This window comes from Legionella sp. JM-2024, from assembly GCF_055389095.1.
The window spans coordinates 2,334,971-2,796,343 of the sequence record NZ_AP039388.1 but is presented as its reverse complement, the minus strand read 5'-3'; the positions used below and the strand labels follow the sequence as shown (position 1 = coordinate 2,796,343).

Here is a 461,373-nt window from a genome sequence, read left to right as displayed (position 1 = left end):
ACACACCTCTGATTTGAAGCAATTGATGGGATTGATTACTAGCTAGTTGAGAAGCTGCTTGAAGAGCCTGTTTTTGGCCTGCAGCACTTTGTGCCTGTGATTGCAAAGTGCGCAGTTTAGCAGAATCATTTTTTAAGCTCTGTTGTTGTTTATCAATCCCTTTGAGCATGGCATCATTGGAGCGTTTTTCAGCAACAGAAGCCGCTAATCTGCTTTGTTTGATTTTTCTAAGTTCTTCAGCAGAACATTGCCCCGTGCCATTAAAACATGGGGTCTTTTGGTAGTATTCCTGACTTTGGAATCGGTCCAAATATCCTTGGAGGCTGCCAGCTTCCTGTTTGTAGTAATCAATGGTATCAGTCGACTCAAGCAAATTATTAATAACAGAGTTGGCATTATCCCATTCAAAGGAAGTCAGTGATTTGGTGTTGTCTAACATGTTTTGATATTGGTCCATCTGATTCTTGTATTGATCGACTTGCGTTTTATATTCGCTAAGCTGAGTTGCAATCATCTTTCCATTTTGAATCCAGTTTGCAACGTCAAAAACAGGTGCACCACTTGCGAATGCTGGTAAAACAAAGCAATAAATAATCATGGATTTAAATTTCATAATGCTCTCCTTCATTGATAAGCAAATTGCCTATAGGGCTGCTTAAACGTTAAATCTTTCACTACGATGATATTGAAACGATAACCTGGACGGACATTGATAGTAGGAGCCACATTCAGGTTTTTTGAAACCAGTTGCGAAGTAACCTCGCCCAACTGTTGTCCTAAAGCCTGACTCATCACACTGCCAGCCGTGGGCTGGGCGTAACCGAATTGATTAGATTGATTGGTATTTTGGCTATAAGTAATACCAGCAATAATGCCTGACATTAAAAGCGCTGAACCATAAATTCGCGCATAATGATGATCTACTTGATCGCGAAAACCACCATATCCAGCACTATCAGCACCTGGCATAGAGCCGATATCCAGAGCTTTACTGTCTGGAAACACCAGACGTTGCCACGCCACTAATACAGAGTTCTGACCAAAAGGGACATCACTGGAATAAAGCCCCAATATCTTGGTGCCTTGGGGTATTAAAAGATATTTTCCGGTAGCGGTGTCATATACGTTTTGTGAAACTTGAGCGATGATTTGACCTGGTAATTCTGATGAAATACCGCTAATCATTACCCCTGGAATCACGCTGCCAGCTCTTAGTTCGTATCGACTGTTTGGATTTTGCAGCGTTGAATTTAAATGCCAGCGCATTTCATTTTCCTCACCACCTAATGTTTGTGGCATAGGTTTGGCCTGTCTTCCTTGTAATAATGCGAGTTGCTCTTTAAACGCTGATGAAGGGTCGATGTTTAATGTCATCTCATTGCTATTCATAGAAGTTTTAGTAGTGTCGCGATTATTTAATCGTGGGTTATCTACCATTATGGATGACTTAGCTTTGACAGCCTCTTCAAATTCTTGAGTTTTTTCCTGACGAATACGCTCGAGTTCAGCTTCAGATACCTCCTGTGTCAGAGTGTCTTCTTGATGTGGAAGTTGTTCAGGAATGGGCAAAGGACCTGCTTCTTTATTAGCTATCGTGTCACTCTGGGGCGGAATCACTGCTGTTTTATGATTTCCTACCACATCATTGGCAAGGTTCATGGTATTTTTCTTAGGGTTCTTAACCTTTACTATTTCTGATGGCTGGTTTTGCGCATTAGCCCGTTTATTGGCAACTAAGGCGATGAGCATCACAAAAAGAGTTAAAATACCAATTGCAATCATGAGTGGCACATTATTTACACGTTTTACACCCGTGGTTTGAAGCTTTTGCGGTGAATTATCCGGTGACAAATAATCATTATTTTGATTCATCGTTCTTACTCCTTATGAGTCCATGCGCTGACAGGAAAGATATTTTCATGGTTTTTTGCATATAGACGGCTCAATGTTTGTATTCCTACAAAAAGGCTTACTCTGTAACTTTGAGGTTTAAGCTCATCAAGCACATAGAAAAAATTAGCTTTATTCTTAGGGCATTGATTTTCATTGATGCCATAACCCTTTTTTCTCAAGTTTTGAATAAGACTTAATCCAAAGCCATCTGTTACTCTTTGACCAATACAAAATGTATTTTGAGCAGGTGGATATACTCGCGTTAATTGAGTAGCTGCATCTGCCGCCAGATAAGCATCTTTGCCCTGAGGCATTTGAGTGAAATTGCCATAACGCATACTGGCACAGCTTGATAACAAGACAGCGAGCAACAAAAAACTTAATTTTTTCATCTTCAGCACCTTGTAATAGTAATTTTTTCTTGAGAGGAGCCGCTGCCGATAACCAATATGGCTTTATCAAAAACCCCATCCACGATGTAACGACAGCCCTGAAGGCGATAATTGACCATCACGGACTCTGATTTTTTAAATAGTCCTCGACCTCTTAAAACTAGCAGCGCAGGCGCTTCACTTTGAGCCATGGTTCTTGGCATCTCAATAATCGTTTTGACACCATTGTTATAAACTCTCACTGGTTTAAATCGGGCATTGCCTTGAATTCGATAATTGAAGTTAAGATCGCCTAGATATTCATTGGTTTCTGGTAAGGCATCTACTTTTCGTCTTTCAGCCTGAATGCGTTGTAGTAACTGCCATTTGGCCTTTGCCTCATCAGGATAAGTAAATGAAATGTAAGGCATAAATTCGGTTCTATCTGACTTTAATCTAAAGTGATACGTTCTTCTGTCTGTGGTGACTACCAAAGAAGAATCAAGCCCTACATCTTTAGGTTTTATGAGCAGATGGATTTGTTGCATAGTCCCAGATCCTGTGATGGATGGTTCAACAACAAAGCGTGGGTCACCGACATTCATGTCGTTAAACTGCTCACCTGGTTGGAGGGCAATATCACACACTTGTAAAGGCGCACAAACTACCCTGATTTGCCCTGATCCATAAATAAAACTGACTGAACCATCAGCGGAAGCAAAGGGTTTACTTGTTTTTTCTCCTTTTTGCGTACGCTCTGCAATATCTAAACCTTGTTGTTCCTGACTCGATAGCTTGGGCACAGTATCCGAAAAATAATGCTCGGCCAGAATGGTGTTATCCAATGCAAAACTTGTGAGCGGTGTTAATAAACAAAATAGCTGCATTATTCTTTTCATTGCTGTTCTCCATGCTTTAATTCGTAGGACCAGTTAAAATCACGTACATAAATCAGGTGGGGATTTTTTAAAATGGACTCACTGGTGACATCATTGATTTCATTCTCCTGATACATCGTAACCATTGCTTTCATCATGCGAGGCTTTTCTTTAAGGGATCCATCACGATTTCTCACCGTTTCAACCCAGTCTACTTGCCAAGTCTCATCCGACTCTTGAAGTACTGAGCGAATGTCTATGCTCACAATCTCAAAGGCAGCTCTTTCAAAGGGATTAGATTGCTGTTTGTCACTATAGAACTCTTGAATCTTAGCTAAAGCCGCATCATTGGCATTTAAATAGGAATACACTTGAAAAACTGCTTTCTTTTGCAGTTCCGTATCAAGGCTTACCATGCGAACGTTTTCAATAAAATGGGCAGCTGCAGCACGATAATCATCAATGCTTGCCTCACCAACCTTATCAGCACGGGTAACTGACAAGGTATTGCCATTGGCATCTTGTTGAAACACCAAAGGGATAAATTTGGATTGACTACCTATCGCGATGAGTCCACCGACTGCCGCTAATGCAATTAACAAGCTACCTAAGCCTACCAATTGCCAAACTTGTAGTGATTTCATAAGTCCTGCGGTATGAACATTCCAGGCGCGTCTGGCGTTGAGGTAGGGGTTATTCGTTATACTTTTTTTCATGCTGCTTCTCCGTACTGAGCCAAATGAATACCTTTTTCTGAAAGCCATTGAGAGACCCACTCATCTTCATACTTCGACTCCAATTGCTTCATACGCGCAATCGAATCGGGATCTGTTGCACCAACAAATGCCAAGGCCAAAGGTCCTAACGCCAATTGATAAAGTCTCTGGCCTTTTTCACTGACATAGTAGTAATCACGTTTGGGTTGAGCAGATGCTATGATGTCTATCTGGCGTGGATTTAAGCCCATGCGCTCATAAATGAGTCGGGTCTCAGGATCTCTTGCATAAAGATTTGGTAAAAAGATTTTGGTGGCGGTTGATTCAACAATAATATCTAAGATTCCAGAGTTGGCTGCATGAGATAAATGTTGAGTTGCCATAAACACCACACAGTTTTTCTTAGCCATTGAGTCAAGCCATTCAGCAATCTTATTTTTAAACACAGGATGCGCCAGCATCAACCAGGCTTCATCAAGCAAGATTAGGGTGGGGCGACCATCTAAAGAAGTTTCAATACGCCTAAAGAGATAAAGCAACACAGGCAATGCAAATTTTTCACCTAAGCTCATTAAATGCTCGATTTCAAAGGTCATAAAGGAAGACAAGCCTAATCCATCACTTTCCGCATCCACTAAATGGCCCATCAACCCATCAATAGTGTATTGCTTTAATGTTTCTCGAATAGGCTCATCCTGAATTGTCATGACAAACTCAGATACGGTTTTAGAGCCACTTTGGTGCATGCTTAGAATGGCATGGCCGATTTCATTGCGCTGAGCTGGTGTGGTATTCAAACCATTCAAAGCTAGAATTGTATCAATCCACTCCATAGCCCAAGCCCGATCTGCTTTAGTTTCTAAAAACTGCAATGGCGCAAAGGCAAGGCGTGAGTCTTTACCTGCGATAGTGAAATGCTCCCCACCTGTTGCTTTACAGGTTGGATACATAGACATGCCTTTATCAAAAGAATAAATACGGGCATCTTTATATCGACGCCAGGATAATGCTAATAAACCAAGATGAGTTGATTTACCAGAGCGTGTCGGACCAAACATAATGCCATGTCCTAAGTCTCTGACATGAAGATTCAGACGAAATGGCGCATTACCGATAGTGACACAGTGCAGCAAAGGCGGTGATTGAGGGGGAAATAGTGGGCAAGGCGCTTTATTTTCACCCGTCCAAATGCTAGATGTTGGCAACAAGTCCGCTAGATTCATGGTATTCATCAGAGGTCGTCTGATGTTTTCAACACCATGGCCTGGTAGGCTGCCCATGTAGGCATCCATGGTATTAATGGTTTCTGTTCGTGCGCTAAAGCCTAAAGCGTTGATATTCTTTTCGATAAATAGAGCAGCTTTCTCAACGTTTGCTCTATCCTCATCCATCAACACCACGACGGATGTATAATACCCCTGACCCACCATTCCTGAATTGGTTTCGGCAATTGCTGCTTGCGCGTCATTAACCATGCTGAGCGCATCTTCATCAACGATACCGGAGCTGGTATTAAACATTTGGTCAAAAAAACCTCTCACCTTTTGTTTCCACTTTTTACGGAACTTAGTGAAATGAGCTACAGCTTCATGGGGATCCATGAATATGAAGCGAGAGTTCCAACGATACTCCACAGGTAATTGAGTCAACAGAGTTAAAATACCTGGGTAAGATTCCATGGGGAATCCTTCAATAGCAACACATTGAATGAACTTTCGGCCAATTTTGGGTGTTATACCTGGAATTAATTCCTGACCGCCTATGAGTGCATCCAGATAAATTGGATTTTTAGGCAGATTAACGGAATGGTTAATTCCCGTGACACAATATTGAATATGTCTTAAAAAGTTATCTTGAGTAATCTTATGGTTTTCATTGATGATTATTTCTGAGCCTAACCTTTCCAGGTGAATTGCTGCGCTCATACGTGACTCAAAGTTTCTGCATGATTGCTTGAAGGTTTCAATCAATTGATGGGTTTTTTCTTTGTGGTTTAACTTTTCCCCTGAATCATCAAACATCAATTCAACAAAACGCTTTTGTGCCAATACAGGTGGATACCAGGTTAGTGTGATAACAAAATAGCCTTCATACAAAGCACCAATACTTTCAAAGTATTGCCTTCTTTCTTCGTCAACAGCCTTCGACACAAGATCGGGAAAGTATGAAGCACCGCACTCACTGTAGCTAGGAGCAGCACGTCTTATGGCATCTACATGAATCATCCAGCCATTACCCATGGAGGACATTGCCTGATTGATTCGAAAAGCCATCATTTCACGAGCTTCATCGGTAGTGTTGGCAATATCTTCACCTTGATAAAGCCAGGCTGCCATAAACGATCCATTTTTACCGATAATCACGCCATCATCGACTACCGCAGCATAATTTAGTAAATCAACCAATCCTGCTGTATGACTTCGATGTTTTTTGACATGGTGTTTACGACTTTTCATTCTAGCAGCGCTAAACAACGTACCTAATAGCAACAGCCCAGTAATACTGATTAAAAAGGTAATGAACTCAATCATAAATAACCCCCTTTATTATTACGAAAAGGGGTTGAACGTGCTGGGTAATAGGCCTGATAGCCTCTTTGTCTCAGATAAACGGCTCTCATATAAGGATCGGCTTTTGCCATAAGCCTAAGCCCTTTTAAAGATAAAAACCAAAGGGCAAAGCCAAAAATAGCGGCAAGCCAATCTTGTGCTGCGAATATTAAGATTGCTGAAAGTAATCCTGAAAACATCACCAGCTCGCGGTCACCACCCAAAAAAAGACTTGGGCGGTTACCACATCTGCGTATAGGAATGCTACGAAGACTCATGGCTGTGTCTCCATAGCTATTTTTGAGACTGAAGGTTTAGCAATTTCGGCTCCTTTGCCTGTAATTGCTGTCATGGTATTTTGTGCTGCAACCAAGAATGAAAGTACCAGTACAATAAAGAGAAGGGTTCGCAAAAAACCATTCATTTCACCACCAAAAATCAGCGTGGCTCCTGCGCCAACTAAACCAATAATCGCAGCAGTAAAGGCAAATGGGCCGGTAATGGATTTTTGTATTTTGGTTAGATAGGAGTCAAAAGGTAAACCTCCACCTGCACTTGATGCACAAGCAGGATGTGTTATTAACAGAAGCAATAAAACAATCGCTCCCATCATCCATAGACTTCGATAATTTATATTAACTGCTTGGTTCATACCTATACTCCTTAGATAAGTTGTTCGATGTTGTAATGACCGTTTTCATAGCCTTTAACAGATATGATTTCTTCAACTCTGCGTCCTTGCGGTGTTCTTGTGATATGCACCACACAATGAACCGTTTCACCAATCAATGGTTCAATTTCAGTTGGGGCAGAGGGGTTACGTGTAATCAGTGATTTCAAACGATGAAGTCCTGCAAGACAGTTATTGGCATGCAAAGTAGCAGCACCACCCTCATGACCAGTATTCCAGGCATCAAGTAAATCCAATGCTTCACTGCCCCGAACCTCACCAACAAGGATTCGATCTGGCCGCATCCTTAGAGTGGTTTTTAAAAGCTGGGTCATATTGACATCAAGAGTGGTGTGATATTGAACGCAGTTCTCAGCGGCGCATTGAATTTCACCTGTATCTTCAATGATGAAAACACGCTCAGCTGGCGAACTACGAACCATTTCATTGATAATTGCGTTCACTAAAGTAGTTTTACCCGAACCAGTGCCGCCAATGACTAGAATGTTTCGGTGTGATATAACGGCCTTTTTAATCACTGCACATTGTGCTTCTGTCATAATTTCTGATTTTACGTAGTCATCCAGTGTAAAAACCGAAATGGCTTTTTTACGAATTGCGAATGTGGGTTTTGAGACCACTGGTGGCAGCTGCCCTGCAAAACGTGATCCGTCCAGTGGTAGCTCACCTTCCAGTATCGGATTAAAACGGGTTACTTCCTTACCATGAAAGCCCGCAACAGTTTTAATGATGGATTCAGCACGGGCGTCAGTGATACTACCTATGCAACGCATGGTTTCGCCTAAGCGTTCCTGCCAAAGTTTGCCATCTGCATTGAGCATGATTTCAACGGTTTTAGGATCACTTAGCGCCTGTTCAATCATGTCACCCAAATCACGCCTTAGCTTTTCACGGGCGCGGTCTTTAACCGTTATCCCTTGTTCTTCTTGTGCTTTCATACGAATCATCCTCGATGTTTTTAAGCTGACTTCAAGCCGTGTTTGAATTTGCTAATTAAACGGTCAACAATGCTTTCCTTATTGGAAGGAGAGTCACTGAACCATTGATCTTTTTGGCGTTCTCGATAAATGCGTCTTTGAATTTCATCACGGTGAACCGGGATAGATTGAGGGGCATCGAAAGCAAGGCGAACCTCACCATCACGATAACCCACTACAGTGCAGTAAACTTCCTCACTGATAACAACTGATTCACCAACTTTTCTTGTTAAAACCAACATAATGCGTCTCCTTTAAGTTATTTAAATAAATAGGCCTTGCACTGCCTGATATTCTCTTCAACCACTGCTTTACTGGCTGGTTGATATTTTTCTGATGTGACATAAAAAGCATTGCGCCTTTTGATATCACGACAAAAGCCAATCATTTGCGGCAGGGTAGGAGGCATTTCGCAATGATCACGGCAATCAATAATGACCTGATTCAAAATCTCATCATTGAATTGACTTAAGCCCTCCAACCACTCCTTCTTGGCAAACTCCAAAAAACCATCACTCTTGAACTGACTACGCCACAAATGTCCGTAGTAAACTGCAAAGCGGGTAAACAGGTTTTCAATACATTTTTTTCTACTGTCGGTAGCATTGCAGGTTGATGACGTTTGACTGCTTGTATTCGTCTTCATCGGTGATTGCTGCGTCTCCTGTTTCTGGGTTCCAGAATGGATCAATGGCTCCGCTCTTAGTATTTGTGCCGCACTTCTCATTCCGTTTCTCCTGCGTTAATTCGATTTTGACTTCATCTTCCCAACATTTTTGGGACAACCAGTTGGCTGGAAATTTCCATGCTGGAACCCATTCCCCATGAGCTTCTTTTGCTGTATGGGTTTTGATTTGTTGATCCAGGGCTTGCAGCATACTTTGCAGCAAAGGCTCATCTGGATTGATTTGTTTAAAGATTTCAAAGGCACGTTCACGTGACTTTTTCTCGGGGTACATACGCCAGAAATGGTCGAAGCGTTGTAATAAATAAATATAATTATTTTCTTTTATTAGAGGTGTGTCGGCTTTTAGGATTTCATCTGTGTCGGCTTTTGCTCTTACACCCTCAGAATACCCTGTATTTATAGGGAGTTTCGCATGCGGCTTTGTGTCGGCTTGCTGTGTCGGGTTTGTGCCGGGTTTATTTTGGACACAATAACTGATATCCGCTAAAAGACATTTTAAAATAAGATGTTTATCGAAAGACTGAATGACAATAAGACCTGAGCGTTCAAGCCCTTTAACGGCTCGTCGAATTTGCTGACGGCTAGGACTTCCAGATTCTGTAATCCCTTGATGGGGCTCAATATAAAGTGCCTCAGCCAGCGATTGGTAACTAATACGTCGCTTAATCCCTACTATGAAAGTATTGCGATCCATGTAGGGTCGAATCCCTCTTAAGTAGGTAATTTGTTGGATATATGAAAGCCCACAGAGCGCATCCAATTCCTTGTCATTCAGTGTAAAGTACATAAATAATCCGTTATTCCTTAACTAAAAGTCTTAGCTCCCAATGAAACATGTGATAACATTTTGAGAACTTAAGACAAAAAATAGCTCTTATTGAGCTTAACTACTCGAATCGAGTAGTTAATAAATCTCAAAATAACACATATTGAGTATTAGTCAATATGTAAATGGATTAATTTATTAACCAAAAACCGTGGAATGGGTATGAACATCAAAGAGAAAATCGGCCAAAGAATCATGAATGAACGAAAGGCCAAAGGGTTGACGAGAAAAGCATTGGCTGAGTTGACCAGTGAGTTGAAAATTTCACGTATTAATAATTATGAAAGAGGGGACCGTACCCCTGGCCCAACAGAAATTAAATTGCTTGCTGATGCCCTGGAAGTTTCAGCCTCTTATTTGATGTGCTTAACAGATAATCGTGAAGGGAAAATGACAAAATCCCTTGGCATGGGCGCATTGATTCCTGTCTTGGATTACAAACAAGTCATTGATCTATCTGCTTTTATCCAGAAAATTAAAGAGGATGTTGATACCAAAGTTGAGTTTATTCCTGTCAGTACAGCTGTCAGTGATAGCATTGGAAAAAATGCTTTTGCGCTGAAGATTAAGGATGAAAGCATGGTCCCGGAATTTCGGATTAATGATGTCATCATCATAGATCCTGATACAAGCCCCAAACCTGGCGATTTTGTAGTAGCCTTAATTGAGGGAGAGAAGGAAGTCATTGTTCGCAAGTATAAGCAATTATCGGCCTCCAAAGAAGTAAGGGAATTTGAATTGATTGCTCTTAATGAGGATTGGGCTGATATTCGTGTTGGTTCCAATGAAATGCAAGCCCAGATTATTGGATGCGGGATTAGTTTGGTCAGATCATTAACAGTATAGTCACTAATAGTTGGGGTTTTACTCTCTTAACTGGGTGTCCCTCAACTCAAGGAAAGATCATCCTAAACCAAACCCCATGGAGAAAAATCGCTGTTATGATAAGAAACGTAATTAAAATAATGTAAAAATGGATGGTTTTCTTCTTTTTTCGAAATAAAAAGCTAAGGGCAATCAATACGATGATTGCGATACCTAAAGAACCTAAAAACCATCCATCGGTAAACACTTTCATTTCTATTTAGTCACTCTTGGGTTGGTGATTGTGCCCTTCATTACCACCAAATCCTCCATCATAACCACTTTCGGGATGTGTTTGAGTGGACGTTGTTTTGGGAGTACAAGCTGACAAGCCAAAACTCAATAAACCAATAAACACAATCATCTTAAGTCCAATAGTATTCATTATTCCCTCCTTAACACGAACCACAATAACTTTATTCTATCTACATCGTAACATAATGAATAATAGAAGATAAATGAATATGGTCTATTCTCCAAATCTCAAGCCATATCCACTTAATGCTTGAACTCTAATAAATGTGAATGAATAAGAATACGAACTCCTAATGAGGATTCAATCACTAAAAAACATAAGAGCTGAGCACTATTTCGCTCATTCGAAACCAAGTCATTCATCATTTGAAGATACTATACTATACCTAATCCGATTGAATTAATATTGGCTACATATTGAATTGATGTGGTAATAGTATTGAAGCCACTGATGGGACGTATCAAGTGGACAGAGTGTCGCCGATGACCACGATTTAGGCAATCAAACCTGGCGCCCGTTATGGCGGCTGTTAATGCTAAGTCATTCAAAAACATTGACCGCAACAGTGGTTGTTCATCTAGTTTTTCCAGGAGATTGAAATGAAACCGATGCAGATTTTGTGGAAGCGCCTCGTAAAGGGCGGCGAGACTTGCACCCGTTGCGAGGCTACAGGTCGTGAACTCAAGGCGGCAGTGACCAAACTTGAGGCCGTCCTGCGACCTCTAGGAATCGAGCCAGTGCTCGAAACGCATGAAATCAACGAAGTTGCGTTCAAGTCTAATACCTCTGAGTCCAATCGTGTGTGGATCACAGGCAAACCCATCGAGGAGTGGCTCGGCGCCAATGTTGGCATGAACCGCTGCTGCTCAGTGTGCGGTGAGTCGGATTGCCGAACGCTCGAAGTCGGTGGCTGCTCATACGAGACGATCCCAGAGGAACAGTTCATCAAAGCTGGGTTGATGGCGGCAAGTCAGATGATCGCGTCGGAATCGTCACCGAACAAGACCGCATCATCGTGTTGCAGCAGTACCGCAGAAGCGAATCCATGTCAACCAACTCTGGGGCGAGACAAGAGTTGATGTGGTAACTGATCAAACGATTTGCAGGTATTAGCAGCCTCTCCCAACTGGAGAAATGGCGCGTCAGCCGACGCACTCCAGCGTTACTGCTCAAGAAGTTTCGGTCGCACATGCAGCGACAATATTGGGGGTGTGTAGGTAAAGTGATAAAAACTTGAGTTTTAGATTAAATTTTCCCAAAAAAGTGGTAGTTTCTATCATAGAGGAAGTATTTTAATTGAGAATACCATGAGCTGACTGGGTCCCACACGGAAATTACCCAGTAGAGTAAAGAAGGGCTTGATAATTACTTGATAATTAATGGAACAGCCATCCGATTTATCGGTATAGCATATGTTCTTTGGAAAAAATTAACGAATAAGGAGTGTAAATAAATGGGCTGCTCCACATGCTCCCCTAATAAAGAGCCAATGCCTAAGCTGTGGCATAATTCTAAAGTCATAACGGCATCAATAGCTGGTTTATTATTAACTATTGGTTTTGTAGGCTCATATTTGACACTACCAAGGATAATTGCTAATGGTTTTTACATAAGCGCGGTATTAATTGGTGGGTACTATTTTGCCCGCGAGGCAATAGAAGAATTTATTAAAGAACATGCAATTGGCATTGAATTCCTGATGTCTCTTGCAGCCATTGTTGCTGGTGTCATGGGGCAATGGGCGGAAGCAGCAACACTGGTGTTTTTGTATTCTATTTCTGAGGCCGCAGAAGGTTACTCCAGTGAACGAGCACGCCAAGCAATTCGAGCCTTGATGGATCTTGCTCCAAAAACCGCATTAGTCCGACGAAATAATGGCGAATTCCGGATACCTTTAGAAGAAATTCACGTTGGAGATGAATTTATTGTTCTTCCCGGAGAAAGCATAGCTACAGATGGAGAAGTTATTACAGGGCATTCGAGTGTTAATCAAGCACCTATTACGGGTGAATCAATTCCTGTAGAGAAACGCATAGGAAGTAAGGTTTTTTCTGCAGCTATCAACGGAGAAGGGACTCTCACTATTCGTGCAACTAAAAAATTTGCTGATAACACATTATCTCGTATCATTTTTCTTGTTGAAAAAGCACAAGACAAAAAGGGGCGCAGTCAACGATTTATAGAGCGTTTTGGCAATATCTATAGTCCTATTGTTCTGTTAATAGGGATACTTATAGCTACTTTGCCACCCCTGTTCGGTCTGCATTGGCAAGAATGGGTGATACGTGCAACGGTGTTTATAGTTGCTGCTGCACCCTGTGCCTTAGTGATTTCCATACCAATTACTCTTGTAGCAGCTCTTGGTACAGCAAGTCGGAATGGAATCATACTTAAAGGCGGATTATATTTAGAAAAATTAGTTAAAATAAAGGTTATTGCGCTTGATAAAACAGGAACATTAACAAAAGGGCAACCTAAGGTTACCGATATCATTGCATTGAACAATCATACACGGCAACACATATTAACTGCAGCAGCTACTCTGGAATCACGTTCCCAGCATCCTATGGCACAGGCTATTTTGCAACAAGCCAAAGAAGAAAATATTCAATATAGTCCTGTTGAGAATTTCAAATCACTGACTGGTTCGGGTGTGCTTGGTTTTATTAATGGGGAAAAATTTTATATCGGTAATCCAAAATTATTTACTGATATAGGTCTATTGACAGAAAATTTATCTCAAGAAATAAATCTATTACAGAGTGCTGGTAAGACAGTTGTATTATTAGGTACGGATAAAGAGATTTTCGGTTTAATTGCTATTGCAGACACCTTAAGGTCTACAGCAAGACAGGCGGTGGCTGCACTGAAAGTGTTGGGTATTGAGCGGGTAGTTATGCTTACAGGAGACAACTCCATAACCGCAGCCTCGATTGGCTATCAGGCGGATCTAGATGAAGTATTCTCTGAGCTATCACCAGAAGATAAGACACGAAAAATTGAAGAACTGGAAAGGCTATACGGAAAAGTGATGATGGTAGGCGATGGAGTAAATGATGCGCCTGCACTAGCAGCAGCTCATGTAGGAGTTGCTATGGGTGCTGCTGGAACAGATGTCGCATTAGAAACTGCGGATGTAGCATTAATGGGAGATGATTTATTAAAATTACCTTACCTTATCCAATTTAGTCGTCGAACCTGGAATATAATTTTACAAAACATTGGACTGTCTATAATTGTTATTAGCACGCTTGTTGTCGGAGCGGTATCTGGTTATTTTACTTTGCCAATAGCCGTTTTAGCTCATGAAATTAGTGAACTTATTGTTATTGCAAATGGTCTTCGTATGTTAAAATCTTAAATCATAGATGAGTCATCACAATGCGTTTAATACTCGCTCAAGTCGTTGCCTCACCTCACCCGCTACGTGAGTGATCTCAGGATTTCCGACTAATTCTAATACGGCGTTTGGATCCATGAATTCAATATACACTTTGCCTGTATTATCTTGGCGTACAACCACATTACAGGGTAGAAGCAAACCAATAGACGGCTCTTTTTCTAAAGCTTGATGGGCAAATTGTGGATTGCATGCACCAAGAATTTGATAGGGAGGCATGTCTTGATTTAACTTCTTTTTCAGAGTTGCTGACACATCTATAGTCGTAAGAACTCCAAATCCCTCTTTTTGCAATTCTTCAGTAACCTTCTTAATTGCATCATCAAATGAATACAATACTTTTTTTCCAAATCCATATTTCATTTTATTCATGTTTATTCCCAATTGTTTTTATAATTAACTATTTATTTCGTAATTGTTTTGCCCACCAAATAAGAGCTAGAGTAATCAGCGCATTGATAACAATTGACCAAGTATTTAAAGTGGGGGTCAGAATTATAAATTTAAAGTCCAAAGGAACTAAAAATGCAAAAAAGACGTGTGCCATCGTATGAAAAAATTCAAACCCCGCAAAAAATAGAACGATATCCCTAAACATAGAATCTGTCCTTTCAATCTTCATTCATTTGTTAATTATAGTATATACAAATAGAAAAATCTGACGTTGATTATCGATTATGTTTAAAAATAAGTTCTATTTTTGTAGGCGCTAATTTAACTCAAAGTGGTTTTACGACATTTTGTCCTTTGGAGATCATCCTTAAGAAAATTGGGGTTGGGAAAGCCAAATAAAAGCGATTTAAAAATAGAATCGCTGTTCAGATATGTCCAGGTAAGGTAAGCTAATTAGATAGTGATTTTTTTGAAGATAGCAGTTTATGGAAAACATACCAATATTGGCAGATTATCAAAATCCTATGGTGCAAAAGGTTGCGTTCGAGATAACTCAAACTGAATCTGATATTGTAGGAAAGGTACGACGTATTTTTGAGTTTGTTCGTGATGAAATTAAGTTTGGGTTTTCTCCCGATGGGGATTGGGTTTCCGCCTCAAAAACATTACAAATTAAAATTGGGCAGTGCAACACAAAAAGTACTCTTTTTTTAGCGCTATGCAAAGCACTCAATATACCTGCCAGAATTCATTTCTCTCTCATTAAGCGAGAAATTCAACATGGTGTATTTCCTGAATTTTTATACTTATTATTACCAAAACAATTATCACACTCATGGATTGAAATTAATATTGATAATAAATGGTTACGAATTGATGGATATATTGATGATTTAGTCTATTTTCGTGGAGCAATTGACCAATTAACCAAAAGTGGTTGGGATATTGGTTTCGCTATAGCTTGTGACGAGGAAAAGCTCAGCCCAGAATTTAACCCCAATGAAGAAAAATTTGAACAAATGTGCGCGGTAACGGAAGACCATGGAATTTGGAATGATCCAATAGAATATTATCAGTCAAATCTATATAGAAATCGTCCAAATTTTTTGAAGCAGATTATCTACCGATTATTTATTCCCCTAGTAAATCATCGTATAGAAAAAATACGGCGAATTTCAAAAAGAGCAGATACTTAATTCCGTAGTTTTTTTATTAAATGCCGAATTAGAAGACAAAGAATATCTTGAGCAATAACCAAATCCTGAATAACCGTTAGGGCTATCAAGTGTCGAGGCGAAAAATAGACTAATCCAATATGGTCAGGATTTACGAAAAACATATATATTAAGTCAATAGATCACCGCTATAATATCCATTAACTCTTCATTTCCTGATATTCAGAATGCCCTTTGTGTGAATTAAGCAAGCGTAGACCATTCGCAACAACAATTAAGCTCGCACCCATATCAGCAAATACTGCCATCCAAAGCGTTGCTAGTCCTCCCAAGGCCAGAATAAAAAACACTCCTTTTATGGCAAGTGACAAAGTAATATTTTGGCGAAGAATGCGCGCCGTTTTTCGACTTAAGGTAATATATAATGGGAGCATGGCTAAATTATCATTCATTAACGCCACATCTGCAGTTTCTAAAGCGGTATCGGTACCTTTTCCCATGGCAAAACTAATCGTGGCCTTGGCCAAAGCAGGGGCATCATTGATTCCATCACCCACCATTCCCACCGTTCTATACTGGTCTAAAAGACGATTAATTGCTTGTAATTTTTCGGTAGGTAGGACATTCGCTTGCACTTCATCAATCCCCACCTCCTTGGCAATAGCTTTAGCTGTCAGCGCATTATCGCCAGTTAACATCGCTGTTTTAAGTCCTTGTTGATGCAACATGTCAATCGCCCATTTGCTTTTAGCACGAAGCGTATCAGCCACTGCAAAAATCGCCAAAACTACTGATGAATTACTCAATATGACAGTCGTTTTTCCTTCCTCTTCCAAACGCTTGAGCTCCTGCTCTACAGCAAGAGAGCATACCTTATTATCCTCTGCTAATTGATGATTCCCAACGTAATATAGTTCTTGACCAATTGTGCCTTGCACCCCTCGGCCGGGCAGTGCTGAAAATTGCTCTACTTCGAACAAGGATTCATTAGATTGATTTTGCCGCCAGTATTCCACCAAAGCATGAGCAACTGGATGTTCCGAATGACTATCAAGGCTTGCGGCAAGTAATAAGAAGTGCTCTTTGGGTTGTTTTTTATCGTAAACGATAAAATCAGTCACTACAGGTTTTCCTTCAGTTAAGGTGCCTGTTTTATCCAGAGCAATTAATTTTAGCTGGTGCCCCATTTCTAAATAGCTGCCTCCTTTAATAAGAAGACCGTGCTGTGCCGCTGAAGCCAATCCGCTGACTACCGTCACCGGTGTGGAGATGACTAAAGCACAAGGACAGGCAATAACTAATAACGTTAAGGCCTTATATATCCAATCATAAAAAGGATAGCCAAACACCAAAGGAGGAATAAGTGCGATAAAGAGTGCAATCAAAACCATAATAGGGGTGTAATATTTTGCAAACTCATCGACAAAGCGCTGCGTTGGAGCCCGTTCACTTTGTGCCTGCTCAATGGCTTTACCAATTTTAGCAAGCAACGTATCACCTGAAACTTTACTGACTTTAACTTCAAAAGCACCATACTCATTTAAAGTACCAGCAAACACAGCATCACCTACTTGCTTGCTTACCGGCATGGACTCGCCTGTAATCGGTGCTTGGTTAACGCTACTTTGTCCCGATATCAACACCCCATCAAGCGGTATGCGCTCACCTGGTTTTACTTTAAACACTGCACCGACCGCTACCTCTTCTACAGGCAAAGTCTGCCATTGACCGTTATCCATCTTAATCTGGGCTACCTCTGGCGCAATTTGCATGAGACTGCGAATGGCCAAGCGTGCCTTATCCAAAGAATAACGCTCGATACGCTCAGCTAGGGCAAATAAAACGGTGACCATCGCGGCTTCCGGCCAGGCGCCTATAATCAGTGCTCCTGTGATTGCAATCAACATTAGGCTGTTGATGTTCATGGCTTTGGTACGTAACGCAAGCAAACCCTTTTTAAAAGTAGATGGGCCGCTTAATATAATAGCTAGCACCGCAGGAAGAATAACCCAAATTGATTGCTCTGCTGTCCATAAATAAGCAGTTAGCTCAGAGCAAAGCGCTAAAAACCCTGCCAAAGCAATAAATGGCCAAGAGGAATCAACTCGCTTTCTCTCTTCTTTTACAGAGGAAGTGCTGCCCTGAGCACGCACGCTCATGCCTAATGTTTCAATTTGTTTTTGCAAAACATCAATAGCAGGAAGACGATGGTGCACGGTGACTTCTTCTGCAATGAAATTAAAATCCATCTGCTCCACTTCAGGAATCATTTCTAATTGCCGCCTGATTAATCGCTCTTCAGTAGGGCAATCAAGGCCTGCAACAAAAAAAGTGGTTGAGGTTAAAGGCTTTGTCATAATGAGCTCCCACATTGGCCGCAAAATTTCGCACCAGCAGAAACAGTGGCACCACAAGTGCGTAAGCTATTCTCAAGTCCGCTGCCACATTGACTGCAAAAGCGAGCCCCAGGTAAAAGGGAAATCTTACAACGTGGACAATTCAATCCTGAAGCGGAAGGAGTGGTTGAGTAATTATCGTGTTGGTTTGTTTGACCATGATGAGAATTTCTGTTTTTGCCATGGTGACCGCCCAATGTCCCAAGCATTCGTTTTAAAAAATTCATGTTAATTCTCCATTTCTTCAGTAAAGTGTTTGAGTATATCCTCTAAAACACAACGAACATGCGAGTCATAAATGCTATCGTGCTCTTCATAGATGCCTTACCACTTACCTTAAAATGATACGATGACCAATAGGCTAGATTCACCAGAAATCACGAGTTATCGCTGGATTTTTTAACTAATGTTTTTTTATATCGTTCATGAAATAGGTAATACAAGCCAGGCAATACTAAGAGTGTTAGAAAAGTTGACGAAATAATGCCGCCTATAACAACCGTTGCCAAAGGACGCTGAACTTCAGAGCCAGTGCCAGTGGCTAAAGCCATAGGCACAAAGCCTAAAGAGGCCACCAAAGCAGTCATCAGAACCGGACGAAGCCTTGCTAAAGAGCCTTGCAATACCGCATCCTTTAAATACATTTTTTTCTGATCATGCAACTTATTGATAAAAGTAATCATGACCAGGCCATTAAGGACAGCCACTCCTGATAAAGCAATAAACCCAACACCTGCTGAAATGGACAGGGGAATACCACGAAGCCACAGTGCAAATACCCCACCGGTTAATGCTAATGGAATGCCACTAAATACCAAGAGCGCATCTCGTACTCGACCAAAGCTCATAAACAACAATAAGAAAATGCCTAATAAGGTGATAGGAACGACGATTTGTAGCCGTTGAGAAGCGGATTGCAATTGCTCAAATTGCCCACCCCAAGTCACCCAATAGCCACTTGGGATCGTGACATTTTGCTCAATACGCTGCTTGGCTTCATTCACAAAGGAGCTTAAATCCCGATTACGGACGTTAGCACTAACCACTATCCGCCGCTTGCCGCTTTCTCGACTGATTTGATTAGGGCTTTCACTCCGCACCATTTTGGCTATTTCACTTAACGGAATAAAATGCCTCTCGCCATCTTTGGCTTGTGGTAAAGGAATAAATACTTGGCGCAAAACATTAGGATCGGTGCGCAAATTCTCGGGCAAACGCACCACCAAATCAAATCGTTTGTCCCCTTCAAAAAGCTCACCACCTTTTTTGCCGCCTGTAGCGATGACAATGGCGTCTTGTACTGTCCCAATTTGTAATCCGTAGCGCGCCAAAGCATCACGATTGATTACGATGGTCAGAAGTGGCAAGCCACTGACTTGCTCTACTTTAACATCCGCAGCACCAGAGACTTGTTTTAATTGGGCACTAATAGCTTCTGCCACCTTTAGCAGTGTATTCATGTCATCACCAAATACTTTCACTGCGACATCACTTCGAACCCCAGAAATCAACTCATTAAAGCGCATTTGAATGGGTTGGGTAAACTCATAATTATTCCCAGGGACTTGCTTGACTGCTTCTTCGATTTCCTGGACTAACTCCTGTTTGGTTTTCTTAGGGTTAGGCCAATCTTTTCGAGGCTTTAACATAATAAAGGTATCCGCAACATTGGGCGGCATAGGGTCAGTAGCCACTTCAGCAGTTCCTAGTTTGGCAAAAACACGTTTGACTTCTGGAAATTGACTTATCCGCTCTTCCACTAAATGCTGCATGGTAATGGCTTGCGTTAAACTGGTTCCTGGGATACGCATCGCATGCATCGCAATATCGCCTTCATCAAGGCTTGGAATGAATTCACCACCCAATCTAAAAGCAAGCAGGAGACTCATTGCGACCAGAGCAACCGCGCCTCCTATCACCATCTTTCTGGCATGAAAACAACGGCGCAAGGCCTTCGCATAAGCAAGGGAGAGGTAGTGTACCAACCAATTTTCTTTTTCTTGTACGCGCCCATTTAGAAAAATCGCAACTGCTGCTGGAACAAAAGTTAGAGCAAAGAGCATGGAGGCAAGCAACGCTGTAATGACCGTTTCAGCCATGGGTAAAAACATTTTCCCTTCAACACCAGTTAACGTCAAAATCGGTAAATAAACGACGGTGATAATGAAGACACCAAAGATACTGGGCCGAATCACTTCAGTGGTTGCATAAGCAATGACTTTCAACCGCTCTTCTAAATTCAAGATACGATGAAGCGCATGCTGTTGCTCACCTAAATGCTTAATGCAGTTTTCAACAATAATCACTGCACCATCTACAATTAAACCAAAATCAAGAGCGCCTAAGCTCATCAAATTAGCACTGATTTTATTAGATACCATGCCGGTAATGGTAAGCAGCATCGATAAAGGGATCACCATGGCAGTTATAAGTGCTGCACGAATGTTGCCTAAAAAAAGGAACAAAATAACGCAAACAAGCAATGCGCCTTCCAGTAGATTTTTCTTAACCGTGTTAATGGTGGCATTCACCAACAAGGTCCGATTATATACTGTAGCCGCTTCGATGCCTTCTGGCAGTGATTTATTAATCTCTTTCATTTTGGCAGCGACTCGCTCAGACACAGTGCGACTGTTCTCACCCATGAGCATGAATACAGTGCCTAAAACGACCTCATTGCTGTTCTCCGTAGCAGCTCCTGTGCGCAACTCCTTACCTAAGGCCACTTCCGCTACATCACGAATTCGAATAGGTGTTCCCTCAAAACTGGCTATAACGATGTTTTCAATATCAGAAATATTTTGTACCTGTCCCGGCACTCGAATTAAGTTTTGCTCGCCATTGGTTTCGATATAACCAGCACCGACATTGGCATTATTACGTTCTAATGCTTCAACCACATCATTTAAACTTAACCCATAGCGAACCAGCTTCATGGGATCTGGCGTGATATGAAATTGCTTTTCATAGCCTCCAATGGTGTTTACTTCGGCAACACCTTCGACATTACGAAGTTGCGGTTTAATAATCCAATCTTGAACGGTACGCAGTTCCATAGGATTATAACGTTGACTGGTTGGTATATTGTGTTTATTTGTCACTGTGTACATAAAAATCTCACCAAGCCCTGTTGAAATTGGACCTAGAGTGGTTTCTACTCCAGGTGGGAGCTTGTCTTTTACTTCTTGCAGACGCTCATTAATCAATTGGCGTGCAAAATAGATGTTCGTTCCGTCTTTAAAGACCACAGTGACTTGTGATAACCCATAGCGCGATAAAGAACGTGTATAATCCAGATTAGGTAACCCGCTCATGGCTAATTCAATAGGAAAGGTAATACGCTGCTCTACTTCAAAAGGCGAATAACCTGAAGCCTGGGTATTGATTTGTACTTGTACGTTAGTGATATCGGGTACCGCATCAATAGGTAAGCGTTGAAAATTATATGCGCCATAGACAGCAATGACTGCCGTAAACAATAAGACAAACCAACGATGTGTTAGGGAAAAACGAATTATTTTCTCAAGCATCATTCATCCTTAGTCCTCATGACTTGCGCCGTCTTTGCCTAATTCAGCTTTCATAAAAAAGCTGTTTTTACTGACGTAGTGCTCTCCGGAATTAATGCCTGATAACACTTCCACCCATTGGTCGTCTTTTTCGCCCAGAACGACTGGGGTTGCCTCAAAATAATCTCCTTGTTGGACAAAAATGACATCTTTTTCATCCATGTGCTGGATAGCTGACAAAAGTATGGCAACTGGGACTATTTTTTCTTTAATAGTAATTGAGGCATTCACATACATGCCTGGCAACCAAACTCGTGGCTCATTAGGAAGAACTGCTCGCGCTAACGTTGTCTGGCTGTCTTCAATGCCTAAAGGCGCAATGTAGGAAATAATGCTGGTGGATTTTGGTGTTCCTTCATCTCCTGTGACCGTCACTTCCATGCCTTGTTTGATTAATGGCGCTTCCTTTCGATACAAAGTAAAATCGGCCCAAACAGTAGCCAAATTAGCTACCTCATATATGGGTTTGCTGTTTTGTGCCAGCTCTCCATTGGTCGCATATTTTTGCACAATGGTGCCAGTCATCGGTGCATTTATGGTGTAGTTTTGTAAACTTTCGTTACTCTCAATCGTGACTAATATTTCCCCTTTAGTAACTTCATCCCCTAAATTTTTAGTCATTGATTTAATAATGCCTGTATAGCGTGCATAGATGGGGGCAAGCGTATCTCGATTGGGTGCAATCTTGCCAACGACTTTAAGTTGCGTTTTAATTGTTTGACTTTGAGCCTTAGCTGTTTCAATACCTGCAGCCTTAAGAATGGCTGGAACCATTTTAACGCGACCCTCATAAGTAGTATAATGCCAAGTATAGTGTTTATCCTGCAGTTCCAATTGAATATTCACCTCAAAAGAATGGGGTTCTTCAACCACTTCACTACTTTGTAAAAAATTTTCGATAGGAATAAAAGAAATGGTCTCCTTTTTATCACCAAATCGGGTTAATTGAACGGTTAACTGTACTTTGTTAGGTGCTATGGACTCACCATTCTTATACAAATAAGCGCGAAAATGGGGCGGCATGCCTCGTTCAAAAATTAAAAACTCAAGAGCTATATCGCCTTCTTTAAACAGACGACCTCCTTGCGGGCCTTTTTCCATTTCTTGATGAGGGTCATGCGACTCTTCATTTGCTGCCCATAAAGAAAGGGAGCTTAATCCCAATAACACAATCACAAGGGGTATGCAGTAAATGAATGACTTTAGAAATTTCATTGACTCTCCTTAGTAGGATGTAACCCTAAAAGCCCGACAAGCTGAATTAATGCTTTATGATAATCAGCATGCGCTTGTTGGTAATGCCGCTCTTCCTCATACAGCGAATTAAGTGCTGTGGATAATTCAATGTAGGTGTAACGTCCCATTTGGTAGCCATCCTGTGCCAATTTGATTGATTTGCGAGCTAAAGGTAATAACGAATCCGTCACCTGACGGGCCTCGTAGTGACTTTGCTCGGCTTTTAAAAAAGCAGCGTAGATATTTTGACGTACATCAAGCCGTGTGCCTTGAAGCTCATGCGCCGTTTGTGTGTATTGTGCTTCGGCAGTCATGATTTTTCCTTGGTTTCTATTGTAGACCGGCACTTCCGCAAAAGCAGATGCCACTGCGGCATTGCTGCCATCATCGGAAAAATGACGGCCTCCCAATTGAATGTTTAAATCCGGCCACACAGACTTTTTAACCGCAGTAATGGTTGCACGTTTTGCTTGTAATTGCTGTTGTAGTTGCACTAACTGCGGGCTTTGCGGTAATTTTTTGAGTAATTGAGTCCAGTTCAATGAAACATCCGGGAGCCCCTTATCCACCAACTGCCTATCAACTCTCAACCCATCACCTAATAAGCGCGCCAATTTTGCACGCTGAAATAAGGCATCCCGTTCTGCTTTATTTTCTTGAATACGCGCTTCACCCAATCGCGCCTGAGCCAATCGCAAGTCTAATTCAGCACCAGCGCCTGCCTTAACTCGACGCTCGATAGCGCTGACAATATCTTGGTTGAGGCGAATGAGTTTTTTGGTGACTTGATGCCATTGCCCGGCATAGAGTGCATCGACATAGGCTACGCCCACTGCCACATAAAGTATCGCTTTTTGTACCTGAATTTGCGCAAGAGAAGCTAAATAATCTGCATAGGTTGCTTTTTTCAAATACTGTAATCGATGCCCTAGTGGTATGGGTTGGGTTACCGAAGCAGTTGTTTCTGCGGCCTCATAACTCGAATAACTCCCAGAACCGCCAAAATTTTCTGCAGTTAAAGTCAATTGTGGGTTGGGGTAGAGACCGCTTTGAATAAAATACCCGCGCATGGCTTGTGCTTTATCTATTTCGGCTTGTAATTCGGGATTATTCTGATAAGCAATGTCCAATGCTTGTTTAAACGTAAAAGGAGTAGCCGCAAGCCCTTCGTTCATCACAAAGCTCATTGCACTACAAAGGACTGAATAAAGTAAATAGCGCATTCCCTACCTATCAAGTATTCCATACCAAACTGTATTGTTTCAGTGTACCTTGATTTTCGACTTGAATACATCCTACTACTAGAGAATTAAGAAAATTGCGCATTAAGACATCAAAAACGATAGAATAGATCTGAGTGACAGAACTTAAAAGCGTTAATGTGCAATCAGCATGGTGAAATAATGAAAGAGGTTGTGTGCCTTCGCAGGTCCCAAAAACTCTTTTCCAGCCAACACTTGGCTGAGCACCAATGGGCTGGCTTCAAGTATTTGGGCTAGTTCTTTAAAGCTCAATTCACTATAGGACAGAATATAATCAATCAAATATTTTTGAGTATCTTTCTTTAATCGAAACTTAACATCAATAACAGGTTCTGCTACCTCGATATAACATTCCATGTAACATCCTCGCTTATATTATTACGGCATAGTCCAGCCAAAAAATAGTAAACCATAGCCGTGATATCGATAAAATTAGTTTTTTTACATGGAAAAGATCAGAGGTAAAATGCAATTTTGATCTATTTGGTGTCAATTGTTATAGATTGATACTCCTTTTTATGCGGTTGTTATAGCCTCCGACAGCCCTGAGTCTGTTCTTTGCTCAATAACAGGTTTAATTCTTTTGGCGATCAAGTAAAGAAAAACTGCACCTAATAGTGCCCACATTCCAAGCTGGTTAAACACATGCTGGTAATCGCCATTAGATAGCAACGGATTTGTGGACTCTCCTTTGGTCATGGCATTGGAAAAGTAATGTGACAACGATGCTGATACGCCTGATACCATCATCCAAGTGCCCATGAGCACGCCTTGTAATTGTGGTGGGGAAATTCTGCCGATCATGGCGTAGCCTACTGGCCCTATCAGTAATTCCGCAATTGCCTGCGTAGTAAAATGGAGCATTAACCAATAAACACTAATATATCCATGCTCATTGGCAGTGAGGATACCACTGGATAACAAGAAGAAAGAACCTGCCAGTATCAAAAAGGCCCAAATAAATTGTTTGGTTACTGATACATTGTATCCTTTTGCTTGTAGTCGTGTCAGCACTATTGATAATAACGGGGCGCCGATTATGATGACGATGGCATTGATATTTAAAATCCATTGGGTTGCCATTTCATAATTGAACAGGTGTTTATCGACATTGTTTTTAATGAATAGGGTTACGCCCATTGGGCCTGTGAAGTAGATCATCCAGAATAAGATTGATGTTACCGTCAGAATTAGAAAAGTCATTATCTTTTGTTTATCTAAAGTCGATTTTTGTTGGTAGCCAAGGTATAAAATGACAAAAAACATAATAACACTGAGGCCTACTACGACTCCATTACTGAACTGGGCTTTATAAAAACAAAGTAAGGTGAATGGGATAAGAGATAATATAATTCCACATCCAATAGTTTTTTTGTAATTCAGCGAAGCTTTGCTTTTAACTTTGAGTAATGGGGTATCACAATCATTCAAGTTCGGCCAGTAACCCCACATAAGCAAAAGTGTGATTACATTTGGAATTATGCTGGCATAGAGCAGAGTTTGATATTGATTGGAGTAATCAAAAAAACCGCTAATGATGTAGCCAGCACAAAAGCCTACGTTCATGGCGGAATAGCTCAAGAAAAAAGCTTTATCTCTGCGGTTATCATTTGGTGCAAAGCGTTGTGTCAGTATGCTGTTGTATGCGGTAGTATTTAAACCACAACCAACCAGAAATAAACTGAGACCAACGTAAAGCAGCGACTCAACTGAAAGTGCCAAAAGTAAAATACCAATCGTTTGTATGGCCGTGGTAATCAAAAACAAGGCTCGGTTACTTAAAAATCGTCCTCCAACTACTCCACCGAGTAAATGTAGAACATAGTTAAATGCTAGAAATAATCCAACAATGCTGTTTGAAAGGGTATAAGATAATCCTAATTGTTTAGTGAGAAACAGCGATAATGAGGAATATAGAATTGCATATGAAAAGGTTGAAAAAGCCTGTATTAAATACAGGGGCATGATTCCTTTTGGCATTTTTTCTGATAACAACATAATTTTTCCCTAAAACCATTTTGGAAGGTGACTCTACCATTAAAAATGGATAAACTTAATCCCTTTCTGCAATTATCCTGATATTCAAGGGATGATAATTGATATTTAATTGCTGTATGGGTGTTTAGGAATGAACAAAATTACTAGAGTTTCATGGGATGAAGTTAAGCATCAAGTAAAACAAATCAACGAATCGATATATGGTGTCATTGAAGAAATTAAACCTGACAAAAAAATACCATTCTTTGTAGCTCGTTATAAATTTGGTGAGCATTTTGGTATTAAAAATCATGCTTATCTGCCAACCCGTAATGGTCAAATGGAAAAGATTGACAGTAATCACACCGATAATGAGTTATTCAATCATCTTGGCTATGGCAAAAATAGTTTACCTTTGGGCTTAATACTGGATAAGTTTTGCGAGTGGCATTATTTTGGTGAAGATGAGCGCATCTTTCCAGACTGTGTTCAAGGGCCTGGTGCAATTTTTAATATGCAGGTTATTTTTGATGAGGCTCAGACCGTAGATAACAATGTTCTGTCTGTTTCTTCTGGCGCACTTTCATCCTTTTTATTACCGAATATCGGTTGCAAAAGAAAACATGCTCGAATTCAGAAATATTTTAATGTTGCTGTTCCTGCTCCTAAATCTCCTTATGAACATTACCTGGTATTCAAAGAGATATTGAAGGATAACAATACTTTCGATAACTGGCATAGCGAGATTCTTTATTTTTCTGAGCAGTTTATCAATGAAGTTAAACATAATGATAAATGGCTTAAGCTGAAACTATACTTCTCGGAGTCGTTAAGGAAAAAGCTGACGCAAAATACTTACGATGCTTCTTGTAACGATTTATTCCTTAGTGCCAAGAGCATTAATCGATTCAGACCAACACCATTCATCATGGATACAGCAAAATACATTTTTAATATTTGCATGGGTTCAGGTATTGGTGTGAAGCCAGCCATTGATGAGCAATACTTTCCAGTCAAGACGATTCAGAAAATTTATAATGAATGTTATGACTTAGAATACACTGCGACAGTTATGGTTCCGTCAACCTTGAATGGTCAGTCTGATAGTGTTTATTATCCCTTACAGTGCCCCTTTGCTAAGATAAATACATTTAAAACAAATCAAAGTAACAGCGCTTATAGTGAACTGGAAATGTTAAAAAATGTGCTGTTGGCTTATCAGTCAGAATTTACTTCAGATAAGAGTTCAGCGTTTGGAAGTCCGCTTTACCATGTAAGCAAACAAACGGAATTTTCTTTTTTCCACTATAAATCCTTTAGTAATAAGAGCATTAATAGTTCTGGGGAATTAGAAAGTACAGATAACAGATTTGCTTTTTCTTATTGCAGTGATAAAACGCAATTTGCCAGCGATGCGAAGTTATTTAGAGGTTGCGTTAGATTAAGAAAACAATAAGGTATTTATCATTTCAGTATTAAATCATCAACAGTCAGGTTGAGCAGTCTCAAGTATTTATTGCTAATAGCCTTATTTTCGATTGGTGGAATATATACTGTTGTTATTGAAGAAATAACTGATTGATCCATATGACAGAGCTGAATCCACTCTATTCTAGGGGAGCAAGTGGGCAGGGAGGGTGCCTCATAAAGACAGATTGAATAATCTGCTTGATAATAATCGCTTAGATAATCTTTTAGAATTGATAGGTTGTTAGCTTTTTTCCCATCAGTTCTACCAAAGTTTGCTACTTGCCAAAGTATTAAATGCGCATGAATATCAATGCACCGTTCAAATAATACCAGCTCTGTAGCTTCAATTGAAAAACATCCCTGATCACCTGGATCAATTTCAAGATCACTAAACAAGCAGTCTTGGGCAGATACTGCAGGTAAAATAATGGCTTCACCACCATCTTTTTTAATTTGTCTCACGGCATTAAGTGCTGAGTCTGCAAACACGGTAGGGTGGCCGTAAAAAACAACACATAAAATTGAAACTTTCTTATATTCTTCAATGATATGATTTGTTAATGCCTGATAAGCTTCAATCCGTTTTTCGCTGCTAAAGTAGATAGAATCTAATGATTCTGAATTTTTCGCTTCTCGTTGAATCCATTGTTTTAAGTTATCTTCATTGATAAGGTAGACTACCTTGTCAGCATTTTGAATAACTCGTTTAGTTTCTTCGGTCAGATGGGAAATCGATTTAATTCCCGATCCTACTACTATAAGCTTATGCATTAATTTGTTTTATACTCACAATTTTATTGCTATCAGGCTGGTGCTGTCTTTGTATTAAAACTATTTTATTAGAATTAGCCTGGCTCTTTTTGTTTTGATTTATGTCTAACAATAAATCTTTTTGGCTGATCAAATACTCATTTCCTACTGCGTGTTCAAGTTTGTCCATTAAACTCATTTGATGTCACCTTATATTAAACTTTGATAGCCATTGTACAAATAAAATTCTTATAGGTATAGCCTAAAAAAATATTTGCAGTGATGTGCTCAATATGCTCTAATAACTACTCGAAACGAGTAGTTATGATTTGAGTGTTACAGGAGTTGAGAAGTCATGAGCAATATTCACTTAATCCCCCGATTAATTCGCTTAAGAGATGCACCTACCTATGTAGGAATGGATCGCCACAGATTTAATAAAGATGTCAGGCCAAACTTGGTTGAAATTCCAATGGGAATTCAGGGAATTGCATTTGATCGACTTGATTTAGACGCATGGGTCGACGATTATATACAGTGTAGTGGTCGTCCTGCGGTAACCAAGCAAAGGAGTTTGGAACAATGGGACGAAAAAAATCGCCGGGTCTCTTCAAAAGAGGTGACTATTGGCACATCGATAAGGCAGTCTTTGGATGCAGAATTCGAGAAAGCACTGGTACGGGCAACCTCGAAGAAGCAGAAAAATACTTTGCAAAACGTATCGAAGAAATAAGGCAAGCGAGTGTGTTTGGGGTAAGACCCAAGCGTACGTTTATGGAAGCAGCCATTAAATTTTTGGACGAAAACCAACATAAGCGAAGCATTGATTCTGATGCTGGGCGTTTACGTGTTCTGGTTCAGTATATTGGTAAAATGCCTTTAGATTCGATTCATATGGGTACTTTACAGCCGTTTATTGAAGGGCGACGTCAGGATCAGGTTAAAACAAGAACGATTAATCATGGTCTAAAAATAGTGCGTCGTATCTGTAATCTGGCTGCAACTGAGTGGATTGATGAATTTGGACTAACTTGGTTGCTGAATGCACCCAAAATTAAATTATTGCAAGAAGATGATTTGCGTAAGCCTTATCCGTTAAGTTGGGATGAACAACACAGGCTTTTTACTGAGTTACCATCGCATTTAGAGCAAATGGCGCTATTTGCGGTGAATACTGGATGTAGAGAGAGTGAAGTGTGTCACTTACAATGGGATTGGGAAATTAAGATCCCTCAATTGCCATACTTAATGGTGTTCATCATCCCTCCTGAAATGGTTAAAAATGGTGAAGAGCGCTTGGTAGTCTGTAATCAAACGGCAAAATCGGTAGTTGATAGCCAAAGAGGGAAACATAAGCAGTTTGTGTTTACCTTTAAAGGCAATCCGATTACCCGTATAAATAATACAGGCTGGAAAGAAGCTCGCAAGAAAGCTGGTTTGGAGTTTGTACGAGTTCACGATCTAAAACATACCTTTGGTAGGAGATTAAGATCTGTCGGAGTGAGTTTTGAAGACAGGCAAGATCTGCTGGGACATCGTTCAGGTCGTATTACAACGCATTACTCATCAGCTGAATTGCAGAATCTATATGAAGCTGGAAACAAGGTTTGCGAAAAGCAACAAAGTGGGGTGGTTCTCACATTGCTTCGTAATCCAAATAATAGAAAAGAAAAAGATACATCTCACGGACGTAAGGCAGTTAGTTTATGAGTTTGTGTCTACTGTGCCCCACAAAATCCCCACAATGGTTTTTGAGGGGTTGGGATGGTAAATTGTAACTTATTGATTTTACTGGCTTTAATTGGTGGGCCCACTAGGACTTGAACCTAGGACCAACGGATTATGAGTCCGCTGCTCTGACCAACTGAGCTATGGGCCCGGAGAGGGGGTCATTTTAAACTTAATTTATTTAATGTTCTACTGTTTTTTGCATTTTTTAATGGCTGTTTTTAAAAACAGCCATTAAATTAACTTTCATCTCCTTCAAGGAAGCTTCTCAGCTTTTCAGAACGTGAAGGATGGCGTAATTTGCGGAGTGCTTTTGCTTCGATTTGGCGGATACGCTCGCGGGTTACGTCAAATTGCTTGCCGACTTCTTCCAGTGTATGGTCTGTGTTCATTTCGATACCAAAACGCATACGCAGAACTTTGGCTTCGCGTGGGGTCAGGGTTTCCAGTATCTCTAGAGTAGCTTCCCTTAAACCTTCTGCTGTAGCCATATCGATTGGTGAGTCGATGTTGTTGTCTTCAATGAAGTCACCTAAATGAGAGTCGTCGTCGTCACCAACAGGGGTTTCCATGGAAATGGGCTCTTTGGCAATCTTCAGAACCTTGCGAATTTTATCTTCGCTTAATTCCATTTTTTCAGCCAATTCTTCAGGAGTGGCTTCACGACCAGTTTCCTGCAGAATCTGGCGGGAAATACGATTGAGCTTGTTGATGGTTTCAATCATATGCACTGGAATACGGATAGTGCGAGCCTGATCGGCAATGGATCGCGTAATGGCCTGTCTAATCCACCAGGTGGCATAAGTTGAGAATTTGTAACCGCGACGATATTCAAATTTATCAACCGCTTTCATTAAGCCGATGTTGCCTTCCTGGATTAAATCAAGGAACTGAAGGCCACGATTGGTGTATTTTTTGGCAATAGAAATCACCAGACGTAAATTGGCTTCGACCATTTCTTTTTTGGCGCGTCTTGCTTTTGCTTCACCGATAGACATCTTACGGTTAATGTCTTTAATCTCGCTGATGGTTAATCCATATTCAATTTCAAAAGAAGCCAGTTTCGATTGCAAGCGTAATATTTCCTCACGGTTTTCTTCTATACGCTCAAGGTCAAGCTTTTTGGCATGTTTGCTAATGATGGTTTCTAACCAGCTCTGGTCGGTTTCCTGGCCTGGGAAGGTGTCTATGAATAACTTTCTTGGGATGCGTGCTTTCTCTATACAAAGTCGCATAATGCTGCGCTCAAATTCTCTGATATGGTTACGCAACTGGCGGAAATGGCGAGTTAGTTTATCGACTTGTCTGGAAGTCAATTTAAGTTTCAGGAACGAATCCGACATGACATCCAGTAATTCAATTGTTTTTTTATTCGTACGGCCGTGCTCTTTCAGGGCAGACATAGCTTTGACGAAATTTTCACGTAATTCATCAAAATAAATTTTTGCCTGCTCGGGATTGGGGCCGTCATCCACATCAGTGATGCCTCCCTCGCCGTCTTCATCTTCTTCATCCACATCGAGAAGAATGTCTTCCTGCTGATCTTCATCCAGCATAGAACCAATGGTGGTGGCGGGTGCTATTTCTTCATCCACATCAGCAAAACCACTAATGATCTCATTAAGACGAATTTCTTCGGCAGTGAAACGATCATAGTCCTCAAGAACTAATTGAACTGTTTCAGGATAATGTGCCAAGGACTTCAGGACCTGGTAAATTCCTTCTTCAATGCGCTTGGCAATGCGGATTTCGCCTTCGCGAGTCAGTAGTTCTACTGTACCCATTTCGCGCATGTACATGCGAACCGGGTCAGTCGTCCTGCCTGTTTCTTTGTCCACAGAGGCGAGAACCATGGCTGCTTCTTCAATATCTGGTACTTCTTCAGTATTTAATAAGAGCGCCAGTTCATCTTCGCTAGGTGGTAACTCGAAGACTTTGATGTTCATGCCTTCCAGCATGCTGATGATTACATCAAAATGCTCGGTATCCACAATGTTAGGTAATAAGTCATTAATTTGACTGTAAGTCAAATAACCTTGTTCTTTACCCAGGCTAATGACTTTCGTAATTTGTGAGCTTTGCTGATCTTGGTCATTCATGGTCATAGGCACTTCTGTTGGAACAATGGGAAATTACAAAAAGTCTTAAATTATAAACCGGGTAGCAGCAACATACCAGTAGTTCGGGTTTTTTATTTTTCAATTTCAGCTTGGGCATGTCTTTCCTTTAGCAAATTTTGTAAGCTTACTCGTTCAGCTTCTGTTAAACCATGTTGTCGAGATTTTTCCAAGTATTGTCGTATTAATATCTCACGATTCTGTTTTTGTAAAAATAATAAAATATCAATAAATTCTTTAATAAGCTCCTGCTCTGGCACTTGATGATCCCATGCCGCTAATTTAATAATAGACTCAAAATAACTGCTATTGCGCCAGGTTTCAATCAGTGAGGCTGTATTGGCGTTAGGGTTTAAAGCCAATTGTTGCAGTAATTTTAATAAAATATGATGCTCCTGATCATTGAGCAGATCTGGACTAATTTGCTGTGCAGCAACAGTATAAATTTCCGGATTTTGCAAGAGCAGGGCAATCGCGATGCGTACCGGTGATCGAGAAATTGTCGTTTGTTTCTCTGGTGTGCTTTCAGCCTGATCCGTAATCAAATTATTGAGTCGATGATTTTCAATATGAGTTAAGCGGGCCAAATCATCAATGAGCAACTGTTTATATGATCCTTCAACCATTTTTTGCAAATAGGGTTTCACCGCATTGATCAATTGTGTTTTCCCTGCGGGATTTAATAGATTAATGTCTTTGCCCATGGTGTCAAAGAAAAATCGATGCAATGGCGTTGCTTGCTTCAAGAGCGCCATGAAGTTGTCTTTTCCTTCATTTCTTACCAGGCTGTCCGGATCGTGTTCATCAGGTAAGAAAATAAACCCGGCATCTAATCCGGCATTTAAATGAGGTAAACTGCTTTCCAATGCTCGCCAGGCGGCTTGTCTGCCTGCGGCATCACCGTCAAAACAAAAAATGAGATGCTTGGTATGTTTTGACAGTAATTGAATATGGTATGTGCTGGTAGCTGTTCCCAAGGTTGCCACGGCATTAAAAATACCATGCTGTGCCAGTGCGATGACATCCATATATCCTTCAACAACGATGATACTGTCTGGATTTTTTTGTTGAGAGAGGATTTGGTGTAAACCATATAATTCCCGACTTTTTTGAAAAAGCACTGTCTCAGGCGAGTTAAGGTATTTGGGTTTTTGATCTTTATCGAGTACACGACCACCAAAACCGATCACGCGACCGTTTCTGTCATGGATAGGGAACATAATGCGATTACGGTATCTGTCATAAATCTTACCGTCATCACTTTTAATCAACATGCCTGTCGTGAGTAGCTCAAGTTGATTGTTAGGGAAAGCTTTTTCCAGGTTATGCCAGCCCTCGGGTGCGTATCCTAATTGATATAACCTGGCAATCTCTCCACTGAGACCTCTGTTGCGAAGGTAGTCGATTGCTACTTGTCCATTGTGTTTTAATTTTTTCTGGTAATACTGACTGACTTCCGTCATAAGTTTATACAGATTGAGAGACGATTTGTTTTTCTCACCTGTGCCGTCGCGTGGAATAGTTAAACCGAGGCGAGTGGCAAGGGTTTCAACGGCATCTGTAAATCCTTGATTCAGGTAATTCATCACAAAACTAATGGCATTACCTGAAGCACCGCAGCCGAAGCAATGATAAAATTGCTTTTTCGCAACCACATTAAATGAAGGGGTTTTTTCATTATGAAAAGGGCAGCAGGCAATAAAGCTGTTGCCCCTTTTTTTCAAAGGAACATAGCTGTCTATTAATTCCACCAAATCAGTTCGGTGCAATAGCTCATCAATGAATGGCTGTGGGATTAAGCCAGACATCCCGGTTCTCAGCTTAATTTAGCCTTTATCATGGCGCTAACCTGCCCCATATCAGCCCTTCCTTGTAATTTTGGTTTCAGGATAGCCATCACTTTGCCCATATCCGCCATTTTTTCAGCACCGGTAGACATAATTGCTTCGCTGACTAATTCTTCAATTTCACCACCTGTTAAAGGCTCAGGGAGGTATTTGGAAATAACATCAAGCTCGTATTGTTCCTGGGCAACCAAGTCGTCCCTGTTTGCTTTTTCAAATTGAGCAATAGATTCTTTTCGTTGTTTTGACATTTTGTCTAAAATGACTAGCATTCGCTCATCATTGACTTCGATGCGTTCGTCTACTTCAATTTGTTTTATAGCAGCAGTGATTAAACGTAGGGTGCTGAGCAAGTTTTTGTCTTTAGCACGCATTGCGTCTTTAATGTCATTATTGAGTTGTTCTTTTATAGTCATTTTTAATTCCTTAAAAAACAAAAGGTCACATACAATGTGACCTTAGGTGTAATATAGGACGAGCTGCGATTTACTACCGAAACTGCCGTGAAGGCCAATTTCAAATAAAAACATACTTCAAATAGACAGTTGTTCTCTAAAACATGGCACTCTATACGTGCCTTATTCAAACTTGCTTACAGTCAATTTTGAAAGAAAGTAGATTAAGTAGTACTTTTTTTACGTCGATGACCAACGCCTCGTCTTGAAGTAACATCACGAGATATTTTTTTCAGATGGCGTTTTACTGCAGCAGCTTGCTTGCGCTTACGCTCTGCGGTTGGTTTTTCATAAAATTCACGACGGCGTAATTCGGTTAAAATACCGGCTTTTTCACAAGATCGTTTGAAACGTCGTAGTGCATATTCTGGGTTCTCGCCTTCTTTTACACGAACGGTAGGCATTAAACTAGTCCTCTGGTTATTTAATCTTAATAGGTGGGCAATTCTAGTGCTAGATTTCCCACTCGTCAAGATTAATCTATATGTTTCTTGATATTTTAGCAAATTTTCAAACCAAATATTCTTGAAATTCGTGTCAGTTATGGGTAAACAATATACTGTTGTTCAGTTCTGTTTGGACTCTGATATCTAATTTTGTCATCCCTAGTGCCAGCGAGAGATTTTTATGTTTTGGTTCAATGCCATTTTGAGGAGGTCCCTCGCTTGGGTTCGGAATGGATGTCAATTAGGGAGTTCTGTTACTTATGATATAATTTGAAAATGGTTAAAATTCATTTCAGTTATTGAGGTTGTTCATGCTTGTATTGGGTATCGAGTCGTCCTGTGATGAAACAGGTGTTGCTGTATATGATTCAGAATCAGGATTATTGTCTCATGCCTTGCATTCACAAATTGCTACTCACCGTGTGCATGGTGGAGTAGTTCCTGAGTTGGCCTCAAGAGATCATGTCAATTACCTGGTGCCCTTGGTTGATGAGGTGCTAAATAAAGCACAAATTCAAAAAAAACAACTGGATGGTATTGCTTACACTTCAGGTCCTGGATTAATTGGTGCTCTGTTAGTTGGCTCCTGTTTTGCTAAAAGCCTGGCTTATGCATTAAGGATTCCTGCATTGGCAGTTCATCATTTGGAGGCTCATCTATTAGCCGCCAAAATGGAAACCCCATCACTGGAATTTCCTTTTACAGCACTGCTGGTTTCAGGTGGTCATTGTCAATTAATAGAAGTGACCAATATTGGAGAGTATGAGTTACTAGGTGATACCCTGGATGATGCTGTAGGAGAAGCATTTGATAAAACTGCCAAGCTAATGGGAATTCCCTATCCCGGCGGAGCAGTTTTAGCGGATTTGGCTGATCAATGCCCATCAACACCTTATCAGTTTCCTCGTCCCATGACCGATAGACCAGGCCTGGATTTTAGTTTCAGTGGTTTAAAAACATACGCCTTAAACACCTGGAATCAAAGTGCAAAAATGGAAAATGATCGTTCAGAAATTGCAAAAGCCTTTCAACAAGCAGTAGTTGAAACCTTAATCATAAAATGCAAAAGAGCGATCAAAGAATCCTCGTCGAAACGTCTGGTGGTAGCCGGTGGGGTAGGGGCCAACAAGGCTTTGCGTATGGCACTACAAAAATGGATCAAAGAGATTAAAGGAGAAGTGTATTTTCCAGCCCTTGAATATTGTACTGACAATGGTGCCATGGTTGCTTATGCGGGATGTCTCAGGATGATGCGGGGAGAGAGGGATTTGGGGTGGGGGGTTGTAGTCAAACCTCGATGGCCCCTCGCTTGAACGGCCATCTTTGGCGCATCTTGCCTGATCGTTACCCTAAAAAAATGCTCATGTACTAATGCGTACACTGCGCTTTTTTTAGGGTAACGATCAGACAACCTGCACTCAAATATGGCCGTTCAAGGTAAGCCGTCTTTGGTGCATCCTGATAAGATAAACATTCTAAAAAATGCTCATGTACTAATGCTTACACTGCGCTTTTTTTAGGGTAACGATCGGACAACCTGCACTCAAATATGGCCGTTCAATGTAAGCCGTCTTTGGTGCATCCTGGTAAGATAATCATTCTAAAAAATGCTCATGTACTAATGCGTACACTGCGCTTTTTTTAGGGTAACGATCGGGCAACCTGCACTCAAATATGGCCGTTCAAGGTAAGCCGCCTTTGGTGCATCCTGGTAAGATAATCATTCTAAAAAAATGCTCATGTACTAATGCGTACACTGCGCTTTTTTTAGGGTAACGATCGGACAACCTGCACTCAAATATGTCCGTTCAATGTAAGCCGTCTTTGGTGCATCCTGGTAAGATAATCATTCTAAAAAAATGCTCATGTACTAATGCGTACACTGTGCTTTTTTTAGGGTAACGATCGGGCAACCTGCACTCAAATATGGCCGTTCAAGGTTAAATTGTCTTTAGCGTGTCTTGTTGTCACTTGAATTACTATTATTTTGTTCTAATATATTACAATATGTTTATATATTATCATTAAACTCGTGTATAAATTTCTTTTAGTCACATGGATTACACTACTGTTTTTAACTCAAGTGGTTTTTGCGACTCCACATTATTTGGAGACTGATGAAATAAAAAATATGATTTCGGGAAGAGCGATGACTTTTTTCGGTAATTACGGTCCTGTTAAATTCACTGGGGCGGCTAAATGGGGGAGCAATGGTACTATCATAGGTTATACGAACTATCTGGGTAAAAAAAGGAAGTGGAAGGGTACCTGGTATGTGAAAAATAACCAATATTGCCGTACGCTGTCCGGAGAGGGTAAAACCGACTTCAAATGTCATCGAGTACAAAAAATCAATAGTCATACTATCCTGTTTATCAAGCCTGATGGTTCGGTCAGTAGTACAACTATACTTCATTAGGATCACACAGTTTGTTAGTAAGCCGTGAAATATTCATTATGATGGATAGAGTTTAAAATATTTTATTACCACGTTGGACAAAAACTTTCAAATCGGTGATATCCGGTAAAGGCCGATTAATTGAAGGATAAGAACAAGGATGGCTTCTCGACATATTTTTATTGCGAATAATAGTCAATGCGTCGATCAAAGCATCCATACTTAGTAAGCGCAAATCACGTAATAAACGATCCAGACTTCTTTCCGTAATTTCATAGCGATGAGTTGTGATAATGTGGCCAGTGTCTATCCCATCATCGACAAAATGAACGGTAATGCCTGTTTCATTATGTCCATCCGCCAAAGCCCAGAAAATAGATGCTCTTCCACGGTGTTCGGGTTTTATGCCAGTATGGACATTGATACAACCAAATCGGGCTAAATCTCGTAATGGTTTATGAAACAGAGAATTAACGCCAACTGCAATGAGTATGTCGGGGTTGTGACGTTTGACCTCTTCAAGAATTTCATGAGCATTGATGTCTTTTATTCTCTTTTTTACTGGTATGCCCTGTTCGAGAAATACGGAGGAGACCTTTTTAGAGTGTTTAAAACGTCCAGTAATGAAACGCAACAATGCCCTAATAAAAACTACTGGCCCAAATACTTTAAATACATCACGAATTTTGATTCGTCTTGTTGATGTGCGTTTCGTGTGAAAATAATTTAAAATTATGGCCAACGTGATGTCGTACCCATCAAGCTTTTGGGAAAAAAAATACCGAAACGCTTCCGCAAGATAGAACGGTTCGTCTTCGGTAATAATGATGATCTTGAGTTTCTCATTCATATCTTGTTTATTTATCGCATCACTATATTGGTGTCTCCCAGCCAAGCTACTTTTTTCGCCTGCTTTTTAAAATTCTTTTCGCAAAAAATGGCGGAAGAATTGGAGTTGTTAGGCATCATAATCTGGTGAGATCCAAATTAAAAAATTAATGCATATTCCGAAACATGGTCTATCTCATAGTCTAGTTGCGCAGATAACAAAATCAAGAATTTCTCCTCTTCATTTCAAAGAGCAATTGAACCAGTTCATAGGATGCACTTTTTTGACCCGTTATTTTCGGTACTTTATTGAAAAAATAAACGTTGGTATTTCTTCTTACAAAAGCCAGATGAAAATTTAAAATTGTGTGGGTTTTAACAGGATCGCAATATTTGGTAAACGTTTAAGTTTCATAATACCAACTGGAAAAACAAAATAATGCGATCCGATGCGGTAATTTTAATCATTTCTTGTTTTGACGTGCCATCGACAGAATCCAAATATGTGCATTTCCTTCTTACTCTTTTTCTTTGGCTGCTTTAGGTTTGGTTTTGGGTTTGGTTGATTTTGGTTTTTTAACAACTTCTTCTGATTTGGTTGCCTTTTTTACAGGATTAACTTTTTTGGCCTTTTTTTCCTCTTGGATAGTTGTCTCAACAACTTCCTTGCCAGGGTGTTCCAATTCTTCGGAAGTGGCCGGTGAGGCTTCCATTATTTCTTCTATGACACTGTGTTTGAATTTGATTTTTGGTTCATTACCATCCACTAAACGGGTAAAATTGTCTTTGTGTTTATAGAGAACCAGAATTGTGATGATGAATAAGGGAGGAAATATATTGAGATTTCCTATCAGGATTAGTGCGTAAAATGGAGCCAAAGACATGGAAGCTATTGACGCTAATGAGGAATAACGCCAGAGATTCACTACCAATAGCCAGGTGGCAGCTACCATGATTCCAATAACAAAGTGAAATGCTAACAAAGCCCCTATCGCTGTGGCGACACCTTTCCCACCTTTAAAGTCAAAGAATACGGGGTACATATGTCCAACAACTGCTGCCAAAGCAGTAAAGGCGATGGTTACAGGTGTGGCATTTAAATATTTGGCCAGTAATACAGGGAGTATTCCTTTTACGACATCAAATACCATGACTAAGATACCGTATTGTTTACCTCCCAGACGAAGTACGTTAGTGGCCCCTGGGTTTTTGGAACCCTCTGCTCTTGGATCAGGCAGCCCAAACATACGGCACACTATGATAGCTGAGTTAATGGAACCCATTAAATAACCAACTAATACAAGAAATATAAATAATAGTGCTGCCACCGAATGCTCCTTTTACGGGAATAATTTTTATTATCAAATAATCTTAATTTTCAAGCAACTTTATGATAGAAAAAGTGCTTGGGCAAGTTCAATCTACCCAGGCAAAATAATAAAATTCATTTGAAGTTATTTCAATTTAATTCATTTATTATTAGTGAAATGAGTTTTCAAATTGCCTTTTCTATATAAATTTGAGGCATAGTAGGTATATTGTGATCTAGAAGATTTGCCTATATCGCAAAAAAACTTACCTTCCATGTCATTTCAATTATTTGAGATCGTTTCAAAAATAGAGTAACAATTGTTACTATGATGTATTGTATGTTTTATTATTAATGCTTTTCATTATAAGGGAATTTTATTAAAGATATGGATGCCATTCATCAACTTTCCGCAACAGAAATTATTCGTCGTATTCATGTGAAAGAGCTCTCTGCTGAAGAAGTCATGTTGGCTCATTTAGATCGTATAGACAAAGCTAATCCTGTAATCAATGCGCTTACAGAGCGTGTTGACCCAGAGGAATGCTTAAGACAGGCAAAAGAAGTGGATAAAACTATTGCCTCGAAAAAAACTTTGAAGAAGCTGGCCGGCTTACCTGTTGCGATAAAGGATGCATTGTACGTGAAGGGATTAATTTGCTCTTCAGCATGCTCAGGATTTTACAACGGAGAAAGAGCGGTTCGTGATGCGACATTAGTTGCGCGATTAAAAGCACAAGGTGCTATTATTCTCGGTTTAACCAATGTTCCAGAATTATGCAGGGGTGGGGATTCAGATAATCTAATTTATGGGCGAACCAATAATCCTTATGATCTGACAAGAACCAGTGGGGGAAGTAGTGGTGGCTCCGCTGCTTTGGTTGCGGCAGGAGGCATTCCATTTGCCATAGGCTCAGATGGTGGTGGCAGTCTTGTTCAACCCGCTCATTGTTGTGGGGTCGTTGCTCTAAAACCCACTCATGGCCATCTTCCCCATACTGGAACAATTGGAGGGGATTTGTATGGCCTTATTGGAGCATTAATCAGCTTCGGACCAATGGCGCGCTTTGTCAGAGACCTGCATTTAGGTCTGAGTGTGCTTGCTGGACCTGATCAATCTGATCCTTATACAAACCCGGTTCCGATTAAACCCGCTGCTCCCCTTAAAAAATTACGTGTAGCCTATTTTACTGAAAATGGGTTTACTCCGGTTGACCGTGAGATACAAGAGGTTGTTAAAGAAGCTGCTTTGGCTTTGCAAGATGATGTAGCTATCGTGATGGAAAGACGTCCTGATTGTGTCAGTAACGCGTTTAATTGGCATTGGGATCTTTTTCTGGGTGGTGACCGAGGCAAAGGATTCAAAACGATGTTATCAGAGTTAGGCGTTCAGACTGTATCGTGGGAATTACAGGAATTCTTGCGTCAAGCAGAGCAATGTCACTTTTCTGTAACCCAATTGCATGAACGTATGCGTGAAATTGATCTATTTCGCATGGACTTGCTTTCATTTATGCAGGATTGGGATGTATTAATCAGCCCGGTTTTTCCAAAAGTGGCAAAACCCCATGGGATTGGGATTAAAGAAATCAGTGATTTTTCTTATGCGATGACACATAACCTGAGTGGATTTCCAACAGTCAGCGTAAGGTGTGGGACTGCAACTAATGGGCTACCTATTAATGTACTTGTAGCGGCCAATCGTTGGAAAGATGCCACTGCACTGGTTGTTGCTGAACGACTTGAGCAATTATTGGGTGGCTATAAACCACCTCCTGTGGTTTAAGTTTCTTTGAGGAACTGAAATCCCATGTTTTTTGAAACCAGGAACTAAGGCAAAAAAAGAGATTGTAAATCATTGGTATATCGCCTGCCCAATGAAGTCACTTGCCAATGAGTGTCTGTTAACTTTATCAGTTGTTTGTCGCGCGCCAATTTTAATAGTGGTTGAAGCAGACTGAATTCCAATCCTGTCGCGTTTGTGAATAACTCCAGCGGGATGGATTGCTCTAATCTTGTTGTATTTAACATAAACTCAAATAATAGTTCTCTATCTGTAATCAACTCTCGAGCGGCAAGAAAAGGCTTTCCATTATCCAGATAATCTTTGGGCTGTCGGTGTTTACGTGTCCTAATCACTTCAGTTTGAGTTGTCATTTTTCCATGAGCGCCTGCACCTATACCTAAATAATCACCAAACAACCAGTAATTAACATTATGTCTGGCTTGTTTTCCTGGTCTGGAAAATGCAGAAATCTCATACCGGTGATAGCCAGATTGTCCTAATAATGCAAATCCTTGCTCTTCCAACTCATAATCTTCTTCTTCGGATGGCAAGGGAGGAGTATGTTTGTAAAATAGGGTATTGGGTTCTATGGTTAATTGATACCAGGATAAATGCTCAGGGTGATAAGACAAGGCAGTCTTTAGATCTTGCAATCCCTCAGCAACGCTTTGGTTAGGTAAGCCGTGCATGATGTCAAGATTCAGATTATCAAAACCGGCTTTCCGAGCTGTATCTATTGCGGAATGGGCTTGTTTATCGTCATGAATACGGCCGAGTACTTTCAATTGCCTGGCATTAAAGCTTTGAATACCCAGAGACAAACGATTGATCCCTAACTGCCTGTAATCATTAAATCGATGTTGTTCTACGGTACCAGGATTCGCTTCCATTGTGATTTCTATGTCTCTGGCCAATGGGAGTATAAGCTTTATTTCATTTAATAAGTTGTTATAAGCTTCTGCAGAAAGCAGGCTTGGGGTACCGCCTCCAATAAAAATTGAGATGATCTCTCGGGTAGGATAGGAGGGCAAATCTGTTTTAAGATCCTTGATTAATGCCTGGATATAGCTATGTTCTGGTAAATCATCTGGACTTTTATGCGAGTTAAAATCGCAGTAAGGGCATTTTCTGATGCACCAGGGAATGTGAATGTATAAAGACAAAGGAAGCATGACAATTTTTAAACTGGCTTGTTGATGAATGCAATAGTATCATGGTAGCAATTTTGCTACAAAATAAGTGACAATAATTGATGCGGAATAAACCAAAATGTAAACAAAGAACCGTGATAGCCAAATCACGTTTGTTTACAGTTGAAGAAATGTATCTGGAATTTTCTAATGGGGCCCATAGAGTATATGAGCGTATCAAAAGCCATGGCCATGGAGCGGTGCTTATAGTGGCATTAACTCCCGGAGAATCATTATTATTAGTCCGGGAATACGCTGCTGGTACTGATTCTTATGAATTATCATTTCCCAAGGGAGTGATAGACTGGAATGAAACTCCTCTGGATGCGGCGAATAGAGAGTTACGTGAAGAGACTGGTTTTGCAGCAAGAGAACTTCACTGGCTTCGTTCAATGTCATTAGCTCCGGGTTATTTTGGAGCACGTATAGAATTAATTGTTGCGGAAGGACTGTATCTCTCGCCTTTACCTGGCGATGAGCCTGAACCTCCAGAAACAGTAGAATGGCCTTTGCATGCTGCCCATGAGTTATTAGAGAAACCAGATTTTACCGAGGCGCGCAGTATTGCTGCGTTATTTTTAGTTAAAGAGTGGTTGAACAAGAGGAAATAATATGACAAATAGACGAGTAAGAGTTGCTGTGACTGGAGCAGCAGGGCAAATAGGCTATGCTTTGGTATTTCGTATTGCATCTGGTCAAATGTTTGGTCCAAATACTGAAGTGGAATTGAATATGCTTGAACTTGAACCAGCCCTTCCATCTTTGGAAGGAGTGGCGATGGAGCTTGATGATTGCGCATTTCCCTTGTTGAAACGTATTGTTTGTACTGCTGACTTGAATAAAGCAATGGATGGAGTTAACTGGGCATTATTAGTCGGCTCTGTTCCACGAAAACAAGGCATGGAACGTTCTGATTTGTTACAAATTAATGGCGGCATATTTACCAAACAAGGCCAGGCGATTAATGACAATGCCAGTGATGACGTGCGTGTCTTTGTTGTAGGAAACCCTTGCAATACTAATTGTTTAATTGCTATGAATCATGCGAAAGATGTGCCATCCGATCGTTTTTATGCAATGACCACCCTGGATGAATTAAGATCTCGTACGCAATTAGCGAAAAAAGCAGGAGTGGATATTACTGCTGTGACTCAAATGACCATTTGGGGCAACCACTCTTCGACACAATATCCCGATTTTTATAATGCAAAAATTAATGGGGTATCTGCGGCTCAAGCCATTAAGGATGAAAACTGGTTAAAAGAAACTTTTGTATCCACTGTTCAGCAACGGGGAGCTGCGGTTATCAAAGCACGAGGTTCTTCTTCTGCTGCTTCTGCTGCCAATGCCATTATTACTGGTGTTAATCATTTAGTCACCGATACTCCTGCAGGCGAGTCATTCTCAATGTGCCGTCGTTCCAATGGTGAGTATGGTGTAGATGAAGGTTTAATATTCTCTTTTCCATGCCGTCGGGAGCATGGCGAATTAAAAGTGGTTGAGAATTTATCTTTTAATGATTTTGGAAGGGAACGATTCAATATTACTTTAGACGAATTACGAAGTGAAAGAGATACCGTGAAGTCTTTGGGCTTATTGGATTAATTATATTTTTTATAATTGTTGATAGGATAGGAAAAAGAATTTATATGGTACTTTTCGTTAATTGCTATGTATGCTCTGAGAGTTTCTCTCAGAGCATGATGTTATCAAGGTATGTTCACATCCTATCAATTTAACTTCCAGAAAGGGATAGATGGTTTTATAAAAGGCCTTGGCGATGAGGGCGAAGTTTTTCCAGTCTTTTTTCTCTTCTTATTTCTTCTTGTTTTTTAGTTCGATTCTCTCTGCTAAGCTCAAAATTTTTCGGCTTAAATAAAGCCAAGCGGTTTTTATGACGTTCCTCCATGTCTATAGAGTCTTCCGGCTTGCAAAAAAGGTAGGAGCGTCTGTGGGAACAGCGAGTAACAATCCCATTTTTATCCTTTGAATATTTATGTCCATCTTTCTCAGGAGGAAAAAGAATACCTTGATAATGGTAAATTCTTTTATTTTGAAACTGGTGATCCAGGAGTGATTGTTGAAATTGACGTGCTATGTGTTCGTTTGTATCTGTTAAATTACAAAAATATAATTTAATATCTTTTATGTTTGTTTTATAATAAAGAAACTCTTCTTGAAACCTTGTGCCCACCTCTCCTATAGATAAGATTTTAAAACCAATTGTTGTGCCTGCACAAACATGTTGATACAACTTGTGCTGTTCTATGAATTGCGGATCGCATATTCCATGCGCTAATACATAGATTTGAAGTTCTTCCTCTTCGGGGAGTTCTAACTCGCCTTCACCATATCTCACAATGAGTATTTTGTCTCCTGATTTTTGGTTATCCCACGCAATAGCACGTTCTACAAGGTCGGTTTCTTCTGACATAGAAAAGGGTATATAGAGTACTGTAATCATGCAAAATCCTAAAAACGTTATTCAGTTGGAGGAGAATTTTACAGAACTAACATTAAGAAATTATTATTAGTGTATTTATTGTTCAATCAATCTTTCGACTTTATGTCAGTGTATGAATGTGGGATTAATGAATTTTTACAGGTGTTGAGCAACTTGCAGAACCGTCATCGGTGTTAAAAGTGGCTGTTTCTTGAATGTCTGATACTAAACAGACTGAAGTGTATAAGCCATCACCTGTTTTGCATGCGTACTTGCCTTTGGTTTTTATGGTTAATGAAGGAGCATTATCAAAATCATTAGAACTATTGGCAGGAATATTATAAGTAGTATTGGGTCTTTTTATCTGAATGCATAGCAGGTTTGAGGAGTAGGTGTTTCTTATGCTATAGGCATAAGCAGTGACTCCAGATAAAAGAGTAGAACCTATTAAAAGGAATTGAAGCAGTTTTTTCATTGATTTCATTTCTCTTGAAGAGAGGTGCTAGTATAACACTGACTTAAATTTTAACAACATCAGGTCTAACGTGGTTTCAAGGATTCATTTTCTTGTGTGTTACTATTATGAGTTAGATGTTGATTTCTGTTTTTATATTCTTCACTTAAGTACATTTGAAAGAATTTGGAATATTCCAGGATAGGTTTTGCTTCTGCATTTCGCAAAAGAGTGGAGACTGAGCGGCCATTGGATAATATTTCATTTAAAGTGTGAACTAATTGCTCTACTTGTTCAAATGGTTCTTTTCGTTTATGAACCAAAACAGGAATATGCTTAATTATCGCTTTAGCGATTTGCTCGTCTGTTAAGTACAGAATTAAGCGAGATTGAGAAATTTTGATGAAATTTCTTTCCGATTGCATTATTAAATTATGTAAAAAGTCAGGATCTTTTTTTAAGTGCCCGCTTAATTTTTGACTAAACCCATGCCTGTCTCTGTTGTCAAGCAGTGTCTGAGTTAATTCCGTATGATCCAATTGAGCTAATGATTTTCCAGTTTTATATGAAAGCCAACTAGTTAAATCATGTTCATCATGAGAGTGATTCAGCGCACTGAATTGAAATCGAGGCGATACTTTTGGATGAGATAACATTTGATTCCAGTCAATTGTTGGCATGTGGTGTAATTTTGCCAAAGCATCCATGGATTTTCTTATGATATTAAAATTAATCCGCCATTTTTCAATATAAGGCAATGCTTCTCTGATTGAGCGAAGTAGCTCTATAAATGTATTTTTCGCTTTTGGATCGTAGTGTTCGGTTGCTTCTTTAAGATGTTGAACGGCAGGAAAAGTGTATTTGCCATTTCTCATTGCTTCCAAATGAAATACAGATTGTAATGATTTTAGCAATATAGAAAAGGGGTCATCCATACAATTTTCCTCTACTGGCCCTTCTTTAAAAGTAGTTTATAAAATCATAAAAGCCAAATAATTCGCAGAATGGATTAAAATTTTTTTATTTGATAGATATAATCTATCTTTTTGATAAAAATAATCGATTTTATTTATTAATCGATTTTGCCTAAATTTAACAATGTAAATTGTGTTAATTGATAAGGAGAAAACTTATGATTACGGTAGGCAATAAATTTCCGGAATTTCAAATCAAAGCAACAGTAAGCCATGATCTCGATAGGGCATTTCAAGTGATTTCTAATGAAACATATCAAGGCAAGTGGCTGGTAGTATTTTTTTGGCCTAAAGATTTTACTTTTGTTTGCCCCACTGAAATTGCAGAGTTTGGAAGGCTTAATTCAGAATTTGCTGATCGCGATGCTCAAATTCTAGGTGGGAGCACAGACAGTGAATTTGTGCACTTGGCATGGCGAAATCAACATCCGGATTTAAAAGAGTTACCATTTCCTATGTTAGCGGATGTCAAACGAGAGTTGACCACCAGTTTGGGAATATTAGATGAACAGGAAGGCGTAGCTCAAAGAGCAACATTTATAGTTGACCCTCAAGGTATTACACGGTTTGTGATGGTGACTGATTTAAATGTAGGACGCAATCCAGAGGAAGTGTTACGGGTCCTTGATGCCTTACAGACCGATGAACTTTGTCCTTGTAATTGGAAAAAAGGTGAAGAGACTATTCACATAAAATAAATCGAAACAAGAGGTATTCAACATGTTAGAAAACATTAAAGAAAGCATACCGGAAATCGCTAAAGACATCCGTTTAAATTTAAGCAAGGTTCTTGATTTTGCACAAAATGATGGACTGAGTGAGCAACAGATTTTAGGCTCTGCTCTGGCCGTTAGTTATTCTTTAGGAGATAAGGCATTAATCAAAGCGTTTGAAGAATTAATTAATGAGGAACAACTGGTGCGTGCCGCACAGCTGGCAGCAAGCCTTATGGCGATGACTAATATTTACTATCGCTTTACTCATTTCACTGAAAATAAGGAGGTTGAACATATTCCTACAGGATTAAGAATGCAGGGAATGATGAACCCTGGAGTAGACAGGGTAACATTTGAGATATTATCTTTGGCAGTTTCAGCACTCAATGGTTGTAGTGCTTGTATCAGCTCCCATGCTCGCCAATTACAAGAGCATGGTTTTTCAGCGATAAGTATTGCACGTATCGGCAGGATTAGTGCGGTTATTCATGCTGTGCATGTGAGCAGCCGGTTTGTATAAAGAAATTGAAGCAGGCAAAACCTGCTTCAGACTTGAAAATCATTATTTGATCACACCACAGGCTATACGCTCCCCTCCGCCACCTAGTGGAGGATTGTCACTGTAGTTGTCTCCGTCTGCGTGGATCATTACAGATAAATTGTGCAAATCGCTTAATTTTAAACGAGGAGCCAGAGTCGGTGTTGTTGCTTTTCCATCTTTCGTGACATATAAAACAGGCAAATCGCCTAAATGCCCATTACCATAGGGACCTTGGTGACTATTGGTATTTTTCGGGTCGTAATGTCCCTTCCCATGCATTCCTTTATCTCCACAATCGGGATGTTGATGCAAATGAAAACCATGCAGACCGTCTGGAAGTCCACTTAAATTTGGGGTAATCAGAATACCATAAGGAGTTTCTGTAAATGTCACTGTGCCGATTTCAGTTGATTTTGGCCCGGTAGTGTAAATTGTTGCTGAAATGTCCTCTGCAAGTGCTATATTTGAGCATAAAAAGGTGCCGGCAAGTATTATTCCTAATTTATTCATGTTATGTCCTATCATTGTTCGTGTTCCATTAATATTTTAGTTTTTAGTATTATCCAAGAAGAGAATTTATTCCAGTCAGAACGTACGCAAAATCTCAATCTTTTTGTTAAAAAAATGGTTTTAATTCAGTCATGTAGTTATCTAAATTCTCTCATTAAAAACATTTTTTTGACTTGAGATGGGGGTTTTGCATAAGTCCTGCCAGTATCTATAACCGCTACTATTTTTTAATTTTAAATTCATCATTAGTAAAAAAATGATTGCTGTATAATAAGCAAGGTTTATACTTTAGTTTTTTTAAGTCTTTAAGCAGAGAGTCCTCATGGAATTGAGAATTGATAACACCCCTTTTAAAGCCATCTTCCAGCCTTTAGATCTGGGTTTCACCCAAATCAAAAATCGTTTGTTAATGGGTTCTATGCATACAGGACTCGAGGAAGATAAAGAAAACCTAAATCGTCTTGCCAGTTTTTATAGAGAAAGAGCCCAAGGGGGGGCGGGGTTGATAGTAACAGGCGGTTTTGCCCCTAACAGAGCAGGTCGTTTAGCTCCTTTTGCCGCCAAGCTTACCAATAGTAAGGAACAACATCGTCATGAATTAATTACCCATACTGTTCACGAAGCAGGTGGAAAAATAGCTTTGCAAATTTTACATGCCGGACGTTATGGTTATCATCCATTCATTGTGGCCCCAAGTGGCATTAAATCTCCCATTAGCCCTTTTAAACCCTGGGAAATGAGTAAAAGGAGAATTATAAAAACCATAAAACATTTTGCCAGATGTGCCAGATTAGCTCAGTTAGCTGGTTATGATGGTGTTGAGATTATGGGAAGTGAAGGGTATTTGATTAACCAGTTTATAGTTACCCATACGAATCATCGCAGAGATGAATGGGGAGGAAATTATTCTAACCGTATTCGGTTTCCTATTGAAATAGTACGCAGTGTCCGTGAAGCGGTAGGGGATCAATTTATTATTATTTATCGCTTATCCATGCTTGATTTAATCGCAGAAGGAAGCAATTGGCATGAAGTAGTTACTCTTGCCAAAGCCATTGAGCAAGCGGGTGCCAATTTAATTAACACTGGTATTGGATGGCATGAAGCAAGGATTCCAACGATAGGAACGATGGTTCCATCGGCTGCATTCACTCAGGTGACTCAACATTTAAAGCCAGAAATAAAGATACCAGTCATCACGTCCAATCGAATTAATACACCAGAACTGGCTAATCAATTGTTGGAGTCTGGTGTTGCGGATATGGTTTCCATGGCCAGGCCATTTTTAGCAGATCCCTTTTTTGCCGAGAAGGCCAAATTGGGTGACAGCAAGGCAATTAATGTGTGCATAGCTTGTAATCAAGCTTGTCTGGATCGGGTTTTTGTAAATAAGACCGCTTCTTGCCTGGTTAATCCACGTGCTTGTAATGAAACAACATTGGTCTATGAAACAACCAACCAACCAAAATCTATCGCGGTAGTTGGCTCAGGGCCAGCTGGCCTTGCCTTTGCTGTGACAGCAGCAGAGCGGGGTCACAAAATTACCCTCTTTGAAAAAGCGGATAGTATTGGTGGGCAGTTTAATTTAGCAAAAAGAATTCCAGGAAAAGAAGAATTTCAACATACACTTAATTATTTTAATTATCAGCTTCAAAAATATCAGGTAGATATCCATCTGAATACCGAAGCTACTGTTGAATTGTTAAAAAATTACGATGAGGTCGTTTTGGCAAGTGGAATTATGCCGAGGACTCCTGAGATTAACGGCATAGATCATGAAAAAGTAGTGAGTTACTTAGATGTGATTACCAGGAAAAAAACCGTTGGCTCACGTGTAGCAATTATTGGAGCTGGGGGTATTGGTTTTGATGTGGCTGAATTCTTGACTCATGACTATCAACTGACCTCTGAGCAATTTTATAATGAATGGGGGATTGATATCACTGGACAGCATAGAGGTGGTTTAAAAACATCTCAAATTGAACCGAGCCCTCGTGAAGTGTACTTATTACAGCGTAAAAAAGAAAAAATGGGTAAACGCTTGGGAAAAACTACGGGATGGATTCATCGCTCCAGTTTAAAGCATAAACAGGTCAAAATGATTTCGGGCGTAAATTATGAACGCATTGATGATCAAGGATTGCACTTGCTTGTTGACGACAAACCACAAGTATTAGATGTGGATTCTGTCGTGATTTGCGCAGGTCAAACTGAATTGAAAGAGTTGTACGAACCTTTAAAAATGGCAGGTAAATTGGTTCATTTAGTTGGGGGCGCTTACAAGGCTTTAGAGCTGGATGCTCGTCATGCTATTGACCAGGCTTGTCGGTTGGCGGCGTTAGTATGAGTAAAATTGCTGTAGTGATAAATCCTATAGCAGGCGGCGGTCGGGGAAAAAAGGTTTGGAAAGTTTTAAAACCAGGGTTACATGCCATATTCGATCATATTGTTTACAGGATGTCTAACAGGGTGAATGATCTTGAAGTCATCGTGACAGGACTTCTTGCTGAAAACCCGGATCGTTTATTAATAATTGGTGGAGATGGCACTTTAAATCATGTGTTAAATGGGTTAATTGAACAGGATAAATTAAAAAATCCGCAAACCAGAGTGGCTTTCTTTAATGCAGGTTGTGGTGGAGATTTCACCAGGCAGTTTCCTAAACAGAAAATAACCGAATTTCTTGATCGGTTGAGTCATAATCAATTTATAAACTGTAACATTGGAAAAATTACTCTTTCCAATCAAGTGTCTCGATATTTTATTAATATTGCCAGTTGTGGTTTGTCCGGGAAAGTGGTTTTGGCCGTATCCAAAAGCAAATGGTTGAAAAAATTGGGTGGTACTATTAATTACTTGCTACATTCCCTGGCCGGATTAATTACCTATAGAAGAACCAAAGTAAGGATTCAGATAGATGATGCTTTACCCTTTGAAAACTCCATGTTGCTGATGGCTGTTTGCAGTGGCCAATATTTTGGAGGAGGTATGCATGTGGCGCCGATGGCAAAAATAGATGATGGATTATTTGATGTGGTTTTTTTTAGTAATTTTACAAAATGGAATGCCCTTTTTAAATTACATAAGATATATTCAGGGAGCCATTTGTTGGACAGTAATGTGCATTATATTCAGGCTAAAAAAATTAAAGTAGAACCTTTGGAAGAAACAAGTATAGAGATCGAAGCAGATGGTGAAAGGATTGGCCAGTTACCTGCAAAGTTCGAATTAATTGAGGAAACCATTTCTCTCATTGTTTAAAAAAATAGAAAATTAAAAGAGCAAAACCAGGTCCTTTTGATAAAATTATTTTTATCAAAATAGGATATTGCATTGAGAAAATTAATAAATATAGTGCATCATCTTGTTTATTTTGTTATTATAATGCACATTTTTTATATTACTTAGCCTTTTCAGAAAGCGTTTTATTATATCCAGGAACAGTATGAATCAAGAAATAACAAACTTCGCAGCTTTTAATCTTTCTGATGCTTTAAACAAAGCATTAGAAGATATGAAGTTTACCACTCCCTCACCTATTCAAGCTCAAACCATCCCTTTGATGTTGCAAGGTCGCGATGCGATTGCTCTTGCTCAAACTGGTACAGGTAAAACAGCTGCTTTCGCATTGCCTATTTTGCAAAATTTGTCTCCTGATATACAGGCTACCCAGGCATTGATTTTAGCACCGACTCGTGAACTGGCAATACAAGTTGCAGAACAATTTGAATTGTTAAGTACCTATCAACGCAATGTGACTACAGCAGTTCTTTGTGGTGGACAAGAGTATGGCCGTCAATTAAAACAATTGCGTAGTGGTGCACAAGTAGTAGTAGGAACTCCAGGACGTATTTTAGATCACATAGATAAAGGTACTTTGTCATTAAATAATTTACGGACATTTATTCTGGACGAAGCGGATGAAATGTTACGTATGGGTTTCATCGAAGACGTTGAAACTATTTTGGAAAAATTACCTGAAAAGAAACAAATGGCATTGTTTTCAGCCACCATGCCTTATCGAATTCGTCAAATAGCAAATACTTATTTGAATGATCCTGTCTCAATAGAAATCCGTATGGAAACAGCTACGGTGAAGAGTATAGAGCAACGCTTTTTGTTTGCTGGTGTACATCAAAAACCAGATGCTTTAATTCGTGTACTGGAAGTGGAAGATTATCAAGGGGTCATAGTATTTGTGCGGACTAAAAGCAGTACTGAAGAAGTGGCGGAGTTATTGCAACAACATGGATTGAGGGCAATGGCAATTCATGGTGATATCACGCAGTCTTTGCGTGAACGAATTATTGCCCAGTTTAAACAAGGAGCTATTGACATACTTGTTGCAACAGATGTTGCTGCACGTGGCCTGGATGTCGAAAGAGTAACTCATGTTATTAATTATGATATGCCCCATGATAATGAAACTTATGTTCATAGAATTGGCAGAACTGGAAGGGCAGGACGTTCTGGTGTGACGGTTTTATTTGTAACGCCTAAGGAGTCCCGTTTAATTTCCAGTATTGAGCGCCATACACGGCAGCGAATTGAAAAGGTTCAGGTTCCTAATGATCATATGATTCAAGTTGCTCGTCAACAAAGATTCATGTCTAACATCACAACCCGTTTGGACCATGAGCATGTGTATTCCTATAAACGAATTGTAGAAGAGTACATTAAAGAAAATGAAGTGTCAGCAGTAGATGTGGCAGCTGCTCTTGCTTTATTGTTGCATAAAGATATGCCTTGGAAAAAAGAATTGAATATGCCAAAAGCGGCGTCTTCTCTAAAAGAAGGTCGGGGCCGCACAGGAGAAAGGGGCGAGGACAGACGCCTTCGATTTAAGGAAGACAGAAAGAGTTTTTCTGATGATCGAAAGAGAGCTCGTGGGGATAAAAAAGAGTTTACTAATGAAAGAAAAAAATTTAATGACAGTAAGCCAACAACTAATCAAGAACCAATCGCTCAAGATTTATTCCGGATTGATGTAGGTAAAATTCATGGAGTGAAACCTGGGAATATTGTTGGTGCTATTGCGAATGAAGCAGGGTTACAGAGTCGATACATTACTGGTCTTAAAATTCATGAAGATCATTCTACTGTACGTTTACCCAAAGGAATGCCAAAAGAAGTCATGAAGGACTTAACCAAAGCATGGGTTTGTGGACGTCAATTGAATTTAACATTAATTGGTAGTGCCTGAATAAATCATAATGCTGATGAGACTCGGCTAATATTTGTTTCGTAAGTTCAGTCAGTATAGTTTATAAAGTTTTTAAGAAAGCGTTTTTGCAAGCACAAACATAGTGCGTTCGCAAAGACGCTTTTTTTGTTTGCTATAAAAAGGACTGAATTTCTCTATGGCTTGTTTTTATATTTGAACATCACTAATATTGAATGGTGTTCAGAAAATTATTAATGGGGGTCTATTATGAAGATGAAGTATGAGCAAAAATTTTTTGATAGAGAACTTAACACGAAAAAAAATGAGAGTAATCGCGATGATCCCTATGCACCTACTCGTAGAGCTGATAAATCCCGTGGATTTAGCCAAAAAGCAAGAAATCAATTTGAGCAACAGATAAAGGATGAGGTGAGAGAAACATTGGATGATGTTCATAACGAATCTTTATATAGATTTAATAAGTAGAAATAGAGTTCATATATTGTGCACTATCACTGGTAATTCTACGTGCTAATTATATCCGCTTCCTTACGGTTGCGGCTCGGATTATAGGATTATAACGGAGCAAAGCCGAGCCGCGACCGTAAGGAAGCGGATATGTAATGTGCGTGCCGAGGATGACATGGAAGTCCTTTGGAAGCGGGCACGCAAAGCTATGTTTCACAGTTTTATTATTTGTTACCAAGCACTAAAGAAACAGCTGTACTTAATACGGCAACAGTTGCAGCAGCAAATGGGAAAAGTACATAAGGATTTTTAAACTGGCTTTCATAAGGAATTTCATCCTTAAGCTCTGCAATTAATTCCTTTCGTATCTGAGTACTATTGTCTTTCACAGATTTTAATCTGTTATCAGAATCAGTATTTTCTGTAAGCAACGGAACATAGTCTTCTAATAATCTCGTCTGGGCTGAATGTACTTGCTCTGTAATGTCACTCTTTGAGTTTTTATATTTTTCAGAAGTACGAGCAATAGCTTCTGCAATTGCAGACGTGAATTTTAACTTATCGTCCTTAGACCAGATTTCTGCATCAGATATACGTGAATTCATTTGGTAACTGGGATTTTCAATTTTACCTTGAGTAAAATGAAGAACCGCCTTATTTAATTCCGTATCTGCTGAGAGTATTGTTTCTAAAAACATCAAACTATTAATCAGGAAATCTCTTTCGAATCTAGTCATTATTATAGCTCTCAAAAAACATTAAGGGGCTTTTTACATTCCCAATACCTTGAGTCACAATACCCTGATTTTCTGAATTCAGTGGTTTAAAAAACATAGTATTACAAACTCAGGCAAGCGACATGTAATAGTCCTTAATATAATTACGTTTACATTTTAGATCAATAAGAAAATTTATATACTGCAAAGTGTTAAATGCAGTGGAAAAATTGATAAATCGTTTTGATTCATAATATAATCAGAAGAACTTAATGATATAAAAATCAATCTATTATTTAAGGGGTTTCATGAAACTATTAGCAACTTTGGGTGCTTTTTTATTTTCGGGAGTTGTTTGTGCTACACCGCTTAATAATATAGTCATATTTGGTGATAGCTTATCCGATAATGGTAATTTATATGAGTACATGAAACACCAGTTACCTCAATCTCCTCCCTATTTTGAAGGAAGGTTTTCTAACGGACCCGTTTGGATAGAACGGTTAATCGCTTCTTATTTCCCTAATGATCCAAATTCGCATTTACAGGATTATGCTGTTGGTGGTGCAGGAGTATCTGTGAATGAGGAAGATGATGAGGTATTTTTTACTTTAAGAAGAGAAGTCAACGCTTACTTGTTAGCCCATCAGGATCAAGCAAGCCCGAATAGTCTTTATATTATCTGGATAGGAGCAAACAATTATCTGGGTATGCCTGCTGAAGTAGAAGAAACGCTAAAAAATGTCAATCTTGGAATCACAAATAGCATACAGCGTTTGGTAGAAAAAGGTGCAAAACATATTTTAGTACTTAATCTGCCTGACTTGGGTACAACCCCTGCGGCCATAGAATTTGATTCCAGAGAGATGATGACTTATTTTTCAACTCAGCATAATAATGCACTGGTTAAAACTGTAGATTATTTTAAAGAAACTTATCCTGAAGTGGAGTGGTTATTTTTTGATATGAGCAGTCATTTTAATAATGTTTTGGAACATGCTTCAGAATATGGATTTACCAATATAACGAATACTTGTTCCAATTTGATTATAGATGAAATTACTAAAAAATCGGTTTTGAGAATGGTGGCTTCCGTAAAGCCAAAATTGACTACAGATGTCTGTGAAGGTTATTTGTTTTTTGATTTAGTCCACCCGACTGCCCTGGCGCATAAAATAATGGCAGAAAAAGCACGTACTATGTTAGATGAAGCGGGTATCGAGTTTGCAGAAAATTAAGGACGGTCTTTGATATTAGACTTCTTTCAAAACTCGCTGAGTTGAGAGAAGTGTGAGGAAAAACTGAGGACAGAATCGGAGTGCATATCTTAGGACATGAGGATTCTGTCAATGAAGCAATTTCTATTAAAGTTTGGAAAAAGTCTATTCAGTTCCTTCTATCTGCCAACTCTCTATCGTGATTGAGGCTAAGAAATTGAGATGAGAAGATAATTCATTGGACATTTGCCTGTTTTCGGGTCTTCAGGGACTAGCTGTCGTACATTGATAAGAAACAAACACTACCAATTACCAACATCTCTCTACTGAATCCTGTTCCATAATAGGTAATTTTATAGGGATATATGAATCAAATTAAATGGATAAGCCTATTGTTTTTCCTTATTGCTTCCAGTGTTTTTGCAGAGAAGCTTGAGATACAGGTTGAGCAAAAAAAAGTTATTTTACCTTATTGGCCATCAATGCATATGTCCTATGGAGCTGTTGTAATTGTTCGCGGTGGTGAATATGGACAAGGGACTTTATTGTTAGAACATTTGGCCAAACGATTATCACAAAATGGCTGGTCAGTTGCTCTGGTGAATTGTACTAAAAATAATTCGGTTCCCTGGATTAATCAATTGCCAGAAGTAATCAGTGCTTTAAGACAGAATCACAATAAACGAATCGTTTTAGTCCATTACGGAGACCAGCTCAATATATCATTAGAGTATTTTAGTAAGCCACAATCCAAGATGATAAATGGACTAGTGATGTTATCAGCCTATGATGTAAAGAAAAATTTGAAAAAAATACCTCTTTTGCGTTTTCCATTGTTTGATATCGCGGGTCAGTTTGATTATGACATGGTATTACAACAAAGAAAAATGAGAGAGGAAGAGTTTAAAGCGCAAAAATATTTAGCTATAGATATGCCCGGGGCTCACCATGATTATCAATACAGTCAACAATTATTATTAGCGTTTGTCCATGGTTGGATGGCGAAGCTTCCAGAGTTTGAAACACAGCCTCCTCCTATTTTGGTTTCTTATTTGGAGCCTGTTTATTCGTCAGTGAGTTCGGTTGTATTAATTGATAAATTAACATAAAACCTGATTGTCCATGGGTCACCACCCTTTGGTTTCACAAATCAATTCATAGGCCTTCATGATATTGTGAGTTTTATCATTAGCTAATTTGATCATTTCTTCTGGTAACCCTTGAGCAATTAACTTATCGGGATGGTTACGACTTAGTAAGCGTCGGTATGCCCTTCTGACATCTTGTTTGTTGGCATTGGGACTTACTTCAAGTAAGGCAAAAGCATGTTCCAAAGCATTGGGTTGGGACTGAGGTTTGTAATAATATTGTTGTTTTGAAGATGAAGAGTGTTGATCTCTTTGTTGATGTTGATAAGCCTTTTTATGTTGTTGGTAATAATAACCAAAATCTTCATAAAAGCGATACTGCTTGTGTAATGGAGCAAATCCCAGATGGGAAAAAATATTGTCGAGGGCCTGAATTTTTTGAGTACTTAACCCATCTACTTGAGCAGCTCGGTATTGAATATCTACGAATAGTTTTAACAACTCACGATTGTCTCTACAAATTGTTTGCAATTGAGTGAGGGCAAAACTGACATTGAAATGGGACTGCTTTCCTTCGTTAAATAATCGCTTTGCTAAATCTTTTTGGGCTTTACTCAATTTCATTTCATTCATGAGTAACTTAGCCATTTTAATTTCTTGTTCAGAAACACGACCATCTGATTTTGCGATATGCCCCATAATAGAAAATGTGGTTTCAAAGAACGCTTTTTGAACTGCCTTTTGTTTTTCGGCATGATAAAGCCAGTGTGGATTAGAGTAATAACTACTTAGACCTCTGTCAAAAAAATTACCAACAAGAATTCCAAAGAAGGCTCCTAGCGGCCCGCCAGTTAAATAACCAAAGAAAGCCCCAAGTATTTTTCCCCACCAGGTTGTTACTACAAAGAAATCACGTAAATTCATTATCAGAAGTTACCTATTAAATATATATGTTAAATTTGGTTCCAAATTTTAATATGGTTATGGTTAGAGAAATACAAAGTCTCTAATTGAATTGTAACATATCGCACAAGTAACTGTTTTAGGTATATACTTTAGCTTTTTTGTGTCTGGTGCCTATTTATGCGTTTTGTGTATTCCTTTTTAATGTATTTACTCACCCCCTATTTGCTCTTTCGCCTATGGTGGAAAGGGAAAAAACTACCCGCTTATAGACAACGCATAGGGGAGCGCTTTTGTTTGGGATTGAAAGAGACTTCACCAGTTGATGTATGGGTTCATGCGGTTTCTTTGGGAGAGGTGATTGCAGCAACACCGTTGATCGATGCGATGTTGGATAAACGTTGGACAGTATTAATAACCACAATGACACCAACTGGATCAGAGCGAGTCAAATCACGTTTTGGTGATAAGGTAGTGCATAGATATTTGCCTTATGATTTGCCGTTTGTACTTAAACGATTTTTTAAAAAAGTACAGCCTCGTGTTGGAGTCATTATGGAAACTGAATTGTGGCCCAATTTAATTTATCAGGCAAAGGCAGCAAAAGTAGCATTATTTCTGGCTAATGGACGCTTATCTGATCGTTCTTTAAAAGGATATCTGAAATTTAAATATTTATTTAAACCCGTTTTGAATCAATTTTCAGGGATTTTAGCGCAAAGTGATGATGATGCCGGGAGATTTATTGCTTTGGGGGCTAATACCAATTTAGTTCAAGTATTAGGGAATATGAAATTTGATTTGCAAATTAATACTATTGACAGCAAGAAATACAAAGAATTAAAAAGCCATTGGGGAGATGACAGAATCACTGTTATTGCAGCAAGTACCCATGAAGATGAAGAATCCCAGATTTTATCTCAGCTACCACGGCTGCAAAAAGCTATTCCAGAGGTTGTGCTTTTAATTGCACCACGTCATCCCGAACGATTTCAAACGGTATATCAGTTGAGTGTTCAGGCTGGATTTAATACTGGGTGTCGTAGTGATTTGAAAACAGTCTCCAGAAAAAATGAAGTGGTCATCCTGGATAGTTTAGGTGAGCTTATGGGTTTTTATCAAATGAGTGATTTTGCTTTCGTTGGAGGAAGTCTTGTTCCTGTTGGTGGTCATAATGTATTAGAGCCTATCGCAATGAAAGTACCTGTTTTAAGTGGCAATCAAGTACATAACTTTAAAACAATTTGCAGAGATCTTGGGGAAGCGCAGGCGATTCTGTTAGTGAATCGTGCTGATGAGTTAATCGATGCAATTATTAAATTACACCAGGATAAAGAGTCTCAAAATAGTATGGTTAAAAGCGCTACTGCGGTTCTTGAAAGTAATAAAGGATCAGTGGTGAAGTATTTACAAAGAATTGAGGGAATTTTAGGGAATTAATAAATTGTTTGCTTGTTGCTTGTTGCTTGTTGCTTGTTGCTTGTTTTTGTTTGATATTGAATCTTAACAAGGTGTTCACAGTGAATTTATGAGATTTCCTTGTCGCTTGTTCCTTGAATAATGCATGCAAATTCATCAAAACATTTTTGGATTTGTTCAAAATGTAATATCCATGGACAATGGCCGGCTTTATAAATCATTTTATTAATCACATTTTTTGATTGGAAATTCTCATCCTGAATAAATATCGTAGGAGGACAAATATAGTCCAATTCACTGGCAATAGTCATAGTTGGAATGGTTTGAGGACGCCATTTATGGTGAAAGTCATTATAAAAATGTTCGATAGCATAATGGTAGGAGTCGTTATTGTAGGCAAATAATTTCATCATTTGCTCCCCAATAGGAAGTTCCTCTTGAGTAAAGCAATAATATTTATAAGTGTCCCAAAATTTTTTATAAGTTTCATCGGATGGATTGAAATGATATTCGCTCGCAGCTGGAACTAGATCGGGCAGATTATGTTTTTCACGCATTTCGTTAACATGCTGAAAAAAACTGTTCGTTGTTGTTGTATTCATTAAAACGAGCCCAGTTAAATAATTCTCGATTTCTGGAAAATCCAGAGCGAACATTCCGGAAAAGCTATGAGTTACCAGAATGGGTTTATTAAAGGATTTTAGCAATGAAATGAGTCCATTCTTCCAAACTCTAAAATCAAGTTCACCTTCACAGTTGTTTCCATCTTTTGGAAAATCAATAAGAGTTATAGTACCTTGTACGGTTAAATTGTTGCAAAAATCAGCCAAATATTCAGAGCCCAAGCCAGGACCACCTGGCAGAAAAAGCCAGTTTAGATCAGAGCCTTCTTTGATTTGATTTAATCTGTAGCCATAGTTAGTAAAGAACATCGGTGATATCAATTTAATTTAATACAAAAATTCCCGCTAACGCGGGAATCAGAATTTATGATTTGAATCAGAGAAATGGTTAGGATCCTTGATTTTGTCGTTCTTTGATTTCGGACAAGGTTTTACAATCAATACATAATGTCGCAGTAGGTCTTGCTTCAAGGCGTTTTAGGCCAATTTCAATGCCACAAGCTTCACAATATCCAAAATCCTCATTTCTTAACCGTTCCAAGGCATCTTCAATTTTTTTAATGAGTTTTCGTTCCCTGTCACGAGTTCTCAACTCGATACTAAATTCTTCCTCTTGGCTTGCCCTATCAGAAGGATCAGGGAAATTAGCAGCTTCGTCTTTCATGTGAGATACAGTACGATCTACTTCTTCCATTAAAGATTGACGCCAAGCGAGCAATATTTTTTCAATATGTGCCAGCTGTTTTTCATTCATGTATTCCTCGCCCTCTGCCTCTTGGTAGGGCGCTATCCCCATATTTCCTATTGCGTCGTTTTTCACGTTGTATAATCTCTCTTTGGTTTTATCAATTAATTGTCCTGTCATGTCAGACCCTGTCTCTAATTCTGCATTTGCTGAATACTGAGTTTTACACAAAATCGCAAGGTATATCAAAAAAATTCAGTATCATCAACAAAAAAGTAACCTATTCAAAGGTTTGTTATGTCATACTGTCTGGACGCCATCCTCCACTTACCCTATCATGCCCTTGAAGGTCTTGCCAACAGTGTACCTTTTTATACCCTAACTGTTTAAGTATAGTGCTTATCTGATTTTTTTGTTCAAAACCATGCTCAACCAAGAGTAGGCCATTAGGTACAAGGCGTTCATAACTATGTTCAATAATGTATTGTAGATCAGCTAATCCGTCTTGACTACTAACTAACGCACTTGCGGGTTCGAATCGTACATCTCCCAGTTTTAAATGGGGATCGTTTTCAGCAATGTAGGGTGGATTTGATACAATAAGATTGTATTGTCTTTCGGGAAGAGTGTTAAACCAGTTGGAATGATAGAATTTAACATTCTTTATACCAAGTATTTTTGCATTATTTCTGGCCAATTCCAGTGCCTCTTTGCTGAAATCACAGGCGCTTATATGCCAGTATGGTCTTTCTTTGGCAAGAGCCAAGGCGATAGCACCACTCCCTGTTCCCAAATCAAGGACCGAAAGATTCTCATTATCAGGTGTTAGCTCTAATGCCAATTCCACTAATCTCTCGGTTTCATGTCTTGGAATCAGGACATTGGATGACACCTGTAAGGGAAGAGACCAAAATTCACGTTGCCCAATGATGTAAGCGATAGGGAGGCCTTCAGTACGTTGTTTAATCACCTGTAAATAGACTTCCATTTGTTTTGCACTGAGCAAGGCATCGGGATGGGCGAAAAGATAGGCTCGGTTTTTCTGTAATACATGACCAAGTAAAATCTCAGCCTCTAATCTTGCTTCCACATGTTGTTCTTTTAATTGTCGTATTGCCTGTTCTAATGCTGCACGAATATCAATCATGTCGACCTAGATCTGCAAGCAACTCAGCATGGTATTCACGTTTTAAAGGATCAATGACCAGGGATAAACTGCCTTCCATGATATCGTTAAGTTGATAAATGGTCAGGTTGATACGATGATCAGTTAACCGGCCTTGAGGAAAATTATAGGTTCGGATACGCTCCGATCGATCACCAGTACCGACAAGTGATTTGCGTGTTTGGGCTTGTTCTTGCTTTTGTTTACTTAATTCAGCATCTAATAATCGCGTTTTCAGCAAAGACATCGCTTTAGCACGATTTTTATGTTGAGAACGTTCATCTTGACATTCTACAACGACTCCAGTGGGAATGTGTGTAATACGAATGGCAGAATCAGTTTTATTAACATGCTGACCGCCAGCACCCGAGGATCTGTAGGTATCGATGCGTAAATCGTCAGGATTTATTTGAATGTCATTAATTTCATCCACTTCAGGCATGATAGCGACCGTACACGCGGAAGTGTGCACACGACCTTGAGATTCGGTTTCAGGTACTCTTTGGACTCTGTGAGCCCCTGATTCAAATTTGAGTTGCGAATACACTGCATGACCACTGATTTTAGCAATTATTTCTTTATAACCGCCATGTTCACCATGGCTGGCACTAATTAATTCAATTTGCCAACCTTGATTCTCCGCATAACGGCTGTACATCCGATAGAGATCCCCTGCAAAAATGGCTGCTTCATCACCACCTGTGCCTGCCCTGACTTCAAGATAAATATTGCGTTCATCATCAGGATCTTTGGGAATGAGATGCCATTGTAACTGCTCATCCAATTCTTCAATCTGTTGTTTGGTGGCTTCTAACTCTTCTTCAGCCATAGCCGCTAATTCTTTATCATCACTTTCTGATAATTCATGTAAAGAAGTTAAATTATTTTTAGCTTCTAAATACGACTCATAACATTGGGAAACTGGCTCAAGTTGAGCATATTCTTTTGATAAGGATTTAAATTGGTTTTGATCAGCAATAACAGATGCTTCAGATAGTAAGCGACCTACTTCCTGATAACGTTCCAACATTTGTTGCAGTTTTAACTCAAGAGATTTCTTCATAGGATGGTTGATTTGCAGTTGTATCAAAGAGATATTGCGCGAGTGCAAGTAAGTCTTCTCTGTCATCCCATGCGATTTGTCTTAAACCTATTGTGGGATTATGAGTTAACTTATTGACCAAACGCACGCTAAATTCACTTAAAACGTCTTGTTGATTTTGGCCGGCTGATATTTTTTTCAGAGCACGTTGTAACTCTTGTTGAGCCAGAATTTGCATTTGATGGCGGTAGTCACAAATGACCTCTTTGGCTCTAAGTGAACGATGCCATCGGATATAGTTGTCCAGTTCACTTTCTATTAATTGTTCCGCATGTAGTGCGGCGTTTCGTCTTTCATCCATACCTTTTTCTATCATAGATTGTAAATCATCTACATTATAGAGATGAACTTGTTTTAGTTCATTAACATTTTCTTCGATATCGCGAGGAACAGCCAAATCTAATAAAAACATAGGAGCGTGGTTTCTTTGCTCCAGGGCATGCTCAACCAGACTTTTGTTAATGAAAGGAAGCGGGCAGGCCGTGGCAGAAATAACAACATCAGCTTGTGGCAAGTACTGAGGAATATCACCAATAGAAAGGGTTTTCCCTCCAAAGGTATCTGCAAGTTTTTGAGCGTTTTCCAACGTGCGGCTTGCTATTATAAAACGATGAACGCCTTGTTGATGCAGGTATTTGGCAACCAGAGAAGCGGTTTCTCCAGAACCAATCAAAAAGACACTTAGGGAACGGTAATTTTTAAATAATTGCCCAATCATCTGTACAGCAGCATAGGCAATTGAAACAGGATTGGCCCCAATTCCACTACGGGTTCTGATTCGTTTGGACGCTCTGAAAATGTATTCGAACAGGGGTCTCAATTGTGCTTTTACTGTACCAAGACGACAAGCCTGCTGGTATGCTTGTTTCATTTGACCAAGAATTTGTGGCTCGCCTATCATCATGGAATCTAGCCCACTGGCTACACGTAAGGTATGTTTGATTCCTTCATTTCCCTTATGCAGGTATAGGAATTGAGATAATAATTCCTGTGGTAATTGGTGCTCATGAGCTAACCAGCTTCCAAGAATTTCGGGAGCTTGTGTATCGCAATAGATTTCAGTACGGTTGCATGTTGATAAAATAGCGGCTTCATTGACTTCAGGAATGTCAAGCAGACTATTAAGTAGCGAATCTTGCATAGCTGGCGGCAGTGCGACTTTTTCTCGCACATGGATAGGGGCAGTTTTATGATTAAGGCCGCAAGCAACAAACACCATAGAATCTGAATTATTTGTTAAGAAGAATAAATGGATTGTAAACGATTCATTGTAAAATTTGTAGAGAAAAAGGGTAGAGTTCATTATATTTCTCTCTATTTGGAAATAATTTTGCGGTACATTTTTTCACCCCCCAATCTTCATAACCATGGTTCGGAATATGGAGCAATCAAAACTTAAACGATTGAAAGAACGTAACTTATACCATTGTCCCCATGAAATGATTACGCTTCATTAAATTAACAGAACATTTCTAAAGTCCTTTTGGATTTTGCCGCCAACATATATAGCCACATATTGCACAATTTGTGTAATCTCAATGGGAGTTTTAAATGGACATTATCCTTCAAGGTCAACATAATGCTATTGAAACGGTTGAGAGCCTGGAGAGAGTTCTGAAATTATTTAAAGATCGTTACCAGGTTAATGGATTTCGAGAGATTCATTTGACTGTCACTTTAGTTGATGAACAAGGTGATGAGGTGGAATTGGTTGATAGTGAGACTAATCAACCCTATCGGATTTTTGAGGTGTATCGTAAAGGATATGAATTAGAGGGGAGAAAAGGGATTCCAATGTTGCAATTAGTCGTTGATAATACAAATAAATAGATTATTGTTCCTGATACGTTTTAAAATAGGCCTTATTTTCTGGATGAGGAGTCCATTATGATTATGGCATTGTTAGCCATAATACTCACGTTAATACTAGTGATAGGTATACATGAATTAGGGCATGCAGTAGTGGCACGCATGTTCCATGTCAAAATTAGTAAAATTTCTATAGGTTTTGGCAAACCATTAATTCAATGGAGAACTCAAAGTGGGTGTGACTGGGTTTGGGCAATGTGGCCTTTGGGAGGTTACGTCCAGCTACTTAACTCGAGAATTAGTCCAGTAGATCCTAAAGAAAGTTCTTATTGTTTTGATAAGAAACCAATCTGGATTCGTGTGTTGATTTTATTGTCAGGGGCTATTGCAAATCTTATTACCGCATGGATGGCTTTAGTATTCGTTTTATATATTGGTATTAGTTATAAATTGCCTGAAATTCAATTGGTGAAGCCAGGTAGTCTTGCTGCAAAGGCAGGTATTCAGGCAGGTGATCAATGGGTTGCGATTGAGGATTATCCTACTGGTTCCTGGCAAGAGGTGGGGATGCAGTTAGTGATTCATTGGGGGCAAAAGGATGTTGAAGTTGTTTTAAGGCAAGCGAATAAACAATTAAAAAAATTAAGTCTTAATTTAAATCAGATACAATTTACTTCAAAAGATGGTTCTTTGTTGGAAAGTATGGGCATCAAGCCTAATTTATCGGCGATTTCTATTCTAAAGCGTTATCCATCAATTTTCGAGTCCATGCACCAGGCATTTAATGAAATAGCTCATATAATGTATTTTTTTGTAATGATATTGAAACAATTAGTTATTGGGGTGATTCCTTTCTCTATTTTACTTGGGCCGCTAGCTATTTTTTCTGCGTCTATTGCATCATTAACACAAGGGATTATAGTTTTTTTATTGTTTATAGCTACTTTGAGTCTCGCAGTAGCATTGGTCAATTTATTCCCTGTACCTGGCCTTGACGGAGGGAGTATTTTGTATTCATTTATAGAGAAAATTCGTGGAAAGCCTGTTTCAGTTGCTATGGAAGTATTGTTGCATCGTTTGATGGTCATTTTGTTTTGTGTGTTGTTAGTGCATTTATTAATGAATGATTTAAATCGGTATTTGCAACATTAGATTTCTTTCCGAAACTCTACTGCGGTGGGACATTGCTTCGTCGATACGGTGCTCGAATCCTTATGTACTAACGTGTACACTTCAGTTCTTTGCTCCGGTTCTCCTCGCACTTTCCTCACCTCATCGAGTTTGGAAAGAAGTCTATTGAGGTTGATTAATGAGTATTGGTTATTTTAATTTTTAATTACAGCCCGTGCACAACAACATATATCGACTCGCCTGACACCAGCACTCTTTAATGTATTTGCTATTTCATTGGCTGTGCTGCCTGTAGTTAATAAATCATCCACCAGCATTACGTGTTTGTAAGTGAGTGTCGATGCATAAAACGCGTTACGCAAGTTTTTTCTTCTTTGCTCTCCATCCAGACTGGCCTGCGAAGCAGTATTGATTCGTTTTTGACAACAATATAAATCATAAGGAATGTTTAAATGACGAGATAATAATTTAGTTAATACGGCCGCTTGGTTAAATCCTCTCGTTTTCAATCTTTTAGGATACATGGGAACAGGAATTAGACAGTCGGGTTTAGAGGCATTGTTTTGCAAGGCATTAAGAAGTAATTGTTTTAAGAACGAAGCTAAATAAAGACTATTATGGTATTTAAAATGGTGAAGTAAACTACGCAGAGGCTCTTCAAATCGATAGGCTATATAGGCTTTATCAAAGTACGGTCTTTTTTTAATGCATTGGCCACAAGTTAAGTAAGTGTCATCAAAAAGCGGATAGGCGCAGTATTGGCAAGATGGGCCAAGTCGCTTCATATGCTCCATGCAGTAAGAGCAAATTGCAAGTTGGCTTTTGTGAGCCTGGTTACAAAGAGGACATATTGAAGGCAGACGTAAGTTCTGTGTTATACTTGGGAATTTTTGGAGCACGATAGTTGGATTTCCTGTATTTACTTTTCCTTGGTCTTTATAATGACTGCCAACAATGAAATAAGCAAGGCATTTAGTAAGCATGCTGCTGACTACGAGCATGCAGCTAAAGTTCAAAAAGAAATCGGTAATCGTTTGTTCGAACGATTGCAATATTTGAAAATTGCTCCTCGACGTATTCTGGATTTGGGATGCGGGCCAGGTAGTTTTTCAAAAGAATTGACTTTGCTATATCCCAAAGCACAGGTTATAGGCATGGATTTATCACTAGCCATGTTAGAACAAGCCAAGAGAAAGCAGAGTTGGCGACGTAAATGGTCTTTGGTTGCTGCTGATATGCAGAAAATGCCCTTTGCGACCGGTATTTTTGATTTGGTGTTCGCCAATCAGGTGATTCACTGGAGCAGCTCATTAGCACATGTTTTTCGGGAGCTTAATCGCGTGATAAATGTAGATGGTTGCCTTATGTTCACCACTTTAGGTCCAGATACTTTCAAAGAATTGAAGACAGCGTGGTCTGATGCTAATCAATATGCTCATATTAATGAATTTGTTGATATGCATGATATTGGAGATTGTCTAATGTCAGAGCATTTCTTGGATCCTGTAATGGATATGGAGTTACTATCCATACATTATGAGACCCTACCACAATTATTACGGGCTTTAAGGACTCAAGGGGTAAGAAATATTAATCCCCAGAGAAATCATGGCTTAACTGGTAAAAATGCATGGAAACAATTTGAAATACGATATGCCACAATGCAAACAGCTACCGGGAAATATCCATTGACTTATGAAGTAGTTTATGGACAAGCATGGAAAGGGGGGCAGCGTAAAATGGAACAAGGCATAGAAACTTTTATTCCTGTTTCTCGTATCGTTAAAAAGTCATAATTTAAGTTTTTTGGGGCACTAAAGTACTGAAGTCAGATATCTTTGTTTTACTAATGAATTACGTATTTCTTACCCATAACTGATGTTATGATAAATTACTGCGATTTTGTAATTGTTTGGTTAATTCGATTAATGCAGCCGCTCTGGTACCGAATAATCCCAGAGAATCGATTGCAATTTGATAATGGATAGTAATTTCTTCTTCTAATTGCTGCTTGGTAAATAATGTGGCAAAGGTGGTTTTTTGATTGGCTTGATCAGATGAACGGCCTTTACCTAATATTTGGGCTGGGGCATAATGATCCAGATAATCGTCTTGCATTTGAAATACAAGGCCTATATGTTTTCCGTACGTTATCAGTGCGGACTTGGTTTGTTCCGATGCCAAAGGTTGTGCTGCCAAAACCATTTCAAAACAGGCCAAGATCAGTTTTCCAGTTTTCAAGAGATGAATTTCTCTTAATTGCTCCTCAGTTACCGATGATTTTGCCAACTCTGATAAATCCAGGCTTTGCCCACTGACCATTCCACTTATTCCACTCGCATTCACCAGTAATTGAGTAATGGCAATGATTTGTGATGCTGGAAGAGTAGAAGATAAGCGCGACAATAGTACTTCAATTGCCAAAGCTTGCATTCCATCACCAACTAAAATGGCCGTTGCTTCATCAAATGCTTTGTGACAGCTTGGTTTTCCTCGGCGCACGTCGTCATTGTCCATAGCAGGGAGATCATCATGGATCAAGGAATAGCAATGTGTTAATTCTATTGCTGCAGCAATAATATCCAGAACATCAAGCCCAACATCAATTAAATTTCCTGCTAAATAAACTAAAATAGGTCTTATTCTTTTGCCACCAGGAAATAAGGCATAATGGAGGGCGGAATGAATTTTAGGGGCGGGGATCTGTATTTTATTGAGCAATTGCTCAAGATAATGCTCATGTCTTCGGGTATAGTTATCAATCACTTGCTTGTTCATCTGAGTTGAGTTCAAAGTTGGAATCAGTAGTCGTCAGCGTTTCAATTTTTTGTTCCGCCTGATTTAATGCATTTTGACAATGCCTTGCAAGGCTAATTCCCTTTTCAAATTGTTTCAGCGATTCTTCAAGGGTTAGTTCCCCTTTTTCCAGCTGCCGGACAATTTCCTCTAATTCAGTGATTGATTGCTCGAAATGTATGCCTTTGCTCATAACAATTTTCCAAGGCGATAAAAGAAGTGATTATACTGGGTTAATGCGAGGATTCAACTTCTGAATGTTACAGAGCTTACGAAAAACTCCAATCTCTAAAAAATTTTTTGATTCGATCTTAGAGTGTACGTAAGTTCTGTGCTTGTAAATAAAAATCCAGAAGGGTAAGTGGCTAACAGATTTTAGTTATCTAACAGGAATTCAAGATTGAATGTTGGACTTTGTTTATTTGATTCCAAAGGCCAACATTTTTTAGTAATAGTTCTTAAAGACCAAATGCTTTATCAAAGTCCATCTCTAACTCTTCAGTACTTGGATTATTATTTTTCCTATTGAAGAACGAGGGGCTGTGGGCTGTAGACTTGTTCTGTTCCTGAATCTGGTCACGGCATTTATCTTTTAAATCAATCATTTCTTCGTATAAAGAACGTATTTGAGTTTTCAGAGCATCGACTGTTTTATTCCCACCTTTGTATATAGTGGTCAATGAACCCATTTTTATAAAGTGTTCGGTGTGAGCATCTTCCAGGAATTCAAGTTGCTCTAATGCTCTAGAGGACTTTTTTGCTTTCGCTATTTGGTCTTCCATATACTCTTTTAATCGAGTCAGTTCTGTTACTGGATCTTGTCCTTTTTTGAACGCAGGCATAATTTTGACCTCTCATTTTAAAATAATCCCTTAGGTAAGTTAAATCAAAAATAAACAATTGAAAAGCGAATATTTCCAATTTGATTTTTATTGGATAACTATTAATACAGAGTGATTTTCATGAGGATAAAGAAATTAAAATCAAGACATGAGGTGAGAGAATCTGGATTAGGTGAAACCGTAATCCAGGAATCAGCCTCTTGTATTACAGTGAACTAGTAATACAGGTTATTATTCGGAGATTTCATGTTTTTAGAAAGGTTTCATATCCCTTATGGCCTGAGTCGCAGACGAAGAAGCTTCCTCTTGTAAATCAGCCTGAGAGAAAAAAGCAGGTAATCCATGGTTGATGGTGACAGACTTTGTAGGTTTGTCTTGTTGGGCGAGCAATGCTGAGTTGTCTGCAGTTTGTTCCTCAGAACTATTTCCGTTATTCAATTTTGACATAATGACATCCTTTGTTTAATTAAAGAAACACACTGTGAATTGATGGTACATCAATTCATGATTGAAAACTATTATTTTCTGGTGATTTATATTACGTGAAAAGGGGCCTGACAGTGGTGCTATTCTGGGTTAAATACTATGAACTAAACCAACTGCAGGCTTTCGTTTCAGGTTTTATTACTTAATGTGGTTTGATATCAAACCACATTATTTTGGAGTGGATCCCGTATCAATGCTGTGCATTTTACGGGATAACTCACGTTACTTATGAGATGCTACTACTTGATCAAGTTCCAAATCCTGTTCCGCTTTTTCTACTGCTTTAACCGATTCAGGGCGTACATAAGTAAAGAAACCTCGGTATTGCCCAAAAGTTACAGCAGTAACCACTGCGTTAGCCAGTGTTTTAAAAAGATTCGTCAGGTAGTCGCCCCAGCCCAAGTCCTTTTCTAGAACAGGTTTGGCATCTTTGATGGCTTCTTTGCAAGCTGATTTAAATTTGTTTCCAGCCACTTCTTGAGAAATTATATTTTCGCTTAAGTCTTTTTGATACTCATCACGAGCAGCAATCAAATTAATTAAAAGAGCATTGGCTGCATCATGTGCTTTCTTATATTGATGCTGATCGACTCTATCTATTTTTAGAGTAAGCCCTACAATAATGTCATCAATTTTCTTGATTGCATCGTTTATAGTTTCTTCTTGACGCTGCTTGCTATGTGATTCAGGTTCAGGTTTACGTTGTTTTTCTTCACGTTGCCTACGTTTCTCATCTAATTCTTCCTGTACTTGATCAACAAGCTTTAGTGGATGTTTTTGGTGAAATTGATCGCGTAGTGGTTGATATAAGTTTCTTACTTCAACTATCAGCTGTTCAACAGTATCATTCCTTTCTTTTTTGGAATTATAAATAGTTGAGAGAGAGCCCATTTTATCATTGTATTCACTTAAGGTATCTATGAGAAGTTGATCTTTCTCTTCATCATTCCCTGCTTTTTCAATTTTTGATATTTGATCTTCCATGTATTTTTTAAGTGTAGCTAAACCTTCTCCTGGTTTATCACCTTTTTTAAAACCTGACATAATCTTATCCTCAGTTTGTATAAAAAAAACACACCCGCGAATGGTAATTCATAAAAGTGTTTTTGAAAAGAAAAATTTTAATAAATATTCTGTAAATTAACCGTGATGGAAGAAATAAACCTACTTAATATTACACTTGTTCCGGAACTCTACTGCGGTGGGAAATTGCTTCGTCGATACGGTACTCGAATCTTCATGTACTAGAGTGTACACTCCAATTCAGCATTCCGTTTCACCTGCGCTTTCCTCACCCAGCGAGTTTTGTTAGAAGTCTTTTGAGTAATTGGTATTACAACTTAAAATGATTTAAGGTAAATGTTTTCACTGCGAGTTATCATTGATAGCATTATCAGGACTTACGAAAAACTCCAATTTCTTCGTTAAACAAGTTTTTTAATTCGGTTATTTAGTTTGTGTCTAAACTCCCACATTAAAAAACTTTTTTACCTTGACCTGGACGTTTTTCGTAAGTCCTGACTCTATACAACGTACAACGCTTTAATCAAGGCAAGAATCATGAAAGTAAAAACCCAGTTTGTTTGTAATCAATGTGCCGCTGTTTTTAAACAATGGGCTGGACAATGCACGCAATGTGGTGCTTGGAACTCTATTGTTGAAGAAGGTGTCATGCCTGAGACTCGCTCTTCACGAAATGGACAATGGGCTAATCAACGTTCTGTTATTACCGCTGTTGAAGACGTGGTTATGGATAAAATAGTGCGTATGGACTGTGGTTTATCCGAGTTAAATCGAGTTTTGGGTGGTGGTTTGGTTTATGGTTCAGTTGTTTTGATTGGAGGTGATCCTGGAATTGGCAAATCCACTTTGCTATTACAAACATTGGCTAATTTATCCATGCAGGAAACGGTATTGTATGTTACAGGTGAGGAATCGTTACAACAAGTCGCTATGCGTGCGCAACGACTAGGATTGCCTTTAGCGGGTTTGAGATTATTAGCTGAAACTCAGGTTGAATCCATAATTTCGCATGCTCAAAAGGAAAAGCCTAGAATAATTGTCGTAGATTCAGTGCAAACAATTTTTACTGAGTCAATAAGCTCGGCTCCCGGCGGAGTTAGTCAAGTTCGTGAGTCAGCTGCACAATTGGTGCGCTATGCCAAAATGACCAATACTGCTGTATTTCTGGTGGGACATGTCACGAAGGAAGGTACCTTAGCCGGGCCTCGAGTGTTAGAACATATGGTGGATAGTGTGCTTTATTTTGAAGGACAAAGTGACAGTCGTTTCCGAGTCATTAGAGCGATTAAAAATCGTTTTGGTGCGGTAAATGAACTGGGTGTTTTTGCCATGACTGACAGAGGGTTGAAGGAGGTTACGAATCCTTCAGCTATTTTTTTGTCTCGTCAGCCTGAACCTACACCTGGAAGCGCCGTGATGGTGACTTGGGAAGGATCTCGGCCAATGCTGGTTGAAATACAAGCTTTGGTTGACGAGACTCATGGCCAGCAAGCAAAACGCGTCACAGCAGGGCTTGAACATAACCGCCTGGCCATTTTATTAGCAGTATTGCACCGTCATGGTGGTATAGCCACTTACGATCAAGATGTTTTTATCAATGTAGTCGGTGGAGTTAAAGTGAGTGAAACTGGTAGTGATTTGGCCTTGTTAGCAGCTGTTGTTTCAAGTTTACGTAATCGTGTATTTGATAGTGAAACCATCCTATTTGGAGAAGTTGGGTTAGCTGGGGAGATTAGGCCGGTACAAAGCGGGCAGGAACGCATTAAAGAGGCTATAAAGCATGGTTTTAAACGTGCTATAGTTCCTTTCGCTAATGCACCCAAACAGCAATTAGATTCTATGGTTATAGAGCCGGTGAAATACTTGCGTGACGTGTTGGAGAAAATGTGATGTATCATAAAAGTGGTTCCCTTGAATATAAAGTGAATGAGGGCATCATTCGCGATTTTAACCGCGATGGCGCAGTCTGTCTTCGCCAATTTTTAAAGGCTGATGACATTGCTGTTTTGAAAGAGGGAATTGAGTTTAACTTATCTTCTCTGAGTTCTCGTGCCAAAGTAGCGAGTAAATCTGATGATCCTGGTTATTTTGTTGAGGATTTTTGTACTTGGCAAAATAATCCCTTTTATCAACGAATTATTTTTGATACTGGTTTGGGTGCAGTCGCTGCCCAAATAATGCAAAGCAAAACGGTGAGGTTATATCATGATCATTTGTTGGTAAAGGAACCTGGGACACGTCAGGTTACACCATGGCATCAGGATCAACCTTATTACAATATTGCAGGAAAACAAAATTGCAGTTTTTGGATTCCAGTTGATCCAGTCAGCCGTTCTTCGACACTGGAATTTATTGCTGGATCACATTTAGGCCCTTGGTTAATGCCGAGAACCTTTTTAGATAATCAAGCCAAGTGGTTCCCTGAAGGGAGTTTACAGGAATTACCTTCGATAGAAGAGTCTAGAGAGCAGTTTCCAATCATTGGATGGGAAATCCAACCTGGTGATGTGGTGTGTTTTCATATGTTGACTCTGCATATGGCTAGAGGGGTTGATGGCACTCAGAGAAGAAGAGTGTTTTCAATTCGTTTTATGGGTGATGATATTACTCATGCTCCTCGTTCCTGGCCAACCTCTCCGGATTTCCCTGGTCTTATTGATGAATTACCAGCAGGAGCAGGAATGGAGCATCCTTTATTCCCTCATGTAATAGGTAGATAGCCAAACTTATTGTTTTCTCATACACTGAAACCGGTCATTTGTTTATTGTAAGGCTGACAATTTTTTGGGATCTATATATTACAAGGAGTAATTATGGCTTTACCTGCGGATTTGAAAAACAAGCTCATTCAAATATTGAATAAAAATAAAATTCCGTATTCTTCTGGCTGGTCTAACTACATGGAAAGTGTTAATAACCCAGCCGCAATTGTGATAGAAGTTAAAAGCGAAAAAGAAGTGCAGACAGTCATTAAAACCATAAAGGAACTTAACTCAGACAGGAAACCAGAGGATAAAGTGACTGTTAGGGCTACTGCTGGATGGGCTGACAAACCTGGTAAAACCTGTTGTTTGTTTCCTTGGACCGAGGTGCAGGAAAATCAATATAATGAAGGGTTTTCTTTTTCTCAGGTAGTGGGTGGCAGAGCATCGCCTGATACACTGGGAACCGATGTCATTATTCGTTTTGCCAAAAAATTTCATCATGCCAAAGTGATTGGTCCATTAAAAAATCCCCCGGTTTTCAATCCTGATAATCCTATTCATCAACTTCCTGTTAGTTTGGTGGAAGTGAGCGCTGGGATGCAAGTTTCTGATTTTGCTGATTTTTTGCGAAAGCATCATTTGTCCTTGTCAACGATTAGTATGATTTCCTGGGTTACTCCTGTTGGCTTGGCTGGGACAGCTGGACATGGCACTGGACGTGATGAGCCTGCATTCAGCGGTTTGATTGAATCTATTACAGTATGTGATATGGATGGCAATTTGCGTGAAATCAATTCCGACCATCCTGATTTCAAAGATTTGCTGGGTGGTCATAGTGGTTTATTGGGAATTGTCGTTAGCATGAAATTACGGGCAGTTAAGGCGTTTAATTTGTGTGAAACGATAGAATTGTTTTCTAATACCAGGGAAATGACGGGAAAACTAGGTGATATATTAAAGAATAATCAATACATCAGTATTATGGGAATGCCAAGCTATGGGTGCCCAGAGACGGGTAAGCTGGTTTCCAAATGGCAAATTCGTCAATGGAATTATTCTACAGACAAACCAACCAAAAAAGGAAATGCGCCGTATGATCCTGATATTCGTTCTTTTACTCAAGAGTTGCAAGCCAGGATTGGTGCCTCAGTTATGGGGTTTTTACTCGATTCTGGATTAAAGCATTTATTACCTTCTTTTATGTTGTTATCAGCAGCTGTGGTTACAGGTACTCGCGGTACTACACCTAAGGTAGATTATGAAAATCATATTACTCATCCTCAAGTAGCATTTCCTAAAGAGATGAGGGATGTCAGTTACTTAATTCCTGTAAAAGACGATGAAGCAGGGAAAAAATTGGAAGTTATTTTACAAAAAATAGAAGAGATGTTGGATGCGGCCGCAACTAAAGGTGAATTTCCAGTCACTTATGCCGTTTACGTTCGTTATATCAAAGGAACTAATGGAGGTTTATCAACCAGCTCTACCAGTTCAGATGAAGAGCATATTTTAGCCATAGACATCGTCACTCACCCTGAAGCACCCGGAATTACTCATTTTGAAAGAGGATTAATGTCCTTTTTTAAAGAAATGGGTATCACTCCCAGGAATCATTTGGGAAAAAATTTTCCTTCAGGTGTAGCTCATTATGATCAGTTTTTAGGTGCTGAAGTGGTATCGAAATATAAACAATCATTGGAGAAATGGTATTGCTCCCCAGGTTCAGATGATGGCGCGGAGCGACTGGCTATGTCTCCTTTTTACACTCCTTATTTGCAAAATATGTTGGCTCCAAGTGTTCCAGGCAATCAATTGAATGATGTCAGTGAAGACGAGAGGCAAATTGTTGAAAGGCCTCATCAAGAGCATTCCGATTTGGAGTGTGCTGAATTTTTAACTAAATTACATGCCGAGGTCTCCAAGATGGATGTGTCTTCAGAAGAGGGACTTAGCGCGAAAAGAGTTTTTTTAGACGCTTGTAAGGGGGAGTTGGAACATAGGAATAGTCGACTAGAGCGTCATGTTCCAGTGTTGAATTAAATCCATGAGAAAATAATTACAAAAACTAAGACTAGCAAATTCAGGAGTCTCGACTAAACTTTAAAATATAATAATAATTTGAGTTAACTTATGGATATCACTCCTTTTTTTAAGCTTATGGTTGACAAAGGTGCCTCAGATTTATTTTTTAGTGTTGGGGCGCCTCCAAATATTAAAATTGAGGGGGTCACTTCACCTGTTGGCCAAGCGCCACTTAAACCTCATCAAATGGTTGAAATTGGTTTATCCATTATGAATGATGAGCAACAAAAAGAATTTGAGTCCAAGATGGAACTCAATATGGCTTTTTCACTAGTCGGAGTCGGGCGTTTTAGAATTAATTTATTCAGGCAGCGTGGTGAGGTGGCTATGGTTGTTCGCTATATCAAGGGCGAAATCCCTTCTATAGCGGATTTGAACCTACCTCAAATTTTAAAATCTCTGGTTTTGGAATTGCGTGGCCTGGTATTGGTTGTAGGCTCTACGGGGTCAGGTAAATCAACTACTTTGGCTGCGATGATCAATCATCGTAATGAAAATCATAGAGGGCACATTTTAACAATAGAAGATCCTATCGAGTATTTGCATGAGCATAAAAAATCAATAGTTGATCAACGTGAAATTGGTATTGATACTCTAAGCTATGATAATGCTTTACAAAATGCGATGAGAGAAGCCCCAGATGTGATATTAATCGGTGAAATTCGTGAGCTTAATTCCATGAAACATGCGATAGCTTATGCTGAAACAGGACATTTGTGTATTTCTACTTTACATGCCAATAATGCTAATCAGGCTTTAGATAGGGTTATTAATTTCTTCCCTGATGAGGCAAGACAACAGATTTTAATCGATTTGTCGCTTAATTTAAGAGCGATCATTTCCTTACGTTTAATACCCGGAATAACCAATCAACGTGTTGCTGCTGTTGAGGTATTAATTAATTCTCCCTATATTTCTGATTTGATAGAAAAAGGTAAAATAGATGATATTAAAGAGGTTATGTCGAAGAGTACTGAACAGGGGATGCAGACTTTTGATCAGGCTTTGTTTAATTTATATAAAGAAGGAAAAATTACCAAAGAGAACGCTATCAAATATGCTGATTCAAAAAACAATGTGGGTTTGAAAATTCGATTGAGCGAAGAAACCAATTTTGATGCTCAAGATGAGAATTTAAAAATACAGCCTGATGATTTGGACAAACTTTGAAATATTTTATATTGTTTTAATTTTTAGAACATTATGTTAAAATAATGAACTAATTTATTGGCTTTTTTCTTTTCTATGTCCAGGGTATATAACATTAAAGATATTTACCTAGGTGTTCCTTCTTTTTCGGGCCATGAAGTATACCTGGATGCTGTTTATTTTCCTTTTGGATCTCCTGAAAAAGGTTTTAGGGGTATTTATAAGAAAAATAAGTATGGATGTTCTAATTTATCTCGCATGGAAGTTGCTTTTAGTCAATTAGCCAAATTATTTTTAGATAATGGTTTAACATCATTTCAAAAATTAGTAGTTGATGATGCTAATAAAATAAAGGGTTCGATAGTACAACATTTAGATTATGTTATCGAAAATAAAGAAGGATTAAAACAACCGTTTTATTCTTTGAAGAATCCAAAGACTGGATGTGCCTGCACCGAAAAACAAGTTAATACTTCAGATGAAATACCCTTCTATTTTTTAGATAAATTACCCCAAGGGTTTATTAATAAACTACTGGCAGCAGAGAAAAATGGTGATTTGACCATCGATTATGCCTCGTTGGCCAGTATTTTAGCTAGTTCTTATACTTTGGAAGAGGATGACTTACATAAAGGAAATTTTGGTTTTTATTTAGTTAAGAAAAAAGGGAAACCCCGTGTTGTATTTTTTAAAATTGATCACGACTTAATGTTTGTTGACAGTATTATGTCGTTTAGTACCAGAAGACTTTTTCATTTATTTGATGGTAGTGCGGCTTTTGATATTACGGCAAATGATTTGTTAAATTTTCCCAATTTAAAACATTCTGCCAATGGTTATTGGCCCACCAAAACCAGTTATTTTTATAATCCATGGGATAATAAAGATTATCGTACTTATGCTGAAATTCAAGCTTTTGCTAATTTAGCTCATGTGGATGAGTTTAACAAGGCAAAATGGCGGGCTTTTTACAAGCATATTTTAATCCCCCAATCTCTAATAGAAACAACTTTAAAGACAGCTTTTGATAAGAATAATCCTTCAGATAGAGCGCATATTGCCTTAGTGACTCAAGCAATGATAGCCAGACAAGCACGTTTAAAGGCAATGTTGTTTTCCATAAAAGAGTTTCGGGATTTCGTTTGTTCTCAAAGTAAAAGAGATCGCGATTCATTGCATGCTGAAATCATTAATAATTGCCAAGAAAAGAATAAAAAATCCCTTAAAAAGGAGATGAGACAATTATTGGATTATAATCTGAAAACATGTCAATCGAGTGATTTTTTTGAAGACGGAGATACACCACTACATATTGCAATCAAGTTAGGCGATTATCGTTATGATGAGACGATTAGTATGTACGGACAATTCATTAATACTGAAAATAGCTCAGGAAAGACTCCTCTGGATCTTGCTTTGCAGATGGCAGGACAATCTGAAATTCATCCTGTTGATATTCGTAAAGATCTTCGTTTCACCATGAAACATTTATTAGCTAATGGTGCAAATAAGACAAAACAGTTTGAGCAATTCAATAAAGTTGAAAACATCGAGTCCTATAAATTTCAAACGCCTTATTTAAATAGAGCCATTAAGGCCAAAACCTATTCTGAATTGAAGGAAGTGCTCAGGGATGTTGGCGAAGATCACAGTTATTGCTTGAAATTCCAAAAGATGGTGGCGGTTCGATGTATTTCCAAATTCATACAAGCAAATAAAAATAATCCTGGTCTTGGAAAAATACTTATCAAATTAAAAAAGGAAGTGGATGGTAAAGGAACAAAATCGGAAAATGCTGGTTTAATGTACATACGTCAATTAAGGAGTAAGCTATGGATTGTGCGGCAAATAAGAGGGTTGTATGGCTGGTCCACAACTCAAGGTGAAATTGATTCCTTAATTGATAAAGAGTTGGCGCGTTTGAATGTTAAGGATCTAAAACGTAATTCCTTTTTTGATAATAGGGACAGCAGTGTCTTTGAGAACGAACTTTGGAATGGGTCGTTATCTTATAATAGAAGGTAGCTTTTAATTTTATCTGATATACTATTTGTCATTTTTAAATCAAAGTGTTTAATGTTTTGTTATTAATTGGATGTTAGATTTCGCATATTTTGAAATTGGCTACGGAGTTTTATTTTTATGTTTGATACTTTACCAGATGAGCTTAAAAAAGTGGTTTTATCCTTCTCAAATCAACAAGATTTGCTTAATACTACTTTGGTTTCAAAAAAATTGAATGAATTGAGTCAAGATTTCTTAGACAAAACTATAAAACTGCTGCCAGAAAGTGGCTACTATTATGCAGTAGGTCCAATGATTCAAACTAGCCAATCATCCAGTATGTTAGATAAAGGTTTCCCTTATCCTAAACACAGAAAATCAATTCCAGACAGGGAAATTATAAGTGCTATACCCAAAGAGGGTACGATAATAATATTCCGTACCAAAGAAGAGGCTGAACAGTATGCTAAACTCACCCAACATCATAGAATGGGCGCGGAGGATAGTTATGCTGCTACTATTTTTAAGGTGCAACTTAAAGAGTCTGTTACTGCTCAAATTACTTGCCAAGAAATAAAAAGTAACTCTCCACTTATAACCAAAATGACAGCTCAAGTAGAATATACTACTGTGGATGCTAATCAGCTTAACTTTATGTCAGGCAGGGTATATGGTTATCCAGACATTTCAATATCGCATCAAAAAACTGAGGAAAACCCTAAGAATTGCGCTGTTATGTAGCTGATAAGATAACCTGCATTGAGTTAGGCTAGGGATATCTCACAGCTCTCAGCATGAACGGTCTCGATGGAATAGTTATTTTAATCAAATAGATACGGCTATTTTTCGTGGGGATACATCAGGATTTGATTTTTAGATGATCATAAAATAATTTAGTCATTCTAGCAGTATAAAGGGCATATAATGCCCTTTATACCTGAACTCATTTAAATTAATCCGTATATAATAGCTGAAATAGAAATAATACCCATCACAGTAATGAATACATTACTGAGTTGATTGCCGTATTTTTTCATTGCTGGCACTTTGGCAATGGCATACATTGGCATGATAAATAATAAGATGGCTATAATTGGCCCACCTAATGTTTCAATCATTTTTAAAATGTTGGGGTTGATTGTAGCGACAGCCCAACAGGTCAGAATCATAAAGATCTCAATAGTTTTTTGTAGAGAATTTTTACTAATTGTTTTTCCTGTTGTTGATTTTAATGATTTAACAATAATGCTGCTTAAACCTTCTTTAGCGCCTAAATAATGTCCCAGAAAGGATTTGGAAATTGCGATGAATGCAATTACCGGTGCGATATAAGCTATAATGGGCGTATTAAAATGATTCGCCAGATAGGACAAAATAGAAATATTTTGTTGTTTTGCCTGCAGCAGATCTTGTGGGGACAGGCTAAATACACAGCTAAATACAAAAAACATAACAGAGAAAACCATCATTAAATGACTGTATTTCATGATTAAGGAACTTTTTTCATCTGCTTGATTTCCGTATCGTTGTTTCTGATTAACTGCAAAAGAAGAAATAATGGGGGAATGGTTAAAGGAAAACACCATCACAGGAATAATTAGCCATAAGGTCATTAATAATCCATGTCCTCCATTTGCTTGTAAGGAATTACTTTGTACAAGAATGGCATTATTCCAATTTGGAATTAAATACAGAGATAGTAGTAAGAGAATAGTAGCAAAAGGATATACCAACATGGACATGGATTTGACAATAATTTCTTGCCCAAATCGAATAATTGCCATTAAACCCAGGATTAATACAATGGCTAAGAGAGCTCTCGGAGGAGCAGATACTCCCATTTGATTAATTAGAAAACTTTCTGTGGTATTGGTTATTGCGACACTGTACATTAATAAAATAGGGTAAATCGCAAAAAAATATAGTGCAGTGAGCATTTTACCAGCAAATGAACCGAAATGTTCTTCTACAACATCAGTGATGTCATTGTGTGTTGTGGAACCTGAAAGCACAAACCGACATAAAGCACGATGAGAATAATAGGTCATGGGGAAGGCCAGAAGAGTCATGATAATTAAGGGCCAAATACCATTAAGACCAGCGTCTATGGGGAGAAAAAGAGTTCCGGCGCCAATTGCTGTACCATAAAGGCTTAGCATCCAGATTGTATCTTGTTTTTTCCATTCTGAACGTTGTTCGTTTACTATTGGTGATACTACTGCGGTAGACTCATTTAAAGACATGAAAAACATCCTCGTTTCAATGCTAGTATAAAATAGCGCCCTATAAGTTGATCAATATTAACACTACAAATACAATATTTCAACAATTGCCACGTAAATCATATCCAACTGAAATAAACAAAGCAAGAGATTAAGGCAAAATCATACTTTGCCTACAACATAAACAAAACGATGTTATCTTGAGCGAAGTGAAGGGGCTCATGAAGATAATTTCCGATGTTCAAGTGAGGAGATCCTTCGTTTCGCCCAGGATGACGATAATTCGAGCCGAGTAATGGCGTTGAATTAACTCAAAATAATATGATTTTGATTATGTGCTCAGATAGAAATTCAGATAATCGTTAACTCCTCAGATCGATTCATAATAGTTATTCAGGTGCTATTTTTTCAAGGCTGTTGCAAATTAATCTTCAATATAATAAGAATGTCTTTTATGTCAAACTTGGCTTAATTAAAGGAGTAGTTATGAAACGAATTATTTTGTTGATGATAAGTTGGATCTTGGTTGGCTCGGCTTATTCTTTTCACTCGCTGCCCACGCATGCCAGTATTAACTTTACTCTTTCCAATATTGAGCGCAGTAATTCATGCCCTGCTTTGCTGCATAACGCAAAAATTGTTGTTGATTACGATTATAATTTTGAGCGAAATATGGGATTGGCGCATTTAAGACAATTGCAATCGACAAAATGGAGTGAAACACTGCATCCTTTGGGATTAAGTAATTATTACGCATTTATGTCGGACATGAAGCCTAAAACTATTCAAGTAGATGGCGGTGAGGTAACAGTTTATCGCATTATTTATCATTTATATAAAAATGGTGATACCAAGGTTTATCTGATGATTAATCCAGATGGCGATTGTATTATGAGTTCTGATTTGGTTAATGTTAATTCCTAGTCGTAGTCTGGGTGGAGGCGAGGCTGGAACACGGGTTCAAAACATGGCATTTCATTACCCTGGTTAGACTATGCGCCACCCAGGCAGTTGTTCCAACAAAGATTATTTATTAGTGGTGATTTTGTTTTCCGCCCCTTTCTTCATGACAATGATGCTGATACGCCGATTTTCTGGATTGTAGGGATTGGTTTTGTCCAGAAGAACGGTAGAGGAATAGCCAGTGACAGTCATGACTTTATTTTCATCCATTCCAGCCTTAATTAATGCTCGCCTCGCAGCATTTGCTCTTTGAGCGGATAATTCCCAATTTGTGTATTCTAATTCTTCAGGATTATGGTAAGGATTCGCGTCTGTATGACCTTGAATCGTTATTTTATTGGATACTGAATTGAGTAATTTGGCTATGTTGATAAGAATGGGTTCAATTTCAGGATTAATTTTGTCTGAACCCACATCGAACATAGGTTTTTTCTGATTATCTATTAATTGAATGCGTAAACCGTCAGAAACGACATCCATCAAAAGTTGTTTTTTTAGGCCAGCAAGTGAAGGATCCTTCTCCATACTCAGATTTATTTCCGATTTCAGTTCTTCTAGCTTTTTCATTTCATTGACTTGGGATTCAACAATTTCTTTATCCTTAGCCATGCTCTCATTAATTAGTGGTTTGTTGGTGGCAGAAACCTGACCATCAGTATCTTCTATGTTAGGGCCACCACCCTTAATGGTTGCTTTTCTATTCCCCATGCTTTCACCACCAAATAGTGCTACTTTCATTGGTTGTTTAAAGTACTCGGCAATGCCTGCTTTTTGAGCTTTATTTAATGAAGCAACTAACCACATGAGTAAAAAGAATGCCATCATTGCGGTTACAAAATCGGCAAATGCTATTTTCCAGGATCCACCGTGATGCTTGTGGTTGTTTTTTTTAATTTTTCGAATGATAGGTGTATAGTGAGTCGTTTTTTCTTTTTTATCCCGCTTATCTTTTTTTTCCACCAACTCATCATTATTGGGATCGCTGATGTCATTTATTTCGCTCATGGGTGTACCTAACTGGAAGTGGCTTCAGGGGTTTCAGCAGTTGGAGCTGTTGCTTGAGCGGTTTTGGCATTTTTTATTTCATCATTTAATTGATTAAATGAAGGTCTTTGAGATGTAAACAGAACCTTACGCCCAAATTCAGCGGCAATTATTGGGGGATTATTATGTAAACTTGCTAATATGGTGACTTTAATACATTGTAGCATCAACTGATTTTGATTAGTATTTTGCTCCATAGCAGTTGCAATAGGGCCTACAAAACCATAACCAATTAAAATACCTAAAAAGGTTCCTACCAAAGCATGTGCAATTAAAACGCCTAATTCAGATGGGGGGAGACTGATCGATTCCATGGTATGAACAACACCTAATACCGCCGCAACAATACCAAAAGCAGGCATCGCATCGGCAAGTTTTGTGATGGCATTGACTGGAATCATTTCTTCCTCATGGTGAGATTCAATTTCCATATCCATCAAGCTTTCCAACTGAAAAGGCTGCATGTTAGAAGTAATAATTAATCGTAAGTAATCACAAATAAACTCAATCACGTGATGTTTTTTCATTAAATTAGGATAGCACGTAAAAATTGGACTCTTGTCGGGTTCATCTATATCGCTTTCCAGTGACATTAGACCCTGTTGCCTTGCTTTGTTTAATAGATTATATAGAAGACTTAATAAATCACTGGATGTTTGTTTTGCTGAACTTTGACTGCGAAAGGTTGCGGGAAGAGCTTTTAGAACAGCTTTTAGAACCGTAATATTGTTACCAACAATAAAGGAGCCTACAGCAGCCCCACCTATTATCAACAATTCAACGGGTTGAAAGATAGCTGCAAGGTGGCCTCCTGTCAGGCTGAAACCTCCAAACACACAGAGTAATATTACAATGTAGCCCACTATAATTAGCATATGTATATCCTATAATATTCGACAGCTCCTAGTTTCCATACTGTTTCATGGTTTTTTTAGTGGACATATCATACAGCACTATACCTTCAGTTGTTGAGAGTGGCTGATTCCAAGGCGATTTTTTTATCGCTATTTTTCCATCATCATAACCTTTTTGAATGCGTTCATGAATTGATTTTTTCGAGAACTCATAATCTTTTGAGGACAATTCTGTCTCATCATGCTCATATAAAAATCGAACAAGGGAAATAGAAGAAGAATGACCTTTTTCAATACATTGCTTTATTTCGGGATTGGATTTTTCACCAGAAGCAATATGTTTTGATAACACATGAACGCTATTTTTTAAACTATGTATTTCTTTGTAAAGATTGATCAATTTTATGAACCGGCTGGAAAATTCGATATCTTTTTTTCGTTTTAATACCTCATCAATTGATGTAGGAACCATGCCATAAGAATCAAATAGATGAATCATGAAACAAAGCATATTATTCTGATTATTTTGCGTAAGAACATAACTGACCGGTGAATTACTTGAAATACCGCCATCCCAATAATATTTACCTTCGACTTCAACTGCTGGAAAACCGGGAGGAAGGGCGCCACTGGCCATAATATGTTCAGGCCCGATTTTTTGTTTAAAGGAGTCAAAATAAGTCATTGCACCACTGCTCACTTCAACAGCACCAACACTGATTCGTGTTATTTTTTGGTTATTCAGTCGATCAAAGTCAATATACTTCTCCAAGCTATTGCGTAAAGGGGAGGTATCATAATAACTTAATAGATCAGGACTATTATGCCAACCGAATTCCGGGGATGGGAAACGAGGTACAAAAAATCCTGGCTGGCCAAAAAATAAAGCCGAATGAGCAGAAATTAAATGTTGAATCTTTCGGCTTATCTCATCATCGAAGAGAGCCGATTCATTGACTGAAGATGGGGTGGCAATGGACTCCCAAAATTGATACATTTTTTCTATGCGATCATTATCAGAATTCCCAGCAGCGATGGCAGCGTTGATCGCTCCAATTGAGGTTCCAACATACCAATGAGGGTGATATCCTGCTTCATTCAAAGCGTGTAATACACCAGTTTGGTAAGCTCCCAAAGCACCTCCACCCTGAAAGGTGCATGCAATATGATCATACTCCTGTTTTCCTGACTTCTTGGTTCGGACCATGGCAGATTACTCCATGAACCAACCATGACTGACCACTAAAGATTGTCCCGTTAAGGCATTAGATTCGAAGGAAGCGAAAAACAAAGCAGTTTGCGCCACGTCATCTGTTGTGGTGAATTCCCCATCAACTGTTTCCTTGAGCATGACTTTCTTAATCACCTCTTCTTCACTGATACCTAATTCTTTTGCTTGCTCTGGAATTTGCTTGTCAACAAGTGGGGTTCGGACAAACCCTGGGCAGATTACATTGGCTCTTACCTTATGAGCAGCCCCTTCTTTGGCAACCACCTTACATAAACCCAATAAGCCATGTTTGGCAGTAACATAAGGTGCTTTAAGTAAGGAAGCCTCTTTGGAATGTACAGAACCCATATAAATAACACTGCCACCTTTCCCAGAGGCATACATATGTTTTAAGCAAGCTTTAGTAGTTAAAAAGGCACCATCCAAATGAATAGCGAGCATTTTTTTCCAATCGGAAAAGGCTAGTTTATCGACCGATTCAATGATTTGAATACCGGCATTGCTCACTAAAACATCAACTCCTCCAAAGTGCTCTGCTACTTTATCTATACCCTGGTTTACTTGATTTTCATCGGTTACATTCATTGCTACAGCCATTGCTTGCCCACCAGATGATTTGATTTCTTCGGCTACTTGACTTGCTTGATCAAGATTTAGATCGGCGATTGCAACTTTTGCTCCTTCTTTTGCATAAACAATCGCAATTTCTTTTCCAATCCCGCTTGCAGCACCGGTGACAACAGCAACTTTATTTTTTAGTTTCATATTTACAATCCTTGTATTTGTTTTTTCATTACATGATTATAGCAACGGATTTTTGATAATGCCTTATTATTTGTTAACAAAATTTTGATTGCTCATTATAGTTTGTCTAAATTCTCACACTAAAAACTTTTTTGCTTCGATCATGGTGTGTTTCGTAAGCACTGTCAAAGGAATCCATAATCTTTGACAATCAGGTAAACAGTGAAACCATCTTAGATAAAAATCAACGACCCTGGTTCTTTGCTATTTGGAAAAAACCAGGGTCGTAAAAGGAACTCTAAAATTATTTAAAAATAATTGAGTCAATCAGTCGGGATTAGTAGTAATAATAGGGGTAGCCATTGTAGTAATAATACTCGCGTCTGTCTTGCTCTGCGCCGATTGACCCACCTACCAATGCACCAGCTCCTGCACCAATTGCGGTTCCTAACGCAGTACCACCAGAAACACCGTATCCTATACCAGCGCCTGCTGCAGCACCAACAGCTGTTCCAACTTGAGTATTGGTGCAACCCATCATCATAGTGGTTGATATCCCTATGAAAAACAACATTGCTATAATCTTTTTCATAGTAAATTTCCTTTTGTAAATTGCAACCTTCATATCAAGGATAGTACAAAATACGGAAAAAATGTATAAAATTTACTCAAATATGGATTGCTATGCCTGGTATCGAGACTCGAATGTGTTTGGCTGGCTATATTATTTGATAATTATTCAGAGGCAAATGTGTTATTTAAAAATTTACTCTAACGTCTGTTTTCCAGTAATATAAGGGTATGGATAATTAATGATTGAGGGCAATATGTTCAGTGGAAGTATAGTAGCCTTGGTAACCCCTATGCAGGATGACAAGATTGATGTTCATCGATTAAGAGATTTGGTCGAGTTTCACATAGCTAAGGGAACTCATGCTTTGGTTGCAGCGGGCACAACTGGTGAGGCTGGTACGCTATCTCATAATGAAAAACTTTTAGTTATTAAAACAGTCGTTGACCAAGCCAAAGAGAGGGTGCCTGTCATTGCAGGTACTGCCATGAATGCAACCAAGGATTGTATTGAACTGACTCAACAAGCAATGGAGTATGGGGCACATGCTGCCCTAATCATGACGCCAGCTTATATCAAACCTACTCAAGAAGGGTTGTATTTACATTATAGCCACATTGCTCAATCAGTAGCTATTCCAATTATTTTATATAATGTCCCCGGGAGAACCGCTTGTGATATGCTGCCTGAAACGGTCGCAAGACTTGCTAAAATTTCTAATATTATAGGAATAAAAGAAGCTACCGGACAAATGCCTCGTTTACAGCAAATTTTGCGGCTGTGTGATGGAAGTATTGATGTATACAGTGGTGATGATTTGACGGCTGCTCAATGGTTGTTAGCTGGAGCGAAAGGTGTTATCTCAGTGACTGCTAATGCCGCCGCCAAATTAATGGCAAAAATGTGTGATTTGGCAATGGATGGTGATCAAGCAGGGTGTTTGCGTATCCATGAACAATTAATGCCTTTGCATGAACTCCTGTTCGTGGAATCCAATCCAATTCCTGTAAAGTGGGCTATGAAAAAAATGGGATTGATAGAAGGCGAATTGAGGTTACCTATGACTGAGTTATCTGAAAATCATCATCAGGCTTTGGAAAAAATACTTAAGAATTTAGAGTTGATTTAACCGGGGATTTTGTTGTGAAAAAATTGAGTTTTGTAGTTTTAACGGTACTGGTACTAACGGCTTGTAATTCTCGCTATGCCAGTAATGGGGAAAATTTGTATTTGCAAAGCCGTAATGGTGGCGCATTGGCAGTCCCTCCTCCTTTGACCAGTGCCAATATTAGCAATTTTTATGATTTACCTGCACAAACCCAGGATGCGCGTGTGAGTATCGTGCCTCCAGTGGAAGACATAACAACTTCATAAGGGTTCATTATGACTCCATCAGAATCAGGAGAGTTGTCAATAATACAGGAGTTTTCACAGCGTATTGTGGAAGCACAACGTCAAATCAGGATTCTTGATAGTATCAAATGGGATGAATCAATCAAACAGGAGTTTTTTAAGTCCAAAGGAAAAAAGCTTCCTTCTGTTGATAAGGCTTACTATGATGGTAAGCCTTTGCCATTTAAAGTAAAAGACAAACAGGAAGAGTTTCGTATTATTTTACGTGATGCGCAGAATCAATTAGGCCAATACTCTACAGTAACTCGTTTAATCAGGCGTCAATGTGAAGAGTACAGTCGTGCAGCACACATGTTATCCGTAAGGGGTACCCCATCATTTAGTGAAATGGCTATGGAGCTGTATGGTAGTCCGGATGATGTTTTTTATGTGGGTGGACCACGTATGTGTGAAATGGGTTCTTTGCTATTTGATGTCCTAACCAGCCTACGAGTTCAGTTGCAATCCGAGGCCGATGTCAAACGCTACACACCAGTGCAGGCTCAAGAGATTTTACAGGAACGTTTGGGAAAATTTTTTGATAAACATCCGGGTCGGGTTAGTGTCATGGTGAGTGATGACATGATTGCTGATGCCGCAGCTGGGGCTGACAGTATAAAATTGAGTCAGAATGCGATGTTCAGTGATAGAGATTTACGCTATTTGGAAGTTCACGAGGGGTGGGTTCATGTTGGTACAACTCTTAATGGTGCCATGCAACCGAATTGCTTCTTTCTCTCGAAAGGGTCTCCTTCCAGCAGTGTGATTCAAGAAGGATTGGCTGTGATTACGGAAGTAGTCACTTTTTCTTCTTATCCAGGACGAATGTTGAAAATTACAAACCGTGTGATTGCTTTGGATAAAGTGACTCAAGGAGCTGATTTTATTGATATTTACCGTTATTTCCTGGAATGCGGATTGTCAGAGGAAGACAGTTACAATCAATCAGTACGTATTTTTAGAGGAAGCACCCCAACCGGTGGGCCATTTACCAAGGATTTGTCTTATGCCAAGGGTTTTGTATTAATTTACAATTATATTCGCTTTGCAATCGGGCAAAAAAGGGTAGATACAATACCTTTGTTATTTACTGGTAAATTAGTTTTGGATGATTTACCTTTATTAGGTGAATTAAAGGAACGTGAAATTTTAACCGATCCAGTCTATCTTCCTCCACCTTTTCAGGACTTGGCTGCTTTAAGTGCCTGGATGAGTTTTTCTCTTTATTTGAATCAATTTGATTTGAACGAAATTCAAAAGAATTTTCGATTTTTATTGGTTTAAAATAAATAGGGTGTGAAGGGTGTATAAACACTATAGGTTGGTGCTGAGCGCAGCGAAGCCCAACATTTATTTTAATGGGTCTGCATTTCACCAAGATGAAACGGATAATCGTGCCGGCATCGGGCGTAGGCAGCCCCTATTTTAGTCGGATTGGGGTAATAGGCGTAATGGGTTGCATTATAGTTACAGCAAGGTACTGAGCTTATAAAGCATCCTCGCTTGGCATTCCACACAAAACCCGTTTCACTGAGGTCTAAGGTTCTTCCGTCAAAACAGACGTACCTTGGTTGAGATGCTTTACCACCAATGATGCAACCTTGGGCATAGACTGTATTTGCTAAAATTAATCCAAAAAGAATTATTTTTATTCTCATTTTGTTGGCCCTATCCTTGCTATACTTCTATTTATATAGCTAGCTTAAGTTTCTATCTATTCAACAGCTGTGTTCTTTATATCGGCAAAATTTAAGGATAACTTAAGATTTTTAGCTTAAAATGAATATATGATGATTTCCGAGGAGCATATGTTATGCCAATGAATAAACATTTTTACGACATGCTATCAGATCTCTCTCTATTAGCCAGGGAAGATGAGGTTCTTCGGAATAAGGCTTTAGACGCTATATTGCAGGCTGATCCAAGTAAGCCGGATGAATTTAGAAAAGCCATAAAAGATAATGAAGACTTTTGGAAAAAATTTACAGTGTCCACTGGCGGTCATTTAATGACTCATCAAACTGAAGGTGCTCGTCGAAAAAAAAAACCAATACCAAATTATTTCACATCAGATAAATTTTTAGATTCAACAGACACAACTCACAGTTTTCAAAAGATGCACCAACTGGTTGCAGAGCAACGTGTGAGGCTCGGTTTGGTAAAATCGGACACTGAAACGTTAGTAGCTATTTTGAAAAATAACCCTGATGAATGCCGAGCTTATCTAGCATCAAAACCAGATATTTTCAGTGATCTCAGCCAAACATCTGGCTGGCAACCTGATGTCACATTAGCTCCCTTGCCTCCAGCAACCGTAGGCAAGAAAGGTAATAAATCGACTAATATTTTATCTGATTTGGCTATTGACGAGGTTAAAAAAGAAGCCAGTCAATTATTATTACTTCAGTTAATTAATGGTTCAGAGGATCAACAATTACTGAGTAATTTGTTATCCGCAGGTACCAAGACAGCAGTGGAAGGTGCAGCAAATGCCTTAGGTTTCCCAACCGAAGGAAATGGGTTGTTGTCTTATCCTTTACGTCCTGAAATCAGTACTGCTCTTACTGATCGTATAACAGAGTTAAAAGAGAAAGCAGCCAAGAGTGGGTTTGAGGGTTTTGTTAATTCGCTTAGCGATAAACAATTGTTAGATTTTGGTGAGCATTTGGAAAAAGATAATCAAAGATTCAAGGATAGTTTACCCGCACCTTTTAAAACGGATATGGCGGATACTGATTTGGATTGGGCAAAAGGAGTTTTAGGTGTCAAGTATCTACAAGTGGCTTTGGCTTCGAATGAAGGAAATATAGATCCTATCTTTGAAGCTCTCAAAGCCAAAGATGAAGTAGAATTAAAAGACAAATTAAAAGATGATGTTATGGGGCATCATGATTATATTGATCGCTCAGTCACAAAAGAAAATTTAGGCCCAATTAAAAAGGCGATGTTCCAGAATGTTGTTAATCGCATGACCAATCCAGGGCAGCTAAAGGCACTTGATGAGACTAAGAGTTTGACTAAATTCCAGGAAGCATTGGGCAAGTTAGGGATTACCCCCAATGATTGGGTAAAAGATTCTGATTTAAAAGATATGAAGCAATGGATTCGCTCTCGTCAATTGGAACTTCAAGTAAAGAGTGTATCCCAATTAGGGTCCACGGTTCATTCAAAACTATTCTCCGTATTTAAGGATCTGCCGGTAGACAAGCAAAGAGAAATTCTTGAAAAACCAGAGCAATTACGTGATATTCTGAACGCAAAAGAGAAACATATCGCTGAGCATTATTTAGGAAAAGACGCCAAAGGCATTGATGAATTGGTAGCAGAGAATACCAGATTGTCAGCTTTCAGAGAAATTCATAATTCCGAGATCGCCCGAGTTTTGGCTAATTTTAAACCTGACATCAAATTGTCTGATGATCAAGTGAAAGAAATCAATAAAGCCTTGCATGAAGCTAAAATAAGTGCTCATCCTGATACCTTTACTAACGTAGGGAAGTATAAATCTTTAATCGATAAAATTAAGGATCAGGTTGGAACTGTAGATACAGCAAAATTTTATAAAGAATTTAATCTGAATCATGATGGTTCAGCTTTTATCAAACCTCCACCAAATACAGTAACACAAAAAATTGAAAGTCAGCATAAATTTAATGAAAAGCTAATGGATGAGTATTCGACTCTTGCGAAACCTTTTCAAAAAGTAATGGATCTTTTTTTAAAACTGGAAAAAACATATACATTGGATCAAACGGCTTTATCCGGTAAACCAACCTCGCTTATCGTAGGGGGCATTGTTGCTAAAATAAATAATAGTAACTCTGCTCAAGAGCTTATAGATAAATTGGTAACACCTAATCCTCATACTGCTCCTTTAACCCCAGAACAAGTCAAATTGAAAAAGAATTTGACACGTGAAATAACTCCTGGCGTGTTTGATGAAATGAAAAACACTGCAAGACGAGCACAGTTTTTAAGTTCCAAGATAGATACTGTTCGTACAGCCTTCAAAGAGGTAGTAGCAGGTTTGGAAGAAATTCAAAAAAATCATAAACCAATAACTGATAGTAAAGCGAAATTACAATTTATAAATGGTATTGATCCTGTTCATTTATATAACCCATCTTTCCAGGGTACTGCCAAATCCAAAGCAGTTGAAATGAGAGAAAGATATCAGAAAATGTCTAAAGATAACACTCTTACTGTAGATCAATTACGGCGTCAGGTCATTGCTCTTGAGGGATATCTTGCGAATTTGCCTGATGATAATCAATTTAAAGCACCATTGAGTCCAGAACAAAAAGAGTTAATTAAACAATTACGTACGGATCTGGAAAAGGAATTGAAAGCAGTTAGGGAAGATCTGAAATTTTATGAAACTGTTCAGAAAAATCTGGGGAAAATATTGGAAGCAGTGGATGTTGCGGCCAAAGGTAAGCAACATTATTTTTATAATCCGGAAGGTGTGACACGACACCCTCCTATATCTCCTAATGAAATATCCACCTTACCCAAGCTATCAGGGACTCCTTCGATTTCGCCCCATACCTCTGTTACAACACACTCCACAGGAACGATAAAAGACTATCTTTTGGGAGAAAGGGTTCCGGAAGGGAAAATTCAACCAGTCGATGTCTCCCATAAAACGAAAACTCAAGATGGAAGATCTATCGAATACGTTGGACGGTATACTGCAGATCCCAATGCCCCTAGTCAGGTAACTAGTAAAAAGGGCGAAACAAGCAGGGTTCCTGGTGGAAAATATGAAGTATTACAATTTCCAAACCAAGATCCACCCCCACAAACACGAGAGGAACAAATTGCTCTGGCTGAAGCCAGAGTTAAGTTTGCCATGACCATGGCCATTGATATTTTATCGAATCTGGATGCGCCGCCAAGCAAGGATAAACCTTTGGTATTACGAGGCTCTAACGAAGAGGAGTTGAAATATTTGTATACGGCTTTTGTTGTTCTTGGTGAAAATAATCCAAAATTGAAGTTTGGTAAAGATGCAATTGAAGTGAATTCAGCGGTATTTAACCCTGATCATGAAAAAGGAAGGTTGTGGGGATTTAAGGGCGATTCGCTGTATAGTTCAGTGTTTACTAATAAAAATTTAACCTCAGTATCTACTATAGTAGATAATAAGATTAAACATATGCAAACCATAAGCGAAGAAAAATTTGGTGGTGTAAAAGAACGAAAAAAGGTGGATTCTAAAGTAGAAGAGTTGACTGAAAAACAAAGTCAAATGAAGAAAGCCTTACAGGCAGTCCATAAAACCACTGAAGAGACTATTGAGCAAGTAGGGCCAGCGCCAGAAACTCCATCAAAAAAAGGAAGTGTTTAAATAATTATCTTCGATTAAAATCATGTTATAGAGAATAGTTCCCGGGAGTTGGAGAAAGAACTAGAGTCTACAATAAGGAGTAATAAATTGAACTCTAATAAGGAATTGGCTATTGGTGTATTTGATTCAGGTATGGGGGGGCTAACGGTTTTAAGAGCGTTGCGTGATCAATTACCCCGTGAATCTTTTGTTTATTTAGGAGATACTGCTCGTCTTCCTTATGGGACGAAAAGTCCTGATACAGTGAAACAATATGCTATGCAAATGGCAAAGATTCTGGTTGAGCGACGAATAAAAGCCTTGGTTATTGCATGTAATACCGCAACTACGGCTGCTTTATCTCATTTACAGAACATGTTGGAGGATATTCCGGTTTTAGGTGTGGTGGCACCAGGAGCTGAGGCCGCAGTTTCAGCTACAAGGAATTACCGTATCGCTGTTCTTGCCACGGAAACAACGATTGCTTCAAAGGCGTATCATGATTTGATAGTAAAGAATTTACCTCAAGCGGTTGTCAGCAGTAGGGCGTGTAGTGTTTTAGTGGCTTTAGCGGAAGAAGGGATGGTTAATAATTCCGTTGCTCGTGAGGCATTGAAGCATTATCTTGATGATTTTTCTGATGAGGATGCCGTGTTACTGGGATGCACTCATTTTCCTGTATTTAAACCCTTGTTATCCAGTCTGTTGCCTGAAGGAGTAGCAATTGTAGATTCTGCACAAGCTACCGCAATTTCTCTTCACGAATTATTGCGAAATCAGAATTTACACAATGACGATTTGGTTATTACTCCTAAGATCAGTTACCTGGTTACGGATTCTATCAGCAGGTTCCAGAAAGTAGGTGAGATCTTTTTGGGCGAACAGCTGAGCTTGGATGATATTGAATTGATTGATGCCAAGGGTTGAACGTTTGGTTTTTTTATTATAGAGCGCATTAGGCTTGCCTAATGTAGGATGTGGGGGATTGTAGTTTCACCCTGATTAAAGCTGTGTTTATTGTAGTTCTGGTTTACAATTATCCGTTCCCTCACGGTCGCTGCCTGATGTATTCCCACGAATTTAGAATGAATTTATCCCGAACCCGTTCATGCTGAGGAGGAGCGCAGCGACGTCTCGAAGCACTAGCAACCAAGCCTGATGTTACACTTCGAGACGTCGCTGCGCTCCTCCTCAGTGCGAACGGTTTCTGAGAGATGGTCACAAAAAATGATTGTGTCTATTAAGATACTTTTGTGTATTGAGAAACACCATTTGGATACCGCGCATAAAGCGTGGTACGTAGGCAGTTAGTAACCTGTTAATTTTGTGAGGATCTCTCAGGAACGGTTTCGATTAGAATAAAAGATGGAATAGTTATTTTAATCAAATAGATACGGCTATGTTTCGTGGGGATACATCAGGTCGCGACTCGGATTAGCATCCAAACCGAGCCGCGATCGTGAGGAAATGGATGGTAAATCATTTTATTGAACCCTGGAGAAGATACGCCCTCTCAATGGTTTTATTAATTGGTATCTAATCAATGAAAGGAAAGTTATTCTTCTTTAGGCGGTCGATTCATTAGGTTATTAACAGCCTGTTCAGCATTGATAACACCATGTAAAAGCGCGTTGATCTGCTCGCAGATCGGCATTTCTATATTATTTTTATTGGCTATAGAGCAAACTTGCGCCGCATTGTGTTTCCCTTCCACAACCTGCCCAATTTGGTGTTCAGCTTCCTGGATTGATACTTTGCGACCCAAAAGCAACCCGAAACGACGATTACGCGATTGATCATCGGTACAAGTTAATACGAGGTCTCCTACACCAGCTAAACCCAGAAAAGTATCTTGCTTGGCCCCTAAACTCTGTCCTAAACGACTCATTTCAGCAAGCCCACGGGTAATGAGAGCTGCTTTGGCATTGGCTCCATATCCTAAGCCATCACTGATTCCACAGGCTATTGCCAAAATATTCTTAACTGCACCACATAGTTGCACACCTATCAAATCATCACTTAAATACACCCGAATATTGTCGTGATGAAATAACTCGTGAATGTTTTTTTGATAATTGATGTTGTTACTTGCCAGTGTGAGGGCCGTAGGCAAAAAGCGAGCGACTTCTTTTGCAAAGGATGGCCCTGAAACAACGGCAATAGGAAAATCAGTTCCAAATGTCTCAACAACCAGCTGACTTAATAAACGACAACTCCCAGGGTCAACGCCTTTGGTAAGCCATGCCAGCCCTTGAATTGGTTTAGGGATTTTATTAATTAATTCCGCAAAGGCATGCGATGGAACCGCTATAATAACGTAATCGGCAGTTTGAACGCACAGGTTTAAATCATCAGATGGAATTAAATTCTTTGGAAAACGAACACCAGGAATGTAAGCAGGATTAGAGTGTTGTTTAGTCATAAGAGCTACATGCTGTGGGTTATGACTCCACAGCAGGATCTTATGCCCTATTTTAGCTAAATGAATTGCAACCGCGGTGCCCCAGGAACCGGCACCTAGTATGGCAATAGTTTTTTTGTTCATCTGTATCTATTCACCACAATGTTAAACTCTTGGGGAAAAGCCAGATTTGAGCGCAGGTCGGGCAAAATATGGCTTTTCGGTGAACTGTGCTGAAAAGTCATGTTCATTTTAGTGAGATGTAGTCTCATCTTTAACCTTGTTTTCTTTTTGTTTCTCTGCTACTTGTTGCATATACAATGCATCGAAATTAATCGGTGCTAATACCAATTGAGGGAAACTGCCACGAATGACTTGAGAAGTGATCGCCTCACGCGCATAGGGAAAAAGGATGCTGGGGCAGAAGCTATTAAGCAAGTGATCCAATTGGTTTGCAGCCGCACCTTGAATGGTAAAGATACCAGCTTGTTTTACTTCAACCAAAAACGCGGTGGTTTTTTGATTCATGACAGTAGCTGTTACAGTTAATACCACTTCATAGACGTCTTTATCAAGTTGCGTGCTAGTGGTGTTTAGATCCAGCTTAAGCTCTGGCTCCCATTGTTGTTGGAAAACAGCAGGAGTATTCGGTGTTTCATAGGACAAATCTTTTACATAGATTCTTTGAATCATGAATTGAGCTTCTTCATTTTGTTGGTTGGTGTTTGGTTGTTCAGTCATATCTTAGTCCTATTTTTTTAAAAGTTCGTTTAATGTTCCCTGTGCCTCCAGGGTGTATAAGTCATCACAGCCACCAATGGCTTGGCCATTAATAAAAATTTGGGGTACTGTTCGTCGGCCACTTTTTTTTATCATTTCTTCACGTAATTCGGGTTGCAAATCAACGCGAATGTCCGTATAGATTATTTTTTTTCTATCTAATAATTCCCTGGCCTTCACACAATAAGGGCAATAGCCAGTAGTGTACATGACCACCGTACTCATATATTTATTTTCCTTTCACTAAAGGGAGATCAGCATTTTGCCATGCCAGGATTCCCCCTCCCAGAACCAAGGGTTGGTAGCCTTGATTACGGATTTTAACCGCGACAGCAGAGGATTGTTGTCCACGGGCGCAAACGAGGATAATCGATTTATTTTTATATTTGGTCATTTTTTGCTGTTCAAATTCATCAGGGCTGGCATTGATTGAATTAATGATATGACCATTTTTAAATGATTCTTTATCACGTAAATCGATTACAATGGCATTTTCATTGTTCATTAAATCAACCAAAGACTGAGGAGACAATTCTTTTGCCTTCTTTTTTTGAGACAGTATTTCATTAATAAAAATTAGAAGTATGACCACAACAAAGGCAAGCCAGAGTTGCCAATGATTCATAATAAATTGTCCGATTTGTTCCATAGTGTACTCGAGATATTTTTTAATTTGACGAATTATCCTAAGATTAATGCTTTAACGCAAGTAAAGCATTCTAGCCGACATCCCTCATTGCGTCTTTTTTGCTAAAAATTGAGAAAATTTGAATCATAAAAGCTCATCTGGTTGTATGTAAACTCGGCTTTTCGCTTCAAATTGTCTCGATTTTTATTTTAAAAAATACTATGGAGCGGAGTGTTGGTTTTAGTAATTCCCTTGTTCGTCTTTTTCTCGATTTCGTTTTAACAAAACATACACTGCTCCAAGTCCTCCATCTTTGGGGGTAGCACTATGAAATGCCAGTACTTGACTAAATTGTGGTAACCAGCGATTGATCAGATTTTTTATTACTGGAGGGGCACCATGATGCCCACCTTTTCCATGGATAATAAGTAAACAACGTTTATTATTTTTAGATTGAGTTTGAATGAAATGACAAAGAGCTTGGCGAGCTGCCTCAATTTTTAATCCATGCAAATCCAATTTTGCTTCCCATGGCACTTGGCCATTTTTTAGTGCTCGGAATCTCTGATTTGGAATGCCAGGGTTAGCAAAGGATAAAATTGTATTGGACTGCACCGTATCACTAATAAAATCGGATAAAAAATACTCTTCTTTTTGTACTGAATTATTCTTGACAATGGGTGGATTTTTTTCTTGAGATGATGCCGGGTTTGTTACCCGTTTTGTTTTTTCATTGAGTGGTTTTACCGAACGCATGTGATTGCGAAACAGAGCTTTATCCTCATCAGACAGGAAATCATCAGTCATTTTTTTACAAGAATTGAAAATATATATTTAAATTATAACTTAATTTGGAGCAATTCCTGAGAGCCTGTTCAAAGTCTCCTGTGTCGGCCATAAATCCTTGATTTTTTCCGATTCGTTGCTCACGTACTTCATGTACGCTGCGCTACGATTCTCAAAAATCAAGGATTTCTGACTCAACCCAGGAGACTTTGAACAGGCTCTGAGAAGAGAAACACGACAAATTTTCTGGTTTAGTGTACAATTTGTACTTTTTATATGGTTAGGATTAATGTGCCCATGAGCAGTTATTTTATGAAAGAGACAGAAGAATTAGTTACTATTCTGGATTTTCTACGATTCAGTTTGTCCTGTGCTGAAAATGCACAATTGTTTTATGGCCACGGAACGGATAACGCCTGGGATGACATGCGTTCTCTGATATTAAGAAGTTTATCTTTGCCATATGATGTTGATCCTCTTTTGTTGAATGCACGTTTAACTACCGGAGAACGGAAACATCTCTGTATTCAATTGGATAAAAGAATTAATCAAAGGGTTCCTGTGCCTTATTTAATTAAGGAAGCCTATTTTTGTGATTTGCCTTTTTATGTTGATGAGCGTGTACTGATTCCCAGATCACCAATAGGGGAGTTAATTAATAATCAATTTTCACCATGGGTAGAAGTGGATCAAGTACATCATATTTTGGATTTGTGTACGGGTAGTGGTTGTATTGCTATTGCATGCTGCTATGCTTTCCCTGAAGCTCAGGTCGATGCCGTGGATATTTCAAGTGAAGCCCTTTCTGTTGCTGCTATGAATTGTGAGCGATTGGAAGTTACTAACCAATTGCAACTGATCGAATCCGATTGTTTTATGGCCGTTTCGGATAAGAAATATGATTTGATAGTGAGTAATCCCCCTTATGTGGGTAAGGAAGAGATGCAAACTTTACCGGATGAATATCGCCATGAACCGGTTCTTGCTTTGGAAACAGGTGATAATGGCTTGACTATTATTGAAAAAATTCTCAAGAGCGCCCATGCTTATTTAAGCGAACATGGGGTTTTGATAGTAGAAGTAGGTAATAGTGAAGAGGCTTTATATGATAAGTATCCTTCGGTCCCGTTCACTTGGTTGGAAATGAGCAATGGTGGGCAAGGCGTGTTTTTATTAACAAAACAACAATTAGAAGAATATTTTAGTTAAGCGAGAAATACATGTCAGGGAATACCTTTGGAACATTATTTACGGTAACAACCTTTGGTGAAAGCCATGGTCCTGCTATCGGATGTGTGGTGGATGGTTGCCCACCTGGAATGCTTTTAAATGAAGCGGATATCCAACCTTTTTTAGACAAACGTAAACCCGGTCAATCCAAATACACCACTCAAAGACGAGAAGAAGACCAAGTACAAATCCTTTCTGGTGTTTTTGAAGGGAAGACAACAGGTGCTCCCATTGCATTACTGATCCAGAATACGGATCAACGCTCTAGAGATTATGAGGACATTAAAAATTTGTTTCGCCCAGGACACGCTGATTTTACCTATCATCATAAATATGGGCACAGAGATTATCGGGGTGGGGGGCGTTCTTCTGCACGAGAAACGGCGGCACGAGTTGCTGCAGGCGCTATTGCCAGGTTGTATTTGCAACGTCATTTCAACGTGGACATTATTGGTTATTTGCAACAAATGGGTGATCTGAAGTTGAAGTTTGAAAACGAAGAGGAAATCAATAAAAATCCTTTTTTTTGCCCTAATAACAAGCAAATTCAAGAATTAGCTGATTATATAGACAGGTTAAGACGTCAAGGTGATTCAGTGGGTGCACGAGTGAAGATAGCAGCACGGGGGGTGCCGATAGGGCTAGGTGATCCGGTATTTGATAAACTTGATGCTACTTTAGCTTATGCCATGATGTCGATTAACGCGGTAAAAGGTGTTGAAATAGGTGCTGGTTTTAATGCTGTTGAACAGTTAGGAAGCGTGCATCGAGATCAAATGAAACAGGATGGATTTTTGAGTAATAATGCTGGTGGTATTTTAGGAGGTATAGCTACAGGGCAACCAATTGAGGTAAGTATCGCTCTAAAGCCAACTTCAAGTATTACAACCCCTGGCCAGACAATTAATACTCAAGGAGAAGAGGTTACGGTAGTAACAAAAGGCAGGCATGATCCTTGTGTGGGGATAAGAGCTGTACCAATAGCTGAAGCGATGATGGCTTTGGTATTAATGGATCATTATTTGCGACACAAGGCGCAGTGTTGCAGTGTTATTTCATAGCACTGTTGGCTCTAAATAAAAGCCCGTATTAGGCTTAGCTAATACGGTTATATTAATACTTTATTTTTTAATTCATGATCATTACATTATGAGGTCATAATGAGCAGACGTTTGAATGTAGCTATCGTAGGTGCCACGGGCGCTGTTGGAGAAACTTTTTTAACTGTTTTGGAGGAAAGGAATTTTCCAATAGAATATCTTTATCCATTAGCCAGTTCTCGCTCAGTGGGTAAGACGGTTACTTTCAGGGGCGAAGAACTCGATGTTCTCGATCTGGCGGATTTTGATTTTAGCAAGGTGGATATTGCTTTATTTTCTGCGGGTGGTTCTGTTTCAAAAGAATACGCTCCAAAAGCTGTGGCTGCAGGATGCGTGGTTGTTGATAATACGTCTTGTTTTCGTTATGACGATGATATTCCTCTCGTTGTCCCTGAAGTTAATCCTCATCGAATTGCGGAGTATACTAAAAGAGGCATCATCGCTAATCCCAACTGCTCTACTATCCAGATGGTAGTTGCTTTAAAACCTCTATATGATGCGGCTGGTATTACTCGTATCAATGTGGCGACTTATCAGTCTGTTTCAGGAACTGGAAAAAAGGCTATCAGCGAGCTTGTTGCTCAGGTAGGAGACCTTTTGAATGGTAGACCAGCCAAAGTTCAAATTTATCCTCAGCAAATTGCTTTTAATGTTCTCCCACATATCGATCAGTTTGAAGACAATGGTTATACCCGTGAAGAAATGAAGATGGTTTGGGAAACTCGTAAGATTATGGAAGATAACGATATTATGGTTAATCCTACTGCTGTTAGAGTCCCTGTTATTTATGGGCATTCCGAAGCGATTCATGTGGAATTAAAAAAACCTTTGACTGCCGATGATGCTCGTGCTCTTCTTGCAAAGGCTCCTGGTGTGACCGTAATAGATAATATTTCTAAAGCAAGTTATCCCACGGTGATTAAAAACGCGGTAGGACACGATGATGTTTTTGTTGGGCGTATAAGACAGGATATTTCTCATCCTTGCGGATTAAATTTATGGGTAGTTGCTGATAACATCCGCAAAGGTGCTGCAACTAATGCTGTGCAAATTGCTGAAATTCTGCAAAGAGAATTTTTGTGATGGCGACATAACCATAATAATGAAGTCTGTTAGAAAAAATGCCATACTTTTTATATCCTAAGTTATACTTTTATTATATATCTATTAAATTTTGGAAAAGATGGCGAAAGAATATTATTTATCCGATGAGATTGAAGAGATAGTGCTTGCGAGTACTGTATTGTCTTACTCTAGGTCTAATTTATCATCAAAACGGTTTAATGATTTAAAAAATGGGCTAATTCCTTGTGAAGCCCAATTGGATTTAAGCGGTCAAAAAACGGAATCGGCTCGTAAGGCTTTATATCAATTTATCCAAACTCAAATAAAAAATAATAAACAGTGTGTCCTGGTTATTCATGGTACAGACAGTTCTCAGGACAAACCTCCCTTAATAAAAAACTTAATTAATCGGTGGTTACCCCAAATCAATGAAGTATTGGCATTTCATAGTGCCAAACCTAAAGACGGAGGTTCCGGGGCGGTTTATGTATTGCTGGGATCAGTATTTAATGCCGAATTACCAACCCGTTTGCCTACTGATAAACGAGAAAGTTCTTTTTTGATAGCTGAAACAAAATCCATGGAAAGGAAGAGACGTTTAGCTGAGCAACAGGGGGAAAGACGATTTGCGTCTGTAAAAGCACGTGAGCATCCTGATGAAGAAATGAAAGTTGCGCCTGAAGGAGAGTTACAAAACAACATATTGCAACACCCAGAGCTGGACAGTCAGCGCTTTGATGGCATAGATCCTAATTTAAACCCTGAGCCACCTCTTAATACGGAAGCACGAAGGGAGTTTGATAATGAGAAAAGAGAACAGGACAAAGAAAAACAATTGCGTTTAGGTAACATGCCAAAATTTACTACAGCACCTACTCCCCGGGGGCCCTAAATGAGTATCGCGAACGATATCATCAGCCATAGAATGCCTGATTTTGACGCTTATCTGCGCGAGGGCGAATCTCTGGATGATATCGATGAATATGGTTTTACTCCCATGATAGAGTGTGCTATCACTCGCCAAGTAAAAATAGCAGAACAATTAATTGCCAGAAAAGTCAATATTGATAAACCGGATGTCACAGGGCGCACCCCTTTGCATTGGGCTGTCGATAATAATGATTTGGATATGACCAGGCTCCTGTTAACTTATGGTGCTGATCCTAATGCCTATACTCGTAACGGGCTTTGTGTATTGGTTTATCCTGTTTTGCGTGGGCAAGATGCCATAAAACAATTGTTGTACCATCATGGTGCCAAGTTAGATTTTGCCCTTGATTTTATTAATGCCAAATTGATTGGACATCGTTTCGAACTCCAAGGCGACGTAGACATAGTCAATGCTAAAGGTGAATTTATTGAATTGGACTATGAAGGGTTTATTCTGGAATTTACTGTTGCAGTAGTAAAAGATTCTTTGCGGAGATTTATCAGTAGTTATTCTACTCGCCACTTAAGGGAACATTTCCCATTAATTCATAATATTATGGATTCTTTTAGTGATGCTGCAGAATTATTGCAGTATCAACATCACCCTAGACTTAATGAGCAGCATTTTAAACGTATTGCCGACTTATTACAGGCACCCATGCTAATTCTTCCTGCTGCAAGCCGCGGACATGCTTTGTGTTTTGTACGATATCACCAGTGGTGGGCAAAAATTGATAGAGGTGAAAATAGCTTGAAAGAAGGAAGCGTTAATATTTATCGAATAACCAGACCAGAAGCGCTCACTGTTCAATTTATTAATGATTTTTTATATAAAAAGCAAAACAGACGATATTATCATCATGTTATTAATCAACAACTGGGATTGCTTCCTTTTGCTCAAATGCCGATCAGTTCCCAAATCAGTGGCAATTGTTCCTGGGCTAATGTGCAAGCAGTTGTTCCTGTCGCGTATGCAATTCAAGAATTAACGAGCGTAGAGAATTTTAATTCTGATGTAGCCTTGTCATTGTACAATGAATGGGTTGAGTGGGATAAAGACAGGGCGCTTGACGAATGTGTTCAACGTTTTTACTTGGCTGGCCCTGAGCGTAAGGCGAGTATTGCAGCGCTATTGGGGGGGATTCTATTTCAGGCTTGCGATCATGGAAACAGTCATCATTTAGAAAGAGCTGAGAAAATTCTTAATATTTTGATTTTAGAAGAATACTATTATGTTTTGAGTAGTTATCTGGAAGAGTATTGTATTAAGCGATTAACTCGCAAAGGAAATAATTTATTGAAAATTCTGGATGATTGTGGAATTAATCCTAATATTGGAGTTAATCCTATTGCGACAGGTTTATGAAAATAAAGCTCGTAATTGTTCACAGGCCGTGTTTAAAAAATAGGGTTCATATTACTGTGCAGTTATAACTTTTTATTTTACAAGTCAACTATATCCGCTCCCTCATGGTCGCGGCTCGGTTTTGCACCATTATAATCATAACCCGAGCCGCGACCATGAGGGAGCAGATGTATAATAATCCATAAACAGTAAATCAGTTAAGGCTAACATTAAAAGACACCCTATTTAACAGGGTCGTGAACGACTACTAAAGCTGTCGCATTTCTAACCTATATAATTTATTGTTTCATCATTTATTGATCGTTGCACAACAAATTCCTCAAACTTTTTAATTTCGCCTTCGAGAGTTTGCATTCCCTCAGTCAATAAGGAATAAGTTGGGTATTTTTTGACTAAATGAGTGTTTGCAAAATCAATGGCTTCTTCGCCTTTCTGTGATAGGCGTTGGTATATTGATTCCATATTATCCATAGTACCTGCTGCTTTAGTAAATAAAGCCAAAGAATGAATCATGCGCGCATATCGAACGGGGTAATCATTCCATCCATGTTTTTTTAACGCTTCCAGGTAGAGGGAAACACACTCCAAATAAGCGGATACAAATTCATCATCAAATAATAGAATTTTTGCTTCATCAAGGCTAACCGAAGCATCATAATTTCTTTTTGGCCATCTCCATTCTGGTGGTACGTACATAGGAAAGGCCCACCAATCATAGTGATAGGTATTATTGAAAAACTCATCCGGTTTTTTCTTAAACAAATTCTTGAGAGTGTGTATCATCACCCGTTTTAGAATACTTAAGCGATTTTCCTGGTTTAATTCAACCAGTTTTATTTTAATCTGAGGCGGGAGATCAGTTTTTTTTAAAGCCTTCTCAGTATATTCCTCTATGGCTTGTTTCTCTTTGTCCTTGGCAAGAAGTTTAATAATATCATGCAGCATAACTGTCTCTCCTTAATGACTATGAACTATGAAGGAATTGAAGTGATTTGATTATAGAGTGTCGCGACTTTTTTGTATATCTAATAAACAAACAGTTTTTAAAATTTAGAATGAGACTTTCTAATGATCATATCACAAGGCACATTTCTTCATTATTTGTTAATAGTTGGTGTTTTTAGTGGCGTAGCCATTTCACCGCAATGTAATTTTATAAAATCAGTTGCTATATCTGGAAATTCTTTTTGTAACAATTTAGACAGTTCTTCATTTTTGCTCTGTGATTCTACAAATTGTTCATAGAGTTCAGGAGATGTTTTTTTATATATCGCCGTATAAAAATTATTGTTAGATAGCCCAGGGGCAATGATTTCAACTCGAGGATAGTTGTCTTCTACTACTCTGATTGTGATACGCTCAGGAAATTTCTCAGTAAAAAAATCAGTAGGTAATCTGGGGTTGTTATAAAAAGGGGAATAAGGAGTAATAAAATCAACATTTGTTGTCGGAAGAATTTCCGGAATCATCTTTTCTCTTAGTGCTTTGATATCAGTGAGTGTTATTTTTATATTTGTATTTTTAGTGCTTAGTGCGGTAGTAGCATTATTTAAATTCAGTATCTCTTGATCATTAGGCCAATTATTAGTTGCCAACTGAGTAATCGTATTCTGGACTATTTGTTCTTCAGTAGGCGAATTACCGCTAGGGGTTACTGATTCGGTAATCGGCACGGTGGCGTGAAGATAAAAGTCTACAAATGACCAAGGTAATAATTGCTGAACAACATAGGTTTCGCCAGGTTCGGCAGAGATAGTCATGAGAGGATGGACTGTTTTTTTTAATGGATCAATATAATAAATGGAATAGGTGCATCCTGCTACGTTTTCCTCATAAAGAGACAAAGTAGGCCCATGTTTAATAGCCAAAGGTTGTTTTCCTCCAATAATGTCCAGAAAGGTATGATTGCTACTATTAAAGCCAAAATAGAAATCATCGCCTGAATATAAGTCCTCTCGATTTTCTAATTGTTCGACATTATTGTATGCAGCCAATGCTGATGAGGGGTGCGCGGCTAGCAAACTAATTGGTATCATGATGACTCCTTAAATCCTTCAGGGGGGAAATTTACATTTTATTATCTCGGTTGAGAACATTTTCTTTATTTCCTTCCCTTATCTCCTCCATCTCATGTTTGAATTTCGATATAAATTCTTTGTTGTTTGATTGTTTTGTTGTAGGGTGCAAATGCTCTGGCATAGTAAATGGTGCTAATGCTTCTTGTACCTTTCTATAACCAGGATTTTCAGTATCGTAAAAGACATTTATTCTTTCTTCCAATGGGATTTGAATTATCGCTTCTTTGGCTCGTCCTGCTTTGGACTGATTACCCCAATACATAGGAGTATAACCCCATAATCCGGATCCATCTCGTTCCAGTCGTTCTATTTCTTTTTTTATTGTTTTTACTTCAGGTGAAGAAACTAATTGATACATGCTTCTTATTTCTTGTAAGCGCATGGCCAGCAAGACATAGTTATCCTGTTCTGCCTCTATTGTTTTCAACATGTCAGAACAGTATTGTGTCGTTGCGTCATCCCTTGCTCCAAAACCACATCGTTTAATTTTAGAAATCAAATTTTCACATCTTTCTCTAAGATTGGTAAGGTTAACGCCTGTTAATGCATTCTTGTCTTCAAGGAATCTTTGAGCAGTGTCTGTTTCCCGAATTCGAATCAATTGCTGGTATGTGTTGCCATCTTCCCAGCCGCGGGTTGCAATGATATTCATTGTATTAGTGAGATATTCCAATCCTAATTTTTGATGAACTTCAAGTAGCTTATCCAGTTTAACTTCTTGGTTATTAGCAAGTATGAGAGCATACGGTTCTGCTAAAGACGGGTTCTTATTTAATAATTCCATAAATTCAGTAAGATATTTTTCGTTGTTCTCATTTCTTGAAGAAGAATTTAAAAGTACTGAAGCCACTTTTTGTTTAATCTGCAGTTCAATCTCAGGATCCAGTTGAATTTTATTTTTCAAAGAGGAATAGAGATTTCCAATCTCTTTTACCATATCTATTTTTTCTAATAGCTTCTCTCCATTTAAAGCTCTATAGGATTTGAATTGTTCGCCTCCTGTAGAGGAAGTTTCTAAAAGACGCTGTCCTAACGCCAGTTTAAAACTAGGTAGTAGTGAAACCCTGCTTTGCATTAATGATATGGCATAGAAGGTTGTGAATAATGCCATTCCTTTCATCATATCCTCTTTTTTGAGTATCGGTTCCAGAGGCTTCAATTGTTCAATTGCTTTTTGCAGTTCTTTAAATTCTGTATTTTGGGTAGCCCAAAATTCAGTTAATGACTCCTTCAACTCAGAATGGTTATTTTTTTCAGCAAATTGAATTGCTTTTTCCAGTAAGGGTAGTGACGGTTTAAAATCTTCTTGTTTTAATATTTCTTCAACAAGAGAGCCGTGGCCAAGTGTTACGGCACGGAGGAAAAAGTCTTCTTTGGGTTTTAGATCTGATTTGGCGAAGACTCCCTGCATTAATTTCTTTTCGCGTCGGATGTTACCTATAATATCTAATTGATCAATAATTGAATCGATAGCATGATCAATTTTTTCTCCATCAAGTGTTTCAGAATCAATTTGTCCCTTCTCAAGCTGTTCGATATCAGTTAAAGGCAACGCTAATTTAAAAAGATTAACTAATAAGTCTTTTTGATAAACCTGGTTTTTTTCCTCATAAACATCTTCACCACCAGAGGTTTTCTTCCGTATTCGCTTCCCATCTTTGTCCAGCAGAGCATTTCCCTTGGAATCAATTTCGTAAGCAATAGTTTTAGTTTTATCGTAGGGAAATTCTCCTTTGCGTAAAAGAGCATAGGCAGCCTTAAGATCTTCCTTAATCATCGCCTCCGTATAATGATATGGTGGCTTATCTTGACTTAGAATCAAAAGAGGCACGTCGTATTGATATTTCTTTTTAATTTCCAGAGCATGAAATGCCAGGTTAAGACGATCAAAGAGTTGATCACGAGTTGCGTAGAGAGCTTGTGTAGCCCCTTTGGTATTTCCTGCCAAAATTTCATTATGCCCCCCAGCCTCAATGCTCTTTTTCTGTTGTTCAACTAATTGACTAAGATTAATCGCATATTTCGAACTTTTTCTAGCAGCCTCAATATTAATACGTTCAGTCATTGCCGAATAGAGCTCTTTAATTTCTTTTTGTACTTCTTTTTTCCCATTAAAACGCTCAAGATATATTTTCCGTTCTTGTTGTAGCAACATTTTAAAGTCCTGTAATGCTTCATCACCTGGTCGGTAACCCTTAGCATTAAGAACATCAAAAATCTTTTTCTTTCTCTTTTGTAAATGGTCTATGAGCTCTTCTTTCGTGCTGCCTTCTTTAAGAAGTTTGCTTTTGTCCAAAGCAATAACGTTGGTTTTGGAATAACGCTTAGGCTCTCCGGATTTCTCCATCTGGGCATTCAAATAGCGATAAAACTGTCTGTCAGTTATCGAAGGATCTTTTACCCAAAATTTGGTCACCGTATCCATATTCTCAGACCAGATATAGCGTTCATCTCTCAAATCAACCTGACGAACGTTTGAAAGAACCCCAATAGGGAAATAATTCCATTTTTTCTCTGCATAACCTGAAAATGGTATCACCTTACCATGATGAGGTAGTAAAGTATGAGCCAGTTTTTTAGTAAAAATAGTATTTTGAGGAGCCCCTGGTTTTCCCACAACCCAACCATCGGACACCTTGTCTTCAAACTTAACCGGCTCGGTTACAGGCTCTTGAAAACGAACATCAGGAAGTGTTGTTGTCACTACTTTTCGATCATAAACTTTGTTTGTTCTTGGATCAGTGTATTTTCCATGAATTACCGGGAAATGTATGTTCTCCCGAATAGGAGGGGTATAACGCTCATGAACCGGATCTTCAAAAGCTCTTAAAAGATAATCATAATCAGGAAAAGTCTCGCCGCTTAATGCCGTAGTAGAAACAAGACGTACTAAAGCCTGGCTATTTTGTATCATATCCAAAGCAGTAATATTACCCTCTGGATTAACCAAAGACTCTTCTCTATTAATCACTTTAGGTACAATAACTTGCTTAAACTCAATCAATTTATCATCACGTAATTGCTTGTAATGTTCCCTGTTCACTTCAATAGAAAATTGTTTGGGTGCATGTTCAATAATATCCACTTTAGCACCAAAAAGAATATCATAAGTTTCTTTAAAGGATTGAGCTTGTTCCTGACTCTCGAAAGAAACAGTAACTTTATTACCCAGCCTATCATGTTTTACAGCAGAAATTACAGGCAAAGTAGTCTGAGTAAGTCCTGGTACTGGTGTTATGGTTTGTAATGCATTAACCAAACTCACGGCATTCATGAGGTGGTTCACTTTATGTGGATTGCCTTCCTCACTGTGTTGAAAATCAAACATGCTCTTACTGGGATTTAGTTTTTCCGTATCAGTAAGATGTTTCACTGTTTCTTTAAGTAACAGGAATTGACGATAACAATCCAGGAGAGATTCTTCACTGGGGCTATTCAAATTCCAGATAAGACTTAATTCTTTAATGGACGCTTTTGCTTCTGAAAGAAATTTAATTCGATTTTCTACAGAAATGGGTGGTTTAAATTGCTCGTTGATTTCTTTTAGAGCTTTTATGATATCTTCTTTTTTTGTTTCAAAGGTTTCTCTGGAGAGCAATCCAAACATGGATTTTTGTCCAGTTAACTCCAGAGTATCGAAACTGCAACGCAATATATTGAATGCGGAAGTTAATTTTGCAGTTTCAGCGCTGTCTACTGCTTTGAATAAGCCACTTTGACTTAAATAAGAAAATAAGATAGAAACACTTTTTGCTCCTCCTTCCTTGGTAGGATACAGAGGATAACAGCGAGTTAAATCAATGCCATGGGCTTTGTTCATCATGGAAAGCTTGGCATCAGCCAATTCACGAATTGGGCCAACGGGAAATAATTTTGCTATGGTATAGTTTTTTTTGGTAATCAAGGTTACCGCTTGTTCACGTGAGACGATGTTTCCAAGCCCCTTCTCTTTTTCAATCACATAATCTATGAACACTTCTGGCGGTGAAGTTCGTCTATCAATACAATCCTTGATATTGGAATAGCCCATTAATTCGACAATAATTGCATCTTGATAAAACTTGTCCAGATCATCACCATAGAGATGTTTCGCATTATCACTACAGTATTTTAGGTATTCTTTTCCGGATGTCACTCTGAAACTTTCATAAGTGGCACGTCCTAATTTATTTGCCCCAGTATCGTTGAATCCTGTTTCATCTCTTCTGCCTACAACACTGAACAGCATCATCAGCTGTAATTTTTCAAGTTCAGGCTCGGTTAATGCTTTATAATCGGTATTCTGTTCTTGCATAAAAGCATGTATTGCAGTAATGGAATAGGCGGCTCGGACAGAATGAGTTAAACCATGGTTTGGACGATGAATAATATGCTTTATTTTAGAATTAAAATCACCTTCGAGACGTCCTTCATTCAAAGTGGATTGGCCTCGGGCAACAATATCATCATACAATTGCTTTGCTTTTAATTTATCTGAGTCAAATGATTTTAATTTTTCTTTTTGTTCTTCCAGAGCCTTGCGAATTTCTTCTGCTTTTTCGGATTCTACAGCTTCTTTCTCGGCTTTAGTGAGTTCAAGGATTTTATCTTCTATTTCAGATCGTTTTTTTTCAAATTCTGAATCAGAAGCATGAAACTTATGTACGAGCTTTAAGTCTTCTTGAGGTACAATTTTTCCATCCAGAATAATGTCAACATATTTTAGAGCGACATCACCGCTTAAATGAATTAATTTACCATTTTCAAGCTGAATCATTGCCAATTGGTTAAACCAACGACCCACCATTGGGGTAATGGAATAGGGTTTAGAAAAATGATTTTCACTGATGTATTCAACAGCTTTCAGAAAGCGATTTTTATCAATTAGTGTTTTCACTGCAGTGCCTGATTCAATATTGAAGTTTATTTAGTTGACTACTTAAAAAACATCCATATTGATTATTGTAGACCACTATAGAATTAATATTGTCTATTATGAACAAAATTTAAGTAATATGCAATTATAATTTTCATATATTTCTTTTTTTTAAATAAAAAGTAATTTTTTTTATATTATTGATAGGATCCTGGTAGGGTAGGACTGTTTACATTATAAAAAATAGAATAAAGCATCATGATGTGTTTACAATTCAACCCTAATTTAATGTGAGTTCGATATCAAAAATGATGTTATTTTTTGATATCGAATCAGACTCTTTTGGAGTGTATCCCATATCAATGCTATGAATCTCCGCTTTTGCCGGGGACAAGCTTTATGGGATAATGTTCGTTTAGCGAAGTTGCAGTATTTTTGAGCTTTGTTGAGATTCTCTTGTTTGTAGTGAACATTGCTTTAATAGAAATTCATCGACCATATCTGCAAATTCTTCCTTAAGTAAGGAAGTCAGTTCTTCAGGATTACTGAGAGAAGACTTGAATTGTTCATAAAGCATAGGAGAGGTATTCTTGTAAACAGCAGTGTATGAGCTGTCATTTTCCAGACCAGGTGCTATGATTTCAATTCTGGGATAGCCGTCTTCTATGAATCTGACTGTTATTTGATTAGGAAATTTGTTTTTAATAAAATCAATGGTTAATCTGGCGTTATTATGAAATGGGGAGTGGGGAGTAATAAAATTTGTTACATTTGGTATAGGTACTTCTGGATGCAAGAGTTCTTTTACTTGTTTTAAATCATGCACCGTAATTTTCAAATTGGAGCATTGGCCGTGAAGATCCAAAATGTCACTATTTAACTTCTCCAGTTGCTTATCACTAGGCCATTGGCCTGTAATTATCTTCTCAATGGCATCTTGAATTCTATATTCCGAATGAGCTATGTTGCTTTTAGCACTTTCCAATTTTTCAGTAGGTTGGGTTCTATTCAGGTAAAAATCGGTAAAAGACCATGGCAGTATTTTCTGAAATACAAAGGTGTCTTCTGGTTTTGCGCTTATGGAAATTATCGGAACTAACTTTCTTTCTTCAGGATCTATACAATAGATTGTACAGGAACATCCTTCAAGACTTTGTTTATATAGACATAAGGTTTGCCCATATTTAATGGCTAGAGGCTTTTTGCCTCCTATAATATCCAGAAAGGAATGATTGCTGCTGTCAAAACCAAAATAAAAATCATCCCCTGTGTATAGGTCATTTCTTTTGGCTAGTTCCTTTTCATTACTGTAAGTTTTTAATGATGAAGAAGCATGAGCATCTAGTAAACTAATCAATATCATGGAAACTCCTTTAGTGATTACAGGTTATGTTAATTTTTAATTTATCCTGACTCAAACAGTGATTCAGACCTAATTATTTAACAGTGGGTGACTTAACTGGTGTTTCATCCTCAATTTTTTCTACCTTTGCTCTATTGTAAAATAATCTAATTGCTTCTTTGGATTTTTTGGAATTTGCCACTTTCTCAACTTCTGTGAAACTTTTAGCAGCATTTTCTGAAGTGACCCTGTTGTTCTGGTTAACCGGGTTTGCAAAGGATATCCTATGTGAAGCAAGAGCAATTCTCACTTTATTGCAGGTTGGACTGTTTTCATTTGAAAAGATATGTATCCTTTCAATTAATGGTACAATTGCTACAGCTGCCTTGATTCGGTTTGCTTTACTCCTATTGCCGATGCTAAAAAGACTTTCAGCATTTTTTTCAAGCCGCTCAACCTGTTTTTTGATGGCTTTCATTTCAGGGGAATGCACCGCTGCATCAATCTGCTTTAATTGTTGTAAGCTCATAGCCATCATGACAAAATCCCCTTTTCCTTTTTCTATCATGTCCCTCATTGCTTTACAATAATCTTGAGTGGCAGTATCGCGCTTACCCAAGCCAGCATGTTCAATTTGTTTAATCAATTTTTCACATTCTTGTTTAATATTTTCAAGACTTTTATCTTGTAAAGCATGCTCATCTTTAAGGTATTGTTTCGCTTTTTCCGTTTCTTTAAATTCTATTAAAAGCCGATAGTTGTTACCGGCATCCCAACCTCGTGTCCCAATAATAGTTAGCGTATTGAAGAGATGTTCAATTCCAAGTTCATCATAAATCTCAATCAATTGGTCTAATTTGACCATTTGATTATTAGCTAGTATTTGTGCATAAGGATTTACTAATTCAGGGTTTTTATTTAGTAATTCCTTAAACTTTGTAACCAGAGTTTCATTTTTTGCTTTCCTTGAAGCATTGTTTAAAAATACCTCTGGCATTTTTTGTTGGACGAGTTCAGTAAATTCTTGTGGAAGATTAATTCGTTTTTGGAGAATCTGAGTTCGATTGATTACATTAATAATAATTTCTATACGTTTTTTTTGAGCATCTACCAGGGCTTCAGATGAGAGTTCTTTATCTTTAAAAGAGTCTAGTTGTTCAATGAGTGATTTCAACTCTTTGTATCCAGTATTTTCAGTTACCCAAAGTTCGGATAGAGTATTTTTTAATTCAATATGATTATTTTTTTCTGCGAATTGAACGGACTTTCCTAATAGTTCCAGAGCAGGTTTGAAATCATCACGGCTTAGAATTTCTTTAACTAGCACTTGATGACCAAGGGCTACAGCACGCAGGAAAAAATCTTCTTTGGGTCTTGGATCAGGTTTGGCGAAGATTTTTTGCATTAGTCTCCTTTCACGCCTGACGTTACCTATGATATCCATTTGCTCTACTATGGATTCGATTGCTTTGTCTACTTGCACTTTTGTTATTTCTGATTTATCAATTGTGCCGCGTTTTATCTGACCCAAATTGTCTAGTTCAGGTAATCCGAGTTTAAATAAGTCTCTTAATAGATCTATTTGATATTTAATATTTTTAGGCTCTTTGATTTCATGGCCACGTTCATTCTTTTTGATTACAGCCTCGCCATTTTTAATAACAAAGAGTCCCTCTTTATCAAGTTCATATACCGGGAATATTTCTCTGTCAAAAGGAAAATTATTATTTTTTAATAAACTGTAGGCATCTTCCAGATCCGCTTTAATCATAGCTTCAGTATAATGATAGGGCGGTTTATTCTCACTGATGATGAGAAGTGGTAGATCATAGTGATACTGTTTTTTTATTTGTAGTGCATGGAATGCCAGGTTTAAGCGATCAAATAATGTATCTTTACAGGCGTAAAGGGCGTTTACGGAGCTTTTTGTATTGCCTGCCAATATTTCATTATGCTCTTCTGTGTCTTGAGATTTTTTCTGTAATTCAACCAGTTCGCGAATAGATATGGCATATTTAGGGTGTTTTCTTTTTTCTTCCAGGGTTAATCTTTCTCCTAATGCGGAATATATTGTTTTAATCCTTTTCTGCGCGGGCTTATCTCCGGATGCTTGAGCAAGATATTCTTTGAGTTCCTGTCGAAGCAGCATTTTAAAATCTTGAATTGCTGCATCATTAGGACGGTAATGTTTATTGTTAAGATACACAAGAATTTTCTCTGCCCTATTTTCCAGGTATTTGATTAATACATCAGAGGATGAGGCTTTCTGTATCTTGTTTTTATCATAAGCAATGACACCTGTTGAATAGCGTTTTGGTTTATTTAGGTCATCATTTTGCACATTAAGTAATCTAAGTAGTTTTTTTTCATATGTTGAAGTATCTCTTATCCAAAATTTGGTACAACTCGACATATTTTGTGACCAGACATAACGTTCGTCTTTTAAATCGACTTGTTCAATATTGGAAAGAATACCAATCGGGAAATAGTTACTTCTTTTATGTTTATAGCCGGGGAAAGGTTTTACTTTTCCATGAGGAGGTAACAAAGTATGGGCGAGCTTTTTAGTGTAGATGGTATTTCGTGGCCCGCTTGGTGTGCCTGTGGTTAATCCATCAGAGAGTTTATCTGTGAATCGCACTGGTTCTGTAATGGGTTCTTGGAAACGCAGTTCTGGTAAGGGAGAGGTTACTACACGTCTCACATAACAGATTCCATTTCTTGGGTCGTAGTATTTTGTATGATCAACCGGAAAATTTTCAAACTCTTTTATAGGAGGTGTATATCGCTCGTGAACAGGGTCTTCCAAGGTTCTTAATAGATAATCGTAATCGGGGAATTTTTCTCCACTTAAAGGAGTAGTTGAGACGAGTCGGACTAGTGCTCGACTATGCTCAATCAAATTTAGTGCTTCTACAGTGCCATTTTCACCAATAAGAGATTCTTCTCGGCTCACTGTCTTAGGTACAGAGACTTGTTTGAATTCAACCTGTCTCTCTTTGACCAGTTGCAGGTAATTTTTTCTGTCGACCTCAATAGCAAATTTTTCTTCGTCGGTGCTGTTAATGTTTGGTGTAATACCAAAGAGGATACTGTAAGTTTCTTTAAAGGACTCTGCCTGTTGACGGTCATCAAAAAAGGTCGTGACTATATTTTTTGGCCTGTCGTGTTTTACTTTGGAAATGACAGGTAAAGCAGTCTGAGTAAGTCCCGGCACTGGCGTTATGGTTTGTAATGCATTGACCAAACTCACGGCATTCATGTGGTGGTCCACTTGATGTGGTTTGCCTTCTTCACTGTGTTGAAAATCAAACATCTTCTTACTGGGATTTAGTTTGTTTGCAGCAGTAAAGTGTTTTGCCGTTTCTTTCAGAAGTAATAGAGAGCGATAGGATTCAAGAAGTATCTCTTCATTATCATCGCGAAGAGTCCAAAACAAACTTATTTCTTTAGTTACTGCACGTGCTTCCTCAAGCAGTTTGGTACGATTCGCAGAAGAAACAGGTGGTTGAAATCTGACATTAATTTCTTTTAAAGCATTTAATATTGTTTCTTTTTGTGCTTCGAATGTCTCTTTTGAAATAAAGCCAAACATAGAGTTTTGTCCTGTCAGATCCAAAACATCGAAGCTACAGCGCATTAATTTAAATACTGATGCTAATTTTTCAACATCCAGGCTATTGAGTGTTTTATAGAGGCCGGATTGGTTTAAATAGGTGTTCAGAATACCAATACTTTTGGCACCGCCCTCTTTTTCAGGATAAAGGGGATAGCATCGGGTCAGCTCCAGGCCATGGGCTCTGTTCATCATATTCAGCTTGGCATCAGCTAATTCACGAATTTTGCCCTCAGGAAATAATTTTTCAATACTGTAAGTTTTTTTTGTAATCAAGGTGAGCGCTGCTTCACGAGTAATTTTTCGATTTTGGGTGCGCTCTTTTTCAATCACATAATCAATAAAAACTTCTGGTGGGGTTGTTCGTCTATCCAGACAATCTTTAATATCTGTGTAACCCATTAGCTCTACTATAATAGCATCCCGATACAGTTCTTCCAGGTTATCTCCATAGAGATTTTTGACATTAATCCTGCTGTATTTGAGATATTCTTTACCGGAATTTACCCTGAAACTTTCGTAAGTTGCTCGACCTAATACATTGGGTCCAGTGTCATTAAAGCCTGTCTCATCTTGTCTTCCTACTACACTGAATAACATCATGAGCTGAAGTTTTTCAAGTTCAGGATCTGTTAAGGATTTATGTGCTGATTTATATTCCTGTTTAAACACATGTATGGCAGTAATTAAATACGCAGCTCGGGTAGAGTGAGTCAAGCCATGATTAGGGCGATACACGATGTGTTTTATTTTAGAGCCATAAGCCAATTCAAGACGTTCTTTATTTAAAGAGGATTGGCCTCGAGCTACAAGATTATCATATAGTTGTTTGGCTTTTAGCTTATCAGAATCAAAAGTAAGCAGTTTTTCTTGTTGTTCTTTTAGTTCTTCAGTTTTTTGTTCTATTTCCAGGGGTTCAAGTTTTTCTTTAAGTGCATTGGTAAGTTGATTAATTTTGCTTACCAATTCAATGCGTTCTTTTTCAAATTCAGAATTCGCAGCATGGAATTTATGTACTAGCTCAATGTCTTTCGGATCAACTACTTTTTCGTCGAGAGTGATGTCGATGAATTTTCTGGCAACGTCGCCACTTAAATGAATCAATTTGCCATTTTCGAGCTGAATCATTGCCAATTGGTTAAACCAACGACCCACCATGGGAGTTATTGAATAAGGTATTGAAAAATAGTTTTCGCTGACGTATTCAACAGCTTTGAGAAAACGATTTCGATTGATTAATGTTTTCATAGAGTACCTGTGGGGGTTAGAGAATTTATTTTCACTCTTCTCAAAAACGTAAATTCATTCATCTGGTTGTTAGAGTTTTTGCTGTTATTTATTAAATTCTCTTTGACTTATATGAGATTATATCTATTTCTTTGATTTCAGTCAAAATTTAGTCACTCTCAATAATATTGGAACACAATGTATTAATTGTATAATTAAACATCAGAATTAATGACCATCTTATTGAAATTCCCTGGTATGTATTGTTAATTTTTTACTGTTAGAGATGGTCTTATGATTATTTGTTCATTAACTCAGGTTAATTACAACGCGAATCGCTTGAAGTTTTAAGGTAGACGCATTTATGAAATGGCTACTTTCTGACATTTTCTTTTTAAAGAATTCAATCTCTTCATTGCGGATTGTAGGATTAAACTTTTGTAATGCTTCCAATCGATTCATTTCTTGAGAGGTAGTGAGTTCCATATTTGATTTTGCTTCTTCGATAAATAATTTCATCTGGGTTTCTGCAATCTGGTTAGTTTGTTGCAAAATGGATTCAATATCTTCTCGAACTTGTTTAATAACAGGGTAACCAAGATGACGTTTAACCGGCTGACATAGATCATTGAGTTGCTCATAACTTAAAATATTCGATAAATTTTTACCATGTGCATCCATCAATATTCTAATTGGCGATGAAGGGATAAATCGGTCAAGCTGTAGATATCTAGGGGCTGAAGTATTGATTGTATAAAAAGTTTCCAGAAAGAGAGTTCCTGGCTTTATACTTTTGATTGAAATGGTGGTAATCGTGGCATTACCCAGCTCTGATTCCAGAATCATTTCAATTGAGTCATGTACCATAGGGTGTTCCCAACTTAAAAACTCCATGTCTTCACGAATAAGAGCTTTAGGGCGAGAATAGGTGACAGTCATTCCATCCTCTTTTAATCCAGGAAAATGGGTGGTTTTCATGTGGTTACTCGGACGTAATATTTCGGCGTTTTCAGAGTGATATTCCTGAGCGATGCCATATTCTTGGAAAACTTGCGTCATGTAATTTTCAAGTTCAAGACAGTTTTCTTCAGCCTCTATGGCTTCTATAAGTTCTTTTCCAATAGCATGGTTACAAGAATTCAATTCTAATAACCTGTCTCTTCCAGCGTCGAGTGCTTCCTTAATTTGGTGGGTATATAATTTAGTATCAGTAATGAGTTTTTCCAATGCCTTATTCTCTGTTTCTTGTGTTGTATCGCTCAAAATGGGCACTAGTCTACTTTTGAAGGCTTCAAATATTGAAAAACCAACGGAACAACTGTGTTGTAAAATATTGATCCCTTCATGATACCAGCGAAATAATTTTTCCTGTGCTGTACTTATTAGATAGGGTACGTGAATTTCAATGGGATGATTTTGACCGATACGATCTAATCGTCCAATGCGTTGCTCCAGTAAATCAGGGTTTAATGGCAAATCAAATAAAACCAGATGATGAGAAAATTGAAAATTTCTTCCTTCGCTGCCTATTTCAGAACAAACGAGAACTTGCGCACCATCCTCATTCTCTGAAAAATAAGCGGCTGCTCTATCACGCTCAATAATGGTTAACTCTTCATGAAAGGCAGCACTGCGAATACCTGTTTTTAATTTTAAGTGTTGTTCTATCGTAATAGCAGTGTCTTTATTTGCACAGATTACCAGAATTTTTTCAGGATGTAGCTCATTAATTTTATCAACAAGCCAGGTAACTCGAGTGTCATGGTTTACCCAAGAATCATCATTGATCAGAGTTTCTGGATAAAGTTTGTAAGAGTGGTGCTCCTTACTAATCTCACAATAAATTGCAGGGCAGTTTAATGCGACAGGGTGGACTATTCGTTTGGGAAATCCCTTCACTGCAGCGCGCGTATTGCGAAAAAGTACTCGTCCTGTACCATATCTATCAATTAATTCTCTAATTGTTGCATTAATGCTGGTAGGGGCATTTTTTCCTAAAAATTGTTTTAAATAGGGATAGAATTGGGGGGATAAATCATCTATTTCATTTTTTTCTTTATAATCAATTAACTCTTGAATTAATTTATTAATTTCCTGGTACTGTTTTTCTTCATTTTTAAATACTGAAAAATCATAAAAACGTGCTGGATCAAGAAGGCGAAGGCGCGCGAAATGACTTTTTATTCCAACTTGTTCAGGAGTAGCAGTAAGAAGAAGCAAACCAGCGCTCCGAGCTGATAACATTTCGATCAATGTGTATTCTGAACTTTGAGATTCTTCGGACCAAGAGAGATGATGTGCTTCATCAACTACAAGAAGATCCCATTGCGTAGCCAATGCCTGCTCACGAGCTGTTTTATTTTCCATAAGAAAATCCAGGCTGGTCAATACCAGTTGTTCATCTTCAAACAGATTAACATTCTCTAAAGCCAATTCAATTGGATTGTTTTCATACTCTGGTTCATTCAAAGTGTTTGCTGAACTCTCGTATCGATTTTGATCAACGATAGAAAAGTGCAGATTGAATCGTCTTAACATTTCAACAAACCACTGATGAATCAGTGAATTTGGAACAATGATAAGAACTCGAGAAGCACGGCCAGTATGCAGTTGATAATGCAGGATCATTCCTGCTTCAATCGTCTTACCTAAGCCTACCTCATCAGCCAGTAGTACTCTGGGGGCAAATCTTTGGGCCACTTCATGGGCAATATAGATTTGATGTATGAGATGATTGGTACGCGAACCTAATAGCCCTCGTGCTTTAGATTGTTGCAATCTGCTGAAATGGTTCAAAGTTTCTATTCTAAGCTTAAAAGTGTTAAGTTTGTCTAATAATCCGCTAAAGAGTCTTTGTTGTGGCGAGTTCAGTTTGATAAAGCAATTAAGGACTACCTCGCTCACTTGAATCTTATTTCCTGACTCGTCTTTTCCTGTATAAATTAAAACTCCATTTTGTTCCTGCATAGCAGTCACTTTTATTTTTTGCTGTTCGGTGGTGATGATTTCTTCACCCATTTTGTAGACTATTCGGCTTAATGGGGCATTACCTATCGCATAAATTCTGTCTTCTCCTGCTGCTGGAAAGCTTATAGAAACTTGCCTGACGTCTACATCAGTGATAATGCCCAAACCTAGTTGTGATTCGGTGTTGCTTATCCAGCGTTGGCCGATAGAAAATGTCATTTAGAGAAATTTCCTCTTTGTTTAGAAGGTCGATGAATTGCCTGTTTTTATAATGCGTGATTGTATCAATTTTTGATAGAACTTACATGAATAATTTTAGCCACATAATGATTAATGTATTGACACTCTTTGTTTGCGAAAAAATAACTAAAAGGGAAAATTGGGTTAAGTAAAGATCATTTTCAGACGATTTAACTGATGCAATGAAAAGATTCTTTTTAATCGAAGCGTTTTAATTATTTACAAATATAAATTGTTGGCTAATTATTACGCTTTTCTTTAACTTAGTGATTGAATTTTCAGATCTTTTTTTTAGCGACTTTTATAAAATAAAATTTAATTACAAAAAATGCAAGAATTACTTGTCTTATTAGCTTTTTATGATTAAAAATGGTGTTCTAAGGAAGATTTTTAATCGTAAGGAGTAACTATGGCTACTAATGAAACAGAGCTTCAAGTATTGATCCAAAGTGATAAGAATTCAGTAATCACTACCGAGGGCTCAGAAAGTACTTTAAAGGATCCCAAGACAAGTACTGCCACTCCTGAAATTGAAACAGACAGTCTTAATAAAATCGTTCATACCCAAAAACAACTTAGCCAGGTTAAAGAAAGTTTGGGTTCTATAGTAGACAGCATAGCGGAAAATCCCAGTTTATTTACTCGAGCAGCAACGGCATGGGGTGAACTGCCCATGTGGCAAAAAGTTACCGGCGGTATTGTTTTAACAGGACCTTCTTTAGCGATAGGTTTGTTCGCACACATCGGGGTTTTGTTAGTGATAGGCGGAGTAACAGGAATAGCCTATACAGCAAGCGGGATTGTTTTAGATGACCATCACACATGCAATGTGAATATTGCCAAACGCTTGAAAGAAGGAATTTTTGGTTTGGCTGATGTGTTGCAAATTACCATTGAGGCGTTAGATGCCATTCGCAAAATGTTTGCGGAGGAAATTGCAAAATTTAAGAATGAAAATATCAGATTGACTGAAAATATTGATCGGCTGGGCAATGAAGTGGAATCGCTTAGCATGCAAGTTGAATTGTATATCGAAACTGAAAGATTACTTCGCGAAACCAAAAATGAGCTGGAACAAACCGCCAAAAAACTTGAAGAGTCTGCGACTAAACAAACTGAGTTGTTGGAAGAAAATCAAAAAGTGCTGTCAAAAATTAGAAAGGACTATGAAAAGAGCCAATTACAGCTAGCTGAAAAAGTAATAGAGTTACACGAAGTAAAAGTGTCTCTAGGGTTGGAGGTTCAAAAGGCTAAAACAGTTGCCAAGACATTAGAAGGAACAGTCCAGACTTTAACAGGAACTGTTATTGCTGATGAAGAACAACGCGTTTCATTCCAACAGAAACTTGATGGATTCCTTAATAATAAACAACTTGGCTTCGATCAGGTAGCAGAGCGAATTTGTAAAGCAGAAGAAGAGCTTAGATTAGTTAAAGAAGAATTAAAAAAGAGTAATGAACGCTATGAGGAGCTACTAAGTCGCCAAGAAAAGCAAGTTGAGCGCCTGGAGCAATTGGGTTTACACAAGTTGGTTCTACAAGTAGTTAATAAAGAAAATATCAGACCTAGTAACGATTCTGTCAATTTGGGTTTGCATTCTCATGGAATATATAGTCCTCGAAATAAATCTAAAGAAGGGACAATAGGTAGTGAGAAAGTTGAGGGAACTGAGGAAACTGTTAAGTTAGTTGTTTAAGAGAAACGTAACCGTTCAAGATATATACACTGAACGGTTACAGAGAAACTTATCGGCACATTATCAATGTGCCCTGGCTATTTCTACTTTTCATCCTGCTCTTTTATTAATATAGGTTCTCTTTTTTTGTTACCTTCATGTTTTGCAGAAGCTGAACGGCCACTTTGTTGACCACTCTGATTTTGCTGACCAGAACCTGATTTTTTTCGTTGTTGATTTGTGGCAGTAGAACCAGCAGGCACACCGCTTGATGAAGGGCGTTGATGACCTCCTCCTGAACGACGTCTACGATTTGAGCTGCTGCCTTGGCCTTGAGAACGTCTGTCACCGCCTGAGCTTTTGGCGGGGTGTTTAGCCTGGCCTTGAGCACGATTATGATACTTTTTACTTTGCTCTTGGGTTGTAGTATGAGAAGCAGCAGAATGACTACCAAATAAACTGGTCCATAATCGTTTGATGAAGCTGGTTTGTGGGTGCTTGATGGTTCTATGTTCTGCAAATGATTTAACGGCAGGCTCATCATGCGATGCGGGCTCTTGCTCACCACTAGGGACATTTAGTTCAGGCTGTTGAATCAGAGTATAACTGGGCTTTTTAGATTTCCCTACGTTATCTTCCTTCAGGCGGGTAATAGTATATTGCGGGGGGTGTAAATAGGGATTTGCAATGACGACTACACTGACACCATGCCTTTTTTCAATATCTCGAATAAAATTACGCTTTTCATTCATAATGAATGTAGCCATTTCAGTTGGTAATTGCACTTGAATTTCAGCTGTTTTTTCTTTTAGAGCTTCTTCTTCTATTAGCCGGGTAATGGATAAACTATGTGACTGTATACTGCGAACAGTTCCTCTCCCTTCACAGCGAGGACAAATTTCCTGAGCTGTTTCCCCCAATGATAATCTGAGACGTTGGCGTGACATCTCAAGAAGACCAAAACGTGAAATACGTCCTACTTGAATTCTTGCTCTATCTGCTTGCAGGGCTTCTTTAAGTCGATTTTCAACCTCTCTTTGATTTTTGCTTGAACTCATATCAATAAAATCGATAACTACTAAGCCACCTAAATCACGTAGACGAAGCTGGCGTGCGATTTCATCTGCTGCTTCCAGATTAGTATTTAAAGCAGTGGCCTCAATATCGGCACCGCCTGTGGCCTTAGCAGAGTTAATATCTATTGAAACCAGAGCTTCTGTTCTATCTATAACCAGAGCTCCTCCCGAAGGAAGCATGACTTGGCGTTGATAAGCGGTTTCAATTTGGCTTTCGATCTGATAGAAATTAAAAAGAGGAATGCTGCTGTTATAAAGCTTGAGATTGGGTAAGAACTCCGGTTTTACACGTTCAATATATTGTTTTGCTTTAATATAAGAGATTTGATCATCAATAATGATTTCACTGATCGATTTTCGCAAATTATCACGAATGGACCGAATAATAACATCGCCTTCTTGATGAATCAAACACGGTGCAAGTTCTGTATTATAAGCTTGTTTGATTGATTGCCATTGATTGCAAAGCATACTTAAGTCATCTTGCAATTCTTCCAGGCTCTTGCCAACACCAGCAGTACGGATAATAAGACCCATATCTTCCGGTAGGTTCAAGGCATTTAATGTTTCACGTAATTCATCACGTTCTTCACCTTCTATGCGTCTTGATATTCCTCCAGAATGAGGGTTATTGGGCATTAAAACCAAGTAACATCCTGCCAAGGTAATAAAAGTGGTAAGTGCTGCTCCTTTATTACCTCTTTCTTCCTTATCAACCTGGATAAGTAATTCTTGGCCTTCGCGGATAAGACTGGTAATTGGCGGTTTCTCATCGCCAAACTCTTCTGGTTTTTTACTCAAATATTCAGGTGCTATTTCTTTAAGTGGCAAAAAGCCTTGGCGTTTGGAGCCATACTCAACAAAAACGGCATCAAGACTTGGCTCTCTTCTTGTAACAATTGCTTTGTAAATATTACCTTTTTTCTTTACTTCTCCAGGACATTCTATATCCAGATCAAATAACTGATTGTCTTTAATTAGCGCAACACGAACTTCTTCTGTTTGCATTGCATTGATCAACATTTTTTCCATGTGTAACCCCATATTTAGGGCGCAAGCATTTATGTCGAGATAGTGTAAGGCACTGTGTAGCGTTACAGTCATTTCCACAGGTTTTACGCCATGACATTAATTTTCTCAGTTCCATAACTTGCATGTATCTTTACATGCTGGATATGGGGGCAGGAAAATCAATATCTTGGTCTCTATTCTGCAGAAATGATAACGACCTATTCCCTAATTGCCTAATTCTGTGTTTGAAAAACCATGCTATTAAACTAGTAGGGAGTTGATCTTTAAGCGGACCCATGACCTTGTGGACAGACCATACGCATGTTACCTGGATAATTAAAGGTGCACACTGTGTAATGTACCGTTTACAGATTAAGTGGGATGAAAAAAGAAGGCCTTTTATCAGGCGTGCAAAAGCCCGGAAATAATTCGTAATTGGTATAAAGCATGTCTGGCATGCGTAGGTATCTGTCGAAATAATTATCAATTTTACTCTGGTATTGGGTCGCTTCCTTATATCTTCGACTTAAACGGAAGCGCATTTTATTTTTTCTACTAGGCATCTACTCATGCTTATCATCATGAAAAAACAGACTTGATTATTCAACTTGTGGTTCAAGTTTTTATTTAATTCAAGCTGTTTGTAATTGCCTGAGCAGTTGCTTCTTTAGTTTGATTTGCTATCAAATTCACCAAATTTATGCTAATCTGTTAATTTTTCATTCTTGTTAATGACAAAAATTAAAGAGAGTGCATGTATTTTAGTGAATTCATACAAATCTTTTATCGATTATGAATCGACTATTAAACTATTTCTCTATTTATACGTTATAATTCGGTCGTACAGGATTCTCCCGTACGATATCTAATCATACCAAAAAAATCACGCTCAGAAAACAGGTTTATTAACAATGGGTGAAGTAAGTTATAAAGAAATTGGCTCTGAAGAAAATGGGCAACGTTTAGATAATTATTTAATTCGTGTTTTAAAGGGTGTTCCTAAAAGTCACATTTACAGAATTATTCGCGGTGGTGAAGTACGAATCAATAAAAAAAGAGCACAACCGAGTAGCCGTTTGCAAACTGGGGATAGTGTAAGAATTCCCCCAATCAGAATCACTGATTCTAAAGAAGTGTTTGTAAGCGATGGTTTGGCAAAACGCTTGAAGGATAGTATCATTTTTGAAGATTCGTCATTGTTGGTAATTAATAAACCAGCAGGCATTGCTGTACATGGTGGCAGTGGATTAAGCCTTGGAGTTATTGAAGCATTAAGAAAAACAAGGCACGATTTACCTTATTTGGAATTAGTGCATCGATTGGACAGAGAGACTTCCGGTTGTCTTTTATTAGCTAAAAAAAGAAGTGCATTAAGGGCCATTCATGCTTTATTAGAAGCACGCGAAGTTAAAAAAACCTACTGGGCTTTATTAACTCATCGTTGGGAAGGCAAGAGGATAATCACAATTACTGCTCCCTTGGAGAAGAATATATTGAAATCCGGGGAAAGACTTGTCTCTGTTCATCAAGAGGGTAAGGCTTCCGAGACTGATTTTAAATTGTTGGAAAATTATCACCAGGCTTGTTGGGTTGAGGCTACTCCTAAAACAGGGCGTACCCATCAAATTCGTGTTCATAGTGCTTATTTTGGTCATGTAATTGTTGGTGATGAGAAATACGGAGCTAAGGTAGGTGAAGTGGAAGGTATAGATAATTATCAGAGTCGTCTTTATTTGCATGCCCGGTCTATTCAATTTCATTTGAATGGAATAAAACAGATGTTTCAAGCAGATGTAGATGATGGATTTGGTAACACACTAAAACAGCTGCGTGCAAGGAGCTTATTGAGTAATGAGTAATTCGTATCAATTAGTAATTTTTGATTGGGAAGGCACAATTGCTGATACATTGGGAGTTATTTTACATACAGTTGCCACTGAAGCGAAAACCTTGGGCTTTGGTGAAATCGACCCTTATCAAGCTAGAAAATATGTCGATCTGGGTTTGGTTCAAGCAGTGAAAAAGACATTGCCTAATCTAACCGCCAGGCAACAGGATCAGTTATTGCAAGCCGTACAGTCTGCAATGATTTCACGGCCAACAGAAGTACGCTTGATACCTGGAGTATTGGAGTTTATTCAGCAACTTCACCAAGCAAAGGTTGATCTGGCGATCGCTACAAATAAAGGCCATAACTCTTTAATACGTGCTCTTCAGGCAACAGGGCTTGATCAATTGTTTAAGGTAACACGTTCTGCTGGGCAAGTACCCGCAAAACCATGTCCTCAGATGCTCGAGGAAATTATAGAGGAATTTGGAGGAGCGCCTTCATCCACTTTGATGATAGGAGATTCAGCGACTGATATGGAAATGGCAAAAAGAATTCATGTTAACTCTATAGGCATGGATTTTTACCATCAGCAAGAAGCGGCTCTTAAGGCAGCAGGTGCTTTGGCCGTATTTGATGATTATAAGCTTTTGGCAGATTATTTGGGATTGCCAAAAGTATAAAAAGGGGAGCATTAAGCAGTGAGTACGTTAACCAGTTTGCCGAATATATTAACCTTGATGCGGATTTCAATTATTCCTGTATTCATTATGGTATTTTATTTTCCCTTTAAATGGGCACATCCAACTGCAGCAATTCTTTTTGCAATTGCGAGTATTACGGACTGGTTAGATGGTTATCTGGCACGTAAACTTGAAATGATGTCTCATTTTGGTGCTTTTCTTGATCCTGTCGCTGATAAATTATTAGTATCCACCAGTTTGCTCCTTTTGGTTGGGGCAAAAGATATTGATTATATTACGATTCCTGCCATCGTAATTGTTGGACGAGAAATTGTGATTTCAGCTTTACGTGAATGGATGGCTGAAGTAGGGAGCCGTGCCAGTGTTGCTGTTGGGTATATAGGTAAAGTGAAAACCAGTTTACAAATGATTGCTTTAGTCTTATTACTTGCATTTCAGCCAGTGGTTTCTTGGTGGGGCAGTATCGGGTTTGTTCTTCTTTATGTGTCAGCAATTTTAACGATTTGGTCTATGGTCATTTATTTGGCTATTGCTTGGCCAGAGTTAATGAAAAAAAGTTAACTTTGCTGTTGACAGGGTATTTATTTTCGGTAGAATCTCATCCCGTAGAGACGCGGGAATAGCTCAGTTGGTAGAGCATAACCTTGCCAAGGTTAGGGTCGCGAGTTCGAGTCTCGTTTCCCGCTCCAAATTTAAGCGACATCGAAGTCGCTTTTTTTTTAGAGCAATAAGAGTAGTATACATTTGAGGCTGTGTGGCAGAGTGGTCATGCAGCGGCCTGCAAAGCCGTGTACGCCGGTTCGATTCCGGCCTCAGCCTCCATTAATAAATAGTTAATGCCCAGGTGGCGAAACAGGTAGACGCAAGGGACTTAAAATCCCTCGGAGGCAACTCCATGCCGGTTCGATTCCGGCCCTGGGCACCAAAATCGCAGAACTACCTAAATCGGATAATTTACAAGTCTTTCTCAATTCTGGCGCATGTTCTCAAGAACATAACAACCTTACATCTTCCATAATCGGCAGTTTTCTGAATCCATAAGCCCTTTGTCGCGGTGGGACTATGAATTTCAATATTTATTGCTTTATTAGGCTTTAGGCACTGGGAGCTGCTTTATTAATTGCTTCTTCTATTTCGTCCAATTTTTTGGCTGAGTCTGTTTTATGTACAAAGAAGAAGGACTTGTTGTTGGCCAGGTTAATGCCACCTTTAATTAATAAGCCAACCCCAGCAGTTAAAATTCCCAAGGCCAGATTTGTTAAAAATTCGGACCATCCTCTATGCTTATCAAGCTCTTTTCGTGCTGTTTTGATGTGCCCTTCACAATGGTCTTTAAACAGTTTATAACTATCTTCAGTGGGATTTTTAAAATAAGTTTTTCCTTCATTGCTCAGTTTTTTACGTAAAATGGTCGCTGCAGTTACGGCTGCATCTAATCTCTTATATTCATTAAAATCGTCATTTTCTTCCGCTTGATTTTTACGAGTTTCCAAGTCTTCTATTTTTTTACTTAGTGAATTAAGCTTAACTTCAAATTTGATTTCGGCTTGTGATTTTTTAAGAGTTGATTGTTTTGAAATGGGTGTGTTATTTGGAGCTTCATGCTCAATTATAGGTTCTTCCAATATAGGTTTGACTTCTATAACAGGTTTGACAAGTGGTGGAGGCGCAGTGAGACGATTAATTATACGTTGTTCGTACTCAGATAATTTTGGTTTATGAGAGGGATCTGCTTTAATCCATTGTTCATAAATGAGATTTTTATCCACTTCAACAAACTCATAATGATCAATAACATCTTGTGCATATTTGGTTAACTGCTCACCAAGTAATTGAACTGCGAGAGCTTTGGGAACATTAGTAATATTAAACAGGTATTTTTCAATCAAAATTGCAGAGTTATACAATTCAGCGAACTCAGCTTGCAATTCTTTCTTTTCAGCAATTGCTTGCGCACTTAACTGAACATGTTTTTTTAATAAGTCAAAACCGATTGGGTTAGTATTGGTGTCTTCTCCCAAAAACAATAGGAAGGAATTAAGTTGAGTATCGTCGTTGTTTTGGAAATTAATACTTCCTTCACCTTTATTAGTTCTTTCCCAATGTCCTCCTGCTTGTGCACCCTCAAGTCCCCCTTGGTGATAGATTTGAACTGTACCAATGGGATTAGTCGCAGGAAGAGTTTGATTTGGAGCGTTCTGAGGGAAATATTGCAAGCTGAAACCAAGATGTTGAGCGACGTAGGTGTATAATTCATCAGGAGATAAACTTTCATAACGACCGGTAGCAGGGTTGATTTGCGTGTATTTATTGAGAAAAGCTTCTTGTGATAACCCACTTTCTTCAACAAGAAAAGGGAACAATTCTGTAGTGGGCATTTTATCCCGCATAAAAGAACGCAATACTGGTCCTAATATGATTTGAGTATCAAAGGCATTATAGGATTCAAGGAGATCAGCGAATTGTTTCCAAGTGAACGCATGAGCATCAAAGCCATAAAATTCGGCAAATTTGTTCTTTAGAAGAGCATAATCATCATTATGATGATTATCATAATGTTCAATATCCCTGAATTTGATGATTTCTTCTTTTAATTCAGGGACAAGTGCATGTAATGGGCAATTATTTAATACCGCTGATAATTTTGGAAAAGGCATGATATAACTCTCCTTTGTTTATTAATAATATTATAGCTTTCTTAAGTTAAGGAATTATTATGATTTTAATAAAGGAGACTGGTGTCGGCTATGAGAACGACACCACTGAGGGGTATTTGGTTGCAGTTTATTTTCACCTTATTTTAGGCACTGGGAGCTGCTTTATTAATTGCTTCTTCTATTTCGTCCAATTTTTTGGCTGAGTCTGTTTTATGTACAAAGAAGAAGGACTTGTTGTTGGCCAGGTTAATGCCACCTTTAATTAATAAGCCAACCCCAGCAGTTAAAATTCCCAAGGCCAGATTTGTTAAAAATTCGGACCATCCTCTATGCTTATCAAGCTCTTTTCGTGCTGTTTTGATGTGCCCTTCACAATGGTCTTTAAACAGTTTATAACTATCTTCAGTGGGATTTTTAAAATAAGTTTTTCCTTCATTGCTCAGTTTTTTATGTAAAACGGTCGCTGCAGTTACGGCCGCCTCTAGTCTCTTATATCCACTAACATCTCCATTTTCTTCTGCTTGCTTTTTACGAGTTTCCAAGCCTTCTATTTTCTTGGTTAGTAATTTAAGCTGAGTTTCAAATTTGCGTTCCGCTTGAGATTTTTCACGAATTGGGTCTTTTGGAGCAGAGATTTTATCTTTGAGAAGTTCTTGCTCTTTTTGGCGTTCCACTTCTTTAAGACGCTCTTGCTCTTTTCGATTTTCCACTTCTTTAAGACGTTCTTGCTCTTTTTGGCGTTCCACTTCTTTAAGGCGCTCTTGCTCTTTTTGGCGTTCCACTTCTTTAAGACGTTCTTGCTCTTTTTGGCGTTCCACTTCTTTAAGACGCTCTTGCTCTTTTCGACGTTCCACTTCTTTAAGGCGCTCTTGCTCTTTTCGACGTTCTATTTCTTTAAGGCGCTCTTGTTCCTTTTGACGCTCCACTTCTTTAAGACGCTCTTGCTCTTTTTGGCGTTCCACTTCTTTAAGGCGCTCTTGCTCTTTTTGGCGTTCCACTTCTTTAAGGCGCTCTTGCTCTTTTCGACGTTCTATTTCTTTAAGGCGCTCTTGTTCCTTTTGACGCTCCACTTCTTTAAGACGCTCTTGCTCTTTTTGGCGTTCCACTTCTTTGGGGCGTTCTTGCACCTTTGGGTGCCCTACTTCTTTGAGGCGTTCTTGCTCTTTTTGACGCTCCACTTCTTTAAGACGCTCTTGCTCTTTTTGGCGTTCCACTTCTTTAAGGCGTTCTTGCTCTTTTTGGCGTTCCACTTCTTTGAGGCGCTCTTGTTCTTTTTGACGTTCCACTTCTTTGAGGCGCTCTTGTTCTTTTTGACGTTCCACTTCTTTGAGACGTTCTTGTTCTTTTTGACGCTCCACTTCTTTGAGACGCTCTTGTTCTTTTAGGCGTTGTTCAGCTAATTGTTTGTTTATTTGGTTTATATATTCACGCATCTCTCTATCTTTTTCTTGTTGTTTCAATCTCTCTAGACGCTCTTGCTCCCGGAGTTCCTCTTCTTTTACCAAGTCTTTTTCTTTTATAGGTTCTTCCAATATAGGTTTGACTTCTATAACAGGTTTGACAAGTGGTGGAGGCGCAGTGAGACGATTAATTATACGTTGTTCGTACTCAGATAGTTTTGGTTTATGAGAGGGATCTGCTTTAATCCATTGTTCATAAATGAGATTTTTATCCACTTCAACAAACTCATAATGATCAATAACATCTTGTGCATATTTGGTTAACTGCTCACCAAGTAATTGAACTGCGAGAGCTTTGGGAACATTAGTAATATTAAACAGGTATTTTTCAATCAAAATTGCAGAGTTATACAATTCAGCGAACTCAGCTTGCAATTCTTTCTTTTCAGCAATTGCTTGCGCACTTAACTGAACATGTTTTTTTAATAAGTCAAAACCGATTGGGTTAGTATTGGTGTCTTCTCCCAAAAACAATAGGAAGGAATTAAGTTGAGTATCGTCGTTGTTTTGGAAATTAATACTTCCTTCACCTTTATTAGTTCTTTCCCAATGTCCTCCTGCTTGTGCGCCCTCAAGCCCCCCTTGGTGATAGATTTGAACTGTACCAATGGGATTAGTCGCAGGAAGAGTTTGATTTGGAGCGTTCTGAGGGAAATATTGCAAGCTGAAACCAAGATGTTGAGCGACGTAGGTGTATAATTCATCAGGAGATAAACTTTCATAACGACCGGTAGCAGGGTTGATTTGCGTGTATTTATTGAGAAAAGATTCTTGTGATAACCCACTTTCTTCAACAAGAAAAGGGAACAATTCTGCAGTGGGCATTTTATCCCGCATAAAAGAACGCAATACTGATCCTAATATGATTTGAGTATCAAAGGCATTATAGGATTCAAGGAGATCAGCGAATTGTTTCCAAGTGAACGCATGAGCATCAAAGCCATAAAATTCGGCAAATTTGTTCTTTAGAAGAGCATAGTCATCATTATGATGATTATCATAATGTTCAATATCCCTGAATTTGATGATTTCTTCTTTTAATTCAGGAGTAAGTGCATGTAATGGGCAATTATTTAATACCGCTGACAATTTTGGAAAAGGCATAAGAACTCCATAAAATTTATTATTATTATAGGTTAATTAACTTAAGGAATTCTTAACAAATAGGCAATAATTTGACTAATATGTCTGATTAATATCGTATAGAACCTCAACTAAATATCCACAGATTCTGTGGATAACTGTGTGGGTTGTCTGATGATGAATGTTTAATAACTCATGTTGCGCAGCTTCGTCTTTTTTGCATCTTTGGAAGCATTTTGGAATTTCAAATGCTCATTTACTCAATGTAAACCGCGCTTTAAAATTCCAAAATGCTTCCAAATCCGCTAAAAAATACTGTGCTGCGTAACGTGAGTTAATAAGTGCATGAAAAACTTTTTGTGTTAATTTTGGTGTTTTCTACAAGTGCTGTACAATACTAACTTTAATCGACCGAAATAAGATTATGTATAAACCATTAGCTCTCTTTATCGGATTGCGTTATACGCGTTCACGTAAGAAAAATCACTTTGTTTCTTTTATTTCCTTAAGCTCCATGTTAGGTATAGGGATGGGAGTGATGGTATTGATTACTGTTCTATCCGTTATGAATGGATTTGATCTGGAAATTCATCGTCGATTTTTTGGTATGGCACCTGAAATTACTATTACAGGCCCAGATGAACGATTAAGTGATTGGCAAGATCTGGTTAAAAAAATTGAAACTCAGCCAGAGATAAAAGCGATTGCACCTTATGTTGGAAGCCAAGGGTTATTGACTCATGAAGGTCAAGTTTTGCCAATAGTTTTAACAGGGATCCTGCCAGAAAAAGAACAAACGGTGACCCATCTTAATAATAAATTACTGGCAGGTAATATGAGTGATCTCAAACATTTTGGGATTATTCTGGGAAAAGGTCTTGCAGACAGTCTTGGAGTGATGGTAGGGGATAAAGTGACTATTATGATTCCACAGGCTACTGTGACTCCTGCTGGAATGATTCCTCGTTTTAAACGGTTTACTGTTGTGGGAGTTTTTTCTGCAGGAACAGGATTTAATTTCGATACAAAGTTGGCATTTATTAATATGGAAGACGCTCAAAAATTGATGCAGTTAGATAATGATGTCACTGGTATTAAAATGAAAATTAATAACGTATATAGGGCACCTGAATTGTCTTATAAACTATCCAATCTTTTAGGAGAAGGGTATCAGGTAGGAAATTGGACGCAGCAGTTTGGAGCATTTTTTGAAGCAGTTAAAATGGAAAAAACCATGATGTTCATGATTTTATTGCTTATTATTGCAGTTGCAGCGTTTAATTTGGTCTCTTCCTTAGTAATGGTAGTCAATGATAAACAAGCAGAAATTGCTATTTTAAGAACTATTGGAGCTACTCCATCCACCATTTTGTGGGTTTTTATTGTGCAAGGAATGATGGTAGGTCTTGTTGGAACAGTCTTGGGGCTGTTAGGCGGTTTGGTATTGGCAAATAATGCGACCGAAATAGTTAATGCTTTGCAGTCCTTTTTCCACGTGAAAGTATTGTCTTCGAGTGTTTATTTTGTAGATTATTTACCTTCCAGGATTATGTTTCGCGATCTATGGCAGGTTTGTACAATGGCATTATTAATGAGTTTTGCAGCAACCATTTATCCTGCTTGGCGAGCCTCAAAAACAGTCATCGCGGAGGCTTTACATTATGAGTGATATTATTTTGGCCAGTCAAAAATTGTACAAGTCATACCATGATGGTACTTCCAAAGTGGAGGTATTAAAGGGAATTGATTTGTCTATAAGCAAAGGTGATAGAGTGGCTATCATTGGGCCATCAGGTTCGGGAAAAAGTACTCTTTTGCATCTGTTGGGTGGCCTGGATAAACCAAGCAGTGGCTCCATTGTGCTTGGAGATATTAATTGGCAAAAAATCAATGAGAAACAGCGTTGTCAATTACGCAATCAACAGCTCGGGTTTGTTTATCAATTTCATCATTTATTACCAGAATTCACTGCTCTGGAAAATGTGATGATGCCATTATTGCTTGCCGGTATGTCAGTAAAAAGTGCTCAAATAAAAGCCAATAATATGTTGGAACAGGTTGGTCTGCAACAAAGGCTGGAGCATAAGCCCGCACAGTTATCCGGAGGAGAGCGACAAAGGGTCGCGATAGCAAGAGCTTTAGTGCATCAACCTCATTGTGTATTGGCTGACGAGCCTACTGGAAATTTGGATGAAGCAACAGCTAGCAAGGTATTTGATTTGATGTTGGAACTGAATAAAAAAATGAATACCGCGTTGGTCATAGTGACTCATGATCAACAAATCGCAGAACGTATGGATAAAATCCTGGTTTTGCATGAAGGAACTTTGATTACAAAAGAATAAATTAAGATAAGGAGTAGTAACGATGTATACAAAAAAAGAGAAAGCAGTTAAAGAAGGATCTATAAGTAAAGAAGAGAAGGAAGGAGTATATTCATCATCCGTACCTAATAGCAGCACATTTCTAATGTTACATAAAAGAGGACGTTCTTTGTCTTGTCCTCCAGTGGTTAATAATGAAACAAAATCCTCTTCTCAACCAAGTCACAGAGGATTTGTACCTAGCGTTACTTTTAATCAAGAAACTTATGATATGATAGATGCAGGTAGAGTGCTTGGTAATCCAGATGCTTTACCACCGCAAATAATGGCACCAGGAAATAAACCAAAGTTACCAAAAGAGATTATCCAACCTCAACAACAAGATGATGAGGCTGAGAGCTACTCTTCGTGTCTAACACATAATTAATAATCAGCATGGCCTGGTGTGCGTGGAAAAGGTATAACGTCTCGCACATTGGCCACACCTGTCACATAACTGATTAAACGTTCAAAACCAAGGCCAAATCCGGCATGAGGAACAGTGCCGTAGCGACGTAAATCTCTATACCATTGATAATGCTCTTTATTCAGGTTGCATTCATCCATGCGTCTGTCCAGTACTTCCAGGCGCTCTTCACGTTGACTACCCCCAATGATTTCCCCAATACCTGGTGCCAACACATCCATAGCTGCTACAGTTTTCCCATCATTATTAAGGCGCATATAAAAGCCTTTAATTTCCTGAGGATAATCCGTCAGAATAACAGGCTTTTTACAAAGCACTTCGGCCAGGTAACGCTCATGTTCTGATTGTAAATCCAGACCCCAGCTGACTGGAAATTCAAACTTTTGATCACTGGCCTCAAGCGCTTTTATTGCATCCGTATAAGTCATGATTTCAAATTCAGACTCGGCAACATGTTCCATGCGTTCTATGCATCCTGGTGCAACAAATTGATTGAAAAAGTCCATATCATCGGCACGCTCTTCGAGAACGGTTTTACACAGATAACGCAACATACTTTGGCTAAGTTTGCAAATGTCTTGCAGGTTCGCGAAAGCAATTTCAGGTTCAATCATCCAGAATTCAGCGAGATGACGACTGGTATTCGAGTTTTCAGCGCGGAATGTTGGCCCAAAGGTGTATACTTTGGACATGGCCATACAGTAGGCTTCGACATTTAATTGACCAGAGACGGTTAGAAATGTTTCTCTCCCAAAAAAATCTTTACTGAAATCAATTTGTCCCTGTTCATTTTTAGGGATGTTTAATAAGTCAAGGGTAGAAACTCGAAACATTTCTCCCGCTCCTTCACAATCACTTGCAGTAATGATGGGTGTATGAACCCAAAAAAAGCCTTGTTCATGATAAAAACGATGAATGGCTTGTGCCAAACAATGGCGTACTCTGGTGATTGCACTGATAGTGTTCGTTCTTGGGCGCAGATGAGCTACTTCTCTTAAAAATTCGAGAGTATGCCGTTTCGCTTGAATTGGATAAGTATCTGGATTTTCGACCCAACCCACTACTTCGATGTGTTCAGCCTGAATTTCAAAAAATTGTCCTTTGCCTTGGGACGCTACTAATTTTCCAGTAGCTATCATAGAGCAGCCAGCGTTTAGTTTTATTACTTCTTGTTGGTAGTTGGTCAGTTGATCAGTAGCTACAATTTGTATGGGTGAAAAGCAAGAACCATCATGCAGACTAATGAATGATAAGCCAGCCTTTGAATCTCGTCGAGTTTTCACCCAGCCTCTTACTGTAACGGTTTCATCAATACTGATTTCACCATCAAGACATTGTTTTATAGTAAAGACTTCTGTCATTATATACTCCAAAATCGAAAGCGATTTATTCAGAACTCAGGAAATCTTCCAATTCTTTTGGAAATGATTTTACTTCCAGTTTGCAGTTTTTCCTGAGTCCTGGGTTAAAATGTGATGATACACTAAATAAAATCCGTGGGGGAACACCATGTTACAAAGAGTTTTGCTGGCATCATTATGTTTTTGTTCTTTTTTAGCTAGTGCTAGTGATACTGTACTAAAATTGTATAGGCCTTTTGGTGAGGTGTTCGACCAGGCACCACCTATAGTTAAAAAAAAATTGTCTGGTCAATGTTATGAACAATCCCGGATAATTATACGCGAAGACGCATGGCGTTGTCAGGCAGAAGGTCAATTATTTGATCCTTGTTTTGTGAAAGCAGGTGGTAAAAAATTGGAAGTTGTTTGTCCTCAATCACCATGGGTTGGAGACAGCGTACAAATTAATGTAACGGTTCCTTTAGATAACGAGAATCATAAAACTCTTGATATGTCTCGCGCTTTTCCCTGGGCAATTGAACTGGTTAACGGGGAGTATTGTTTGGCTATCAATTCAAATGAACAGTATGATTCTATGCCAGTGCGCTATCGTTGTAATAATCAAAATGTCTTAATTGGTCATTTGCAGCGTTGTAAAACCGTTTGGTCCATGTTGGAGAAAACTCCACAAGGAGTGAAAACAGTCGAATTACATAGGGCATGGTTTTAAGTTGTTTTTAAGATATTGATAGGTTTATTGTATTATCGGGTTTCTCTATCTCTATCCTCTTCCTCACGGTCGCGGCTTGATGTATCCCCACGAACTTGTACAATTTTAAATGACTCTGTTATTCCCGTACATTCTGTCATCCCTGCGAAGGCAGGGATCCATCCATCAAAATAGTTCATAACCCAAATTAATCCACTGAGGATTGTTTGACTCAATTAAGTTAATTTTCCATTGTCTTTTCCATCTTTTTTATTTGCTTTTCTCTAGTTAATGACGCTTAGGATGTACATTGCAAGATGGATCCCTGCCTTCGCAGGGATGACAGAGTCATTACTAAAAATGTACATTTTTGTGGGGATCTTTCAGGTCGCTGCTCGGATTATGGAAATAAAATCGAGCCGTGAGGAAGCGGGTTTTTCACATAGATAAATCAACAGTCCCTAGTTTGTTTCTGGTGCTGCATTACGAAAAGCGGGTATTGTTGAACAATACTCATTGATTTCGTTGATTATAGGATAATTAGCCATATCAAAATGGAATCGTTTGGCATTGTAAACCTGAGGAATCAGGCAAACATCAGCCAGGGTAATTTCACTCCCAAAGCAGATTGGTTTGTTGCGTTCCAAACGTGTCAGTTGCTCTTCGAAGGCATCAAATCCTGCTTTTAACCAATGGTGATACCAGTCCAGTACTTGTTCTTCATTCGCTTTAAATTGTTCTTTTAAGCGGTTTAACACTCTTAAATTATTGAGAGGGTGCATATCGCAGGCTACAATGAAAGCCATGGATTTTAGAGTAGCTTTGATAAATGGATCTTTTGGAAATAATGGTATTTCCGGGTAGGTTTCTTCCAAATAATCAATTATTGCTAATGACTGGCTCAGGGTATGACCATTAATGTCCAAACTGGGAACCAGTTCTTGCGGGTTAACCTGGTGGTATTGAGGACTGTGTTGTTCACCTCCATTATTAACCAGATGCACTTCAATGGTTTCATAAGCAATTTTTTTTAAGTTAAGCGCTATTCGCACTCTGTAACAGGCTGTAGAGCGGAAATAATCATAAAGTATCATACGGAATCCTTGTCGTATTGTTCAACAATTTGATCTATCGCGCCAAACAGTGAGTTTCCTTGATTATCGAGCATCTCGATACGAATTCGGTCTCCAAATTTCATAAATGTTGTTTTCGCTTGTCCACATTCTATGATTTCCAACATCCGTTTTTCAGCGATGCAAGAAGAACCTTTACTGCGGTCGAGGTTAGATACTGTTCCAGAACCTATGATAGTTCCTGCATTTAACTGTCTGGTTTTAGCGGCATGTTGTATGAGTTCCGGAAAAGAAAAAGTCATATCAACTCCCGCATTGGGTTGACCAAATAATTGGCCATTCAAATGGCTAAATAATGGCAATTTAACTCGTGCGCCATCCCAGTATGAACCCAGTTCATCCGGAGTTATCGCCACAGGGGAGAAACTGCTTGCAGGTTTGGATTGGAAAAAGCCAAAGCCTTTTGCCAACTCATCCGGTATAAGATTACGCAGAGAGACGTCATTGACTAGCATTAGAAGTTTAATATGATGAGCAGCATTGGTATGATCAATCCCCATAGGAACGTCATCTGTAATGATGGCCACTTCAGACTCAAAGTCAATTCCATACGCCTCCGAACTTACCGGGATAGGATCCCGAGGTCCAAGAAAGGCATCAGAACCACCTTGATACATCAGTGGATTGGTCCAAAAATCAGCAGGCATTTCGGCACCTCTGGCTTTACGAACCAGCTCTACATGGTTTACATAAGCGCTGCCGTCAGCCCATTGATAAGCACGAGGTAATGGTGAAGCACATTGTTCAGGGTCAAAAGCAAGGGCATCTTTAACTAGGTTGTCATTTAATTGTTGATAAACCAGTTGTAACTTGGGTTCAATCGCATCCCAATTATCCAGTGCAAATTGCAGTGTGGGGGCGATGTGAGGAACACGCACAGCAGCAGTCAACGATCTGTTGACTAAGCATAATTCACCATCGCGAGAATTAGTTGATTTTAAAGTAGCGAGTTTCATAAAGATCTCCTGGCTTAATCCTAAAAAACAGCAATGCCACATTAGTCTTCTCCGGAAACTTTATTCGGGTGACGAATTGCTTCGGCGATGCGGTGCTCGAATCATTATGTACTGGTGGTGTGTACATTCCAATCTTGCGCATCGTTCACTCACCGCAGCGAGTTTCTGAAGAAGTCTATTTATTACTGTTTTTTTAGGTCAATTCTTTTAAAGTACCTCGTCGGACTTGATCTCTTTCAATTGCTTCAAATAACGCTTGGAAATTTCCCTCACCAAATCCCTGATTGCCTTTACGTTGAATAATTTCAAAAAATACCGGTCCGAATATATTTTCTGTGAAAATTTGTAGTAACAATCCATCTTTAGGATCAATTTCACCATCGATTAAAATCTTTTCAGCATTGAGTTGATTAAGAGGCTCCTGATGCCATGGGAGACGGTCTTGGACCATTTCGTAATAAGTATCTGGCACATCCAGGAACTTTACACCTTGTTTTCTTAAACCATTGACTGTTTTATATATGTCACTAGTATTTAAAGCGATGTGTTGGATTCCTTCACCACGATACTCATGAAGAAATTCTTCAATTTGCGATAAATCATCTTTGGATTCATTTAAAGGGATTTTTATCTTGCCACAGGGGCTACCTAATGCTCTACTGACCAAACCAGTCATTTTTCCTTTGATATTGAAAAAACGAATTTCCTGGAAATTGAAGATGGAGGCATAAAAACTAGCCCATTTGTCCATATTACCGCGATAGACATTATGTGTGAGATGATCTATTGCAGTCAGTCCATTCCCGAAAACAGGCTCTGCTGAGAGCATATCCCAATCTTGAGCGAAGGGTTGATGTTCTTCATCGACAAAATAGATAACACTTCCGCCAATAGCTTGAATGGCCGGCAGGTTATGATTGGCATGAGGGACGTCCTGAAAAGCAGTAGCGCCATGGCTAATAGCATATTGGAATGCTGCTTTGGCATCTAGTACTTTGAAACCCATAGCACAAGCTCCAGGTCCATGAGTCGATGCATGTACTTCCGCCTGGCAATTGGGGGATGCATTCACTATAAACTGTATTTCTCCCTGTTTGAAAAGAGTAATATCCTGAGTCTTATGCTGAGCTACAGCCTGAAACCCCATTTCAGAAAATTGTTGATGTAATTTGTTCTTATCCGGGCCTGAAAATTCCAAAAAGGCAAAGCCATCTAATCCGCAGGGGTTATTATTTTGCATTATCAGATTCTCCTTGTACTTATTTACATAGATAGCAATGCAGTTTATCGCATGCCAGGATTTTAGAGTTAAACGGGTTGAACCAGAAACAGCCCATCTGCTATAGCTAACAAGCTTACAAATACTCTGGAATCATTTTTAATTAATTCATTCAATTTTTTAATTTCTCTGGTTTGTCCACTTATATCATTGGGATCAATTACTTGACCATCCCAGAAAATATTATCTATAGCAATCAGTCCTTGTGGTGTAACCAATTTTAAAGCCAGTTCATAGTAATTCAGATAATTGGTTTTGTCAGCATCAATAAAAATGAAGTCAAATTGATGTTCCCATCCTTCATTGAGCAATGAATTTAAAGTGTCAAGAGCAGGCCCAAGACGTAATTTAATTTTATGGTCTTGCTTTGCTTGACGCCAGAAAGGATGGGCATGTTTGGTCCATTCTTCGTTAATATCACAGGTTATCAGTTGCCCATCATCCGGCAAAGCAAGAGACATGGCTAACGCACTATAACCTGTAAAAGTTCCGAGCTCCAATACATTTTTTGCCCGAGTCAATCGTAGAAGTAATTGCATAAATTGAGCCTGTTCAGGCGCAACCTGCATATTAGCTAATTCCATAGTGGATGTTTCTTTACGCAATCCTGCCAAAGCAGGGTGTTCTCGTAAAGAAACATCCAACATGTATTCATATAACTCGGGAGTAAGGGATAAATGTTTCATATATAGTACCTGATTAAGCTAATTTTTCCTTAGCCAGAGTATCAGCGATCTCACTGGTAGGTAAATTGTCTTTAGCAGAACGGGTAAAAATTTCAGTGAGGGAAGTATAAATACTGTCAATTTGGTCGCTTACTTTATCCTCAGGGGTGTGTAAATATTTAGATGCAGCAAATATTAACCCACCTGCGTTAATAACATAATCCACAGCAAATAAAATACCTTTTTCATGCAGTATTTTGCCATGGTGAGTATGAGCAAGTTGATTATTGGCGGCACCAGCAATAATGGTAGTTTGTAGTTGAGGAATAGTAAGATCATTAATAACTGCACCTAAAGCGCAAGGAGCAAATACGTCACAAGGTACTTTATGAATAACATCAGTATTAACTGCTTTCGCTCCTAATTCCTGAACAGCCATCTCTACAACAGCGGGGGAAATATCAGCAACAGTTAATGTGGCTCCTAATTCACGTAATTGTTTTGCCAAAGCATATCCAACATGGCCTAGGCCCTGAACGGCTATATGAAGACCATTCAGAGTGTCCTTGCCTAATTTAAAAGCAACCGCAGCTTGAATGCCTCTTAATATCCCTTTAGCAGTAGAAGGAGAGGGATCTCCATTGTATCTGGATAAACTGGCAACATAGTCAGTATGTTCAGCAATGATATCCATGTCGCTTAACTCAGTACCGCTATCCAAAGCAGTGATGTACCTGCCGTTTAATTCATTTACAAACTCACCAAAACGATGCATATACTCAGTTCGATTAAAAAGTCCCTTAGGCTTCATAATGACTGATTTTCCACCACCTAAAGGTAAATTGACAGAAGCAGCCTTAAAGCTCATTCCTCTAGCAAGACGCATAGCATCTTTTAGAGCAGCAGCCGTATTAGGATATTCAATAAATCGGCAACCACCCAAAGCAGGACCCAACTTAGTGCTATGAATCGCAATCATAGCTTTCATACCCGTTTGTGGGTCTACCTTAAAATGTAAATCACCAAATCCATGAGACAATGCATATTCGAGGAAATCTTCTTCAGCTAAAACCTGGTTATCATTTTTAATATTGTCAATAGACATCATTTTTTAAGCTCCTCTTGCAATAATTTTGGGAGAAGTTATAGATCTATTCGCTAATTAAATCAATGTAATTCTTACCAAACGGCTGCATTTGGCGCATCTTGAGAAAAAAACACGCTAAAAATGCTCATGTACTCGAATGTACACTGCGCTTTTTTAGCGAGTTTATTTTCTCAACCTGCACTCAAATCCAACCGTTTGGCAGTCAGCTGCATTTGGCGCATCTTGAGAAAAAAACACGCTAAAAATGCTCATGTACTCGAATGTACACTGCGCTTTTTTAGCGAGTTTATTTTCTCAACCTGCACTCAAATCCAACCGTTTGGCAGTCAGCCGCATTTGGCGCATCTTGAGAAAAAAACACGCTAAAAATGCTCATGTACTCGAATGTACGCTGCGCTTTTTTAGCGAGTTTATTTTCTCAACCTGCACTCAAATCCAACCGTTTGGCAGTCAGCCGCATTTGGCGCATCTTGAGAAAAAAACACGCTAAAAATGCTCATGTACTCGAATGTACACTGCGCTTTTTTAGCGAGTTTATTTTCTCAACCTGTACTCATATCCAACCGTTTGGCAGTCAGCTGCATTTGGTGCGTCTTGAGAAAAAGATATGTTAAAAAATGTTTATTTACTTGAATGCATACAGTAATTATTTATTATATTTATTGTCATCCCGAACGAAGTGAGGGATCTTTTTGATGTCGCACATGGCTAATATAAAAACTTATACAAATCATCCCAGTTTGGATTTATAGAATTTACCAAATCATTTTTCTTCTTACGTGCCCAGCCTTTGATTTGTTTCTCTCTTGTAATAGCAATCCTAATATCAGGGCATATTTCATAGTAAACCAAATGATCAACGTTGTATTTTCGAGTAAATCCTTTTTGCATTTTGTTCTTATGCTCATAAATTCGACGTACCAGATCGTTAGTAACTCCTGTATAGAGCACATTGTGGTATTTGTTGGTTAATAAGTACACAAAGTATTCCTTATCCATTGATAATTCCTATTTTTGAGTTGGACTGTTGGGGTCTGTTAATTTCCTAACGACACAAGTGTATGTTAACAGAAAAAGGAATTGACCTTTATCCTATATACAGTAAATTTTGCAAGATAAACTATTCATTAGAGTTCAAGAGATTCAGTGTGTCAAACAGGAGGTCCCTCATTGCACTCAGGATGACAGGTATGGGCAAGGTGTTATGCTTTTTTATTAAATGTTTTTCTTAAAAAAGGTCGTCCCGAGTGCTAACGAGGGATCCATGGTTAGGTGGTATTAGATTATTACACAAACTCCTGTGGTGTCTTATAGTTTGCTGGTATACACTAATTCGAATATCAATATTATGAGGGAGAGTGTTATGAGAAAAATTGCCTGGATGCTGGGTTTAATGGTCTTAACTCCTTTTGTTTGGGCTGATAATGAGACACCTGATTTGGTACTTGATAAGATTCTGTTTCAGGTTTCTGCCAAAAAATGGGTTACTACGCAAACGGCATTATTAAATGTGAGTATTAACGCGACACTAAGTAATGCGGATTTGGTGAAAGCACGTGCTGACATTATGGATAGTTTAAACAAAATTGCTAAAGGGGAATGGCATTTAGTGCAATTTGATCGTTCTCAGGATAGTTCTGGCCTTGAAAAACTCTATGTACAAGCACAGGCAAGAGTTGATCAATCGGCATTGACAAATATTTATCAAAATGCCAAGTCAGTAAGTAAACCAGGTGCTAAATATGAGATCAGTGGTGTGGAATTCAAACCCAGTTTAGAGGAAACTCAAGTAGTCCGTGCCAAAATTCGAGAGCAGTTATACCAACAAGTCAATGATGAAATGGATAGAATGAATAAAGCTTATCCTAAACAAAATTATTCAGTTAGTAATTTGGTTTTTTTCGAAGGTGATAATATTCCCCAGCAACCGAGAGCTTATCAGGCCAAAGAAATGAATGCATTAGCTATGGGGGCTTCTCCTGCACCTTTGACGGTGAGTAATGAATTGGTAATGACGGCAATGGTAGAAGCGGCATCCAATCGTAAGCAGGGGGAGTAATTTGTTGGTGGTTGATAAAGTTATTGGCCATCGAGGGGCGTCAGGTTATGCCCCTGAAAATACTCTGGCCGCATTCGATAAAGCATTGTCTTTAGGTTGCCATTTCATTGAGTTTGATGTGATGTGCAGCGCTGACGGTGAGCCGTTTATCATTCATGATGACAATTTGAAACGTACCACGAATGGGAAAGGCGAAGTTGGTTTGGTTGAAGCGGATTATCTCCGAAGCCTTGATGCGGGTTCCTGGTATTCCAAACAGTATAAAGGACAAAAAATTCCTCATTTTACTGAACTGTTAAAATGGTTGTCTTTTTCTGGCGTTCAAGCGAATATAGAAATAAAACCGTACCCCGGAACTGTTGAGCAAACTACTGTAACAGTATTAAGTCATATTCACCGTTATTGGCCTCAAAATAAAGAATGGCCTCTCGTTTCTTGTTTTGAGTGGGATGCTTTGGTGTTATGTCGAAGCATTGCTCCAGAAATGCCTTTGGGGTTATTGCTGCATGAGTGGGATGACGATTGGTTACAGAAAGCGAAACAATTGGAATGTTATTCTATACATTTTAACAGAAAGATATTAACTGCCGATAGAGTGAAGGCGGTGAAAGATCAGGGGTATGTGGTATGTGCCTATACTGTAAACCGTAAACGTTTAGCCAAAAAATTATTTGATTGGGGTGTTGATGCTGTCTTTAGTGATTATCCAGACCTGTTAAAATGAAAATACTTTTTTTATTTTTGGTAATTTTTCTAAGTGGTATGCGAGTGCAAGCGAAACCAATTGAACTGGTTTTTTGGCATGGTATGGCAGGGCATTTGGGTGATGAAGTGCGTTTACTCGCTGATGATTTTAATAAAAGTCAAAATGAATACCAAGTAAAACCAGTTTATAAAGGCAATTATACAGAGACTCTAACTAATTTTGCTGCGGCATTCAGAGCGCATCAGGCGCCATCAATAGTTCAAGTCTTTGAAGTAGGTACTTCCATCATGTTGAGTCCTCCAGGTGTGATCAAACCTGTTGATTTATTAATGCGTGAGCAGGGGATGAGTTTGCCTAAAGAGGATTTTATTCAATCAGTTCGTGAATTTTATAGCAGAGACGGGCAATTAATGGCAATGCCTTTTAATCTCTCAGCGCCAGTTTTATATTATAATCTGGATATTTTGGCTAAAGTGGGATACGACAAGAATAACTTCCCTAAAACATGGTCAGAAATGGAAAGGATGGCAGAAAAAATTAAAAAAGCAGGCTACGATTGCACTTATACTACTGCTTACCCCGGGTGGGTTCTATTTGAGTCTTTTCTTGCCATCCATGACTTACCTATAACCCTCGACAATCCAGTTCGTGCCGCTTTCCATACCCCTCAATTGGTTGCTCATTTTCAACGACTGAAACGTTGGCATGATTTGCATTATTTTCGTTATGGTGGCCGTGTCGATGATGCCACAATCTTATTTACCAGTAGTGTTTGTCCATTATTTAGTCAGTCATCGGGTGCCTATAATAGTTTATCTGCTCTTGTTCCTTTTCGTTTGGGTGTTGCAACCATGCCTTTGGATACCAAGGCTAGTACTATCCGACATGCTAATGTGGCTGGTGGTGCAGCTTTATGGGCTGCGGGTGGACAAACACAAGAACAATATAGAGGAATTGCGAAGTTTTTTGCGTTCATTGCTAAACCTGAGGTGCAGAAACGTTGGCATGAACATACTGGTTATTTGCCATTAGGGCTAAAGGGCATATACGCCAGCATTGTTCAATCGAGCGAGCATCCTGCTTTGTTACTGGCTAAAACCGATCTTGAAGATAATTTCCCCGCGAGGTCGTATAAACACTTGGGACCACAAAATCAAATTCGTGGGATTAATGATGAAGTTCTGGAAGCAATGTTCGCTGATCTGATTAGTCCTGAGGATGCTTTGAGCGAAGCGACAATCAGATCAGATCATATTTTGTTGCGTTTTGCGAGAAATACTCAGAAAGAAACTATTAATAAAACTATGAGAAAGCTTGGCTAGGGATGCTGCAGCCATATCTAACCTGTTGGATAGAAAATCTGGGTGTGGTTGTAAAAGAAATGTTGATTTTTCAGTACTTATTATCTCTTGTCATTAGGATTGGATGAGATTGTTTAACTTATTTCAAAGGACAGAATTATGATAATCAGATTCTCAAAAGTATTACTTGTCGTTGCCGTTTCTTTCTTTTGTTTGCTTGTCGCATTTGGCAATATTACGGATTATTCTGCTAATTTTCCAGCGGTAGTTAAGGTGTTAACAATGACAGATATATTTCCTAATTCAACTATCACGTATAGAGCAGTTACTAGCCCTACATTACATTATGCCGCTTTTATTACCATTATTATCATGGAATGTCTAACTGCGTTGTTTTGTGGAATAGGAGCCTGGAAATTATTTAAGGCAAGAAATGAAAGCGCGACTGTTTTTAATCATTCCAAAAATTGGGCCATTGGAGGCCTAACCTTGGGTTTCATGACCTGGCAAGTGATTTTTATGTCCATAGGCGGGGAATGGTTTGGGATGTGGATGTCTCCTATGCTGAATTCAGCACTTACAACTGCCTTCCATATTTTTATTACTATTTTAGCCGTGATGATTTATTTGGTAATTAAGGATGAGTAGAGAGATTGATTTTGATATAGCCTGAGGGGCAATCAAAAACATCAGACTAAAATGATTGTCGGTCTGATGTTTTCTTGCCTATTCATTAATTGGTTTGTAAATTTGGATATAATCTTTGCGTGGTTTCCTCTACTTCAACGTCTTTCTTGCTTACCGGCTTTGTTGAGGTGGAAGATTTACTGAAAAAGGTCACAGTATCTCTTTTGCTTTGATCAAGGTCGTTAATCTTGTCAAAAGATTGGAATTGATCAAAACAATTGAAGAATTTTTCTATTGCACTGCATGTCATGAGAAAAGTTGATACAGTAACGGCGATGCCTATAAAAGGTTCACAAAAAGTTAATGGAACACCTACAGATACGCAAGCGACGTAGCTGAAAAATGCTGCAGTAGCCCAAAACATGAGTTCACAGACTTTAAAAAAGTTAGCAATGATCACATCCGTTTGTTTCGATTCGGTCGTATCTTTTATTGTTTCGAATGCTTTATCAGCACTGATTTCACCAGATTTTACTTGTGCGACCAGAGAGATGAAATTTTCATATTCCTCAATGATCTCAATACCATCGTCTTCATTTTGAGTTTTATTGAAAGAAGCAGTATAAAAGTATTTTATTTGGTTTAATTGCAAAAAAAATTTTCTTGATAACTCTTGGTTATTAAAAAGTTGATAGAATTGGGTATCACAATTTTGCAAGCGTTTTTCTAAGAGACGGGCATTCTTGTAAGAAGGCATAGTTTACCTCAATTTTAATTATAAATTTGAAATCCTATTGATTTATAACGAATTATTGGTTTATATGTAACCAATGTGGCGGCATAATAGCATATTTTAAGTAAAATTACAGTTAAAATTCATAATGAGGCGGGGTAAAATCATACTTTGATACAATTCGAACCATACTGTTGTTATTCAGATCCTTACCTTAACTCAAGATAGGCTCCACGAAGAATCTTAATGAAGGCAAGAACTGATTTTCATCTCAGGGGGATCCTTCGCGATGCTCAGGATGACAGGGATTGGGACAGAATAATAATTATAAATTAAATCAATCTAGATTATAACATTGCTCTGTATAGGGAGAAGTATTTATAGAAAATTATAAACTTTGTTTTATGGCATCATATAATTGTGTCAATTCTATATTTTTCCCTAATATGGTTTTTAATCGATCCAGTTTGAGTCGTTTGGATGCTCGCATAAATTCTCTTTTCATAGGGCTTGCTTTTTCCCATGCCTGAGCGAATGATTCATAGGGAGCGAGTTCTATCTCTAATGTTTTTGCGACAGTTTGTTGTAATTCTCCCATCCGCATTGGGTTGCCATCAGCAATATTATAGATTATCAATGGCGTTTGTACTCGGCCAAGTAGATAAGCGATGCAAGCCAAATCTTTGACAAAAATATGATTAGTAAAAGGGGCTTCAACAGGACTAATTACTGGAGTTCTTGATATAGCCGCACCGATGGGAAGTCTGTTTGGTCCGTAGATGCCCGCAATACGTAATAAGGAGAGTTCGATATTGTGTTGATTGCAATAGATTAACCATTGCTGCTCAGCATCCAATCGTCTTTGTTGGCGTGGAGAATCAATAATGCAAGTTGATGATTCATCAATCCATGCTCCTTGATGGTCTCCATACACACCACTTGAACCAAAATAAATAATTTTTTTTGCATTGAATGAACTTTGATTTAAAAACTGGTTTAAAAAAACATCTCGGGTACCCTGAGGTGGTGGTGGGATTAAGTAGTAGATAATCGAGTTAGTGTCGTTCCATTGAAAAGGGTATTGGAGATCATGTAGTACATGGTCTAATTTTGGTAATTCCAATTCTTTTTTTAATTCCCGTGATACTGCGGTAACCTTCTGTTGACGTGCAAGTAGTTCTTGAGCCAGATAATAACCACAATAGCCGTAACCAAGAATTAAATGATGCATAAGTATTTCCGGTGATTAAAACTAGTTTTTTTACTTCTTTCCAACTCAACTGAGTGGGAAATTGCTTTGTCGATACGGTGCTCGAATCTTCATATACTAAGGTACACCCTCCAGTTCTGCGCTCCGTTTCTTTTTGCACTTCCATCACTTCAGCGAGTTTGGCAAGCAGTCTATTGTTTCGCCTGAAAGCGGCATAAATTCTGAAAATCACATTGTTGACAAATGGCCAGACTTTGAGGGTGCGGTGGGCAATGGCCTGACTTTATTTCTTCAGCTAAATTCGTTAATTGTTCTAACCAGGTTTGTCTATAATCTTCCCAGGTTTCGTTCTCTTTTAAAGTATTAATTTCTTTGCTTTCCAATTTTTCTTCGCTAAAACCACTGAGTTTTATTTTGCCTGTTTTTAATTGAATTAATAACAAGACGTTAATTTGTTCATTAAGTAAAGCATAAAGTAACAATTGAGGTTCCATGGGGCGCTCTTCATTCCATGGTTTACTAGTAGGGAGAGTGCTTTTGTAGTCTATGACCCATTTTTTATTCCCTACTTGATCCAACCGGTCTACTCTAACTTTAAAGTCAAGCCCTGCTAAATTTATCGAATGATTTTCTTCCAAACTTGCAATTGAAAAAGGAGGACGTTGTTTCTCCCATTCCAGATATGACAAGATAATTCGTTTTAATCTTATGTATTCAACATTTGCAATTAAGTCAGGGAGCGCTTGGATATTAAGTTGCTTAAGAGGATTCAATGCACTTTGAATTGCTTGATCAATATATTGCTCAAGTTCATCCGGTTTTAACTTAAGTAATTGTTCTTGATTTTCTAAAGTTTGCCAGAGTAACTCCAAGACTTTATGTATCAATTGACCTTTTTCCCTGTCATCTATTCCGTCCGTGGTTGTCAGGGCAGGGTTGGCTTTAAGTCTATGTTGTGCAAATGCTTTAAAAGGGCATTTGGCCTGATTGCCGAGTAAGCTGGTACCGCCAGAAACGGATTCATCAGATCCTACAGGTACTTTATAGGTTTCTTCAAGATCAACCAAACAGGTTTGAAACTTTGTTTCATCATGAATGGGCTGGGCACTGTAATCAGCATAATGAGTGATTAAGGAACATGGTAAATTAGGAGTATCGTCCTCGAATTGAGAGTAACTAAAAACAGTTTCCAGGCTGCCTCGCTGTAATCTTTGTAAAATTTGTTCAGCAAATTGGAGTTCTCTGGAAGGAATACTGTGTGGCATGCAAAGTTCACGTTGTAATTGCAAAGGGATAAAGGGTGACAAACGTGTTTTTTGAGGTAAACATTGATCAGTTAATCCCATGACCCAAAGGCTGTCAAATTCACAGCCGGATGCTTCTAACAACCCAGAAATTTGAATTGGTGAATTGTTTTTTTGTGCTTGGAAGATGGTGTTTTCCAGAAGTAATTTTAAAGCATCCAGGGCTTCTGTTTTAGATAATTGGCTGCTTATTAAACCTAATTGTCTGAATTCATCAAAGATCATCATAAAGCGATTAAAGCATTGGTAATTTTCTGAATCTAAAGCGTAATCTCCGGGGAAACCCAGGACAGTCAAGCGTTCTTGAAATAAATCAATCCACTCACCTATTGTGGCTTTTTCCGGATATGACTCTATATTCTTTAACAACTCAGCAAGTTTTGGGATGTTATGTCTCATGTCTTCTATAAGTAATTTTGCAGAAAAGAAGTTGTTCTGCAATAATTTGCTTTCTTGTAAGTACTGTGATCGTTGAATAAATTCTTCTTTTGCTTTGCCAATATAAGGTGATTGGAGTAATAAGTTGGCTTGGTGATTATTTAAGAGATTGTTATCAAGGCTGAGCCAGGTGTAAGCATGCGAGATTAAGTGAAAGGCACTTAATGGCTGACCTAAAGAAATATTAAACAAATCTGGTTCAAAATGATTGAATAACACTCGTTGCAGAATTCGTGATTCTTGCCCCAGATTAGGGATAACAACTCCGATTTTCTTTTTCCCTAGTTGAATTTTTTTCTCTAACCAAGCTAACAATTGTTGATATTCTTCTTTTTTATCCTTAGCGGAAAAAACTGTTGGAGTGGTCTGGTTTTCTCTTAAATCATAATAGTATTGGGTAACTCCCTGGGTGTTTAAGTAATGCTGGAGGGTTAGTTGTTGAGGATTAAAATCGTCAAAGCACATCCAAACAATGATTTTGGCAAATCCCTGATAGTTCATATCAATCCAATAAGGAATTAATTGATGCTCATGGATGGCAGAAATTTCTTTGAGCTGTTTGTTAAAAGATCGTCGCCATTGTTGAAATTGTTGTGTTTGTTGGGTGTATTGAAAAGCAGAAGTTTCAGAGGCAATTTGCCATTGCTCACAGTATTCCCACGCTTCTATTATTGCTTTGAGCAAGCCTTCTGTATAAATAATAGTGGGGTGGGATTTTATCAGTTTCCTCCATAAATGTTGGCATTGTGCCGAATTGAATAGTATTGGATGTTGGAGTTCTGGTTTTTGGAATTTTAGTTGCTCATAAGATTTAACAAGAAACGCATTAAAAGGTAAACAGTTAGGTTTGATAACGGTTTTTCTTGCGCAATAAGCATAATAACCCTTAAGAACAGCGCCACTTAATCTATTGTTAGGAGTGATTACGACTGCTCCTTGAGACAATAGATTATAAATGTCACCTGATGATTTTAGTTCATCGGTGAACTTTATGGCTGTGTTCTTCTGATTTACTTTGTTCCAATGCATGCTTTTGTTTATGTTGACGTCGAGTTTTGGTATGCAAGATATCGTATACCAATTGTCCCCTCAAATACATAGCTGCAAGTCCAGATGCAACGGCCAGAAGAATTCCAAACAGCACATAACTGTAGGCCAGAACAACCAGATAGAATATGACCATGCTAGTCAGGGTGGTGACTTCAAATATTTTCGCATTTTCTTCTGTCATCAGAAAAACAATACCCAGATCAAAAACAGGCAAGGATGCAATGACCATGCTGAATCCTAACCAAAATGTTTTTGCTTTATAGGGTTTTTTGCAATGAACGATAGCTTCGCCAAATATAGCCCCTGTACAGGAAGCTACAATCATCCCCAGAATTACTGATTGATATACAGGTATAATTTCTTCAAGTCCGATAGAAGTGAGAAAAGCATTTATCAGTATGGTACCCACCACAGATAATAAGCCAAAATATATTGCTGCCAACATCCTTGGATTGGAAAGACTTAGTGCTGGATCTTGTGTATTCATGATGCACCTGATAATGAGTCCTATATGATAAATAGTAGTACATAATTTTAATATTGTGGGGAATTTCCAGAGGTTCTTTTAATGCCTTTGGAAAAAGCCCATCTATTGGTAATCAGAGGTCAGGTTGAGATGTGCTAATGTAATAACTCGAATCGAAAGATTATAAAAATAGACTATAAATATAGTTAATTAAATTAATCGTTTTGAGCTTAAAATGAATCAGATTCTTTTTAAAAATGCTAACATCCTCTTAAAAGACAGCAGTGAACTTCACAAGAATTTTTATGTTCTTATACAAGATAATTTGATTTACAGGGTGTCGCAGGCACCACTACAGCCTCTTGACGGGATGCCGATTGTCGATGTCAAAGGAAAAACATTAATGCCTGGGTTAATTGATGCCCATGCCCATATTACCGGATTGACCCTAAGTCCTAAAAATAGTTTTTATTCAGAATCCGAAATATTCTTTGCTGCTGCTAATTATCTGAAAAATAGCTTGTTTTATGGCTTTACAACATTAAGGGAAGCCGGAGGGGCTGATTTTCGAATAGCGCAATTACTGGATAACAAGAGTATTGTTGGTCCTCGATTATTTTATTCAGGGAAGGCATTGACACAAACGGGCGGTGGAGCTGACTTTAGAAAACCGAATGAATTGACTGATCCTTGTGGGCATATTAATTCTTTTTCGACTATGTCAGTGATTGCGGATGGGGTCGATGAAGTGAGGCGGGCTGCTCGAGAAGAGTTAAGGAAAGGCGCATCGCAGCTAAAAGTATTCGCTTCAGGTGGGGTTGTTTTCCCTTCTCTGAATAATCCAACACTGTATGAGTATTCTGAGGAAGAGTTATCGGCTATTGTTGAGGAAGCGTGTGCAAGAAACACTTATGTGATGGCTCATGCTTATAGTGATGAAGCAGTAAAAAAATGCGTTAAATCAGGGGTACGTTCCATTGAGCATGCTAATTTTATCAGTGAATCTACAGTCGAGATCATGTCAGAAAATAATGTCTTTTACGACCCAACTTTTATTTCATTAGTTCAAAGAATTGAAAGCGCAAAACAGACTAAGCTGTCCAAATTTATTGTAGATAATTTAAAAACAACTATTGAAAAAGGTAAAAAGGTTTACGAATATGCGAGAAAATATAAGATTCCCATTGCTTTGGGAACTGACCTGTGGGGACCTGAGGCACAGAAGGAACAACTAAGAGAGCTTGAAATACGATTAGAACTCGATTCAGCTGTCAATATCATTCGCTCAGCCACTTCAATAAATGCTGAATTATTGATGCAAGAAGGAAAGATTGGTGTGATAGCAGAAGGAGCGTATGCGGATTTGTTAGTAGTAGATGGAAATCCTTTAGCTAATTTAAAGGTTATGCTAAATCCGAAGGAAAACCTTAAATTCATTATGAAAGATGGTGTTATTTATAAAAATGAATTATGAAATATTAATGGAATTTAGTAAATTCTTTATTTTTTCTAAACCCAGATCCTTCAGTGTTTTTATATTTTTTTCTGGTATTGCATAGGTATCCCCATAAGCAGTAATGGCTTTATCCAAGCTGCCTTCCCTTAATAAATGGATCATGGGATAGGGGGAACGATTGGTATAATTAGAAACATCATTTGTTGGAGTATCAGCAAAATAATAATCTGGGTGAAAAGTGGCTAATTGGTAAATTCCTTCGTACCCTAAACCATGAATGAATTGTTCTGCATCATTTATAAAATCCAGGTAGGAAAAAAAATTTTTAAAAGAATGAGCAAAAACCACCAGAGTTGTTTCAATAACCGGGTTTTTATCCAGTAGTTGAATTTCAGTGATTAAATCGGCAAAGGCTTGTTTTTGTTTTCTGGCGTCAGAGCTTATTATTCTTAATGAGCCTTTATTTACCGGCCCTTTTGCAAAAGGGCAAATAGAATATTCAATAATGAATGATCTTATCCAGTTCGTGGTGTGTTCAGAAATCAAGGGATCATGATATAACATAGGATGGCTGGTTTAAAAAATGGGTATTTTACATAGATAATTTGAAATAACAATGTGCTACAGATGCCCATGGCTATTTTGACATAATCGTTTACAGACCGTGTTTAAAAATAGAGCTCCCTAATGGTTTATTCTTTGTGCTAGCTACATCCGCTTTCTTACGGGCGCGGCTCGGATTATAATGGAGCAAAACCGAGCCGCGCCCGTAAGGAAGCGGATGTATAATAACTGTCAGTAACCAGCATGAACAGTATACAAAATGGAATAATTAACCAAATAAAATTTAAAACGATAGCTTGTATTCTCAGGATATTTAACCGAATAGCGATTGAGAATTTAATATGGAATATTAATTAAGTGCCTATTGGAGGACACCTTTGAAATCTAATCTGGATTTTGTAGGTTGAGCTTTAGTCAAACATTTATAAGCACAATATGTTTTGTATATATCTTAGTTGTGTATATTTTATTGAATTCAGTTTGCTACAAATCATATGGTACTCTGGATTTTATCAATATAAGATTTTACCCTAGATAAAGGATATCAAAATTAATCATAAATTGTTTATACTGATAAAAACAAAAATGGATTTTTGTCATGCAGAAACTATGTCGTTTGATTTTTAAATTAATAGGTTGGAAGATAGTTGGTGAATTACCGAATGAAAAAAAATATATTGTGATTGTTGCGCCTCATACCAGTAATTGGGATTTTGTCATTTGCCTGTGTGCTCGCTTCGTTGTTGGTGTTAAAATCAATTTCCTGGCCAAACATCAATTGTTCTTTTTTCCTTTAAGTAGTTTTTTGCGTGCTGTTGGAGGAACTCCTGTTGACCGTTCTAAAAAAGGGAACATTGTAGAAAAGATTGTGGAATTGTTTCGCCAAAGAGATGAGTTAAGGTTAGGGTTGGCTCCTGAAGGGACACGAAGTCCTGTGAGCAGGTGGAAAGAGGGGTTTTATCATATTGCCTGCCAAGCAGGTATTCCTATTGTGATGGTTGGTCCTGATTATTCAACTAAAGAAATCAGAATTCATCAACCTTTCTGGCCATCTGGAGATATAAAAGAGGATTTTCAATACATTATTGAGTTTTTTAGGACAATTAAAGGGTATCACCCTAAAGAGATACCTGACTATCGTCCCAAGGATTCCTGATATTAGACTGCTTTCCAAACTCTACTGCAGCAGGAAATTGTTTTATCGTTAGGGTGATCGAATCCTCTTGTACTAACATTTACTTTGGTTCTGTGCTCCGTTTCTCCTCGCGTTTCCCTCATTGCAGCGCGTTTGGAAAGAAGTCTATTTAAAAATGCTTACGTAAGATTTCAAGTTCATGGCGCATTTGCTCAATTTCTTCTAGTAAATCAAGGGCTAAGGCTACTCCTGGAGGATTAATGCCTAAATCTCTATGCAAGCGAAAGGCAGATTCCAGACGGTGCAACTCTTTTTGACCTAAAGCAACTTTTTGAGGATCAGAAGGTTGATTTGGAAACAAACCCTGTTCGATCATTTCAATAAATAATTCTTCAGGAATATTGTATTTTTGACATACCTCAATAAAAGAAATAGTTGTTGTTTCGTCAATAAGCACGCCTATTAAAAGATTGTCTTTGCTCACGCTTATACTCCCATTGTCTTGCGAGGATTGTAGGGCATTACTTCTGCCATTTTTTTATATAGGGCTTTTGCTTCTTCTGTTTGTGCCGGAGGTGTAATAATTTTTAATAATACGTATTGATTTCCCGGATTAGGTCCGGGTAATCCCCGGTTTTTGATTCTGAGTTTTTGTCCACCTTGAGAACCAGGTGGTATTTTCAGATCGATTTTTCCTGCCAAGGTAGGTACTACAAGAGTGGTTCCTAAAGCAGCTTCCCAAGGAGTAATTGGGAGTGTCAGGTAAATATCATTCTCCATGACATCAAATACAGGGTGTTTCATCACTTCGACTGTTAAATAAAGATCGCCGCGCTGACCTCCTCCAGTTCCACTGCCCCCCTGTCCAGCCAACCGAATTTGTTGACCTGATTTGACTCCAGCAGGTATTTTAACTTTCAGAGTTTGTATTTTAGTTTCTGGTCCCTGGTCTACGGGCACTTGTAAATTCTTGACGGCACCCTGGAAAGCCTCTTCCAAACTAATAGTGATATTGCCATGGTAATTCTGACCGGTTATTGGCTGTTGTTGGTAACGTGAGTGTCCAAATAAAGTTTCAAAAAAATCACTGTCAAAATGAAATTCCTGAAATGGTTGTTCCTGTGGTCTTTGGCCAGTAAATCCATGGCTTTTGGGATTGAATTCTTTATATTTCAAATATTGATCGTATTCTGCTCTTTTTTTAGGGTCTTTTAGTACTTCGTAAGCTTCCCCCATTTCTTTAAACCGTTCCTCAGCATTGGGTTCCTTACTGATATCGGGATGATATTTGCGTGCTAACTTTCGATAGGCCATTTTGATGTCCTTTTCGGAAGCATCCTGATTAACCCCCATTATTTTATAATAGTCTTTATCCATTTTTTACACTCATTGCCTGTTCCAGTGAAATCACTTTTACTCCCTGAGGGCTGCCAAGGCATGTATTGCCATCATCTTTTCTTCGTTTGCAGGAATCACAATGACAGAAAAGGGCTGTAGGCATTGTATCCTGTTTAGGATATTCACTCTGACCAATTCTGAATTTTCCCCTATTCCACCAGTGAATACAATACCATCTACTCCACCTAGTGAAATGGTCATCATTCCAATAAATTGAGCTGTCTTCAGACAGAAATATTCCAAAGAAAATTGGGCATTTTTATCGAGGTTGGTTTGTAATTCTTTCACATTATTTGTTTGTCCTGATAAACCAAGCAAGCCCGATTCATTATAAAGTATTTCCTCTACCTTATGCGGTGTAAGATTCAGCTCTCTTATCATGTAAATGATAGCCCCGGGATCTAAACTGCCACAACGAGTTCCCATTGGTAACCCATCAAGTGCTGTCAAACCCATGGTAGTATCGATACTGATGCCTTTATGCATCGCACATAAGCTGGCACCATTTCCCAAATGAGCAGTAATGATTCTACTGTCTGCTAAATCAGGATACTCTTTTTTGAGAACATGTAATATCCATTCATAGGACAGTCCATGAAATCCATAGCGTCTAATTCCTTGTTGTCTTAAATACTCTGGCAGAGCATAGGTGGTAAATAAAGGAGTGTGCCGCGCGTGAAAGGCGGTATCAAAACAAGCTATTTGAGGTAGATCGGGCTTGAGCCGGGCAATGATTTTTATGGCTGCTAAATTGTGAGGTTGATGTAATGGTGCCAGAGAGTTCAGTGTTTCTAATTGATCTATTATTTGGGGAGTAATCAAAACACTCCCAGTGAAAAATTCCCCCCCATGAACAACACGATGTGCGGCAGCATTAATTTCCCAGTTTTGCTGTTGCTGACTAATCCAGTCAAGGATAAGATGAAGGGCTTGTTCATGAGAAATTTGTTTCTCCAGAGTGATTGATGTTCTTTCTTGTTCTAAAATTTCATTGATGGCATAAAAGCTTGGTATTGATTCTAAGTTAGTGATTTTTCCTTTGGCAAGAAGTTCAAGGTGCTCAGTATTAGAGAACACTTGAAATTTAATACTTGAGGAGCCAGTGTTAATGATTAATAGTGCAGAATGCCTCATTTGATTTTACCTTCTTTTCGGGCAGCTGATATTTTAGTTGCTACGGCACAAGATAATAATCGTGTTCTTAACGAATCAGCTCTACTGGCTAGAATAATAGGCACTCTTGCACCGAGGACTATTCCAGCGGCATCAGCATGCCCAAGGAAAGTGAGTTGCTTGGATAGCATATTTCCAGATTCAATTTCAGGCACCAACAAAATATCGGCATCACCAGCTACTGGAGAAATAATATTTTTTTCCTTGGTCGCTTGTTTATTAATGGCATTATCAAAGGCTAGAGGGCCATCCAGTATCCCATCAACAATTTGACCTCGATCTGCCATTTTACATAACACAGCGGCATCTACTGTTGCTTGCATTTTAGGATTGACCATCTCAACTGCTGCGAGGATGGCTACCTTGGGTTTGGTTTCCTCGCCATATAAAATTCGCCAGAGATTGATAGCATTTTGACATATGTCTGCTTTATCAGCAGCGTTGGGTGCTATATTGATGGCGGCATCAGTAATCATTAGTGGTTTATGATAAGTTGGAACATCCATCACATAGGCATGGCTGATGCGGTATTTTGTTCTTAATCCAGAGGTGGCAGGTACGACTGCAGACATGAGCTCATCAGTATGGAGTGCTCCTTTCATGATGGAGTCAACTTTCCCTGATGCGGCTAACTCTACCGCTTTAACCGCTGCAGCATCGCTGTGCTCTGTATCAATGATTTCCCATTTGGATAAATCAATTTTAGCTTCATTCGCGGCACATTTGATTTTTTCAATTGGACCTATCAAGACAGGCATAATTAAACCAGCATTAACTGAATCATAAACGGCTTCCAGGACATTAGCAGTGACTGGATGAACAACGGCCGTTTTTATAGGTGGTAAATCACGACAGGCTTCAATTATTTTATTAAAGTGATCATTGTGATGGATTTGTACCAGAGGTAAAACAGTTCGTGGTACTTTCATTTTTTTAGTGGGGGCAATGACTTTGGCAAGACCTTTAATCACTGTTTCTCCCTTTTGATTAACTCCCTTGCAGTCAAAATGAACAATAGGTTTACTGGGATGCTTTTTACGGACAACAATAGAAATTGTGACATTATCTCCAATACGAACGGGAGTTACAAATTGGATATCCTGTTCCAGATAGATAGTTCCAGGGCCGGGGAGCACAGTACCTAGTAATGTTGAAATCAGAGCCCCAGACCACATTCCATGTCCAACTACCTCATGAAATACATCGCTTTTAGCAAATTTGGGATCCACATGAGAAGGATTAACATCTCCTGACATGGCAGCAAATAAATTAATATCATCTTGAGTTAATGTACGATTTAGGCTGGCTTGATGGCCTAATGTCAGTTCTTTAAATGTGACATTTTCAAGAAATTCATTACTCATTATTTATTCCTTTATTTTTGTAGCACGTATTTTCCAGGAGCATTGGGGAGATTTTTATCAAGTTGGCGCGGGGACACCAGTCTTTTAGAGGAATGACTTACTAACCAATCATGCCAGGCAGTCCACCAGGATCCGGTCTTTAATTCCGCCTTTTTTAACCAGTTTGTGGGATCAAGATAGGTGGAATCTAATTTTCTTTCCCGAATACGATAATATCGTCCTTCATGCCCAGGTTCACTTACTATTCCTGCGTTATGTCCGCCATTAGTCAAGACAAAGGTAATATCGGAATTAATTAATAAATGAGTTTTGTATACCGATTTCCATGGTGCCACGTGATCCTTTTCTGTGCTAACGACAAAAGCAGGTAGTCTAATATTTTCTCCTACAACAGGTTTTCCTTCCAAGGTAAATCGGCCTTCTGCAAAATCATTATTAAGAAATAATCTTTCGAGGTATTCGCTATGCATTTTGTATGGCATACGAGTTGCGTCTGCATTCCAGGCTAGCAGGGGGATCATCCCTCTTTGAGTCCCATGCATATAATCCTGAACCATTTTGGACCAAATCAAATCATAGGAACGAAGCATTTGAAATGTTCCAGACATTTGTTTCGTATCCAAATATCCTTGTTCCCACATCATGCTTTTTAAAAAGGACACTTCACTTTTGGTTATAAAGAGTAATAATTCACCAGCATCAATAAAATCACCTTGAGCAGCAAGTAGAGATAAGGTTTTAATGCGATTATCATGATCATGTGCCATAGCCGCTGCTGTTAAGATAGCCAGTGTGCCTCCAAGACAATAACCCATTAAATGGATTTTGGTATGTGGAATTGCCATACAAACAGCATTTATAGCATCTATAGCACCTAGCCTATAATAATCATCCATACCAAGATTTCTGTCCTCTTTAGTGGGGTTACGCCAAGAGACTATAAATACGGTATGTCCTTGGCTGGTTAACCAGCTTACTAAAGAGTTTTCTGGTAACAAATCCAAAATATAATATTTCATAATCCAGGCTGGAATGATTAAGATAGGTTCTTTATATACTTTTTCTGTTTGTGGAGCGTATTGAATTAATTCGATTAAATGATTGCTGTAAACAACTTTTCCTTTTGTTATGGCTACTTGTTTTCCTGGAACAAAATTCTCAACTCCGGCTGGGGGTGAACCCGTTATTTTTTCGACAAAATCCTGGATAGCGAGTTCGGTTCCACGAATTAAATTTTGCCCATTCGAGCGTATGGTTTCCTGAAGCAAGTCTGGATTAGTAAAAACAAAATTAGAGGGTGATACAGCATCAAGAATTTGTCTTGTGGAAAAGGTCACAGTTCTTTTGACATGAAGTGGTATACCCGGAACTTTACTGGAGGCTTGTAAACACCAATCTTCAAGTTGGAGAAATTGTTCAGCCCAAAGCCGCCAGGGATAATAACTCCAGTTTTCTGTATGAAACCGCACGTCTTTGCCATCACTAGGTTTTTCATATTTGAAAAGGTTAGAAATATAATCATTAGCATGTAAAAGAGGATAATAGGCCAATCTTAATATTGAGCCAGGTGACTGAAGTAGTTGAGCAAACCAGGAATAATAAGCTGTACCCAGTGCGGCAGGACTTATACCTGCTGTTAGCTTCCCCAAACTGGCTTGGTACAATTTATCAATAAATCTAAAAATTGGGTCTGATTCTTCAGTGGCTGGTGTTTGTTCTATTGGACTTACAACTTCTTTTTTTGAGGATTCAGGTGTTTCATTAGATTTATTAATGCTTTTTTTATTGGTTCTACTCATACCTTACTTCCTGTAGGTGTTTGATTTATAAAAAGTAGTATAGCAGCATTCTATTAATAACTTTACTATAGAAATGAGGTAAGTTGTGCTATCATTTGGTTTTTTTGTTTAGTAGAAATAAATCCACTCTATACTGGAGATTGCGATGCTAAAATATTTATCAAGTGCAATTATTGTAATTCTTATTCTTCTAACAGCGGGTTGTCAAACCAATACGGTAGGTAATTTGTTCGGTCCCTCTTATCCATCAGGAATGACTTTGGCTCAGTCGGTGAAAGATTCATTAATGGAAAGCAATGATCCTGTGATAAATCAAATTCATGTTGAAACAAATCAAAACATAGTCATATTAAGCGGATATGTGAAAAAAATTCGCCAGAGTGACGTCGCGGAACAAATCGCTCGTCAGGTCCAAGGTGTTCAATCGGTTGAGAATCACATTATTGTTCGCCCATAAATTATGGTTTCTTGCGACACATTTTGAATTCTCTATCAATGATATTGGATTCAAGTCATTAGAACTCTTGCATAATCTATAGGTTATGCAAGAGGTTTCTTGTCCTCAGGAATACTCGTATCCCTCTATTTTTCTTTTTTACTTTCCTTGTTACCGCAACAAGAGCAACAACTAAAGCAATTATAAAGCCACGCTATCAGAAACCCTGTGATGAAGGCATCAATAAAACCAATGACCCCTCCAATGACACTACCCATTATAGAAGGTTCATAGCCAAGGTATAATGTTGCAATTGCTTCAACAAAAGGCCTGCCATAGGTGTAAAAATAAGCCACCAATCCCATAATTAATAAAGACAAGCCCCAGAGAACTCCTAATGAAAGACCCAGTCCAACAGGACTAATTTTGCATCCACTCATGGAAATCTCCTTATCAGATCTATATATATAATTATATACCAGTTTGTTTAACGTAAATTGTGTTTACAGGATTCAAAGGTCTACAATTAAATTATATACACCAATTTGATAAGAATATGAACTATTTCATTGGCTTATGTTTTGGGTTATTTAGCGCTGTTGCTTGTTATGCTGAATCAGATAACTCTTCTCTTCCTGATGGGTTAATTAAAGTAAATAAAGAAAATAATTCCAGGTGTGTGGCATTTGTAACTTACAAAGGAGATCTCTATTGTAGTGAAGTTCCTTTAGATAATTCTTCAGTAGCTCCACAAGTTATCACCTATGAGAAACAAACAGTTCATTTTGATAATAGACCGTGGAAAGTTGCTTGGGGAAAGAAAACAGAGAAGATAGTGACGGTTGAGTATATTCCTGTTGGAGATAATATCAATAACTGGAAAGAGTTAATTACAACTCAGTTTATACCAGGTTTAAAAGACATTACACCGGCTCAGTTTGGTAATCAATTTTTGTATAATCTAGATAAATCTGGGGTAAAATACACAGTCAACACTATAGAAGACCAATCAGATTTACTCATTTTTGAATTTAAAGTCCTGGAGCCTGCTAATCTTCAACAAGACGAAATTCTGAAAATCATTAAAGGCAAAGAGGGAATTTATATTATCCACTATGCAATCAAAAAATCCGACATGAGTAACGAGAATAGAGCCAAGTGGATCAAAAATTTAAAAAATAGCTTTATAAAAACGTCTGGACCGAATTCGTGAGAACCTGATAGAAGAGACTTACACGTTTTACATTCTTGATATTTACTGAGCTCTGCTTGGTTTAAAAATGAATTGGCAATACGCTCTTTATTCATTACAGTAATTCAATGTAAGTTTGCTATCAAAAAATGATGCTATTTTTTGATAGCAAACTGGGTTATTTTGGAGGGGATCTCGTATCAATACCACTCATCTCCGCTTTCGCTGGGGACAAGCTATACGGGGTAACGTTCGTTTAGCGATAAAGGAATTTCTTTGCCTTTATTATATCGAACTCACATTAATTCAAATGATATACAGCAAGGGATTATTATGAAATTGTCCTTTTTAGGCGCTACAGGTACAGTTACGGGTTCTAAATATTTATTAGAATCAAATAATAAGAGGATTTTAGTAGATTGTGGTCTTTTCCAAGGTTTAAAAGAATTGAGGTTAAGAAATTGGGAGCCTCTGCCAATTTCTCCGGCATCTATAGATGCTGTTGTTTTAACTCATGCTCATATTGATCACAGTGGTTATTTACCATTATTAGTGAAACAGGGGTTTAAGGGGCGTATTTATGCGACAGCAGCGACTGTTGATTTATGCTCCATCTTGTTACCCGATAGTGGTTTCTTACATGAAGAAGACGCCAAAAGGGCCAATAAGTATGGATATAGTAAACATCATCCAGCGTTACCTTTGTATACTCAAGAAGATGCTAGTAACTCCTTAAAGTATTTTGAATCAGTAGACTATGACACTCCCTACCCTTTGATGGATGATTTCGAAATTAGTTGGCACAGGGCAGGTCATATACTGGGATCAGCGTTTATTCAGTTTCAATCAAAGTCTATGAAAATATTGTTTAGCGGGGATATTGGGCGATTCAAGGACCCTGTAATGAAACCCTCGGAGATAATGAAATCCACCGATTATTTAATTATTGAATCAACTTATGGTGATCGTTTACATGATAAAACAGACCCTTTGGATTTTATAGCCAAGATAGTAAATACCACTTGTCAACGGGGAGGAACTGTATTAATTCCTGCTTTTGCTGTAGGTAGAGCGCAGACTATTTTATATTATCTATATCTTTTAAAACAAAAAAAATTAATTCCTGATATCCCGATTTATCTTGATAGTCCTATGGCCATCGATGCGACAGAATTATTATTAAAACACTATAGTGAACACCGTTTGAGCGCAGAGGAGTGTCAGGCTGTATGTCAGATTGCAACCTATGTTCATACGGCAGATGAATCAATGGCAGTTGATTGGGATCATGAATCTAAAATTATTATTTCAGCGAGCGGCATGATGACTGGCGGTAGAATTTTGCACCATTTGAAGGTTTATGCCCCTGATCCTGCCAGCACCATCCTCTTGACTGGATTCCAAGCGGCAGGTACAAGAGGTGAAAAAATGTTAAATCGTGAGCCTACCGTTAAAATCCATGGTGATGATTATCCAGTAAGAGCTCAGGTAGAAATGTTAACTAATGCTTCAGCCCATGCTGATTATGAGGAAATACTAATTTGGTTAAAACATTTTAACAAAGCACCAAAAGAGGTTTTTATCACTCATGGTGAGCCGCAGGGTGCATTAGGTTTGAAAAATCATATTGAAACGGAATTAGGGTGGACTTGCAAGATACCGAATTATCTTGAAAAAGTAAATTTAGGTTAATTATAAGTACTTGAAAAAATAATTATTTAGTTGATTGGACAAGCTTGACTTTTAGGATAACTAGTTTCTAAAATGCTAATGGCAAAATTGTTGGTATTTGCCTGATCTATAATCATTTTTATTAAATTTAAAAGGGAATTGCGATGAATAAATTACAATTAACTGGTGCTGTACTTGCTGTTGGTGCTGCTTCTATGTTTGCTTTGGCTCCAGCATTTGCAGTTGACACCACTTCTGCTACTGTTCACTGTAAAGGTGTTAATGCTTGTAAAGGACAAGGCAGTTGCAAATCAGCTGACAATGCCTGCAAAGGTCAAAACACTTGTAAAGGCAAAGGTATTCTTGAACTGTCTAAAGATGATTGCGACAAACAAGGCGGTACTGTTGTTGAGTAATAAGAAGTACTCTAGTGGTATCTTACCAGACATGTCGTTCATGTCTGGTTCGCATTATTTTTTAGGTCTAATATGGAAGTATTCCAAAATAAACGCACACAGAAATTGCCTTATTTAGGTTTTGGTTTGGGATTAAGGCCAAATTATTACGAAGAGATTTTGATAAATAAACCTGATTTGGATTGGTTTGAGATACTAACTGAAAATTATTTAATTCCCGGAGGTAAGCCTCTCTATTATCTGGATAGAATTCGTGAGCATTATCCAATTGTCATGCACGGTGTTTCTCTTTCGCTTGGCAGTACTGACCCCTTGGACTGGGATTATTTAAAGCAGGTAAAGGAATTGGCTTTTCGTGTTCAGCCGGCCTGGATCTCTGATCATTTATGTTGGACTGGTATACACGGATTAAATATCCACGATTTATTGCCAGTGCCCTATACAACTCAAGCAATTAAACACATTGTGTCACGTATCCATCAAATACAAGATTTTCTCCAACGACCGCTTTTGATTGAAAATGTATCGAGTTACCTTACTTATAAACAGTCAGAAATGTCCGAATGGGATTTTATTCAGGAGATAGTGAAACAATCCGATTGTTATTTGTTGCTGGATGTGAACAATATTTATGTCAGTTCTTTTAATCATGGTTTTAATCCAATGGATTATATTAATTCCATGCCTGTTGGGAAAGTAGCACAAATTCATTTGGCGGGACACACGAATCATGGTGATTACATCATAGATACTCATAATGCCCCTGTCATTGAACCAGTTTGGACTCTTTATGAAGCAACCATACAGAGATTTGGTCCAGTATCCACTATGATTGAACGTGATGATAATATGCCTGAGTTTGACGAGCTTTTAGCAGAGATTAATCACGCAAGACGTCTTGCTCAGCAAGCATTGAAAGAACGGGTAGCGATATGAATCCTCTTTTGAGCTTGCAAAATCAATTTCAGGAATTCATCTATTCAGGGCAATCGAATATTAAAGAATCCATCGTACCAACAGAGTCAGTTTCATCTGAAACTCGTTTGGCTATTTATAAAGACGGTTATCGATTGAGATTGATTGAATGTTTAACCGCAAATTATCCGGCCTTGCATGCTTATTTAGGTACGGAGGAATTTGAAAAATTAAGTACCAGCTATATTGAAGCATACTCATCTACTTATCGATCAATCCGATGGTATGGTGATTGTTTGGCAGAATTTATAAAAAGGTATTACGCCAAGTCTTGCTGTTATTTGTCAGAGCTTGCTGAATTGGAATGGAAAATGACCCTGGCCTTTGATGCAGCCGATGATTTGGTAGTCAAGGTAGAGGAAATGGCTACAGTACCTCCTGAATCGTGGGCTGAAATGCGCTTTGTTCTTCACTCTTCAGTCCAAAAACTCAATTGTTATTGGAATGTTTTTCCATTATGGCAAACTTTGGTCAATAACCAGGATGTTCCTGAATTGAATGATAGTCCAATTGCTACGGGCTGGGTGTTATGGCGGGATCAGGATTATATTATTCAATATTATAGTTTGTCAGAAGAAGAAGCTTGGGCTTTGGATTCCATGATCCGGGGATTATCCTTTGGAGCTGTTTGTGAGGGTTTATGTCAGTGGATTCCAGCTGAAGAGGTTGGAATGAAAGCGGCATCTTATTTAAAAAACTGGATTCAAAATGGGTTATTGTCCCAATGCATTACAAGTTGTAATGAAGCATAAAATAGCAGTTCGAGCCTGGCCAAGACGATTATTGAATCTACGATAACCTTTGTTTACACTTCTACATAAGGACGTGTCATGTTAAACCCTAGAGAAGTTATTACCATTGAGGATGCGAAGCGAATTGTTGAAGAAAGGCAGCTTACCCATGTTAAAGTTGGCCTTTTTGATATCGATGGCGTCATGCTCGGTAAGTATATGAGTCGCGAAAAATTTTTTTCAGCTTTGGAAAATGGCTTTGCTTTTTGTGATGTGATTTTAGGATGGGATTCGAAAGACAAACTTTATGATAATGTGAAATATACTGGTTGGCATACTGGTTACCCTGATGCCTCAGTTCGAGTTATTCCCTCAACCTGTCGTGAGATAGTGTTTGAAGACAATCAATTGTTATTTATGGCTGAATTTTCACAGCAGGCTGAAACAATTTGTCCGCGGGGTACTTTGCGTCGTGTCATAAATAAAGCAGCTGGGATGGGGTATGAGGTTTATGCTGCATTGGAGTATGAGTTTTTTGTTTTTGATGAAACTCCTGATAGTGTTCGTGCTAAAGGGTTTCGTAACTTGAAGCCTATAACTCCTGATAATTTTGGTTATTCAATTATTCGTAACACAGTTCATGCGGAGTTTTATCACCAAATCCTCAATATGGCAGAAAAAATGGATTTTGCTATTGAGGGTCTACACACTGAAACAGGCCCCGGAGTTATTGAAGCAGCGATAGCAGTCGATAACGCAGAGGCAGCAGGGGACAAAGCGGCATTATTTAAAACATTTATGAAAATTCTTGCTCAGAGAAATAATAAAATGGCAACTTTTATGGCCAAGTGGTCAGGGAACTATCCAGGGCAAAGTGGGCATATTCATCTTTCTCTAAGAGACAGAGATGGTGGTAGTTCAGCTTTTTATGAATCAGGTAAACCATATAATATGAGTAAGATTCAGCGTCATTTTTTAGCAGGACAACAAAAGCTGATGCCTGAATTACTGGCGATGTTATCACCGACTGTTAATAGTTATTCAAGATTAATTCCTGGTTATTGGGCACCAACAGATGCTACGTGGGGTGTTGAAAACCGTACTACCGCTTTGCGGGTCATTCCAGGCAATGATAAGTCTCAGCGTATTGAATATCGATTAGGTTCAGCTGATGCCAATCCTTACCTGGCCTTGGCTGCCGCTATAGGATCTGGATTATATGGAATTGAGAACGAATTAGAGCCAGAAGCAGAAGTGAAAGGTAATTCATATGAACAAAATCATAGTCCGGAATTGGCATTGCCTTGCACCTTATGGGAATCAGCTCAAAGTTTGAGAAATTCCAGTGCTGCCTATGACTTGTTTGGTCAAGAGTTTGTTGAACATTTTGCTGCTTCAAGAGAATGGGAAGAAAGGGAATTTAGAAAACATATTACAGATTGGGAGCTGGATAGGTATTTTGAAATTATTTAGTAGGACTTACGAAAAACCCCAATCTCTTCGTTTAAAAAGTTTTTAATTCGGTCATTTAGTTTGTCTAAACTACTTCCTCATTAAAAATCTTTTTTGCCTCGACCTTGGAGTTTTTCGTAAGTCCTGATTTAGACTCCGTTGACATTTTTGCTATCTTAGCCGAAAAGCTTTGATTTTCTGTGATCCGTTGCTCACATGCTTCCAGGTATGCCCCACTGCGGCGTTCGAAAATCAAGTTTTTTGACCCGATCCAGTGACATGACAACAGAACCCAGTACCAATTTTTTAGAAAACTTATGGATTAAAAATGATTATTACCTTAAAAACCTATTCTCCTATAGACAATTCTCTCTATGTTGAAAGGGAATATGCCAATCAAGAAGAGATAAGACAGACTTTAGACAAAGCACAAACAGCAAAAAAATTATGGCCTCTGTCTTCTTTGGCTGAACGGCAGGAGTATTGTTTGGCTGCTGTGAATGAGATAGTTGCCAATAAAGAAGCCATAGCGGAAGAAATTTGTTGGCAAATCGGGAGACCTATTCGATATGCCCAGGGCGAAATTAATGGATTTGAAGAAAGGGCAAAGTATATGGTAGCGGAGGCTGAATCTTCTTTGGCTACCTTGGAATTACCTGAAAAAGAGGGTTTTATAAGGTATATAAAACGTGAACCTCTTGGTGTTGTTCTAGTGATCGCTCCCTGGAATTACCCATTCCTTACGGCGGTCAATACTATTATTCCAGCTCTAATGGCTGGTAATGTTGTGATTTTGAAACATTCTGCTCAGACTCCATTAGTAGCAGAGCGTTTAGATCAGGCATTCAGAAAAGCTTGTTTACCACCAGGTGTTTTTCAATACTTGCATTTGACTCATGAGGGTACAGAACAAGTCATGAGATCACCAGTGGTTAATTCCATTGCTTTCACTGGTTCAGTAACTGGTGGTGAAAGAATAGAACAGGTTGCTGCAGGGCGTTTTATTCCAGTAAATTTGGAATTAGGTGGAAAAGATCCAGCTTATGTCAGAGCTGATTCAGATTTGGATCATGCAGTAGCAACTGCCATAGACGGGGCTTTTTTTAATTCTGGTCAATCATGTTGTGGTATAGAAAGGATTTATGTGCACAGAGATGTGTATGAAGAATTCGTTAGCAAAGCCATCAATTTAGTTAAACAATACAAATTAGGAAGACCAGACAACCCGGAAACAACTTTAGGTCCCTTGATTCGCACTGTATCAGCTGATTTTGTTAGAGGGCAAATTAAAGAAGCGATAGACCAAGGGGCAATTGCTCATATAAATACTCAGGATTTTGAAATGGACAGGCCAGGCACACCTTATCTGGCACCACAAATATTAACTGGTGTTAATCATAATATGCGAATTATGACTGAGGAAACTTTTGGTCCAGTCGTAGGCATCATGTCGGTTAATAATGATGAAGAAGCAATCCAATGGATGAATGACAGTGATTATGGATTAACTGCAGTGGTATTCACTCAGGATATAAATCAAGGGATCGCTATTGGCGAGCGATTGCAAACAGGGACTTTTTTTATCAATCGTTGTGATTATCTTGATCCAGCTTTGGCCTGGACAGGTATAAAAAATTCAGGCAGAGGTTGTACCTTATCTACCATAGGTTATGATTATCTGACTCGTCCTAAATCATTTCATATAAGAACCCAAATTGAGTCCTAAAATCCAAAATTGAATAGATTTCATTCCAAACTCTCTGAGGTAAGGGAAGTGTGAAGAGAAACGGAGCTCAGAACAGGAGTGTACACTATACATGAGGATTTGAGCATCGTATCGACGGAATAATCTCTTGCCGCAGTAGAGTTTGGAAAAATGGCTGATCTAAAAAGACTTAAGCTTCAGTGCAGAAGACACTTACAGTACGTTATAATTTTATTTTTCAGATTAAAGGAAGATCTCAGATGAAGAAGCCATTGTTAATTGCCAATTGGAATTATCCAACTCGCATCAGGGTTGGGGCAGGACGAGTGAACGAGTTAACTAAAGTGTGTCGTGAGTTAGGTATTAATGCCCCTCTGTTAGTGACTGATCCTGGGCTAGCAGTATCATTAATGGTTGGTAAAATCATACAACAAGGTCAGTCAGCCGATTTACGAATGGGCTTGTTCTGTCAAATTAAAACAAATCCTACTGGCGAGAATGTGATGGATGGTGTTCGCGCTTTCAAAGTTGGTCACCATGATGGAGTAATTGCCTTTGGTGGCGGTTCGGCATTGGACGCTGCTAAAGCGATTGCTTTAATGGTTGGTCAGGATCGATCCTTATGGGATTTTGAGGATATAGGGGATAACTGGACCAGGGTCAATGTTTCCACTATGGCTCCGGTTGTCGCTATTCCAACAACGGCGGGAACTGGCTCAGAAGTCGGGCGTGCCTCTGTGATCACTGATACCACAAAGCAAGTTAAAAAAATTATTTTTCATCCGAATATGTTACCTGCAATGGTTATTCTGGATCCTGAGTTAACAGTCGGACTTCCACAGGCACTTACAGCAGCTACTGGTATGGATGCCCTCTCCCATTGCCTGGAAGCTTTCTGCGCCTCTTATTATCATCCTATGGCGGAAAGTATTGCTTTGGAAGGAATAAGATTAATTAAAGATAATTTAATAAGAGTTTATAAAGATGGTAAGGATTTGGAAGCCAGAACGCATATGTTAGTTGCTTCAGCAATGGGAGCTACTGCATTTCAGCGTGGTTTGGGAGCTATGCATGCTTTGGCTCATCCATTAGGTGCTATATATGACGTTCATCATGGGAGACTTAATGCTATTTTAATGCCTTATATCTTATTAGCGAATCGAAGCGAAATTGAAAATAAAGTTGAGAGATTAGCAAATTATTTATCGATACCTAATGGGTTTGATGGATTTTTGGATTGGATAGAGCAGATGAGGTTAGAATTAGGAATTGAAAATACTTTAAGTCAGTTGGGTATCGATCATTCTCAGATAGACAGATTGGCCAAAATGGCTACTGAGGATGCTGCGGCAGCGTCCAATCCTATTGTATTTACCCAGGATCAATATAAAGAGCTTTTGAACAAAGCCATCAGTGGGCAATGATTTCAAAATAATAATTACAGGAATCAGGCAATCTTGTAGGTAGAAAACCAGTTGGTAATCCTGGGTTAGGGTAAGGCTATACTTAATCCATGCAACAAGAATTTTGTGATAATTAATTAGGTGAGTTAAATGAATCTTGGTATTTTGCTTTGTGATAAGGTTAGTGCAGTTTTTGTCGAGAATCATGGTCAATATCCAGAGATGTTCGCAAATCTCTTGCGCCCTGCTGATTCTACCCTTGAATTTACTGTATTTGATGCAGAACATGGGGAATTGCCAACTGATATCCATGAGGTAGATGCTTATCTGATTTCAGGAAGTCGACATGGAGTTAATGATGATTATTCCTGGATAAGGCGGCTTGAAGAGTTTGTTCGTACTTTGCATATTACCCAAAAGAAATTGATTGGTATTTGTTTTGGACATCAATTAATTGCCAAAGCTTTGGGTGGAAAAGTGATCAAATCGCCTAAGGGTTGGGGAGTAGGAATGTCACAAAATCACATTTTTCAATTTAAAGAATGGATGAATCCTTCACTAAACGAGTTTAATCTGCTCGTTAGCCATCAAGATCAGGTAGTCGAGTTACCAAAGGGAGCTGAGATATTGGCAGGCAGTGATTTTTGCCCAAATTACATGATGCAAATTGGGTCGCATTTTTTCAGTGTACAGGGGCACCCTGAATTTACTAAACCGTATTCCCGAGATTTGATGGTAAGTCGTGAAGATACTGTTAACGAAATAGAATTTATAAATGGTATGAAATCACTGGAATTACATGAGGATGACTCAATTATTGCTCAGTGGATAATCAATTTTTTAAAAGCAGAATGAGAAAACAATATTGCCTAGGTTCCATCCATAATCCTGACCTGAGAGTGAAGTCCATTAGTTTGATCATATACAAAACTTAAAGTATAATATATGCACATTTTTATTTAAATACCAATAGTGTTGAGGATTAGTAATGACGAAGACAATTGAGGCTACTGGAGATGGTGCTTGCCTATTTAATGCAGTATCTATCGGGCTAAGTATTGAGATCTTAAGTGGTCGGTTGGACTCACAATTGGATACTCCTGGTTATCTCGCTTTACTTGATGAATTTGCCAAGCATCATCCGCAATTTAAGCCCAAAAGTTGGAAGACTTTAAAAGAATGGCTTGCCTACTACAATAATACCCGGGATATTGAGCTGATTTTAGCGCCTGTATTATTTAATTTAAATCAGCGTTATCAGCATCGTCTGGATGAAGAAATTCTGAATGAATTGACTAATTTGGTGTGGAAAAATAAAGCAAATATTGAGAATGGGCAAGCCTGGTTTCAGCTACAGAATGTAGGGGATTTTGGTGATGCTCTTTTTCCGAAGTTGGAAAATCTGGACTTAAAAAAAGACAGGACTCCTTTGTTGGCATCATTACGGGAAATTCTCAAAGCCTATCAATTAGAGCTGACTCGTGAGAATGTAAAAAGATTTTTAGCAGAGCATGCCAAGGAATTACTGTCTGATTTAAATAAAAAAATTAGCATAGATCCGCTTGCTTTTCAAAGAGGTTACAGTTGCGATGAATTAAAAAGGATGGCTGACGCTTTATCTATAACCTTGGTTGAGAATGGAGTGGACAATACGACTGATAAAAAGGTCAAAATCAGGTTGGAGAATAAAGAAGAACATTGGAATGTATTTTGCAATGAGGAAGACAGTAATCGCCACCTTAATTCCAGACCTCAGCAGATAAAGATGACGTCTTTGGAATCTTATCGTGGTGATAAACAAGTTTCTGCTCCAGTAAAAACGATATCTATGGAATCTCATCGTGATGAGAAGCCTGTTGTTGCTCCAACTGACCAACGAAGGAGTTTACCAAGACAACGTGATGTGTTGTTAAGAGAAAAAATAATTGATAATCCAGGCCTTGGTAATTGTGCTTTTTATGCTTTTGCTATAGGTTTGGCGAATATTATCCAGGAAGAAGCAAGCTATAATAGTAGGGCCATGTTTGATCGCTGGATTAGACTTGATAGTTCAATCGCTGGCCAGTACGACGCTATTCTGAAACTTAATCTTGAAAATCCCAATAAACAATTATTAGATCAGTTACAAAGTTCATTAAGGATAATTGCTTATCACTATCAAATAGATGAGTTAAGAAATGTCTGTACTTTCAGAAATGGCAATTATAATGACTTAACAGGTAACAGTAATTTCGTTAATTTTGCAGCTTTGTATTATGGAGATCCTCTTGATACCGATCCTCGTTTTAATCCGTTTGCTGGTTCTATCGCTATACTGGATGAAATAGCAAAAATTGATCGTTCCACTGTACATCCTGGACATGAAAATGATGTATTAGTTCCCCTCTTTTTAAATTTATTATATGGAGAAACAGCAGATCCTACTCTTATCACCAGAGCAACAGAACCAAGGATAGATTCACCTGTCATTACTGCAATGAATAATATGACTCAGGATTTTTTCTGGGGAACGCATTTGGATTTGGACTATTTAGCTGAAGCTTTTGAGGTTAATCTTCATGTCCTACGCAATGATAATCCAATTCAAGAGTTTGTAGATATACCAATGCAGCATTCGGTTACATTAATTAATATGGATAATACTCATTGGACAACTCAGGTTACTAAAGCGAAATTAATGCCGGATATGATGTTAACAGGTCCTTCTCACTTAAGCAGATCTAAAAAGGAGAGTGGGCAGCAAGTTGAAAACCATTCCTCTGGAAAAAAATTGGATATCGATTCTATACCCCATCGAACTGATGTCCCATCCAAGTCCCATAGCAAGAAAAAAGAAGAGGGTAATCAATTAAGTAGAAAGCACGCCCAACCTGAAAAACTGGAGGTAGGCAAGGATCCGATTACCAAATCGGCTAAGGTGATAACAGAGCCTTCTGTTTTCAGCAGATCTAAAAACAAAAGTGGGCAGAAGGTTGAAGATCATTCTCCAAGAAAAAAATTGGTCACAGATTCTATAACCACTCGAACTGACGTTCCCTCTACATTTCATGGCAACAAAAAGGGAGAGGGTAAAAAATCCAGTGGTAATGATGGTGCACAACATAGAAAACAGGTGGTAAGTGAAGATTTGAAGAAATTGGAACAATTAAAGCGAATTGTTGCAAATGCTACTCTTGATTATACTACTTACAGTAAAAGTATCTGGTTTTCTTTCTTCCATCGACATGGCGAAACCGGTCGGGTTCGGGCTAATCATTTCAATAGTACTTTTTCTAAAATAAAGGATTATAATGAAGCGAAAGAAGCATTGGTTCATTATTTAAATAACCCCAAGAATGGTAATACTCATCCACATTCTTATAGAACGATGTTATTGCATGAATTACAAGGAAATCATGACAAGAAAAAGGATTTAAAATATCTTTCCAGGCATTTTACCTCTTCGTTAACCAGCTTGGCCTCGGTTTTAGAGGTTCAACTATTTGCGAACAAATTTGGTAAGTAACGTGAGTTCGATATAAAAGGCAGGGTAATGCCTTTTATATTCCATAAAGCTTGTCCCCAGCGAAAGCGGGGATGCATAGCGTTTATACAGTGCTCGAATCCTGTAGTCGTTCACGACGGTTATTATGCATTCGCTCCCTTATGGTCGCGGCTTGGATTATAATGGTGCAAAACAGACCATAAGGAAGTGGATAAAGTTGATACGTAGAATAACCAGTTATACTGTACAGTATATGCTTTAAATTGCTTACTTTTTGATTGAGGAAATAGCTTTTCTACTAATTAATGTGATGACTGGAGGCATGAGTGAAATACCAATGACTCCATAAATCACTAATGAGAAGTTCTCTTTGATTAATGGTATAGATCCTAAATAATATCCCAGACTTAGAAGACTCCCAATCCAAAGTGTAGCGCTAAGCAGATTGAAGAGTGTGAAATGTAAGGATCGCATAGCACCAACTCCAGCTATAAATGGTGCAAAGGTACGAATGATAGGGATGAAGCGAGCCAATATTATTGTTTTACCACCATGTTTTTCGTAAAAAGCATGCGTTTCATGCAAATGTTTTGGATTGAGTAACCAGGAACGTTTGGCACTAAAGATGCTCGGACCTATTATTCGTCCAACCAGAAAATTCAATTGATTACCTAGTATTGACGCCATAAATAGCAAGACAAACAGGATCATGATATTCATGGGATTTCCAGGCTGAGCAGCGATACTTCCTGCAGCAAACAATAAAGAATCCCCTGGTAAAAAGGGAGTAACAATGAGGCCAGTCTCGCAAAAAATTACGGCAAATAAAGCAAGATAGGTCCAAAATCCATAGGTTGATACAAACGCATTTAAATAAACATCGATATGAAGGATGTAATCAATAAAATGTGATAGGTTCTGCATCTTTTCTCTTTAGTTAAATAAGTATCAATCTCTATTGTCGAAGAGAGGGCTCAGCGCAAGGATACTAGCATTAAGTATAGTCGTCATTACAAAAGTTAGCGATGCAATTCAGCGTTGCACCTCGAGATTTCTGATGTTTCTCGCGTGTACCATGCTTGCTGTTGCAAAATTAACATCAGTGGACTTAGCCCTCGAGTCTCATATTCATATTATCATCCTAATGAACTCATTAAACCAATAAATGATATAAATAATGAAATTTTCTGGCGAATACTGTTTATTAATATTACACTTTATATAATAATTAATCTTATGCATTAAATAAATGATGAATAAGAGGGGAGAGTTATGAAGAAATGGAATTCGTTTCTTTTGTTACTTTATTTGTCTTTATTCACTGGGTATGCCAATGCTGTTACGTCTTTATTGACTAATTTTGAGCAATTGGTTACAGCAGTTGAAAGAGCTGATGATGTCAAGGCGATCCTGCGTTTAGATCGATGCCAAATAACAGACCCAGCACTCCAGAGCCAATTGGTACAAAATTTAGATGGTGCTTCAACAAGACTTAATTTCACTGAATATTTACATTTTAGATCCAGAATTAATGGTCAATTGAGAGATACAGTGACTACTGTTACAAGTAAAATATTTGAATATACCCCAGGAGTGTTTTTGTCTGTTTCTAGTCGTTTAAATGTTTTTGAAGACAATACTGCTACTTTTCACGTCAATTTTTACAACCCTCTTCTTGGTTCAAGTATATTAATTATTGATTGGCTTTGTGATATCAGTAATGGTAATGACGAAAATGGTTTGTTTTTATATAACAGTCCTTAACCATAAATTTCTAACGGTTGCCAGGATTATCCCTGAGTCGTGATTTTATGTCAGAGAAAGAATGATGTGTCAATCCAGTTCTTAAGTCATTGAATCTATATTTTAATTTTTCAAAATATCTTCAATTTGTTGTAATAATAATTAATATTTAAAATTTATATAAATATTGATCATATCTTGAGTAAATTAAATTATCCATGTCATAATGATTTGTCTAAGAAATGAATTTTTAGAGCTTCAAGATTTGCTTTTGAATAATTTTATTATGGAAAAACGACCTGGAGTGTAAAAATGACTTTTCTAAAAAAATTATATGTGCAAGTTCTTCTAGGCGTTTTCCTTGGTATTTTACTCGGATATTTTTTCCCGGATTTAGGGATACAATTCAAAGCTATTGCTGATGTATTTATCAAAATCATCAAGATGTTAATTACTCCTATTATATTCCTCACTCTTGTCTCCGGAATTGCCGCGATGAACGATATGAGGCAAGTGGGGCGTCTGGCAGGCGGTGCATTACTGTTTTTTACGCTCATTACAACCTTTGCTTTGCTTATAGGTCTTGCAGCAACAGATTATTTTAAACCTGGTGTTGGTTTGAATATTGATCCCAATTCATTAAATGCTGCGGAAGCCAGCTCATACTTGGGAGGCACACAAAAGATAACCAATATCTCTGATTTACTTATCAATATTATTCCCAGAACTTTTGTCAGCGCCTTTGTAGATGGAGAAATGCTTCAGGTTATTTTTATTTCAATATTGTTTGCTATAGGATTGATTCTAACTGGTAATACAGGGAAGTCGTTGGTCGCAGGCATGCAAACACTATCCAAAGTATTTTTTAAAATCATCCATTTTGTGATGTATATGGCACCTGCAGCAACTTTTGCAGCAATGGCATTTAGTGTTGGGAAATTTGGAATAGGTCCTTTATTTAACTTAATTGGATTACTAGCTTGTTATTATTTAACCTCCATTCTCTTTATATTGATGATCTTGGGAACCATTTTGCAATGGTACTGCAAAATTAATATTTGGCATTTATTGCGTTATTTAAAAGATGAGCTTGTAATTGTCTGGGCTACAGCCTCATCTGAGACCGTATTGCCGAGTTTGATGCAAAAACTTGAACAACTTGGATGTGATAAGTCTGTAGTCGGTTTAGTTTTGCCTTTGGGTTATTCTTTTAACTTGGCAGGAACTGCGATCTATTTAACGATGGCTGCTATGTTTATTGCACAAGCTACCAATACTGATTTGACAATCTGGCAAGAGCTGTCTCTTTTGGGAGTCATGATCATTAGTTCCAAGGGGGCAGCTGGAGTATCAGGAAGTGGATTTATTGTATTAGCCAGCTCGTTGGCTACTATTGGGCACATCCCGGCAGCAGGTGTTGTGCTCGTTTTGGGCATAGATAAATTTATGAACGAGGCCAGGTCCATTATTAATATGATAGGTAATGCAATAGCTACTATTATTATTTCCAAATGGCAACAGTCTTTGGATTACCAGAAAACTCAATTCGAGTTGCAAGAAAAAGAGGAGCTGGAAACGAAAAACGTTTATGCCAGTGAGTTGTAGGATTTTGTTTTAAGAGAGTTAGCAAAAAAGTAACTTTTTAAGAACAGGACTTACGAAAAACTTCAATCTCTTCATTAAAAAAGGTTTTTAATTCGGTTATTTATAGTGATTTGAATTTTAAATGCCTTATTTCGACCTACCGGTGCTTGTCAACGGTATCCATAAATCAATCTGGATACCTCAGGATCAAGCCGAGGCACGTAGTTTTTTTGAATGACTTCTTGCATAACCTGAATATTTTGCTTTAGTGCAAGGCGTAAAAGTTTCGAGGAGTGGAGTTTACATAGAGTAAATGAGCATCGCAGAAACCTTTACAACACAGCAATAAAATAAAAGAGGCAGGTTATGCAAGAGGTCTAATAGGTCATTTTAATTTACAATAGTTTGTCTAAACTTCCTCATTAAAAATCTTTTTTGCCTCCACTTGGAATTTTTCATAAGTTCTGAAGATAGGTTAAAGTACCTAATGTGGTAACAAATCTGTGTTGACTATGTGCTCTTCCAAGTTGTCCTGTTCTTCTTTTTTATCTCGATTTACTGGACTAAAAAACATCATAGAGGCGTTATTACCCAATGAGAGTTCTAATTGATTAGGAAGATTGTCCATCATATAAATGAGCGCTTCTTTCGCATCAAGTTTTTTTATCCATTCACGGGATAAATTGGGTTGTGCGGTTTTGGTGTCAATCAATTTAAACAATTTGTAACAAGAAGAATCATATTTTAATGAATAGCAATGCCTTTTGGCAAATTCACTAAGTTGCTGAAAGGACTTGAGCAAGAGTTTGATTTGTTCAGTAGTCTCAGACGTAGCTTTTAATTTATTGATGTCTTTTATGCTGCTAACAATTCGAAGTTGAGTTCGATACACTTGCAAACTGATATTATATTTATAGCAATCGAGAATATTTGTGGCAGTTAATGTTTTATTGGTTTTATATTTTTGTAAAAATGCATCAGTATTTTCACAATATTGAGTAAGAGTTTTAAGATAATAGTTCGTACCTTGAGGATTTATTTCCTGCTCAGCTTTTCCATAGGCAAATATTGCTGCAGGTTGGGTGCCCAGTTCTTTTAAAAATGTATCGATAAAATAACCTAGAACATCAATGAAGGTAAAATTCTTGGAGTTATAAGCTATATCAAGACTGATTGCCTGTAAAATGTTATCCAATTCAGTATCTAATACTTCAAAATGATCGTTGTTTTTATAGATTCGGGAACTCTGGTCTTCTTTGTTTAACAAGAACATTTGATTTTCAAGATCATCAAAAATGATTTTAGTATCCTGATTAAAGTGTTTTTGAATAAACAGCCTGATTTTAATTTTGACTTCATTACTTATTTCTTTATTATCGGATTCTGAAATAGCTGCGAGTTGCTTTAGCAATAACATTCTGTAAAGTATAAATTCATCAGTAACGCGTGTTGATTGTTGCAGAGGATCAAGCCCTAATCCTGGTTTGATTTTATGGCAAAGTGATAGTAAAAAGGCGTAAGAGTTATTAAGATAGATATTAATATTTTCAGCGGTAATAGGTTCTCCTTGATCTCTTCTTGCAATACCCAACATTTGTCGGTACTCGGGGTCTCCTAAAAATATACAATTAGAAGCGTACAAAGGCTCATATTTTTTAAACAAATTAAGTGCAGTATCGCATAAATGACTGTAAGGATTGTGTTGCGGTTTATCCCTTTCATAATTGGGAGTAAAGCGTTTTATATGAGAAAAATCGGATTCATTTCCTTCCAGGCCGCCTTTTTCTTTAGATTCGGAATAAAATTTCAATAACTCGGGAGGAATGTAATTGAGCTGGCTGACAACTTCAAGGACTTGCTCTTTGATTTTTGGAATCAATTCGAATTCTTCAATCACTGAATGATGTTCTTCTTTTCGTAAATAGGTCATGGTGTCAAAAATCCATTTTTTTAATAATGTAGATTTTTTGTGATTAATTGAACGAATGAGTTCTTGAGTTTGTATTCTACTTTGTGTAATTAATTCTTTGTATTCATCTCCCAAATCAATTTCAATGGCCTTACTGTGCCTGTATCGAGAGGCGTATTCTCTTAACCATCCGGATACTGAGCCTCTCGCCACCTCTTTACCTACAGTGACTAAAAGAAAATTCTGGTTAATTTTTTGAAAATCTCTTGTATTTTCAATAATCTCACTGGTTGTTTCTTTTTTTAGTGAGCTTTCTTTTTTTAAGCGCAGGAATTCTCCATTTATCATATCAATCGATTGCTGAATGTGGGATCTATTGTCTGTGGAGCGTTTATAGGTTAATGCGCTAAGCTTACCAATTAGGAGATGGGTGCCTATGCTGGCAAGAGCAAACACAAGGATGGATAGGGCTGCTACTGCCCATAAAAATGCTCCTCCAGTAATGATGCTCATAGTGACACCTACTATTGGAGCAAGTATAACTCCTGCAAGGAGTGAAAAAATAATAGGGTATCTGGCTAATACTCCTTGCTGATTCATTTTTTCCAGCAAAAAATCTTTTGCCAACAGCATGAATTTTAATTGGATTTCTTGAGTAAAGGCCAAGCGAATCTTTTCAGATTCTGACATTTGATTGATCCATTTGACCAGAGGAGACTGATGTTCACTTTGAATTTCTACATCATGTACTCGGTAAAATGATTTAAAGCCAGAGTTAAAAATATTACTCAATTCGCGAGCGAAATAGATTTCGATGGCTAAGTGAACTGTTTCGGTAGATTGGTTTGAAATTTTAGCTCTGTCAATGAACTCTTGTCTGGCATTGGGTTCAATGGGAGATTTGCTTATTTTGCCAAGGAGAAGCATCTCTCTAAAATGAAATAATTTGATAATTTCTATGGAGATGCGCTCGCATTCTTTCTTTATTAGATTGGATATTTCAGTTTGTTTTTCCAGATTTTTATTAAATTCTTTTTGAGCATCTTCTGGAGCTCCCAGGAATTCATTATTGAAATAATCGAATAATATATCAGTAATGGATTTGCCCAAGGCTGCAGAAAACACTTCTGCAGCTACAAAATTGAATAGTGTATTATCGTTTGGGGAGCTGATATCAGAAAGAAAATTTCTTATTGATTCTGGAATAAGCTGTTTTACTTTTTCAAAGTAGTAGGATGAGCCTGCCGTTTCTTTTTCCAAAGTGGAAATAGTGCTGGGTGCTCGACTAAGAGCTATAGTATCCAGATAGTGATTTGCCAGTAGACGGGAGTCTTCAATTTTTTCTATCCAGGAATACAATTTTTCAGGATGCTTTGATTGCTCAAAATAGACGCCAAAATGCGTTATCATTTGATTTTCCAATAGCTTTTTATGATTTCGGTGAATGGCTTTAATTATTGCAATTTCTTTAGCATTCAGTTCTAACATTCTTCGCTCCCTCGTAGAGTTATTAGATAGGACTACATTGACATTTCCTCGTCAAAATTGCGCAGACGGTTATTAGACTTTTTCGAAACTCTACTGCCATGGAGAATTGCTTCGTCGATACGGTGCTCGAATCCTCATGTACTGACGTATACATTTCGGTTCTGTGCTCTGTTTCTCCTCGCACTTCTCTCATGGCAGCGAGTTTCGAAAGAAGTCTATTGTTGAAATAGTAAGACACTCTTTTTGTTATTTCGGCCTATCATGAATCCGTACTACACTGGAATTGCGGCAGTTTAGCCTTAATGAGCTAATTTTGTGCCGTACAATCTGTCTCCGGCATCTCCCAAACCGGGAACAATGTACCCATGGTCATTGAGTTGTTCATCAATAGCAGCAGTGAATATTGGGACATCAGGATGCTCTCCATGGAAGTTGGAAATTCCTTCAGGAGCCGCCAGGAGACAAAGAAATTTAATTGACTTAGGATGAAAGGCTTTGACTTCTTTAACAGCAGCAATGGCTGAATTTCCTGTAGCCAACATAGGATCGACAACAATCACATCTCTGTCTTGTGTGTGTTCAGGTAATTTGAAATAGTATTCAACTGCTTCCAGGGTTTTTGGATCTCGGTAGAGACCTATGTGGCCAATTCGTGCGGTAGGAACTAACTGCAACATGCCATCCAGCAAGCCATTACCTGCCCGTAATATCGATACAAAAACAAGTTTTTTCCCTTTTAAAACAGGAGATTGCATGGTTGCCAAGGGGGTTTCTATTTCTTCGTATTCCATTTCCAAATCACGCGTTACCTCATAGGCTAACAGCATACTCACTTCGTGCATTAGCATGCGAAACTTCACTGTGCTTGTTTCTTTTTTGCGCATTATGGTGAGTTTGTGCTGAATTAAAGGATGATTGATAACTACTACTTGATTTAGATCCATTGTTATTCCTTATTAGAAAACTGTACCGTCACTGATAATTTCTATGGGAGGAGTTCCATTGATTCGTTTTTGTCGAGCAATTCGTCTTCCGGCTTCCCAAGTACCCCCTTGTAGTATTTTGGCTAGCGGGAGAGATTCTGCATCCATATTAAGTTGCTGCCTGATTAGAACTGCCAGCTCATCCAGCAATGCCACTGTTAAAGCACGCCATTCTATTATGGGCTCTGAACCAGGATCTTGAGGTTGCTGTAAAATCTCATTTTTCTTTACTTTTAATAATTCTGTATCAATTAGTAAACCACCATTTCTATACTCAGGCAACCCGGTGAGAGTATTCAAATCAGTAATATGAATTCCTGTTTGTTCTAATGGTTCTACTAATGAATAAGTTAGCCATTGCGATAATTTATGAAAGGGTATGTACTCAGAGCCTGGCTCTTCAGTTTTTAATGAGTTATGGATCCAAACATCACCTAAAGAGATTCCATGATATAATAATCGAACTGGCCATATGTCATTGAAAGCATCCAGTGTCGCTTCGAATAATTGAATAGCAGAAAGTGTGTTGTTGGTTTGTAAGGACTCGATATAGGAATAAAATTCGCCAAGACGTCCTTTATTATTAAAATATATCCCATTACTATTAATTATTTCTCCAAGACGATTAATCAAAGACACTCGTCCAGTAATGCCTTCTAATGGATTGCTTGGTGTTACCTGAAAATTTTTTATGAGGTCAGTTTCTTTGAATGCAAGCAAGCATTCAGCATCTACGCGAAAAGGGTTTGTTGGATCAGCACTAAACACCCCATTTTCATATAAGTATAAACTGGCCAATGCTAAACCCTCAGAACGACTGTATTCTTTTTCTGAGGCTGTCTCTTTGTAACGCCATAATGATCCTGCACCAGCATCCAGAAAAACGCTTATGATGGTCAATTCGTAAAGCATTTTGCCCCATGATGATGGGGAGATTGGCTCAAGTTGTTTGCGTAAATTATTGATCCGATCGATGTTGTCCATTTCAAAATGACGCCATCGGCTATGATATGGAATATCAAGATTAGGGTAGCGGTTGGTTATAACGTCAATTATATAGGATGCGGTTGCTGCCATTTTTTCAGGATTCAGTGAAAAATATTCTAATTGATCTTGTTTTGCTGCATTTAAGATGCGATGTGACTGGGTACGAATGGTACGAGGATCGCGAAGAGTGTGCAGAACAGTTTGTATTTGTTGTTCTTCGTTATTCATGAAGGGCGCGTCCTTTTGGTTTAGCCAATTCGTTGATATCAATAATTCCTTCGGGTGAATAATAGCCCGCTGCACGTTTCGCATCAATTTCTACTTTGGCATCGGGTGGAATGAGTTCATCCGGAATTTTTACTCTTTCAACCACATTTATTCCAGATTTAAGTAAGGCATCGTATTTCATATTAGACATGGAAACAAAGCGATGAATTTTGGTGATGCCTAACCAATGAATAATGTCTGACATCAATTCTTGAAAACGCATGTCCTGTACACCAGCAACGCATTCAGTCCGTTCAAAGTATTTGGCGGCAGTGTCTCCACCTTTTTGTCTTTTTCTCGCATTATAAACCAGAAACTTGGTAACTTCGCCAAGTGCTCTGCCTTCTTTGCGATTATAAACGATAAGACCAGCTCCTCCTTTTTGTGCAGACTCAATGGATAATTCTATTCCATGGGCTAAATAGGGTCTGCAGGTACATATGTCAGAACCGAAGACATCAGAGCCATTGCATTCATCATGAATGCGACAAGTCAATTCAATTTCTGGATTGTGGATGGTCGTCACATCACCAAAAAAATAGGCTGTTAATCCTCCTATAGGCGGTAAGAAGACATCTAAATCGCTACGAGTTACCAGCTCAGGGAACATTCCTGCTGTTTGTTCAAAAAGAGTGCGCCGTAACAAAGATTCTGAAATTTGGAAGCGTTCTGCTATTCCAGGCAGGTACCAGACAGGTTCAATGGCAGCTTTTGTGACTACTACATCACCTGTTTCACTTAAAATTTTTCCATCCGGTTTAAGCCTGCCTTTTTGCATTGCGATATGCAATTCCGGGATATTGATATGTGCTCTGGTGACAGCAATAGTTGGTCTGATGTCGTACCCAGCTTTTATCTCCTCAGAGAAAGTGGAAGCTACGAGATGCCCCCAGGGATCCAGAGACACAATTTTACCCTGTTCACTCCATTGTTTATGTGGTCCTATGGCGACAGGTGGCATCGTATCACTTAAATCAGGCACATGTTCTGGATCCAATAAACCGGCTGCTACTGCTAAAGCTCTATAGACGGAATAAGACCCTGAATGGGTTCCTACAGCATTCCGATTTTTGATATTGGTTAGGGATGCAATAACAGGCCCTCTATTTTTAGGATTTTCTTCTCCCCATTTGATTTTTAAAGGTGCCTCTGTATGACTCGCCGGATGTGAAGACAATACGATGTGTCCTTTTGATTTTTTCTTTGAATCATCTGGTGACATGGTAAAAATTCCTCTAATTTCTATGGTGCATGAATAAAACCTGATTTCTTGTCTTTTTACGAATTGATCCACATGATTGTTTATACTTTGTCTAACCAATCATATACTACTGCATTAGAGTAAGAAACGTTACCCACCTGGCAATGACTTCCGGCGCCTTCAAAATCACTAAATTCATATTGTTCTGAATTGGTTATTTTACAAAATTCTTGAAATTGCTTTCTGGGTTCTCCTCCTTCACCACTACCTAATAACGCGAGACAAGGAATTTTAATATCTCTTAAAGAGTCACCTACGGCAAATGTTTTTAAATAATTAAATGTTGCTTTAAAAGTAGATTGCCCAAATCTTCTGATTAGATGCTCTGTTTGCGCCTTTAGCTGTGGAGGCATGATTTCATTAGGTATGGATGGTATGTCACTGATACTAAAGTCCTCTGAATCTGGCATGTCACACGGATCCAATTTTACAAATGAACACATATAAGCATGCAAATCCAGAATAGGTGAATTGGCGATTAAAACTCTAACTCTAGGCTCATGACTGGCTGCACGGGTTGCAAAATAGCCGCCAAAACTAATACCCATTAACGCTAATTTAGCCATATTGATTTCTTGTCTGAACTCAAAATAATTAATGATTCTTTTAACTACCTGATCAAAATCAGCTTCAAAACAAGTGTCTGGGTATTTCCTGAAGACATCCATTTGACCAGGTCCCGCAAAATGAATCACGTTGTATCCTCGTTCTACAGCAGCTAATCCGCGCATGAGGAATTCTTCTTCTAGAGTGCCATCAAAACCGCTGACTATCATTACTGTGTCTCGTTTTTCTCCATCATTGGCGGGGGAGATAAAGTAAGATGGAAGGTTGATGTTTTTATAAGGAATGGAATGATTCTCAAAATGGACATCCATGCTTGCGATTGCAGTACCAAAACAATCTGCTGAGTTTAAACCTAATTTTCTGTGATGTTCTGAGGATGGGGGTGAGTAATATTCAGCGGCGCGAAAAGAATTGGATGCTTTAAATAATTGTTCTCGACCACTTATGACGTGATCTTTAACCATGCGTTCCAAACCATCCTTTTTTTGCCACTCCGCCAGACGTTCAAACTGTTTTACCCATTCTTCAGGGTCATTTGTTTGCATTGTGTTGGCGATATTTAAACATTCGCCCACGGAGGATGCTCTGTAGGTACTAGAGCCTAATTGGCGGATTAATTGAAAATCCATTTCCGGATCAGTAAAACCCTTTACCTGAATATCACCACGACTGATATCACTCACTTTATTTCTCCGTTATTTCCGTTTTTACAGAGTACTATTCATTTTAATAGTAACCAGTCATTGTAATAACATCAATCTTAATTAAACAGAGTTCATAGTATATTCGTTTCTATTGAAATCTAAGGTAACAGTCTTCAGAAAAAAATTGCGGGATTTCAATGGAAATGAATTTAATAAACTATCTGCTCATGAGTTTATTGAAACAAGATTTAATTGGTTGAACTGGATGAACAATCTCGTTAATATACTTGTCAGTTGTTTTGATATGTCAGGAAGACTCTTAGGTTATGTTTACTATCATTGTTTGCTTGTTTATCGCTGTATTATTACCCTACTTGGCGAAAATCCCCGTTGGATATGCTATGCATAAAGCCGGTGGTTACGACAATAATTATCCTCGGGAGCAGCAAGCTCGTCTTCAGGGATTTGGAGCAAGAGCTTTTGCAGCACATCAAAACTCATTTGAGTCCTTGTTGATATTTGCTACGGCAGCCCTCACTGCATTAGTTACCCATACAGTCTCCTCAGTGATCCAATATTTAGCAATCGGATATGTTGTATCTCGATTGTTTTATCATTTGTTTTACTTGTTGGACTGGGCCTCATTAAGATCAACGGTGTGGTTTATTAGCCTCATATGCTGCTTCTCAATTTTATGGCTTAGCATACCTTAACATTTTCTCCTTCGTGAATATTTTAAGATCAAAAATCAATCACATTGATTATTAGTTTTTATTGCCCGATCAATTTATCAACTGATCAGTTAAAAACGCTTACTCTTTGCATGCAGCTTTGATATCTTAAGTTAAGAAGTTCCAGATTTTTTACAAGGATGTGAATATGTCTGACTTACAACGACTACCTAATACTATCATACATTTCTCCTGGTATTTCATTAAAAACAGTCCATGGCTTTATGCTTTATTTTTTATAGCTCCAGTAGTAATGGTGCTTGAAACTAACGTCATACCTTATTCATTAAAAATGATTGTTGATGGGATAACAAATCATCAGGGCGATAAAGAAACTATATTTCATGACATTGCTCCCGCATTGTATTTGGGAGGATGTGCCTGGTTTGGAGTTATCTTGGTTTTGCGTTTACATAATTGGTGGCAAGCTTATCTCGTTCCTCAATTTCAAGCTAATATTCGCATGACTCTTTTTGGTTATTTAATTCAACACTCACATCATTTTTTCTCTAACCAATTAGCGGGTAATTTAGCAAATAAAATAAGTGATATACCCAGATCATTAGAGGCAATTCGTAAAATTGTTTCTTGCAACTTGAACACTACTTTTGCAGCAATCCTGGTTTCAATCGTTTTAATGCTCACTATTAATCCTTGGTTTGCATTCATTTTATTGAGCTGGATCATCATCCAATTATTTATCAGTTTTTATTCAGCAAAAGAGATAAATAAGTTAGCAAGAGCTAATGCGGAAGATAAAAGCATTTTGAAAGGAAAAATCGTTGATTCTTTGAATAATATTAATACCGTAAAATTATTTGCTCAAAATGAATATGAAAAAAAATACGTTTGGAAAACACAAAATAAAGAAGTTCAAAGTAATAAGCGATTGGTTCTTTTCATCAATTTTTTTCGTCTTTTAGTCGATGTTCCAGTCAGCATTATGTTAGTCGTAATGGTTTGTTCAGTAGTTAGCTTCTGGCAAAGAAATTTAATCAGTACGGGAGATGTTGTATTTATATTCACTACTTCATTTGCCATTATGAATCAAATGTGGAATCTCAGTAATTCGCTTTGTGATTTGTTTGTAGAAATAGGGATAGTAAAACAAGCATTAACGATATTATCTCAACCCATAGAGATTCAAGATGAAGCGAATGCAAAAGAGTTGAACGTGTTGCGAGGTGAAATTCGTTTCGAGAATGTGACCTTTCGTCACAAAGACGGCCTGGAATTATTTACCAATAAATCATTAGTGATACCGGCGAAACAAAAAGTCGGACTTGTAGGTTATTCAGGTGGTGGCAAAACAACGTTTATTAATTTAATTCTTCGTTATTTTGAGGTGGGTAGTGGGAGGATATTGATTGACAATCAAGACATTAGCAAGATCACTCAATATTCCTTGAGAAAATCAATCAGCATGATCCCTCAGGATACTAATCTATTTCATCGTACCTTGTTAGAAAATATTCAATATGGGAAAGAAGAGGCCAGAAAGGAGGATATTGATAAGGCGTCTTTTTTGGCAAATTGCATGGATTTTGTTCATTGTTTACCTCAAGGGTTTAATACCATAGTAGGAGAAAGAGGCACAAAGCTATCAGGTGGGCAAAGACAAAGAATTGCCATTGCGCGAGCGTTTTTACATCATACTCCTATCTTGATTTTAGATGAAGCAACTTCACAACTGGATTCGTTAACTGAAGAATATATCCAGGAATCCTTGCAGTCATTATGCACAGGGAAAACGACCATAGTAGTAGCACATCGTCTTTCAACGCTTCTTAACATGGATAGAATATTAGTATTTGATAAAGGTGTCATAGTAGAAGATGGGACTCATGACGAGCTAATCGAGAAAAATGGCTTATATAAATCGATGTGGGATGCTCAAATTGCCGGATTTTTGCCTGAGGAGCAAAAAGATGGAAATGTCCATTCTAAGGTATTTGAACGCCCATATTTAGCGCAAGTGTAATTTTTAGGACTTACGCAAAATCCCAATCTCTTTGTTAAAAAATGTTTTTAATTCGGTCATTTAGTTTATCTAAACTCCCTCATTAAAAACCTTTTTTGTCTCGATCTTGGAATTTTGCGTAAGTCCTGATTTTATTAACGGGAATAATGTTGGGCACACAATTGAGCACCCCCAGTTTTTCATTAACGAAATTCAACTCTGCACAAACTCTTTTATTTTGTTGTGGTATTGCATACGTTTGCCTCTCACAAGCCATAATGTATGAAATCTTGTCTCACTAGGGCACTGATGCTTCTTGAGAGTCATTTATAAAGCGATGACTACGAGCAAATTTCGGGAAGAAAGGTCGAATTTTAATAAAAAAATCATAGGCCATAAGAAGAGCGCCTAAAGCAAATACGACATCTCCAGGAAAACGAAGCCATTGCCATAGTAATGTCGTGTTATAGAACTCAAGGCTTCTGGCATGAGATACCCCATGCTCGTATACGTCCATTAATTGTGACCAGCCAATTGGGAAAAAATTTAAGACAATCCATAAAAAGAGTCCTGCGTTATATAACCAAAACGCAAAAATACCTAATCGGTCACTCCAAACCTTATTTTCACCAGCAGCGTATCTTAAGCAAAAATAGATTAACCCCAGAGCAAGGAGTCCAAATGCTCCAAATAAAGCAGTATGGGCATGATTTAAACTTAAGAATGTTCCATGTTCGTAATAATTGATTAGTGGTGCATTAATTGTTCCCCCTCCGAATACACCGGCGCCAACGAAGTTCCAAAATGCAGCCCCCAGTATATAGAGATAAGCCAAATTGTATGTAAATACTCCTTGTTTTTTAATCAGCTGTCTATGTTCAATCGCGTCAATAATAAGAAGAACTAGAGGTAAGACCTCGATAAAAGAAAACATGGATCCCAGAGGGATCCACATTTCGGGAGTACCTGTCCAGTACCAGTGATGGCCTGTACCAATCACTCCACCTAAGAAAATCAAAATAGACTCGAAGAAAACTGTTCTTTGTGCTGCTTTTCTAGAGACTAAACCAGTTCCCATCAGCACGTAAGCAGTAGCACAAGCCGCAAAAAACTCAAAAGACTGTTCAACCCATAGATGCACAACCCACCAACGCCAAAAATCTGTTATAGTGAATGATTTTTCAATACCTGTTAAGGGGATCATCCCAAAACAGTATAAAACAGCGACATTAATAGTACTCGCCCAAAACAGGTTTTCAAGTTTGATTCGACCTGTCCAGAATTCAATGGTAGCTTGTTTCAATCCTTCCCATGTAGGCCACATACCTCTGAAAACAATAAAACTCCAAAGAAAAAGTCCGGTGCAAAACCCAATTTGCCAAAGTCTTCCTAACTGTATATAGGATAAGCCTTGATTACCCAGCCAAAACCAGGCTTTATCAATATAACCCATAATACCCAGATAATTGCCAAGTATAGCGCCACCGACTACAAGTAAAGTGACATAAAACAGGAAGTCGACCAAAAAACCCTGTCCTTTCGCCTCCTTACCACTAATGATTGGTGCCATAAATATGCCTGCACTTATCCATGAAAGCCCAATCCAGATGATAGGAGTTTGGATATGAACGTCACGAAGAAAATTAAAAGGTAACCAGGTATTGACATTAATGCCATAAAAACTTTCGCGTTCCGCATAATAATGAGCCATAATGGCGCCTACTGCAATTTGAATCAAAAGAAACATCGCTGCAACAATGAAATATTGTCCTACTTTACGCTGACTTGCAGTTAATGGCTTGAAACCTGAAAAAATAGGCTCCATAGGTCCATGATCAACATCACTTAAATAACGATGATAAATATAGAGAACTACGCCAAATCCCATGAAAACAAAACAAAATGAAACCCAAGTCCAATAAAAAGTTCCTGCTGATGGTGTGTTGCCAACACTTGGTTCGTATGGCCAATTATTGGTGTAGGATATGTTTTGATTTGGGCGGCGAGCTATCGTAGTTAAAGAGGAATAAATAAGAAAGTCCGCCGTTTTAAGTGCCGTATCAGAATTTAAGCTATAGGCTTGGGTATAACCTGCCTTAAAATTATGATTCAGTAATGTCTGGCTGATTTCGGTTTGCAATTGTCGTATTGATGTCGCGATAGCAGGTGTCAATATGCTTGTTTTTTTATTGAGATCAATGTGTTGCAAGGAGTTTTTCATTTCTTTACTAATAATGTATTGTTCACTTTCTGATAATTCAGAATAGACTTTATTAAAATGAATCTTGGCCAATTCTGCCTGAACCAGTTCTCCCAAGCGCACTAAATATTTTGCTGTATAGTCTTCGCCAAAATAGGAACCCATACCATATAAGCTGCCATAGTCCATTAAATCTGCACGCTGGAAACCCGCTTTTCCTTCAACTATATCCTGGGAGGTCATCACCGTTTCACCAGTGGTTGTCACAAAGTTATCCGGCAAAGGAGGCACCAATTGGTATGTTTTAACGGTACCCCAGATGAGTATAAGGAAGCAAATCACTGCAGTAACTAATAAAACCCATTTTAGAACATTAGTTACGGGATCAAATTGGAGATTGGATTCGATTTGCACTTTGTTTGAAATGCTATTCATTATGCAGTCCTTCGCGGAATATTTCAGGCAAAGGTGTGATTATAAATAGAATTTTTTTAGAAACAATGCCTTATCCCTCTTGCAATATACAAGTCGTGTAAGTACAAGAGGCTTGCTATGCAAGAGGTTTATTTTGAAAAAACAAATAATCTCTAATACTTAGAATGCCAATCATTACCAACAATGCTACTCATTAGTAAGGGATGCCACTCTTTTATAAGGAAAAGGAGTCAGCAGGACATAACGGATGAGATAAAACACCACACTTAAGCTAAGGGAAAACAATAGAGTATTTTTCAATAAAAGAAGAATCAAAAACACCAGAGTGGCTCGGAGTATTTCTATAGGCCCAATATGACCATTACCATTTGCAACTCGGCCAAGCAGATAAAGAGTCAGTAAAATTAATGCTCCAATCAACCAGCATGCCAAAATGGCTGAGTCAAAAATAAGGGATAAATAAGTGTATAAAAAAATGGCAAAAGCAGTATTAATCAGCAGGTATATTGCTGGTGAGGTAGTATTTTTTTGAACCGTTATTTTTTTTGAAACCGGAGAATTTTCTTGTTGTAGTCGATGAATTATCCATTCCGGAGGCATAAAGAATGCACGTAATATGTCCCATTTATTCTTAAGCCCTTTACCATAATACAAAATATCTTTAATCACTTTGATATTGGCATAAAAAGGATTCCATGAGTCCAATGGTTCTGTGACTCCATAATCTGCTGGCTCATTTTCCGGTTCAAAAGTACCAAACAGTTTATCCCAAATAATTAGGCTTCCTGCATAGTTTTTATCAATATATTGGGAGTTTTTGCCATGATGTACTCTGTGATGAGAAGGGGTGTTAAATATTGTTTCAAACCAGCCCATTTTCCTGATGGATTCCGTATGAATCCAGAATTGATAGATGGTATTGATAGAAGCGACGATTACAAACATCCAGGTTGGAAACCCAATCAGTGCCAGAGGCAAATAAAATACCCAGGAGGTTAATGTCTGGAAATAACCCTGTCTTAAAGCAACAGATAAATTAAAGTGCTCACTTTGATGATGAACCGAATGACCAACCCAAAAGAAACTATTTCTGTGACTTACCCTATGGTACCAGTAATAGAAAAAGTCGACGCCGAGCCACAAAAAAAACCAGGAAAAAAAGGATTGAGGATTGATGTTAAAAATGGCGTAATGCTCATATAAATAATAATAACTGTAAATGAGAAGGCCTCGGACTGGGAGCGCGCCAATTTCTTCAAGAATACCGCTGCTGAAGTTATTTACTGAATCATTTAATTGATAGATTTTTGTTTTTTTATAATGGGCAGCCCAGTATTCGATTCCAATGAGTATTAAGAAAAGTGGGGAAGCAAAAACCATTAAATTAATTTCCATAGGTATCCTTTAGCAGCAGTGATAGAAGTGTTGCAATTTATATTCTCCAATATTTTTGTTTTGATTGTAAATAATGATATTGTTATGACCTTCTATAAAAATGCTCTTAAGGATATTTGATGCATCAGGTACAAACCAGTCAAATGAATACCCCAAAAATAGATCTTTGGCTGGTTTTTGTTATCTTAATGCTGATGGCTCTGATGCAGACAACGACCGATCAATATATCCCTTCTCTTCCAGCTATTACCAAAGCATTTAACAGCACAGAGGCATCAATTCAGTTGACGATTTCTATTTTTATGTTTGGTTTAAGCATTTCTCACGTCTTTTATGGCCCTTTATCGGACAAAATTGGACGCAAACCGCCGTTAATGTTTGGAGTTGGGTTAAGCATATTGGGGAGTCTGCTTTGTTTTCTTGCTCCCACTGTAAGTATATTAATATTAGGGCGATTTCTTCAAGGTTTTGGCATTGGCTGTTGTAATTCTGTGGGGCGTTCTTTAGTCAGAGACTTATTTACAGATCGGTTACTGGCTAAAATAGGTTCTTATGTAGGTGTTGTCAGTATTTTTATTATGGCTGCTTCCCCCACCTTAGGAGGATTCATTCAAGAACAGGCAGGGTGGAGAGCTAATTTTCTCTTCTTATTGGTTTTTGGAGTCTTCGTTTGGATTTTGGCATTTAGTATTCTTCCTGAAACCAATAAACAGTTAAACCCTGAAGCAACAAAAATCCAGGTTATGGCCAGGAATTATTTTACTCTATTACGCAGCAAAGCATTTTTAGGGTACACACTTTGTGCTTGTTTTGCTTTTGCCGGAATGGTTTCCTATCTTACCATCGCGCCGTTTTTATTTCAGGGGGTATTAGGCTTAAGTCCCCTGGAATTTGGACGTTTAACGTTTTTTATTGCTGGCGCTATATGTTTTAGCGGGATAGTAAATAGTCAGTTAGTCATGCACAAAGGAATAGCGTTTATGGTTTGTATGGGGGTTCTTTTTATGATAGCAGGTGGTTTGAGTTTGTTAATTATCACTATGCTGGGTTGGTCACAAGTCCATTTTATAATGTTTCCGATTGCATTATTCAGCGCTGGCGCAGGATTTACCTTTATCAATGCTTTTGCCGGCGCTTTTCATCCTTTTCCGAAAATGGCTGGAACGGTGGGAGCCTTATATGCCAGCATGCAGGATTTAAGCGCCGCACTGACCAGTGGTTTTATTGCTGTTTTTAAAGGATATGGTCAATATTCTCTGGCGATTATATTGCTCACATTAGGTTTAAGTTCTTTAGTAGCATGGTATTATCTTGCGCTGCAAGATGAGATCATTTCAAATTAAGGGGTATTGATGAAAATTACTGATGAAGAATTAAAAAATATTATCAGCAAATTGTCTGGTTCCAAATCTGACGAAATTCATGATGATACGGCACTAATAGAAGATTTACATCTGGATTCTTTAAAAATTGTTGAACTTTTGGCTATCCTTAGCGAAGAGTATCAATTACAAGTTACTGAAGAAGATGCGATGAACTTCCATACGTATAAAGATCTATACGATTTTACCCAAGCTTGATTGTTACTTTTTGTTCTATTTTTTGTAGTAAGGTTGGTGCATTTTTACCCAGATCCGTCAAGCTAAGGGAGTAGATTTTTAATTTAACAAGTTGAATTATATATAAAAACAGACAAGACGATCTTTGAAATTTTTTCGATTATCACCTTACCCCTGTTCGTTCGGGCTGAGGAGGCGTTTACGCTGTCTTGAAGCCTTTGCGTCAAGACCAAAAAGGCTTCAAGACAGCGCTCAAGCGCTTCCTCAGCCCGAACGGATAGTGGATATATATGAATAAACAATCTTTACTTGACGGCTATGGGTCAAAATACCCCAATCTACGGCGAAGTCAAATCAGACAACTTCCAATAAAGCGCAGGCTGCAATTCCACCACCACCTGCCGCAACCAAAAGTACTTTCTCACCGGATTTGATTGCACCATGGGATCTCAGTTGATCCAAAGCGATCCCTACACTGGAACCTGAGGTATTCCCAGTTTCTTCAACAGTCTTTATGGTTCTTTCTTCAGGAAAGCCTAATTGTTTTGCTACAGACAAAACCAAATTTTTATTTCCTTGATGAGGAACGAGCCATTGGATGTCAGAAATTGTCAGATTTAATTCTTTTAGGAAATCTTTAGCACTATCGGCCATGCCATGAACTGCTTTTACAAATAAGGCGGTACTTTCTTTAATAGTGATATAAAATTGCTCGGTATCCTTACAAAATGCAGCGGGTAATCGAGAGCCCCCGGCTGGAGTTGAGACGGCATCGCTTACTTCACCATCAGCAAACAAAGCGGAAGCCATAAAACGAAAATCAGCCTCTTCTTTATCCTGAGAAATACAGCACGCTGCAGCGCCATCACCAAATAAAACACTGGTTGCGAAATTATTTTTATTTAAGAATTTGGAGCGAATTTCACTGGCTACGAGCAAAACAGTACCCGAATTGGTTTGTGCCAAGGCGGCACTTGTATGCAGGCCAACAACAAAGCCGGCACAAGCAGCCCCTATATCAAAAGCCCCGGCGTTTTGTAGTCCAAGTCTATATTGTACAAGGGGGCTGCTTGGCGGAGAGGGATAATCCCCAGAGATAGTGGCTAGAATCACTTGATTAATCTTATGTTTTTCCTTCGGTTTTTCGGCAAACAATCGTTCAGCTGCCTGCACAGCCAGATCGCTGCAAGCTTCCTCTTCATTAACCCAATGCCTGTTTTTAATGCCTGTTGAAAATCCGATCACCGCGGGATTTTGGGTGCTATTCATCCAATTGAGAACGTCCTGGTTACTCATGATATTCTCCGGGAGAGCCACAAAGGGCCCCTTGATATAGATGGGCTTTTCGGAACGGAAAAAATTCATGACAATAATCCTTCTGAGCGCATTAAGGGTAGGCCTCCACTAACTGTCATGATTGAGCCTGTCATGAAGGAGGTTTCCGAGAGGAGAGGATCAATTGCTTCAGCAACCTGATTTGGTTTTCCCATGGTACCTTGTGGGATGATTTGTGTTACTTTTTCTTGATACGTTGGATTTTTCCAGAATTGTTCCGTTCTCGAGGTTTTAATTAAGCCTATACGCACTATATTGGATAAGATATTGTTAGCACTGTAATCAACAGCCAAATTTAAAAATAATCCTTCCAGAGCAGCCTTTGCTGCACAATAGGCAGGGTATCGGCTGGTTCCAGTTATTGCTGAAAGGCTGGAAATGAGGATGAGTCGTCCAAATTTATTTTTTAGGAAAGAAGGCAATAAACGATGGATAAGCCAAATGTTACCATTGAGATTACTATCCAGGTAGCCATGCACAGCATGATAGGGTAAGGCATGTAATTTACGTAGTTGGGTAACCCGCGTGAAAGCATTCAGTATTATACCATCCAATGGTTCTTGTAAGATGGATTCCAGATCGTTTTCACAAGCTTGAGGGTCCGAAAAATTATAAACAAATCCTTTCACTGCTATGTTTTGCTGGTGATATATTGCAAGTGTTTGATTAAGGCTGGTGTCATTCGAACAGGTAATAATGATTTTATCCCCGAGTTTGTCGCGTCTTTGGGCGATGGCTTGTGCAATATCAGAAGAGCCACCAGTAATTAAGATATTCATTTTGCCCCCAAATGAATTAGATATTCTTCAATAGAGTGGATGGATTCATAATGTTCTTTTTCCAGTGGGATAACAGGGATTTTAATTTCAAATTCGCGTTCCAATTCTATGATTAATAAGGCCAGCATCAAACTGTCTAACCCTCCTTGCTCAAGTTTTGCATGCTTGTTTTCAGGAAGATTGGTTAGTCCAATTCGTTCTAGTACTTGTTCAATTCGATTACTTAGCATTATCTTTTTCCTTATTATCAATGCCGTCAATATTTAAAACCAATGCGTTCCTGTTTAATTTCCCATGTGTGTTTCTGGGCAGGGTTGGAACGAGATGTATTTTAATAGGTAACTTCTTGGGCAGCAGATGCTTTTGTATTTTCTCTGTTAAATATTGCTCGGAAATGGAGGATGGAAGCGAATTTTTTTCGATACAAACAACCAGGCGTACCCCGTAAATCTTATCTTCCACAGGTAGAACGATCGCTTCTTTTATCACATCGACTTGGCAAATCTTTTGTTCGATTTCAGAGATGTTAATTTTTTCACCACCAATATTGACTATGTTGTCGCGACGCCCTTTAATTGCTACTAATCCATTGGGTAATATTTCAGCAATATCTCCGGTAAACAACCAGCCATTTTGAATTTTAGTGCTTTCTTTTTCTCCAAGATAACCCAGCATCAGTTGACTGCCACGAATTAGTAATTCATGCTCGGAAGAAAGTTTGATCTCCCAATCCCCAATAGGATAACCTGCATAATTCTCTACAAAAAGAGGATCTTCACTGGAATAAGTCAGAACTCTTGGAGAGGCTTCTGTTAAACCGTAATTGTTATAAATGATGGCGTTGGGAAATATCTGCTTCAAATCCGCCCTTAAAGTAATAGGTAATGGAGCACCGGCAGAAATAATAGCAGCAATTTTAGCTGCGCTATCAGGGTATCTTTTTGCCATGGCACTGATAGCTACCCAGTGAGAAGGAACGCCACTCCACATTTGAGGGATGGTGCCTTGTTCCATAAGCATTTTGATGTCTGTAAATTGAGTGATAAGTTGAGTACTAAGCCCTGACATTAAACCAGGTAGCAGTTGACCTAGAAGACCAAAGGAATAAGATAAAGGTAAAAATAGCAATTGATCTTGAACCTTTTTAAATTCCAGTGCCTTGATGACAGCTTCACAATTGGCTTTTATATTAGTGTTTGATAATTGAACTGCTTTGACTTGCCCAGTACTACCTGAAGTGAAGAGGATAAGTGTTGTCTGAGGATGTGGGTTGATTGTTTTATTTTCATATAATTTTTGTAATTCACCTTTTTCATTTATCGTTACAGCGGTACCTAAAAGAGCAAGTCTTGTTTGCTTTTCTTCTTCTGAAATGAAATTAGGGAAGAGGGCAATGGGTCGATTTATTTCTAAACAGGCTAATAGTTCAATAACAAATTCAATGCCAGGTGTTGCATGAAGGATAATGATGGCTTTGGGAAGTTTTTGGAATTGCTTCGAACGTTCTAAGACTTGATGAGTTAATTCATCAAAGGTTATTGCTCTATTTTCCTGAGTAATTGCTACTTTATTTGGAACATCTGGGGCCAAAAACAACATGATTTTATTCCTCAATTTTATTGAGTTGCCAAGTAGCAACTATTGGCAGAGTATTATCCAAAAGATGTTTGCGACAAAAATTCCTGCGTATTTTTCCGCTGGTCGTATGCGGCATAGCTTTCAGAGGAATCAGGGCTATAGTGTGTACTTCCAATTGATGATTTTGGTAAATGAGTTCAAAAATGTCGTTGAATAAAGTGTCTTGGGTTGCTTCGTCCATAAATCGATTTTTTACTTCACACATCACAGTCAGTTTATATTCATGATCCTCTTGAATCACAAAGGCAGCACATTTTCCTAATACGCGATGAAGGGGAGAATGCATTAGACTGTATTCTATGTCCTGAGGATAATGGTTTTTACCATAAAGAATAATTAAGTCCTTAATACGACCGGTAACGTATAACTCATTTTCATGTAGAAATCCCAGATCCCCGGTTCTTAAATAGGTTTGTGTATTATCGTCTCCATTGATTTGACCTTGGAACGCATGCATTGTTTCTTCTGGTTGATTCCAATAACCATGGGCTATACTGTTACCAGATACCCAAATTTCACCAACCTGGTCAGAATCACAGGGAATCAAGGTATCAGAGTCAATAATTTTAACTGTCTGAATAGGGTTGCCGCTACTGACCAATTTGTAACTGCCTGGATTGTTATCCTCTGAAAAATGCACACGATGATCCTGAAATTGTTCTTTGGCAAGGGTCAAAGTTTTGCATGGATTCCCTGGTGTTCCTCCGGTCACTAACAAAGTGGCTTCAGCCAAACCATAGCAAGGATAGAACGCTTCTTTGCGAAATCCATAGTTCTTAAATGCCTGATAAAAATGTTCCATGGTTTCTGCTCGAACTGGCTCAGCTCCGTTGAATGCAGTTATCCAGGAACTTAAGTCCAACCCTTCTTTCTTTTCTTCTTTGATGCGTTTAACACAATAATCGTAGGCGAAATTGGGACTACCACTGATAGTGGCTTTGTATTTGGTAATATTTTTTAGCCAGGAAAGTGGATTTTGTAAAAATGAGAAAGGAGACATCATTATTATTGGGATTCCACCATAAACAGGTGTCAGAATGCAGCCAATCAAACCCATATCATGGTGTGGGGGCAGCCAGCTGAACAATATTGTTTCATCATTCATATGAAAAGAGGTAAAAATTTTACTCAGATTATCTAGCAAATTATGATGACTCACCATCACCCCCTTAGGATGCATGGTAGAGCCGGAAGTATATTGTAGAAATGCAATGTCGTTGCTTTTAACAGAAGTTGGTTGCCAATTACTGCTTTTGCTGGATTCTATGTTATCAAGAGCCAGGGTAGGAAGTCCCAAAAACCGAGGATTTGCATTTAATTCGTTTGTAGTGAATTTATTGATATGATCGGCAATCATGAATACTATAATTGGTTTTGAGTTAGCAACAATGCGTTGCGCTTTATCCAATAATTTTTCCTGTGCAGGCGGGTAAATTGGTACAGCGATGCAGCCTGCATAAAGGCAACCAAAAAAGGCCTGAATAAGGGACAATCCAGGTGCGAACAATAACAAGACCCTATCTCCAGGTTTTACTCCTTCTGCTTGTAAGGTTGCAGCAATTGCTTTGGCACGTTGATCCAGTTGTTCATAAGTCATGGTTTCTTCTAAATCTTTATTCAGAAAAGTGCAGCTTTTCTTGTCAGGGCTATGTATAGCCCTTAACCTGACTACATCAACCAGAGACTCGCACTGTAAATATTCATTTCTCACTATAAAACACCTTAATTGCTAAATGACGCTTTTTGATAGTTTAGTACTTGCCCTGCGTAGGAAAGACCACCGCCTACACTCATTAGAAGAATTTTGCCTGGCCTATCAAACAATTTTTCCTCAACTGCCCTTGCTAATGTGTAGAGAACGGATGCACCACCTATATTGCCTATGGTGTCAGCATCCCAAATGATTATTTTGTTGTTTAAATGATTTTCATGAAGTACTTGCTCTATTAATTTTCGATTGACCTGATGTGGGATTATCCAGGTTATCTCGTTTCTTTCTGTTTCTGTCGGTAATAAATTGTCAATCATTTGCATGTATCTGGAATAAGCCAATTCTTTCATTAAGGTTTCATCACCCACTAAATGATAACCAATCGAATCAATTTGCTCATGAGTTGGCGGGAACACGCCTTGAGTCGTAAATGCGTTTACGTATTGACCATCGGTAGAAAAAAAACTTTTTTCAACTGTAAAAGGACCAAAGTCATTTTTTTCCAAAAGTAAGGAAGCCGCTCCATCAGCTAAGCCTATCCAGGTTTTTTCATTTTCAGGGTCTATGACTTTAGAGAGGGTTTCAGAGCAACACACTAAAATTTTTTGATAGCCCAAGGCCATTAACGCATACGCAAAATGCAAGGTTGACAAAGAGGTGGAACAACCTGTTTTCAAATCATAAGCAGGAGCATTTAGCTTTAGACTTCCAAGTACCGCTGCGGCTTGAGAGCCTGTAAAGCGTTTATTTGTAGTGGAACCCAAGAGAAATACTTCTATGTTTTCTGGTTTATACTGCGATATGAGCTGACTCACTGCTTGAATAGCCAATGATTCCGAAGTAAGTTCTCTTGAACTATCAAGTGACTCCCAGGGTTTATGGCACCAGTATCGAGTGTGAAAGCCAAATTCTTCACCAATTTTTTCTGCGAATTTTTCAAGAAAACCTTGAGATTTGTCTGCGGTTCTCGGAAAATTCTTTAAAATTTCCAGATTTGTGATAGGACCAGACTCGGGTAAAACTCTTGATGTTGCATTAATTTCAAAGTGGATATTTGGTTTTAAAATATTCATAAAGCGGCCTTATGCTGTCCTGACCATATAGGTTAGTTTATTGAAATTACACTCCTTTGTTACGCTAAATCAAGATTTTTTATATGTATTAGATAAATAGCTCTAAATTTATACAATATAGAGTAGCCTATTTTTTGAATTAAGTTATGATGAGGTACGAATAAATTTTGGTGTCAGAGAAATCCGGACTCTAGGACATAAACATTGATGAAAGAGGTAAGGTATGTCTTCCCAACATACAGACACAATATTGACTAAATGGATAGACAGTTTGATTGATGAGCAGAGCTTTTTATCAATGGAGTCCGAACATGCTCCGGCGAACAGTTCACATTTAGCTCATGGAGCTGAAGTCATTACCGGGTTAGCCAAGGTGAATCAAAGGCCGGTAGCTATTTATGCGCATAATTCTTCAGTAAATAGAGGTTATGTGACTTGTCAAGGCGCCAGGAAAATTGTTCATTTAATGGATAAAGCAGAAGAATTGCGCATTCCTATTATTGCTTTTTTGGCTTCTCCTGGCGTATCTCTAGAGGAAAATTTGTTAAGTGGTGATGAATATACTCAAATTATTACCCGAAATATTAAATTGTCTGGAGTCATCCCACAATTTGCAGTGATAGTAGCACCTACTCTTGGGGCGCCAGCTTATTCCGCTGTTTTAATGGATTTATTATTTTTTAGTAAACATAGAAGCTATCTGATGGTGACCAGTCCTACGGTAGTGAAGCAGGCTATTGGTGAAAAGGTTACAATGGGTGAACTGGGGAGCGCGACTCTTCATGCGACTACAACAGGTATTGCAGATTTTGTGGATGATAGTGTGGCAGCCCAAATAAACCATGTAAAAGCCATGCTTGGATTTTTCCCCTTACATACCAATGATCGTCCTCCCGTACATTCTGTAATAGAACCTAATCATCCTATACCTGATATTCCTGCTAATCCCAGAGTGCCGTTTAATATGCTCCATTTAATTCATGGTGTTGTGGATAATTCAAATGTCATTCAGTACAAAAAGTCCTACGGACAGGCCATGATTTGTGCTTTTGTACATATCCATGGTTTTGCTGTAGGGCTGGTTGCTAATCAGAGCATTCGTTATAGCGGCGCGATTGATTCTGATGTTGCTCAAAAAGCAGCCAAATTTATAAGGATATGTGATGCTTATTCCATACCTATTTTAACTTTTATCGATGTTCCCGGTTTTATGCCTGGCAAAAGGGAAGAGCAAAAGGGATTGTTACAGCATGGGGCTCGATTTTGTGTGGCAATGCAAACCAGGGTGCCAAGACTAAGTGTTATTGTTCGTAAATGTTATGGAGCCGCAGCTTTTCTCATGATGCAAACCAGGTCACAGAATGGTGATCTGGTATTGGCTTTGGAAACAGCAAGTCTGGGAGTAATGGGTAAGGAAACCACGAGCAAAGTGCAAACGATTGATGGACAACCAGCACAAGAAAAATCATATCCTAAGTCGGATGAAGCGTTTCACGTTGATGATTCTCTTGTGGATGCTTGTTCTTTAGGATTAATTGATGAAATTATTCAACCGTCGCAAATTCGCAGTCGCTTGGCGCATTACTTAGAGCTTCTATATAGAAAAATGGACAATATGCCCCCGGCAAAACATTCTATTGTATAAGGAAAACAATGTGACGCCTTATGAAAGTTTGATACAGATTTTGGAGTCTTTCGAGTTATCGTTAGGTAATCCTTTTGATGATAATTCCCCAGTTAGTTTTGAGCAAATTTTGTTAGCAGATGAGCAAGAAGTGTTGGCTTGGTCACAAATAGAATTGATACAGCAATGGGGCTATATGGATTATACCATCCCTTATTATCTGGGGGGGCGTTTGAACTCACTGGATGAAATATATACTTTAACCAAGTTATTAGCCAGACGCGATATTACTATTGCTATTATGTTTGGATTGGCTTTCTTTGCTTCTCTGCCAATATGGATTGCTGGAAATCCTGAACAAAAAAAACTTTTGAGTGAACGTCTTCGAAAAGGCGAGATAGGTGCTTTAGCTTTAACCGAAGAAGAACATGGAACCGATTTGGCCTCCAATAAAATGAATGCGAAACCATTCGGGGATGGATGGGAAATTTCCGGGCGCAAATGGTGTGTTAATTTTGCAACTTTAGGCGAGTATGCGGTAGTGCTATGTCGTAGAAATGACAAGGGTGGATTATTAGGTTTTTCTTTATTTTATATCGATAAAAAATCAATTGAAAAGGGGATTTCACCAATACCCAAGTTACCAACTCATGGTGTCAGAGGCCTGGATATTAGCGGTTTTTCTTTTGATCAAGTGAAAGTGTCTAAAGACGCACTGATAGGTAAGGAACAACGCGGTCTGGAGATCACTTATAAGGTATTTCAAATATCACGGACCTTATGTGCGTGTTTGGCGGTTGGGGGGGCTGATACCGCTTTGAGGCTGGCTTTGTCTTACAGTTTGCAAAGACAGCTGTATGGTAAACCAGTATTCGAGATACCAGTGGTCAAGCAAAGGCTAGGTGAGCTGTTCACTCTGCTATTGATTGCAGATTGTACTGCTCACGTTATGGTTCGTGCCTGTACAGTAATGCCTGGGAAAATGAGTCTTTGGTCGGCGATCATTAAATTTCTTATTCCTCACATTGGAGAAGATATAGTAGAGCAGTGCGCCATTATTTTAGGTGCAAGAGCCTATTTGCGAACCACTGAATGGGCTATTTTCCAGAAAATAAGACGTGATATTCAAGTAGTAGGCTTGTTTGATGGAAGTACTCAAGTGAATTTATCCCTTATTGCTGGTAATTTGTTGCCTCAGGCAGGCATGCGAGGTAAAAAGCCATTAGGGCACTATGACAAATTAGAACAAATTTTTAATATTCATTTGTCTTGCCCTCGTTTTGAAGAAGATAATTTAGGCCTGTTTACTCATGAAGAAGATGACGTATTTGCTGGTATCATGCATTTGAATTCAGCTCCAATCAACTCGCTCATCACTGCAATACGTCATGAAATTGAAAAGCTGGATCAAGAGGTAGTGCATTTACGTGATCTGAAATTATTCGATCCGCGCAGTCTGACAGTTTTTCGTTTGGCAGAAAAGTATTGTTGGATTTTTGCTGCCAGTTGTTGCTTGCAATTTTGGCACTATAATCAGGGATCACTGTCTGATGATTTGAAAAATACAGATTGGTTACACTTGGCTATGCAGTTAATACTTAAGCGATTGAATTCAGGTCAAATGATAGATAGTGTGTTGCAAGAGGCTATGAGTGATCGTTTGTATTCCTGTTTGCGAAAAAACCAGCTATTTTCTGTCATACCAATCAATATTGCGGGGTAATCAGAGATGAATTGGAAGAGATTTTTAATTGCAGCAATGACAAAGAAAAAATATCAAATTTTTCTGAAGGATACCAGATATCCAAAAGAGGCAAGAGACAGATTGTGGAATTTGGAAATTGTACCTTTACTGAAGAAATCATCCTATTGGCAGAAATTGTTAAAAAATAAATCTACTATAAATCTGAATGATTTTCCTATCACGACGTATGAAGACTATCAAGGAGAATTGTTAGCAGCGCAGCATCATACCATTCAACCCTTTAATGGTGAAAACCTGATTTTTTGGTCAGAAACTTCAGGGACTTCGGGTATTAGAAAGTTTTTTCCTATAACGACATCATTTCAAATGCAATTTCAGCGCACGATGGCACCGTATATTTATAGTCTAACTCAACGCTTTCCTGGTTTTTTTAAGGAAAAAATGTTGTACCTGGTCGCAGTAGATGCCCATAAAACTACCCCGGCAGGTACCCCTGCCGGGTGGATCAGTCATTTTAATTATCGTAATTTGCCTTCTTTTATTAAACGATTTTACGCCATGCCTGATGAAGTATTTACCAGCCACGAAGCCTATACTCAGTGGGGGCCTGTCTATGGTTTAGCGTCGGATTTAAGTGCTATTTTTGCTGTGACACCTATGGTAATAGATGCTTTTTATCAACGCTGTATCGAAGGCTTCAAAGAATATCTTCCTTATTTATTGGGTGATAAGTCTCTGCCGTCGCATTTTCCACCTCTTAAAATTACCCCAAAACGTCGGAAACATTTACAAAATTTACTTAAGGATAACAATCTCTCATTCAAACAACTATGGCCGTCTTTGGAAGTAGCTGGATGTTGGACATCCGGACTTTGTGAATATCCGGCACATCAATTACAAAAGTTGTTGGGTTCTGAGGTAAGTTTGGTAGATGGTACTTATTCAGCAACAGAAGGTTGGCTTACAGTTCCTTTAGAAACAAAAGATGTTGGAGGTATCTTACATCCTGGTGCTCATATTGTGGAGTTTATCCCAGAGGAAGAAGCAATTGAGAAGGATAATCTTTTACAATGTTGGGAATTGGAAGTAGGAAAAAAATACGAAGTGTTTTTAACAACAGCTATGGGGTTTGTTCGTTATAGACTCAAGGATATTGTCAAATGTACTGGCTATTTGAACAGTTCTCCCAAACTTGAATTTTGTTATAAAACACAACTTTTGAAATTGGAAAGTTGCTCAATCACAGGTCAGGAATTACAAAGTGCCGTGCAAGCAACTCATTTTAATATAGAACCATATTGGTATTTTGCGCGTAATAGTGTTGGAAATCGTATTGTTTTGGTTACTGATGATGAAGTAGAAATTTCCGAACTCTTATTAAAAGGGTTGCACGAACAATTAATCCAGATTAGTCCAACTTATGCTCATAGCGTGGAAACGGAAGAAGTTCTGTCTGTGGCTTTACTTCAACTACCCAAAGAAGAGTTATTAGCTGATCTACATGGTCAAACTAAACCCAAGTTTATCTCTCAAGAGGTGATCGCTGAGAGATGAAAGAAGTGTAGATGTGCAAATATAATTTAATATATATCCAATATGCATTCAAAATGCCTATTTTAGGGCAGATGAATTTTCCAAAATTATGGGGAAAAAGTATCCTTAAATGGCCATTTTGCAGTTTCTCGAGTATCATAGTATAATATTTGGTCTTTGATTGCTTTAGCAAATGTTTTTGGTATGTGTTTCATGGTCAATGAGCAAAATTATGCATTTAAAATTGATTTTGCCAGGCAGGGCGTTATTGATTTACCTGCTGGAGAGTTTAAATATTATCTCTATATCTTGTTAGAATCGATAAAGACCAAAAATGATCCATCCAGCCATGAATTTTTAGAAATATTCTTAAAGTTGATAAATACATTACATAAGCTAAATGAATTAAAAGCTGCTAATTTTTTAGATCATGAATGCTCTTCAAGCCAATTACTGAAAGAATTGGTTCTGCATTTTTCCGAGTTACAAGGAGTCGCAAAAACTCATAATTTTACCGCTCAAGTTAAGGTTATCTTGCTTCATATCGGAGGAATTATAACGGGCATTGTTTTGAGTTTGGTTGGTGGATTGGTGGGATCAATAATAGGATTAGCCAAAGGAATCTACGAATACAAACCGATCACTGGTTTTTTGGTTGGGATATTTACTGGTACTGTAATGGGCGGGCTTTTTGGTTTCAGGGCGCCTAAAAAAATATTTAAAAACGAGTTATTGCGCCAAATAAAATTTGGCCTTGATGGTCTTGGTGAAAGCTTGGAAAATGTCAATCAAGAACATTCTTCTTCAATGTTTAGCCCAAAAAAAATTAAACCATTTTCATTTTACCTCAACGAAGTAGAAAGCGAAATTAAGCTTCTCTTCGATAATGATTTTGAGTACGAAGAATTTCTAAATCAAAGTACTCCTTATGAAATTAACTCATTCCTGGCCAGTTTTATTGGTGAGTCTATGCTTCATGGATGTGTTGGCCATCATGCGTATATAAAAATTAATATTAAAAATCATGAGTATTTAATTGAGTTTACCCCTCAACCTACAGATACCAGCGAAGTGCCCGCTCAAAGTGAAACGAGAACAGTGAATGGTAAAAAAATTGTGGAGATGTTGGCTTATCATAGAAAACTCCAGGAAACTAATGCTCCTAGAGCGTCTTTTGTTTTAACGAAAATGAAGCCAGGAGATAATGATTGCTTAAGTTATGTCAATAAGGTGCTTATCGGAACGAGTCAACAAGGTGCTACAATTAAGCGATTTGCCAATATGGGTTTCATTGGTAATTTATTGGGTATAGGCATAGAGACTTTAAGTCCATTTAAACCTGATTTTTTTCAATCTGCGAACTATTTGAGAACTCCAAAAGATAAAGATCCTATCGATTCATATGATTTGTCAATTAACAGTCTATCATACTGAAAATTCAGACTTTAGCGTCGTCTTGTTGGCGACTAATATTAAAAGTAAACCTATTTTATGCATTGTTAAAATTATGTCATATACTTTAAAGCGATAGCTCTTAAAAATAAGGTATATATCATGGACATGAAAAAATATATTTTATCTCTTTCTTTGCTTACATTAATTAACTCTTCAGCTATCGCTACAACTCAGGAAGGTGAAGAGGCTTATAATAAAGGGTATTACGAAAAAGCATTTATCTTGTTGTCTCCTGAAGCAGATAAAGGAGATGCCAAGGCTCAATTTTTGCTTGGTAAGATGTATTATAATGCACAAGGTGTAACCTATAATCCAGAAAAAACAGAGCAATTATTGCTGGCATCGGCAAATCAAGGAAACGTCGATGCTCAGGTATTATTAGCCGGATTCTATTGGTACCTGAATACACCAGAAGGGTTTAAAAAGTCTTTTGAATGGTACCAGAAGGCCGCAGATCAAAATAACGCTGACGGTCAATATGGCTTAGGCTATATGTATGATACTGGAACAGGGGTTCCTCAGAATACGGATACAGCTATGGTTTGGTATAAGAAAGCTGCAGAACAAGGTAATTCAAATGCTGCCTTAGCTATTGGTTATAATTATGACACTGGTACAGGGGTAAAAAAGGATAAGACTCAGGCGGTCAGTTGGTATACCAAAGCGGCTGATTTAGGCAATGCCAGTGCACAATATAATCTTGGTTTAATGTACGAGCAAGGGGATGGTACTCCTAAAGATTATAATAAGGCCGCTGAATATTTTGAGAAAGCAGCTGGTCAAGGACATGCCAAATCTCAATTAGAACTTGGATATTTGTATGACTCAGGTAAACTGGGTAAAACTGATCTGCAAAAAGCGGCTTATTGGTATCAAAAAAGTGCAGACTTGGGGAATGCTAATGCACAATTTAATCTGGCAGATATGTACTTTTATGGTGATGGTGTCGGAAAAAATCTGGATCAATCCGTGTACTGGATGCAAAAAGCTGCTGAGCAAGGGTATGGTAAGGCTCAAAATCAATTAGGAGTGTATTACAGAGATGGTATCGGAGTGTCAGCTGATCCAGTAAAAGCTTATGCGTGGTTTACAGCTGCCAAGAGCAATGGCTTTGAAAAAGCAGCTGCTAGTGTGAGTGAACTAGAGAAGTCCATGAGTGCAGAGGATCTGAGTAAGGCTAAAACTCTAGGACAACAGTATACTGATAATTACAAAGCAAAAAAATGAGTCCTCTTTTCATGACTCTATTGAATAATTTAATATGATCGGAGTCGAGATATCCCCCGTAAAATTTAGGGGATATCTTTCACATCATTACCTAATTTTGCTAGTATAGCTCGCCATATCTCATTACATTAGTTTAACGTTGGCAATTACATTTCTCCCATCTTTAAGGAAATAACGTTATGGCAGAGCAAAGGAAAACCAAAAATAGAAAAGCGCCTGTTAAAAAAAGTCAGTTAACTACCTCTTCTCTCATTATTATTGACTTGATTTCAATTATTCTCAGTTTAATGCCCGGTGTTGCTGCATTTAGTCTGACAGGTTTGTTTGTGTATTATGGGTTTTCAAGAACTTGGCTGGTTTTAGTCCTTTCTCCTTTTGTTTTACTTTTTTCCTTTATTATCATCATTGCTATTATCAGAATCAGTCTGCCGAGACTTAAGTCTGGCCGATATAAACGGGAATTGAATAAAGCAATGATATCCTGGTTTTGTCATTTTGCGCTGTCTCGTGCGGCGAAGATTGTCGGTCTTATTTATTTATTGCAATCGTTTAATGTTATTAAATATTTGTATTGGCGTGCGCTTGGAATTAAAGTGTCATTTCATGTCATGAACTCATTTGATATCGATTTTGTTGATTGTCCTCTAATTTCTATTGGCAAGGACGTTACTCTGGCCAGCCAGGTATCCATTAGTTGCCATTCTGATGTAGGAAATTATCTTTTTTTATCTCCCGTCGTGATAGAAGACAATGTCTTTGTTGGAATGACCACTAAAATTGGCCCTGGAACAACAATTAAAAGAGGAGCCTGGATAGGGTATGGGAATGCTTTTGTGAATCAGGTCATTGAGGAAAATGCAAAAATTGGGAACGTTAGACCTATTCCTGAGTAAGCTCATGTGAGCTATTCATTAGCTTGGATCATGACTTTGCTTAATCCAGGTTCTGATTTTGAGCAGATAATAATTTATTTTCCAAATGGATGTTCAGAATGAAAAAAATATTGTTTGTTTTACTGTTTATTTCTTCACTCGCTCATGCGACTTGTACTGTCTATTTTAACAGTCAACCGATTAATAAAAAATTAACGGATCCTTTGTATTATCTATTATCCAATTCTGAAATTTGTCCGCAATCCATTCAGGAATTAAGACATTCCATGACATTAAATGGATTAAAAGAAATAATAGGAATGGTGGCGAACCGGGGAAGAAATAATCCATCAGAGGGCAGTTTTAGTTTTTTTGAATCAGTGTATGGGCAATTGTCTCCTGGCCAATTCATTGAAAAGGGAGCGTTATTTCTTGGCTATTTTACCGGCTTGAAGGGTAGCACTATTATTTTGGATCAAAAACCCAAGGAAGGTAAATTGTTGATTGAGGCGATTAGTTGGGATTCCAGGAAGAATTTTTATAATTTTTATGAACTTCGGGGTATAGAAAATGGAGGCGTACGTTGGTTTTATAGAGGAAATTCAAAGGATGCCTATAAGGATAACACCTGGTTATATAGGATAAACCCTGAAGGAGAAAATCATTTTGGAAATCGTATGCGCTGCTCGGCTTGTCACAATTCAGGTGGACCTATTCTTAAAGAAATGAACTTACCTCATAATGATTGGTGGACTAATAATCGTCCACTGATTTTGGCCCCTAATAAGCCTGATGATGATGTGAGCCACTTATTGGAACAAGTCAAAGATGCGAGTTTATTTGCTAATGAGGTGGTTACCGGAATGCAGCATTTAATTGGCAGTAGAAAAATGAAAAAATTCCAGGGAAAACTATCATTGCAGGAACAGTTACGGCCTTTATTTTGTACAACAGAAATAAACCTCGAATCCAGTACTGGCTCGTCAGAGGCGATCGTATCAATTCCATCCGCTTTTTGGCTCAATCCATTATTAGGTCGCATTGATTTAACTATTTCTGCTGAAGATTATAATCAATTATTGGAAGAGTTTAATACCTATTTCCCCGAAACTTCTTTGCGAGATGCAGATCATGCCTGGCTTACGCCGGTTAAGGGGAAAGCAGATCTCAATGCCATTAAGCAACTCATTCAACACAATACAATTAGCGAACAATTTGCTCGATCTGTCCTTATGATTGATTTTACTAATCCCTTATTTTCAACAAAACGGTGTGAATTATTAAAATTAATTCCAGAAACCAATCAAGCTAATAACAAAGAATGGCTCGAGCAATTCCTTGCCAATCTGAGAAAAAATGAAAATTATGTTAAAGGTTCACGTCAGTTGGCAGATTATATCAGCAAGGCACCAATGGACTCTAAAGAATTAGTAAAACAAATAAAGATTTATCAATACTTTCTTAAAGAATCTTTATCAGCAAGATTAGGTTTAAGAAAGCATTTTCTACGTTTAATAGAATTACGAAAAGCTGTGTTTTCAAGTGAACTATCTCAAAATCCTTTGGGGCAGATTTTAGAACCAGGGTTTAGAGTAATTTTTCCTGAAAGCAAGCCGTAAAGCCCATGAATTTTAGAATGAATTTATCTCGAAACCTTTCAAGTGAGGAGATCCTTCGCTTCGCTCAGGATGACAATAATTCGAGCGGAATAAGGCATTGAATCCACTCAAAAGGGTATGATTTGCCCTGACAAGAGGTAGAGAATAGACTTTTTATGATGGAGTTGTGAATATAATATTCGTTGCATTACCTCCACCAATGGTGAACTCTATAGGTATATATGGAAGATTACAGAGAAAAATGGTGACAACGAAAAATATTCCAGTAGCAATATTTCCTAAATAAATCCATTGCTTTTCCTTGTTTTCATTGAAGAAAGCTGTAACGGCATAGGTTAAACAGAACAGGATTGTAACTAATAAATAAATAAAGGCATTAGTTTCCAGTGAAAATTCTGAAAGAATTTTATAAGCCATCATTAAAGAGAGGAAGAATAAGATAATTCTATATATTCTTAAGGATAATTTTAGCCATGAGGGATAGTCTGATTTAGTAGTTCCATCTTGAAAATAGGCATTAAAGAATATTATGCCGGCTGTAGTTAATGGAATTAATACGAGCAAGGGATCGATATGTACTTCGTTACTGGAAAAGGAGTGAAATAGATATAAAATAAAATAAAGAATGCTGATAGCTGCTAAAAGAGGGAATAGATAGTACATTATCCTAAGTAACAAAAAGCGCATATTGTGAATGATATTGATATTCTGTTGACTAACACCTAAGCCGATAAAAAATAAGGTTGTATTGCTAATTAACTTAAAGTCATGGTTGTAAAGGTATAAATTCCATAAATAATTACTGCCGACTGTTTTGAATACAAAGGCCCCCATGATAATTAGTAAATTGGCTAATGTGGAAAATATAACAGCAATAAATACGATGGGGATGGTATTCCACACCGCAGCAAATAAACTGCTGTAACTTACTCGCCAGGTGTTGTCATGGTGAAAGGCATAGTGAAAAGAGTGGGCGACATAGACAAAAAAAGGAAATCCTACTAAAAAAATAAAAAAATGCAGATAATTTTTAATAGAGTAATCCATCTTTAGCGGAAACAGGGGTATAGATAAAAAGACGGCAAGAACAAAGCTGGTTCCTATGAGCCTCAACAGATGAACATTATTATAAGTAAGGGCAAATAAAATACTAAAAAGCGTAATAACGCTATAGATAAACACCGTAGTATTATGATTGCGTATCAGTATATCAACTATTATCCCTAGAAGTAGCCCAATCAGGGTAAAAATATAAAGTTCTCTTTGAGCAACCATCCTGTCATTCTCCGCCACATGGGGTTATATTAATGAGAGAGGGCTTATTAGATATCCCCAATCTTTATGTAAAAAAGATTCTAACTCAATTAATTAGTTTATTTAAATTTTCTTATCAAAAATATTTTTTCTCAGGAATTAGGCCATATTGGTAGTTCAGTTTTTAAACTATCCAAAATAGCCCAATCCTGCGATAGCTAATCATTAAGGAATTCACAGAGTAATCTTTGGAAATGATGAGTGCCGAGTTCTTTTGTTGGGGAGAAGCGTCCTGCATCGTAATAGCGAGATTTTATTCCTTTTTGTACAGATTCAACAACGGCCTCATCTTCCTGTTCAACTTGATCCAGTTCTCCTCCTGCCCCTTTTCCAAGCTTTGATGAATCAAGCACAAAAGATAAAAAAGAAACCTGGGTTAATTCAGGGCCAAGTGGTTTAACAACATTGACAGAGCAACCCCAAGGATAAAAATTGAGCATAGTATTGGGGAATATCCAAAAATAGTAGGCGGCAACTTGTTTTCCATAATCTTGCGATTCTTTTGGTAAATCGAAACTTATTTCATCAGGGCTGGCTAAGGCCAGTTGCAGATTAAAGTAACGAAAGAGTTCTGTGGTATAGGTATTGCAATCAATGGCTTTTCTTAGCGAAGGATGCACAAAAGGAATGTGTAAGGCTTCCAGATAATTTTCACAATACAATGCCCAGTGTGCCTTGACTAGATAATCTTTGGATCTTTGTTTGTCCAAATGCATTCGTTCCATAGGAAGCCAAAACAATCTTTCTTTGATTTCAGCGAATACTTCATGGAATGGTATAGCAGGAGAAAGTGAAACAAACAGAAAAGGTTCAAGAATACCGGTTGGAATTTGACTTAAGTTATCATTGTTTGATGGAAAGTTTTTTGTTAGTTCAAATTCGGGCATATGAAGTAATTCGCCGCAAAAATTGAATCGACGGCCGTGATAGGCACATTTTATTTTATGTGCAGTACAAGGTTCCTCAACCAGGATTTTCCCTCTGTGGGTGCACACATTACTCAAGCAACGAATGGTATCCTGATCATCCTTTGCAAATAACAAGGGTTCATCCAATAGCCCTGGCAGTAGGGTAAACGGGATTAATTGCCTGCTGGTATTTAGATCCTCAGTACTGATACAAAATTGCCAGGTTTTGCCAAATATCTTTTCTTTTGCAATTTCAAACCATTCCTTTGAAGTATAAAATTCAGAAGGAATTGTAGATGCTTTTGCAATATCGGGATCTATATAGAGGTTCTTCATTAGTATTTCCTTACTGTAAAGAGCAAAAAACACAACAAGATGGTAAACGTTAGAGTAAATCTTTGTTCGCTGTCAACGTGTTTATTTAACATCAAAATGATTGATTAATTGACCCAATGATGCAAAAATAAACATTATTTTTTCTCAAGGAAAATTATCAATGCGATACAGTCGATTTTTCTCTTTACTAAATGGTTTGTTATTATCAAGTAATGTTGCTGCCGCTTCACTAATAGCACCTGTATTTAGCCCTTATGTTGATTTAACGATCAATACACATTGGGATCCTCAATCACAGGATATGGAGCCAATGGACTTGATTGCCCCAGCAAAAAATTTGGGGATAAAAAGTTATCATTTGGCTTTTATTACGGATAGTGGCCAATGCCAGCCTGCTTGGGGCGGACAGCAAACTTATAATGTGGCAAAAGGGTGGGGTAAAAAGCAGTTTGACACATTATCAAGCGAAGGTGTGAAGCTTGCAGTATCCTTTGGTGGTGCAAATGGAACCGATATTTCCTACCATTGTGATAAAGATCAATTAATTAGTACGTTCAATCAAGTAATTAATCAATATCATGCCAATGGCCTGGATTTTGATATAGAAAATGGTACAGCCAATATTCCTAAATTGTTACAGGCCTTGAAAATATTTCAGCAGAAACATCCTGAAGTGTCATTAAGTTTCACACTTCCTGTTATGCCGGAAGGTTTAACTTCTGTTGGAAAGGACATCGTGACTTCAGCCGCTACTCTTGGACTTCATTTTAAAGTGAATATAATGGCTATGGATTATGGACCTGCCTATAGTGGGGATATGGGAGATTATGCTATCTCAGCTGCAACGAATCTCCATCAATTGTTACATGAAGTGTATCCGGATCAAAAAGAAGAGGCTTTGTGGCAGATGATTGAAGTCACTCCTATGATTGGTGTTAACGATGTTAATTCAGAGCAGTTTACTTTATTTAACGCTGATCAATTAAAGCAATTTGCGCAAAAAAAATCACTTGCTGGCTTGTCTATGTGGTCTTTTAGCAGAGATAGACCTTGTTCTGACAAATGGGCAAGTCCTATCTGTAGCGGCAATAATTTGCAGTCTTACGACTATGAATTTGTAAAGCATTTTCAGTAATTAAATCAAGATAGTAGAATGGGTGCTCAGCACTAACCCGCTTATAAACTCACTATAAGCCAGGGCTGAGTACCATCGTTGAAGCCTACCCATACTTTAGACCTCCTCAAATTAACAAATTGAAATAATTAAAATTTTACATGTATTTTTTATTATCTGATAATCAGGTAATAATAAATTTTTCGGAAGTTAAATTAAGAAGCTCAAATGTAACGGTCAAAAACAACCGATTTTTGTTGTTTGGATGGAACTCAACTAAAAATTGGAGCATGGTTATGAAAAGTAAAGAGGACCGATTTAAAGAATGGCGTCAAGAAAAAGCGAAGATAGAGGAAGTCTATATAAAATCAGCCCTGATGATTGGAGAATACATTAATTCTGTACAGACATTAGAACAAATTAAAAATGATTTCAGAGATGTTGAAACCAAACAATATAAGGCGCTTGATGCCTATGGAAATCGAGTTCCAGGCTCTCTTTTGTACTACAAGCTAGCTCTGGAAGAGGCTCTTGAAACAGAACCTGAAATGATTGAGCTGGAAAGAAAGCTGCTCACCGAAATAAGGGATATTTTAGGTCATATCTATGAAAATCCAACCTCTGATGTCAGGAAAAGATTGGTTCATTTAATGGGCAATATCAAGCAATATTTGGATGAGGATATCGTGAACTTCTCAGATCCAAAACGGAACAGGGAATTAGGATTTGTACTTTATACCATGCTGTGTCTTATGTATTTGAAATTGGATAATTTATCATGGACGCTAAAATTAGCGATTAGTTCATTTATTAATATTGGTCAAATAAAACAGGAGATTACTGATCTGGTAAAGAAAACTGAGAAACAAGTAGGTGAACTGGATGAGTTGATATTAAATAACACAGTCGAGATAACAGAAAACGTTGTAAAAGTGAAGTCAACTCAAGATACTTTACTAGGTTTAATGGTGTATAGTGAGGATAATACAGAAAAATTGACGTTAATGAACATAGAACAATTGAAACCCTTTGCGGAAAAAACTTCCCTGGATGGATTGTCCATGTGGTTTTTTAGTCAGGACAAACCAGGTATTGGTGAATTGTCTGGTTTTATCTCTAACAGTAATAATTTGCAAGCCTATGATGAATACGTCAATAAACTTTGATTTGTTTTATAGATCTTATGCTTCATAACAATATTAAATAGTACTATTTTGTTTAATATTTGGTTAATAATTAATCGTTATACTTGAGAATAAGGCATGATTAAAACAACCAATCTGTGAAATTGGAATAATGGAGTGGGATTATGATGAGTAAAAAAGCCCGATTTGACGAGTGGCGAGGAGTTAAAGCTATAGATGAAGAGGCTTATATCAATTCCGCTTTATTGATTGGTGAATACATTGGCAAAGTAGATAGTTTAAACCAAATTAGATCAGATCTAAGTAGTACTGAATCAGAGCAATATAAAGCATTCGAGGAATATGGAAAACGCTCGATGGGGGTTATGCTTTATTGTAAATTATGCGTTGAAGAAGCACTGGAAAAAGTACCTAATATAGGCGCAAAAGAAAAAAAATTGCTTACTGAGATAAACGATATTCTGAGTAATGCGTATAGCTCCCCTCGAAAAAATCCTGTTGCTAATGTTCATAACTTATTATCAAGAGCTAATGAATTACTAGAGATGGATGTAGCTGCTCTTTCGGACAAAAAACAAGCGAGAGAATTGTATTTTGCCTTTTATACTATGCTCAGTATTCTCCAAATAAAACTTAGTAATTTATCATTCGCAGAGCGAGGCCTTGTAAGCACACTCGGACTCGGAGATGTCGTTAATAAGCTAAAAACAGATGTCCCTGTTTTAGTAAGGACCATAGAGAAAAAAGTTAAAGAGCTGGATGAATCTCTAGCAGAAAAAGACAGCACATCACGTGACACCCACAAAAAAGAGAAAACAATACAAGATCATTTTAATGAGCGATTCACTAGGATTCTTAGTGGAAGTGAGAAGGAAAGTATAAAACTGGCTAAGCTACTAGTTGATGTGAAAGAGATCAGAGAAGAGATAACAAGCATTGTCGATTTAAGGCAAGAAATAAAAGATATTAATACAAAAATGGAAAAAATTGATGGCTTACTAAAAGTCGTGGAAGCGAACGATAAAAAAATAATGGGAAGGCAATATTTTTTGGATTTAGTTGGAGGTAGTAATGAAAACGCTTTTTCCTTTCTCATGGGTACTGCCAAAGGTGTAACAAAAACTCAGTTAGCAGGGAAAATAGAGGAACTTAAAAATCCAAGTTTTTATCAAAACGTTTCTTCAACATTGCTATATGGAGCTAGTTGGTTAACAGCATTAAGTACAGTGGCTTACCGTACTTTTACACCTCAGGTTGTTCAGGAGACTGTGACAGCCTATACTCCTTCAACACAAGACAGTGAAGCCAAAACTCTTCTTAAAAAGTTGATTGAGGAGCAATTAAGGGATTTGAGACAACAATTAGAAGTTAAAGAAAAAGTTCTTTCTGAGAAAACTGATCACCTATCACAAAAAGATTCTGATTTGAAAAAATTAATTGAGAAAGAAACCTCGGAAAACTTAAATAAGATTGCAATAGCAGTACAAGAAACTGGGAAAGTGCTTACAAGTTATACCGAACTCGTCGCTAGGGTGAATAGGGAGTCAGATAATCTTAAACCATATAGGCAACTTTACGAAGGGATATCTCAATTTATACACAAAAATAATGGTTTTTTAGTAAAGCTCTCAAACTGGTTGGCAGAAAACATTTCTATGATATTTAAATCTGAAACGGCGTTAATGATAGATAAAGCCCGTGATTTGCAACGCCAAATAAATGTCTTTAGTGAAAATCATAAGAAAGTGGTTAATAAAACAAAAGATGAGATAGATAAAGATCCTAACTTACCTGATGGCATGAAAAATCGGTTAAAAGGTGAACTGGATCTGAATGAAAAAGAACATCCAAAAAAAGAGCAAAAGATCCATCTTACTAAGAAAAAGTTGAGTGAATTGATTGACGATACTTCGCCAATATTTAGATTAAGGCTGGATTTAAATACTGAGAACATCAAGGAAAACCAACCAAGTGAATTATTTAGGCCGTTTGGCTAAAATGATAGAGAAATTTTATGAGTCGAGAAATTGATCAGGCTCAGGTAATTGCCAGATTAAATAGTTACCTCCAATGGCATAATATGCCAATCAGAATGAATGAGGATGGAATTTGCAACGGTTTGGCAACAGTGTATGCCAAGTATGTTCTGGAAGGAAAAGAAAATCGCTTTTTTGAACTGCTTGATCAGATAGTAAAAATTGAACCAGACTCAGCAATGGAGTCTGAAATTAATCAGTTCGTATATGATGTCGTTTTAACACTATTTCCACATCAATTTGATAAAACACTAAGTCAGGCCAATTCAATACGTGCCTTGACAATCAACAATCAACAATTGACTTCTTCATTTGATTTTGCACTCACAACCAGTGATAAAAACTGGATGGAAATTTTTAAAAACCTTGCTCTGCAAGAGGATGAAGTGCTTCGCGTTAATGGGACAGCGCATGCTGTTGCAGTTAGGAGAAAAGGTAATAAATACGTCGTATACGATCCTAATTACTCCTCAGGCACTAAAGAGTTTGTTAATGAACGAGAGCTGATTTCTGAGTTACATTACAATGTACTAGGGTATCATAATGGGTTCTATCTTAAGGGAGGGGCTTTAGGGATGATGATTAGTGTCATTAGACATCCTGACAATAAGAAGCCAAGAGTTTTTCCCAAAATTACTGAATTGTATGATCGCTATCTAACCAAAGATAATATCAATAAAGTAGCTGTGTCTTTTCATGGTGGAAAGTTCAGTACTTTGGAACAGGCTGTGACTATTCATGATGCTGCGATAATAAAGCATTTACTTGAAAAAGGAGCAAAAGATAAGGACGATAAGGCACTTGGGTATGCTGTTATGTTTAACAATACGGAGGCGTTGAGAGCTTTACTTGGAAAAAATAGAGATACAGGAATTTTTCAAAGATTATTTCATGCCGCTTTAGAGAATGGAAGAGAGAAAGCATACGATACGTTACTCTCTTTGAAAGGGGCTTTACCTTTTAACTCGTCTACTCAAGTTATTCAGGCAGCTGCAAAAGGAGGTAACCCAACTTTATTAGCAAAAGTAATAAATTATTTTAGAAGAAATCATTCAGGATTTTCTGATCTTGAGGATGCTCTTCCTCCTGCTATTTCCAGTGGAAGTGTGCAATGCGTCAAATTAATTGTTGAACAATTAAATCAAAGTAATCATCCTTTGGATGTTGAAAAAAGCATGAAATATTTGCTGGAATCTATAAAGCAAAATCAACCTTATATGGTTGCATATTTTATTAAAAATATTCCGCCTGAGTATTTAAAAACACTCTATATGAGTGCTTCGTCTGTTGAAAGAACGGATCTGTATACTTTGCGTCAGTTACAAGACCATGGCGTTCCTTTTTCAGTAACAGCTAAGGCTATTATTGATCAAAAGAAGCATCTTCCAGTAGGTTTAAGACTATCAGCAGGTATTCTCTTATGTAAATTCACGGATTTTTGTAAGGAAGTCTTATGTAATGATAATGGAATACACTATAACCTACCCAAGGATAAGATGGGGAAAGGATTATTTTTTTCATCTCAAGAGAAAGTCGATGGTGTCTCAAAAAAGCCACAATCTCCAAAAATGTCTTAACAGGTGCAGGACTTATTACTCTAATCATTTCTTGGTTAAAAAAAGAATTTAATTCAGCTGCTTAATTTGGCAGAACTCACTCATTAAACACTTTTTGTCTTGATCTTGGGATTTTTCATAAATTCTGATGTGGTAAAGATGACAATCGGAATCAAGAAAGTCTATATTAATAAAAATGAGTTGAGCTAAAAGGAGCTTCGTTTATTGTGAACATTTTATTGGCAGGGGGTTCTGGATTAATAGGGCAGGAATTAGTTCAAGGGATGGGTAAAGAACACCAATTTACTGTGTTGGGGCGTAATAAAGATTTATTACAACAGATTTTTTCAGGAAACGTGATATCGATTTCATGGGATGAATTAAATAACCAGGATGCTGGTCAATTCGATGTTGTGATTAATTTATGTGGAATAAATATTGCCATTTCGCGATGGACAGCAAAAGTAAAAGAAGAAATAATCGGTTCAAGAGTTCAAACAACAGAAACTTTGATTCATTGGATTTCGCAACAAAATACCAAACCACATTTTTATTGTGCCAATGCCGTTGGAATTTATGGTTTGCAGGAAAATGGTGATCCTACTGAATTAACCGAAGAGACTGAAATCAATTTTGAGCATCCGATAGACTATCTAAGTGAAGTGGGTATTCGCTGGCAACAAGCGTTAGAGAAGGCAGAAGAAGCTGGTTTGTCGGTAACTTTCACCCGTTTTGGTGTCGTTCTAAAAAAGGGAAAAGGATTTTTGGGAAGATTGTACCCCAGTTTTATCTGCGGATTAGGAAGTACCATCGGAGATGGCAAGCAATATCTTTCATGGATAGACAGTGAGGATCTGGTTAATGCGTATCGATTTTTGTTAAATCATCCTGAAATCACTGGCCCTGTGAATGTGACTTCGCCAAATCCATGCATGCAAAAAGAATTTGCTAAAACCTACGCAAAATCTTTGCATAGACCTCTATTATTGTGGACTCCTGCATTTATAATTCGCGTTTTATTTGGTGAAATGGGGGATACTTTAATTAATCATGGACAAAAAGTGATACCTAAACGTCTTTTGGATGCGGGTTTTGCGTTTCAATGGCCTACCATTGAAATGGCTTTAAAACATCAGCATGACTACTGATTGTATGACACTTGAGAGGATTTTAAATATCCTGCCAAGCGTCTTGTGTTGCTGGCAGGATATTAAGTGTATGATTAATTAACGAACACTTTTAAAGAATTGTTTTAATTTGATTGGAGAAATTTGACCATCGGCTTTGATAGCTGCCGCAATCAAATTAGGAGTACCGGTATCATAACTACAAATAACGTCTTCACCTTGTTGATGAGGAACTCCTGGAGCATTCATTGTGCTTAGTACTTCATTAGATGTTTCCAGAGCGACTTCTTCTGAGTCTGCTTCAACAGGGGCAATGAAAAATCCCCAAACATCAGAGGTGCTGTAATCACTGATGTTATAAGCTAGATAGATATTTGGTCCAATTTCTTCAGCCATAGGTAAGCCTTCTGCCTTGATCGCATTGATATCTGGGCAAGCACCTTGCTGAGAAGCAAAGACAGATCCGGCAAGAACTAAAGCACCAAAAAAAGTAGCTAGTTTAGATTGAAACATCATGTTGTTTACTCCTGTGTTGTTTTTTAATTCCGCGCAAGATTACCATTTGCCTATAAGATTTACAACAATGTTGTAATTTGTGATCGGAGAATAAAACGCGAACAAATCAATTGCCATGCGGAATAGGAAAAGGAACTAAAAAAATTAACTTTATGCTTAAGTTAAGAGTTCCTTCGCTGGTATCCGGGGTTAAGTGAATTAATATTGCATATTGTGCGAATTGGAATCTTGATGCAGTAATTGTTTATCTATTGTTTGCAATAGCAATTCAATTTGCCTTTCATACATGGATCTTTCATATCCACCCTCAAGACCCCAATAAATAATATCAAAGTGTTTTTTATTCTCATTGTATAAAGTGAACACGGATTCATAGAAATAGCTCAGGTCGCCGTCGTTGAAGCGAACTTTATGGGCAGCGGTTGTTCCCAACATACGACCATCTACAAATTTACCACAATAAGCGGTTTCATCTTCATGAGAATCCCACCCTGCAGGGAGAAACAGAGCAATTTTATATCCATTTGTTTTTGCTTCTTCAATAGATTCCTTTAGTTTGTCTAAAGCAAAGAGCAAGGCTGGGTGAACACCCACCGATTTCCTTGGAGTTTGGCTTAAATCCACCGCATAATAATTTAACTTATCATGGCACCAGCGATGAATATGCTTTCCTATATCCACTCCTTCCGAATTGAATTCGTTATTAATGTAGGTAAAGTCTTGTTGAGGATATACTCTGGAATCAAACACATCCACATGGCAAATGGGTAAGTGAGAGAAGGAGTGTCTCAAAATGTCGCACAGTCCATTGTCTCGGTTTACATCAGTTCCAATGATAACAAATTTGAGTGGTAAATCGGAGTTCAGTTCGGCATGTTTCATTAATAAGGCTGTTTTATTGATGAGACAAAAACCGCTGCCCATTAAGGTATAGGCGTGATGACTGGGCAAACCAAAAGAAAAATGAATTTTGGTAGGATTAAATAGAGTAGTAGCAGTATCCTTAATTAAAATTTCAAAAGTTCTTGGGGTAATGACTATGTCGGCGTTTAGCTGTTTAAAACCAAAATGTTTTGCTTGAATACAACATTTAATGAGTTGATATAGATATTCCTCTGAATGAACTGCTCGCAGGGCTCGTAAAATAATATCCTCTTGTGGTATCAGATGAAAAAGAGTAAGGGCTTTTGCAGAGTCACCTTCGTCTATGGCAGTAAATACCTGGAGCCAATAGTCGGGCAATTTGTTTTCCTGGGTTGTAATTATTGGCAAAGCCTCATGCTTTTTTATTACATCGGACATGTGTTTTATCCGTACCTTTTGATCTTCTTCTCCTCCGGCTGGCATACGATGCATTTGCTCATTGTCTTCTTCCGATGGGATTTGAATAACACATTCTTGAGCATCTGATAAGGTTTCGAATACCTCAGTTTTTTCGATTTTTCTTTTTTTAAAAAAACTTTTAGTCATATTAATTCCTGAATAATCTAATCTATTTATTATATTCTAGAATAGGTGAGTGGAAAATTTTAATCTAGGGATTTTATCAGGTTAAAGACTATAAAGATGGGATGTACTGCTTTATAATGTAGGGTAGAATTTAGAGACGAGGCCTCTTGTCCAGTTCAAGCGGTTCCCCTATTGTCTAATTGAGGCGAGGGCCTATGATACAACATCAAATAATCCAAATTGCTCCAAAATCTTATGGTGCTCATCTTATTACTGATGAAATTATGAATAAAATAACCTTAAAAGGCACAGGATTACTTCACTTGTTTATCAAACACACGTCTGCGGCACTCGCTTTAAACGAAAATGCTTCGTCTGATGTATTGGTGGATGTTGATTATTTCTTTTCTCAACTTGTTCCCGAGCATGCTCATTATCATCACGACATAGAAGGGCCAGATGATATGCCTGCACATATTAAATCAATTTTGTGCGGTTCCTCTTTAACCATTCCATTTCAGGAAAATCATTTGCTACTGGGAGTATGGCAAGGAATTTATTTGATGGAGTTCAGGAAACAGGCTGGAACAAGAACTGTTGTTGCCAGTCAATTGTTTTAGATTTGGAGTTGCTACTGCTTAAACCAACCTATCTCAATAATTCCCGAACTTGCTTGTATCCAATAGGAAAATTTTTTTATTGTTAACTATACTCTATATTATTCTGAAACCAGGGCAGCTTCATGATGAATAATTGCGACTTGTCGAAAAAAAAGAGACTTGCTCTTGTCACCTGCTCATTCTTATTAAATCAAGGACTATTTGCTAACGATACTGCTGTAGGTGGTGAAGGGTCTTTGCCAATACCAATCTCTCAGCCGCACATAAAAATGGTCAGTGAGCTGATTAGAATAAATGGAAAGAATTTGAATGACTCCCAAATGAATGGTTCTTGGTATTATGATTGTAATTTCACCTTTAAAAATACTTTAAATAAGGAATTGACTATTTCAATGGCCTTTCCATTTCCCATAAATGACGGGAACTCTGAAATCGCTTTACCAGCCGGGCAACAGACTAAGGTAGGTCAAGCATTGGTTTATGATTTTCTAGTTACAGTGAATAATAAGTTGGTCCCCACTCATCGAGGAAGCATTGCTCCCAACCAGGATAAAGGGCTTTACTATGAGGACGCCTATTTTTGGAAAACCACATTTCCACCATTGGCAACGGTCCAAATCCATCATGATTATGCGACAGGGGCTACCTATGATGTTATGGGATATCATTGGGTTCATTACGTTTTAAAAACAGGGGCTCTTTGGCAGGATAATACCATTGGACATACGCGACTTGAGGTCATACCGAATACACCAACACGTTTGTGCTCTGAACTGGAATCAAAGGCAGATTATCTGAATCCCACTCCATCGGGAATGAAAGTTTTAGGTTCTGGATTGAACAGAAAATACGTTTGGGATGTTTATCATTTTAACCCTCAAGCTGATTTATCGCTTTGCTTATTTACAGGTATTAGCTACATTCGCCATAAGGTAATTTATCCTTGGTTAAATTCAGAAGATACACCAAACAAATTGGCAAAGCTAAGCAATAAAGAATTACGGTTATTGCGAAATACTATTTATGCTCAATATGGGCGTCAATTCCAATCATCTGATTTACAACAATACTTTAGTAAGAAATGGTGGTATGAACCTAATCCTCACTATTCAGACAAGATGTTAACTGAGGATGATAAGAAATTGTTGGCTTTGATTAATCAAGCGAAACATACACATTCCACGAACAGTCCTTCACAATAAAACTCAATAAACCCGTTTTAAAACTCCCTGCAAATGGACACATTTGGAAAAGCATTTTATATCCCCTAAAAATTCTAAAACTTAGCCTTTTTAAGTATCTTGTGTATATTTAATGTGAGCTCGATATCAAAAAATGATGCTATTTTTTGATATCGAACTGGACTATTTTGGAGTGGAGCCCGTATAAATGCTATGCAACTCCGCTTTCTCTGGGGACAAGCTTTACGAGCTAACGTTCGTTAGCGATATAAAAGGCTTTTCCTTGCCTTTTATATTGAACTCACGTTATTTAGCAAGGTCAATTTTTACTATAAAGGCCTACTAATTCAGCACTGTCTATGATGTTGCCTTGCATAGCTTCCATTACGTCTTTAGCAGTTGCTTCTGGGCCAAGATTAAGATAGGTATCCAAAGCGTAGAGTGTAAAATAGTAGCGATGTGTACCAATAGGTGGGCAGGGGCCATTATAGCCGGTGACATTCCAGCTGTTTAATCCACTGGTTGCCCCAGCAGGTGTTGAAGTTCCTTCACCTAGCTGTTTCACTTGAGCAGGGATATTAAACAATACCCAATGTATCCAATTGCCTGTAGGGGCATCAGGATCGTTTACTATTAGTGCGTAAGATTGAGTTCCCAGATTGGGGTCATGCCATAGTAATTCTGGTGAATAATTCGATCCATTGCACGTGAATTTTTGAGGGATTACCTTATTGGATGCAAATGCCGGGCTTTCCAGGGTTAATCCTGTCGAAAAACATTTTGTAATAAAGAGCGTTGAACTAATTAATGCGATGATCAGATTTTTTAAAATGGCCATCATTTTCCCTATTCCTATTGCTTATCCATTGACAGGATTATTGAGAGCGCTAGTTTTTAATAAACTTAGTTAACGTCAGTTATGGATAAAGATCTATTAGATCCAGTTTCTGCCTCGATCCGTTCGGGCTGAGGAGGTGCGAAGCACCATCTCGAAGCCTGCTAGAATCTCAAGAGAGGCTTCGAGACGGCGTAAACGCCTCCTCAGCCCGAACGGATCGAGGTAAGACTGAATTCCTTATCCATAACTGACGTTAGTTAAATTATAGATTAAAATCAGGATTCCTTTGGTCTGTTATTTTAAGGATAGGATTAGAGATTGTTATTGTTTATGAAGCTTTCTAAACCTATAATGAAACTTTAGCATTCTTAAGGGAATAATTATTATGAAAGCAATAGGCTACTATCAATCTTTACCCATTACAGACGATGATGCATTAGTCAATTTTGATGCTCCAACCCCTAAAGTAACTGGTCATGATATTTTAGTTGAAATTAAAGCAATTGCTGTGAATCCGGTTGATACCAAAGTGCGTCGTAATGTTCAACCTGAGTCTGATGGACCTAAAATATTAGGTTGGGATGCTGCTGGTGTTGTAACTGAAGTTGGGTCCGAGGTCACTTTATTCAAACCAGGTGATGAAGTATGGTATGCAGGGGACTTAACCAGACCTGGGTCTAATTGTGAATTTCACTTAGTCGACGAACGAATTGCAGCTAAAAAACCGAAATCATTAAGTTTTCAAGAGGCCGCAGCACTTCCATTAACCAGTTTAACGGCATGGGAACTTTTATTTGATAGATTACAAATATCAGCCGAAGATAGGGGTGTTTTATTAATTACAGGGGCTGCCGGTGGCGTTGGTTCTATTTTAGTACAGCTGGCCAGACAACTGACGAAACTCACTATAATAGGAACAGCATCACGCCCTGAATCAATCCAGTGGATTCTGGATAATGGTGCACATCATGTAATTGACCATACGAAAGATATGAAATCCCAATTAGAGAATTTGCATTATTCTGAAGTGGATTATGTGATTAGCTTGACCCACTCGGATCAACACGCCAAATCATTAGTTGAGATCCTCAAACCCCAAAGTAAATTTGCTTTGATAGATGATCCTCAGGATCTGGATATCAAGTTATTTAAACTGAAGAGTATTTCTATCCACTGGGAGATGATGTACACCAGATCCATGTTTAAAACTCCGGATATGATCAAACAACATGATATTTTGACCGAAGTAGCTGGGTTAGTTGATTCCGGTAAAATTAAAACAACGATTGCAGAATGTTTAGGAGTAATCAACGCCGCAAATTTAAGACGAGCTCATGCTTTGCTTGAAAGCGGTTCTTCGAGAGGTAAAATTGTCTTGAATGGTTTTTAGTTGCTTGGGTTTTTTCGTACATCCTGTTATTTTGAAGTGCTGGGTTTCATGGAGTTTATCCCGCTGAAGAAAGAGCCCAGTACTTACTCCGTATTGTACTCATAATAAGTTTCCTCATAATAACCAGAAATGGTTTGAATCAAAAAAGCATTATATACACAAAAAATAGGCATAATGTTTTATTGTGTTCTATATTAATTATTACAGGAATAAAAATAGACTTCTTGCATAACCTGCACTTTTATTTTATTGCTGCGTAGTAAAGGTTTCTGTGGTGCTTATTTACTGTATCTCTCGAAACTTTTATGCCTTGAACTAAAGCAAAATATACAGTTTATGCAAGAAGACTAATATAAAAGAGGAAAAGCTATGATTATTTACCTGCTATGGTTATTAGCAGTTACATCATTTAATTTTTCATCTCCTTCTATTCAATTATCAAATTCGCAGTTACTGGATAATGCTTTTTATAGCGAGATACCATCTATTACTATGCCTTCGTATGAAATCAAACAGATGCTGCAAAAAGAGGGTAGTGCTTTGCAGCAACCCGTGATTGATAAAGTGATAACAACTATTCAATGTGCCAATGCTTACCATGTGGATAGAAATAATATTTTAACTATTATTGATTATTCCTTACCGTCTAATCAGAAACGCTTATGGGTGTTTGATTTAAGTGAGAAAAAATTATTGTTTCATACTTATGTATCACACGGAATAAAATCAGGAACCCTTTTAACTGACAAGTTTTCAAATAAGTTTGATAGTAAAGCCAGTAGCATAGGAGTGTATAAAACGGATCAGGCTTATTATGGTCGCGAGGGGCTGTCTTTGCGATTAGTTGGCTTGGACACAAAGTTTAATGATAATGCATTTAATCGATATATTGTGATGCATGGTGGATGGTATATGGATGAGCAATTTATCAAGAGATACGGTAGGCCAGGTCGTAGTTGGGGTTGTCCTGCTGTGCCTTTGCCTCTTAAAAAACAAATCATTGATACTATTAAGGATAATTCCTTACTGGTTGTTTATTATCCCAGTGACGAGTGGTTTGATAAATCCAAGTTTTTAAATTGCAGTAAACAGCAAGCTGCTCAATCATCCTATAGTAAATCTTCTCAGACACAGTCCCTTGTTGAAGACGAAAGACGAGAAGATATTTTATTTGTCGATCTTAATAAAAATAATAGACGCGAGGAACATGAGCCTATTATTACCATGTCAGCAGATGATTATGAGCGTATCTTCCATTCTACAGCGCCCTTATCTCGTATGCTAAGACGCCGAATTAATAATGCAGAATATATTGCTTTAAGTAATGAAGAATTTAAAAAACTGGTTTTTCAGGGAAACAGGGAGAGTTTGGGAGAAATTTATTTTGTAATACCGGTTATTATTATGGTACATGGGTATTATGAAACTCAAATGCAAATTGTAAATATGGGAAAAATTAAAGATGTTCAACCTAATTCGGATGTATCTCGAGTCATGCAAGAGCCTGTTAAAAGCTATAGGATAAATTTTGAAGCAAGACCTGATGCTAATTTAAAAACCACAAATCACTTTATTCGGTGGCTAGGGCTTTAATTTTAACTCTTGGGTATAGTGCTCACTATTTTGTTTTTGATGGATTGAATTTAGAGTTATTGTAACTAGGTATGTGTAATATACACAGCATAAGGTCCTTTATAAAAATCGTCACCTTTTCCAAATAAATTATCCAGATCAAATACATTAGGCATGGAATCATGGCCGTGCACGTAATTAATACTATAAGAATTATTATTGGGGTGCGGATCACGATCCAGGATAGAGTAATTACGGTTCCACAATATTTGCTTAAACGGGCTCGGTGTGTTGGCTCGGTTATGTGCTTCATTCAGTTCACTGTAATGTTTAGTCAATGTGTTGGATAGGAGCCATTGTTTTATTTTGATGTTAATAGCATCAAGGCTTTTTGTTAATTCATGCAAATTAGAATCATTGAAAGGAACCTGCAGATCATTGGCTAAGGCTGCGAGTATTGCCAGGTCAACCGGAGCATGAGTATAAATGGTGAGCTCATTTTTTCCTCTATTATGGGTATAACCAGGAAGTACTATATGTTTTAGATAATGATTTTGAATGATTTTCAGGATTTCCTGTTGATCTACCAAGCCTCGATCAATGAGTCTTCCCATATTTAGCATGGATTGCACAATGGATTCGTTTTCGCCTTCTCCATAAGGATTATAATTAAACGATTGTTCAGGTCTTTCATAAGCAGTTAAAAAAAACTGGCCGTGATTGGATAGAATAACATCAAAAGGAACGCCTGCCTGGTCCAGTTTTTTATAAATGACTAAAGTGTAATAGTCATTCATACCTCTATCACATAAATCATCTCCTAGAAAACGTATCTTGTGTTGTGTATTGATTTCCGCTGAATTCATAATGATTTGGAAAAAGGCTAAATCTTTTGCTGTGAGCTCATTGGGATTTTTTTGGTAGATTGTAACAAAAAGTTTATAGTCCTCTTTGTTCATTTTAATAACATCATTGCGAATTAAAAAATAAAGCAATTTCAACGCATTTCCATGCAAATCGCCGAGAGTAACTTCTATTCCAGGTGGATAGATACTGACTTCCTTTGGGTATTGCTTTAGGCTCGCTTGTTTGACCAACAACTCATTATATGGCTTTTCTTCTTCGGCAAATAATTGAGAAAAATAGCAATTAATTATAAAAATGAGGAAAAGAGGCATGCGGCTCATGAATGTTGCATCCTGTAAAAATTTTTTATTAATCGGGTTTGTTAACAGTAATTAAATAAGTTAGGTATACCTTGGTTTGTTCTTGAAGGCAATGGTTTTGCCATCAAGAGTAAAAAGAGAAATAGGCGAAAGACAGGCCAAGAGTATAGAGTATCATTAACAATAAACGCCATGTGAATTTGAGAGATAGGATTAACCATACCAAAATTACATGTGCTACTAATAAACCATAAATAATTTTTGTATTGACCACCAGCCCATCACTGGGAGAAAAAATAAATTGATTGGCAGGAAAGGCATTCATTCCGACAACCACTGTTGCCATTAGAATAATCAAATACAGTAAGTAAAGTGCCGCAATGTAAGCAAGTAACCAAAGTTCTATTGATTCGTATTGAGCCTTTCTTTTATCAAACTTCATTACAATCAAAAGAATAACTACAGAAATTACACCAATGGTATTCAGAATAATAAATGGTGAGGTGAGTATAGGAAACAAATTGATATTTTCCAAAGGCCAGAACCACTCAATGAATATTGTGATTAGTAGAAGTGGAAAAAATAATAGCCCTCTCACTAACAGTGAATTTTCATTTTTTTTAATTCCAAGCAAGTCCAGGAGCTTATGAGTATTGTTAGTGGAGATAACAGTATTCCAGATCCATGCTGTTACAAAAAGCAAAAAAAATGCAACAAAAAGAAACAGTAAATTGATAGGACTTGATAAAAACAAGAAAAATGACTGTGGCATCTTTTGTCCTTTATTGAATTCCAGTTAAATTAAGTATAGGTTATGAATTTTGTGATAAAGAGCATCAATAAATGTTTTTCCAATTGCTCTTTTTATCGTGTTTTATTTGCACAACGAATAACACTTCCCTATAATGCGATTCACCGATGAATCTAACGTCTTGAACAGTTAATACCAATTTAGCTTATTCAGTAAATACCTTCACGGAGATAGAATGGTTTTTTCATCTTTAATATTTCTTTTTTTATTTCTCCCGTGTTTAAACCTTACTTATCTGGCTTGTTTTAAACGTATCAAATGGCAAAATTTTATCTTAATGCTCTTTAGCTTGTCTTTTTACTATTGGGGTGAAAAAGACCATATCTTTATCATGCTGGCTTGTATTTTTATAAACTACCTCTGCGGTTTATTTATTGAAGAGAGTAAAAGCACCAGACAACGAAAAATCTATTTGATCACGTCAGTGGCCGCCTCACTTGCGATGTTAATGTACTTTAAATACTTTAACTTTTTTCTTGATTCAATGAATAATGCATTTGATTTAAACATCATGGGAATCCGTAAAATAGTTCTGCCTCTGGGAATAAGCTTTTATACTTTTCATGCATTAAGTTATGTCATTGATGTTTATTGGAAAAAAGTACCACCTGAACGCAATTTTGTTACTTTCGTTTGCTATGTATCTTTTTTCCCTCAGTTGGTCGCTGGGCCAATTGTTCGCTATTCGGATATAAGACATTCTTTCTACCATAGATATATAACTCGCGTAGGTCTGCGCAATGGAATTTTACGTTTTTGCTTTGGTTTGGCCAAAAAGGTTCTTATTGCTAATGAAGTGGCAAAGCTTGCTGATTATGTATTTTATCTGCCTACAGATGAACTAACCTTTTTTGTAGCCTGGCTTGGGGCTATAGCTTATGCTCTACAAATCTACTTTGATTTTTCAGGTTATTCTGATATGGCTATAGGGCTTGGTTTGATGTTTGGATTTAAATACAAAGAAAATTTTAATTTTCCCTATAATGCCCTATCTATTCAGGAATTTTGGCGAAAATGGCATATTTCATTATCAAGCTGGTTTCGTGATTATCTTTATATACCACTTGGCGGGAGCTATAAATCCAGGTTTCGAACGCAACTCAATTTGATCATTGTGTTTGGATTGTGTGGTTTATGGCATGGTGCCAATTATACTTTTATTATTTGGGGTTTATTTCATGGATTTTTCCTAATTTTGGAAAGAACCAATTTTGGCCATTTCATGAAAAAATTACCTAAGGTGATCCGTCATAGTTATGTGTTATTAATTGTGACAATTGGATGGGTATTTTTCCGGGAGGATAATATTCAGTCTGCACTTGGGTTCATCAAAACTATGTTCATTCCCGCTGGGTTGAATATAGATATCATAGCAACCTGCCTTAATATGATCCTGATTTTTGCATTGGTTGTCGGTGTGATACTTTCGCTAGGATTTAACAGCAAAATAAAAGATAATCTCATCTTAAAAAGAAACAGGAGTTTGATTACAGCTTACAAACAATCCAGCAATGTTTTGGGTATACTGGTTTTACTTATATCCATATTGTTATTAAGCACTAACTCCTATAATCCTTTCCTCTATTTCAGGTTTTGATTATGCGCATTATTTCCAAAGTTTCTGATCGCTTGGTAATCTTTACCTTTTTATTCATAATTTTTGTGCCAGGGATTGGTATGTTTCTTGAAAAGCAAACCGAGGAAGTAAAGGCCCTATTCAATAGAGAGCCGTATCCACTCCCGCCCATTGACATAAAAAAAATAGGTCGTACTGATTTTAAAGGAATTGAAAATTGGTTTGTCGATCGTGCCCTGTTTATTACATCATTAAGCAAGTTCTGGAGTAATATCGTTTATAAATTAGGGACTAGTATAAAACCTGGACAAGCAATTTTAGGGAAAGAGGAATGGTTATTTTTAGGCAATGATTACGCTGCGTCTATCGATCAATACACTGGAAGAAATAAGCCTACAGAAGAAGAGATTCTTCTTAAGTTGTCTGTTCTAAAACAGATGAAGAGTCTGGCTCATCAGAACAAAATCCCTTTTCTGGTTGTCATTGCCCCGGATAAGCATGAGATTTATCCTGAATATTTACCTGGCAATATTCACAAAAGTCTTGGCAAAAACAGGCTTGAACTTCTACAAGAAGGTATGCTTGCCAGAGGTATTGATTTTATTAATCTAAAACAAAAAGAAATAGAAGCTAAAAACACTCTTGGCAAACAGTATGGAGATCTTTATTTAAAAGGAGACAGTCACTGGAATTACCTTGGTGCTTATGCGGCTTATCAGGCAATATCTGATTATATGCAACAAAAAGGGTTACAAAGCAGACAACTACAGCTTAATTTCATACCCCAACAAACCACGTACTCTGATCTCACCAATTTTCTGCAACTTACCCACATCAAATCAAATAATCCCCTCCCGGATGTTTCGAATTTAAAAATAGATTTGTTTGGTAGAGATATCAATGGAAAAGAGACTAAATTAGCTGACTTTCAAGGAAATCCCAATGGGGTAATACTTATTGCACCCTATGAAAATATTAATAAAACGGTGCCAAACAAGCAAACCTGTTTGTTAATAGGAGACAGCTTTTCTGAATCTCTCAGCTTTTATTTCCATAATGATTTTTATAATACAGTACGTATTCATTCAGGCAATACCTCCTGGAATTTGTCTGATCTGATTCAAAAATATCATCCTGATCTGATTGTTTACGAAAAAGTGGAGCGTGATCTGCTTTATCCACTGGTCAATTTTCAAATTGCTGCCAGTCAAGTGAATCTTGAAATGCCTAAACAGGTTTTGGCCGTTAAGGGACAACTTGATCAATTCAAGGTTGATGCAGAGAAAATTATTGTCAATGGATGGGCGTATATACCTGATTTGGATGCTGGAAATGGAGAAGTGTATTTAAAATTGACAAAAGAAACTCAAACTTACCTTTACAGTATGAATAAAATGCAAAAACAAAGTGTTAATTTAGCTTTCAAACAGGACGGCATACACCTTGATTTAGCAGGATTTTATGGGACTATTTTACGCAGGGATTTGCCTTCTGGTGCCTATAAAGTCTCATTGCTTGTCGTGAACAATGATGCTGCAGGTGAAATTGCGCTTCCAGATACTTATACTTTAAGTTAAATACCGTAAGTTCGCTATAACAAAGATCTCCTTTTACAGGCGTTTCAGTTCAAAATAAACGAATTCATGTTCAACATCTATAATTATTGAATGGCATTTGGCAAATAAAATCAATGGAAAAAAAATATTGGTCGCAAAAGGTTACAGAAACCAGCAATGCTCTTGATATTGAAAAAGGGGTTTTCACTTGGAATGACCCCAAAAAAATTGCTGCTTCTTTGTTAAATTCAGCATTCCATAGTAATAGACGAAAAGGAACTCCATACCAATCAGCCATGTCTATGTTGAATTTTTATATCAATCGAGCAGGAAAAAAATTGTCGATAGAACAAAAAGAAATATTAATGAAAGCCAAAAGGGAGTTGCAATTATTAGCAAAAAACAAAAACCATTGTCATTAAAAAAATACTGGGAACATTTTACTCATGAAGCGGACATTGGAATTCTTGGGGCTGGCCCTTCGCTCGCAGATTCTTTTGAAATGGGGGCATTGGCACTAACCAATGTGATTACTGATTCTGCATTAATCAAGCCAAACAAATCAGTAAAAATACATTGTGAAGCCCCAAATGAAGAGATTTTGTTTACTGATTGGCTTAATGCTGTAATTTATAATATGCAAATTCATAATATGTTGTTTGGTGAATTTCACATTCAAATCAAAGATCTAACCTTGAATGCTATCATCAAGGGGGAAAAAGTGGATCAAAAAAAACATCAGCCTGTTGTCGAGGTCAAAGGAGCCACCTATACTGAATTAAAAGTATACAAAAAAAATAACATTTGGATCGCTCAATGTGTTGTGGATGTATAGAGTCTATTGACTGGAGACTCCTTAAAGGGGCATAGCCTCGAATTGATGTATGATAAACAAATCATAGTGAGAGTAATTGTCATCCCTGCGAAGGCAGGGAACCATACTCGGAGATGGTTTAATGCCATTTTGTGGATGGATTCTCGCCTTCGCGGGGATGACAAATTCTCTTAATACATTCATCCTGGGTCATACTCCCTTAAAGAAATTAAGGTGGTGAAAAATTATGGAATTAAACCTCCTGAAAAAAATAAATGATTTTGAATGGCAGATTCCAAAACACGGAAAAATGCTGGTACCAGGAGTAATTTTTGCTTCGAAACAGCTGATTCTTGAGATGGATATGAAAGTGTGCGAGCAACTATCCAATGTCGCAACCTTGCCAGGGATTGTTTCTGCTGCCTATGCCATGCCTGATGCGCATTGGGGCTATGGTTTTCCTATTGGCGGAGTTGCTGCTTTTGATCCAGATGAAGGAGGAGTCATTTCAGCAGGGGGGGTTGGTTTTGACATTTCTTGTGGGGTAAGGCTCTTATCCACTGGATTGAAAAGAACGGAGTTAGAATCGGTTAAGGTAAGTCTTGCAGATGCTTTATTTGCGCATATACCTGCTGGTGTGGGCAGTAGAAGCAGTATTCATTTAACTATAAAACAATTGGATGACATGATGCGGGGAGGAGCGCAATGGGCAGTAAAGCAAGGCTATGGTGAAAGGGCTGATTTGGATCGTATTGAAGATCATGGCTGTGCAGAAGGGGCTATTCCTGATTATGTATCCGAGCAAGCTAAGAAACGGCAGAAGAATGAAATGGGTACCTTAGGTTCTGGCAATCACTATCTAGAGGTTCAGGAAGTTAAACAAATCTACTGTTCTCATACAGCTACCGCTTTAAATCTAAAGGAAGGCGATATTGTTATCAGCATCCATTGTGGCTCAAGAGGTTTAGGGCATCAAATAGGTACTGATTACCTCCGCTCTATGGCCATTGATGCAGAACGTCATGGTATCAAACTGGCTGACAGAGAATTGGCATGTGCCCCTATCCATTCTATATTAGGAGAAAATTATTTGGGGGCTATGAGGGCAGGAATTAATTGTGCATTGGCTAACAGGGAAATCATTACTCATTTTATGCGGGAAGTATTTCAGGATATTTTGCCGGGTACCAAGATAGAGCTTATTTATGATGTTTCCCATAATACTTGTAAAGAAGAACTCCATGAGTTAGATGGCAAAAAGAGACGCTTATATGTTCACCGTAAAGGCGCTACTCGTGCTTTGGGTCCTGGGCATCCCCAATTATCAAAAGCTGTTTCTCAGATAGGCCAACCCGTGATCATTGGTGGCAGCATGGGAACAGGTTCTTACGTATTAGTAGGAATTAAAAGCTCTGAACAAAAATCTTTCAGTTCTGCCTGTCATGGTGCTGGTCGTGCTATGAGTCGGCATCAGGCAATGAAAAAATGGAATGGCAGGGACATTGTAGCTAAACTTGCTCAGCAAGGGATTTTAATTCGCAGTGGTTCCTATCGTGGTGTTGCTGAAGAAGCTCCTGGAGCTTATAAGGACGTTGATTCTATCGTTGATTCAGCCGAGCAAGCAGGTTTAGCAAAAAAAGTAGCTAAATTAATCCCTGTTATTTGTGTTAAAGGCTAAAAGTAAAAGATATATAGTATTTATTCTTTACCCTATAGGCAGATAAATAAAACATCTTCGACGTTGGTTCTTAAACACGGTATGTTTCTAACTGTACTTAAATAGCCAAAATCCATTTACAAATATCATTATTATTATGATTAAATTACGTCTAGTATGTCAATTGTAAGGAACTTGTAAAAAAATAAGGTAAATAATGCTATTTTATAATCTTTTAGACTAAAATTAACTCAAATGATTGGTGGAGGTATTTTTAATGAGTGCAAAACAAAAAGAGCTTGAGAGATTACTTGAACTAAAGAAAAAACAGGAAGAGCTACAAGTTTTAAATCAGACGGACATGCAAGAGCGACTGAAACTTGAGAAGAAGTACATGGAATTTTTGCAGATGTCCAGCCAGCAAATGGAAGAGGAATTAAAGAAAAGAGGTCCTGTCAAGGAAGTTGATGTTAAAAGTGATGATATAGATCCAATTGTTGAAGATTACAAAAAACTTTATAACAAGGAAAGTTGGTATAAAGAACCCGAAACAAAAGATGGAAAAACTCGCTTAACTTTTCCTTCACAGGAAGCTGCGGGTGATTTCTTTAAAGGCCAGGCTGAAAAAAACAGAGCTTTTGTGGTTGTAGATGCTGCAACCAATAAAGTTCTGGCTTATTCTAATGGAGATGGAAAATTATACAATGGTAATAACACACCTTATACAGGTGGAGAATTTAAAGCGTCAGATAAGGATTTCAGTCATTTTAAAATGCCTGAAAGGGAAGCCCCCAAAACTGGTATGCAACTTTAAAAAGCTCCTATCATTTCGTAAAAACTGCTCAGTTGAAGCTTATTAAAATCAACTGAGCTTAGTCTATTGGGTTAATGCCGCAGGCTTTGAATCATAAAATGAGAGATTGTCTTGGGTGCTATTTATGATTTTAGTCAATTTGTTGGAAATAAAATACAACAGCACGGCACAGAGAAAGGACCACAGAGCTAATTGTTCAAATACTAATAAGAAATCCTGATTTGTGATTAAAGGATCTATGGATTCGGATTTAACCATTGCGTTTGAAAAATACTGTGAAAAAGAAGCAGCAACCCCTATAACCAGCATCCAGGTACCCATTAAAATTCCTTGTAGTTTTGGGGGTGCTATTTTCCCAATTAAGGCGAAACCAACGGGGCCAAGGAGTAATTCTGCCATACCTTGTAGTATATGGTGAGCCATGATCCAGTATACATTGATATAACCATGAGAGTTCGAAAAAATAATCCCAAGCATAAGACATAAAAATGAGAGAGTTAAGAACAGAAAGGAACACGAGAATTGTATGGAGACAGAGGCTTGGAAACCCTTGGATTTTAATTTGTTAATGAGCATTGCCATAAGTGGTGCTCCTAAAATAATCACTAGAGGATTGATGTTTTTTATCCATTGCGTGGCCAATTCAAATCCTAAAAGATGTTTATCAACATTGTTTTTGACAAAAAGGGTTACCCCCATCGGACCAGTTAAATAAATCATCCAAAATAACACGGAGCTTATTGCTAAAATCAAATAGGCCATTATTTTTTGTTTATCGGACGAAGAGTTCTGTTGTAATCCCAAGATGAAAATGATGAGAAACATAAATAAGCTGATGAACACTACCAAAGCATTACTAAAATCTGCAAATTGAAAGCATACCCACATGAATGGAACAAGGCAGGTGATTGATGTTATTGCCAGAATATTTTTTGTTAAAAGAGTCTTTGGGTTTGTGACATTTAATAATGGTGAATTGCTATCAATAAGATGAGGCCAGTTTTTTGTAATGATAAGTAATGTGATTGAGTTGGTTAGAATACTGGCATAAAACAAATATTGATACTGATTAGAATAATCAAAAAAACCACAGGCTATATATCCAATGCAATAGCCTATATTCATCCCGGCATAACTTAGAAAAAACGCACTTTCTCTTCGTTCATCTTGTGCCTGGAAACGTTGAGTAAGCATGCTGTTGTAGGCTGTGATATTCAGGCCAGAACCTACCATAAATAAACTTAAACCAATGTGAAGTTCGAAAGCATTGACTCTTGCTAAAATGATCAAACCGATATTTTGAACAAGAATAGTAATAATAAACAACAGCCTGTTGCTTAAAAAACGCCCCCCAATTACTCCACCAATTAATTGAAAAATGTAACTAAAACTAAGAAACAGACCAACTATGCTATTTGCTGATGAATGGGCAATTCCAAGTTGTTTAGTAATATAAAGTGCGAGGGACGAGTATTGAATAGCATATGAAAAAGTGGAAAATGCTTGTACTAAACAGAGAGAGGCAACGCCACCAGGCATTTCCCGGATTATTTTGAACATGGAGGTTTACAATTAATTTTATGAGAATTGACTTTACCACTATAAATAGATTGTCTTCAAGAAATGAACTTTCCAATATAAAATGTCTGAAGATCTATGAGACTTACTCATCCTCCAAATCTTTTCGTTAAAAAATGTTTTTAATTTGGTCATTTAGTTTATCTAAACTTCTTCATTAAAAACATCTTATTGAGAATTTTTACAGTGCTAAAGTTATCTGGTTGTTTTTATTATTTAAATGATTCTGCTGAATACTTTTTCAATTGATAAGAAGGCTCTTCCTTATGGTGATGAAGACTATCTGTTACATCGGTATCAAAAAATCTTGGAGAGTACAACCATTCAACTGTAGGTGCTTTTTTAACAAAACAAAAAAATGTTGCTTTAGCAACATCAGTTGCAGAACGAATTTCTTTTTTAACCAAAATAAATCCAAGTTGTTCAGCAATGGCATCAAGAATATTTTTCGAAAAGTAATGAGACTGGTATTCGGATTTAAATTTTGCAATAGCATCCCCAGCTTCCAAATGAGTAGCGATTTGATTTTTATCAATACTATATCGTAAGTTTAATAAGATATGTGATAGATCAAAAATATCATCATCAAAACAATTCGCATGTTCCGATAAAAAAAGAATTCCTCCTGGTTCTAAAATTTGGCTGGCTTGCTTCAAACTATCTACTTGAGCCTGAAAAGATGGGAAATGATGCAATGAATGATTATACATAACCACTGCAAATTTTTTACCCTTTAATGCATCTAATAAATCATTACCATCATAGATATAATGATTATGAATTTTTGTCATGTAATCATTCTTACTTTTTTTATCACTACTATTTTCACCACCCCAATCAATATTCGATTGAATATCAATAGCGTTTGCTTCCATCTTTAATTGCTCACTTACTAAATAAGTCATGGCACAATCACCAGCACCTATATCCAGAAGGGCTTTTCCTTTTAACTTTGCTTTTTTGCGAGGTGAGAAATTCGCAGTAATAATATCAGCAATATTTTGGGCTTTTGACAGTTGATATTCTTGATCAGTCATTTTAAATCCGATTTTATTTTCTTTACCGATCGAGAGATACCACTGGTGAATCACTTGAGCAATTTCAGTATCAGGGGTATCGATAGGATAACTTTGAAGAGTAGTAATAAAATTCAATACAGTTGTTTTATCTATATCTGCAAACGCATATAAAAAAGCGCTTATTGCTTGTTTCCTGCGACTTTTAGAGTTTAACAATTTGAGAATTTGATTGGGTTTTAATATTTGTGGATCATTTTGAGAAATCTCTTTGGATTTCGTTTTATTTCCATTAAAAAATTCAGATAACTGGTTTTTAGGAATATCATTTTTGTTAATTTTGGTTGGCATATCACTTTTATGATTAAATTGGACTGAGTGCGCATTATATATCAATAGTATATAAACTTAAACCATTATGTTATATATAATTACAAAATGATTTGCTATGGGATAGAAAAACTCTTGAGAATTTAATTTTTTGTTTCCAGCTCCATAGTGCCTTTTAGCAAGTTCCATTTTGGTGTGCTGTCAAATGCTTTTGCGTCAAGTATTTAGCATCACCTTGAATAGGTTTATGAATTAAGTTTAGAATTTGGATGGTTCACTGACTAAGTAATTCCTACCCTAATGGTGTTTGGAAGGAATCCTATTGTTATTCGCTATAGTGGATTATTTATACTACACTGCTTATAAAGAAAATGCTGTGCAATTCATTAGCTTCTTTTTGAACCTGCTGCGGAACTGCTAAGCACCCGTTAAATACATGCGGATTCGAGCACAGTAACGACGAAGCAATTCTTCAACGCATTGAAATCAGGAAGGAAATCTATTATAGGAGATAACTATGAATTCTAATACTCAGAGAGAAGATGAAATAGCGATAATTCATAAACTGATTGAAGATTATGCCAATGCTGCATGCGCAAAAGACATCAATAAAATTATGTCTCAATACGCACCTGATATTCGTTCTTTTGATGCGGTTTCACAACTGCAATTTAATGGAGTCGATGATTATAGAAAGCATTGGGAAGCCTGTCTCTCATTCTGCCAAGGTCCTACCGTGTTCGAAATTCATGAATTAGAAACTGTGATTGACGGCAATTTAGCTGTTTCCTCCTATTTAACTTATTGTGGAGGCGCTAACGAAAAAGGTGAAATGCAGGGGGGATGGATGCGTGGAACAATGGTGCACCGCAGAATAGATGGAGAGTGGAAGATTGCTCATGAGCACTATTCTGTTCCTTTTGATATGAAAACAGGAAATACCTTATTTAATTTAACTCCATGAGGTTTCGTATGAGTCTTAGGATACTGTCTTTAGCGGATGTGCAACAGAGCATTACTATGAAGCAGGCGATTAGTGCTATCGAAAATGCCTTTGTTCAGTTAGCCAATAATGAGGTTAAATTACCTTTAAGATCTGGTGTTGCCATTGAGGAAGAAAATGCTTTAATGCTGACAATGCCATCCTATCTGATGCAGGAAAAGGCATTAGGTTTAAAAGTAGTTTCTATTTTCCCTAAGAATGTAGCTCAAAATAAACCTTCCATTACTGGTTTTATTATGTTGCTAGATGCTACTACTGGTGAAGCGAAAGTTTTAATGGACGCTGCTTATTTGACTGCTTTAAGAACAGGAGCAGTTTCCGGGCTAGCGACCCAATATTTTGCTCGCGATGACTCACAACGAGTCGCCCTAATTGGATCAGGAGTACAAGCAAAGACCCAACTGGAAGCAGTATCGGAGGTACGTGATATTAAGACAGTGTATATTTGGTCACGTAATATTAAAAACGCTGAAAAATTTGCTAAAGAATTTGAAGATCAATTTGATATGAAGGTCTGTCTGTCCGTTTCCTCGGCAGTTAAGGAGGCAGATATTATTTGTACAGTTACCAATAGTACGGAACCATTAATTCATTTTGATAATATTCAACCTCATGTCCATATCAATGCAATAGGCTCTCATAATCCGTCTATGAAGGAAATTGGAAGCGATGTGTTAAAACAAGGGAATGTCATTGCTGATCAATTAGAAGCAGTACTGGCAGAATCTGGTGAAATTATCAGTGCTATAGAGCAAGGCCAATTGCAAAAGGAATTAATCATTGAGATAGGTCAATGGTTATTAGAAAAAAATACTGACTATAAAGATAAACTAACCGTATTTAAATCGGTAGGTTTGGCTATTCAGGATTTAAGTGTCGCAGAAGTTGTTTATAGAAATGCATTAAAAAATAACCTGGGAACATTGTTTTCCATTAGTTAACTTTAAATTAAAAATCTTGATCTGAGATAAGACACATACCTCTATGAAGAAAATTACTTTTTTTTCTGCCCTATACACCATTCGGCATCCGATTGCGTTGTTGGTTATGTTAACTGGTCTTTACTTGATTAAAATCATAACAGCATTATTGTATCTTGCTTCCGAATATCAAACCCTGCCGCTTTTATCCTTATATCAAGTCTTATGGTTATCAAACGATATTTTTTTACGTTTTATTGTTGTTATTAATTTTATAATTAAACCCCTGTTTCTCTACTTCGGAACCTTGTTTTTATTTTATTATTTAAATGAAAAATATCATTCTGCACACCGATGATAACCTACTTTGTTTTCAGATTTTTTCAGTTGATTAAAATCAGGTGGTTGCTAAATAATAGATTTATAGCTTAAGAAAGAAGAAAGTTGTTAGCAGGACTGAATAGTAATTCGTTGGATAATTCTAATAGACAGTTAAAAATCATTTGAAAAATTAAATAGATACAACCAAACTATTAAGATGTATATTGATTTTAAAAATACTGGACGTAAGGTTCTTGTTAGTGCAATAGTTATAAAGGAATATGAGGAATCTGTTTTATGACTAAATACCTATTTTATAGTGCCTTGTTTATTTTACTGAGTATGAATGCCTATCCTGAGCATGCAGATAATAGTGTTTCTGTAATGAGTACGAGTAAGGTAAAACTCCCCATCATAAAAAAGGATACGGATTTTTCAAATATTATTGATTGTGATTATAAAATTTCACCGGAAGTTTCAAAAATTGACCCCTCAATCATTTTAAGTTGGGCGGAATATGCTGCTATTCAGTCTTTTACTATAGATTTTTCATCCCTGGACATTCAATTGAAGAAATTACAGTCTTGTTATACAGACAAGGGATGGGTGCAATTGAAGAATGCCTTGCAGAAGTCAAATAATCTCGAAACCATTAAAACAGAAAAATTAATAGTAAAAGCCGAACGAGATGGACAAGCTCAGATAATAGAAGCCTTGGATAACCGATGGAAAATCAATCTCCCCATAAAAGTTGTTTACCAAAATGAGAAAGAAAGGGCGATTCATTTTCTTAATATCTATTTATCAATAGGTTGGAAAAATAAAGATGGCTTGGGGATCATGCAAATGATAGCTATCCCTCGTATGCCACCACTTGCCCAAAAGATAACTCCAGCCGATGAAGCAATTAAAAGTATGAGCATAATTCTCTCTGAGAGAAAGGAAGCAGGTGTAGGTTCTGCAAAAAAAACAGCAGTATCTGTTTTTAAATCTTTATTCTCAAACAATGCAATTAAAAGAGACATTGCTTTAAATAACAGGATCCGCCAAAAAGCAGACATCATTCCACAAATACCGAACAAAATTTTATTAAATCCGACTCACGTTCTTGTTCGATGGCAACCGATTAACTTACCTGAATCTCCAAAATTTAAAGATGTTGTTATGCCTGAACAGTGGCAGGTTGCTGGTGATTCTCATTTTGCCAAAATAGCTCCTAATGACTTTAATAGTACAAATCGACAAAGCAACCGATGGCAACGGATTTCTTTATCCGAATCTCCAAAATTTACAGATATTATTATGTCTATATCAGAACAACGGCAGGTTACTGATGCGTCTCATTCAACCCGAATAACTCTTAATGATTTTATTATTAACAATCGACAAAACGTTCTTTTAAGCTGGTTAGACCAGACAACCAAATCCTATTTCGAATCAACAACGAAGCAAGTTTTTCAAAAGTTGTCCTCATGGCATAACTTGGCCCCAGATCAATCGATAAGGGTAAAATCAGGTGACCATGAAGTAATTGAAAATCAAAAGCCGATTTTAAGTGCTCAGGTTGAAGGGGAAGCTCAATTTATTGAAACCAAAGAGAATCAATGGGATATTAAATTGCCTATAAAAGTCGTTTACCAAAAGGATAAAGAGAAAATAATTCAACGCCTTGATGTTAATTTAACTTTAAATCAGAAAATGATTGATAATCTGGTGGGTAAAGATCAGAGTGCTAGCTCTAACAACTTATTAGAATCTTTAAAATCTGTACTGGCCTCTTCTTCTCCAAGGGCATTAACTCAGCCTCTACCCAGCGTTCAAAATACTCAACTCGTGCAATCTGAACAATTAAAACCAGAAGAAAATATTTCTTGTGGCTACAAAATCCCTCCAGAAACCATAATAATGGATAAAAATATCATTTTACGATGGGCAGAACAGGCAGTAGCCCAATCTTTTGCCTTTGATTTTAGTTCGGTAGATTCGCAATTACAGAAATTAGAATCATGCTACACAGAAAATGGATGGATTGAATTTAATGCTGCTATGCAAAAATCTGGAAATATAAATGCAATTAAAATGCAAAAACTAACCATGTATAGTCAAATCAATGGTCGAGCAGAATTAATTGAAACCAGAGACAATCAATGGAGAATCGCATTACCCTTAAAAGTCACTTATACAAACAGCACGATGCGAGTTTCACAATTGCTTAAAATTCAATTAACTGTGGGTAAGAAAATTAATGGTGAATTGGGGATTATTCAATTGATCGCTACACTGAATGCTTCCCCTGCTCCATCCTAGCCTTCTTTCAAGAGGATATGACCTCGAATTGATGTAAAAAGTGCAAATGAGTATTTAAATACTCATTTCATAAAATAAGTTCCTATGTTTAAAGACTTACACATTAATGTGAGGTACTACCATTCCAAGTTAATGTGAATACTTTCATGAAGCTCATAGTTTCTATCAGTAGGGCTATAATGAAAACATATCGATGTTATCTGAATTATACAAAAGATATGGAAAGGGAATAAATGACTACAATCAGCGAGTGGTGGATGTGGTTGGGCTTTTTAGCATTTGTAGTCATAATGCTGTTTGTAGATTTGTTCGTATTTGGGGGGCGAAAAGCCCATCGTGTTTCTACAAAAGAAGCGTTATTTTGGTCGATGTTATGGTTCACTTTGGCTATTATTTTTAACGTGCTGCTTTGGTGGTATCTTATTCAGAATTTCACTGTCTCCATAGCCAATGAAAAGGCCCTGGAATTCTTTACAGGTTATCTTATTGAGAAATCTTTGTCATTTGATAACATTTTTGTTTTTCTTATTATTTTTAGCTATTTTTCTATCCCGGCCAAATACCAGCGTCGTGTTCTGATTTATGGTGTGATTGGCGCCATCGTCATGCGTTTAATCCTTATTTTATTAGGGATATGGATTGTCAATCAATTTCATTGGATTCTTTATATTTTTGGGTTTTTCCTATTGATAACCGGAATTAAAATGTTTATTTTTGCTGATGATAAACCAGAGCTTGAGAAAAACCCTTTGTTGCATTGGATGCGAAATCATTTACGGATCACTAAGGAATTGCATGGCGAGCGATTTTTTATCATTCAAAATCAACTTTTCTATGTGACTCCACTGTTTATGGTGTTGATACTTATTGAAGTCAGCGATCTTATTTTTGCAGTAGACAGCATCCCAGCCATCTTCGCTGTAACAAACGATCCTTTTATTGTATTTACCTCAAACATATTTGCAATATTGGGATTACGTGCTTTGTATTTCTTGCTTGAAAATATGAATAAACGATTTTATCTTCTTAAATATGGACTTGCTTTTATTTTAGTATTTGTGGGTTTTAAGATGCTTATTGCACATTGGTTTAAAATACCAATTTTCATTGCTTTGAGTATTGTGGCAGCAACTTTGGTTTTTTGTATTGTATTAAGTATCTTTCAAACATCATTATTAAGGAAAAAGTAAAGTAGATTTAGGCTTAGTGGATTTAAGCTGAGGGTGATTAGCGAAGGAATTTATTATTTGAGCGATCCATAACAATGACGTGTAAAATCATGATTTAATACCCTCAATTTTGACCTTTTAACATCTATTTGATTTAATCTTGATCAATCCTCGGGATCTGCCATAATTAAATAGTACGATTCCAAGGAGGTGAATCATGAAATCTATAAGGACAGCAGGACAGCTCTTCTTATTTCTTTTCAGTTTTATATCAATCAATGTTTATGCTGCACCTAATACAGGTGGAACTAATGCTGAAATGAAAGGCATATGTGAGTTGGCAGGAGGAACTTTTACCTCAACAATAGAAGGTAATTGGGCTTGTTGTTGGGATAATTGGGGATGTTATGGATGTCTCCAAAGTGTGTGTACTATGAAATGTCATACACAACGTTGCCGCAGAGCCAATGGCCAATCTTCTGTATTGCAGCCTGGAGAAGTCAAGATAAAAGGTAAGTTTGGAAAAGATATCGTTGTTCCAAAGGTTTCAACAAATCCTTCAACACCTAAGCCTAAACAAATAAAAAGTGGTAATACGACTATTAATCAAGCCCAGTAATTAGGTCGGGCGTACTGGCCTGAGATATCCTTGCTTATTAAAATAGTCTAAATTTCTCTCATCCCCGACGTCCCGCGGCTTGACCGCGGGATCCATTACGATCTTGCCTCTAACAAAATGCATAGTAATTTAACAGATATCTGGATCTTGCGGTCAAGCCCTAAGGTATCTCCTCATAAATTATTAATACTTCTAAGCTCGCAAGCACATTAAGATGCGCTAAATTCAGGGACGACCCCACCAAAATTAGGGGGATAAATTCTCCTGAGCTGTGTGTAGTTAATTTATGAGAGGATACGTCGAGGTCTACATTTTAAGCCATTTTAAAAAGTGAGGATATCTCAGACCTATTGGCTCAACATTCTTCCATAATATACCATCGAAAGCAGTCTGCTTTGTTGTCGTCGGTGTTAGGCTCCAATTCACTCAGGCTATGCAAAAGGTTTCATGGAGGTTTCTTCCATTATTTGAATTAATTCAGTAATGTTCAAATTATTATTATCCACAAATGCAGCAATAAATTGGTTCAATCCTTTTCCTATCTCATCTTTACATTCTGTTGTTAAGGGGGCATTAATAGAAATTTGATATTCGCCGTACTGATTCTTAGAGAAGTAGAGCCAGAGAGTTCGATTTCCTATTGGTCTATCCATGCAAGCAAAATGGTTAGGGTAGGTATAATCAATATTTGCGAAATGCATATCAGGAAGCCCTTTTGAAAAGAAACTGGGCGTCACACTAATGAGTACCCTCAATCTTTCTGGTTTTTGTAGTGATATGCCCAATTTAAATAATTGATTTAGCTTATGTTTCATTGAAATACGTTTTTTAAAGGATACTAAACGACTTAAGTACTTTAGATAGTAGTCAATAATGAGTGAATGGAGCTTGCTTTCTTTAAAATGCTTAAGCAAAAGTACTTTATTCAACGCCAAAGTCAAATACTGACCAAAAGACAGATTTGAACCTTTTAAGCCGCTGTCTTTGATGAGATGCGAGCATTTTTGATAAGGGGCTGTTTTTACTAGTTGTTCTTCAATTGAATTAATGCAATCAATGAATTGAGTATTTTTATTTAAGGTAATGTTTATCCTTTTATATTCTGAGAACAAGCCTATAGTGGATTTATATTCACCGCCTTCTCTTCCACTATGAATCAAAATAATTGGTATTTTGTTTTGCTGGCTTAGCTTGTATAAAACAATTTGGCATGCGGTAATTAGCCCTGTGCTGACATTAATATTCTTGGCTTTATGCCAATTTATAAATTGTTCGGCATTTTGGGGATCAATTGTGTAATGAAACAAATGTTTTGACTGTTGTGTGGTATCAGATAAATGATAGAAGTCGTCAAAACTCAGCATTTTAAAGTCTTTATTGTAGTTTTGCCAAAATTCGATTTTATTTTTCAGATTCTTTTGATAATGATTATTATTTTGTTTTACATAGTTAAAATATAAGTTCTTAGTAGGATTTTTTACTAACTGCTTGCCGAGAGAGAGTTTTTCATAATTGTTTTTAAATTGACAAAAAACCATTTCGCACGAAGCATCATCAACAATAATATGGGGTATTATTATGTGTAATTCATGTAAGTCATTATTAATTTTATAAAGATGAACTCTAATCAAGGGTTGTTTGGTTAGTGGAATAGTGCGTAATATATTGTTTTGGAATTCCTTGTTAAGTGCATTGGTTTCATGATTTAGGGAAATGTCTCGATAGATTAACTCGAATTGGCCTGTCTTGTTTAATTTTTGAGTGGGTTTATTCTTGTTAAAATAAATCCAGAAAACACTGTTTTGCGTCACAACAAAATCAAAAGCTTTTTGGACATAATATCTATTGAGTTGACCATGTAATTGCACCTGTATGCCGATATTAAAGTTGTAATCCAGCTTATTGAGAACCCAGAATACATACTGAAAATCACATAAAGCAATTTCACCTTCCTCTAAACTTTCAGAAATGGGATTCTCAGAGGTACTATCAAAAATATGTTTTAATTCATGAGAAATGTATTGAGCAATTCTGTCGATAGTAGGGGCATTAATAAAATACTCAATAGGTAAGCTTAGAGTCTGACATTGCAATTTGTCATGAATACGGTTTCTGATATCCATAGACATAAGAGAGTCCATTCCCATTGCAAACAAATCATCGTTTACCGAGATTTGTTCGATATCATCCAATTCCAACACATCAGCTGTAATCTCACGTAAAGCTTGTGATAAGAGTGCAATACCTTCTTCTTTGGTATGTTGTCTAAGAGTATTTAAAAAAGAGTGATCGGGTAATGGCTTCGCTTTGATCAGTCCAGATAACCCTATTTGCTTCGGTGTATGCTTGTAATAGAGATCCCAATTCATGGGGCAAGGTGAAATTTGAGGCAGATTACTTCCCAGTAACACATCAAGTATATCGATGCTGTCTTTGTCTAACGGTATAAAGCCATAATGCTGTATATTTTGGGTCAGTTTGGACGTCATCCCAATGGTTTGGAACGGACCCCAATTAATAGCAATTGCCGGTGAGCCCTGTTGATGTCTGAGATGAGCTAAACCATCTAAGAATCCATTAGCTGCTGCGTAGTTTGCTTGTCCTCTGGCACCTAACAAGGATGCAGTAGATGAAAACATAACAAACAGGTCCAATGGAATATTTTTGGTTAATTGATGTAGGATTAGAGCACTATCTGTTTTGGCACTTATCACTTGCTGCATTGCTTCATCATTCAAATTGAGAATAAGTCCATCTTGTATCAAACCTGCTAGATGAAATACACCCTTCAATGGTTTGGAGTTCTGTTGTATTTCTCCAATAATACGCTCCATTTTCTGGTAATTTCCGGCATCGGCTATGTAATGCTTAATATGAACCTGTTTTTGTCTGGCATTTTCAATTAATGTTTCAGTCTCGCCAGGACATTTGGATCGGCTGGTAATAATAATATGTTTAGCACCTCGTCGAATGAGGTATTCAATTAATGGTTGGGCTAGGCCTCCTGTACCACCTGTAATGAGATAGCTTGCATTACTATCTATCAATGCCCCTTGATGTTGAGAAGTGGGGTTTAATTGCTTTTTCTTTAATCTCGGGATGTAAAGTGAGTCCCTAACTGCTAATTGAGCCTCATTGGTATTCGTATTAAACAAATACATCAGGGCTTTTTCCAAAGTGCTGTTTGAACCCAAATCGATCGTATAATTTTTATTGAGTTCATGCTCGTTTCTAAAACTTTTCCAAAAAGAACAAGCCATTGTGTGGTAGGGGTTTACCTGATCTTGGCTTTGAATCCCATAGGCATTTTCAGTAACCAGTACAAAGCTTTTAGGGCATAATTTGAACAATAACTGGCAGCAGTGGAATAAATCGTTAAATTGTCCTTGTTCATAGAGAAATATTATGTTGTTATTCTCAATATTCTCTAATTGATCGATGTTTTCAACCTGTTGATGATGGAGATGGCCCAGTATTTTTTTTACCTTGGTTCTGTTTTTTGCAATAACCAAGAGATCAGGAATTTCTTGTTGAGATAAGGTCTTTAAATTCACAGGCTGCCATTCAGTGGAATAAAGATGGTTTAATGTACTCTCGTAGGAGATAAAATGGCTTCGAGACACCTTTCTTAATTTAAGATCTTCAATTTGAGCAATTAATAAACCAGAATTATCGTATAATTTTAGGTCAATACAAAGATCATTGATGTTCCCAGCGTTTTGTTTCGTTAAGTGTACCCATATACTTCGCGGTGCTTCTTGAAAAGTGGACATACGGGCAAAAGCATAGGGTATATAAGTGGTATTTTCAGCATTGAAACCGGAGGTGTTATCGTTGGTTTTTGCACTGAGCAACAGAATGCTTTGTATGGCCCCATCAAGTAAAACAGGGTGATAATAATACCCCTGTCCTTGACTTGCTTTAGTTAATGATACTTTAGCGAGAACACTGTCTGATTCAACATAACCCTCTTGAAGAACATGGAACTCATCACCATAAAATAAGGATCTTTCTTGAAATTGGCGGTAAATTTCCGAGAGATCTGCTTTGCTTGCAAAGGAGGATTTTAGCGCTTCGATATTGATAGATTCTCGGACTGATATGGGGTTTGAATGAATTTCCATTTCAACGAACATTTGCCAACTGTTTTCTTGTCTGGCAAACCAGTTTATTTTGTATTGTTCTTCATTTTTGGGTTTGACTTGTAATTGAAAATCCTGGTCTTGTTTAGGATATAGGGGACGTACAATATTAAATTTTTCAATTCGAAATGTGCTGCTTTTGAATATAGATTTTGCTGCTGCCAGGCCTGATTCAATATAGGCTGTGGCAGGAAAAACCATTTTTTCAAAAACCCTATGTTGTTTGATATAAGTTAAATTCTCCAAATCCAGTTTATGATTAAACAGATATTCATCCCCTGGCATGGTAAGCATAGATCCTAATAAAGGGTGATTTTCGCCTGAACGAACCACGGTATTGCTTTTTTTATCTAGCCAATATTCACTACGATCAAAACTGTAATTAGGCAATGGAACTTTTGTAAATTCACTCTTGAGCGATTGATAATAGGATTTCCAATTGACTTGTTTGCCTTGCAGATAATCCATCAGTAATGTATTAAGTGCACTGTCATTTTGTAAATCAAGTGTGATATTGGCACTATGAGATAATGCAAACTGGCCTGAATTTAGCAAACGGCTGGCTTCAGCTGTACTTTCAGCAGTCAAGGCCAGGCGATGTTCATAATGTTCCCGGCAAGTGGCGGCAGTAAAGCATACATCACCAAAATCATGTTGGGTTGTATTCAAATACTGTTGGTATTGGCTAGCTAAATTGTCCAAAGCAGTTTTAGAATTGGCTGAGATAACCAGTAAAGATTTTTGAGAAGGTTTTGGTCTTTTTGGTGTTTCTGCTTTAGGGAATTCGGCAAGGATGATATGTGCATTGGTTCCACTAAAGCCAAAGGCATTGACGCCTGCGTATTTGAGTTGTGAATCGGTTTTCCATTCTGTTTTTTCCAAAGCAATACGAGAGTTATCCAGTTTGATATTGGGGTTTAATTGATTAAAATTCAAATTTCTATAGATTGTTTTCTTTTGCAAGCTAATAACCGTTTTAATTACGCCAGCTACGCCTGAAGCACTCTCCAAATGCCCAATATTCGTTTTAACGGTACCTAGATAAAGGAGATTGTCTTTGCTGCGTTGATTTCCGTAAACTTTATTGATGGCATCTACCTCTATGGGATCACCTAAAGGTGTTCCTGTTCCATGGGCTTCTATATAACTGATGTCAGTACTTGATAGATCAGTCTGACTCAATGCTTTTTTCATCACTTCTTCCTGGCTTTTACCATTTGGCACAGTTAATCCAGCCGTTTTACCATCGTTATTAACTGCAGAAGCTTTGATGATAGCCAGGATGTTATCGTTATCCCGTAATGCATCAGAGAGTCTTTTAAGAAATATCACACCGCAACCTTCACCTCTGACGTATCCGTCCGCTTTTTCATCAAAGGTTTTGCATTGACCATCTGGAGATAATGCTTTTGCCTTGCACAAAGTAACATTGGATTCAGGCATTAGTAAGATATTGACACCACCTGCAAGGGCATAATCAATTTCTCGGTTTTTTAAACTTTGGCAAGCATAATGAATAGCAACTAACGATGAAGAACAGGCTGTGTCAACGCTGATGGATGGTCCTTTAAAATCAAAAGTATAAGCAACTCGTCCTGGGATTAGGTTTAGCACATTACCAGTGATTGAATACGCACTTAGTTCTTCATTTGAAAATCCTGATTTTTCCAATTGCGCATAGTATTCATTTGGACCTACACCAGCAAATACGCCGGTTAAACTGCCCCGTAAAGACTCGAAAGGGTAGTTGGCGTTTTCCAATGCTTTATAAGAGCACTCCAGGAATACTCGTTGCTGGGGTTCCATCAATTTTGCTTCTCGCGGGCTAATACCAAAAAAAGCCGCATCAAAACATTTGATATTGTCTATTAATCCCAGCTTGGTGACGTAGGATTTTCCTGGTGCCTCCATATCAGGATCATAATATTGGTTATTGTCCCACCGTTCGATTGGAATATCTTTAATACCACTTAATCCATCACTCAGCAATTTTTCAAAGGCGGTAATATCTGGAGCGCCAGGTAGTGAGCAGCTCATTCCAATAATAGCTATGGAATCATCTATTAGTTTAGGGGAGGCTTTAGGAGCTTGTGCTTTAATTAAATTTTTATCAAGTTCAGTTTCAATGTATTTTGCCAATTTACTGATTGACGGATAGTTAAAACCAATAGTCACTGTTACTTTAAGGAAAGGCTCCAATTTTTTCTTTAGCTCACTTGCCAATTCAGTGATCATCAGTGAATCAAAACCAAGCTCAAAAAAACCTTCCTCTTCATTTAAATCTTCATTTTCTGATAGCTCAAGGATTCCTCTGCAGATATCGGATACCATCTCTTTGCAGGTTTTAAATCGTTTCTCTTCAGTAATTTCAAGGTATTCATTTTGCCAGGGAGAAAGATTTTTCGCTGGAGTATTTTGATGTGTGACGATACTCAGATCATTGTCAAGTTGTTGATAAAAAGCAGGCAGTGGTTTTGGAACAAAATCCAGCATGAATTTGAGGTATTCGGGAGAAATGATGTTGGCATACCTGAATTCGTCATTGATGAGAATTTTAATCAATACGTGGCCTTGTGCATTGCTGATTAAAGCTTGCTTTAGACCTTCATCACGAGAACGTTTTTGTGCCATGCCTACTTCACCCCAAGGTCCCCATTGAACAGATGTGCCTGGTAGACCCAAAGATTGGCGTTCTGCAATCAAAGCATCCAAAAAACTGTTTGTTGCACTATAAACTGATTCCTTATTACTTCCGAATACTGAGGAAACTGAAGAATAGACAACGAAGAAGTCCAGATCACAGTCCAGACTCAGTTCATGCAAATACCAACCACCTTTGACTTTGGCTGAAAACAAATAATCAACGTCTTCATCCTGGTGCTCAAGCAAAGGGGCTTTAATGGCAGCACCTGCCGCGTGAATGATGCCTTTTAATAAACCATCGGAATTAAGGTCTAATAATAAATTGCGTAGACTTTCTTTATCGGTAACATCCAAACTAACAATTTGAATATTCGATCCAGGGTAATTGGACTTAATTTTTTTGATTGAATCTTTTATCCTGGGCTTATCGACGTTTCTTGATGTCAGTATTAAATCTCTTGCGCCTGATGAAAGCAAGGATTGTGCGGTTACCATCCCTAAGCCACCACAACCGCCAGTAATAAGATAGCGTCCTTTGATGCCTTGCAGGAATCTTCTTCTGTCTTCCAAAGGAGTTCTTTTCAAGCGAGAAACCAGTCTTTTTCCATTACGATAGGCGATGATATGTTCGTAGTGTGAACCATGGTTGTAATTGATTTCCTCAATCACTTGTGTTGAAAAACTATTATCATCGGTGTTGTCCAGATCAATGAGGATGGTGTTAAATTGTGGCAGCTCCAAAACCAGTGTTTTGCAAAAACCAATGAGTGGGCTATTGCTTATATTGATAGGATGTTCGCTATTAGCCAGTTCGGCAATCCCACCAGTCGTGAGAACTATTAATTGCAAATGAATGGATTTATTATCTAACTCTTTGATTAAATTTAATAGTTTTTTCAAAGTGTTTTTTTGAAAGTTGATATTGGTATCAATATCTTTTGATGAGGTTGGGCTTAAACTCTCAGCAAAAATAATTCCTTCCAGTTTATCTAAAGAGCGATCCTTTTCTTCCAGGATAATTTCTAATCCTTGATCTTTAAAACCACTGGCCAAGTGATTTGGTCCTATGAATAGCCACCTATTATCTCGTAGCTTACGGTTGTTTTTATCACATGACTCATTTTGCCACTGGATTTGGTAACACCAATCCTTAGGCAGAGGTGCGTCTTTCAGCTTGTTTTTATCCCCAAACCAATGTTCTATATGTTCAAATTCGTATAAAGGTAATTTCACTTTTTCAAAATGACTACCGATAGAGTGATAAAATTCAGACCAGTTTATAATAACTCCATCTTGATAAGCTGCTTGTATTTCTTCGAGAGTTTGGGATTGCTGAACTAATTCCTGTTCTTTATTGATATGGTAAATCGTATATTCTTTTTTTTCTATGATACTGGCGGCATCGGTAGCGCTATTGGCTCTGATTGCAACACGATACACAAAATGACTACGGCAGGTTGCGGCTGTGTAGCAGATATCTGCAAATTCCTCTTGAGTACTCGTTAAATATTTTTGATAACTCGAAAGTAATGACTCCAGAGAAATTTTACTTTTTGCTGATAAAACCAGTAAAGATTGTTCAGGAAGAGTACGCGCTTCCCTTTTCCTGTCAGGAGCCTCTTGTATTACTGCATGAGCATTGGCACCACTGAAGCCAAATGAACTAACTCCAGCAGCTCTTAATCCTTGTGTCTTGGTCCAATCAATTTTGTTGAGTGGAATGATAGTATTGATTAATTGAATTGCAGGGTTGAGTTTTTTGAAATTCAGATGCTTAAATATTTGTTTCGTTTTCAGACTTAAAACAGTTTTAATGACACTTGCTACACCGGAGGCACTTTCGGAGTGTCCTATATTTGTTTTTACCGAGCTGATGTATAGAGGTTTTTCTTTGTTATGGTATTCACTAAAAATTTTAGTAAGAGTATCTACCTCGATTGGATCTGCTAAAGGAGTGCCGGTACCATGAGCTTCGATAAAATCAATGTCGCCTGGTGACAGTTGTGCTTTGGCAAGCGCGCTAAGTATGACTTCTTCTTGTGCAGAACCATTGGGAACAGTGAAGCCACCGCTTTTACCATCGCTATTGATTGAAGAACCTTTAATTATTGCAAGAATATTGTCATTATCTTTAATCGCGTCAGTCAAGCGTTTTAAAACAACCACTCCGCATCCTTCACTTCGCCCATACCCATCAGCGTCCTCACTAAAAGTTTTACAGCGACTATCAGGTGATAGCATTCTGGCTTTTGAAAGCGTGATATTTGAATCAGGGCTGAGTATTACGTTCACACCGCCTGCAAGCGCCATATTACAGTCACCAGATTGTAAACTTAGGCAGGCGTTGTGTATGGCTGTCATGGATGAAGAGCATGCGGTATCTATCGCTTGTATTGGGCCATGAAAATCAAACGCATAGGCTACCCGACCCGCCAAGGCATTTAAAACATTCCCGGTTGCAAAATAAATATTCAGATCTTCTAAAGTCACCCCTTGATAGGCCAATACTCTAGGATATTCATTGGTTCCCACTCCGACAAAAACTCCAGTATTGGTATCTTTGACTACTTCAAGAGCAAGATTGGCGTCTTCAAGTGCGTGATAACTGGTTTCCATGAAAACACGCAACTGGGGGGACATGAGCTTTGCTTCGCGTGGGCTGATATTGAAAAATTCGGCATCAAAATGATTGACATTATCAATGAACCCCAGTTGTTTAATATATAATTTACCTAAGGCATTGACATCAGAGTCATAATATTTCTCATTGTCCCATCGCTCAAAAGGAATATCCATCATTCCACTTTCACCGTTTTCCAAAAGAGATAAAAACTCATCAACATTGGATGCTTTCGGAAAACGACAACTCATACCTATAATTGCGATTGGTTCAACGTTTAGCACATTAATGGAGGGTTGTCGGTAGACTGCGGGTGGCATGATTATCTTTTGTAAATGTCTTGCCAGTTTGTCTATAGTTAAATAGCGTAAAGATAATAGGGAAGGTATTTTATAGCGTGGCGAAAACAAATCATAAAGAATTTGATCAAGGGTTTCCAATAATGATGGAGTAAAACCTAACGCATCCAAATCTTGATGTTCCCCCAGATTTTCTTTTTTTAATAGAGCTTTCATTTGGGAACTGAGTTCTGCTTTGATTGTTTCAACCTGTTGCTCTGTTGATTGGTGATACAACGAATCAAGCCAATGACTGTTACCGATTAGCGCTCTGGATTCATGCCAATAGGGTTTTCTGTCGAAATAATAGAGTGGTAAATCGATTTTGTTATATAAGGTATCTTTTCTATCGCTACTGACATTGACTCCTGTCATGTAAGCTTCATAAATTTGATTGGCGTTGGTTAGTATTGTTCTCGCTTCATTGTGTGAGGTCACTTTTTTTATTTCATACTCTTTCGATTCAATTGTTTTAATTAATTCTTTTTTGTCAGTTGCGATAATGGCGCAACGAAATTTGTAATGATCACGACAATTAATCAAGGTATGGCATATATCACTCAGACTTGCAGACGTATTGTTCAAATAGTGTTCATATCTTGTCATCATTTGTCTTAATGAATACTCACTATTTGCTGAAACTACAAAACATTTTGCCTCACAGTCATCCGCACTTAATGGGATCTCTTTAACACCAGGTGCTTCCTCAAGAATGGCGCTTACATTGGTGCCTGTAAAGCTAAAATTGGAAACCTGTACCTGTCTTTTTTTATTTTTCAGTTTTTTAAAAGGCATTGCTTTAACTGGCAAAAGAGCAGGAATACTCTCGGGGTCAATCAAGTCGTTTGGTGTTGAATAATGTAAATTAGGTGGAATGAGTTCATTTTTTAAGGAGCAAAGCACTTTTATTAGAGACGCGATGCCAGATGATGAAATGGTATGGCCTATATTACTTTTTAATGCACCTATTATAAGTGGTTTGTTTTTGGAGTGATGACCTTGGTGTACGTGTTGAATCGCGTTAAATTCCACTGGATCACCTATTGTGGTACCAGTTCCGTGAGTCTCGATATAATCAATCTCATCTGGAGTCAAATTGGCATGCTCTAATGCTGCCTGATGCATAGCGATTTGCGCATTGATATTAGGCGCAGCTAGTCCAGTACCATCGCCATTTTGGTTTATTACCATGCTTTTAATGAGAGCATAAATTTTGTCATTGTCATTTATAGCGTCGCTTAAACGTTTAATAATCACAACACCACAACCCTCACTACGAACAAATCCATCCGCTTTACTATCAAAGCTACTGCACTGACCTGTCGCTGATAGCATATTGGCTTTAGTTAAGCCGATAAAACTTTCAGGACAAAGACTAAGATGAACTCCTCCAACAATTGCCATATCACATTGCTGATTTCTTAACGCCATTGCGGCAAGATACAGGGCTGTGAATGAAGAAGAGCATGCGGTATCCACAGCCATGCTGGGACCTTTTAAATTGAGAAAATGACAAAGTCGGCCTGCTGCAGCACTGTTAGCTATTCCAATAGGGGTATAGGCATTAAATTTAACACGGTCCTTATAATTAAGTTGGCTATATTCATGGGTAGAAATCCCACAATAAACTCCCGTATTGGAGTCTTTTAATGAATCTAATGAGATGTTGGCATGATTTAAAGCGCGGATTGAGACTTCCAGGAAAAGTCGTTGTTGTGGATCTATTTGTTTTGCTTCGGCAGAAGAGATTTTAAAAAAGGGCGCATCGAATAAGTGGGTATTATCTAAAAAGCCTCCCTTTTTGCTAATGATTTTATCGGATTTCTTTCTATCAGCATTATAATACTCATCAATATTCCAGCGATTTTCAGGTACGTCTTTAATTGGTGTTTGACCTTTGACCAACATCTTGTAGAAGGTATCAATGTCTTCGATATCCGAATCAATTCCCGGGAATTGACAATTCATTCCAATGATGGCGATGGGTTCGTTCAAAAGGTCTTTTGCTTTGTTTTTCACGTTTGCGTTTACCACTTACAATACTCCTGAAAGTGCTTTGTTATGCATCAAAAATTATTTGTTTGGTAAAGATTTATAATAAAAAACAGCCATAACAGAGAGAGAATTTGAGTATAAACAAATTAACCTGGAAGGTCTATTTACCTTAAGTATAGCTAGATTTTGGCAAGAATTTGTATGAACATATTGGGGGAGATTGATGCTGAACGAAGTGAATCTTGACAATAATTGAAATTTCCATGTTTTTGTCCGCTTCCTCAGCCCTCACGGTCTCGGCCTGATAAATCCCCACGAATTTTAGAATGAATTTATCCAAAAACCGTTCGCACTGAGGAGGAGCGCAGCGACGTCTCGAAGTGTCACATCAGGCTCGGTCGCTAATGCTTCGAGACGTCGCTGCGCCCCTCCTCAGCATGAACGGTTTCGATTAGAATAAAAGATGGAGTAGTTATTTTAATCAAATAGATACGGTTATGTTTCGTGGAGATACATCTGTTCTGGATGACATGCCTGGCTGAATAGAGTTTTTGATTATATTGAAGTTAAAAATTTCGTGGGGATTTATCAGGTCGCGGCTCAGTTCTTGAACCATAATCCGAGCCGCGACCGTAAGGAAGCGGACAAAAAATACACCAACTTTAATAAGCCGTCATGCATGAATATAATAATCGCTCTCCCAGATGAGGCTGTTTGCCATGCATGTAAGTAAAATTATCCACGATCATAAAATCTCCTTTTTGCCAATGAAAGACGTGAGTATGACGTTGAATAATTTGATTAATTTCTGTTATTTCTTTTGAAGAAAAAGCTTGGCCATTGCCGTAATGACATATCATGGGAAGCATATCTTTTAAGATAAGATATCGGCTTGCCCAGTACTTAAAAGAATGCAAGGTTTTTAATTCACCATAGTTTAAATTCGAATAATAATTTAAATAAGCCGATGAATTAAACCAGGTAATTTTATTAGTTATTGGATGTTTTAATGCTCCAGGCAAATTATTTAGTATAATCAGATCATTACCATGATTTATCCAAGTCCATTTTACCTGTTTGTCAGTTAAATTTTGCTCGATTTGAGCCTTATCTTCCGTGCCAAAATACTCGGACCAACTTCGAGCACAATGAGTCCCCAGTATTTTTTTTAGTAGAAGGTATTTTAGCGATTGACCATGAAAGAATTGTTTGTACTCAACACCATACTCGATAATTTTTTCCTGAATGTTTTGGGGCATATCAATCCATATCTTTTCAGCATTGGCAAAAATTGTTCCACCTCCTTCCTGAGATGGAGTAACACAGCAAAAGTAAATATGGTTTGGAGGATTTTTAGATCTGGGTTTTTCATGATGAAGTGGTAAAGGAATATGAGCCGGGAGCTCGCTAGAGGTGTAAATGTCATTTGATAACACAGTTCTTGGTAAATCATAGTCGCTTGTTGTGCATCTGCTTCCTAGATTGCAAACTTCTATTGCTTTTGAAAAATAGTCAGCGTCCTGGCACTCAAATCCGCGGAACACTAAGATGCCATATTGGTTAAGTTGTTTGATTATCTTGTCATGGTATTCAGAGATAAGATTTAATAAGGGTGTTGGACTTGTCTTTAAATCATCAGATGCTGCAATAACCATCGGTATATTTATGCCAGGAGCAATATCAATATTTAAATTCACAGTATTTTGCCTCCTAAAAGCATTTGATCATTTGATGGCCTCTAAAAATATTGGTCGAGTTTCATAATACAACGGACCGCCATATTTTCTCTGACAAATTGTTTGAAACGCATTCAACATGTCTTCAATAAGATCTTCAGTTATGTCAGACGGAATTCTTTTTATGAAGGGCATAGTTAAAAGCAGATTTTTATAATAATTGATATGAGGAAGATGAACACGAATAGTTTGTAAATTGAGTTTTACTTCTTTAAATGGCAGTTGATTCAGGACATTAACTACGGAATAAAAGTATTTTTCATTGAGTGGATTGATGTATTGATTTGTCAGACTGCTATAAAGATTTTGTTTAGCCAATTCTTGCCATGTTTGCAAAATACTATGATCAGAAAAAGAAGACATGACACCATACATTTTCCCACCATTTTTTAATAAGTGAAAAATATTAGGAAAAGACAGACTAATATTGGTCCAATGTAAGCACCAAAAAGACAGAACAAAATCAAAGGATTGAGGTTGATAAAATTGTTCGATATTATGAACTTCAAACGAAAGATCACTGTGTGTCCATTGTTGATTGGCGTGTCGTATCATCTCTGCAGAACTATCAATACCCAGAATGTGGCCGCGTTTAATCTTATGAGCCAATAAATTGGTATAATGTCCATCACCACAACCTATATCTAAAATATTTCCGGATAACTCCAAGTGAACTGTTTTTAGAAATTCATCATTAATTTCATTTTGAATATAGTTTCCACGTATATAGTATTCAGGATCCCATGCCACTTTTTTCTCCAACGTTAATATGATTGCAAGGGGAGTTCGGCGAATCGCATTTTCATATATCATAATATGGATATGTTCTGTTTCTTACAGAGTAGAATCATACTTTAATTATATAATATCTATAGGATATGGCTTGAGCAAACTTACTGCTCCACTGCAAATAAAGACTGGCTTTTAAAATTGGAGATATGCCCAAGCATTTAAGAAGAAAATGGTTTTTGACAATTCCTGGCGGATTTTAAGCCTGCAACCATTATGTCTTCATTGCGAACAAAATGCTTTATTAACTGCTCTGCTTGTTCACTTGTTAAAGGTTTTGTGAGAACTCCATCCATAAAATAATCTTCAACATCATATTTTACAACATCAGCTTGATAGGAAGTTAAGGCAATAATTGGTACATGATGATTGGTATTTTGTTCCATTTGGCGAATTTTTTTTGCTACTAAATAGCCGGAGGTGTCTTCAAGTCCAATATCCATAAAGACCATATCATATTTACCTGGATTAAAGAGATGAAGCGCTTTATCTCCAGAGTCAGCGATATCAACTTGACATTGAAGTTCTTTGAGTAATGCTTCTTCTACCTTTTGGGCAATAAAATTGTCTTCAACCATTAATATTTTTGGTTCATCCACTCGTTTACTTGGAGTAAGTTTTGGATTATCAGTTAAATTATGCTGCTGTAATTGTGCTTCTATTTTTTTTAGTCTGGTAATATCAGTTAAAACAACTACTAAACCACATACTTTATTTTCCTTGTCAAACAATGGCACTCGACGAGATTTATAATAGCTTGCTTCTTTATCTTTATTGTACACAGGCTCTTCTTCTACATCCCACTGAGATTCACCTGAAAAGAGCACTTTCATATCATCCAATTTGAAGGCTTCAATCCGTTTTTCCGACCAATCAGTATGTTTAGCCATTTGGTCATAAGGAGTTCCTTTTAAATCTCTCATTTTTTTTAAACTCAGCAACTTGATAAAATTTTGATTACAACCATTCAGGATACAGTCCTTATCTATCCAGTAAACTACATCTGGTATGCAATTCAAGATATCAAGGTATTGTTGGTGGATATCCAGATCTTCTTCAAGGAATCCTTTACCACTTTGTTGAGACATTTACTTCCTCCTGAAGATTGTTGAACTAATTATAGCAAAAAATAAGACCTATGTGATAATTAATTATACAGTCAAATGGATGAAAATTACAATAGACCTCATACATAAGCTGCTTGTTTTGCTTTAGTGTAAGGCGTAAAGGCTGCGAGGAGTGGAGTTTACATTAGACACTGCAGAGAATTTTTCAACGCAGCTGACGCATTGTTAATAAGTTTTAAGGTATTTTATCCAGAGATAGTCATTTTTTTAGCCATTCATCAATATTTTTTTTGGTGTCTGCAATGACCTTTATAAGTTGTTGATAGAGAGGCTCAAGAAATTCGGTATGCCCCATTTTTTGATAACGCTCTAAATATTGGCAGGCATATTTCATGCGAACAGCACCACAATTTGCAGCACCCCCTTTCATTTTATGAGCAATTCTTTCGACCGTCTCCCAATCTTTTACATTAAATGCTTTTTCAATGGATTCAACATCTTTTTGGGTTTCTTTACCTATCATTAGGGGTAATATCTCACGTACCAATTTGAGATTACCCATAATGGAAATAGCATCGCGAATATCGAGTAAGGGATAAACATCCAGGTTAAAAAGATTTTCTTCTCTTTCTGGTATGTCAGCTTTTCTTGTTCCCTCTAGGGATGTTGTTTTTTGTGAAGACAATGGAATAGAATTTTTATTCTTTAATAAAATGAATTGATTCAGTATATTTTGCAAAAGCTGTCTGCTAATTGGTTTACTAAATACATCATTCATACCAGATTCCAGGCATATTTCTTTTGATTTTTCTTTTGCATGAGCAGTTAGCCCTATTATTGGTATTGGTTGTTTTGACTGAGAAGATTCCCATGCTCTGATTATTTTTGTAACCTCATGCCCTGAAATATCCGGTAATCCAATGTCAGTTATTATCAGATCAAATTCATTGGTTTTAGCTAGTTGTATTGCTTTTTTGCCTTTTGCCACAGAAACAAAACGACATTGTTCCTGGGCTGCCAGGTTTTCTATTGTGCGTCGCGCTACCAGATTATCTTCCAGGATGAGAATATTCGGCGAATTATGTAAAAATTCAGTTTTTGTATGAGTTAAAGCGTTTTCTTTTTCAGGTACAGATTTTTTTATATTTTTATTTTCAAGCTCATAGGAGTCATTTGCCATCTCATTTTCTTTTACAATTTGGATAGGAAGTTCAAAATAAAAGGTAGTTCCTACTCCTGGTTCGCTGCTTACCTGGATGTCTCCACCTAGCAGTTTTACATAGGATTGAACAATGTGTAAGCCAACGCCATAACCTTTATATTTTCCTATGCTGGAAGGGATAATTCGATGAAATCTGTCAAATATTTTCGTTTGTTGATCTTCAGGGATGCCAATCCCGGTATCGGATATTGCAAAATAAATTAATGCCATTTTATTTTTTAGTTCAAGTAATTTTACATCAACTGCGATATAACCGGATTCGGTAAATTTAATGGCATTACCTAAGAGATTCAGAATAATTCTATGAAGTTTTATGCGGTCGGTTTTTATAAGTCGAGGAATTTTTTTATCAATGTTAACAATCAAATCAAGTTGTTTTAGCTTAATAGTAGGCATTTCAAGATGAACTAATTCTTCAAAGCAATGGTTGATATCAAAGGTTGTTATTTTTAACTCATCTTCTTTAACATTACCCAAGGATACAATATCAAGTATGCCATCTAATAAACTCAACAATTGTTCGCTGCAATCAAAAATCCACTCGGCATATTGTACTTGTGCTGGATCACTCGCCTGATCTTTCATAAGTTCAGCCATACCTACAACTCCACTTAGAGGGGTTCTGAGATCATGGCTCATGTTGGCTATGAATTCAGTTTTTGCATTATTTGCTGCCTCAGCAATTTCTTTGGCTTTATTAAGTTCCAACTCCATTTTTTTTCTATCAGTAATATCTACCGACACTCCCAGCATACCTATAATTTTCCCATTTAAATCACGAAGTGGAACTTTATTTGATAAGTAGATCTCTTTAGTTCCATCAGGGTAATATAAGGGTTCTTCTAAGCTTAGTGAGATACCTTTATCCATAACGGCTTTATCTGCTTTTTTATAGTATGTAGTTGATTTTTTGTGATATAGATCCTCATAGGTTTTACCAACAATATCGTACCTTGAATTGAGATTTAATAATTTAACCATATTATTACTACATCCCATATACACATGATCTTTATTCATCCAATAAACACTTACTGGAATCTGTGCAATAATATTTTCCATATATCGATAAATAGTATTGATATCGACTAATAATGTATTTTTGCTTTTATTATTGAGTTGATTGCTTAAAAGTTGGCTTGCAATGTCTTCTTGTATGGCGGTCTTATTTGTTTGATTCTTAACAGTTCCTATAACAATAAATTGAATTCCATTTGTAGGCTTTTTTAAACACAAAGAATGCAATGAGAGCGTTTTTTCTCCTACATGAGTTATTAAATTCTCATCAAAAGGATATTCAGATGTCTTTAAATCAAGATCAGGACATAAAACAGAAAAAGATTTTCCAATGATAGAGTCTTTTTTAGTTTTAAATAATTTCTTAGCTGCAGCGTTGATCTCTAAAACAGTAAAATCTGAGGATAGGTAAAATATTGGTTCTTCAATTGTATTGATGAAGATCGATGATCTACGTGTATTTTTAGGCATTTGGAGAGACCTAATTCAAAGACTTCTGGAAACTCTACTGCGGTGATGAATTGCTTCGTCGCTGCGGTGCTCGAATCCTCATTTACTGGCGTGTACACCCCGTTCTGCGCTCCGCTTCTCCTCTCACTTCACTTACCGCGACGAGTTTCCGAAGAAGTCTAATCATTTATATGGATTTTATGTATTCCATTTAAATGATAGGTCATGGAGATAGAAGAAACAAATAAACCAATGATCTCTCCCAAATCATGGCGATCCGAGATCACAGTTGGTCTATCAACGAATCACTTATTATACTGTTTAATTGGTAAGGCTCAACGTCCTTCTCATTTAAGCTATCATTGAGTTTGCTAACCAGGTCTTTGATATTAGGTTCATAAAACATACTTTCGTGATCACCAGGAACGAGGTGAAGTTCAATCGGTTGACTTGTATAATTTTCCCACCAATTCAAAGTAGCATTATATTGAAACATTTCTGTAAGTTTTTTTGCTTTAAACAAAATAAATTTGGTGGTAATAATTGGCATTTTATATTGAGTTAACATGTTTTCTCTATGCCACTGCAGCTCTAATAAAAATTTGGAGTTACTGACATTATTTTCCACATATTTCTTTAGAATTCTTGAGTTTTGTTCTTTCATAACTTCTTGAAAATAAACTTCATTGTTTTGTAGGGTAGGATAAAATGCCCAACCATCAAGGGAGATAATAGAAATCACTATTTCCCCTTTTTCTTGTAATTGTTTCGCCATTTCAATAGCGACAGTACAACCAAATGATGCACCACCAAGTAAGTAAGGCCCATTGGGTTGAATAGTCTGAATCGAATCGATGTAGGCGCTTGCCATTTCTTCTAATTGGTTGAATATCAATTGATTCTTATCAAGCCCTGGATCCTGTATTGCATAAAGTGGCCGATCTTTATCTAAATACTGTCCAAGGAGTTTGTACCAAAAAACACTTCCACCAATTGGATGTACCAAAAACAGAGGTGTTTTTTCTCCTTCTGTTTTAAGAGGGATGATATTATTTTCAGAAGAATGGTTGCTTATGCAATCGGTTATCTCACGAGGTATATTCTCTATTTCCTTGGCTAAAGAGCATATTGTGGGAAAATCGAATAATATTCTAACGCTCAATGCAAGTGAAAATTGTTCCTGGATGTGTGACATTATATTCATTGCTGATAGTGAATTACCGCCGAGCTCGAAAAAATCATCGTAAATTCCCAAATTATCTATTTTTAAAACAGAACACCAGATATTTTGTAATGCTTGTTCAGTAGAATTATTTGGCGCTGCATAATTAGTACCCGAACGTAATCGTCTAGATGGAATGGGTAAAAATTTTCTATCTATTTTACCGCTTGGGGTATTTAAAAATTTGTCAACAACATAAAATCGAGTTGGGATCATGTACTCGGGAATGTTCTTTTTTAATAAGGTTCGAATATCCAGAGCTGATATTTGAGAATTTTGTTCCAATATTAAATAAGCTGATAAAAACATAGAATCATCTTGGTTCCGTTCCGGTTTTACAATACATTGATGAATTGAAGGAATTTTTTCCAAATGAGATTCAATTTCATTCACTTCTATCCTATATCCCCTGATTTTCACCTGATTATCACATCGGCCATGGTATTCTATAGTTCCATTTGAATCCCATTTGACGAGATCTCCTGTTTTGTACAATCGATCATTTTTATTGTTACTGAAGGGATTAGGCAGGAATTTCTGCTCAGTCATTTCAGGGTTGTTTAAATAACCACGTGCTAATCCATCTCCAGAAATATAGAGTTCTCCCATTATTCCTGAAGGAACAGGCTGCATTTCTGTATCCAACACATACACTTTTGTGTTCATTATTGGTTTACCTATTCGGCTTATATCTCCTTTTGCATCTTTTGCTGTACACGTAAAAGCAGTTGTATCGATGGTAACTTCCGTTGGACCATAAAGATTATGTAGTTTTGCACCTGAACAGTTGTGTTTAAAAAAAGTATTAATCGTTTCTGGCAAAAGAGCTTCACCGCCACAAAATACATCGGTGAGTGATTTACAAGAACCGAATTCTTGAGTAGATCCCAATTCCTTTAGCATGGAAGGAACGATCTGCAGGACACTGACTTTATTCTCTCTGATTAGACGTATCATTTGAATGGGGCTGGTATGTGCATCATTTGGAGCAATAACCAGCTTACCACCAACCAGAAGCGGCATAAAAAACTCCCAAACAGAGGCATCAAATGAGAAGGGGGTTTTCTGTAAAAATACATCTTTATTTTTAAAAGAGTATTGTTTCTTCATCCATAACATGTGGTTACAAATAGCTTGATGAGAGATTGCCACGCCTTTGGGTTTTCCTGTAGTTCCAGAAGTATAAATGACGTAGGCTAAGTCTAAGGGTTTGTTAATCACTTGAAGATTTTCATGAGATAGATTTTTTAAATTTAAAAAGGAGTTTATCTCAATACTCTTACCAGTGAATCCCTGAGGCTTTTTCTTTATGGATTCTTTATCTGTTATCAACAGGTTAGTTTTACTGTCCATTAACATGTATGAAATCCGTTCATCAGGATAATTAGGATCTAAGGGCAGGTAGGCTCCTCCTGATTTTAAAATGCCTAAAATACATATAATCATTTCTATGCTGCGGTTTAAAGAAATCCCTATCAGGTCATCTTGTTTTACACCTTGAGATCTTAAATAATGCGCTAATTGGTTAGCTTTTAAGTTAAGTTCTTCATAAGTTATTGATTTATCTTTAAAGACGGCAGCTATTGCGTCAGGTGTTTCAGAAACCTGCTCTTCAAAATATTGGTGAATCGGTTTTTTATAATCATAATCACAGTGTGTGTTGTTCCAGACTTGCAATAAATCATTTTTTTCTTTTTTACCAATTATTGAAAGCTCGAATATTTTTTTATCAGGATTGCTTATTATATCTTCTAATAGAGTCAGCAAATGTTCATTCATATTTTTGAAAAAAGCATAAGATTCTGCATGTGAACTATAATTTGTTTTGTTATCAAGATAAAACCAGGAACAATCTTCTGAAATACAGATATTTAATTTTTTATTACCAATACAGGATGCCATTTCCTTTGAGTCAGCAAAAGTGATACTGACTTCAATATGACTAGAAGAATTATTTAATTCTGGGTAACGGATGAAAATATCTTTAGTATACATTTTATTTTCAAATAACTTATCCTGTTCTTTTGAAACAAATGTCAATGTTTCCATAAAGGTCATAGCACTATCAAATTGTGTTGTTAAAGGCACGTAATCTGATAAAAGCTGATTTAAACCAGGATCATAATTGTTCAATTCTGAATTAATGAGCTCAACTGAGTGGTTACTGTAATTATTTAATCGATATAGGTAAATTAAGAGGGCTGTTAATAGGATATTTTTTAGCGGCCGATTCTTATTGGAGAATTTTTTCAATTTTGCGAGTAATTGACCAGGGATTTGAGTTGCTGTTTTCCTTTCGTGGAAGGAATATTCTGTTGCGTCTAATTGGGATAATGGAGATAAAAATGAATCCTTTTCTTGAGAACATTTCAAAAATTCATTGACCCAAAATTTCTCTGTTTTAGGATTTTTAGCAGGACAAGCTGATAGTTTTTCGAAAAACTCAGGTTCAATTGTGTCAAGTTGTGAGTTGCAAGTAATCTTAAATAAGCTGATTAAGCGCTCTATTGAGTATTTTTTTCCCTTAAGATCAGTAAGCTCTAATATCACTATATCCGATGTTCCGGTAGCTACTTGTAACTTCCCATTCGAATTATTCACAACGGTACCTGGTTTTATTCCTGAAGATGTATTTAATTTTTCATATGATTTTACAACAAAAATCTCCCTATTAATCATGATCTTGGGTATTTCTAGTTGATTGGTATAATTTCCAAAGGTTAAAGCCCTGCACAGGCGATCAATACTTTCTGAAGATTGATCCCAGGAAATAAATCCAAAATTTGTGGGTTTATCTTTTAGGCCATAGTAAGAACGGTAGGATAAATCTTGTTTAACAGGAGTTGCCGTGTTTGCTGAAAGCTCTTCAACAAGTTCACGAAATGAGTAAATGGCCTGTTCATAACATTTTAGATTTAAACTAAACGCTGTATCCAGATCATCTATTGGAAAGGATGGTTGCTTTAGAATATCACCCGCATCTATCACTTCATTCATAATGTGCCAACTAATACCATGTTGAGTTTCACCATTAAGAATCGCCCACGAAGTGGCATACAATCCAGCGTATTTGGGTAATGGAGAGTTGTGATAGTTTATGGCGAAATAACGAGGGAGCCTTAAAATTTTTTGAGGAATGATTTCACTGTTCACTATGCTAAACAGGAAATCAAATTGTTCGTCCGTATGATTTTTTTCAAATTCCTTAATGCTTTCGATATAAGAAATGGAATTGGCTGTACACCATTTTTTTATTTTTTCTGAGGGAGATATCATGCCAAGTAATTTATGGCCTCCAGCTAATAGGATATCTGCACATTGAAGGGTTATATTAGCTTCACCGATAATATAGCAACTAAATGAGTTGTTTTTAACCATAGTGCTCCATGCTTTCAGACTGTATCGATTAAACAAAGCCATATTTTAATTGAATTGAGCCTTTTTGGTCAAGTTTGATTAAAATTGGATCTTGAAAATCATATAAAATAAGATCATTATTTATCTATGGAAATCAAAGGACACTTATCCTTTCAGGACGCGAAACCATCCTGCCTGCAGCTGAGAAGGTTCACGTTTTCAGGGAAGATCAGGGGTTTAAAATGTATGAAATATCCTACAGACGATATTAGTTTTCTGGTCATCATTTATGACACTTTGCAAAGCATTTAAATTTAATAGATAGTTAATTAAGTGGAGACAATCTGATATTAAAAGTAGGATTCAAGTTAAAAAATCTATGTACTAATCTTCTTATTAGTAGCATCGATATATAACTTTTCCTTTCAGTGTAAAAGCCAGCAATCAGAATTCGCATTAATTGGTTTAATCCCTGATGATTGCTGGCTTTTTGTTAAGTCCATAAATCATCAAGAGCAATTTGCGAAGAGATCTCAATATTCATATTATCTGTTATCACCATTGAATCCCCATTGTAAGGCTCTGTAGCAGTTACTTCTATAACAAGAGTTTCGTTATTTGATGCTTCAGCTAGTTGAGCGTCAGTAATTGCAGCATTGGCAGTGTTAAGTGCCAAATCTTGGGTTTCAGTAGCGCTTGCAACAGCGATGGTTGCATCATTTACCTCTTCTTGAGCTTGTGTTTGAGCCGTCACTTTGACTGATAAATCTTCTTCAGCTTGAACGACTGTTTGATTGGATAACTCTATATTAGATGCAGCAACATCCAGAGATTGCTCTACTACTACCTTTTGGGAATTTAATTCTTCTGCACTAGAGGCAACAGCACTTAATTCGGCATCCAAATTTTCAATGCTTGCATTGGCTTCTGCTATCAACACTTCCTGTGCATCAATACTTACATCAATAGTGGAAATAGCAGAATCCAATGTAGCCAATTGGCTATCCAAAGTGGCTATTTGTGTATCAGTGCTGTTCATTTCAGCTGCTGTTGCGTCCATAGCAAGCAATGATTCGTTCATATCACTTTGTAAGGTTGCAATAGCTTGCTCTTCTGTTGCTTTAGCTGCAAGTGCTATCTGTAAATCTTGTTCCAATTGAGTAGCATAGGCGGTGGTTGCAGTGCCAGCAGTAGTATCAGTAGCAGCCGTGGCATCAGCGGTGGCGGCGGTAGCAGCCGTGGCATCGGCGGTAGCAACAGTGGCATAGGCGGTAGCAGCCGTGGCATCAGCGGTGGTAACAGTGGCATCGGCGGTGGCAGCCGTGGCATCGGCGGTGGCAACAGTGGCATCGGCGGTGGCAACAGTGGCATCGGCGGTGGCAGCCGTGGCATCGGCGGTGGCAACAGTGGCATCGGCGGTGGCAGCCGTGGCATCATCGGTAGCAACAGTGGCATCGGCAGTGGCAGCCGTGGCATCATCGGTAGCAACAGTGGCAGTGGCGGCTATCGCTTGTAATTGAGTTTCTATGGCTGCGATTTCAGCATTTAATTGACTAATTATAGTATTTTGTTTAACGGCAATGGCTGTTTCTATTGTCGTCATGGATTGCTCAAGCTCATTCATTGAGGCTAACAAAGTTGCTTTTTCTGTCTCAGCCTGAGTTTTCTGGCTTTCAATTTCGACCCTTTGCGCAGTTAAATCGGCTTTTTGCAGTTCTAAAGTGGCTTTTTCCAGGGAGGCAGTAGTACTTATTCCTTCTTCAGTAACCCGAGCAGTACTCAACATGTCTTGTTGAGCCTCCAAATTATTTAGTTCATTATTTATATTTTCTAATTCTTGAGCTAACGTATCATATTCTGCCATTGCAGCATCTCTTGCTGCAGTCGCTGCTGTCAGAACAGCTTGTTGATCCGTAACTTCTTGGGCTGCAGCTTCCAAAGCCAATTCTTTATGTGCCAACACAAGTTGTGCTTCGCTCAGGTCTTCTTTGGCTTCATAATATAAGTTGATTTTATTGTTTGCTTCGGCCACAGCAACTGTTGCTTTGTCATCGGTTAGTATATGTAAATTAGCCAATTCTTCAGCAGTAAATTTCCATGAGCCTTCACCAATGTTTTGTCCGATAGCGTTTCCCAAATCATCAACAAAGCTTGATGAATCTGATAATCCCGAGATTTGAGCGGATAATATTTCTCGTCCACTGGTATCATTAACATGGGCGTTTATATCTAAGTCAATAACCTGTCCTTCAAGACCATTATTGATGTCTGTTACCTCTAAAGTTGGCAAGTCAGCAACCGGATTTATAAAAATAGTTGCAGTAGCAACATTAGTACTACCATAATTATCAATTATGGTATAAGTTAAGGTGTCATTGATGATATTCCCTGCAGTATCCACTGAGGCATAGTCGGAATGGGACAGTTTATATACGAAACTCCCATCAGTTTGTACTATTATTGTATTCCCCGCTGTTGTAGTAAAGGTTCCTGCAATTACTGAAAAATTATCATTTTCAATGTCAAAATCGTTGGCTAATAATCCATTACTTGCGTCTACTATAAAATCCTGGCCTTCCTTTGCTACCAAACCCGGTTCACCCAGCTGTTTGGTATAGAAATCATCAAAAGCAAAGGCTGAAAAATTTAAATATTCAACAGTATTTACTGCGAGATTTAAGGTATTAAAGAGAAATATACCAAAATGATTATCACTCCATCTGGCTAAATCATTTTGAAAACTGCTTGAACTATAGAAGGAGTAATCCATACTCATAACAAGAGTATCAATACCACTTTGGCCTATGACAAGATCAAAATTATCCAAATTTTTATTGACATCATAAATAATGGTATCATTACCGCTTCCCGCTAATACAATGTCATTACCATCCCCTGCATCAATAATATCATTACCACTTCCTGCATTGATTAAATCATTGCCTTCACCTGAATCAATGGTATCATTACCACTACCGCTTACTATGATATCACCGCTACTTGTTCCCTCAATTGAATCACTCCCACTAGTACCAATAATAGTGCTCATGACTAATACAACCTACAAGTGAGTGATTATCTTTAAGAAAGGTAAAAATTAAACCTAAAATATTTAAACCACTCATAATACAGATTATGCTTGCTTATCTTTAGAATTATAGTACAAAAATTGAACAATTCAAGAAATGTTTTTCAATGGGTCGTAACTCCATGAGTCTGTCACATCGCTAACTTCATGAAAATGTTTGCAACCTTGAAAGAATAGGACTGATTTTTAGTCTATAATTTTATCTAGTTGTATAATAATTAAAGAATCACCATGGTAAAATCTAATGAACAAACCGTGTTGCAACAAATCTATATTTGCTGCAAAAAAGCCTTTATTTTTATTGGGTTGTTCAGTTTTTTTATCAATATTTTTATGCTCACTGTTCCTATCTATATGATGCAAATCTTTGACAGAGTATTAGCTGGCCATAGTTATCAAACGTTATTATTTTTAACTTTGATAGCGATCTTTGCCTTATTAATACTTTCTTTATTGGAAATGGTGCGTTTACGTATAGCAGGAAGGGTCAGTAATTGGTTGGATGAGGTCTTGAATCCTGCTGCCTTGCTTTATAGCCCTGATCAAGTCTTAAAAGGAAATAACTATCCCCATATGGTTTTAAAAGACATTGCTCAGTTGAAATCAACACTTTCTGGTAATGTTCTGTTTACCTTATTTGATGCACCTTGGGTACCTATTTATTTATTAGTGATCGCGTTTATAGCGCCACTCTTGGGTTTCGTTGCTGCTTTAGGTGCCGCCATTCTTTTTGCGATTGCAGTGATTAATCAAAAGATAACTCAACAAGTTCAGGATAAGGTTAATGACATGAGTATGATGAATGTATTTAATACATCCAATTCATTAAGGCATGCTGAAGTGATTCAATCTATGGGGATGTTAAAACCTTTGATTGCAAGTTGGCAGGAAAAAAATAAAAAGGCTTTGGTTATAGCGGATCAATTAAATCAAACGAGCAGTATTATTGTATCATCGAGCAAGTTTATACGATTGACGTTACAAATTTTTATTTTAGCTTTGGGGGCCTATCTGGTTTTGATTAATCAAATCACAGCAGGCATGATGATTGCAGCATCTATCTTAATGTCTCGTGCACTTTCACCTCTTGATCAAGCGATAGGAACCTGGAAACAGTTTCAGAGCAGTAAGCAAATATTGGAACGTTTGAAAAATCATTTTCAAGTCATGCAAGAGAGAGGAGGGGGGATTGTCTTACCCACGCCCAAAGGATTAGTTAGTATCGAGGAATTGCATTTTTGCGGTGTTGGTCAAGGCAATAAAATGATTATTAATGGAATAAATTTGAAAATTAAACCAGGAGAAATTCTGGTTTTAATCGGACCTTCAGCAGCAGGCAAAACCACTCTGGCTCGTTTAATTTGTGGCGTATTAAAACCCTCATCTGGAATAGTCCGGTTGGATGATGCTGATGTTTATCAATGGGAACGAAGTGATTTTGGGCGTCATATCGGTTATTTGCCCCAAGATATAGAATTATTTAATGACAGCATAAAAGCCAATATAGCACGATTGGGAAATATAGATGACGAAGCGGTAATCAAAGCAGCACAAATGGCAGGATGTCATAGCATGATACTGAATTTGCCCAATGGATATGAAACTATAATTCAACCTAACAATGTTCAATTGTCTGGTGGACAAAAGCAGCGTATCGCGTTAGCTCGAGCTCTTTATGGTCAACCTCAATTAATTGTCTTGGATGAACCTAATTCCAATCTGGATAACGAAGGGGAAATCGCACTTGTAAATGCTTTAGTTCAATTGAAAAAAAGTAAGGTTACTGTAGTGATTATTTCTCATAAACCTAATCTATTGCAATGTGCCGATACTATTGTAGTTTTGAATGAAGGGCGTATACAAATGGAGGGAGGGAAGGAAAAAATACTAGCTCGACTTCAGCAAATCAAGACAAATTATCAACAAAGAAGCGGCTATGGAATGGGATAAATTACATAAGCAATTACCTAATTTACCGAAAGAGCCTCATTTTGAGGAACCAAAACGTTTCGGGTTGATTATTCTTTTTGTATTTGTGGGTGGCTTTTTGCTTTGGGCTTTTTTGTTTCCATTGGATTCAGCTGCAATTGCTGATGGCTATTTTATAGTGGAAGGTGAAAGAAAAACTATTCAACATCTCGAGGGAGGGATTATCAAGGAAATCTTGATAGAAGAAGGCAAAGAAGTGAAAGCAGGGGAGGTGTTAATTAAACTGGATGATACTCAGGCAAAAGCCAGCCTGGATTTATTGCAGGGTCAAACCTGGGAGGCTCTTGCCTCCGAAGCGAGAATTTTAAGCGAATTAAATAATGAAGAAAAAATTGATTTTCCAGAGGAGCTACTTAAAGCAAAAATTAATCCCAAAGTTAAAAAAATTATTGCAGGTCAACAAAAACTATTCACTGCTAATAACAATTCATATCAAGGACAAACGTTAGTCTTGAAGCAAAGAATAGAGCAATTTAATAAGCAGATAGAAAGTTATCAGGCACAAGAGAAGTCAAGTGATACTCAATTAAAATTAATAGAAGAAGAAATTACAGCTGTCCAATATTTAGCAGATCGTAAATTAATAGATAAACCGCGCTTATTGGCTTTGAAAAGGGAGGCTGCGAAGCTATTAGGTGATCGAGATGAGTATTTGGGAATGATAGCCAAAGCACATCAGGGTATAGGTGAAACCCAGTCTCAGTTGTATGCTTTGGCTGAGACCAAGAGGAAACAATTATTAGAACAATTGCGCTTGGAGCAACAAAAATTGGCTGATTTACAAGAAAAATTAAAGGCTGCTAGTGATGTCTTATCACGAACGATTATCATTGCTCCCCAGGATGGCATAATCTTGGGTTTGAAAAAGCATACTATAGGAGGAGTGATTACTCCGGGCCAGGACATTTGTGACATAGTACCTTCTTCCAAATATTTGATTCTGGAAGTGCATATTAGCCCGAGTGATATTGATATAGTGACACCTGGACTGCCGGCAAAAGTACGTCTAACTGCTTATAAGCAGAGAGTTGTGCCTATTGTTGATGGCATTGTAAGTCAGATATCTGCCGATGTGTTTGAAGAGCCCAATACTAAGATACATTACTATAAAGCCAGAATACAACTGTCACCTAAATCACTCAAAACCTTGCAAAATGTTAAGCTTTATCCAGGTATGCCAGCTCAAGCCATGATTATTGTGGAGCGGAGAACAGCATTTGATTACCTAATTACCCCGTTGCTTGATAATTTCAGAAAGGCCTTCAGGGAAGAGTAGGGATTTAAAAGGTATGGAATATCCTACAGACGATATTAGTTTTAGGGTTTGGCCAATTTCTTTTTAGATTTTCCAATGCGACTAATCAAAACATAAAATAAGGGTGTAAACACCAAACCAAAAAAAGTCACTCCTAACATCCCACTAAATACAGCAACACCAAGTGCACGTCGCATTTCAGCACCTGCTCCTGTAGCGATAATCAAGGGAAAAACACCGAGGATAAAAGCGAAAGATGTCATCAGAATTGGCCGCAAACGGAGTCTTGCCGCCTGGATGGCAGCCTTCCAGCGATTATAACCTCTGTTTTCAAGTTGGCGGGCAAATTCAACAATCAGAATGGCATTTTTCGAAGCAAGACCAATCAGTACCAGAAAACCAATTTGGGTCATGATATTATTCTCCATACCAAGAATTTTAACTCCAAGCATGGAGGAAAAGATGCACATTGGTACGATTAATATAACGGCTAAAGGCAAAGTCCAACTTTCATACTGAGCAGCTAGCACAAGGAAAATAAAAATTACACCTAGAGTAAAGGCCATTATTGCTGTATTACCTACCATTTTCTGTTGATAAGCAATCTCTGTCCACTCATAACCAATACCATCTGGAAGATTATCTCGAGCCAGTTTTTCCATAGTAGATAATGCTTCATCAGAACTGTATCCTGGGGAAACGTCCCCCTGCAAATCAATGGCAGGGTAGAGGTTGAAACGAGGCATGCGCGATGGAGCAACGGTATTTTCTATTTGCGCAACCGAACCAATAGGAACCATATCACCGTTATTACTTTTGACTTTGATTCGTAAAATATCATCTTCCGTATGACGATATTCTGCATCGGCTTGCGCAATAACACGAAAAGTTCGACCAAGATAATTGAATTCGTTAATAAATACGGAGCCAAGGAAAACTTCCAGAGCTTCAACGACATTAGCATAGGGCACGTTGAGTTGTTCAACCTTCTCTCTGTCAATTTTCAAGTGAAGACGTGGTGTCGACTTTTCAAAAAAAGTAAACACCGACGTGGTGGCTTTGGCTTGATTGGCGGCATTGATCATTGTCTCCGCAGCTTCCATTAATACGTCAGTTCCTCGCCCATCTCTGTCCTGAAGCATCATTTTAAAACCGCCTGCATTTCCAATACCACGGACTGGTGGAGGAGGAATTACCACGACAATGGCTTCTTTAATTGTACTTAATTCTTGTCTTAATCGACCAAGAATATCGTTATAATTTATCCCCATACGTTTTCGCTCTTCAAATGAAAGCAGGGGAGTAAAAATTGCTCCGGCATTGGATGAATTAGTAAAGGTGGCGCCGGAAAAACCTGTAAAACTAACGGTATGAGCAATTCCCGGAATCGCTAAAATTTTATTGACCGCTTTTTTGATCACAGCATCAGTACGAGCCAATGAGGCTCCTGCTGGTAACTGGATTGCAACAATAAAATATCCTTGGTCCTGTCGAGGAATAAAACCACGCGGTACATAAACAAAAAGGAGTAATGTGATCGAAATAAAAACACCATAAGCAACGAGCATGAACGCTGTTTTACGAGTAAGGTTAGCAACTAGTTTGCCATACTGGCGGGAAAATCCCTCCATCAATCGATTAAATCCATGTAAAAAACCGTAAATTGGTCTTTTCCACCATGCAATTTTTTCCTTTTCTAATGTTTCATGATGGGATCGGAGTAATAATACCGCCATGGTAGGAGTGAGAGTTAAGGAGACAAACACGGAAATAGCGGTAGCGACTGCAAGAGTAGTCCCGAATTGCTGATAAAATCGTCCAGAAATTCCCCCTAAAAAGACTGTAGGTAAAAACACGGCAATTAAAACCATCCCCATAGCGACCAATGCTGATCCCACCTCGGTCATAGTTTTTCTGGCAGCATCACGAGAATTCATACCAGCCTGGATGTTACGTTCCATATTTTCAACTACAACAATAGCATCATCAACCACAATGCCAATGGCCAGAACCAAGCCAAACAGGGTCAGATAATTCAATGAAAATCCAATGACATTCATAACAGCAAAGGTTCCTATCAAGGATACTGGAATAGCCACCACTGGAATGACAGAAGCCCTCCAGGTTTGTAGAAAAACTAAAATCACTAGCACAACCAGGGCAATAGCTTCGTAAATAGTATGAAATACCGCATCAATGGATTGTTGAACAAACAAGGTAGGATTATAGGCGATTTCATAAGTGATCCCAGGTGGAAAATCTTTGGCAATTGCTTTCATAGTAGCAATGATTTCCTGAGCGGTTGCTAATGCATTGGTTCCAGGTCGTTGATAAATAGGCAATGCGACGGCAGGATACTTGTCTAAATAACCTTTGCTCAGGTAATTTTGTGCGCCTAACTCAACTTGGCCAATATCTTTTAAGCGAACAATACGTCCATCTTCGCCTGATTTGACAATAATATTTTCAAATTCTTCTTTTTTAACCAATCTTCCTTTGGTTTCAATATGGTACTCGAAGCCATATTGGGTTGTTTGGGGTTGCAGATTAAGTGTACCGCTGGCAACCTGCACATTTTGGGCTCGAACGGCCGCTAAAACATCATTGGCAGTTAAATTGTAAGTATTCATTAAATCGGGATTGATCCAAATCCGCATGGCATATTCACTGGCTCCAAATACACGCACATCTCCAACCCCTTCAATTCGTCTGATTTTATCGCGTATATGCAAGACCGCATAATTACCAATGTATGTCTGATCATACTGGCCATTTGGTGAGTACAGGTTAACTACCAGCATCAAATCAGGAGAGTTTTTATTGGTGGTAATCCCTAAGCGACGTACCTCCTCTGGTAGTTTGGGTTCAACAACAGCTACTCTGTTTTGCACCAATACCTGAGCTTGATCGAGATCTGTCCCAAGTTTAAAGGTTATTGTCAGGCGCATTTGTCCGTCATCAGTGGATTGGGAGTCCATATATAACATGTTTTCTACGCCGTTTATCTCCTGTTCAATAGGGGTCGCTACAGTGTCGGCAACTATTTTTGCGTTAGCTCCAGGATAAGAGGCTTGAACCTGAATCGTAGGAGGAACTACTTGTGGATATTGCTCTACTGGTAAATTGAAATAAGACAATACCCCCACCATAACAATGATGATAGAAATCACCGTTGCAAATATTGGCCTATCAATAAAGAAAAGGGCTATTTTCATCCAATAAATCCTTTTAGTGGTTGGCACGTGTAGACACTTGCATACCTTAAGCCGTATCAAACCTATATTGACTTCAATGAATAAAATTACAAAACGTAACGGATTTAATTTTCAGTCAATTTCATCATAACAGGTTTAACTTCTTGATTCGGCACATGAATTCGTTGAATTCCATTAATTACAACATGTTCATTACCTTTCAACCCACTTCGAATAATGTAAAATCCACTTTCGCGTAGAGGCCCTAATTCCACATAAACTCGCTTCACTTTGTTTTGTTTATCAACAATGTACACAAATTTGCGTGCTTGATCCGTATTTATTACTTTATCAGGGAGTAGAATCGCTTCATATTCCCCGCTTCCTACCAACTTCACACGCCCAAATAAACCAGGATAAATTACGGCATCCGGATTAGGGACAAGCGCTCTGGCCTGAATAGTTCCTGTTCCTGTATCAATCACATTATCTAAAAAATCCACTTCTCCTTGATGAATATAATCTTTCTCATCAGGCAATTTAATTAGAACTGGAGTTGGTTTTTTCTCTGAGCTGACTCTTTTGCCTGCTCGATCAAGACGTATGTATTTGAGCAAATCATTTTGACTTGTCTCGAAATAAAAATAAATGGGATCAACAGAAACTACTTTAGTCAATATCGTGTCATTCATGCGGATCAAATTACCAACACTCACGAAATCACGGCTTATTTTGCCGCTAATTGGCGTTTTGACTTCGGTAAATTCCAAATTCAATTTGGCCTCTTGAACTTTGGTTTCAGCAACTTGTAAATCTTGAAATCTTTGGTCAATGACCTCCGCTGAAATAAATTTCTCTTTTTGTAGTTTCAGGGCACGTTCATATTGCGCTTTAGCCAATACATATTGAGCTTCTGCTCTTGCTAAAGCGTATTTGAAAGGACGCTGATCGATAACGAACAGAGTATCTCCTTTTTTTACCATCTGGCCATCGTTGAACTTAATTGCTTCTAAATAGCCTGTTACTCGTGCGCGAACATCCACTTCTTCTACTGCTTGAAATCGTCCGGTGTATTCATCCCACTCTACAATTTTCTTTTTTACCGGCAAAGCGACATCAACTTCTGCAAGAATTTGCCCTGTGGGCTTACTGGATTCTGAGCTACAGGAAGTAAGGACAGGAATAATCAAGATAGCCAATAGGCTGACAACCATTGCAAATATTTTATTCATTGTTGTCTATCTCTAATGATTAATGCAGTGGTGATTTATGATCCAATGGATAAGCTTAGTTTAGCTTATAAACACGGATTCTGCTTAATCGGCTGTTACTTTCTACCAAATTCTATTTGCCTACGAATATTTTGTTGAGTAATGTTCAAATGGTAATGAGTGGTTTTGCTAAAATAGATTTATTAACAGGAGAATTGCCCATGGACAGTATAGAATGTGTTGTTGTTGGGGCTGGAGTCGTTGGATTAGCTATAGCAAGAGCATTCGCACTGTCGGGGCATGAAGTCCTCCTTCTTGAAGCTGAAAATGCTATAGGAACTCAAACGAGTTCACGTAACTCAGAAGTGATACATTCTGGTATTTATTACCCAACCGGTTCCCTTAAAGCTAGATTTTGTGTTCAAGGGCGACGTCTTTTGTATGATTATTGTCAGTCACACAATGTGCCTTTTCATCGTTGTGGAAAATTGGTAGTTGCCACCTCGGAATTGCAGATAGAAAGTTTACATGCAATTAAGACAAGAGCCTTGGCTAATGGTGTTGCTGATATTATGGAAATTAGCCCAAAAGATGTTATGCAGATGGAACCAGAACTGGAATGCGTAGCAGCACTGTACTCTCCCTCAACAGGCATTCTGGATAGCCATGCTCTAATGCTCGCTTATTTGGGAGACGCAGAAACGGCCGGTGTTATGCTTGCTCTCAATAGTGCTTTAGAGAAAGGAGAAATTACAAAACAAGGGTTTAAATTGAAGGTGGGGAAAACAACCGTAGCATCGAAAATCCTTGTTAATAGTGCTGGTTTTCGTGCCCCAACTGTCGCTCGGATGATAAATGGCTTTCCTGCCGCAAGGATTCCTCCTGAACTGTATGCTAAGGGTAATTATTTTTCATTCTCTGGAAAACCACCATTTTCGCGCTTAATCTACCCAATTCCTGAACCAGGTGGTCTTGGTGTGCATGTCACAGTAGATCTCGCCGGGCAAGTTCGTTTTGGTCCGGATGTCGAGTGGGTTGATAGAGTTGATTATAGTGTGGATCCCAGGCGAGCAGATCAATTCTATTCTGCGATTCGTCGTTATTGGCCCCGTTTGCCAGATAAATCATTGACACCAGCCTATAGTGGAATTCGGCCTAAAATATCAGGACCTGATGAACCTGGTGTCGATTTTATAATCCAAGGGCCAAAAGATCATGGCATTCCAGGTCTTATCAATCTGTTTGGTATTGAATCACCTGGTTTAACTTCCTCATTAGCGATAGCTGCTGAAGTGACAGCTTTACTATCCTCTTAAGATTCTCACGGATAAATACTCATTATTTGGCATTGTTACATTCAAGAACTAGACGTTATCTCAATGCAGGCAGCATTTGAGAGAGATAATTTTTTCTGCACTTAATTTGATATATCTCCAAAAGAAAAACTCGACACTTATTATTATCCGCTCCCTTATGGTCGCGGCTCGGATTAAAACGTAAACCGAGCCGCGACCATAAGGGAGCGGATAGAGCGGGAAATAAAATCGCGCTATTTTTTGACAAAAAAAGACTATTACCTTTTACCTACCCTTAATTTGGATTAAAAATTAACAATATTGCCTTTTTTATGGATAACAAATAATTGTCAGTCTAAAATGAAATCAATAAGAGGAAGATTGCAAAAATGGATAAAAACTTCCTGGAAGTGGAAATATTAAAGAGTGAAAGGCTCAGAACGACGATTCTTGCGCTTGTTTTTACTTTATTATCTTTAATGTGGACAATATTTATAGCCCACTCTCCTGAAAAATATTACAAACTCATGGGAGAAGACACATCTGTTGTAATAATACCAGGCTATTTGGGACTGATTGCCTGTTATTTTTTTTTAGTGCGTAAAGTAATTAATCAATATCTCAATCATAAGAAAACTTTGCCAATATTGATACGCTATTTTAATGCTTTTATTGAAGTGAGTATTCCCACTGTGTTGATTATCATCATGATGCACTACCTAATACCTTTATACCTTCTTCTAATGCCACCTCTATTGGCTTATTATGTTTTCATTGTGCTTTCTGCCTTGACATTAAGTGAGCGAATATGTCTCTTTTCAGGGATAGCCGCTGCAATTGAATATTTAAGCCTCTCTTATTATGTTCTGAATTATACTGATACTTCCAGAATAGAACCTTTTTTGACTGCCTGGTATGCCTTTGTGTCTCGAGGAATGTTGCTGCTGATTGGCGGAATGGTTACGGCGTTCATTACCTCTCGGATCAAAAGGCAACTGTTTGCAAGTTATAATGCTCAGAAAGAACGGGAGAGAATTGAAAGTATTTTTGGTCAGCATGTTTCTCCAGAAGTTGCCTCCAGATTATTATCAAAAAATGCTAATGCCAGTGAATATCTTCCTGCGTGTGTTATGTTTTTGGATGTACGAGATTTCACCCATTTTTCGGAACAAAATAAACCGTCGGTAGTGGTTAATTATTTAAATAATTTTTTTGAATATGCGGTTGAGATTATTCATTGCAATAAAGGCATTATTAATAAATTTTTAGGAGATGGCTTTATGGCAGTTTTTGGTGCGCCGATATCAAGTGGTAATGATGTTGCTAATGCAGTGCAAGCCGCATTGGCTATTATTAAACGCTCAGAAGAAGCGAAAAAAAATAATAAATTTGGGCTTAAACTAGGCATTGGTCTACATTTTGGCTATGTGATAGCAGGTACAATAGGTACTAAAAGACGACTTGAGTATACCGTTGTGGGAGATGCGGTTAATGTTACTGCTCATATTGAACAGCTTAATAAAACTTATAATTCAAGTATCTTGATTTCAGAGGATGCTTTTAAAAAATTACCGGAAATCAAGGCTGAATTGATTGGGAGTGTGGTACTTAAGCATCGAGAAAAGCCAATGAAAATATATAGGCTGGTTTGATGTAATTGATCCAGCTGGTTTAATTAATTACTTCAGTGTTTTCTTAAGAAGTAGATGAGGGCTCTATTAGTAATGAGGCGTAAATTATTAGGTTGCCCTAAGAATGTTAACGACGATTTTTACTATAAAAATCCAGTGCGTTTTTGTATAGAATTTTTTCTGCCAAATGTTCATCAAATAAATCGGTGATTAATTTTATGTCTGTATCCAGAAAAGGTCGTTGCGCCCGTGTAGAAGGTAAATCCGTGCCGAATAACAAGGTATCAGGATTAATTTTAACAATAGACTGCAAAGCTTTTTTAATATCAAAATCAACTCGTCCGAAACCCGATGCCTTAATTTTGATGCCATGTTCCGCCAGATGGAGTAAATTTGAAAATCCAGATTGTGACAATCCCAAATGATCAATACTAACCGCAGGTAATTCCAAAAGCAGATCGGTTAGCTCGTCTAGTTCATCGGAGTTGATATAAAGCTCGACATGCCAACCTGCTATTTCATAAAGGCGATGAGCGAAATATTTTAACTTGGTGATATGCTCAGAGCCACCACGCTTGAGATTAAAGCGAACAGCACGTACACCTTGATTATTTAATTGAATAATTTCGTTATCACTTACTGTGGCAGGTAATTGAGTGACCCCCACAAAATTTGGGCCTAAAATAGATAATGCAGCCAAGAGATAGCTCTGATCAAATGCCTGAAATGAACCAGAGACGACAGCTCCTCCGCAAATATTTAGAAGTGTTGTTCTTTGTAGATAGTCTTTAACAGTAAACTCAGGGGGAAGGTAAGATTGATTAGGGACTAAAGGAAAACGATAATCAATAATATGAAAATGGGCGTCAAACAGTTTAATCATTTTATATAAACTCATTTTTATTGATAAATATCCTTCAAAAGAAGATTATAATCAATAGTGTGAATTATTTTTTAATGACTCATAGGTGTTCATGGGTTGGAACGTCACTCAAAGCGAATGGTTTAATCATCAGTAGATGACTTTCTTCTTCACTAAATATGGTTTGTACAAATCCTGCTTTTTCATAACAACGTATTGCCCGAAAATTATTGCTCTCAGGATCAACCACAACAGCATGAAACCTGATAAGGAATTCATCGATAAATTGATGGATCATATTGACGCCCAAGCCTTTATTTCGTGCGAATTTTTCTGCAATAAAGAGGTCAATTCCTGCCAGATCATGCGGGTTATATTTTTGAAAAAGAGGATTCATATAGCTATGAATTCCTTCAGGCAAATCATTTTTCAGTAAATAATATTGAATGAAACCAACTGAAATGTTGTTTAAGTAGACAATAAAGCTTGGCACATGCTCTTTGCCAAGGATTCTGGGTTGGTACTTTGCTTTTATGTCCTTTAGCGACCATTTTTTATTTCTGGCATACCATTTATTGATGGTTGGTTCTTTGAACCAGTGATATAACAAAACAAGATCATTCTCTGCTAATGGTTTAAATTGAAAGAGTTTCATCGTATAACCTTTTTATAAGTTGACAGATTCAATACTTATTGCTATTTATTTGTAAGTTGTTAGTCGGTAATGAGGGCCGTTAGCTCAGTTGGTAGAGCAGGAGACTCTTAATCTCAGGGTCATAGGTTCGAATCCTATACGGCCCAATCAGTACTTCTAGCCTTAATCCCATGAATTAAAATATATTTTATTAATTAATACTATTATTATTTGGGTTGGATTATAGTAATGCGATTTTATCCTATATGATGTCAATTATGCCCCCAGAGTTATTACAGTATTTTCAAATATATCATGCTCAAATCGCTCCATTTATGCATCTTCAAATGAATGAATGGACCATAAGCAAACCACTGCAAGGTGTGAAAATACTTCATCATGTACCCCTTGTTCCCAATACCCTGTTAAAAATTACAGCTTTGATTGCTGCTGGTGCTGAGTTAACTGTTACCAATCCTTCCTCATTTTGTAATGCACATCCCGATGCTGTTACTTGTTTACGTCAATCAGGGATTCCATATGTTGAAAATTTTGAGATCTTAAGAGAGAAGGATTTTGATATCTATCTTGATTGCGGAGGGCAGCTTCATCAGAAACTCGGAAGACCTTTAAAAGGAACAGTCGAGTTGACTGGTTCAGGAGATCAATATTATCGGGATCTCAGAGATCTTGATTTTCCTGTTATTAGCATTGATCACACACGGACCAAGCAATTGGAGACAGTGTTTGGTTGTGCTGACAGTTCGCATGATGCGATTCAAAAGCTTACTGGTATCGATCCGGCAACTAAAAACTGGCTAATCTTTGGATTTGGTAAAATAGGGCGAGGGTTGGCCTATTTTTGTGTCGAACATCAAGTACAAGTTACTGTAGTTGATAGTTCATCTCATCAATGTGATTTGGCTGCCAAACTTGGTATTGAAGCCATTTTTCCAAATGATTTGGACAAGATAAAACAAGCAGTAGCTAATGCCGATATTATCTTAACTGCGACAGGCGGCAAGGATATTATGAGCAAATATCCAAGAGCATGGTTTGATGGCAAAATTTTGGGAAATTTAGGGCTTCATGATGAATTTGGTCCCAATTTTACTGAACATGACGTGTTGTATGGTAAAAAGCCTATTAATTTTTGTCTATATGATCCCACATCAATTATCTTTATAGACCCTGAGTTTTATCTGCATAATTTGGGTTGTTTATTGCTTTTAAAGAAAAACTGGTCTCAAGGTGTGCATGATATTCCTGAAGATATCGATTCTTCTATCATTACAGATTGGTGTCAATATCATCAGCGTTCAGAAAAAAATATTCAACGTTGGTTCCTGAGTCCACAAGATTTTTCACTTAAAACAAACGAACCTAAATAATCGAAAAAGGATATCGATCCCATCCCGATTTATTCATCCATGAAATTTGTTGTGGTTTTAAAGGCTACATATTATTTAATATGGCGTTTATACATTTTCAAAAAAGTTCCATCACTGGTGATACTCTTGATGGCTTGGTTAATTTTTGCCACAAATTTATTTTGTCCTTTCTTAGTCATCACTACATAGCCATTACCGACAGGTATTTTCTGATCAATCAATTTATAAGTATTCCCACCGTTAGCGTTCCAATATTCCGCTGCTTCATCATTAATAAAAGCAACATCTATTTCTTTTTGTTTTAATGCGATCAGCAGATCAAATAAAGACGGGTATTCTTGAACCTTAACTTTATTTTTAAATAATACAAGAGCAGCATTTTTAAAGGGGGTGCCTTTACGAGCTCCTATCTTTTTGGAAAAAATATCATCAATTCTATTGATGTTAGATTGTTGCAAAGTTAAAAACCTTCCGTGGCTTTTCAAGTAAGGGATACTAAAGAGAAATTGATTTTGCATCTCAGGCGTTATGATGATACCAGAAACAGCAAGATCTATCTTGCCATTTTTTAATTGAATAAATAAATCATTGTAGGTTGATATTACAAATGTGCATTTAGTATGAATTCGCTTACAAATTTCTTCCACTAATTCAATGTCAAAGCCAAATAAATTTTTTTGTTCATTTGCTGCAGAACTAAATGGCGGGAATGAAGATGTGGTGCCAATCTTTAGTGTCTGTGCGAATGAGTATGAGTTAAGAAGGATAACCAGAAGCAGTAAAAAGGATTTCATCTGTCAGTCCCTTAATTTAACGAGCAGCAAATATAGTATAGGCACTAACAGAAGAGATTTCATTAAAGTTATATTCAATTTGTAAAGTGACAATTTTTTTACTTATTGTTTCTAATTAATCCTTGAATTTGATTCTTTTCATCAAAAAATTTAACGAAAAAAGTTTTAGAAAGTTTAGGATTTTGTTCGTTAATTCGCGTAAATTCTGCGGTAAATCCGCATTTTTTATAAAACTCTGGAGCCTGGAAAGCGCTGGTACATAAATTGATATTATTAAATCCCTGCCCCTTAAAATGGTTTTCAAGGGCTTGAAGTAATCGTCTGCCATATCCTTTACCACGAGAGGCGCTATCCACCCAAATATCATCAATGTATATTTCTGCAAAAGCTGTAAATGCATTAATAACACCACAAGGTATTTCGTTCTCAGTTAATACAACTGAAAAACGCTTATAATTCACATCAATCCCATGATTTTGTTCAGAGGCTACAAGATCTTCTGTCATTCTTTTTTCCAGAGTCTCGGTGATGCTGTCAATAAAATCTATTTTAATAAGTTCTTTTTCAGTGGAAGGGATGGGAAGCACATGATCTTTTTGTGTATTAAAACTTAAAATAATTCGTTTGGTTTGGTGAATATCATAATTCACTATTTTTATCTGCTCTTTATAATGACCATTAGTATAGGTCATAACTGCTTGACGCCAAAATGATAAAGCCACATTGTTTTCTGGAATAACGGATATCTCCCATTGACCTGGATGAGTGTGCCATAACTCGTGTGTAACTGATTTACCAATGCCTTTACCCTGGAATTTAGCCAGAATGAAAAACTCTCCCATATTCCAATCAACAGGTTGAGTTCCAATTTTATTTAATAAAACAAAGCCAGCGAGTTCATTCTCAATCTTAACAAGAAAGGCTTTTCGTTCAGGATCAGTGAAATAAATTTTGAAATCATAACTTTCGTAAAGGCCATCATCCGGACAAGCCCATTCTCCTGAAATAAATCCACAATAACGTGACATATCATAAACATAAAAACGTGCCATATTTTGAATTGTTGGATAATCCTGAAGGGTTGCTTCAATCAATTTTGGCTCAAATAAGTTGTTATTGATCATGAATATCCTTACTGAAATTTAGGAACTAATCATCAATTATAGAATCTATTATTAAGATAATATGTTTAAAATTTGGTCGATGCTTCTTTCTTAGCTTTTTAACGCTAATTTTTAATAAAGAATTAAATCATCTTCTCAATAAATTCTATCTATTTATATGCTACCCTTAATGCAGGGCAGATGAAAATGGCAAGTAAAAACTAGAATATAATATATTGAGATAAAGCCGAGAGCTTGATAAGGATTGATCATGTTAATTTGGGCTTTTATTTTTTTAGCAATAGCAATTAGCTCTGGTGTGTATTGGTATAACAACTCAAAATCTACTTATACTTTAATAGCAAAAATTTTATTCTATCTTTTTCTGCTACTTTTTTTTATTTTACTATATACTGCCTTATTTAGTTCTCTTCCCCCGCCGCCGAAAGATGATACTTTGTTACCCGGATAAAACCCTATGTTATTGCAAAGTAGAGTGATTCTGAAAAATATTAGAATAATAATGCTAATAAGAGCAATAATATAGGCACTAATATGTATCCAATAGCAAACCACATCATTTCTAGCCTTGTGCGTACTTTCAGAATTTTTTGAGTCAAGAGCTTAGTTACAATGTGTACTGATCCGACACCTATACCCTTAATAAGAAAAAGAAAACCGGTTAAAGAGATCAATATTAAGGTAACTGAACCTGCAATAGCTCCTGGTCTACCACTGGCAAAGCCAGCAAAAAGTACATCAAAATACGTACTTATGTTAACAGCAATAATGTAAGGAATGGCTTGTCTAAGAGTTATAATTTTCTTTACTGCCAATGGTACGATAATTGTGACTAGAAGTGACGCACTGGGAATCATTAATGAAATCACTAAACCAAAACCGAAGATTTGCCAGTCGCTACTAAATTTGGTTTGGATTTTTTTCTGCGCGCGTTTTACTCCCCCATAGTAGTTTGCCATCAAGTCTCCAAACTGATTCATGGAAAGTAAAAATAAGAGGATACTGAATATAAAAATGAGAAGCAGAGGCCAATAATCTATGAACAAAATGAATTTAAGCGGAGTAGCCAGTATTCCAATGAGATCAGGTATATTTTTCAGATAATGAATTCTTTCAAACCAATCTTGTGATATTTTGCCGCTATAAGTGTAAAAATGTGTTGTCTTTTCCAGGATAAATACGATAACAATTAAATGTAAATTATAGATAATATTTGCAACAGCTAATTCAAAACCATAATATAATCTTTCATATCTCTTTCTTGGGGAGAGAACAGATGCTAACAACGGTGTAAAAGAATTACCGAATACCAAACCCAGCATGATATAAAATGCCTGTGTTAAGTCGAGTAAATGGGCGCCAAGAAATATACTGGTCATAATAGCAATGATTGAGGCCGATTGAACCAACTCCGCAGACAACCAACCTCCCGAGAAACCTGCTAAGGCATTATCAGAGGCTAGCAATATGGAACGTGCTTCTTGTTTGCCTAATGTTTGAGCTACAAATGTCATTAGAAAAATAGCGAAGAGGAAAATATAGATGATTAAAATTAATTGAAATAGTTGGAATTTCTTATTTTTTTTAAGCTTTTTGTATTTTTTTTGCCATTCTTTAGAAAAAAAAGGCAAATCGGATTGCTTCATAATTTTTCTGCGGATGATTAGTAGCCTAAATTAATTTTAGATCATGCTCTATATTTTTACTCTGCAAATAAAAAAATATTTATTAAACCTCAAGTCTTAGTTAGAGTAGACCGATAATATGTAACACAATTTTTTTCTGTGGTAAGTATTTTCAATTGGGATGTTTCCATTGCCCTTCGGCAATACCCTTGTAGACGACGTAAGTAGAGAGAATTAAAAGGATATGATACACATCATTATCATAGCGATATTCCAAAGGGATTTCATGCCCAGCAATATAATTTTCAATATGTCTTGTGGCTATCCATAGGATGTTTGATACAACAACCATGGCAAAGCCAATCCTGACTTTTGCCTGTGAATAATAAGTAGCAATCAAATATACAACCATCACGGGAAGAGCAATGTAAATATAATTTCCATCATGAGTTAGGAACAAGAAGGTAAAAAGGATGGATAAAAATACTACGATGACTCTGGAAATGTCAGGCATTTGCATTGCCTGGACAAGTAGATAATTAAGCATAATTACAAGCAAACTAATGGCAATCCAGGTGGGTGGTAAATGCAAATGAGAGGGGTAATAATGGACATAAACTCCTAAAACCTTGAGAACAAACAGATTCAAGAAAAAAAGTACAATCAAGAGTGAAAAAGTATGATCTTTTTTTAGGTAATGAATGATAGCACCTATTAAGTACAATAATAAAAAAAAGGCATGGGTAGCATTAGAGAGAGCATTTGTTATCGTTGCGTCCCATACCATGATCTTATCTCCTTATAAAACAAAATATAGGCAAATAAGTTAAAATTTTACATATTTATTTAAATTATCAATAGTAATTGTGGCTTATAGTAGGTTAAGAAGTGATATGAGGAACTTCAAAATTGTTGACTACTGGCATGACCTCAAATTGATGTAAGAAGAATAAAGGCTCAAAAGAGACTTTGTCGTCCCAGCGCCTGCGCGGGAAGGACCTATTCGCTTCATACATTAATCCAAGATCACCCTTTACTACAAGCTACGATATATCGATTACTCCAATTGTTTACGTTCGATTCAGGCAAAACACACGAAGGCGATGCTCATCGGGATCAACAGCGACAAAAGTATATCCAAAATCCATTTGTGTTGGGGATTGAATAATAGAAATTTCTTTATTAGACCATTGATTGTGCATCTCATCGACCATTTCATTACTGTTGACCTGGAAGGACAGCTCCATACCTCCTCCTGTTCGTGTAACTTGAGGCTCAATAGTCTCTTTTGCCCATAGCCCAAGACGAAGTCCTGTTTTTAAAACAAACATAACGAATGTTGGTGAAGATTCGATTGGTTGAGTTTCTAATATATTCCTATAAAACCTCTCACTTTTTACTGGGTTATCCACATAAAATAAAACCAAATTAGGATCACTGAACATTTTTATTTTCCTTATTATTTATTAATCATTGCTAGTATAAGGAACGATCATGACAGATTTTGTCAGTAGCGTCTTAGGTGTTTACACTTGACTTCTCTGAGAATAAAAATCACTAATTACAATTTTGGTGATATCATGGAAACAAAATTTGGTTTGTATTAGTCCAAATATTTTAATGAGTTTATTTTATGAACAGTCGAATGGAAACGTTCCATCAAATCGAACGGCATTTTTTTTCACTGATTAGTACTGATCTTTTGTTGCTGCAGACCCTGAATGCTTGTATTAGTGAAGTGCCAGTTTCTACCTTAAATCCTGCGTTTTATTTGGGTGAATACCATTTGCTTGAGGCAGATATTTGTAAATGCAAACGCTTTTATAAGGGCTATTCAACCCCATGGACACTGGTGGTACCTGAATATTTGTCTAACTCACAAATAATTAATTTACTCACTCGATCAGGATTTCATTATATTGATCAAGGAGTTGCTATGTATTTGGCAGTTCGCGATCTTGAAATTCCTGAATTGGAATCTGATTTATTAGTGAGGCGTATGGATAAAGATATAAGAACCTGGATCTTACCGTCTATTCCAGCATTTGATTCCACTGAAGAAATTGCAGCAATCTACAGATTAAGACACCAAGAAGCTATCCAGAAATCTTCAGAGATTTATCATTTTTCTGGTTTTATTCAAGATGAAATCGTGAGTTCATTAACTCTGACCATCGAGGGAGAGGGGGCACGAATTGATGATGTTGCTACTTTTCCAAACTATCAGAACAAAGGGTATGCAACTCAATTGATTTTATCAACACTACAGGTTTTAAAAGAATCAAATATTCCCTGGTGTTTTTTAGAGGCATCCAATGTTGGTTTAAATATTTATAAAAAGATTGGTTTTCATGAGCTGTTTAAAAATCATTATTATGAAGAGCATGATCAATATGACCAAAACTGAGAGACTCTTTAATCTGCTGCAAATTTTTCGACGCCATCGTTATCCTCTTAGCGGAAAATTTCTTGCTGATGAACTTAATGTGAGTATCCGAACTATCTACCGGGATATTGCTATTTTACAGGCTCAAGGTGCTGACATCGAGGGCGAACCAGGATTAGGTTATGTTTTAAAGCCGGGTTTTATGTTGCCGCCTTTAATGTTTAATGAAGAGGAAATTGAGGCCCTTGTTTTGGGTTCTAGATGGGTCATTAAAAAAACGGATACTCATTTACAAAAAGCAGCACATAATGCCTTGGCAAAAATTGCTTCTGTACTTCCTCCAGATTTGCGTCAACAACTTGAATTATCCAGCTTATTAATAGGACCCGGTGACATCATCTCAGGAGAAGATGAAACTTTGGCCTTAATCAGAAAGGCAATACGGCGAGAACTAAAATTGTATATTCGATACCATGACTTAAAAAACAATGATTCCGAGCGTACGGTTTGGCCAATCGGTCTTGGGTATTTTGATCAAGTACGTATTTTGATTGCTTGGTGTGAGTTAAAAAAAGATTTTCGGCATTTCAGAACGGATAGAATTATAGAAGTTCAAAATTTAGAGGTTTGTTACGCGAAACGACGCTCAGTGCTGCTTAAAGATTGGAGACAGCAAAATAATATTCCGGGATGAGTGCCGCTTAGGTATTCATGGCGGTAATCCGGGAGGTAAACGTCATTCCTTCCCCAGGTTATCACTTCGCATAATCTGGATAGTATGTTGAATTGTCAATACTCCCAAATGAGGGAAGACACCTTAATTAAATAAGTTTACATCAAATTTTGAATGGCAATGGCTGCAACACCTACAGCAATAGCCCCTACTGTTTCTCGGCTTGGCAGATGTTCCTTAAAGAAGCCATAATAATAATTTAAATTTGAAGAGAAATCACTGTCATTGGTTTCGGGTTTGACCTCTGTTAATATTGGAGTAACGGATGGTTCTTTTTGTTTTACATAAATGTCTTTTTGCTGTTTTTCTTGCTGTTTTAGTTCCAGTTTTCTTTCCAACAGTTTTAATTGATATTCACTTATTTGCTTTTGGTTCTTATCATATTCAATATCGGTTTTTTCCAGTTGTTTTTTTAATTCAACGCAATAAGTCTCTACGGAATAATATGGAGAAAATTCTTGATTAAGATCATTTTCCGCTTTTATGACTTGCTCGTGAGCAGTTTTTAAATTTGTTATAAGTGAATCACGAGAAAACCATGACATTATCCAGTAAAAGAATTTTGTAAAAAACCATTTATTATTCCATTGATTGTTTAACTCAAAGTAATTCCGTGAATTTTTATGAAACTCTGTAAGCTTTTTTGAAATTGAATCCATTTTTGCAATGAATTGATTTCTTTTATTTCTTAACTCTTCGAGAGATTTTTCCAGTTTTGTTAATTCATCGAATAGATTGGATTCCTTTGAATCATTGAGTGGTTTCAATTCTTTGGCTTCATTATCTATCGTTTTATTGGAACCAAAAGTTTTAAACAATCTTGTAGTATAATCTTTGGCTGATTCGGCATTTTTCTTTATGAAATCGGATTCATTAAAGTCAATGTTTTGACTTTCACAGTATGTTTTAATTTCACTAAGCATTGCGTTTGATTGAACCCGAGTCGAAATTTTCTTTTCATTGACACCAGCAATTACTCTTGTTTTAAGAGGCCAAATAATTGATCCTTTGTATTCAACGCTCTCATAATTCATAAGATGTTGGTAGTAAACGATCGCAAAAATCAGAGTGTCGGTATCGGTGATTTTCGGTAAGAAAAAATCATATTTTCTTTCGGGAGAGATAAAGGATACCTGATGATCAAACAGTTTGGCTTTTTCATGCAATTTACCGGCTACCTGTAGGATTTGAGTAATCCCTAGACGCTCTATTGTAAGCCCAATTTCGATCATATGATTCGCAATGGTAATTTGATTAGAGCATTCCTTGTTTTGTATGGATGGTTGGATGTGATCAACGCAATCTTTAAACTGTTGCCAATAAGTCGTTATTGAAATCATATAAATCATTATTTAAATCAAAAGAGTCATAAATTTACACCGGTCTTCCAAAAAAAGCTATTCTTTTGAAATAAGAAGCAAGCATAGAAATTTTAGAGATAGAGAAAGCCAGGACTTACGAAAAATTCCAATCTCTTCGTTAAAAAAGTTTTTAATTCGGTTATTTAGTTTGTCTAAACTCCCTCATTAAAAACCCTTTTTGCCTCAACCTTGGAGTTTTTCGTAAGTCTTGAAAGTGAAAAAGAGTCGTTCCTTGATGATGATCACTATTTAAAATTGTTTACCAAAGGTAATACCAAAAACCAACTCTTTCTCTCCATTTTCTATAAAATCAAGATCAAGGCCGGGAGCAATTTCAATATCAGGTGGAAAATGGATAATATAGCCAGCAGCTAATCTACCAAGCATTCGGTTGGGTTCATTTTTTTCATATTTTATTCCAGGGCCAACGCCAAACGTCAGGTTTTTAAAAATATTAAGTGTTCCAAGACCAATGAATTCGGTTTCATTATTATGTTCTATATTGTTGGGTGTGTTTTCAACAATAGCACTAAAACCAAAGGGCATGTAAATTATTCTGTGATACTCAAGCCCGTAAGTAAAAGAGGTGTTGTTTTGAGTATGATTGCCACCAACAAAAACACCAATGAGATTCTTATTTTTTTCTCTCACATGTGATTGAATTGTGAGGGCAGGAGAGGCTTTCACTAAGGGAATTAAGTAGATATATCCAATCACTAAAATAATGGCCAATAGTTTTTTTTTGCTTATCAAAATAAATTTTCACAAATGCATAAATGAGATCTATATTAAATCGTAAATTCACTGAAATTTAAAGACTGGTAGATTGCGACGCAATATTTGTAAATTTTCACAAAAAACTCTATATTCTTTTTCTTTTTCTTAATTGCATATGATCAATTAAACTGATGATTATTCATAATAAATCAGGATGTAATTTATAAGGAGATAAGTATGTATATTTCGAGATGCATTTCTTATGGTGCTATCGCGGGAATTATAGCTGGGATTGTATTTACATTTTTTCTGGTTATGGGTGGGATGCTTGAAACATTAGGTGGCCTGATTAATATGCGAACTAAAGAAGGCGGTCTTTTAGTACATGCCTTAATGAGTATTGGAAGTGGTATTGTTTTCGCTCTGGTTCTGGATTGGCTGATTCATTCCTGGTTTTCAGCAATTCTTCTTGGATTACTATTCGGACTGGCAATGTGGATAGGTGGTCCAATGACTTTCTTACCTTATTTTTCGTCTGGCGAACCTTTATTTACTAAATGGACTATTGAAGGGTTCAAACAAAATTTACCCCCATTAGTTGGTCATCTTGTATATGGATTTATATTAGGTGTTGTCTATTTCGCTTTTAAACGAAAGGCTAAAGGATTTTAATCCTTGATTCAGTTCAAATGTAGGAATTTTGAATCAAAATGTATGGCAATATTAGAAGTTTTTGGAAATGAGTAAGTTATATAATCTCGCAAAGCTTTATTTCGTAGCATTCATAGGCATATTAGCAGCATTGTTACCATACAGTCTTTTGGCTAACGAAAATTATCAAACAAACGTTGATTATATTATTGATACCGATATTGGTGGTGATATTGACGATGTTCTTGCATTATTAGTTGCTATACACAGTAATCATAAACCTCTTGCTGTTACAACAACGCATATTGAGCCTAAAGTAAAAGCAAAAATTGCTAAATTGATATTGACAGTAAATGGTTATCCAGATATTCCGGTTTATGCAGGGATTGGCGTTACCCGAGAAGTTTCTGAGAATGATTTTTTGAAGTTAAATCCCTTGTGGCCTCCAAATTTTGGCTACCCAAATCCTGTCGAGGGACATAAAAAATGGTATGAAAAACAGGCTCTGGCCTATCAAGATGCTTACGGCATTCAATTTGAAAATTTAGCAATCGAAAAGGAGTCAGCCCCTGATTTTATTGCTAAAATTGCTAAAAATTATTCACCACAATTTCCTTTGATTATAGTGGCATTAGGGCCCTTACATAACATTGATTTTGCTTTAGCAAAGGATGATACGATTAAAAATAATATCCTTATTTACACTATGGGCGGCGACTATCCAAAAGGATACAACTGGTTAATTTCTCCGGAAACTACTGCCAGAGTTCTTGACAAGATAAGAACAATTTGTATTTCAAGTGAGTTGATTGATAACTACGACCTTAAAATTACACCTGGAGAATTTAATACAATTGAAAAGACAACTCATACTCTTTTAGGAAAAACAATAATTGCCGACTGGAAAAATTGGCTGAGAATAGACCAAAAAAATCCAAGAGCGACCCAGCTTGGTGATCCCGTGACGATGTATCTGGCATTACATCCTGAACAAATTGACTCAGTCATATCTCAAAAAGTTCAGTTTCCCTGTTTGGATAAGGAAGGCCATTTGCAATCCGAATTTTCCGGGTGTTGGTATTCGATGCCGGGTTTGGATAATAAAATTATTGTTATAAACGAAAATGAAGAAAGCCCAGTGTATTTCGTCAAAAGTGTGCAATCTGCGCAATATCTAAAAGATGAAATTATAGCAGCAATTGTTAAAAATGAATGAACTAAACGATACAAGTCTGGTCAGCAAATTGAAATAACAAACCTGGCTGAACTCAAGTCTCCGAGTTTTAGTCCAAAATCAATTTCATTTGATCTTTTCTCACAAGTAAATCAGCAAAAATGGTCAAATATTGCCAATAAGTAAATAGTATTCTTTTTTCTTGTAAATTAAGTAAATAAATGGGAAGTAAAAAAGTGAAATATCAGAAGAAATTGGAAAAAGTAATTGATTTTATTGGAAAAAATCTCGATGAAGAGCTTTCACTTGAAAGCTTGAGTGAGGTTTTCTTTATATCAAAATTTCATTTTCATCGTTTATTTACCGCATTTACTGGATTGTCTTTGCAGCAATATATTAAATGGTTACGCTTAAAACGCGCCGCTCATCAGCTTATTGTCGATAAAGACCAGTCCATCATTAACATTGCAATCAATGCGGGTTTTGAATCACACGAAGCTTTTTCTCGTGCTTTTAAGAAAGCATGTGGATTTAGCCCAAGCCAGTATAGACAGGGTTATGGTTGGTCTCACTGGGAACAAGCACCATATTGTTTGCCCAAACAAGGTAACTTTGATATGAAAGTCGATATTAAAAATATTAATAAAATACGGTTAGCGGTAATAGAGCACAGGGGTGATCCCAGTCTGTTGGGAGAAAGCATTAATAGATTAGTGTCTTGGGCAAAAACTCAACCGGTTAATCTTAAACCAAAACCAGGAGAATCATTTTCTATTGCTTATGATGATCCCAAAACAACGCCAGCATCTGAGTTTCGCATAGATCTTGGCATAAAAGTTCCAGAAACCTTAAAACTGGATGGTGTTATTGAAAAATTCTTACCCTCAGGTCGTTATGCTGTTGCAACTCATAAAGGATCACGCGATAACATAGGTGATACGGTTTATTATCTTTATCGAGAGTGGTTACCTAATACAGAGGAACAATTAGGCGACTTGCCTTGTGTTTTCTGCTATTACAATTTTGAGCATGAAGTGGCCGAAACGGAACTTTTAACAGAATGCTGGCTTTTACTAAAATAATGTGAGTTCGATATAAAAGGCAAGGAAATGCCTTTTATCAAGGCTTATTTCCCAAAAGTTGCTTCACTCTTTGAAATTTCTCCTTGTACTTTTCGGAAGGTGAAATTTTTAATGATTTTAAGATGTCTTCGATAGTTTGAATAACTATTGAACATTCTTCTTGTGATTTTAATAAAAGGGGTAGTGTATTAAAGGCTAATTCGGGATCATGTTCTATTATGATTGTTTGTGTATGCACAATCTGTTTGAGCCTATTTTTATCCACATGCTTAAGTGCATCACATTCCCATAATTTCTGAATCACATTAGGGAAATTTTCAGCAATAATGTACCCTTGGCTTTTAACTGATAATAGCAATGTTCTTAATATGGCTTCAGGAATGCCACCCTCACTAATCTGAGCAATAATCGATTGAGTGATTTTTTCGTTATAATTTTTTTCTGTATAATGAACGATCATGTCTCTACTCGGATCAAAAGGCGCTAACAACTGAATATAGCCATAAATTGCATAAAACATTACCTCGACAAAATTATCACGAGATACGCCTAAGAAATCCCACAGTGTATTGATAAATTTTGAAAAATATAGTTGCTGCAACAAAAAAGGATTATGTTCAGAAACACCAATGCGATTTTGGCGAAAAATGGACGAGATCCATGATATGGGGTATAAGAATGGGTTCAGATCGCTCAACAAATATTGATTTTGTCTCAGGGGATGTAATTTGCGAAAGAATTCCGCTGTGTTTTCATTACTGAAATTGCGGATTATCGGACTCATAAACAGGTCATAGCTCATTGCATTGTATTCGGAGACCATGCGAACAAGATTGAAAATGGCAACACTATTTTTTTGTCTTTGACGAATATCAGCAATAGATCGCTCTTCGATATGAGCTCTATAATGAATAGGTGAATCAAGATCTCCTTTTATTTCATATAATTTCAATTCATATAGACCTGGAGCTAGATGCTCAATGTAATTTAATAAATCAATAATTTGGTTATGTTCCTTTTTGGCTACCTCACTTGAGACAAAAATTCCTAAATGCCCAATGCTTTCATGGATGAGATATACAATAACCTGTCCTTCTAATTTGATTTCCAGTGTGTTGGAATAAAGATCTGCAATCCAGTTTAAAGCTTGTTGTGGGGGAGTGATAGTATCACCTTCCGAACAGAAAATAATAACGGGTACACTAATATCACGTAAATCCAGGTTATTTCCAGATTCGCCTAAAGGGATTTTGCCATGAACCAGTTTATTACCAATAAACAAATTCTCGACTATTCCTCTCATTTCATTAACATTCAAGAGAGAGAAGCCACCCCACCATCGTTCAAAATTTAAAAAGCGGTCTTCCTCTTTATCAAAATTGGCGAAAAGATTGTAATATTTTTTCCAGTAAGTCACTTTCGGATTAGCCATCTCAAAGTTCATAACTAAATTGGCACCATCAAATTTACCGTTACCTAAATCACCGGCTAGCTGAGCAATCCAGCTTCCTCCTAAAATTCCTCCAATATAACGCATGGGATTTTTCCCATTTTCACCACCCCAATAAGAAAGGGGGGCACCATTGACTACAGCAACACCCGCAATCTCTGGATTGGCAGCCATGAGAGTTAAAATCGCCCATCCTCCCTGGCAATTACCTATCACGCAAGGTTTGGGGCTTTCGGGGTGGCGTAAGGTTATTTCATTTAAAAATTTTTCGTGGGCTGCTGTTACATCAACCAAAGTTTGGTTTGGTTCTGGTATAGGGAAAAAAATAACGACATAGACCGGATGCCCTGCTCTTAATGCAATTCCAACTTGTGATTCATCTTTAAACCCGCTAATTCCTGCACCATGACCAGCTCGTGGATCAACGATCACATAAGGTCTTTTCCTGGGATCAATCTGAGTTCCTTCAGGAGGAATGATTTCTACCAGGGCATAGTTTACTGGCCTCTCAAATTCTCTGCCATCCATGAGTACACTATAGGAAAAAATGAGGACTGGAGGCTGGCCTTCATCTTCATGCTTAAGATACTGATTACCACGTTTGCGCATGATATCCCAAAACAGAATACTTCGCTGCATAAAATCGACGCCGTATTCAGCAGCATCATTTAAGATTGTCGGATAAGGGTAAACTTGTTTCTGATTTAATTGCATTAAAGATTGGGTGACATTGTTTGCTTGTTCAAGGTTTTTATTAATACATTGGAACCAAAGAGAGGTCATGGATTGAGAGTATTCAAGAATCCCTTGCAGTTGCTCTTCAATTTTGAGTGCATCAACAACCATCTTATTTCTCCTTCACCTCTCAATGAGTAATACTTTAATTCTATACCATTAACAGATTTTGGTTAGGTAGACAGAAGGTTCTGTTTATAACAATTTTAACTGCTTTGCCATTTCAGTTAATTCAAGCCTGAAATCAGGGTGAGCAAGTCTAATCAAAGCGAAAGCTCGTTCAGTTGAAGATTTCCCTTTCAGAGTTTCTATCCCATACTCAGTGACGACATACTCTGTATCAATACGAAGATCAGTGATAATTCCATTGATCTTCGGCACGATTTTGCTGATTGTATTGTTTTTAGTTGTTGATTCAAAAGCCAGAATAGATTTCCCACCTTCGGATAAATAGGCGCCGCGGACAAAATCATTTTGACCCCCAGGGCCGCCAAATTGTCTTCCATGAATGGATTCGGCATTGACCTGACCAAATAAATCAATTTCGATTAAAGAATTAACTGATATAACATTGTCATTTTGAGCAATATTGGTCGGATTATTGATGTAGTCTACGGGGTAACTTTCCATGGAAGGATTATCATTCATAAATTCATACATTTCATGATTGCCAAAGGCAATAGTAAATGTATGTTTATAGCGGTTTAATACTTTTCGAGAACCGGTGACAACACCTTTTTTTATAAGATCGACCATTCCTGGTGAGAGAAGTTCCGAGTGAATTCCCAGATCATTATGATGACATAAATAATCACACACAGCATCCGGAACACCACCTACCCCCATTTGAATACAAGCACCATCAGGAATAAGTGTTATGATATGTTCTGCTATGATTTTGTCTTCTGGAAGTGGATTCCTTGGGATAAGTTCAATTAGTGGTACGGTATTTTCAACAATGGCATCCACTTCTGAAACATGTAAAAGCGAACCACCAAACACTCGTGGAGCATTTTCATTGACTTCAACAATAAGTTTCTTTGCAGTACGTGCTGCGGTTGAACTGTAATCATTATTGGTACCGAAGGTAAAATAACCTGCTTTATCCATAGGACTAACAGTTACAACAAATACATCCAGATCTATCCATTCCCTAAAGTATCGAGGCACATGGCTAAAAGAGGAGGGAATATAAAAAATAACTTTCCGATTATCGGCATCGCCCTGTTTTATTAACGCACGTTCTTTTTCACCTAAAAACATGGGGTGGGGTTTGATAATGTCCATTAATTCGTAATTTAACAAGTATTCATTGGCTGGTTTTTCAGCATGCAAGTAATAGACTTTAATTTCTTTAAGGTCTCTGTTTTTGGCTCTCTCTCCGATGGCTTTCAGAAGAGCTGGAGGTTGTGAAACAGCCATGCCAAAAGAAATACTGGCTTTTTTAGGGATCAGTTTAACCGCATCCGTAGGGGTAGTTAATTTCTGCTGATACTCATTTTCATACATATTAATACCCTGCTTTTTCATAGGGACCCAGGCCTTTTTTATAAATGAGAAAAAAACGCTCATAACGACATACCAAATTCCTATGTTGGTTATGAGCTTGTGACTCTACATGCATAATGCCCTGTGTTGGTCTGGAGCGAGATTCCCTTTTGTCCAGGATAGTGGATGTCGCATAAATGGTATCACCAGCAAAAACCTCTTCGAGGATTTGAATATTATTCCATCCCAGATTAGCCACAACTCGATCAAAAGTACGGGTAGTTAAGGCAGTTATTGTACCGAGTAAAAAAGGTTCTGTTACAAGTAATTTTCCTTCAAGATATTCATCAGTATAATGACAATTGGAATATTGTGGGCTGAGTTCAATGGAACGAAGAGCATGGATAGCACTTTCTGTAGTCGTAAATGTTTTACCAGGTCGATGAATATAAGTTTCATTAGGCTCCAAATCTTCGAAATATATTCCTGTTTTTTCCCGGAATACTCCTGGAGCTATTTCTTGATGGGAAGAAAATTTGTCATGTTCTACACCGGTACGATTTAATTTCTCCTTTATTTCAATAGGATGTTTTCCTGTTTTATATAAGATGAGCTGGTACTTGATTTGGGCTACTGTTTCACCATTTTGATTGATGCCTTTTGTGGTGACGTTAATTTTTCCAGTTTCATTGTCATGGTCTTCTTTGCCAGTGATTTCAGATTCAGCATAGAGCGTATCACCGCCAAATACTGGATGAGTCATGGCAATGTCTTCAAAAACAGGTATTCTTTTTTTGCGGGCGAATGTTTTCGATGTCATTCCTATGACTTTTTGCAATGTCATGGTGCTTACACCGAGACATTGCTTCCATTCAGTTTTTGAAGCATACAAGGCGTCATAATGTAATTGGGCATTGTTAATAGTGTCGAGTGCTTCTTCACAATTATCTTGTTGGGAGATAGTTAGTCCAGGACGGTGCTGAAATTTTTGGCCTACTTCAAATTGTTCAAAATCCAAACCGAAGTGTTCCTGGTATGTGTTTGTACCTATTTTCACATAGCTCCGAAAATCGACCACAATTAGTTCTCCAGTTTTGCCAAATTTAAGGTACGCTTTGCGCTTTTATAGACAGGTACATCTATCATTTTTCCATCAACTTCAATCGCATTACCATGGGCATGCTCGTAGGCCGTTACAATTCGTTGAGCTTTGTTTATTTCTTCAGGAGTAGGGGATAAAGTATGGTTAATAGGATTAATATGTTTGGGATGGATTGATAATTTGCAGGTATAGCCCATTTCTTTTATACGCTTTGTTTCTTCAATGATTCCACTATCATCTGGGTCATTAAGATGCAAATAGGGTACATCAATTGCAGTAATACCTGCGAATGCAGCTGCTTGTACAATAATAGACCTTGGAACCAACATGGGTTCCCAATTCATGTAGGCTCCTAAATCGGCTGCCATATCAGCTCCGCCAAAAATAATTCCAGTAACATTGGAACTTTGAGCGATCTGATAGACATTTTTTAAGCCCTTTGCTGTTTCAATTAGAGGAATAATTGGGACTTTGTCGGGCGATAGAATTTCGTTGATGATTTCAATTTCTTCACCACCTTCAGATTTTGGTAAAATCAAAACATCTGGACGTACTTCAGCCTCAATTAATGCACATAGATCTTTTAAACCGGCTCTCGTTTTAATGGAATTGATACGAAGTGCATGAATGAAGGTACTTTGTTTATCTTTTTTAAGATTTTTTAAGTAGTTGACAACAATTCCTCTGGCACTGTCTTTGTCTTTTAGAGCAACGGCATCTTCAAGGTCAATGATGAGGCCATCAGCTCCTGTTTCTTTAGCTTTGTTAAAACGCTCTGGTTTGTTGGCTGGTGTGAATAACAGGCATCGTGCATCAATCATTTGAGTCCATTTATTTATGACTTTTAAATCATTATAGACAGGTATTGTCAAAACAGTAAATTGATATAAGCCTATTTCACCAGGATAACTGTTTTTTTGTCTAAATTTGCTTATTAAATATATCTTTTCTTCTCAGTATGAGTTGATGATCATTTAGCCGTTGACGCAAATTAGAGGATCTGCAATAGTGTCATAGGATTGTATTAATCGAGTCAGTTTAAGTCAATTTGTAGCTCTCGGTTGATCAATCTCCAGATTTTGCTTGGTTATCCATGCAGATGTTTTTAAATCTTCTGAAGGATGAAAGAATGAGATATGCAGTTACCTATTGTGCAATGGATCAGGAATTTAGTGGCAATCCTTTTTGGCACAGTTGTCTTTTATTATCTCAGTGGGATGATAATGGAAAGATTGAGGTCGTTGATAATTGGGGTTTTTATGGAGTTCCATCTACCGTTCGTAATACATGGTTAAGTAAACTGAAAATCAAATTGGGTTTGGATGTTGATTTACAGGGTAATCACGGCATGCTACGACATGAAGAACTACGTTATCTGGATGTTGGATATGGTTTGCATGGGGTAACTTTTGAGTTATCCAAGGAAAATTTTGATTTATTGCAGTTGAAATGCAAAAACATGCTTGAAGAACAAAAACAAGCGGTTAAAGAAGTGGTTGAATCACAAGAAATTACTGGCAAACAAAAATATCGTATTTATGAGCATGAAGACTATTCTCCATTGATATTTGCTTTGGAAAAAATCAAAGCAAAACAAAAAGGTCGTCAGCCAAGGCTAAAGCCATTCGAGTTAAATTTGTCTTTTACCATGTGGGGCCCCGCTTTAAATCAATCTTATACTTGTAAATCGCAAATGATTGATTTGCTGACTGGTATATTATCTCAAGAACAAATTGATCGAATTACTGAAAATGGCAAGCATCCGACTGTTCCAAGGTATAGTGGGAGGTTAGAACGAATTTATTTGCATAGTAGCGGCCCACTACGTGAGCATACAAAATCTTCCGGCGACGTTGTCCATTATCGGGATTTGCACGATGAGGGAGTTAAATTACATTGGACTCTACCTCCTCAGGAAATTGAAGCGCTATCGGGCGATACAATTAAATTACTGGAAATCAGTGAAGAATATTGTGATGAGGTAAAAAAGGCGATAGGCATGCTGCAAAAATTGGAATGGTTATTTATTGATGCTAAATTGCCTGAAAAATATAAATCTTATCAAGAAGATTTAATTGATCGTATTAGGCAATGTTACGGAACTTTTGCTTTGCTAGAGCCCAAAAAAGCCCAATCAACTATTACAGGCTGGATGGGATTTGCTTTTTCATTACTCTCATTACCAAGAGATATTGATGAAAAAAATCTTTTACAAAAATTAAAAAATGCTAAATATCTTATAAATTGTCTTTATATGGCCACTGTTGATAATTGGAAAATTTATGATGACTTGCCATCGGAAACTAAAACGGATACTACTGACTATAATTCTCTTGAAGCTTTAGCTTCTTATTTATGTGAGAATGATAAAAAGAAACTTTGCAATATTATTGGTCGAAGTTATTTAGAACCCTTATCTGATGAGGAATCGGATGATATTGAAGAAATAGAGTCGATGGATTCAGAATTCAGCAATGTTGTTGGTAGTCCCGGATAAAAATCAAGTATCAGCCAAGATAGATGCTGTCTTTAAGGATCGAATGTGGGTGATCACATCAGAGGACACCCACCTTTTTAATCAAAATGACGATTAGAGTTTGACAATACGGTCGAGTCCATATAAGACCCTGGTTAATTTGCTTCAGTGAACTCAAAATTATATCTTGGGTTTATGAATACCATGATCCATATCCACTCGTTGTACGAACTCTTGGAAGAAGGTATTTGCATTTTTCCCATTACGGTTATTCAAACTTTCCATAGAGGTGTTATGACCATTGACATAGGAAACTGCTTCCATTTTTCTTTCTTTAAACTGTTCTCTGGCTTTCTCTAAATCAGAACCTGCTTTTTGCAAACCTTCTTTAGTTCTTGGATCAGAATGTTTTGCCAGAGATTTTGTATCCCTGATTAAATCGTCGATATCATCTTTTTGCGCGCGTCGCTCATCTTTAAGATAAGCATGAATGGATGCGTAATGAGGAATAACAGCGTCATCAATAACATCAACATTTCTTTTGGTTTTTCGAGTGCGTACTACTATATAATCTTTATATTCTTGTGGGATTGATTGAAACGCATCACCTGCATTCATTTCCCATTTAGCTAGAGAAACAGCAAACTTGATAAAAGGTTTTGCAATCCATCCTAGTATCTTTCTACCTAAAGTTTCATGGTGACCAGTTTCACCACCGGTTCTGATTTGGCCCACCATAAAATTTGTGATGGAAGAAAACGAACGACCATTAAAAATATTAACTGGTTGTTCCTGGTCATGAAAATGTTTGGCAACTAATGAAGCCACACCGGCACCTAATGAATGGCCTTTTAATGTAATATTTTCTGGTTTAATACCCATGTCCAGGAGGCGTTGGACTTGAGCTATTCCGTCGGTTACTAAATCATCTTTAGATTTTGCACGGCCGGTGCTAGTACCTACACCTCTAAAATTAAACCCAACAATATTACTATCAAGCGCTTTCGCGTCCTCTTGCATTTCGTCAACAATATGTTCATAGGACATACCATTACCGACAAAATTTATAATATATTTTTTGTATTGGGGTTCGACATCTTTTTGGGAGTCCGGATTAACTTCTAACGTATCAAGATGAGTACCATCATGTGTGACGATGTCATGTTTTTCATGTTTAAGGCCATCTCTATTAAGACGTTCAGGGTTATTAACGGTACCAAAACCCCAGTTTTGAGCTGGTAAAACCAAACTCCCAATTGCTTCACCTGCTAATTTATTAACGCCCAGTTTGGCTAAATCCCAGAGTAAAATCGGTGGGAAAAATACGCGAGGAAGAATTGTCTTGGCCCATTGCCAGCCAGTGTAAGTAGGTTTCTTTATCTTATATGTAGCCATATGTATATAATCATAAAATAATCAATATGTATAAAATTATACACTTTAATTCTTAACTTAATATTAACTCCAGTGACCGGCCTGAAAAGGCAGAGAGTGACTGTAAAAAGGGAGGAAATTCATAGTGGGAAAGGAAATTCTAAGAAAAAATGGTACTATCTGAAGTAAAGTCAGGTCCATTACATGAAGTCAATGGACCCCCTGGTGCTTGCTGCCTATCCGTATTATCAAGCATGATTTTCCTGCATCTTGCAGTGTAATAATTTCCAATAACCGAAAAGATTAACTTTTTGGGATTCCAATAACTCAAATTGCTTATAATTTAAAATGGAATGAATTGAAAAATTGGAATTAAAACCCACAAAATTATCAATATGTGACAGTTTTTTTTCAAGGAAACGCAGTACAGGTTTTTCAGAAGCAAAATGATTCACAAATATTATTTCACCTGTTGGTTTACAAACACGGGAGATTTCCTGTAGAAACGCATCAATGTCCGGCACAACGGAGGCAACATACATAGCAACAATAAAATCAAAATGATTATCAGGGAACTCCAAATGAGCAGCATCCATAATTTTTAATTCTATATTGGTTGTTAATTTTTTTTCAGTAATCCGCTGTTCAGCTTTTTTTAACATTTTCTCTGAGATATCAATTCCAGTTATTTTTAAATCGGAACGATAAAAGGGTAAAGATAAGCCAGTGCCAACTCCAAGCTCCAAAACGGAAGCATTCTGCTTGGAATTTTTATTAACCTTGTCTGCGCATAAATATCGACCTTGATGAAAAATAGAACCAAATAAAATGTCATAAAAAGAAGAATAAATGTTATAGACTTTTTTTACTGAAGAGAGCGACATAAAAATACTCCACTATAAGGCCAAAGTGAAAAATAAAAATTATTAGTTTGTGTTTTATGGTGTGTTTTATGGATTACTAATCTATTTTTGATTAGTCAAAAGCCTATTCTTTTTGAAACCAAAAGAATAACGTCTTTAAGATCATCCTTAATGATACCCTCCTATCGGTTAACGGTGTAAGTACACCGAGTTATGTGCAGAATGAAGTTCTGGTTTAGATAAGTCAAGGTGTTTAGGTTAAAAATTGTTGATTTGCAACCTTAAAACTGCTTTTGGAGATAAGGTATGAAATTGTTCCCTGGCACTGCAAACCAAGTTTATCTCCTTACAGCATGGCCGATACCCATATGAAGGGGGTTATACCTAATACGGACTTGCTGCCTTCAGCGTCGTAGTTAGGTCATTTTTATCCCGCTTTATTAACTGGGATAAATTAAACTTCGGAGAAAGTTTTCTTAAGCTCTTCTGATTTTTATCTGACTAGATGAACAGCTCTAAAAGGGACTGCAATGGACAAACATGAAGGTTAGAGTGCTGTCCGGTTATTCAATGAAACTAATAGACACACGCCTTTATGCCTTTTGATGTATAATGTATCTATGAAGTTCACTCAATCAAATAACCTGGATTGGGCTCACCCACTTGTGCGAGATTGGTTTATCAATCAATTTGCTTCACCAACGGAACCACAAAAACAAGGGTGGCCAAAAATTCTTGCCGGCAAAACGACTTTGATTTCTGCACCTACGGGATCAGGTAAGACGTTTGCTGCGTTTCTTGTTTGTATTGATGATCTGATACGACAATCCTTAGCTGGTAACCTTCCTCCCAAGACCCAGGTATTATACATTTCTCCCTTAAAAGCATTAACCAATGATATTCAAAAAAATTTACTAGATCCCCTACAAGCCATCCAAGAACTGGCACAGAAACGTGGATTCCATATGGATGAAATTCAGGTTGCAGTACGGACAGGAGATACTCTTGCCAATGCAAGGCAAGCCATGCTGAAAAAGCCTCCACATATTTTGGTGACTACACCGGAATCATTTTATTTATTACTTACTGCTGAAAAAAGCCGATCAATGATTAGCGAGGTAAAAACCGTGATTGTTGATGAAATTCATGCTCTTGCTGACAACAAACGTGGTGCTCATTTAAGTTTGTCATTAGAGCGGTTTCAGGCACTCACTCAAACGCCACCAGTAAGAGTTGGATTATCAGCCACTCAAAAACCACTGGAATTGGTAGCGAACTTTCTTGCCGGTGCTAACCGTCCGCTGCCAGAAATAATTAACATCGGCCATGTTCGCCATTTAGATCTAGCCATTGAAGTGCCGTCATATACACTAAGTTCCGTTGCTTCGAATGAGTTATGGGACGAAATTTATGATCGCCTCACGGTATTGGCTCAGCAAAACCGCTCCACTTTAATATTCGTCAATACCAGACGGTTGGCAGAGAGAATATCACATCATTTGGCCGAACGCCTTGGAAAGGAGCAAGTAGCAGCACATCATGGCAGCTTATCACGCAAGATCCGATTAGAAGTAGAAACAAAGTTAAAAAAGGGTGAGTTGCAGGTATTGGTAGCTACAGCCTCATTAGAATTAGGGATTGATATCGGTGATATTGATCTGGTTTGTTTAATTGGCTCAACACGTTCCATCTCTGTTGCTTTACAACGAATCGGTCGCGCAGGTCATTGGCATGGAGCTATTTCAAAAGGACGAATTTTTCCTACCACTTGTGGTGATTTACTGGAATGTGCTGCTTTGGTTTACGCTATCCATGAGGGAGATTTAGATCAATTAATTATCCCTAAAGAACCTATAGACATTCTCTCCCAGCAAATTGTAGCGTCTTGTGCCACCGAAGATTGGGATGAAAAGGAATTACTGGCTCTGGTTAGAAATGCCTTCCCTTATCGAAATTTATCACAGAAAACATTTGATTCAGTTCTGGATATGTTGAGCGAAGGAATAGCTGGAACCAGAGGGCGTTATGGCACTTATCTTTTTCGAGATCGAGTGAATGGTTTGCTAAAAGCACGTAGAGGTAGTCGTCTTACTGCGATCACAAACGGAGGGGCTATACCTGATAATGGGCTTTTTACTGTTTATGTTGAACCAAATGAGGTTATGATTGGTACCTTGGATGAGGATTTTGCTGTGGAAAGCAATCGCGGCGATATCATTTTACTTGGAAATACTTCATGGAAAATCTTGCGCATTGAAAGTGCAAAAGGACGAATCATCGTTGAAGACGCACATGGCGCGCCCCCTTCAGTGCCTTTCTGGCGTGGAGAAGCTCCGGGAAGAACGAATGAACTGTCTCTTCAGGTGGCATTTTTACGACAAAAAATAAGTGATCAATTGCCTGCGGATATTGTAATTAACAACGATCGCCAGAATCAACCTGCAGTTAACGCAGCAATACATTGGCTAAAAAAATATTGTTGTTTAAATGATGCTGGGGCAGAACAATTGATTGACTATATTGTTCAAGGAAGGGCGGTATTAGGTGCTGTCCCGACACAAAGTACGATTATTGCTGAGCGTTTCTTTGATGAAGCGGGCGGGATGCAGCTTATTATTCATTCTACTTTTGGAGCTCGAATTAATAAGGCTTGGGGACTCGCCTTAAGAAAACGTTTTTGTCGATCATTCAATTTTGAATTGCAAGCTGCTGCAACCGATGATGGTATTAATATTTCCCTGGCTGAACAGCATAGTTTTCCTTTGAAGGATGTGTTTCATTTTTTGCACTCAAATACCATCACTGATGTATTGACACAGGCCGTTTTACAATCGCCTCTTTTTACTACTCGCTGGCGTTGGGACGCTGGTAGGGCACTGGCATTAATACGATTTCGCAATGGTAAAAAAATACCAGCGAATATTTTGCGTATGCGATCGGATGATCTTTTAGCTGCTGTTTTTCCTGATGCAGCAGCCTGTCAGGATAATTTGGGTGGACGCGACATCGAACTGCCTGACCATCCACTGATCATTGAAACCATGAAGGATGCTTTGACTGAAGCGTTGGATATAGAAGGATTAATTGATCTATTAAAGTCAATTGAAAATGGTTTTGTGAAGTGTATTGCAATCGATACGCCTGTCCCCTCAGTATTTTCGCATGAAATTCTCAATGCGAATCCTTATGCTTTTCTTGATGATGCTCCGCTCGAAGAAAGAAGAGCTCGTGCTGTTGAAATGCGCCGTGTTTTACCAGAGTCTGTTCTTAATAAAGTTGGAAGTCTGGATCAAGAAGCGATTGCAGAAGTACAACAACAAGCTTGGCCGGATATCCGAAGTGCCGATGAATTACATGATATGTTGCAGACACTGATTGCTTTTCCTCTGGATATCCATTTATCAACAAGCCAAAAGCCATATCCAATTTGGCAGACGTTTTTTGAGGAATTGCTTTCTAATGGCAGAGCAGGACGATCTGTAAAAGGCGATAAACAATTCTGGCTGTCAACGGAAAAGAAGGAATTGTTTCAGATCATTTATCCCGATGCTGTGATCTACACCTCGATGATTGATATTCCTTATCAAAAAATTGATCGAGACGATGCCTTATTAGTAATGATTCGTGGATGGGTACATCATTTGGGCCCTGTTGAATCGCATGAGTTAGCCTCAGCTTTAGATTTGCCTCATCTTGAAGTAGAACAAGTTTTCCTGAAACTGGAGGCCAGCGGCCTTATTTTAAGAGGGCAATTTAGAACTAATGTACATGCCAAAATGGAATGGTGTGAAAGACGTTTATTAGCAAGAATTCATCAGCTCACATTGCAAAAACTCCGTAAGGAAATAGAGCCTGTCACCGCCGGGCAATTTATCCATTGGTTATCGTCCTGGCAACATCTTACGCCTGAAACTCAATTAAATGGAGAGCGTGGTTTACTGGAGATCATCAAACAACTACAGGGTTATGAAATTCCTGCTAATGCTTGGGAAAAACAAATTTTTGCGAAACGGGTAAATAATTACAATAAAGAACTCCTGGATCGATTATGTCTCACAGGCGTGATAGGATGGGGGCGGCTATCTTCTCATCCAGCATTAGAACAACAAGAGAACAATATTGTGGGCTCTTCACAATATAAACGCATTCAACCTACAAGTGTTGTGCCAATCACTTTTTTTGTGCGTGAAGAATCCGATTGGATGGCAGAAACTTCAAATTCGAGTACAAAAAACTTACTGCCACTAAGTCATGTGGCGAAAGCAATTTATAGCTATTTACAAGAAAAAGGGGCTTCTTTTTTTATCGATATTGTTGAGGAAATTGGTTACCTTAGAGCAGAAGTTGAGACAGGATTATGGGAACTTGTTGCAGCAGGTCTTATCACTGCAGATAGTTTTGATAATTTACGTTCTTTAATCGATCCTCGCCGTCGCTTGCGCAAAAGAGGGCATTATCCTTCAGTGATGGGCCGCTGGTCATTGTTAAAATGCAAAAAAAGGTCAGTTGATCCAGATCACAAATTGGAGGCGATGTGCTGGACTCTTCTTAAGCGATATGGAGTCTGTTTTCGTGAATTATTGGTCAGGGAAAAGAACATCCCAAGTTGGCGGGAATTGTTAAACGCTTTCCGAAGGTTGGAGGATCGCGGAGAAATCAGAGGTGGTCGCTTTATACAAGGGTTTATAGGCGAGCAATTTGCCCTCCAGTATGCTGTAGACTCCTTACGCACTACGAAGAAAATAGCATTGGAGTCACATAAAATTATTCTTTCTGCCGCTGATCCATTAAACCTTGCTGGTATTATTTTAACTGGCGAACGAATCCCTGCTGCTTCGGGAAAAAATGTGTTATTACAGGATGGTTTATTACAAACGCTCTCCACTTAATAAGTGTTTTCAGTATCAACGCAGCTTCCTGGACATTTATAGCACTCATCGGTTATGGCTCCCTTTTGCCAGCTTACTGTTTAAGACATAGGACTTACACAAAATTCCAAGATCGAAGCAAAAAATATTTTTAACAAAGAGATTGGGATTTTGCGTAAGTCCCAAGATAGTTAGATCATTTCATCCAATAGACTTAACTGTTTGCAGTTTGAATTCTCTTTTTTCCTAAATTTCGTTAAATCCAACTCAGGAGAAGGATTACTATTTAAATTAAAGCGTTTGCAAGCCAATCGAAATCTTGTTGTCAGTAAGTTGGCATATTCTCCTTCACCGCGCATACGGGTACCAAATTGGGCGTCGTATTCTTTTCCTCCCCGCATCTGACGGATAAGGCTCATAATATGTTCAGCTCGATGAGGAAAATGTGTTATAAGCCATTCTTTAAACAAATCTTTGACCTCATAAGGTAACCTTATTAACACATAGCTCGCATGAGAAGCTCCAGCTTGACTCGCGGCCAGTAATATTTTTTCCATTTCCACATCATTGATCATGGGAATAATAGGGGCAACCATTACACGCACAGGGATATTATTCGCTGATAAACGGTTTATTACTTTCAATCTGGCTGAAGGGATTGATGTGCGTGGCTCCATAATTCGCTTTAATTGAGATGACAGCGTAGTCACACTGACCGCTACTTTAATCAGATTGCTCTGAGCCATGGAAATTAATATATCGAGATCACGTTCAATAAGCGCATTTTTAGTAATAATAATGGCTGGATGTTGGTAATCATTCAATACCTCTAAAAGAGATCTGGTTATTTTGAGCTTTGCTTCTGCAGGCTGGTAAGGATCGGTATTAGCACCTAAAACAATAGGTTTACATCGATATCGAGGTTTGTTGAGTTCTTTTTCTAAAATCCTGGCAGCGTCTACCTTGTAAAAAATTTTAGTTTCAAAATCAATGCCTGGAGATAAATTGACATAAGAATGGCTAGGTCTTGCATAACAATAAACACAGCCATGTTCACATCCACGGTATGGATTAATCGATTGCTCGAAACCTAAGTCAGGAGAGTCATTGTGACTAATGACTGTTTTTGCGGTCTCTGGCAAGAGAGATGTTTCCAATGGAGGTAATATATCTTCCTCTTTATCCCATCCATCATCAAAATTTTCATGGGTAATGGTTTCAAATCTACCTTCAGGATTACTGAGAGAGCCACGATTTTTAATTGTTTGATTGTGCTTCATAATATTAAATTGATAACTCTTGTCGTGTTTTAATATAATGTACTCTTTAACAACTAAAAGTTCCTTAAAGATTACAGACGTAAGCGAGGCTGATGTGCCAAGCGCTCTCTTTTGTTTTTGTGATTATGATAATTCTTTTCTAAGTATATAGCTTGTATATCCCATGAAATTATTTGGCAAGGTTGCCACGACAGAATAGCCTGCTTTTTCATAAAACCCTTTTGCTTGAAATTCAGCGGTATCAAGCTGAATAATTTTACAATGGTTGTTCTTTGCCAATTCATCCAGTCGCTGAAATAGGTCTGAACCTAGTTTGATTCTGCGATAATTTTCGTGAACCCATACAGTAAATACTCTGCATAAATCGCCAAATACATCACCAGTAATTCCTCCAATAATCTCCTTACTATCATTTGTTGCGTAAATACAAAATGGCTTTGTTTCAAATGGACCAATTACGGATTCATTAAATTTTTTTAGATTTTTATATAGAGTATCAGCGACCGGTTGGTTTTGAGTACAATCAATGATGATATTAAATTGATTTTTCATAATTAGAAACCTAAGTTATTGATTCATTTATTTAGAAATAAATTCGATCAAGTCTATACCATTGCTTTTAAAATTAAAGCCATTCACTAGTTAGAAAAATAATTTGGATATGTCCTTTGAATCAATTGTATGTAATATAGCTAAATTTTCAGGAATCAGCGCTCAATCGCTTTGATTAATCCCAGCTAGAATTGATATTTATAACTCATCTAATAGAATCAAAGCACTATATTGTATTACACTGCTCCTAATGAACAGTTAACAAGGATGAGTTCGGTTATGGATAAACATAATGTGAGTTATATCAGACGATGGCTCAATTGGTTTTTGCCGGCCTTCTTTTATTTTTATCAATCTGGAATACAAGTTTTACCTAGTATCAATCAAGATTATCTCATAAACCATTTTATTCTTAATGAATTGGAGTTTGCTTTTGTCTCCATGAGTTTTTTGACTCCTTACGTTATAATGCAAATTCCTAATGGAATTATTTTCGATCATTTTAATAGTCGTAAAGTGCTTTCATTCGCTTTGTTTTTATTTGCAATAGGGTTTTTTCTTCTCAGCATAGCTGATATTTGGCAACTGTATTATTTATATTTGACAGGGATGTTTTTTCAGGGAATTTCTGCCAGTTGCGCCTGTTTGTCTGCAATCTATATGGCTAATATTTGGCTTAATGAAAATGAGTATAAATTGGCGGTTAGTTTCACGGCCATTATGTCTATATTAGGCTTTTTCTTTATTTCTATGTTATTTGATTGGCTATCTGAATATTTCAAATATGCTAATGTTTTGTTAGTCAATGGAATGATATCTATCCTGTTTATGTTGATTGTCATTTATTTTCTTAATGATCCTGTAAAAAAAGAACATTTATCTTTAAATGTCATATGGGGAAATTTCAAAAAGGCTGCACAAAGCAAAGTGATATTAATGATTGCGCTTTATAACGGTTGTTTATATACCAACATTGCCTTGTTAGCGAATTTATGGCGCATAGATTATTTACAACACCATTTTTTCCTGACCAAAATGCAAGCCATTATTGATAATGGTTATACTTTATTTGGTTATATTGTTGGATCATTATTTTATGGGTTAATTGCACAGAGAATCAAAGAGTTGGCAGGTATAATGACTGTGAGCGCTTTTGCTTTATTTATGATCTTTTTCACCTGCCATTTTCTGGTGAGCGATGTTCATCTTAAAGTTTACTTCTATTTTGTAATGGGTTTCTTAACGTCCTCTTTAGTACTTTCTTTTACCATACTAAAACAGAGGGTTGATCCAATCATAATTGGTTTATCGCTTGGAATGGTGTTAACAAGTCAGAAATTAATTGGCATGCTATTGATTCCTTTAATTGCTTTTCTATTCCAAGTAACTAATGAAAATTATGTGTTGGCTACTATTCCTGTAGTTTTCACGGCATTTATAGCGATTATATGTTCTTCCTATGTTTTGTATCATAAGAAATAAAAGTGGTAGAGGTATTACTAATTGATCATTGGATTACAAGGCAGTAATCCAATGATTGGTTCTACGATAATTGATTGCACTGTTCATTTTATCGTTGATGTTGAAAAAATAAATTTTTGTCTCCGTAATTTGAAGCCAGCAAAGTGCTTTCCAATACCAATGTTCCTATATGATATTCCACTCCTCGATATTCTCCATATACCTCATAAATAGGTCCCATTGGTATTTGTAAAAGCGATGTTCTGAAGTCTTCGCGGGAATCTTCAGGAATGACATCTTTTACTAAACTGCTGGGCCTGAAAAATACTCGCTCAGGAAATACTGGAATACCTTCATATTGACCTTCGCTTGTCCACGCTGCTAAATGCCACAAAGGAAGATCATTGGCTGGGGCACGGGTCCATTCAAAGATTTTCTCAATTGCTTTTAACGTCCAGCTTGTCGGGTGTGGTATTTGATTGGAGAAATCTTTTGCAAAATAATTCCAATTTTCTTTCTGTCCCTCAAGCAAATTCATTACTTGCAAATTTACGGAAGCATGTTGAGATATTAAAATTTTAATAGCCATCCCTGGTATGTAATTATCATCAGCAGGGGGGGTGGCCAAAGAGAGGCGAGCCAAACCGATGCCACCTTTTTGGTAAATACCAGTGAACGGATGATTGGGTACGGGAATAAATGCAATCTTGCCTACTGAACCATTAGCATGAATAATTTTTACTCGCCCATCTGGTAACTCATCGCCAGTATGATCAAAAGTAGGGCTTAGGTTAAACAATCCCTTTAATTTTTCGAGCACTTCGTTAAGACTGTTCCCAGCCACTTGAGGTAAAGGATCGATATCATGGCTTTTAGTAATTTCATCCCATAATAAATCCTGCTTGTGTTGAGCTGATAAATCCTGATAATTGTCAGGTAGTTGGGCGTAAGCATATGAATTGACAAAAAAATAGATTAGCGCACTTATGATCAAAGTTCGAAAGCGGTACATCAAACTCTCCTTAGCTATAAAATTTCTCATTGAAGCAAGGCATAATCACCTCACTTAACATTCAGATAATCTTGAACTTTTTCCTGGTTGCAAAAAATTCCGTATTGAAATTTATCCCCCAAGCTTTGGATGATATTTGAATTAAAGAATTAAATAAACAGGAATTGTAACTATTTACACCTAAGATATCTTATAAGAAGCAATTTGTAATTACTCTTACATTTGTGGAAGGAAACTGATATCTAAATTAATGTAGATCACAAGATTGGATCGACTTAGGTTTTGTTGACTCTCAGATATGCTCAAAGCCCTGTAATGTATTTAAAAAGTCAGTATGGTATCATTTGCTCATTTTGTTGGAAGATGGGTCTTATGGGTAAAGAAAAACATGATAAAAAGACGATTTGGGATGCCTATGCCTTTAGTGTGAGTTACACAGCATTAACAACTTTAGTAGGACATCCAGCGGAACGACTTAAGGTAGCAATTCAAACGAATCTCCCCCAAAATGCTTTTTCTGTCATAAAACAATTCGTTGGTGGGAGTTTAAGTCATTTTTCTACAGGTTTTTTTTCTTGCATTCTTCGACAACAAAGCAAAGTGGTATACAGACCACTATTGATTACTCATATGCCTAAAGAAGTTGATAAACTACAGTTTTCCATGGTGACTGGAAGCATCATCAAGGCAACAATGGCAAGTGCTCTAGATACCATAGTAGTTAGTCCTGTTGAGAATGTTAAAACCGTACAGATGAAAGCTATGGCTAGTCAGGATAAGCCTATGAAGCCTACTCAAGCATTGCAAACTATTTACCATCAACGTGGATTACCCGGCTTTTTTACTGGTAGTGTTGCCACAATGGGGAAAGCATTTCCTAGCTGGTTCTATTTATTCATGACTTACAATGCAATTAGGACCAAACGGGAGAAACACAGTTTCCTATCAACGATTCTGTGGGCAACTGTCGCATCAGCTCCTGTTACGTTTGCAACGACACCACTGGATGTGATAAAGAGTCAGCAACAGGCTGGTAGTACTCGATCGAGGCAAACAATAAGAGAAACTGGTTCGCAAATCTATAAAAATCATGGACTCACCGCTTTTTTTAAGGGATTTAACTGTCGATTATTACATAAATCATTGTCTACGGCTGGTGCTTACATGATTTTAGATATCGCAAGCAAGATGTGATGATAAAATAATCCGGACAGCGTTCAATTAGTAGAAATCTTATTTTTAGAACTCCTTTTGCTCGAAGTATTGAATTTCTAATTAATTAAGTAACATAACCCTTAACCTAACCTTTCAGTATATTGGGTTTGACATTCTGAGCGCTTATCAATAGGCGGCGTAGATTTAAAAAAACTCAATGGACTGACTTGAGTTGATTTTTGATTGATTTCATCAAGCGTTTCAGTTTCATTAAGTATTTGATAGAGTCCTGCAATACCATCAAGAGCCAGAGCATGGCAATGGCTTAAAAGGTCATTTTCTTGGCGAGACAAGTTCAATTTATTGCGAACAAGCATACGAAAATGGTGATCGTCAGTATATTGAGCCCCATATTTCGTGGACAAATAACTTTCGAATTTTTGTAGTTTTTCTGGAGAGATATTAAGTGATTCCAGAAGCCGTTTGTTACTATCAGTTATGTCATTAATATTGATGATATAATCATCAAATGCTTCTTTAAATGATGCTCGATTCTCCAAGGTGATTTGCCCTCGGAAATGGTTACGGGCAAAATCTCTTATTTCTTCTAAGACCTTATCTTCTGTTAAGATGGAAATGAGAGGATGTCCCAGGACGGATTGGAATAGCCTACGTTTTACTCCAGAGAAGCACGAAGGTCTGTCTCCTGTCAAATCATCATATTCTTCTTCTTTCCCTTTATTATTAATTCGGGTGTTATCCCAATTATGAGCACGTCCAATCAACGCAAGTTCATCAACAAAATGTTCTAATCGAGTTTCCATGGTATGCCCCTCAGTAGGTGGCATAGTCTCATCAATGGCGGCTAACCAAAACAGGGCGATTAGGGGTTGATATTCTTCAAAGGTAGACCATTGTTCACCGGTTTCCTCATTGATATGTACATAGGATGTTTCAGGATTCATCCACGGATTAGGCTTTGCAAGGTAACGCCAGGCCGTATGACTCTTATGTTGGTAATAGGTTGTTAAGGCTTTTTGATAATCATTTTTGCCGAGATTAAGTTTTTGTAATTCAGCAAAATCCATAGGAAGGGTAATTTTCAATCCTTTTTCACTGATTATCGATGCAGGATCTTTATCATAACGTTGTCTTAATTGTTCACGTAAGGCGACTATGAGATTTTTGACGCCTTTTTCTTTTAGTGTTGGTCTATAGCGTCGAATGGCATCATCAAGGCGTTTTTGTTCTCCTTTAGTCAGTGCTGTCATGGACGATTCACGATCAGTCGCAAGCTGTGCCAAATTTAATTGTCCGTTTGTTTCTGAGCGATAAAAATTGTTTTGTTCTGCAAGTGCGCTAACTCGAGGAATATTTAAAAGAATGGAAGCGGCTTCTTGATTGCCAGTTGTTAAGGCAAGTCGCACCAATTCATTAGGTTGTCCTGGTGTGACTTCACAATGTGCTAATGCCTTTAATGACGGAATATTCAGTAAAAAACGTATCTCATCATCTAGTGTTCGGTCATTACGGCGAATTAGATTTCTTAAAATATAAAAACAAATTTTTGTTTGCTCTGGATCGTTGATATCAAAAACACTATTGGCAGAAATATTCAGTGCATCAAGATGAAGAGCGGTAAGTCTTTGATCAATGAACGGTTTAATAATGAGCTCGCCATATTCGTGCATGTGCATTTCAGCATGAGCGAAGCAAGCACTGCTTTTGGAGAGTATCCATTTGCATATTTCAAGATGGCTATTTTCAAAGGCTTTACGATAAGCACAAAAAGTATCGGCTTTCATCATTTCAAGAACCAGGTCAGGTGCTTTTGTTTCCAAATACTTTAATCTCTCCATATTCCCATTGGCAGCCGCAACTCTGTAGACATAAAAGTTTTGTGCTTTAATCATTGCGGGAATCAAGTCAGGTGCTTTCGCTTCAAAGTGTTTTAGGACTTCCAGATGATTGTTTCGAGAAGCGTCCCTGTAAGCAGAGAAATCCACTGCTTTCATCATTTCCAGGGCCAGTGTAGGGGCTTTATCTTCCAGGTACTTTAATACTTCAATATGACCGTTTTCAGCTGCTTTTCTATAAACATAACATCCATTTTCTGAAATCATTCCCAGAATGTCTTTCTTTTTATGTTGTGTTACAAACTCATCCAAAAGAGGAGTATTTCCTAGAATAATTAATAAAGAAAATAACTGGTATTCGCTTAGCTTAAGTATTGATGCAATTTGTTGAAGTGCTAATAAATCCAAATCAGGATGACTTAATGCAATGGATAACCATGCTTGTTTTTTCAACCATTGGTTATTTAGCTTTGGAGCGGACTGGTTTAAATGAAAAATCAAATCTGTGCTCTTGATTTTCATGAGGGAAAGCACAGTATCATCTAGAAATTCATAAAATAATTCATTGTCATGCCACATTGATGATGGGATGAGCTTTGCCTGTCGGTGCTTCATTCGTTCAGCATATGTTTTGAATCTTGGCATATTAGTCAACAAAAAAATCATTGTGGAACAATATTATACCATACAGTAAGGTAATTTTCATACTCCATTGTTGCCTTCAGAAATTACAATGTCTAATCTCACCTATTTGATTACGTATTACTTTTTCATTGTTTGCTAAAACATTTTCTTCCCGGCCACTGGAATACTTTGTAGTTAATTTTTATCACTGCTTGACGTCTAAGCTTGTTGAGAATTTTTATAAACTGATACCATCTAAAATTTTGATGCTTGATGAGGCAAGTCAGAATTTGGGAAATTTGTGGTAAAAACCAGGTTCTTGGTCTCACATGAGCAATGCCGGGGGCTGTTGATAATTGCACTATAACCTTGGCCATACCGAGATTGGAATCCAGAGATGCTGGGAGATTGCCGTATCCCGCGGACGAGCCGCGGGATGTAGATATTGTATATAAATAAAAATACTTAATATATTTTTAGTCAAATATTAACTGTACTATTTAAATTTTATGGCGCTCCAGGATTATGATTTAACCTGAATCGTTTTGTCCACTTTTTTATCATCAGTACCTTTAATTTTGTGCACTTCCTCTTTATATTCTTTAAATAATGTTGTGCGGGTAACTACCTTACTTTGTAGTTGCGTTTCTCCCTCTTCTTTAAGCAGTTCAGCCTCAACTTCAGAAACATCAGGAACATTATCTGTCCTGGTTTTCACTTGCTCTTCCTCAATTTGTAGCGGTATTCCACCCTCTTTTTTAATGGGTTCGGCCTCAATCTCAGAAACATCCAGAATAACACCCTTTTTTGTTTTCATCGGATCTTCTATTTCTACTTCTACAGTTGGGCGGACTGTCTTTTGGATTTGCAGCTCATGGACTACGCTGCATTCTCTTTCCTGGATCACTCCAGCTGATCCCCTAACTATTTCAACGGCTTTATCCAGAGATTTTTGGGCTGTATTTTCAGTTTCATCAAGACCGTGCATATGTACGAGCTGTTCATCCATGTCTTCTTCTACATCGTAAAATTCTGGTGGCGTAAAAGTGAGTGTTACAGAAGCTGAAACATCATCACTAATTATCTTGCCTAAATCAAAATGAGAATCAAGGAAATCAACAGGGTCATCTTGTTCTACATTCACTTGCTTACTAGAGAAAATAGACAGCAGTTTTCTAATGCCGGAAAGTAATTTGTTTAAAGCGGATTTTTCACCTTTGAGTACAGTGACTTTTTCATTATTTTTTTCCAACTTTTCTCGAAGTACAACATGTTGCTCTTCTAGTTTGGCCAGTTGTGCTTTTTTCTGTTCCTTAGCTTCGTCTATCTGTTGTTGAATAGGTAAGGTTTCTTTATCCAGTTCTGTCAATAGCTCAAAAGTGGATTCAAAAAACCAGGCGTCTTGACCTTCTATAGGTTCTAACTCGCTAGATCGATCCTCAACAGGCCTATAGTGTTCTAAAATTTCCTGTGTTCTTTTGCGTCCTGCCAGAAATGCTGCAGATTGTTTAGCAAGAAAATCAATTTCTTTCGGAATCGTTCGAATGCCTTGCTTTTCTAATGCTTGTTTAACTTCTTCTTTTATCTCCTCAAGAGAAACAGGTGCTTTATCATAGTCTAAAAGGATTGGGGGTATTTCATAATCATGGGTATCAATTTTTTCTTTTACAACGTCATGAAGTTGTGTAAAGAACTCTGTTTGCTCCTCAGACGGAGTAGTTGTAGCCTCCAGAAAACGTTTTTTAATGACATTAGTTATGTCACTCTTAAAGGCTTCAATATTTTTTTCTTTACTGGGGTTAGCATTTAGGGAATAACATAGTCTGGGCATGACTTGTCCAGTAAGTTCATCAACATCCATATCATTCTCTGTTGCAAATCTCTTAACTCTATCCAGTATTTTTTGATAAAATTCATCGATAGACAGGGGGTCTTTACCTCTCAAATTGACGATTTCTTCTTTAATCGCAGTAACAAAGCTATCCCATTTTTTGGGTTTCTTCTTATCTTCTTTACCTTCTGATGTAATATCATCCATCAAATCCAGGTCATATAATTGACATCTTAATGCATATTGCAAGTCTTCTGAGCCAATTCGTACTTCATAATGTGAACCTTTCTTTTGCTTTTTCTGTTTCCTTGATTGATTCTTTGGTGGTTGAATTTTGGAAGCAGCGTGCATGGCTTCAATCATCGTGTTATAGTTTTTATATGAGGTGAATTCAAGATACCTTTCTTCTGTTGCATGAAAAATAGTGTCAATGTATGAGTTTAATTTTTCATCTAATTCTTCGGAGGTCAATTTTTTATTTTTATTTTCTTTATAAAGCTCATTACAACAATATGTTGCTGCTCCATCTAATCCATCAGTAAATGTTTTTCCAAAAATTTTAAGTCCTAATGTTTTGCTGTTTCCTACCTTTTGTAAACAAAACGTGCCTATATTATCGGATAGAAAATCTTCATGAGTGTTTCTACAATTTAGATAAGATTTCATTGCACTGACAAAGGTTGTCTCTATTTTATTTTTTGCCTCGGTGAGTGCTTTCTCTTTCTTATCTTCTAATTCTTTTATTTGTTTGTCAAAATCATCAATTACTTTTTTCTTGGTTTCTTTGAGTACTCGTAACTCCTCTCTAAGCTCTTTTCTTTCTTTCATGGCGGAGTCATAGTCTTTGTTAATCTGCTCTACAACTGTCTTAAGTTTTGGTCGCTCAGATGGTACCTCTTGTTTTTCTGTTACACCCAAAATTCGTTTATTTAATTTTGCAGAGATAAATACCTCAGCTTTTTCTTCTCCTTCGCCAACAGATATAGTAACGCCTCTCTTTTCATATTTTTCTTCGAATTGTAATTGAGTTTGTTCAATTTTAAGTGAAATATTCTGTTGATTTTCTCCATAAAAACCCCACTTGGGCAATTTAAAAATGGTATCTTCTTCAGAGATATTTTTAGTTTCTTTAAACTCCATATTCAATGAAGGTTTAAGTTGCTCAGGGGTAAAAATTCCATCAAGGGATTTGGCTAATGAGTCAACATCGTTTCCCGTGATTTGATATCTGAAAGATGAAAAATACAATTTTTTGAGAAGTGACCCTTTTAAAGACTCAATGGATGGTCCTGTGATAGGGGCAATCGTATCCTCTTTCTTTAATCGGATGTCGTATAAACTCCATGGAGAAACAGGTGATGCTTTAAATATATTTGCTTCGTCCTGGTTAATTAAAATAACTTTTGGATTACCTTCTTCACGAGCCAGAAAATAACGGACAGGAGGTAATGGTTGCTTCTGCTCCATGGATAGGCGCTCCATATAGGCAGGACTGCACCTGATAGGATCATCTTCATTAAACAGATTGGTCATATGAGGCATTTTACTAGCCAGGGGTAATTCGTCTATGTCTTCATTCTTGGATAAATAACTAATAGAAACCGGCTCAAAGGGGATCTCATGTTTTCTTAATTGAACTTCAACAACTACTTCCTCATTTGCAACTTCAGAAAATGAGTGAGTTTGTGTTTGGCTTTGACTTTGACTTTGTGATTGACTCTCGGATTGGCTTTCAGTTTCAGAATGGGCTTCCGTCAACGCATTGCCTGTTGTAGAGGGTATAATAAATTCAGGACTTAATTGAGATTCACGTTTTTGGATGATTCGTTTTTCCATATCTAGATATGGTGTCTTATCAGTGACCAGAGGAAGCTCCATGGTTTCCCTGGCTCTATTAACTACATCAAATACAGTAGTCAATCGTTTCTCGAAGGATTCTTTTAAATCTTTGACAAAGTCTTCTCTCTTGACATTACCATAGATTTTACCGTATTTAACGTGTAAATCTGTGTTACTGCCAGAAATAAAAGGAGAAATATCATTTAATGCTTTGATGCATTCACGGAATGCTTCGATTTGCTCTTCAGACAATTCAGAGCTCGACATAAGCTTGGTCAGTTCTGCCTGTTGTTGTAAAATGGCATTTTTGATGATGGAATCCAATTCCCCCATAAGCAGTGAAACATTGTTTAAATTATTTTGAAGCTCTTTTTGTCTTAACCAAAAGGCAATGTCATTCCCTGTAAGGGTATGTTTTTTGTCAAGCTTCAGTTCACTGATGATTTTTTCTCGTACATTATCAGGAACTGCTGTGGAGAAGGATTGACCTAATGTTTTATCGACAATCTTTCTCATTCTCATAATGGCTTGTTTGTAGTCATTATTCGTTACTGAGAAATTTAAAGTCAATACAGCATGGGCACCATCCATTTGCTTGATGTCTGCTCCTCGTGAGTGGCTTTGATCATAATAAGTAAAATAACTTCCTTTGAGGTCAGATTCAGATACCATCTCTGGAGTTAAATCAACTATCTTTTCCTTATTATGAGAGTCTAAAACTAAAAGCTTTTTCGTATTCGTTACATCATCGTAGAAAATGACCCCTTTGAGTTTACTGCCTTTACTCTTTAATTGAAGTGCAATTTCTTTGGCAACTGCACGATTCGATGTTTTACATAAACCACCTACATCGATCAATGCTCTGGTATTGGGTGAAAAAGATTCTGCTAACTGTTTAATTAAAACAGTAGTGTAATCCTCGCCCTTTTTAGCAAAACTGGTTGTATCCAGTGGAATGGTCGCTTGACAGTTCTTGCGTCCCATAATACCCAAAGTCATATTCCCATCGGCAGCAGGGTCCAGCATGTTTTCTTTAAAATGAGAAGAGGTATCCCCTGCGGTTCCTGAAAATCCAATCACAGTATCATTCGTTGTTCCCATCTCATAGCGATTACTGTTTGCTTTTCCAGAATCAAATTTGATCTGTTCTTGAATAATCGTGCGAGCCAACATTTTTCTAAATGCGTTGGGTGGGATTTCCCCATTTTTAATTCGTTTGTCTAGTTCATCAAAATATTTTTTTCTTTCTTCATTCCTAATCAGTGGATCTTCTATTTCTGCTAATTCTTTTATCTCAGCAAAAAGTATTTTAAATTCAGGATCAAGGGTATCTCCTGAAGGTGTTAAAAAGGAATCTTGTCCAAGACCCTTTTTAAAGGAGTCAATTAAAAACTCCAAGTGAGGTATTTCATTGATTTCTGTCCTGGAATCAAGATAATACAATAAGGTCGTGATCGCCGTAACCTCTGGATTATCAAACCTTGAGCCTTGAGGTTTTGGTGTATTGGCAGCAGAGTAGGGAATTGCTATTAATAATGGTGTTTTGGATTCATCTTTCCCTGTTTTAAGCGCATCGTAATCATACAATTTTGAGCCATCTTTCGCATTTTCAAACCAAACACCAAAGTCTGTACCTGGTTCTTTTTCAGTAAAGATGCTTAGCATGATTGGATCAGTCAGAATAGCACGCATTAAATAAATTTCGGTACTGTTTGATGAAACCACGGAAGAGGGTTGTTTGACTTGTAACGACGTAATGTATTTAAGAATACTCTTGTCTTCATCTTTAATACCAAACTGGTTTAATAATACCTCAGCCAAATGCTCGACTGATTTATCTTCTGTCTTACCTATCGTTTGTGTAATTACTTCTAATGGATAAATTTCAGAGGGCGGAAGAGGGATTTTTTCACCAGAAGTGTAATTCACCTCAGTTGTATTAGGATCTTGAGTGGCATCTAATTCATCAAAGACTGAAATGGTGGTTAATGAACGAATTCCATTCAGTAATGAAATACACTCCATGAGTTCTTTCTGTTGCAATGGCTCGTTAGTGACCTTCAGCAACATATCCAGGAAAATCTTGGCTTGACACTCCATAGAGTTACGCACACTGGGTGCCTGGACCAGTACTTCTCGATGGTCTCTGACTCTTTGATACAGGGCAAGTCTCTTTTGCAAGTCTGCTTTTGCATCTTGTAATGATTTTAATCGGGGACTTTTTTCTCCCATATTAGGTTCAGGGTCAGTCTCTATTCGATAACGTTGAAAATCATCTTTTACCGCTCGACGGCCTAGTAAATTATTCAACGTGATAGACATATCTGATGTGTTGGTTTCAAGTGCTGATTTAGGCACTATAAAACGAACCAGTTTGTCACCTGTTTTGTACAAGGCAACTAAAGGCAAGAGTGATGTCTTGCCAAATCCCATTCTGGCTTGAGCAGAATCAATTTTATCAGGATCAGTTTCATCATCAAGCAGGAGGCCACGGAAAATGTTCACTTGGCGTGCGTTGCAACGATGGCCAAATTCAGATTCAAAAAGCAGGAAGGCTCGTTGCATTTTTCGATCTTGCTCAAACCTTAAGATTTCTTTCTCTGAAGAAGGGTTCTCTAAGGCACGTTCAGAATCAAGAAGTTTGTCTAATTGATAGTTTCTTCTGGTATGCAACATCGCAATGGCTTTGCCATCTTGTCCTATTTTGAATGTATTTTGTACATCATTTAAGTGATCTAACTCGGTTTTGTAATACAATAGTCGAGTCATGCCGTTATTCAGGACAATCTCAATTTGAGCCCGCTCTTCTTCGGGGAAATAGGAAAGAATACTGCTGTAATCGTTTAAGAGATAAGCCGAATTCAAATCAGCCATTGTGATTGTTGAAGACGCTTTGGCTAATGTGGATTCAATCCTGTCTAAAGCCTCTAAATACTCCATATTGCATTTTTCTTGTTCTTCCTTGACTTTTTCGATCAATTCTTCTTTATGGCCTGATTTTATTGAATAGCTTCCTCCACTGACTGCTGTTTGATACAAAAATATTTCAAGCCTATCAGAAATAGTATTGATTTGACTTTTACTAAAACCGACTTCAGTCAGATAGCTCGCAATTTTCGCAGAAGAATAAAACTCACTGGGATGTTTGGTTAATTGATACTTGTTGTCCATGTCTTTGACTGGACGTACCCATCCTTGGTCTTGCATCAATTGAAACAGCGTTGCAACCTGCTCTTTAGTTAATCCGCCAATTCCGTCATGTTCAGAGGTCACACTAAATAATTTTTCAAGAGTGTTGGTATTAAACAAGCCATAGTTTTCATAATAATAACCTTCTTCCTGGGCTTGAATGGATTCTCCAAATTCCTCTAAACCACGCAAACGCTTTTCAAGCGTTACTTGTTCTTCATCAATGAGTGAATGTGGATCTTCATATAAAGTAAATTGAACCAAAGTTCGGCCACCTATAGATTCAATAGGCATATTGGTAGTTTTTGTATTGATACTGACTGGTTTTTTCTCACCTGTTTCAACTACAGTTATTGGTTTGGAAAATAGCCCTTGTAATTCTTTATCTGAGGTAAATTCGGATTGTATTTCTCTCCACAACTCAGAAAAATCACCTAATGGCAGCTTTCCAGATAGGTTATTGACTTGTTTTACTTCTTCAGAGAACTCTTTCAATAATTTGGTATAAGCAGACTTATCCCAACCGTCTAATTTACCGGTTACGGAAGCTCCTCTTTCTAATAAATGATGTTGTAGTTCAGTACCAACCAGCATAATCAAGGCAAATCGGTCTTCCATAGTCAATTGACGTTTTTTTTGATATTGGGATTTAAGGTTTCTTAATTCTTCCAATTCTTTGGGTTTTAAGGGGGATTTAGGTACGTTAGCTCCTAATAATCTGGTTAAAACATCTGTTTTACCCGCTATTGATCCAACATGAAGAATACTGTGAAAATCTTTGGCTTTTAATATGCCCTCTTTAACATCAAAGGTTCGCAAATGAGTGGATTCAGCATAAGCTTTTTGCAGTGTTTTTTTGCTTTGTAAATAAGCTTCTTTAGCTTTTTCATACTGAGTCGCTAATTTCTCTTTATCCTTTCCTCCTTCTTTAAAATTAATATAGGCTTCTTGCATTTCCTTTCTTAATTTTAAAAGTTCTTTTTCAAGCAATTTAATTTGTTCTGAATCAGGAGCAAATACAAAATATTCTGGAGTAGTGATTTCTTTAATTCGAGAGTTGCAATCCTGAATTTTCTTCTCAATTTTACTTCTGGCTTGTTTACTCAATAAATCAGATTCGGTGATTGAAGAGAGTTCTTTTTGTAATTCCTTGATTTGTTCACCCAATATTCGAACTTCTTCCGATTCAGAATCAGTCAATTCTTTTTCCGTGTATGCACTTCCTTGCTTCGTTACTTTAAGATGTCTTCTTGATGTTTTGTCAGTAAGACTCTCTGCAATAAGATAATGACCAGTTTTATCGTTGTGAATTAGATATTTGGCAATTGAGGGTACATAAACCGTGTTATTATCCACACCAATCATTTCACTACGTGGGAAAATTCGGGATAAATCCTGAATCAAAGATAATTTACCAGTACTTTCAGGAGTTATAGACGTTTTATTACCATTATGATCTAATAAGAGACCACTCCATTTTTCCTCCAGATAGGATAATTTTAAAATTGGTTTAAAGTCAGATGTATAAGCATGTATTGTGCCTTTAGAGTCTATAAAGAAATGTTCAGCATTCAGTCTTCGCTTTAATGACATCGGTACTGAATCCATTTTCTCTGGAGAGATATACTGAAGCATTTCAGTATGGCCGTCTAAAGTTCTCAATTCTCTTTGGACGATAAGATCACCCTCACCAAGTTGCATAACTGATGCCTTGACTTTCTTACCTTCGATGTAAACATATCCTCCATCCTGCGGTTTAAATGGAAGATTATTAATACCTAATTCTTGTAATGCGATATGGGATTGCATGAAGGCAGGCATCACTCCTAATTTGTTATTACCAACATAAACAACACCGTGTAATACATCCAGGCTCTTGTTGCCTCCTAAAGCAATAAAGCCAGGAATGTCTGAGGAAGATGGGGATGTAATCGTTACTTTTGGCCCATCAAATTTTTGCTCGCGTATATATTCATTAAAAACGGTATCGAATAATGAGGCGCGCTTATTGATCTGTAAGTTACTAGAAAATTGAATGAGATTTTCTTGTAGCTTATTCATATTGGCTTGAACTAAAGACATTTCCCTGGTGTATTCAAAATTATCGTTAAGACTGGAAAGAATATCTTCAGACGCCTGATCGAGAATGAGCTGATAGGCTAAATTGGAACATATTAATTGTACATAAAGCTTATCCAAAACTTCAGTATCTACTGGTTTTTCAAGCAGAGCATGCTCAATTTTCAGAGAAAGCAGGTTAATTTCTTTGGCAAATCCCAATAATCTATCCACTCCATCTTCGCTGGAGATGTCAGTTAATGATGCAATAAATGATTCTGTTGCTTTGGCATTATGAGTTTTAGCCTTGGTGTTTTCTTCGAATAATTCGGGGTCAATATTGGCACACCTCATTAAAACCTCATCAAGAAACACATCATGAGGTATTTTTAGTTTGCATGGCTCATTTTCATCATCAAAATGTAATGTCTTTAAAAAATTTAAGAGTTGATGTTTTTCATCACTTGTGGCATGTTGAAATGCATCTAATATGGCTCTTGAAAACAGCTCTCGACCTTGCGTACTATTAATTCCATCACTCGAAAGAAGAAGCTTTGAGTTGGAATAAAAATCAATAAATTGCCGAGCTAGCAAAGCATCACCATTGCGCATACCCAGGCGATCGGCTAATTTGCGTAGATTTGAATCGACTCCCTCTACTATTTTTTCTTTTCCATAAGAAGTTAAAGCGATTTGTAGTCCTTTTTGCCCCTCATATATTCCTTCAAGACCAACAGGTGATTCGTGAAGTGCCAAATCGACTTCTTTTAAGAGGGAAATATCTTCCGGTTTAGTGCCTCCAGGAGATAACATTGAAATCTTTCTTGATATGGCCTCATCGGGAGGCACGATCAGTTTTTCCCATTGTTTGATCGTAGAATAGAATTGGGAGTTGACTTTGGTTTTTTTAGAATCAACCAGAGCAATTTGTGACAAACTCAGTTTGATTAAAGACGTTAAAATTTGATCCCTTTGATTGTTCTCTAATTTCATGAATGATTCTGTAAGTGAATTCTCACTATCTCTGTAGCGATCAATCATTGTATTGGCAATCTCCAGTGCCAAATCTTGTGGTGGAGGATAGGGTAAATCAAAGATCTTGGCGACGGATGAATGACAAAATTCGGTAATGCGCTGTGCTTTATTCTCTAAGCCACTATGAGATTTTAATTTATGCAGGTAGTTTTTTACCTCATTACAATATTGTTCGCATTGCTCTTGAGATACCCCTTTAGGAGCAGGTATTGGATTTTCTCTTAAAAATTTTAATGTATTTCCATCCAATGCTCGTTCTGATTTTGCTAAAAAGGTCACTTTGGGAGGTACAAAATCTTCAGTATCCAAAGAGATATCATGTTGGGCCACCAAATCTTGACTCTTTAGCTGAACAGACTCAGGGGCAGGAGTTTTTTCTTTTGGTTTAGATACAATTCCGCTCATAGCTTTTTTAAATCGTGCCAAGATAAACTGAGCTGCTTTTTGGCGTTTGTCATGGAATGCTTCCAATTCCATATCGCTGATGGGTTTCCAATTCGTTTTATCAATCAGGTCTTGATTAAGGTCTATTGGATATCCTGCTTCTTTGAGTGATGCATATTTAATGTTGGCTTTTTGCTCGATAAAATGATGAAAAGCCTGGTTAATACCAAAAATGAGATCAGACTCATGTTTCTTTTGCATACTGTATAAACGATCGGGACTTTCATGTTTTAACCAGATATCAAACATTTTTAGAACCCATTCCTCTTTAATTTCTTTCGGAACGGGTTGTTTACTGATTTCTTGTGCTTGTTGATCAAGCTTTATATATTCTTTATTGGCACTTTCAAGAGAGGTCATTGTCCCAGTATCAGAAATATTGGAGCCTAATATGACCTTGCGCTCTACTATCCCACTGACTCGCGCTTTCAGTTGTTGGTTTAAACTTTGGATTTCATGAAACACTGAACCTGGAAGGAACGTATTTTTTCCCTGTTTGAGAAATTCGATTCTTTCCGATGTGGATTGACGGTACATATCCCTGTTTCGGTCTTTTTCTGTTCCCATTCTGCCAGCGGACAGCTCGTCTAATATCCTATACTCTGCATTGGTTTGTAGATGATTATTAATTACTTTTTGACGATAGTGATTGATTTGTTCAACCCGATCATTGATTTCATTTTCAATATCATCCACTTCAAAAGTTTTTATCGTTTGCTCTAAGTGCTTCTCGACATTTTCAAGTTCAGATTGTGCTTTTGCAAATGCATGATTTACTGCATTAATAGTCCGTAAGTCTTTATCATTAGCTCTTAATTTTTCAAGTATCTGTGTTGCTCGGGCAATTCTATTCTCTGATGAGCCCTCAACTTCTGCGCCTCCTTGAAGGTTTTGAATTTTAGTTGAAACAGAACGTTGTAAGCTTTCAATTTCTTCACGTTCTTTTTTGAGTAGATCCAGGCGCAATTCTAAATTTTTTAATTTTATTGAACTTTTTCCCTTGCTATTTTGCTGTTCTTCCAGAATTTCTTGACTAATTAATCGAATGTTTTCTTCAACAGTAGCAAGTATCGGCTCCAATTTTTTTAGGTTTTTGGAGAGTCTGTCAATCGCTAATTGTAGAGATTGGGCTGTTTTATTGATATTTTCTTCAAGTTTATTTATAAACGCTTTACGTTGTATTGGATAGACTTCTTTTGCATATTTTTTTTCAACTTCTGGTGATGAGTTCCGCAAATAATCTAAAAGACCAATGACTTTGGGATTAGTTAAAGACTCTTTATGCTTCACAACCAATTTAAAGAAAGCCGCTTTATCAATTTCTTTTCGTTTACCTCCAACATTGATTTCTATTTTAGTATCTTCTTTTCTGGTGAAGCCTGTGGTGAAGGTAACAATATTTGCATTTTCCAAATCCTTTAAAGTGACTTTTCGGGATGCTCTTAAATAACCTATGTTTGATAAGCGTTCACTTGGTGAATGAATATATCGCTCATTAACGCTTAGTTTCTTTATCTGATGATTGATTAACTGAATTGTAGCTTTCCAAGCTTGAGCAGCCGCATATTCACTGATTTTCTCCAATGCTTGCGAATCAATTTTTCCACTTAAATCTGTTTTTAAAGGCATTACCCCGGATTTCCAGTTAAACGAGCTGCCTTTGCTGGATACTTCGGGGGAGAAGATTTCGTCAATCTCTTTTTGGCGATTTCCTTTCTTTAAATATAAATAATAAGATTTGGCATGACTTGCGATTTTCTCATCTATACGCTTGATGGCTAATTGATTGTCTTTATTATCAACTTGCGCCAATTTCTCTCTGGCATCCAGTAGAGCTTGAAAAAATTTCTGATAATATTCTTTTGAAGGAGGTTCTTTCACCTCACATAAGCGCATTGATATTTCATACAATTCAGATGGAGAAAGGTATTCTGGCTCAATATTTTTTAACATAGGCGCATATTCCATGCCAATAAAATAGTTTTCACCAGCCTTTATATCGTCAAGAAGCCCTTTTCTTTGTTCGAGCAACATGGCAAGTCTAAGTTTTTTATAAGTGGGTTTGCCAAGTTCGTATAACTCACATGATTGCGCTTTTTTAGCAAAGCAGTTTTGTGTATTTTGTGGACGCTGTAACAACTCTTCGAATTTTGGCGGAGCATCTGGAGAAGCAAGAGAGCCAAAGTGCTCCATATAATTTGAGTATATGTAAGACTGTTGATTTAGAGCCAAAAGCTGACGAAACCATCCCATGTGACTTCGTTCTTCCATTGTTGTATGCTTGAGGTTATGCTCTATATGTGTTTGAGCCCAGCCAGCCATTGAATTAGTACGGATTAAATAGCTTAGATAATCGCCCCCTTCTTTAGAAATTAAACGCTCTTGGGGAACGGAAAATGTATAGGCGTTCTTTTTCATGGTTTCATTACCCATGAAAAATAGTTTTACTAAACCAATAATACCTTTGCTAAGTGATGTATTTTCTAATGCACCTGAGGAGTCGTAAGTAGATAATTTAAATTCATTTCCTGTCCTTTTAATTACAAGTTGCATGGCATGGCCTTCCAAGCCTGTTTCTAAGTACAATGACTCTCCATCCTTCAATTTGGCGCATGCTTGTTGTAATGCCTTAGTGGCTAATGTCAGTTTATCTTCAAATTCTTTTTGTTTTTCAGTAAATTTTTCTCCTTTTTTATATCCGTGATTTTTTTTATCTTCTTCATATCCTCCCCAGGAAGAACAGACTTCAGACAAAGCATGGGTTAGATCTCGTGATCTTTCCATGTTTTCATAGTACCTATCGATCTTTTCCTTTTCTTCTTCTGATAACTGTAATCCATATTGACTATAGCCTTCTGGTGATTGCACTAAATTTCTAACGACTTCTGATTCAAATGCCGTAACAAGCTCGGCATATCCTCCTATAGAACAAGCATGCTCACCTTTTAAGGGATGATCTTCCTTTACATCTGATGTGACGCTTTTAATTGCATCATGTATTGTTTCAATCGTTGTATCAGTATCCTCTGGTTTTGATAAAGACTCTACAACAGTAAACAAGTCTCTGTGATTTTTATTTTTTGTTCCAGAGACCATCTGTGATGCTAGTACCATTCCAAAACGAGATCTCATAGACGATATTATATTTTCTTTAGTACGTTTCTTTCCTTCTCCAACTTTTACTACCCCAGTGACCTCAGCCACATGTTGTGCTCCTTGCTTTCGCAGTTCGTCTATAGACTCTTGCTCTTTTTCCGAGATTTCGATTTTATAGGGTTCTTTTTGTTTATCGCGTCCAGATGGTTTTTTAGGACTTAAAAAACTAAAGGCTCGAGTAAAGAAATTTTTTATAGCGGTCCATACTCTGGATAAAAAGGATTTTTGGGTTTTTTGTGGTTCTAAAACTGGAGGTTTTTCAACTTGAGTTTTTCTCTTAACCTCTAAATTGACTTGCTTGATATCCTTTATTATGTTTTTCCATATATTGGATTCCCATTGAAGATCGCCATGTTTTTTTCTCCAATCCTCTTTATACTTTTCTTTGTCGTTTTTGGATTGCTCTGGGCTCTCTTGTTTTCGTCGTTTTATTTCAGTTTCTAAAGCAAGATATAATGTTTCTTGCTCATTTTTGTGGGTACTTAGTTTACGTTCAAGGACAAATAGTTCGTCATCATCCGCTCTTTCCAGAAAGAGTTTTCTTGTTTCCTCATGAGTCAGCGCTGAGATGATTGCAGCTGTGAGATCTTCATATACTCCTTTCAGCTGGTCACTTACACTTATATTTGAAATAACTTCACTTTTTTCAGAGCTTTGTCCAATTTGTTTTTCGCGTTCGGTTAATGTTTTTTTTAGATATCTTCTGCGATCTAAATCCTGTATCTTTGGAAGAACTTCTGAATGCAATATTTTGATTTCATCAATACCTAGTTTTTCTGCAAACAAATCAATTTGCTGTAACTCGAGACTGGAAAATATATCGGCGATTTCTTTGGCGTATTTACTCATTTGTAACTCCTCGCTCCCCTTATATATCTTTGTCCTTTATGTGATATTTTTATAACTAACTTACTGTGAGTTATTCGAAGTATGAGATGTTGAACTTTTCTCGTTATAAGAGAAAACTTTGTCAAATCGGTTAAGTGCATATCCCACCATTCCAACAATAAAATGACGACAAACCATTAAAAACAGTTAACATAATTACCATTATATATACAATTTACCCTATCTATCTAAGTATAGAGCAATATGATTTAATGTGATTTGCTCTTAATACCTACAGAAATAATAATTCCTTATCTGTAAATATACGCCCATAAAATTAACAAATTATTAACAGTTAGGTTGTTTTGGTGAATGTTTGGTCAGTTTGAATATGGTTGGCTACGTCAAATTTAGGGCGTTCCAATCAGAAAAGTGGTTATGGCTATAGACTCATCTACTCTTTTGATTGATTGAAATGAAGCTTATATTTCAGGAGGATTGGATTGACAGGGTATTTAATGAGCTGGCTGTTTAATAAAAAAATAATTTCTGTCCCACTGCCTTTGTATAAAATATTTCATATTTAATAACCTGAAATCTGGTATTTTTTGGGCTTTAGAGGATTGCTATATCTCTATATAGATGAAATTCTTCATCGTATGACCATTTTTGTGTATCTTATTGCACTGCTCTTGGTGCTCCTGCAACTAAGTTGCTAACAATCCACATAGTTTATCTTGCTTTTATGATACCAATTTGGCTACTTTTGCTTTTTTTATCAGTTTCTATCGTGCTTTCTCAGGCGTTTATCCTTATTTATGGCAATATTGCTTGATAGTGCTGTAGTGGTATATACCACTACAGCCGTGAATCAATTTTTAATGAAATCAAATTGGCATAAATAAAAAATGTATATTGATAATTAATTATACTTCTCTATTTTCCGTCCAATTAATTTCTTCCTGCCATCACACCCCCATCGATATTCATGATCTCGCCTGTGATCCAGCTTGATTTTTCTGACAAAAGGAAGTCGATCGCATCGGCGACATCAGTTGTCCTGCCTATCCTGCCAATAGGATGAAACTTATTAAAATCTTGTAACGACTCCTCAATTTTATCTTCTTCAATAAATGACTTATAGATAGGAGTCACTACCACTGCTGGTGCTACAGCATTTACTCTTATATTGTATTCTGCGAGTTCCATAGCTAAATGTTGGGTAAGTGAATGTAGGCCTGCCTTTTGCATGGAATAAGCTGAAGAGGGTGTTGATTTAATTGCTTGGCTTGCCCACATAGAACCGATATTGACGATAGCCCCCCCACCATTTTTTTTCATATTTTCTGCTACTGCCTGAGTGATAAAAAAGAATGACTTATTAAGCTTTACCTGAAGATCGTAATCCTCTTCTTTATGTTCTAAAAAACTGATGGGCTTGAAATAACCGGCAGCATTTACAAGATATTTCACTCTTCGAGTTTCATCTTTTATTTTATTCATAAATTGAGAAATCTGTTTTTTGTCATAAAGATCAAGAACCAAAATTTCTACTTTTGAACCAAACTTTTCTATTTCAACTGCAGCATTTTGTAGTTTTGGTTTATCTCTTCCAATGATTAATATATCCAGACGATTATTTGAAAGTTTTTTTGCTGTTTCAAGTCCCATACCACTGGAACCCCCAACAATAATGGCTAAATCTTGATTAAACATTTACTCTCCTGATTAATATAAAATTCTGTCCAATCAAGTATTAAAGATCTACAATATTAAAAAAAGTAAGCACTTTTGGGTTTACTAAATACTTTATGGTACAAATTATTGAAATGTATGAAAAAAAATTAATACAAAGAAAAGCGCCTCTTAAAACTGGATCAATAGTAGAGGCTATTTATGGTTGTAAATGGTCTCTGACTATCTATTTCCTTTTGAGAAACGGAATCAATCGCCCTGGAGAAATGGTACGAAGTGTTGAAGGACTTTCAACGAAAGTTTTAAACCAATGCTTAAGGAAGAATTTGGAATTTGGCATCCTCAGCAAAAACACGTTTAATGAAATACCCCCCAGAGTCGAGTATTCTGTAACTCCCTTTGGAGAAAAATTTTTAAAGATTCTAGATCAAATAGAAGAGCTTAATGGTCAAATCAAATTTGAACAGTCTTAATCTATTGATTGTTGTAATCGATAAATATGACTAGAAATATATTATTATACTTAAATAAGTTGCAATAACTTGTTTGTTGCTTGCAATCAAGAAAGATGATTTAGACAATGCCATATACATTATTAGATTTGAATAAACTCTCAGGAGTGACTCTCGATCTTGATAATAAAACAGATAATGAATTAACAAAATTCTTTGCAGAGAATTTTTCGAATTCGTCTTCACTCTATATCAATATAGGCTTAGATACAGGCTGGAGTGACCTAGAGATAAAGTCAGGCAATGAACTGGCAAAAATCTTTGCGAGAATTCCCCAGAGTGTAACTTCATTGGATTTAAGTCAAAATAATCTTGACAAAATATCAGGCGATGAATTAGCGATAGCTTTTGCTGGAATTCCACCAAATGTAACGTTGCTTGATTTAACCAAGAACAACTTGAAGTTTCCAGAAAACATAGAAAGATTACGCGGGACATTACCCCATGTTCAAACTATTTATTTAAGCTTCTCTGAAATTAAAACCTGGTCTATTGAACAATGTAAGGCCCTTAAGGAGATTATGCCTCAACTCAATCATATTATTTTTCGAGATGAAGATGGTAACAATGTATTCAGGGGAAAAAATCCAAAAGACGAAGCCAATCTTCTCAGAAAATTTGGCATTATAAAAGTTCCTTCTCTTCTTAAGATTTCATTATTTCAATGTCGCAATTACCTCAATCTTGCTCAAATTCCAAAAGACAGGTTATTAAAGGACTTACCCTCAGAGCTACAAGAGCGATTGGGTTTTTTTTAGGTTAGACAATACAACCCATATTTGCCCACCTCTCAATAGGCTTGATCATAGATTCCATTGGTCGCATAGAGATCTTTATGCTTCTTATTCATATTCCACTTTGCGAGGTTATTTTATTTTGTTAGAGTTGAGGAGACTGAGGCCTTTCGTATTCCTCATCAAATTGAACTATTTCTTTGCAGAACAGGTCAATGTTCTCTACTAAGTCGTTAAATTGCGCTTCCACTGGATTTTTTTGTACAGAATATACCCCGTAAGAAAACAAGCCCAGGCATACACCAGGAATTCCAATACTAGCAAGTGCAACGGCCAGAGTATCAGTAAAGTAGGTCGCTGTTAAGAAACCAAAATACCAGGCTCCGAATGTTGCTCCAATAGCTAAAGCGGCACTTAATACAAGGATGTATAGACATGCCTGTGCAAGCCTATAGCTTGCAGTCGCTAAGTCTGTAGGAGTGTGGATAGTTGCAGGGATACTTAGAATATTGGTCTGGAGTTCTCTGCAAGCCTCTATAATTTTATCATCATTTTCTGTTGGATTTTTTGTTGATGTTTTTGATGTTAATGTCATAAGATTTGTTGTATTACGAATAATCAAATTTAATTGTTCTTTGCAATAAGGATCATCTGTTAATGTAAGTATATTTTGACATTTAGATATTATATTAGCGCCAAGTTTCTTGATCTCTTTTATATTTCGAATTTCTTTTCTACTATTTTTAGCATTCAAAAACCAATATTTTGATACTCGTGCTTCTACATCCCGTACCATATTTGACTCCATTATTAAAATGCGGAGTATAATGAGGAAAATGAAGGCTGTCTATTTACAAACCAGGGTTCAATAAAGAATAAATAAACTAATTAATGATTTTTGTATTATCTGAGGATTATCCTGGAGTGGCTAACGTATCAAAGAATATGAGTTAATGAGAGTTTTTGAGGTATTAAGGCAAATCATTGTGCCCACAATTACGTCACGTTTAAGTGCTTTTCCCTGAGGAATGACCCTCTACTCATAGGTTTGAGGTTTTTTTCTAAACATCTTGAGCTGGCTTTGCCTGGATTTTTCATCTAATATTTTTTGCTTGGCTCGTCTTGATCGTCGTTTCTTTTGACGTTTTACTTTTTCTATTCTTTGCTGTTCTTTTGTTTCTTCATCACTCAATATCGAGTGCAATTTTTCACAAAGTCGTACTCTTGCAAAATAGCGGTTATCCTCACGGCTTCTGGAGTACTGACACTTAATCTCCAGAGCAGAGGGGACATGTTTCAAGTAGACCGTTGATGCCGTTTTATGCAACTTCTGTCCTCCCTTACCACTGCCCAGGATAAATTTTTCGACAAGATCAGCTTCATTAATACAAAGCTTCGCCATCCACTCTGTTAGTTTCTCCCATTTCTCTTTACTAATCATGGCATTTGACACTTATATTGGTACCGTTGGCAAACCATTCTGTTTTTTGTTCTTAGAAACAAAAATATTTTGACCCCATCTAATGGCTGTTTAAGAGTGAGGATGGGCCCATATCATTGCTTGCTGTTCCCGTTAATATGCTAAAATAATATACACATACAACTTAATATCGTTGACTTAGTGCTAAATGACATTATTCATATTTAAAAGGATTTCCAGATGAAAGCAGTCATAATATTAATTATTTGCTTATTTTCTCTACAATTACAAGCAGCCTGCAAATGCAACTGTGACCCCACAGACATTCAACTATGTGCCAGTCAAAATGATCTGGATCACCCTTGTCCTTCCGTATGTTCTTCACCAGCACCTGGTATGGCACCTATGTTTACAGCGTGTCCTGTATCAAGGGTTACTGATCCGATCACAGGGATTACTAGCTGGGTTAATATGTGTAATTAGTAACAAATACCTGGCTCCCGGGTCAATGCAGAGATCTCTTAAATTGCGCAAGATAACTCTCATGTGTAATGATTTTTATGAAATATATATCTACTCTGACTATTCTGGGCTATAGACAATTAGATTTGAAAGGAAATAGAATGATTAAAGTTTAATGACATTGGAGATTAATATGTATAAGTGGCTGGAAAATGTCGAACTGTCGAACTTTAGTGTTCAAATTGAGGATTTTGTTAATCATCTTGTTGATCCGGCATCCCTTGTCATTCCTGACGACCCTGTTTTTGTTTCCTATCGAGAGGCTGAGCGATTAAGATTGATGTCAGCTGGCAGCTTGAAGGAAATGTCAAAACAGATGGAGGAGAGTCGTCAATTTATAAAGAAAGCGCCACAGGATACAAGCTATATTGCTATGGTGGTTAATAGCAGCGATATGGATAAGCCTTATGAAAAGGCTCTAAAGGATATTTTACGATGTCTTGTAGAGAAAGGCATGAACAGAGCTGAAATACGCATGACATGCAATGTGCTGCATTTAGGTTTAATACAGGTGCTTAATACTGCAAAAAAAGATGAACAGTTATCGATAAATATTATCAAAGATCTTAAGGAGATGGTCCATGAGGACAAAGCACATTTGGTCGATGATTATCTAACCATTTTAAACTCACACGATATGTCATCTGAATTCAAAGCACTGCCTCAATACCTTGAAGAATTAATTATTCAGCAGATGGTGGAGTTAGAAACACAGCGAAAAAAATTACGTGATGATAATGGGCTTGATTTAAGTCCAGAAGAAGTTATTTGTCCTTTTACCCGTAAAGTGATTCAAGTTGAACAATCATTAACAACGTCAACAGATGCGACCAAATTCATTATGCTTATTGTGGTTTTGACGCAATTGGCGAAGGTTAAGAACAATGACCTCGATGAGTTTATTAATAATCAGGACAGTGATTACATCAATAAATGTTTCGAATTGTTACAACAATATGTGCAAAATCCAAAGCAGTTTCTATTTACAGAAGAACAACACGAATTACTTATTCAATTAGGTATGGGTAAAGTGTTGCAGCAATGGCAAGCACAAGGAATTCAAGTACACTCTGTAGTGGAAACAGAAGATAAAATCAACTTGAATCAAGGTGTAATGGAGACAATGAAAAATACCAGTTCACTGGAACACACTCTTCGCTTTTTCAGCTTACTGAAAAAGGAAGAGGAGGAGCAAGAAAAATCTATTAGCTACAACCCATAAAATCAGGGTGCTCAGAGGGCTTCAACCTATGATGCCATGGTTCGAAGCCCTTTCAATCGGTATTAAATCAATGTATTGCGATGTAACAATATTCTCAACGCACCGACAGGTTTAGGCAGGCATTGAGAATATTGTTACATCGGTATTTTTAAACGATAGAAGGACTAATTCTAGGTAAAAGTATTTCTTTTTCATATATTAAATTCTTTTTTTCGTCCTGAAAATGCATTTGATATTAAAAATTTACGTTTTAAATTTGTTTAAAATTGAGTTCATGGCAAAAATAATCTTTTCCATTACCAATTAGCACAGTTTAAATTCCTTCATATTCCCTATTCATATAATTGATCTATTTATATATTATTGTTACAATTTGTATATTTTATTATGTAATTAGAGTGATTGATGCCATCTTTATTTTGGGCGAAAACAGGAAAACAATCGTCCGTCATTTCTGTCGAATGGAATCAGACACTTGATCCATTTTTGATAAAGAAATTGAAGGGTATCTATATGACTGCTTTCCTTAGTGCCCATCAGAATATTCCCGAAAGAGAATTGGGAATTTCCGAGATAAAGAAAAAAGCATGGCTGGAAGAATTATTTTCAGAGGAAATACAGACTTTAGAAAAAGAAAGAAATATTTCTTCTTTCGCCACTATTTTGGTTAATGATGTAACAGTTGGTTTTGTGACTTGTCGCTTACAAAGTAATAAAGAGATATACATCAAATTTTTGGCGATTAAACCATTTCAACCCATTAAATCCAATAAAAAAGAGGGAGCACTAGGCTTGGGTAGAATCGCTATTGAGAGTATTGAAAGTCGATTTCCTGATTTTGAAACTATTACTTTAGAGACGCATAGAACCAATAGGAATGCGCAAGGATTTTATGAACATCTTGGATTTAAGCGGACGACCCCCCCTTGTGGAGATGAAAAAAATTATATTGGTTATAGAAAACCAATTTCGGTACCATTGTTGATTGACCACATTAAATTGCGGCCTTGATGTCTCAAAATTAAAATTTAAAAGGTGTGATTAAAGCTGCGTTTTTTTCTTTAAGTAGCACTGATAGTGTGCCCCCCAAAACATTAGCTCGAGCAATTTGCAGAGCGATAATATTTTTTGCACGATGTATGTTCCACCAAGCAGCTACTATTTAATTGTTTGATATAACGATGAGCACTTCTTATTTCACCAAAATTAATAGGTAATCCCTATTTTCAGACAACATTAGCGACAGAGCCATGCCAATTAGACCCAAAGAAATAAAGAATCTCTTTTTATTTCAAAAACTGAAACTGGCCAAAGTGATGAGCTAAGGCTATAAATATCTATAGAGTCTATAGTTTGCCTCTAAAAGAGTTTTTTTATGGATAAAGAAAAAAGTAATATCCTTTATGTTGATGATGAAGCGAATAATCTTACTGCTTTTGTTGCGACATTTCGTCGTCATTTTAACGTGTTTACTGCCACCTCTGGACGCGAAGGTATAGATATTATGCGCCACAATAATATTCAAATAGTTATTACAGATCAAAGAATGCCAGAGATGACAGGAGTACAATTTTTAGAATCCATTATTCCTGAGTATCCCAATACCATTCGCATGATTTTAACAGGTTTTACTGATGTCGAGGCAATTATTAAAGCCATCAATACGGGTCGAGTATTTCGTTATATTACTAAGCCATGGGATCCGGTCGAATTAAAAATTAGTATTGATAGCGGTCTGAAGATGCTGAGTCTTGAAGAAGAGCGGTTGTCTTTGATTGAAAAACTGAATCATGAAGTATTATATCAAAAACGGATTATGGAGTTGTTTCAAAAGTACGTACCCAAAAATGTAGTCGATGACATTTTAAATGATCAGGGAGAAGATCCCTTAACTCGCGGTGAATACCGTATTATTTCAGTCATGTTTGCAGACATACGCCAATTTACTTCAATATCGGGTGAGCTGGGTCCTGATAAATCTGTGGAACTGCTTAATGCCTATTTTGAGTTAATGACCCAAAAAATAGGGGATTATCATGGCAGTGTTAATAAATTAATTGGCGATGGAATCTTGGCTTTATTCGGTGCCCCTGTTTCGCATATTGATAATCAGTTGAATGCTGTGTTTGCCGGATTAGCAATGATCGATGCACTAAAAGAATTCAACGACAAATACCGTGATGAAATAGGCCGTGATCTCGCTATAGGAATTGGTGTTAATACGGGAGAGGTAATCTCTGGCAATGTGGGTACTAGTGAACATATGGAATATACTGTTATCGGCGATACCGTAAATACCGCATCACGAATCGAAGAACTAACCAAAGCCAACCCCAATACTTTATTGATCAGCGAAACTACCTTTAAGCCTATTGCTAATGAAATTCTGGTTGAAGAATTAGAGCCTCAAGTGATTCGAGGTAAAGAGGAAAAACTCAAGCTTTATAGAGTACTTGGAAAGAAAACATGAGCTTCAATACAACAAAAACATGGGGGTTCTGGTACCAGAATATAATTGCCGCTTTTTTTTACACAATAGGTGGGATTGTGAGTAATATTTGGATTATTCCAAATACCATTATGACACCCATTTGGCTTCCGTTGGGTATGGCACTGGCTATGGTGCTTTGGTATGGAAAGAATGTTTTTCTCGGGATAGTCATTGCCGAAGCAGTTGGGACTGCTGTACTAAGTGACCCGATGTCCTGGCAAAACTGGGTTGCATCTATATTAATAGGATTTAGCTATGGGTTACTGGTACTCTGGGTTGCTCAATTTATTCAATATTATACTCATACCAAAACGCCATTCTATACAGTCAGAGATCTCTTAATTTTTATATTTGGGGCTGCTCTCTTGTCCCTTACCACTTGCACCATAAGCACCTCTTCATTGGCGCTATTCGGTTTAATTAAACCAGAGCTCATTATTTACTATTGGCTTATTTGGGGGATAACGAATGTTATAGGTATTGTAATAATGACACCCCTTATTATGACCTGGTACCATGAAAAACTTACTTTCAACTCGAAGGAATTTCTTGAGTACATAATTTTAATCGGTTTATTAGCTTGTACTATTAGTATACTCTATATGTTGAATTATCCTTTGGCTTATGTTTTATTACTTTTCTGTATATGGTCTGCTGTACGTTTCAGTACCCGATTAGCAACAACTATAGCATTTTTAATATCTATTTCTGTCCTTTGGCTTGAGATACATGGCTATAAGGAATTTCATGTTGTTGATATTTTTACCAGCTTATTACTGATACAAGCATTTGTTGCGGTCATATTTTTTACTACATTAATCTTATCTGCTGTGATTGCTGAACGCAGAAAAGCACAGCAAGAGCTCCTACAAGCGAACATCGAGCTGGAATCACGTGTGGAACAACGAACACAAGATCTTAATGAAAAAAACATCCAGCTTAATAATGCCTTAGATACCTTAAAACAAGCAGAGGCTCAATTAATCCAAGCGGAAAAAATGTCTTCTTTAGGGATATTAACTGCAGGAATCGCGCATGAAATCAACAACCCAGTCAATTTTATTTCTGCTAATATCGGCCCGTTGAAAAATGATATTAAAGATATTATACAACTATTAAATAAATATGAAGAAATTACCCCTGAAACATCAATAAAAGATAAAATACTGGAAATCTCAAAATATAGCGATGAAATTGATCTGCCTTTTACTTTACAAGAAACTCATAATTTACTTGACGGTATTGAAGAAGGTGCAAAACGCACAGCAAATATTGTAAAAGATCTACGCACTTTTTCGCGGCTTGATGAAGGAGAGCTGAAACACGTTAATATTCATGAGAACATCGATTCCACCTTAGCTTTATTGCACAATCAATTTCGCGATCGAATTACTGTCAAAAAAAACTATGAAGAGATTCCCAAGGTAGAATGTTTTCCAGGAAAAATCAATCAAGTATTTATGAATATCCTCACCAACGCAGCGTATGCAATTCCTGAACAGGGGGAAATTACTATTACTACTACCTGCAAGGGCAATGATCAAATCTTAATTAGTATTCGTGATACAGGCATTGGCATGAGTAAAGAAACGATGGCTAGGATTTTTGAACCTTTTTTTACTACAAAACCCATTGGGAAAGGGACAGGGTTAGGTTTGTCCATTTCATACAGTATTATTCAGGAGCATCACGGAACTATTTCAATTAACAGTATCCCAGGAAAAGGTAGTGAATTTATTATCACTCTCCCAATCAAATATTCTGAACTTCCAACAGATAAAGGTTGAAATTTTACAAAAGAGCAATATGATTGCCATACGTTGATATTTAGTTTACAAAAGCACCTCAAGTTTTAAAAGGAGTGCATTTAAAAAAATCAGAATACACTAAAGGAGTTAAAGAATAAGGGTATGAATTAACGAGATCTAGCTCTGTAGGATGAATGTGTACTGCATTTTGATTTAAAGCCCCAATTTTCCTATTTCTGAAAATACTGCAGTTCTAAAATCAAGTCTCATTCATCTAAGCCCTGTTGTGCTTAATAACCATTCAAGTGTTCTAATGAGAAACCGGCTATACTCGCTTGATGAGATCGCTTTTTATACGAAGAAATAGGCGATATTAAATTTCGTCTAAATTTAAATAATTAAAACCTTAGCCCCAGGATTGGCTTTGACCCAATTTGCCACATACTCGATATAGTTATTTTTGCCAACAGCAATGCATCCTCGTGTTGAGCTTGGTAAGTTGTTTAACCAACTAAACAAATTAGATGACTGAGTTGGCCCATGGATACCTACATCTCTACCTGTATATCCCGAAGCTAATTGCTTAGTAGTCGGATAGAGAATTGGAATAAAGACTTTAAATTGATTGGATTTTCTTGGATGAGCTAACCCATATAAACCAATTGGAGTTTTATTATCACCCGCTTGTTTTTTACCGACGCCTTTGTATCCGAGAGCTACTTTAAAGGTCTTAATTACAGTGCCGTGTTTACAAATATTTAAAATTCGCTTGGCAGTGTGTACATTGATTCCGTTTGATAAAGGACAAGTTGCAGTGCTAGCGAATAAAGCGACAGGAAAAAAAATAGAGATCATTAAAGAGATTGCTTTTATTTTCATATAAGTAGATTAATATTGTTGAAATTGGTTAATAATTATTCCATAGTATTGCCTTTATTCATAGGGGTTGGTTGGCTAAATTTTTACCAGCCAGTCGCATCGGGAAAGGGCAGATTGGAGCTAACTCTTTGGTTTTAAATAGTGCTCTCAGAGGGCCTTGTCTCCTGATACCTTGGTTCGAAGCCAACTATTCTAGTTCTACAACCCTTTAAAATAAAGGCCTTGCGATACATCAAAATTTGATAATGCAACCTAATAAAGTCTGAAACGGTCTAGTCCTACCACAGTTAAGACACAAATATGTCACACTGGTATTGCTCCAATTTCTCTGACTGTATCTCTTAAATAATGGATAAAACTGTTTGCATAAGATGTTCTATAATAACCATTATTATGTGTTATTTTAAAAATGAAGCGATATGCTTACTGAAAGAGAATTTAAACTTTTATTAAAAAAGTTAAAGAACGCAACTAAAAAGGATATTAACAATAACCAGGAGATGCAGCAGGTATTTTATAATTGTCTTGATTATTGTAAGGAATTCCGCCGTCTCAGTGATCTGCGCCTGCTAGGGTATGCAGTATTTGCTGGTCGTGGCATAGGAGTTATACAGCCTAAAGTGATTGGTAATTTTGATTTTAATGGCAAAAATAAGCGCGTATCAAATAATGAATATGATGAACTGTGTAGACAGTATCAAAAGGCTTTTGAAGATTATTATAAGCCTGGGGATGTGCCCAATTTTTTAGACATTGATAAAGTTTTTGATGAAGTACTTCCACATAAATGGCAAAAACATGATTCTGATGAAATATCTTATGAAGAAATTGAAGATGATAATTTTGAAGATATAAGCTCCCAAGCTAACAAAATTTTAAAACTAGGTGGTATAGACCTATATCTCTATGCACAACATCAGGGTCGGGGTTTATCGTACAAAAGACATGAGGGCTTGTTTAATGGTGAAATTGATCACGTAATTAATCAATGCACTACATTTTTATCAGGTGTTAAGCGAGTCTATAACAAAGAAATAGCAGCAATTAATGAAGATAGCTCATTAAGCGAAGATCATAAAAGTAATCTTAGAGGGAGGGTGAATAGACGCTTTACAATGAAATTTAGAAGCCAATATCAAAAACTCTTTGACTTTATTGCGACATTACCATATGACGAAGCTGATCGCAGTGAATTTGAGAAAGAAAAAAGTTATGAATATTTAAAACAACAACTCGAATCAGATGTTGCTAATGAGGGGTTAATGGATTTAAATTTAGAGGAGCATCTTAACACTTTGTACCAAGCAAGCAAGAAATACCTTCTTAGTGATTACTCTATAGATAAAATGAATGGATATATACCTTACTCAGGAAATGTGAAAACTTTTTACCATGGCGGGGGATTATTGCATATTATTGATTTTCTGATTGGCAGTTCGCAAGGATATACATTGGAAAATACAGGTTACAACAAAGGTTTACAATTGAACGCATTTGACAATCGGTCGAAACTTGTTACATATGCTTATGATGCTGCTAAAAGAAATTTTGATACTCCTGCCTATCTAAAAATCAATATCCCACCAAGCATGCTTGAAAAGGCAAATAATTTGAATGAAGCCGGGTTGTTAAAAAGGAGTGTTTTGCACCCGGATGTTACCTGGTCGTTGACAGCAGATAATGGTGCTTTTAAATTAAAATTTGATGGAAAAATGGTTACGGCGTTTGTTAAAAATGAAAAAATTTGGACGAAGGAAGCTCAAGAGTTTAAAAAAAGCCCCTTATGTGTACTGACCGATTCATTTACGATGAAAATGTACCCTGGTAGGGAACTACAACAAGCGCATAGCTTTTTTAAAGCAGAGTATTTAGGGAAAGGCACAGTAAAGGTTGACAAGGATGAAGTTGAGGAAAAAAAATCAAGTCCGTGATCTGGGCGCGGATTTTTGGACAAAAGGGGCACTCTATCAATTTTTATCTGATTATCTGAATATTCAAGAGATTCAGTTTTCAAATCAAGTTTTTTCCCTTATTAGAAAGGATAAACCCAACAAGAGTAGCTTTGACGAAGTCAAAGGCTAACGTGAGCCGAGACAGAAACTTATCTTAAATTTGCTTGCAAGAAGTCAGTGGTTATCAACCCTTGCTAATAACATTGACATTCCTGATTGTTTTACTTTAAAATTAAATGTTAATTTGAGAAACCATTCAAAAGTAGGTTTACAGCGCCATGAAAATTACATCTTAAGTACGCCCAATTTATAGGGCAAAGCGAACAAAGTCATTTTTGACTTTTTGTTTTTTACTGTCCTGATAGACATGCTTAAGAGTAAATCATGAACTATAAATCGACTCAATTTAAAAACGTAAATTTTATCCACCCTCATAAAACCAGCTTTGAAGCAAATTGTTTGCCAAATCATCTAGGCTCCTTTGTCTGGCATTTTTTAAAACCGTATCGAACCTTAGTTGTTTTGTTTGTTCTGTTAGCCTTGTTGGCCGGATTTTGGGGACCATTTAACAGCTTATTGGTTAAGTCCTTCATTAATACTTTGGCATCGAAGACAAGCATGGATATGTCCTCTTTGTATTGGATAGCCGGATTGTTGGTATTGAACTTTATTGTTTTTGACAATGTAACCTGGCGAACGCTCGGATTTTTGAATTATAAATACGAAGCGGTCATCAAAAACCAAATTATTAGCCAAACTTTTGAGTATGTATTGGGATCTTCCCATCAATTTTTTCAGGATAATTTATCTGGACGCATTTCCGATCAAATTACGACGCTTGCTGATAATCTCGAAATTATTCTTCATCGAGTGTCTGTGGACTTTATTCGCGGATCTTCTTTGCTAATTGTTTCATTTATTATGGCTTATTACGTCAATGTCCTGTTCTTTTATATTTTGTTACTTTGGTTCATTGCCTTTGCTTGGTTTAGCATTTGGATGTCCAGGCGCTTGGTGCATTTGTCGGATGATCACGCAAGTAGTGAATCTCAGCTTTCTGGTCAACTGGTTGATGCTTTAGGTAACCAATCGAATATCCGTATTTTTTCTCAAAAAACGTATGAAGTAAACCGAATGAACCGCTATTTTGGATTGGTGCAACAAGCGTTTCAAAGAAAAGAGTTATTTATTGTTTTGTTATGCTGTGTGCAAGGCGGCATGATTGCTGTGATGATGGGTCTTGCTGCGTTTACCTTAATCCATTTGTATGGGAAGGGTCTTATTAGCATTGGCGATTTTGCTTTGATTCTCGGGCTCTCAATGGAATTGGGTCATATGATGTGGTACACCATGTACCAAGTGGATCAATTTAACCAAGCTCTTGGTAAATGTAAGCAGAGTTTGAAGTCGTTAGTTATTCCTCATGACATCAAGGATAAAAACAAGACATCTCAATTACTGGTCACTCATGGCCATATTGAGTTCTCCAAAGTTAAATTTCATTACCGAGGTGCATATTCTCTTTTTCAAAATAAGTCAGTTATTATTGCAGCAGGTCAAAAAGTAGGTTTGGTTGGCTATTCCGGTAGCGGCAAGTCAACCTTTGTGAATCTTATCTTAAGACTTTATGATGTGGTGGATGGTCAAATTCTTATCGATGGTCAAGATATTCAGTCTGTCACTCAAGATAGTCTTAGACTGGCTATTGCTATGATTCCTCAAGATCCTACACTTTTTCATCGAAGTTTAATGGATAATATACGCTATGGCAGGGCGGGTGCTACTGATGAAGAAGTTGTTGCAGCCACACAAAAAGCCCACGCCCATGAATTCATTAGCCAATTGCCAGAAGGTTATGAAGCCTTGGTAGGAGAACGTGGGGTTAAGCTTTCAGGGGGACAACGTCAACGCATTGCGATTGCCCGAGCCATCTTAAAAAATGCTCCGATTTTAATGCTTGATGAGGCGACCTCCCAACTTGATTCCATCACAGAAGCGAATATTCAGGATAGTTTATGGGAGCTGATGCAAGGAAAAACAACCTTGGTTATTGCCCATCGTCTGTCTACTCTTCTGCATATGGACAGAATTTTAGTATTTGATAAAGGGCATATTATTGAAGATGGTACACACAGTGAATTGCTCAATGAAGGTGGTTTGTATAAAACCTTATGGGATGCCCAGGTAGGTGGTTTTTTGCCAGATAAACAGAGTGAGGTGCGCAGGGAATCACTGAATAGTGAGGTAGTTGATGAGTAAATTACATATTGAGTTTTCGGCAGCTATTGAGTGGCAGGATTGGATTGTCCATACCAAGAAATCTCTAGAATATCAATATTATGCCGTATTAACCCTATGCAGAGCCATGTATGTTATCTACCACCATGAACAAAGTTCTAAATTAGAATCAGGAACCTGGGCTATAACCCAATTCCCAAAATGGCAAGATTTGATTCAAAGAGCACTAATAAAAGCTGGACCAAGTGAGGCTAGCAATGACTTTGTTGAAGAAACTTATCAAGAAGTCACTGCCTTTGTTGATGAAATGGTTCAGTATATTCAAGAGAGAGAATAAGTAATGTCAGTCAAACAAGAGCAACGGCTTATTGAAGTGATTTCTTATGATTCTAATTGGCCTATGCAGTTCATACCGGAAGCAGAACAGATTAAAAAAGCGTTAGGTAATAATTGCATTGAAATTCATCATATCGGTTCAACATCAGTACCTGGTTTGGCTGCAAAACCAGTGATCGATATGATTCCTACCGTTTTGGATATTAACAAAGTAGATAGTGCTAATGCCACCATGCAGGCGCTTGGTTATGAAGCAAAAGGAGAATATGGTATCCCTTTTCGTCGCTATTTCCAGAAAGGAAGCAATCAAAGAACACATCAGGCCCATGTTTTTGAGCTTGGTAACCCAGAAATCGATCGGCATTTAAAATTTAGGGATTGGATGAGAACACATCCTGAGGATAGAGAGGCTTATGCTCGTTTGAAAGAGGATTTGGCACGCCAATATCCTTATGACATCACCTCTTATTGCTTGGGGAAAGAGGACTTTATTGCAACAATAGATAAAAAAGCAGGTTGTAATGGATTAAGGGTAGTTAAGGCACTAACAACGCAAGAATGGGATAAAGCACGTCATTTCAGACAATTCTATTTTTTTGACAAAGCAGGGCTTTCTGATCCTTACACTTGGACTTTTGAGCATGATGCTCACGTTCATTTTGTTTTGTTCCAGGGACGCGAAATCATTGGTTACGCTCATCTGCAATTATGGCCTCATAACAGAGCTGCACTACGGATTATCGTTATCGATGAGCCTAAAAGAAACCATCAATACGGCAGCCAGTTTTTGACCTTATGCGAAAAGTGGCTCAAAAGCCAGGGCTCTCAAAGTCTGCATGTTGAGTCCTCGCCCGATGCACTAAAATTTTATAGGAATAATGGTTATGTCGACATGCCATTTGATGATCCCGATGGCTATGAAAGTGATGCCCGAGATACTGCTGTAGGTAAAATATTATGATTCACATCGAAAAAATAACGGGGGAATTGGCTCAATCATTGTGTCAAACAATCACAATGGATTTACCAGAATATTTTGGTTTTCCAGAAGCCAATGAGCACTATGCAATAGGTGTGAAAACTCGTACCAATTTTGCAGCGAAAGATGATGATGTTGAGTTGGTGATAAACCAATTCGCTTCTACATTCAATACGACTGAAAATAGAAAAGTTACCAATTCTAAACCCGAATATTCTCAATAAAACGCTCCAGATTTTCTATAATATATAATAGATTTTCGTTTAATTTCCTTACTTCTTTATCAGGTAAGTTGCCAGTAGACAGATTCTGCATCAATATTCCCTGCTTTTCTAATTCCCGACATGCATTTTTAGCTTTTTCAGTAAGAAAAAAATAATAACAGCGTTTATCTTCCTCACTTCGAACTCGTGTAATGAGCTGGTCTCTTTCCATCTTATCAAGAATACCGACAACGGTAGGTTGTTTAAGTCCCGCACTTTTTGTGAGCTCCATTTGAGTCTGGCCATCTCTTTCCCACAAGCGAACCAGAAAAATAGTCTGGCTATAAGTCACACCAAGTTTTTCAAGGTTGAAATTTGAAACACGTTCGAACAATCGGGCTGCTTTTTTGATCAATACACCAGTATGTTCGTTCAGATTAAAAGTCATAAGTATTTCCTTTTTCAATAATATATAGGAGCCTATATATGTTGACAAGTTCGTATTCAATGAATATTATGACCCCGCTTTTTGTATTTATAAAAGGATGTAATTATGTTCAAAAAAAGCTTCATGCTATTCATAGTTCTAGGGGTACTTAATAATTTTTCCTATTCCTCTTCTCTCAACACAACTTTAGCTGTTGTTGAAGAAAATGCGGATCGTATCAGTTTCTACAATCCTGATACAGGTGCAAGACAGGGTAGTCTGAAACTTGCCTTCCTCCCTCATGAAATTGCTGTTGCAAAAGATGGAAAGACGGCTTATGTCAGTAATTTCGGTATCAGAGACTACGACAGTGGCTCTGGTGTTCCAGGAGTATCAATCTCTGTCATCGATCTGCCTAACCAAGTCGAGAAATATCGACTATTTACTTTTGATCCACTGGAAAGCAAAGATTATTCTGACATTGATAGTGCTCCCCATGGTGTTAAATTACGTCCTCCTTTTGAGAAGCAACTTTATGTTAATGTAGAAAAGGGTAGCAAGATTCTCGTCTTTGATGTCGATACCAAAACCATCGTCAAAAAGATTGAGGTTAGTCCTAATACGCATAATCTGTTTTTTTCTAATGATGGTAAGACTTTGTGGTTAATGGCAGGTAAAGATGGCGTCATCCGAATCGATCCTGATTCAGGAGTAGTCACTGGAAGCCTAACATTACCATCGGCTGTACGCGGTTTAAAATATACGCCAGATAATCGTTCCCTGATGGTATCAGCTGTCAACCAGATTGTTTTTATTGATCCAGATACCCTTGCCATTAAAAAACAATTAACCAATTTAAATCTGGGTCCAATTCTTTACTCAGATATTACTCCGGATCAAAAATATGTATTAGCACCTGCACCCTTTGACCATCAGGTTGCAGTGATTGATGTTGATTCAGGCCAGGTGATAAAACGTTTAGTCACCGGCTTAAATCCCATGAATGTTTTGGTTAGTCCCAATGGTCAATATGCTTACGCGTCTAATGCAACAGACAAGCATTTGTCTCAAATAGATTTGCGTACCTTTGAAGTTACTTCTATTCCAACTCATGCAGGACCGAATGGTTTAGCATTCATCCCTGAATTTAGCTCGAACATACATAAAAAACTGCGCATGGGTGTTGCTCTACCATTGACTGGAAAAGACGGTTCTAAAGGCCGTGAAATGCTTAGAGGATATGAATATTGGAAAAGTGCAGTCATCAAAGGTGGTGGTCTTTTAATTGATAATCAAGTTTATGACCCTGATATTATTTATCTGGATACTGAATCTGAGAAAGAAAAGCTCAAAAGCCTGACTCAGGAATTATTCGTTCAGTATCAAGTACAAGTACTGCTATCCACTTATGGCATGGATACTTACAACCTTGAAAGAGAAATAGCAGAAGCAAACCAAATCATCCTCACTACAGCGCCAGGTGAAGAAATGATTTGGAAGCCAGATAATATTGCACGAGGTTATGATTATTTTGTAACTACAAATCTTTATGAAAAAGGTTACATCAACCAGTACAATTTTAAACCATCCATATGGTCAGCAATGGCTTCAGCCATTGGATTGAAATTCCAAAATGCTTGTCAAACGGCAAATACTCTGGATTATCAACAAATAACTACTTTATTAAATGAGGGAGATTTTCACTTGTTTTATCCCTAAAACCCCATACAAATTAGATATGACTGAATCGATAAATTAAGGATTATTTATGAGACTGACTATTGAGAATAGTTATTCTGAAATCTGTGGACGATTATCTCAACTCACAACACCATTAATCTGTGATGCTTTACCCAGTGTGCGCCTCATGGATTCAGATATTCATTCTTTTAACACACCATTACAAACAAAAATTCTAGGAAGAGCCTATACCGTAAACTCGGCACAAGATTCTTTATCTACAATGCAGGCTTTGGATGACTTGCCAAATTTTATACTCACGCTTGGTTGCACTGATGAGCGAGTTCCTATTTTATTAGTTATTGCCTCTTGTGGTACCAAGTTTGCTGTAGCTGGTGGTATGTGTGCAGAAGTAGCAAAAACCAAGGGTTTTGGTGGCATTATCACCGATGGGAATTGTCGAGATGTTTCTGAAATCAGAGCGACCAATCTCCCATTTTTTGCCAAGGGTCAATGCGCCAAATCGGGAAGTAAAAATAAAATTGGCAGTATAAGAAAAACAATCAATTGCGGCTCTGTTGAAGTCAATCCAGGTGAACTGATACTGGCTGATGAGGATGGCATTGTTATCATGAATAAAGAAGAGGCTGTCAATGCCATTAATAAGGCAGAAGAGATCAAGGAAAAAGAAGCGCTTGCACTAACTCGTATTTATGAAGGTGCTCGTTTTGATGAAATTTGTAATTTAAAAGAACACATGGAAAAACTGGAAAGAGGTGAGTCTTCTAACCTAAAACTGACTGTATAAAACTAAGGAATTAGAAATAATGTACAAAATAATCTTTTTCATATTTGCTTTAATCCTAAGCTCTACGGAAGTGATGGCACTAAATGAAGAATATGTTTTCGATCCTACTGATATTCATCATAGTCTTTATGTTCCTGATAAAACAATAAGATCTCCTGCTATTTTATTGCTGCATGCTAGTACTGGCATTGAAAAAGTCAATTATGATTGGGCCACTCGATTAAAAGAACGAGGATATGTGGTCTATATGATTGACAGCTTTAAACCCAGAGGTTGGGAAGATCGTCGCTCAGTAGGCTGGGAAAGAGCTACACAAGCACAACTTGATGATATCGTTCCCGCCTATGAATATCTTAGACAACTTCCTTTTGTTGACCCTGATCGAATGGGTATTTTGGGATTCTCTATGGGAGGGTTTGATGTACTAAAAGTCATGGAGTTATCACAACAAGATCCCAAACCTTACCAACAACTCTCCTTTAAAGCAGCAGCTTCTTTTTATGGGGTATGTCATCGACTTGAAAAAGGAGCAAAACTGCGAGAAATCACTAAAATATTTATTGGGGAGAATGATGATAGATCAACAACCCAGGATTGCATTCAGTTAGTCAATCGAAGTACTGATAACAAACAAAATGCCACCATTCAAATTTATTCAAACGCGTTGCATGGGTTTGATAACTTTGAATTTCCTGCCTCAAAAGAAGTCACTGATGAAAAAGGAGAACATTATCATATTGGTTTTAATGAAGCAGCAAGAGCTCAAGCATTAATAGACCTACCCGAATTTTTTGACAGCCATCTCAAGCTATCTTAATTTATGGAGTCGATATTCAAGAGGTATTATTTAATGCGAAATCTTTATTCATGGCTGTCAGTATCTTTGAGTTAACTATCTCAAAAAGATGGCGCGCCCTGGAGGGAATGGGATTTACCAAGCCATTCCTTATTATATCCAACAGCAATTAGCTTTACTGTCGAGGCCTGATTATAGATGATAGCGCAGCACACTGTCTCCAACATTTAAATTACTATCGTTTATCAGGTTATTGGCTTCCATTTTATGAAGAGGGCAACTTAAGAAAAAGAGCCTTATCTCAGGCTCGATTTGCCATGCATATTCGCCCGAGAGTTTACGAGTTCTGGAGGGTACTTTGTATGCAAAGCAGCCAAGTCACGGTCTGTCAATTCTGTTTTTTTAAATTCCTCAGTAAACCATTCGCTAATATCCTGTTTAAGCCTTTTGCTAAATTCCTTTGATAGTGCTTGCTTGTACTCATCACTGTTATTTTTTTTAGAAAAAAAACGAGGATCACAAATCGATGTTACAAATTTATGTTCGGGCGCATTACCGCGTAATAAGTCATTAAGCTCAGAAAAAAAGAGTTTTATATTTGAATGAGATGGATAAAATATTTGTCCCATATAATCGGTATATGTTCTATTGTATTCCAAAGTCACCTTCAGTTGAAAAAAAAAAGCCTTAAGTGAATTTGGGTCTGATTTAGATCGATTAATTAAGTTGTTTAATCGAATAAAAATAAAATCCTTCGAAGATTCGTATATATTTAATTGCGTATCAGTAAACATATTCAGTTTCTCCTTAAAAGAGCTAGTTATATACGACTTTTAGACATTAAAGCCATGACCTTTATCAGGTTCTTCATCATTATGTTCACTCTTTTGAGCATGAAGCTGTTCTTTAATTTTAGCAAAGTTTCCTTCCATCTTAGCCCCCGATATCACGGCTGGATTAACGACTATTGGAGGACCTTCCAACTCATCCTCACTTAGCATGACATCTTTCTCAGGTTGTTTTTTACCTGAAATCTCGCCTCGCATTCTTTCTAATGCGCCAATTTCACACTTCATTTGGGCTTCTTGAATATCCAGGTTAATCCCTTGTACTTGTTGGTATAATGCAGGAAATTCACGTGCCATTATTTCTTTGGCTTTTGGACTCTCGCAGTTTTTCAATAGCATACCAAACAATTGAGGTAGCATGTTGATACCTAATGTTGCATCTCCAGCATCTTTAGTGGTCATGCCTTCTTTTGTTAACTGACTTATTTTCGTTTCGAGTTTCTGAATAGAATCTAAAATACCTACACATGTATTCCCGGCTAGTTTTTCTCCTTCACTTTTGCCTTTTAATGTTTGTTGTATGCTTTGTATCACGTTCCTCATATGTGCTAATTGTAGCTTAGGGTCTTTTGGGTCAAGTTTAACTCTAATTTCATTTTCATGATGTTTAATTCGATCTTTACAGTGTTCGATATATTGGTCTTGAAATGTTTTGTCGAATTTTTCTTTAAAAGCTTTTTCTAAAGATTCTTTTGGAGTTCCTTGAAAATTTTGTTTAAATCCTTGAGCCAATACTTGATCTTTCACCCAATCCTTAAACTTCGCATCAAACTCAGATTGAATTTTCCTTCTTTCTTCTTCAGTTAGAGTGTTAAATGATTTTCCTTCCTTTGCAAGCTCCTGTCTTTTGATATTCGTGAAACTCTCTAGATAAGTATCCTGATAATGCCTCTCTAATCCCAAACCAAGTCGTGATTCTATAGTCTCCTGAACTTTTTTCTCGAGCGCATCCTCGAACTCCCTTTTATGCACTTGTTCAATATGTTGTTCAAACAATTTTCCATAATTTGCGTTATAATTTTTCCAGTTTTTATTCACATAAGCATCATAATACCCATTTTTTCCTTGCATATAATCACTCTTCGTTTGCTTCTCCACCTCCGCAAACCTGGTTCTCAATGGTGCTCTTACAAGTTCACTTTGCGCAAAACTAATCGCATTCATTATTCCGTGCATATGAGTCAGCAAAAATTTTTGTTTGGAGGGATCACTCGTAGTTTTTGCCAGAGTTTTCATAGATTCCATTATTGCTTTTGCATTTTGTGTAAGGATTTCTTGTGGATTTTCAACCCCCACAGTCTGGAGATCAGTATGCAATTTTAATAAACTCTGAATGTTCTTTTTAATGTTGTCTACATGCTCATTATATATAGCTATATTTCCAGTATTCGTTAACCCCCATCGCTTTTTATGACTAATTTGAAATGTTTTACCAATTAAACTCGACAGATTTTCTAAATCTTCAATATTACCCCGTTTTAATAGTTCAGGAACTTTTAATGGCTTAGGCATAATTAATCTCTAATGAGTGATATTCAAAAAATAATTATTAAAAACTATTCTCCATAAGTATAATTATAGATCCAATTGTATATTTTTTATTAATATAGGGAGTGGTAACTTCTCGATAAGTCTGTATAAAATTGCAGCCAATGCAGTTACTATTCCTGATTTTTCCAGGCAAAATGCCTATGCCTTGCAATGGGGAGGGGGCTTTGCGGGACGAACACATTGCACTTTCGCTGCTAATAAGCTGACTTGTAAAACAGCAAATTTGCTACATCTACTTTTTTGAATCAAGGCCAAAACTTTTAAGTAAGTTTGGTTCCGGATTAGGGGCCCCCCCCAGGTTGATACATTAAATGGTGCTAAACATGCGAATATGAAAGAACGGTACTTGATCCAAAAAGGAAGGCTATTGTCCTTGTTGGTGGTGATAAGTCAGGTAGTAGTGAAAAACAATTTTATAAAAGCTTAATTAAAAAAGCTGAAATGATTTACATTCTTAATAGAACCAGTCATTACCCTTTATGGTTTAAACTTTTTAGCAAGCTCAGTTAAGGTGTCATTTTATTTGATACATGTATGTCTCTAAATCTTGTTTCGCCTTAAATATCAAGTAGGGAGTAAAGGGATAATAAACCATATCTTTTAGAGTAAGTGTAGGTTGCTCATGCTCACCAAATAGAATATAGACTATAGTTTAAAATAACACGCTCTAAAGAGACGCAATCATGCCCTATCCTGGCTTACCTAGCTTTAGTAGAGAAGAAATAGAAAATTACATTTATACTAAGTCTCATATGTGCCGAACCCTGGCGAACGTTGGGCTACCAGAGAGAAGGAGGCAAGCCAATGGATGGGTTGATATGCCGCACCCTGAAACCTTGTTCGAGAAAACAGCTGCCGATCTAGCCTACCTACGCCTTTGTGAGGAAGATTTAAGGCAAGAAGTGAGCGCCGTGCTTGTGCAGCTTAAACAATTCCCTCATGATCAGGTGCTCCTTGATAGACGCAAAGCATTAAACCATCAAATCAGTGTCATTCTTTCAAATAGTGAGCGTGTCCTTGTCGATATGGCAACATTTGTTCTCAACACCTATATTCAACCGCCGCCAGCTGACAGTCAAACTGATCTAAGTCATCCATACAATGAAATGAAGCGATTAATCGTCGGTGGTGAAGGCCCAGGTGAGGTAGGCCCACTTAAAATGAATGCAGCAAGTGGATTATTGGAATCTCGAGACGGTAGTTTTAAATCTCTCCAGCTTTTGCTAGGTGAATGGCTCAATCATAACGGCCTACAGCAAAGGGATAAGCGACATCTAAACTTAAGTGATGAAGCTTTAGCCGAGACGGTCAACTTACGACACACGGAGGGAGGGTTATACCCTTAAGCAGCTAGGAATGCAACCGTTATACGTTTCAGCTTAATAGAGTCATTGGTTTCCAGGTTACAGTTCACTTAATAAGGATATGTGTTACATTCTCTATTAATGAAAAGAGCATTAATTCAACGCGCTTGTCGGAAGGTAATTCCTACTTTCTTGGACATGCTTGCTGAATTAAAACAAAGTGGGTTTAAGGCCTTAGCCTCATTGAGCAAAACACTAGCTTCCTGGAAAGATGAAGTGGCTAGAATGTGGCGATTTAGTAAATCTAATGGGATAACTGAAGGCTTCCATCGCAAAATGAAACTCATTCAGCGGAGAGCTTATGGTTTTAGAAATTTTGAAAATTATAGAGTCCGTGTTAAGGTCCTTTGCGGGTGATTATAGCTGCCTCCTTAAATGGGGAAGAACCCCGATGTCTCCGGAATAGACCGATTTTAAATGGCGCGCTCGGAGGGACTCGAACCCCCGACACATTGGTTCGAAGCCCATGAGATCGTTATAAAATCATTGTAAATTCAATGAGTTGCGATGTAACAATGTTATCTGCTCCTGCCTGAAACTGCCTAGTACTGCGTTAGTTAAATTTAGACTGTTACAAATCTGCTACATCCTTTTAAATTTTAAAATCAAATATAAATTGACCTTTTGTAATATAAACAATATGATTATATGTATTTGACAGCATATGTATTTAAGGTCATAATTTATAATGAAATGGTTAGTAGAATTTCATGATGAATTCGAAGATGAGTTTGATCAATTTGATGAAGCGGTTCAAGATGAACTATTAGCGAGGCTAAAACTTTTAAGTAAGTTTGGACCCGAATTGGGTAGACCCCAGGTTGATACATTAAATGGTTCTAAACATGCGAATATGAAAGAACTTAGATTTAATGCTAATGATGGCGTCTGGAGGGTAGCATTTGCATTTGATCCAAAAAGGAAAGCTATTGTCCTTGTTGGTGGTGATAAGTCAGGTAGTAGTGAAAAACGCTTTTATAAAAGCTTAATTAAAAAAGCTGATGCTAGATTTGATAACCATCTTAATAGTTTAAAGAAATGAGGTGTGACATGTCACGATCCCTTGAAGATAAAATTAAAAGTTTGCCTAAAGAGCGCCAACAAAAGATTCAACAACGAACTAATGAGTTGATCGCTGAAGAAATGTCTTTGCGTGACATTAGAAAAGCATTAAAACAAACTCAAGAAGATTTGGGTAATAAACTACATATTGGTCAAGATGGAATTTCTCGCCTTGAAAAAAGATCAGATATGTTATTGTCAACTCTGAACAAATATATTGAGGCGATGGGTGGCTCTGTAAAGGTAATAGCTGAGTTTCCTGATAGAGGTTCAGTACAGATTAAAAGCTTTAATGATTTGCAATCTTAACTACTCATCTAGAAAGATGATAGAAAAATCTTTCTCAAACCAATAGGATATTCTTTTTTATATTGACCATTAATTTATTGCAACTCTCATTGATAGGGGCAGGCATAAACTCAAATAAATGGTTATAAAGCTGTTCTGCCTTCTCTAGATCATCAGTACCTAATTCAGTGGGTAATGGGACTGTACCAGGTATAACTTCATCAGCGTTTTTTTGTAAGGTTTTGTTTATTTTATCAAACATTTTTTCACTCAAAGGATATCTGTAGTTAAAGTAGTCATTTATTATTCTAAGTTGTTTGACATCCTCTTCATCTAATTTAATAAATTTCACCCTTTTAAGAAGCTTATATAAATCATGTGATGGTAGATAGCAGCTGTTTTCATATATATCACATCCTTTTAATAATAACTCAAAAGCATAATGATAGAGTACTGAGCATTGTTTCATAAGAAGAGGGTATTTATGTAAAGCTTTAGCAGCACTAACCATCAGTAGAGATTCTTGCAAAAATCTATCTATCTCTGTCTTTGGTATGTTGATTTCATCTTTGAATAGCTTTTTTCTAAGAATATAACTTTTATATCCCATAAAGTTATTAGGTAAAGTAGCGAAAACCGTGAAGCCCATTTTTTCATAAAACTCTTTTGCTTGGAATTCAGTTGTATCGGTTTGAATAATTTTACAATTATTGTCATTTGCCAATTTATCTAATTTTTTAAAAATTTTGGAGCCAATATTTTTTCCTCTATAATTTTCATCTATCCACAAAGTAAATATTCGGCATAATTGTCCAAAGATATCACCTTTTACACCGCCAATGACCTCGTTTTCATTATTAGTTGCATAGATACAGAATGGCTTTGTCTCATACGCGCCAATAATTGACTCATTAAATAATTTAAGATTGCTATATAGAATATCACCTACAGTTTGATTTTCGGAGCAATCAACTACAATGCTAAATTGATTAGACATTAGTTCTCATTATTGTTTAAGTAAAAATAAATTATTTCGGCTCTACACCAAATAAGGGGGCACTTTAATCAAATTAGTCTAGACTAAGTCCTTGATTTTGCGATCAAAAAGGAGATTAAAGTGCCGAAGTACAATCTTATCCTAAATTTACCTGGATTTTCCATAGTAAAAGTGAGCGGATATCAACCGTTATTATTAGATGTAAGATACAACCGATTAGTGCGTTGTAGTCACTGTCAAAGTAAGAAAGTACGGAAGAAAGCTTCATATATTCGAAGAGTTCATCATGAGTTAATTGGACATCGTCGAAGTATATTAAGGTTTAAAGCGTATAAGTTGTATTGTTATGCGTGTAGTCGTTATGGTAATCAACAATTCCCCGGTATTAATAAACATCAACGTGCTACTTGGCGAGTGCAGGCGGCGGTGTTTCATGAGCATAGCCGAGGAGTTTCTCAAAAAGACTTATCAGACCGCTATAAGAAAGGCAAAGCGACCATAGAACGTTGGTATCAACGTCACTATGAAGAGCAGCATAGGGAGTTAATTAATAAACCCTGTCCTGTAGTGCTTGGTATTGATGAACATTTCTTTAGTAAGAAAGAGGGTTTTGCTACTACGTTATGTGACCTGAGAAAGCATAAAGTCTTTGATGTAGTTCGTGGTCGAAGTGAAGGGGATTTAAAAGACTATCTGCAACAGCTGCCTGGAAAAGAACGAGTTAAAGTCATCTGTATGGACTTAAGCAGTACTTATCGGTCTATTGTAAAAAAATACTTTCCTAATGCAATGATAGTTGCCGATAGATTCCATGTAATCCGTTTAATTCAACATCAATGTATGATGACTTACCGAGAACTCTCCAGTGAAATAAAAAGCAATAGAGGTATCTTAGCCTTATTGAGAACAAGGTCTGATAACCTGAGTGAAGAAAAGAAGGCTAAAAGAGACGCCTTTTTAACTCAAAATCCGACTATCGATGCAATCTATCAATTCCAATAACAACTTCATTCTCTTTTAATGAAAAGAGCTTTAACCCAAAAGGCATGTCGTAAAGTAATACCTACGTTCTTAGACATGCTTACTGAATTAAAGCAAAGTGCTTTTAAAGCCTTGGCTTCATTGGGTAAGACACTGGGAGCTTGGAAAGATGAGGTTGCCAGAATGTGGCGGTTTAGTAAATCCAACGGAATAACAGAAGGCTTTCATCGCAAAATGAAACTCATTCAGCGAAGAGCTTATGGTTTTAGAAATTTTGAAAATTATAGAGTGCGTGTTAAGGTGCTCTGCGGGTGATTAAAGCTGCCCCCTTAAATGGGAAAGAGCCAGGCTTTCATCGTAAAATGAAACTTATACAACGAAGAGCTTATGGCTTTCGTAACTTTGAAAATTATAGAACCCGTGTTAGGGTGTTGTGCTGTTAAATGGGGAGTGCTCCCGTAATTGGGAAAGAGCCCGAAATTTGTAAAACCCTTGTGGGATATGGCGCGCTCGGAGGGACTCGAACCCCCGACACCTTGGTTCGAAGCCAAGTACTCTATCCAGCTGAGCTACGAGCGCAAAGGGGATTTATTGAAATTTCATTTCTAGTCTATTACATCAGGAAGGAGACCAGAATGGTGGGCCGTATAGGATTCGAACCTATGACACAGAGGTTAAAAGCCTCCTGCTCTACCACCTGAGCTAACGGCCCTTTAAGGGTACAATTTATACAATACAATAAACGGATGGTATCAGTTTATTAAAACTGGTGGGCCGTATAGGATTCGAACCTATGACACAGAGGTTAAAAGCCTCCTGCTCTACCACCTGAGCTAACGGCCCTAAAGAGGCTGAAATCATACCCGATTAGAGCAGAATTTCAAGTATTTTTATTGATTATTTTTTAAAACAAACAAGTTGTTCCATTTATATACCATTTTCAGGCAAGAAAATTTTGTTATCAATAGTCAGATTGTTCTCAGTAGCTAAAATTAACCAATTCTGACTGTGAATTTTATCTTTAAGTGATGGCATGTCTTTTGTGGCAGCAAGAATTAACAAAGTATCAGCCCCTAAGGCTCCGCAGCCTTTTATTGCTAAAACTTCCGGATATAATTTTATAGATTGAATGAGGGTCATGCTATGCCGGCTTACCAAATTTAAGTCAGTAAGCTTTTGATGATACTGATTAATACTTTGGATTAATTCATGGCTATTAACAGAATCAAAAGCCGCTCTCGCATTGTCAACCAGAGAAGCCAGTTGGTCTATTTGAGAGGGTAGGGTGGCTTCTTTAAGATGATGGTGAGTTGCCAGTTTGGAACCGGTATGAGTTATCAGGAAAGACAGGTCTTTGAATGGCCAAGAGAGGGATTCAACATGGTTTTTTTGTTTGTTTATGTAAACGCAACCTTGCTGCGATTGAGCAATGACATCATAACCACTGGGTTTTAAACCGGAACCTGACCAGGATGATTGATAATAGGCTTCGAGCATATGATTTAATTGGGGTTTGATCTCTTGTAATGAGCAGGTCGCTAAATAACAAGCCAAAAATTGTGCGCTGGATGCTCCCAGCCCACCTCGACCTTGATATGGATCATGCCAGGATAGACCAAGTGTATGACATTGATTTTTTTGCCACCATAATCCGGCCGGTGATTCTGGATGGATTCCTTCTAATTTTGGATTTTCTGTTATTGTAAGAGTAAAACAGGGCGTAGTCGTTAAGACGATTGCCGGGGCGCCTGCGATTGCAGCATATTCTCCTAGTAAAAATGTTTTAGCGGGAATTTGCCATTTCATACTGCAACAGGCGCTTGTCGGATTTCTGCTAATAAGTCAAAAGCATTGTTCAAGCTGACTCGTTTGTTTAAATTAAGCCATTCTTGCAATTTTTCCTTGAGTACAGGCATTTCATTTTCATTGGCGCCTGCGACTAATAGCAAATTATCAATATGTAATTTCATATGACCTTGAATAATACCATCAGTGCATAGAGCTTTCAGTGCCCCAAGGTTTTGAACAAGCCCCACCGCGGCAATCACTTGAGAAAGTTGATTGGCTGAGGTGATGTCCATCATTCTTAAACACATTTTTGCAGCTGGGTGAAGAGAAGTTACTCCTCCAACGGTACCCACTATAATAGGAGCAGTTAACTCTCCTGTAAGCACTTCGTGTTGATAACGCCAACGAGTAATTGCTTTATATTGTCCTGAACGTGCCGCGTAGGCGTGTATTCCGGCTTCTACAGCCCTCCAGTCATTACCAGTGGCAATTAAAACAGGGTCGATTCCGTTCATAACTCCTTTATTGTGCGTAGCCGCTCGATAGGGGTCAATTTCCGCGAAGAGCGAGGCTTCTTGCAATTTCTGACCAAGTACCGGATCAATATTACGTATGACGACTTGAGCAGTTGTTAATTTTTGATCGTTTAAGTTAGATAAAATACACATGGTGACTTCTTCACCAGTTATCTGCTCTATAGGAGGTTTTAAATATTCAAGTACTTGATTGATGATGTTCGCACCCATGGCATCACAGCTGTTCATCGTCAGATGAATCACCGCCATATCTTTCCCATCTTCTCTGTTTAAACGACGTACTTGCAAATCAGTGACACCGCCACCTCGTTTGACCATATTGGCAGCAACATCCTTATTGGCTATTTCTATAAGATATTGACGATTTTCATTGAAAAGATTAGAAAAGTTTTGAAAATCTTTCACTTTTGCCAGCTGAATTTGTCCAAGAATACATTCTCCATGAACCCAAGTCTTGATTTCACCATGTTGTCTGATCCATTTTGCTGATTTGGAGAGGGCCGCAATAATGGAAGTTTCCTCTACTGCCAAGGGTATAACATAATCACGTCCGTCAATATTGAAATTAGTAGCCACACCCAAAGGAAGTTGAAAATATCCAATGACATTTTCAATTAACTTATCAGCGAGATTCAAGTCTTTAATACCGCCTTGTTTTAGAAACGCAATGTCCTCATGAGTCAGGGCGCCTAAAGTAAGTAATCTCTGAAAGCGTTCTTCACGTGTTAATTTTGAGAATCCGCGAAATAATTCACCGGCATTAGCAGCTATGGACATGCCTTCTCCTTTAAATCACCAAGACTTAGGCTGCCTGTACAGAACATAGCAGTTTTTAATTCGTATTCAATTGTATTCATTTTGTTAAATATTTGCTCTGTAGAATCCAAAGCGGCTTCAAGCATAGGTTTGGCAAAGCCAACAGTGGTGGCACCTAATGCAAAGAGTTTTGCAGCATCCAGACCATTTCTTACACCACCTGAACCCCAAATTTCGAAAGAAGGGTTAATGTTGACAGCATTACAAATACTTTGCAAAGTATCAATTCCCCAATTACGGAAGGTCTCTGCTGTCCTATATCTGATTAGATCATTGACTGCCCTGTGTCCTTCAATACGTCCCCAATGTGTTCCACCCACACCACTGACATCAACAGCAGCAACCCCTATATTATTCAATCGGATTAAAGTGTTTTTTGAAAAGCCGCAACCTGTTTCTTTTACGATAATTGGAGATGGTATACATTGGACTAATTTTTCCAAAGCTGTCCAACATCCTTGAAAATCAGTTGTTCCTTCAGGTTGAATGCATTCTTGTAATGGATTGCAATGTATAATTAATGCCTCGGCATGCAACACATCAATTAAGCGCTGAATTTCGGAAATTGGTGTATCAATTAGCTGAGCAATGCCTAAATTGCTGAATAAACTCACTATTGGGAAATCGCGGCGCAGTGGTTCCCATTCAAATGCGGCTTGTTTGTCTATTAACTCTCTTCGCTGTGAGCCGACGCCCATAGCCCATTTTGTCTGTGAGCAGGCTTCCATTAGTCGATGATTGATCTGTGAAGCATTAGCATGGCCTGCAGTCATTGAACTGATAATGAATGGTTTTTCAACTGATTTTTTAAATCGGCTGCTTTGTATCGAAATATCTTTAAAATTAAGATCAGGCAATGCTTCATGAATCAAAGAAAAATGATCAAAGGGATTTAATTCACTGGATTGATTTGCTGGCATTAAGGCTAGTTCGATATGATCGCGCTTACGTTGTTCAAATTGACTGTATTCGTTTTGCATGCCTGAATTTACTTTTGAAAAATAGGGACAATGTTAGCATAAAATCATTGAATAGACTATTGGGTCTAATTGAGATAAATCTATTCATGTTGCCGTTTTATATCTGTATAACTGAAGGAAAACAAGAGAAAAAGAAAAATGCATTTTTAATTAATATTTGTTTCGAAGCAGTTATTACAACGAGAACTCGACACAAGAACATTATTCTATACTCTTATGCCGAGCTACATTGGTTTCAAGCCCATCATCAAAGGCTGTTATAATGCTTGCTTAGCGATATCACAGTATGTAAGCTGCGTATACTACAACCAGACATTATCATTACCAGCGATAATAGTAATATGGGCGGTAATATGGTCTGTAATAATATGGTCTATAACCCCAACGATAATAATAGGGTCTGTAATAATAACGAGGGCCCCAATATCTATAACGTACCCAGTAAGCCAATTGAGTTGGGTTGGCTTTATTAATTACTGGATTGATGTCTCTGCTGACTGCTTTTGCATTTGCAGGAGTGACCAAAATTAAAGCCAGGATCAGAAGGGTAAAAGCAATTGTCAGTTTCAGTAAAGAGGTCCCTTTAAAGATAAAACTTTCCATTTTTTACTCCTTAAAGCATGTTCTATTTAAGTATAGACCACGAGAAGTTTTTTTTGATTAAATTATGAACAAATTATCCTTGGAAATAAATATAAAAAAGATTGGGATTTCAAACGTATTATTGGATTTAATGATTGAAAAAATGTCCAAGTCTTTTAGCAGCGGCCCGTTCTTCAAGACTTTCAATCTTATTGCGCTCCATTGATGCTTTGAATAATCGTTGTGGCTCAAGATGATATTCCATATCGCGAATAATATGTTCAGGTTTAAGCAGGGTATCAGGTAATTGATAATTTAATTGATTCTTTTTCTGGAGTTGTTGATAAAGAGAGTGACTTAGCGCCAATCCATGTTGCAACGCTTGATAAAAACGAGATATGGGGCCTTGTAAAGCGGCAATGTGATCATAAATTATTCCTGGTTGAGGAGCTCCTCCAATGTTTTCAAGGACTAGCTTTAATTCATCGAGTTTTGCCAAAAATACTTTTTGTTTATTCATGACATTAACCAGGGTATCTAGTGGTCTGAATTGTTTCACATGTTGAAGAGATTTCTTTCTGTCCAGGGAGTCTTTAAGTTGTTTTTGAGCAATGACTCGTAATAATGAATCAACCAAATGATTAAGCATCGCTAAAATTTGTTTTAATTCTTCTGTCCCCAAAGCGTATGCCAAGCGTTCTATATTGAATTCGAAAGAATGCTTGGCTTCGACTCCTAATAATTGAAGCAGATATTGTTGTAACTTACCTAGCTGACCTAAAACACTTTGTGTATCTAGTCTATATTGCAATACCAGAACAAGCGATTTAAGTGAATCCAATTCATCCAAGGGAAATTCTTCTAACAATTCTTTTTCTTGTTGTAGAGATTCCAAAAGTTGGTTGGATTGGGTTAGCTCTTCTTCTGCCTGTTTTATGAGGTTAGATTGGATTTCAATTAACTTTTCATTCATGAAGATAACCTAGCTATAAAAGAGCACTGTTTATATTATTATGATAACATGAATCACAAGTTTTTGCGGTCTTATGGTATTTTGTATTATTCTAAGAAAATTAAATAAAAATAATAACTATGGAACAGACTGACGCACAAATTATTTTCGAGAAAAAGGATACATCATTCCAGTGTTCTGGTTCCTGGTCTGTTTTGTCCCTTGATGGATTGCCTAAAAAATTTAGTGACAGTCAATTGCCCGATTCTCAACAAATAACCATAAATGGCGAAAAAATCAGTGCTTTTGATAGTGCTGGAGCTTTGGCTTTAAAGAAATGCATTGATGAATTAAAAAAAAGAAAGAATCAAGTTGAGTTGATCAATTTTTCGGATAATCAGAAACAAATGCTGGAATTGATTGAGTCAAAACAAGAGATTCTTTCTTATCAATTACCCGTTGTTGCAAAAGAAGGTGTTCTTTATCAAATTGGAAAAGAATCAGAAAATAAACTGCATCAGGTTGATGGTCTGATTATTTTGATTGGGGACTTAAGCACAAGAATATTTGAAGCTTTTACCTTTTGGAGACGGTTTCATCTGCCCAGCATTGTATCTGTTATTGATTCCGCAGGGTTAAAAGCCTTGCCAATAATTGGTCTGCTCTCTTTTTTAATAGGAGTGGTTTTAGCGTATCAAATGGGCTTGCAACTAGAAACTTATGGTGCCAATATTTTTATTGCTTATTTATCTGGTATGGCTATCTTTCGGGAATTTGGCCCTTTAATCACAGCTATTATTGTTGCGGGGCGAACCAGTTCATCATTTACTGCCCAAATTGGCAGTATGAAAATCAATGAAGAAGTTGATGCCATATTAACTATGGGGCTTTCTCCAACTGAATTATTAGTTTTACCGAAAGTACTGGGTTTATTGATAGTATTTCCCTTATTAATTTTTTGGTCGGATGTTTTTAGTATTTTAGGGGCCATGTTAATGTCCAAAAATATGTTAAGCATTGGTTTCGAGGATTTTTTAACTCGTTTGAGGGACTCTGTTGGACTGACCCAACTGATGCTGGGTTTATATAAGGCTCCTGCATTTTCAATATTAATTGCTTTAGTGGGATGCTTCCAGGGATTTAAGGTAGCGGCTAGTGCCGACAGCATAGGAAGTCAAACAACTAAAAGTGTTGTACAAGCATTGTTTTTAATTATTATCGCTGACGCGATTTTCTCTGTAGCCTATAGTTGGATGGGTTTGTAAATGAGTGAGCCAGTCATTGAAATCAAAGGGATGAAAAATTGTCTTGGCGGTCAATGGGTGCACACTGATGTTAATCTCACTGTAGAAAGAGGAGAAATTCTGGCTATTATTGGAGGCTCCGGAAGTGGTAAAACAACTATATTACGTAGTTTGTTGATGTTATTGAAACCTTCAGCTGGTAGTATTAAAGTATTCGGTGAAGATATTTATAATCTTGATCCAGAGCAAGCTTTTAGACTTAGACGACGGTGGGGGATGCTATTTCAGCATAGCGCTTTGTTTTCGGCTATGAGTGTTCTGGAGAATGTGATGTTTCCAATGCGGGAATTCACTAATTTAGATGATGATTTTATGCAAGAGCTCGCTCTTTTAAAAGTAACCTTGGTTGGTTTGCCTAAAGAAGCTGCTGTGAAGTATCCCTCTGAGTTAAGTGGTGGAATGCAGCGAAGAGCGGCTGCAGCAAGAGCAATAGCGATGGACCCGGAATTACTCTTTCTGGATGAACCGACAACAGGTTTGGATCCCAGAGGAGCCAGACTTTTTGATGAATTGGTGGTTTTTTTAAGAGATGCATTAAATTTGACAATAGTCATGGTTAGTCATGATATAGAATCATTGAAAAGAACCACTGATCGTGTTGCTTTTATAGGCGATGGGAAAATCCTTAGTGTTGAACCCATTAAAGAATTAATGAAAAATAAAAACCCGCGTATTGCTGAATATTTTAGCAAGTTGTAAGAATGCTATAACAGAGGGGACAATTTACTTGGAATCAAAAACCAACTATACCATAGTAGGTCTCGTTGTGCTTATTCTAACAGCTGGCCTATTGTCTGCAGGTTTGTGGCTTTCTGTTGGATTTAATCAGAAAGAGTATACTTCTTATACAGTGTATCTTAAGGAATCCGTTTCGGGACTCAGTCCGGAATCGCCTGTTAAATATAATGGTGTGCAGGTTGGTTATGTAAAGGAAATCAAACTGAATAAAAATGATCCGAGACAAGTCGAGTTATTATTAAATATCGAGAAGAGTACACCAATAACTACAAGTACTTCAGCGACCTTAATTACGCAAGGTATCACTGGAGTCACTTATGTCGGATTATCTGCCGGGTCATCGGACTTAACCCCTTTACGAAAAATGCCAGGTGAACCCTATCCAGTCATCCCTTCCAAACCATCTCTTTTGAATCAATTGGATGCTGTTTTAAAAGAAGTCGCTGAAAATGTTGGTGCAGTGAGTGAAAAAGCCCAACTTATTTTTAATGAAGAAAATGCTAACAATGTAAAAAAATCATTAGCTAATATAGAGCGAATTACAAAAATAGTCGCTGATAATGGTCAATCAATTGACAATTCATTAGAAAATCTGGATGTGTTTTTGGCTAAGATGGCTAAAGTAAGTAAACAATTTCCTCAGGTTATGAAAGATTTAAAAAAAGGTATTTCAAAATTTGAATCTTTAGCGGACAATATGAGCGCTGCGGGTAAGAATGTTTCCAAGACGATGATTGCGGGAAAAAATACCATCGATCAAATCTCACAACAAGCCATACCTCCAGCAGTGATCTTATTGCGACGATTGAATGCCATTTCAGCAAACCTTGAAAAGGTTAGTAATGACATGAGGCAAAATCCTTCAGTGATTGTTCGAGGCACGAAAGCGCCTAAACCTGGGCCAGGGGAATAAAATTATGAGAGTTCTCAATAGTGTTTGTTTTATAGTAGGAATATTAACACTTATGAGTTGTTCACCTGTTAAAGTCCCAGTTACTAATGAATATCAATTAACAGCATACAGTACCAAGCAATTTGTTAAGAAGCCTGGATCCATTACAATACAGGTTACAGTACCTGAAGCCGTGGCCGGGTACCAAACAGAAGAAATGCTTTACATGAAAAAACCTTTTAAACTGGAGCCTTTTGTAAAAAATGCATGGGCGTCACCTCCTGCTGATATGCTTTTTCCTTTATTAGTACAAAGCCTGCAACGTTCTGGCTATTTTTATGCAGTAACATCAAGTGCATATAGTGAAGAAGCGGATTATCGATTGGATACCCAATTATTAAGTCTGAAACAAAACTTTATCAAAAAACCCAGTGTCCTTGAGTTTTCAGCAAAAATAGTATTAACCCATATTGATGATAACCAGATTATGGCCTCACGAATTATTAGCTTACAAATACCATGCTCACAAGATACTCCCTATGGTGGAGTTATTGCAGCAAACCAAGCTGCTTTTCAATTTACAGCAACAGTAACAGACTTTGTTATATCGCATATAAAACGTGATTAGGAATAGCCAAGAAATAAAAAGAATTGTACAATGGCACTCCATGATTATCATGTGTGATTTCTAAAATAATAAAAAGATTTTAAGGAGATTGAGGAATGAAAGCCGGATCGTTTTATAAATTGGGACTGCTTATAGCAAGCATTGTATTAGTTGCTGCTTGTTCCAAAACACCAGGTAGTGCTGATGGTGCCGCGGTAGGTGATGGTGATGCTACTGCTCAAGGTTTAGGTCAAATGACTCGTTTTGCTGGACAAGAACCAGGGGAGTCTTACACAACTCAGGCCCCTCATAATCAATTATATTTGTTTTCATATGATGATAGTACACTAGCATCAAAATATTTGCCTTCAGTCAATGCTCAAGCTGAATATCTGAAGACTCATCCGGGTGCTAGAGTAATGATAGCTGGACATACCGATGAACGTGGAAGTCGTGAATATAACGTAGCCTTGGGTGAGCGACGTGCGAATACTGTAGCTGATATTCTGCGTATGGCTGGTGTTAGCAGACAACAAATTCGTGTAGTTAGCTATGGTAAAGAACGCCCTGCTAATTATGGACATGATGAAGCGTCTCATGCACAAAATCGACGCGTAGAATTTATTTATGAGGCAACAAGATGATTAATTGCAAAAAATCCATTATCACCGCATGTTTTGTATTGATGTTTCCCTTCAGTGTAGGCGCGGAAGCACCAGTAGTAGATGATAGTGAAAATTTTGCAATGATTGATAGACAAGAGGAGTTTGAAGCTCCTCTTGTCAATCCTAAATATGATGAACCTCAAATTGAGAATGCCGAGGTGGATGGCCTTCAAGACAATTATTCAACGGACACTTCTCAGCCATACGATGAGCCTGCACTCGTTAAGGGAGATCAAAACAATATACGTGACAATGCCAAGTTAATTGATAAAATTCAGGAGCTCCAAAAGGAGATACAAGAGTTACGCGGTCAGCTTGAAGTACAGGCGCACGATTTAAAATTATTACAGCAACAACAAGTTGCTTTCTACAAGGATCTGGATTCTCGATTATCTAATTCGTCAGCAAAATCTATTCAAAGTGATAAACCTGCAACTGATATTTCATTAGGCTCTAATCCCCCGGCAGCATTAAATGCCACTTCTCCTCAAATTAAAGTGGGGCAGTCTAATAGTAAACCTCAAGCTGTTGTTGCTGTTTCACGGGCTAATCCAGCTGATGAACAAATTAGCTACCTGGCCGCTTATGAATTAGTTAAAAATAAACACTATGATGAAGCGATTAAGTCTATGCAAATTTTTGTACAAAAATATCCCAAAGGAGGATACACAGCCAATGCAGAATATTGGTTAGGGGAATTGTACCTTGTCAAAAAAGACTATCCAAAGGCCATAGAACATTTTGAAGTAGTTATACAGCAATATCCTTCTTCCAGTAAAGCTGCCGCCAGCCTGTTGAAATCAGGGTATGCCTATGCTGAAAAAGGAGATAAACAAGAAGCCAGGAAACGTTTTCAACAAGTAGTTAAAACATATCCTGATACACCAACAGCGCAATTAGCCAGCTCTAAATTAGAAGCAATAAATGCTTTATGAAACGGTTTGATGAAGAAGTAAGAATTACGGAGATATTTCATTCATTACAAGGAGAATCAGTAACAGTAGGTTTACCTACTGTATTCGTACGCCTCACAGGTTGTCCATTACGCTGCCAATATTGTGATACAGCCTATGCTTTTTCAGGCGGTGAAATCACCGAAATAGATAATATTTTAAATAAGGTTGCTTCCTATCAATGCCAACATGTATGTGTTACGGGAGGCGAACCACTTGCTCAGCCTGGCTGCATTTCTTTATTAAGCAAACTTTGCAATTTAGGTTACTTTGTATCTTTAGAGACAAGTGGTGCCAGGGATATCGCCCAAGTAGACCAACGGGTTATGATCGTAATGGATCTGAAAACACCAGACTCCAGGGAAGCCGATAAAAATTTACTATCTAATTTGGATTTTTTAAAACCTACTGATCAGATTAAATTTGTATTATGTAGTCGAAATGATTATGAATGGGCATGCAGCATATTGAAAGAATATCAATTAGCCCAACGAGTACAACTCTTGTTTTCTCCGAGTTGGAATCAACTGAATCCTACAGATCTTGCAAATTGGATAATACAGGATAAATTACCAGTTCGTTTTCAGCTACAATTACATAAGATTTTATGGAATGATGCACCTGGTCATTGATCTCAAGGAGAATAACTATGCATTGGTTTGCTCAAGCACCAGCTAATATTGCTTTGATCAAATATATGGGTAAAAAGGATGAGGATTCAAATCTGCCTGATAATTCTTCCTTATCCTTCACGTTAAATAATTTATTAAGTTCTGTGAAGCTGGAAAAGCTACCTGCTAAAAAGGATATTTGGGAACCTCTGAGTATTCCAGGAGCTGCTGAATTTACTCTGTCAGTCGATGCGCAAAAGCGATTTATTGACCATTTAGTCAGATTAAAAGAGTACTTTGGTTATATTGGTGGTTTTTTAATTCAATCCAGTAATAACTTTCCGCATAGTAGTGGTTTGGCAAGTTCAGCATCCAGTTTTGCTGCTTTAACAAAATGCGCATCGATTGCTTTAAGCGAACTAACCCAGAAACCTTTACCATCTATTGATGAGCAAGCACAATTAAGTCGATTAGGCTCCGGTTCCTCCTGCCGTTCTTTCTATACTCCATGGGCGTTATGGAAAGGAGATAAAGTTTCAGCCATCGATTTACCATATAAGGGCTTATTACACCAGGTCATAGTAATAAGCGGTCAGGAGAAAGAAATACCTTCCAGAGAGGCACATAAATTAGTTAAAACAAGCCCTCTTTATGAAAAGCGAAGTCAAAGGGCAGAAGAAAATTTAAAATTATTACTTAGTGCTTTTGAATCTCAAGATTGGGCCAGCATTTATCAAATTTGTTGGAGAGAATTTCTGGATATGCATCAATTATTTAAAACGTGTGAAAAACCATTTTCCTATATTACAAGTAATACTTTGAGCATACTGAATGTTATTGAGAGATTTTGGAATGAAAAAGGGGATGGTCCTGTTGTTACTATGGATGCAGGCCCTAATGTTCATCTACTTTATCGATCTGATCAAGAAGATCTTGCACGCCGATTCAAGTCAGATTACCTGGTAGGGAATTATGATGTTTTATGATTTTGAAACCACTACTTATGGTAAATGGATTTTAGCTGGTGAGCATGCTGTTGTAAGAGGTCATGAGGCTTTAGTATTCCCTATTAAGGAAAGACAACTAACTTTAAATTATAATTCTTCTTCATCTTCCTTGAGTGCGGAATTTGCAGGCCATAACGGTTCTGACATGCATTTATTGTTTTGGAGTGTATTAGAACGCGGTATGCACTTGTTGGGACGTTCGTTGAATGAACTGGGCGGGCATTTTCACTTGGAAACCAATATTCCTGTTGGAGTCGGTATGGGTGCTTCCGCAGCGCTTTGTGTTGCCATGAGTCGGTGGTATTGCTCACAGGAAATGATAGAGGATAGTCAATGTAGCGAGTTTGCCAAACAATTAGAGCATCTGTTTCATGGTAAAAGTAGTGGTCTGGATATAGCAGGAGTGGCATCTGATACCGGAGTGTATTTTAAATCCGGATTTTATACGCCTTTAAAACAAACCATTAACCCTTATTGGTATTTATCTTCATGCAACCAAATTGGTATTACCTCTCATTGTATACAACAAGTGCAAAATTTATGGGATAAAAATTCGGTGCTTGCCCATCAAATAGATCTGCAAATGGTGGAGGCTGTCCAAGAAGCAAAAACTGCACTGGAGGAAGGGGAGAGTAATGCTTTAGAGCGCTTGGCAAAGGCAATCAATAAAGCAGCCGATTGTTTTTTACAATGGGGATTAGTTAGTGAAAGTTTACAACAGCATATGAATCATTTGTTTGATGATGGAGCCATCGCTGTTAAACCTACCGGATCAGGAGGTGGAGGATTTGTATTAAGTCTTTGGGAGAAACAACCGCCGCAATATTTGGATTTAATTGCTGCATAATAGAGTAGCCATTTAACCCTTTCTTCTGAGATCTTGTCTGCAAATTCGCTAAAAATGAGACAAAAGCCCAGTATCTATTCACTACAATTTCAAAATCCTGGCTTTTCGGTGAACTATGCCGAATAGTTAATTTTTAAGTTCTGTCTTATCTTCATACTCTTCCTTGTCTCCCTGTTCTTGTAAATCTGTGTTTGCAAAAAAGTTGTAATTATTAGGCTGCGATTTTTTATTTTTAACTGTATTCAAGCTACCTAATGCGGGAATAAACTCATGAATGATTTTAAGAGATTCCGGATTGCCTTCTGCATAATTCAACACCGTATAACCCAGTATGGTTTTAACCTTAACAGCAGCCAATCTATCTTGTTCAGGAATAAGCTCAAGAATGGCTTTAAGGTATTTCGGGTGTTTTGCTGCTTTATGTAACACCGTATAACCATATATATTTTCTACCTTAACTGCATCTAATTTATCTTGTTCAGGAAGAAGCTCAAGGATGGCTTTAAGAGATTCCGGGTTATCTGCTGCCTTATGTAACACCGTATTACCAGAATAATCTTGAACCTTAACAGCATCCAATCTATTTCTTTCAGGAATAAGCCCAAGAATGGTTTTAAGGGATTCCTGGTTGTCTGTTGCATCATGCAAAATCGTATTACCGTATTTATTTTGAACCTTAACGGCATTCAATCTATCTTGTTCAGGAATAAGCTCAAAAATGGTTTTAAGGGATTCCGGGTTTCTTGCTGCTTTATGCAACACCATATTACCCAGTATATTTTTAACTCTAACCGCCTCCAATCTATCTTTTGCAGGAAGAAGCTCAAGAATGGCTTTAAGAGATTCCGGCTTGTCTGTTGCATTATCCAACACCATCTTAATTGCATCCAATCTATCTTGTTCAGGAATAAGCTCAAGAATGACTTTAAGGGATTCCGGTTTACCTACTGCATAATCCAAAACCGTATAACCATAATTATCTTTAATCTTAACGGCATCCAATCTATCTTGTTCAGGGTAGAGCTCAAGAATGGTTTTTATAGATCCCATACTGCCTGCTGCAGCATGCAGCACAGTCATACCAAGATGATCTTTAACCTTAACCGCATTCAATCTATCTTGTTCAGGGTAGAGTTCAAGAATGGTTTTAAGGGATTTTGGGTCACCTGCTACCTTATGCAATACCATATACTGAAGCTTAATCGCGTCCAATCTATCTTGTGCGGGATAGAGATCAAGAATGATTTTAAGTGATTCCAGTTTATCTAATGCATAATACAACACAGTATCACCATGTGCATCTTTAACCTTAATCGCATCCAATCTATCTTGTTCAGGGTAGAGCCCGAGAATGGTTTTTAGAGATTCCGGGTTGTGTGCTGCAAAATGCAACACCGTACCATAGTTATAACCTTTAACTTTAACGGCATCCAATCTATCTTGTGCAGGAATAAACCCAAGAATGGTTTTAAGAGATTCCGGGTGCTTTGCTGCAAAATGCAACACAGTATCACCATATTTATCTTGAAACTTAACTGCCTCCAATCTATCTTGTTTGGGAATAAGCTCAAGAATGGTTTTAAGGGATTCCGGGTTTCTTGCTACAGTATGCAACATGGTATTGCCATATTTATCTTTAGCCTGAACGGCACCCAATCTCTGCTTTTCAGGTATGGATTCGAGTGCTTTGGTCATATACAAGGCATTATTGGTAAGCACTGCCCAAAACAAAACATTGCCATTAGGGTTGAGTTTCTTGTAATAACTGATGACTGCGGAAGCCAGCGCATTCACTTGCTCAGCCGTTAACCATTTTTGTTTGATTAACTCGGCCAAATCGGCTAACGCATTATCGGGTTCCGTGAGATAGATATTGTTTAATAATTCCCCGTATAAGGTGGGTGGGAAATTCATAATCAGCCCTATCAATTCAGACGAGTTTTTGGGCGTAATGCCTTGAATGGCTTTTTTAATGAGTCCTTCGGGCAATTTACGGTAGCCAGTATCCTCTTGCAGAGGGGGAATTTGTTTGTATTTTTTTTCCAATTGCCTCAGGCTTTCTTTAGTCATGAGAGCGGGTTGATTAAATAGAGCCGTGTTTTGATTGGCCTCTACGACGGAGCGTAAATGCATGGCTGCTGTCTCAACACAAGTCCCTTTTTTTAGCTCATTATCGATGATTCTGCCTAAACTGCCATGATTGCCTTGAGCGTTTCTTAAAAGGTCTTGTACCCCGGAAGGCAGGCTTTCCATAAAAGAATAAAACATTTTAATTGCTTCTTCAGCAGTTTCGCTCGCATAAGTACTGCCTGTCATCCTCTCCCCGCCCAAGGTCAATCCTTTGATTAACAGCTCCACGGCTTCCTTAGGGGTCGTCCCTTGATTCTTAAAAAGAGCGATGCCATCTTTTAAGGTTCTTAGCGCCTGGTTATGTTCATATAATGCATCGGTAAGCCCGGGATAATCTTTCTTTAAGTAGTCGTATAATTTGACCTGACTGCGTAGCGGGAAATTTTGTATATCCCGAACATCAAAAATCATCTCACCGCTTATAACATAATTAGATAGATCAGATAGAAGCGGTTCTTTTTTTAATTTCGATGTATTTTCCTTTAAATCCAAAATCGGCTCTATGCCTTCCAGTTTCGCTTTTTTTAATGTGACTGAGATGTCTTGTGAAAGCGATACTTGAAATTGTTTTTTTACACGCGGCGCCAGGATAGCCAGCATGTCGGCCATGCTTTGGGGTTTAAAAACAAGTTCTGCTATTTCCCAATAAAGTTGATTGGTTGCAGTAGACGATATTTGGCTAAAGCCAATGGCATCGACGGTATCCTTTTCTCTTTGAGCACATCGTTCTTTAAACCGGGTTGTGAATGTGTCGGGGTTTTCAAGAAACTCTGATAAATACGCTATCTCTTGCTTTAACTCCAATTGCAGCACACGCTGCTTCACACTGGCATAATCATGGGGATCTGAAGACTGGGTGTGTATTAATTGCCTCTTCTCTTCTAATAATTTTTTAATAGCATCGATATTGAGAAAAGACATTTTGAGTCCCAGTTAGAATAATAAAAAAGCGATCATACATTATAGTTGACAATAAATCAACAATCTGAACATAAATTGGACTTGTAATTACCTCAAATTACCTGTTACCGAAGGAGAAGGACGGACATGGGCTAACAAGCGAGGCAGTTATCCCTTCTCATTGAGATCCAGGATACCTGATTATGACTATTGACATATTTAAAATGCGTCGTAGTGATTGAAATTATTCTTAAGTTCTTCCTCATCCTTTTTTTGTGAATTTGCGTTTGCAAAAAAGCTGTGATTATTAATAGCATTCGGTTTTTTATTTTTAACTGCATTCAAACCTAGTGCAGGAATAAATTGATAGATGACTTTAATAGATTCCGGGTTGTCTGTTGCATAATCCAACATTGTATAACCCAGTAAAGTTTTAACCTTGACTGCGGCCAATCTATCTTGTTTAGGAATAAGCCCTAGAATGGTTTTAAGGGATTCCGGATGGTTTGCTGCATTATGCAACACCGTATAGCCCAGTATGGTTTGCGCTTTTACCACATCCAATCTCTCTTGTTCAGGAATAAGCTCAAGAATGGTTTTAAGGGATTTCGGGTTGCCTGTTGCATTATGCAACATCGTATAACCCAGTATCGTTTGCACCTTAACCGCAGCCAATATGACTTGTTCAGAAATAAGCTCAAGAATGATTTTAAAGGATTCAGGCTTTGCTGTATTATGCCACACCGTATTTTCCAGTATAGTTTTAACCTTAACGGCATCCAATTTATCTTGTTCAGGAATAAGCTCAAGAATGGCTTTAAGGGATTCCGGGTTGTTTGCTGCATAATGCAGCACCGTGTTCCCCAGTATATTTTTAACTCTAACCGCATCCAATCTGTCTTTTGCAGGAATAAGCTCAAGAATGGCTTTAAGGGGTTCCGGTTTATCTGCTGCCTCATGCAACACCGTATTACCATATTTACTTTTAACTTTAACCACATTCAATCGATCTTGTTCAGGGTAGAGCTCAAGAATGGTTTTAAGGGACTCCGGTTTTCTTGCTGTATAATGCAACACCATATCACCATCTTTATCTTGAGTCTTAACCGCATTCAATCTATTTTTTTCAGGGTAGAGCTCAAGAATGGTTTTAAGGGACTCCGGGTTTCTTGCTGCATAATGCAACACTGTAATACCATATTGATTTTGCACTTTAACCGCATTCAATCGATCTTGTTCACGGTAGAGCCCAAGAATGGTTTTAAGAGATTCTGGATTATCTGCTGCCTCATGCAACACCGTATTACCGTATTTATTTTCCATCTTAACGGCATTCAACCTATTGTTTACAGGAAGAAGCTCAAGAATGGTTTTTAGGGATTCCAGGTTGCCAGCTGCTTTATGCAACACTGTATTACCATCATTATTCTCCATTTTAAGGGCATCCAATCTATCTTGTTCAGGAATAAGCCCAAGAATGGTTTTGAGGGATTCCGGTCTGTTTGCAAAATAATGCAACACCGTCTTACCCTCTTCATTTTTAACCTTAACGGCATTCAATCTATTTTGTTCAGGAATAAGCTCAAAAATGGCTTTAAGGGATTCCAGGTTTTTTGTTGCATCATGCAACACCCTATTACCAGGTGCATTTTTAACCTTAACGGCATTCAATCTATCTTGCTCGGGAATAAGCGCAAGAATGGTTTTAAGGGATTCCGGGTTGTTTACTGCATAATGCAACATCGTATAACCATCTTTATCTTGAGTCTTAACCGCATTCAACCTATCTTGTTCAGGGTAGAGATCAAGAATGGTTTTAATGGATTCCGGGTGGTTTGCTGCACAATGCAACATTGTAGCACCATATTTATTTTTAACTTTAACGGCCTCCAATCTATCTTTTGCAGGAATAAGCCCAAAAATAGTTTTAAGAGATTCCGGGTTGCCTGCTGCAGTATGCAACACCATATTACCATCATTATTTTTAATCTTAACGGCATCCAACCTATCTTGTTCAGGAATATATTTAAGAATGGTTTCAAGAGACTTCGGTTTGCCTGCTGCATAATGCAACGCCGTATTACCATATATATTTTCCACCTTAATGGCATCCAATTTATCTTGTTCAGGAATAAGCTCAAAAATGGCTTTAAGGGATTCCGGGTTGTCTGCTGCAGTATGCAACACCGTATTACCATCATTATTTTTAACCTTAACGGTATCCAATCTATCTTGTGCAGGAATAAGTTCAAGAATGGCTTTAAGGGATTCCGGGTTGTTTGCTGCATTATGCAACACTGTCTTACCGAATACATCTTGAACCTTAACCGCATTCAATCTCTCTTGTTCAGGGTAGATCTCAAGAATGGTTTTGAGGGATTCCGGGTTGGCTGCTGCATCATGCAATACCGTATTACCATCATCATCTTTAGCCTGAAGGGCACCCAATCTCTGCTTTTCAGGTATGGATTCGAGTGCTTTGGTCATATACAAGGCATTATTGGTAAGCACTGCCCAACGCAAAACATTGCCCTTGGGGTTGAGTTTCTTGTAATAACCGATGATCGCAGCGGCCAGTGCATTAATTTGTTCTGCTGTCAGCCATTTTTGTTTGATTAACTCGGCCACATCGGCTAAGGTCTCATCGGGTTTGGTTAGATTGATATTGTTTAATAATTCCCCATATAAGGCGGGTGGGAAATTCATAATCAGACTAATAAGTTCAGACGAATTCTTGGGCACAATCCCTTGAATAGCTTTTTTTATGAGTCCTTCAGGCAACTTGCGGTAGCCCGTATCCTCTTGCAGAGGGGGAATTTGTTTGTATTTTTTTTCTAATTGCCTCAGGCTTTCTTTAGTCATGTGAGCGGGTTGATTAAATAAAGGTGTGTTTTGATTGGCCTCTACGACGGAGCGTAAATGCATGGCTGCTGTCTCAACACAAGCCCCTTTTTTTAGCTCATTATCGATGATGCTGCCTAAACTGCCATGATTGCCTTGAGCGTTTCTTAAATGGTCTTGTGCCCCGGAAGGCAGGCTTTCCATAAAAGAATAAAACATTTTAATTGCTTCTTCAGCAGTTTCGCTCGCATAAGTACTGCCTGTCATCCTCTCCCCGCCCAAGGTCAATCCTTTGATTAACAGTTCCAGGGCTTCCTTAGGGGTCGTCCCTTGATTCTTAAAAAGAGCGATGCCATCTTTTAAGGTTCTTAGCGCCTGGTTATGTTCATACAAGGCATCACCAAGCTCGGGATAGTCTTTCTTTAAGTAGTCATATAATTTGGTCTGACTGCGTAGCGGGAAATTTTGTATATGCCGAACATCAAAAATCATCTTACCGCTTATGACATAATTAGATAGATCAGATAGAAGCGGTTCTTTTTTTAATTTCGATGTATTTTCCTTTAAATCCAAAATCGGCTCTATGCCTTCCAGTTTCGCTTTTTTTAATGTGACTGGGATGTCTTGTGAAAGCGTTACTTGAAATTGTTTTTTTACATGTGGCGCCAGGATGGCCAGCATGCCGGCCATGCTTTGGGGTTTAAAAACAAGTCTCGCTATTTCCCAATAAAGTTGATTGGTTGCAGTAGACGATATTTGATTAAAGCCAATGGCATCGATTGTATCTTTTTCTCTTTGAGCACATCGTTCTTTAAACCGGGTTTGGAATGTGTCCGGGTTTTCAAGAAGCTCGGATAAATACCCTATCTCTTGCTCTAACTCCAATTGCAGCACACGTTGCTTGACGCTAGCATAATCATGAGGTTCTGAAGACTGAGTGTGTACTAATTGTCTCTTTTCTTCTAATAATTTTTTAATAGCATCGATATTGAGAAAAGACATTTTGAGTCCCCGTATAGAATAATAAAAAGCGATTATATATTATTGGCAACAATAAATTAACAAGATGCCCGTAAACTAGACTTGTTCGGAAACTCTATTGCGGTGACGAATTGCTTCGTTGATTCGATGCTCGAATCCTCGCGTACTTGGTGTATACACTCTGGTTCTGCGCATTTCACTCAACGCAGCGAGTTAAAGAATTTGAGATGTAAGACGTTTAAGTCGGTTGGTTGTTCCATACACCAGGTCTCATCAAAAAAATTAGAAGAATGTGTTATTTTTTATTCAGAAAGATAATTTAATTGATAAACTCATTATTTTTCTCACGTAAAAAAGTATCAATCAGGCTAATTATTAATCGACAAATTGGTAATACACTTCCTTGTCTTTAATCATGCCTAATTCATAGCGGGCTTGTTCTTCCAGGGCTTGATCACCACTTTTTAATTCTTTAATGTCTGCATCCAACGCTTTGTTTCTGGCTGCTAACTTATCATTCTCGTTTTTATGAGCTTCCAGTTTTTTTTCGAGTTTAATCCACTGGATAATATTCCCATCACCAAGCCATAGCTTATGTTGTAAGACAACTAAAGCAATAATCAAGATAATGAATATGGGGCGCATAGAATTTTCTATTGAAGAGTGTATCTATTTATATTGTAGTATCTTATTAGAGCGAGGAGCAATATCTGTGAGGTGTATATAGTATTAAATTTTTTGTCGAACTGCTTTTAAATTGTTTTTCCCAGATTAGGGTTTGTTGACAATTACTCTATAGCTACAACGTATCGCGGACAAACCTTGAGGTATCCCCACATTAATTAACTACACAGAGTTCAGGATAATTTACCCCCTAATTTTGGTGGAGTCGTCCCGGAATTTAGCGCATCTTAGTGAGCTTGCGAACTTGGAAGCGTTTCATGTCCGGGATCCATTCGGGCATTGGAGTAGTTCCAAAATGGATCCCGGACATTAAGCACACCTAAGCTCGCCGGCGAGCAAAGGCGTGCTAAATTCCGGGACGACACCGCCAAAATTTGAGATTAAACCGTGGCACGTAGCCACTTTAGCAGGATCACGAAAACCAAATGTCAACAGACCTGGTAACTTGGATTCTTTGATCCTGTGACAACTTCACTTTTAGAGTTTTTTCTAAAGAGCACTGTGAAACTCTTGCATTGATGTACAAATGGTTGGGCTTCACTTTGTGAAGCACCAACCTATAAAAATATAGACAAATCCTGGTTTAGCGTTTTAGTATATTTTTCCCGGCATAAGGTATGGAAGCGGCCTCATTTATCCTTAATAGTTGATTATATTTAGCAGTTCTATCGGTACGGCATAAGGAACCTGTTTTAATTTGACCGCAGCCCGTTGCAACCGCAAGATCAGCGATAAAGGTGTCCTCTGTTTCTCCTGAACGATGCGACATGATGCAACGATATCCGTTTTCGTGAGCAAGTCTGACAGCCTGTCTTGTTTCAGTCAAGGTACCTATTTGGTTAACTTTTATTAATATGGCATTGGCAACTCCCTGAGCAATTCCTTCTTGTAAAATTTTGGGATTGGTTACAAATAAGTCATCTCCGACGAGTTGAATTTTATTCCCTAAAGAAATGGTTAATTGCTTCCATCCAGACCAATCTTTTTCATCCAGGCCATCTTCAATACTGATTATTGGATAGCTGGAAACAAGATTAGAGTAATATTCTATGAGTTGTTGAGAATCAAATTTTTGATTCTCAGAAGCCATATGGTAAAAGCCCTGGTTAAAAAGCTCAGAAGCCGCGACATCCAAGGCAAAAACTATTTCTTCACCTAATTGAAATCCGGCTTTTTCAATCGCTTCACTAAGCAGATCCAAAGCCTGGCGATTTGACTGAATATTAGGTGCAAAGCCACCTTCATCACCAACGGCTGTATTTAGCCCTTGCTTTTTTAAGACAGATTTCAGTACATGAAAAATTTCTGCCCCCCATTGCAAGGCTGTTGGAAAATCATGTGCGCCGATTGGCATGATCATAAATTCTTGAATATCCACATTGTTGTCCGCATGAGCACCACCATTTAAAATATTCATCATCGGAACAGGCATACTCATCATCTCGTTTTGATTAAGTGCTATGTATAATGGTTGGTTAAGAGAGAGAGATCGTGCTCTGGCACAAGCAAGCGACGTAGCCAAAATAGCATTAGCACCAAGATAGGATTTATTTTCTGTATTGTCCAGTTGGCATAAAACACGATCTACATTTTCCTGATCTTCAACAGACTGCCCGTGTAAAGCTTGGTTTATCTCATTATTCACGTGTCCAACCGCTTTTTGCACGCCTTTCCCCGCGTATCGTTTAGGGTCATTGTCTCTGAGTTCACAAGCCTCTCTGCTTCCTGTAGAGGCACCAGAAGGAACACTGGCTCTTCCAGTCATACCGTTTTTTAGAATAACATCTGCTTCAACAGTGGGATTACCTCGAGAATCCAATATTTCACGCGCTTGAATTTTTTGTATATGCATGGTGGTTCCTAATCTTCTTCTTCAATTATTTAATTTAAATACATACTGCATTAAGGTTTACAAGAGCATTAACTAATGGCATCAGAGGTAAACCAAGAATGGTATCCTCGTTTCCTTGCACTTCCTTAAACAACCACTTACCTAAAGCTTCATATTGATAAGCACCACAACTATGGTAAGGTTTATCCGCTTGTAAATAAGCTTCAATTGTTTCTTCCCTTAAGTGATGTAGTGTTAATGTTGCAATGTCATGATGTTGCCAAAGTATTTTGCTCTCTTTAACAATACATAGGCAAGCTATTTGTTGGTGCTGCTTACCACTTAATTCCCGTAAGTGTTCTATCGCTGTTTGATGATTTAATGGTTTGTTAAATACTTTGCTGCCGGCGATGCATAATTGATCTGCTGCAATGATATAATGCTCAGGATAACGCAGACTTACATCTAAGGCTTTAACTTTTGCCAGAGTAATTCCTAATTCAATCAGTTCTTCAGAATTATGAGCTGTTTTGATTTCTTCTTCATTACACTGGGAAGGGATGACCAAAAAATCCAGGCCTAATGATTTCAGCAGTTTATATCTTATGGTAGAGGAGGAAGCCAGAATAATCGGTTTTTGTTGTAAAAATTTAAACATAGATTGCCACCGATGCCATTAGTAAAAAGCCTATGATTACAAAACTGAAATCCATTAAATTACAGCAACGCTCTACCATGACACAGCGTTCAAGCCCGTGCAGGGTACCCAAATAGAGAAAAGTCCCTGCAGATGCTGCAATTAAGACAGGATCAAATAAAGAATCAGTTTCTACGCCATGGCCAAAATACCAACCAAAGTAGATACCTAAAGGGGTCATAAAACTGAACAGGAAAAAAAACACCATGCTTTTATTAGTGCTCATTGAACTTTTATTTAACTGAACTGCTATAGCAAAACTTTCTGCCCACTTATGAGTAATGATCGCTAAAAACAACATAATGATCATGGAGTTGTATTGGGTAAAACCTAAAGCGGCACCAAGCATAAGGGAATGTATAGAAAGCATAGCCCAAGCGAGTATAGCAAAAGCAGGATGCTCGGAACTATGATGATGGTATAATTCCTTCCCTAAATGTTCAAACCATAAAAAAATAAGAAATACCGCTCCGGTAATAATAAATGCGAACGGATAGTTATAACCCATGGTTTTAAAGAGTGCATTCGATTCTGGCAACATATGAAGAAGTGCTGCTCCTAAAAAGACACCAGTTGCCAAGGTTTCGCCTATGGGGAAATCAATGTGTTTATCGTCTTTAATGCGCTTTTTGAATGGGTACCAGCCTGCAATGAGAATAACTATAAATATCGAAACAGCAAAAATAATTTTTAAACTGGTTGCAGACAACATGAAGTATTCCTACTTTAAAATGCGTATATTATCCTGAAATGCCGGATTGGATCTACTGGCTCATCTTGTTTCGACAAAATAAAGAACTCAACTATGTTGCACCACTTCATGTAAACTAAACAAACGTATTTCTTCAATATCAGCTTGTAATTTTAAGGCTGAAATAACCCGATTATGTAATTTTCTCCAGTGATCAAAATCCTCTGAACAAAAGATATCCAGGCTCATTTTTCCATTTAAATAATGAATATTCCAAAATAAAATTTGTGGGAAATCACTATGAATATCGTTTAATAATTTTTCAAGTAAAACCGCTCTGCTTGGTAAATGTAAGGATGGACATGAAATTTCATCATCCTCAGGGTCAACATGCACGATAACGTCTTTGACACAATCAATTTGCTTTACCAGGGTGTGATGAACATGTTGAGCAATATAATGTCCTTCGGATACCGATATTTTGGGTGAAACCAGAATATGAACGTCAATAAGCACATCACCGCCCATAAAACGGCTTCTTAGTTGATGAATTCGTTGAACTCCATCAATACTTTGGATCACTTGTTCAATTTGGGATAACAATTTGGCATCTACTGCTGTATCCACCAATTCTTTGACGCTGTTCCAACCATAATTCCATCCCATTTTGATAATCATAATACTAACTATGATCGCTGCAATGGCATCCAGATAAGCAAGCCCTGCTAAACTACCAATTAATCCGATGAGTACTACTATGGAAGAAGCAGCATCCGAACGATGGTGCCATGCATTGGCAGTTATTAATTGGGAACTAATACGTTTACCCACATGACGCGTGTAATGAAATAATACTTCATTTGCGATTATTGATAAGCACACAATGGGAATGGATAGCCAGTTTGGTATGGTGTGTTCTGATTTGAGCAATTCATCAAGTGAGTCCCAGGCAATGCCACAGCCAGCCAAAATCAATAATAGAGAAAGTAATAAAGTGGCTGCTGTTTCAATTCGTTGGTGGCCATACGGATGTGAATCGTCTGCACTAATACTTCCGTATTTTGAGGCAAACACAACCATCACATCTGTAATCAAGTCTGAAATTGAGTGGATACCATCCGCAATGAGGGCATGAGAGTGATATAAAAAGCCGCCAATTAGTTTGATAATACCAAGCAAAGCATTAATAAAAGCACCAATAAGAGTTACTTTTTTGGCCTGCCAATACCTATCATGCGGATACATTTCTGTTCCCTCTTTGTTCAAGAAGTAATTTGGATTGTTGCGAATAAATATTAAAAACGAAACTATAACATTTTATAGAAAGTGTTCCTATTCCTCTTTTTGCTATTAGTTATTAGTCGTTTCACTTTGGATTTTTATAGGGTTTTAACCCGTGTTATTTATCTGCTCCTTATTAAACGTTGCGATTCATGTTATGCAGGGGGTCTAACCAATCTCAAGCGAAATTTAAGAGTAACTGCTGATTTAAATCAGGACTTATGAAAATTTTACCTGGAAGCAAACTGGAAAGTTCTGAGTCAGTTAGAAAATAGACTGATTTTACAAGGTGTTTTGTATTCTGTTCACAGGATTATCCACAGATTTTGTGGATAAATGTATTGATTTGAAATTGATCAAAAAATGAAGGTGTGCCTTTTGTATTAAGGGTTATAGTGATGTCAAGAGGGTACTTTAAAATGAATTTTGCGTATTAAACTTTTAAAGTTATTCACAGAATAGGGGGATTAATTTATTTACCTGCTCGTCTATGTTAGCAAAGAAAAAAATAAAAAACAGTATTGACTTCAATAATTTTAATTATTTTTTTAACCTTGTAAAAATTGTTCAAAATTTCCTAACCATCGTTGTGTAATTACTCTGGCGATGATTGGTTTTTCTTGAGCGAGTTGCCTTGCAATGGTTGGCAAAAGAGTTAAGAGAATTTTATCACGCTGTAAATTTGCTATTTTAAATTGCCTAAAACCTGTCTGCCTGGTCCCCAATATTTCTCCTGCACCTCTTAACTCCAAATCTTTTTCTGAGATCAAGAAACCATCGGTTGTTGATCGCATTATTTTTAAACGTTCTGCCCCCTGTTGTGATAAGGGAAATTGATAAAGCAAAAGACAATGGGATTGGGTATTTCCTCTGCCAACTCGACCACGGAGTTGATGGAGTTGCGATAATCCAAGGCGTTCTGCATTTTCAATTATCATTAAACTAGCGTTTGGCACATCGACACCTACCTCAATAACAGTAGTCGCTACCAATAAGTCAATCTCACCATCTTTAAAGGCGGCCATTGTTGCTTCTTTTTCAAGTGGTTTCATTCGCCCGTGAACGAGACCAACTCGGGCAAAAGGTAATTGTTCCTGTAATTTTCGTGAAGTATCTGTTGCTGCTATGCATTGTAATTTTTCAGATTCTTCTATAAGGGTACATACCCAGTAGGCTTGTCTGCCGTTGGCAATTGCTGCTTGCAAACGGTCGATAATTAGTTCGCGCTTATCCTGGCTCAACACCGCCGTCGTAATTGGAGTACGGCCTGGTGGCAGTTCATCAATTACTGATATATCCATATGGGCAAAATGTGACATCGATAGGGTTCTGGGAATGGGAGTGGCGGTCATCAACAGTTGATGAGGGATTAATTGGTTTAGTTGTCCTTTTTGTTGCAGAAGTAAACGTTGTTCTACTCCAAATCGGTGCTGTTCATCAATAATGATCAAGCCCAAACGAGCAAATTCTACTTTGTCTTGAAATAATGCGTGAGTTCCAATAATGAGTTGACAGCTATTATCTTGAAGTGATGCAAGCGTCATTTTTCTTTCTGCGGGTTTCATTTTACCACTGAGCCTTAATACTTTGATACCTAAAGGCTCTAACCATTTGACTAGACTGTTTGTGTGCTGTTCACTCAATAAGTCGGTTGGTGCCATAAAGGCTACCTGGTATCCCTGTGTTATTGCTTGAAGAGCAGCAAGTGCCGCGACGATGGTTTTACCTGCCCCAACATCTCCTTGAACCAAACGAAGCATGGGCTTGTTTTGGGTTAAATCATAACTAATTTCCCTGGAAACCCGTTGCTGCGCTTTTGTAAGAGTAAACGGCAGCGAATCAATAAAACGTGTATAAATAGCATCATCAAGGGGGATCGGCGAAGCTTGCAACTTATTACGGGATTGTCTTGCAAATTGCATACTTAGCTGCTGCGCTAGCAATTCATCGAATATTAATCGTTTGAGTGCCGGGTGTTCACCCATCTCCAAGGCAGAAAGAGATGTATCGGGAGGAGGGCTATGTAGTAATTTAATGGCATCACCCAGATTATAAAAATTGTTTTCCAGTAATTGTTTTTCGCACATCCATTCCAATTGATGAAGTTCTTGCTTACATTGTTCCAAAGCTATTTTAACCAATTGCCTTAATCTGGTTTGGGTTAAGCCTTGAGTGGTTGGATAAATGGGTGTTAGAGTTTCTTCTACATGGAAATCTGATTCCTGATTAATTAACTGATATTCAGGATGGATCATTTCCAGGTGGTTATTAAAATCCCGGACTTCACCAAAAGCCCGGATCATGGTGCTGTTATTTAAAGCCTGTATTTGCTGTTTGTTAAAATGAAAAAAACGAAGTTTGATTATTGCTGATTTATCTTCCACATAACAACTTAACATCATCCTTTTGCCGTATTTAATTTCAGTTTTACATACATGACCGACAATGACGCACCATTCATTAGGACGTAAATCTTGAATAGGCGTTATTCTGGTTCTGTCCTGATATTTATAGGGCAAATGGAAGAGCAGGTCCTGGATTGTGAAGATTCCGCATTTGGCAAGTTTTGCCGCAACGGTTGGGCCGACGCCAGTTAAATATTCACAAGAGTTACTCAGCACGGTATTATTTAAGGTTAAAAATTTAATAATAACAGGAAAATACACCAGTTGCGACTTTGGTTATTAATGAGGCCATATCAAGTTGATTTAATTAAAACTATTTTTTTGATTCAATACATATTATCTTGCAAATGTATGTCATCCTGAGCCTTTATACAAAGAATTGGAATAAGAAAGGGCTCAGAGTGACAAAGTAATATGGTCTGGATTATATCAAATTATGATCTCGTTACTGGTGAATATCTATTAAGAGATGGAGTACCATTGGATGAATCGCATTATGACATTTACTGCGGCCTTGATATTGGTTTGGATAACAGGCTATTTATTAATTGCAGGGAGGGGATTATTAATTCCAATTGTTATATCGATTTTTGTTTGGCATTTGCTGAATACTATTAATAGTGGTATGCAAAAAATTCCTTTCATTGGAGCACGCCTTCCATCCTGGATACGCATGATTTTATCATTATTAGTTGTCGTATTTCTGGTCATGATTCTTATTAATATTATTACTAATAATGTGAATGACGTTATCGGGGCGTCACCACGATACCAGGAAAATTTGCTGCATATATTTAATAGTTTGGATCAACGATTTCATATTAAGGGCATTTCTGATTTTGATAATTTAATTAAAGGATTAAGTATACAAAGTATGCTTCTTAATATTTATGGAGTTTTTACAACAATAACAAGCTCAGCCGTGTTGATTGCCTTATATGTTGTATTTTTGTTTGTTGAGCAGCATTATTTCACGCAAAAAATGGATGCATTTTTTCCACAAGAGGAGCACAGAAGGCTGGTTAAAAATATTATCTCTCATATTACAAGAGACACTCAAACTTATCTGGGCATCAAAACTTTATTAAGTTTGCTTACAGCAACATCAAGTTGGATTATTATGAAATGGGTTGGTTTGGATTTTGCCGAATTTTGGGCGTTACTAATCTTTTTTTTAAACTACATTCCCAATATAGGGGCTATTATAGCCACCGCTTTTCCTGCCGCCCTTGCTTTAATCCAGTTTGAGAGTTGGTGGCCGTTTGTGGAAGTGACTTCGGGAATAGTGGCAGTACAGTTCCTGGTGGGTAATTTTCTGGAACCCCGATTACTGGGTAAGTCATTGAATTTAAGTCCTTTGGTGATATTGTTTGCTTTGGGTTTGTGGGGGGCAATTTGGGGGATATTAGGTATGTTTTTGTCTGTACCTATAACCGTAATGATGATGATTATTTTCGCACATTTTGATGTGACAAGACCTATAGCAATTTTGCTTTCTCAAGATGGTTATATTAATAAATCCTATGAGTCAATTGAAAACTAAGGATCTATTGATGCTTCTGTTATCTTGGGCGAAACGTCTTGATGTTACTCTCGAGGAAGAGCCTTTCCATATGGAGTGAAAAAGAGCATAATAGCAGTATTTTTGACGAGTAAATACGAAGCATGAAACCTACAATTGAATATCTTTTAAAACAGGCGTTAACTACTTTGCAGCAATCGGGCGAAATGCCTATTGATTTGGATATTGAAATAAAGGTTGAGAACGCCAAAGACCCTGCTCATGGTGATTTTGCAACCAATTTGGCATTGGTATTAGCTAAGCCTTGCCGACAAGCGCCAAGAGTATTGGCTGAACGACTGGTTGAATCGATACCTACAGATCCATCTGTTGAGAAAGTTGAAATAGCTGGAGCTGGATTTATTAATTTTTTTATGAGAAGTACAGCACGATCACTCATTATTGCGGAAATTCTCAACAAAGGTAAGGAGTTTGGTCGAAGTAATTTGGGCCAAAACCAGAAAGTTTTAATCGAATTTGTTTCTGCAAACCCAACAGGGCCTTTGCACGTAGGGCATGGTAGAGGTGCTGCTTTTGGAGCAACATTGGGAAATGTTCTGAAGGCTGCAGGGTATGATGTGACTTTGGAATATTATGTTAATGATGCGGGCCGGCAAATGAATATTCTTGCCGCCAGTGTTTGGCTTCGTTACCTGGAATTAGCAGATGAACCAGTAATTTTTCCAACTAATGCTTATAAAGGTCAATATGTTTATGAGATTGCACAAGTCATGTGGTCTGAACATGGTACACAATATGTTCGTCCATGGTCTTTAGTAACAGAAAGCTTACCCGATGACGAGCCTCAGGGGGGCGATAAAGAAAGCTATATTGATGCAGTGATAGAACGAGCCCAATATTTGTTAGGTAAAGACGGTTTTAGAAATTTTCATCAACATGCTTTGAAAACTGTATTAGATGATATCAAAGACGATTTGATGGAATTTGGAGTAAAGTTTGATAGTTGGTTTTCTGAGCAATCTCTATTTGAAGACAGCTCTATTGAGAAAGGTATACAGGCACTGAAGGAAGGCGGTCATACCTTTGAGAGAGAAGGCGCCTTATGGTTTAGAGCAACTGATTTTGGTGATGAAAAGGACAGAGTATTGGTTCGAGCGAATGGACAAACTACCTACTTTGCTTCTGATGTTGCTTATCATTGGAATAAATATGATAGGGGCTATGATAGAGTAATTGATATTTTTGGTGCGGATCATCATGGCTACGTAACCAGAATTAAAACAGCAGTTAAAGCCTTGGGGCACGACGAAAGTGCCTTGGATGTTATTTTGGTCCAGTTTGCTATTCTTTATCGGAGTGGTGATCGAGTGCAAATGTCTACACGTAGTGGTTCGTTTGTGACATTGAGAGAGTTACGGGACGAAGTTGGGAATGATGCAGCCCGATACTTTTATGTGGCAAGAAAACCTGAACAACATATGGATTTTGATTTGGATTTGGCAAAATCTGAGTCGAGTGACAATCCCGTTTATTATATTCAATATGCCCATGCCCGCATTTGCAGTGTATTAAGGCAATTAAAAGAAAGAGGGCTGATGTGGGATAAGGATATAGGACTTAAAAACCTTAATTTATTAGAACAGCCGCATGAAGCCGCATTAATTTCTCTTATTGGCAGGTATCGTGAAATTATCCAATCCGCAGCCTCTTCTTGTGAGCCGCACCAACTCGCTTACTATTTAAGAGAGCTAGCCAATGGACTGCACAGTTATTATAATGCAATCCAATTATTGTGTGAGCAAGAGCAGTTGCGCTGTGCTCGGTTGTGTTTGCTGGAAGCTGTTCGACAAGTTTTAAATAATGGGTTGGATATATTAGGTGTCTCAGCTCCTGAGAGTATGTGATGGCAAAAGATTATGGAAATAGACGTACTTCACGTCCTGGCAAAGGGCCACATCAATTTTTGGTCATTATTGCGACTTTTTTGTTTGGGTATTTGACGGCTACTTTTGTGGATATTCAAACTATAAGCCAATGGGTGAACAATCAGGTTTTGGCTCACCATGATGTTGAAAAAGTACCGACTAAAACTGTACAAGAACATAAACAAGTACCTCCCAAACCTAAATTTGAGTTCTATACTCTATTAGCCAATGAAAAGGGAGCTGCACAACCGACTACTGTAAATCAGCAAACTGCAGCCACTCATTCAATGGACAAATCATCCAATTCGACCCAAAACGCAGCGAATGAGTTGTCTGTTGCCGCGAATAATTCAGTGAAATCGACAACAGCCAAGCAGACACAACAAATTGTAGCGAAGGTGACAGAAGGAAAAACACTCACTAAACAACCACTTAATAAGGGTGCGTATTTAGTTCAGGTTGCTTCATTTAAAGCACGACAAGATGCAGAACATATGAAAGGAATGTTAATTCTTAAAGGGTTTGATGTCAGCGTAGTCCCTGTCACACAAGCACAGGGAAATTGGTTCAGGGTAGTAGTTGGTCCCTACCCAAACCGTGCTTTAGCTCAAAAAGCACAAATGGCTCTTGCCAAAACAGAACGCCTGAATGGCATGGTTCGGAGTGTTGGGGGATAAGTGGTTAGGAGTCAGCCCCTATCAGGGAATGGCCATATTTCGTTCAACCTGAACTCAAACCTGCCCGTTCGACCAAGATTCATCATCCCCACGTGACCTCTTGTGATTTGAGCACCGTATCGACTATTGCTGAAGAGTTTGGAAAGAAATCTATTTGGGCTCCAGGATACCTGATTATGACTATTTATACATTTAAAGGATATCGTTATTGAAATTATTTTTAAATTCTTCCTCTTCTTTATCTACCTGTTCCTGTAAATTTGTGTTGGCAAAAAAGCTGTAATTAATAATAGATAAGGGCTTTTTATTTTTAACGGCATTCAGGCTACCTAATGCAGGAACAAGCTCATGAATGGCTTTAAGGGATTCCTGGTTGCTTGCCACATAATCCAACATCGTATAACCCAGTATAGTTTTAACCTTGACTGCATCCAATCTATCTTGTTTGGGAATAAGCTCAAGAATGGTCTTAAGAGATTCCGGGTTACCTGCTGCATTATGCAACACCGTATAACCCAGTATCGTTTGCACCTTAACGGCATCTAATCTATCTTGTACAGGAATAAGCTCAAGAATGGCTTTAAGGGATTTAGGGTGGTTTGCTGTATTATGCAACATCGTATAGCCCAGTATCGTTTGTACCTTAACAGCGGCCAATCTAACTTGTTCAGGAATAAGCTCAAGAATGGTCTTAAGGGATTCTAGGTGGTTTGCTGCATTATGTACCGTATTTTCCAATATCGTTTTAACCTTAACGGCATCCAGTTTATCTTGTTCAGGAATAAGTTCAAGAATGGCTTTAAGGGATTTAGGGTGGTTTGCTGTATTATGCAACACCGTATTACCACCATTATTTTTCACCATAACCACATTCAATCTATCTTGTTCAGGAATAAGCTCAAGAATGGCTTTAAGGGATTCCGGTTTGTCTATTGCATTATGCAACACTGTATTACCCCACTGATCTTTAACCTTAATGGCATCCAATCTATTTTGTTCAGGAATAAGTTCAAGAATGGTTTTAAAGAATTCCGGTTTGTCTACTGCATCACGTAACACCGTATTACCATGTTTATTTTCCACCTTAACCGCATCCAATCTGTCTTGTTCGGGGTAGAGCTCAAGAATGGTTTTAAGGGATTCCACGTTTTTTGCTGCATAATGCAACACCGTATAACCATCTTTATTTTGAGTCTTAACTGCATTCAATCTGTCTTGTTCAGGGTAGAGCCCAAGAATGGTTTTCAGGGATTCAGGGTTGTCTGCTGCAGCATGCAACACCATATAGCCATCATTTTCAACCTTAACGGCACCCAATCTATCCTGTTCAGGAATAAGTTCAAAAATGGTTTTAAAGGATTCCGGTTTGTCTGCTGCATCATGCAACACCATATTACCATAAGTACTTTTAACCTTAACCGCATCCAATCTACGTTGTTCAGGAATAAGTTCAAGAATGGTTTTAAGGGATTCCGGGTGGCCTAATGCTTTATGCAACACCGTATTACCAAAGTCATTTTTAACCATAACGTGATACAATCTGTCTTGTGCCGAAATAAGCTCAAGAATGGTTTTAAGAGATTGTGGGTTGCCTACTGCTTTATGCAATACAGTACCATTATAATAATTTTTAACTCGAATTGCATTCAATAGATTTTGTTCAGAAATAAGTTCAAAAATGGTTTTAATGGATTCCGGGTTGCCAACTGCTTTATACAATACCGTACTACCATGTTTATCTTGAATCTTAACTGCATTCAATCGCTCTTTTTCAGGAATAATCCCAAGAATGGTTTTAAGTAATTCCGGGTTGCCTGCTGATTTATGCAATACCGTATTACCATTATTATCTTTAACCTGAAGGGCTGCCAATCTCTGTTTTTCAGGTATAGATTCGAGTGCTTTGGTTACAAACAAGGCATTGTTTGTAAGAACCGTCCAATGCAGAACATTACCATTGGGGTTGAGTTTCTTGTAGTAACTGATGACCGCAGTGGCCAGTGCATTCATTTGCTCTGCTGTCAGCCATTTTTGTTTGATTAACTCAGTCACATCGGCCAAGGACCGAGCGGGTTTGATGAGGTTGATATTGTTTAATAATTCCCCATATAAGGCGGGTGGAAAATTCATAATGAGGCTGATGAATTCAAAGGAGTTTTTGGGTGCAATGCCTTGAATGGCTTTTTTAATGAGTCCTTCAGGGAGTTTACGATAGCCTATATCGTCTTGCAGGGTAGTAGTCCCGTGTTTGTATTTTTTTTCCAGTTGCTTCAGGCTTTCTTTAGTCATATGAGCGGGTTGATTGAATAGTGGTGTGTTTTGATTGGCTTCTACGACAGAGCGTAAATGCATGGCCGCTGTCTCAACACAAGTCCCTTTTTCTAGTTCATTATCGAGGATTTTGCCTAAACTGCCATGGCTGCCTTGAGCCTTTCTTAAATGGTCTTGTGTCTCGGAAGGCAGGCTTTCCATAAAAGAAAAAAACATTTTAATGGCTTCTTCAGCAGTGTCACTCGCATAAGCACTGCCTGTCATCCTCTCCCCGCCCAGCGTCAATTCTTTGATTAACAGTTCCAGGGCTTCCTTAGGGGTTGTCCCTTGATTCTTAAAAAGAGCGATATCGTCTTTCAAGGTTCTTAGCGCATGATTATGTTCATACAAGGCATCACAAAGCTCGGGATAGTCTTTCTTTAAGTATTCATATAATTTGATGTGACTGCGTAACGGGAGATTTTCTACATTCCGAACATCAAAAATAGTTTCCCCGCTTATCACATAATTATACAAATCAGAAAGAAGTGGCTCTTTTTTTAATTTCGATGTGCTTTCCCTTGAATCCAAAACCGGCTCTATGCCTTCCAGTTTCGCTTTTTTTAATGGGACCGAAATGTCTTGTGAAAGCGTCACTTGAAGTTGTTTTTTTACATGCGGCGCTATGATAGCCAGCATGTCGGACATGCTTTGGGGTTTAAAAACAAGCTCTGCCATTTCCCAATACAGTTGATTGGTTGCAGTAGACGGTATTTGGTCAAAACCAATGCCATTGGCTGTGTCATGTGCTCTTTGAGCACATCTCTTTTGAAATGCTTCTTCGAATGTCTCAGGGATTTTGAGAAGCTCGGACAAATAAGCTATCTCGTTCTCTAACTCCAATTGCAGCACACGTTGCTTGACACTGGCATAATCATGGGGTTCCGAAGACTGAGTGTGTACTAATTGTCTCTTTTCTTCTAATAATTTTTTAATGGCATCGATATTGAGAAAAGACATTTTGAGTCCCAGTTAGAATAATAAAAAAGCGATCATACATTATTATTAATAAATAACTCAATGTGTATGAATTGAATGCATTTTATGAGGTGACGTTCGTTTATCTCCGTTATATTGTACTAATTTGATCATATTAGTGTCATTCCGCATGCGCGTGAATGACACTAATATTCCAATATATAGTCAAAGTATGATTTTGCCTTATTCCAGATTATCGGTTGACTACGACTTGAATTCCCCCCGCGTTCTTTACAGCATGCGGTTTGGATACGGCTACAGAAACTTTATTGACGAGATATCTTTGCTTGATTAATTGAGCAATTTGTTCAGCTACTGTTTCAATCAATTGAAAGGAAGTAGACTCTACGAATTGGGTCACTGTTTGGCAGAGATCATCATAATCAAGTGTGTTTGATAAATTATCCTTGCAATCTTGAAAATTATAGGGAATAGAGATATCAATTAATAATCTTTGATTAATTCTTTGCTCCCACCCATAAACTCCAATTTTAGTTTCGATACTGAGAGCTGTTATATTTAAAGTATCCATATCATATCCATCAATAATAATTTATCTTATGATCGTTAAGGCAATTTATACCACTGTATTGATTACCTTAACATGGTACTATAAACATTTTTTATTGTCATAGTGATTAAATGATGTTTGATTTGAACCAATCCCTTTTTCTTCGAGCGTTAAGACGACAACCTGTGGAGAGAACTCCCATCTGGATTATGCGCCAGGCTGGGCGTTATTTGCCTGAATATAGAAAGGTAAGAGAACGCGCAGGCGACTTTCTAAATCTTTGTAAGAATCCTGAACTCGCTTGTGAGGTTACTTTGCAACCGTTGCGACGATATGCTTTGGATGCCGCCATTTTATTTTCGGATATTTTAACAATACCTGATGCTATGGGGTTGGGGCTTTATTTTGCTGAAGGAGAAGGTCCTTGTTTCGCAAATCCTGTTCATGATGTAAAAATAATACGCGACTTGAAGGTTCCTTCTATCACTGAGTCTTTATCCTATGTCATGGATGCTGTGAGAATAATTCGTCAAGAAATGCCTAAAGAGTTACCTTTAATAGGTTTTGCAGGTAGTCCATGGACTTTGGCTTGTTATATGGTGGAAGGAGGAAGCAGTAAAGATTTTAAACGGATTTTAAAGTTGATATATACCGAAAAGGAGGCCGCACAGGTGTTATTGGAGAAATTGGCCACCTCAGTTACTCTCTATTTAATTGAACAAATCAGGGCAGGCGTTAATGCCGTAATGATTTTTGATACTTGGGGCGGTATTTTAACACCGAAAAATTATAAGGATTTCTCTTTACGTTACATGCATCAAATTGTCCAACAATTAAAATTGGAACATTCTAATATTCCAGTTATCTTATTTACGAAAAATGGAGGACAATGGCTGGAGTTAATAGCAGATACTGGTTGTGATGCTGTAGGTATCGATTGGACTTGTGAATTGGCTTCTGCACGCCAACGAGTGGGAAATAAAGTGGCTTTGCAGGGAAACCTGGATCCCACGGTGCTACTGACTACGAAAGATTGTATACGGAAGGAGGTAGAGGCTGTATTAGCTTCATACGGTCATGGAGCAGGGCATGTATTTAATTTGGGGCATGGTATTACTCCAGATGTGCCTCCAGAGAATGTCGCCGCAATGGTGGACGCTGTACATGAGCTTAGTCCTCAGTATCATCTGTAGTACAATAAGCCGTAACTGTTCTCGCTGTATCACTGGAATAACATATTTGGTCCGTCTTTAACAAAAAACTGGACGCAACTCTGTCATTCCACCAGGATATCAAGATATATACTCTGAACGATTACAACCAGGTCTAAATTAAGGTAATAATGTCAGGGTTAAGAATCACTTCTGAATTGATGGCTTAATTGAATGGCCATCTCCAGTGATTGCTCATAGTTTAGCCTTGGGTCTACCAAACTATGATAAGCAGTTTTAAGATCGTCAGGCGCTAAACCACGAGCTCCACCAATGCATTCCGTTACATTATCACCGGTTAGTTCAAAATGTACTCCACCAAGATAACTGCCCATGTTGCGATGAATTTCCAAAGCTTGCTTTAATTCCAACAGGATATTATCAAAGTGACGAGTTTTAGTGCCATCAGCCGTTGTTTCGGTATTACCATGCATGGGATCACAAGACCATGTAACTGGAATTTTTGTTTTCTTTACTGCTTCAATAAGAGGTGGTAACAATCGGTCTATAAGCTTGGCGCCTAAACGAGTATATAGCAAAACCCGGCCTTCTTCCTTATGTGGATTAGCAATAGCTAATACTTCAGCCAACCATTCAGGAGTGGCACCTGGGCCAATCTTAATTCCTATTGGATTTTCCACCCCTCTTAAGAATTCCAGGTGAGCACTATCAATTTGGGCAGTACGCATTCCAATCCAGGGCAAATGAGTTGAAAGATTGTACCATTTCCCATCTTTTAATTTTCTTGTTAAGGCTTGCTCATAATGTAAGTGTAACGCTTCATGGGAGGTATAAAAATCAACTTTACTCAAACTGCTCGAACGTATTCCATCAATGGCGTTCAAAAAATCCAATGCGTCTTCAATAGAGTCTACTATATGCTGGTATTCATTCTTCTGAGTGGAGTGTTCAACAAAACCTAAATCCCAGCGTTGTGGATTGTGCAAATCGGCAAATCCTCCATCCAACAATGCACGAATAAAGTTCAGCGTCATTGCTGAACAACTGTAGGCTTGAAGTAATAATTTAGGGTTCGGTTCTCTCGCTGTTTTTGTAAATTCAGGGGAATTAACTATGTCTCCACGATAACTGGGTAAAGTAATTCCATTAAGAGTTTCATAATCTGAAGAGCGTGGTTTGGCATATTGTCCAGCAATCCGTCCGATACGAATTATCGGTTTACGTAATCCATACAATAAAATTAAGCTCATTTGTAAAATAATTTTTAATTTATTACTTATAATCTCTGAGCGACAATCATTGAAAGATTCTGCACAATCTCCTCCTTGCAAGATAAACGCATCTCCACGTCCTGCATGGGCGATTTCATTTTTTAAATGTTTGATTTCACCACTGGTAACCAAGGGAGGTAAAAGACTTAATTGTTCTACTACCTTACTTAATTGCTCTTGATCAGCGTATGTAGCTGCTTGCAAATACGAATATTGCTGCCATGTGGTTGGCGACCATTCTTGCATAATCTATCCAAATAATTTTTTGTTTTAGTTGCCAGTTAGACATATCCTATCACGATATTTTAAAGACATCCTGATAGCCTATGCTAGATGAATAAGACCGATTTTTTTATTACCTAAGTATGGAATAAATGAGCAATTACTGCAAGCCATGATTTGAAAAGTTTCATTGTAAGTGTTGGTTTTTATCCAGGGCTAACTTACGCTAGAAATGTCATTTAAGTTCAATTTGTAATTGATTTTAAATCAGGGTGTAAATTATTGGTTTAGGGCTTGAAAATCTTGAAAACTGTCCCCATTTACGTTGTTCAACCTAGTCAGGAGCGATTTGATGAGTAAACAAAATAAAAAAGATTGGAAAAAATTTAAAGAGGACCAAAAAGAAGAAAATGAGGTATTGGAAGAAGAAACCAGCGAAGAGTTACCGAATCAAGAGCCTGCTTTAGGTCATCCCAGCTATACGGCTTTGGAAGAGCAATTGACTCTCGCTGAGCAAAAAGCACATGAAAATTGGGAAAAATCAGTACGCGCTCTTGCTGAATTGGACAATGTTCGTCGTCGTATGGAACGAGAAGTTGCCAATGCTCATAAATATGGTGTGGAAAAACTGATTTCAGCTTTATTACCAGTAGTTGACAGCCTTGAACAGGCATTACAATTGGCAGACAAGAATAGTGATCCTGCAATGCATGAAGGGCTTGAGTTAACTATGAAACTCTTTCTTGATGTATTACAAAAATTTGATGTGGAACAGATTGATCCTCTGGGAGAGGTATTTGATCCTCAGCAACATGAAGCAATGTCGATGCAACCTGCACCAGGAACACCCCCTAATTCTGTAATTATGGTATTCCAGAAAGGGTATAAATTAAGTGATCGTGTGATTCGTCCTGCCCGGGTTATTGTATCCACCAAATAATTTGGTGTTGAGTTGAGTTATTTTTTAAACAAATCGTTTTGTTGCAATGTGATCTGCTTTTTTTAGGGAGGTGGCTTGAAATTGTCATGAGACACCCCATATGTGAACTATTGCATTAGAAAAATATTAATTTGGAGCAAAATAGAATGGCTAAAATTATAGGTATAGACTTGGGTACTACGAACTCTTGCGTCGCTGTCATGGAAGGTGACAAGCCTAAAGTAATTGAAAACAGTGAAGGCCACAGAACGACGCCTTCCATCGTAGCATTTACTGATGATAATGAAATATTGGTAGGCCAAGCGGCTAAGCGTCAATCAGTGACTAATCCAGAAAAAACATTATTTGCGATTAAACGATTAATAGGTCGTCGATTTGATGATCAGATTGTGCAAAAAGATATTAAGATGGTGCCTTACAAAATTATCAAAGCAGACAACGGAGATGCTTGGGTAAGAGTAAAAGATCAGGATAAAGCCCCGCCACAGATTTCTGCTGAAGTATTACGAAAAATGAAAAAAACAGCAGAAGATTATTTGGGCGAAGAAGTAAAAGAAGCCGTTATTACTGTACCTGCTTATTTCAATGACTCACAACGTCAAGCAACTAAAGATGCCGGGCGTATTGCTGGCCTCGAAGTAAAACGAATTATTAATGAACCTACCGCTGCTGCGCTTGCATATGGAATGGATAAAAAACGTGGCGATTCTGTTATTGCAGTATACGATTTGGGTGGTGGTACTTTTGATATTTCAATTATTGAAATTGCTGAAGTGGATGGGGAGCACCAATTCGAAGTATTGGCAACTAATGGCGATACTTTCTTAGGTGGTGAAGATTTCGATTTGGCCTTGATTGAGTATTTGGCTTCTGAGTTCAAAAAAGATACAGGTATTGATTTACATAATGATCCCCTGGCTTTACAACGCTTGAAAGAGGCTGCTGAGAAAGCAAAAATTGAATTGTCATCTGCGCAACAAACGGATGTTAATCTTCCTTATATTACAGCAGATGCTTCTGGACCAAAGCATTTAAACATCAAGCTGACTCGTGCAAAACTGGAATCCTTGGTTGAAAAATTGGTTGAGAGAACTGTTGAGCCATGCAAAATAGCTTTAAAAGATGCAGGACTTACTGTATCACAAATCAACGAAGTGATTTTGGTTGGTGGACAAACTCGTATGCCACTAGTACAAAAGACCGTGGAGGAATTTTTTGGTAAAGAACCTCGCAAGGATGTCAACCCTGATGAAGCAGTGGCTGTCGGAGCTGCAATCCAGGCTGCGGTTTTGTCCGGGGAAGTCAAAGACATTCTTTTACTGGATGTTACTCCTTTGTCTCTGGGTATAGAAACAATGGGTGGAGTAATGACAAAGCTTATTGAAAAAAATACGACTATTCCTACCAAGGCAAATCAGGTATTTTCAACAGCCGATGATAATCAGACTGCAGTTACTGTCCATGTATTGCAAGGTGAAAGAGAGCAGGCTTCAGCAAACAAATCATTAGGACGATTCGATTTGCGTGATATTCCTCCCGCTCCTCGTGGCGTACCTCAAATTGAAGTGACTTTTGATATCGATGCCAATGGTATTTTAAATGTTTCTGCTAAAGATAAGGCAACTGGTAAGGCTCAATCCATTGTGATTAAGGCTTCCAGCGGTTTAAGTGAAGAAGAAGTTTCTGCTATGGTGAAAGACGCACAATCCCATGCAGAAGAAGATAAGAAATTTAAGGAAATGGCAGAACTTCGCAATCAAGCGGATAGTTTGATTCACAGCTGTGAAAAATCCATGAAAGATTTGGCTAATGATTTGTCTGAAGATGAGAAAAAAGGTATTGAAACAGCGATTTCTGAACTTAAAGAAGCAGTGCAAGGAACTGACAAGGCTCGCATTGAAGACAAGCTGAAAGTATTAACGGATGCCTCTGCAAAAATGGCTGAGCGTATTTATGCTAAGAAATCATCTGAAGGCCAGGCAGATCAAGGCCAATCTCAAGCTCATGAAACTGAAAAACCTGCTGAGGAAGGGGTTGTTGATGCTGAGTTTGAAGAAGTTAAAGAAGAAGATAAGAAATAATTGAATTTATTGATTTGTCCTATCCGCTCCTTGACAGTCGCGGCTCTGATAGAAAAAATCCGAGCCGCGCGCGTTAGCAAGCGGATAATTTAATGCGACAAAATTAGGTGTCATCGTACTAATAAATTTTGGTCGGGGCGATTTTATTGTCCCGTTTGTTTATTGAATAGCACTTAAATTATTTTGTAACTTTTCACGAAGATTTTCAAATTGTGTTGAATGGTTACATTATTTTATAATTAAGTGATTGTTATAAATTGTGAGCAGTTATGGAACAGCGGGATTATTATGAACTTTTAGAAGTAAGTCGCAATGCGAGCGATGCTGAGATTAAAAAAGCATACCGCAGGCTGGCAATGAAATATCATCCCGATCGTAATCCTGATGATGCCTCGGCTGAAGAAAAATTCAAAGAAATACAAAAGGCCTATAATATCTTATCCGATAAACAAAAACGTGCCGCCTATGATCAATTTGGTCATGCGGGAGTTGATCCATCCATGGGTGGAGGCCCGGGTGGTTTTGGAGGATTTGGAGGTTTTGGTGACGTTTTTGAAGATATCTTTGAGAATATTTTTTCGGGAGGACGTGGTCACGGGCGTCAATCACGTGGACAAAGAGGTGCTGACTTACAATTTAATGTGCAATTAACATTAGAAGAAGCTGCTACTGGTAAAGAAGTTGAAATTACTGTTCCTAGGCATGGTACCTGTATTACTTGCGATGGATCGGGTGCTAAAAAGGGAACTAGCCCTAAAACTTGTGAGACTTGCCAAGGTATGGGACAAGTCAGAATTCAACAAGGTTTTTTTTCCATACAACAAACTTGTCCCAGTTGTCATGGCGAAGGAAAAATAATTTCTGATCCTTGTCAAAGTTGCCATGGTCAGGGAAGAGTTCGAGAAAGTAAAAAAATCAGTGTTAAAATTCCAGCGGGTGTTGATAATGGCGACCGAGTCCGATTAAGTGGGGAAGGAGAAGCTGGAGTGCATGGTGGAGGCTCTGGTGACTTGTATGTTCAGATTAGTTTAAAAAAGCATGCCATCTTTGAACGGCACGAAAATGATTTACATTGCGAAGTACCCATTAGTTTTGCCACGGCCGCATTAGGGGGGGCAATAGAAGTTCCCACTCTGGAAGGCAGGGTTACTTTAAAGATTCCAGCAGAAACTCAAACAGGTAAAGTATTCCGCTTAAAAAGCAAAGGGATGAAATCTGTCAGGGGTTATGGCCAAGGTGATCTATTATGTAAAGTAGTTGTGGAAACTCCAGTTAACTTATCTCGAGAACAAAAAGAGCTGTTAAACAAATTACAAGATTCTTTAGAAGATGCCAAGGGAAATCATTCGCCCAAGACCAGTTCCTGGTTTGCTGGAGTGAAAAAATTTTTCGAAGACATGAAATTTTGACTTAATTAAGATACAATTAATTAATTTATTATTTTAAGCATGGATTGCTTGTTTTACGCTGGATAAGCATACATTGAACATAATTGAGTATATTCATGATTAATAAATCAGCCATTTTAGTTTTAGCTGATGGTACTGTTTACGAGGGTATATCAGTAGGAGCTCCTGGGGATTGTGTTGGTGAGTTAGTTTTTAACACATCTATGACTGGATATCAGGAAATGCTTACTGACCCTTCGTACGCCAGACAAATAATTACATTAACTACTGCTCATGTTGGAAACACAGGTTGTACTAAAGAAGATATGGAGTCTACGAAGGTTTGGGCAGCCGGTTTAATTATGAGAAACTGCACTGCTATACCCAGTAATTATCGAGCGGAACAGTCTTTTCCTGATTGGTTAAGCAAAAATGGGGTGGTTGCTATTTCCGGTATCGATACTCGCGAGCTTACTTTGAAATTGCGAGAGCAGGGTGCTATTGGCGCATGTATTAGTACGAATATAGATCAACCAGAAACAGCTCTCAAAAAGGCAAAATCATTTCCAGGGCTTAATGGCGTGGATTTGGCCTTGGAAGTTACAAGACAAACAACTGAGCGTTGGCACGAAGGTCAAGGCAAGTGGGGTTCAAATACCCAACCTCCCCAATTTCATGTAGTCGCTTATGATTTTGGTGTGAAGCATAATATTTTACGTATTTTACATGATAAGGGTTGCCATATTACTATAGTCCCGGCAAGGACTTCTGCTGATGAAGTATTAGCTATGAACCCTAATGGCGTGTTTTTATCCAATGGCCCTGGAGATCCTCAGGCCTGTGACTATGCCATTCAAGCAACTCAGGCATTTTTAGACAATAATATTCCACTATTTGGCATATGCCTTGGATTTCAGATTCTGGCTTTGGCTTGTGGTGGTATAACTAAAAAAATGAAATTTGGTCATCATGGGTCCAATCACCCTGTGGTTGAAACAACGGGTAAAAAGCGAGTTTTTATTACAAGTCAAAATCATGGGTTTGCAGTAGATGAGGACTCCTTGCCTGATTGTTTGGCAGTAACGCATCGTTCATTATTTGATAACAGTTTGCAGGGAATAAAACACAAAACAAAACCGGCATTTGGTTTTCAAGGCCATCCAGAAGCAAGCCCTGGGCCGCACGATATAGACATTTTATTTAATGAATTTATAAAGCTAATGAAGTAACGTTCATAATTACAAAGCCGAGGCCTTTTGCAAACAGGCACGAAATCAGACCAGTGCCCCTAAAAGCCATTCATGACTTTGAAAGTTTGTAAAATTCATCGATTTGCTACATGATGATTAAAACCTGATTAGCTTTAAATAGGAAAGATTAGGGATATATAAATAGTAAAACGCAGAGGGTATGTAATGAATGAGTTTCATGTTTTTACTTCAGAATCAGTTTCTGAGGGCCATCCTGATAAGATAGCTGATCAAATTTCAGATGCCATTTTAGATGCTATCCTAACCCAAGATCCAAAAGCACGAGTAGCATGTGAAGTATTTGTTAAAACAGGTATGGTATTGGTTGGTGGTGAAATTACGACAAGGGCTTGGGTTGATGTTGAAGAGATCACCCGCCAGGTTATCAAGGATATAGGATACAATAGTTCTCAAATGGGTTTTGATTGGGAATCATGCGCAGTGCTTTCAGCTATTGGCAAACAATCACCTGATATTGCACAAGGTGTTGATAATCAGAAAACCAAAATTTTGGGAGCAGGTGATCAGGGATTAATGTTTGGCTATGCCAGTCGGGAAACGGATGTGTTGATGCCAGCTCCAATAGCATACGCTCACCGTTTGATGGAAAAGTTAACCATTATGCGTAAATCTGGCAAGTTGCCCTGGTTAAGGCCGGACGCAAAATGCCAATTAACATTGAAATATGATCAGGGAATGCCTGTTGAGGTGGATACGGTGGTCTTTTCTACACAACATTCTCCTGACATTGAACATAAGGATTTGGTTGAAGCAATACGTGAAGAGATAATTAAATCAGTTCTTCCAGCGGAATGGTTGAATGAAAAAACTCGTTACTTTATTAATCCAACAGGACGTTTTGTAATCGGAGGTCCTTTGGGTGACTGTGGTTTAACAGGGCGCAAGATTATCGTTGATACATATGGAGGTATGGCTAGACATGGGGGAGGATGTTTTTCTGGTAAAGATCCTTCTAAAGTGGATAGATCGGCGGCTTACGCGGCAAGGCACGTTGCCAAGAACATTGTCGCTGCGGGTTTAGCAGATAAATGTGAATTACAGATTTCTTATGCTATTGGTGTTGCTGAACCTACTTCAATTTTCGTTGAAACGTTTGGTACTGGACGTTTAAAAAATAGTGAAATAATTGATTTAATTCATACCCATTTTGATTTAACGCCTCAAGGAATCATTGATCAACACGATTTACTTCGTCCTATTTATAGACAAACAGCAACTTATGGGCACTATGGTCGGGAAAACTTCCCATGGGAACGGTTAAACAAAGTGGCTGAGTTAAGCAAGGCATTATAATTTTTAAGGATACTCTAATGGAACTGGTAAAAGAAGGAGTACAAAAAATCAATACATTACAAGATTATAAAGTAGCTGATATCTCGTTGGCTGATTGGGGACGCAAAGAGATAGCAATAGCTGAAACCGAAATGCCAGGTTTAATGGCTTTGCGTGAGGAGTTTTCTGCAAAAAAACCACTCAAAGGCGCTCGTATTGCTGGCTGTCTACATATGACAATTCAAACAGCGGTATTGATTGAGACTCTGGTTGCATTAGGGGCCGAAGTTCGTTGGTCTTCCTGCAATATCTTTTCCACCCAGGATCATGCCGCTTCTGCTATTGCCGCAGAAGGTATTCCTGTATTTGCATGGAAAGGTGAGACAGAAGAAGAATATTGGTGGTGTGTAGAGCAAACCTTAAGTGGTCCAAATGGCTGGACACCTAATTTATTATTGGATGATGGAGGGGATCTAACACAAGTTATTCACCAAAAACATCCTGAACTATTATCAGCTATCAAGGGTGTATCTGAGGAAACAACAACCGGGGTAGCCAGGTTATATGAAATGGCCAAACAGGGTCACTTAAAAATTCCTGCCATTAATGTCAATAATGCTGTAACCAAATCCAAATTTGATAACCTGTACGGATGCCGAGAATCTCTACTCGATGGTTTGAAGCGTGCAACGGATGTGATGATAGCGGGTAAGGTCGCCTTGATTTTAGGTTATGGTGATGTGGGTAAAGGCTGTGCTCAGGCGCTTCGTGGACAGGGAGCAACAGTATTAGTTGCTGAAATTGATCCAATTTGTGCACTTCAGGCTGCTATGGAGGGTTACAGAGTAGTTACTCTGGATGACGTAGCTGAACAAGTGGACATCGTAGTCACCGCAACTGGTAATTTTCATGTGGTTACTCATGATCATATGAAACGTATGCGTAATCAGGCCATATTGTGTAATATAGGACATTTTGATTCAGAAATTGATATTCAAAGCTTAAGACAATATCAATGGGAAAATATCAAACCGCAGGTTGACCATGTTATTTTTCCAGATGGGAAACGTATTATTATTTTGGCCGAAGGGCGTTTAGTGAATTTGGGTTGTGCTACCGGCCACCCTAGTTTTGTCATGTCCGCTTCTTTCACTAATCAGGTTCTGGCACAGATGGAATTATTTCAACATTCTAATCAATACGATAATACAGTATATGTGCTTCCAAAAGTATTGGATGAAAAAGTGGCGCGTTTGCATTTGGGCAGGATTGGTGCAAAATTAACTAAATTAAATGATGTACAGGCTGATTACATAGGGGTGAATAAAAACGGGCCCTATAAGCCAGATCATTATCGTTATTAAAATATTTAAACTCTGGCCTTAGCTAATAGCTAAGGCTCAAGTTTTGCTTCACATAGTTGGATCTTTACTGATAATGTGGATTAAAATAGACTTCTTTACTTCTTAGTATAAAGAAAAGCCTAATGATGGATCAGGTTATAGCAGCAAATTATCTCTCTACTCTGGAAAAATGTCTTGAACAATTCGGTGTCAGTCATTTTTTAGAAAAAATTGGATTTGATCTTATAAGAGTACATGATCCAAATGCTTATTTAACTGAGGGTGAGTTTAGTAGAGTTGTTATAGAGGCTTATAAACTAAGTCAATGCCCAGAATTGGGTTTGATTTTTGGTCAAAATTTATCCATAGTTAACCACGGCTTTCTTGGATATGCGGCGATGAGCAGTCCAACTTTTGGTGCTGCTATCCAGACTGTACTCCATTATCTTAATACACGAACTAGTCTGTTGTCCCTGGAACTTCAGCTTGATAATGAAGAGAGCATCTCTGTTAAATTATTACTTCATACAAAGGAAATTGTTATATCACGCTTTATGACCGAAGTAGCTCTTACTCATCTTGTTAAAATGAGAAATTTTTTGATTAATTGCGTTAGCCCACCACTCAAAATAGAATTGAATTATGATAAGCCTCCTTATGCTAAATATTACCAAACAATATTTCAATCCGAAGTTGTCTTTAATACAGAGAGTACTCGCATTTGGTTTAAAGCCGAAGAACTGGATTACCCCATTAATTTTGCTGATGACGTCAGTTACCAGTTAGCAAAAACTCAATTGCAAGAAATTGAAAAAAACATGTCATTAAAAGAGGATCTGGGGAGCAAGATTAAATCCATTTTAATAAATAAGAATTTGAATCATGTAGGTATGGAAGAAATAGCTAGTGAATTATGTATGACTTCTCGTACATTAAGACGTCATTTACAGAGACTGGATGTGACTTACCAAGAGTTGTTCGATGAAGTCAGAGAGCAAAAAGCAAAGACATTTTTGCTCAATAATAATATTTCGATGACAGAAATCAGTTTTTTATTAGGATTTCAAGACACATCAAATTTTTCAAAAGCATTCAAACGATGGACAGGCATTACCCCCACTGAATATAGGGAAAAATATGGAATCCGCTAATTCCAATGTCTTAATTTAACGTCATGGCTGTTGATTCTTGAGTTGATATTTATTCTGCTGCATACTGAGGAAGTTATTTTCATTTTAAAATTCGGCCAGGCTAACAATTGACTTTAAAAAGGAGATTTAAGTATGCGTTTTAAATCAGGCATTTTGGGATTGAGTCTTTTATCAGTTGCTTGTAGCAGTTTTGCAACAACCGAGAGCGAAACAATTAGAGTTATAATTAAATATAAACAGCAACCTATGGCTATTTCTTCACTAAAGTCGCAAGTACTTAAGTCTATACAAATACCCATTAAAGAAATGAAGCCAATGGCAAATGGTGCCTATTCACTTATTTTTGATGTATCAAGTTATCCAACTATTAAGGCTAAAGGGGAAGATACCACGGACAAGGTTCTGGAGCGTCTTCGTAAAAACCCAAATGTACTATATGCAGTCAAGGACAGAGTAGGTCATTTTAAACCTATCCCTGATCCAAAAGTAAGCCAGGAATTAAGTCAATTACTATCACATGAGAGCCAATGGGATGAGTTTGAAAGACCAGCAGGAATTCGCCTGGAATCTAAACCCGGTTTAAGAGATGGAGCTTGGGCTTATACTACAGGAAGATCCAAAAAGCCCATCGTTGTTGCTGTTTTGGACACAGGGGTTGCACTTAATGACAGTTTGGTGAATAACCTCGTAAAAGATGATGAAGGGAATGTGTTCGGGTGGAATTTTGCAGGCAATAATAATGATTTGTCTGATGAAACCAAATCTTATCATGGAACACATGTTTCAGGTACCATTGCAGGTTATGGCGATGTCATGATTGGGGTTGGTGAAGATTTAAAAATTCTGACTGTTAAAATTCCTGCTGAGAATGGCATGTTTTATGAAAGTGCTGTTGTGAATGGTATTTACTGGGCTGTTGGGGGAGACGTCCCAGGGGTGCCTAAAAATATACATCCAGCTAAGGTGTTAAATATGAGTTTTGGCGTGGATTTAGATCCTACCAGGGAAATAGATTATTGTGACGAAGCGTTACAAGAAGCACTGTTTTTTGCTCGTAAAAAAGGTGCTGTGGTCGCTGTTGCCGCAGGAAATGATAACGTTTGGGAACATTATAATGCTCCTGCAGTGTGCAATGGTACGGTAAAAGTTGCCTCTACAGGACCTGAAGGGTTTCGCTCTTATTTTTCAAATTATGGTCCCAGTATTACTCTTGCCGCACCCGGTGGTGATAAACGTTATGGATCCTCAGGTGGTATTTTATCCACAGTGAATCCTGGTGGAGGGTATGGTTCTTCTGGTTTTGATTTCTACCAAGGAACAAGTATGGCCTCACCCCACGTGGCTGGTGTAGCCGGGTTGATTTTTGCTATCAGTGATAGAGCACTAAAACCTGAACAGGTAGAGCAAATTCTATATGTTACTACGCATGAGTTTGGGCAAAGCAATGATGCGAATAAGTCTTGCGTTGGAAAAAAACCTTGTGGACACGGAATATTAGATGCAGATAACGCTGTCCAAGTCGCATTAAATGGTTATGATGTGCTATTTACAGCCCCTAAAATTAGTGACTTGGCTACTCATGAATGTGGTAAGAATAGATTAATGCCGGGTAAAAATATGATTAATGACGGTGCAGCTACCTGGATTCAAAGTAAAGCAAGTTGTGAAACAGAGGTAAATTATCAGAGTCCACAGATCGAGCAAGGAAAGGATGGAAAGATATATGCTTACTATGGTTCTGTGAGCTATCAATTAGATCAATCAGCTTATAAGGAATGTCATGTAGTAGGTTATGATGGGGTAGGCTGTTATTTGTAATAATAGCAAATAACGTAGTGAAGTATTTTTTGGTTTGCTTTCTATATTTTAAGGTATGGTAATCGTTTACTGGCCGTGTTTAAAAATAGAGCTCATATACGTGCAGCATAACTGGCTATTTACGTATCAACTATACCCGCTTCCTTATGGTCGCTGCTCGGCTTTGCACCATTATAATCCGAGCCGCGACCTGATGAATCCCCACGAATTTGTACAATTTTAGTAATGCCTCTGTTATCCCTTAGATTCTGTCATCCCTGCGAAGGCAGGGATCCATTTTGCAATGTACATCCTAAGTTTCATTAGGGTATTCTATCCTGCCAACTTCGCAAAAAACTCTACATCATATGGAAAAACAATATTATGTTTATATTCTTGCCAGCAAAAAATATGGAACTTTATATGTTGGCTTTACCAGCAATTTGACTCAACGTATCTATGAGCATAGGGAAAATTTAGTCGATGGATTTACTAAAAAATATCATGTACATGAACTGGTTTATTTTGAAGTTCACTCTAATATTTATGAAGCAATTACTAGAGAAAAACAAATAAAAAGATGGAAACGACAATGGAAAATTAACTTAATTGAGTCAAACAATCCTCAGTGGATTAATTTGAGTTACGAACTATTTTGATGGATGGATCCCTGCCTTCGCAGGGATGACAGAGTCATTTAAAATTGTACAAATTCGTGGGGATTCATCAGGCCGCGACCATAAGGGAGCGGATGTATAATAACCCTGAACAGTAAGTATCTCATATGGCATAATTAACCGAATAACTCAGTTAAGACTAACATTAAAAAACACTATATTTAACATGGTCGAGAACGACTTCGAAGATTGCACCTACGGAGCTTATACTTAACCCGGCGGCCCTTATTGCAGCCTTATGAATGACATCAATAGATTTACCCAAGCCAGTTGTTTAAAATTTCAACAATTTTTTTAGCTTGCTCATCACTTGAAATGTTAAATTTGGATTTTTGCCAATATTGATTGTTACGTTTTTGATAACGTCTTATAGAGTATTTTACGGGACCATACTCATTTTTGGTGTTATCCCAATCTTGATACTTGAACATAATGGTGGTCCAGGCTCCTTTTGATAATATTTGTTTATCGAGTTCCTTGGTTGTTTCCACCCCATTTTCTTGAAAAGCAATTGTTAAATCATCTATGGTTTCAGCCATTTGGTATACTTCCTCAATTATTTCCGATGGATTGTAATTTGCCATCGACAAAAGTCAAGGAAAAGGATGGTTGGTATTGGCCTGGTTTATAAATCCAGATTTGTGGTTTGGTAGCTGTAGGAACAACTTGATTAATGTAAGTATTATTTACCAGGTTTGGGCTACCACAAGCGCCATAGACTTTACTCGCTGGATCACCGACTTGGATACTTGTATCACCGCATAGAGAAAACGCATTGGTATCGCCGCCGTTTACTTTGATTTCTTGTACCTTATTATTAAGAATATCCACTTCCAATTGAAGCCCACTACTTCCTGTTGGAACATTCCATACACCATAAAACGCTGTGCCTGTTGGTACATTTAATGAGCCTGAATACAAACCATCGGTACTACCTAAATTATTATAAATCAGTTGCTGAACAGGTATTTTTTGCAAAATAGGCTGATTGGAATCTTGTTTACTCAATGGTTGCCCACAAGCTGCAATCACTTGATCCATGGACATGCCAATATTAATATAAGCATGATTCTGTGGGCAGTAGAGGGATTGATCACCCATTAAACGAAACGGTATAAGCAGCAATACTAAACTCATAAACAGTGTCGATCTCATAGCTTTTTTCCATCAATCCGTATCAAGTAATAGTATAGTTCTATTTGTTTATTTTTGCTTTTATAGCAATCTCCAGGGCAAGGAGGCGCTTAAGAATAAAGTAATGATTTTTAATATCACCATAATAATAAACGGAGAGAAATCAAAACCTGAAATATCAGGGACTATCATTCTACCTAGTCGTAAAAGAGGGGTTGTTATTATGCGTAAAAAATCGGCCAGGGGATGTTCCCATTTGGGATTGATGTAGCTCATTATCACTCTAATCAGAATGGCAAAGAATAATAATTCACAAGGTTGAATTATCAAATCTACCAGAACATACAGGGGAATAAAAAGAAACGGGATGATGGCATGATAAATCAGAAGACTTAAACAAATAATTTTAAATAATTCCACAATGATTAAAGCAACGAATGCTATCCAATCGTATTTTTGTCCCTGTTGAATTGGCCTTTTTATTATGAAATTGATGGGTTTTACCAATGGATCACTAATGGTAAAAATTAATTGGCTGAATGGGTTAAGAGAACTGATTCGGAAAAAGCGTATGGCAATTCTAAGCCATAAACTGAAAATAATGATTGTAAATAATAAGGATAATAAGAAATATCCAACAGCAGTTAAACCAGCCATTATTTCACCTCAATAGATTTAATTCACCTATAAAACCATGAGAATGATTCAAATGGCTTAAAAATGAATTGTTTAAACAGTTTATTAATGCTCTATCATAGCGCGAGCGCAGTATGTTCTACAATCATTGTCTGATTGGATGGTTCAATAGACCTCTTGCATAACCTGCCTCTTTTATTTTATTGCTGTGTTGTAAAGGTTTCTGCAGTGCTCATTTACTCTATGTAAACTCCGCTCCTCGAAACCTTTACGCCTTGCACTAAAGCAAAATATTCATGTTATGCAACAGGTCTAATATATTGGTAATAATATTACAAGACATTTTGAATTCGATGAAATAAAAATCCAGTACGCAAAAGATGCTGGGCATTATTCATGACTCATTGAATATACCCACATCAAAAAGTAAAAGTTAATACTAAAGCAGCCACAGAAAAAATCTTCATCAGGAGTTAAACTGATAGAACCTAATGAAGGATTTCAAAAAGGCATTATCCCAGTACAAAAAAGGTTAATTCATTTTTCCTAATTCATGAGCTTTTTCCTTTGCGGCTTTCATGGCACAAAAAATAAGTTCATTCAGTTTTTTATGCAAGATTTGTAGAGCAGCTGCAGTTGTCCCTCCTGGAGAGGTAACTTTTCTTCTCAATTCCGTCAAATCTAACTTACTATGTTGTGCTAAATTAAGTGATCCTGCAAACGTCTGTACGGCGAAAGTTTTGGCTATTTGATCTTCCAGACCCAACTCAACAGCCGCATCCACCATGGCTTCTAAAAATAAAAAAACATAGGCAGGACCACTACCAGATAGGGCAGTAAAAGTGTCCATATCGTCTTCATTTTTAGCCCAGGTAGTAATGCCGAAGCTCGAGAATAATTGCTCTGCCCATTTTTTTTGTTCCAGGCTAGTAGACTCGTTAGCTATCATTGGAGTTGCAGCTAATCCAACGGTAGCAGGAGTATTAGGCATGGTCCTGATGATTGCCTGTCCTGTTTTGCAGTATTTGGCAAACCACGGAAGATTCAATCCTGCCGCAACGGAGATTAAAAGACAGTTGGAAGGTATGAATGGAGTAATTTCTTTTAACACAGTACTCATTTGTGCAGGTTTTACTGCTAACAGGATAATATCCGCATTTTTAATCACTTCTTTATTATCGTAATGAGTATGAATATTCTCCTTATTAACACCGACAGTTAATGAAGGCGCTGCGGCAGATAAGCAATATTTGCCCTGTTTTTGTATGCTTCGTGCAATCGCTTTCGCCATATTTCCATAGCCAATAAAACTGATATTCATAATGGGTTACCTTTTCGTTCGCCAAAAATCGCTCGCCCGACTCGAATTATAGTGGAACCTGCTTTAATTGCAGGGACTAAATCGTCACTCATGCCCATTGATAGGGTATCCATTTTTAAATTGAGAGTTTGGTTGATGGATTGCATAAGTTGGTTGAGTTTAAGAAATAAATGGTACTGAGCTCGTTCATCATTTTGTGGGGGAGGTATGGTCATGAGACCTCTAAGTTTCAAATTAGGTAGTTGACTTACTTCTAGAGCAAGGTCATTGGCATATTCTGGAGCAATACCTGATTTAGTGGCTTCTCCAACCAAATTAATTTGCAAACATACATTGAGAGGTGGTAAAAGTTCTGTTCTGAATTGATTAAGAAGATTAGCAGTTTTGTTTCGATCAATACTGTGAACCCAACTAAAATGTTTGGCTATTCCTTTGGTTTTATTACTTTGAATTGGGCCTATAAAATGCCAACAAATAGGGAGGTTTATCAATGCCAGGATTTTTTCTTGCGCTTCTTGAAAATAATTTTCCCCAAAGTGTCCAATACCTTGTTGGTATGCTTCTTTTATAGAGTCAGTACTTTGTTCCTTGCTGACTGCTAATAATAAAACACTGCCTGGTTTTCTTTTAGTGGATAATTCCGTTTGGATAATCAGTTCTCTTACTTTATTTATATTTTGACTAATACTCATATGAATCCTGTTTATCAGACAAGGGCCGCTTTATATAACAATAGAAATATACCTGTGAAACTCTAAAAATAGTACTTTGAAGTATCCTGGGTATAGAGTTTAATGCTACTACAAAAAGATATCCATGATTGCTGCTAATCATTTCCTGAGCTAATCTACTATATATAATAAAAAAATTATCAGGGATTATTGAGTATGGATATTGCAGAATTATTGGCTTTTTCAGTCAAAAACAAGTCTTCGGATTTGCATATTTCAGCTGGAATGCCTCCGATGATTCGTGTTGATGGCGATTTACGGAAGATTAACTTGCCTGCTTTGGAACATAAGGACGTCATTAAAATTATTTATGACATTATGAATGATAGACAAAGAAAGGAATATGAAGAGTTTTTTGAAACGGACTTTTCTTTTGAAATAACTAATTTGGCACGTTTTAGGGTTAATGCTTTTAATCAATCGCGTGGTGCTGCAGCAGTGTTCAGAACGATTCCTTCTGAAATTCTTAGCATGGAGAATTTGGCATTACCACCAATTTTTAAAGAGATGGCTAGTTTTTCCAGAGGATTAGTATTGGTTACTGGACCAACCGGATCAGGGAAAAGTACTACTCTTGCAGCAGTTATCGATTACATCAATTCAACTCGTTATGAGCATATTTTAACAGTTGAAGATCCTATAGAGTTTGTTCATCAAAGTAAAAAGTGTTTAGTAAACCAGCGTGAAGTACATAAAGACACATTGAGCTTTAATGCCGCTTTAAGATCCGCTTTGCGTGAAGACCCTGATATTATATTGGTAGGTGAATTACGTGATTTGGAAACAATACGCTTGGCAATGACTGCTGCGGAAACTGGACATTTGGTTTTTGGCACACTACATACCAATTCAGCAACCAAAACAATAAACAGGATAATTGATGTGTTTCCAGCAGAAGAAAAATCAATGGTGCGTTCCATGCTCTCTGAATCACTACAAGCCGTAGTTGCTCAAAGTTTATTAAAAAAGAATAAAGGCGGTCGGGTTGCAGCACTTGAAATTATGATGTGCACCGGAGCTATCCGCAATCTGATTCGTGAGGATAAGGTGGCTCAAATGTATTCGTCCATTCAAACAGGACAAGCGAAAGGAATGCAAACATTGGATCAACATTTAACAGAATTAGTCAATAAGAACATTATTTCGAAGCATATTGCTCATGAGGCCGCTTTAAATAAATCATTGTTTTAGAGTTAGGGACTGGTTCTAAATGCGCGCTCTTATGTTGTTATCACCGAGGTAATTGTTCACAGACCGTGTTTTTAAAAAATAGAATTCATATATTGTGCACAGCATAACTGGTTGTTCTATGTTCAAACCATATCCGCTTCCTTACGGTCGTGGCTCGGTTTAGTGCCATTATAATCTGAGCCTCGGCTGTGAAGGAGCGGATATGTAATAACTTCCAAATCCAGCATGAACATTATACTAAATGGCATGATTTGCCGAATAAATCAGATCGTGAAGGATTCTTCACCAAGAACGGCATCCATGCAGAAATGGGGCATTATGCTGTACAAACATGGATCTCCGCCTTCGCGGAGATGACATTACAAGAGTTTTTATTTACTGGCTGTTAGATTATTCTATCTTCTCAAGCATTTTTTTGGATTTCAATTAATTTGGGAATCCCGATTTCGGCAAGTGACAACATGCTGTTCAGTTGTTCCCTGGTAAAAGAATTATCTTCAGCAGTGCCTTGAACCTCAATAAAATGCCCTTGTTCATTCATGACAATGTTCATATCAGTTTCGGCAAGAACATCTTCTGCATAGTCCAAATCCAGTACTGCTTGCCCTCTGTAAATACCTACAGATACCGCAGCCACATAATTAAAAGTTGGCATTTTACGTATTTTTTCGCGTTGAATCATCCAGTTGATAGCATCTCGCATGGCTACACAAGCGCCAGTGATAGCCGCAGTTCTTGTTCCCCCATCGGCCTGGATTACATCACAATCGAGAGTAATAGTATTTTCACCTAGAACCTTTAAATCAATACAAGCTCTTAGAGAACGGCCTATTAAACGTTGAATTTCCAGGGTTCGTCCACCTTGTTTGCCTTTGCTCGCTTCTCTTTCGGTACGGCTATGAGTTGCTCGTGGGAGCATGCCGTATTCAGCTGTTATCCATCCTTGGTTTTTACCTTTTAGAAAACGAGGAACTCCTTCAATGATTGAGGCATTACAAATCACTCTTGTCTGACCAAATTCGACTAATACGGAACCTTCAGCATGATTTGTGAAATTACGAGTTATTGTAATGGGACGAAGCTGATCATGTTCACGATTACTAGGGCGCATGAGATACTCCTATATAAAAATGCTCAAGTATAACTCTTTAACATTTGAGTTGCACTCTAAATAACATGAGTTCGATATAAAAGGTAGAGAAATGCCTTTATGTCACTAAACGAATGTTAACTCGTAAAGCTTGTCCCCGGCGAAAGCGGTGATGTGTAGCATACAAGTTTGTTTTAATTAATTAATGAGCAATACCTGTGCAATTCTCTTAATTTCAGGTATATTCGCGCAAGGTTAAACAGTAGGTGTTTTTATGATTCATAGTATGACAGCTTTTGCTCGAAGCCAAAAGCAGGTTGATGCAGGTCATTTTTGCTGGGAAATCAGGTCAGTTAATCATCGTTATCTTGATGTGACATTTCGTTTACCTGAGACATTTCGTTTTCTTGAAACGGAATTAAGAGCGCTGCTTCGAGATAAAATTCATCGCGGTAAGTTGGAATGTCAGCTAAAGTATAAGGACACAAGTTCTAATAATCAGTCTATGCTTATAAATATAGGTATGATTAATGCATTACTTGATTTAAGTAGTAAATTATCGGCTTCTCATCATTTGGCCAATGATATGACAGTTAGTCAAGTGCTTTCATGGCCAGGAGTAGTAGAAGTAAACCAATTAGATTTGGAAGAGTTAGCTCAAATTGCATTAGACATATTTAAGGAGAGTATCAACCGGTTATGTGAAGCCAGAGCAGTAGAGGGTAAGGCTCTAAAGGCACATGTTGAAAGTAGATTACAGGCGTTGGGGCAAGAGGTTGTACGATCTAAGGAGATTGTGGCCGCGATGAGTGAGAGGACTAAGGATAAATTGCTCACTCGTTTGCATGAGGTGCAAATTGAAGTACCTGAAGCACGGGTAGAGCAAGAAATTGCTTTGATATTAGCCAAACTTGATGTGAGTGAAGAGCTGGATAGATTACAGACTCATATAGCTGAAGTGAACCGTACCTTAAATACTGAAAAGGTTACAGGAAGAAGGCTGGATTTTTTAATGCAGGAATTAAATAGAGAGGCGAATACTCTAAGCTCAAAATCGGATTCTGCAGAATTAACGTTAAGTGCAGTTGAAATGAAAGTACTAATTGAGCAGATGCGTGAACAAATTCAGAACTTTGAGTAAATGTTATGGTTAGTGATAATTTAGGAAATTTATACATTGTTGCCGCACCCTCAGGAGGAGGCAAAACAAGTTTGGTAAAGAAACTCATAGAAACTGTGAGCGAGATTGAAGTTTCTATTTCTCATACTACCAGACCCATAAGGCCAGGGGAGAGAGATGGAGTAGATTATTTCTTTATTGATGAGGAGCAATTTATTTCTATGGTGAATGTGGCGGCGTTTGTTGAGCATGCGAGGGTATTTAACCATTTATATGGAACGTCTGTTGCGCAAATTAACGAGCGATTGAAATTTGGAATTGACGTAGTTCTCGATATTGATTGGCAAGGTGCCGAACAAATCAGACATTCTTATCCTGGTGCAATAAGTATCTTTATCATTCCGCCTTCTTTAGAAACATTAAAGGAACGATTGATGAACAGACAGCAGGATAAGGATCATGTGATAAGCGAAAGAATGACTAAGGCGAAGGATGAACTTGGCCATTATCCGGAATTTGATTACTTAATTGTTAATGATAATTTTGAAAAAGCGGCTATGGAGTTACAGTCGATAGTAATTGCCAATAGGTTGCGAATTGAAAGACAGGTAAATAAACAAGCGAAACTGCTTTCTTTCCTATTGTCATCGCAGTAAAATAAAGGGTTTGAGCTAGTATTTGTTCTAATAACTTAAGGGTGAATTTTATGGCGCGAGTAACAGTTGAAGATTGTTTGGAACATGTTAAAAACCGATTCGAGTTGGTTATGGTAGCTACCAAACGAGCAAGACAAATTGCAGTTCGAGGTGATCAACCAATGGTTGAGTGGGAAAATGATAAACCTACTGTAGTTGCACTGAGAGAAATTGCAGAAGGTTATGTTACTGCGGATATTTTGGATGAGGACTAAAATTAGTTATTGACTTTGCCTTAGGAGTGTTGGTCATTCTATGAATATACCTCTTGTCAAACGAGTAATGGTATTTAAGCAAGCATAGGGAACAAGGGCGAAGCATAAAACCGTATTTTGAGTAACATGAGGTATAAATGGCCATGTTGGATACTAGGGAGTACTGCGTGAGCTACTTTAAAGAGCTCGATGAAGAGCTTAAATGCTACCTTGAGCAGGCGCAAATTGAAAAATGCTATCAAGCTTATTTGGTGGCTGAAAAAGCACATCATGGCCAAATGCGTCGTTCAGGTGAGCCTTATATTACGCACCCTGTAGCTGCTGCCTTAATCCTGGCAAGGATGAGACTGGATTATCAAACCATCATGGCTACTCTGCTTCATGATGTAGTCGAAGATACCTCTATATGTAAAGAAGAATTAGTCAATCAATTTGGCGAAGAAGTAACTGCCCTTGTTGATGGTGTCACCAAGCTGACCAAAATTAAATTCGAATCTAAAGCCGAAGCTCAAGCAGAAAATTTTCGTAAAATGGTCTTGGCTATGGTTAAAGACATACGAGTTATTATCGTTAAGTTGGCTGATCGTCTGCATAATATGCGTACCCTAGGATCAATGCCTGCAGCCAAACGTAGACGAATTGCTATTGAAACTCTCGAGATTTATGCTCCAATTGCCAATCGTTTGGGTATGCATTCTATTTATGTTGGTCTTGAAGATTTGGGTTTTCAAGCCCTGTATCCCATGCGTTACAGAGCAATTAAGTCGGCCGTAGAAAAATCACGTGGTAATCGCAGAGAGTTAACTCAAACTATAGAAAAAGATTTGCAACATGCGTTATCGCAATTAAATATTCCTTATGAACAGGTCTTTGGCAGACAAAAGCATTTATACAGCATTTATAGAAAAATGAAGCAAAAGAAAGCATCCTTCACAGAAATTACGGATGTCTTTGCATTTCGCGTTATTACAGAAGATATTGACTCCTGTTATAGAATTTTGGGGGCTTTACACTGCACTTATAAACCTGTTCCACAGCGCTTTAAAGATTATATAGGAATTCCAAAGGCTAACGGTTATCAGTCTTTACATACTACGTTGTTTGGACCTTTTGGAGTCCCCCTCGAGGTGCAAATACGAACCAGAGAAATGGATAAAGTAGCTGATAATGGTGTGGCAGCACATTGGATCTATAAATCTTCTGGCTTGGAGGTGAATGAGGCTCAGCTTCGGGCAAGAGAGTGGGTTCAGAGTTTATTGGAAATGCAAAGGAGTACAGGAAGTTCTCTTGAATTTATTGAAAACGTTAAAATTGATTTATTCCCAGACGAGGTGTATGTTTTTACTCCAAAAGGCCATATTATGGAGTTGCCAAAAGGAGCAACACCGGTAGATTTTGCTTACACAGTCCACTCTGGGGTAGGAAACAGCTGTGTTGCAGCGAAAGTGAATAGACGTCTGGTGCCATTAAGTATTCCTTTATCAAATGGGCAAACCGTAGAGATTATTACAGCACCTGGAGCTCACCCTAATCCGGCCTGGCTGAATTTTGTTGTTACTGGAAAGGCAAGATCCAATATTCGCCATTTTTTGAAAAGCCAACAACATGCGGAGTCTATTGTTTTAGGGAAACGCTTACTAGAGCAATCGTTGGCAGAATTATCTAGTGATTATGCAAAAGTACCTCCGGAGACACTTCAGGCCTTGTTAAGTGATTTACATTATAAAACGGTTGATGATTTATTGTATGCCATAGGAATAGGGAATCAGATGGCGATGGTGATTGCCAAGCGTTTGGTGGTTTCACAAGATTCTAATGAATTGGATAAAGGCAATAAACGTCCTTTGGCAATTAAGGGAACTGAAGGTATGGTGGTTCATTTTGGTGAATGCTGCCAACCAATCCCAGGGGACAATATTGTTGGTAAATTTCAACAAGGCAGAGGTATTATTGTTCATGCCAGCGACTGTACGACTCTAAAAACAACTCGTAGTAATCCTGAGCAATTTATTGCGTTGCGTTGGGATGATCAGGTTCAAGGTGAATATTGGGTAGATGTTACCGTAGATGTGGCCAATGAACGAGGTGTATTAGCTGCTTTAGCCACTGCTATTTCAGAAGCAGATTCCAATATTGGTAACATCAACGTCGATCCCCGGGATGGTCGCCATAATGCTGTAACATTTTCCATCAGTGTTCGTGACAGAACACATTTGGCGCGAGTCATGCGTCGTTTAAGAGCTAATAAAGTAGTCATGCGACTATATCGAAAAAAACAAGGGGAAAATTAATGCGACCAATCAATACAAAATTGGCACCAGAAGCGATAGGTACCTACAGTCAGGCAATAAGTTGCGGTCAAACTGTTTTTCTTTCAGGGCAAATTCCACTTAATCCTGAAACGATGCAAATCTGCAGTGATGACATTAAATTACAAATTACTCAGGTATTGGAAAATTTATCTGCCGTATGTGAGGCTGCCGGGGGCAGCTTGGCCAATATTGTGAAATTAAACGTCTACCTCACTGATTTAAGTCATTTTTCCTTAATTAATGAAGCGATGGATCGATATTTTTCAAAACCGTATCCTGCAAGGGCAGCAATAGGTGTTTCAGCATTACCACGTGGTGCCAATGTTGAAATGGATGGAATTATGGTTTTATCATCAGCTGCTGATTAATGCTATGAGTGATGATCAATACGCCCGAACCGGGCGTGTGATGTTTTTATGTGTTTGGATTATTTTTTTTGTTGGACTGTTTTTATTTTTTTATTATTACGATAAATCTGAAAACACTGTTTTTGTAGCGAATCGCACTGAATTTGTATTAAGTGCCGATAATGAAGGACATTATCGAATCAAAGGTAAGATTAATGAATATCCAGTAGAGTTTTTGGTGGATACAGGAGCAACGCTAGTAGCAGTACCTCAAGGTTTGGCTGAGAGTTTAAAGATTACCGGGCGATATCCCATTACTATTGAAACTGCTAATGGCAAGATAACAGGATTTTTAACTCGTCTGCAGCAGTTGTCTTTTGGGGAGTTTCATTTGCAAAATGTCAAAGCGGTGATAATTCCAGAAAATGATGATAATACCGTATTACTTGGAATGAATGTGTTGTCACAATTTCATATCGTACAACAGGATGGACGTTTGATATTAAAAAAAGAGTTTCGGCAAGGAAGCCCTGAGGAATCCCGAAAATGAGATGGATTTTGAGGACCAATGATCTTAATTTAAGGCCTTTTTTATTTTTGATATGGTTAATTGTGATTTTCTTATCACCAACCTATGCCAAGATAAAACAAAAATTTTCAATATAAAGAGGTCAAATAGATTTATTTCAATAGAGAGTTTTGATGAGTATAGTTTCCCTTAATAGTGCCTCTTTAATCCTGGCAGGTCATTGTATTCTGGACAGAGCTGATTTGCAGATTCAGCCACAAGACAGAATTGCTCTTGTTGGGCGTAACGGAGCTGGAAAATCGACATTACTAAAATTATTGCAAGGTGAGTTAATACTGGACAGCGGACAAATTAGCCGATTGTCGGGTTTACGAATTACTGGTTTGGTTCAGGAAGTGCCCGCCGCTGAAGAAGAATCGGTGTACCATTTTCTTGTTAAAAGTTTAGGTGAGATAGGTGAGGTATTAGCTCAGCATCATGAATTGACTAAACAAGTTGATATGGAGAAATTAGCACAATGCCAGCAGCAAATGGATAATTTAAATGCCTGGCATTTATTACCAAAAATTGAAACTATGGCTAGTCGATTAGGTATCGCTATTAATGAGCAGATGCCCAATCTCTCTGGAGGCATGAAAAGGCGTGTATTATTGGGTGCAGCACTTCTTGCTGAACCGGATTTATTATTGTTGGATGAACCTACTAACCACTTGGATGTTGAGGCAATCGAATGGTTAGAAAATTATTTAAAATCCTTTGCTGGCAGTGTGGTTGTTGTAACTCATGATAGAGAGTTTTTAAGTCAGGTAGCAACTGGCATCCTTGAAATCGATCGAGGGAAGTTATATCTCCATCACTGTAATTATGAAACTTACCTTGATAGGCGAGAGTCGATAAGACTTGGTGAGCAAAAACAAAATGACCTATTTGATAAACGGCTCTCTGAGGAAGAGGCATGGATACGTACAGGCATTAAAGCAAGACGTACACGTAATGAAGGCAGGGTAAGAGCTTTAAAAGCGATGAGGGAGGAGTATAAGGCACGCCGTAATCAGCTAGGATCGGTGAAATCTCTGAGCTTGGATGTAACTCGTTCCGGTTCTTTGGTAGTAGAAGCAAACAAAGTGAATTATGCGATAAACCATAAACCAATTATAAGTGATTTTTCCTTATTACTGACAAGAGGAGATAAGCTTGGAATTATTGGCCCTAACGGATGTGGCAAGACGACTTTAGTACGATTGTTATTAGGAGAAATCAAACCTGATTCAGGCACTATAAAGTTGGGAACAGGACTCCAGATTGCTTATTTTGATCAGTTGCGTCGACATTTGCTGGAAGAGCAAACAGTAATGTTCAATGTGGGCGAGGGCGCTGATTATGTAACAATTAATGGAAAGCAAAAACATGTTGCCAGCTATTTAAAGGAGTTCTTATTTTCGGCAGATCGATTCAATCAACCTGTATCTTCATTGTCTGGTGGTGAAAGAAATAGATTGCTACTGGCGAAGCTTTTTGCCAAGCCAGTTAATTTGCTTGTAATGGATGAACCAACCAATGATTTAGATATAGAAACCTTGGAACTACTGGAAACTGTATTAATTGATTATCCTGGCACCTTAATTTTAATAAGTCATGATAGAGCTTTTATTAATCAAGTAGTGACGAGCGTACTGGTTTATGATGGGGATGGTAAATTTAATGAATTTGTTGGCGGTTATGACGATTACAAAATACATAAGTCAAAACAACGTGAACTGCAAGCGAAACCCACTATTTTAAAACATAATAATCCCGATAAAGCCAATAATAAAACCAAAAACTTATCCTCTGGTGAACAGCGTGAATTATCCAAATTGCCTCAACAAATTGAGACTGTAGAGAAAAAAATTGAAGCAATACATCTGCAAATGGCTGATCCCCAATTTTATCAGCAAGATACAAAGAAAATTTCGGAGGTCACTCAGCAACTGGAAAGGGAAGAGGCTTTATTAATGCAGTATTTTGCTCGTTGGGAAGAGTTGGAAGAGAAAAAAATAAGTTAATTTAATTAGACTTTGGTAATGTTTATAAAAATAGTTAACAATCCGTCTTTGCGAGCGTTAGCGAGGCCATTCGTTGAGTTTTTCGTTAGAATTATTTCCTGGAGTATGCTTCGTTCTATGCCAGTAAGGAATGACGTAGGTTTTATCTTAAAAAATAGGATTAAAAATGCTTTTAACCTTGGCTTTGGTTATTTTATTTGCAGCAATTATGGTTTTCTTCTCACATGAATTTATTGGAACCTTCAAAAAAATTTTTGGGATTAAAGGGGCTAAGTTACTGATCCCTTTAGGTTTGGCATCCTGGTTAATTTACAATTTTGATTACCTGTTTATATGGGCAATTTATTATATTCGTGAAGTCTTGCAAGTTTTCTTATCTTTTTTAACCTATATTATGCCTTTTCAGAAATATGCCGCATCGGTCGCATTAATTATCTTATTAACGGTTGTTTCTGTACTGCCAGTATTTTTATTGGATTTGGTCAAGCGTAAGAGAACTTACAAGGGATATGCTTATCCATATTTAACTAGTACCCTGATTTTGATCTTCTGCACAATAATCTTGTTTGTAGTGTCCTAAAAAGGCAAAAGCGATTTATGTGACATACTCCAAAATGACTAAAATCTCAAAAATTGATTTCATGACCAAGGTTGAGTGTATAATTGCACCACTTTGTTTTTAGGTTGTTCTATGAATACGCAAGATTTTTATTTTGATTTACCCCCAGAATTAATTGCCCAATATCCTTTAAAGGATAGAAGTGATTCCAGGTTGTTAATTTACAATCGCCAAACAGAAGAATATGGTCATTACCGATTCAGGGAAATTGCTGATTTTTTACAGCCTGGCGACTTATTGGTAATGAATGACAGTAAAGTGATACCAGCTCGCTTATACGGTCATAAAGTCACTGGAGGTAAAGTGGAATTGTTAGTAGAGCGGATAACTGGCGATTTTACTTTTCTTGCCCATATAAAAGCCAGTAAGTCCTTAAAATCAGGTGGGTTAATTTATCTTGACGCAGGAAAGCATCTTGAAATATTAGAGAGGCGTGATGATTTATTTCTTTGTAAAGCCAGTCAAAATGTATTAGAGCTTTTAAATGGTTTAGGCCATATTCCATTGCCGCCCTATATTACCAGGAAAGATGAATTATTAGATAAAGATAGATATCAAACGGTATACGCTAAATTTGATGGTTCTGTTGCAGCTCCGACAGCAGGATTGCATTTTGATGAAGCGGTTTTAAACAGTATTCATGCGCGTGGAATCAATGTGGCTTATGTTACTCTGCATGTCGGTGCTGGAACATTCAGGCCTGTTCGCAGTGAGCGTATCCAAGATCATAAAATGCATAGTGAGCATTTTACGGTTAGTTCTGAATTATGTGATGCTGTGATGGCTGCCAAGTCCAGAGGAAACAGGGTGATTGCTATTGGAACTACTGCATTGCGTAGTCTTGAAAGTGCTGCAACAAAGGGGGAGTTATCACCCTGTAGTCGCGATACTGATATATTCATTTATCCGGGATATCAGTTTAAGATTTGTGATGGCCTAATGACTAATTTCCACTTACCAGAATCGAGCTTACTCATGTTGGTATCCGCTTTTATTGGACATAAACAGGCCATGGCTCTTTATCAAGAGGCAATTGGAAAAGGGTATCGCTTTTTTAGTTATGGAGATACCAGCTTATTGTTATAGGAGGTTCGCTAGACAACTATTTCCTGGAAATCGGGCCATATCAGAGGATTACGGATGTTAAATATAAATCAAAATTTTGTTCCTATTTTAAATACCGAAGCAGGGTTATGCCTTACTGCAGCAAATTGGCAAGAAATTAATACCAAAACAGTTTCGTATTATCTGGATTTGTTATTATTAAAGCCTGGATACCAGTTATTGAAAAAAATAACTGATTTAGGCAAATATTTGGGATGGTCAAATAATCTGGTTATCAATGCAAGCCGTCTAATTGCCAATAAGGAAGGCATTGTGACATTGGTTTCACCTTACGATGGAAGCAAATTTAAATTGACTAACGCCGAGCTGGTTAATTTAATTTTATCTCTTAAACCATCCGCAATCCTGTTACCTAAAACCATTATGAATGGTTTTCCCGAAATATGGGATATATGGGATGATGGGATAGAACTCTTCCTATCAGAAGAGCAGCATAAGGTGATGGAAGTACCTGGGAAATATGGTCTATATTTCAATTTGGATGAAACAAAGTCTAGTAAAGATTTTTTGGAGCAATTAAAGAGTTGGCCTCATTTGCCGTGTTATGTCTCAGGCCAAGTGACTATTGATTTAATCAAACTTTTAAAAGAGAGGGAAGTCACTCTAATTGAATCAGATGAACCAGCAAAAAATGCAATGCACGGTATTGTTTATAGTAGGGAAGGGGAAATTAATCTGGCTAATGAAAAACAGGCTATGAATTTTAACCCAATTGATGAAGAATGTGCATGTCCCACTTGCTCGAAGCAATTGTCCCGGGCTTATTTACATCATTTATTAGTTAATACTCCATTACTATGTCAAAGATTCCTGATTCAACATAATGTTTATTACGCTCAAGGTAATTAACTATTCATTTACCTTCGAGGAAATTCGCTATATGATGTCACGCTTGTAATACATGCAATAGATCTCTTGCATAACCTGGCCCAAAATTCACAGCTTATACAAGAGTTCTTATAAATATCTTTTGAAATGGATTTATCCAACAATTTCAAAGGAAAACTAAGAAATTAATATCCGATTTGAGGAGATTTTATGAGTTTTTTTATTAGTGATGCATTAGCGGCAGCAGGAAATGCGCCAGCTGCTCAAACTGATGGAACTTTTTCGCTCATTATGATCGTTGCGATTTTTGTCCTATTTTACTTTATGTTAATCAGACCGCAAAATAAAAGAGCGAAAGAGCATAGAGATTTATTAAATCGCTTAAAGAAAGGAGATGAAATAGTAACGTCCGGAGGGATATTGGCCAAGGTTGTGAGCTTGGATGATCAATATATTAAAGTAAGCCCAGCAGAAGGTATTGAAATTAATTTGCAAAAAGGCGCTGTTACTGCAGTATTGCCAAAAGGTACTTTAAAATCGCTTTAAGTTAGGCATAGGGAATTAGAAATGCAAAATAAATACCCTCTCTGGAAAAATCTAATGCTGATAGTGATTGCAGTCATTGGGTTTGTTTACGCTTTACCAAATTTGTACACCGAAAATCCTGTAGTTCAAATTTCTGCAGATACGGATGAAGACAAAGAAGCCATAAAAAATCAGGTAGAGTCTATTTTAAAAAATGGCAAGCTTGATTATAAATCTTTGGCTGCTGAAAAGGATGGTGTAGAAGTCGTGTTTTCTTCTACTGATTCGCAGTTATTAGCTCGTGATGTTATCAAGAATAATTTGGGGAATCAGTACACAGTGGCTTTGAATTTGGCTCCTTCTACCCCGCATTGGCTTGAAGCAATTCATGCCGATCCTATGAAACAAGGGTTGGATTTAAGAGGAGGTGTTCACTTTCTTCTTGAAGTGGATGTGGAAAGTGTTATAAGCCGTCGCTATGAAGGCATAATGAAAAATCTTGGTCAAGAGCTACGTGAAGCAGGGATTCGTTATTCGGGTATACGCTATTTGGCAGATAAAGGGGTTGAATTACGTTTCCGAGACTCCGAATCAATGGAAAATGCTTTGGTGGAGTTAAGACAAAAAATACCTGATGTCGTGTTTGTTAAAACCAAAACGCAAAATTCAATTTTAGGTGCGATTTCTCCAGCTGAATTAAATTCAATACGGCAAAATACCATTGAGCAAACAATGAGTATCTTAAGAAATCGAGTGAATGAACTGGGCGTTGGTGAAGCCGTTGTGCAGCAACAGGGTGCAACTCGTGTGGCTGTAGACTTGCCAGGCATTCAGGATGCTGCTCGAGCAAAGCAAATACTTGGTGGTACCGCTACGTTACAATTTCATTTGGTTGATCAGGACAATGATCCTTTGATTGCCAAACAAACAGGTGTCGTGCCTGTTAATGATAAGTTATATACGATGGATGGCCATCCTATTTTATTAAAGAGGCAAGTGGTTTTGAGCGGTGACTCCATAACTTCTGCAGTTTCAAGTTTTGATCAACAAACAGCTTCTCCCTCTGTTCAAATTCAATTGGGTGGTGGTGGAGAAAGCCTATTCACTAAAATTACTCGAGAAAATATTGGTAAGCGAATGGCCATAGTTTATGTTGAAACCAAAACGACTACACAAACGATAGATGGTGTCGAAAAGCGAGTGACCCATAGAGAGGAGAGGGTTATTAGTGCCCCGGTCATTCAAAATGCGCTAGGTAGTAATTTTCAAATTACAGGACTTACTGACAGTAAAGAAGCGAGTAATTTGGCTTTATTATTAAGAGCAGGTGCATTACCCGCTGCAATTTATCCAGTTGAAGAGCGTACTGTTGGCCCAACTTTAGGTAAAGAAAATATCCGTCGTGGACTCGTTTCCCTGGAAGTTGGTATGGGCTTGATTTTAGTCCTGATGCTAGTGTATTACCATTTTTTTGGTTTGATTGCTGATATCGCATTGATGCTGAATCTGGTTCTTCTTTGTGCTTTATTATCCATTATAGATGCTACTTTGACTTTACCAGGTATTGCCGGGATTGTATTAACCGTGGGGATGGCAGTTGATGCGAACGTTTTGATCTATGAGCGGATAAGGGAAGAATTGCGTCATGGTTTATCACCCCAAGCGGCGATTCATGCGGGATATGAAAGGGCTTTCTCAACTATTTTGGATGCCAACGTAACTACTTTAATCGTAGCGATCATTTTATTTGCAGTAGGTACAGGACCCGTACGTGGATTTGCCGTTACACTTTCTTTAGGTTTGCTAACTTCCATGCTAACCGGCATTACTTACACCAGAGCTATTGTGAATTGGTACTATGGTGGACGAAATGTAAAAAAATTATCTATAGGCATATAAGGCGGGGCTCAGATGGAATTTTTTAATCCAAATTCAAAAATAGATTTTATGGGGGCACGCCGTTGGACTGCGTTGTTTTCTATATTGATTTTTGTAGTATCTATTGGTGCTTTAGCTATTAATGGCTTGAAGTGGGGGCTTGATTTTACTGGCGGAACTCAAATTGAAGTAAGTTATTCCAATGCCGCTGATTTACCTTTGATCAGAGAAAGCCTCAATAAAGCAGGTTTTAAAGAGGCTCAGGTTGTTAGTTATGGTACCTCCAAAGATGTCCTTATCAGTATTGCACCTCGAGCAGATAAAGAACAAAGTATATTGGTAGACCAGGTCATGAATGTATTGCCAGGGGCAGTAAAACAAAGAGTTGACTTTGTAGGACCGCAAGTTGGGCAAGAATTGGCAACAAAAGGAGCTCTTGCGATCATTGTCTCTTTGCTAGCTACTATGATTTATATTGCCATGCGTTTTGAATACAAGCTTGCTGTCAGTTCTGCAGTGGCATTGATTCATGATCCGGTATTGATTTTAGGTGTTTTTGCTCTGTTTGGAATTGAATTCGATCTCAAAGCTCTTGCCGGGTTGTTGGCTGTTATTGGTTATTCTTTGAATGATACTATTGTTGTATTTGACCGAGTTCGAGAGAACTTTGTGAAGATTCGTCGTACAAATCCAATAGATATTATGAATATCTCAATCAATCAAACTCTATCAAGAACAATCATGACTTCTGTGCTGACATTATTTGTTGTGGTTGCACTTTTTGTTTATGGAGGTGAAACTATATATGGATTCTCATTGGCACTTATCATTGGAATAGTAATAGGTACCTATTCTTCAATTTACATTGCGGGAGCTTTGGCTGTAGCGATGGGACTGGATAACAAAGATTTCTTGCCCAGTCATCGCAAAGAGGTAGATGATAGGCCTTGAGGTGTAACTGTTCACTCAGTATCACTGGAGTGTCGTATTTGGTTCATCTTAAATAAAGAAATGACTGATAAATTCTCACATACTGATGTATGGTGCGCTTTCTCAGTCATTTTTTCGTTCAACCTGGACGCAGCTCTGGCATTCTACCAAGATTCAAGATATATACTCTGAATGGTAACCTTGAGGTTTGGATATTGGCTTTATGTATTACTTATTATCCGCTCCCTTACGGTCACGGCTCGGATTATGAACACAAACAGAGCTGATTATGAACACAAACCGAACTGATTATGGACACAAACCGAGCCGCGACCGTAAGGGAGCGGATAATAAGCGTTTAAAAAATTCTTAAAAAACTTTGTTAAAAATTAATATGCTTAACTAAAAGTCAAAAATAAATGGTAAGTTTTAATCAACAAGTAACTTATCTATTTTTGCTGCGCAAATAAAATCATTGTGAGTTAAACCATTGAGCGCATGAGTCGTGAAGTGAATACGGCAATAATTATAGCCTGCTTCTAAATCAGGGTGGTGGTTTTCAATATTAGCTATCCAGGCGATCGCATTAACAAAGGCCATGGTTTCATAAAAATTTTTAAAGGAAAAGGCACGTTTGATAATTCGGTTGTCTTCCGATACTTCCCATTTATTGTTTAATTGTGGTAGTAAATTTTTGATTTGATCTGCATTGAGCGCAGCACCTATTCCCTCGCAAGATTCGCAGTGCTTACTACTTAAATCACTAGTCATTTTGATTCCTTATTTTAATTGAAAAAACCATTTATAAATAATAATTCTTCAATGCCTCAAGAAATCGGGAATTTTGTTCTTTAGTCCCGATAGTGACTCTGATAAAATTATTCATTTTATAGGCATGCAAAGGCCTTACTATTATGCCTTTATCCAAAAGATAATTATAAAGAGACATGCTGTCCTCTTTACAATCGAACGTAAGAAAATTACATGAAGAAGGCAAATATTCTATATGTAATTGATTAAAGCCCTCGATCAACTGAATCATTCCTTCTTTATTGAGTTTGAGACTTAGTTTGATGAATTCTTCATCGTCAATAGCAGCATAGGCTGCAGCAAGAGCAAGCTGATTTACTGTAAAAGGTAATTGCACTCGTTTTAAGATACTAATAATGGAGGGATTAGCAATCGCATAACCTAAACGCAAACCAGCCAAGCCGTATAGTTTTGAAAAAGTTCGGGTGACCACCAAATTAGGATGCTCTTCAAGCCAATCCAGACTGCTGTTAGTTAATTGATTAGCAGCAAACTCAAAATAGGCTTCATCGAGAATTAGCAGAGTACTTTCAGGAATTTGTTCTAATAGGTATTTAATTTCTTCCTGTTGGATCAGTAAACCTGTCGGATTATTAGGATTAGCTACAAAAATGAGCGCCGTATGTTGGTTACAGGCATTAACCAGATGATTAATGTTAATTACCCAGTTGTCATTAATAGATACGCTGATTACTGGTATTTGTAGAGCGTTAGCCTGAACCGCATAGGTACTGAATGCGTAATCATGAGTAAGAATATGCTTATTGGTATGAAGAGCAAAACAATTCAACAAGATATTAAATAGATAATCAGAACCATTACTTAAAAATAATTGCTCAGTTTTTACATTTAATTTGGTTGCAAGTTTAGATATCAAAGGATGATTAAAAGGAGAGGGGTAGGTTGCCACATAATGTGGTGAAATATGCTGCAAGGCGGAAAGAACTAAAGGACTGCAACCCAGCGGGTTTTCATTGCTTGCCAGCTTAATAATATCTGTTAATCCTTTTTCTTTTGCCAATTCTTCAATTGATTTGCCTGGCTTATATGGAACCAGGGAACGTATTCCTGCATGAGGTAATTGTTGAAAATCAATGGACATAACTCTTCCTAAACCGAAAAATGGTTTTATATTACCTAAGCATGGGCTGGCTGTCACGAATGAATTAATTTTTAGGGCTTATCAGGAAGCGATGTGTTGAATTTTTCTTAATAGGGAGTTACCCTTCCGATGCAAACCAACCTCAGGAAGACAAGCGATGGATAGGCAAAAGGGATTTACCCTGATGGAAGTGCTCGTGTCATTGATGTTAGTGACTACGGTAGCTTTGATATTAGTTCAACAGCAGTGGAAAACTAAAGAGTTAATCAGCCAACTGATTTGGTATGTTCGTGGTTCTCAATTTTTAGATCAAATAGAAGAATCTTTATACCTTGCCGAGGGAAGTTTACCGCCACCACCTCCAAATTATCACTTTGAGATGAAACACTCTCAAAAGAACACCACTTTGAAAATTGACTGGTTTAAAAATTATCATTCAATTACTCGCACTTATAATTTGGATGTGCGTTGAAATGAAAGAACAATCAGGATTTAGCTTATCAGAGATGTTAATTAGCCTTTTTTTGGCTAGTCTTATAACAATTACTTTTTCACAATTATACCTGAGTAGTAAATCTCAATATCTAAAAGCACAAGAATTGTTGGAAATTAATTTTGATTTGGAGTGGGTTAGCGCTTTATTAAGCGACAGCATTAGAAAAGCCGGATTTACACCTTGTATGGGTATTGAACATCTGAAAACCAATGATTCGAGGCAGTTGAGGAGAGCGATCATTAGCTTTCAAATTGAAAATATCCCGTATCTACAATTTCAGGTTAACCGGATGAATGAGGTTTTTACTGAAGTAGTCAATATAGTAAGTCCAACACAAGTTGTTATTACTCAATCCGTCATATCCAATATAAAACACCCATTAATGATTTCCGATTGCAGGCATGCAGAAGTACATGAAATTTTGAAAATGGACAGATTGGTTAATGGATATCTGATTACCTTAACCAAGCCTTTGATGTTTACATATGATAAAACCACTTATTTAGGTGAGTGGCTAGAAGAAAGATGGTTTATTAAACCGAATGCTGAAGGAGAAAAAACATTGCATTACAAATTATTTCAAACGGAAGAGTTAAGCCCTTTAGTCCATCTCTTTTATATAAATACAGACCTAATATCGAAGAAACAGGTATTTAACATAATTATTGGGACTGATGAGGAAAATATTCGTAAATTACGTGTGTCAGTTCGAAGCTCATGAAAAGTCATTGCTCCGGATTTATTTTTTTGATGACGTTTTGTGTGATTCTGGTGATTAGCTTATTGGCATTAGCCGGCATGCAGCAAGTGTTATTATACTATAAAGCAATAAACCGGCAGGAGGCCTTGCATCAAAATTTTTATCAGTTAGAACATTTTGCAATGCAATTAGTTCGTTCCTCATCATTACATACGAGAAAGGATTGTTATTTACAAGAAGATAATGCCAATACAGTGATTAAAAAATTAATTAATAAAGGTTGCTCCATTATTTTTAGTCAAAAAAAATACATCTATGGGATTGAAGACCTTGGTGAATTTCCTTGCTTGGTTCTTGATAAGGAAGGGCAAAAATATATTTCTCACCATTTTAGAGTCACAGTATTACAAGAAGAACAGGATAAAGCTTCTTCTGTAATACAATTACGATTTATCAAATCGGGTAGTAGTTCATTGTTTTGCTCTGAAGAGGAAATTTGGGTTAAGGAAGGAGTAAGTAGTTGGAGATATTTATCCGATTATAAAAGCAATGCATTTATTTTTTAACTACTTGAAATAATAGAAAAAAGATCATTATAACTTCATGATTTTTATAGTATGATGAATTAATAAAGGGATAATTTAGTTGCAATTTTCTCCATCACGTGTAAAAATTGACCTCTTATGAAATCGAAATTAATTTACCTGACACTTATTTTGGTCGTAATTATCTTGGGTTTGGCGGTATGGTGGACCACCCGTTCTCCTAAACCGGTTTTTCGCCATGTAAGCTTTAAGCAATTACCTGGTTGGGAGGATGCCCAATTTAAAAAATCGCTAGAAACTTTTCAAACTTCTTGCAGAGCTTTTCTAAAGCAAGATCCTGAACGAGTTGTTGGTACAGAACAGATTGATTTGCAAGCTAAGGACTGGCATCCAGCTTGTCGTGCTGCTTTAAAAATAAATCCTGTCAATGAAAAATCAGCAAAACAATTTTTTCAAGATTGGTTTGTACCTGTGGAATTTTATGATAATAAGCCGGTAAAAGGACTATTTACTGGATATTATATGCCTTTGATTAAAGGCAGTTACACTAAATCGGATGAATTTAGTGTTCCCCTTTATGAGTTACCGAGTAATTTGGTTACTGTTGATTTAGGCTTATTCCTTCCTAATTTAAAAAATAAGAAAATTATCGGGCGAATAACGGGTAATAAAGTCGTACCATTTTACACTCGAGAAGAAATTAATAAAGGCGCCATTAAAGATACAGCACGTGTTTTGGTTTGGATTCATAGTCCTGTAGATCGGCTGTTTCTGGAAATACAGGGCTCAGGAATTATTGAGCTCGAGGATGGGAAAAGAATTTTTATAGGCTATGATGGTCAAAATGGTGCACCTTACACTGCAATTGCTGGAGTATTAATAAAAAAAGGGATTATGACCAAGCATAATGCTTCTATGCAGCGTATTAAGAGGTATTTGGAAGCTCACCCCAAGCAAATGGATAAGGTGATCAATCAAAATAAATCATTTGTATTTTTTCGCAAGTTGTCATTAGAAGCTGCTTTAGGTTCACAAGGAGTGGCATTAACACCAGGTTACTCCCTAGCCATTGATAAAGAATGGATACCTATGGGAGCTCCTCTGTGGTTAAACACCACAAGACCAGATAGTAAAAATCCCGATGTCAGTAAGCCGATGCAACGTTTGATGATAGCTCAGGATACTGGTGGGGCTATTCGTGGTAAAGTGAGAGGTGATGTATTTTGGGGTGGAGGAGATAAAGCCACCTTGATTGCAGGCCATATGAAGAACGAAGGACACTATTGGCTCCTTTTACCAGCCCATGCTTTATCGCGTTTGGCGCAATTGAAGTAAATGTTTTTTAGTTGGCCAATATTTTATTGCATTATATATTGATTTCTCTGAACATGACAAAAAAACTGTCATATTCAGAGTGTTGATTTAAATAAATGCTGAGTTTTCTGCCCAGCTGGTGTAAAGGACGAAGCATAAACCTTACTCAGCACCTGATCTAACTCGATTTGTTTTGCTCGGGGCTTGGGTGCTGGCGGCAAAGAACCTGATAACATGGTAAAAATCAGTTATCCCAAAAATAGTTCTAACTTAAGATTTAGGTTCATCCGTTTCTTTTTTCTCAGGTTCAGGTTGTGAATTCAACGTTGCTTCTGATGAGTCATTGATTGGAGTGGCTGTATTTCCTTTTAAAGCTTCTTCTAATGTAATGAATTTATAACCATTACTCCTGTACATTTCAATGATATCACCCAAACATAAGCTATTAATTAAATTGGCATGTATTAACAAAATATGTTTAACAGGCTGACCATCAACTTTCTTAGCTTTTTTATCTGCTCTTAGGGTTTGTTGCCAGATAAATGCAAGATAACGTTTCTTAAATTGAGTCAATCTTTGTGGTCTTTGTCTATAAGGTATCCTATAGAACTGAGCATTAAACTCATAATCTTTACTGTCTACGGTGACAGGTGCAATGGTATATTGGTGAGCCGCTAACCATTCATGCACTTTTTGTTTCTTTTCTCCATTACCTTCTGCCAGATAAGGATAACGAAAATATTTAGGTTCAGTCATAACAGGCGTTAAAATGGCATCTGCCTTTTCAATATCAGCAATGTAATTTTCTGCACTCATTGAATTTAAACTTCGGTGTTTATAAGTATGATTTCCAATTGTAAATCCTTGATTGCGAAAAATTTCCAATAATTCCCATTCATTTTTAGCGATGGCTCCTCCTATGGCAAAACCTGTAGCAGGAACCTGGTTTTCAACCAAGGTGTTCACTATGGCTATAAATCGTTCTTGAGTTCGCTTCAGATTACCTGGGGTACTGGTTCCTGATCCTACAAACGGTAAGTCATCTATGGTAATAGCAATTTCATGATCTTCAGCAAAGCATGGATTATTCAGTAAGCAAAACAATGATGCTACACCTAGCCAGCGTTTTAACATGTTTTCCCCTCTTTTCGACTTGGAAAATCTCTTGTTATTTTGAATATTTAATTTAACTATAGACGATAAATTAAATTTGCTCATGTTCAGAGAAAAAAGTAGGTATTCAATAAAGGGTTGAGTAAAATGAGGATTCTCATTTACCATCGTTTTTGACGAGTAAAGATGATTCACAAACTATCTTTCATAAGATTTTGTTAAAAGGAGTTAGCAATGACAATAGAAAAATATGATTCAACATTACATCCGGAGGGCAATGGAACTTTAGGTCCTGATGTATATGAGAATGCAAGGAAACTAAATGTTCAATTGGCAACAAAAGGGCCGGCAGTATTGTATGCGCTTAGTAAAACAAGCGAACAAGTCTCTAATGGGAGTGTTGTAACAGCAGTTGGTGGAATGGTAGTGGGTGCTATAGGATTTTTTGGAAATCGTTATTATCGAAGCAAAGGAGATGACTCTGCATATACCTACATGGGACAAATAGTAGGGGCAGTGCAATTTACAGCGGGTTTTACATTATTGGCACTCCAGGCATTTCAAACCTTCTCTGATACTGGTGAAGCGAGTTCTTTACTAAACGTCATTAAACTGGCTGGTGTTGCATTAACTTTAACCGAAAGTGCCTTAGTATTAGTGAATTCTTATTTGTATGGTGATGGAGTACCAAAAACACCATCAATAACAGGCCCTAAAATGGATTAAGTATAATTAGACCAGTTAATGGCTCGCTTCAAATCAATTGTTTTGATTTTAAAATAAAGGACTATATATGACTTCTTCTTTTTCCAAATCAGTAGCATGGGTATTTTTGTTTACAGCGGCCATTTATTTAGTGGGTGTGTCATTTATACAATATCCTGTAACCACTTTTTTAAAGCCAATACCCATCGCCTGTTTAATCTTTGGAGTCTTTAGGGCCTCTCTCATCCCCTGGGCTAAAGTTCTGCTGATGTTGGCGCTTGTTCTTTCTTTAGCTGGGGATGTTGTATTGACTTTGCCTGTTCTGTTGCAATTGGAACTAGGTATCGGTTGCTTCTTGCTAGCACACTGTTTTTATATAGTTTTATTTTTAAAATCATTTCAATTCAATAAATTACATTTCTTTTATTATCTACCTGTTCTTTTCCTGATGGTCGGGGTGGCATTTTTTATGATCCCATACCTTGGAGGATTATTGATTCCGGTGATGATTTATTTCTGTGTTTTAATGTCCATGGTATTTAGTGCTTTTCAAGTGAAAAAAGAAACTTTAACTATTGGAAGTGGTGCCTTGTTCTTTTTGATTTCAGACTTAACCTTAGCGCTTAATTTGTTTATTTATACTCAAATTGATGTGAGGGTTTTTGTAATGTTTACTTATTATGTGGCACAATTTTTGTTAACTTTTGGTCTTGTCAGAATATATAAGAAAGAGATTCTTTAGTGACTTATTTCTGTCATCAAACATTGATGGAAATAAGTTGATAAATAACTTGGGTTCGATATAAAAGGCAAGGAAATGCCTTTTATATCGCTAGACGAAGATTGCCACCAGCGAAAGCGGGGATGTGAAGCATTTATAAGGGAACCAATCAAAAATAGTCTGGTTCGCTATCAAAAGATAGCATCATTTTTTGATAGCGAACTCACATGAGAGTAGCGAATTATACTATACTGATTATTAAGTATTTTTAAGGATAAATAAAATGCCCACAGTCAGAGAAGTGACCTTTGATTTATTGAGAAAACTGGATGTTAAGAATATTGTTGCAAACCCTGGCTCAACAGAAGAAACATTTTTAGCTAATTTCCCAAAGGATTTTAATTTTGTAATGGCATTACAAGAAGCAAGTGTTGTTGGTATTGCCGATGGATTGTCTCAAGGATTAAAAAAGCCAGTGATTGTTAATGTGCATACTGGTGCAGGGATGGGAAATGCTATGGGATGCATTTTAACTGCTCGTTTGAATAAAACACCTTTAATCATCACTGCGGGTCAACAGACAAGAGACATGTTGTTGATGGAACCATTTTTGACTAATCGTGATGCTATAGAGTTTCCCAAGCCTTGGGTTAAATGGAGTTATGAAGTAATGCGGCCAGAAGATGTACCTGCTGCTTTTATGCGCGCTTATGCTATGGCTACTCAGGCTCCTGCAGGACCAGTTTTTATCTCCATTCCTCTGGATTTATGGGATTGTAGCATTGATGCGGTTGATGTTTATCGAACTACGTCTGTAAGAATAGGACCAGATCCTGAAACTGTTTCTCTTTTTTCAAAAAAAATTAACCAAAGTAAAAATCCTGTTCTGATTTATGGTGGAGATGTTGCAAGAAATGGTGCTTGGAATGAAGCTATCATGTTGGCTGAAAGACTTGCTGCACCAGTGTGGAAAGGGCCTTTTTCTGAATTGGTTTCTTTTCCTGAAGACCACAGTTTATACCAGGGTGAGTTACCTTCTGGAAAAGGATTATTAAGTGATATGCTTGTTCAGCATGATCTTGTGATTGTGATAGGTGCGCCGGTATTTCGTTATTATCCATGGATTCCTGGAGAATACCTGCCCCAAGGGGCTTCATTGATTCAAGTGATTGATGATCCTTATGAGGCAGCAAAATCACCAGTAGGAGATTGCTTAATTTCAGATAGCCGCCTCGCTCTTATGTGTCTTCTCGAAGAGGTGAAAGAGCGTCATTCATCAATGAACTTCTCAACTAATTTGAAAAAAGAACGAAACCAGGTTCAAGTCACCGCAAATTATCCTCTCACTGCAAAACAGGTATTTGATGTTATCTCGCCTGTAACGACTACCGATTATGTTATAGTGGAGGAATCGCCTTCCAATTCACATGAGTTTCAGCAGTCTGGCATAGGAACAATCAATAAACCGGATTCATTTTATACTATGAGTTCAGGTGGATTGGGATGGGGGATGCCAGCTTCAGTAGGTTTGGCCGTAGCCGAAAAAAAGAGTGGGCGTGGTAGACCAGTGGTTTTAATTATAGGCGATGGTTCATTTCAATACTCCATTCAATCCATTTGGTCTGCTGTACAACATCAGGTTCATTTAATCATTGTGGCACTGAGAAATGAGGAATATGGCATATTAAAATCATTCGCACTTTTGGAAAATACTCCTAATGTACCTGGATTGGATTTGCCGGGATTGGATCTGGTCTCCCTGGCCAAGGGATATGGTGCAGAAGCTTGTTATGCGGATACAATCGAAACCATTCAGCAAGCTTATCAAAAAGCGCTGAATAATCCTGGTGTCAGCATGATTGAAATACCTATTGATAAAAAAATTCATAAGCTGTTGGGATATATACACATGAAATAAGATAATGAGAGAAAGTGATTTGATGTGTCGTTGTAAAGTATAAGCTGGAAACATTTTATCTATGAAGGATTTCTTTCCAAATCACTTTGATTTTCAAATCTATTAGCACAAAATCTCTGCTATTCAAATTGGGTATTTCAGATTATGAGAAATTCAGAGTTGTTTAATTTGCTCTCTCATTGCCAGAACTATCCCAGTGAAAATAATACAACCTCCGATCATTTGAGCGATACTTGGTCTTACTCCCAGGATTAGATAAGAAAAAAGAATAGCTGAAAGGGGAATCATAGAGGCTGCAACGACATCATCCACAATTTTAATGCTGCGTAAGCCAAGATAATTAAAAATTGTTCCTAACGCTACGATGACATTACCATATACAAACATCCATTCCCAAAGAAATGGGGAAAAAATGTCTGCAAAATGAGACCATCCAAACATTATTATTACTATGAAAAAGAAACAAATAGCACCTAGCCCCATGCTAAACGTGTTTAAAATTCCTCCCGGAAGTGTTTTGATAGCGTGGAAAATTATTAAGGTCGAAATAACACTGGATATCACTCCTAAAAACACACAAATTTCCCCTGAATGTGAGGTTGAAGCAAGCAACTCATAGAGCGGGCCCGTATTAACATGGGTCATAGGTTTCTCAGGTGTAGCGATCCATTGCTGAATCAGGACAATGACTACGCTGCCAGATATTGTAATGAATGACGCAAGGATTAATTTAATAGTTAATTTTTCACTAAAAATTAACCAACCGGCGAATAAAGTGATAGGCGCTTCGAGAGTGGAAAGCAGGATGACGTTAATGACATTGGTATACATAATGCCGAGGAAAAATAGAGTAGGTGTTAAAAAACCTGTAAAAAAGGCGCTGGCGAATATCCATAGCCAGTCTACATTGGTCAATTTTTTAAAATGGAATGTTCTGAAATTTTTATACTGAATAAGAAAAAGGGTTATAGTGCCGATCAAACTTCCTACAAAAAGTACATTACAAAACGAGATAGGATTGCGACCATGAATAGGATAGTTGTTACCTAATTCAATAAGTTTGGCAATAACAGGTTCATCGGCACTTACTATAATATAGCTGAGTATGATAAAAATTATTCCCTTATTTCTGGTAGTAATCTTCATTTATTCCCTTAATTATCGAATGGCCAATTTATTTAATCATTACGTCTAAAAGTATATTAATTTTGTCACAAATTAAAGTAGGAAAAGTATACAATACTTGTATTAGACTTATTTCCAAAATCGCTGATGTGGAGAAGTGCGAAGAGAAACAGGGCGCAGACAGTGAGTGTACATTTTAGCACTTGAGGATTTGAGTATCTCGTCTAGAAGCAATTTCCCACTGCAGTAGAGTTTGGAAAGAAACCCTATAATGAATGCTAATTTCAGTTAGGGCTAGAAATTATAAAACTATATTTATCATTTAATTTTTTAACCAAATATCCTGTAGATTTGTACTCAGGGGCAATAGCTTGCCAGTATTGTTCATATATCTTAAGTAATACTTTATTTTTCTCAATAGTTAGCAAAGCTTGGTTGATTTGTTGAATTAATTGGTCATTATTCTTGGTAGTCATTATAGCCATGCCTTTCTTTATTCGAATAACAGGACCGATCTGTTGGTATATATTACCTGAGTGAGAAATCCAATACATTGCAGCTCCTGCATCAAGAGTCACTGCGTCGACCTGATGAGTATTTAAAGCGGTTAGTAAAGCAGGTAAGTTATTGTAGAATTTAAAATTAATTTCATACATATCCGGATCAGAGGATTGTCGTTGTTTTGCAAAAATAATATCGTAACGTTTTGCTAAAGGAAAAAGAGTGTTTTTAACGATACCTATGGTTTTATGATTCAGATTATCCAAATGATTTTGGCGCAAAGTCATAAAAAATGCGTCACTAATAAAATATGGGTAGCTGAATAGATAATTCTGGGGATTTTCTGGCATTAGACTAACCCCAACAATCATCACATCAATTTTTTTGTTATTTAAAGCGACTAATAATTTATCAAACCGCATCGGCACTAATTCACAAGCTCTGTTCATTACCTGGCATAATGCTGCGATGATCTCGATATTAAATCCAAAATATTCTTTTTTATTCTGAATGGTTTGTTCAAAAGGAGGGTTAAAATAAAGAGTCCCAATTCTTAATGGTTTGTCTTGAGAGTAGCACGAAAGACAAACACTAAATAATAATATGAAAATGGACGGATTAATTATTTTTTTTAACATGTGTTTAATCCTTTATGCAAGAAGTGCATTCCTTATGATCCTTTTAATAATTATAAACGTCATATTTTCAATGGTTATTAGAGTAATATTATTTTAGATGGAAATTTTGAAACCGGCACTTAATCAATTAATTTGCTATACTGTTTTAACTTATCATCATATTCGAAAGGGACATCAAAATGAAACGAATTTTATTTGTATTTTTTCTTTTGCCGTTCAATTTCATTTTGTTTGCATCCAGTAGTGATTTCACTTTGTGTAAAAGTACTTATGCGTTGTGCACAACGGCTCTTTGTAAAACAATTCCTGGAAAAAAGGGTTTAGTATCATGTAAATGCGACGTTAAAGTTAATCAATATTCCGCAGGTACTAAATCTTGCACTGGTGTGACAAGAACTAAAAAGGGCATGATTATAAGTTCTCGTTATTCCCCTATTTCATCATATCTGAAATGTCACAATTCAAGACCATGGGCATTTTGTCTGGATAGCCCTTGTCTTATAGACCCCAAAAATCCAAAAACAGCATTTTGCTTATGTTCACTCGTTAAAAACAAAGGTGATTATGTAGTCGTGACTGATCATTACGATAAAAATACGTGTACAAAAGGAATTTATTCTTCAGCTACTATAAAAGATGTTCAACAAATTACTCAGTTTTTGAAAGGACATTCTGAATTACCCCCTCAGCCAATTAAAGTACTGAATGCGCGGTAATATTCTGAGCACGAATAGGGATATCTTTTTTAAACCCCTTTGAATTTTTATTTAAAGGGGTACATTTAAATTATACAAGTAGCCAACTGTTCAGAAATTACTTAAAAGAAAACATTTGTTTCAAAAATATTCCATAGTGGAAAAATTTAATGCTATTTTGGTGTTTATATTTTATAATGCGGAAGTTTTTTATTCTCAAACTTTTGGAGTATCAATGGCTTACGCAAAACTTTTTTTTATCAAGCCTTCCGGGAAAAAAATAATAAGTATTTATCAAATAGTTAAGAAAGAATTTGAGGAAGGTATGCAACATATCGAATCATCTTATAGTGAAATACTCAATAATAACACTCTCAACACTGAGCTCATAACAGAAATGAAAGGAATACAGGGCAGGATCAGGAGTCTTCTATCTAATTGGACTCGTTTATTCATAAAGGATGAGCAAAGCTTGATCAAAGAGGTTTGTCAGTTGAGAATAGACATATTGAGATTAAAAACAAAATTTATGATAAGCCACATTCTACTTAATCATGATAAATATACCTTAGAGGACTATAAGTTTCTAGTAACGGATTTACATAATTGCCTGGAAGTATTCAATGATAATATGTTCCAAATTAAACAAGATGAGTTTGATATGTATGGGGACTTATCCAGCGAAAGATATGAATGGTTTGAGGAAGTGTACTCTATATTATGCGATCGATATGTTGAGTTTAAAAATGAGTTTTCTATAGGTGATGTTTGGGAAGATTGGAGTTATGACGGAGGCAGTAGCACGGATGATTCGGATGACAGTTATTCTGTTAATTCGCTAGATAATTTCAAACCTTAATGGAATCTCAAACAAATTACTCTAAAAGCTTATTATAGAGGCATACAATATGGTTGCTTTACTTATATTGAAGAGAGCTAAAATACCCATGATGAAGAAAGTGGTTGCAACAGAAAAAAAGCGAAATTTAAATTGTCTTTTCGCCTCTTTTTTGATTAAACCATAGGCATGTCCCAGGCGCGCCATAATCAGAGCAATCATTAAAATAGTCAATAATAAAGGGGGGATCTGGAGTATAATGGATATACCCATCAGAATTAAGGTCAACGGAACGTATTCAGCGAAGTTGGCATGTGCTCGAAAGCGGACAATAAATGCTTTGTCCTCATTAGTTAGATAGGGTACGTGAAATTTGCGACGTTGCAAAATAACCAGATAACTTAAGTACAGATAAATAAAGAATAAAATGCTGCTGCCCCAAGCATAGATCAAATAGCGAACATCCATTTCTTATCCTGTTATTGGATTGATAGTTATCGCCTTATCATAACATAAGCACACTTTATTTCATTATATGAATATACTTGAAAATATAGGCTTATTCTCTGATCTGATATTTGATTTGTACAAAGCCACCTGGATAAGTAGTGGTTGCCAGGTGCTTGAGTTTAATATCATGCATAAGTAAACCAAATAAAGAGCGGCCTGAACCAATTAAGACAGGTATCATGGTTATGGTTATTTCATTGATGAGATTATCTTGAAGGAATCTTTGGATAGTAAGGCCACCATCGAGATATATGTGTTGAACACCTTGTTGTCTTAATTCACTAATTAAATCAGTAGGACTTTGATTAGACACAGAAACCACGTGATTTAGGTGCTCAGGTACTTGAATAGGCTTGGAGCTCATTACAATGACTGGCAAGGCTCCATAAGGCCATTCATCAAATGTTATAATCTTCTCATAAGAATAACGTCCCATAATTAATGTATCGATAGAGGCAATAAATGACTTATATCCGCAATCCTCTCCTTGGGGCGCAAGAGAGTTAGCCTCCATCAGCCAATCGATTGATCCATCATTTCTTGCAATATAACCATCTAGACTTGTGGCAATAAATACTGAAATTTTAGGTTTCATTGGATGCTGTTCTCATTAATTTAAATATCAGTGGAAGAATAATTCATTTTCTGAATTTAACCTAAAGAAATCTGGTTATACGAATACTGGAATGTATCAGTGTTTCCACTTATCAATTTTCAGGTTCCATGAATAAATTGATAGAGATGCCCAAACCAGCCTAAAATAAGTCTAAACTTTAATAAACTGGATAATGGATTATCATTAACACCTAGGGAAAATCATGAAAATCTATCTTGTTCAACACGGTGATAGTTTACCTAAGGAAATTGATCCAGAAAGACCACTTAGTGAGCAAGGAAAGAAAGATGTTAAATCACTCAGTGAATTTCTTTCTTTGCTTAAAATTGAGGTGTCACATGTCTATCACAGTGGAAAATTAAGAGCGCAGCAAACTGCGGAGATCTTGGAAGCTAATATTCTCGTTAAAGTAGGCATTGAATCAAGAGCGGGTCTTGATCCCCTGGATAATGTTATATTGCTCGCAAAAGAAATTAATCAATACCATCAAGACCTAATATTAGTTGGACATTTACCTTTCATGGATAAACTGGTCAGATATCTGGTTACCAAAAATGAACATTGTCCTCTGGTTTCATTTGAACCGGGCAGCATTGTGTGTTTAGAAAAAACAGAAGAAAAGCATTGGTGCATCGCCTGGATGATTCGTCCCGAATTATTAAGAAAATAATCGATCTAATCTAAAGCCTGTCAGTTACTTTAACCCTAACCTGTTTTGCTATTAACCAAGATTAAATTTGAATTGCTCAAATCCATCAGATCACATCCAATTGAGTGTACTTAGAGCTGAGGTATCTTCTCATAAATTATTAATACTAGTTTAAGTTGATTTTATCTCAAATTTTGGCGGTGTCGTCCCGGAATTTAGCACACCTTTGCTTGCCAGCGAGCTTAGGTGTGCTTAATATCCGGGATCCATTTTGGAACTACTCCGATGCCCGAATGGATCCCCGATATTAAACGCTTCTAAGTTCGCAACCTTACTAAGATGCATGCTAAATTCCGGGACGACACCGCCAAAATTTGGGGATAAATTATCCTGAGCTGTGCGTAGTTAATTGATGAGGGGATACCTCAGTACTTAGAACGCCTGAGCATTCGTAAACAATACCATTTAAGTTGCAGGCAAAGAATCATTTTATTGGGTTAGTTTTTAATAATTCCTTAATAAAAATATGTCAAAATTTTAACCTCATTAAAGAGGTAGTATATATGGGTAAAATACAAACTCCTGAATTTAAGCAATTAAAAAAATACTGTACTGATAAGAGGAGCATTAAGTTAGCCAATGAGTTATGGAACAAAGGTGTGCCTTTAAAAAAGGGAAATCCTGCAGAAAAATATATCGTAGGAACTCGAAAAATCCCTTTGGATATTGCAGAACAATTACAGATAAAGTACTTGAAAGGCCCTATTGGTATATCGGAATTTGATAAAAATAAACCCTATAAAGATTATGTAGTGATTCCTGTTTATAATATTGATGATGAACTCATTGGTCTTCAAATAATACAGATTGATAATGATGGTAACAAAGCAATAAATCCGACAATTTCGCAATTTTATTGCAAAAAATATGTGGGGCCAAGTAAGCCATGGGGTGAAGGTAAAGCAGCCGTCATCAATAAAACGGATGATGTCAATGTTGTGTTTATTGCCGAAGGTGTTGAAACAGCGGCTAGTGTTGCGAGTTTGGGTGAAGTCAGAAATCACTATACCGTATTAGCATCAATGGGGGTATCAGAACTTCCATCCACATTAGCTTATGTTAAGACCCATTATCCTCCTGGAGCAACGGTAGTACTACTTAAAGATCATGATATTTCTGGCAGCAAGGCTGATTTGGACTTTAAACAGGCTTGTATACTATTTCAAGATGCGGGGTATCATGTCATTGTCAAGGAACCTCCTGTACTTGGTGAGGATTGGAATGATGTTATGGTCAGCGGGGGGGTAGAACAGTTATCGGAACAGTTTAATCTTCACGCTCCGATTCTGTTTTCATCAGATGCTCCTGAGATAAATTCTACAATAGCTGGTTATTTTAAAGGCATATACACTGATCTCTTAAAAGCAGAAAAATTAGCCGAAGAGAAAGCCAATTTTTGCCTTTTGGATACAATTATTGAACAATTGATAACACAATTACAAGAAACTCAAGAGAGTGATGATTTTCAAAAGTCTTTCAAAGCGCTTAATGAAGTGGTAAGTGCAATCGATTTGGTTCGTACTGCTTTATCCAACTCTACGAGCAGTTTACCCAAGATCCCTTGTCAATTCAGAAAACTTAAAAAAGCAACTGCACAGTTAAAGCATCTCGAAGACCTGCGTCGAGATGATCTAAGGAATGATGAGGAAATTGATTTCTCAACTGATCCTCAAAGTAATAGCAATGGTGATTTATTTAAAGCCTATTCCTATGCTATGCACCGTTGCTATGGGCATTTGGAAACCTTAAATCCAAGTGATGTTCAAAATTTTAAAAAAAACAGTCGTAATTTGAAATTTTATGAACAAAGGTTGACAGCTATTAATCTCGAAATCAGCAGAATTCCAAAGCTAATTACTGAGTTTAGCAGCGATGACAAACTGATAGTGAAGCAATTACAAGACAGATTAGCCAGTTTGAGAATTGAAAGAAAACTTCTGACCCGAGAAACCTATGCCATTAAACAACAATTGCGCCTCATACGTAGTGGCCCTCATAAAAGTAAGACTCCTTATTCCAATTACTATGGCTTGTTTGTTGAGGAAGCGAATTCAATCTTGATGAAAGGAGAAGTGACTCCCAGTGTTATCAGGAAGAAAATGAGCAAGAGATGTTCTATCAGAAATCAGGAGTTACAGGAGCAATATCAAAAACAAATTGAAATTGCCAAGCAAATTTTTGTTGCTGAGAGGAAAAGAGCGATCCCTCCCATTATCCGGTATTTGATGCAGTTAAAACAGATAATTCAGGTCAAAAGCCAACAAATCGAGGGGCAGAGTTTACTTCCTGAATATCGTGATTACCAGAAACGATATTTACTAGCCATGGAAGCGCTTGGAAAATTTGAAGGAATGGATAAAATTTTACAATGTTGGTTGAATAATCTTAAACATTTCAAGGTCATATTGCCATTAATCTATTATGGTCCTGAAGAAGAGGAAGCTTTGGGTGAGGTTGAGTTGATTGATTATGATTCTGATGGCGAAAACACCTTAGATGAGTTATATGAAGAAATCTTTAATAGCAAAGAAGATTTAGACAATTTAACCCACATAGATCAAGAAAAAGGAAAAGAAAGACAAAATGGAACAGAACATGATTTAGATTCTCAAATGGGAATCAGTACAGAGTTTTTAAGTGATTCTCATGCAGTGAGTGATACCGCAGCGTCTTTGGTGCGTTTACTTCAACCTTTGGATATTAAAGATCGTAAATTGTATTTGTCTATCCAGGATTTCGCGGAACGATTAGCCGTTAGTCTTTACAAGTCCTTTGAGGTTATTTCTACTGACGGCAAAGTAAGGCAAGAATTTGATGGTCTTGCATTACGGAAAAAGCAACTGACCATTATTGAACGCAAAACCAATGACGGTACAGGATTTGGATTGTTACAACGAAATTTTTGCCAGCAAAAAATTGTCTCGAAACAAGATTTTATCTTAAAAGGCATTATTACTGACGTATTGGCACAGCCATCACCACATCAGTTCATACTCATTAATATACCGGAACGTTTGGATTGGTACAGTGATGATTTTACTTCAACAATGCAAGATCGTTTAGTGACTGCAGCTCAATTAAAAGCAGTTGAAGCGTTGAGAAAAAACATTGCTTTTGAGTTTACTATCAATAAACCCAAGTCGTTCCTACCCTCAGATTATCATGGATTATTTTTTAATCGTAATTTGATTGATAGTGTTTCATTGCGACTATCTAAAGTTGGTAAAGGAGACGAGGACGAAGCTCATCATCAAATGGAAAGGGTTTCAAAACAACGAACGGCTGTTCGTGAAAGTAGTGTTCGATCATTGACTTCCACCTGACAGACCATTGAGGTCTTCGAAATTAGATGAAGGCCGAAATCGATCCAGGATTTATTGTGAACTAATATCTTCTGGAGGCTCTATCACGCTAGTCAGACTATTGAAGTAACAAAAGGAGGGTAGTTTGGTTATCGTATGAGCTTTTTTTGTTCTGATTTGTCATTGTCAAAATTTAAATTCAGGAAAATGTCAATAAATTTTAGTTAACCAAAGTGGTCGTCTATACTGTTTAATAGTAGAAAACGAATCACAGAGTATGTCTTGAATAACACTCCGCATCTTATTTTAGGGGATATTATTACCCCTACATCGACAGGACAGAGTCTTCTTATCAAGAAAGGCTATGTCATGATTGACGCCGGTAAGATTATAGAGGTGGGAGAACAGGATCAGTTAAATAAAGAAATGGCATGTACTGTATCTGATTATCCTGATCATTTAATTCTTCCTGGCTTAATCGATACACACAGCCATCTTCCCCAATATGCGATTAGTGGAGCAGGTGATTTACCGCTGATGAGTTGGTTAAATACCTTGGTTTTTCCTGCAGAAATAGCTTTTTCACACGATTTGGAAAGATGCCAGCGGTATGCAGAGCTTTTTATGCATGCTTGCCTGGCTTATGGAACAACGACTATCAATACTATGATAACCAGTAGCAGGCAAGCAACAGAAGTGGTCTGTGATGTGGCTGCTCGAATGGGTATTCGAGCTTTTATAGGTTTGGTTTTGATGGATAGAAATGCTCCTGATAGTTTATTAGTGAATTGTGACCAGGCATTTAAAGATCTGACTTTCTTAAAGGAGCATTATCACGGTAAAAATAATATTCATATCACAGTTTCTCCACGATTCGCCGTGACTTGCTCCGCCACTATGTTGAAACAAGCTGGTGAATTTGCTCGTGAAAATAAACTGTTATTGCATACTCATCTTGATAAGGATGAAGGATTTGATGAGTTGATTCAAACCTTATTTGATAATTCCCATGATTATTTCGATGTGTTTGAATCCACACATTGTTTTGCTGATAAGACTGTATTTGCTCACGGTACTTTGTTATCACAACAGGAAATAAAGCGTATGGGATGCTACACCGACAAAATTGGCATTAGCCATTGTCCTTCAAGTAATTTTTCTTTTGCCATGGGGATGGCCCCTATTTCCTTATTTAAAGAGTTGGGGATTGAGGTTGGATTAGGATCAGACAGTGGTGGAGGAGATCGTCTTTCCCTTTTTGAGGAAATGCGAACGGCAAGTTTTACTAATAAAGCATTGTGGCGCCTTAATAAGGATACATTACTGATTGATGCAAAGACCTGGTTATATCACGCAACCCTGGGTGGGGCGAAATTGTTGGGGTTGGAACAGCAAATTGGCAGTATTGAAGTGGGTAAAAAAGCCGATCTGATTATCCTCAATGATAAGAATAATTATCCTTTATCCGAGCTGACTTCCGTATCAAAAGAATTGCATCTTGATGATCTTCAATATCGCTTAGCCAGAGTGATTGCCCGAGCCCATGAAAACAAGGTGATTGCTGTTTATATTGATGGAAAAAGAGTTTATTGATTCTAATAGTTTCTGGAGACAGTTATTCTATTTACTGAATCTTCGAGTTCCGTTCAAAGGTAGTTAATTCCAAAGCAATTGATCAATTATGAGCCTTTGTAATACTATTTGCCTCTTCCACAAACCTTTGACCATGACTTGGCTTAAAGAAGTTCACAGGCTGACCAGTAAGTTTTCTATAAATCGCAATCCCTGAAAATGTGAACGCCAGAATACGCAAACAATCTCTTAGAAATCTTTTCCACATTGGATCGCGATGATCTTTTAGTTGCTCTTTTGCTTTATTAAGTTGTTTTTCAAACGTTTCAATCCGTTGGCTTGGCAACACATTTTTCCTATCAAGATCATTTTTCATTACAGCCACACTTGCTAATTTTGCCCCAACCTTTTTATCCTTTGGTGATTTAGCCAAAACCTCAGTTAAGTGGTCATAATATTGGTTAATTCTTTGGTGTAATTTAAACACTTTAACCAGTGCTAGCTGTTCTTCTTTTGACTGCCATGATTGAAGCTTTTTGTTTTGCTCTTCTTTAAATTCCTCGCTTTCTTGAGCTGAATTATCAACTTGCATTCCAAACTTATTTTTCTCTAACCGGCACTGTAATTTTTTATTTTCCTTTTGGATACTTTCTAACTGTTGCATTAAAGTTATCTGTTCAAAATGTGATTTAATCGCTTTCACATGTAAAAGTAACGAGGTAGACGCGATAACAAAGGATTTATCGAACTCTGCTCTACTCATCATATGGCGTAAGATGGTTTCAATAGGGCCAATGCAATTTGACACGGAAGGGCTTGCTTCCTCAAATTGTTTCCCATCATGCTTATGGGCATCATTGATTAAAGAAGGTGTTGATAGCGCAACTGCAGTTAGTTTTGCCATTACTTTTTCAATATTATCGATAAAAGGTTGATATTGATTGTTAACCCTTGGATACTTTGTTAAAAAAACCTCTTTAATTAGCATTGATAATGATTCATAGTCTGTGACTTTAATATTTAATTTTTGCTCTAGCGTTTCAATCAAGGCTTTATCATAGTCACTTATTTTATAAAAAGGATAATACGATTTGGCCAATGCTAACCACGAAGGCATCATTTGATGATTGAACGCATTAATAATTTTTATTTCTAATTCATTAAGCATTTCAGCCTTTATGTCAGCCCTCTCAGGTGGGACATTAGCATTCAACGCATTGATAAATTTAGCAAACAGTTGAAATTGATTGCTTAAAAGATGAGGCGAATTCCATGGTTTAAATTCTGTTGATTCTGATGTAATTGATGAAGCTGGCATGATGTATCCTTTAAGAGGTTATAATAAACCGTATAACCTGTTTATATTTTGCGTTGATTATATCATAAAGATGCTCAAGGGTAAAAAAATAGACAAATAGAGATCCAGCTGTCTATAGTTCATGTTACCGAATCGAGACTTAATTAACATGAAATAGCCTTATCGTCATCGATGCTCCAGGAGTACTACCTGTTTAACTATGGCGCATTTTTGAATCGGTTTTTATATTTATCATTGAAAAAATGTCTGTAAATTACATAGTGAAGAGAGTAAAAAACTTGATAATTTCAAGGTTTTTACTCATCAATAACTAGGGCGTGTTGACAGTTGTTATTTATAGTTTTCTAAAAACTTAAACAAGTTATTTATATCGATTTTGTAATTTTCGGGGTAAGTTTTTCTTCCAAATTATCAATTTTTCTCTGAATCTGTGTAACAAATGTTTCATTGCTTTTACTCGAGTGTTCTTTCATTAGCTGGTGTGTTTTTTTGAGATCTTTGAATAAAAGATCAATTTCTTCTTTATCAGTACTTACATCGAGTTTATTAATTATTTCGTTTAGTGCCGATGCTTTGCGAAACAATAACTTGAATAAAAGCGCTGGATTGTCCAGTGTCATTTCAAAGTAATTTTTAATTCCTTCATCAGCCAAGCTAACACATTTTTTATATTCTTTTAGATTTAAACATGCTTGGCAAGCATTGGAGTGCACCGTGACAAAATCCAAAACTGGTATTGTATCAAGTGATTTATACAACTGAATGGCACTTAGATAACATTCTAAAGCACCTTCATAATTAGGTTTCTTAAAGAGCTCATTGCCTAATATCTTTAACTCGTTTGTAATGGCAACAATGTCATCTGTTTCTTTAGCTATTTCTGCAGCAGCGCAAAGGATTATCTTTGCTTGTTCAAGCGCAGAGCCATTAATATTCTCCTGCCTTTGAAGATAAAATTTTTCAATTAAATTACCATGATAGCTGACGTACTCAGCGACTAGCCCATAGTAATTTTCAAATGAAAAATCAAGTCCTTTGCTGGTAAGAAAGGCAGTATTCAGGAAAAAATTGGTACGTACAATTCCACTTTCTATTCCAATCCCTTTACGATAATCCGGTTCAATTTGACAATCTCCACCTGCTAGAACAGCTGGTAATTCTTTGCCTAGATAAAATGGTCTAGCGACGTATTTAGGACAAACAGGAAAATGTCCGAAAGAATTAATTTTAAAATCAATGTCCTCAAAACCGTATTTTAACTTCAGTAAATCTTTAAGAAATTCAATTTGTATTTCCTCGCTTTTATCTTTCAAATCATCGGGTACTTCATAATAAATAAAATAATTAAAACCTCCTTCCTCATTCTTGGCAGAACGAATGTCAACAACCGGAAATGAAAAATTCGGCCAACCATACTTTTGCCTTAATTTGCATAATTGCTTAGCCTGGACCAAGGGATTTATTTTTTCAGGCTCATGGAGTTTCATTGCTTCTTCGTCACTTAATGACATGTAACAAGAAAAATGATTGGTATGCGGGTTCTTACCTAATGGCTTTATCTCGAATACCTCTTTTCCTAATAGGCGGTTGGTTTCTTTTAGAACCATGCGACTAGTACCAGAACAATCAATGACCATGTCGCATTGGATTGTATGGGTGTCTTCATTAAGATCTTTATAGGTAACGGAATTGTTGCTTAACTCAGAGAATGTTCCTTTTTTAAATTGAACTTTTTTACTCTTGCAATATTTATACAATTCTTTTTCAAGATCTCTTATATACATTGCCTCACTAGGTATCCCTTTTGCTGACGGTAAGCTAATGGATAATTGAGAACTGATGGTTTTTATTGCCTCGTTGGATACAATCCTTTCACGGCGATAGTCACCGACCCTTGGATCAATCACTACAATATTGATAGGCAACTTATAGTATTCTTTTATTTGTGCCAGTCTTGCAGCCCAATACAAACCTACTGGTCCACCTCCAACAATAACAAAATCTTTCATTTGAGAACCTCTCATATAATTACTCTTGTTAATTATAGTGAAATAAAATTAATCAAATATTAAGAAGCCAATATGACTGTAAAATAATACAGTAGTGCTGTCGAAACAGATGGATTAACAACGAGGATTCTATAGGCAGTTACCTGTGGTATCTAAGGGATAAATTCCAGGGAGTCTGGCTGATGTATTGCTGACTATATTACAACCAGAACGCATTTATTTTAACTACTCAAAATTTTCGTGTACGTTTTTAATGTAGCGAGGTCTGGAGTACGATAAACATATTTACTTTGGGAAATTTTTGCGTCCGCCAGAAATTTGGCAAAGTAAATTCCTGTAGGTAAAGGTTCAATAATAGTGATGTCGATACCTTTTTGTTGTAAACCTTTGTGGATTGCATCACGATAACCAATCAATCGACCTGAGCCAAAAATAAGCGTATCAGCGCGCTTATTAATCACAGCATCCGCACATTGTTCAATTAATTCATTGATTGTTTTTTCTGAACGATAATCATCATGGGGATCCAATTGCACACCTTGAATACAAGCCAATCTGTCATATAATCCATAACTGCGAGCCAAATTTTCCTGAATGGGTGTCAACTCATTTGTTGTATTAATAATGGCAAAATTATTGCCCATCATTGTTGCAACATGCATTGCTGTTTCTGCAAGACTGACCACGGGAATGGTAACTGCTTCACGAAGGGCGCGTAATGCAACATCGGCCATCATATCAATAACTATGGCATTCACTTTTTCAGATTCCGCCAGCATTACTTTTTTGATGAGGTAGGGAGCCATCAGGGCAATGTCGAATTCATGCCGTACTGCATCAACGGTAATATCGGCATAATCAATACTTAATTTTAATTCGGCGCTTTCAAAAGGTTTTAACATTTCCGCATTTAAAACCTTGGTGTTATAGCCTGGAAGAATTACACGTATATGAGTCATCCTTATTTGCTCCAGAAAGTTAGTCAAGTAATAACATCATGCGACGGGCATTATGGTATACTTTTGCAATATTGCGGGCTTCAAGCAGTTCAAAAGGTATTTGCGGGAAAACTCGCTGTATTAAATAGTCATACAAAGCGTATTTAAAACCAAGTTGCCATTCAGAGGCATTGATGGTTTGTTTTGTTGCTTCGCTGAGTTGGTTTCGATGTCTTTCTATATAACTTTTTAATAATTTCGCATCAAAATTTTCGGGCAATACATAAGATAAAAATTCAACAATATCACGTTGTGGTATGTGTACAGTAGCAATTTCCCAATCATAAATAAGCACTTTCTTTTTTCCATTTTGATTGCATAACGCAACATTTTTGGGTACACAGTCATTTTGGACCAATGTTTTATCCATAACATCAATTTTACTACGCCATTCTGGAATGGTTTCAATAAGATGAGTATGAAAAAGATAGTCCTCTTTTGTAATGAAAGGTAAATTTGTGGCTTTCACCGCATCAGCGAGTGCAATCCAATAAGGTATGAACTGTTGCATTTTATCAACATTAAACAGATTTTCGAACCCTTTGATCTTGGCTATTTCCTTTTCTTTTTTATACCAAACAGCATGCATTGGAGAAATGCCATCAATCAAGGTTTCAATAGCATTTTGGTTCCACATAGATACATCATTAGGGTCAAGGGATAGCCATTCTTCATCAAGACATTGCAAAATAAGTACACACACATCGCCTTCTTCATCTAAATAAGTGCCATAACACAACGGCATAGAATGACGAAACGCTTCAAAAGAACGCTGCATGTTATACACAGCGGTTTCTTTTCTATTTAAATTTGAGAACTCTAATTGGGATAAATAATCAATGACTGGTGGTACCGTTTGAATGCCACATTTCTCAAAAGCAGTGGAGATGACCTGGAGATAATGACTATCACTAATTTTGGATTTGGCAATAACAAATTGATTCTCTATTTTACCATTTTTTTTGAAATGGATTTCATAACGTTGCACACCAATGGGATGATCGCCTTCTTTGGGGTGTTTGGCAGACCACGCGACTTTATCAGCAGCTGAAGGGGAGTATTTTGCTGAAAGCACCTGTATATTTGGATCAGAAAAATATTTTTTCAAACAGTCTTGGAAAAAAAGTTCTGAAAATTCTAAACCATAGTGTGTGGTTTTGACATATCCTTGCTTTAGCATTTTCCTCTCCCTAACTACAGTTAAGAATAGCAGTATTCCATTACTGATGCGAAATGATTTTTTACTTGGTATGAATGGATTGTTTTTCTATAACAATTTGATCTTTGATTTTATGATTGTCATTAATAAATTGAATTTCCATGCTTTTATTATTAACTGTGACTAACAGGAATCCATGATGTTTGTTATAGAAGAATTTGCTCCCTTTAACTTTTTTTCTCATGGAGTAGAGGGGCGCTCCACCGGCTCCATTAACAAAATAAACAATACCATTTCGCTCAATGCGTTCGTAATTATGATCATGACCTGACATCACAACATCGATGCCCATAGAGGCGAAATCCCATTGCATCTTCTCATATGAGCCATGCTTTCCTGAGCTAAAAGGAGCATGGTGGAAATAGGCGATTTTAAAAGGGGCAGTGGATTGTTTTACATGTTCAATCAACCAACGATATTGTTTTAAATCCTTTGTGTTTCCATCCGGTTCATGCGAATCACTATCTAATGCAAAAAAATGAACAGGACCTGCAACAAAATCATAATAACTTTGATTTCCAGGAAGGGTAAAATAGCTGAAATAGGGTAACATACCCTGGTATAAACAAGCTTCGTTTGCAATCCAATCATGATTCCCAAGGGTTGGGAAAAAGCGATTCATTTCAGAACCCTTACCATATTTACCCTGATAATTTCCGATGTATTCTTGATAATATTTACCAATATTTTTATCAATGGTTTTCCAGCAACCTTGCTCGTAGTTATTGTCACCCAAGGTCAGGATAAATTGAGGTTGTTTGGATTTTAATATTTTAGCTACTTTAGCTTCTCCAACGGAATCATTGCCATAATCTCCAATGACCGCAAATACAGTGGCATCCTTGGCCATCAGGGGTAATGATATGAAAAATGCAACAAGATAAAACAGCTTTTTCACGGGAATAGCAGTACTCGATAATTTGGGGCATCCTAGGTTATTTTTCACCAAAACACAATATGCTGTTTTTTAGAGCATGATATCAGGTGTCTGCTTCACTTGAACTGATCTTTTTTTAATCGTGGAATGATAGTCAGAGGTAAAAGTGAATTGATGAATTGTTACCATTTTTTCATGAAATAACCGGAATGCGTATTTTTCGTTGTTTAGTTTATTTTGGAATTCATACAATAGAGTCTGTGACAATTGCCTTATAATCTTGATGTACCGCGGTTTGTCTCTGAGATTAACTACTTGCGAGTATATTATAAAATGAATTGTCAACAGACCATGGATTGGCGTTGAAGATGTATTTTAATACTTTGTTAATATAATTATGATAAAATGTATAAATATACGACACTCTTAAGAGATTATCATGCCAACAACAACTGAGATTCTTGATAAGCTGAAACAAAATCCCAAAATGCCATTAACCAAAGAAGTTGAGGAATCATTAAGAGCAATTAAAGTGGTTTGCGACTCTAAATATTCTAATCAATCCTTTTATGGAAATGCAGCACTTAATCGACAAATGCTATTAGATCCCCAAATAGCAAAGCTCTTAACTCCAGAGGTTTTAACTTATATTTTTACTAATGAGCCAACACCAGAGACCAAAATAAGGCGCAATACGTCTCCTGGTGGTGAGATTAATCTTAAAGACGCCATTTATTATGGCCTTAAAGAAGGCTTGCATGTTATTCACATGATGCCAAATAACGAATCTAAATATGGTCCAGGTGCTTATGAGCAACAACAACAAAAATTTTCTACAAATACGATGCAAATTATTGCCAATATAAGTAAAGCAGCTGGTACTGAAGAAATAGAAACTGAGCAGAAATTAGACCCAAGTGGTCTTATAGATCAATATGAGCGCATCGTTAGAACAGTTAATTTAATAAAAGAGCAAGGTCAATCAGATAAGCTGTTATCAGTTCCAAGTTACACTCCACAAAATATGCGTGATCAAGTGGGATGGGGATTTCAACGCTTATGTGAGATTACTAAGACTCAAGATCTTGGTAAAGAGACATTAGATAGTTTTTGTGAAAAATTCCTGAATAGTCCTGAGGCAATGCTGGATGGTAGTGTTATTCATCTCTTCTATGACAGAGCTCATATTGATGCGGCACTTGAGCAGGATAAACTATATAAAATTGGGGATAAGGATTATAAATTCCAGGATATTTTTAGAGCAATGATACAAAAGGTTGCCACCAATCCTGACAACTATCCTCCATGTGCTAAAGAGCAATTTTGTTTACGTTTTGGATTGGTTGAAAGTGACTTACAGAATCGCTTTAAAATAGCTCATGAGCTAGCCTTTGTTCCAAAAGAAACTGTTCCTGATGTTCCCCCGCCAATTGAGAAAGTTACGGTTCACGAGGTACCTAAAGTAGAGACCAAAGCGTCGTATATACTATTTGATGCCAAAGGCAATAATTTTGTTGATGGTGTTGAGGAGCATAATGGTAGCTATATTATAAAAGGAAGAAACAGTTCAGGACAGCCTCGTTCAATAACTATTGATAAAGATGGGAATGCTACGGGTCATCAAGGATCTAAAGTTCTTGGTATAGTTGGTGATCAGATGTATGCTCAAAGAGCAGCAATATTTGCTCATTTTAATATTCAAGTACCTGATATTGTAAAAGGTATATCACCTCCACCTAAAACAGCACCAGTCCAAAAAGAAATCGAAGAATTGGATAATTTAAAAGAACAACCACCTGTGAAACCAATTCAAGATCTTGGAGTACAAAGATTTAAGGCCCAATCTAAAGCCATTGATAAAATTCTGGATGAATTTAAGGATAAGATTAAGTCTATTGGTACTCATCATACCGATGCAAAAGTTAAAGCTGAGGAATTATTGATAAACCTGAGGAAATATAAAAGCGATGCATTTAAAGATCCATCTAAAGAGTCCCTTGAACTTTTTGCTAAACAATCAAAAGAAGCAATTAAGGAGGTCACTCCTGTGTTGCAGAGAGATTTAGGGTGGGGTGACTATTTGGCAAATCTGGCGAAACGACTGGTTAATGCCGTTACTACAGCAGTGGCTTTTATAGCGACTTTAGGATCGTCAAATCATCATGGTTTTTTTGCTTTGAAATCTTCTGGTGCAGTCAAGAAATCCCAGGAACTCGATCAGGCGTTAGATAATGAGCTAGGGTCAAGAAAGCCTAAAGGATAAAAATTAAAATGTGAATTGGTTCAATATATTGAATTGAAAAAGAAATATCATTTTCAATTTAAACTGGATTTTGAACCTTCATCACTAAGGACTATTCGATCCTTTAATCATAGCTAATCAAAACTATAATTGCTGAATTAGTGGATAAAGTTTTTGTATCAGTTCCCCGACATGATCATTTTCAGCATTGGTTGCACTGTTAAAGAGAGCGACTATGATGAATTTTTCTTCAGGCTTACACATATAGATTGCCCGATAGCCCAATGTTTTACCTTCATAAAACCAGTATCGTCCTATTTGTTCATCGTATCCTTGACTAATTCCAAGCCCAAAGGCTTTGGGGTTGTCCTTGTCAGTTTGGCTAACAGACTTGCCTGTAGTGATTGAAATCATCGATTGCATGGTCCTCTTTTCAGATTTGGACAACAGCTTGTCTTCAATAAACAGGTGATTAACCCATGACAGGACAGCGGCACTATTGGCAACTATTGCCCCTGCTGCACCTGCCCAGCTGAGGTTTGCGTCAGTCACATCGAGCCCCAGTAATTCTGGATTGTCATAGATATTCCAGGAATATCCACGAACCTTCTGTTTCATAACGCCAGCGGGGTATTCAGGTAAAGGATAGAACATATGTTGCAGTTTCAAAGGAATGAAAATATGGTCACGTATCAACTGAGGAAAGGGTTGATGGTATTGTTTTGACAGTATCATATCCATCAAAACATATCCGGTGTTGCTGTAAAAGTAACCAGATAGTCGAGGTGGATTGCCAGTTTTGGGATAGGCTAGTGCCATGAGACTTTCATGAGACCAGGAATAACGTAAATTCTTACTAAATTGGTAATTCATAGTGGGGGAGTTGGAATAATTGGGAATTCCGGTACTCATGTCCAGTAACCCGCTCAGTGTGAGATTTGACCAGTCCGGATATTGTTTCAGATGTTGTCCCAGTGTGTCTTTAAGAGACAGTTTTCCATCTCGTTCGGCCATCACAGCAAGCGCAGCAGTGAATGATTTTGTAATGCTGCCAATTTCAAACAGATCTTCGGAAGACAGAGCTGGACTATCAGTATCCAGAGAACGTTTACCGGCAGTATAATGCTGGATTGAGTTGCCTTTCATAACAGAGACTTGAATAGCAGAGAAATGCTCCATGGCACCATATTGTTTCAGATGATCATTCATAATCGTTTGAATGGTGTTGCCGGAATCAGCAAGTGCCACTGATGAGATAAATAAAAGTCCTAACCAATTCCCTTTCATACAAGGTAACTCCTGTTAGCCTATATTCAGAACCATAAAGTATCTGGTAATCCTGCCACAAATAGGTCTTTGTGATCAACTTTCAATACGGTTTCACTGTATCTGCAAGAGTATTTAAATATTTAAGGCATTATTTAGAGAATTATTTTCTTTATGATTTACAACCAAGAAAACATGCTCACCATTTTTTAATGGAGAACATGTCTGTTTGGATATTCGTCTTAGTAAGAAAATGATCTAAAGCATGTCATATCAATTTGTCACAATTATCCAGAGATAATTTTTAGTAGCTTTAATGCATGCTTCATTGTTTTCGTCTACATCATTGAAAAGTTATAAATAAGATCAGTGTTTCGTTTTTCTTTTAATGCCCCCTAACAACCAGTCTTTACTTACCTCAAGCTCATCAGCGATTTTTTGCATTGAGTTGGAGTCTACAGCCATGACACCGTTAAGCAAAGCCTCAATTTTAGATTTCGGTAATTTGAATAACTTGGAGCACACTTGAACACGTTCAATCATTAAACAAGGTACACCTAGTGAATCCAGCTCATTATTCAAACGTTCAGTTAGTATTTTGTTAGACATGGTATTCTCCTTGTTGCTTTTATTCAGTGTAAAACACCAAAGCTTAAGGATTGATTAACAAATAAATTTATTCTGATTAAATTCTTTATACGGGATAAAGGTGTTTATCGTAAGTCCGTATAGTCTTAATATAGTCTTAACAGATCAAATATTGAATGATTGGTGTTATTTTCATATAATCAAGACCCTTTAATTGTTTGCCAAATGCGAGTTAACTAATGAGAAGACTAATTATCTGTAAAAACAATACATTAACAGTGTGTATTCAATCAATTTCTTCAGGCGACTTAGTAGATAGATATACCCCTATTCTCAGCCTCACCAAAGACTCTAAAAACGAATTCACATTAGAATTGTCTCGAATTGCTTCAGGATTTTATAAAATACCTTCTGAGTTAACTTCCTCTAAAGAAAAAGCCGCACATCTTATAACACTGATTACTCGTTCAGAGGAATCTGCAATTACGGATATGCATAAAGTACTCAATTCCTTTGTTTCAGGGAAAGTAGCTACTGGTAGTTTGTTTACTTTTGAAAATGATGGCTCATTTAAGAGAGAGCCTGAGTTAGCTTCTAATTTAATCAATAAAATTTGATAGGTTAGCTAAACCAAGGATGGTTAAACAAGCTATGCTTTGAGTACTTCAACTCTTCTGAAAACAAATTAGCAAAGGCAGGGTGGACCTTGATCCATATCTGTCAAGCTAAGACTGCTTTTAAATCAGAAAGAGGCTGAAACATTGGTTGTCAAAGTTCATGAGGTTTGTCCTTATTCCAAAGCAGTACGTGCTAATATTGAGGTGAAATTAATGTTATCGTTAAATAATAAATAACTTTCTCCAGTCAATAAGGATGTCTCATGTACATAATCTATTCATACGGTACGCCCAACGGATTTAAACCCACCATTATGCTTGAAGAGCTGAAGCAACCCTATACCATAAAGCTGATCGATATCACTCAGGGTGAACAATTTAATCCTGACTTTTTAAACATTTCACCCAATAACAAGATTCCAGTCCTGTATGATCAAACCAATGATTTTTATCTCATGGAAAGTGTTGCTATTTTGCAGTATTTAGCTGAAAAACACAGGCAGTTTTTACCGGATACTACAAAAGAGAAATATAACATTATTCAATGGTGTTATTTCCAGGCAGCGCACATAGGTCCTATGTTCGGGCAATTTGGTCATTTTCATCGTTATGCTCAGGAACAAGTACCCTATGCCATGAAGCGATATTCTGATGAATGTATGCGGCTTCTAGGGGTTATGGAAAAACAACTGGCCCAAACGCCATTTATTGGTGGTTCAAATTATACGATTGCTGATATGGCCATCTGGCCTTGGGTTTGGTGTTTTCAATTCATATACGAACAGACTATTGATGCGAAACTGTTTCCCGGTTTAATGTCCTGGTATCAACGAATTAATGAGCGACCCGCCATTAAAGCGACTCTGGACGTATATGGTCGATGATGATCATAAATATTCATAGATGGCAAGCAGGTTTAGTTGAATATATCAAATAGTCAATTGCTCCCAATTGCCACATTGGTGTAGAAGTCCTAACTTAATTTTGCTACATATTCCTTAACTTCTTCCGGAATTTGTGTGCTATTGACATCTATAGTATTATCTTTAACATATAATGCAGCCAGATATTTAAGGGAAGGAATTTCCACTTTAGCTCCAGTTCTTCTTAATTCATTAATTTGGACAAACAAATGTTGATAATCAACTCGTCTTAATTCTTCAAGACGAGCATGCAGCAGCTTAATGTCAACCGTACTTAATAGCTCCCCATAAGAATCGATTTTTTC

At 37.6% G+C, this 461,373-nt stretch carries 370 protein-coding genes, 8 tRNA genes and 2 pseudogenes (2 of these 380 only partly in view); 192 read left to right on the top strand and 188 right to left on the bottom strand.

Annotated elements, in window-relative coordinates:
- The 12 genes in view from trbJ to ACZ5EK_RS12150 are tightly spaced (at most 20 nt apart) and all read right to left on the bottom strand, a layout consistent with a single transcriptional unit that may run on beyond the window.
- Positions 1-613, bottom strand: partial view of a P-type conjugative transfer protein TrbJ gene (gene trbJ, locus ACZ5EK_RS12205; RefSeq protein ID WP_085662608.1) — the 5' portion only. 128 nt of this gene lie to the left of the window's left edge; only the first 613 of its 741 coding nucleotides appear in the window; it begins with the start codon at positions 611-613; its stop codon lies beyond the left edge, outside the window.
- Between the two features lie 11 nt (positions 614-624).
- Positions 625-1,872, bottom strand: a complete 1,248-nt coding sequence (locus ACZ5EK_RS12200; protein WP_464429891.1) for a TrbI/VirB10 family protein — start codon at positions 1,870-1,872, stop codon at positions 625-627.
- 5 nt (positions 1,873-1,877) lie between these two features.
- The gene (locus tag ACZ5EK_RS12195; protein WP_464429890.1) at positions 1,878-2,285 is read right to left on the bottom strand and encodes a conjugal transfer protein TrbH; all 408 of its coding nucleotides are present in this window, start codon (positions 2,283-2,285) and stop codon (positions 1,878-1,880) included.
- 2 nt (positions 2,286-2,287) lie between these two features.
- Positions 2,288-3,163, bottom strand: coding sequence for a P-type conjugative transfer protein TrbG (gene trbG / locus ACZ5EK_RS12190; RefSeq protein ID WP_464429889.1), 876 nt, complete (start codon positions 3,161-3,163; stop codon positions 2,288-2,290).
- On the bottom strand, positions 3,160-3,858 hold the full coding sequence (locus tag ACZ5EK_RS12185; RefSeq protein WP_464429888.1) for a conjugal transfer protein TrbF: 699 nt from the start codon (positions 3,856-3,858) through the stop codon (positions 3,160-3,162). The genes trbG and ACZ5EK_RS12185 overlap by 4 nt, the downstream gene beginning before the upstream one ends.
- Complete coding sequence (locus ACZ5EK_RS12180) at positions 3,855-6,389, bottom strand: VirB4 family type IV secretion/conjugal transfer ATPase (protein WP_464429886.1); 2,535 nt, start codon at positions 6,387-6,389, stop codon at positions 3,855-3,857. The genes ACZ5EK_RS12185 and ACZ5EK_RS12180 overlap by 4 nt, the downstream gene beginning before the upstream one ends.
- Complete coding sequence (locus tag ACZ5EK_RS12175) at positions 6,386-6,685, bottom strand: conjugal transfer protein TrbD (RefSeq protein WP_464429884.1); 300 nt, start codon at positions 6,683-6,685, stop codon at positions 6,386-6,388. Before ACZ5EK_RS12175 ends, ACZ5EK_RS12180 begins: the two co-directional genes overlap by 4 nt.
- Positions 6,682-7,059 carry a TrbC/VirB2 family protein gene (locus tag ACZ5EK_RS12170; RefSeq protein ID WP_058511821.1) on the bottom strand — a complete coding sequence of 126 codons (378 nt, stop codon included), beginning with the start codon at positions 7,057-7,059 and terminating at the stop codon, positions 6,682-6,684. The genes ACZ5EK_RS12175 and ACZ5EK_RS12170 overlap by 4 nt, the downstream gene beginning before the upstream one ends.
- Before the next feature lie 11 nt (positions 7,060-7,070).
- Entirely contained in the window at positions 7,071-8,036 is a 966-nt protein-coding gene (gene trbB / locus ACZ5EK_RS12165) for a P-type conjugative transfer ATPase TrbB (RefSeq protein WP_464429882.1), read from the bottom strand.
- A 20-nt stretch (positions 8,037-8,056) separates the two neighbouring features.
- A complete protein-coding gene (csrA, locus tag ACZ5EK_RS12160; RefSeq protein WP_018576443.1) occupies positions 8,057-8,317 on the bottom strand; it encodes a carbon storage regulator CsrA in 261 nt (86 codons plus the stop codon).
- A gap of 17 nt (positions 8,318-8,334) precedes the next feature.
- The gene (locus tag ACZ5EK_RS12155; RefSeq protein WP_464432498.1) at positions 8,335-8,646 is read right to left on the bottom strand and encodes a Vir protein; all 312 of its coding nucleotides are present in this window, start codon (positions 8,644-8,646) and stop codon (positions 8,335-8,337) included.
- A gap of 19 nt (positions 8,647-8,665) precedes the next feature.
- Complete coding sequence (locus ACZ5EK_RS12150; protein ID WP_464429880.1) at positions 8,666-9,550, bottom strand: hypothetical protein; 885 nt, start codon at positions 9,548-9,550, stop codon at positions 8,666-8,668.
- Positions 9,551-9,751: 201 nt separating this feature from the next.
- Between ACZ5EK_RS12150 and ACZ5EK_RS12145 the strand changes: the two genes are divergently transcribed.
- The gene (locus ACZ5EK_RS12145; protein WP_464429878.1) at positions 9,752-10,435 is read left to right on the top strand and encodes a helix-turn-helix domain-containing protein; all 684 of its coding nucleotides are present in this window, start codon (positions 9,752-9,754) and stop codon (positions 10,433-10,435) included.
- 238 nt (positions 10,436-10,673) lie between these two features.
- On the opposite strand, the gene ACZ5EK_RS12140 is transcribed toward ACZ5EK_RS12145, so the two are convergent.
- A complete protein-coding gene (locus ACZ5EK_RS12140) occupies positions 10,674-10,838 on the bottom strand; it encodes a hypothetical protein (protein WP_464429876.1) in 165 nt (54 codons plus the stop codon).
- Between the two features lie 470 nt (positions 10,839-11,308).
- Here ACZ5EK_RS12140 and ACZ5EK_RS12135 point away from each other — a divergent pair, with 470 nt between their 5' ends.
- Positions 11,309-11,788 carry a DUF2703 domain-containing protein gene (locus ACZ5EK_RS12135; RefSeq protein WP_464429874.1) on the top strand — a complete coding sequence of 160 codons (480 nt, stop codon included), beginning with the start codon at positions 11,309-11,311 and terminating at the stop codon, positions 11,786-11,788.
- 374 nt (positions 11,789-12,162) lie between these two features.
- A complete protein-coding gene (locus ACZ5EK_RS12130; RefSeq protein ID WP_464429872.1) occupies positions 12,163-14,070 on the top strand; it encodes a heavy metal translocating P-type ATPase in 1,908 nt (635 codons plus the stop codon).
- A 15-nt stretch (positions 14,071-14,085) separates the two neighbouring features.
- Here the strand turns inward: ACZ5EK_RS12130 and ACZ5EK_RS12125 are convergent, their stop codons facing one another.
- Positions 14,086-14,481: a DUF302 domain-containing protein gene (locus ACZ5EK_RS12125; RefSeq protein WP_464429871.1), complete on the bottom strand. Its 396-nt coding sequence runs from the start codon at positions 14,479-14,481 to the stop codon at positions 14,086-14,088.
- 270 nt (positions 14,482-14,751) lie between these two features.
- Between ACZ5EK_RS12125 and ACZ5EK_RS12120 the strand changes: the two genes are divergently transcribed.
- A complete protein-coding gene (locus ACZ5EK_RS12120) occupies positions 14,752-14,901 on the top strand; it encodes a YgaP family membrane protein (RefSeq protein ID WP_464432497.1) in 150 nt (49 codons plus the stop codon).
- Between the two features lie 86 nt (positions 14,902-14,987).
- Entirely contained in the window at positions 14,988-15,698 is a 711-nt protein-coding gene (locus ACZ5EK_RS12115) for a transglutaminase-like domain-containing protein (RefSeq protein WP_464429870.1), read from the top strand.
- 179 nt (positions 15,699-15,877) lie between these two features.
- Here the strand turns inward: ACZ5EK_RS12115 and ACZ5EK_RS12110 are convergent, their stop codons facing one another.
- The 7 genes from ACZ5EK_RS12110 to ACZ5EK_RS12080 form a co-directional block, all read right to left on the bottom strand.
- Entirely contained in the window at positions 15,878-18,034 is a 2,157-nt protein-coding gene (locus tag ACZ5EK_RS12110) for a heavy metal translocating P-type ATPase (protein ID WP_464429868.1), read from the bottom strand.
- Entirely contained in the window at positions 18,031-18,300 is a 270-nt protein-coding gene (locus ACZ5EK_RS12105) for a zinc ribbon domain-containing protein (RefSeq protein ID WP_464429866.1), read from the bottom strand. The genes ACZ5EK_RS12110 and ACZ5EK_RS12105 overlap by 4 nt, the downstream gene beginning before the upstream one ends.
- Positions 18,301-18,450: 150 nt before the next feature.
- On the bottom strand, positions 18,451-21,603 hold the full coding sequence (locus ACZ5EK_RS12100; protein WP_464429864.1) for an efflux RND transporter permease subunit: 3,153 nt from the start codon (positions 21,601-21,603) through the stop codon (positions 18,451-18,453).
- A gap of 9 nt (positions 21,604-21,612) precedes the next feature.
- Positions 21,613-22,857, bottom strand: a complete 1,245-nt coding sequence (locus tag ACZ5EK_RS12095; protein ID WP_464429862.1) for an efflux RND transporter periplasmic adaptor subunit — start codon at positions 22,855-22,857, stop codon at positions 21,613-21,615.
- Positions 22,854-24,101 (bottom strand): TolC family protein, encoded by a 1,248-nt coding sequence (locus tag ACZ5EK_RS12090; RefSeq protein WP_464429860.1) that lies wholly within the window; start codon positions 24,099-24,101, stop codon positions 22,854-22,856. The genes ACZ5EK_RS12095 and ACZ5EK_RS12090 overlap by 4 nt, the downstream gene beginning before the upstream one ends.
- A 153-nt stretch (positions 24,102-24,254) precedes the next feature.
- A complete protein-coding gene (locus ACZ5EK_RS12085) occupies positions 24,255-24,497 on the bottom strand; it encodes a hypothetical protein (RefSeq protein ID WP_464429858.1) in 243 nt (80 codons plus the stop codon).
- 159 nt (positions 24,498-24,656) lie between these two features.
- On the bottom strand, positions 24,657-26,138 hold the full coding sequence (locus tag ACZ5EK_RS12080) for a peptide MFS transporter (protein WP_464429856.1): 1,482 nt from the start codon (positions 26,136-26,138) through the stop codon (positions 24,657-24,659).
- A 130-nt stretch (positions 26,139-26,268) separates the two neighbouring features.
- On the opposite strand from ACZ5EK_RS12080, the gene ACZ5EK_RS12075 reads away from it, so the two are divergent.
- Positions 26,269-27,573, top strand: a complete 1,305-nt coding sequence (locus tag ACZ5EK_RS12075) for a hypothetical protein (RefSeq protein WP_464429854.1) — start codon at positions 26,269-26,271, stop codon at positions 27,571-27,573.
- A gap of 8 nt (positions 27,574-27,581) precedes the next feature.
- Here ACZ5EK_RS12075 and ACZ5EK_RS12070 read toward each other — a convergent pair whose 3' ends face one another.
- Both ACZ5EK_RS12070 and ACZ5EK_RS12065 read right to left on the bottom strand, forming a co-directional pair.
- Entirely contained in the window at positions 27,582-28,358 is a 777-nt protein-coding gene (locus ACZ5EK_RS12070) for an SAM-dependent methyltransferase (protein ID WP_464429852.1), read from the bottom strand.
- Complete coding sequence (locus tag ACZ5EK_RS12065) at positions 28,351-28,536, bottom strand: hypothetical protein (protein WP_464429850.1); 186 nt, start codon at positions 28,534-28,536, stop codon at positions 28,351-28,353. Before ACZ5EK_RS12065 ends, ACZ5EK_RS12070 begins: the two co-directional genes overlap by 8 nt.
- A gap of 156 nt (positions 28,537-28,692) precedes the next feature.
- Between ACZ5EK_RS12065 and ACZ5EK_RS12060 the strand changes: the two genes are divergently transcribed.
- On the top strand, positions 28,693-29,070 hold the full coding sequence (locus ACZ5EK_RS12060; RefSeq protein ID WP_464429848.1) for a hypothetical protein: 378 nt from the start codon (positions 28,693-28,695) through the stop codon (positions 29,068-29,070).
- Between the two features lie 11 nt (positions 29,071-29,081).
- Positions 29,082-30,047 carry a tyrosine-type recombinase/integrase gene (locus ACZ5EK_RS12055; protein ID WP_464429847.1) on the top strand — a complete coding sequence of 322 codons (966 nt, stop codon included), beginning with the start codon at positions 29,082-29,084 and terminating at the stop codon, positions 30,045-30,047.
- A gap of 92 nt (positions 30,048-30,139) precedes the next feature.
- Here ACZ5EK_RS12055 and ACZ5EK_RS12050 read toward each other — a convergent pair.
- The 5 genes from ACZ5EK_RS12050 to rpsU form a co-directional block, all read right to left on the bottom strand.
- A tRNA-Ile gene (locus tag ACZ5EK_RS12050) sits at positions 30,140-30,216 on the bottom strand.
- Positions 30,217-30,304: 88 nt separating this feature from the next.
- Complete coding sequence (rpoD, locus tag ACZ5EK_RS12045) at positions 30,305-32,170, bottom strand: RNA polymerase sigma factor RpoD (protein ID WP_464429845.1); 1,866 nt, start codon at positions 32,168-32,170, stop codon at positions 30,305-30,307.
- 86 nt (positions 32,171-32,256) lie between these two features.
- Positions 32,257-33,990: a DNA primase gene (gene dnaG, locus ACZ5EK_RS12040; protein WP_464429844.1), complete on the bottom strand. Its 1,734-nt coding sequence runs from the start codon at positions 33,988-33,990 to the stop codon at positions 32,257-32,259.
- Between the two features lie 8 nt (positions 33,991-33,998).
- On the bottom strand, positions 33,999-34,442 hold the full coding sequence (locus ACZ5EK_RS12035; protein WP_464429843.1) for a GatB/YqeY domain-containing protein: 444 nt from the start codon (positions 34,440-34,442) through the stop codon (positions 33,999-34,001).
- 203 nt (positions 34,443-34,645) lie between these two features.
- The gene (gene rpsU, locus ACZ5EK_RS12030) at positions 34,646-34,885 is read right to left on the bottom strand and encodes a 30S ribosomal protein S21 (RefSeq protein WP_464424816.1); all 240 of its coding nucleotides are present in this window, start codon (positions 34,883-34,885) and stop codon (positions 34,646-34,648) included.
- 353 nt (positions 34,886-35,238) lie between these two features.
- Here rpsU and tsaD point away from each other — a divergent pair, with 353 nt between their 5' ends.
- Both tsaD and ACZ5EK_RS12020 read left to right on the top strand, forming a co-directional pair.
- Positions 35,239-36,240 (top strand): tRNA (adenosine(37)-N6)-threonylcarbamoyltransferase complex transferase subunit TsaD, encoded by a 1,002-nt coding sequence (tsaD, locus tag ACZ5EK_RS12025; protein ID WP_464424815.1) that lies wholly within the window; start codon positions 35,239-35,241, stop codon positions 36,238-36,240.
- 719 nt (positions 36,241-36,959) lie between these two features.
- Entirely contained in the window at positions 36,960-37,346 is a 387-nt protein-coding gene (locus ACZ5EK_RS12020; RefSeq protein ID WP_464429841.1) for a hypothetical protein, read from the top strand.
- Positions 37,347-37,398: 52 nt separating this feature from the next.
- Here ACZ5EK_RS12020 and ACZ5EK_RS12015 read toward each other — a convergent pair whose 3' ends face one another.
- Positions 37,399-38,175 (bottom strand): formyltransferase family protein, encoded by a 777-nt coding sequence (locus ACZ5EK_RS12015; RefSeq protein WP_464429840.1) that lies wholly within the window; start codon positions 38,173-38,175, stop codon positions 37,399-37,401.
- A gap of 496 nt (positions 38,176-38,671) precedes the next feature.
- Positions 38,672-39,481 carry a glycerol-3-phosphate 1-O-acyltransferase PlsY gene (gene plsY, locus ACZ5EK_RS12010; RefSeq protein ID WP_464429839.1) on the bottom strand — a complete coding sequence of 270 codons (810 nt, stop codon included), beginning with the start codon at positions 39,479-39,481 and terminating at the stop codon, positions 38,672-38,674.
- Between the two features lie 369 nt (positions 39,482-39,850).
- Here plsY and ACZ5EK_RS12005 point away from each other — a divergent pair, with 369 nt between their 5' ends.
- Entirely contained in the window at positions 39,851-41,248 is a 1,398-nt protein-coding gene (locus ACZ5EK_RS12005) for an amidase (RefSeq protein WP_464429837.1), read from the top strand.
- A gap of 44 nt (positions 41,249-41,292) precedes the next feature.
- On the opposite strand, the gene hemW is transcribed toward ACZ5EK_RS12005, so the two are convergent.
- The gene (gene hemW, locus ACZ5EK_RS12000) at positions 41,293-42,420 is read right to left on the bottom strand and encodes a radical SAM family heme chaperone HemW (RefSeq protein ID WP_464429835.1); all 1,128 of its coding nucleotides are present in this window, start codon (positions 42,418-42,420) and stop codon (positions 41,293-41,295) included.
- An 80-nt stretch (positions 42,421-42,500) separates the two neighbouring features.
- Between hemW and nudE the strand changes: the two genes are divergently transcribed.
- Both nudE and ACZ5EK_RS11990 read left to right on the top strand, forming a co-directional pair.
- Positions 42,501-43,049, top strand: coding sequence for an ADP compounds hydrolase NudE (nudE, locus tag ACZ5EK_RS11995; RefSeq protein ID WP_464429834.1), 549 nt, complete (start codon positions 42,501-42,503; stop codon positions 43,047-43,049).
- 1 nt (position 43,050) lies between these two features.
- Positions 43,051-44,043, top strand: coding sequence for a malate dehydrogenase (locus ACZ5EK_RS11990; RefSeq protein ID WP_464429832.1), 993 nt, complete (start codon positions 43,051-43,053; stop codon positions 44,041-44,043).
- 157 nt (positions 44,044-44,200) lie between these two features.
- Here the strand turns inward: ACZ5EK_RS11990 and ACZ5EK_RS11985 are convergent, their stop codons facing one another.
- The 3 genes from ACZ5EK_RS11985 to ACZ5EK_RS11975 all read right to left on the bottom strand — a co-directional run bounded on the left by ACZ5EK_RS11985 (position 44,201) and on the right by ACZ5EK_RS11975 (position 46,270).
- Positions 44,201-44,902 (bottom strand): hypothetical protein, encoded by a 702-nt coding sequence (locus ACZ5EK_RS11985; RefSeq protein ID WP_464424805.1) that lies wholly within the window; start codon positions 44,900-44,902, stop codon positions 44,201-44,203.
- 124 nt (positions 44,903-45,026) lie between these two features.
- Positions 45,027-45,356, bottom strand: coding sequence for a hypothetical protein (locus ACZ5EK_RS11980; protein ID WP_464429831.1), 330 nt, complete (start codon positions 45,354-45,356; stop codon positions 45,027-45,029).
- A gap of 65 nt (positions 45,357-45,421) precedes the next feature.
- Complete coding sequence (locus ACZ5EK_RS11975; protein ID WP_464429829.1) at positions 45,422-46,270, bottom strand: hypothetical protein; 849 nt, start codon at positions 46,268-46,270, stop codon at positions 45,422-45,424.
- 197 nt (positions 46,271-46,467) lie between these two features.
- On the opposite strand from ACZ5EK_RS11975, the gene ACZ5EK_RS11970 reads away from it, so the two are divergent.
- Together ACZ5EK_RS11970 and ACZ5EK_RS11965 are read left to right on the top strand one after the other, a co-directional pair.
- Complete coding sequence (locus ACZ5EK_RS11970; RefSeq protein ID WP_464429828.1) at positions 46,468-47,007, top strand: peroxiredoxin; 540 nt, start codon at positions 46,468-46,470, stop codon at positions 47,005-47,007.
- A gap of 22 nt (positions 47,008-47,029) precedes the next feature.
- On the top strand, positions 47,030-47,545 hold the full coding sequence (locus ACZ5EK_RS11965; protein ID WP_464429826.1) for a carboxymuconolactone decarboxylase family protein: 516 nt from the start codon (positions 47,030-47,032) through the stop codon (positions 47,543-47,545).
- Between the two features lie 42 nt (positions 47,546-47,587).
- Here ACZ5EK_RS11965 and ACZ5EK_RS11960 read toward each other — a convergent pair whose 3' ends face one another.
- Positions 47,588-48,076, bottom strand: a complete 489-nt coding sequence (locus ACZ5EK_RS11960; RefSeq protein WP_464429825.1) for a superoxide dismutase family protein — start codon at positions 48,074-48,076, stop codon at positions 47,588-47,590.
- A gap of 322 nt (positions 48,077-48,398) precedes the next feature.
- Here ACZ5EK_RS11960 and ACZ5EK_RS11955 point away from each other — a divergent pair, with 322 nt between their 5' ends.
- From ACZ5EK_RS11955 to ACZ5EK_RS11940, 4 genes are all read left to right on the top strand, one after another.
- Entirely contained in the window at positions 48,399-50,423 is a 2,025-nt protein-coding gene (locus tag ACZ5EK_RS11955; protein ID WP_464429822.1) for an oxidoreductase, read from the top strand.
- Positions 50,420-51,337 (top strand): diacylglycerol/lipid kinase family protein, encoded by a 918-nt coding sequence (locus ACZ5EK_RS11950; RefSeq protein WP_464429821.1) that lies wholly within the window; start codon positions 50,420-50,422, stop codon positions 51,335-51,337. Before ACZ5EK_RS11955 ends, ACZ5EK_RS11950 begins: the two co-directional genes overlap by 4 nt.
- A 184-nt stretch (positions 51,338-51,521) precedes the next feature.
- On the top strand, positions 51,522-53,279 hold the full coding sequence (locus tag ACZ5EK_RS11945) for a DEAD/DEAH box helicase (protein WP_464429820.1): 1,758 nt from the start codon (positions 51,522-51,524) through the stop codon (positions 53,277-53,279).
- 228 nt (positions 53,280-53,507) lie between these two features.
- The gene (locus ACZ5EK_RS11940) at positions 53,508-53,726 is read left to right on the top strand and encodes a hypothetical protein (RefSeq protein ID WP_464429819.1); all 219 of its coding nucleotides are present in this window, start codon (positions 53,508-53,510) and stop codon (positions 53,724-53,726) included.
- 206 nt (positions 53,727-53,932) lie between these two features.
- On the opposite strand, the gene ACZ5EK_RS11935 is transcribed toward ACZ5EK_RS11940, so the two are convergent.
- Positions 53,933-54,445, bottom strand: coding sequence for a Dot/Icm T4SS effector MavE (locus ACZ5EK_RS11935; protein ID WP_464429818.1), 513 nt, complete (start codon positions 54,443-54,445; stop codon positions 53,933-53,935).
- Positions 54,446-54,732: 287 nt separating this feature from the next.
- Between ACZ5EK_RS11935 and plaA the strand changes: the two genes are divergently transcribed.
- Both plaA and ACZ5EK_RS11925 read left to right on the top strand, forming a co-directional pair.
- Complete coding sequence (gene plaA, locus ACZ5EK_RS11930; RefSeq protein ID WP_464429817.1) at positions 54,733-55,662, top strand: GDSL family lysophospholipase PlaA; 930 nt, start codon at positions 54,733-54,735, stop codon at positions 55,660-55,662.
- 344 nt (positions 55,663-56,006) lie between these two features.
- Positions 56,007-56,750, top strand: a complete 744-nt coding sequence (locus ACZ5EK_RS11925) for an alpha/beta hydrolase (protein WP_464429816.1) — start codon at positions 56,007-56,009, stop codon at positions 56,748-56,750.
- Positions 56,751-56,768: 18 nt separating this feature from the next.
- Here the strand turns inward: ACZ5EK_RS11925 and djlA are convergent, their stop codons facing one another.
- On the bottom strand, positions 56,769-57,653 hold the full coding sequence (gene djlA, locus ACZ5EK_RS11920) for a co-chaperone DjlA (protein ID WP_464429815.1): 885 nt from the start codon (positions 57,651-57,653) through the stop codon (positions 56,769-56,771).
- A 159-nt stretch (positions 57,654-57,812) separates the two neighbouring features.
- On the opposite strand from djlA, the gene waaA reads away from it, so the two are divergent.
- Positions 57,813-59,072 (top strand): lipid IV(A) 3-deoxy-D-manno-octulosonic acid transferase, encoded by a 1,260-nt coding sequence (waaA, locus tag ACZ5EK_RS11915; RefSeq protein ID WP_464429814.1) that lies wholly within the window; start codon positions 57,813-57,815, stop codon positions 59,070-59,072.
- Between the two features lie 86 nt (positions 59,073-59,158).
- Here waaA and ACZ5EK_RS11910 read toward each other — a convergent pair whose 3' ends face one another.
- From ACZ5EK_RS11910 to hemA, 5 genes are all read right to left on the bottom strand, one after another.
- Positions 59,159-59,983: an alpha/beta hydrolase gene (locus tag ACZ5EK_RS11910; RefSeq protein ID WP_464429813.1), complete on the bottom strand. Its 825-nt coding sequence runs from the start codon at positions 59,981-59,983 to the stop codon at positions 59,159-59,161.
- Between the two features lie 79 nt (positions 59,984-60,062).
- On the bottom strand, positions 60,063-60,539 hold the full coding sequence (dksA, locus tag ACZ5EK_RS11905) for an RNA polymerase-binding protein DksA (protein WP_464424776.1): 477 nt from the start codon (positions 60,537-60,539) through the stop codon (positions 60,063-60,065).
- A gap of 115 nt (positions 60,540-60,654) precedes the next feature.
- On the bottom strand, positions 60,655-61,506 hold the full coding sequence (prmC, locus tag ACZ5EK_RS11900) for a peptide chain release factor N(5)-glutamine methyltransferase (protein WP_464429811.1): 852 nt from the start codon (positions 61,504-61,506) through the stop codon (positions 60,655-60,657).
- Entirely contained in the window at positions 61,499-62,587 is a 1,089-nt protein-coding gene (gene prfA / locus ACZ5EK_RS11895; protein WP_464429810.1) for a peptide chain release factor 1, read from the bottom strand. The genes prmC and prfA overlap by 8 nt, the downstream gene beginning before the upstream one ends.
- A complete protein-coding gene (gene hemA / locus ACZ5EK_RS11890; protein WP_464432496.1) occupies positions 62,571-63,845 on the bottom strand; it encodes a glutamyl-tRNA reductase in 1,275 nt (424 codons plus the stop codon). The genes prfA and hemA overlap by 17 nt, the downstream gene beginning before the upstream one ends.
- A 332-nt stretch (positions 63,846-64,177) precedes the next feature.
- On the opposite strand from hemA, the gene ACZ5EK_RS11885 reads away from it, so the two are divergent.
- Positions 64,178-64,456, top strand: coding sequence for a hypothetical protein (locus ACZ5EK_RS11885; RefSeq protein ID WP_464429809.1), 279 nt, complete (start codon positions 64,178-64,180; stop codon positions 64,454-64,456).
- Positions 64,457-64,513: 57 nt separating this feature from the next.
- Positions 64,514-65,587, top strand: coding sequence for a M50 family metallopeptidase (locus ACZ5EK_RS11880; protein ID WP_464429808.1), 1,074 nt, complete (start codon positions 64,514-64,516; stop codon positions 65,585-65,587).
- A 173-nt stretch (positions 65,588-65,760) separates the two neighbouring features.
- On the opposite strand, the gene ACZ5EK_RS11875 is transcribed toward ACZ5EK_RS11880, so the two are convergent.
- The gene (locus ACZ5EK_RS11875) at positions 65,761-66,465 is read right to left on the bottom strand and encodes a double zinc ribbon domain-containing protein (protein ID WP_464432495.1); all 705 of its coding nucleotides are present in this window, start codon (positions 66,463-66,465) and stop codon (positions 65,761-65,763) included.
- A 42-nt stretch (positions 66,466-66,507) separates the two neighbouring features.
- Here ACZ5EK_RS11875 and bioC point away from each other — a divergent pair, with 42 nt between their 5' ends.
- Positions 66,508-67,362, top strand: a complete 855-nt coding sequence (gene bioC, locus ACZ5EK_RS11870; protein ID WP_464429807.1) for a malonyl-ACP O-methyltransferase BioC — start codon at positions 66,508-66,510, stop codon at positions 67,360-67,362.
- An 85-nt stretch (positions 67,363-67,447) separates the two neighbouring features.
- Here bioC and ACZ5EK_RS11865 read toward each other — a convergent pair whose 3' ends face one another.
- From ACZ5EK_RS11865 to ACZ5EK_RS11845, 5 genes are all read right to left on the bottom strand, one after another.
- The gene (locus ACZ5EK_RS11865; RefSeq protein WP_464429806.1) at positions 67,448-68,344 is read right to left on the bottom strand and encodes a polyprenyl synthetase family protein; all 897 of its coding nucleotides are present in this window, start codon (positions 68,342-68,344) and stop codon (positions 67,448-67,450) included.
- Complete coding sequence (locus tag ACZ5EK_RS11860; protein ID WP_464429805.1) at positions 68,325-68,555, bottom strand: exodeoxyribonuclease VII small subunit; 231 nt, start codon at positions 68,553-68,555, stop codon at positions 68,325-68,327. The genes ACZ5EK_RS11865 and ACZ5EK_RS11860 overlap by 20 nt, the downstream gene beginning before the upstream one ends.
- A 265-nt stretch (positions 68,556-68,820) precedes the next feature.
- Entirely contained in the window at positions 68,821-69,204 is a 384-nt protein-coding gene (locus tag ACZ5EK_RS11855; RefSeq protein WP_464429803.1) for a hypothetical protein, read from the bottom strand.
- Between the two features lie 252 nt (positions 69,205-69,456).
- Positions 69,457-69,651, bottom strand: coding sequence for a hypothetical protein (locus tag ACZ5EK_RS11850; protein ID WP_464429802.1), 195 nt, complete (start codon positions 69,649-69,651; stop codon positions 69,457-69,459).
- 261 nt (positions 69,652-69,912) lie between these two features.
- Positions 69,913-70,734 carry a lpg2327 family Dot/Icm T4SS effector gene (locus ACZ5EK_RS11845; protein ID WP_464429801.1) on the bottom strand — a complete coding sequence of 274 codons (822 nt, stop codon included), beginning with the start codon at positions 70,732-70,734 and terminating at the stop codon, positions 69,913-69,915.
- A 516-nt stretch (positions 70,735-71,250) separates the two neighbouring features.
- On the opposite strand from ACZ5EK_RS11845, the gene radA reads away from it, so the two are divergent.
- The 6 genes from radA (at position 71,251) to ACZ5EK_RS11815 (ending at position 79,394) form a co-directional block, all read left to right on the top strand.
- On the top strand, positions 71,251-72,603 hold the full coding sequence (gene radA, locus ACZ5EK_RS11840; protein WP_464424750.1) for a DNA repair protein RadA: 1,353 nt from the start codon (positions 71,251-71,253) through the stop codon (positions 72,601-72,603).
- Positions 72,603-73,433: a phytanoyl-CoA dioxygenase family protein gene (locus ACZ5EK_RS11835; protein ID WP_464429799.1), complete on the top strand. Its 831-nt coding sequence runs from the start codon at positions 72,603-72,605 to the stop codon at positions 73,431-73,433. The genes radA and ACZ5EK_RS11835 overlap by 1 nt, the downstream gene beginning before the upstream one ends.
- 93 nt (positions 73,434-73,526) lie before the next feature.
- Entirely contained in the window at positions 73,527-75,458 is a 1,932-nt protein-coding gene (locus tag ACZ5EK_RS11830) for an FAD-binding oxidoreductase (protein ID WP_464429798.1), read from the top strand.
- 90 nt (positions 75,459-75,548) lie between these two features.
- Positions 75,549-76,670, top strand: coding sequence for a PilT/PilU family type 4a pilus ATPase (locus tag ACZ5EK_RS11825; RefSeq protein WP_464429797.1), 1,122 nt, complete (start codon positions 75,549-75,551; stop codon positions 76,668-76,670).
- Positions 76,671-76,745: 75 nt separating this feature from the next.
- On the top strand, positions 76,746-78,674 hold the full coding sequence (gene ankK / locus ACZ5EK_RS11820) for a Dot/Icm T4SS effector AnkK/LegA5 (RefSeq protein WP_464429796.1): 1,929 nt from the start codon (positions 76,746-76,748) through the stop codon (positions 78,672-78,674).
- Positions 78,675-78,791: 117 nt separating this feature from the next.
- The gene (locus ACZ5EK_RS11815) at positions 78,792-79,394 is read left to right on the top strand and encodes an F-box protein (protein ID WP_464429793.1); all 603 of its coding nucleotides are present in this window, start codon (positions 78,792-78,794) and stop codon (positions 79,392-79,394) included.
- 206 nt (positions 79,395-79,600) lie between these two features.
- Here ACZ5EK_RS11815 and ACZ5EK_RS11810 read toward each other — a convergent pair whose 3' ends face one another.
- Positions 79,601-80,896, bottom strand: coding sequence for a serine/threonine transporter (locus tag ACZ5EK_RS11810; protein WP_464429792.1), 1,296 nt, complete (start codon positions 80,894-80,896; stop codon positions 79,601-79,603).
- 465 nt (positions 80,897-81,361) lie between these two features.
- Between ACZ5EK_RS11810 and ACZ5EK_RS11805 the strand changes: the two genes are divergently transcribed.
- Entirely contained in the window at positions 81,362-81,799 is a 438-nt protein-coding gene (locus tag ACZ5EK_RS11805; RefSeq protein WP_464429791.1) for a hypothetical protein, read from the top strand.
- Between the two features lie 102 nt (positions 81,800-81,901).
- On the opposite strand, the gene motB is transcribed toward ACZ5EK_RS11805, so the two are convergent.
- The 5 genes from motB to ACZ5EK_RS11780 all read right to left on the bottom strand — a co-directional run bounded on the left by motB (position 81,902) and on the right by ACZ5EK_RS11780 (position 86,303).
- Positions 81,902-82,843, bottom strand: a complete 942-nt coding sequence (gene motB, locus ACZ5EK_RS11800; RefSeq protein ID WP_464429790.1) for a flagellar motor protein MotB — start codon at positions 82,841-82,843, stop codon at positions 81,902-81,904.
- A gap of 8 nt (positions 82,844-82,851) precedes the next feature.
- Positions 82,852-83,757, bottom strand: coding sequence for a flagellar motor stator protein MotA (gene motA / locus ACZ5EK_RS11795; protein ID WP_464429789.1), 906 nt, complete (start codon positions 83,755-83,757; stop codon positions 82,852-82,854).
- 28 nt (positions 83,758-83,785) lie between these two features.
- A complete protein-coding gene (locus tag ACZ5EK_RS11790) occupies positions 83,786-84,943 on the bottom strand; it encodes a patatin-like phospholipase family protein (protein WP_464429788.1) in 1,158 nt (385 codons plus the stop codon).
- A 6-nt stretch (positions 84,944-84,949) separates the two neighbouring features.
- Complete coding sequence (locus ACZ5EK_RS11785) at positions 84,950-85,732, bottom strand: 3-hydroxybutyrate dehydrogenase (protein ID WP_464429787.1); 783 nt, start codon at positions 85,730-85,732, stop codon at positions 84,950-84,952.
- A 316-nt stretch (positions 85,733-86,048) separates the two neighbouring features.
- Positions 86,049-86,303 (bottom strand): glycine zipper domain-containing protein, encoded by a 255-nt coding sequence (locus ACZ5EK_RS11780; RefSeq protein ID WP_464424734.1) that lies wholly within the window; start codon positions 86,301-86,303, stop codon positions 86,049-86,051.
- A gap of 235 nt (positions 86,304-86,538) precedes the next feature.
- Between ACZ5EK_RS11780 and dapA the strand changes: the two genes are divergently transcribed.
- From dapA to ACZ5EK_RS11765, 3 genes are read left to right on the top strand one after another with little or no spacing between them, the layout of a single operon-like run.
- The gene (dapA, locus tag ACZ5EK_RS11775) at positions 86,539-87,411 is read left to right on the top strand and encodes a 4-hydroxy-tetrahydrodipicolinate synthase (RefSeq protein ID WP_464432494.1); all 873 of its coding nucleotides are present in this window, start codon (positions 86,539-86,541) and stop codon (positions 87,409-87,411) included.
- A 14-nt stretch (positions 87,412-87,425) separates the two neighbouring features.
- Positions 87,426-87,656 (top strand): hypothetical protein, encoded by a 231-nt coding sequence (locus ACZ5EK_RS11770; RefSeq protein ID WP_464429786.1) that lies wholly within the window; start codon positions 87,426-87,428, stop codon positions 87,654-87,656.
- 9 nt (positions 87,657-87,665) lie between these two features.
- On the top strand, positions 87,666-88,958 hold the full coding sequence (locus ACZ5EK_RS11765; protein ID WP_464429785.1) for a flavohemoglobin expression-modulating QEGLA motif protein: 1,293 nt from the start codon (positions 87,666-87,668) through the stop codon (positions 88,956-88,958).
- Between the two features lie 71 nt (positions 88,959-89,029).
- On the opposite strand, the gene ACZ5EK_RS11760 is transcribed toward ACZ5EK_RS11765, so the two are convergent.
- Positions 89,030-89,332, bottom strand: a complete 303-nt coding sequence (locus tag ACZ5EK_RS11760) for a hypothetical protein (protein WP_464429783.1) — start codon at positions 89,330-89,332, stop codon at positions 89,030-89,032.
- 155 nt (positions 89,333-89,487) lie between these two features.
- On the opposite strand from ACZ5EK_RS11760, the gene ACZ5EK_RS11755 reads away from it, so the two are divergent.
- Both ACZ5EK_RS11755 and murI read left to right on the top strand, forming a co-directional pair.
- Positions 89,488-93,024, top strand: coding sequence for an interaptin (locus tag ACZ5EK_RS11755; RefSeq protein ID WP_464429782.1), 3,537 nt, complete (start codon positions 89,488-89,490; stop codon positions 93,022-93,024).
- A gap of 87 nt (positions 93,025-93,111) precedes the next feature.
- Positions 93,112-93,930, top strand: coding sequence for a glutamate racemase (murI, locus tag ACZ5EK_RS11750; RefSeq protein ID WP_464429781.1), 819 nt, complete (start codon positions 93,112-93,114; stop codon positions 93,928-93,930).
- Positions 93,931-94,558: 628 nt separating this feature from the next.
- On the opposite strand, the gene ACZ5EK_RS11745 is transcribed toward murI, so the two are convergent.
- The 5 genes from ACZ5EK_RS11745 to ACZ5EK_RS11725 form a co-directional block, all read right to left on the bottom strand.
- Positions 94,559-95,548: an NAD(P)H-dependent glycerol-3-phosphate dehydrogenase gene (locus ACZ5EK_RS11745; protein ID WP_464429780.1), complete on the bottom strand. Its 990-nt coding sequence runs from the start codon at positions 95,546-95,548 to the stop codon at positions 94,559-94,561.
- A gap of 108 nt (positions 95,549-95,656) precedes the next feature.
- Positions 95,657-96,145, bottom strand: a complete 489-nt coding sequence (gene secB, locus ACZ5EK_RS11740) for a protein-export chaperone SecB (protein WP_464429778.1) — start codon at positions 96,143-96,145, stop codon at positions 95,657-95,659.
- 9 nt (positions 96,146-96,154) lie between these two features.
- Positions 96,155-96,409 carry a glutaredoxin 3 gene (gene grxC / locus ACZ5EK_RS11735; RefSeq protein WP_464429776.1) on the bottom strand — a complete coding sequence of 85 codons (255 nt, stop codon included), beginning with the start codon at positions 96,407-96,409 and terminating at the stop codon, positions 96,155-96,157.
- 4 nt (positions 96,410-96,413) lie between these two features.
- Entirely contained in the window at positions 96,414-96,833 is a 420-nt protein-coding gene (locus ACZ5EK_RS11730) for a rhodanese-like domain-containing protein (protein WP_464429775.1), read from the bottom strand.
- A gap of 219 nt (positions 96,834-97,052) precedes the next feature.
- Positions 97,053-97,619, bottom strand: coding sequence for a Smr/MutS family protein (locus tag ACZ5EK_RS11725; protein WP_464424718.1), 567 nt, complete (start codon positions 97,617-97,619; stop codon positions 97,053-97,055).
- Positions 97,620-97,895: 276 nt separating this feature from the next.
- On the opposite strand from ACZ5EK_RS11725, the gene prmB reads away from it, so the two are divergent.
- From prmB to ankH, 5 genes are all read left to right on the top strand, one after another.
- The gene (gene prmB, locus ACZ5EK_RS11720) at positions 97,896-98,807 is read left to right on the top strand and encodes a 50S ribosomal protein L3 N(5)-glutamine methyltransferase (protein WP_464429774.1); all 912 of its coding nucleotides are present in this window, start codon (positions 97,896-97,898) and stop codon (positions 98,805-98,807) included.
- A gap of 11 nt (positions 98,808-98,818) precedes the next feature.
- A complete protein-coding gene (aroC, locus tag ACZ5EK_RS11715; RefSeq protein ID WP_464429773.1) occupies positions 98,819-99,889 on the top strand; it encodes a chorismate synthase in 1,071 nt (356 codons plus the stop codon).
- Positions 99,890-99,988: 99 nt separating this feature from the next.
- On the top strand, positions 99,989-101,011 hold the full coding sequence (locus tag ACZ5EK_RS11710; protein ID WP_464429772.1) for an aspartate-semialdehyde dehydrogenase: 1,023 nt from the start codon (positions 99,989-99,991) through the stop codon (positions 101,009-101,011).
- A 100-nt stretch (positions 101,012-101,111) separates the two neighbouring features.
- The gene (locus ACZ5EK_RS11705; protein ID WP_464429769.1) at positions 101,112-101,885 is read left to right on the top strand and encodes a Smr/MutS family protein; all 774 of its coding nucleotides are present in this window, start codon (positions 101,112-101,114) and stop codon (positions 101,883-101,885) included.
- Positions 101,886-103,289, top strand: a complete 1,404-nt coding sequence (gene ankH / locus ACZ5EK_RS11700; RefSeq protein ID WP_464429767.1) for a Dot/Icm T4SS effector AnkH/LegA3 — start codon at positions 101,886-101,888, stop codon at positions 103,287-103,289.
- A 264-nt stretch (positions 103,290-103,553) separates the two neighbouring features.
- Here the strand turns inward: ankH and ACZ5EK_RS11695 are convergent, their stop codons facing one another.
- The 6 genes from ACZ5EK_RS11695 to rapA all read right to left on the bottom strand — a co-directional run bounded on the left by ACZ5EK_RS11695 (position 103,554) and on the right by rapA (position 119,593).
- Complete coding sequence (locus tag ACZ5EK_RS11695; protein WP_464429765.1) at positions 103,554-104,234, bottom strand: hypothetical protein; 681 nt, start codon at positions 104,232-104,234, stop codon at positions 103,554-103,556.
- Between the two features lie 152 nt (positions 104,235-104,386).
- Positions 104,387-105,325 (bottom strand): hypothetical protein, encoded by a 939-nt coding sequence (locus ACZ5EK_RS11690; RefSeq protein ID WP_464429763.1) that lies wholly within the window; start codon positions 105,323-105,325, stop codon positions 104,387-104,389.
- A 31-nt stretch (positions 105,326-105,356) separates the two neighbouring features.
- On the bottom strand, positions 105,357-110,243 hold the full coding sequence (locus ACZ5EK_RS11685) for a SidE phosphodiesterase domain-containing protein (protein WP_464429761.1): 4,887 nt from the start codon (positions 110,241-110,243) through the stop codon (positions 105,357-105,359).
- 394 nt (positions 110,244-110,637) lie between these two features.
- Positions 110,638-111,585, bottom strand: coding sequence for a hypothetical protein (locus ACZ5EK_RS11680; RefSeq protein WP_464429759.1), 948 nt, complete (start codon positions 111,583-111,585; stop codon positions 110,638-110,640).
- 73 nt (positions 111,586-111,658) lie between these two features.
- Positions 111,659-116,428, bottom strand: a complete 4,770-nt coding sequence (locus ACZ5EK_RS11675; RefSeq protein ID WP_464429756.1) for a SidE phosphodiesterase domain-containing protein — start codon at positions 116,426-116,428, stop codon at positions 111,659-111,661.
- Between the two features lie 288 nt (positions 116,429-116,716).
- Complete coding sequence (rapA, locus tag ACZ5EK_RS11670; protein WP_464429754.1) at positions 116,717-119,593, bottom strand: RNA polymerase-associated protein RapA; 2,877 nt, start codon at positions 119,591-119,593, stop codon at positions 116,717-116,719.
- A gap of 430 nt (positions 119,594-120,023) precedes the next feature.
- On the opposite strand from rapA, the gene ACZ5EK_RS11665 reads away from it, so the two are divergent.
- Positions 120,024-121,310: a LegC2/C7 family Dot/Icm T4SS effector gene (locus tag ACZ5EK_RS11665; RefSeq protein ID WP_464429752.1), complete on the top strand. Its 1,287-nt coding sequence runs from the start codon at positions 120,024-120,026 to the stop codon at positions 121,308-121,310.
- An 83-nt stretch (positions 121,311-121,393) separates the two neighbouring features.
- Here the strand turns inward: ACZ5EK_RS11665 and ACZ5EK_RS11660 are convergent, their stop codons facing one another.
- Positions 121,394-123,397, bottom strand: a complete 2,004-nt coding sequence (locus tag ACZ5EK_RS11660; RefSeq protein WP_464429751.1) for an Rne/Rng family ribonuclease — start codon at positions 123,395-123,397, stop codon at positions 121,394-121,396.
- An 890-nt stretch (positions 123,398-124,287) separates the two neighbouring features.
- Between ACZ5EK_RS11660 and ACZ5EK_RS11655 the strand changes: the two genes are divergently transcribed.
- The 6 genes from ACZ5EK_RS11655 to ACZ5EK_RS11630 all read left to right on the top strand — a co-directional run bounded on the left by ACZ5EK_RS11655 (position 124,288) and on the right by ACZ5EK_RS11630 (position 126,833).
- A complete protein-coding gene (locus ACZ5EK_RS11655) occupies positions 124,288-125,235 on the top strand; it encodes an RluA family pseudouridine synthase (RefSeq protein WP_464429748.1) in 948 nt (315 codons plus the stop codon).
- On the top strand, positions 125,228-125,887 hold the full coding sequence (locus ACZ5EK_RS11650) for an HAD family hydrolase (RefSeq protein WP_464429745.1): 660 nt from the start codon (positions 125,228-125,230) through the stop codon (positions 125,885-125,887). Before ACZ5EK_RS11655 ends, ACZ5EK_RS11650 begins: the two co-directional genes overlap by 8 nt.
- An 18-nt stretch (positions 125,888-125,905) precedes the next feature.
- A complete protein-coding gene (pgsA, locus tag ACZ5EK_RS11645) occupies positions 125,906-126,469 on the top strand; it encodes a CDP-diacylglycerol--glycerol-3-phosphate 3-phosphatidyltransferase (RefSeq protein ID WP_464424694.1) in 564 nt (187 codons plus the stop codon).
- A gap of 52 nt (positions 126,470-126,521) precedes the next feature.
- A tRNA-Gly gene (locus ACZ5EK_RS11640) sits at positions 126,522-126,597 on the top strand.
- A gap of 59 nt (positions 126,598-126,656) precedes the next feature.
- Positions 126,657-126,730: transfer RNA gene (locus ACZ5EK_RS11635), tRNA-Cys, on the top strand.
- Positions 126,731-126,746: 16 nt separating this feature from the next.
- Positions 126,747-126,833: transfer RNA gene (locus ACZ5EK_RS11630), tRNA-Leu, on the top strand.
- Positions 126,834-127,002: 169 nt separating this feature from the next.
- Here the strand turns inward: ACZ5EK_RS11630 and ACZ5EK_RS11625 are convergent.
- A complete protein-coding gene (locus ACZ5EK_RS11625) occupies positions 127,003-128,565 on the bottom strand; it encodes a hypothetical protein (RefSeq protein ID WP_464429743.1) in 1,563 nt (520 codons plus the stop codon).
- A gap of 143 nt (positions 128,566-128,708) precedes the next feature.
- A complete protein-coding gene (locus ACZ5EK_RS11620) occupies positions 128,709-131,129 on the bottom strand; it encodes a hypothetical protein (RefSeq protein ID WP_464429742.1) in 2,421 nt (806 codons plus the stop codon).
- A 403-nt stretch (positions 131,130-131,532) separates the two neighbouring features.
- Here ACZ5EK_RS11620 and ACZ5EK_RS11615 point away from each other — a divergent pair, with 403 nt between their 5' ends.
- From ACZ5EK_RS11615 to ACZ5EK_RS11605, 3 genes are read left to right on the top strand one after another with little or no spacing between them, the layout of a single operon-like run.
- Positions 131,533-132,777: a lipoprotein-releasing ABC transporter permease subunit gene (locus ACZ5EK_RS11615; protein WP_464429740.1), complete on the top strand. Its 1,245-nt coding sequence runs from the start codon at positions 131,533-131,535 to the stop codon at positions 132,775-132,777.
- Positions 132,770-133,453 (top strand): lipoprotein-releasing ABC transporter ATP-binding protein LolD, encoded by a 684-nt coding sequence (gene lolD / locus ACZ5EK_RS11610; RefSeq protein WP_464429739.1) that lies wholly within the window; start codon positions 132,770-132,772, stop codon positions 133,451-133,453. The genes ACZ5EK_RS11615 and lolD overlap by 8 nt, the downstream gene beginning before the upstream one ends.
- Before the next feature lie 22 nt (positions 133,454-133,475).
- The gene (locus ACZ5EK_RS11605) at positions 133,476-133,859 is read left to right on the top strand and encodes a hypothetical protein (protein WP_464429737.1); all 384 of its coding nucleotides are present in this window, start codon (positions 133,476-133,478) and stop codon (positions 133,857-133,859) included.
- Here the strand turns inward: ACZ5EK_RS11605 and asnS are convergent.
- The gene (gene asnS, locus ACZ5EK_RS11600) at positions 133,856-135,259 is read right to left on the bottom strand and encodes an asparagine--tRNA ligase (protein ID WP_464429735.1); all 1,404 of its coding nucleotides are present in this window, start codon (positions 135,257-135,259) and stop codon (positions 133,856-133,858) included. The genes ACZ5EK_RS11605 and asnS overlap by 4 nt on opposite strands.
- 148 nt (positions 135,260-135,407) lie before the next feature.
- Between asnS and ACZ5EK_RS11595 the strand changes: the two genes are divergently transcribed.
- Entirely contained in the window at positions 135,408-135,968 is a 561-nt protein-coding gene (locus ACZ5EK_RS11595; protein WP_464429733.1) for a hypothetical protein, read from the top strand.
- A gap of 32 nt (positions 135,969-136,000) precedes the next feature.
- On the opposite strand, the gene ACZ5EK_RS11590 is transcribed toward ACZ5EK_RS11595, so the two are convergent.
- The 7 genes from ACZ5EK_RS11590 to ACZ5EK_RS11560 form a co-directional block, all read right to left on the bottom strand.
- A complete protein-coding gene (locus ACZ5EK_RS11590) occupies positions 136,001-136,147 on the bottom strand; it encodes a hypothetical protein (protein WP_464429732.1) in 147 nt (48 codons plus the stop codon).
- A 261-nt stretch (positions 136,148-136,408) separates the two neighbouring features.
- The gene (gene maiA / locus ACZ5EK_RS11585) at positions 136,409-137,041 is read right to left on the bottom strand and encodes a maleylacetoacetate isomerase (RefSeq protein WP_464429730.1); all 633 of its coding nucleotides are present in this window, start codon (positions 137,039-137,041) and stop codon (positions 136,409-136,411) included.
- Positions 137,038-138,036 carry a fumarylacetoacetate hydrolase family protein gene (locus tag ACZ5EK_RS11580; protein ID WP_464429728.1) on the bottom strand — a complete coding sequence of 333 codons (999 nt, stop codon included), beginning with the start codon at positions 138,034-138,036 and terminating at the stop codon, positions 137,038-137,040. Before ACZ5EK_RS11580 ends, maiA begins: the two co-directional genes overlap by 4 nt.
- A gap of 193 nt (positions 138,037-138,229) precedes the next feature.
- On the bottom strand, positions 138,230-139,276 hold the full coding sequence (hppD, locus tag ACZ5EK_RS11575; RefSeq protein WP_464429727.1) for a 4-hydroxyphenylpyruvate dioxygenase: 1,047 nt from the start codon (positions 139,274-139,276) through the stop codon (positions 138,230-138,232).
- Positions 139,277-139,344: 68 nt separating this feature from the next.
- On the bottom strand, positions 139,345-140,001 hold the full coding sequence (locus tag ACZ5EK_RS11570) for a class I SAM-dependent methyltransferase (protein ID WP_464429726.1): 657 nt from the start codon (positions 139,999-140,001) through the stop codon (positions 139,345-139,347).
- A 13-nt stretch (positions 140,002-140,014) separates the two neighbouring features.
- A complete protein-coding gene (locus ACZ5EK_RS11565) occupies positions 140,015-141,088 on the bottom strand; it encodes a Leu/Phe/Val dehydrogenase (protein ID WP_464429725.1) in 1,074 nt (357 codons plus the stop codon).
- A 708-nt stretch (positions 141,089-141,796) separates the two neighbouring features.
- Positions 141,797-142,087: a GIY-YIG nuclease family protein gene (locus ACZ5EK_RS11560; RefSeq protein WP_464429724.1), complete on the bottom strand. Its 291-nt coding sequence runs from the start codon at positions 142,085-142,087 to the stop codon at positions 141,797-141,799.
- A 364-nt stretch (positions 142,088-142,451) separates the two neighbouring features.
- Here ACZ5EK_RS11560 and ACZ5EK_RS11555 point away from each other — a divergent pair, with 364 nt between their 5' ends.
- The 4 genes from ACZ5EK_RS11555 (at position 142,452) to ACZ5EK_RS11540 (ending at position 145,802) form a co-directional block, all read left to right on the top strand.
- Entirely contained in the window at positions 142,452-143,147 is a 696-nt protein-coding gene (locus ACZ5EK_RS11555; RefSeq protein ID WP_464429723.1) for a hypothetical protein, read from the top strand.
- A 4-nt stretch (positions 143,148-143,151) separates the two neighbouring features.
- Positions 143,152-143,871: a glycerophosphodiester phosphodiesterase gene (gene ugpQ, locus ACZ5EK_RS11550; protein ID WP_464429722.1), complete on the top strand. Its 720-nt coding sequence runs from the start codon at positions 143,152-143,154 to the stop codon at positions 143,869-143,871.
- Positions 143,868-145,175 carry an extracellular solute-binding protein gene (locus tag ACZ5EK_RS11545; RefSeq protein WP_464429721.1) on the top strand — a complete coding sequence of 436 codons (1,308 nt, stop codon included), beginning with the start codon at positions 143,868-143,870 and terminating at the stop codon, positions 145,173-145,175. Before ugpQ ends, ACZ5EK_RS11545 begins: the two co-directional genes overlap by 4 nt.
- Positions 145,176-145,313: 138 nt before the next feature.
- Entirely contained in the window at positions 145,314-145,802 is a 489-nt protein-coding gene (locus tag ACZ5EK_RS11540; RefSeq protein WP_464429720.1) for a DUF2165 family protein, read from the top strand.
- A gap of 85 nt (positions 145,803-145,887) precedes the next feature.
- Here the strand turns inward: ACZ5EK_RS11540 and ACZ5EK_RS11535 are convergent, their stop codons facing one another.
- From ACZ5EK_RS11535 to ACZ5EK_RS11520, 4 genes are all read right to left on the bottom strand, one after another.
- Positions 145,888-146,538 (bottom strand): DUF5638 domain-containing protein, encoded by a 651-nt coding sequence (locus tag ACZ5EK_RS11535; protein ID WP_464429719.1) that lies wholly within the window; start codon positions 146,536-146,538, stop codon positions 145,888-145,890.
- Between the two features lie 364 nt (positions 146,539-146,902).
- Positions 146,903-147,745 (bottom strand): SDR family oxidoreductase, encoded by an 843-nt coding sequence (locus ACZ5EK_RS11530; RefSeq protein ID WP_464429717.1) that lies wholly within the window; start codon positions 147,743-147,745, stop codon positions 146,903-146,905.
- Between the two features lie 170 nt (positions 147,746-147,915).
- The gene (locus tag ACZ5EK_RS11525; RefSeq protein ID WP_464429715.1) at positions 147,916-150,495 is read right to left on the bottom strand and encodes a PD-(D/E)XK nuclease family protein; all 2,580 of its coding nucleotides are present in this window, start codon (positions 150,493-150,495) and stop codon (positions 147,916-147,918) included.
- The gene (locus ACZ5EK_RS11520; RefSeq protein ID WP_464429714.1) at positions 150,443-151,003 is read right to left on the bottom strand and encodes a hypothetical protein; all 561 of its coding nucleotides are present in this window, start codon (positions 151,001-151,003) and stop codon (positions 150,443-150,445) included. The genes ACZ5EK_RS11525 and ACZ5EK_RS11520 overlap by 53 nt, the downstream gene beginning before the upstream one ends.
- Positions 151,004-151,217: 214 nt before the next feature.
- Here ACZ5EK_RS11520 and ACZ5EK_RS11515 point away from each other — a divergent pair, with 214 nt between their 5' ends.
- Positions 151,218-152,456 carry a metal-dependent hydrolase family protein gene (locus tag ACZ5EK_RS11515; RefSeq protein WP_464429713.1) on the top strand — a complete coding sequence of 413 codons (1,239 nt, stop codon included), beginning with the start codon at positions 151,218-151,220 and terminating at the stop codon, positions 152,454-152,456.
- Here ACZ5EK_RS11515 and ACZ5EK_RS11510 read toward each other — a convergent pair.
- Positions 152,451-153,002, bottom strand: a complete 552-nt coding sequence (locus ACZ5EK_RS11510; protein ID WP_464429712.1) for a DUF1415 domain-containing protein — start codon at positions 153,000-153,002, stop codon at positions 152,451-152,453. The genes ACZ5EK_RS11515 and ACZ5EK_RS11510 overlap by 6 nt on opposite strands.
- A gap of 598 nt (positions 153,003-153,600) precedes the next feature.
- On the opposite strand from ACZ5EK_RS11510, the gene ACZ5EK_RS11505 reads away from it, so the two are divergent.
- Positions 153,601-154,158, top strand: a complete 558-nt coding sequence (locus ACZ5EK_RS11505; RefSeq protein ID WP_464429711.1) for a lysophospholipid acyltransferase family protein — start codon at positions 153,601-153,603, stop codon at positions 154,156-154,158.
- A gap of 148 nt (positions 154,159-154,306) precedes the next feature.
- Here ACZ5EK_RS11505 and ACZ5EK_RS11500 read toward each other — a convergent pair whose 3' ends face one another.
- Genes ACZ5EK_RS11500 through ACZ5EK_RS11480 form a run of 5 tightly spaced genes read right to left on the bottom strand, consistent with a single transcriptional unit; the run spans position 154,307 to position 159,871 of the window.
- Positions 154,307-154,621, bottom strand: a complete 315-nt coding sequence (locus ACZ5EK_RS11500; RefSeq protein ID WP_464429710.1) for a chaperone modulator CbpM — start codon at positions 154,619-154,621, stop codon at positions 154,307-154,309.
- 2 nt (positions 154,622-154,623) lie between these two features.
- Entirely contained in the window at positions 154,624-155,514 is an 891-nt protein-coding gene (locus ACZ5EK_RS11495; RefSeq protein ID WP_464429709.1) for a DnaJ C-terminal domain-containing protein, read from the bottom strand.
- Positions 155,515-155,550: 36 nt separating this feature from the next.
- Entirely contained in the window at positions 155,551-156,669 is a 1,119-nt protein-coding gene (locus tag ACZ5EK_RS11490) for an acetate/propionate family kinase (RefSeq protein ID WP_464429708.1), read from the bottom strand.
- Positions 156,666-158,072: a bifunctional enoyl-CoA hydratase/phosphate acetyltransferase gene (locus ACZ5EK_RS11485; protein WP_464429706.1), complete on the bottom strand. Its 1,407-nt coding sequence runs from the start codon at positions 158,070-158,072 to the stop codon at positions 156,666-156,668. The genes ACZ5EK_RS11490 and ACZ5EK_RS11485 overlap by 4 nt, the downstream gene beginning before the upstream one ends.
- 11 nt (positions 158,073-158,083) lie before the next feature.
- On the bottom strand, positions 158,084-159,871 hold the full coding sequence (locus tag ACZ5EK_RS11480) for a PHA/PHB synthase family protein (protein ID WP_464429705.1): 1,788 nt from the start codon (positions 159,869-159,871) through the stop codon (positions 158,084-158,086).
- A 145-nt stretch (positions 159,872-160,016) separates the two neighbouring features.
- Between ACZ5EK_RS11480 and ACZ5EK_RS11475 the strand changes: the two genes are divergently transcribed.
- Positions 160,017-160,328: a BON domain-containing protein gene (locus ACZ5EK_RS11475; RefSeq protein ID WP_464429704.1), complete on the top strand. Its 312-nt coding sequence runs from the start codon at positions 160,017-160,019 to the stop codon at positions 160,326-160,328.
- 125 nt (positions 160,329-160,453) lie between these two features.
- Here the strand turns inward: ACZ5EK_RS11475 and ACZ5EK_RS11470 are convergent, their stop codons facing one another.
- On the bottom strand, positions 160,454-160,747 hold the full coding sequence (locus tag ACZ5EK_RS11470) for a bacteriophage holin (protein WP_464429703.1): 294 nt from the start codon (positions 160,745-160,747) through the stop codon (positions 160,454-160,456).
- A gap of 116 nt (positions 160,748-160,863) precedes the next feature.
- Here ACZ5EK_RS11470 and ACZ5EK_RS11465 point away from each other — a divergent pair, with 116 nt between their 5' ends.
- From ACZ5EK_RS11465 to ACZ5EK_RS11420, 10 genes are all read left to right on the top strand, one after another.
- Positions 160,864-161,520 (top strand): hypothetical protein, encoded by a 657-nt coding sequence (locus tag ACZ5EK_RS11465; protein ID WP_464429702.1) that lies wholly within the window; start codon positions 160,864-160,866, stop codon positions 161,518-161,520.
- A gap of 312 nt (positions 161,521-161,832) precedes the next feature.
- A complete protein-coding gene (locus ACZ5EK_RS11460) occupies positions 161,833-163,191 on the top strand; it encodes an MBL fold metallo-hydrolase RNA specificity domain-containing protein (protein WP_464429701.1) in 1,359 nt (452 codons plus the stop codon).
- A 143-nt stretch (positions 163,192-163,334) separates the two neighbouring features.
- A complete protein-coding gene (gene bufA2 / locus ACZ5EK_RS11455) occupies positions 163,335-163,586 on the top strand; it encodes a BufA2 family periplasmic bufferin-type metallophore (protein ID WP_464424644.1) in 252 nt (83 codons plus the stop codon).
- A gap of 72 nt (positions 163,587-163,658) precedes the next feature.
- Positions 163,659-164,522 carry an MNIO family bufferin maturase gene (gene bufB, locus ACZ5EK_RS11450; protein ID WP_464429700.1) on the top strand — a complete coding sequence of 288 codons (864 nt, stop codon included), beginning with the start codon at positions 163,659-163,661 and terminating at the stop codon, positions 164,520-164,522.
- The gene (locus ACZ5EK_RS11445; RefSeq protein ID WP_464429699.1) at positions 164,519-165,313 is read left to right on the top strand and encodes an HvfC/BufC N-terminal domain-containing protein; all 795 of its coding nucleotides are present in this window, start codon (positions 164,519-164,521) and stop codon (positions 165,311-165,313) included. Before bufB ends, ACZ5EK_RS11445 begins: the two co-directional genes overlap by 4 nt.
- Positions 165,314-165,391: 78 nt before the next feature.
- A complete protein-coding gene (locus ACZ5EK_RS11440) occupies positions 165,392-166,765 on the top strand; it encodes a glutamine synthetase family protein (protein ID WP_464429698.1) in 1,374 nt (457 codons plus the stop codon).
- A 307-nt stretch (positions 166,766-167,072) separates the two neighbouring features.
- Complete coding sequence (locus ACZ5EK_RS11435) at positions 167,073-168,470, top strand: aldehyde dehydrogenase family protein (RefSeq protein ID WP_464429696.1); 1,398 nt, start codon at positions 167,073-167,075, stop codon at positions 168,468-168,470.
- Positions 168,471-168,709: 239 nt separating this feature from the next.
- Positions 168,710-169,873 carry an iron-containing alcohol dehydrogenase gene (locus ACZ5EK_RS11430; RefSeq protein ID WP_464429695.1) on the top strand — a complete coding sequence of 388 codons (1,164 nt, stop codon included), beginning with the start codon at positions 168,710-168,712 and terminating at the stop codon, positions 169,871-169,873.
- A gap of 129 nt (positions 169,874-170,002) precedes the next feature.
- Positions 170,003-170,707: a glutamine amidotransferase-related protein gene (locus ACZ5EK_RS11425; RefSeq protein WP_464424636.1), complete on the top strand. Its 705-nt coding sequence runs from the start codon at positions 170,003-170,005 to the stop codon at positions 170,705-170,707.
- A 133-nt stretch (positions 170,708-170,840) separates the two neighbouring features.
- On the top strand, positions 170,841-173,357 hold the full coding sequence (locus ACZ5EK_RS11420) for a Dot/Icm T4SS effector Lem21 (RefSeq protein WP_464429694.1): 2,517 nt from the start codon (positions 170,841-170,843) through the stop codon (positions 173,355-173,357).
- A 246-nt stretch (positions 173,358-173,603) separates the two neighbouring features.
- Here ACZ5EK_RS11420 and ACZ5EK_RS11415 read toward each other — a convergent pair whose 3' ends face one another.
- Positions 173,604-174,260, bottom strand: coding sequence for a DedA family protein (locus ACZ5EK_RS11415; RefSeq protein ID WP_464429693.1), 657 nt, complete (start codon positions 174,258-174,260; stop codon positions 173,604-173,606).
- A gap of 348 nt (positions 174,261-174,608) precedes the next feature.
- Here ACZ5EK_RS11415 and ACZ5EK_RS11410 point away from each other — a divergent pair, with 348 nt between their 5' ends.
- Both ACZ5EK_RS11410 and dctA read left to right on the top strand, forming a co-directional pair.
- Entirely contained in the window at positions 174,609-175,100 is a 492-nt protein-coding gene (locus ACZ5EK_RS11410) for a hypothetical protein (RefSeq protein WP_464429692.1), read from the top strand.
- A 291-nt stretch (positions 175,101-175,391) separates the two neighbouring features.
- Positions 175,392-176,684, top strand: a complete 1,293-nt coding sequence (dctA, locus tag ACZ5EK_RS11405; RefSeq protein ID WP_464429691.1) for a C4-dicarboxylate transporter DctA — start codon at positions 175,392-175,394, stop codon at positions 176,682-176,684.
- A 463-nt stretch (positions 176,685-177,147) separates the two neighbouring features.
- Here the strand turns inward: dctA and ACZ5EK_RS11400 are convergent, their stop codons facing one another.
- From ACZ5EK_RS11400 to ACZ5EK_RS11380, 5 genes are all read right to left on the bottom strand, one after another.
- Positions 177,148-180,060: an MgtC/SapB family protein gene (locus tag ACZ5EK_RS11400; protein ID WP_464429690.1), complete on the bottom strand. Its 2,913-nt coding sequence runs from the start codon at positions 180,058-180,060 to the stop codon at positions 177,148-177,150.
- 299 nt (positions 180,061-180,359) lie between these two features.
- Entirely contained in the window at positions 180,360-181,004 is a 645-nt protein-coding gene (upp, locus tag ACZ5EK_RS11395) for a uracil phosphoribosyltransferase (RefSeq protein WP_464424629.1), read from the bottom strand.
- 12 nt (positions 181,005-181,016) lie between these two features.
- Entirely contained in the window at positions 181,017-182,258 is a 1,242-nt protein-coding gene (locus ACZ5EK_RS11390; RefSeq protein WP_464429689.1) for a URC4/urg3 family protein, read from the bottom strand.
- On the bottom strand, positions 182,251-183,519 hold the full coding sequence (locus ACZ5EK_RS11385) for a GTP cyclohydrolase II (protein WP_464429688.1): 1,269 nt from the start codon (positions 183,517-183,519) through the stop codon (positions 182,251-182,253). Before ACZ5EK_RS11385 ends, ACZ5EK_RS11390 begins: the two co-directional genes overlap by 8 nt.
- 80 nt (positions 183,520-183,599) lie before the next feature.
- Positions 183,600-184,808, bottom strand: a complete 1,209-nt coding sequence (locus tag ACZ5EK_RS11380; protein ID WP_464429687.1) for an alpha/beta hydrolase family protein — start codon at positions 184,806-184,808, stop codon at positions 183,600-183,602.
- A 287-nt stretch (positions 184,809-185,095) separates the two neighbouring features.
- Between ACZ5EK_RS11380 and ACZ5EK_RS11375 the strand changes: the two genes are divergently transcribed.
- Together ACZ5EK_RS11375 and ACZ5EK_RS11370 are read left to right on the top strand one after the other, a co-directional pair.
- Positions 185,096-185,482, top strand: a complete 387-nt coding sequence (locus tag ACZ5EK_RS11375) for an MAPEG family protein (protein ID WP_464429686.1) — start codon at positions 185,096-185,098, stop codon at positions 185,480-185,482.
- A 166-nt stretch (positions 185,483-185,648) separates the two neighbouring features.
- A complete protein-coding gene (locus ACZ5EK_RS11370; RefSeq protein WP_464429685.1) occupies positions 185,649-187,481 on the top strand; it encodes an ABC transporter ATP-binding protein in 1,833 nt (610 codons plus the stop codon).
- Positions 187,482-187,758: 277 nt separating this feature from the next.
- Here ACZ5EK_RS11370 and ACZ5EK_RS11365 read toward each other — a convergent pair whose 3' ends face one another.
- Together ACZ5EK_RS11365 and ACZ5EK_RS11360 are read right to left on the bottom strand one after the other, a co-directional pair.
- Positions 187,759-190,095, bottom strand: coding sequence for a nitric-oxide reductase large subunit (locus ACZ5EK_RS11365; RefSeq protein WP_464429684.1), 2,337 nt, complete (start codon positions 190,093-190,095; stop codon positions 187,759-187,761).
- 186 nt (positions 190,096-190,281) lie between these two features.
- Positions 190,282-191,490 carry a sterol desaturase family protein gene (locus tag ACZ5EK_RS11360; RefSeq protein WP_464429683.1) on the bottom strand — a complete coding sequence of 403 codons (1,209 nt, stop codon included), beginning with the start codon at positions 191,488-191,490 and terminating at the stop codon, positions 190,282-190,284.
- A 119-nt stretch (positions 191,491-191,609) separates the two neighbouring features.
- Between ACZ5EK_RS11360 and ACZ5EK_RS11355 the strand changes: the two genes are divergently transcribed.
- Together ACZ5EK_RS11355 and ACZ5EK_RS11350 are read left to right on the top strand one after the other, a co-directional pair.
- Positions 191,610-192,833, top strand: coding sequence for a multidrug effflux MFS transporter (locus ACZ5EK_RS11355; protein ID WP_464429681.1), 1,224 nt, complete (start codon positions 191,610-191,612; stop codon positions 192,831-192,833).
- Positions 192,834-192,842: 9 nt separating this feature from the next.
- The gene (locus ACZ5EK_RS11350) at positions 192,843-193,070 is read left to right on the top strand and encodes an acyl carrier protein (RefSeq protein WP_464429680.1); all 228 of its coding nucleotides are present in this window, start codon (positions 192,843-192,845) and stop codon (positions 193,068-193,070) included.
- Positions 193,071-193,403: 333 nt separating this feature from the next.
- Here the strand turns inward: ACZ5EK_RS11350 and ACZ5EK_RS11345 are convergent, their stop codons facing one another.
- Genes ACZ5EK_RS11345 through ACZ5EK_RS11320 form a run of 6 tightly spaced genes read right to left on the bottom strand, consistent with a single transcriptional unit; the run spans position 193,404 to position 199,585 of the window.
- Complete coding sequence (locus ACZ5EK_RS11345; protein ID WP_464429679.1) at positions 193,404-194,414, bottom strand: 3-oxoacyl-ACP synthase III family protein; 1,011 nt, start codon at positions 194,412-194,414, stop codon at positions 193,404-193,406.
- Positions 194,411-195,163, bottom strand: coding sequence for an SDR family NAD(P)-dependent oxidoreductase (locus tag ACZ5EK_RS11340; RefSeq protein WP_464429678.1), 753 nt, complete (start codon positions 195,161-195,163; stop codon positions 194,411-194,413). The genes ACZ5EK_RS11345 and ACZ5EK_RS11340 overlap by 4 nt, the downstream gene beginning before the upstream one ends.
- Complete coding sequence (locus ACZ5EK_RS11335) at positions 195,160-195,393, bottom strand: acyl carrier protein (RefSeq protein WP_464424609.1); 234 nt, start codon at positions 195,391-195,393, stop codon at positions 195,160-195,162. The genes ACZ5EK_RS11340 and ACZ5EK_RS11335 overlap by 4 nt, the downstream gene beginning before the upstream one ends.
- Entirely contained in the window at positions 195,383-196,762 is a 1,380-nt protein-coding gene (locus tag ACZ5EK_RS11330) for a class I adenylate-forming enzyme family protein (RefSeq protein WP_464429677.1), read from the bottom strand. The genes ACZ5EK_RS11335 and ACZ5EK_RS11330 overlap by 11 nt, the downstream gene beginning before the upstream one ends.
- Before the next feature lie 4 nt (positions 196,763-196,766).
- Complete coding sequence (locus ACZ5EK_RS11325; RefSeq protein WP_464429676.1) at positions 196,767-198,512, bottom strand: fatty acyl-AMP ligase; 1,746 nt, start codon at positions 198,510-198,512, stop codon at positions 196,767-196,769.
- An 11-nt stretch (positions 198,513-198,523) separates the two neighbouring features.
- Positions 198,524-199,585, bottom strand: coding sequence for a 3-oxoacyl-ACP synthase III family protein (locus ACZ5EK_RS11320; protein ID WP_464429675.1), 1,062 nt, complete (start codon positions 199,583-199,585; stop codon positions 198,524-198,526).
- A 223-nt stretch (positions 199,586-199,808) separates the two neighbouring features.
- On the opposite strand from ACZ5EK_RS11320, the gene ACZ5EK_RS11315 reads away from it, so the two are divergent.
- The 7 genes from ACZ5EK_RS11315 to ACZ5EK_RS11285 all read left to right on the top strand — a co-directional run bounded on the left by ACZ5EK_RS11315 (position 199,809) and on the right by ACZ5EK_RS11285 (position 209,620).
- Positions 199,809-201,230, top strand: a complete 1,422-nt coding sequence (locus ACZ5EK_RS11315; RefSeq protein WP_464429674.1) for an acyl-CoA carboxylase subunit beta — start codon at positions 199,809-199,811, stop codon at positions 201,228-201,230.
- A 10-nt stretch (positions 201,231-201,240) separates the two neighbouring features.
- Positions 201,241-202,932: an acyl-CoA dehydrogenase gene (locus ACZ5EK_RS11310; RefSeq protein WP_464429673.1), complete on the top strand. Its 1,692-nt coding sequence runs from the start codon at positions 201,241-201,243 to the stop codon at positions 202,930-202,932.
- 6 nt (positions 202,933-202,938) lie between these two features.
- The gene (locus ACZ5EK_RS11305; protein ID WP_464429672.1) at positions 202,939-204,468 is read left to right on the top strand and encodes a GH3 family acyl-acid amido synthetase; all 1,530 of its coding nucleotides are present in this window, start codon (positions 202,939-202,941) and stop codon (positions 204,466-204,468) included.
- 192 nt (positions 204,469-204,660) lie between these two features.
- Positions 204,661-205,881 carry a hypothetical protein gene (locus ACZ5EK_RS11300; protein WP_464429671.1) on the top strand — a complete coding sequence of 407 codons (1,221 nt, stop codon included), beginning with the start codon at positions 204,661-204,663 and terminating at the stop codon, positions 205,879-205,881.
- Between the two features lie 120 nt (positions 205,882-206,001).
- On the top strand, positions 206,002-207,129 hold the full coding sequence (locus ACZ5EK_RS11295) for an SEL1-like repeat protein (protein ID WP_464429670.1): 1,128 nt from the start codon (positions 206,002-206,004) through the stop codon (positions 207,127-207,129).
- Positions 207,130-207,308: 179 nt separating this feature from the next.
- Positions 207,309-208,022 (top strand): LbetaH domain-containing protein, encoded by a 714-nt coding sequence (locus ACZ5EK_RS11290; RefSeq protein WP_464429668.1) that lies wholly within the window; start codon positions 207,309-207,311, stop codon positions 208,020-208,022.
- A 98-nt stretch (positions 208,023-208,120) separates the two neighbouring features.
- Positions 208,121-209,620 (top strand): hypothetical protein, encoded by a 1,500-nt coding sequence (locus ACZ5EK_RS11285; RefSeq protein ID WP_464429667.1) that lies wholly within the window; start codon positions 208,121-208,123, stop codon positions 209,618-209,620.
- 153 nt (positions 209,621-209,773) lie between these two features.
- On the opposite strand, the gene ACZ5EK_RS11280 is transcribed toward ACZ5EK_RS11285, so the two are convergent.
- Together ACZ5EK_RS11280 and ACZ5EK_RS11275 are read right to left on the bottom strand one after the other, a co-directional pair.
- Positions 209,774-210,895: a hypothetical protein gene (locus ACZ5EK_RS11280; protein WP_464429665.1), complete on the bottom strand. Its 1,122-nt coding sequence runs from the start codon at positions 210,893-210,895 to the stop codon at positions 209,774-209,776.
- Positions 210,896-211,092: 197 nt separating this feature from the next.
- Complete coding sequence (locus ACZ5EK_RS11275) at positions 211,093-212,178, bottom strand: SRPBCC family protein (RefSeq protein ID WP_464429664.1); 1,086 nt, start codon at positions 212,176-212,178, stop codon at positions 211,093-211,095.
- 160 nt (positions 212,179-212,338) lie between these two features.
- Between ACZ5EK_RS11275 and ACZ5EK_RS11270 the strand changes: the two genes are divergently transcribed.
- The 5 genes from ACZ5EK_RS11270 to ACZ5EK_RS11250 all read left to right on the top strand — a co-directional run bounded on the left by ACZ5EK_RS11270 (position 212,339) and on the right by ACZ5EK_RS11250 (position 219,177).
- On the top strand, positions 212,339-213,313 hold the full coding sequence (locus ACZ5EK_RS11270) for a chitinase (RefSeq protein ID WP_464429663.1): 975 nt from the start codon (positions 212,339-212,341) through the stop codon (positions 213,311-213,313).
- Between the two features lie 275 nt (positions 213,314-213,588).
- Positions 213,589-214,458: a hypothetical protein gene (locus tag ACZ5EK_RS11265; RefSeq protein WP_464429662.1), complete on the top strand. Its 870-nt coding sequence runs from the start codon at positions 213,589-213,591 to the stop codon at positions 214,456-214,458.
- Positions 214,459-214,601: 143 nt separating this feature from the next.
- The gene (locus ACZ5EK_RS11260) at positions 214,602-216,434 is read left to right on the top strand and encodes a Dot/Icm T4SS effector Lem20 (RefSeq protein WP_464429661.1); all 1,833 of its coding nucleotides are present in this window, start codon (positions 214,602-214,604) and stop codon (positions 216,432-216,434) included.
- A 17-nt stretch (positions 216,435-216,451) separates the two neighbouring features.
- Positions 216,452-218,050, top strand: a complete 1,599-nt coding sequence (locus ACZ5EK_RS11255) for a Dot/Icm type IV secretion system effector LegA2 (RefSeq protein ID WP_464429660.1) — start codon at positions 216,452-216,454, stop codon at positions 218,048-218,050.
- A 206-nt stretch (positions 218,051-218,256) separates the two neighbouring features.
- Entirely contained in the window at positions 218,257-219,177 is a 921-nt protein-coding gene (locus tag ACZ5EK_RS11250; RefSeq protein WP_464429659.1) for a TIGR01777 family oxidoreductase, read from the top strand.
- Positions 219,178-219,255: 78 nt separating this feature from the next.
- Here ACZ5EK_RS11250 and ACZ5EK_RS11245 read toward each other — a convergent pair whose 3' ends face one another.
- Together ACZ5EK_RS11245 and ACZ5EK_RS11240 are read right to left on the bottom strand one after the other, a co-directional pair.
- Positions 219,256-219,672 (bottom strand): DUF4949 domain-containing protein, encoded by a 417-nt coding sequence (locus ACZ5EK_RS11245; protein WP_464429657.1) that lies wholly within the window; start codon positions 219,670-219,672, stop codon positions 219,256-219,258.
- A 198-nt stretch (positions 219,673-219,870) separates the two neighbouring features.
- Complete coding sequence (locus ACZ5EK_RS11240) at positions 219,871-221,142, bottom strand: arginase family protein (protein WP_464429656.1); 1,272 nt, start codon at positions 221,140-221,142, stop codon at positions 219,871-219,873.
- 194 nt (positions 221,143-221,336) lie between these two features.
- Between ACZ5EK_RS11240 and ACZ5EK_RS11235 the strand changes: the two genes are divergently transcribed.
- On the top strand, positions 221,337-221,741 hold the full coding sequence (locus ACZ5EK_RS11235; RefSeq protein WP_464429655.1) for a secondary thiamine-phosphate synthase enzyme YjbQ: 405 nt from the start codon (positions 221,337-221,339) through the stop codon (positions 221,739-221,741).
- A gap of 122 nt (positions 221,742-221,863) precedes the next feature.
- Entirely contained in the window at positions 221,864-222,943 is a 1,080-nt protein-coding gene (locus ACZ5EK_RS11230) for a YARHG domain-containing protein (protein WP_464429654.1), read from the top strand.
- A gap of 298 nt (positions 222,944-223,241) precedes the next feature.
- Here ACZ5EK_RS11230 and ACZ5EK_RS11225 read toward each other — a convergent pair whose 3' ends face one another.
- Positions 223,242-223,760: a YbhB/YbcL family Raf kinase inhibitor-like protein gene (locus ACZ5EK_RS11225; RefSeq protein ID WP_464432493.1), complete on the bottom strand. Its 519-nt coding sequence runs from the start codon at positions 223,758-223,760 to the stop codon at positions 223,242-223,244.
- Positions 223,761-224,145: 385 nt separating this feature from the next.
- Here ACZ5EK_RS11225 and ACZ5EK_RS11220 point away from each other — a divergent pair, with 385 nt between their 5' ends.
- Positions 224,146-225,150, top strand: coding sequence for a zinc-binding alcohol dehydrogenase family protein (locus tag ACZ5EK_RS11220; RefSeq protein ID WP_464429653.1), 1,005 nt, complete (start codon positions 224,146-224,148; stop codon positions 225,148-225,150).
- A gap of 369 nt (positions 225,151-225,519) precedes the next feature.
- Positions 225,520-226,743, top strand: a complete 1,224-nt coding sequence (locus ACZ5EK_RS11215; protein WP_464429651.1) for a murein L,D-transpeptidase catalytic domain family protein — start codon at positions 225,520-225,522, stop codon at positions 226,741-226,743.
- Positions 226,744-226,808: 65 nt separating this feature from the next.
- Here ACZ5EK_RS11215 and wip read toward each other — a convergent pair whose 3' ends face one another.
- Together wip and ACZ5EK_RS11205 are read right to left on the bottom strand one after the other, a co-directional pair.
- On the bottom strand, positions 226,809-227,909 hold the full coding sequence (wip, locus tag ACZ5EK_RS11210) for a Dot/Icm T4SS effector Wip (RefSeq protein ID WP_464429649.1): 1,101 nt from the start codon (positions 227,907-227,909) through the stop codon (positions 226,809-226,811).
- Positions 227,910-228,012: 103 nt separating this feature from the next.
- Positions 228,013-228,660: a hypothetical protein gene (locus tag ACZ5EK_RS11205; protein ID WP_464429648.1), complete on the bottom strand. Its 648-nt coding sequence runs from the start codon at positions 228,658-228,660 to the stop codon at positions 228,013-228,015.
- Between the two features lie 214 nt (positions 228,661-228,874).
- On the opposite strand from ACZ5EK_RS11205, the gene ACZ5EK_RS11200 reads away from it, so the two are divergent.
- The 6 genes from ACZ5EK_RS11200 (at position 228,875) to ACZ5EK_RS11175 (ending at position 235,116) form a co-directional block, all read left to right on the top strand.
- Positions 228,875-230,296, top strand: a complete 1,422-nt coding sequence (locus ACZ5EK_RS11200; protein WP_464429647.1) for an MBOAT family O-acyltransferase — start codon at positions 228,875-228,877, stop codon at positions 230,294-230,296.
- A gap of 2 nt (positions 230,297-230,298) precedes the next feature.
- Positions 230,299-231,852 (top strand): alginate O-acetyltransferase AlgX-related protein, encoded by a 1,554-nt coding sequence (locus ACZ5EK_RS11195; RefSeq protein ID WP_464429646.1) that lies wholly within the window; start codon positions 230,299-230,301, stop codon positions 231,850-231,852.
- A 113-nt stretch (positions 231,853-231,965) separates the two neighbouring features.
- On the top strand, positions 231,966-232,253 hold the full coding sequence (locus ACZ5EK_RS11190; protein WP_464429645.1) for a DUF3175 domain-containing protein: 288 nt from the start codon (positions 231,966-231,968) through the stop codon (positions 232,251-232,253).
- Complete coding sequence (locus ACZ5EK_RS11185; protein ID WP_464429644.1) at positions 232,244-232,666, top strand: archease; 423 nt, start codon at positions 232,244-232,246, stop codon at positions 232,664-232,666. Before ACZ5EK_RS11190 ends, ACZ5EK_RS11185 begins: the two co-directional genes overlap by 10 nt.
- Positions 232,667-232,892: 226 nt before the next feature.
- Positions 232,893-234,323, top strand: a complete 1,431-nt coding sequence (locus ACZ5EK_RS11180; RefSeq protein WP_464429642.1) for an RtcB family protein — start codon at positions 232,893-232,895, stop codon at positions 234,321-234,323.
- A gap of 256 nt (positions 234,324-234,579) precedes the next feature.
- The gene (locus ACZ5EK_RS11175) at positions 234,580-235,116 is read left to right on the top strand and encodes a Dot/Icm T4SS effector CegC4 (RefSeq protein WP_464429640.1); all 537 of its coding nucleotides are present in this window, start codon (positions 234,580-234,582) and stop codon (positions 235,114-235,116) included.
- A 63-nt stretch (positions 235,117-235,179) separates the two neighbouring features.
- Here the strand turns inward: ACZ5EK_RS11175 and ACZ5EK_RS11170 are convergent, their stop codons facing one another.
- Positions 235,180-236,676, bottom strand: a complete 1,497-nt coding sequence (locus ACZ5EK_RS11170; RefSeq protein WP_464429639.1) for a peptide MFS transporter — start codon at positions 236,674-236,676, stop codon at positions 235,180-235,182.
- Positions 236,677-236,906: 230 nt separating this feature from the next.
- Positions 236,907-238,061, bottom strand: coding sequence for a class I SAM-dependent methyltransferase (locus ACZ5EK_RS11165; RefSeq protein WP_464429637.1), 1,155 nt, complete (start codon positions 238,059-238,061; stop codon positions 236,907-236,909).
- 496 nt (positions 238,062-238,557) lie between these two features.
- On the opposite strand from ACZ5EK_RS11165, the gene ACZ5EK_RS11160 reads away from it, so the two are divergent.
- From ACZ5EK_RS11160 to ACZ5EK_RS11135, 6 genes are all read left to right on the top strand, one after another.
- Positions 238,558-239,004 (top strand): YybH family protein, encoded by a 447-nt coding sequence (locus ACZ5EK_RS11160; RefSeq protein ID WP_464429636.1) that lies wholly within the window; start codon positions 238,558-238,560, stop codon positions 239,002-239,004.
- Between the two features lie 8 nt (positions 239,005-239,012).
- Positions 239,013-239,984, top strand: a complete 972-nt coding sequence (locus tag ACZ5EK_RS11155; RefSeq protein WP_464429635.1) for an ornithine cyclodeaminase family protein — start codon at positions 239,013-239,015, stop codon at positions 239,982-239,984.
- Positions 239,985-240,027: 43 nt separating this feature from the next.
- The gene (locus tag ACZ5EK_RS11150) at positions 240,028-240,321 is read left to right on the top strand and encodes a hypothetical protein (RefSeq protein ID WP_464424546.1); all 294 of its coding nucleotides are present in this window, start codon (positions 240,028-240,030) and stop codon (positions 240,319-240,321) included.
- Between the two features lie 260 nt (positions 240,322-240,581).
- Positions 240,582-242,591, top strand: a complete 2,010-nt coding sequence (locus tag ACZ5EK_RS11145) for a DotI/IcmL family type IV secretion protein (RefSeq protein WP_464429634.1) — start codon at positions 240,582-240,584, stop codon at positions 242,589-242,591.
- A gap of 233 nt (positions 242,592-242,824) precedes the next feature.
- The gene (locus tag ACZ5EK_RS11140) at positions 242,825-243,781 is read left to right on the top strand and encodes a TerC family protein (protein WP_464429633.1); all 957 of its coding nucleotides are present in this window, start codon (positions 242,825-242,827) and stop codon (positions 243,779-243,781) included.
- Between the two features lie 196 nt (positions 243,782-243,977).
- Positions 243,978-244,379 carry an acetyltransferase gene (locus ACZ5EK_RS11135; protein WP_464429631.1) on the top strand — a complete coding sequence of 134 codons (402 nt, stop codon included), beginning with the start codon at positions 243,978-243,980 and terminating at the stop codon, positions 244,377-244,379.
- A gap of 431 nt (positions 244,380-244,810) precedes the next feature.
- Here ACZ5EK_RS11135 and ACZ5EK_RS11130 read toward each other — a convergent pair whose 3' ends face one another.
- The 7 genes from ACZ5EK_RS11130 to ACZ5EK_RS11100 all read right to left on the bottom strand — a co-directional run bounded on the left by ACZ5EK_RS11130 (position 244,811) and on the right by ACZ5EK_RS11100 (position 270,026).
- Positions 244,811-256,156, bottom strand: a complete 11,346-nt coding sequence (locus tag ACZ5EK_RS11130; protein ID WP_464429630.1) for an SDR family NAD(P)-dependent oxidoreductase — start codon at positions 256,154-256,156, stop codon at positions 244,811-244,813.
- Between the two features lie 623 nt (positions 256,157-256,779).
- Entirely contained in the window at positions 256,780-257,814 is a 1,035-nt protein-coding gene (locus ACZ5EK_RS11125; RefSeq protein ID WP_464429629.1) for a TauD/TfdA family dioxygenase, read from the bottom strand.
- Between the two features lie 27 nt (positions 257,815-257,841).
- Complete coding sequence (locus tag ACZ5EK_RS11120) at positions 257,842-258,603, bottom strand: class I SAM-dependent methyltransferase (protein ID WP_464429628.1); 762 nt, start codon at positions 258,601-258,603, stop codon at positions 257,842-257,844.
- A 200-nt stretch (positions 258,604-258,803) separates the two neighbouring features.
- Complete coding sequence (locus ACZ5EK_RS11115) at positions 258,804-259,730, bottom strand: response regulator (protein WP_464429627.1); 927 nt, start codon at positions 259,728-259,730, stop codon at positions 258,804-258,806.
- Between the two features lie 238 nt (positions 259,731-259,968).
- Positions 259,969-262,419 (bottom strand): ATP-binding protein, encoded by a 2,451-nt coding sequence (locus ACZ5EK_RS11110; RefSeq protein WP_464429626.1) that lies wholly within the window; start codon positions 262,417-262,419, stop codon positions 259,969-259,971.
- A 262-nt stretch (positions 262,420-262,681) separates the two neighbouring features.
- A complete protein-coding gene (locus ACZ5EK_RS11105) occupies positions 262,682-266,998 on the bottom strand; it encodes an amino acid adenylation domain-containing protein (protein WP_464429625.1) in 4,317 nt (1,438 codons plus the stop codon).
- Positions 266,999-267,470: 472 nt separating this feature from the next.
- Positions 267,471-270,026 (bottom strand): hypothetical protein, encoded by a 2,556-nt coding sequence (locus tag ACZ5EK_RS11100; protein ID WP_464429624.1) that lies wholly within the window; start codon positions 270,024-270,026, stop codon positions 267,471-267,473.
- A gap of 270 nt (positions 270,027-270,296) precedes the next feature.
- Here ACZ5EK_RS11100 and ACZ5EK_RS11095 point away from each other — a divergent pair, with 270 nt between their 5' ends.
- Together ACZ5EK_RS11095 and ACZ5EK_RS11090 are read left to right on the top strand one after the other, a co-directional pair.
- Positions 270,297-272,015: a type I secretion system permease/ATPase gene (locus tag ACZ5EK_RS11095; RefSeq protein ID WP_464429623.1), complete on the top strand. Its 1,719-nt coding sequence runs from the start codon at positions 270,297-270,299 to the stop codon at positions 272,013-272,015.
- Positions 272,002-273,330 (top strand): HlyD family type I secretion periplasmic adaptor subunit, encoded by a 1,329-nt coding sequence (locus ACZ5EK_RS11090; RefSeq protein ID WP_464429622.1) that lies wholly within the window; start codon positions 272,002-272,004, stop codon positions 273,328-273,330. Before ACZ5EK_RS11095 ends, ACZ5EK_RS11090 begins: the two co-directional genes overlap by 14 nt.
- Positions 273,331-273,371: 41 nt before the next feature.
- On the opposite strand, the gene ACZ5EK_RS11085 is transcribed toward ACZ5EK_RS11090, so the two are convergent.
- Together ACZ5EK_RS11085 and ACZ5EK_RS11080 are read right to left on the bottom strand one after the other, a co-directional pair.
- Entirely contained in the window at positions 273,372-276,524 is a 3,153-nt protein-coding gene (locus ACZ5EK_RS11085) for an efflux RND transporter permease subunit (protein WP_464429621.1), read from the bottom strand.
- Positions 276,525-276,628: 104 nt separating this feature from the next.
- Positions 276,629-277,735, bottom strand: coding sequence for an efflux RND transporter periplasmic adaptor subunit (locus ACZ5EK_RS11080; RefSeq protein WP_464429620.1), 1,107 nt, complete (start codon positions 277,733-277,735; stop codon positions 276,629-276,631).
- Between the two features lie 200 nt (positions 277,736-277,935).
- Here ACZ5EK_RS11080 and ACZ5EK_RS11075 point away from each other — a divergent pair, with 200 nt between their 5' ends.
- Complete coding sequence (locus tag ACZ5EK_RS11075) at positions 277,936-279,030, top strand: NAD(P)/FAD-dependent oxidoreductase (protein WP_464429619.1); 1,095 nt, start codon at positions 277,936-277,938, stop codon at positions 279,028-279,030.
- 368 nt (positions 279,031-279,398) lie between these two features.
- Positions 279,399-280,661 carry an adenylate/guanylate cyclase domain-containing protein gene (locus ACZ5EK_RS11070; RefSeq protein ID WP_464429618.1) on the top strand — a complete coding sequence of 421 codons (1,263 nt, stop codon included), beginning with the start codon at positions 279,399-279,401 and terminating at the stop codon, positions 280,659-280,661.
- A 106-nt stretch (positions 280,662-280,767) separates the two neighbouring features.
- On the opposite strand, the gene ACZ5EK_RS11065 is transcribed toward ACZ5EK_RS11070, so the two are convergent.
- The gene (locus tag ACZ5EK_RS11065; RefSeq protein WP_464429616.1) at positions 280,768-281,523 is read right to left on the bottom strand and encodes an amidohydrolase family protein; all 756 of its coding nucleotides are present in this window, start codon (positions 281,521-281,523) and stop codon (positions 280,768-280,770) included.
- Positions 281,524-281,602: 79 nt separating this feature from the next.
- Positions 281,603-282,157, bottom strand: coding sequence for a GNAT family N-acetyltransferase (locus ACZ5EK_RS11060; protein ID WP_464429614.1), 555 nt, complete (start codon positions 282,155-282,157; stop codon positions 281,603-281,605).
- A 73-nt stretch (positions 282,158-282,230) separates the two neighbouring features.
- On the opposite strand from ACZ5EK_RS11060, the gene ACZ5EK_RS11055 reads away from it, so the two are divergent.
- Together ACZ5EK_RS11055 and ACZ5EK_RS11050 are read left to right on the top strand one after the other, a co-directional pair.
- Positions 282,231-282,303: transfer RNA gene (locus ACZ5EK_RS11055), tRNA-Lys, on the top strand.
- 111 nt (positions 282,304-282,414) lie between these two features.
- A complete protein-coding gene (locus tag ACZ5EK_RS11050) occupies positions 282,415-283,527 on the top strand; it encodes an NAD-binding protein (protein ID WP_464429612.1) in 1,113 nt (370 codons plus the stop codon).
- 71 nt (positions 283,528-283,598) lie between these two features.
- Here ACZ5EK_RS11050 and ACZ5EK_RS11045 read toward each other — a convergent pair whose 3' ends face one another.
- Entirely contained in the window at positions 283,599-284,321 is a 723-nt protein-coding gene (locus tag ACZ5EK_RS11045; RefSeq protein WP_464429611.1) for a transporter substrate-binding domain-containing protein, read from the bottom strand.
- 98 nt (positions 284,322-284,419) lie between these two features.
- Positions 284,420-285,445: a GNAT family N-acetyltransferase gene (locus ACZ5EK_RS11040; protein WP_464429610.1), complete on the bottom strand. Its 1,026-nt coding sequence runs from the start codon at positions 285,443-285,445 to the stop codon at positions 284,420-284,422.
- Between the two features lie 250 nt (positions 285,446-285,695).
- Here ACZ5EK_RS11040 and ACZ5EK_RS11035 point away from each other — a divergent pair, with 250 nt between their 5' ends.
- Complete coding sequence (locus ACZ5EK_RS11035) at positions 285,696-285,896, top strand: DUF1328 domain-containing protein (protein WP_464424506.1); 201 nt, start codon at positions 285,696-285,698, stop codon at positions 285,894-285,896.
- 40 nt (positions 285,897-285,936) lie between these two features.
- Here ACZ5EK_RS11035 and ACZ5EK_RS11030 read toward each other — a convergent pair whose 3' ends face one another.
- The 3 genes from ACZ5EK_RS11030 to ACZ5EK_RS11020 form a co-directional block, all read right to left on the bottom strand.
- A complete protein-coding gene (locus tag ACZ5EK_RS11030) occupies positions 285,937-287,091 on the bottom strand; it encodes a hypothetical protein (RefSeq protein WP_464429609.1) in 1,155 nt (384 codons plus the stop codon).
- A gap of 151 nt (positions 287,092-287,242) precedes the next feature.
- Positions 287,243-287,857 carry a hypothetical protein gene (locus ACZ5EK_RS11025; RefSeq protein WP_464429608.1) on the bottom strand — a complete coding sequence of 205 codons (615 nt, stop codon included), beginning with the start codon at positions 287,855-287,857 and terminating at the stop codon, positions 287,243-287,245.
- Between the two features lie 283 nt (positions 287,858-288,140).
- Positions 288,141-288,515: a VOC family protein gene (locus tag ACZ5EK_RS11020; protein WP_464429607.1), complete on the bottom strand. Its 375-nt coding sequence runs from the start codon at positions 288,513-288,515 to the stop codon at positions 288,141-288,143.
- Between the two features lie 188 nt (positions 288,516-288,703).
- Here ACZ5EK_RS11020 and ACZ5EK_RS11015 point away from each other — a divergent pair, with 188 nt between their 5' ends.
- Positions 288,704-289,477 (top strand): GNAT family N-acetyltransferase, encoded by a 774-nt coding sequence (locus tag ACZ5EK_RS11015; protein ID WP_464429606.1) that lies wholly within the window; start codon positions 288,704-288,706, stop codon positions 289,475-289,477.
- Positions 289,464-290,150, top strand: coding sequence for a helix-turn-helix transcriptional regulator (locus tag ACZ5EK_RS11010; RefSeq protein ID WP_464429605.1), 687 nt, complete (start codon positions 289,464-289,466; stop codon positions 290,148-290,150). The genes ACZ5EK_RS11015 and ACZ5EK_RS11010 overlap by 14 nt, the downstream gene beginning before the upstream one ends.
- A 137-nt stretch (positions 290,151-290,287) precedes the next feature.
- Here the strand turns inward: ACZ5EK_RS11010 and ACZ5EK_RS11005 are convergent, their stop codons facing one another.
- Together ACZ5EK_RS11005 and ACZ5EK_RS11000 are read right to left on the bottom strand one after the other, a co-directional pair.
- Positions 290,288-291,529: a Dot/Icm T4SS effector Lem19 gene (locus ACZ5EK_RS11005; protein WP_464429604.1), complete on the bottom strand. Its 1,242-nt coding sequence runs from the start codon at positions 291,527-291,529 to the stop codon at positions 290,288-290,290.
- A gap of 270 nt (positions 291,530-291,799) precedes the next feature.
- Complete coding sequence (locus ACZ5EK_RS11000; protein WP_464429603.1) at positions 291,800-292,303, bottom strand: hypothetical protein; 504 nt, start codon at positions 292,301-292,303, stop codon at positions 291,800-291,802.
- A gap of 201 nt (positions 292,304-292,504) precedes the next feature.
- On the opposite strand from ACZ5EK_RS11000, the gene ACZ5EK_RS10995 reads away from it, so the two are divergent.
- From ACZ5EK_RS10995 to ACZ5EK_RS10985, 3 genes are all read left to right on the top strand, one after another.
- A complete protein-coding gene (locus tag ACZ5EK_RS10995; RefSeq protein ID WP_464429602.1) occupies positions 292,505-292,939 on the top strand; it encodes a hypothetical protein in 435 nt (144 codons plus the stop codon).
- A gap of 67 nt (positions 292,940-293,006) precedes the next feature.
- Entirely contained in the window at positions 293,007-294,134 is a 1,128-nt protein-coding gene (locus ACZ5EK_RS10990; RefSeq protein ID WP_464429601.1) for a nucleoside hydrolase, read from the top strand.
- 194 nt (positions 294,135-294,328) lie between these two features.
- Complete coding sequence (locus ACZ5EK_RS10985; protein ID WP_464432492.1) at positions 294,329-295,174, top strand: AraC family transcriptional regulator; 846 nt, start codon at positions 294,329-294,331, stop codon at positions 295,172-295,174.
- Between the two features lie 37 nt (positions 295,175-295,211).
- Here ACZ5EK_RS10985 and ACZ5EK_RS10980 read toward each other — a convergent pair whose 3' ends face one another.
- From ACZ5EK_RS10980 to ACZ5EK_RS10965, 4 genes are all read right to left on the bottom strand, one after another.
- Positions 295,212-297,470: a DUF3141 domain-containing protein gene (locus ACZ5EK_RS10980; protein WP_464429600.1), complete on the bottom strand. Its 2,259-nt coding sequence runs from the start codon at positions 297,468-297,470 to the stop codon at positions 295,212-295,214.
- Between the two features lie 84 nt (positions 297,471-297,554).
- Positions 297,555-298,889, bottom strand: a complete 1,335-nt coding sequence (locus ACZ5EK_RS10975) for an acetyl-CoA hydrolase/transferase family protein (RefSeq protein ID WP_464429598.1) — start codon at positions 298,887-298,889, stop codon at positions 297,555-297,557.
- The gene (locus tag ACZ5EK_RS10970) at positions 298,870-299,925 is read right to left on the bottom strand and encodes a MaoC/PaaZ C-terminal domain-containing protein (protein ID WP_464429596.1); all 1,056 of its coding nucleotides are present in this window, start codon (positions 299,923-299,925) and stop codon (positions 298,870-298,872) included. Before ACZ5EK_RS10970 ends, ACZ5EK_RS10975 begins: the two co-directional genes overlap by 20 nt.
- A 2-nt stretch (positions 299,926-299,927) precedes the next feature.
- Positions 299,928-300,770, bottom strand: a complete 843-nt coding sequence (locus tag ACZ5EK_RS10965) for an HpcH/HpaI aldolase/citrate lyase family protein (protein WP_464429595.1) — start codon at positions 300,768-300,770, stop codon at positions 299,928-299,930.
- 272 nt (positions 300,771-301,042) lie between these two features.
- On the opposite strand from ACZ5EK_RS10965, the gene ACZ5EK_RS10960 reads away from it, so the two are divergent.
- Positions 301,043-302,446 carry a hypothetical protein gene (locus ACZ5EK_RS10960; protein ID WP_464429594.1) on the top strand — a complete coding sequence of 468 codons (1,404 nt, stop codon included), beginning with the start codon at positions 301,043-301,045 and terminating at the stop codon, positions 302,444-302,446.
- A gap of 159 nt (positions 302,447-302,605) precedes the next feature.
- On the opposite strand, the gene ACZ5EK_RS10955 is transcribed toward ACZ5EK_RS10960, so the two are convergent.
- Together ACZ5EK_RS10955 and pmtA are read right to left on the bottom strand one after the other, a co-directional pair.
- Complete coding sequence (locus ACZ5EK_RS10955) at positions 302,606-303,820, bottom strand: alpha/beta hydrolase family protein (protein WP_464429593.1); 1,215 nt, start codon at positions 303,818-303,820, stop codon at positions 302,606-302,608.
- A gap of 227 nt (positions 303,821-304,047) precedes the next feature.
- The gene (pmtA, locus tag ACZ5EK_RS10950) at positions 304,048-304,683 is read right to left on the bottom strand and encodes a phospholipid N-methyltransferase PmtA (RefSeq protein WP_464429592.1); all 636 of its coding nucleotides are present in this window, start codon (positions 304,681-304,683) and stop codon (positions 304,048-304,050) included.
- Between the two features lie 599 nt (positions 304,684-305,282).
- On the opposite strand from pmtA, the gene ACZ5EK_RS10945 reads away from it, so the two are divergent.
- Positions 305,283-309,551, top strand: a complete 4,269-nt coding sequence (locus ACZ5EK_RS10945; protein ID WP_464429591.1) for a DEAD/DEAH box helicase — start codon at positions 305,283-305,285, stop codon at positions 309,549-309,551.
- Positions 309,552-309,721: 170 nt separating this feature from the next.
- Here the strand turns inward: ACZ5EK_RS10945 and ACZ5EK_RS10940 are convergent, their stop codons facing one another.
- Together ACZ5EK_RS10940 and ACZ5EK_RS10935 are read right to left on the bottom strand one after the other, a co-directional pair.
- Entirely contained in the window at positions 309,722-310,810 is a 1,089-nt protein-coding gene (locus ACZ5EK_RS10940; RefSeq protein ID WP_464429589.1) for a PA0069 family radical SAM protein, read from the bottom strand.
- Positions 310,811-310,933: 123 nt separating this feature from the next.
- Complete coding sequence (locus tag ACZ5EK_RS10935; RefSeq protein WP_464429587.1) at positions 310,934-311,362, bottom strand: GNAT family N-acetyltransferase; 429 nt, start codon at positions 311,360-311,362, stop codon at positions 310,934-310,936.
- A 279-nt stretch (positions 311,363-311,641) separates the two neighbouring features.
- Here ACZ5EK_RS10935 and ACZ5EK_RS10930 point away from each other — a divergent pair, with 279 nt between their 5' ends.
- Complete coding sequence (locus ACZ5EK_RS10930; protein ID WP_464429585.1) at positions 311,642-312,844, top strand: MFS transporter; 1,203 nt, start codon at positions 311,642-311,644, stop codon at positions 312,842-312,844.
- 88 nt (positions 312,845-312,932) lie between these two features.
- On the opposite strand, the gene ACZ5EK_RS10925 is transcribed toward ACZ5EK_RS10930, so the two are convergent.
- Positions 312,933-313,835 carry a hypothetical protein gene (locus ACZ5EK_RS10925; RefSeq protein WP_464429584.1) on the bottom strand — a complete coding sequence of 301 codons (903 nt, stop codon included), beginning with the start codon at positions 313,833-313,835 and terminating at the stop codon, positions 312,933-312,935.
- Between the two features lie 372 nt (positions 313,836-314,207).
- Here ACZ5EK_RS10925 and ACZ5EK_RS10920 point away from each other — a divergent pair, with 372 nt between their 5' ends.
- Positions 314,208-315,029 carry an MC/SLC25 family protein gene (locus tag ACZ5EK_RS10920; RefSeq protein WP_464429582.1) on the top strand — a complete coding sequence of 274 codons (822 nt, stop codon included), beginning with the start codon at positions 314,208-314,210 and terminating at the stop codon, positions 315,027-315,029.
- A 101-nt stretch (positions 315,030-315,130) separates the two neighbouring features.
- Here ACZ5EK_RS10920 and ACZ5EK_RS10915 read toward each other — a convergent pair whose 3' ends face one another.
- The 3 genes from ACZ5EK_RS10915 to ACZ5EK_RS10905 form a co-directional block, all read right to left on the bottom strand.
- On the bottom strand, positions 315,131-317,491 hold the full coding sequence (locus tag ACZ5EK_RS10915) for a hypothetical protein (protein ID WP_464429580.1): 2,361 nt from the start codon (positions 317,489-317,491) through the stop codon (positions 315,131-315,133).
- Positions 317,492-317,993: 502 nt separating this feature from the next.
- The gene (locus tag ACZ5EK_RS10910) at positions 317,994-331,871 is read right to left on the bottom strand and encodes a hypothetical protein (RefSeq protein WP_464429579.1); all 13,878 of its coding nucleotides are present in this window, start codon (positions 331,869-331,871) and stop codon (positions 317,994-317,996) included.
- A 930-nt stretch (positions 331,872-332,801) separates the two neighbouring features.
- Positions 332,802-333,566: an SDR family NAD(P)-dependent oxidoreductase gene (locus ACZ5EK_RS10905; RefSeq protein ID WP_464429578.1), complete on the bottom strand. Its 765-nt coding sequence runs from the start codon at positions 333,564-333,566 to the stop codon at positions 332,802-332,804.
- Between the two features lie 95 nt (positions 333,567-333,661).
- Between ACZ5EK_RS10905 and ACZ5EK_RS10900 the strand changes: the two genes are divergently transcribed.
- On the top strand, positions 333,662-334,018 hold the full coding sequence (locus ACZ5EK_RS10900; protein ID WP_464429577.1) for a winged helix-turn-helix transcriptional regulator: 357 nt from the start codon (positions 333,662-333,664) through the stop codon (positions 334,016-334,018).
- 107 nt (positions 334,019-334,125) lie between these two features.
- A complete protein-coding gene (locus tag ACZ5EK_RS10895; RefSeq protein WP_464429576.1) occupies positions 334,126-334,815 on the top strand; it encodes a hypothetical protein in 690 nt (229 codons plus the stop codon).
- A 121-nt stretch (positions 334,816-334,936) separates the two neighbouring features.
- On the opposite strand, the gene ACZ5EK_RS10890 is transcribed toward ACZ5EK_RS10895, so the two are convergent.
- Together ACZ5EK_RS10890 and ACZ5EK_RS10885 are read right to left on the bottom strand one after the other, a co-directional pair.
- Positions 334,937-335,587 carry a hypothetical protein gene (locus tag ACZ5EK_RS10890; RefSeq protein WP_464429575.1) on the bottom strand — a complete coding sequence of 217 codons (651 nt, stop codon included), beginning with the start codon at positions 335,585-335,587 and terminating at the stop codon, positions 334,937-334,939.
- A gap of 240 nt (positions 335,588-335,827) precedes the next feature.
- A complete protein-coding gene (locus ACZ5EK_RS10885) occupies positions 335,828-336,232 on the bottom strand; it encodes a peptide chain release factor family protein (protein WP_464429574.1) in 405 nt (134 codons plus the stop codon).
- Positions 336,233-336,451: 219 nt separating this feature from the next.
- Between ACZ5EK_RS10885 and ACZ5EK_RS10880 the strand changes: the two genes are divergently transcribed.
- From ACZ5EK_RS10880 to ACZ5EK_RS10860, 5 genes are all read left to right on the top strand, one after another.
- On the top strand, positions 336,452-336,694 hold the full coding sequence (locus ACZ5EK_RS10880; protein WP_464429573.1) for a hypothetical protein: 243 nt from the start codon (positions 336,452-336,454) through the stop codon (positions 336,692-336,694).
- Positions 336,695-336,866: 172 nt separating this feature from the next.
- On the top strand, positions 336,867-337,955 hold the full coding sequence (locus tag ACZ5EK_RS10875; protein WP_464429571.1) for a hypothetical protein: 1,089 nt from the start codon (positions 336,867-336,869) through the stop codon (positions 337,953-337,955).
- Between the two features lie 405 nt (positions 337,956-338,360).
- Positions 338,361-338,966 carry a GNAT family N-acetyltransferase gene (locus ACZ5EK_RS10870; protein WP_464429570.1) on the top strand — a complete coding sequence of 202 codons (606 nt, stop codon included), beginning with the start codon at positions 338,361-338,363 and terminating at the stop codon, positions 338,964-338,966.
- A gap of 364 nt (positions 338,967-339,330) precedes the next feature.
- Complete coding sequence (locus ACZ5EK_RS10865) at positions 339,331-340,425, top strand: adenylate/guanylate cyclase domain-containing protein (RefSeq protein ID WP_464429568.1); 1,095 nt, start codon at positions 339,331-339,333, stop codon at positions 340,423-340,425.
- Positions 340,422-342,233, top strand: coding sequence for an ATP-binding protein (locus ACZ5EK_RS10860; RefSeq protein WP_464429567.1), 1,812 nt, complete (start codon positions 340,422-340,424; stop codon positions 342,231-342,233). Before ACZ5EK_RS10865 ends, ACZ5EK_RS10860 begins: the two co-directional genes overlap by 4 nt.
- A 351-nt stretch (positions 342,234-342,584) precedes the next feature.
- Here ACZ5EK_RS10860 and ACZ5EK_RS10855 read toward each other — a convergent pair whose 3' ends face one another.
- Entirely contained in the window at positions 342,585-343,073 is a 489-nt protein-coding gene (locus ACZ5EK_RS10855) for a L,D-transpeptidase family protein (protein ID WP_464429565.1), read from the bottom strand.
- A gap of 419 nt (positions 343,074-343,492) precedes the next feature.
- On the opposite strand from ACZ5EK_RS10855, the gene ACZ5EK_RS10850 reads away from it, so the two are divergent.
- From ACZ5EK_RS10850 to ACZ5EK_RS10830, 5 genes are all read left to right on the top strand, one after another.
- A complete protein-coding gene (locus ACZ5EK_RS10850; RefSeq protein WP_464429564.1) occupies positions 343,493-345,004 on the top strand; it encodes a hypothetical protein in 1,512 nt (503 codons plus the stop codon).
- 405 nt (positions 345,005-345,409) lie between these two features.
- Positions 345,410-347,284, top strand: coding sequence for an ABC transporter ATP-binding protein (locus tag ACZ5EK_RS10845; protein WP_464429563.1), 1,875 nt, complete (start codon positions 345,410-345,412; stop codon positions 347,282-347,284).
- A complete protein-coding gene (locus tag ACZ5EK_RS10840; protein ID WP_464429562.1) occupies positions 347,277-347,600 on the top strand; it encodes an aminoglycoside adenylyltransferase domain-containing protein in 324 nt (107 codons plus the stop codon). The genes ACZ5EK_RS10845 and ACZ5EK_RS10840 overlap by 8 nt, the downstream gene beginning before the upstream one ends.
- 3 nt (positions 347,601-347,603) lie before the next feature.
- Positions 347,604-348,560: a GNAT family N-acetyltransferase gene (locus tag ACZ5EK_RS10835; RefSeq protein WP_464429561.1), complete on the top strand. Its 957-nt coding sequence runs from the start codon at positions 347,604-347,606 to the stop codon at positions 348,558-348,560.
- A complete protein-coding gene (locus tag ACZ5EK_RS10830) occupies positions 348,557-348,802 on the top strand; it encodes a hypothetical protein (RefSeq protein WP_464429560.1) in 246 nt (81 codons plus the stop codon). The genes ACZ5EK_RS10835 and ACZ5EK_RS10830 overlap by 4 nt, the downstream gene beginning before the upstream one ends.
- Here ACZ5EK_RS10830 and ACZ5EK_RS10825 read toward each other — a convergent pair.
- Positions 348,780-349,229 carry a MarR family winged helix-turn-helix transcriptional regulator gene (locus ACZ5EK_RS10825; protein ID WP_464429559.1) on the bottom strand — a complete coding sequence of 150 codons (450 nt, stop codon included), beginning with the start codon at positions 349,227-349,229 and terminating at the stop codon, positions 348,780-348,782. The genes ACZ5EK_RS10830 and ACZ5EK_RS10825 overlap by 23 nt on opposite strands.
- A gap of 105 nt (positions 349,230-349,334) precedes the next feature.
- Here ACZ5EK_RS10825 and ACZ5EK_RS10820 point away from each other — a divergent pair, with 105 nt between their 5' ends.
- The 3 genes from ACZ5EK_RS10820 to ACZ5EK_RS10810 are packed head-to-tail and all read left to right on the top strand — an operon-like array spanning position 349,335 to position 352,513.
- A complete protein-coding gene (locus tag ACZ5EK_RS10820; RefSeq protein WP_464429558.1) occupies positions 349,335-350,927 on the top strand; it encodes a YncE family protein in 1,593 nt (530 codons plus the stop codon).
- A gap of 49 nt (positions 350,928-350,976) precedes the next feature.
- Complete coding sequence (locus ACZ5EK_RS10815) at positions 350,977-351,696, top strand: RraA family protein (protein WP_464429557.1); 720 nt, start codon at positions 350,977-350,979, stop codon at positions 351,694-351,696.
- A gap of 19 nt (positions 351,697-351,715) precedes the next feature.
- The gene (locus ACZ5EK_RS10810) at positions 351,716-352,513 is read left to right on the top strand and encodes a dienelactone hydrolase family protein (RefSeq protein ID WP_464429555.1); all 798 of its coding nucleotides are present in this window, start codon (positions 351,716-351,718) and stop codon (positions 352,511-352,513) included.
- 275 nt (positions 352,514-352,788) lie between these two features.
- Here the strand turns inward: ACZ5EK_RS10810 and ACZ5EK_RS10805 are convergent, their stop codons facing one another.
- Positions 352,789-353,286, bottom strand: coding sequence for a hypothetical protein (locus ACZ5EK_RS10805; RefSeq protein ID WP_464429554.1), 498 nt, complete (start codon positions 353,284-353,286; stop codon positions 352,789-352,791).
- Positions 353,287-353,325: 39 nt separating this feature from the next.
- Positions 353,326-354,852 carry a hypothetical protein gene (locus tag ACZ5EK_RS10800; protein WP_464429553.1) on the bottom strand — a complete coding sequence of 509 codons (1,527 nt, stop codon included), beginning with the start codon at positions 354,850-354,852 and terminating at the stop codon, positions 353,326-353,328.
- 722 nt (positions 354,853-355,574) lie between these two features.
- On the opposite strand from ACZ5EK_RS10800, the gene ACZ5EK_RS10795 reads away from it, so the two are divergent.
- The 4 genes and pseudogenes from ACZ5EK_RS10795 to ACZ5EK_RS10780 all read left to right on the top strand — a co-directional run bounded on the left by ACZ5EK_RS10795 (position 355,575) and on the right by ACZ5EK_RS10780 (position 357,626).
- Complete coding sequence (locus tag ACZ5EK_RS10795; protein ID WP_464429552.1) at positions 355,575-356,237, top strand: hypothetical protein; 663 nt, start codon at positions 355,575-355,577, stop codon at positions 356,235-356,237.
- A gap of 84 nt (positions 356,238-356,321) precedes the next feature.
- Positions 356,322-356,612: pseudogene (locus ACZ5EK_RS10790) on the top strand (transposase); the annotation flags it as partial.
- A gap of 331 nt (positions 356,613-356,943) precedes the next feature.
- Positions 356,944-357,297: a type II toxin-antitoxin system RelE/ParE family toxin gene (locus tag ACZ5EK_RS10785; RefSeq protein ID WP_464429551.1), complete on the top strand. Its 354-nt coding sequence runs from the start codon at positions 356,944-356,946 to the stop codon at positions 357,295-357,297.
- Positions 357,298-357,305: 8 nt separating this feature from the next.
- Positions 357,306-357,626: a helix-turn-helix domain-containing protein gene (locus ACZ5EK_RS10780; RefSeq protein ID WP_464429549.1), complete on the top strand. Its 321-nt coding sequence runs from the start codon at positions 357,306-357,308 to the stop codon at positions 357,624-357,626.
- 34 nt (positions 357,627-357,660) lie between these two features.
- On the opposite strand, the gene ACZ5EK_RS10775 is transcribed toward ACZ5EK_RS10780, so the two are convergent.
- The gene (locus ACZ5EK_RS10775; protein ID WP_464429548.1) at positions 357,661-358,602 is read right to left on the bottom strand and encodes a GNAT family N-acetyltransferase; all 942 of its coding nucleotides are present in this window, start codon (positions 358,600-358,602) and stop codon (positions 357,661-357,663) included.
- 120 nt (positions 358,603-358,722) lie between these two features.
- Between ACZ5EK_RS10775 and ACZ5EK_RS10770 the strand changes: the two are divergent.
- Positions 358,723-359,898 (top strand): annotated as a pseudogene (locus tag ACZ5EK_RS10770) (ISL3 family transposase).
- A complete protein-coding gene (locus ACZ5EK_RS10765) occupies positions 359,895-360,026 on the top strand; it encodes a transposase (protein WP_464429546.1) in 132 nt (43 codons plus the stop codon). Before ACZ5EK_RS10770 ends, ACZ5EK_RS10765 begins: the two are co-directional and overlap by 4 nt.
- Before the next feature lie 59 nt (positions 360,027-360,085).
- Here ACZ5EK_RS10765 and ACZ5EK_RS10760 read toward each other — a convergent pair.
- From ACZ5EK_RS10760 to ACZ5EK_RS10725, 8 genes are all read right to left on the bottom strand, one after another.
- A tRNA-Arg gene (locus ACZ5EK_RS10760) sits at positions 360,086-360,162 on the bottom strand.
- 57 nt (positions 360,163-360,219) lie between these two features.
- Positions 360,220-360,295: transfer RNA gene (locus ACZ5EK_RS10755), tRNA-Lys, on the bottom strand.
- A gap of 55 nt (positions 360,296-360,350) precedes the next feature.
- Positions 360,351-360,426, bottom strand: a tRNA-Lys gene (locus ACZ5EK_RS10750).
- Positions 360,427-360,510: 84 nt separating this feature from the next.
- A complete protein-coding gene (locus ACZ5EK_RS10745) occupies positions 360,511-361,389 on the bottom strand; it encodes a mevalonate kinase family protein (RefSeq protein ID WP_464429545.1) in 879 nt (292 codons plus the stop codon).
- Positions 361,386-362,684, bottom strand: a complete 1,299-nt coding sequence (locus ACZ5EK_RS10740) for a hydroxymethylglutaryl-CoA reductase, degradative (RefSeq protein WP_464429543.1) — start codon at positions 362,682-362,684, stop codon at positions 361,386-361,388. The genes ACZ5EK_RS10745 and ACZ5EK_RS10740 overlap by 4 nt, the downstream gene beginning before the upstream one ends.
- Positions 362,675-363,703, bottom strand: a complete 1,029-nt coding sequence (fni, locus tag ACZ5EK_RS10735; protein ID WP_464429542.1) for a type 2 isopentenyl-diphosphate Delta-isomerase — start codon at positions 363,701-363,703, stop codon at positions 362,675-362,677. The genes ACZ5EK_RS10740 and fni overlap by 10 nt, the downstream gene beginning before the upstream one ends.
- 321 nt (positions 363,704-364,024) lie before the next feature.
- Complete coding sequence (locus tag ACZ5EK_RS10730; protein WP_464424389.1) at positions 364,025-364,306, bottom strand: hypothetical protein; 282 nt, start codon at positions 364,304-364,306, stop codon at positions 364,025-364,027.
- A gap of 127 nt (positions 364,307-364,433) precedes the next feature.
- Positions 364,434-365,258, bottom strand: a complete 825-nt coding sequence (locus ACZ5EK_RS10725; protein WP_464429541.1) for a hypothetical protein — start codon at positions 365,256-365,258, stop codon at positions 364,434-364,436.
- Positions 365,259-365,377: 119 nt separating this feature from the next.
- Here ACZ5EK_RS10725 and ACZ5EK_RS10720 point away from each other — a divergent pair, with 119 nt between their 5' ends.
- From ACZ5EK_RS10720 to ACZ5EK_RS10680, 9 genes are all read left to right on the top strand, one after another.
- On the top strand, positions 365,378-366,502 hold the full coding sequence (locus ACZ5EK_RS10720) for an MlaE family ABC transporter permease (RefSeq protein WP_464429540.1): 1,125 nt from the start codon (positions 365,378-365,380) through the stop codon (positions 366,500-366,502).
- Positions 366,503-367,240 carry an ABC transporter ATP-binding protein gene (locus ACZ5EK_RS10715; RefSeq protein WP_464429539.1) on the top strand — a complete coding sequence of 246 codons (738 nt, stop codon included), beginning with the start codon at positions 366,503-366,505 and terminating at the stop codon, positions 367,238-367,240.
- Positions 367,241-367,268: 28 nt separating this feature from the next.
- Positions 367,269-368,192, top strand: a complete 924-nt coding sequence (locus tag ACZ5EK_RS10710) for an MlaD family protein (protein ID WP_464429538.1) — start codon at positions 367,269-367,271, stop codon at positions 368,190-368,192.
- A gap of 4 nt (positions 368,193-368,196) precedes the next feature.
- A complete protein-coding gene (locus ACZ5EK_RS10705) occupies positions 368,197-368,799 on the top strand; it encodes an ABC-type transport auxiliary lipoprotein family protein (protein ID WP_464429537.1) in 603 nt (200 codons plus the stop codon).
- A 95-nt stretch (positions 368,800-368,894) separates the two neighbouring features.
- Complete coding sequence (gene pal / locus ACZ5EK_RS10700; protein WP_464429536.1) at positions 368,895-369,422, top strand: peptidoglycan-associated lipoprotein Pal; 528 nt, start codon at positions 368,895-368,897, stop codon at positions 369,420-369,422.
- On the top strand, positions 369,419-370,378 hold the full coding sequence (gene ybgF / locus ACZ5EK_RS10695; protein ID WP_464429535.1) for a tol-pal system protein YbgF: 960 nt from the start codon (positions 369,419-369,421) through the stop codon (positions 370,376-370,378). The genes pal and ybgF overlap by 4 nt, the downstream gene beginning before the upstream one ends.
- Positions 370,375-371,028, top strand: coding sequence for a 7-carboxy-7-deazaguanine synthase QueE (gene queE / locus ACZ5EK_RS10690; RefSeq protein WP_464429534.1), 654 nt, complete (start codon positions 370,375-370,377; stop codon positions 371,026-371,028). Before ybgF ends, queE begins: the two co-directional genes overlap by 4 nt.
- 17 nt (positions 371,029-371,045) lie before the next feature.
- Complete coding sequence (locus tag ACZ5EK_RS10685; protein ID WP_464429533.1) at positions 371,046-371,993, top strand: diphosphomevalonate decarboxylase; 948 nt, start codon at positions 371,046-371,048, stop codon at positions 371,991-371,993.
- Positions 371,983-372,861: a mevalonate kinase family protein gene (locus ACZ5EK_RS10680; protein ID WP_464432491.1), complete on the top strand. Its 879-nt coding sequence runs from the start codon at positions 371,983-371,985 to the stop codon at positions 372,859-372,861. The genes ACZ5EK_RS10685 and ACZ5EK_RS10680 overlap by 11 nt, the downstream gene beginning before the upstream one ends.
- Positions 372,862-372,987: 126 nt before the next feature.
- Here the strand turns inward: ACZ5EK_RS10680 and ACZ5EK_RS10675 are convergent, their stop codons facing one another.
- The 8 genes from ACZ5EK_RS10675 to recG form a co-directional block, all read right to left on the bottom strand.
- A complete protein-coding gene (locus ACZ5EK_RS10675) occupies positions 372,988-375,912 on the bottom strand; it encodes a hypothetical protein (protein WP_464429532.1) in 2,925 nt (974 codons plus the stop codon).
- Between the two features lie 198 nt (positions 375,913-376,110).
- Positions 376,111-379,734 carry an ankyrin repeat domain-containing protein gene (locus ACZ5EK_RS10670; protein WP_464429531.1) on the bottom strand — a complete coding sequence of 1,208 codons (3,624 nt, stop codon included), beginning with the start codon at positions 379,732-379,734 and terminating at the stop codon, positions 376,111-376,113.
- Between the two features lie 354 nt (positions 379,735-380,088).
- Complete coding sequence (ftsB, locus tag ACZ5EK_RS10665; RefSeq protein WP_464429530.1) at positions 380,089-380,358, bottom strand: cell division protein FtsB; 270 nt, start codon at positions 380,356-380,358, stop codon at positions 380,089-380,091.
- A gap of 622 nt (positions 380,359-380,980) precedes the next feature.
- On the bottom strand, positions 380,981-382,249 hold the full coding sequence (eno, locus tag ACZ5EK_RS10660; protein WP_464429529.1) for a phosphopyruvate hydratase: 1,269 nt from the start codon (positions 382,247-382,249) through the stop codon (positions 380,981-380,983).
- A 34-nt stretch (positions 382,250-382,283) separates the two neighbouring features.
- Positions 382,284-382,886: a Maf family protein gene (locus ACZ5EK_RS10655; protein ID WP_464429528.1), complete on the bottom strand. Its 603-nt coding sequence runs from the start codon at positions 382,884-382,886 to the stop codon at positions 382,284-382,286.
- A complete protein-coding gene (locus ACZ5EK_RS10650; RefSeq protein ID WP_464429526.1) occupies positions 382,879-383,637 on the bottom strand; it encodes a ZIP family metal transporter in 759 nt (252 codons plus the stop codon). Before ACZ5EK_RS10650 ends, ACZ5EK_RS10655 begins: the two co-directional genes overlap by 8 nt.
- 87 nt (positions 383,638-383,724) lie before the next feature.
- Complete coding sequence (locus ACZ5EK_RS10645) at positions 383,725-384,861, bottom strand: cation diffusion facilitator family transporter (RefSeq protein WP_464429525.1); 1,137 nt, start codon at positions 384,859-384,861, stop codon at positions 383,725-383,727.
- Between the two features lie 584 nt (positions 384,862-385,445).
- Positions 385,446-387,518 carry an ATP-dependent DNA helicase RecG gene (recG, locus tag ACZ5EK_RS10640; RefSeq protein WP_464432490.1) on the bottom strand — a complete coding sequence of 691 codons (2,073 nt, stop codon included), beginning with the start codon at positions 387,516-387,518 and terminating at the stop codon, positions 385,446-385,448.
- Between the two features lie 268 nt (positions 387,519-387,786).
- Between recG and ACZ5EK_RS10635 the strand changes: the two genes are divergently transcribed.
- The 3 genes from ACZ5EK_RS10635 (at position 387,787) to ACZ5EK_RS10625 (ending at position 391,426) form a co-directional block, all read left to right on the top strand.
- The gene (locus ACZ5EK_RS10635; RefSeq protein WP_464429524.1) at positions 387,787-388,845 is read left to right on the top strand and encodes an AI-2E family transporter; all 1,059 of its coding nucleotides are present in this window, start codon (positions 387,787-387,789) and stop codon (positions 388,843-388,845) included.
- A gap of 122 nt (positions 388,846-388,967) precedes the next feature.
- Entirely contained in the window at positions 388,968-390,728 is a 1,761-nt protein-coding gene (gene argS / locus ACZ5EK_RS10630) for an arginine--tRNA ligase (protein ID WP_464429523.1), read from the top strand.
- A complete protein-coding gene (locus ACZ5EK_RS10625) occupies positions 390,728-391,426 on the top strand; it encodes an SPOR domain-containing protein (protein ID WP_464429522.1) in 699 nt (232 codons plus the stop codon). Before argS ends, ACZ5EK_RS10625 begins: the two co-directional genes overlap by 1 nt.
- 192 nt (positions 391,427-391,618) lie before the next feature.
- Here ACZ5EK_RS10625 and ACZ5EK_RS10620 read toward each other — a convergent pair whose 3' ends face one another.
- Together ACZ5EK_RS10620 and folB are read right to left on the bottom strand one after the other, a co-directional pair.
- Positions 391,619-394,696, bottom strand: a complete 3,078-nt coding sequence (locus ACZ5EK_RS10620; protein ID WP_464429521.1) for a hypothetical protein — start codon at positions 394,694-394,696, stop codon at positions 391,619-391,621.
- A gap of 211 nt (positions 394,697-394,907) precedes the next feature.
- Positions 394,908-395,246 (bottom strand): dihydroneopterin aldolase, encoded by a 339-nt coding sequence (gene folB, locus ACZ5EK_RS10615; protein ID WP_464429520.1) that lies wholly within the window; start codon positions 395,244-395,246, stop codon positions 394,908-394,910.
- A 113-nt stretch (positions 395,247-395,359) separates the two neighbouring features.
- On the opposite strand from folB, the gene hemE reads away from it, so the two are divergent.
- The gene (gene hemE / locus ACZ5EK_RS10610) at positions 395,360-396,418 is read left to right on the top strand and encodes a uroporphyrinogen decarboxylase (protein WP_464432489.1); all 1,059 of its coding nucleotides are present in this window, start codon (positions 395,360-395,362) and stop codon (positions 396,416-396,418) included.
- A gap of 158 nt (positions 396,419-396,576) precedes the next feature.
- On the opposite strand, the gene ACZ5EK_RS10605 is transcribed toward hemE, so the two are convergent.
- Positions 396,577-397,914: a 3-deoxy-7-phosphoheptulonate synthase class II gene (locus ACZ5EK_RS10605; protein WP_464429519.1), complete on the bottom strand. Its 1,338-nt coding sequence runs from the start codon at positions 397,912-397,914 to the stop codon at positions 396,577-396,579.
- 328 nt (positions 397,915-398,242) lie between these two features.
- Between ACZ5EK_RS10605 and grpE the strand changes: the two genes are divergently transcribed.
- The 9 genes from grpE to ACZ5EK_RS10560 all read left to right on the top strand — a co-directional run bounded on the left by grpE (position 398,243) and on the right by ACZ5EK_RS10560 (position 409,792).
- Entirely contained in the window at positions 398,243-398,830 is a 588-nt protein-coding gene (gene grpE / locus ACZ5EK_RS10600) for a nucleotide exchange factor GrpE (protein ID WP_464429518.1), read from the top strand.
- Positions 398,831-398,976: 146 nt separating this feature from the next.
- Positions 398,977-400,911: a molecular chaperone DnaK gene (gene dnaK, locus ACZ5EK_RS10595; protein WP_464429517.1), complete on the top strand. Its 1,935-nt coding sequence runs from the start codon at positions 398,977-398,979 to the stop codon at positions 400,909-400,911.
- Between the two features lie 269 nt (positions 400,912-401,180).
- Positions 401,181-402,320, top strand: coding sequence for a molecular chaperone DnaJ (dnaJ, locus tag ACZ5EK_RS10590; protein ID WP_464429515.1), 1,140 nt, complete (start codon positions 401,181-401,183; stop codon positions 402,318-402,320).
- A gap of 95 nt (positions 402,321-402,415) precedes the next feature.
- A complete protein-coding gene (carA, locus tag ACZ5EK_RS10585; protein WP_464429514.1) occupies positions 402,416-403,528 on the top strand; it encodes a glutamine-hydrolyzing carbamoyl-phosphate synthase small subunit in 1,113 nt (370 codons plus the stop codon).
- Between the two features lie 186 nt (positions 403,529-403,714).
- On the top strand, positions 403,715-404,863 hold the full coding sequence (metK, locus tag ACZ5EK_RS10580) for a methionine adenosyltransferase (protein WP_464429513.1): 1,149 nt from the start codon (positions 403,715-403,717) through the stop codon (positions 404,861-404,863).
- A gap of 17 nt (positions 404,864-404,880) precedes the next feature.
- Positions 404,881-406,206 carry an adenosylhomocysteinase gene (gene ahcY, locus ACZ5EK_RS10575; RefSeq protein WP_464429511.1) on the top strand — a complete coding sequence of 442 codons (1,326 nt, stop codon included), beginning with the start codon at positions 404,881-404,883 and terminating at the stop codon, positions 406,204-406,206.
- A 125-nt stretch (positions 406,207-406,331) separates the two neighbouring features.
- A complete protein-coding gene (locus tag ACZ5EK_RS10570; RefSeq protein WP_464432488.1) occupies positions 406,332-407,336 on the top strand; it encodes an AraC family transcriptional regulator in 1,005 nt (334 codons plus the stop codon).
- 132 nt (positions 407,337-407,468) lie between these two features.
- Positions 407,469-409,154 carry a S8 family serine peptidase gene (locus tag ACZ5EK_RS10565; RefSeq protein WP_464429510.1) on the top strand — a complete coding sequence of 562 codons (1,686 nt, stop codon included), beginning with the start codon at positions 407,469-407,471 and terminating at the stop codon, positions 409,152-409,154.
- A gap of 347 nt (positions 409,155-409,501) precedes the next feature.
- The gene (locus tag ACZ5EK_RS10560) at positions 409,502-409,792 is read left to right on the top strand and encodes a GIY-YIG nuclease family protein (protein WP_464429509.1); all 291 of its coding nucleotides are present in this window, start codon (positions 409,502-409,504) and stop codon (positions 409,790-409,792) included.
- Between the two features lie 275 nt (positions 409,793-410,067).
- On the opposite strand, the gene ACZ5EK_RS10555 is transcribed toward ACZ5EK_RS10560, so the two are convergent.
- The 5 genes from ACZ5EK_RS10555 to ACZ5EK_RS10535 all read right to left on the bottom strand — a co-directional run bounded on the left by ACZ5EK_RS10555 (position 410,068) and on the right by ACZ5EK_RS10535 (position 413,593).
- On the bottom strand, positions 410,068-410,349 hold the full coding sequence (locus ACZ5EK_RS10555; protein ID WP_464429508.1) for a hypothetical protein: 282 nt from the start codon (positions 410,347-410,349) through the stop codon (positions 410,068-410,070).
- A 13-nt stretch (positions 410,350-410,362) separates the two neighbouring features.
- Positions 410,363-410,965, bottom strand: a complete 603-nt coding sequence (locus ACZ5EK_RS10550) for a DUF2845 domain-containing protein (protein ID WP_464429506.1) — start codon at positions 410,963-410,965, stop codon at positions 410,363-410,365.
- Between the two features lie 60 nt (positions 410,966-411,025).
- Complete coding sequence (locus ACZ5EK_RS10545) at positions 411,026-411,601, bottom strand: YggT family protein (RefSeq protein ID WP_464429505.1); 576 nt, start codon at positions 411,599-411,601, stop codon at positions 411,026-411,028.
- A gap of 511 nt (positions 411,602-412,112) precedes the next feature.
- Positions 412,113-412,901: a pyrroline-5-carboxylate reductase gene (proC, locus tag ACZ5EK_RS10540; RefSeq protein ID WP_464429504.1), complete on the bottom strand. Its 789-nt coding sequence runs from the start codon at positions 412,899-412,901 to the stop codon at positions 412,113-412,115.
- On the bottom strand, positions 412,898-413,593 hold the full coding sequence (locus ACZ5EK_RS10535) for a YggS family pyridoxal phosphate-dependent enzyme (protein ID WP_464429502.1): 696 nt from the start codon (positions 413,591-413,593) through the stop codon (positions 412,898-412,900). The genes proC and ACZ5EK_RS10535 overlap by 4 nt, the downstream gene beginning before the upstream one ends.
- Before the next feature lie 195 nt (positions 413,594-413,788).
- Between ACZ5EK_RS10535 and ACZ5EK_RS10530 the strand changes: the two genes are divergently transcribed.
- Positions 413,789-414,823: a type IV pilus twitching motility protein PilT gene (locus ACZ5EK_RS10530; protein WP_464429501.1), complete on the top strand. Its 1,035-nt coding sequence runs from the start codon at positions 413,789-413,791 to the stop codon at positions 414,821-414,823.
- Positions 414,824-415,226: 403 nt separating this feature from the next.
- On the opposite strand, the gene rph is transcribed toward ACZ5EK_RS10530, so the two are convergent.
- Positions 415,227-415,934: a ribonuclease PH gene (rph, locus tag ACZ5EK_RS10525; RefSeq protein WP_464429499.1), complete on the bottom strand. Its 708-nt coding sequence runs from the start codon at positions 415,932-415,934 to the stop codon at positions 415,227-415,229.
- Positions 415,935-416,187: 253 nt separating this feature from the next.
- On the opposite strand from rph, the gene ACZ5EK_RS10520 reads away from it, so the two are divergent.
- The 13 genes from ACZ5EK_RS10520 (at position 416,188) to secF (ending at position 429,102) form a co-directional block, all read left to right on the top strand.
- Positions 416,188-417,054: a YicC/YloC family endoribonuclease gene (locus ACZ5EK_RS10520; RefSeq protein WP_464429497.1), complete on the top strand. Its 867-nt coding sequence runs from the start codon at positions 416,188-416,190 to the stop codon at positions 417,052-417,054.
- A gap of 5 nt (positions 417,055-417,059) precedes the next feature.
- Complete coding sequence (gmk, locus tag ACZ5EK_RS10515) at positions 417,060-417,689, top strand: guanylate kinase (protein ID WP_464429495.1); 630 nt, start codon at positions 417,060-417,062, stop codon at positions 417,687-417,689.
- Positions 417,690-417,739: 50 nt separating this feature from the next.
- Positions 417,740-417,943, top strand: coding sequence for a DNA-directed RNA polymerase subunit omega (gene rpoZ, locus ACZ5EK_RS10510; protein WP_011214258.1), 204 nt, complete (start codon positions 417,740-417,742; stop codon positions 417,941-417,943).
- Between the two features lie 167 nt (positions 417,944-418,110).
- On the top strand, positions 418,111-420,234 hold the full coding sequence (gene spoT, locus ACZ5EK_RS10505; RefSeq protein WP_464429493.1) for a bifunctional GTP diphosphokinase/guanosine-3',5'-bis pyrophosphate 3'-pyrophosphohydrolase: 2,124 nt from the start codon (positions 418,111-418,113) through the stop codon (positions 420,232-420,234).
- Complete coding sequence (locus ACZ5EK_RS10500; RefSeq protein WP_464429491.1) at positions 420,234-420,623, top strand: RidA family protein; 390 nt, start codon at positions 420,234-420,236, stop codon at positions 420,621-420,623. The genes spoT and ACZ5EK_RS10500 overlap by 1 nt, the downstream gene beginning before the upstream one ends.
- 4 nt (positions 420,624-420,627) lie before the next feature.
- The gene (locus ACZ5EK_RS10495; protein WP_464432487.1) at positions 420,628-421,152 is read left to right on the top strand and encodes a retropepsin-like aspartic protease family protein; all 525 of its coding nucleotides are present in this window, start codon (positions 420,628-420,630) and stop codon (positions 421,150-421,152) included.
- A gap of 152 nt (positions 421,153-421,304) precedes the next feature.
- Positions 421,305-423,176, top strand: a complete 1,872-nt coding sequence (locus ACZ5EK_RS10490) for an ATP-binding cassette domain-containing protein (protein ID WP_464429489.1) — start codon at positions 421,305-421,307, stop codon at positions 423,174-423,176.
- A 166-nt stretch (positions 423,177-423,342) separates the two neighbouring features.
- A complete protein-coding gene (locus tag ACZ5EK_RS10485; protein ID WP_464429487.1) occupies positions 423,343-423,756 on the top strand; it encodes a hypothetical protein in 414 nt (137 codons plus the stop codon).
- Between the two features lie 111 nt (positions 423,757-423,867).
- Positions 423,868-424,881, top strand: a complete 1,014-nt coding sequence (queA, locus tag ACZ5EK_RS10480; protein ID WP_464429485.1) for a tRNA preQ1(34) S-adenosylmethionine ribosyltransferase-isomerase QueA — start codon at positions 423,868-423,870, stop codon at positions 424,879-424,881.
- Between the two features lie 54 nt (positions 424,882-424,935).
- Positions 424,936-425,769 (top strand): tRNA-guanine transglycosylase, encoded by an 834-nt coding sequence (locus ACZ5EK_RS10475; RefSeq protein ID WP_464429483.1) that lies wholly within the window; start codon positions 424,936-424,938, stop codon positions 425,767-425,769.
- A 189-nt stretch (positions 425,770-425,958) separates the two neighbouring features.
- The gene (yajC, locus tag ACZ5EK_RS10470) at positions 425,959-426,294 is read left to right on the top strand and encodes a preprotein translocase subunit YajC (RefSeq protein ID WP_464424320.1); all 336 of its coding nucleotides are present in this window, start codon (positions 425,959-425,961) and stop codon (positions 426,292-426,294) included.
- Between the two features lie 21 nt (positions 426,295-426,315).
- Positions 426,316-428,172 carry a protein translocase subunit SecD gene (gene secD, locus ACZ5EK_RS10465; RefSeq protein ID WP_464429481.1) on the top strand — a complete coding sequence of 619 codons (1,857 nt, stop codon included), beginning with the start codon at positions 426,316-426,318 and terminating at the stop codon, positions 428,170-428,172.
- A 12-nt stretch (positions 428,173-428,184) separates the two neighbouring features.
- A complete protein-coding gene (secF, locus tag ACZ5EK_RS10460) occupies positions 428,185-429,102 on the top strand; it encodes a protein translocase subunit SecF (protein ID WP_464429479.1) in 918 nt (305 codons plus the stop codon).
- 408 nt (positions 429,103-429,510) lie between these two features.
- Here the strand turns inward: secF and ACZ5EK_RS10455 are convergent, their stop codons facing one another.
- Entirely contained in the window at positions 429,511-429,852 is a 342-nt protein-coding gene (locus ACZ5EK_RS10455; protein ID WP_464429477.1) for a 4a-hydroxytetrahydrobiopterin dehydratase, read from the bottom strand.
- 31 nt (positions 429,853-429,883) lie between these two features.
- Positions 429,884-430,993, bottom strand: coding sequence for a histidinol-phosphate transaminase (gene hisC / locus ACZ5EK_RS10450; RefSeq protein ID WP_464429475.1), 1,110 nt, complete (start codon positions 430,991-430,993; stop codon positions 429,884-429,886).
- A 157-nt stretch (positions 430,994-431,150) separates the two neighbouring features.
- Between hisC and ACZ5EK_RS10445 the strand changes: the two genes are divergently transcribed.
- The 4 genes from ACZ5EK_RS10445 to mltA all read left to right on the top strand — a co-directional run bounded on the left by ACZ5EK_RS10445 (position 431,151) and on the right by mltA (position 434,069).
- Positions 431,151-431,465 (top strand): prepilin-type N-terminal cleavage/methylation domain-containing protein, encoded by a 315-nt coding sequence (locus ACZ5EK_RS10445; protein ID WP_464429473.1) that lies wholly within the window; start codon positions 431,151-431,153, stop codon positions 431,463-431,465.
- Between the two features lies 1 nt (position 431,466).
- Entirely contained in the window at positions 431,467-432,210 is a 744-nt protein-coding gene (locus ACZ5EK_RS10440; protein WP_464429471.1) for a PilW family protein, read from the top strand.
- A gap of 29 nt (positions 432,211-432,239) precedes the next feature.
- The gene (locus ACZ5EK_RS10435; protein ID WP_464429469.1) at positions 432,240-432,755 is read left to right on the top strand and encodes a hypothetical protein; all 516 of its coding nucleotides are present in this window, start codon (positions 432,240-432,242) and stop codon (positions 432,753-432,755) included.
- A gap of 117 nt (positions 432,756-432,872) precedes the next feature.
- Complete coding sequence (gene mltA / locus ACZ5EK_RS10430) at positions 432,873-434,069, top strand: murein transglycosylase A (protein ID WP_464429468.1); 1,197 nt, start codon at positions 432,873-432,875, stop codon at positions 434,067-434,069.
- A gap of 249 nt (positions 434,070-434,318) precedes the next feature.
- Here mltA and ACZ5EK_RS10425 read toward each other — a convergent pair whose 3' ends face one another.
- Positions 434,319-435,182 (bottom strand): polysaccharide deacetylase family protein, encoded by an 864-nt coding sequence (locus tag ACZ5EK_RS10425; RefSeq protein WP_464429466.1) that lies wholly within the window; start codon positions 435,180-435,182, stop codon positions 434,319-434,321.
- 213 nt (positions 435,183-435,395) lie between these two features.
- Between ACZ5EK_RS10425 and ACZ5EK_RS10420 the strand changes: the two genes are divergently transcribed.
- The 3 genes from ACZ5EK_RS10420 to mdlC all read left to right on the top strand — a co-directional run bounded on the left by ACZ5EK_RS10420 (position 435,396) and on the right by mdlC (position 438,505).
- Positions 435,396-435,887: a hypothetical protein gene (locus ACZ5EK_RS10420; protein ID WP_464429464.1), complete on the top strand. Its 492-nt coding sequence runs from the start codon at positions 435,396-435,398 to the stop codon at positions 435,885-435,887.
- Between the two features lie 67 nt (positions 435,888-435,954).
- Positions 435,955-436,608 carry a lysoplasmalogenase gene (locus ACZ5EK_RS10415; RefSeq protein ID WP_464429462.1) on the top strand — a complete coding sequence of 218 codons (654 nt, stop codon included), beginning with the start codon at positions 435,955-435,957 and terminating at the stop codon, positions 436,606-436,608.
- 262 nt (positions 436,609-436,870) lie between these two features.
- The gene (gene mdlC / locus ACZ5EK_RS10410) at positions 436,871-438,505 is read left to right on the top strand and encodes a benzoylformate decarboxylase (RefSeq protein ID WP_464429459.1); all 1,635 of its coding nucleotides are present in this window, start codon (positions 436,871-436,873) and stop codon (positions 438,503-438,505) included.
- A gap of 153 nt (positions 438,506-438,658) precedes the next feature.
- On the opposite strand, the gene ACZ5EK_RS10405 is transcribed toward mdlC, so the two are convergent.
- Both ACZ5EK_RS10405 and ACZ5EK_RS10400 read right to left on the bottom strand, forming a co-directional pair.
- Positions 438,659-439,651 (bottom strand): DMT family transporter, encoded by a 993-nt coding sequence (locus tag ACZ5EK_RS10405; RefSeq protein WP_464429457.1) that lies wholly within the window; start codon positions 439,649-439,651, stop codon positions 438,659-438,661.
- A gap of 263 nt (positions 439,652-439,914) precedes the next feature.
- Positions 439,915-440,769: a transporter substrate-binding domain-containing protein gene (locus tag ACZ5EK_RS10400; RefSeq protein WP_464429455.1), complete on the bottom strand. Its 855-nt coding sequence runs from the start codon at positions 440,767-440,769 to the stop codon at positions 439,915-439,917.
- A 179-nt stretch (positions 440,770-440,948) separates the two neighbouring features.
- On the opposite strand from ACZ5EK_RS10400, the gene ACZ5EK_RS10395 reads away from it, so the two are divergent.
- Positions 440,949-441,485: a hypothetical protein gene (locus ACZ5EK_RS10395; RefSeq protein WP_464429453.1), complete on the top strand. Its 537-nt coding sequence runs from the start codon at positions 440,949-440,951 to the stop codon at positions 441,483-441,485.
- Between the two features lie 214 nt (positions 441,486-441,699).
- Complete coding sequence (locus ACZ5EK_RS10390) at positions 441,700-442,323, top strand: hypothetical protein (protein WP_464429451.1); 624 nt, start codon at positions 441,700-441,702, stop codon at positions 442,321-442,323.
- Between the two features lie 21 nt (positions 442,324-442,344).
- Here the strand turns inward: ACZ5EK_RS10390 and ACZ5EK_RS10385 are convergent, their stop codons facing one another.
- Together ACZ5EK_RS10385 and ACZ5EK_RS10380 are read right to left on the bottom strand one after the other, a co-directional pair.
- Entirely contained in the window at positions 442,345-442,770 is a 426-nt protein-coding gene (locus ACZ5EK_RS10385; protein ID WP_464429449.1) for an MAPEG family protein, read from the bottom strand.
- Between the two features lie 91 nt (positions 442,771-442,861).
- The gene (locus tag ACZ5EK_RS10380; protein ID WP_464429447.1) at positions 442,862-443,407 is read right to left on the bottom strand and encodes a dihydrofolate reductase family protein; all 546 of its coding nucleotides are present in this window, start codon (positions 443,405-443,407) and stop codon (positions 442,862-442,864) included.
- Positions 443,408-443,630: 223 nt separating this feature from the next.
- Between ACZ5EK_RS10380 and sixA the strand changes: the two genes are divergently transcribed.
- The 3 genes from sixA (at position 443,631) to ACZ5EK_RS10365 (ending at position 449,032) form a co-directional block, all read left to right on the top strand.
- Positions 443,631-444,098 (top strand): phosphohistidine phosphatase SixA, encoded by a 468-nt coding sequence (gene sixA / locus ACZ5EK_RS10375; protein WP_464429445.1) that lies wholly within the window; start codon positions 443,631-443,633, stop codon positions 444,096-444,098.
- A 542-nt stretch (positions 444,099-444,640) separates the two neighbouring features.
- Positions 444,641-447,460, top strand: a complete 2,820-nt coding sequence (locus ACZ5EK_RS10370; protein ID WP_464429443.1) for a toprim domain-containing protein — start codon at positions 444,641-444,643, stop codon at positions 447,458-447,460.
- Between the two features lie 261 nt (positions 447,461-447,721).
- A complete protein-coding gene (locus ACZ5EK_RS10365; RefSeq protein ID WP_464429441.1) occupies positions 447,722-449,032 on the top strand; it encodes an amidohydrolase family protein in 1,311 nt (436 codons plus the stop codon).
- Between the two features lie 82 nt (positions 449,033-449,114).
- On the opposite strand, the gene ACZ5EK_RS10360 is transcribed toward ACZ5EK_RS10365, so the two are convergent.
- The 5 genes from ACZ5EK_RS10360 to ACZ5EK_RS10340 form a co-directional block, all read right to left on the bottom strand.
- Positions 449,115-450,179, bottom strand: coding sequence for a hypothetical protein (locus tag ACZ5EK_RS10360; RefSeq protein ID WP_464429440.1), 1,065 nt, complete (start codon positions 450,177-450,179; stop codon positions 449,115-449,117).
- A gap of 515 nt (positions 450,180-450,694) precedes the next feature.
- Positions 450,695-452,338 carry a lycopene cyclase family protein gene (locus ACZ5EK_RS10355; protein ID WP_464429438.1) on the bottom strand — a complete coding sequence of 548 codons (1,644 nt, stop codon included), beginning with the start codon at positions 452,336-452,338 and terminating at the stop codon, positions 450,695-450,697.
- 221 nt (positions 452,339-452,559) lie between these two features.
- Complete coding sequence (locus ACZ5EK_RS10350; RefSeq protein ID WP_464429436.1) at positions 452,560-453,297, bottom strand: aspartate/glutamate racemase family protein; 738 nt, start codon at positions 453,295-453,297, stop codon at positions 452,560-452,562.
- 19 nt (positions 453,298-453,316) lie between these two features.
- Positions 453,317-454,516, bottom strand: a complete 1,200-nt coding sequence (locus tag ACZ5EK_RS10345; protein WP_464429434.1) for a 3-hydroxy-3-methylglutaryl-CoA reductase — start codon at positions 454,514-454,516, stop codon at positions 453,317-453,319.
- A gap of 61 nt (positions 454,517-454,577) precedes the next feature.
- Positions 454,578-455,501, bottom strand: a complete 924-nt coding sequence (locus ACZ5EK_RS10340; RefSeq protein ID WP_464429432.1) for a metallophosphoesterase — start codon at positions 455,499-455,501, stop codon at positions 454,578-454,580.
- Between the two features lie 370 nt (positions 455,502-455,871).
- On the opposite strand from ACZ5EK_RS10340, the gene ACZ5EK_RS10335 reads away from it, so the two are divergent.
- Complete coding sequence (locus tag ACZ5EK_RS10335; RefSeq protein WP_464429430.1) at positions 455,872-457,695, top strand: hypothetical protein; 1,824 nt, start codon at positions 455,872-455,874, stop codon at positions 457,693-457,695.
- A gap of 123 nt (positions 457,696-457,818) precedes the next feature.
- On the opposite strand, the gene ACZ5EK_RS10330 is transcribed toward ACZ5EK_RS10335, so the two are convergent.
- Complete coding sequence (locus ACZ5EK_RS10330; RefSeq protein ID WP_464429428.1) at positions 457,819-458,961, bottom strand: serine hydrolase domain-containing protein; 1,143 nt, start codon at positions 458,959-458,961, stop codon at positions 457,819-457,821.
- A 345-nt stretch (positions 458,962-459,306) separates the two neighbouring features.
- Complete coding sequence (locus ACZ5EK_RS10325) at positions 459,307-459,549, bottom strand: hypothetical protein (RefSeq protein WP_464424277.1); 243 nt, start codon at positions 459,547-459,549, stop codon at positions 459,307-459,309.
- 218 nt (positions 459,550-459,767) lie between these two features.
- On the opposite strand from ACZ5EK_RS10325, the gene ACZ5EK_RS10320 reads away from it, so the two are divergent.
- Together ACZ5EK_RS10320 and ACZ5EK_RS10315 are read left to right on the top strand one after the other, a co-directional pair.
- Positions 459,768-460,145, top strand: coding sequence for a type IV secretion protein Dot (locus ACZ5EK_RS10320; protein WP_464424276.1), 378 nt, complete (start codon positions 459,768-459,770; stop codon positions 460,143-460,145).
- 263 nt (positions 460,146-460,408) lie between these two features.
- On the top strand, positions 460,409-461,029 hold the full coding sequence (locus tag ACZ5EK_RS10315; RefSeq protein ID WP_464429426.1) for a glutathione S-transferase family protein: 621 nt from the start codon (positions 460,409-460,411) through the stop codon (positions 461,027-461,029).
- Between the two features lie 89 nt (positions 461,030-461,118).
- On the opposite strand, the gene ACZ5EK_RS10310 is transcribed toward ACZ5EK_RS10315, so the two are convergent.
- Positions 461,119-461,373, bottom strand: the 3' end of a protein-coding gene (locus ACZ5EK_RS10310; protein ID WP_464429424.1) for a hypothetical protein. The gene runs 501 nt beyond the window's last position; 255 of the gene's 756 nt are visible here — the last part of the coding sequence; its start codon lies beyond the right edge, outside the window — the gene reads right to left on this strand; it ends in the stop codon at positions 461,119-461,121.

What these genes read in the sequence shown, in the direction of transcription:
- ACZ5EK_RS10675 (WP_464429532.1), bottom strand. Translation starts at nt 375,912, where the DNA reads ATGTCTTTTCTCAATATCGATGCTATTAAAAAATTATTAGAAGAGAAG.
- ACZ5EK_RS10715 (WP_464429539.1), top strand. Translation starts at nt 366,503, where the DNA reads ATGAGTGAGCCAGTCATTGAAATCAAAGGGATGAAAAATTGTCTTGGC.
- ACZ5EK_RS10980 (WP_464429600.1), bottom strand. Translation starts at nt 297,470, where the DNA reads ATGGTTGTTGATGCACTCAAAATTGAAGAGCAACTGCAAGGGATTCTT.
- ACZ5EK_RS11625 (WP_464429743.1), bottom strand. Translation starts at nt 128,565, where the DNA reads ATGCCTTTTCCAAAATTATCAGCGGTATTAAATAATTGCCCATTACAT.
- ACZ5EK_RS11165 (WP_464429637.1), bottom strand. Translation starts at nt 238,061, where the DNA reads ATGCCAACCAAAATTAACAAAAATGATATTCCTAAAAACCAGTTATCT.
- ACZ5EK_RS11425 (WP_464424636.1), top strand. Translation starts at nt 170,003, where the DNA reads ATGAATCTTGGTATTTTGCTTTGTGATAAGGTTAGTGCAGTTTTTGTC.
- fni (WP_464429542.1), bottom strand. Translation starts at nt 363,703, where the DNA reads ATGCAAAACGAATACAGTCAATTTGAACAACGTAAGCGCGATCATATC.
- ACZ5EK_RS10780 (WP_464429549.1), top strand. Translation starts at nt 357,306, where the DNA reads ATGTCACGATCCCTTGAAGATAAAATTAAAAGTTTGCCTAAAGAGCGC.
- ACZ5EK_RS11660 (WP_464429751.1), bottom strand. Translation starts at nt 123,397, where the DNA reads ATGGAAAAAATGTTGATCAATGCAATGCAAACAGAAGAAGTTCGTGTT.
- ACZ5EK_RS10740 (WP_464429543.1), bottom strand. Translation starts at nt 362,684, where the DNA reads ATGTCCATAGCTGCTAATGCCGGTGAATTATTTCGCGGATTCTCAAAA.
- ACZ5EK_RS10775 (WP_464429548.1), bottom strand. Translation starts at nt 358,602, where the DNA reads ATGTCTAATCAATTTAGCATTGTAGTTGATTGCTCCGAAAATCAAACT.
- ACZ5EK_RS10485 (WP_464429487.1), top strand. Translation starts at nt 423,343, where the DNA reads ATGCTTTTAACCTTGGCTTTGGTTATTTTATTTGCAGCAATTATGGTT.
- ACZ5EK_RS11505 (WP_464429711.1), top strand. Translation starts at nt 153,601, where the DNA reads ATGCAGAAACTATGTCGTTTGATTTTTAAATTAATAGGTTGGAAGATA.
- ACZ5EK_RS11835 (WP_464429799.1), top strand. Translation starts at nt 72,603, where the DNA reads ATGTATCATAAAAGTGGTTCCCTTGAATATAAAGTGAATGAGGGCATC.
- ACZ5EK_RS11520 (WP_464429714.1), bottom strand. Translation starts at nt 151,003, where the DNA reads ATGAATACACAAGATCCAGCACTAAGTCTTTCCAATCCAAGGATGTTG.
- ACZ5EK_RS11580 (WP_464429728.1), bottom strand. Translation starts at nt 138,036, where the DNA reads ATGAAACTCGCTACTTTAAAATCAACTAATTCTCGCGATGGTGAATTA.
- ACZ5EK_RS11050 (WP_464429612.1), top strand. Translation starts at nt 282,415, where the DNA reads ATGCCCCCAGAGTTATTACAGTATTTTCAAATATATCATGCTCAAATC.
- dnaG (WP_464429844.1), bottom strand. Translation starts at nt 33,990, where the DNA reads ATGTCTGGCTTAATCCCACAGCCATTCATTGATGAGCTATTGCACCGA.
- ACZ5EK_RS11245 (WP_464429657.1), bottom strand. Translation starts at nt 219,672, where the DNA reads ATGATGTTTCAATCTAAACTAGCTACTTTTTTTGGTGCTTTAGTTCTT.
- ACZ5EK_RS12140 (WP_464429876.1), bottom strand. Translation starts at nt 10,838, where the DNA reads ATGAATACTATTGGACTTAAGATGATTGTGTTTATTGGTTTATTGAGT.
- prfA (WP_464429810.1), bottom strand. Translation starts at nt 62,587, where the DNA reads ATGAAGAAATCTCTTGAGTTAAAACTGCAACAAATGTTGGAACGTTAT.
- ACZ5EK_RS12015 (WP_464429840.1), bottom strand. Translation starts at nt 38,175, where the DNA reads ATGAATGAGAAACTCAAGATCATCATTATTACCGAAGACGAACCGTTC.
- ACZ5EK_RS11280 (WP_464429665.1), bottom strand. Translation starts at nt 210,895, where the DNA reads ATGGTTGCTCAAAGAGAACTTTATATTTTTACCCTGATTGGGCTACTT.
- ACZ5EK_RS10825 (WP_464429559.1), bottom strand. Translation starts at nt 349,229, where the DNA reads ATGACTTTTAATCTGAACGAACATACTGGTGTATTGATCAAAAAAGCA.
- ankK (WP_464429796.1), top strand. Translation starts at nt 76,746, where the DNA reads ATGTCCAGGGTATATAACATTAAAGATATTTACCTAGGTGTTCCTTCT.
- ACZ5EK_RS11035 (WP_464424506.1), top strand. Translation starts at nt 285,696, where the DNA reads ATGTTAATTTGGGCTTTTATTTTTTTAGCAATAGCAATTAGCTCTGGT.
- ACZ5EK_RS10325 (WP_464424277.1), bottom strand. Translation starts at nt 459,549, where the DNA reads ATGTCTAACAAAATACTAACTGAACGTTTGAATAATGAGCTGGATTCA.
- ACZ5EK_RS10940 (WP_464429589.1), bottom strand. Translation starts at nt 310,810, where the DNA reads ATGAAGCACAATCAAACAATTAAAAATCGTGGCTCTCTCAGTAATCCT.
- ACZ5EK_RS11070 (WP_464429618.1), top strand. Translation starts at nt 279,399, where the DNA reads ATGGATAAAAACTTCCTGGAAGTGGAAATATTAAAGAGTGAAAGGCTC.
- ACZ5EK_RS11765 (WP_464429785.1), top strand. Translation starts at nt 87,666, where the DNA reads ATGACTCCATCAGAATCAGGAGAGTTGTCAATAATACAGGAGTTTTCA.
- ACZ5EK_RS10620 (WP_464429521.1), bottom strand. Translation starts at nt 394,696, where the DNA reads ATGTCTTTTCTCAATATCGATGCCATTAAAAAATTATTAGAAGAAAAG.
- ACZ5EK_RS11240 (WP_464429656.1), bottom strand. Translation starts at nt 221,142, where the DNA reads ATGACTAAAAGTTTTTTTAAAAAAAGAAAAATCGAAAAAACTGAGGTA.
- ACZ5EK_RS11950 (WP_464429821.1), top strand. Translation starts at nt 50,420, where the DNA reads ATGAGTAAAATTGCTGTAGTGATAAATCCTATAGCAGGCGGCGGTCGG.
- ACZ5EK_RS10955 (WP_464429593.1), bottom strand. Translation starts at nt 303,820, where the DNA reads ATGGCTACATATAAGATAAAGAAACCTACTTACACTGGCTGGCAATGG.
- ACZ5EK_RS10800 (WP_464429553.1), bottom strand. Translation starts at nt 354,852, where the DNA reads ATGCCTAAGCCATTAAAAGTTCCTGAACTATTAAAACGGGGTAATATT.
- ACZ5EK_RS11540 (WP_464429720.1), top strand. Translation starts at nt 145,314, where the DNA reads ATGATAATCAGATTCTCAAAAGTATTACTTGTCGTTGCCGTTTCTTTC.
- upp (WP_464424629.1), bottom strand. Translation starts at nt 181,004, where the DNA reads ATGGATCTAAATCAAGTAGTAGTTATCAATCATCCTTTAATTCAGCAC.
- ACZ5EK_RS10625 (WP_464429522.1), top strand. Translation starts at nt 390,728, where the DNA reads ATGGCAAAAGATTATGGAAATAGACGTACTTCACGTCCTGGCAAAGGG.
- ACZ5EK_RS10670 (WP_464429531.1), bottom strand. Translation starts at nt 379,734, where the DNA reads ATGTCTTTTCTCAATATCGATGCTATTAAAAAATTATTAGAAGAAAAG.
- ACZ5EK_RS10415 (WP_464429462.1), top strand. Translation starts at nt 435,955, where the DNA reads ATGACTTCTTCTTTTTCCAAATCAGTAGCATGGGTATTTTTGTTTACA.
- radA (WP_464424750.1), top strand. Translation starts at nt 71,251, where the DNA reads ATGAAAGTAAAAACCCAGTTTGTTTGTAATCAATGTGCCGCTGTTTTT.
- ACZ5EK_RS10895 (WP_464429576.1), top strand. Translation starts at nt 334,126, where the DNA reads ATGCCATATACATTATTAGATTTGAATAAACTCTCAGGAGTGACTCTC.
- ACZ5EK_RS10445 (WP_464429473.1), top strand. Translation starts at nt 431,151, where the DNA reads ATGGATAGGCAAAAGGGATTTACCCTGATGGAAGTGCTCGTGTCATTG.
- ACZ5EK_RS11030 (WP_464429609.1), bottom strand. Translation starts at nt 287,091, where the DNA reads ATGAAGCAATCCGATTTGCCTTTTTTTTCTAAAGAATGGCAAAAAAAA.
- ACZ5EK_RS11140 (WP_464429633.1), top strand. Translation starts at nt 242,825, where the DNA reads ATGACTACAATCAGCGAGTGGTGGATGTGGTTGGGCTTTTTAGCATTT.
- ACZ5EK_RS11745 (WP_464429780.1), bottom strand. Translation starts at nt 95,548, where the DNA reads ATGAACAAAAAAACTATTGCCATACTAGGTGCCGGTTCCTGGGGCACC.
- ACZ5EK_RS11885 (WP_464429809.1), top strand. Translation starts at nt 64,178, where the DNA reads ATGGACATTATCCTTCAAGGTCAACATAATGCTATTGAAACGGTTGAG.
- ACZ5EK_RS10355 (WP_464429438.1), bottom strand. Translation starts at nt 452,338, where the DNA reads ATGAAAGATTTTGTTATTGTTGGAGGTGGACCAGTAGGTTTGTATTGG.
- ACZ5EK_RS11590 (WP_464429732.1), bottom strand. Translation starts at nt 136,147, where the DNA reads ATGAACTATTTTGATGGATGGATCCCTGCCTTCGCAGGGATGACAGAA.
- ACZ5EK_RS10635 (WP_464429524.1), top strand. Translation starts at nt 387,787, where the DNA reads ATGAATCGCATTATGACATTTACTGCGGCCTTGATATTGGTTTGGATA.
- ACZ5EK_RS11680 (WP_464429759.1), bottom strand. Translation starts at nt 111,585, where the DNA reads ATGATATTGATTAGTTTACTAGATGCTCATGCTTCTTCATCATTAAAA.
- folB (WP_464429520.1), bottom strand. Translation starts at nt 395,246, where the DNA reads ATGGATACTTTAAATATAACAGCTCTCAGTATCGAAACTAAAATTGGA.
- ACZ5EK_RS10570 (WP_464432488.1), top strand. Translation starts at nt 406,332, where the DNA reads ATGGATCAGGTTATAGCAGCAAATTATCTCTCTACTCTGGAAAAATGT.
- ACZ5EK_RS10910 (WP_464429579.1), bottom strand. Translation starts at nt 331,871, where the DNA reads ATGAGTAAATACGCCAAAGAAATCGCCGATATATTTTCCAGTCTCGAG.
- ACZ5EK_RS11095 (WP_464429623.1), top strand. Translation starts at nt 270,297, where the DNA reads ATGGTAAAATCTAATGAACAAACCGTGTTGCAACAAATCTATATTTGC.
- ACZ5EK_RS11510 (WP_464429712.1), bottom strand. Translation starts at nt 153,002, where the DNA reads ATGTTATATCATGATCCCTTGATTTCTGAACACACCACGAACTGGATA.
- ACZ5EK_RS10920 (WP_464429582.1), top strand. Translation starts at nt 314,208, where the DNA reads ATGGGTAAAGAAAAACATGATAAAAAGACGATTTGGGATGCCTATGCC.
- pal (WP_464429536.1), top strand. Translation starts at nt 368,895, where the DNA reads ATGAAAGCCGGATCGTTTTATAAATTGGGACTGCTTATAGCAAGCATT.
- ACZ5EK_RS11225 (WP_464432493.1), bottom strand. Translation starts at nt 223,760, where the DNA reads ATGGCCATTTTAAAAAATCTGATCATCGCATTAATTAGTTCAACGCTC.
- ACZ5EK_RS11655 (WP_464429748.1), top strand. Translation starts at nt 124,288, where the DNA reads ATGGGTGAAGTAAGTTATAAAGAAATTGGCTCTGAAGAAAATGGGCAA.
- queA (WP_464429485.1), top strand. Translation starts at nt 423,868, where the DNA reads ATGAATACGCAAGATTTTTATTTTGATTTACCCCCAGAATTAATTGCC.
- ACZ5EK_RS11470 (WP_464429703.1), bottom strand. Translation starts at nt 160,747, where the DNA reads ATGAGTGGATGCAAAATTAGTCCTGTTGGACTGGGTCTTTCATTAGGA.
- ACZ5EK_RS11940 (WP_464429819.1), top strand. Translation starts at nt 53,508, where the DNA reads ATGAAGATGAAGTATGAGCAAAAATTTTTTGATAGAGAACTTAACACG.
- ACZ5EK_RS12080 (WP_464429856.1), bottom strand. Translation starts at nt 26,138, where the DNA reads ATGTTGTTATCAGAAAAAATGCCAAAAGGAATCATGCCCCTGTATTTA.
- djlA (WP_464429815.1), bottom strand. Translation starts at nt 57,653, where the DNA reads ATGAATTTACGTGATTTCTTTGTAGTAACAACCTGGTGGGGAAAAATA.
- ACZ5EK_RS10870 (WP_464429570.1), top strand. Translation starts at nt 338,361, where the DNA reads ATGCCATCTTTATTTTGGGCGAAAACAGGAAAACAATCGTCCGTCATT.
- ACZ5EK_RS12100 (WP_464429864.1), bottom strand. Translation starts at nt 21,603, where the DNA reads ATGCTTGAGAAAATAATTCGTTTTTCCCTAACACATCGTTGGTTTGTC.
- ACZ5EK_RS11150 (WP_464424546.1), top strand. Translation starts at nt 240,028, where the DNA reads ATGAAGAAAATTACTTTTTTTTCTGCCCTATACACCATTCGGCATCCG.
- rpoD (WP_464429845.1), bottom strand. Translation starts at nt 32,170, where the DNA reads ATGACCATGAATGACCAAGATCAGCAAAGCTCACAAATTACGAAAGTC.
- ACZ5EK_RS11560 (WP_464429724.1), bottom strand. Translation starts at nt 142,087, where the DNA reads ATGGATAAGGAATACTTTGTGTACTTATTAACCAACAAATACCACAAT.
- ACZ5EK_RS10645 (WP_464429525.1), bottom strand. Translation starts at nt 384,861, where the DNA reads ATGTATCCGCATGATAGGTATTGGCAGGCCAAAAAAGTAACTCTTATT.
- ACZ5EK_RS12005 (WP_464429837.1), top strand. Translation starts at nt 39,851, where the DNA reads ATGGATGCCATTCATCAACTTTCCGCAACAGAAATTATTCGTCGTATT.
- ACZ5EK_RS11865 (WP_464429806.1), bottom strand. Translation starts at nt 68,344, where the DNA reads ATGAACAAGCAAGTGATTGATAACTATACCCGAAGACATGAGCATTAT.
- ACZ5EK_RS11650 (WP_464429745.1), top strand. Translation starts at nt 125,228, where the DNA reads ATGAGTAATTCGTATCAATTAGTAATTTTTGATTGGGAAGGCACAATT.
- ACZ5EK_RS10730 (WP_464424389.1), bottom strand. Translation starts at nt 364,306, where the DNA reads ATGGAAAGTTTTATCTTTAAAGGGACCTCTTTACTGAAACTGACAATT.
- ACZ5EK_RS12060 (WP_464429848.1), top strand. Translation starts at nt 28,693, where the DNA reads ATGAGCAATATTCACTTAATCCCCCGATTAATTCGCTTAAGAGATGCA.
- ACZ5EK_RS10405 (WP_464429457.1), bottom strand. Translation starts at nt 439,651, where the DNA reads ATGAAGATTACTACCAGAAATAAGGGAATAATTTTTATCATACTCAGC.
- ACZ5EK_RS10815 (WP_464429557.1), top strand. Translation starts at nt 350,977, where the DNA reads ATGAGACTGACTATTGAGAATAGTTATTCTGAAATCTGTGGACGATTA.
- dnaJ (WP_464429515.1), top strand. Translation starts at nt 401,181, where the DNA reads ATGGAACAGCGGGATTATTATGAACTTTTAGAAGTAAGTCGCAATGCG.
- dksA (WP_464424776.1), bottom strand. Translation starts at nt 60,539, where the DNA reads ATGACAGGACAATTAATTGATAAAACCAAAGAGAGATTATACAACGTG.
- ACZ5EK_RS11305 (WP_464429672.1), top strand. Translation starts at nt 202,939, where the DNA reads ATGAATTGGAAGAGATTTTTAATTGCAGCAATGACAAAGAAAAAATAT.
- ACZ5EK_RS10785 (WP_464429551.1), top strand. Translation starts at nt 356,944, where the DNA reads ATGAAATGGTTAGTAGAATTTCATGATGAATTCGAAGATGAGTTTGAT.
- ACZ5EK_RS10360 (WP_464429440.1), bottom strand. Translation starts at nt 450,179, where the DNA reads ATGCTTAATGAATTAGAAATAAAAATTATTAATGCGTTCAATCATCAA.
- grxC (WP_464429776.1), bottom strand. Translation starts at nt 96,409, where the DNA reads ATGAGTACGGTGGTCATGTACACTACTGGCTATTGCCCTTATTGTGTG.
- trbG (WP_464429889.1), bottom strand. Translation starts at nt 3,163, where the DNA reads ATGAAAAGAATAATGCAGCTATTTTGTTTATTAACACCGCTCACAAGT.
- ACZ5EK_RS11965 (WP_464429826.1), top strand. Translation starts at nt 47,030, where the DNA reads ATGTTAGAAAACATTAAAGAAAGCATACCGGAAATCGCTAAAGACATC.
- ACZ5EK_RS11375 (WP_464429686.1), top strand. Translation starts at nt 185,096, where the DNA reads ATGTTTACTATCATTGTTTGCTTGTTTATCGCTGTATTATTACCCTAC.
- ACZ5EK_RS11945 (WP_464429820.1), top strand. Translation starts at nt 51,522, where the DNA reads ATGAATCAAGAAATAACAAACTTCGCAGCTTTTAATCTTTCTGATGCT.
- secF (WP_464429479.1), top strand. Translation starts at nt 428,185, where the DNA reads ATGGAATTTTTTAATCCAAATTCAAAAATAGATTTTATGGGGGCACGC.
- ACZ5EK_RS11385 (WP_464429688.1), bottom strand. Translation starts at nt 183,519, where the DNA reads ATGTCACCAGATGATTCAAAGAAAAAATCAAAAGGACACATCGTATTG.
- ACZ5EK_RS11705 (WP_464429769.1), top strand. Translation starts at nt 101,112, where the DNA reads ATGGCGAAAGAATATTATTTATCCGATGAGATTGAAGAGATAGTGCTT.
- wip (WP_464429649.1), bottom strand. Translation starts at nt 227,909, where the DNA reads ATGAGCCGCATGCCTCTTTTCCTCATTTTTATAATTAATTGCTATTTT.
- ACZ5EK_RS10650 (WP_464429526.1), bottom strand. Translation starts at nt 383,637, where the DNA reads ATGTTGTCTGCAACCAGTTTAAAAATTATTTTTGCTGTTTCGATATTT.
- ACZ5EK_RS10385 (WP_464429449.1), bottom strand. Translation starts at nt 442,770, where the DNA reads ATGGATGTTCGCTATTTGATCTATGCTTGGGGCAGCAGCATTTTATTC.
- ACZ5EK_RS10935 (WP_464429587.1), bottom strand. Translation starts at nt 311,362, where the DNA reads ATGAAAAATCAATTTAATATCATCATTGATTGTACTCAAAACCAACCG.
- ACZ5EK_RS12195 (WP_464429890.1), bottom strand. Translation starts at nt 2,285, where the DNA reads ATGAAAAAATTAAGTTTTTTGTTGCTCGCTGTCTTGTTATCAAGCTGT.
- ACZ5EK_RS11990 (WP_464429832.1), top strand. Translation starts at nt 43,051, where the DNA reads ATGACAAATAGACGAGTAAGAGTTGCTGTGACTGGAGCAGCAGGGCAA.
- ACZ5EK_RS11110 (WP_464429626.1), bottom strand. Translation starts at nt 262,419, where the DNA reads ATGCCTAAAAATACACGTAGATCATCGATCTTCATCAATACAATTGAA.
- ACZ5EK_RS11545 (WP_464429721.1), top strand. Translation starts at nt 143,868, where the DNA reads ATGAAAATACTTTTTTTATTTTTGGTAATTTTTCTAAGTGGTATGCGA.
- ACZ5EK_RS11370 (WP_464429685.1), top strand. Translation starts at nt 185,649, where the DNA reads ATGTCTGACTTACAACGACTACCTAATACTATCATACATTTCTCCTGG.
- ACZ5EK_RS11935 (WP_464429818.1), bottom strand. Translation starts at nt 54,445, where the DNA reads ATGACTAGATTCGAAAGAGATTTCCTGATTAATAGTTTGATGTTTTTA.
- ACZ5EK_RS11975 (WP_464429829.1), bottom strand. Translation starts at nt 46,270, where the DNA reads ATGGATGACCCCTTTTCTATATTGCTAAAATCATTACAATCTGTATTT.
- ACZ5EK_RS11785 (WP_464429787.1), bottom strand. Translation starts at nt 85,732, where the DNA reads ATGAAACTAAAAAATAAAGTTGCTGTTGTCACCGGTGCTGCAAGCGGG.
- ACZ5EK_RS11200 (WP_464429647.1), top strand. Translation starts at nt 228,875, where the DNA reads ATGGTTTTTTCATCTTTAATATTTCTTTTTTTATTTCTCCCGTGTTTA.
- ACZ5EK_RS11430 (WP_464429695.1), top strand. Translation starts at nt 168,710, where the DNA reads ATGAAGAAGCCATTGTTAATTGCCAATTGGAATTATCCAACTCGCATC.
- motA (WP_464429789.1), bottom strand. Translation starts at nt 83,757, where the DNA reads ATGCTAATTATAGTGGGCTACATTGTAATATTACTCTGTGTGTTTGGA.
- ACZ5EK_RS12095 (WP_464429862.1), bottom strand. Translation starts at nt 22,857, where the DNA reads ATGAAATTTCTAAAGTCATTCATTTACTGCATACCCCTTGTGATTGTG.
- ACZ5EK_RS10860 (WP_464429567.1), top strand. Translation starts at nt 340,422, where the DNA reads ATGAGCTTCAATACAACAAAAACATGGGGGTTCTGGTACCAGAATATA.
- ACZ5EK_RS11530 (WP_464429717.1), bottom strand. Translation starts at nt 147,745, where the DNA reads ATGCATCATTTAATTCTTGGTTACGGCTATTGTGGTTATTATCTGGCT.
- ACZ5EK_RS11365 (WP_464429684.1), bottom strand. Translation starts at nt 190,095, where the DNA reads ATGAATAGCATTTCAAACAAAGTGCAAATCGAATCCAATCTCCAATTT.
- ACZ5EK_RS10885 (WP_464429574.1), bottom strand. Translation starts at nt 336,232, where the DNA reads ATGATTAGTAAAGAGAAATGGGAGAAACTAACAGAGTGGATGGCGAAG.
- ACZ5EK_RS11485 (WP_464429706.1), bottom strand. Translation starts at nt 158,072, where the DNA reads ATGAGTAATGAATTTCTTGAAAATGTCACATTTAAAGAACTGACATTA.
- ACZ5EK_RS12150 (WP_464429880.1), bottom strand. Translation starts at nt 9,550, where the DNA reads ATGTACTTTACACTGAATGACAAGGAATTGGATGCGCTCTGTGGGCTT.
- ACZ5EK_RS10930 (WP_464429585.1), top strand. Translation starts at nt 311,642, where the DNA reads ATGGATAAACATAATGTGAGTTATATCAGACGATGGCTCAATTGGTTT.
- dapA (WP_464432494.1), top strand. Translation starts at nt 86,539, where the DNA reads ATGTTCAGTGGAAGTATAGTAGCCTTGGTAACCCCTATGCAGGATGAC.
- ACZ5EK_RS11340 (WP_464429678.1), bottom strand. Translation starts at nt 195,163, where the DNA reads ATGAATATCTTAATTACTGGTGGCTCTTCTGATATTGCACAAGCCATC.
- ACZ5EK_RS11205 (WP_464429648.1), bottom strand. Translation starts at nt 228,660, where the DNA reads ATGCCACAGTCATTTTTCTTGTTTTTATCAAGTCCTATCAATTTACTG.
- ACZ5EK_RS11045 (WP_464429611.1), bottom strand. Translation starts at nt 284,321, where the DNA reads ATGAAATCCTTTTTACTGCTTCTGGTTATCCTTCTTAACTCATACTCA.
- sixA (WP_464429445.1), top strand. Translation starts at nt 443,631, where the DNA reads ATGAAAATCTATCTTGTTCAACACGGTGATAGTTTACCTAAGGAAATT.
- ftsB (WP_464429530.1), bottom strand. Translation starts at nt 380,358, where the DNA reads ATGCGCCCCATATTCATTATCTTGATTATTGCTTTAGTTGTCTTACAA.
- ACZ5EK_RS10395 (WP_464429453.1), top strand. Translation starts at nt 440,949, where the DNA reads ATGAAACGAATTTTATTTGTATTTTTTCTTTTGCCGTTCAATTTCATT.
- ACZ5EK_RS11265 (WP_464429662.1), top strand. Translation starts at nt 213,589, where the DNA reads ATGAAAAGTAAAGAGGACCGATTTAAAGAATGGCGTCAAGAAAAAGCG.
- ACZ5EK_RS10890 (WP_464429575.1), bottom strand. Translation starts at nt 335,587, where the DNA reads ATGGTACGGGATGTAGAAGCACGAGTATCAAAATATTGGTTTTTGAAT.
- ACZ5EK_RS10945 (WP_464429591.1), top strand. Translation starts at nt 305,283, where the DNA reads ATGAAGTTCACTCAATCAAATAACCTGGATTGGGCTCACCCACTTGTG.
- ACZ5EK_RS11495 (WP_464429709.1), bottom strand. Translation starts at nt 155,514, where the DNA reads ATGGATAAAGACTATTATAAAATAATGGGGGTTAATCAGGATGCTTCC.
- ACZ5EK_RS11910 (WP_464429813.1), bottom strand. Translation starts at nt 59,983, where the DNA reads ATGTTCTTTACTAACTATGGCTACAGATTAAATCAAATCAAAGAAGGC.
- secB (WP_464429778.1), bottom strand. Translation starts at nt 96,145, where the DNA reads ATGACTGAACAACCAAACACCAACCAACAAAATGAAGAAGCTCAATTC.
- ACZ5EK_RS11400 (WP_464429690.1), bottom strand. Translation starts at nt 180,060, where the DNA reads ATGTTAGAACTGAATGCTAAAGAAATTGCAATAATTAAAGCCATTCAC.
- ACZ5EK_RS11350 (WP_464429680.1), top strand. Translation starts at nt 192,843, where the DNA reads ATGAAAATTACTGATGAAGAATTAAAAAATATTATCAGCAAATTGTCT.
- ACZ5EK_RS11755 (WP_464429782.1), top strand. Translation starts at nt 89,488, where the DNA reads ATGCCAATGAATAAACATTTTTACGACATGCTATCAGATCTCTCTCTA.
- grpE (WP_464429518.1), top strand. Translation starts at nt 398,243, where the DNA reads ATGAGTAAACAAAATAAAAAAGATTGGAAAAAATTTAAAGAGGACCAA.
- ACZ5EK_RS11235 (WP_464429655.1), top strand. Translation starts at nt 221,337, where the DNA reads ATGATACAACATCAAATAATCCAAATTGCTCCAAAATCTTATGGTGCT.
- ACZ5EK_RS10745 (WP_464429545.1), bottom strand. Translation starts at nt 361,389, where the DNA reads ATGAAATGGCAAATTCCCGCTAAAACATTTTTACTAGGAGAATATGCT.
- ACZ5EK_RS11515 (WP_464429713.1), top strand. Translation starts at nt 151,218, where the DNA reads ATGAATCAGATTCTTTTTAAAAATGCTAACATCCTCTTAAAAGACAGC.
- ACZ5EK_RS10320 (WP_464424276.1), top strand. Translation starts at nt 459,768, where the DNA reads ATGAGAAGACTAATTATCTGTAAAAACAATACATTAACAGTGTGTATT.
- ACZ5EK_RS11290 (WP_464429668.1), top strand. Translation starts at nt 207,309, where the DNA reads ATGGCAGAGCAAAGGAAAACCAAAAATAGAAAAGCGCCTGTTAAAAAA.
- ACZ5EK_RS10880 (WP_464429573.1), top strand. Translation starts at nt 336,452, where the DNA reads ATGAAAGCAGTCATAATATTAATTATTTGCTTATTTTCTCTACAATTA.
- ACZ5EK_RS10685 (WP_464429533.1), top strand. Translation starts at nt 371,046, where the DNA reads ATGCATTGGTTTGCTCAAGCACCAGCTAATATTGCTTTGATCAAATAT.
- bufA2 (WP_464424644.1), top strand. Translation starts at nt 163,335, where the DNA reads ATGAATAAATTACAATTAACTGGTGCTGTACTTGCTGTTGGTGCTGCT.
- ACZ5EK_RS11285 (WP_464429667.1), top strand. Translation starts at nt 208,121, where the DNA reads ATGAAAAAAATATTGTTTGTTTTACTGTTTATTTCTTCACTCGCTCAT.
- ACZ5EK_RS12185 (WP_464429888.1), bottom strand. Translation starts at nt 3,858, where the DNA reads ATGAAAAAAAGTATAACGAATAACCCCTACCTCAACGCCAGACGCGCC.
- ACZ5EK_RS10315 (WP_464429426.1), top strand. Translation starts at nt 460,409, where the DNA reads ATGTACATAATCTATTCATACGGTACGCCCAACGGATTTAAACCCACC.
- ACZ5EK_RS10820 (WP_464429558.1), top strand. Translation starts at nt 349,335, where the DNA reads ATGTTCAAAAAAAGCTTCATGCTATTCATAGTTCTAGGGGTACTTAAT.
- ACZ5EK_RS11295 (WP_464429670.1), top strand. Translation starts at nt 206,002, where the DNA reads ATGGACATGAAAAAATATATTTTATCTCTTTCTTTGCTTACATTAATT.
- ACZ5EK_RS10845 (WP_464429563.1), top strand. Translation starts at nt 345,410, where the DNA reads ATGAACTATAAATCGACTCAATTTAAAAACGTAAATTTTATCCACCCT.
- waaA (WP_464429814.1), top strand. Translation starts at nt 57,813, where the DNA reads ATGCGTTTTGTGTATTCCTTTTTAATGTATTTACTCACCCCCTATTTG.
- mdlC (WP_464429459.1), top strand. Translation starts at nt 436,871, where the DNA reads ATGCCCACAGTCAGAGAAGTGACCTTTGATTTATTGAGAAAACTGGAT.
- ACZ5EK_RS11160 (WP_464429636.1), top strand. Translation starts at nt 238,558, where the DNA reads ATGAATTCTAATACTCAGAGAGAAGATGAAATAGCGATAATTCATAAA.
- maiA (WP_464429730.1), bottom strand. Translation starts at nt 137,041, where the DNA reads ATGATACTTTATGATTATTTCCGCTCTACAGCCTGTTACAGAGTGCGA.
- ACZ5EK_RS11320 (WP_464429675.1), bottom strand. Translation starts at nt 199,585, where the DNA reads ATGAATATTTTAAAACCAAATATCCACTTTGAAATTAATGCAACATCA.
- ACZ5EK_RS11435 (WP_464429696.1), top strand. Translation starts at nt 167,073, where the DNA reads ATGATTATTACCTTAAAAACCTATTCTCCTATAGACAATTCTCTCTAT.
- gmk (WP_464429495.1), top strand. Translation starts at nt 417,060, where the DNA reads ATGGTTAGTGATAATTTAGGAAATTTATACATTGTTGCCGCACCCTCA.
- ACZ5EK_RS11810 (WP_464429792.1), bottom strand. Translation starts at nt 80,896, where the DNA reads ATGTCTTTAAATGAGTCTACCGCAGTAGTATCACCAATAGTAAACGAA.
- dctA (WP_464429691.1), top strand. Translation starts at nt 175,392, where the DNA reads ATGACTTTTCTAAAAAAATTATATGTGCAAGTTCTTCTAGGCGTTTTC.
- ACZ5EK_RS11445 (WP_464429699.1), top strand. Translation starts at nt 164,519, where the DNA reads ATGAATCCTCTTTTGAGCTTGCAAAATCAATTTCAGGAATTCATCTAT.
- ACZ5EK_RS10680 (WP_464432491.1), top strand. Translation starts at nt 371,983, where the DNA reads ATGTTTTATGATTTTGAAACCACTACTTATGGTAAATGGATTTTAGCT.
- ACZ5EK_RS11605 (WP_464429737.1), top strand. Translation starts at nt 133,476, where the DNA reads ATGTATACAAAAAAAGAGAAAGCAGTTAAAGAAGGATCTATAAGTAAA.
- bufB (WP_464429700.1), top strand. Translation starts at nt 163,659, where the DNA reads ATGGAAGTATTCCAAAATAAACGCACACAGAAATTGCCTTATTTAGGT.
- ACZ5EK_RS10795 (WP_464429552.1), top strand. Translation starts at nt 355,575, where the DNA reads ATGCCCTATCCTGGCTTACCTAGCTTTAGTAGAGAAGAAATAGAAAAT.
- ACZ5EK_RS11970 (WP_464429828.1), top strand. Translation starts at nt 46,468, where the DNA reads ATGATTACGGTAGGCAATAAATTTCCGGAATTTCAAATCAAAGCAACA.
- ACZ5EK_RS12075 (WP_464429854.1), top strand. Translation starts at nt 26,269, where the DNA reads ATGAACAAAATTACTAGAGTTTCATGGGATGAAGTTAAGCATCAAGTA.
- ACZ5EK_RS10850 (WP_464429564.1), top strand. Translation starts at nt 343,493, where the DNA reads ATGCTTACTGAAAGAGAATTTAAACTTTTATTAAAAAAGTTAAAGAAC.
- aroC (WP_464429773.1), top strand. Translation starts at nt 98,819, where the DNA reads ATGTCAGGGAATACCTTTGGAACATTATTTACGGTAACAACCTTTGGT.
- ACZ5EK_RS10835 (WP_464429561.1), top strand. Translation starts at nt 347,604, where the DNA reads ATGTCAGTCAAACAAGAGCAACGGCTTATTGAAGTGATTTCTTATGAT.
- ACZ5EK_RS11155 (WP_464429635.1), top strand. Translation starts at nt 239,013, where the DNA reads ATGAGTCTTAGGATACTGTCTTTAGCGGATGTGCAACAGAGCATTACT.
- ACZ5EK_RS11850 (WP_464429802.1), bottom strand. Translation starts at nt 69,651, where the DNA reads ATGTCAAAATTGAATAACGGAAATAGTTCTGAGGAACAAACTGCAGAC.
- ACZ5EK_RS12170 (WP_058511821.1), bottom strand. Translation starts at nt 7,059, where the DNA reads ATGAACCAAGCAGTTAATATAAATTATCGAAGTCTATGGATGATGGGA.
- dnaK (WP_464429517.1), top strand. Translation starts at nt 398,977, where the DNA reads ATGGCTAAAATTATAGGTATAGACTTGGGTACTACGAACTCTTGCGTC.
- eno (WP_464429529.1), bottom strand. Translation starts at nt 382,249, where the DNA reads ATGCATATACAAAAAATTCAAGCGCGTGAAATATTGGATTCTCGAGGT.
- ACZ5EK_RS11040 (WP_464429610.1), bottom strand. Translation starts at nt 285,445, where the DNA reads ATGATCAATAACAACTTATTTGAGCCAAAATTGATTGAAGCAACCCTT.
- ACZ5EK_RS11620 (WP_464429742.1), bottom strand. Translation starts at nt 131,129, where the DNA reads ATGCCTTTTCCAAAATTGTCAGCGGTATTAAATAATTGCCCATTACAT.
- ACZ5EK_RS10530 (WP_464429501.1), top strand. Translation starts at nt 413,789, where the DNA reads ATGGATATTGCAGAATTATTGGCTTTTTCAGTCAAAAACAAGTCTTCG.
- ACZ5EK_RS10905 (WP_464429578.1), bottom strand. Translation starts at nt 333,566, where the DNA reads ATGTTTAATCAAGATTTAGCCATTATTGTTGGGGGTTCCAGTGGTATG.
- ACZ5EK_RS11390 (WP_464429689.1), bottom strand. Translation starts at nt 182,258, where the DNA reads ATGAATAACGAAGAACAACAAATACAAACTGTTCTGCACACTCTTCGC.
- ACZ5EK_RS10420 (WP_464429464.1), top strand. Translation starts at nt 435,396, where the DNA reads ATGACAATAGAAAAATATGATTCAACATTACATCCGGAGGGCAATGGA.
- yajC (WP_464424320.1), top strand. Translation starts at nt 425,959, where the DNA reads ATGAGTTTTTTTATTAGTGATGCATTAGCGGCAGCAGGAAATGCGCCA.
- ACZ5EK_RS11355 (WP_464429681.1), top strand. Translation starts at nt 191,610, where the DNA reads ATGCATCAGGTACAAACCAGTCAAATGAATACCCCAAAAATAGATCTT.
- ACZ5EK_RS11460 (WP_464429701.1), top strand. Translation starts at nt 161,833, where the DNA reads ATGAAATTGTCCTTTTTAGGCGCTACAGGTACAGTTACGGGTTCTAAA.
- ACZ5EK_RS11100 (WP_464429624.1), bottom strand. Translation starts at nt 270,026, where the DNA reads ATGAGCACTATTATTGGTACTAGTGGGAGTGATTCAATTGAGGGAACA.
- ACZ5EK_RS12065 (WP_464429850.1), bottom strand. Translation starts at nt 28,536, where the DNA reads ATGAGTTTAATGGACAAACTTGAACACGCAGTAGGAAATGAGTATTTG.
- ACZ5EK_RS11725 (WP_464424718.1), bottom strand. Translation starts at nt 97,619, where the DNA reads ATGACTGATGATTTCCTGTCTGATGAGGATAAAGCTCTGTTTCGCAAT.
- ACZ5EK_RS12105 (WP_464429866.1), bottom strand. Translation starts at nt 18,300, where the DNA reads ATGAATTTTTTAAAACGAATGCTTGGGACATTGGGCGGTCACCATGGC.
- ACZ5EK_RS11230 (WP_464429654.1), top strand. Translation starts at nt 221,864, where the DNA reads ATGATGAATAATTGCGACTTGTCGAAAAAAAAGAGACTTGCTCTTGTC.
- ACZ5EK_RS10720 (WP_464429540.1), top strand. Translation starts at nt 365,378, where the DNA reads ATGGAACAGACTGACGCACAAATTATTTTCGAGAAAAAGGATACATCA.
- ACZ5EK_RS12110 (WP_464429868.1), bottom strand. Translation starts at nt 18,034, where the DNA reads ATGACAAAGCCTTTAACCTCAACCACTTTTTTTGTTGCAGGCCTTGAT.
- ACZ5EK_RS11220 (WP_464429653.1), top strand. Translation starts at nt 224,146, where the DNA reads ATGAAAGCAATAGGCTACTATCAATCTTTACCCATTACAGACGATGAT.
- rapA (WP_464429754.1), bottom strand. Translation starts at nt 119,593, where the DNA reads ATGACATTTTCTATCGGCCAACGCTGGATAAGCAACACCGAATCACAA.
- ACZ5EK_RS10345 (WP_464429434.1), bottom strand. Translation starts at nt 454,516, where the DNA reads ATGCTAAAGCAAGGATATGTCAAAACCACACACTATGGTTTAGAATTT.
- ACZ5EK_RS11145 (WP_464429634.1), top strand. Translation starts at nt 240,582, where the DNA reads ATGACTAAATACCTATTTTATAGTGCCTTGTTTATTTTACTGAGTATG.
- ACZ5EK_RS11190 (WP_464429645.1), top strand. Translation starts at nt 231,966, where the DNA reads ATGGAAAAAAAATATTGGTCGCAAAAGGTTACAGAAACCAGCAATGCT.
- ACZ5EK_RS11570 (WP_464429726.1), bottom strand. Translation starts at nt 140,001, where the DNA reads ATGAAACATTTATCCCTTACTCCCGAGTTATATGAATACATGTTGGAT.
- ACZ5EK_RS12035 (WP_464429843.1), bottom strand. Translation starts at nt 34,442, where the DNA reads ATGACTATAAAAGAACAACTCAATAATGACATTAAAGACGCAATGCGT.
- ACZ5EK_RS10520 (WP_464429497.1), top strand. Translation starts at nt 416,188, where the DNA reads ATGATTCATAGTATGACAGCTTTTGCTCGAAGCCAAAAGCAGGTTGAT.
- ACZ5EK_RS10900 (WP_464429577.1), top strand. Translation starts at nt 333,662, where the DNA reads ATGGTACAAATTATTGAAATGTATGAAAAAAAATTAATACAAAGAAAA.
- metK (WP_464429513.1), top strand. Translation starts at nt 403,715, where the DNA reads ATGAATGAGTTTCATGTTTTTACTTCAGAATCAGTTTCTGAGGGCCAT.
- ACZ5EK_RS10655 (WP_464429528.1), bottom strand. Translation starts at nt 382,886, where the DNA reads ATGTTTAAATTTTTACAACAAAAACCGATTATTCTGGCTTCCTCCTCT.
- ACZ5EK_RS11060 (WP_464429614.1), bottom strand. Translation starts at nt 282,157, where the DNA reads ATGAAACTCTTTCAATTTAAACCATTAGCAGAGAATGATCTTGTTTTG.
- ACZ5EK_RS10535 (WP_464429502.1), bottom strand. Translation starts at nt 413,593, where the DNA reads ATGAGTATTAGTCAAAATATAAATAAAGTAAGAGAACTGATTATCCAA.
- ACZ5EK_RS11675 (WP_464429756.1), bottom strand. Translation starts at nt 116,428, where the DNA reads ATGAAAACATTAATCAATCGAAATCGTTTTCTCAAAGCTGTTGAATAC.
- ACZ5EK_RS11855 (WP_464429803.1), bottom strand. Translation starts at nt 69,204, where the DNA reads ATGCCTGCGTTCAAAAAAGGACAAGATCCAGTAACAGAACTGACTCGA.
- ACZ5EK_RS11845 (WP_464429801.1), bottom strand. Translation starts at nt 70,734, where the DNA reads ATGTCAGGTTTTAAAAAAGGTGATAAACCAGGAGAAGGTTTAGCTACA.
- ACZ5EK_RS10545 (WP_464429505.1), bottom strand. Translation starts at nt 411,601, where the DNA reads ATGGCTGGTTTAACTGCTGTTGGATATTTCTTATTATCCTTATTATTT.
- rph (WP_464429499.1), bottom strand. Translation starts at nt 415,934, where the DNA reads ATGCGCCCTAGTAATCGTGAACATGATCAGCTTCGTCCCATTACAATA.
- ACZ5EK_RS11480 (WP_464429705.1), bottom strand. Translation starts at nt 159,871, where the DNA reads ATGAGTAGAACCAATAAAAAAAGCATTAATAAATCTAATGAAACACCT.
- ACZ5EK_RS11345 (WP_464429679.1), bottom strand. Translation starts at nt 194,414, where the DNA reads ATGAATTTTTTCCGTTCCGAAAAGCCCATCTATATCAAGGGGCCCTTT.
- ACZ5EK_RS11665 (WP_464429752.1), top strand. Translation starts at nt 120,024, where the DNA reads ATGGCTACTAATGAAACAGAGCTTCAAGTATTGATCCAAAGTGATAAG.
- ahcY (WP_464429511.1), top strand. Translation starts at nt 404,881, where the DNA reads ATGGAACTGGTAAAAGAAGGAGTACAAAAAATCAATACATTACAAGAT.
- ACZ5EK_RS11105 (WP_464429625.1), bottom strand. Translation starts at nt 266,998, where the DNA reads ATGGTTAAAAACAACTCATTTAGTTGCTATATTATCGGTGAAGCTAAT.
- ACZ5EK_RS11790 (WP_464429788.1), bottom strand. Translation starts at nt 84,943, where the DNA reads ATGGTCCGAACCAAGAAGTCAGGAAAACAGGAGTATGATCATATTGCA.
- ACZ5EK_RS11090 (WP_464429622.1), top strand. Translation starts at nt 272,002, where the DNA reads ATGGAATGGGATAAATTACATAAGCAATTACCTAATTTACCGAAAGAG.
- ACZ5EK_RS11270 (WP_464429663.1), top strand. Translation starts at nt 212,339, where the DNA reads ATGCGATACAGTCGATTTTTCTCTTTACTAAATGGTTTGTTATTATCA.
- ACZ5EK_RS11985 (WP_464424805.1), bottom strand. Translation starts at nt 44,902, where the DNA reads ATGATTACAGTACTCTATATACCCTTTTCTATGTCAGAAGAAACCGAC.
- hemE (WP_464432489.1), top strand. Translation starts at nt 395,360, where the DNA reads ATGTTTGATTTGAACCAATCCCTTTTTCTTCGAGCGTTAAGACGACAA.
- ACZ5EK_RS10555 (WP_464429508.1), bottom strand. Translation starts at nt 410,349, where the DNA reads ATGGCTGAAACCATAGATGATTTAACAATTGCTTTTCAAGAAAATGGG.
- prmB (WP_464429774.1), top strand. Translation starts at nt 97,896, where the DNA reads ATGAGCAGTTATTTTATGAAAGAGACAGAAGAATTAGTTACTATTCTG.
- ACZ5EK_RS11085 (WP_464429621.1), bottom strand. Translation starts at nt 276,524, where the DNA reads ATGAAAATAGCCCTTTTCTTTATTGATAGGCCAATATTTGCAACGGTG.
- secD (WP_464429481.1), top strand. Translation starts at nt 426,316, where the DNA reads ATGCAAAATAAATACCCTCTCTGGAAAAATCTAATGCTGATAGTGATT.
- ACZ5EK_RS11065 (WP_464429616.1), bottom strand. Translation starts at nt 281,523, where the DNA reads ATGATTAAACTGTTTGACGCCCATTTTCATATTATTGATTATCGTTTT.
- trbB (WP_464429882.1), bottom strand. Translation starts at nt 8,036, where the DNA reads ATGAAAGCACAAGAAGAACAAGGGATAACGGTTAAAGACCGCGCCCGT.
- ACZ5EK_RS12115 (WP_464429870.1), top strand. Translation starts at nt 14,988, where the DNA reads ATGGAAAACATACCAATATTGGCAGATTATCAAAATCCTATGGTGCAA.
- ACZ5EK_RS10830 (WP_464429560.1), top strand. Translation starts at nt 348,557, where the DNA reads ATGATTCACATCGAAAAAATAACGGGGGAATTGGCTCAATCATTGTGT.
- ACZ5EK_RS11805 (WP_464429791.1), top strand. Translation starts at nt 81,362, where the DNA reads ATGAAACGAATTATTTTGTTGATGATAAGTTGGATCTTGGTTGGCTCG.
- ACZ5EK_RS10455 (WP_464429477.1), bottom strand. Translation starts at nt 429,852, where the DNA reads ATGACTAGTGATTTAAGTAGTAAGCACTGCGAATCTTGCGAGGGAATA.
- ACZ5EK_RS10965 (WP_464429595.1), bottom strand. Translation starts at nt 300,770, where the DNA reads ATGATTGATGCACGATGCCTGTTATTCACACCAGCCAACAAACCAGAG.
- ACZ5EK_RS11330 (WP_464429677.1), bottom strand. Translation starts at nt 196,762, where the DNA reads ATGTTGTTTTTGGCCCCAGATGTTCCAAATAAAGTAGCAATTACTCAG.
- ACZ5EK_RS11315 (WP_464429674.1), top strand. Translation starts at nt 199,809, where the DNA reads ATGTCTTCCCAACATACAGACACAATATTGACTAAATGGATAGACAGT.
- ACZ5EK_RS12125 (WP_464429871.1), bottom strand. Translation starts at nt 14,481, where the DNA reads ATGAATAAAATGAAATATGGATTTGGAAAAAAAGTATTGTATTCATTT.
- ACZ5EK_RS11215 (WP_464429651.1), top strand. Translation starts at nt 225,520, where the DNA reads ATGATTATTTACCTGCTATGGTTATTAGCAGTTACATCATTTAATTTT.
- ACZ5EK_RS11300 (WP_464429671.1), top strand. Translation starts at nt 204,661, where the DNA reads ATGGTCAATGAGCAAAATTATGCATTTAAAATTGATTTTGCCAGGCAG.
- ACZ5EK_RS12180 (WP_464429886.1), bottom strand. Translation starts at nt 6,389, where the DNA reads ATGATTGAGTTCATTACCTTTTTAATCAGTATTACTGGGCTGTTGCTA.
- ACZ5EK_RS11555 (WP_464429723.1), top strand. Translation starts at nt 142,452, where the DNA reads ATGAGAAAAATTGCCTGGATGCTGGGTTTAATGGTCTTAACTCCTTTT.
- ACZ5EK_RS10475 (WP_464429483.1), top strand. Translation starts at nt 424,936, where the DNA reads ATGTTAAATATAAATCAAAATTTTGTTCCTATTTTAAATACCGAAGCA.
- ACZ5EK_RS10840 (WP_464429562.1), top strand. Translation starts at nt 347,277, where the DNA reads ATGAGTAAATTACATATTGAGTTTTCGGCAGCTATTGAGTGGCAGGAT.
- ACZ5EK_RS11595 (WP_464429733.1), top strand. Translation starts at nt 135,408, where the DNA reads ATGTTACAAAGAGTTTTGCTGGCATCATTATGTTTTTGTTCTTTTTTA.
- ACZ5EK_RS11170 (WP_464429639.1), bottom strand. Translation starts at nt 236,676, where the DNA reads ATGTTCAAAATAATCCGGGAAATGCCTGGTGGCGTTGCCTCTCTCTGT.
- ACZ5EK_RS10400 (WP_464429455.1), bottom strand. Translation starts at nt 440,769, where the DNA reads ATGTTAAAAAAAATAATTAATCCGTCCATTTTCATATTATTATTTAGT.
- ACZ5EK_RS10960 (WP_464429594.1), top strand. Translation starts at nt 301,043, where the DNA reads ATGCAGATGTTTTTAAATCTTCTGAAGGATGAAAGAATGAGATATGCA.
- queE (WP_464429534.1), top strand. Translation starts at nt 370,375, where the DNA reads ATGAAACGGTTTGATGAAGAAGTAAGAATTACGGAGATATTTCATTCA.
- ACZ5EK_RS10550 (WP_464429506.1), bottom strand. Translation starts at nt 410,965, where the DNA reads ATGAGATCGACACTGTTTATGAGTTTAGTATTGCTGCTTATACCGTTT.
- ACZ5EK_RS11415 (WP_464429693.1), bottom strand. Translation starts at nt 174,260, where the DNA reads ATGCAGAACCTATCACATTTTATTGATTACATCCTTCATATCGATGTT.
- ACZ5EK_RS10605 (WP_464429519.1), bottom strand. Translation starts at nt 397,914, where the DNA reads ATGCAAGAATGGTCGCCAACCACATGGCAGCAATATTCGTATTTGCAA.
- ACZ5EK_RS10335 (WP_464429430.1), top strand. Translation starts at nt 455,872, where the DNA reads ATGCCAACAACAACTGAGATTCTTGATAAGCTGAAACAAAATCCCAAA.
- ACZ5EK_RS11565 (WP_464429725.1), bottom strand. Translation starts at nt 141,088, where the DNA reads ATGATGTCTATTGACAATATTAAAAATGATAACCAGGTTTTAGCTGAA.
- rpsU (WP_464424816.1), bottom strand. Translation starts at nt 34,885, where the DNA reads ATGCCTACCGTTCGTGTAAAAGAAGGCGAGAACCCAGAATATGCACTA.
- ACZ5EK_RS11075 (WP_464429619.1), top strand. Translation starts at nt 277,936, where the DNA reads ATGGACAGTATAGAATGTGTTGTTGTTGGGGCTGGAGTCGTTGGATTA.
- ACZ5EK_RS11275 (WP_464429664.1), bottom strand. Translation starts at nt 212,178, where the DNA reads ATGAAGAACCTCTATATAGATCCCGATATTGCAAAAGCATCTACAATT.
- ACZ5EK_RS12090 (WP_464429860.1), bottom strand. Translation starts at nt 24,101, where the DNA reads ATGCGCTATTTACTTTATTCAGTCCTTTGTAGTGCAATGAGCTTTGTG.
- nudE (WP_464429834.1), top strand. Translation starts at nt 42,501, where the DNA reads ATGCGGAATAAACCAAAATGTAAACAAAGAACCGTGATAGCCAAATCA.
- rpoZ (WP_011214258.1), top strand. Translation starts at nt 417,740, where the DNA reads ATGGCGCGAGTAACAGTTGAAGATTGTTTGGAACATGTTAAAAACCGA.
- ACZ5EK_RS10865 (WP_464429568.1), top strand. Translation starts at nt 339,331, where the DNA reads ATGGATAAAGAAAAAAGTAATATCCTTTATGTTGATGATGAAGCGAAT.
- ACZ5EK_RS10440 (WP_464429471.1), top strand. Translation starts at nt 431,467, where the DNA reads ATGAAAGAACAATCAGGATTTAGCTTATCAGAGATGTTAATTAGCCTT.
- hemA (WP_464432496.1), bottom strand. Translation starts at nt 63,845, where the DNA reads ATGGTGTTTGTTGCTTGCGGCCTTAATCATAAAACTGCCCCTATCCAT.
- ACZ5EK_RS10390 (WP_464429451.1), top strand. Translation starts at nt 441,700, where the DNA reads ATGGCTTACGCAAAACTTTTTTTTATCAAGCCTTCCGGGAAAAAAATA.
- ACZ5EK_RS11420 (WP_464429694.1), top strand. Translation starts at nt 170,841, where the DNA reads ATGACGAAGACAATTGAGGCTACTGGAGATGGTGCTTGCCTATTTAAT.
- ACZ5EK_RS10565 (WP_464429510.1), top strand. Translation starts at nt 407,469, where the DNA reads ATGCGTTTTAAATCAGGCATTTTGGGATTGAGTCTTTTATCAGTTGCT.
- ACZ5EK_RS10560 (WP_464429509.1), top strand. Translation starts at nt 409,502, where the DNA reads ATGGAAAAACAATATTATGTTTATATTCTTGCCAGCAAAAAATATGGA.
- ACZ5EK_RS12145 (WP_464429878.1), top strand. Translation starts at nt 9,752, where the DNA reads ATGAACATCAAAGAGAAAATCGGCCAAAGAATCATGAATGAACGAAAG.
- ACZ5EK_RS11005 (WP_464429604.1), bottom strand. Translation starts at nt 291,529, where the DNA reads ATGATTTCAATAACGACTTATTGGCAACAGTTTAAAGATTGCGTTGAT.
- ACZ5EK_RS12135 (WP_464429874.1), top strand. Translation starts at nt 11,309, where the DNA reads ATGAAACCGATGCAGATTTTGTGGAAGCGCCTCGTAAAGGGCGGCGAG.
- ACZ5EK_RS11815 (WP_464429793.1), top strand. Translation starts at nt 78,792, where the DNA reads ATGTTTGATACTTTACCAGATGAGCTTAAAAAAGTGGTTTTATCCTTC.
- hemW (WP_464429835.1), bottom strand. Translation starts at nt 42,420, where the DNA reads ATGCTTCCTTTGTCTTTATACATTCACATTCCCTGGTGCATCAGAAAA.
- ACZ5EK_RS10500 (WP_464429491.1), top strand. Translation starts at nt 420,234, where the DNA reads ATGCGACCAATCAATACAAAATTGGCACCAGAAGCGATAGGTACCTAC.
- ACZ5EK_RS11825 (WP_464429797.1), top strand. Translation starts at nt 75,549, where the DNA reads ATGGATATCACTCCTTTTTTTAAGCTTATGGTTGACAAAGGTGCCTCA.
- ACZ5EK_RS11175 (WP_464429640.1), top strand. Translation starts at nt 234,580, where the DNA reads ATGAGTGCAAAACAAAAAGAGCTTGAGAGATTACTTGAACTAAAGAAA.
- ACZ5EK_RS10725 (WP_464429541.1), bottom strand. Translation starts at nt 365,258, where the DNA reads ATGAATGAAAAGTTAATTGAAATCCAATCTAACCTCATAAAACAGGCA.
- ACZ5EK_RS11465 (WP_464429702.1), top strand. Translation starts at nt 160,864, where the DNA reads ATGAACTATTTCATTGGCTTATGTTTTGGGTTATTTAGCGCTGTTGCT.
- ACZ5EK_RS11410 (WP_464429692.1), top strand. Translation starts at nt 174,609, where the DNA reads ATGAAGAAATGGAATTCGTTTCTTTTGTTACTTTATTTGTCTTTATTC.
- ACZ5EK_RS10350 (WP_464429436.1), bottom strand. Translation starts at nt 453,297, where the DNA reads ATGACTCATATACGTGTAATTCTTCCAGGCTATAACACCAAGGTTTTA.
- ACZ5EK_RS10915 (WP_464429580.1), bottom strand. Translation starts at nt 317,491, where the DNA reads ATGCCAAGATTCAAAACATATGCTGAACGAATGAAGCACCGACAGGCA.
- ACZ5EK_RS11475 (WP_464429704.1), top strand. Translation starts at nt 160,017, where the DNA reads ATGCTAAAATATTTATCAAGTGCAATTATTGTAATTCTTATTCTTCTA.
- ACZ5EK_RS11615 (WP_464429740.1), top strand. Translation starts at nt 131,533, where the DNA reads ATGTATAAACCATTAGCTCTCTTTATCGGATTGCGTTATACGCGTTCA.
- motB (WP_464429790.1), bottom strand. Translation starts at nt 82,843, where the DNA reads ATGAGCGAAATAAATGACATCAGCGATCCCAATAATGATGAGTTGGTG.
- ACZ5EK_RS11440 (WP_464429698.1), top strand. Translation starts at nt 165,392, where the DNA reads ATGTTAAACCCTAGAGAAGTTATTACCATTGAGGATGCGAAGCGAATT.
- ankH (WP_464429767.1), top strand. Translation starts at nt 101,886, where the DNA reads ATGAGTATCGCGAACGATATCATCAGCCATAGAATGCCTGATTTTGAC.
- ACZ5EK_RS10705 (WP_464429537.1), top strand. Translation starts at nt 368,197, where the DNA reads ATGAGAGTTCTCAATAGTGTTTGTTTTATAGTAGGAATATTAACACTT.
- ACZ5EK_RS11960 (WP_464429825.1), bottom strand. Translation starts at nt 48,076, where the DNA reads ATGAATAAATTAGGAATAATACTTGCCGGCACCTTTTTATGCTCAAAT.
- pmtA (WP_464429592.1), bottom strand. Translation starts at nt 304,683, where the DNA reads ATGTCGCTCTCTTCAGTAAAAAAAGTCTATAACATTTATTCTTCTTTT.
- argS (WP_464429523.1), top strand. Translation starts at nt 388,968, where the DNA reads ATGAAACCTACAATTGAATATCTTTTAAAACAGGCGTTAACTACTTTG.
- ACZ5EK_RS11020 (WP_464429607.1), bottom strand. Translation starts at nt 288,515, where the DNA reads ATGTTCAGTGATCCTAATTTGGTTTTATTTTATGTGGATAACCCAGTA.
- ACZ5EK_RS11260 (WP_464429661.1), top strand. Translation starts at nt 214,602, where the DNA reads ATGATGAGTAAAAAAGCCCGATTTGACGAGTGGCGAGGAGTTAAAGCT.
- ACZ5EK_RS11695 (WP_464429765.1), bottom strand. Translation starts at nt 104,234, where the DNA reads ATGCTGCATGATATTATTAAACTTCTTGCCAAGGACAAAGAGAAACAA.
- ACZ5EK_RS11255 (WP_464429660.1), top strand. Translation starts at nt 216,452, where the DNA reads ATGAGTCGAGAAATTGATCAGGCTCAGGTAATTGCCAGATTAAATAGT.
- lolD (WP_464429739.1), top strand. Translation starts at nt 132,770, where the DNA reads ATGAGTGATATTATTTTGGCCAGTCAAAAATTGTACAAGTCATACCAT.
- ACZ5EK_RS11135 (WP_464429631.1), top strand. Translation starts at nt 243,978, where the DNA reads ATGAAATCTATAAGGACAGCAGGACAGCTCTTCTTATTTCTTTTCAGT.
- ACZ5EK_RS10380 (WP_464429447.1), bottom strand. Translation starts at nt 443,407, where the DNA reads ATGAAACCTAAAATTTCAGTATTTATTGCCACAAGTCTAGATGGTTAT.
- ACZ5EK_RS11015 (WP_464429606.1), top strand. Translation starts at nt 288,704, where the DNA reads ATGAACAGTCGAATGGAAACGTTCCATCAAATCGAACGGCATTTTTTT.
- ACZ5EK_RS12175 (WP_464429884.1), bottom strand. Translation starts at nt 6,685, where the DNA reads ATGAGTCTTCGTAGCATTCCTATACGCAGATGTGGTAACCGCCCAAGT.
- ACZ5EK_RS11880 (WP_464429808.1), top strand. Translation starts at nt 64,514, where the DNA reads ATGATTATGGCATTGTTAGCCATAATACTCACGTTAATACTAGTGATA.
- ACZ5EK_RS10975 (WP_464429598.1), bottom strand. Translation starts at nt 298,889, where the DNA reads ATGAAAAAGCAGGGTATTAATATGTATGAAAATGAGTATCAGCAGAAA.
- ACZ5EK_RS11025 (WP_464429608.1), bottom strand. Translation starts at nt 287,857, where the DNA reads ATGGTATGGGACGCAACGATAACAAATGCTCTCTCTAATGCTACCCAT.
- ybgF (WP_464429535.1), top strand. Translation starts at nt 369,419, where the DNA reads ATGATTAATTGCAAAAAATCCATTATCACCGCATGTTTTGTATTGATG.
- ACZ5EK_RS10435 (WP_464429469.1), top strand. Translation starts at nt 432,240, where the DNA reads ATGACGTTTTGTGTGATTCTGGTGATTAGCTTATTGGCATTAGCCGGC.
- ACZ5EK_RS11925 (WP_464429816.1), top strand. Translation starts at nt 56,007, where the DNA reads ATGAATCAAATTAAATGGATAAGCCTATTGTTTTTCCTTATTGCTTCC.
- ACZ5EK_RS10995 (WP_464429602.1), top strand. Translation starts at nt 292,505, where the DNA reads ATGTATATTTCGAGATGCATTTCTTATGGTGCTATCGCGGGAATTATA.
- hppD (WP_464429727.1), bottom strand. Translation starts at nt 139,276, where the DNA reads ATGCAAAATAATAACCCCTGCGGATTAGATGGCTTTGCCTTTTTGGAA.
- ACZ5EK_RS10805 (WP_464429554.1), bottom strand. Translation starts at nt 353,286, where the DNA reads ATGTTTACTGATACGCAATTAAATATATACGAATCTTCGAAGGATTTT.
- ACZ5EK_RS10875 (WP_464429571.1), top strand. Translation starts at nt 336,867, where the DNA reads ATGTATAAGTGGCTGGAAAATGTCGAACTGTCGAACTTTAGTGTTCAA.
- ACZ5EK_RS12130 (WP_464429872.1), top strand. Translation starts at nt 12,163, where the DNA reads ATGGGCTGCTCCACATGCTCCCCTAATAAAGAGCCAATGCCTAAGCTG.
- csrA (WP_018576443.1), bottom strand. Translation starts at nt 8,317, where the DNA reads ATGTTGGTTTTAACAAGAAAAGTTGGTGAATCAGTTGTTATCAGTGAG.
- ACZ5EK_RS11690 (WP_464429763.1), bottom strand. Translation starts at nt 105,325, where the DNA reads ATGATACCAATTAGTTTGCTAGCCGCGCACCCCTCATCAGCATTGGCT.
- ACZ5EK_RS12070 (WP_464429852.1), bottom strand. Translation starts at nt 28,358, where the DNA reads ATGCATAAGCTTATAGTAGTAGGATCGGGAATTAAATCGATTTCCCAT.
- ACZ5EK_RS11525 (WP_464429715.1), bottom strand. Translation starts at nt 150,495, where the DNA reads ATGCATTGGAACAAAGTAAATCAGAAGAACACAGCCATAAAGTTCACC.
- ACZ5EK_RS11780 (WP_464424734.1), bottom strand. Translation starts at nt 86,303, where the DNA reads ATGAAAAAGATTATAGCAATGTTGTTTTTCATAGGGATATCAACCACT.
- tsaD (WP_464424815.1), top strand. Translation starts at nt 35,239, where the DNA reads ATGCTTGTATTGGGTATCGAGTCGTCCTGTGATGAAACAGGTGTTGCT.
- proC (WP_464429504.1), bottom strand. Translation starts at nt 412,901, where the DNA reads ATGAATATCAGTTTTATTGGCTATGGAAATATGGCGAAAGCGATTGCA.
- ACZ5EK_RS11010 (WP_464429605.1), top strand. Translation starts at nt 289,464, where the DNA reads ATGACCAAAACTGAGAGACTCTTTAATCTGCTGCAAATTTTTCGACGC.
- ACZ5EK_RS10425 (WP_464429466.1), bottom strand. Translation starts at nt 435,182, where the DNA reads ATGTTAAAACGCTGGCTAGGTGTAGCATCATTGTTTTGCTTACTGAAT.
- carA (WP_464429514.1), top strand. Translation starts at nt 402,416, where the DNA reads ATGATTAATAAATCAGCCATTTTAGTTTTAGCTGATGGTACTGTTTAC.
- ACZ5EK_RS11710 (WP_464429772.1), top strand. Translation starts at nt 99,989, where the DNA reads ATGAGCAGACGTTTGAATGTAGCTATCGTAGGTGCCACGGGCGCTGTT.
- ACZ5EK_RS10490 (WP_464429489.1), top strand. Translation starts at nt 421,305, where the DNA reads ATGAGTATAGTTTCCCTTAATAGTGCCTCTTTAATCCTGGCAGGTCAT.
- ACZ5EK_RS11535 (WP_464429719.1), bottom strand. Translation starts at nt 146,538, where the DNA reads ATGCCTTCTTACAAGAATGCCCGTCTCTTAGAAAAACGCTTGCAAAAT.
- ACZ5EK_RS11760 (WP_464429783.1), bottom strand. Translation starts at nt 89,332, where the DNA reads ATGAGAATAAAAATAATTCTTTTTGGATTAATTTTAGCAAATACAGTC.
- ACZ5EK_RS12085 (WP_464429858.1), bottom strand. Translation starts at nt 24,497, where the DNA reads ATGGAATGTTATATCGAGGTAGCAGAACCTGTTATTGATGTTAAGTTT.
- mltA (WP_464429468.1), top strand. Translation starts at nt 432,873, where the DNA reads ATGAAATCGAAATTAATTTACCTGACACTTATTTTGGTCGTAATTATC.
- prmC (WP_464429811.1), bottom strand. Translation starts at nt 61,506, where the DNA reads ATGATTGATATTCGTGCAGCATTAGAACAGGCAATACGACAATTAAAA.
- ACZ5EK_RS10855 (WP_464429565.1), bottom strand. Translation starts at nt 343,073, where the DNA reads ATGAAAATAAAAGCAATCTCTTTAATGATCTCTATTTTTTTTCCTGTC.
- ACZ5EK_RS11115 (WP_464429627.1), bottom strand. Translation starts at nt 259,730, where the DNA reads ATGTCTCAACAAAGTGGTAAAGGATTCCTTGAAGAAGATCTGGATATC.
- ACZ5EK_RS10990 (WP_464429601.1), top strand. Translation starts at nt 293,007, where the DNA reads ATGAGTAAGTTATATAATCTCGCAAAGCTTTATTTCGTAGCATTCATA.
- hisC (WP_464429475.1), bottom strand. Translation starts at nt 430,993, where the DNA reads ATGTCCATTGATTTTCAACAATTACCTCATGCAGGAATACGTTCCCTG.
- ACZ5EK_RS11980 (WP_464429831.1), bottom strand. Translation starts at nt 45,356, where the DNA reads ATGAAAAAACTGCTTCAATTCCTTTTAATAGGTTCTACTCTTTTATCT.
- ACZ5EK_RS10925 (WP_464429584.1), bottom strand. Translation starts at nt 313,835, where the DNA reads ATGTACCGCTTTCGAACTTTGATCATAAGTGCGCTAATCTATTTTTTT.
- ACZ5EK_RS12200 (WP_464429891.1), bottom strand. Translation starts at nt 1,872, where the DNA reads ATGAATCAAAATAATGATTATTTGTCACCGGATAATTCACCGCAAAAG.
- ACZ5EK_RS11490 (WP_464429708.1), bottom strand. Translation starts at nt 156,669, where the DNA reads ATGAGGCATTCTGCACTATTAATCATTAACACTGGCTCCTCAAGTATT.
- ACZ5EK_RS11195 (WP_464429646.1), top strand. Translation starts at nt 230,299, where the DNA reads ATGCGCATTATTTCCAAAGTTTCTGATCGCTTGGTAATCTTTACCTTT.
- ACZ5EK_RS11180 (WP_464429642.1), top strand. Translation starts at nt 232,893, where the DNA reads ATGGAATTAAACCTCCTGAAAAAAATAAATGATTTTGAATGGCAGATT.
- ACZ5EK_RS10495 (WP_464432487.1), top strand. Translation starts at nt 420,628, where the DNA reads ATGAGTGATGATCAATACGCCCGAACCGGGCGTGTGATGTTTTTATGT.
- ACZ5EK_RS11335 (WP_464424609.1), bottom strand. Translation starts at nt 195,393, where the DNA reads ATGCTAAGTAATCGAATTGAACAAGTACTAGAACGAATTGGACTAACC.
- ACZ5EK_RS11830 (WP_464429798.1), top strand. Translation starts at nt 73,527, where the DNA reads ATGGCTTTACCTGCGGATTTGAAAAACAAGCTCATTCAAATATTGAAT.
- ACZ5EK_RS10810 (WP_464429555.1), top strand. Translation starts at nt 351,716, where the DNA reads ATGTACAAAATAATCTTTTTCATATTTGCTTTAATCCTAAGCTCTACG.
- ACZ5EK_RS11955 (WP_464429822.1), top strand. Translation starts at nt 48,399, where the DNA reads ATGGAATTGAGAATTGATAACACCCCTTTTAAAGCCATCTTCCAGCCT.
- ACZ5EK_RS10370 (WP_464429443.1), top strand. Translation starts at nt 444,641, where the DNA reads ATGGGTAAAATACAAACTCCTGAATTTAAGCAATTAAAAAAATACTGT.
- plaA (WP_464429817.1), top strand. Translation starts at nt 54,733, where the DNA reads ATGAAACTATTAGCAACTTTGGGTGCTTTTTTATTTTCGGGAGTTGTT.
- ACZ5EK_RS10330 (WP_464429428.1), bottom strand. Translation starts at nt 458,961, where the DNA reads ATGAAAGGGAATTGGTTAGGACTTTTATTTATCTCATCAGTGGCACTT.
- ACZ5EK_RS11860 (WP_464429805.1), bottom strand. Translation starts at nt 68,555, where the DNA reads ATGAGCAAAGGCATACATTTCGAGCAATCAATCACTGAATTAGAGGAA.
- ACZ5EK_RS11730 (WP_464429775.1), bottom strand. Translation starts at nt 96,833, where the DNA reads ATGGAACAAATCGGACAATTTATTATGAATCATTGGCAACTCTGGCTT.
- bioC (WP_464429807.1), top strand. Translation starts at nt 66,508, where the DNA reads ATGACTGCCAACAATGAAATAAGCAAGGCATTTAGTAAGCATGCTGCT.
- ACZ5EK_RS11080 (WP_464429620.1), bottom strand. Translation starts at nt 277,735, where the DNA reads ATGAATAAAATATTTGCAATGGTTGTCAGCCTATTGGCTATCTTGATT.
- asnS (WP_464429735.1), bottom strand. Translation starts at nt 135,259, where the DNA reads ATGACAGAAGTCTTTACTATAAAACAATGTCTTGATGGTGAAATCAGT.
- ACZ5EK_RS11360 (WP_464429683.1), bottom strand. Translation starts at nt 191,490, where the DNA reads ATGGAAATTAATTTAATGGTTTTTGCTTCCCCACTTTTCTTAATACTC.